Origin of the sequence: Ktedonobacter sp. SOSP1-85 (genome assembly GCF_016587415.1) — a bacterium.
In the GTDB taxonomy this organism is placed as follows: domain Bacteria; phylum Chloroflexota; class Ktedonobacteria; order Ktedonobacterales; family Ktedonobacteraceae; genus Ktedonobacter.
This window is the reverse complement of record NZ_BNJI01000001.1, coordinates 5,578,889-6,040,261: the sequence shown is the minus strand read 5'-3', so window position 1 is coordinate 6,040,261 and position 461,373 is coordinate 5,578,889. Positions and strand designations below refer to the sequence as shown.

The following is a 461,373-nucleotide window of genomic DNA, read 5'->3' as shown; positions in this document are numbered from 1 at the left end:
AGGAGGCCAGCGACAGGCAGATTGTAACCTTTGCCCTTGATGTCACCGATGAGGCTCAGGTACAGGCGCTTATGCAGCGCGCGGCACAGGTGACTGGCCGTATCGACCTCGTCGTGACAAGCGCAGGCATCGGGCGCGGCGGCCCGGTCGATGAATTTAGTGGAGCGGAGATGCAACGCCTGATGGACATTAATTTCATGGGGACCTATCACGCGGTACGCGCCGCGCTCCCCTTTATGCGCCAGCAGGGCAGCGGGCAGTATGTCCTCATTAGCTCAGTCGCGGGCAAGCTACCACCACCACAGCTCAGCGGCTATGTCGCCAGCAAGTGGGCAGTACGTGGCTTCTCCTCGGCCTTGCGCGCGGAACTCTTCGGCAGCGGCATTGATGTCACCACCGTCTATCCAGCCTGGGTGGATACCCCGATGCTCCAGCAGGAGGCGGGCTTCAATATGAACATTGAGATCCTACTGACACCCGACATGGTCGCGGCCGAGATCGTCAAAGCCGTACAGGAGGGACAGGCCGACCTCACCCTGGCACCCAACCAGGATATCGCCTTCGCGCTCCAACTGATGAAGGACGACGAGCGCAAAGCCGAGCAGTTGATGGGAATGGCCTTTCACCAGCAACAACAGCAGGCCAACCAGGCAAGCAGCGAAGCGCGGTAAAAAACGCCTCTCTACCACGATCAGAGCACGGCAGGCAGTGCCTCTGCCGTGCCTCTACGTTCAATGACTAGTGCGAGATAGCGGCAGCCCCGAAGAAGAGCATCACCAATGCCCAACTTACCAACAGGGCAATCAAAATACGAAGCACCAATCCCGACACATACTGATGGCGACGCCGCGAGGGTCTGATCGCGGCTACCGCCTCTCGTTTACTTTCAGTCCCTATCGTCATCTTTGCACCTCAAATTGTAGCGACAGCATCCATACTTTGCTCCTTGTGCCCACGCATTCGTTTTTCTCGCAAGGAGCAATCCTCCTTCACGCACGCAAATGGTGCGCGTACTACATATAACGAGAAGGGTTATTGACATTAACGTGGGTATTACCTTTTGGGGTAGCGTTCTGCCTGAGATGCATTTTTCTTGCACTCATCGCATTCACACATGGCCCGAAGCTTCTCGAAGGTATAGATACCTGTTTTATGGCCGTCCTCCCATATCGGAGTCAGGCCATAGCGCCCGACTGGCTGCAAGTTGGCCAGGGTGGTCTCCTCGCTCGTCAGGCTCTTCCGGCTCTGGAGCATTCCAGGCTGTCCGCCTTCGCCTGCACACCACGCGCAGGGACAGGCCCAGCGCAGCGTCTCCCAGTTATGCAGGCTCTCGTGCTCATCACTCCAGGTTAAAATCAATTGCCGTTTCTCCTCATCAAGCAAGAAGGAGACCGGTACAAGGTAGTTGTTCATCATATAAACACTCCGTCTTCCTATCTGAACACCTGAGCGCGCTTGTCCCCGAATGGGGGAAGCGCTAGACACGCCAGTGGCGTTGGGGTTCGGAATAAGATCTTAAGTGGCCAGAGTTGACCTTTGAGCTAAACCAATAGTACCCAAAGGAGGATACTTTATTCCCTCTTTACACAGGCCTTATTATAATGTTTTTCAGCCCCTCTGGTCTATCAGAGAAAACAATTTCCCTGGTGCGTCTCATCCCTTCTCAAGCATATGCGAAAAACAGAAAGTCATGCCGACGCATAGTACTCTTTACGACCCAGAAACCACGTGGTCGAAGGTTATATTATACTGAAGGACAGGCAACAAAACGCACCACGCACGCGCATAGTAAACCGCAAACTCGCATATAAAGCCTTTCAGCCTGGTTTATTGCTTCACAAGCGCCAGCGCAACTCACAAAATAAGAACAAAATAGCGCGAACTGACGTAGGGATCGTTTCAAACTAGTATCAATTACGGAGCAACGTGTATATGGAAATCGTGTTAGCCGTTGTGAGCCTCATCATTGCCATCGTGGCGCTCGTGCTCGCTTACCGGGCACAGCAAAATCTACGACAGGCCTCCGAGCAGGTACAGGCACAACAAGAAATCTGGGAGAAAGCCCAGAATACTCGTCAGCAAGATTGGCGCGCTGAACAAGAAAAACATCTCACTGAAGTGGAACATCGCATCCAGGCCCAGATACAGCAGCTACAGAACGCCTGGAACACCCTGGAGAAATTCGAGCGCCAGCAGCGCGACGAGCTACGCCACGCCTTTGAAGCCTCCACAAAACAGGCACGTGCCGAATACGAACTGGCCCGCATCCCCCGCATCGAAGATGTTCCGCTACCGGTAAAGCAGGACCAGTCAGGCAAATCCACGCCCCGCTGGCAACATGTCAATCTCAGTGGCGCCGACCTCTCCGGGCGCGACCTCTCCTCACGCTATTTGGGACACGCTAATCTCAGTCAAACTATCTTACGTACCACCAAGTGCTTCATGGCCGACTTCTCCTGGGCGAACCTGAAAGAGGCCGATCTCCAGGAGTCCGACCTCTCTGGCGCCAATCTGACCCATACCGACCTGCGCGGCGCCAATCTAAACGGCGTTAACTTTCTGGCCGCCGATCTCTATAAAACCAATCTGCTCGGCGCCAACCTGCTTAACGCCCGTAACCTCACCGTGGAACAGCTTCGCACCGCCATCTATGATGATAGCACACTGAGCGATCTCATCAATACCACCCAGGAAGAGCAGCTCAGAGATAGCGGCACCACCCTGACCAATATGCGCGCCATCAGCAAAAAGGCGTCTATGCCTCATAGAACCGAGATCATTCCGGTGGTAACGCCACCAATCACCCCCATGCCTGCCGCGAAGCCTGCCCCAGAGGCCACACCAGAGCAAGAGAGCCTGCAAGACAACGCCCCAGGCATGGATGCCTCAGAGTGGCTGGCCTACATCGATGCAGCAACACCTGTTCTCCCACCTGAACAGCCAGCTGAGGAACTGCATCAGGAGACCGTCTCGACTCAGCCTGCAGAAGCACAGGCTCAACCAGAGACTGCATCTTCACCCGATAATTCATTCTTGAGCCAGTCCTCTCGTGGCTACGCTCTGCTTCCAGACTCTTTACCAGAGACAGAGGGCAGCGATTCCTATGTCCCGGCAGGCGAGCCTTCAGCGCTCTCGCCTCACCTCTCCGGCAGCAGCCTGCTGGATCTACAAGCCGCCGCGTTGCCTGAAACCGAGCCAGAGCCAGAAACCAAGGAAGTTGTCGCCCACGGCTCCCGCCTCACAAACGACAATCAGGAATCCACTGAACATTAGTCGTGCACAAAAGGCAAGGCCTGGCGCGTATATGCATGTACGCGCCAGGCCTTGCCTCACCCCACTTTTTTTGCTATTCTCTTCTGCGACCCCACCCCTGAGAAGCACATGCATAGACGAAATGTGGTACACTTGCTAACGTTACGTCCCACTTCTGGCATACAGCAGTGAATGGCGAATAGCAACACTTTTTTAAAGAGGAATAGAAGCAGTATGGCAAACGAACAAGCACTCCCCCTCAGCGGAAAAATCGCGCTCGTTACGGGCAGCGGCCAGGGTATTGGCCGCGCTACCGCGTTACGCCTCGCCCAGGCCGGTGCCGACATTATCGTGAACTATCGCAGCAATGCCAGCACAGCAGCTGAAACGAAAGCTAGTATAGAGGAGTTAGGGCGTCGCTGCGTCGCCATCCAGGCCAATGTCAGCCAGGAAGAAGACGTAACCCGCCTCTTCGCTGAAGCGACTGAGGCCCTGGGTCCTGTGACGATCCTCGTGAATAACGCCGGCACCACCCGCGATAAACTGATCCTTCAGATGTCTGCCGCCGACTTTGAGCATGTCATTAATAGCAACCTGCGTTCAACCTTCCTCTGCACCAGGGCCGTGCTACGCTCCATGATGAAGGCACGCTGGGGGCGTATCGTCAATGTCGCCTCCATCTCAGGCCTGCTGGGCAACGCGGGCCAGGCCAACTATAGTTCCTCCAAGGCTGGTATCATCGCCCTTACGCTCAGTACCGCCCGCGAGATGGCCAGCCGCAATATTACAGCCAACGTGGTCGCCCCGGGCTTCGTGCCCACCGAATTGACCTCGACACTCACCGAGGCCCAACGGAAATTCATGATCGATACCACGCCTCTCGGACGCTTCGGCACACCAGACGAGATTGCCGCGGCAATCGCCTTCCTCTGCTCGCCTGATGCCAGCTTCATCACGGGCCAGATTCTCAACGTCGATGGCGGTATGGCAATGCATATCTAATACATTCACTTACATTCGCTAAAAGCTGAAACTTTTTCACCTCGGGAGCACTCTAAACTTCTTAATAAAGCAACCAGTCCTTTTTGGTGTTTTTTAAGGAGGCTATACTCATGGGCTTAATTGAAACCGAGGAGACAAATAAATTTACCTTCGAGCCTTTCGCAGCACACCCCTTTTATACAGAGGTGAACCGCGGACTCGTACGCCAGGCACTGGCACACCTGTCTCAACAGGATACAGGCGCGCCAGTGACCATCGTGGACATGGCCTGTGGCACAGGCGCGGTCTCACGCCTGATCATTGAAGAGATGGAACGCCAGGGCAAGCTCTCCCAGTTGCGCCTGATTGGCGTCGATCCTTCAGCCGAGGCGCTGCGCAGGGCTCAAAAAGGTGTAGATCAGATGGGTCTACCCGCCGATGTGAAATTTATTCAAGGCGAATCTGAAGATCTCCCCAAGCTAATTCAAAATGCCAACGCCGCATTCTTCTGCAATGCTATCCACCTGCTTACCGATAAACTCTCTGCATTCAAGCAAGTCGCCTCTATTCTCGCTCCCCAGGGCATCTTCGCCTGTAATAGCGCGTTCTATACTGGCACCTATGTGCCCGGTACCGAGCGCTTCTATCGCCTCTGGACGCGGCGCGCCGTGGCCTGGCTCCGCCAGGAACATCCCGACGTGCGCCTCTCACGCGAGGCCAAGGCCGCGGCCATGCAATGGGTGACGAGCGACGACTATGTCCAGATCTACCAGGAGAGTGGCTTCGGCAAGCTAGATATGGTGCAGGATACCGCCATTATTTCGCTCGACGCCTGGCGCGATCTTGGTCAGTACTGGCTCTTCATCGATGGCGCCCTTCCCGGAGTTCCCCTGGCCTACGGTGCACGCGCGCTTGAAGTCGCTGTCTACCAGGCCGGAGAGGAGTTGGGGCTACAAGAGGTGCCGCGTAACTGGCTCCAAATGGTTGGCATCAAAAAATAGGTTAAGTTATAGAGAATGGGGATGTGGTCTGGAAAGGTCTGTGGCCTTTCCAGACCACATCCCCATAACAATCACAACATCAGAAAAATTGACTTTCTGCCTGCAAACTGCTATTATAGCCAGAATGATGCATGCCCTTTTTATGTAAAGTATAGGGTCAAAAAATGCAAGAGAAACAAACTTGGCGTGATATTCTGGCAGAAATTACTCAGGACCCCAGTGAGAGACAGCGCATCCTCGCCACACTGAATGTCAAATCCATTACACTTTCGCGCTGGCTCAGCGGTGAAACCTTTCCTCGTGCCAACAAGCTCTATCAATTCCTCAATCTCTATCCCCAATATCGCGAGCAAATTCTCTCTTTACTGCGCGACGAGAAAGGCATGAGCGAATTTACCAATCCCATCGAAGATGATACACCCTTCAATATCCCTCCCGAGTTCTATATCGAACTCTTTAAAACTCGCGCCTCTGTGACCGAGAATCTGTACTACTGGACGCTCTGTAACCAGATCTTGCAAAATGCTCTGACTCAGCTCGATCCTAACCGCCTGGGCATGAGCCTGTGGATTGCTCGCTGCATGCCCCCAGCAGCCCCCTCTCAGCAGGTACGCAGCCTCTATGAGAGTGAGGGCATCGGTACGCCTCCCTGGAAGGAGAACCTGGAACACGATGGGATGTTCCTGGGCGCCGAATCCCTGGCCGGCCATGTCGTGACCGTCTTTCACTACAAGGTCGTGAACGATCTTACAGCGGAAAATACGCTCATCCCCGTCGCCTACTCCGAATACGAGAAAAGCTGCGCCATCTTTCCCATCCTCTACGCCGGACGTATCGCGGGCGTCCTCTCGGCCGCGAGCACGCAATACAACTATTTCAACGCGCAAAATCGCCTCACCCTGCTACAAAAATATGCCGACCTGACAGCCATGCTCTTCTCGCCTGAAGAGTTCTACGAGCCTGCCCAGATCGCGCTACACGTTATGCCACCACAGAAAACACAGAAGCCCCTCTTCGCCCACTTCAATGACCTGACCCGCCGGATGATGATGGAAGCCTCCAGCCGCAACCAGCCCGCCAATAAGAACGAGGCCGAGCAACACGTACGCGCCCAATTAGAAGAACAACTGCTGCACTATGCCATTGAGCATACCTTCCATAATAACAACTACAGCGAACCACAAAAAGATTGATTTCGTGCTCCACCGACGCTACTAAAGTACGCGTCTACATATAATGGCACGAGAGGCCCGTGCCATTATATGTAGACGCGTACTTTAGTAGCGTCATGCCACGCACTGCTCGATATCCCCCTTGACGCTCTTTCGCGAAGAGACTACACTGGAAATAGACACTCGCGTTAAGCTCATAGCAGACCATAGGAGAAGGTAGCGATTGTGATCGATGATTTTATACAAACCACGCAGACTCTCCACTCACGCTGGACGCAAACCTGCCTGGGAGCCGGCGTCCTCACACTTGAGGATTCGGTCCTACGCATGGCTATTCCCGCTGTCGCGCAGGGCACCTATGCCGACGCCCAGATAGATGACTATGGCACGCTGGCACGCAGTGATTTCCCCTGGCACCCGCCCCTGCGCATGGAAGTGCGCGCCCGCTCATCACATCCCGCCGCGACTCCAGCCTCGACCAGCCGCGATCCACACCCCCTGCGCGGGACAGCAGGCTTTGGCTTCTGGAACTATCCCTTTTCGGTCCGAGGAGATATCCTGATGCTGCCAGAGGCCGTCTGGTTCTTCTATGCCTCACCCCCTTCAAATATGGCTCTGGTACCGGGCATTCCCGGCTGGGGCTGGAAGGCCCAGGTCATCCATAGCATGCGTCCAGGCTCCCTGTTCGCGACCCTCCCCACGGCCCTGGCGACCGGGTGGGGCTTAACTACCGGCAATACTCGTCCCGCTGGCCGCTGGCTCCAGCGCCTCAGTGGCGCCCAGGAGCAGCTGCTCACAGTGCCAATGACGACCTGGCACACCTATGTCATTGAATGGACGCCAGAGGCCGCCCTGTTCTGGGTCGATGGCGAGCCTGTCTTGCGCGCTCCCAATCCTCCCACGCGCCCCCTCGGCTTCGTCGCCTGGCTCGATAACCAGTACGCCATCGCGACCCCGCGCGGCATCCTGCGCTTTGGCACGGTCGCCTGTGAAGATGAGTGGTTTGAGATCGATTCTATCCACATTGAGCGCTTTTAATATAGTGTATTGCAAGAAGAATAGCGAGGGCGCGCACTTGCGCGCCCTCGCTATTCTTCTTGCAATACACTACCTACTTGTTTTTGGGCTCCTCCTCCGGCAGTTTCTTCTCGGCATAAGTCAGGATATCGTCGATGATGCCGTATTCCTTGGCCTCGACGGCACTCATATAGAAATCACGATTGGTATCCTTCTGGATGCGCTCCAGCGTCTGCCCGCTATGCTCCTGAATAATGTCGTTTATCTCGCTGCGCAGGTGCAGGATCTCGCGCGCGTGAATATCAATATCCGAGGCCTGCCCACTCAGGCTTCCCGAGATCAAGGGCTGGTGCAGGTGGATGCGCGCATGCGGCATCGAGAAACGCCGCCCCTTCTCGCCCGCGAGCAGCAGAATAGTGCCAAAGCTGGCCGCATAGCCAACACAGGTGGTCGAGATGGGACAGGGCAGGACCCGCATCGTGTCATAGATACCCAGGCCCGCGTTAATCGAGCCGCCTGGCGAGTTGATATACATATTGATTTCACGCTTGCTATCCTCGGCCGCCAGGTAGAGCAGCTGCGCTACCACCAGCCCCGACATCGCATCATCAATGGGTCCATTAACGACGATAATGCGGTCACGCAAGAGGCGCGAGAAGAGGTCATAGGCGCGCTCCCCGCGTGGCGTATTCTCCAGTACAGTAGGAACCAGTAAACTCGACATGTGTTTCTCTCCTTTTATCGTAAAACAGCTTTGGTAAATGAATCTTAGGCCTGGCGCAGAAAGTAGTAGTGAATCTTTTTGCCTTTTCCTGTTGACCGTTCATCGAGAAGACCGGCCATAACCCAGCCTTCTGCTCCCAGTTCGCTCAGGCGAACCTCGTCAGGCAGAGCCTCCTCGGCTGGATCCACTGTGAGAATCTTATACTCCCACCGCGCAGCCTGGGCTTGCTCATACACCATAGGGATAAAGACCGAGCCTGACTGCGACTCCGGCTTCTCCATCTTCCCCGCCAGGTAACCCATACCAATCCTTGGCATATGCATCTTATTGCTCCTTTACTCATTTCAACATTGTTATTGTGTGGTGTAACTGGGGCGAATGCCCCAGTTACACCACACAATAACAATAGTTTTATCTGTTGCCTTGAATATAGCACGCCATTAGCGTATACTCATAGAGAAAAACTATGCTGTCAGCATAGCTACAGCATAGGCAATGCTCTGAGCATAGGAAGGAAGCAAATATGGCCGATTTACAAGAACTGCTGGGTCGCGTCATCCGTCGCGAACGCCAGGATCATAATATGACCATCAAAGAGCTAGGCGAGAAGGCTGGCCTCTCCGAAATTTATGTGGGGGAGATCGAGCGGGGACAAAAATATCCCTCGGCCAAGGTGCTAGAAAGCCTGGCTGGCGCTCTGGAGCTGGATGTCGCGGAATTGTTGGAGATGGTCGCGGAAGAGATCCGTAGCGAACGCGAACCCCAGGTTACCAGTGTTATTGGCTTTCTCCCTGGGGCTCCCGGTCAGAGTCGTCGGACCGTAGTCAAACGCATGGTGAATATGCTCGACGAAGGCGCAATCGAGAGTGTCGCGGACTTCAGCGCCTTTCTCCTCAACAAGCACCTGAATCTGAACTAAGCATGTTGATGGCGCGCGCCCCGCTTCTGGTTGAGGCGTTGCTGCCACTTCTCCTGCAAGGGCGTCGCCCAGCGATACAGGAAAATGAAGAGGCCGAGCCAGAGCACTCCCTCAAAGTATCCACCCAGGACATCCGTTGGCCAGTGCCCACCCATCAGAATGCGTGAGTAGCTAATAAGCAGGATTTCGATCACCGCGAGAATCTGCAAGGGCAGAAGCCAGCGATAATACTTCCAGCGGCGCACAGGCTCGGTCTGGCTGAGGTACAACAAGAAGCCATAGTAGATCACATCATGCGCGACATGGCCTGAGGGATAAGAGGGGAAGGGAACAATAGCCTCATAGTTGTGAATTGGGTACATCTTCGCCAGGGGACGCGGACGTCCGACCAGGATGTCCAGAAGCGTGTTTACCCCCGACCCGCTGGCGACAATCGCGACCAGGAAGAGCGCATTTTGTAGCCAGGTCAGCGCTCGTCGATGCGCAAACCAGGCCCAGATCGCTCCCACTAACAAGAAGATCAGCCAGCTACTTAAAAGTACGATTGACCAGAGGGGGTCATCCAGAACGCTAGGCAAGCGTACAATGGCATCGAGCACACTTCCCAGGTGCCAGCTCTGAATGGTCTGCATGATCGAAAGATCAAAGGAGAAAGGGCGAGGATGCATATGCATGCCCATACAGGTGAGCAGAAAGATGATGACGCCCACCACCCATAATGCTAGCTCTATCTTCCAGTGAGCACGTACCTGCTGGTGCCGTGTGCTCTCCGTTGCTCGTGTTTGCGCTACCTGAAACGGTCCACTTGTGCGCTCCGTTGCACTCATAGCTTCAATCCTCCCTGCGGCGAAACGCCTCTCAGATGTTCTAGTGAGCACGATAGCATCATCAAGCCCTATTAGCCCACGCTACCATGTCACACTACACATACGGATCGATCCATATCAATGGATACAAGCAGAACACACGTAGCAAGATCGCGCCTCATGACTATAGGAATTCAATTCAAAAAGGTATATCCCAGCGCCTCCAGCACCTTCCGCGCCCGGTCCAGGTGTACCTCTTTCACAAGCAGGTAGTCAGTATCATAGGTTGAGATGGCAAAGATCGAGATGCCCGCGCCCGATAACGGGGTTGCCAGGCCCGCCAGGATGCCTGTCAACGAGAAGTCCAGCGGACCCTCAACTTGCAAGGCCCGCCAGCCATGTTCCACCTGGACCTCCTCTGGCACGACTTCAGAGACACAGACAATCGAGAGTTCTTGACGCGTATATGTTATCGCTAGAAATTCGCGCCGGCTCAATGCCCAGGCAGGTATCTCCTGCCGCGGATCGAGCCGGCAAACGCTTAGCGGAATAGCGAGAATTACCAGTTGCATCGTTCCTGATCCCTTCAGGGTATGGCAAACGTATACAGAATCAATGGCTCAGGGGCAATCTCCCCTCATACACACGAAATTGCACGCCACCAGGATGCACCAGCACAAACCATCAGTAGCCGCGTACGCAAGTAGCGGGCTTGGAGCCCGCTACTTGCGTACGCGGCTACTGGGGCTGCGCCCTATTCGGCCAGTTCGAAGACGCGCCGGAAGAGGGGAACAATCTCTTCTGTGGGGATATCCAGAGCGGCCTCGCCAATGGAGAGTTCAAATTTACTATACTGTGGGACGAGCGTGGGAGTCAGCATGCGGAAGAGGACTGTCTGTGTCTCCTCAGCGACGCGCCAGGCAGCGTCTACCAGTCGCTCACGGTCGCCACGCAGGAAGAGGTGCAGCATGTTGGTCTGCGGAGGATTGGGCAGGATCTCGATCTGGGGCAGGTCCGAGAGCGCGGCGGCGATCTCGCGCGCCTTCGCGCAATACTCGTCGATGCACCCGAGGTGCTTCTGCATCCCTTGCTGCGCCGAGAGCACATAAGGGTAGAGGCTGATCAGGTTGCCTCCCTGCCGCCGCTGCCAGATGCGCGCCTCGGCGATGACATCTGCGGGACCCGCCAGCACCGCGCCCGCGATCCCTTCAAGAACCTTGTAGAATGAGACATACGCTGTGTCGAACAGGCCCGCAATCTCGGCATACTCACGCTGATAGAAGGGCTTGCACTCCCAGAGACGCGCGCCATCCAGGTGCACCGCGATTCCGCGCTCACGCGCCCAGGTGGTAATCTCTACCAGTTCCTCCCAAGAAGGAAGCTGTCCGCCAATCTCGCGCTGGGGCAACTCAATGAGCAGCGCCCCCAGAGGCTCCGGCACACTTTTGAGGTCTTCGAGAGTGAAGACCTGGCGATCCGAACCCAGCAAAACTCGTTCCAGGCCATGCAAACGCTGGTAACTATCGTGCTCGTGAATCTCCAGGTGACAGGTGGGATGATACGCCACGCGCTTGCGCCCCTTGCGCTCACACCAGATACGCAGCGCGATGGGCTGGCACATGGTCCCACTGGGCATAAAGACCGCGGCCTCTTTTCCCAATAAATGGGCAATCTCCTCCTCAAACGAAGTAATCAGTTCACCGCCACCGTACCGATCCGCCTTCGCCTCTGGATCGGCAAATTCCGTCAGATCATGCAAGACCTCGCGCGGAGATCTGGGATAATGCATGGCTAGAAAGCGCTTACACTGGGACAAAATACGCTCTTTATCCTGTTCAGTTATGGGCATAGAGAAATACCACCATCCTTTTTACAACACTTTTCCATGTAGAAAACTACTCAGCATCCACACCTCATCCCCCACCCATATGTTAACATGCGAATGTGTTGCGATACCAGGTAATGGTTTGCTGTATGCTCTCCAGGTGCTCCTCGCTCTCACCTACGCGCCGGGCCAGATCGAGAATATGTGCGACGACCTCTTCTTTCATAGGCCCTCTCCACCTGCGATACGTCTCTTGCAGCACAGGATGCGAGAAATCACCGGGGCGCATGGCTAGCAGCGAGAGCAAGACATTGAGATGGTCGCCCGAAAAGTGCTCTAAGGAGAAGCGGGCGCGCTGTTCCTGGGTAAGTGAAGGATCAAAAAAGGGGGCATCGCGCTGGGCGCGGCTGCATGCATAGTGGTAGTCAACTCGCGCGCCTCTTGTATTCAACATGATCACGATTGCACGCACGATATCGGCCTCCAGGGTGCGTGGAGGATGGCCGGAGGGATGCAAGCGGTAGTTCAAGAATGGTGTGCTCACCATTCCATCAAGCACCGCCCGCGCGTTATCAGGCCGTACCGCCTGCTCTCGGGCGAAGCGCGTGTACACCTGCTGCGCCAGGACGATAGGCTCTACTACATGTGCCTCTTGAAAGAACCTACCGATATCATGGAAGAGCGCCAGGTGCTCTATCACCTCGTGATGCAGGAGGCGCCCATCTCGATGCTCAATCTGTGTCGCCAGGCGGCTCACCTTGTCGAGCACCTCCCAGGCATGCTGAAAGCCAAACTCACGATCCGCGAAAAAGCACTCTATCTGCGCAGTACAATCCGGCAATGTCCTGAACAAGACATCCCGCCACTGGTCCAGACCTGGGGCATAATCCAGTCTCTTCAAGATGGGCCTCCTTGCTTGTTTCACCTTTGACTACGCTCTTATTCCGAAATCCAACGTCACTCTCGTGACTAGCGCTTCCCCCATTCGGGGACAAGCGCGCTCAGGATTTCGGAGAAGTAGTATAAGCAAATTTATCGCATCTTGTCTGGCACAGAAAAAAAATGTTGGCGCACAGTGCTACATAGCCCACATACGCCCTGATAAGATTACGCGTCTTCATCAAAATTACGCCTGGCAAGGGCGGCGATGGCCACGAGCGCGGGCTCGGCATCGTCGCCTTCGGCCCGTACCAGGATCTCGGTCCCCTGCGGCACCCCTAGCTTCAAGACGGCCAGGATACTCTTGGCGTTGGCGACCTTCTCCCCAACCTGGAGCGAGATGTGCGCTCGAAAACTGGCCGCCGTCTGAACCAGCAGACGCGCAGGGCGGGCATGAAGGCCAACTTTATTGGTGATTTTGAGTGTTGTTTCTAACACTGCCATAGACGATGCCTTCCCTATGCGAATCTAGACAGAGAGGTACAACATGGAGAACGCCCACGAGCTTAAGGATGGACCTTCGGCAGAGTATGCGCCTCAGCTGCGGCGGCTGCCACTGCATCCAGGGTATTGCCAATCAAGGACTCGACCGCGGCGACCACAGCCCCCTCGACCAGCGCGCCTGAACTCACAATCACCCGCCGCTCCTTCTGTTCAGCGCGATAGGCTTCTACAGCCATCTCAACCGACATGGCCGCGCTCCCCAAATCAAGCAAGACCAGGACACCATCACGCCCCTCGACCGTGTGCAGCGCGGCCAGAATTTTCTCCACCGACGTTCCCAATGAGCCATCCGGCCCACCACCCGCCGCGACGATGGAGACCTTGCCTTGCGCCATCTGGCTAGCCAGTTCAACAACGCCTTCCGCCAGCCGTGCGCTATGTGACACGATGACTAACCCGACTCCCATGGCTTAGCTCCTCGTTCTTTCTGCATGTGCGTAAGGTCTCTCATCATCGATAGGTCTCCGCGAGCGCTTGTAGCATCAAGGTAGTCGATGTCGCTCCGGGATCCTGGTGACCAATACTGCGCGCACCAAGATAGCTGGCCCGCCCCTTCGTCGCCAGCAAGGGAATCGTGCTCTTCATGCCCGCTTCCGCTGCACTACTGCACACTTGCAACAGTTGAGGCATCTCCAACCCCTCGCCCTCGGCCTTGCGCGCGGCCTCCAGGGCGGGAAGTAGCGCATCTAACATGGTTTTCTCCCCCAGCCGGGCCTTGCCTCGCGCCTGGATACCATCAACCATCGCGGCGAGTAGCGCAACCACGTCCGCCTCCTGCAATTCTTGCTTACCCGCCATCGCGATACCCGCGCGCAAAAATGCGGTGCCATAGAGCGGGCCACTGGCGCCCCCAACGGTGGAGACAAGCGTGGTCCCCACCGTCTTCAGAATGGTGCCGCTATCAGCACTCGTCAGGGCAGGCAATTTCTCAACGACAGCCCGAAAGCCCCGGTCCATATTGATGCCATGATCGGCATCCCCAATGGCGGCATCTAGCTGCGTCAGATATTCTCGCTGTTCATGCAACACCTGCCCTACCCGCTGCAACCAGGCAATAAGCTTCTCGCTCGTTATCGGCATACATTCTCTCCCTACTATGTAGGGTCCATGCTGGCATGGACTCCCTCGGGTGGGCAAAGTCCATGCCAGCATGGACCCTACAGTGAACAGATCACTGACGCTAGATGCCCCAGCGCAACGCAGGAGTATGGACAGGTGCGTCCCAGTGCTTCAATATTTCATCGTCCGTACGCAGGAGTGTAATCGAGCAGCCGGCCATCTCTAGCGAGGTGATATAGCTCCCCACCAGGGAGCGCGCGATAGTAACGTTCTTTCCACGCAGGATCTTTGTCAGTTCGTTCGCCACCACATAGAGTTCGATCTGCGGCGTCCCCCCCATCCCATTTACAAGGGCGATCACCCGCTCGCCCGCCTTGAGTTCCAAATCTTCTAGAATCGGGCTGACCAGCATTTCGGTCACTTCCGCGGCAGAGGCCAGGGGCACACGCCTGCACCCAGGCTCGCCATGAATGCCAATGCCGATCTCCATCTCGTTCTCACCCAGGTCGAAGGTTGGTTTTCCCATGGCCGGCACGGTACAGGAGGTCAGGGCCATGCCCATACTACGCCCATTGGCATTGACGCGCTGCGCCATCTCGGCGATCGCCTCCAAAGAGGCACCGGTCTCCGCCAGGCCACCCACAATTTTCTCCAGCAACACGGTGACGCCCACACCACGCCTGCCAGCGGTATAGAGGCTACCTTGGACCGCGACGTCATCGTTCGTGACCACAGAGGCAATTTCGATATCTTCGGTCGCCGCCAGTTCCGCCGCCATCTCAAAGTTCAGCACGTCGCCTGTATAGTTCTTAATAATGTAAAATACACCTGCGCCACCATTCACGGCCCGCGTCGCAGCCAGCATCTGATCGGGGACAGGCGAGGTAAAAATCTCGCCGGGGCAGGCCGCGTCCAACATCCCACGCCCTACAAAGCCGCCATGCATCGGCTCATGTCCACTCCCACCACCCGAAATAATTCCCACTTTCCCCTGGACCGGGGCATCGGCGCGCACGATCACCTGGCTCTCGTAGTCGACACGAATCAATTCTGCGTGCAGGGCTTCCATACCTGCAAGCGCCTCTTTAACCACATCCTCCGGCCTGTTGATGAGCTTTTTCATGCGAGTCCGCCTCCTTTGGCCTCCTAACTATTCCACCATGGAACATCTCTCGTCCCTCAACAACGGAGCCTCGAGTTTCGAAGTACTCGCGTATCAAACCTATATCATAGTAGCCCATCCAGCTACCTAAGCCCCACTTCCCCCATCCCCCTTAACCCACTCAAACTTACCTGCCAGTATCACCCCTTCCCACCTCGCCATCAACCCCACATCAGCACACATATTTCGCTCAAGTACCATAAGTATAGCACAGGAATTGCGTCAATGGTATTTCCGGGACATCACCCCAAAAAGCCCAACATAGCGTTTTGTAAATCAATACACATCACTATTAAATCACGTTTATCTAAATAAAAGTTAGGCCGCGTGCTGCTTGCGGGCATCTGCCCGCAAGCAGCACGCGGCCTAACTTTTATTCCGTGAGCGCCACAGGCGCGAAGGGTGCCTGGGCAATGGCTACCAATATCTATACAACATGATCTAGCTGTAGTATAGTTTATGCATATTTAGCACCATCTATTTATGACAGCGAAAATAAGTATGCGCGAAGGGACAGCTCTCGTCAGGAACCCCATGCCACAAGGCAGGGGCTTGCGTAAGTAAGCCAGGACCTGACCAGTCTCAGCCAGAGCGGACTTGATGGATAGAATCATCAAGGCTATCGGGCTACGTTAGGAACGAAATAGGTACGTTGGGGTGCTTTGCCAGCTCCAACCGCTACGGTACAGCATTAAACATCCCTAGAGGGTTAAGGACGTGTGTTGTACGTAAAACCGTTCGCTAACTTTGACGAGGCACACATTACCTACGAAAGTAGAGGCTCAACTTGAGCAATGTTTTTGTGATTGATAGTGACTATAAACCGTTAAACCCAGTGCATCCAGCACGTGCAAGGCGCTTGCTCACACAGGGCAAAGCAGCCGTTGAGCCATGCAATATTGCCAAAGGGACGCAGGATATTGCGGTGTTTCTTGCGAAGAAGCCTGATGTGCTCAAGCGCATTGTAGCTCAGGTCAAAAAGCCTCTCAAGGATGCCAGTGCCGTGAATGCTACACGCTTGGCCTTGCTTGAACGGCTCAAAGCATGTGGCTTGCCTGTCGAGTGCGGCAGTGGTGGGTTGACCAAGTACAACCGAACCACAAGAGGGCTAGCCAAGACACATTGGCTCGATGCCACCTGTGTGGGCAAGAGCACCCCTTCTGCCATTTCCCACAAAGGGGTGGTTCCTTTGCTTATTACTGCCAATGGTCATGGAAGAAGACAAATGTGCGTTCCTGATAAGTACGGATTCCCAGAAAAACAGAAACAACGAAGAAAAACGTTTCTTGGATATCGCACAGGTGATCTGGTGAAAGCCATTACCTCCAAAGGAACATTTGAAGGAAGAATAGCCATTCGCCATCGTCCGTCGTTTCGCCTTGGGAAGGTCGATATCCATCCCAAATATATGCGTTGTATCCATCAAGCAGATGGCTATGAGTACACACAGAAAGGAGTGCGCAATGCTCCTCCCCAGGTCTAAAGCCAGGGGTCCCCGCATTGCGCAATTTTATGATGGCGAAAGATGGCTTTATTTCCCAACAGGCGGTCGCAAGAACCCTTGGGCGCTACCAGGTAATCAAACGCATCGGCCGTGGTGGTATGGCCGATGTCTGGCTCTGCGAAGATCCACGCCTGCACCGCCAGGTGGCAATTAAAACCCTCCCTGCCCATGCGCCAGATGATGTAGCCTTTACACGCCGATTTGAAGTGGAGGCCCAGGCCGCGGCCGCGCTTACACACCCACATATTGTATCGGTACATGATTATGGTGAACATTCCCTACCCAATGGACAGGTGATTACCTATATTGTTATGCCCTATCTCCCAGGCGGCTCGCTCGCAGACCGCATCGAGGCGCTGGCATCCACGAAGCAACATATGCCCATTGAAGAGGCCCTGACCTATCTCGCACAGGCCGCCGACGCCATCGATTACGCCCACCAGCAGGGGGTCGTCCATCGCGATATCAAGCCTGGCAATATGCTTCTGCGTGATGCTAACTGGCTCCTGCTCTCTGACTTCGGCATCGCGCACCTGCTCTCTGGCAACGACGCTGAGGTCCATACCGGCGCGGGCTTCGGCACACCAGAATATATGGCTCCCGAACAGGCCAGGGGGCGCGACGTTCCCTCCAGCGATATCTATAGCCTCGCCGTCATTGCCTTCCAGATTTTTACCGGTCGCCTCCCCTTTATCGCGGTGACGACCTATGCGCTAAGCGTCCAGCATATCCTCACGCCTCCGCCCTCGCCGCGCCAGTTCAATCCCCAGCTTCCTGTACAGCTTGAACAGGCCATCCTGCACGCCCTGGCCAAAAAGCCAGAAGAGCGTCCAGGTTCTGCCCGCGCCTTCTTCGCCGAACTCATTCAGGCCTATCCAGAGCTTGCGCCTCGCTTTTCCGCCGAGGTCCCTCTGCCCACTTCGCAGCCCACACCGCATACGCTTCCTCCCTTGAATGAGAGTGCATCACTCTCTCACGCTCAGCACGCGACGATTACCCAACCTCGCCCACGCTTTTCGGGACTCTTGCCAGCGACCAATAAGCCTATCACACGACGTACCGCGTTGGCTGGCGGCGGCATCGCGGCCCTGCTGCTTGCGGGCGGTGGCTCCGCCTGGTTTCTCACTCACCAGGACAAGCCTACACCTAAGCCGCCTGTCCGGGCTTCCACGCCCCCGCCTAAACTCAATCCCAATGGCCCGAACCTGGTCATTCGCGATATCAATATAGATACGATCTCAGGGCTGGCCTGGTCGCCTCAGGGCAATTTCTTGACGACTACGCCAGGCACAAGCGACACTATCTATACCTGGGACATTGAGCATATGCGCGCCAATGCCACTCCCCAGCCTGGCGCCAAATTCAATCCAAAATATGGCTCCAACACCCTGGCCTGGTCACCTGATGGAAATATACTTGCGCTTGGCAATACGAACGAAGAAGCGCTCTCTGACTTTCATACAGCTTCTCTTGATCTTTATGCACGAGATTTCGCAGGACTTGCTTCAGGCTTTCAAAAACCCATCTTTGCCAAAGGAGCGGGCAACCTGAGTGGCCTCACATGGACACACCAAAAGTATCTTTTCTCTGTCTCATATATAGCAGGTGCAGAGGATTACCAGCATTTTTACCTCTGGGGGCTGGATTGCAATAAGCCAGGGCAAACCACGATGAACGCCACGAAAATCAAAGCCTATATAGGAGGTGGCATCAGCCCATCGAATACACTTTTAAAAGCCTCACCCGATGGGCAGAAGATAGCTATCGCATGCGCAGGTGGCGTCCTCGTAGGTACCGCGAGTATGAATGGAGGTCTTCCCACCTGGCAAGATGCCCCCGGTCTGCTGGCCCTGCCCGAAAATCAGAATTATCAGGATATCCTCACTGTTAGCTGGTCCCCTGATAGCAGTAAAGTCGCAGGCTATTACAGCAGTAATACGACAGCCCTGGCCATCTGGGACGTGGGAAAGGGTATAAAACAAACACCTCTCACCACCAGCCTGCCAAACAAAATTACGACCCTGGCCTATGGCACCAATGGTAAGATGCCTCTCATCGCCACGGGAACCCCCGATGGCCAGATACAGCTCTGGGATACCAACCGCTTCGATCAGCCCGTCGCGACCCTCAGCAGCGACGTCAAAAAGACGGTACAAGCGCTAGCCTGGTCTTCAGACTATAAATGGCTGGCTGCCAGCTACAACGACGATTACGCGACGACTCACATCTGGAAGATGCAAGGCCGAACATTCTAACTCGCTCCTGATTTCGTGAACCACATCATAGTCGCCTGGCATCAAGATCAGCTATGATTACAAGCAGATAGCAATAGAGGAGCTACATTCGCTATTTTAAGGACGATTGCTCATGATAAACGATGGCCATAATGTACAAGCGCCAAACATACCAGATACGCAGCAGCGCCAGAATATTGGCCGTTATCGCTTCTTGCGCCTCCTTGGGAAGGGCGGCATGGCGGAGGTCTGGCTCTGCGAGGACCCCAGCCTTCATCGCCAGATCGCGATGAAGACGCTTCAGATCTACACACAGGGAGAAGAAGAGCTTCTCGAACGCTTCAGGCAAGAAGCCCAGGCCGCGGCCGCTCTCAACCATCCGCATGTCGTTCCCATCCACGACTATGGACAGATCACCCTTAACGCCGATGAGATGCTGCTCTTTCTTGTGATGCCGTATCTCTCGGGCGGTTCCCTGGCAGATCGCATCGATGCCTACCAGGAGCGCAAACAACTGATGCCGCCTCGCGAGGCACTTTACTATTTGAAGCAGGCCGCGCAAGCTATTGACTATGCACATGCCCAGGGCATCGTGCATCGCGATATCAAGCCTGCCAATATGCTTCTGCGCAAGGATAACTGGCTCCTGCTCTCCGATTTTGGCCTGGCTCGCATCCTGGCATCCAGAAAGAACCTGACTCGCGCAGGCACGAGCCTGGGCACGCCCAACTATATCGCGCCCGAGCAGATTCAGGGTCGCGCCATCCCTGCGAGCGATGACTATAGCCTGGGCGTTATCGCTTATCAGTTATTCACCGGCCAGCTTCCTTTCAATAGCTCCACTCCCGCCATGACCACCATCATGCATCTTACGGAGCAGCCGCCAGCGCCTCGCTCCCTCAATCCCGCGCTCCCGCCACAACTTGAAGCGATTCTGCTCCGCCAACTTGGCAAACAGCCAGAAGAGCGTTATTCCAGCGCCGAAGCCTATATCGCGGCGCTTGAGGAGGTCGCCCGCCTCCTCCCCTCGGGGGAAATGCAAACCCCGGAGGCACCATCCACTTCAACCCAGCACCAGTCCAGCCCCTCACGGGAAGCATCTGCACAACCAGCGGCCCAGCCAACCAGGCCACTCTCGCGCCGTAAACTTATTATTGGGGCTGGTACGGCTGTGGTGGCCCTCGCCGCTGGTACAGGTGGCTGGCTAACACTCAATCATACCATAGCGCCACCAGCACCCCAGGTCCATCACGCACCCACAGCTATCCCAACGCCCGATGGGCTGGCCCTGGCTATATCTAATCAGCATCAAAGCCCGGTCACCTCGCTCAACTGGTCGCCAACGCAGAATACCTTCGCGACGGTCGCCAACGATCAGCAGCTTCTACTCTGGGATAGCAACACTCTCCTCTCTCACAGCAGCCCTCAGCCACTCGCCCGGACCAGGCTCAAGCTACCCGGGACGACCAGCGCGCCCCTGCTCTCCTGGTCGCCTGATGGCAAATCTATCGCGGTTGCCTTCAGCGGCAACCAGGCCGCCTCTCTCGCGCTCTACACGCCCGACCTGAAACCCCTACCCGAATTCGCGACGCCCCTTGCCCTGCCAACCCGTACAGTTGATAGCCTCACCTGGCTTAGTAACACACACCTCTTGCTGGCGGCCAATGATCCTGATACGCAGAAGCAGCAATTTACATCCTGGCTGATTGATACAACCAATCCTACCCAGGCACCAGGCACTTTTGCGCTCAATCATCGCCTGGCGGTTGAAGCAAGCGCAGGCTACAAACCCGTTGTTCTAGCGACCGCAATGTCCAGCCAGCGTGCCCCCAGAGGCGAGGCCATCCTGACCTTTGCGGTCACGCAAGGCACGCTCGTTGGTCGCGTCCAGCAACAGGGAAAGCAACTCACCTGGCTCGGCGCGCCTCAGAGCACCACGGACGCAACTCAGTGGAACGCTGGCAGCACGCTCTTCTCCTTCCAAAATAGCCAGGTTACGCCATCTGGAAGCGCCTTTATTGCCTATAATGGAAAAATCACGGGCAGCTATATCACGCAGCAAAATGCATCCACACTGGTTCTCTGGGACTGGACGGAGAAAACCAGCCCATTCACACAAATCTCAACCAACACAATGCTTACCAACCTGGCCTACAAATACCAGTATCAGAGTGGCACCTTCGCTGGGGGCACCCAGGATGGGCACATCCTGGTCTGGAATATTACTCAAGGCACACTCCCCGTCGGCGACTTCGCCAGCGACGCCCTCAAACATGAGGTGATCTCCCTGGCCTGGTCCTCCGATGGCAACTGGCTTGTCGCCAGCTATAACGATCCCAACAATAGTATTCTTCTCTGGAAGACACAAGGACGAGGGTTTTAACGACTATGGCACTCAATCAAGCTACAGAATGGCAAGGAAAAATGCTTGACCGCTATCGCATGCTGCATCGTCTTGGACATGGTGGCATGGGACAGGTCTGGCGGGCGGAGGATACAGAATTGCATCGCATGGTGGCCATCAAAATACTCCCCTCGATTCTGGCCTCAGAGCAAAGCTTTTTACATGCCTTCGCCTATGAGGCGCGCGCGGCGGCTACCCTGGAGCATCCCCATATTCTGACCATTCATGCCTTTGGCGAACAGCCCATCTCGGACGACGAAATCGTAACCTATATTGTCATGCCCTATCTGCAAGGTGGTACCCTGCGCGACGTTATGAAGCGCGAGCGCTATCTCACCCGGGACCTGGCCATGAGCTACCTGCGCCAGGCGGCTGAGGCCATCGACTACGCACATAGCCAGCAGGTCATTCATCGCGATATCAAACCCGCTAATATGCTCCTGCAAAATGATTGGCTCTATCTCGCGGACTTCGGCATCGCGAAACTGCTTACCAGCACCACCTATCGCAGTAAAACGTACGCCGGCAGTGGCACTCCTGAATATATGGCCCCCGAACAGGTGCAGGGGAGCGCCATACCCGCCAGTGATCGTTATAGCCTGGCCGTGATCGCCTACCAGCTCTTTACGGGTAACGTTCCCTTCCACGGCGCAACCCCCTACGACCTCATGATCAAGCAGGTCATGGAGGAACCCAGGCCACCACGCGAGATCAATCCCATCTTGCCCCAGGGGGTTGAGGCCATTATCTTACAAGGGCTGGCCAAGCGCCCAGAGGAACGACCACCAAGCTGTCTCGCGTTTGTAGATGCCCTTGATAACGCCTGGAACCAATCCCCCATCGCCCGCACCAACCAGAACGATCCCGAGGCAACCCTGCTCGCGCCATGGAGTAAAAAGCGCCCCGAATATCTCCCTACCCAGGTGACGCCTCCCAGGACGCTTGAGGCGCCCGTAAATGGCCCGCAAACATCCCAGGGAACCACGGCACCCCCGCCTCCTCCATCTCCCACGCACATGGCCGCCTACCCGACCACGCCTCAGACGCTATCGCAATATATGCCCACGCCCTCGGCTACTCCCATGGCTCCCGAGAAGCCAGGCGTGAGCCGACGTAGTATCCTTATCGGTGGAGCGGCTACCACCGCGCTCCTGCTGGGTGGCGGTGCCGCCTGGGCCTTCTGGCCACGCCCTCAACCCAAACCACAAGCCGTCGAGCCAGGCCCTCACAAGTTTATCTCAGGCGTTCCTACCCTCAGCCTTATGGGACACAAGCGCCCTCTCTCTTTCATCCTCTGGAGTCCCGATGGAGCACGCGTCGCCACCGCAAGCACGGACCACTCCATCATGATCTGGGACACGAACGCCTATTTACAACAACAACATAAAGCCCTGAACATCGTCAAAACGCCCCTTCAACGCTGGCGGCTCGAAGATGTTATTAGCTACTACCAGATAAGTTGGTCCTACAATGGGCAGCGTATCCTGGCGCTTACCCAGAGCGCGTCGACGCGCAACACGGTCTATGCCTTTGATCTGACTACCAACGCCCAGGACCCACTCGTCTACCAGGATAGCCATATTCCCAAGAGCGAGATTGGCGCACCCTCCTATTATGAGGTCGTCGCCTCGCCCACCAGTAGCCTCTTCGTAACCGATCAGCTAAGTGGGCAGAGCCTGCAACTCTGGGACCTCAAAGATATGAATCAGCCAGTAAAGACCCTTAATAACTCCTCCAAAGGAAGCGACGATAATACCAGTATCCTGGCCCTGGCCTGGGCGCCTGACGGCAAGCATTTCGCCGCTTACAACAGTAAGCAACAGATACACATCTTCGATAGCAAAGGAAATAGCACGCAAACTATTGAGCTGGCGGACCGCGCTAGCCAGGTTGCTCCCAATGCCAAAAGTATCTTGCTGGAGCGCTTCGCCCTGGCCTGGTGCCCTAATAACCCCAACCTCATCGCGGTCTCCAACCTTGATGTCATCGATGTCTGGGATATCCAGAAAAAGAAACAACTCCATCGGCTAGAGACCGATGACCCCGACGCCCACGACCGCAAGGGGCTAGACCCAACCATCGCCTGGTATCCGCAGGTTTATGGCATGACCTGGTCACCCAATGGGCGCTACATCGCCGCCAGCTACAGTCACAGCCAACTTGTCCATATCTGGGATCTTACTAACCGCGCGCCCAAGAAATCCCACTATGGCAACGAACTGCAAACCCTGATGTTCGGCAACCCCGGACACTCAGGCAGTATCATGGACCTCGCCTGGCAGCCAGGCGCAGGCCGCTACCTGGCAACCGCCTCAGCCGACAACACCGCCATCATCTGGCGCATGGATGCTTAATATCGTGGAGTGGCCCGATGCGCGCTATAGCACGCATCGGGCCACTCCACGATATATCATGTTGTATACTGATCACGTCAGTATACAGGTCATTGACAGAAACAGAAGGATAACAAGCCATGCGTATTGTCTCGCTTCTGGCAAGCGCAACCGAAATGATTGCCGCATTGGGATGCCTGGACCAGCTCGTTGGGCGTTCCCATGAGTGCGACTACCCTCCAGAGGTCCAGCGTCTGCCCTTGCTGAGCCGTCCAGTCATCGATACCAACACGTCCAGCAAGCAGATCGACACGCAGATCAAACAGCTCGCCCACGCCCGAAATGATGCTCAGGAGAACGCGCTCAAGGCCCTGAGTATCTACACCATCGATGCCGAACTACTGCAACGCCTTCAGCCAGATATCATCTTTACCCAGACCCAGTGCGAGGTCTGCGCCGTCAGCGAGCATGACGTGGTCCAGGCCTTAGAGCAAACCACCGGGCTGCGTCCGCGCATAGTCTCGCTGGCCCCCTACCGCCTCCAGGACGTTTGGGAAGACATGCTGCGCGTTGGCAAGGCCCTCGATAGAGAACAGCAGGCCCAGGAGTGTATCCAGGGCTATCAACAGCACCTTCAGCAGTTACAGGCCCAAACTATGTCTCTCGTCGCGTCAGGCCCCAGGCCTCGCGTGGCCATTCTGGAGTGGCTGGACCCACTCATGGGTTCTGGCAACTGGACTCCGCAACTCATCGACTACGCAGGCGGCGAGAACATCTGTGGCGAAACCGGCCGGCACGCTCCCTGGCTCACCTGGGAACAACTGAGTGACCTTGATCCTGACGTCCTCATCCTCGCCCCCTGTGGCTTTACTATCGAGCGCACGCGGCAGGACCTTCCACTCCTCCAGAAACATCCCACATGGTCCACGTTGCGCGCGGTACGCGAGGGACGCGTCTCTATCATTGATGGCAATTACTATCTCAATCGCTCCGGTCCGCGCCTCGTCGAGTCCGCCGAACTGCTCGCGCACGCCATCTGGCAACAACGCCCCCCCCTCTCAGTCGACCCATCCGCCTCCATACGCCTCTAGAGGGATACAGAAAGCAGCGGCGTGGTGCCTGCCGGTAGCAGGCACCACGCCGCTGCTTTCTGTATCCCTCTACCTCTACGCTCTTTGTGCTCTTAGCGGCTTGTCTCTGGACGCATGGCCCAGAACATCAAACCGGCTACGATAAAGAAGAGGACAATGAAAAATGACATGAACGAGCTAACAATTGTATCGATTGACAATTGGAAGATCACCGCCAATATGAGGAAGGCGATCACAAGCACGCCCAAAATAGGGAGGAGGTAGAGCGTATTAAAACGCTTCTTCGCATCCGAACGCGCTTTGCTTACGCTATAATCTAGATCTGTATCGAGTTGCTCCATGCACTAACCTTTCCTTCGAGTAGGAATAGCTCACTGAACTCTCTCCTGGCAGAGAGAGCCCAATGCTTTGGATCATATTATAGTCCTAACCTACCACGCGTGCAACTCTTCTCTCCCTCCTCCTGGTAGAAAAGCCTTCGCGCCCCGGCGCTCAGGGAGCAAGGTGTGTTGGGCAAGCGGGCTGTGTCCGCTTGAGCATTGTCTGTTGACGGAGCCAGACATAGCCATCTTCCAGCCCAGGTGTCAGGGACTGGACTCCTTGCACCGGACCACGTGGTTGTGATCCGACGATATGGTAGAGAACACCGTTTGGCTGCGGCAGCATCGAGATGACGCTGCAATCCGCTGGTACAGCGTAATCGGGAGCTGCGAGAAATTGCCAGGCATGGCCTGCGGCGGCTTCAATAAGCTGGCGTGTCTGGCCATCAAATGTAAGCGTACCTTGATCGAGAACCCCCAGGCGTTCACAGGTGTGACTGATATCCTCAACAACATGCGTAGAAAGGATAACAATCCGTCCCTCGGCGATGCGGGTGAGGAGCGTTCGTAGGCGAATGCGCTCCTCCGGGTCAAGTCCAGCTGTTGGCTCATCAAAGATCAGGACATAAGGATTACCTAAGAGGGCTTGAGCGATACCCAAGCGGCGCTTCATGCCACCAGAATAAGTGCCTACCTTACGGTTAGCCTCCCTGGCCAGGTTGACGACATCACAAAGGGCCTCGATCTGCTGACGGCGCGCAGAGCGATCGTAGAGGCCTTTGAGCAAGCCCATATAGTCGAGAAATTCGTATCCGGTCAGGTCGGGGTAGACACCAAAGTCCTGCGGGAGATAGCCCAGGAGCGAGCGTGCCGCCTTACGCTGGTGGGACTGGCTGATGTCCAGCGCACCAATGAGTACACGCCCAGTGCCAGGGCGGCGCAGCGTCGCCAGGATGCGTAGTAAGGTTGTCTTGCCTGCCCCATTGGGGCCAAGCAAGCCAAATATGCCCTCTCCAATACGGACATCGATACCCCGTAAGGCTTCATGCAACCCATAGCGCTTTGTCACATGTTCGATCACGATTTCCATGATAGCGTCTCTTTCTCTATTGTGATTATGATGCGTCTCCTAGCAGGCGCTCTTCACGGTGCAACCACCACCAGTTGCCAACAGCTAGGAGCAGGCCCATGCCCAATAATGTCAGACGGTTGCTCCACCAGTCTGTGGCATCGGGTTCCCAGGAGGTATAGGGAATAAAGAATGGATGCGCCAGCTTGTGAGGAAGCAAAAATGGATTGAGGGCAAGCGCCACCGCCAATGGAAGGATAGCGAGTGCCAGGCCCAAGGCGGCATTGCGCGTAAGCATTGAGCAAAACAACCCGAGCATGCCCATGAGCAGCACTGGGACGAGCCAGACAAACAGAAGGAAAAGTAGACTCTGCTGTTGAGCATAGCGAATGCCATTTGCAAGGGACCAGGCCAGATAGGCAGTGGAAGAGAGCAGGAGCATAAAAAAGGTCAGCAACACACGCCAGACAACTACTTTGAAGAGCCCTGAACGCGTAATTATCGTGATTTCTAGCAGGGGATCGCTCACGATAAGCGAGCTAGTGAGCATTCCCGCGAGCAGCCCGGCGGCGGACTCCATCACAAAGCGACTGAGTGCCGTCGCGCTACTCATGGCCTGGGCGTCCTCCAGGTGTAATTGATACCAGAGCAGGCCACCAAAGCCGAGGAAGCTCAGAAACATGAGGAAAAAGGGCCACCACCTCAGCAGACGTAGATGATAAGAGATGAGCAAAGCTATCTCGCGCAAGGGGGACGCTGGCGCGCTGCGAGGGATGTATACGATGGAAAGTCCCGCGACCGTGTGTGATTGTTGGTACTCATGCGATCGCATCCTCCACACGTCGTCGCTGCCAGGCTAAGCTGATGTATGTTAGGCAAAGTGCCACGCTTCCCGTCAGGACGAGCACCGCGATATTAAGGAGTGCCTTTGAGAGCGAGGTTTCTTCCGTGGAAAAGAGTGGTGTGGGGAAGAAGAGAGGATAGATATAGTAACCATTCGGATTGAAGATGGTTACAAAGAAGACGTGCCACGCAGGAACGTTGAAGAGGAGCCAGAGCGCAGAGAAGCCGACCTGCACAACCCGGACAGGGAAGACACTCGCAAGCAAGAGGATAAGCCCCACAGAGACGAGCGACGCAGGAACAAAAACGAGCAGGAACGCCAGGAGAAACAACAGGATGACGACTGTTGGCATCCCTAGAATGGCGGGAGCCAGCGCGCAAAGCAGGTACACAAGCAATGTGGGAATGAACACCGCCACATAGTTGCCGAGAAACTTCCCCAGGGTATAGGAGGCATCCCCAAGCGGCGTAGCGCGTTGCAGTTCAACTACCCCCACTTGCTGATCCCGGCGCAAACGATCCACAATGAGCAGAGCTCCGACAAGGCCAAAGACGACGACGGCATAGTAGGTCACGCCATAGGTGACAACGTTATTTAGCTCTGCCGAGGTGTAATGTTTATATATCTGTTCCATCAATGGGGAAGGATGGAGCAACGAGAAGGCGGTGACCACCGAAACCAGTAAGAGAAGAACGCCTGTGATACTGTAGGCTAGCCAGAAGCCCCAACGTCTCCATTGCATTGTAGCTTCGGCACGTAATATAGCCCAAAATTGGGCGATGTCAGCGGGAAAACCGCTTCCAGGCGTAACACGCGGAATGTGTAACATTGAGCGATACGTTCCTTTCTTCATTGACAGAATAGTAATTGTCAGTTTACGGAAGGAACATTACAGATAGCAGGGAGGAAAGGTGAACAACACCTTAACAGTTGCTCAATATCCGCTCACAATACTCTGTACTTCTAGCGAATCAAGCGAAAATGGGACATAATGGAGAAGACAGGAGGTAACATAGAAGGAGCTTGGAGCGCGAGATGAATCAATCAACAACAATCCTCATTGTGGATGATGATAGCGCTATTGCCTATCTGCTCAGAGACTTCTTTAAAGCAGAGGGGTTTCATGTCCTGGTCGCGCCAGATGCAGACAACGCGCTCAGCATCGTGCAACAGACGCCGGTGGACTGTATGATACTCGATGTGATGATGCCTGGACGCTCTGGCTTTGACCTCTGCCGCCAGCTTCGCGTAACCAGCGACCTGCCAATTCTCTTCCTCAGTGCATACGACAGCGAGAGAGAAAGATTGCACGGTTTTGGCTTGCAAGGAGACGACTATATCGCAAAATCGGCTTCGCCCAGCGAGATTGTTGCGCGCGTAAAGGCTGTCCTTCGGCGCTGCCAGAGGGAGAAACCGTCGCGCAAAATCTACAACTTTGGCCGTCTAATGATTGATCCGGTGGCACACGAAGTTTTGATAGATGGGTGTCCTGTGCCGTTTACGACACGAGAGTTCGCACTGTTGTGCCTGCTGGCTGAGCATCCCCGTCAGGTATTCACGCGTGAACAACTCTTTGAGCGTTTTTGGGGTGAGATTGGTGATCGCCAGACCGTCACCGTCCATATTCGACGCATTCGGGAAAAGATCGAGGAGCATCCGGCCGAACCACGCTACATTATCACAGTACGCGGAGTCGGCTATCGCTTTGAAGGAGCAGGGCAGTGAAGAAGTATCTTATGCGAAGGTGGTTCACCAAGGTCTGGTTGCTGTATGCAGTGCTGATGCTTATTGCGGTAGGAATTATCATCGCCACGCTCGTTGTGGCGGGAGTTGGCAATACAGACGGACAGCCACTTGCATTTGTTCCCCGTTTATCGCTTGTGGCGGGATTGATTCTGGTGATCCTGCTTGCTATGCAGGCGCTTCTCGTGGCGACGACCGCGCGCTTTCTCCAACGATCTATCCTGATGCCCCTGGATGCGATAGGAAAAGCGAGCAGGCAAATTGAGCAAGGAAATTTCTCATTCACGCTGCCATCTTCCACTACAGTGGAGATGGCCGAAGTGATAACGGCCTTTAACGCGATGGGAAAGGCATTGCGAGAGGCACTGGCCAGTCAGGGGAAGCTGGAAGAGGAACGGCGTTTCTTCATTAGCGCAGTGGTACATGACCTACGCACGCCGCTCTTTTCACTGCGTGGCTACCTGGAAGGGATCGAGAAGGGAGTCGCTGATACGCCTGAAATGGTTACGCACTATATGCAAATCTGCCGGGAGAAGGCTGATGATCTCGAACACCTTATTACCGACCTCTTTACCTATACCCAACTTGAATATCTGGAGCTGCTCCCCCAACGCGAGCACGTAGATATGGATGAATTATTGCAAAAGATCGTGGAAGCCATACGCCCCATAGCAGAGCGCGCGCAGCTCACGCTGACGACAAAACGCGAGGGACCGCAAGGAATGAGCACAATGATAGTAGATAGGCGGCTTATCACGCGAGCCTTGGAGAATCTGTTGGATAACGCGATCCGTTATACTCCGCGCTATGGATCTATTGCGTTTAACTGGACCTGGAGCGAGGAACGTTTGCTGCTAACAGTAGCCGATACGGGACCTGGCATTGCCCCACAGGACCTCCCACATGTGTTTAAGCCGTTGCATCGTGGAGAGGCATCGCGTAATCGGCAAACAGGGGGAGCTGGCCTTGGCCTGAGCATTGCACAGCAGATCTTTCAGGTCCATGGCGGAGAACTCTCCGTTACGAACCGAGCCGGAGGAGGAGCTCTTTTCCTCAGTGTCTTGCCTCTTACCTAAAATGATGCAGTGTCCTCCTTTTTCGTGACAGGATGGCTTCGCCTGATCTCGTTTGCAGTGTTGTAGGTTTAGCCACGTAAGTATTGCCAGTGCATTGAGCGTATTTCAGAGAGGGGCAACCTGCTACAAAAGAGCGCAGAGGATTAGTGGAGAGACGGCGGTTTTACCACCATGTCTCCACTAACCCCCTATACCCTTGACGCGCCATAGGCGCAAAGAAGGCAAAAAAAACGGCCTTATTGGCCGATAATGCTTATGGTAGGGGAGACGTAGTTACCGGGGTCAGGAAGAGATGCGAGCAGACGAGCAAATGTGGGTTCCAGGTCGCGCTTGGCAACATATCTACGCAATTCCAACGCATTCACCTGGTACATCGAGTTCTCATCGACACACGAGGCAATAACACCATCAGAGATCGCCGCACATAAATCAGCAAGAGTTGGGATCTGGTCAGACACGAGACACCTCCCTACAGAAACTTGATGCTCAGCTCGCTTCGAGCCGCGCAATAGGTCTCGTTTATACTACGGATCAGACGCCTGGAGAGTTTCATCTCCTCCTACATAATACCACACCTACGCCATTATGCACAGCCATATTGGGGGCAATTTCAGGCTTTTTTGTTACTATTCTTCCTCAAATTCGTCTTGTTCCTCTTCGCCCTCTTCGTTTGAGTTGTCCAGCACGGCCTCGTCGTCAAGCAGCCCCGGAAGCGGATCGATGTACATAACTCCACGCAGCACATCTATCTGGCGCACAACCGTTTTGATCGCTGGGATCATCACCTCTTTGCGCTCAGGTGTCCGCACGACATACACATCATTTCCACCCGTGGGAAAGAGGTCGACGATCTGTCCCACTTCCTGGTTGCTCAGGGTATAGACCTTGAGTCCTAGAATGTCATGCTGATAGTACGAGTCTGGAGGCAACTGTGCCAGCTCGCTCTCGGGAATCCAGAGGCTCTGACCGCGCAAGGCCTCGGCATCGTTCGCGCTGGCAATCCCCTCTAGCTTGACTAACAGTATCTCGCCCTTATACGGGCGCACGCTTGTAATAGTACAGCGTTTAAAAGTGTGGCCATCGGTGCTCACGTGTACCGCCTTCAGGGATGTAAGGCGGTCGGGGATATCCGTCAGCGGCAGCACTTTGAGTTCACCGCGCACACCAAAAAGGGCCACTATTTTGCCGATAGTAGCCCATTCTGTCTTGTTTTGCATTGGCATAAGTTTCGCCCTTTGCGAATTGCCTCTCGGTCATACCTACCATCCACCCATTGCTACCAACATATGTGCTGGCGTACCACAATCATGGATAGGCATACAAGATGGCTCTTGCATCCATCGCGCTCTCCGGCGGGTAGGTGCCTAGAGAATTTCTAACGATGTATGCCGTCCTTCGCGCGTCCCACCAGCGCGCAGCAGTGTGCGCATAGCCTTCGCAACACGCCCCTGGCGTCCAATCACCTTGCCGAAATCATCCTGGGCAACGTGCAACTCCAGAGCCAGCGCGCTGCGATCATTGCGCACCTCGCGCACCTCAACCGCGGAAGGATCGTCTACCAGCGACTGAGCGATGTACTCAATCAGTTTACGCATACATTCTACCTCTGCTCACTCGCTACCTGGTCACGATGCTTCACAACGGACCGCACAACCTAATCGATACTACTCAGCGCTTGTGGAAGACTTCTCAGCCTCAAAGCGAGCCAGGATACCAGAGCGCTTCAGCAGCGACTCAACCGACTCGGTTGGCTGAGCACCATTCTTCAACCAGCCCAGCGCCTTCTCCTCGTTGATGTTGATAGCGGAAGGCTCAACACGAGGATTGTACCAGCCAATATTCTCGATGATGCGACCATCGCGGGGTGAGCGCGAGTCAGCAACCACTACACGATAGCTTGGGGCCTTCTTCATGCCCGTACGTTTGAGACGGATCTTAACACTCATGCTTTAAAATTCTCACCTCTCGCCCACTAAAGGGGCTGTATTTTCTACCTGCGCCGCGTTCCCTGGTGCGGCGCGCAACAACACGGCACCTCTAACACCCGACAGGGCCACATGAACTTCGGCCCAACTAGGATAGCACGCGCCACTCAAAATGTCAACGCTCTTGTGGCCCCTCACCCACGCAATGCAGCTTGACAAAGTTGGTCCGCGCGCGGCTCGCCACGGGCATTCCACCCATGATAACGATGTGCTCGTCACGCGCGATCAAATTCTCCTCCTGTAAGTGGCAATCGACGTCGGCGATAACTCGCTCGGTCGTGCCCTCCATGGGAAGATTCTGCGGCCAGACTCCCCACCAGAGCGCCAGGCGACGATAGACATGCTCCGAGGGCGTATAGGCGATGATCGGCGTGCGGGGGCGGTCCTTAGAGATAAGATGCGCCGAACTTCCCGAGCGTGTAAATACTACAATCGCTTTGACGCTCGTCTGCTCGCTCAGGGCGCGGGCGGCATGACTGACTGCCTGCTCCTGCGTCAGGCGCTGCTGCATGGTTGGCTGAATGCTCGCGCGATACCCATTCTCGGTCTCGACGGCGATGCGTACCATCATCTCTACCGCCTCAATGGGATAACTCCCCGAGGCCGTCTCGGCGCTCAACATGACGGCATCGGTTCCATCGAGGATGGCGTTAGCAACATCGCTGGCTTCGGCACGCGTTGGCCGCGGATTATTAATCATTGATTCCAGCATCTGGGTCGCGGTAATCACGGGTAGACAGAGTTCATTACACTTGGCGATGATTCGCTTCTGGATCAACGGCACCTTCTCGGGGGCCATCTCGACGCCCAGATCACCACGCGCCACCATGACGGCATCGGTCTCTTGTAAGATCTCGTCGAGCCGCTCAATGGCCTCGGGCTTCTCTAGCTTCGCGATGATCGGCACGTAGCAATCACGCTCCTTTACGCCCAGGTCAGCCTGAATCTGCTTGATATACTCCTTGGCCTCGCGAATATCCTCTGGCTTACGCACAAAACTCAGCGCGACATAATCAACGCCCTGCTCAATGCCAAAACGCAGGTCATCCCGGTCCTTGTCGGAGAGCGAGGGGACGCTGACCGCGACCTCAGGCAAATTGATGCCCTTGTGCTCTTTAAGCAGGCCACCATGCACCACCAGGCACTTGACGTCGGTCTCGTTATGGTCCAGGACACGCAGCTCCAATAGGCCGTCATCCAGCAAGATACGATCGCCTACCTTCACGTCCTCGGGCAACTGCTTGTAGGTGGTCGAGACCTGCTCGGCGGTGCCTTCAAGCGGGCGCGTGGTCAGCGTAATGGTGGAGCCGTTCACCAGCATCACCGGTCGATGCTCCTGAAGTGTGCCGATACGGATTTTTGGCCCCTGGAGGTCCTGCAAGATCGCAATGGGCCGATGTAGTCGACTCGAAATAGCGCGAATGCTTGCTACCACTTTGGCATGCTCTTCATGCGTTCCATGCGAAAAGTTTAAGCGCGCTACATTCATGCCTGCCCGCATCAAGCGCTCTAGCTGCTCTTCGCTGCGCGTCGCGGGCCCAATAGTACACACGATTTTCGTCCGTCTCATACAGTCCTCTTACTTCTTATCCGAACACCCTGAGCGCGCTTGTCCCGAATGGGGGGAGCGCTAGTCACGCAAGTGACGTTGGGTTTCGAAATAAGATCTTTGCTCTTTGGTTTTTCACGGTGTTCCTCTGCGTACACTCCACTCGCAGATGGGTCTCTTTTACTCATTGTGCTGTATGTACACCATGTACATCGTGTGCCTCATTGCACATCACTCGCCCCAACCAGGAGCCCGCGTTCCCACTCTATCTTACCATTCGACCAACCAGGCATTTTTTCTACTCATACGAAAGAAAGCCTGGTCCTCCCTTACGCGGTAGGGGAGGCCAGGTGGAGCCTTAAGCTAAGCAGTTCCTAGCGGCGCCAGGTGACCATTGCAAGCGCATCTAGCGCACTTCCTGCTGCGCGTTTAAGCCCCATTTTTCAAAGAGTTTATCGTAGGTTCCATCGCGTTTCACCGCGTCATAGGCGGCCTTAAGGGCTTTCCCCATCTCCTGATCGCCTTTACGTGTGGCGATACCTTCTATAGCCTGATCGGTAATGGAACCACCTATCTGGAATTGCCCTGGATTGAGTTTCATATAATAGTCCGTCACGGGCGAGTCCTGGTAGGTCGCCGATACACGCCCATCCACCAGCAACTGCACCACATCATTCTGGCTATCAAGCGCCGTTACTTTAATAGCTGGCTTTCCTGCTGCAAGACAGGCTTTATTGGCCTGCGTCAAGCTATCCTGCTCGACGGTTGTGTTCTGCACACCAACGCCCTTGCCACACAGGTCCTTAGGACTCTGAACCCTTTCGGGATTCCCCTTGCGCACCAGTAATGACTGCCCAGCATTGAAATAAGGAATAAAATCAGCCTTCTGCTCACGCAGTGCATTAATGGTCACACCCGAGATGACAACGTCGTAACGCTTGGAAGTCAGGTCATCAATGATGGTATCGAAGTTTCCCTGTTTCACAGCCACCTGCAAGCCCATGCGTTTGGCCATCTCAGTGATCAGGTCCATATCAAAACCAACATCCTTCCCCGTTGTCACATCCTTGTACTCCTGGGGCGGATATGTCGAGTTTGTGCCTACCGTCAACGTCCCCTTGCTAATTAAATCAGCGGGTGGCGTCACTGACGGCTTCACCGAGCTTGAAGTGACACTATCACTACTTCCACCACATGCCGCAACGAAGAACGCGCAACTAAGAAGCAGACACATAATCAACACCAGAGGTGTCTTACCTCTCCGAGAAACCAGGGACCCATACAAATGCATTAACCCAAAGCCTCCAAACCTAGAATCAATCGATAAAGACGGATACAGTGTAACATACTTTCACCCACTCGCAAAAGCACAGGCCCGTTCCTGCTATTAAAAGAGTACAAAGAAACAAGAATGGGGAGCTTGCCAGTGGCAAGCCCCCCATTCTTGTTTCTTTGTACTCTTAATTTACCTTCTGGGCGGAGTTCAACTGCCACTTGTCAAAGAGCTTATCGTACGTGCCGTCCTTCTTGACCGCATCGTACGCTGCTTTGAGGGCGTTAAACATCTCGGTATCGTCTTTGCGCACCACAATGCCTTCGGGGGCCTGGTCGGTAATGGCACCACCAATCTCAAACTGGCCCGGGTTCAACTTCAGATAGTAGTCCGTTACGGGCGAGTCCTGATAGGTCGCGTCGACGCGCTTGTCGGCCAGCAACTGGATAACGTCGGTCTGCGCGTCCAGCACTGTCAGCGCAATCGTTGGCTTGCCCGCCGCTGCGCAGTCCTTTTTGCCCGCGGTCAGGGCATCAAACTCGACAGTATTTGTCTGCACGCCAACCTTCTTGCCACACAGATCCTTGACGCTGCTAATATGATCGGGATTCCCCTTCTGCACCAGGAGCGACTGACCCGCGTTAAAATAGGGAATGAACTGCGCCTTCTTCTGGCGATCTGGATTAATCGTCACCGCAGATATCACGACATCGTAACGCTTGGAGCTAAGGTCGTCGATGATCGTGTCAAAGTTCGCCTTCTTAACATTAACCTTCAGGCCCATCCGCTTGCCCATCTCAGTAATCAGGTCAACATCAAAGCCTGTCGCCTGGCCGCTGGCCGTGTCAACATACTCCTGGGGCGGGTATGTCGTGTCGCTGCCAACCGTCAGCGTCCCACCAGTGATCAAGTCCTTTGGCGCGGCCACTGTGGCCTTTACATCACCACCGCTATTACTACCCGTGGTCGTGCCACTACTACCACAGGCAGCCAAAACCATCATCAAACCAAGCATACAACTGATACCAAGCGCCTGCCATGACATGCGCTTCCCCCGTTTGGAGAAGATAAAAGACATACGAGACCTCCTCTTAACTGATTCCGTTACTAACTATACATACGCACTATCATCCCCTATTTATCTCACAGCTTCTCCCCCAAAAAGAGTTTGACATGCTGTACACCATGCTATATCCTGAAGGTAGAGATAAACACGCGGCAGATAGACAATCATTGCCCACCTTTGCTAAAAAATTGGGAAATACACTCCCCTGTGGTAGGGACCAGCTTTAGCGCGTCCCTACCGCAGGGGGCGTTTCCCGGTTAAGTCTTGCCCGCCGCGCAAGCATTAACATGGCACAGATCCATGGCACGCATTGGTGCATCACGCCTTCAATGAAGATACAAACAGCGTTCGAGGACGAGCACTGATATCAATAACTTAACCTTGGCTATTTGCACAAATCACGTCTCACACAGGCCTTTCGTCCCCTGGGAGCGTACCTTTCGGGAGGCTAGCCTCCAGGGATATGTGGCAACGAGGAGAAAAAACAGCATGACACAGGTACACGAACCAACAAGCCAGGCAGATAACTCCCCCCAGACTATTCGTATTTTAATTACCGATAAAATCGCGCGCGAAGGCATCGATCTCTTAAAAGAGCAGATGCCTGAGGCACAGGTCGACGAGCGCCGTGGCCTGACACCAGAGCAGCTCGCCGAGGTCATCGGCGATTATCACGCCCTGATCGTGCGCAGCGAGACCCAGGTCACCGCCGATGTGCTTTCAGCGGGCACCAACCTCAAGATCGTCGGGCGCGCGGGCGTTGGCGTGGACAACATCGACACCAATGCCGCCACCCGCCTGGGCATCATCGTAGTCAATTCCCCCACGGGCAATATCATGGCTGCGGCGGAGCATACCATCGCCATGCTGATGTCCCTGGCCCGCCACGTTCCCGCCGCCAATGCCAGCATCAAGGGAGGAAAATGGGACAGGAGCCGCTTCATGGGCATCGAGGTCCGCAACAGGGTTCTGGGTGTGATTGGCCTTGGTAAAGTTGGTATGGCAGTCGCGCGCCGCGCCCTGGGTCTGGAGATGCAGGTCGTGGCCTATGATCCCTTTGTCTCCCCCGAGCAGGCACGCAAAAACGGGGTCGAGATGGGAACCTTTGAAGAGGTCTTGACCCGCGCGGACTTCCTGACGCTACATACCTCGCTCACCAGCGGCCCCCAGGGTACACGTGGATTAATCAGCGAGCATGAGCTTCAGCTCATGAAGTCGGGGGCGCGCCTCATCAACTGCGCTCGTGGTGGCCTGATCAATGAGAAAGCCCTGCTCAACGCCCTCAACGAGGGGCGCCTGGCGGGCGCGGCACTCGATGTCTTCAGCCAGGAACCTATCCGCGATGACGAGACCCTGCTGCAACTCCTGGCTCATGACCGCGTGATCGCGACCCCTCACCTGGGCGCCTCCACCGAAGAGGCCCAGGTTGGCGTAGCCACCGATGTCGCGGAGCAGGTCATCACTGTCCTCAATGGCGGCTTCCCCCGGGCCGCGGTCAACGCACCGCTGATCCTACCGGAGACGCTGAAGGTGCTTGAGCCATACATGACGCTGCTCGAAAAGATGGGGCGGCTCTACACTCAGTTGCAGCCCGGACCACTGAGCAAGATCGAGATTACCTATAACGGCGATATCGCGAGCTATGATCTACGCCCACTGCAGGCCGCGCTAATCAAAGGCCTGCTCGAGTCCGTCTCTGAGGCGCACGTCAATATGATTAACGCCCAGCTGCTCGCCAAAGAACGGGGCCTGGAGATCACCGAGCAGAAGTCCACGACGCCTGCCGAGTTCGCCAACCAGGTCACGCTACGCGTGCTCTCGCCCAATGGCAACTCCTCCTCGTTTATCGGCAAGCCCGGTATCGAGGATGAACACTTCGATGTCATCAGCGGCGCAGTCGTCTATGACGAGCCTCGCATCGTACGCGTTGGCCGCTACTGGACCGAGTTTGTACCTGAGGGCTATATCCTCTTCTGCCGCAACCTCGACCAGCCAGGCATGATTGGCCGCGCTGGAACTCTCCTTGGCAAGGCCCAGGTCAATATCCGCCACATGGATGTCGGTCCTGTGGAGCGCAAGCCCCGCACCCGCGTCCCCGGCAACACCACCGATACGGCCCTGATGGTCATCTCGGTCGACGATGCCATTCCAGACTGGGCGCTACGCGAACTCAGCGAGACCGGCGACATCTTCGGTGTCACAGTAGTAAACCTCTAAAACCTCAGCACCACAGGCGCCAAAACATGTAGGGTCCATGCTGGCATGGACTCCGAGGCCCGCAGGCCGATGCCCTATCGCTGGGGACATCGCTTCGCTCGGAGTCCATGCCAGCATGGACTCTACATGTTTGGTACCTCTCTACAACCCGGCAGAGTTTAGTACGTATGGTAGACAGAGACCTGGATCAATGCTACTATCAGCTAAATTACCTGTGACAATTGATAAGGCTTAAAATATCTGGGGAAAGGTTGATTGCTGCACTTATGACGACGACAAAGCCGCGAACATATCCACTACCAAACGTCAAACCAATCACACGCAGACAGGCACGCTTTGCCTTTATCGTACTCCTGGTTATCAATATCCTCAACTATGCCGACCGCTCTATTCTGGGAGCCGTACAAACGAAAATTCAGCCCGAGTTTCACCTGAGTGATACCGAGCTTGGGTTTATAATCTCCTCGTTTCTACTCATCTATGGCCTGGCAACATTCCCGTTGGGCATCTGGGCCGATAAAGGGGTGCGCAAGAATATTGTCGCGGCCTGCGTCGGTATCTGGAGTGTCGCGACCGCTCTGGCGGGCTTTACGCATAACTTCATTCAGCTCCTGCTGACCCGTTCGGTGCTGGGCGTTGGCGAGGCAGGCTACGCGCCAGCCTCCCTCTCGATGATCGGCGACTACTTCCCCAAATCTGTGCGCGGACGCATGCTCTCGCTCTGGTCTATCGGCAACGTGGTGGGAACCGCTATTGGCCAGATCGCGGGCGGCATTATCGCTGTTACCCTGGGCTGGCGCTGGGCCTTCTTCTTCGTGGGCATCCCTGGCCTGATCGCTGCCTTCCTCATCTGGCGCGCAGTGGAGCCGGAGCGTGGCGTCTATGATCGCGTCGATGAGGAGGCAGGGGAGGATGCTTCAGAGGGCGAAATAGTCGGTCATAGTCTGGGCACGAATGTCTGGCAGACCTTCAAACAGATCGCACGCATCCGCACCTACTGGATCTTGCTCGGCTCCTTCATCGCCAGCTTCTTCATTGTAGGGGCCGCGACCGGTTGGATTACGACCTATATTGTGCGCGATTTTAAGCTCACAGAGGCCCAGGCGGGCCTCGTCTCCGGTCTCACCCTCGCCACTGGCAGCATTATCGGCACCATCATTGGCGGCTGGCTTGGCGATAGCTTGCAGAAGCGCAGGCCGCAGGGACGCCTCATCATCTCGACCATCTCGTTTCTCCTGGGCGCACCCCTGACCCTGATCGCGCTCACCTTCCACAATATCTATCCCTTCGTAGCCTTCTTTACGCTGGCCATTATCACGCTCAGCCTCTGTCTCGGCCCAATTAACGCCGTGATTCAGGATATCATCGAGCCTGATAAGCGCGCCACCGCCACCGGGCTGCTCTTGCTACTGGCGCACCTACTGGGGGACGCGGCCTCACCCATCATCATCGGTATTCTCGCCGACCACACCTCGCTGGGCACCGCCCTGCTCATCACCGCGCCCACCTGCCTCTTTATCGCTGGCCTCATCTGCCTCCTCGGGCTAAGAACGGTCGCCGGAGATATGGAAGCCATGCAACAGCGCATGCGCCGCGCACGCGCATAATGCAAAAGCCCGGCGCTACTGGCGTACGCGCCTACTTCCGGAAGTAGGCGCGTACGCCAGTAGCGCCGGGCTTTTTGGGCATAAAAAAGAGCGAGAGACGGGATTCGAACCCGCGACCATCACTTTGGGAAAGTGACACTCTACCACTGAGTTACTCTCGCTTGCTTATCGCTTACATGGCTTAGTATAACCCATCTTCAAAAGATTGTCAATCCTTTTTTCGCCTTTCTCAAACGTCTTCCACTCCTCTCAATTCCGGCTCGCAAGCTCGCCGGAGGGTAAAGGGATGGGCAGTATGGCATTCGCCCATGCCATACTGCCCATCCCTTTACCCACTAAGCGCCGCAGGCGCAAACCGAAGCGGGAAGCAGGAGAGAATGAAATAGCCCTGCTCGCTTTCTAAAGGGTAAGCAACAGCGCAACAGAATGCCATAGCTGCGCGTATTAATTACGGTGTATTTATATCATGGGCCTTCGTGCCTTGATATGTAGACGCGTGCTTCAGCAGCGTCGTTCCTAATTACACCTGGAGGAAGATTTATGGGCCTATTCTCTCGTCTCGCGTTGCTCTTCCGCATTCGCACCAGGGCTGCGCTAGAGAAGGCGGAGGAGCCTGGGGCAGTGCTGGATTATGCGTATACCAAACAGGTTGAGCAGGTACAACAATTGCGCCGGGCTATTGCCGATATCGCGACCAATCGCAAGCAGCTAGAGCTGCAACAAACGCAGCTTCTCAATAATGTCGATAAGCTCACCAGTCAGGCAGGGCAGGCTCTGCGCCTGGGGCGCGAAGACCTGGCACGCCAGGCGCTGCAACGCAAAGAGCTGTTTGTGCCGCAACTGCACAACTATGAACGCCAGATCGCCCAACTACGCGAGCAGGAGGAGCGCCTGCTCCAGATGGAACAGGATGTCGCCACGCGGATCGAGGTCTTCCGCACCCAGAAGGAGATGGCTAAAGTTCAGTATCATGCCGCGCAGACACAGGTAAAACTGCGGGAATCGCTTGGGGGCATATCTGGTGAGATGGGAGAGATTCACCTCGCCATGCAGCGCGCCCAAGAGAAAATTCTCACCATGCAGGCGCGGGCCAACGCGCTCGAAGAGCTGCTTGAGCAAGGAGTCATAGGGGAACAGCGCTCTCTGGGAGCAGGAGATGCGCTTGGCCGCGAGTTGCAGCGTATCGACATGCAACAGAACGTAGAACTTCAATTGCAGGCCATGAAGGAACAGCTACAACTCGGCGGCCAATATACGCAGCCAAAACAAATTGAAGGGCCAACCTCTTTTCTCGAATGATAGATGAGGCTAGCCCTTCTTCTTGGCTTTATCTTTCTGCGCCTTGTAGAACGACTTGGGTTTGGGACGGTGCGATGTGTCGACATAGGCTGCCGGGGCGGCGTCTTCACGGGCTGCGATATCGCTCTCCTCACGCTCGCTCAACAGTTCCTGCAAATCGTTATAGATATTGTAGTTGTCGATCACCTCTGGCATACGCAGCATGTGACGCACTACCTGAACCTGTGCCACGCTGGTTTTCTCATGCTTCGTAGGCTCAGCACGCTTTAACAACTTCTCCACCAGGTCCATGCTATCGTCATGCGCGCCAATTCCCTCTAGCCGCTCATGAACAACGTGCAATTGTTCATATAAGTTCATGATAAATTTTCCTCCCGCAAACACAAAAGTCAGCTAGGAATATGGTAGCATAGACCTCAAAGCGCGTCAAATAATGGGCGACGGCCTACCTATTCCGCCCAGCTGTAGAGTTTGTGTGTCTGTGGTAGTAGCTGATGGAGTCAGCTACCGCCACAGACACAACTATTGCCCTTCGGTCTCGGGGAGGGCGATGAGGAAGGTGCTGCCTTCGCCAGGGATGCCCTGGCTTTCGACCCAGATAGAGCCATTCATGGCCTCGACGAGTTTGCGACAGAGGTAGAGGCCCCAGCCTGCGCCTCGCTGCGCCTGCGTGGCTTCAGTTGAGAGGCGTGAGAACTTGGTGAAGAGCTTCTCCTGCTCCTTCTGGCTGATGCCAGGCCCCCAGTCACGCACCCAGATAAGCACACAGCGTTCCCCCGTCAACATATTTACGCCTCCAGGTTGGGCCTCCTCAATACGCCGAAGTGTCTCGTTGCAGGAGAGGCGCTGCGCGCCAATAGCGATCTGCGTGGCAGGTGGCGTATATTTCAGCGCGTTACCCACCAGATTCATCAATACCTGGCGCAGGCGCAGGTCATCCGCCCAGACGGAGAGGTCATCCGCCAGATCAAGCTCGATATGGCGCTGCTCACGGGTAATGGTGGGATCGAGGATCTCCAGAATCTGCGCCACCGCGGGCGAGATAGCGACGACATCACGTTTGACCGAGACCCACTCCTGGTCAATACGACTGGTATCCATGACATTGCCCAACAGGAGGACCAGCTCATCACAGGCCCGGCGCGCATTGTCAATGAAGCGCTGTTTGCGCTCCTCATCCAGGTAGGCACCGTGCGTGCTGAGCAATTCGAGATAGCCTTGAATGGCTGTCAGCGGGGTGCGTAATTCATGGGAGGCCGTCATCAGAAACTGGTTTTTCAGCTGCTCGGACTCCTGGGCCTGGCGCATGGCCTGCCCCAGTTCGCTATAGCGACGAGCGTTCATCATGGCGATTCCCGCCTGGACAGCGATCTCCTTGATCATCTGCACATGACGCTGGGTATAAACATGGGGTTGATAGGACTGCACCGAGAGCATACCTATTGCCTCATCCCCATAGTGGACAGGGACAAAGATCAGTGACTCACTGCGGCGCTTGCTCCCAAACAGAATAACCTTAGTGCGATCGGTATGTTGTAGCACAAAATCTTCATGCTCCTGAGCGGTTAAGAAGCAATAGGTCAGGTGCTCTGTAAGCATATAGCCTATCCAGGGTGAAATAGGGGACTGGGGCTCTGGAGAGGGATAGGATATATCCTCATCGATGATGTAATCAGCATACATTTCATCTCTAGCGAAATCGCAGCGCGTGACAAAAAAACCATCTACCGGCATCACACGACATAATTGCGCATAGAGCACCTGGTAGACCGTGCTGAGATCGCGTAAGGCCTCAGGAGCTGAGAGCGCACGCCCAATCTCGATCAGGGCCGCCCGCTCCTGACTACTACTCTGGGCCTCTTCATAGAGATGCGCCCATTCAATTACGCCCGTGGCCTGGCTGGCAAAGACCTCCAATACATCCACTGTCTCGGGCGAGGGACGCAACCCATCGAGGGGAGAATCGGGCGTCAGGAAACCGATAATGCTACCATCCCCTTTGCGCAGGGGAACCAGCAAGAGATCATTGGGTCGCCATTGCGATATATCCTCTCCTACACCCAGTTCTTCATAGCTCAGCGTCGTTATCACAGGCTCCCCCTCCTGCACGATGACAAAATGCGCGGCCACACTTTCATCTTGCCAGACATCGGCCTCGCCAGGAATAAAATAGGAGTTGCGGCACCGAAGAGCGGGCTGAGTGAGAAGGGAGGCGACATACGCGGGCATGGGATGCTGGCGCAGATAGGCAGTATGTTCAGCAGGAACACTCGACGAGGTAGCACGTACATAAAAATTGTGATGCTCGTCCTCTAAATAGAGCGCGCTATAGCGAAAGCCCAGAGCCTGGCAGGTTGCATCTGCGATTTGCTGAAGCAACCCATCTACATCTCGATTCTGCTGAAGCGAGGTCCAGATCTCAGAGATGGAACGCAGAACAGCGCGATAGACGTTAGTAAGATCTCTCTGTACGTGCATATGCATAATGCCTGAATCAGTCCTTCTTAGCTTGCGTCACAGATCAGTTAGTGCTTCTAAAGGGCGCACCTACCCCCACTCCCCTGGAAGAAGAAACGCCCCCACCCAGCAGGGAGAAAAAAGGTAGGCGCGCCCTTTAGAAGCACTCCTTTTTTCTCCCTGCATGGGCGGGAAACCTTCGCTTGATGCGTATTGGACGCGGCAAACCGGGTCTCTACCGGTCTGCGTTTCGTGTTGAGCTAAAATAGCCTTCTCTGGATTATAACATACGCAAATCGGCCTATGGCTCGACAGAAGGTTCTACCAGTACTAGATTGGTATAGAAGGTACTACCGCCATTAAAATCGGCGAGGCGATCAGAGGTCGTCCAGTTCACGTTGCGCTGGTCGGGACTAAACATAGGCCACCAGACGGTCGTCGTAGCCAGGACGCCCTCGCGCACTTCCTCAGAGACATCCGCGACCAGCCGGCACCAGCCACGCTCATTGCTGACACGCACAAGCTGGCCGCTGCGAATATCCCGCTTCTGCGCGTCCACGGGGTGAATCCAGAGGCGCGGGAAGCGCTCTTTCTCCTTGAGTACCCCGACATTGCCGAACGACGAGCTAAGGAAGTGGTGCGCTGCCGGACAGAGCAGGGGCAGGCGCTCATCCACTGGCACAATCTCGCGCTCCTGGACATGCGACTCCACCTCGGGGACCCAGCCTGGCAGAGGATCATAACCTTTGGCAAGGGCCTGCGCCGAGTAGAACTCAACCTTTCCGGACGGAGTGCGGAAGACACCATCGGCGAATGGCACCTGCTCCTCCTCGGAGAGCGTCAGGGGGATCGCGCCCTCCGCCTTCAGGCGCTCCAGGGTAATGCCTTGTAAGCTGGTGTTCTGGGGACGCGAGGCCTCCAGCAACTCTTCAATAATCTCGTCTACGTCGGCCTGGAGCCAGGGTTCGTCATATCCCATGCCCTTCGCCAGGGCGCGCATGACGTCCCAGTTGCTACGCGCCTCGCCCAGCGGCTCAATCGCCGGCTCATTATACTGGAGTGTCAGGTGACCATAAGGCTTATGCAGGTCGCGCTGCTCAAGCTGGCTGGTCGCGGGCAGGATAATATCGGCATAGCGCGCGGTATCGGTCTCGAAGAGCTCATGTACGACCGTAAAGAGGTCATCGCGCATCAGGCCCTCAATAATCTTGCCTACATTAGGCGTCGACGCCACGGGATTGGCATTATAGACGAAGAGCGAGTACACAGGAGGATCGGCTTCGCCCGTGAGGATCGCGCCCAGGCGGTTCATATTCAGCACACGCGGCTCGGGGGGCAACTGGTCTCATGCGCGTGTCCCCGTGCCTGCTTATCCCACTTGAGCCAATCGCTGGTGCTATACATCAGACCGCCAGCGCGCTCGCCATAGTGTCCAGCCACGGCGGGGAGACAGGTCAGGGTACGCACAGTCTGCCCACCATTGGTGTGGCGGTTAATGCCATCGGTCAGGCGCAGCATGGCGGGCTTCGCCGTGGCGTAGCGGCGTGCCAGGTCGACGATCAGCTCTTCTGCCAGGCCTGTCACGCGCGCGGCCCGCGCCGGAGTCCACTCATTGATGCGCTCAAGGAACTTCTCCCAGCCCACGGTATGCGCATCGAGCCACTGCTGATCGTGCAGGCCTTCGTGAACCATGACATACATCATCGCCAGAGCCAGGGCGGCATCGGTCCCCGGATAGGGCTGGATATGCTGGTCCGCCGAGCGTGCCGTGAGAGTGCGAATGGGATCGATCACAATCACCTGGGCGCCATTCTTCTGCGCCTGGCGCAGGAAAGGCATGATGTGAGGCGCGGTACTGGCGGGATTACTGCCCCAGATAAGGATCAGCTTGCTCTCGACCAGGACCTCGGGCGAGGGGGCCAGGCGACCACCAACCACCAGTTGCACGCCCTCTTCAGCGGCATGCCCACAGATGGCTCGCTCCAGGCCAGAGGCCCCCAGGCGGTTCCAGAGGCGCTCATCGGTAACTCCGCCCTGGACGGTTCCCAGGGTACCCGCATAGCTATATGGCAAAATAGACTGGGCACCATGCTCGGCGATGATCTGCTTCCAGCGACTGGTAATCTCGGAAATAGCCTCGTCCCAGGAGATACGCTCAAACTTGCCGCTGCCCTTGGGTCCGACGCGGCGCAGGGGATAGAGCAGGCGCTCGGGATGATAGACACGCTCCAGGTAGCGATTGACCTTGGCACAGAGCCAGCCGCGTGTAATCGGATGATCGGCGCGCCCACGCACGCTTACGGCCCGCCCATTCTCATCGACCTGCGTCTCCAGGGCGCAGCAGTCAGGGCAATCATGCGGACACGAACCATATACAACACGTAGTTTGCGCGGCCCCTCCACCGGGGCAGTAGTATCTAAAGCCATAAATACAATATATCCTTTCCTGGTACTCTCCCAGCAGGCCCCAAACGCTTCCCCTATGGTAGGGACCCGGTTTACCGCGTCCAAAGGCGATTGATCGCCTGTAGGCGCAGCCCATATAGTTCCATTGCATAATGTTGCATCACACATCACATCGGTCCCAAACGGTTTCGGCTGCGCCAACATGCCATGAATGGCATTTGGACGCGGTAAACCGGGTCCCTACCAAAAAGATGTGCTCCCGAGATGCCTATTCCCACGAGCCGGTATCGGTCAGCCAGTCGAGCACGCTTTCGGCGGCGCGTGAGGCTCCGCCGCGTCGCTGGGAGCAGCGCGGCAGGCTCTGCAAGACCATCGCGCCATACTCTTTTGAGACGACCCGCTTATCAAACATGATCACAGCATTGCGTTTATCATTATGCCAGGCGATTTTATTCAGGGCGCGCCTGACGCGCAGGGCAGCCATGGGCACAGTCAGGTTATGCAATTGATCGGAGATCAGTTCGGCGCGCGCGGCGATTGGAGGGTCATGCAGGACCGGCATCGGCAAGCGCGAGACGATCAGGCAGGTAGGCGAAATGGTCACATCGTCGCTCGCGTCCCAGAAGCTGCCCGTTCCCAGCAGGACCACGTGCTCTTGCTCGCGATAGATCTGCCAGAGGTTACGCGGTGAGCCATCGATGCCCTGCCCCAGGACCAGGATGCCACGCGCCTCTAGCATGGGTTTAATGGCAGTATACGAGCTACGCAAGGCGGCATGCGAGGTAAAGAGCACAACCGTTTGCCCCTCCAGAGCGCTCGCCATCTGCATGATGGTCTCATCCAGGTGGCGCTGGTACTGCGGCACATTGGGTTCAGGCACGTCGTCCATGAGGTAGAGCAGTGTCTGCTCATGATGAGGCCGCTCAATCGAGAGGGTCAGGCCCTGCTCACTCTCCAGGCCCAGGCGCCCCTGTGTAAAAGCGAAGGAACCATCGACCGAAAGCGCGGTTCCCGCGAAGATCGTGCCACGCTGCTCGCGCAACAGCAGGCGCCGCAGCAGCGCCGAGGTCTGCACCAACTGGGTATGCAAGATCGGGGGCGCAGGCTCGCTTAAGGTCTGGGGACCCTGCCCCGGACGCTGATGTCCGGCATGCGAGACTGGCGTCGGCGGCATACGCAGCCAGTAGACAGACTCGCTCTCGCCCAGGGAGAGAGCCTGCTCAGCCAGGCGTTTCTGCTCCAGCAACTGGTGCGCGGCTGCGGCCAACTCAGAAGCCAGCGAGCTATCCTCGCCGCTCCCTTTTTCCTTATGCGCGTTCTTCTGGGGCGCGAGAATGATTTTCTCGGCCTGGCGCGCGAGGTCAATCACGGACTGCAGGCGATGCGCGGCCTGTTTCCAGGCCTGCTCAACCTCGTTCCAGGCTCCAACCTGGCACGACTGAGAGGTCAATCGCAGAGGCTGATCCAGGCGTTCATGACTCCGAGAACCTGCTGAGCGTCCCGCGCCCTCGCCCTTCCCTTTCCCATTGCCCTGGTGCGCGGCATCCTCAATCAAAGCCTGGAAGCTCTTAAAGAGCTGCTCGACGGCGGCACGTGCCTGGCGCAGCGTCTGGAACCAGCTCAGCATCCGCTGATCAAGCTCGGCTTTGGCGACCGTGGGCGTGGAAGAGATGCCACCCGGGCCATTTTCGCGCAACGAGGGCGCGGCCAGGGCCAGCAACCCCTGATAGCGACCAGTGGGAAGCTCGGCGCCAATCGTATTGAGCAGGTTCAGCAGGTGCTCCTGGCGAAATTCGGCACCGCTCCAGCGCGCATTCTCCTCATCCAGAAGATCGCTATCCAGGACGACACGTTGCTCAATCCCGGAGAGGAGCGAGTGCGAAGAGGAAAGATCGTCAAAAAGACCGGCATGCGTGGTCACCACGATGCGGGCATTTTTGACGCGCTCCTCAGCAAGGCTCACAAAGCAGAGGCCCTTACGGCGATAGGTACAGCGCTGGTAAATCGAGCCAGCGCGCGGGTCCGCCGAGGGGAGCCGCTCCACACCGGACGAAATACGCTCCCAGGCGGCAGACTCCTGGGGCAGCAGCGTCAGTTCGCCGCGCTCGCCCGTGAGCGTCTGTTGCGCCCAGAGGCCGAGCTTTGCCAGGCCACGCGCCTGCTCAGCGGTCAGCTCGCCGCTGGTGCGCCGGAGGGCCGCGCCAAACCAGCGATGGGCACACAGATAGCCCCCCCGCTCAGCCAGGTAGGCCACGGAGAGCTGGCTCTCTAAGCGATTTTGCAGCGTGGGCAGAGTCTTGGACACCAGGCGCCGCGCCCCCTGCTGGTTCGCGCAGGCAATTACCAGCCGGCGCGGCGTGCCCGTCTCCCCTTCGGGCTCATTGAGCCAGCGCAGAGCAGAGAGCAGGACGGGCGTATAATCGTTATCACCAATCGTCACTTCAACCACAAGCGGCTTCCGCTGCTCAAAGGCCTCATACACCGCCTCGTGAGCCACCGACGTTCCAAAGGGAGCCTCAGCCGATATCTCTGCCTCTTGAATGTGAGCGGTCGTGGCAACGGGAAGAGCGGTTGGCGCGGGAGGAGGCGCATCGTCTTTGCGTGCGATGGCGAAGGAGAGGACACGAGGATCCATACCAAGTTGCGCGGCAAAGCGATCACCCAGGATGCCCCGGCTCAAATTAGACGCACCATCATGCTCCTGGCGCAGGCGCAGTTCATGGCGGAAGAAGTGGAGCAGCGGCCAGGAACGCGGACCATCCAGGTGAGCCAGGTCCTGCAAGAGCGCCAGGTCCACGGTTTGCAGGCGCTCATAGAGCGAGAGGAAGACCTGCATCGCCAGGACGGTATCAACCATGGCGCGATGGCGGTCACTGGGAACCTGGATACCCAGCGAGTGCGCGACCTGGCCCAGATTATAGCTAGAGAGGGAGGGCAGCAGCACGGTCGCCAGTTCAAAGGTATCGACCATGGGATTGGAGCGCGCCAGGCCCCAGCGCCGCAGGAAGCCCACATCAAAGGGAATGCTATGGCCGACAATTGGATAGTCGCCAAGGAAGGTATGCAATTGGCGAGAGATGGCGTCAAACGGAGGGGCGCCCACAAGCAGCTCTGGCTTGATGCCAGTCAGGCGCTGCACGCGATAGGGGATCGAACGCCCTGGTGAAATAAAGGTCTCAAAAGTATCCAGGACTTCACTCCCCTGGAACTTGATCGCGGCCACCTCAAGAATGGCATCTTGCTCAGCATGCAGGCCCGTTGTCTCCAGGTCTAACGCGATACGGATGGCAGACTTCTTCGCCATAATTTAGCAGTTCCTCATATATCTCTCTCGTCTATTCGAACCAATTACCTCCGCCGGGCCACGCTGGTGGCGAATTGCAGTACGCATGCGAGGGTCTTTATTTAAATCACGTCTATCACATCCCATCACGCCTGGGGCCAGGTTGCAAGAAGGTGGCGTGCCTGGCGGGCGGCCGCTCCACGATGGCTAAGCGCGTTTTTCTGCTCAGCCGAAAGCTCGGCATTTGTTTTGTGCAGATCTGGAACCAGGAAAATGGGATCGTAGCCAAAGCCATGCTCGCCACGAGGGGCATCCGCGATCAAACCCTCCATTGTCCCCTCGGCCAGGCGCAAGAGGCCAGATGGCTCAGCCAGGGCGATAACACAGCGGAAGCGCGCCGTACGCTGCGCAGCCGGCACATCGCGCAGGCGCTCCAGGATAATGCGGAAGCGTTCCGCATACGAGGTCTGCTCGCCCGCGAAGCGCGCCGAATATACGCCGGGTTCGCCATTGAGCGCATCAATCTCCAGGCCAGAGTCATCGGCAAGGACCAGCATATTGGAGGCTTGAGCGTAGGCCAGGGCTTTGAGCGTCGCGTTCTCGGCGAACGTCGTTCCCGTCTCCTCTACATCCAGATCCAGTTGGATATCCTTGAGGGACAGGAGTTGAAAGGGTAGATCTGAGAAGATCGCACGGTATTCGTCTAGCTTATGACGATTGGTGGTAGCCACCAGTAGGGCACGCATAGCAGAACTCCCAGCTAGATCAAAAATGAATATCGCGTCCCATCTTATCATAAGAGCCAATGCTTGTCGAGCATAAAACATCGTGCATCAAGGCAATTAGGTTGTAAAGGTGCAGTCAGCCGTAGAGGCCTATGAACGTCAGCGAGGTCAGGTTAGATGGCGGGTGGCGGCATTTGTGAAGCGTTCGCCTGATACCCAGGGAGGTAGCCGGGACTGCCAGGGATATTTCCGTTCAGGCCTGAAGCCTGCCACTGAGGAGAAGGCTGATTGTGAGCGATTGGCGTTTCAGGCCCCTGATGGCCAGGGTGACTGACAGACTCGCCGGAAGTCGAAGCAGTTGTATCAAATGCATCGTGAGCGGTCGCGATTTCAGCGGTTGGCTCCGCATCCAGCTTCTCCTCTTGCGCGGCTGGCTCTATGGTAGCGGGTACCGCTTCTACTTCCGCCTCTTCATCGGCGGGAATGTGAGCGATATCGAATTTGGGGAGGAAGGGATGGTGTGCAAGAAGAGAGGGCACAAGCGGCTTAATAAAGGGGTGAATGGCATAGCGGCCACGCGCCGGTGCCGTCAAGAGATTAGCCTTCACCATCTTGCTCAAGAGCTGGCGTGCACAGTCATAGTCGAGCTGGAGAAGAGCGGCAACCTGCCGTGGCGTCAGGATCGAGCCATACTCATCGAAGAGGCGCAGGAGGCCCAGGCGCTCGCGTGTCAGCGTCTTATGAGCGCTCAACGTATCCAGCGCCCGCTCTTCCTCCAGGCTCGCCAGGCGAAAGGAGAGCCGATCAGCCGGGCAATACAAAAGGTACGAGATAGGCAAGAGCCGATTACCATGGACCTCAAGCGTGTAGAACGTCGAGACAGGAAGGCGCTTAAGATGCAAGTGATGATCGACCTGCGCAGCCAGAGGCGAAGAGCGCTTGCAGGAGTGCAGCAAGAGAATACTAATCTGGTGCTCCTCCGCCAGGCGCCGCAACAGGGCCAGCAGCTCCCGATCATTGCCAGGGAAGAGCGAGCGCAACGAGGCGAGATCATCGATCACCAGTAGACACGAATCGGCATAGCAGTGAATCCAGTGACACTCCGCATCGGCTAAAGCCGAGCAGCTTCTGACACTGTGCCGTAGTCGGGTTCGTGAGACAGGTGGCGTGGCCACTACTCAAAGTGAACCCGTAGTTGGGACGCAATATCTGGGAGAGGCGCGCCCATCCGGCGCCTTCTCCCCTGGGGGGTGCCATCCCCGTTGGCATGATCTCCACGCCTGGCCGCAGGGAAAGATGGTCCCATCTGGCGTTTGGCATCCTGGGAGATCCCAACACCTGAGTCTTTCGACTCCCTCTTCGCACGTTGCGAACGAGCATGAGGCTTTTCCTTCAACGGGTCTTGCGTCCGCTCGATCAAGCGTTGTCCGACACGGATACTGGCATTTCTGTCGGCATGATCGCGCATCTGGCATTGTGGGCAGAGACAGAGCGCGGCACCGGGGGTGTAGCCTTCCACAGGGTGTCCCTGGTTATAGCGAATGACCGCAGCGTGACAGCGATGGCATTCTCTGCTCGTATTGCGCGGATTCACACGGCAGGTGATGATGCCGCCTGCATGCCAGGCTTTGTACTTTGCGTAGCGGAACAGGCGCCCTTTCATCCAGTAGGCGCGTTTGGTATTGCTGCGGCGCGAATACGTGCCCTTCTCCGGTTGCAGGTTGCCCAGATGTTCAAACACCAGGATGCTCGCCTTGTGCTCGCTCGCGAATTGGACAATGCGAGCGCTCACCAGATGCGCGATCTGTTCGTCCACGTGCCTGATTTTGGCCCAGAGGTCGGCATTGTCCTGTTCGTTCTCGGCAATGATACCAGTCTGAGATCGGTTGCGTGCAATGCGTCCAAGCAGTTGCTTCCTACAGCCCGATACCGCTGCGCCATTTCCGATGAAGGAAGTAGCCAGGATGGTGCCGTCAACGGTCTGGACGCTGCACACAGCTACGTGATGATCAAGATTGAGGTCCACCGAGCAGATACGTGTCTGGGCGGTGGTGAGTTGCTCTACGACTTTGGCGGGAGTCTCGAAGGTCTTTTCGATGGGAGTATGTAGCCACCAGCGATCCCTGATGCGCACCAGGGAAGGGCTCCCCATCTCGAACCCTTCGGGCAGATCACGTGAAAACGTGTGAACCTTGAGCCAGGACCAGCAGGAACCGGTCCAGACCTTGAGCATGAGAGCGTGATGATGGCGCTCACGAAAGATTCCCGCATAGAAGGGAGCCGACTTGTTCCATGATCGGGGCGGGACTGGTGGTCGCTCCTTGAATGGCTTCTTCTTCCCTCCCGATCTCGTCTGTTTGGCTTCGTGTTTCTGCTTCCGTGCTCGCCATGTTTTGAGGGAGGAGGAAAATGCGCGGGCCGAACCAAGGGCCGCATTGATGGCGGCACGTCTGAACATCGCCGGGATATCTGGCGCGAGATCGGTGAGTGGCATGATTGGATGGGGGTTCGCACCCGTTCCATGGGTGAGTTTCTCCAGGGCCGTGAGGGCCTCCTTATTTTTGAGGGCAAGAAGACCTTCGTGTGCCTGGATACAGTCGAAATAAAAGGCCACGACGCGATTGAAGAGGACCTGGTTTGCCGCGAAGTAGGCAGCATACTGCGGCGGATAGTGCAACGCCTGCCTGATGGTTTTCGTGGCTTTTGCCATTTTCAGTACCTCCTCTCACACAATAGATGGTATCTCTCTTAGAGAATACTATGCTGATATGAAATTGCCAAACATATGTTCTATTCGTACTATGCTTGACAAGGGCTCAAGCCCAATAACACGCCTCACCACGGTCTAAAGAACCGTGGCTTGCGGCGGGCTAAAGCCCTCTCCAGTCACAAAGCTCTTGCAGTCCCTCACCTGGTGTCAGCGGCTTAAAGGCATTGGTCACAAACAAGTTGCTCAGCGCGGGTATATCTGGGCGCGAGGCATAGATGCGAGAGCGGATCTCATGCAAATGGGGCGTCGAACTGGTCAGAGAGAGGTAGAAAATGCTCCCCCGCCTGGGCCGCAGATGCTGCGAGGCATCATCGAGCGTGGTGTCATGCGTCCCAAATGGCGTCGTACCGGTCGCGATATCAAGCATCAACTGCTGCGCCAGCGAGGTCTTCCCACAGCGAGGATCACCACTGAGCAGCGTCAAGCCCACAGGCAGCAAGTTCTGAATCACCCACGGCTGCGGCAGAAAAGAGGGAGCAACCAGGTCAGAGAAGGAAGTAAAGGGCATCAGGGGGCGAGCAAAGAGCTGATTCGACGGAGAAGTAGCAGACATAGAGCATCTCCTTCATGAATCTTAAGCAAGACAACAGGAGAATAATCACGCATCAGCGAAATGCCTGAAACGTCAAAGCGAGGAGCATCACCACCACATTTTTCCGCACATAGAAGAAATCAAAGCACATATAATTCACAACATGCACATAAAGCTTAACCAACACAAGCCATGCTTGTCAAGGGGAGAGGCCCTGCATCGAAGAAGTCAATTAGAGCGGCAAGGAAAGCCGAGGCGCAGGAATTTTTGTCCCCTCTCAAATTCCAGCAAAAAAGTGCTTGACAAGGGAGGCGTGAGGCAGTTATAATCATAACCGTCAAAGAGATGAGGCAACGCAAGAAACTTCATCCAAGCCGATGTAGCTCAGTTGGTAGAGCAATCGCTTCGTAAGCGATTGGTCGCCGGTTCGAGTCCGGCCATCGGCTCTTTTTTTATTTCTCCAAACTTTATTCTTCTCTACGATTTTTTATGCTTTTCCTCCCAATGCAGCTTTGTGTGGCAGTTAACACAGAGTACATCACATTTCGCAATTTCCTCAACAAGTCGTTTCTGGCTAGTTGGTTTTATAGCCATCGTTGCAATGTTAAAACTCTTGCTTGATTGGTCTCGATGGTGGAATTGAAGTACGGCAGGATGGCTGATGCCACAATGCATACATTGAAGGGAACTTTTATACTCTTTGTACCATCTAAAAATTGCGCCATGCGGGGACCCCTGGCTTTAGCCCTGACACTTATACACAAATATGCGATCTTGAGAAAGAACACGGAAGCGATGCGCTGCAGGTGCCTCGTTTTTCCCCACACGAGAGGTGACACACTTTCGGTGAAAACGTCGCTTGTCTCGCCAAGCTGAAAGCACATCATTGTGCATCAAGGGGCGTTTTTTTCAACACCTTTCCCTCGCATCATGCTGAGGATCTTCTGCAAACTTTCAGATTTGTGTATAAGTGTCAGGCTTTAGCCAGGGGTCCCCGCATGGCGCACTCCTTTCTGTGTATACTCATAGCCATCGGATCGTTGCACACACCGCATATATTTGGGGTGAATATCGACCTTCTGCAGTCGGAATGAAGGCCGATGACGAATGGCTATCCGTCCTTCAAATGGTCCTTTGGGCGTTATGGCTTTGACCAGATCACCCGTTTGATACCCAAGAAATGTCTTTTTGCGCTCTTTGTGCTGCTTGGGGAAGCCATACTTGTCAGGCACACACATTTGCCTCCTCCCATGCCCTGTCGCTTTGATTCGCAGTGGAATGACTCCCTTCTGCACAAGCACATCAGGCGTGCTCTTGCCTACGCAAGCTGCATCGAGCCAGTGGGTTTTGGGCAGTCCTCGCGTGCTACGATTCCACTTCGTCAAGCCACCGCTCCCACACTCGATAGGCAAGCCGAGAGCTTGAAGCCGTTCTCGCAAAGCACATCGTGTGCTATTGACAGCGCTGGCATCCTTGAGTGGCTTTTTGACCTGAGCGAGAAGACGCTTGAGCACGTCAGGTTTCTTTTGCAAGAAGACGTCGATCTCCTGAGTGCCTTTGGCAGTATTGCATGCTTGGCAAGCCAAGGTAAGATTGCTTATCCTGTTCGTCCCACGACGGGCACGTGGATGGATATGCTCTACCTGAAGCGGGACCTCTTGTTTGCCACAATAAGCACACGTGCGTTCCCATTTTTCCAGCAAATATTCCCTGACCTCATAGCCTTGCAAGGTTCCTTGCTGGTATTGCACGCCTGCAATGTCGGGATTCTCCATCAATTGCAGATCAAACTTCACAAGCTCCTGACTGAGAGCGGCAATGGGAGCATAGCGACACAGGCGAGCTACCCACGTCAGAATGTTGGCAAGGCGACTTTCTAACGATGGTGGCAACCATCCCTTCTTCCTCCGTCGATTGTTACATCGCGGCTTGCGGTAGCGTGTTTGACGCTGCCTACGCCCCCGGCGACTTGCACGACGACTCTCAAGACGATCTTTAATGGCATGCCCTCGATGTGAGAGTTCAGCCGCGAACACAATGTGGCCGTTGGTGTCGTTCACCAGGGCAATTCCCGTCGTTTTACTGCCTGGATCGAGCTTGAGGCGCAAGGTGTGGACCTCTGGCTGTTCTACCACCCGTTTCAGAATGATCGTAAAAGGGTATCTCCGATACACTGACGCTTTCCCCTGTGTGAGCAAAAGCCGCGCTCGTGCAGGATGGACTGGATTCAATGGTTTGTAGCCACTATCAATCACGAATACGTTGCTCAAGTTGAGCCTCTACTCTCGTAGGTGATGTTTGCCTCGTCAATGTTATGGAACGGTTTATCGTGCAACACACGTCCTTAACCCTCTAGGGATGTTTAATGTTGCACCGTAGAGGTTGGGACTGGCAACGCATCCCAACGTACCTAGTTTCGCTCCTAACGTAGTCTGTATTTCAAGACTGAGACTGGTCAGGTCCAGGCTTGCTTTCACAAGCCCCTGTCTTTAGACATGGGGTTCCTGACTGTTTGCCATATTCTCTTGAGTATTGCGCACGCTTCCCCGGGTCTTTATTTGGCATCATTCGTCCCCTTTCTCCCCTCGTCACCCTTTGACAAAACATCTCGCCAATCATCAAAATCGTGGCTTTCATTCCAATGATGAATGGCATGACAGTTACCGCACAGCACATCGCATTTCGCAATCTTTTTTTCCAGACGCGCTGCTGATATATAAGATCTGCCAATAATATCTCGCATAGCAAAATCTTTATCTGCTGGGTTGCGATGGTGAAAATGGAGACAAGCTGGATGACTTTCGCCACACCGAATACAACTAAGCGTTAATTTATACTGATTAAACCTTTCCTTTAGGTCATTTCTACGATGATTACGATCTTCAATTATTCGCTTCTTGTGTTTCTGATACCAGATTTTGTTATATGCACGATAGTAAGCCTTGCGTTCCTCATCGCTTCCAAAAGCCATATTTCACCACCCACTACTACAAAATTCATGTATTTATTCACTAAGCATGTTTAAGGAGAGAATATTATAATATCCAGATGCTTCAGGCAATTATATTACAAAAAATGTTCTAAAACAATAGAAAACCGGTTACAAATTATTCACAAAAGAGGGTAGATATCCTCTTGTTTCTCCAATAAGCAAGCTTCATTCGTAACTATTCAGGTTCTCTAAAAAGACTTGCATTGTGCACAAGAAATCAGGTACGCTCTGCATATGGACCGAGATGCTCAAATCGACTGGCTGATCCAAGAACTCACCACGGTGCGTCGTGCATTGGATGAAGCCCTCCAAGAAAATACGCGCTTGAAAGAACGCATTCACGAGTTGGAGTGCCAGCAGAAGAAAGACAGCCATAACAGTGGCCTGCCTCCTTCTTCTGACCGCTTTGCGCGTCGTCCTCGCTCTGGACGTGAGCGCAGCGGCAAGCGTCCTGGTGGGCAGTCTGGTCATCAAGGCCGTTCGTTGCTGCAACGGCACGACCCAGACCAGATCGTGGTTCATCGCCCAATGCAGTGTGAGCATTGTTCCTGTGACCTGCGTCTGACGCCAGCCCGGCCCACCGCACGCCGACAAGTGCTCGATCTGCCATCTCACCCCCTTCAGGTGACCGAGCATCAGGTGCAGCAGGTAGCCTGCCCTGAGTGTGGAGCGCTTTGCAGAGCCGACTTTCCAGTCGGAGTCAGAGCACCCGTGCAATATGGACCTTCTCTGCAAGCCTTGGCTGTGTATCTGAGCCAGGTCCAATTGTTGCCCTATGCTCGGGTGAGCCAGGTTCTTGAAGATCTCTTTGGGCATCGGCTTTCCGTTGCAAGCATTGAGGGCTTTGTCATCCGTGCTCACCAGAGCCTTGAACCCGTTGAAGAGGCCCTCAAAGAAGCGCTCATCACCCAGGACGTTGTCAATCAAGATGAAACCGGCCTCTACGTCCAAGGCAAACGCCACTGGGTTCATGTCGTCTCAACCCCTCAGCTCACCCATTATGCGCATCATCCTAAGCGTGGGCGAGAGGCCCTGCAAGCCATTGGCATCGCTTCGCGCTTGTAAGGGCTGAGCGTGCATGATGGCTGGAGCAGCTACTGGGCGTACGGCAAGGGCCATGCCCTCTGCAATGTGCATCACTTGCGAGAACTGACCTTCTTCGCCGAAGAAGAGCATCAGCTCTGGGCGAGTGAGATGAAGGTGCTGCTGCTGTTGATGCGTGAACTTGTTGCTCAGGCCAAAGCTCGAGGATGGAACGCCTTTGCTGAGCCCATGCAAGTGGTTCTCATGGAGCACTATCAGCAGATTCTTGAGCAAGGCTATCAATCAGTTCCGGCCCCGCCTCTCGCTCGATCAGGCAAACGAGGCAAATCCAAGCAACACCCGGCACGCAACCTTTTAGATCGGCTTCGCATCCATGCTGATGCTGTGCTGGCCTTCGTGCGTGATTTTCGTGTGCCTTTTGATAACAATCTGGCCGAACGGGACCTACGGATGCTCAAGGTGCAACAAAAAATCTCTGGCTGTTTCCGCTCCGTCCAAGGGGCTGATGCCTTTTGCCGTCTGCGCAGTTACGTTTCCACCATGCGCAAACAAGGCCACCGCCTGCTCACTGCTCTTGAAACGGTGCTCGCTGGTGCTCCTCTCTTTCCCTCCTTCTCGTGAACCTGAATAGTTACCTTCATTAAAAATTTCCATCTCTCACAACCACAAACCTAAGAAAAGGCATTGTATACTTGAGCTAACCAAACGTTTGAGTAGGTAAATATGGTATTTGCGAGGGCACAATGCTCAGTCAACCAGTCACATTTGTGGAAAGCAGCTTACTATTTATGAGCCTAATTATTGCATTAGTCCTATTTCCCTGCGTTCTTAACCTCGTCCATGCAAGCATCTCGACTTATCAAGAAATCCGATCTCATCGACTCCAGGAAAAACGTTGGATATGGTACAAAAGACCATCTGCCATCCACGTTCTTGCCTATTCATAGCTACTATTGGCTTGTTCCTTTTCACTGCTCCCATTGACCCGGCAAGTGGGATAGACTTGACACGCTTACCACCTTCTTCCGCTGGCCTGAGAGTACTTATCGCTATGATAGGTGTTGCACTCATATTGGGAGGCGGAGCATTAGAACTATACATCAAAGGTATTCTTGAAAGGAAAAAGAAGAACAATCCCCAGATTCAAAGAGATAAGCTGGCCTTCAAAGTTGCATCAAACCCATCATATGAGGTGATTTCTATGGCAAAATCTTCCAAATGGTATCTCTTTTCGACCTTCCTACTTCCTCATCTTTGGACTTATCAATGTGATTAACATCTTCGCCACAAACATATACATAAGTTCTAATCCTATATGTGGCAGCATCCTCGATTTCATTATCAGCGCAGTATTTTTCTGCCTCTATCTTGATCCAAAGCGTCGAAAATAACCCATGTACAAAGTACTGAATGTTTGAGGCTTTTAATAGTATTTTGCTTTTCAGGAGATATAATATGTCTGAACACAAAGACCAGCAATGGGCAGTAGATGAGATGGCTGACTGGTTAGCTCACCCGATGGAATTTGGAGAAAGACCAACGGAAGCACACGTCATCTATGAAAATGAGGTTCAATGGCCGAGTGTAGGTTTCACAAAAATCTTCCTCGTTCAATATGAAATGAGTAATGGTGTAAAGGGAATCGGCTTCACAGGACCAATCACATGGAGCTTTATCGCGATTGATTGGGAAAATTGGACCAGTTTCACCCATGAGGAGTTAATCTATTGCTATGCAGGATGGTATATACAATTCACCCTCTCACACCAGGAAAACTATGTGAGTGAATCGACCCCAGAAGCAAAGCAGGAGTTTTTTGAGCGGCTCAGAAGAGATGGCTACCAGGACCTTTTGTTAAAAGATCAATTCACCCTTGATAATGATGAGGGAGGAACGAGCTTCTATACTGTCGAAGCAAACAAAGATGGGAAGAGCTTCTATGCAATTGGTACCGTTGGTGAGTATAAAATCTATGAAAAAGAGCTCGTCCCAATGAAACACCTCCCTCCTTTCTTCTATTATCTGGGACAAGAATTAGATCCCTTCACCCAGGACGATGAGGATGCATAAGCACTATTAGCAGTTCTATTTGTTATTGGCTATCCTCATGCGTTGTCATAAATATACAGGAAAAATAAATGTGAGCGATTACGAATAGTCTCTGGAGGGTATATGAAGTACATTGAAGCTGCGGTTATTTTGCTGGGACTCCTCATTGGCGCTATTATTGGCAGCATGATCCCAATTGGCAATGGGAATGCAGCGCTTATCGGTGCCTTGCTTGTACCCACTCTTGGCTTGCTAGTTCTCTTCTTGATCAAATTGAGACGTAGAAAAATGTCGCTAGAGGAACGCAACCTGCAAAACCAGTTCGTGCATCAACATGATCTGAATAGCGCCAACACCACGGCGGAGCTGGCGCAGTATACTGCGGCAAAGCTTTCTCACTAATAAGCTCTATTCAAGCAAATAGTCGTCGCTATCGACCAATCACACCCTGCTCGCAGGCTGGAGAAAATGCAAGAATGAATCCACTACTGGGGATAATAATCGCGCTTTTTATGGTCTATGTACTTGTGCTTGCCATTGTCACGCGCGGCAAAGGCTTATCGCGCTCCTGGCAACTGGTGAAGACGGTTAACGGAGCACGCGCTATTGCTCTCCTCGCGCTGGCACTCCTGCTTTTTCAAGGAAGCCTGGTGCTGTTCGTGTGGCTTCCCTGGAGCGGCTTGCTCCAATGGTTCTGCGGGCTGGGCCTCATTGTGCTTCTATGTCTCTGGATTGGTAGGGCCTACCGCGGCATGTCGCAGGAGTAAGGGGAGATGCGCTACTGACCGTACGCGCCTACGCTGGGTGCCTATATATTGCCCCAGACGCGTAGGCGCGTACGGTCAGTAGCGCAGTTTTTATCGAACAAGATATGTGAGCGATTCCGCGTCCGCCTCGTTATCCAGCTAGCTCATTAATTAGAGGTCGAAGGGTGGGCAGGTGGTGTTGAACTCGTTGAGGAGTTTCTCGACCTGGATAAGGGGCTGGTGCATAGCGGTGGGAACGCTGATATTGAGAGTGAGGATGCGCTTGTTGAGTTTGCGCAGGGCCTCCTCGTAGTCAGCGGCTACCTTTGCCCGGCTTTCGTTGAAGATACGTTTTTCCTGGCGGCTGGGCGGGAGACGGCGTGCCTGTAGTTCGCGATAGCGGTTGGTGATAGGTTCAAGCTTTTTCGCCAGTTGCTCACGCTGCTTCTCAATCTCCTGGACGAGGGCTACTTCGGGCGGCAGCTCGTTGTTATTCTTGAGCAGGCGATAGGCCAGATTTTTGTCTCCAGCATAGGGGTTGTCATCGAGATTGAGAGGCTTCCCCACACCTGGAAGGTTATCAAATTCGCCGCGCTGCTGCGCTTCGTGGATCATCTCTTCGATGTAGTCGCGATACATGCGGCCCCCGAGACGACCGCTGTTGCCTCGAAGCTGCTCGGCCTGCTTCTTCTCTCTATCAGGCACTTTGCGCCAATCAACAAAATCCATAGAAGTACCCCTTCTTACTTTAGTTCTTGTTGAGGTTCCATTACAGAATGGAGTCTTTTACGTTCATACTTTTTTTCTACTACCTATTATAAGCGTTTGCACCGCACTGCGTGCAACCTCATAGACATCGGCGAGCGGGATGTTGCGCTCGCGAGCGACGCGGGCGCATTCCTCATATTCGGGAGAGGCACTGATGAGCTGCTCGCCAAGGTATTTGACCTTTACAAGCATGGGGCCAAAGCTGGTCTGGATGGTGCGCGGCTCGCGCCGGGCCTTGAGGCGCTGCATATGCTGGAAGCGCACGCCGAGGGTGGTGGTCTCGCGCAGGAGACTCATGGCAAGCTGTTCGCCGAGTTCGGGCGGGGCGATGACGCGAATGAGCGTAGCGGGTCGATTCTTCTTCATCTGCATGGGAGTGTAGCTCACATCGAGTGCGCCCAGCTCTAGCAGGTGATCGAGCAGGCCGCCCAGCAATTCACCGCTCATATTATCGATATTAGTTTCGAGCACTGTTACCCAATCGGTCTCTGCCTCGGCCTGCCCCTGGGTGGTTTGAACAAGAGAAGGCGCAGGCTGAGGAGCTCTCCTAGATGAGGGAGACAGATTGCCAAGGCAGAGGCGCAGGGATTGACCACCGTCGCTGGCGTTATTTCCTGGAACGCAACCATAGGCGACCTGGGTCATACTGAAATTAACTGGCTCAAAGCTAGCCAGTTCGGCCAGGAGGGCGGCACCTTCGAGGGTAATGAGTTCACGGCCAATGGTGGTAGGACGCCAGGTCGCTCCGGTCCCAGCTAGAAGCTCCAGAGTTTCAGGGAGCAGCAAAGGTTTATGTCCCTGTGGCCCCTGCTGAGTACCAGAAGGCATGGGAAGTGGAGAAGCATAGAGTGTGTGCAGGTTCAGCATATCGAGACCGAGCGTCACAGCGATAAACCAGAGCAAGGGCGTCATGTCAGGGAGTTGAACGTCCTTGACGGAAATGTTGCGTACCCTGCCTGTAGCCTCCGCGATACGCTGCACCATAGAGAGCACATGTTGGCGCACAGGCTCTTTGAGCATTCCAGGTGGGAGCAGTACAGGAGTTTCCGCCAGTTTCCAGGGAGAGAGCGTCTCTGGCGTGGTGAGGGTAAGCGTGGCACTGCTGCCTCTTACCGGGGTGTACTGCTTCTGCGAGGTAATAGTATGATCCGGCAACGGGAGCGCGTCCATGGCTTTTTTGAGCACGTTCAGATCAAGCCCCATTTCAAAGAGCGCCCCCAGGAGCAGAGGGGCAGTAATGCCATCATAGCAATCAAGATACACGACCTGGTTTTGCAGCATACAAGAGACCTCAAAGTGACAGGTTACAGCGGTAAGCAGTTGGCCGACGCTGCTACTCTAAGCTAAGCGTTCAAGCCAGGCAGCTTTGCGTTCTGGTGAGAGATGCGCGCTAGCGGCAACGGCCTGGGCAAATGTGAGCGATTCCTGATTCTCACCATAGGGGCCACGCGGCTCGGCGACCTTCAGGCCTGGGCGAGAAAAGGTGTTGGACGGCTCACGGCTGGCAAAGAAGGCTTCAATGGCCGCAGGTAAATATCCAAGCACGCCTGCCAGGCACTGAGATAGAGTAGCAGGAATGCTCTCCGGAAGCAAGGCACGCCGCTCCAGTAACTGAACAATATCTTCGCTCAATTCAAGTACGTCGGCGAGTTGGCGCGGTGTGACAGGCTGCTGCTGATGGCTCTCGAAGAGGCTGCGCACGGCGACATCCTGGGTAGATAACTGAGCCTGGGAAGTGTAGGCGCGCTCAAGGGCTTCGCGCGAGATCTCTGAGAGCGAGGCCAATGAGGTATTCATGGGCAAAGGGGCCTCAAAGGCCTGGTAGTAGCTGATAAAATCGAGCAGTTCCTCACGATACTGAGGGTAGCGCGCGAGATAGGCAGAGAGTGAGGGCGACCTGCCCTTCTGGGCTTCCTCGGCATAGCGCGCGGTAATGCGCATAATTTCTTCGCGTTCATGCTCCATCTCTAAGAACCTCCTCCTCCTGTTGTAACAAAAGACGTAGTTGTTCCAGGGCCTGGCGCTTACGATTGCGCACGGTACGGTCAGTAATGCCAAGGGTGCATGCGACCTCTCGCTCGGTCTGCTCCTGCCAGAAGAGGAGCAGCAGGATCATGCGCAGGTGGCGAGGCAACATCTGTACCAGACTGAGCAGAGCACTGGTCTCGACCGAGCGCAACATATGTTCGGCGCGAGCATCTTCGACTTCGATCTGCGCCTCCTCGCCGTTGTCGAGGAGGACCGGGCGCTCCAGGCTTTGCAGGACCGCGCGTGGAATACGCGAGCCACGCTCGACGTCACGGTCGCGCCAGCGTCCCTCGCGCATCATAAAGGCACGAAAGATGTGCTGGCGTTCATAGCGCAGGCAGTGGTGAAAGTGCTCCTCCCAGAAGCGGCGCTCGGGGTCGAGCAGCGCGCGCACAATGGCTTCGTACAGATCGGCGCAGAGATCGGCGTTCAGCATGCGCCGCTCGTCCTCGTGGAGCGCGAGATGGGAGAGGACGCCACGCGCCCAGGCCTCGTTCTCATACTGTGTGCGCCTGATAATGACCTCGATCAGGCGGCGCTGTTTGCTCGTTTGCGAGGGTGAGGCACAGGCACGCACACAGCGCACCAGAGCTTCAAGGGGGGTTTCCACCGCCTCCACTCGTTGCCAGAAGAGATATTCCTGCTGATTGCCTGCCTGCTCATCAAGGGGCAGGGTCTCATAGTGCTGTTTGAGTTGAGTACGCCTGTGTGCCCACCGCGCCTCCTGCTCCCGCTCCTCAAGTGCCACACTCGTCCATTCCACGGACCATTCCTCCAACCGACACCACAGCGCATAGAGGTGGGGAATAGCTCATCCCGTACCTATGCTATACTCATTTCTTCTGCTCTCAAGTATAGACATACGCGTATCACATGTCAATCATGGGAGGACCTGGAGTAGTGCGTAGAAACATGGAGATATTATACGAATCGGGTATTGTAGGGTCCAAGCTGGCTTGGACTTCGAGTGAAGCGGCCTCCCCAGCGTCAGGGTATCAGCCTGCGGGCCTCGGAGTCCATGCTAGGATGGACCCTACAAGCGAGATAGTTAGTTGATGGGACCGTTGTAGCTGGCGCTGACATTGATATCGTCGACATAGAGGTGGTTGGTCGAAGAATTCAGAATCATCAAGCGTGAGAAAGGATTTGTCGTCGAGAGGTCGTTATTGATTGACCCGGCAGAGGTGCCATTCAACCAGAGTTCCGCGTGGCCGCTCGTAGCCTGGTTCAGACCAATCTCAACGCTATACCAGGTATCGGCTTGAATACCATTGGCGGGCGAGGAGAGGGTATAGACCTGTCCTCCATTACCCCAGATGAAGGTATCAAGCGCCTTGGCATTGGCGTTATAGACAATCTCCCAGGCATTGTTGCCATTGTTATTGCGTCCAAGCGCGATATCGGTTCCGATAGAGAGATCACTGATGCGGAAGTAGAGACGGGTATAGCTTTGGGTCACCGGGCCTGAGGGCATGGTTGTATAAATGTAGCTATACTGATTGGCGCTATTGATAAAGGCCGCCGCGTGCGTACCTCCATGCGCCACCGTCGTCTGTACACTTGCCTGTCCTGTGCTATCGGCATTAGTAAATGTCCACTTGGTGAAATTGCCGGTCTCAAAATCATCCTGGAAGTAGGATACCTGCGTCACGCCCGTACCGTTGAGAGGAATGGAATAGGGGGTCACACTGGCACTGGTGGCAATGGCAAGAGAGGCGCTACGATCACCGGCTACAGGTGGCGTAAAGCTGACCGTGATATCACAGGAAGCGCCGCTGGCAAGCGAACTGCCACAGGTGTTCGTTTGGGAAAAGTCACTAGCATTCGTACCAGTGACGCCGATACTATTAATGCCGAGCGCGGAGGCGCCAGTATTTGAGAAGGTTACGGTACGTGAGGCGGTGCTATTGACGCCCTGTTCGTTGAAGTCAACGCTGCTAGGGGCAAAGTTGACATCGGGCCCCGCGTTGGTCGGGCCATTATAGGTATCGGCAACCACAACATCGTCAATATAGGTGGTGGTCGCTATTTTGTCGAAGAACATCAGGCGCGCATAGGGATTGGCATTCGAGAGATCAGCATCAACCGAACCAATAGAGGAGCCATTGACCCAGACCTCTCCGTGTCCGCTGGTCACTGAGTTGACATAAACCTCGACACAATACCAGGTATTGACCTTAAAGATGTTGGAAGGACTTATAAAGCTATGCAGGTTGCCTTGACCATCCCAGAAGTAGACATCCAGGCCATGAATATCGCGGTCGAAGTCGACGCCCCAGACGCTCCGGTCATTGTTATTGCGTCCAATCGCCAGTTCGGTGCCGCTGGAGAGTCCGTCAAACGTGGAGTAGCGGACATAGAAGCGGGTATAGGCACTCGTGCGAGCGCTGGAGAGGGCGGTATAGACATAGCTGATCTGTCCGGGGTTAAAGGTATTGGTCAAGGCCAGGGCATATGATCCAGTATGGGTCACCTGGGACTGTACCGTGGACTGACCATTTTGATCGCTGTTATTGAACGTCCATTTGCTCGTATTCCCACTCTCAAAACCATCGCTGAAATAAGTTTGCGCCGCGTGCGCCGGGCGTGGAAGGAAGGCAAACGTAACCATCAGGAACGCTGAAAGTACGAGGAGCCGTAACCCACGCTTTGTCATCCTTGGCAAAACATGCCGCATATTCTACTTTCTCCTAATCTGGTAATGTGAACGATCTCACCTGGAACACACAAGGTCACCTCCAGGTGATTCTCCCGCCAGGGAATAGCGATTGCTTGGATCTCCATCAGAGCATAGCAGACAGTGGTTGTGAGAGCGTATTTATCAAGGTGAGAAGGCTGTGCTTATCCAGAGAGAGAAGTAGATATTGTGTAAATGTCCTTATCAGAGGAAGAGAGAGACACCTACTCGGGGCGAAAGTGCTGAGCAGGTGTCTGACAATGAGCCTGGTTGTATCCTGGAGAAGCTTATTCGCCGCTGTCGTGGAAGGCGAGGGCGTTGCGGTAGATGTCGACGTAGCGACGGGCGGAGGCGCCCCAGGAGTGGTCCGCCTGCATACCGCGAATTTGCAGCGTACGCCAGACATCTTTGAAGCGATAGACGGTCAGGGCGCGCATGATGGCGGCGAAGAGCTGCCAGGGATCGTAGTCGTTAAAGAGGAAGCCGTTGCCGGTATCGCTAGCGGGATCGTAGTTCTGGACGGTATCGGCGAGGCCACCAACGTTACGGACGATAGGGACGCTACCATAGCGCATGGCGATCATCTGGTTCAGACCGCAGGGTTCGAAGCGTGAGGGCATCAGGAACATATCGCTACCGGCATAGATGCGCTGCGCCGTCTCAGTATTGAAGGTCAGGAAGATCGCAACCTGGTTAGGATAGCGCGCGGCAAGGGTCTGGAAGAGCTCATGATAGTGCTGATCACCTATCCCCATGACCACAAGCTGAATACCCTGGTCCAGCAGTGGATACACAATCTGGGAGATCAAATCGAGACCTTTCTGGTCGGCGAGGCGCGAGATCATGGCCAGCAGCGGGATATCCGCGTTCACCGGGAGATGGGCCTGTTCTTGCAGGGCAATCTTATTCTCGATACGCTTATCGAGTAAGTTGATATCAAATGGTGTGTGGATATGGGCATCGTGGCTAGGATCATTCTCCTGGTAATCGATGCCATTGAGAATACCGAAGACACGCTCCTTACGGGAGCGGAGCAGGTGGTCGAGGCGCTCGCCAAAGGTCGGGGTCAGAATTTCCTGGGCATAGCGCTCGCTCACCGTCGTAATCGAGTCGGCAAAGAGGATACCGCGCCCCATGACATCCACAACATTGGCGAGTTCGGAGATCTGGGGATAGAGGAAGCCCTTGGAGGCCACACCCGCGACTTCGAGCAGGCGATAGCCAAAGATGCCCTGATAGGCCAGGTTATGGATAGTGTAGACGGTCGCGGTATGCTCAAAGAAGGGATCGCCATAGTAGAGTGTATGCATCCAGTTAGGCACAATCCCGGTATGCCAATCGTTGCAGTGAACGATATTGGGCGACCAGTTGAGAGCGCGGGCCGCTTCCAGGGCAGCGCGGCAGAAGAGAATAAAGCGTTCGCCGTCATCGGTATAGCCATAAAGGTTTTCGCGCTCGAAGTAGCGGGGAGCATCGACCATGTAGACGGGAACATTGTTGCCGATGGTCCCTTGAAGGATATTCACCTCAACCTGATAGGAACCCATGGGGACGGGCATAGAGGAGATGAGAGTCTGCAAGTGAAAGTGCTCGGGATCAACCTGGCGATAGCGTGGCATGACCAGGCGTACATCGTGTCCTAGCTCCTGTAGGGCTTTGGGTAGGGCGCCTACGACATCTGCCAGGCCTCCAACCTTGACGAAGGGTACAATTTCGGCCGCTAGAATTAATACCTTAAGAGGATCATCATTGTGCATCAGTTTCATCGGCGGGAAAATTCTTGTCTCCAGCGAGCGAGGAGGAAATGCCGCCTCTCCTTTCACGAACGGGTATCTACATTCCCACTATATATCAGTGCAGTGCATCCATATACCAGCCTACCCCTACCATACCTACCTCGATACGCTTATGATGCACTGTCAACCTTATTTGTAATGCTGAACGTATGTTATTGTACCACAAGTCCTCTAGCCATCCCTGGACCCATCAATGGTGAGGTATGTTTGGTTGGGGGCTGGCGGGGCCAGCCCCCAACCAAACATACTTTACTCGATTGTGAGATCGCGTGTTGAGATGGATGCTAGGCACGCTGATGTTTTATCATCTCTGAGCAAGCAGGAGAGATTCAGACCTCCACAGATGGGTAGTGGTGGGAGAGGAGAGAGGTCAGGAGATGGGCAACGCCATCTTCGTCATTCGAGAGCGTAATGGCATCGGCAGCCTGGAGTACGAGGGGATGAGCGTTAGCAACCGCCACGCCGAGGCCAGCCCATTGCAATAATGGCAAATCATTGGGCATATCGCCAAAGGCCACAACCGCATGCGCCGGTATCTCAAGCTGTGCGCAGAGTGTGGCAAGCGCCTCGCCCTTATGTACATCCGTACGCGCAATCTCAAGAAAAGGCGCGCCAGAATACGTCACGCTATACTCACGCGCATCGAGCAAGGGGAGAACCGCTTTGTACAATTCCTCAGTCGTCAGGCTTGCATGGTGTGTCATTATCTTGATTTGCGGCGCCTGAAGAATGGTCGCACTCTCGACGATCCGTGGGAATGGAGCGCTGTCGTGAGCGCAGAAGGGATAGAAAGCCTCCTCACAGGTAACGGACAGTCCACTCTCGGCAGCGAAAGAGAGATCAGGCAAAGCCGTGCGCAGGCATGAAACCAGGTCTTGCACCTGTTGAGGCGAGAGAGCGAGCTCCCCCAGAGAGCGATCTTGATCCAGGTCATATAGAATCGCACCATTGCAACAAAGCGCGAGGCCACCAATCTCATAGGTCCTGGCGATCTGGCGCAGTGTACGCGAGGGGCGCGCACTAATCAGAACGAGAGCCACGCCGGTAGCCTGCAAACGGCGCAGTACCATACCTGTTTGAGCCGAGATTGTCTTATCGGAACGAAGCAACGTCCCATCCAGGTCAGTAGCGACCAGCTTTAAGGAGGAGAGCGCGGTGTCGATGTGGAATGTTTCCATAGGAAGTAACCAGCCTTTTGCTCTACAGAATACCACATCTATATGTATGCCTGGGATGCCTTAGCCTGCGGCGCGCATGCATCAGAAAAAGAGCAAAAGCAAAGGGTCCGAGCTATGAGCTCGGACCCTTTGCTTTTGCTCTTTTTCTGATATAAATCAGACCTTGTAGCGGTTGCGCGTCAGGAAGTAGAGCTGGACTGCGGCGAGAACACCCATGAGGATAATCATTACCACCGCGTCCGTCTGCGGCATAACTGGCGCAGTGGGATTGGTCGTGGGAGGCGCGATCACAGTCCCAGGAACAAAGGGAATGTTTGGCGCGGTCTCGGGCTCCCAGCTTGCAGGCGCGATTGAGAAGAAGGCAAACGCACCCAGGTAGACGAACAAGCAGGTACCCATCACGAGCCACTGACCCAGACAGCCCAGGTTGTTCTCGCCAACCACCGCGAACTCGCGGCGACCGACCGAGGTCCAGATAACGGCCATGATCAGCATACCGGCGCAGAAGACCATACTGACGAGAATCTGATCTGGGGCGGTGTGGACAAGCAGGGTCATCGCGGCAATTGTCGCCACTGTAACCACGCCACCAACAACCACCAGGTTGCGGTTGCTCTTCCAGGCCCAGACAGCGCCCATCAGGATAGCGAAAGCATTCATCGTCACAATGGCGTCGACCAGGTATCCACCCTGCTGCGCAAAGGTGCAGGTAGCAGGGATAGCGGACTGACGCGCGCAGAGCGTAAAGTAGGGGCCCAGGATCGGCACAAAATGCAGCCCACCAATCAGGGGGTAGAGCGCGACCGCCAGGACCAGGCAGATAGCACCCGTCTGACCCAGGCCAAGCGCGCCAACCGCGTAGAGCGAAGGCATTGTACGCTGGCGCACGGGGCGCATCAGGTAGTGCAAGCGCAGGGCGAAGGCAGCCATGGTCAGGTAGATAGCCGTCCCCAGGATGATGCCAGCGCCAAAGTTGACCCACTTGAGGCCCTCGCCGATGTTCTTCAGATTGCCGTCGACGAGCTGGAGGGCGAGGCCCTGATCACTCACCAGAGTGTAAGCAATCAAGAAAAGCACGACCAGCGTAGAGGCTGCAATGATCAGGGCGCGAATGGCGGGCGTGGTTCCCAGGTCGCGGCGATCCTCGGTGCGGCTCTCACGAACGGCGAGAGCGGCATAGAAAATCATCGCCAGGCCAACCGTGAAGACCGCCAGGCCAACCATGACCAGGTCAATCGCGTTCGGCTGGAACCAGAGGAACTTGCCACCCAAAATGGGGTTAATGGACGTATCCTTGGTTGGGAAGTACTGGCCATTAAAGAAGTATGCCCAGAACGTCAAAGCGAAACCGGCAATGCTCAGGATCGCGCCGAGGCCCGTGAAGATCGCGGGCGGAATACTCGGTTTGGGATCGAAGAGCGAAACTACAGTAAAGACGATAATAAAGCCTGCCAGGCAGGTTACAGCCAGGGAGAAGAGACCCTGCTGCAAGCCCTCAAGAGAGGCCGCAGTCATCTTCAGGTAGATATACCCTGGAAGCTGCCCGACAAGGATAGCCGCGAGAAAGAAGAAGCCTGCTGCGAAGATGATCGAGCGTGCCCACGAAATCCTCTCCGGCAACTCCTTTTTTTGTACTTGTTGCATGGATAGCAATCCCTTTCAACATGCCGTACATATCTATGACAACAACATATCCAGTGACCTGGCATGGCTGCGCGTCCACACAGAGTATGTCATTGCGCAAGACAGGTCGGCATAAGCTGATGTTGAGGACTTATGCCGCGGGAACAATCGTCAACTGCGCCTGCATATCAGGATGCACGGAGCAGTAGTAAACGAGTTGGTGCGAGTCTTTATTGAGATTGAAGGCGTCTTCAGTCACCGTCCACTCGAAAGACTTGCCGGTTTCCAGGGTCTTTGAATCAAAGATGTTGGGCAGCGCTTTGGGGCTGGACAGATTGCTACTGTCAATAGCCGTGACCGTGTGCGCGACCTGGTCATCATTGGTCCAGGTGATCTTGGTGCCGACTTTCACTTTCAGGTTGGCATACTCGAAGCACGCGGTCTTGCTGGTGCAGACTTTCACCTGACCGGCAGGAAGGATGCGTACTTTCACCGTATCTTCTTTGCTCATATCAACGGCCTCGCCAAACTGGCCGTTCTTACCAAGCGTTACCGCCTGGTCGTAGAGGTTCTTGGCATTGGCCTGGAGATATTCGACCAGACCGTTGAAGCCATTCTTCGCGGCATCGCCGGTGTAGCCCTGCTTTTTGGCATAGGTTGGATCGGCGGAGCGAATGAGCGCAAAGAGATAGTCAACGTCAATCGCCTTCAACTGGCCACCGAACTCGTCCCGGCGGGGAATCGTGTTCAGGTTGCTCGGCAGTGGCGCATTGGGATTATAGTTGCCCGAAGTGATCATTGCCTTGAGCTGATTGTCGGTCAATTTATTCAGATCTGAGACATTGTAGCCCAGGTATTTTTCAAAGAGCAACTTATCTTCCTGACCGATAGCGTAACACTGATCGGTACAGACTTTGACGTAGACTTGGAGTCCCTGATTGATAGCATAAGATTGCAACTGCTGCTGTGACGTGGCCTGGTTCTGATTCTCTATAATCCAGAACACGGGGATCATCATCGAAACCAGCGAGAGCATGACGAGTGATCCATAGCCGGTCTTTTGGACCGCGTTCGTTCGTGAAAAGAGAATAACCAGCAAGCCGACGACGACGATCAGCAGGACAACGATGCCTATAGCAATTTGACCTATATTCATCACAGATTTCCTACTATAAAACTTCGATCTCTTGGATGCCCCACTCCAGACCGGAAATGGAAGCGAGATCAACCCTACTTCTTATAGAATGAAGAGGCAACAACACCAGTAGGCGGCACGCGCTACTTGCGTACGCGCCTACTACTTATGCGACGTCTTTATATCTATAAGATTCCCTGCAGCAAGAGGCAGAGGGACAGGAGATTAGCCGCCCGCGCTACACTCTTTCGTTGGCTTGGGAAGCAACTGTGTCGTCGCATCGGGATGCTGCACATTGCTATTGATGGTACCCGTGTTAATGACAACCTCGCCATCCTTGAAGTTCATATCGAAGCGGTCAAGGCTACGAGGGGCGGGACCATCCAGAAACTCACCGTTGACATTATAGTGCGAACCATGACAGGGGCATTTAAAGCTCACACAGTCATTGCGGAAAGGAACGGTACAACCCAGGTGTACACAGCGCTGATAGAGCGCAACCCAGGTAGACCCATCGCCATCATGGACCACATTCTCCAACTGGAACTGGTCTTGCAGGTTCTGGCCTGACAGCAGATATTGCGCATCATTGGCGAGATGGACCAGGTACGAGCGAGCGGCCGGAATATAGAACACGCCCTTCTCGTTGAGGACCATCTCCTCAGGCTTGGCAGCCGGGAAATCGGTCTTTTTGCCCACGTTCTGCGCGGAACCGAAGTCGCCGCCCGACGTAGGATACATAAAGTATAGAGCCCCGGCAACCGCAGCAGTGGTAGATATGCCCCACACCGCTAACATGGACCTGCGCAGGAAGCGGCGGCGGGAGAGACGCTGGCGAGCGATCTCCGCGGCCTCGGCGCCACCACCATGCAGAATCTCATATTGTTGCGGTGTAATCGGCTGCATATCATCATGACTACCGTTACTACTCATTGATTACCCTCTTGGATTCTTTGTTTACTTTTCCTGCTTGGTATTGAGCTTGGCCAGGTAAGAAATCTCTTCTGATCCGAAAGCCTGAGCGCGGAGCGCTAGTGACGTTGGATTTCGGAATAAGATCCTACAGGTCAAAGTAAAAGCCGCTCATCCAGGGCCAGGCCCACACCCAACCCGGACCACGGAAGAAGCTACCAGCCAGGGTGATGACCGCCCAGAACATCAGGAACATGGTAAAGGTCACAATCGCGACCTTGCGGTCAGCGTAAGCACGGCTGGGATTGCGGTCAACATAGGGCAGGACCGCGAGAGCCGTCAGTGTCAGGCCAGGAACCAGCACACCGGCCGTGGAAGGCGGGAAGTAGTGCAAGAGTTCCTGCAAGCCCAGGAAGTACCATGGGGCCTTGGCAGGGTTCGGCGTCGTATTGGGATCGGCCGGCTCCTTAAGGGGAGCATCGATCACCAGTGACAGCAACGTAATCATGACGGTGAGCATGGTCGCGGCGAAGAACTCGCGAACCAGCAGGTGAGGCCACACGAAGACCGAGTCTTCGAGCGGCTTCTCCACACGGGTGATCGCTTCCTGCTTCACTACAGCCAGAGTACGGTAACGTCGCTGTGTCGCCGATGCTTGTGTCTGTACCTTATCTTTAGGTTCAATTGCCATAGAGGTTTCCTCTCCAAAGCACCGTAGAAGTACGGAACAAATGCACTTGACTAGCGAGTGGCACTAAGCGCTTCACGCTCCGCAGCTCGGGTTTCGAGTTCACGACGCGAAGGAGGAGGAGGACCAGCCTCACCACCATCCTTACGGATGCGCCAGAAGTGAACGGCCATAAGCAGGGCGCCCGCCAGCGGGAGCAGAATGACGTGACCGACATAGAAACGGATCAACGTTGCCTGAGCGACGGCACCGCCACCAACGAGGACCTTGTAGACAGGATCACCCAGCAGAGGGGTGTAAGGCGCCAGGTTGGTACCTACCGTGATAGCCCAGATCGCGATCTGGTCCCAGGGTAGCAGGTAACCGGTAAAACTCAAGAACAGAGTAACAAAGAAGAGTAGTACGCCCACAACCCAGTTGAACTCTCTGGGTGGCTTATAGGCGCCATGATAGAAGACGCGAATCATGTGTAGCGTCACGGACACGACCATCAAGTGTGCGGACCAGCGATGCATGTTACGCACAAGGTGGCCGAAGGAAACGGCGCTACTTAGCTGGTTAATATTCTGATAAGCTTGCGTGGTGTCTGGGACATAATAAAACATCAGAAAGACACCGGTAATCGTCAGCAGCAGGAAGAGGAAAAACGAGATACCACCCATACACCAGGTATATGTGATTTTCATCGCCTGACGGCTGACCTTTACAGGATGGAGGTGCAGAAATACGTTCCCCATCATGACCAGTGACTGGTTCAAGGGCGTATCAGGATAGCCGTGGCGGAAGATAGAACGCCACACCTGACTCTGAACGATTGTCTGCGTCGCCATGTCAAGCAAGCTTTTCTTATTTGAAGTAGAGCTCACTGTGCCTCCTCAAAGGATCAAGACTTTCAATAAAGTTATGTTTGCAAATAATTCTGAACGACCGTGAGGCTGATTATAACACAACCAACCCTGAAGGAGTACTATTTGCTCCCTCGGCCCCCCCTCTTGTCCCACCACCCATAGGAGAAGTGGGATAAGCCACTCAACAAGGCTTTTACTAAGATCTTGTTCCGAAACCCAACCCCCATTCGGGGGCGCGCGCCGCTCATGTGTCTAGCGCTTTGCGCTCAGGGTGTGCGGATAAGAAGTATCTGCAAATCAGATTATAATAAAAATTTCCGCCAAAAGGGAGAGTAGAAACTCATAGCTAGCCTTTCCCTCCCCCATTCACCAGGAAGCCCCTGGGTAAAAAAAGGTATCGCGAGTCAGCGTACCTGTTCACCTGAGATGGCCCATTTGGGTGAAAGGAGCCTGTGAAGCCCTCGATTCAAGCTGCCTGAAAGGGCATACGGGCACCTGGGGTTGCTGTTGAGTTGCCTGGGATTGCCGGTTAGTGGATGTACTCCATTCTGACCTAGCTTACCCCCGCATACCGGGAGATACATCAGGTACTTACCTGATTTTTTCCAGGGATTCACCTGATTCTCAGGAATGAAGAGGGAGCATTTCTGGCTTGAGAGGCCGTTTGACAGTTCCGACAAAGAACCGATACAATTACAGAGAGGAAGGGTACAAACACACGCGGTACCGAAGAAGAAGATTACAGACAGTCGGAGAGGATTGTTGCCCCATGGCGCACGCTGATACCAGGCCGATCTACCGGGGAATCCTGAAGAGGAATACCTTACTGAGGCAACTCTTTCGCATTCCCGCCTTATATAAAGTGCTCATCGCCAATAGCTTTATTATCTTCGTAGGAGCAACGGCAGGCACATGGTTGGCGACCCATATCAATACGTATGGACCCAGTGGCCTCCTGATTTTTGTCGTCATTGGCTGGTCTATGAGCGTTATTTTGAACTTTGTGCTGCTCCAGATCGCCTTCAGACCCTTGATTGAACTGGGCCGGATCATGGGCCGGGTCCGCGAGGGTGACCGCACCCAGCGCGCCGATGTGACCGGCTTTGATCCCCTGGCAGACCAGCTGGCAGGCACATTTAACATGATGCTGGAAGCAATTGATGACGCCAATCGCCAGCGCGCCTCACAGATCACCAATGCCATGGAGGAAGAGCGCAAACGTATCGCCCGCGAGCTGCACGATGAGACCTCACAAGTGCTCACCTCGCTCTTGATCAGCCTGGCCGTCCTTGAGGAGTCGGTTAAGACGCAGGACGCGCGAGACCGCATCGCGGATACGCGCATGCTGGCCCACCAGACGCTGCGCGCCATCCGCAATCTGAGCATCGACCTGCGCCCAAGCGCACTCGACGACCTGGGGCTGGTACCCGCGCTACGCTGGTATGTGAAAGAATACCAACAGAAGTTTCCCATCTCAATCAGCTTTCAGGCGGTGGGCTTTAAAGAGCGACTCAATAACGACCTGGAGACCGTCCTCTATCGCATTGTGCAGGAGGCCCTGACCAATATCGCCAAACATGCCCAGGCCCAAAACGCGACGGTCATGCTCAAAGAGGACCAGGATGGCATTTATGCTACCATTACCGACGACGGGCGTGGCTTTAATGCGGACCAGTTAAGAGGAAGTCCTGGGGCCGGGCAGGAGCGAGGTTGGGGGCTGGTCGGCATGCGCGAACGCGCGGACCTTTTTGATGGCACGCTCAACATTGAATCGCAGCCAGGGAAGGGCACGACGGTCCAGGTTTATATTCCCCTCCCCAAAGAGAAGCTAAAAAAGTATAATTATGAAAAAGTGTAAAACTCATTTGTGTATCGGGTTATTCAGCAATTTTCGCACCAGATAGGGCTTATATGAAAATACGTATCTTACTGGCAGATGACCATACAATCTTGCGCGCAGGCTTGAAAATGATGCTCAACGCCCAGCCAGACATGGAGGTCGTGGGCGAGGCACAGGATGGGAAACAGGCAATCCAGGAGACACAGCGCCTACAACCTGATATTGTCCTGATGGATATTACCATGCCCGATCTCAACGGCATCGAGGCCACCAAACAGATTAAAAAGATCGCACCCGACGTCAAAATACTTGTGCTGACCATGCATGAACACGATGAGTATGTTTTTCAAGCGCTACGAGCCGGAGCCTCGGGCTATATGCTCAAAGAAGCGGCGGATACTGAGTTAATCACGGCCTTGCATGTCATCTTGAGTGGGCAGTTCTACCTCTCACCCGCCGCGCAATCGGTCATGGTAGGAGATTATCTCCAGCGGTCAAAAACTGGTGAAGAGAAGGATAGTTATAGCAGCCTGACGGAGCGCGAGCGCGAGATCCTCAAGCTAGTAGCAGAGGGCTTTACCAATAACCAGATCGCCGAGCGCCTGGTCATCAGTCCCAAAACAGTAGATACGCACCGCACCCATATCATGGATAAACTGAATCTGCATAGCCGCGCGGAGCTGGTCAAATATGCTATGCGCAGAGGGCTGCTGGAGGACTAAGCATCTTAGACACGAATAACTGTGGTAGGGACTAGCTTCAGCGCGTCCGAATGCCATTTATGGCAGTGCGGCGCAAGCCTGGTTTTGCCAGGCGGCACAATACAACAATCGACAGGAGCGTTTTGGGCTCCGCCTACAGGCGATGAATCGCCTTCGGACGCGCTGAAGCTAGTCCCTACCGAGATGCGAGCGTTTCTCCATTTCCTGTGAGGTCAAATCAATATGCCATGAGCTAACGTAATTCGTTTTCGTCGAAATCAGTGGCTTCGTTATTCTCTTCGGCGAAATACTCATCGCTAAAGAAGCCAACGTCACGACCGACGTAGACGCTTACCAGGAAGTCATCACGCGGCATATCAGCCGAGAGCACAAGATCCTCGTCAATTTGTTCAATGAGTTTGGTGAGTTCGGTCTCCTCTAGCTCTCGCTCCAGGATGAGCGTGCCATGAACAGCCGTTGTTGTAAAGTGGATGTCAACGGTTCCCAGGCGATTATTATTTTGCAGGCTATTGCCCTGCATAATGTAGTAGCCCTCGGAATAAGGCGTGCGAAAATGTCGCTCAAAACGAATGTCTTCTAACATTCCTCCCACGCAGCCAGTTGCCTCGCTGCTCTCCTTTCGTCGTGCTTGCGCAATGCTGCTTGGAGCTATTCCCCAGCCCATCGGGCATACGTGGTAAATACTGGACGCTTAGCTACATGCGCACCAAAATCGCTCTCGCGGTATATCGAAAGCAATTATACCATACCAATCTCATCGCGGAAGAGGTCAGACAGGGGGAGAATTTAGCAAATATGAAGAGCAAGGGTGTGCTGTTCGGCACACCCTTGCTCTTCATATTTTAGGCTAACGACTGCAATTGGGTCAGCACTTTGACTATAAGAATTTGAAGGTAGAGCGGGCATGAGAGAAGAACGCTTGCTCATACTGTGCATAGTCCTTCTGCGGCGCCTCCAGGGTGAGCAGGTAGAGATGGTTATTGTGCATGGTGGCGAGTAAAATGCCGGTATAGTTTGCGTTGCGTATCACAAGCGAGCCATGCAGTTGCTTCCACTGCTCCCCGCCGAAGGTCAGCGTCTCACTGGGCGTCATGTTATCCATACTCAGCTTTGTCGCTTGCTGATTCAGATATTTGGCGAGATCACCGGGATCCTGGTCAGAGACCGCGATAGTGATAAAGCCCGTCTGAGCGTCAACGTGCGCACTATCGGCATTGGCAATCGTGACGCTATGCTGTGCAGAATCAGCCTTCCAGGACCAATCGTCGGGAACCTCCATCGAGGCATTGACACTGGTATCGCTAAAGGTTTGCCAGGTATGCAGTGGCTGGCTAAAGGGATGCCCAAGCGTGAGCCAGACAGCCGAGAGTGCAATGCCCAGAACAAGCACCACAGCAATCCCAGCAATGATGAGCTTCCCACGCGAGCTTTTTCTCGCCGCAGGCGCCACGGGGTGTACAGGCTGTGACACGGAATTTGGTGTTGCTGGCATCGAAGAGGCAGGTACTCCCTGCCAGTTCTGGGCTGGGCGGGGCGTCTCTGGCGTGATTTCACCAGGAAAACGCCCGTTGGGGTCTAACCCGAGGAAGGGTGTCGCACCAGCATCTGGCCGCTGTTGAGGGCGTGGAGTGGAGGGCAACACCTCGAAGGGCGGATGCTCATCGAGGCCCAGGAAAGGGGTCGCGCCAACAGGTGGCTGAGGCGCCGGAGCGGTGTTCGCACGCTCAGGCCTGGGGAGGGCCTCAGCCTGAGGAGGACGAAGGCTATTCCCACGCTCCGCTAGCGGGAACGCATCGCCGCTGCCCGAGATAGATTGTGTACGCTCAGCGGCTGGGCCAGACCCTTGCGCAGCGGAGGGAGCCTGGGCCTGAAGCGGCGTGGTATGCAATTGCTCAAAATCCTCGCGACGCTGGCGCTCTTGCTCCTCTTGCTCTTTACGCACATCACTGACCTGAAGCGCTTGTGTGGGGATAGCGTCTATGTCCTCGTTCTGGTGCGGCTGTTCATCCTGCCAGGCGTGTGAAGCAATTGTGGCCTCCTGCGACCAATCCCTGCCTGTTTCAGGCTGCTTGTTTTCATTGGGAGATGCGAATGACTCGATGTTAGATCGAGGAGTAGCGGCAAAACGCGACAGATCATCATCCGAAAACACTGCCGGTGAGGGCTGACGCGGCTGCTGAGAGCCTTCTTTCGCGGAAGACTCTTTAACTATGGTATGCGTCACGGGATCTGGCCAAGAAAACTCGCCGACGGGCTGTGGGCGAGGACGGGCGGGAGTGGGAGGTGAAGTTTGCTCCACACGCGCAGCCAGCTTGACAGGCTCAGGAGAGGGTTTGTCTTGAGAGCGCGCGCCTGGACCTTTCTCTAAGCGTTCCATCCAGGCAGGAGGCACATCCCCCTGCTCAGGCAAGGGCTTCTCCTCACGCTCGCCAGCGGGAGCGTTTTTTTCCGCACTAGCAGGAGCGCCGGTCTTCCCTTTTGAATGAGGACTAAAAGGATGCGAAGGGACAAGAGTGCCACAATTATTACAGAACCGGGCGTCCTCTCCTGGTAACGCCTGGCCACAATTAGCACATTTCAATTCCACAGAAATGTCTCCTACCTCTAGCTTCGGATGAAACGTTTGATAGTATATAAAATAATGTCTTGTGTTTTAACAGTCAAGCATAGAGCTAATGAGCTGGACGCAAGATAGAAACACAACAATGTATAAAATAGATATCTAAGCATAACTTCTCGCCACTCCGTGGGATATGGGATGGGATGTGAAGGGCCTGCGGCCTTTCCCCACATCACATCCTCTACACTTGTAACGTAGTATGGACACGTAATGGCGCATTTAGTACTTGTAGGGTCCAAGCGAGCCTGGACCCTACAATACCACGTATGTAGTGCTAAGGGCAATAAGTATTTTACTTGAGAGTGAGTACGGCTTCGCGCTCCTCGGGCGTGGCAAGTACTTGCTGGTTCTTTACCAGTTCAACCAATTTCTTGCGGCCCTTGGGGCTACCGACCATCAGCACACCTACGAGCTTGTTGTCGCGCAAGAAGAGCTTGCGATAGTTCTCGTTCCCCTTCTCGCCGGGTTCGCGACGTGTGATCGTTTCCAGTTCTGGGTTATTGGATTCAGCGATACCAACGACGGCAATATTGACGTCGAAGAGGGGGCTGGTATAGGTTGGCACATCGAGATAGGCCTGGTGTCCGCCACCCATATTGGTGCCAGCGATACGCCCATGGGCCATGGCGTTGTCCCAGGTGCCCATGGTGTGATGGTAGCCAATCGTGGGATCATAGAACTCGGCGACGTCGCCAGCGGCATAGACGCCCTCAACATTAGTCTCCAGAAACTCGTCGACGACGATACCACCACGAACTTTAATGTGTGTGTGTTCCACAAGTTGCGTATTGAGGGTAATGCCCAGTCCGATACCGATCATGTCGGCCTGGATCTCGCGCCCCTTTTTGGTCTTGACATAGCTCGGCACACCATTCTTGGGCACGACGCTCTCGATTTCGTCGCCGTGGATGACCTCGACACCAAACTTACGCGCGATATTATCCACGACCTCGCCGCCCTCGGCGTCAAGCGCGCTGCGCAGCCAGTAGGGGCCACGCATCAGCCAGGTCGTATCCAGCTTGCGGACCGCAAAGCCATCACACAATTCGTAAGAAATAAAGCTACCACCATACGCCAGGGCCGTCTTTGACTCAAGCATACGCTCGATAATCGTCTTGGTGTCATCAAGCGTTACGAAGTTATAGATATGTTTCGCATCTGAGGCCCCAGGAACGTTGAGCGAGTTGGCCCAGCCGCCGGTCGCGATCAACAGGGCGTCATATGGAAGCTGCTGTCCCTTGTCGGTCACCACAACGCGCTCTTCGGTATTGATCGACACGGCCAGGGTTTCACGCATCAGCGTAATGTTTCGCTGCTCATGCCAGGCGACGTCACGAATCATGACTTTCTGTTCGACAATAACACCTTGTAAAAAACGCGGAAGCGAGACGCGATTATAAAGAGGATACGCCTCATTGGTCAGCAAATGAATGCTGCAATTGGGATCATTCTTGCGAAGCGTCTCCGCAGCGGTTGTGCCAGCAATCCCGTTCCCGATAATGACATATCTTTTTTCGTGCGTTGCCAAGTAAGTCACTCCTTTTAGCGAAATGTCCACCCTGAAGCTTGTAGCTTCTGTTTTGTGTGCATCTTAACATAGTCCTTGTGAGAAAACTATCCCTTCTTTACATTCATCGTTGATCATGCATTTTTCCCATGCATTTTTCTACTGGGCGGCAGTGGACACAAGCACTCCGGGAACGGCACTGTTCAGGGCTGGCTACAGCACAATGAATAAGATGCACATGTGGATAGTTTTCTTTATATAATGTCGCATACAACTGAGGAAACGCAACAGTATGGGACAGAAATAGGAATGTAAGGTAAGGTAAGATACAGGTTAGCAAGCGACCAATAAGAGAGGAGAAAGCAAACACGTATAGGCCCGAGAGGCTGAAGAGCCGCGAGCGGCGGGCGGGGAAAAGCTGCCTTATGCGTCCCCGACAGGAAGCAAGGTAACCACGATATGTTCGGCGAGGTCAACACTGATAAGATGCTCCTCTTGTGCGCCCGGCTTCCCTACAAGCACGCGCAGGGGGCCATTAAAGGGGGCTCGCTCTATGATCTGGATCGAAGCTTCTGGGTAAAGGCCCAGTTTACCAAGGTAGCAGAGCTTCTCAGAATCCTGGTCGCTGACGCGAATGATCCGCGCCGGGGTAGCAACGGGAAATTGTGAGAGCTGCTGGCCCTGGCGGCGCATAATAACGCCATCCTTGCTGGGAATAGGGTCGCCGTGAGGATCAACGGTAGGATAACCCAGCAAAGCATCAAGCTTCTCTTCAAACTCCTCGGAGATGACATGCTCTAAGCGGTCAGCCTCTTCGTGGACCTTATCCCAGGTATAGCCAAGCTCACGCGCCAGGTAGAGTTCGAGCAGGCGATGGTGGCGAATAATCTCAATGGCTTTACGTTCGCCCAGTTCGGTCAGACGCACACCATGATAGGGAACATGCTCTACCCAGCCCGCGGTCGCGAAGTCCTTGAACATCATCGTGACGGTGGCATCACTGACCCCTAATTTCTCGCTCACGATAGAAGTTGAGACTTTCTGGCCGCGTTCTTGCAACGAGTAAATTAATTTGAGGCAATCACTGATACGCGGTGCCAGTTCCTGGATAGATTTGTGCACCATACCCTCCGCTTTGTCCGAACGTAATTTTGCATCCTCTATGGTTGCATGATATCAAAAAGGCGAGATGAATGCAAGGGAAAATAGTGTGAGGCGTATAAGCAGCAATTGCTGCTTATACGCCTCACACTATTTTCCCTGGTTTAGGTTCTTTCAATAAGAGGACAGTCAGGTTACCTGGAATCAGGTTCAAGAGCATGGTATGCTTTCAGTATGGATGAGAAAACGTTTTATGAGACCTTGCCAAAGAAGCGCATGGGGACGGCGGCCCTCTTTTTTGATGAGGGCGAGAGAATTTTGATAGTGAAGCCGAACTACCGGCCAGACTGGCTCTTTCCAGGAGGAGTTGTGGATCCCGATGAGTCACCCCTGAGCGCGTGCAAACGTGAGGTGCTGGAGGAATTGGGCTTGAGTATCCCCATTACGCGTTTATTGTACGTGGATTATAAGGGGCAAGACGGCCTCAAGACGGAGAGTTTACAGTTTATTTTCTATGGAGGCGTGCTCAGCGAGGAGGAGATCGCCAGCATTCGCCTTCAGGAAGCCGAGTTAATTGAATATTGTTTCGCCACCTACGACGAGGCACGCGAGTTGCTCAGCACACGCCTGGCGGCCGCGCTGCCCCTGGCCCTGAAGGCTCTCACCCAGCAGGGAGCCATCTATCACGAGTTCTAAGATGTTGTAGGGTCCAAAGTGGCTTGAACTCTTTTCGCCAGAGGATGTACTTGATCTGCACGAATTAGTCCATGCCAGCATGGACCCTACAACGTTTTTAGTGGGCGGGACGCAGGGCCGCGACCACCATAGCCACCACACTGATAATACAGCAGACGAGGAAGGCAGAGTGCAGGCCGCTCATAAAGATGGCCAGAGCCTGCGGATACTTGCTCATGCCACCACCATAGATGAAGACAGCCATCATCGCGTCCTGGGGTACCTTGCTCAGAGCGATGGGGAAGACAATCGCGATACTCAACATCTGCCCCGTGTTATTGAGCATATTGAGGATGCCAGCCGCCGCGCCACGCATCTGAGGGATTACCGAGCTCATAATAGCGTTGGTATTGGGCGAGGTAAAGAAGCCGGAACCACCACCCATCAGCGCCATAAAGACACACAAGAGCCAGAACGGCGTCGTCGGCTCGACAAAAACCAGGCCCAGCAAGCCCAGCGCCGATACGCCCAGGCCAATAGGAGCCAGGAGACGCGAGCCAATGCGGTCCGATAAACGACCACTCAAGGGGCCAATAATCATAAACGCCAGGCCAAAGGGTGTCAGCATAAGGCCAGCAGCCAACGGATCCTGACCATAGGGACCCTGCAAGAAGAAGATCAAGAGGAAGAGTACCGCGCCACGCGCAATACCGTTGAGCAGGCCGCTCAGGCTGGCCATCGTAAAGAGGCGATGACCGAAGAGGCGTAGCTGGACAATTGGCTCTTTCACCCGTGGCTCAATAACGCCAAAGACGGCCAGGCAGATCACACCTCCCACAAAAATGGCGGTAATCACAGGCATAGGAAGCATCGGGAAGGCTAACATGGTCAATGCGAGAAAAACGCCAGTCAGGCCAAGAGCGAGCAGGATAGCTCCCGCCCAGTCGATATGCTGGTGGGCCTTCAGCCTGACAGGCTCGCGCAGGCGCCAGATGCCCCACAACATTCCGAAGATACCGATAGGCACGTTGAAGAGGAAGACCCAGCGCCAGGAGAACTGTGCAAGCAGGCCACCGATAATCGGACCCAGCAAGAAGCCCGCGGCACCCGCGATCTGGTTCACGCCAAGCCCCAGGCCCACCTGGCCCTTTTTGAAGGCATCAGTCACAATGGCGGTCGAATTCGTAATCATCAATGCGCCACCCACGCCCTGGACCACACGACCCGCGATCAGGTCGGCACCGTGGAACTGGGGCTGGGCCAGGCCCGCGATCAGTGAGCCAAGGGTGAACATAAAGAAGCCGCTATTATAGAGACGCTTGCGGCCCCAGATGTCCGCCAGGCGTCCCACGATAGGCGTAAGCACGGTCATAATTAACAGGTACGAGAGCAGTACCCACATGATAATAAAGAAAGAAACTTTTAGATCTTCAAGGATATTGGGGAGAACAATAAGAAGTGCAGAACCTTGAATAGAAGCGAGCAATGCACCAACCGTGGTCACAGAAAGAGCCGTCCATTGATAGCCATCATGCTGGCTGGCCGACTCATCTACAGCACCCTCTGGCTGAACATTCTCAGGTGATGAAGATTGGGAAGTTTGCATTCGAATCCTTTCTGAAAAGTAGCGCTGTTCGCAGCAAAAAGCTTCGACAATCTAAATATATGACATACAAACTAATTGTGGCAAGTCGAGACACAAACAAAAAAGAATGGCATGTGCCATTCTTTGAAAAGATTGAAGCTTCTCGTCCTACATTTCCAGGTCTATCAAGTGCTGGAGGGCGGGAAGAGCGGCCATAATTTGGGCACGCTCAGTAGCGCTTAGTTGCTGGAGACGTGTTTGTAGCGACGCCAGGTAAATCTGATCGTAGACGGCCACGACCTGCTCCCCACGGGTCGTGGGTTGGACCCAGACGGTACGCCAATCTTCTGAGCCGCGAAAGCGTTCAACATAGCCTTGTGCCAGCAGGCGCTTGACCATCGCCGTCGCAGTTGAGGGAGCGACCACCGCCTGCTCGGCTAACTCCTGCATGGTACAGCGCTTGCGCCCCACGAGGATACGTAGGAGTGAGAGCTGACCAGGAGTGGCCTGAACCTCTGAGAAGTCCTGCCAGCGCGCGTCCTGCTGCGAGTCGCGCGCCGCCAGGACATCGGCATAGATGCGTCGTTGCATACGCGGCATAAACTCTAATAGCTCTATGGCGAGCGCCGCGTCATCGTGTTGAGAATCATTCGTCATAATCTATCCATTTTTTCAGTAATCTCAATAGTACCGTATCACAAATTATGCACCATGCTTCCCTTACCCTGAGAGAGGGGTGAGTTGATGCTGGTTTACCCTGGGAGAGAGGTTGGTTGAGCTAGTGCTGATTTATCCAGAGAGAGGAGTATAGACGACATAACTCGCGAAGTGATAGAGCTTAAAAGGCTTCTTCCGGAAGCGGAGTTGCTGGTGAAAGGTCTCGGCCTGGGAAGAGTTCTCCGGGAAAACATAGGCGGCCCTGGTATCGGAGGAGACAATGACATAGTAGAGGGGATAGCGATTCTGGCCCACTAGGAGACGATCACGCATCACGCCACAGATAATATGCTCCAGAGACTTAAATATCAAGCGATTGCAGGTCCAGTAATCCGAATAGATGTGCGTGACATGGATACGCTCAAGGTCCTTCATCAACTCGGCCTCCTGGCGATTGAAGGTCTGCACCTGGGGCACGCCTTTATACTGGTAGACATCCTGGATCGCGTAGGCGTCAGCGCGCTGCTCGACAGATGGCGCAGGCGGGTATCCCTGCACAACGCTCCTGGTCCCCAAGCAAAGCACGGCCACGAGCAAGAGAAGCAGGCTCAAACGGGCTAATGCGCTCACACTCAGAGAGAAACGGAGAAAGGACAGCCTCGTTTGCACGCGAGCGGTGGGTACCGAGGGCGAGGGAAGTGCTGGGGGTGGGAGGGAGAAGAGCCAGCCCGCTCGCTCCAGACCACACCAGAGCGGCCAGAGCAACGCCGGAGTTGTCATCCAGAGAGCGGAGAGATAGCGCATATCCGCGACGGCAAAGAGCGCGGAATTAGGACTCAATAAGAAAGGGAGCACCGTCAAAAGGGCATTAAGCAAGAGCGCGAAATGGCCCGCATGGCGAATCAACTCCTCACGCCGCCACGTACCACCTGCCAGGCGTCCACGCACAAGGCGATAGATAGCCCAGATGCCCATCCCCAGGCTAACCAGCCACAGGAGACAGAGCGAGGCCGACCATCCACTTTGCGTCAGGGTGCAGCGGAGACCATGCAGATTCTCTGTACGCAAGAGATGAGTGTCAGCAAGGGAGCAGAGCGGGAAAGAACCCGTGGCCCCTGGCAAGCTCGTCAAGAATGTGCCCTTGATTTGCAGAGGGAAGAGCACACCTTTAGGCGGGAGATCAACGCCATTGGCGCTCTGAACATAAAACAGATAGGAGAGCGTATCCTGACCGGGATTGGCGTGGTAGTTATAGAAAATATAAGGAAGCAGACCAAAGCCAAGGCCCACTACCAGCGCCACCGCACCTCCCCAGATGAGCTCGCGCAGGCAGAAAATAAGCAGCAGCAGCCCCGCGGTCCCCAACAGAGGCAGGATGAGGGCATGGCTCCAAAAGCCGACGCCCGCCAGGACGCCCCAGAGAGCATAGATCAGGAGACGCCAGCCATGCAGCATACGTGAGCGGTCATACGTCCGTGCCAGCCAGAGCGAGAGGAAGAGCAGACCAGTCGCGCAGACCAGCATCTCGGGTATCCCGCCCACAGCCACCAGTTGCCGCGTCAGCACCGAGGCAGAACCCAGGCTCAAGAGAAGGAGCACAAAAATAGCCCAATTTCTGGTATAAATTGTGCTGACGAGCAGGTACATGCCCAGCAGAAAGAGGGCAAATAAAAAGATCAGGCCCAGGCGGAGCGCAAAAAGTGTGGGGCCAAAGAGGGAGAAGAAGGCCGCGCCCAGGTAGGCTTCTAGAGACCCCATATAGCTCTGGCCATAGAAAAAGGCCGGAAAATCCTGTCCACGCCAGATGTGGAGCGCCATGATGCCCATCGTGCCTTCATCGCTGTCCATCAGCGGCCAGCCCTGTGCTACCAGGTAGACACGCAAATAGACGGCCCAGCCAATGATCAGCAGGGCTAGCAGGGCGTGTTTCCTCTGCCACGCATATTTCATAGACGTAGCGAATAAACGCTTGCTCCAATGCTGCATACGTACTTTGTAACCTATCATAAGAAAATTTGGTGCTGCATGCATAATACATACTTTCCCACCAATCAGGCAAGCAGCAGTAGTGCAGCGTCGATCAACTCATCCGATCTAGTAATACTAGCGAATAACTGGAAGGAATAGCTACAGAATAGCCATTTCAGCGTAAGTAAGAAATTTCTTTAAGAGGTGTTCTCAGCGTCTGCGACACTTCGCATGGGGTATGGGGAATGTGGTGTAAAATGTCAGAGGCATTTCACACCACATTCCCCATACTACAATTTATCAGGCGCTGGGGAGGCGCTCGATGTGGCCCTCGGTCACCTCACCGCGTGGATCGATGCGAAACACGCGTGCATAGGGAGGCTCGGGCTGGTATTGCAGCGAAAAAATAATGTAGAGATAGCCGCTACGTTTGGCCCACTCGCGGTCGCGAGCAGAGGGATAGGCCTCGCTGATAGGATGCGAGTGATAGTAGATCATCTCACCATCATAAGCGTCAATATCGTTAAAAATGCGGACAATATCGCGCTCGCTGATGATCGAGAAGTCGTCGGGATGCTCAGCGACATTTTGGGTTGGGTAGTTCTTGACAACCGTCCCGTCGACGCTGCCAAGGGCGCCACAGGCCTCGTTGGGGTAGCCAGCGAGGACATGGGCCGCCATCTCCTGGTAAATGGTCTCCGGCACACGTATGACAAAGCTGTTTGAGGAAGAATGTGTCTCTGCTACCATAGAACCTTCGACTCCAATTCCTCTTCGATGGAATCCAGGCTGCGCGTCCACAGGTCTTCGCTGAGGTATTTCCAGCCGCCATCCGCGAGCAGCGTCACGACCTTGCCCTGCTCCATCTGTTCGGCGACGCGTATGGCCGCGTGGAGGGAAGCGCCACACGAGGGACCGGCAAAAATCCCCTCCTGATCTTTCAACTGACGCGTCCGCCGGATCGAATCGATGCTGGAGACGAGGATCTTGCCATCGAGTACGCTCTGATCAAGCACGGGAGGCACAAAGCCATCCGCCAGGCTGCGCAGGCCCTGCACACCTTCGCCCTGCATGGGTTCGGCGGCAATAACTTTGATGGCAGGATTATACTCCTTCAAGCGACGCGCAGTCCCAGTGAGGGTACCACCTGTTCCCAGGCCCGCCACAAAGGCTGCGATATCGGGCAGATCCTGAATGATCTCGACCGCTGTGCCATAGTAGTGGGCGCGGGGATTGCCCTCGTTACCATATTGATAGAGCATGACGTAGCGCTCATCCTGGCTGGCAAGTTCTTTGGCGAGTTTGACCGCTCCGTTACTACCAAGTTTTCCATCGGAGAAGATAATCTTTGCGCCATAGAGTTCGAGCAATTGAGCACGCTCCCTGGTAACGTTATCGGGCAGCACGGCGACAAACTGGTAGCCTTTGAGGCGCGCAATCATCGCCAGGGCAATACCAGTATTGCCACTTGTCGGCTCCAGCAGGATAGCCCCTGGCTGGAGGCGGCCAGCGGCCTCAGCCTCCTCGATCATCCGTTTGGCGACGCGATCTTTGACACTCCCCGAAGGATTGGCTCCCTCAAGCTTGGCATAGATCTCCACACCCGGACGCGGGCTAAAGCTTTTCAGTTCCACCAGGGGAGTATTGCCAATTGTCTCTAGTAGACTGCTATAGCGCATATCGTTCACCTGGCTCCTTATTTAGTTACCAGACCCCGGCCCCCAGCCATGGCGGGCAAGAGGATCACGGTATCGCTCGCGCCGACGACGGTCTCAAGACCCTGGAGATAACGGACGTCCTGGTCGTTGACATAGATATTGATAAAACGGCTCAGCTCACCACTGGGCTGGATCTGATCTTTAAGCGCGGGATAGTGCTGATAGAGGTCATTGAGTACCTCGGTCAGGGTGCTCCCCTGTGCACTTACCTGTTTGGAACCGCCAGCGCTAGGGCGAAGAACTGGTGCAAGTCGAACGGTTGCCATATTTTGATTACTCCTTGTGAGTTATATAGTTGGTATGGTTATGTGATGGGGCAAGGTCTGCGACCTTGCCCCATCACATAACCATTTTTATTTAAAGGGCGCAGACGTCGGCATAAGTGGGCAGGTTCTCGGGATTCCCGTTTTCGCCACAGGCCGCGCAGTGTGGATCGCGGAAGAGCTTCAGCTCGTTAAACTCGCCAGCCAGGGCATCGTAGGTCATGAGGCGCCCAACCAGGGGATCGCCAATGCCCAGCAGGAGCTTGATAGCCTCGGTCGCCTGCAAGAGACCAACGATACCGGGGAGCACACCCAGCACACCAGCCTCAGCGCAGCTAGGCGCCAGGGCAGGAGGTGGAGGCTCGGGATAGAGACAGCGATAGCATGGGCCATCATAGGGCTTAAAGACAGTCAACTGCCCCTCAAAACGGAAGACGCTGCCATGGATGACCGGCTTATTCGCCAGCAGAGCCGCGTCGTTGAGGAGATAACGCGTGGGGAAGTTATCGGTGCCATCGATGATTACATCATAGTCAGCGATAATGCGCCGCACGTTTTCTTCATCGAGGCGCTCGATATAGGTCACCACGTTGACATCGGGATTGAGCTTCTGGAGCGTCTCTTTCGCCGACTCAGCCTTGTACTGACCAACACGATCCGTGTTATGCAGAATCTGGCGTTGCAGGTTGCTCTCATCAACGACATCGGCATCAATAATGCCCAGCGTGCCGACACCGGCCGCGGCGAGATAGTACGCCGAGGGGGAGCCGAGGCCACCCGCGCCGATGAGCAGTACCTTGGAATCAAGGAGTTTGAACTGACCCTGCTCACCCACCTCGGGCACCAGTAGGTGGCGGCTATAGCGGCGAGCCTGGGCATCGCTCATCAAACGAGGCATCTCAAATTCGAAGCCGCTGCCCTTCCATTGGCCGAAGCCACCGGCCATCGAGATGACATTACGATACCCCATCTGCTGAAGCGTCTTGCCAGCCATTAATGAGCGTACACCACCAGCGCAGTAGAGCACGACGGTCTGGTCTTTATCGGGAATTGCTTCTTCAATTTGAAGCTCTAGAAAGCCACGTGGTACGTGGATGGCCCCTGGGATATGGCCTTCGTTCCATTCATGTTTCTCGCGCACATCTACCAGGGCCACGTCCGGGGCTTGCTCCCCGTTCTCACGCTGCTCCGCAAGGCTCTGGCGTACCTGAGAGGCCGACCACTCCGGCACTTCCTGCCTTGCCTGGCGCATGATTTCACGAGATGCCTCGCCCATGTTCACACTCCTTATTGTTGATTAAGTTAATCAAGTTAGTTTTATGATTTCTTACAACAGCTTACAATTGCTCGCACGACTTGTCAAGGATAATTACAGGTTCGAAACGTAGGTTGCAATGGCGATTTCTTGAGGTACATTCGCTTTAATCATCAGAACAGCAAAAGAGGGGGATTTATTCCGGGTGTAAGCGCTACTGGGGTACGCGCCTACTCGTTTGGGTGTAGGCGCGTACCCCAGTAGCACACTCTGTTTTACGCGGAGAGCAGGTGGTCGGCGCGTAGTTGCACAAGTGCCTTGCTAGCCAGGGAAGAAACGGCAAGCGTATTCGCAACGCCGCTGAATGCCTCAACCACGGGTTTGAGGTAGGGAGTGAGCTTGCTATCGCGCAGGTAGAGCTGATGGAGAATATAGCAGGAGGTCTCGGCTTGCAGTTGGTTGGGGACACTGCTCTCCAACTGGCGCAAGACTGGCTCGAGGCTGGCTTTGCCATAGAGTACCAGGCTCTTCGCGGCCATCCAGCAGACGCCGGTATCGAGATCACGCAGGCCCGCGATCAGGTAAGGGATGGCGCGGAAGTCCTGCATTTCGCCAAAGGCGCGCATACAATGCCAGCGGATCCAGGGAGAGGCGCTGTGCATCTCATGCGCCACGGCAGGGATGGCGGGAGGGCCGATCTGAACCAGGGAGGCAAATACCTGGTTGACCATCTGTTCATCGGCACCTTTAAGCGTTTCCAGTAAAGTTGGCACCACGGAGGGATCACGCAACTTGCCCAACGCGCGAGCGGCCTGCATACGCACCTGGTGCGAAGGATCGTGAAGCGCCTGGAGCAAGAGCGGCTCCGCCACGCGATCACCCATCTCGCCCAGGATGGTAATCGCGATGCCGCGAACTTCCTGGCGGCGATCACGAAAGCCCGCGAAGAGGACGCGTTCGGCGCGTTCTCGCGTCATTGCGCCTTCGGCCCGAAACAGGTTGCTCAAACGAATGCGTGCATAGGACGAGCGCAGCTTGGGCGGAACCACAAATGGCTTCCCGGCCCAGGTTCCCAGGGCAATAAACTCAAGTAAGTGATGGGCCAGGCGATCATCTTCAAGGGAGGCCACCGCCTCCATCGCGCGGGGATCGTCGTCAATAATCCAGAGCATCAAGCGCCAGGCAGCCCCACGCCTTCCTTCTGCGGCATTAATCGCCAATTGCGCTGGAGGAATATCACCCAGAGGAGGGATTGCTTCGGCGTGCGTCGTAGTGGTCGTCGTCTGAGTTACATTAGGCTTCTTTGTCGTAAAGGGATCATCAAATTGAGGCATCGTCTTCTTATCTCCTTGCGCCTGTGGCGCTCACCTGGGTAGGTGGTGGTGTGGAGTGTGCTGGCAACCTGCGGTTGCCAGCACACTCCACACCACCACCTACCTGAAAGAAGTTGCATATAGCATTACCTACTTTCAAGGTACACCACCCAAAAAAAGCAGGCCCTTCCATGTGGAAGAGCCTGCGAAACGCAGGGATTACTGGATTGGATGCGCCGGTTATGCCTGGTTTGCCTCGTGCAGGGCGTTAAAGATGCGTTCGGGGGTCGCGGGAATCGTCGTCACACGAACTCCAAGCGCATCATACAGGGCATTGGCGACAGCGGCGGCCACCGGCACCACTGGCGGCTCCCCAACGCCCTTCGCGCCGAAGGGACCAAGGGCAGAGGGAATTTCTACCAGAATCGGGGTAATTTGTGGCACATCAAAGCTATGCGGCAGAGCATAGTCCATCAGCGTGGGGGTCAGGAGCTGGCCGTTCTCGTCGTACTCATAGCCTTCGAATAAGGCCCAGCCCAGGCCCTGAGTGACGCCACCACTGATCTGCCCCTCGACCTCAGCCGGGTTGATCGCGCGACCGACATCCTGTACAGCTACGTAGTCCAGCACCTTGACATCGCCGGTATCGGGATCGACAGCCAGCTTCACCAGGTGCGCGGCAAACATGGGAGAGGAGGTCGTAATGCCCGCGCGACCACGGCCATAGACCGGCTCAAAGCGCCGTGTGGACATCTTCGCCACCTCTTTGAGGTCGACGCTCTTGTTGGGCACGCCACGCACAGCCACCTTGCCCTCGACAATCTCCAGGTCCGCCTCGGCGGCCTCCAGCATGTTGCTGGCAATGTTGAGAATCTGCTGACGTGCATCGCGAACGGCTGAGAGCACAGCAGGCCCCATCGAATAGGTCGTCTTACTCCCGCCTGTGCCACCACTATAGGGCATGGTATCGGTGCTATCATGCACCACATTCACCTGATCCAGTGAAACGCCCAGGCCCTCGGCGGCAATTAAGGCCATCGAGGTATCGGAACCTGTCAGATCGACGGTGCCAAGCACCACCGAGAGTGTCCCGTCCGACTCCAGGCGACAAGCAGCAGCAGATGGCTCGGTACCACCCGGCCAGCCACCGACTGAGATACCAATACCGACCTTCCAACCCTTCAGCTCGGCGGGAAGCTTCTGCTTCTCCTCGGCGCGGTTGACCCACAGAGGGTGCTTCTCCAGTTCATCAATACACTCCAACAGACCAATGCGCGGCCAGTTGCGGCGATCAATGGTGGGATCACCCTCCTTGAAGGCGTTGTGCTTGCGGAACGCCAGCAGATCCATTTCCAGCGCCTCACAGAGCTTGTTGACCGTTGTCTCCATGGCGAAAGTAGCCTGGGGCGCGTTGGGAGCGCGATAGGCGCCCACACTGACCTTATTGGTCAGGACCTCGTAGCAGTGGAGATCGACATTGGGGCAACGATAGATGCTTGCCAGCAGATAGCCGCCCAGGCCTGCCGCGGCACCGGGATAGGCACCAGAATCGAAGATAGCCTTACCCTGGAGGGCCACCAGCGTACCATCTTTCTTCGCGCCAAGCTTGAGGGTAATAACGGCCTGGGGGGCGGGATTGCCCGCCAGCAGATCTTCCTGGCGAGTAAAGGATAAGCGCACAGGTTTGCGTACCTTATAGGCCACCGCGGCCGCCAGGGGCTCGATCAAACCAAATTTGCCACCGAAGGCACCCCCAATAGGCACCGACTCTACACGAATCTGGCGCTCCGGCAAATTCAGCGCCTCGGAGATGTCCGAGCGCACACCGAGCATACCCTGAGCGCTGGGCCAGACAACGAGTTGATGACCCGAGGGGCTGGGCGAGACAAGGATGGACTGCGACTCCATATAAGACTGGTGGACCGGGCGCGTGCTCACCGTATGCTCGATCACGACCTCGGCCTCGCGCCAGCCGGCCTCGATATCGCCCAGCTTCATATGCGTCTTGCCGCTCACATTGGCGGAGAGCTCTTCCTGCTCCTCTTCTTCGGTATCGCCTGAACCAACGGCTGCGTGCGCACCGCCACCAGCGATCTCACCGCCTTCTTTAGAGGCATGCAAGCGTGTCAGAGGTGAGTCGGGACGCATGGCCTCGACCGGGTCCAGCACGACGGGCAGGGGATCATAATCAACATCCACGAGGGCCACACCATCTTCAGCCGCGGCCTCGGTCTCGGCCACGACAATCGCCACAGGGTGGCCTGCCCAGCAGGCTTCACCACGGGCCAGGGGGGCCTGTGAGCGCGAAGTGGCATCGGGGTTGGCCATCTCAAGCGTCTCGCTGGTATAGACAGCAACCACACCAGGCACGTTAAGGGCCTCGCTGACATCAATGTTGTTGATGGTGGCATGGGCATAGGGGCTGAGCACGAGGCGCGCATGCAGCAAGCCTGGAGCAGATATATCACCGGCGAAGCGAGTCCGGCCCGTCAGCTTTTCCGGAGCGTCCTGCCTGCGTGTACGCTTGCCAACAAAATTCGTTTCTTGTGCAGTCTGATCTACAGTTTGTGTCATGCAGAGCTTATCTCCCACGATCTCTAGTGAAAAGGAACAACAAGAGGAATGTCGCCTGCACAGTGCTGGCAGGTTGACTGAAAAAAGATAGCCGTGCCTTGAGCACGGATAATATGAGGTAGCCGATTATCTCTATCTACATAAGTTTATCACAATTCTTTGCGTCGCTGTATACAAGTAGCCGCGTACGCCAGTAGCGGGCCTGCTCCTGGCGTACGCGGCTACTGAGTGAGGCCGCATGGGAACGAAGGCGTGAGAGTGCGCCGCCTCTAAAGAGTGCCGCGCAGGGCCTGGTCGAGGTCCCAGAGGATATCCTCGACGTTCTCGATGCCGATGGAGAGGCGGATCAGGTCTGGGGTCACGCCGCCCGCGAGCTGGTTTTCCTCGGAGAGCTGCTGATGAGTCGTGCTGGCGGGATGAATGACCAGGCTACGCGCATCGCCAACGTTCGCCAGGTGCGAGAGAAGCTTTACGCTATTGATCAGCTTTTTGCCCGCCTCGTAGCCGCCTTTGACGCCAAAGGTGAAGACAGCACCCGCGCCACGCGGCAGGTACTTCTGCGCCAGTTCATACGAGGGATCATCTTTCAGGCCAGGATAGCGCACCCAGTCCACGGCGGGATGCTCATGCAGGAACTCGGCCACGCGCTGGGCATTGGCACAATGACGCTCCATGCGCAGCGAGAGCGTTTCAAGGCCCTGGAGCAGCAAAAAGGAGTTGAAGGGGCTAAGCGCGGCCCCCGTATCACGCACAGTCTCCACGCGGAGCTTCATACAAAAGCAAAAATCGCCAAAAGTTTCGTAGAAGCGCACGCCGTGGTAACCGGGCGAGGGATCGACGATATGCGCAAACTTCCCGTTGTCCCAGGGGAACTTCCCCGATTCGACCACTACGCCCGCGATAGAGGTGCCATGGCCGCCAATAAACTTGGTGGCCGAATGCACGACGATATCCGCGCCATGCTCGAAGGGGCGACAGAGGTAGGGCGTCCCAAAGGTATTGTCTACGACCAGGGGAACACCAACCTCGTGCGCGATAGCCGCCACGGCCTCTATATCGAGCACATCGCCACGAGGATTGCCGATGGTCTCCCCGTAAAAGGCACGTGTCCTGGGCGTAACAGCCCGGCGGAAGTTCTCGGCATCATTACTATCAACAAAGATAGTGTTGACACCCCAGGCGCGTAGCGTGATATCAAACTGCGTATGCGTGCCACCATAAAGGTAGCTGGAGGCCACAATTTCATCGCCGGGACGCAAGAGCGTCATCATTGTCGCCATTTGGGCCGCCATACCCGAGGCGGTCGCCACGGCCCCTGTCCCGCCTTCCAGGGACGCGATACGCTCCTCAAACACAGCGGTTGTCGGATTCATGATACGGGTATAGATATTGCCGAAACGTTGCAGGGCAAAGAGGTGCGCGGCATGATCGGTATCGTCAAAGACATAGGACGTCGTCTGGTAGATGGGAACCGCGCGGGCGCCAGTCGTCGGATCGGGTCGCTGGCCCGCGTGCACGGAGAGGGTATCGAAACCAAAGACGTGATCGCCATCAATCTCAGGCATGAGAGAAACCTCCAATAAGATAGAGAGAAGCCAATAAGTTCTTTGTCTTGTAGCTGTTCTTCACATCCTACAACTATGCCAGCAACATGAGCAAATCTTTTTCTGACACAAATAGCCATATTTTATACATGCGCTCTATTCTCGTCTAAAACGCTATAGCAGCAAAAACACGATTTCATGTTAAGGAGAAAAATAATGTCACTGGGTATATCCCTTTTCGCGGGTATTGTCGCGCTTATCTATGTTGTCTTTGGACTATTGCTCCTCGTCCTGGTTATTCTGGCGATTCTGGCTTTGCTTAAATATCTGCGCAGTTAATAGGGGTAGCTTGTGATCACTCGCTACGCGGGCTACAATAAGGAGGCGAGATCACACAAGTTAGCAAGCAGAGAGGAGAGGCAGCAGCATGAGCATGGCGCAATCCAGGGAGAACTCCGTTCCCATACCCGATATGTATGAGCGTCTACGCATTTTGCAGCAGTATAAGCATATTGCCATCGTGGGCGTTTCCGCAGACCCCTACCGCCCAAGCCATTTTGTGGCGATCTATATGCAGGCGGAGGGATATGATATTATCCCCATCAATCCACGCTACGCGGGGAAGACCCTGCTCGGCAAGCGCGTGTATGCCTCGTTGAAGGAGGCCAGGGAAGCCGGGGAAACGATTGAGATTGTAGATGTCTTCCGTAAGCCTGCCGATACGCCCCCCATCGCGCGCGAGGCGATTGAGATTGGGGCCAAAGTGCTATGGTTACAACTTGGAGTGCGCAATGATGAGGCGGGCGAGATCGCGCGAGCCGCGGGATTGACCTTTGTCCAGGATCGCTGTGTGAAGATAGAGCACGCACGCTTCTTTGGCGGACTGCATACAGTAGGATTAAACACAGGAGTCATTCTCTCACGCAAACTGGAGGAGCCGAAACAGGGCTAAAGGCCTCAGCCAGAGAGAGTCAGCAGGGATGCATGTTATGTCACGACCTCGAACCACAGAAGGGAGACCTACATGCAACCAGGATATAACAGCATCAGCTCAGTGGATGAGAAGATGATGGCAAGGACGCTGGCATATGCGAACGCCGCACTGGATAAAGGGAGCGTAGGTATCGCGGCCCTGCTCAGTTGCGGAGACGAGATCCTGGACCTGGAGCATAACCAGTTTCGAGAGACTGGGGATGCGACCGACCATGCGGAGATGGTTGTCCTGCGCCGCATGGCACGCTACCTCTCACAGCTTAACGAGGAGGAGAAACGCGAATTGACGCTCTATAGCTCGCTAGAGCCGTGCCTGATGTGTATGGCGGCTATCTCATTCGCGGGCCTCAAGCGCGTCGTCTTCTCGGCCTATAACGCCGATGGCACCGACGAGGTGACGGTAGCGCGTGGCTTGACTTCCGAGCAGGTCAACCAGGCGCTCACGCGAGGGCCGCTAACCTTGCTTGGCGGCGTCCAGCGCGAGGAAGGCAGAGGGATCCTGGCGCGGATGGGAAAACTGCGTGCCAGCGTCCCAGCCGACTAGCCAGTAGCAACGATCGGAGCAAAGGATATGGGCGCGGAACGCTTCTCTGCCGCAGACATGGCGCGTGAACGGCTGGCGCGCCAGGACCAGTTCGAGATCATGCTGCGCCGCCAGGGATGGCACCTCATCAGGCACAAGCCAGTGTACACCGATCCACGCGTCATTCGCCTCTACCTCAATCAGGAGCTCGAACCCGACGAGCGAGCCAGGCGCTTCTACGAGTCGTTTGGCGATAACACCTTTCGCAAACTATTGCGCCATATCTTCTTCCACAAAAGTAGCTCCTATGCTGACCTCAAACGCATGTGCGCGGGAGAACAGAAGCTCGAACAAAACCTGGCACGCTTGCAGGAGGATCACCTGGTCACGCATGATGGGATGCTCTATCACAAAAGTCCGGCCTACAAGCACATTGATAATCTGGGGCCAACACTCGAATGGTATATCGCTGAATGGTTTCGCGATTGGCTCCAGGTACCGGCGCGGCATGGCGTCGCACTTAAAGGGGTAGCGGACGGAGGCGACCTGGACGTTGTGGCCTTTGTGGATAGCATCCGCGTAATGGTGGAGTCTAAATCGGGTAGCCCCAACCAGATCACAGAGAACGAACTACGCCTGTTTCTACGGCGCGCAGCCGACTTTAATCCAGAGATCGCGGTGCTCTTGATCGATACGGAGAGCAGTATCGACCGCCAGGTAGAGATACTCAACAGACTACGGGCAGGCGGTGACCCACTGACACCCCAGGACAATCACCACAGCCTCTTCTGGGGGGCGCGCCACATTTATGTCATCAATGCCCATCCTGGCCTTGGGGACGCGCTCTCGGCGGTGCTACGGCTCTATTATTCGCGCATCCGCCACATGTCCTTTTTTCAATGAAGCATGAGAAAAGCCAGGGGTACCTGCCCTGGCTTCTCCCGTTATTTGCAGAATGAAGGAGTACTACAATGATGCATCCGGGTCAGACGAAGAGTCAGTCGTCCCCTGAGCCTGCTGTTCCTGTATCTGTTGAAGCGTCTCGCGATACGCACTAAGCAAATCCAGTAACCCCAAGGCCTCCTGCGCGCTGATATCAAAGGCGATGCCAGATATGTGCCTGAGGGTAACTCCCTGTTCCTGGACCTGAGCGCGATACCGTCCAATAATCGCTTCCATAAATCCTCCCATACTTCGCATAGAGCGAGCGGAGCACCTGCACCAGAAAGGGCCGCTCTTAACATCCAACTACAACAAACTCCCCACTCTATAAGACGAATAAAGTGGCGGAATTTAGTTATTTGATTTGATTAAAATGCATTTTAGTCTTTCTGACTTATAAGTTTGCTTTAGATGCACAAGAAAAAGCTTGTGCTTTACTTCACAAGCTTAATTCAGGGGCATTGCTAGCAAAAATGATTGGCTATAGGATGGGCCAATCGTGACCGGCTGACTCATAGATAGCCTCAATGGTGGCCATATTCTCCAGAGTCTCGCTCAGGCTGCGCACTGGCTCCTGACCGTTGCGGATGCAATCGGCGAAGTGCTCGACCTCGATCTGGTATTGATCCACCATGGGGAATTTGCGCTCGTTCATCTGCCCATTCTTCATGGCGAAAACGATACCCTCCATATTGCGTGGCGTAAAGGGCACGGGAATGGTGATCGAACCCTCGTCACCAATGATCTCCACCGACTGGCGCATGGGCAGCTCAAAGCTGGAGTCAATCAGGCCGTAGCGTCCCTCACCAAAGTCGAGAATAGCGTTCATCGCCATATCCACACCACCAAATTTTTCGACATGGACGCGCGCCGCAACAGAGGCGGGAGGTTGACCATAGACAGCACGACAGAGATTGACGGTATAGCAGCCTACATCCATAAGCGAGCCCCCAGCCAGCTCAGGTTGAATACGAATGTTCTCCACACGCCCGCGAATATCAAAAGCAAAGGAGGCCCGTACCAGGCGCACCTGGCCAATCTCACCAGCCTGCACGCGCTCCAGCGTCCACTCAATCTGTGGATGGAAGCGATACATAAAGGCCTCCATGAGCAGACGATCATTGGCCTGAGCGGCCTCAACCATCTCGCGCGCCTCTTCCTCCGTCACGGCCAGGGGCTTCTCACACAGCACATGCTTCCCCGCCTCCAGCGCCTTGATGGTCCATTCAGCGTGCAGGCTATTGGGCAGAGGGATATAGACCGCCTCGATCTCTTCATCATCGAGAATATCCTGGTAGCTGCCATAGATGCGGGTCGTGGGCGAGAAGGCGTAGAGGTCCGCCGCACGCCGAGGATCACGGCTCCCCACGGCGGCCAGGATGCCATTGCGCGAGGCCTGAATAGCGGGCGAAACGGCTTTCGCGCCGATGTTGGCGGCACTGATCACACCCCAGCGAACGGGACGGGTGTTAGCAGGCGACTGAGCTTGCTGCATAGTAACGATCTATTCCTTTCAGGTAAACCTATACCTCGGCGCCCACAACAAAGATGCGGTCGAGGGCATGGACGACTTCAACGGGAGCCTTATAGAGCTTGCTCAGGTTCTCGCTGGTAATCACCTCGCCAGGCGTCCCAATCAAGCTCTGCCCATTCGCGATATAGACAATGCGGTCCAGCGCTGGCAGGAGCGGATTGACATCGTGAGCGACGAGCAGGACCGTAACGCCACGCGAGCGGCAGACGTTGCCCACGAGGGTAACAATATCTTGCTGGCGCGCGATATCGAGGCTGGCCAGGGGTTCGTCTAGAAGCAGGATACGAGGATTAGTTAACAGAGCCTGGGCGATCAAGAGGCGCTGCTGCTCGCCACCAGAGAGCTGGCCAACGGGGGCATTGGCATAGCGCAGGGCATCGACCTCTTCAAGCGCCTGGTCAATGATAGCGTCGCGCTTGCGGTTGGGCAGGCCAAAGCCCCAGCGGTTTCCATCCAAGCCGAAACCTACCAGGTCGCGGGCGCGCAGGGCCAGGTCGCCCTCGACCGTACGATGCTGAGGAGCATAACCGATCTCTTTATTGCCGCTACGAGGCGCACGACCCAGCACGCGAATCTCGCCAGCGGTGGGTTGAATAAGCCCCAGCAGCATCTTGAACAGGGTACTCTTACCTGCCCCGTTCGGACCTAGCACGACAACAAACTCCCCCTGCTGGATAGCCATATTGGCATCTCGTAAAATAACACGCTTGCCAAAGGATAAAGCAACGTGCTGTAAAGTAATAACTGGCTCCGCTATCGTCACGTCTCATACTCCCGCACATAGTTCTAACTGATACATTGTCTCTCTAGCCATAGTAACACATGGGCAGATGCAGGTCAACAAACAGAGTTGTAGTCTTCGCGCCTGCGGCGCTCAGGGGTAAAGAGGTGTGGGTGGCAAACGGCGATGCCGTTTGCCACCCACACCTCTTTACCCCTCGGCTCGCTATGCTCGCCTAGGCAGATGGCAAGGGAGAACTGGAAGACCCTGAGAAAAAGTAAAGAAACTTGCGGTCATGCTGGATGTGTGTCTACAATAGATTGATTAGTATCTATACTACAATTAGAGGAGCTTAAGTAAACATGGCACAGACAAAATATGGCCATCAGATTCGTACCGGCGTGCAGATGCACCCGCAGCATACCAGCTACGAGGACTACGCAAATGGTGTACGCCGTTTCGACGAGATGGGTGTTGATAGTATCTTTAACTGGGACCATTTCTTCCCGCTCTATGGCGACCCACAGGGCAACCACTTTGAGGGCTGGACGCTGCTCACCGCTATGGCGACCCTGACCAGCCGCGCGAAGATCGGCTGCCTGGTAACCTGCAATACCTATCGCAATCCCGCTCTGCTGGCGAATATGGCCAAAACGGTAGACCATATCAGCAATGGGCGTGTCATTCTGGGCCTGGGTGCAGGCTGGTTTGAGCGCGACTACAAAGAGTTTGGCTATGACTTTGGCACGGCTGGCAGCCGCCTCCAGGCGCTTGAAGAGGCCGTTCCCACCATTCTGCATCGCTGGGAAGCCGACGTGCCCAAGCCTATTCAGCAGCCCATTCCTTTGCTGATCGGTGGTGGCGGCGAGAAGAAAACGCTACGCATCACCGCCAAATACGCCAATATCTGGCATGGCTTCGGCGATACCGCGACCTTGCAGCATAAAATGGAGGTCCTGGACAACTGGTGTAAAGAAGTGGGCCGCAACCCCAACGAGATTGAGCGCTCAAGTGCGGTCAGCGCTGACTTCAAAGAAGAGGACCTGGACGCTCTCGTAGAGACGGGTGTCACGCATCTCATCATGGGTATGCAGACTCCCTGGAACTATGAGGCAGTCGAGCGCCTCATTCGCTGGCGCGACAGCCGCCAGAGTTAATAAGCAGCGGGGTAAAAAAAGATGCCCTCGCAGCCAATGGCTGCGAGGGCATCTTTTTTTACCCCGCTGCTTGGGATATAAGAACTATTTGAGAGAAAACTATTTGACCGTTGGGACTGGAGACGGCTCAACCCCAGAGAGGCGGGCGGCAAAATGCCCAAAGATGGGAATCTTGTAGTATTTTCCGCTTGCCGCCATCGCGATACAGAGCAGCCAGCCCACAAAGGCCACGACATTGATGAGCAGAAAGGCCAGGAAGATTCCCAGGGCAAAGAAGCCATGGGCATAAGGGACATGGCTCCAGATGCGCAAGCCAAAGCCGCCAAACACAAACATAAAGAAGTCGGCAATGTTGAGAAAGCCGAAGAAGAGCAGGGATTGCAGGGCATGGAAGCGCACATATTTGTTCTCGAAGCCGAAGAAGAGCAGCAACAGGCCCGAGAACCAGCCCCCTAGATAGCTGAGCACAGCCGCGAAACGCGAGCCACTGGACTCACCCACCTTTATAAAGACCGGCTGCCAGCCGTAGAGAACGTAGCCCTGTTGCCCCGCTGGCGGGCGCAGTGGTTGCATCACCTGGGGGCCATCAAACGCTGGACGTGGTGACTCATGCGAGGGAGGAAGGTCACGCATTGTCTGATTCATGGGTGGCACATGGCTCTGATCGATTGGCTCTGGCTGGAGATGCTCCGCTTCGCTCGCATAACCGCTTTCATACATATGCTGGGCTGACGCGCTTTCGCGATATGAGTTTTGTTCCCAAGACATACAATTTGCTCCTGATATTTATACTCACCTGATGTACAAGATTTTGGCTTGGCCACTTGCGCCTGCGGCGCTCGCTCTGGTTGGTGGTGCGGGTTGGCAGCCTGCGGCTGCCAACCCGCACCACCAACCAGGTCATTAATGTCTGTCTGGTGTATTGGTGAAAGTATAGTCTGGGGATGTCTCAGGTCTATCGCGAAGATGTCGCAAAATTGTCGCAATGAACGACAAAAAGAGGTAATTTAAAACCCGGGATAGTGCTTTGACTATCCCGGGTTTCTTGGGGGTGACCGATGGGGCTTGAACCCACAACCGCTGGAGCCACAATCCAGAGCTCTGCCGATTGAGCTACGGCCACCATATTGTGTTCGTGTTTCTCAACACGTCGTCAGTATACCGGAGCACTTGCGAATTGTCAATAGGTTTGCCGCACTTTTTTACGATATCGAGAGAGAGAGAGAGAAAATCTGCGTCCCCTTGACAAGACCTGACTCCTGCCATACACTCAATTTCAAAGGAAGATCTATCAGAGTTGATAGCACAACCACACATAGCAGTGCCAGATATCGGCAAGCCAGTAGGCATTATAGAACAGGGCAAGAAAGATCTATCCCAAAAAGATTTATCCAGACAGAAAAGGATCAAAATGCTATGTCCCAGGGACCCAGAAGCTTATCGGAGGATACTCAGATAGGTCAGCAGCAGCCATACGAAACTGATTTGTCCCAGTTGCCACAATTGCCCCCAGGCATTGTTATTGCCGCCCCCTCCCAGACACCGCGGAGGCGCACCGCCTGGCCTGATGATATTGATGTGATCTTCGAGAAAGATCCAGCCTGCCGTAACATTATCGAGGCATTGACCTACCCTGGTCTCTGGGCTATTTTTTATCATCGTATCGCCCATGCCCTCCACAAGGTACACATCCCCATCTTGCCACGCCTCATCTCGCAGTTTGCGCGCATAATTACGGGTGGCATTGAGATCCATCCCGGAGCACAGATTGGCAAACGCTTTTTTATCGATCACGGCGCGGGTGTTGTCATCGGCGAGACGGCTGTCATCGGCGATAATGTGATGCTCTATCACCAGGTGACGCTGGGCGCGACTGGCTGGTGGAGACCCAGCCCGGGTCGTAAGCAGAAGCGCCACCCCTCCATTGAGGATGATGTCACGATTGGCGTAGGCGCGGCGGTCCTGGGTCCCATCACGATTGGACGCGGCAGCAAGATTGGCGCCATGGCGCTGGTACTCGAATCGGTCTCGCCGAATTCTGTAGTAGCCGCCAAACCAGCCGAGCTGCTGATGAAAGGGGGCGCTCCCCTTGAGAAGCACGAGGAGCTCACGCAAGGCTGGAACGGCGAAATGGATTATCAAATTTAATTTGTAAGGGGACACCCCTTAGACCCCGCCCTCCGGGAGTTTTAATCATAAGTGAGTAAGGTGTTGATGGTGAGATCCCAGAAGTGGGAGACGTTAAGGCTGTAGCCGACGCGGGCGTTGGGTGGGAGTTGGATCTTACCGTAGACATCGCAGATGGTGCGACCAGCGCTCCACTCCCCTCCAGTCTCAATCTCAACGCGGATATCGTGGCCTTCGATGATGGCTGGATTGATGACGGCGGCAACAGCACAGGGATCATGGACGGGGGGCGCAGAGAAGCCGAAAACCTGCTCATAGGTATCCGCAAAGAAGGCCAGGAGATCGGCGGCGAAGTTGGCAACGCGGCGCCCGGAAGAGCGTAGGCGGCGCATGATCTCCTTAGTTGCCAGCGCCTGGTGCGTGACCTCCAGGGGAATCATGGTAATAGGGCGACCACACTGAAATACCTTCTGTGCCGCTTCGGGATCAAACCAGATATTAAACTCGGCGGCTGGGGTCACGTTGCCCAGGCCGATGGCTCCCCCCATAATAGAGATGGCTTTGATGTTGCGGGCAATGTGCGGCGAGCGCTCCAGGGCTGTGGCAATATTAGTTAAAGGGCCGGTTGCCACCAGGGTAATCGGCTCCTCTGCTCTGAGCAGCAGGTCGATGAGCAGGTCGACCGCGTGCATACGCACCAGCGACATAACAGGTTCGGGCATATCAGGACCATCCAGGCCCGTTTCACCATGAATATCAGCGGCAAAGCCGGGGGCGCGTACCAGGGGCTTCTCCATCCCTCTCGCGACTGGAATATGATGCAGGCCCGCCAGCGAACAGACTTTTAAGGCGTTACGCGAGGTCTTCTCGACCGCCTGGTTGCCCGCGACAGTCGTCACAGCCAGGAGTTCTAGCTGGGGATGATGGGCGGCCAGTAAGAGCGCGATTGCATCATCATGGCCAGGATCACAGTCAAGAATTATTTTCTCTTTCACGCGTATTTCCCCCTTCTTGCCTAAGATCTTATTCCGAAACCTAACGCCACTTGCGTGTCTAGCGCTTCCCCATTCGGGGGCAAGCGGTGGCACGGCAAGCACGCTCAGGGTTCGGAAAAGAAGTAATCGATCTTTCTCAAGAAACGCAGCGCGAGTCTCCTCTTTGCATACTAGCATGCGAGCAAGAATAAAGACAAGGCGAAACTCTACCCTCGACGCTCGCCCCCTGAACTTGTTATAATGGCCTTGCGAGAGGTGCTCAAGCAGGGCATTTCCTGAGTTTAAATGTAAGGTAATCTATTGGGGGTAAGCATTGGTTTCTGGCAATCTGCTTATTGGTCAATCGGGCGGCGCAACCGCCGTTATTAATGCAAGCCTCGTAGGCGCAGTCGAGGCGGCATTAGCAGACACGCGTATCGCTGGCATCTATGGGATGCATTATGGAATCGCGGGTCTATTGCAAGAAGACTTTATTGATCTGCGTCAACAAGATGCGGGCCTCTGGCCTCAGCTCCTACATACACCATCTGCCGCGCTTGGCTCGTGTCGCTACAAGCTACAAGAACAAGATATTGAGCGAGCTTTAGATATTTTTCGCCGTTACGATATTCGCTATCTCCTCTATATTGGTGGAAATGATTCCGCCGATACAGCCCATCGCCTGGCGCAGGCGGCCCACCATACCGGGTATGAATTTTACGCCATCAGCATTCCAAAGACCATCGATAATGATCTCCCTTTTACCGATCACTGTCCCGGCTATGGGAGTGCCGCGCGCTTCATCGCAGCGGCGACGCAAGACTCAACCATGAACACCCTCTCCATGCCAGGGCATTATCCCATCAAGATTATCGAAACTATGGGACGCAATGCGGGTTGGCTGGCAGCGGCCTCAACGCTAGGCAAACACGATGAGGCTGATGCGCCCCATATCGTGCTCATTCCCGAACAGGCCTTTCACGAGGAGCGCTTCCTGACCCAGGTTGAGGAGGCATATAGGCGTTATGGCTATGTCGTCATCGTGGCCTCGGAGGCGTTGCGCAATGAGAAAGGGGAGGCGCTGGGCGCGGCCGCGCAGGCGGGTGTCGACGCCTTTCAACATCCCTTGCTTAGCGGAACCGCACAAACTCTGGTAGAATTAATAAAGCAACAATTACAACTACGAGCGCGCTTCGACAAACCGGGCGATTTCCAGCGTATGTCTTCGCAGTACGTCTCACCAACGGATCGGCAGGAGGCGTACCTTGTGGGACAGAAGGCGCTAGAGGCGGCATTGCGCGGGGAGAGCGATAAAATGGTGACGCTGGTGCGGCATGATACGCCGGCCTATCACTGTACTACAGGTCTGGTTGAGCTTGGAGAGATCGCGAACGTGCAGCGCCTCATTCCTGACGCCTATTTTGATGCGAGTACAGCAATGGTTACGCATGCATTTCACACCTACGCGCAGCCGCTCATCGGCGAGTCGCTACCGCGTTATGCATGCCTGGATACGACAAAGGTGATTTCATTATGAGCATACTCAAACGAGCTGTCGTCATCGTCTTAGATGGTGTAGGAGCAGGAGCCAATTCAGATAGTGCAACCTATGGAGACGAGGGAGCCAGTTCACTGGAGCACTGCGCGCAGGCCATCGGTGGCCTGGAGCTACCCAACCTGGGGCGCATTGGACTGGGCAACATCACGCCTATCCAGGGCACACCACCCCAGGAACAGGCCCTGGGCGCATTTGGACGCCTGAACGAGACCGCCGCGGGCAAAGACAGCGTCGCGGGACACTGGGAGCTTATGGGAGCCGTTCTCCAGCGACCGCTGCCCACCTATCCCCAAGGTTTTCCGGCTGAGCTTGTCGCCGCCTTTGAAGAGGCCAGTGGACACAAAGTCATTGGCAACAAGGTCGCCTCGGGAACCGAGATCATTAAAGAACTGGGCGAAGAGCATGTGCGTACCGGGTGGCCCATCCTCTACACCTCGGCAGATAGCGTCTTCCAGATCGCGGCCCACCAGGAGGTCATTCCTCTGGAGGAGCTTTATCGCATCTGCCAGGTTGGACGCAATATGCTGACAGGCGAGAACGCCGTGGGCCGGGTCATCGCGCGCCCCTTTATTGGCACATCCGGCAATTTCAAGCGGACCGAGCACAGGCGCGACTTCGCCCTGGAGCCAGTCGGCACCACCCTGCTTGACCTGCTTAAAGAAAGCGGGCGCGATGTGATTGGCATTGGCAAGATTGAAGACCTCTTCGCGGGCCGGGGCCTGACCGCGCGCGATCACACGGAGACGAATCAAGAAGGGATGGCCGCGACCCTGCGCTGGCTTGAGCGAGACTTTTATGGTCTACTCTTCGTGAATCTGGTAGAATTTGATATGTTATGGGGACACCGTCGCGATAGCCAGGGATACGCGCAAGCGCTACGCGATGTAGACGCGTGGTTCGGCAAGGTGCAGCGGGTACTGCGTCCCGAAGACGCGATCTTCTTCGCCGCTGACCACGGTGTCGATCCAACCTATCGTGGTACCGACCATACCCGGGAATGTGTGCCCCTGCTCGCCTACGGCAAGCCAATTCGCGCCGGAGTAGATCTGGGAACCCGGTCCTCCATGGCCGACCTTGGGCAGACATTGGCCGAGAACTTTGGGGTTGGCCCACTGGCGGCAGGAACCAGCTTTGCGCGTGAAATCGGGCTAGCATAACGTGCCAGCAGGGAGTCCAAGCAAGCTTGGACCCTACAAACTGGCGGTCATACCACTTAGGGACGAGGACAAGGAACTCCGGAGAAACCATGACAGAACTACAACGCGACAATCGAGTAAGCAGCACACCTATTCTGCATGGAGAACGCATTACACTACGCCCACCAATGATGCAGGATGCACGCAACGTCTTTCATTGGGAGCGCGACGACGAGGTATGGCGCTTTGACCCACACCGACCCTACTCGCGCACTATGGCTGAATTTCTCCCTGTTTTTGAACGCAATTATGTGCGAGGAAATGGGCGGCAATTCTGGTTTATTATTGAAGATGATAAAAAGACGCCTATTGGCACCATTACGTACTTCAATCTCGATTATCGAAGTGGCCAGGTAGAGGTCGGCCTGGGAATTGGCAATAAACAGAGTTGGGGCAAGGGATATGGGCGCGAGGCGATTTACACACTCGTCAATCATCTCTTTACCCTACCCTTCCTGGCACGCATCTATGCGGAGACGGCTCTTGCCAATCTTCCAGCACGAAAGGCCTTCACCCGTAGCCACTTTACCGAGGTCGGACAGATCTATGATCCGCGCAGTTCTGGCGATCCCTGGGTTCTTGTTGAAATCCTACGCCATGACTGGGAGCGCCTATATACTAAGCAACCCCCCAAATAGACCCAACACGATGGAGAGGTCTGACATCCAGGCCAATATGCTCCGACGTGATAGATAGAGAAAGGAGACGTGCAGGGCAAATCCATACTACCTCCCTGCACGGCACAATTATGAGTACAAAGACTAATGTCAACCCCGCCATCTTCGGGGCCTATGACATTCGAGGCATCTACGGCGAGGCCCTCACCGATGAGGCCGTCTATGCAATCGGACGCGCGGCGGGCCAGTATCTAAATGTTCCTGAAATCGCGGTCGGGCGCGACATGCGTCTCTCCTCACCACAACTGGCGGAGAACCTGATCCGTGGACTGACCGACCAGGGTGTCAATGTTATCGACCTGGGCATGGTGACGACGGACGCGCTCTATTTCGCCGTGGGTAAATTTAATTATCCCGCAGGCGTTATGATCACCGCCTCGCACAATCCCGGCAAGTACAACGGCATGAAGTTCTGCCGCGCGATGGCTTATCCTATTAGCCGTGACACTGGACTAAGCGATATCCGCGACCTGGCCGTGAGCGGTGAGTTTGCCGAGCCTGCACACAAGGGCGAGGTCAGCCAGCGCGACATCATCGACGACTATGTCCAGCACGCCCTCTCCTTCATCGACGTGAAGAAGATTCGCCCACTCAAGATCGTCGCCGATGCGGGTAATGGCATGGCTGGCCTGGTGTTGCCACGTGTCTTCAAACACCTCCCCTGCGAGCTGGTTCCCCTCTACTTTGAGCTGGATGGCTCCTTCCCCCATCATCCCGCCAGCCCAATCGAGCCAGAGAACATGGTAGATGTGCAGCAAAAAGTACGCGAGACGCATGCCGACATGGGCGTGGCCTTCGATGGCGATGCCGACCGCATGTTCCCCGTCGATGAGCATGGCGACCTGGTTGATGGCTCCATGGTCACCCTGGCCGTGACTAACAGCCTGCTGCACAAATCCCCCGGCTCGACCATCCTCTACAACCTCATCGTCTCCAAGGCGGTGCCAGAACTGGTCGAGAAGCTGGGTGGCAAATCGGGCCGTACCCGCGTGGGACACTCCTTCATCAAGGCCCAGATGCGCGAAGAGAACGCCATCTTCGGTGGCGAACACTCTGGACACTTCTACTTCCGCGACAACTGGTACGCCGACTCTGGCCTGATCGCCTTCCTGATCATGCTAGAGCTGGTCTCCGTCGAGAACAAACCGCTCTCCGAGAGCATCAAGCCCCTCGACGTCTACTACCGCAGTGGTGAGATCAACAGCACCGTCAGCGACGTCAAGGCCAAGATCGAGCAGGTCAAGGAACACTTTAGCAAGCAGGCCCAGTCGTTTGACACCCTCGACGGTATCAGCGCTGACTACGGCGACTGGTGGTTCAACGTGCGTGGCTCCAACACCGAGCCCCTGCTGCGCCTGAACCTTGAGGCAAAGACCCAGGCCCTCATGGAACAAAAACGCGACGAAGTCCTCGCCGTTATCCGGGGGTAATTACCTACACTCAGCATAAAAAAGGCGCCGGGTGTTTACCCGGCGCCTTTTTTATGCTGAGTGTAGACATATAATGGGTATCACTACGGGGAAGAGAGTCGAGAGGGCATACAAGCGCTTGCAGGCGCAACCCATCCTTGACACCTTTTCTGTGAAGTGCTAGCATAAACTTCAGTTGCATCAACCTACTCCTTGTCTCTCTTCTCCAGGGGGGCAGTCAATATGTGGAAGCAAGCGTATTAAGGAGCAATTATTTTGAAGATCCACGAATATCAGGCCAAAGAAGTCCTGGCTCGTTACGGCATTCCGGTTCAGCCCGGCAAAGTCGCACACACGCCAGAAGAGGCCGAAACTATTGCCCGCGAACTTGACGGGCCCGTTGTCATCAAAGCCCAGGTCTACGTTGGTGGACGTGGTAAGGCGGGTGGCATCCAGTTTGGCGACACTCCAGAAGAGGCTCGCGACTCCGCGGCACGAGTACTGGGCATGAACATTAAGGGATTGACCGTAGATAAGGTTCTTGTAACCTCCAAGATCGATATTAAAGAAGAGTACTACCTGGGCATCGTGCATGACCGCAAGTCACAGACTCCTGTGGTCATGGTCTCGAAAGAGGGCGGTATCGATATCGAAGAGGTCGCTGCAACTCATCCCGAAAAAATTATTAAATATCCTATAGATATGCACTGGGGGCTGCGCCCCTTTGAGGCCCTCAATATCGTCACCGAGGCTGGACTCCCTACCAAGGCCCTCCGTCCCGCAGCCGCTATCCTCGCCAACCTCGCCAAGGCCTATATCGGTTCCGACGCGCAGCTGGCTGAGATCAACCCCCTGGCCCTGACCGCAGATGGCAAGGTCCTGGCCGCAGACGCGAAAATATTGATCGACGATAACGCGCTCTACCGCCAGAAAGAGATTGCCTCCTGGTCCGAGCCAGAAGACGCCAACCCCATTGAGTTCGAGGCCAAGCAGGCAGGCCTGACCTATGTCAAGCTGGATGGCGACGTCGGTATCATTGGTAACGGCGCAGGCCTGGTTATGACCACGCTCGACATGGTTGCCCGTTCCGGCGGCAAGCCCGCGAACTTCCTGGATATCGGTGGTGGCGCCAAGGCCGAGGTCATGTACAAGGCTCTGACCTTCGTCGCACGCGACCCCCAGGTCAAGGGTATCCTCGTCAACATCTTCGGCGGCATTACGCGTGGCGAAGAGGTAGCCCGTGGCGTGATTATGGCGCAGGGAGAGCTGCCCAAGGGTATGCCGATTGTCGTTCGCCTCTCCGGCACAGGCGCCGAAGAGGGCCGAGCCCTGCTGAAAGACGCGGGACTCGACTGGGGTCAGGATATGCGTGACTCCGCGCAGAAGATTGTCGCCGCCATTAACGGGCTTGACAAGTAGAGAAGGGTAGCAGCAATGAGCATTCTACTGGATAAAAGCACGCGCGTCATCGTGCAAGGCATTACCGGGCGTGAGGGTCAGTACCACACCCATAATATGATCGCGGCAGGCACGACCGTTGTTGGCGGCGTCACTCCTGGTAAAGGTGGCCAGGAGGTCGAGGGCGTTCCCGTTTTTGATACCGTGGCCCAGGCCAAGGCCCGGACCGACGCCAATGCCACCTGCATCTTCGTGCCACCCGCGGGCGCGGCTGACGCCATCGAAGAGGCAGCCTACGCAGGCATCGAACTGATCGTCTGCATCACCGAGGGCATTCCAGTTGTGGATATGACCCGCGCGATCCTGGCGGTACGCGAGAAGGGCGCGACCCTGATTGGCCCTAACTGCCCAGGACTCTGCACACCAGGCCATGGTAAGATCGGCATCATCCCTTACGGCATGTTTACACCCGGACCTGTCGGCTTCATCTCGCGCTCTGGCACCCTGACCTATGAAGTGGTCTCGCTGCTCACCAACGAGGGCCTGGGTCAGTCGACCTGCATCGGCATCGGTGGTGACCCCATCATCGGCTCAACCTTCGCGGACTACCTCAAGCGCTTCGACGAGGATCCTCAGACTGAGGTCGTCGTCATGTGTGGCGAGATCGGTGGTAGCGACGAAGAGGATGCCGCCGAGTATATCAGAACCCAGATGAAGAAGCCCGTGGTGGCCTTCATCTCCGGGCGCACGGCCCCTCCAGGAAAACGCATGGGCCATGCGGGCGCGATTGTCTCGGGCAATACCGGGACCGCGCAAGGCAAGGTTGAGGCGCTTCAGGCCGCCGGTGTTCCCGTCGCGGACACCATCTTTGATGTGCCAGCCCTTGTCAAAAAGGTGTTAAGCAAGTAATATTCCTGAAGGATACTCTTTGCGAGGAGTATTCTATAAACAGAGAATAGCTAACACCGTAATAGAACACGCACAAAGCATTCTGTGATGCCCACTATTAGGCGCGCATCACAGAATGCTTCGTCAATGAGGAATGGACTTTATCCTATGACCACGGCCTTTATTTATGATCCAATCTTTTTAGAGCACATTACGCCCGAGCAGCACCCAGAGCGCCCACAGCGCCTCGACGAGTCGATGCAGTTATTGCAGGCCCTCAAGTGGTTTGAGCGTGATGACCTGGTGCAACTCCAACCGCGTGCCGCAACGGTGGACGAGTTGGCGACGGTGCATGAGCGGGAATATATCCAGGAGGTGGAGGCGGCTAGCAAGAAAGCGGCGGAAATAGAGGCCTCCGGTGGTCGCAATACGCAATTCTTCGCAACCGATACCTATGTCTCCGCTAAAACCTATGAGACCGCGCTGAAAGCGGCTGGCGCCCCTCTGACCGCCATTGACGCCCTGCTCAAGGGCGAGATTAAAAACGCCTACTGCCTCGTACGCCCTCCGGGCCATCACGCGGTCGCAGAATCGGCGATGGGCTTTTGTATCTTCAATAATGTCGCGGTCGCCGCGCGCTACGCCCTGGAGAAGCATGGGCTGGAGCGCGTCATGATTATTGACTATGATGTGCATCATGGCAACGGCACCCAGGAAATGTTCTACAACGATCCCCGTGTGCTGTACTTCTCCGTCCACCAGGCTCCCTTCTATCCAGGGACCGGCGCCTCAACCGAGCTGGGCGAGGGCGAAGGCCTGGGCACAACGATCAATGTCCCGCTGCCAGCACGCACGGGTTTCCATGTCTATGACTCCATCTTCCGCCAGGTCATGGTCCCCGCCATGGATCGCTTTGATCCACAACTGATCCTTGTCTCGGCGGGCTTTGATGCGCACTGGGACGACCCAATTGGCGACATGTACCTCTCGACCGCGGCCTTCTACCAGTTGAACCGCGTCATTCTGGAATATGCCGAGAGGATCTGTGATGGACGCGTCATCATGGTCCAGGAGGGTGGCTATAGCATTAGCGCACTTGAGAACTGTGTCGCGACCTCCATCAACCAGCTCATGGGTGGCGAGGCCGCCATTGACGACCTGGGACCCGCCCCCGATATGACCTACCAGATCAATATCGATGTCTTGATCTCAGAACTCAGGCGCATCCATAACCTGACCGGCTATCGTGTACGCCGTAAGCCAAAGCCAGATATTGAGCGCCTGCGCCGCGAGGTTAAGGGGCCGTCCGCCGACGAAGAGAAAGCTTGAGGACGCATGTCAACCGACTCCAGGCATATTCGGCTCTTAACACCAGCCGATGTCCCGCAGGTTGAGCGCCTGATTCGCTCCTCCGAATACATCTATCAGCGCTTCACCCCGGAGGAGCTACCACTCCTGATCGAGCGCTACCCGGCTGTGGGAGACCTACATAACTCATCACTGCATGGCTTTCTCATCTCGCAGATCACCAATCCGCCTATTGCCTGGATAGGCGGATTTGGCGTCAGTTGGAGCGAGAGCAAATACTATATCTCCATCCTCGATAACCTCATTGAAGACCTCAACACACATCTGCGGGCACGGGGAGCGCAGGCGCTGTATTATTCCGGCAATGACATGGAGCAGGACTGGCTCCGCCCCCTCCTGCTGGCGCGCGGCTTTCAGCCCTACTGTCAGCTCTATGCCTACGACAAGTATGACTATACGATACCCACCTCCGGGAATACACGCGTCACCGTGCGCACGGTGCAGCTAGGAACTGGACTTGAGGATGATACCTCCGCCCTGCTCGCCATCGAGGAGCTCTGCTTTGATGAGCTCTGGCGCTATGACGCGACCGCCTTCCGCGACATCGCCAATTCCCATCCCTACTTTGTCGTCGCCGAGCAGAATGGGCAGGTCGTCGGCTACCAGTTTAATACCGTCGAGGCCGACTATGGCTACCTGGTACGCATCGCGGTCCACCCCGCCTTTGAGCGCCAGGGGATCGGGGCACGCCTGATGGCCGAGGCGGTACGCTTTTTCGCCAGTGAGCGCGTCACACGCATCATGCTCAACACCGAGGAGCAGAACACCCACGCGCACCGCCTCTATGAGTGGTTTGGTTTTATTCGCCTGGCCCAGCGTGGCTTTGTGTTGCGTCAGGCGCTTTAGTTCGCCAGAGTAATGAGAGATGCGTTGCCCGCTGCCAGCCTTCGGCTGGCAGCGGGCAACGCATCTCTCATTACTCTCTATTTTTTTATAGGGGGAGCGGCGAGAAAACCACGAGGTCTTCAGCCTCGTGGTTTTCTCGCCGCTTTTACCTTGACTCTCAATGAGCTACCATCTTGTATCCTGACTTACAGACAAAGATGAAATGGGGGAACAAGAGGGATGGAGCATGGGTCTTTGTGTCATCATCCATGAGGAACGTGCGCTCACTCGCTTCATCTTGTCAAACTTGGGGATTGGCTTCAATGCGACCTTATTCCCAGAGATATCCATCAAGATGGCATATCCGGTCGACATTCTGCCCTTGATAAAGTGCTCCTTACCCAGGTAACGCACCTTGTCAAACTTGCGGAATCCCTTGATCTTGCCTGTAGTAATCCTTTGCTCGCTTCGCACCCCTTTTGTTTGTTGATAGTCCCCATCAGAAACGCAGCGTTTTGAGAGCACACTGGTTGTGCAAAATGTTGGGTTCACCCCTCGTGTTGCGATCATCGTTGCATCAAAGATATGCTCTTTGGGCAGCCCTGCCAGGAGGCGGTGTTCTTTCGTGACAAATCCCCACGTTTCCTCAGCCTCAACACGCTTGAGCAACTGAACACGGATGCTGTTCATCTGCGTCGCGTGTCGTAACGTTCCTCTTTTCTTGCCAGCGCGTTTGAGCGTGATGGTTCCCGCATGCAGACTATCATGGCAGGTTTTGCAGAGCGTTACTAAATTGGCCTCCTCATCACTGCCGTTCTGGCTACGGAAGATGATGTGATGCACTTCAAGTCGTGTCTCCTTTGATTTCCCCTTGCAGTGCTGGCAGGTGTAGTCATCACGCGTGAGCACATAGGCTTTGGTATTGGCAAAACCGTAGTTAATGCCCTTCTGGTAGAGCCACTTCTTTTGGAGAACTTCAGGGTTCTTGAGAGCGTGAGGGTCAAAGGTTCCTGTTTCCAGCACCATAGATGTGATAGGCAAGAGCGACCGGACAAAGCGGATTTCTCGCAGATGAGCATCGAACTTGCTTCTCATGGTTGGGGAGAAACGTCCTTGCTGCATGGAATGCTTGCGATTGAGCCAGCGTGCAGGACGATAGCGTGTTTTGCGGTTGCGGCGATTGCGGCGTGCTCTGGCCCGTTCTTTCATCGTCTCGGCGATATCATTGCGTATCTGGACCTCTGAGAGAGAGAGAACCGATCCACGCGCATTGGAGACGGCTGATCCGAGAACGGAACTGCCTGTATCGACCCCGTGCGTCAATGCTTGCGCGTAGATTTGCTCTGGTGGCGCCAGGAGTTGGATGGTAAAGGGCGTTCTCGATTTCACCCTGGCTTTGCCTTGCTTGAGTAATAAACGGGCAATGACTGGCTGACAGGGCATCAATGGGACGCTGTCAGGGGTGAGCACATATACAACGTTCATTGAATGGAATCCTTTCGGAAAATGCTCCGGCAAGCGCCGGGTGGTGCGTATCCCCTCGCTATGACCACGAAGGGAATCCGACTTCATCTCGACAGTGTTCAAAAGGCTTTTTGCACCTGAATCACCGGACCTTTCCTCAGTCCTACTTAAACTCAGGCGACAGAGCAGCGGTCTGATGCGTCAACCGCAGGTGTCATGACCTTTCAAACGGTCTCATCATTTCTGATGAGGAGTCTGGTGAACTTGAGCTTCCGAAAAAGCTCCCAAACCGCAGACCCGACGACTTCTGAAGAAGCCGCTGCGTCTTCAGCTCAGTGGTAGTTCACAGGGGGCCGAGGAGGTAGCGCACGGTCAGGGGGGTGGCTTTGTTTTTGACGGAGAGCTGGAAGGGCTGACCGGTTCTCACGTAGGGGTAGACCTGCTGATACGTGGTATCGTTCAGCAAGATATCATTGTCGGAGACGTTATTCTGCAAGCGCGAAGCCACGTTGACGACGTCGCCAATGGCGGTATAGTTCTGCATGCGCTCCTGGGAGCCGATATTGCCCACCGTGGCCAGGCCCGTGTTGACGCCAATGCCAAAGGAGATAAAGCGCTCCTGGGGATGCGTCTGCTGGTAGCCCTGCACGGCCATGCGCATCTTCCAGGCCGCGCGTACCGCGCGCAGGGCATGCTGCTCCTGTGGCAGGGGCGCGTTGAAGATGGCCATGACGGCATCGCCGAGAAAGGCGGTAATCGTTCCCTCCTCCTCCCAGATGGCCTCGCACATGATCCGCATATAGCGGTTAATCATATCCATCACGGCCTCGGGCGGCATGCTCTCGCTCAGGCGGGTAAAACCGCGGATATCCGCGAAGATGACTGAGATCTCTTTGGTCTCGCCGCCCAGGTTCAGGGCATTCTTATCCCGAATAAGTTGTTTAACGACATTAGGATGGACATAGCGTTCAAAAATGCCGCGGATCTTCTTGGTCTCGGCCTCCGAGCGCTTGATCTCGGTACGATCATCAATCACCAGGGCAGCCCCGATATGCGCTCCTTGCGTATCGCGTAGTGACGAGACGTAGAGGTTCAGGCTGAAGGGACCATTGAGGCGATTGGGGATGATACAATTATCCACCGAGCTGGGAACGAAGGTTCCGTGGGCATGGAGTTCCGCGTGCTCCAGAGCGTTGTGTAAGAGGTCGACAACACCAATATGAGCATGTGAAGCGAAGGCCTCGGTATAGTGCCGACCAATGGCCTGTGAATTATTTATTTGCAGAATCAGACCTGCGGAGGCATTAAACGTGGTCACATAGCCTCGGGAATCAATGGTCACAACGCCATTGGCGATAGAGGCAAAGATATTATCCATGTACTGCTTGTCATCTTGTACCTGTTGAATGGCGCGGTTGAGATCTGCGAAGAGGCGAGCATTATCGATAGCGATAGCGGCCTGGTTACAGAAGGCGACAAGCAGGTCCAGGTGTTGCTGCCTAAAGAGATTCGCGTTAATGCGACTATCAACATAGACCGCGCCAATGCAGTGGTCGCGCACCACCAGCGGCGCGCACATCATGGAGCGAATGCCAAAGGTCATGATGCTCTCATGTCCATTAAGCGAGGCATCGAGCTTGGCATCGTCGGAGACCAGCGGCTCCAGGGTAGTAATTGTGCGCTTGACCACGCCACGGCTGATCCCCGCAGTCATAAACTCGCTCTCGGGAATGGTACGAGCCTGCTTATCGCGCGCAATCTTGAACTCCAGGTCTTGCGTCTGCTGATCAACAAGCATGAGGAAGCCACGTTCGGCGCCGACGAACTCGATGACGCGGTCCATGACCAGGCGTAGGACCTCGTCGAACTCCAGGGTGGAATTCAGGGTGCGCGCGATATCGGCCAGGATCCCCTGTTCATCACGTTGTTTTTTGAGGAAGGTGATATTGGACTGTAATTCAGCACGTTCGCGCTCAAAAACGGCACGCGTGGCGGCAGTATTTCCTTTACCGCTGCTTGTGGAGAGTTGCTGGGTAGTCAAACGTTTGAGGGCCTGGCTGTTGCGCCCCAGTTCCAGGTCGGCCTTACGCGCAACGATCAGAGCATCCATTAACAAGCTCACACGTGGATCACCAGTCTGACCGGCATAGGTTCCCTCGACCGCGACTTCAAGCTTATGGGTATGCTCATGCAGCAGACGTGAAATGCGCATGAGCGATTCGCTAATTTCGTGTATATTGCTCATATCAAGCGCTTGTGTCACTCAGGTTCCTCCGTCTCTGCACAACCATGATCAGGTGAAATATGTACGCTTTCTGTAGAGAAGCTAATGGGAAAGGAATGCTACAACCTTGCTCGATGCAAAGGGCAGCCTAGACACAATTTACAGCTTGATTTACCAATAGCGAGGATCTTTTCCATTTCTTAGCAGTGCACAAAAAATGATGGGTATGTGTACCACAAGAGGTAGCATATGCCCATCATTATAACACATCAGCGGGCGTGAACACGCGCTATTTTACAACACAGCCGATTAAATTCCGTGCGTCTCCAGGTAGGTGCGAAAGGAGACGGGGGTAAAGCCAAAGTCGCGCTCGACGCTATTGATAGCCGTGGTATTGTCGAAAGAGAAAAGCGCCATGGCCGCGCGCGTCAGGGGTGGCTTGGGCAAGACGGCCTCCATCACCGCCGCGCCAATACCGACCAGGGGCATGGGCGCGTAAACCTTGGGACGTGACTTTCCCATGGTCTTAAGTAGGAGATCAAACACCTCACTAAACGAGTAGTACTCTGGTCCACCGATGGTATAGGTCTTGCCCTTTGTCTGCTCTGGCTCTTTGAGGACATACTCGATGACGCGCACAACGTCATCGACCAGGATGGGCTGAAACATGGTCTTGCCACCGCCAATGAGCGGCACCACGGGGGCGCTGGCGATCAGATCTGAGAGTCCTTTGATGAAAGGCGCTCCCTTGCCGAAGAGGACCGATGGCTGAATAATCGTCCAATCTAGTGTGCTCTCTTTCACCGCCTGCTCAGCCAGGTAGCGCCCCTGCATATAGCTGCCAGGCTTATCTGGCTTCGTCCCCAGGCCACCAATCTCGATGATGCGCTTGACACCCGCCTCCTGAGCAGCCCTCACTAAGTTACGCGTCCCCGTGACATTTGTCTCGTTGTAGTGGTTCTCCGCTGACTCTTTGCGATCAGCGGTCATAAAGGCCGCGTGCACAACGGTATCGATGCCCTGCAACGCCGCCTTGAGGGTCTCGGGGTGTATGGTCGAGCCTTCAACCAGCTCCACATTCGCGCCAGGCAGGCTCTTCTCCGCTTTTTTGCGATCACGCACCAGGCAACGAACCTGCTCTCCTTGCGCTGCCAGGCTCGTGACAAGGTGACTGCCAATGAATCCCGTGGCTCCAGTAATCAGTATCATATGTCCTCTCCTCGTGCCATGTTAACGCTCTCATCAGTTGTAGGGTCCATGCTGGCATGGACTCTTCCCGCTGAAATCGTGCAAATATTGACGGGGATGCCAGTTAGTCCATGCCAGCATGGACCCTACAACTGAGCATAAGACGCACGGATGGGCATTTTCAGGTGTGTTTTTCGCGTGAAGCGGCTCTGCCTGCTATGCGGAACTTCATATACAGTATAGCTAAAGAGAAGAGAACAAGGGAAGAGAGCCAGGCACTGGAATTATTCCTGAGCCTGGCAAGCAGGGGAAACGTGAGCGTACTCAGCTACATGATAGAGAGTCTACCAGGCGCAAATGTGCTGGCGGGGAGGACGAGACGTACCGCAACGCCGTGAGATGGCTCGCTCTGTACGGTCAGGCTCCCTCCTACAATCGCCAGTAAGGCGCTGTGCGTCAGGAGACCGCCCCCGGTTCCCGTCGTTGTGTTGCTGGCAGAGAGGATGCCCACTCCATCGTCGGCCACAATCACTTCCAGATCAGGATCGCAAGAGGCGCTGAGGGTCAACTTAAGCTTGCGGTGGACGTCGGCACCACGCGCATGGCGAGCGGCATTACGCAAGGCTTCCTGGACGGCGGCGAAAATAAGCTCAGCAATCGCGGGAGGAACCATGTCATCAATGATACGCGCTGTCTCTTCGGGGACCTGCCACTCCACCTCGTCAAAGGACTGGCGAAAATCCTGCGTAATCAGCGTATGAATGGCCTGCATCATGCCATCACGCTCCAGACGGTGAGGAGCGCTAGTGACGGTGGCACGCATCATCGCCGCTAGCTGGCGATGGGCATCGCTAATGATCGTTACGGCATCGTTGAAGGACTGCTCGGCCTGTTGAGAGCTGATCACCTCCTGGCGTCCCATGATGAAAGGACGCATGGTCTCCAGTTTGAGCAGGGCCAGGTGCATCTGGGGCAGAATCTCATCATGCAACACACGCCGCTGCTGTGCGCCCAGAAGTTTCACATCGACCGTACGCCGCCGCAGGAGGCCCGCCACAGCCAGCATGGCCTCATGGTCACGCAGGGTATCGAGAATACGCTGCCCACAGGCATGGGCAAGGTCCATATCTTCATCGGTAAAGCCCGCACCGTCTTCGCGCGGCCCCAGGTAGAGCTTCGCCACCAGACCCAGGTCATCATAGATTGGCACGACCCAGCAGAGGGCCTCGCGCCCCTGCAAGCGCAGTTGAATGCGATAGGCTTGCACTCGATAGGGTTTGCGCAGGCGACTGGTACGCCTCTCGTTCGGTACACTTACTGCTCGTTGTGGCGTAGTCTGTTGGCGTTCAAGCAAGGGGGGTTCCTGCGTCTCGGTCTCCTCTTCCTCGTGCCAGCGATAGCTAAAGCGACGCTTGATAGGTCCCGCCAGTACATCCAGGCGCGCGCACTCTACAGCCAGAACATCTTTACAGAGATGAAAGAAGAGATCCTCCATATTCTGCTCGGTTTTGCGCAGGTCCGTTTTAAGCCAGTGACTAAGTGTTGTGCTACGCAGGAAGGGACGGAGCATGCTGATATAGCGATCATGGGCGGTATAGTTGCTCCAGGTGAAGAGAGCATAGGTACCGGTCGCGAGCGAAGTCAGAATCAAGAGACCGCTCACATTACTGCGCGTAATGGCCACAAAGCACGCGATACCCACAGCCACCACACAGGAAACGATCACGATACCACGCCACTGCTCAAAAAAGCCACGGCGCGCCAGCGGGCGTTCGATCAAGATCCCATGCCGTACGACAGAATAGCCAATCAGGAGTAGAATACAGGCCACACAGCCAACGGCCAGGATATCGATGATCATCAGATTGAGGGGCAACATCTCGGCCTGGTGCCCGCTGACTGGTAAAGAGACGGGCTGTATTTTTCCATGTCTGAGCCAGTTGACCATAGACCAGACACCCAGCACCCCCAGACTCGTCGTTAAGGCCACCATCAGCAGCGCGGCCAGGAGCAAGCCGGGGCGGGCCTGGTGCCACGAGAGCACAGGCTCCTCCAGTTGTTCCGCCTCCGTCTTATCCTCCCAGAACGCATCGACAATATTGTTTCCCAGTGAAACTTTGCGTAGGCGCGTGCGCTTTCCAATAAGGAAGAAGAGAAGCACTTTGAGCAGGCGCGCCACCCTGCCTGGCGTAAACCAGGGTCCAATGGCGCAGAACGTCACATAGACCAGAAACATGATGGGCAGCAGGACCAGGGGCGAGAAATAGCCCGTACTGGTGTCCTGGGGAATATCGTCATAGGCAAAGAGGCGGATCGACCTGGCGAAGGTAAAGGTCGCCTGGTTGAGTACAAGCAAGAGCAGGACACTGCCACCCAGCAGCGCGCTACAGAGCAGCAACAGGGGGCGGCGCCGCTCCCATTTGACATTGATTAGCGAGGCATAGTGCAGCCCGATCATAAACCAGATGTAGGGAACGCCCAGCGCAGGCAGCCAGATCAGGCGCCAGAGGGTATCGGCAGTGACCAGCGAGGCCGATTGGGCGTAGGGACCCGAGATCAGCAGGGCATGGATAAAGAAGAAGAGCGCCGAAAGGATCAGCCCGACCACACCCACGCGCGCAATCATACTCCGCCGGTCGCCATTGAGCCAGACCGTGCAGGCCAGCCATAAGAAAGCCATCAGGTTAAAGATGGAGAGCGCCAGAGAAAATACATGTGTCAGTTGCATAATGTCAAAAAACCGTTCGTGGTCATGGCTATACAGTTACTTGAAAAGTGGGACCCACTCGCCACGTCGATCCTGCACGAGGGGAGTGCCCTGCTCATCCCACATGATAAGTCTGTTCTGTAGGTAGATTAGGGTCGCCCGAGCGCGAGCTACCTTATCATCGACGGCATTCTCGCTCAGCCCCCAGGCGGCATAGATACGCCCATTGGTCCGGCTGACCGCGCGCTTATCATGCAGATTGAGGCGAGCGGCAATCTGCTCGTTGGTCATACCCTGGGCCATCAGTTCAGCAACGCGGAGTTCGTTCGGCTCCAACAGGGCGAGTGGCGACTGCTCATCCAGGTCACGCACCTCCTGCACGCGGTCCTCGATCTCCGGGTCCACCAGGCTCCGTCCATTGACGGCATCCTTCAAAAGTGGCACCAGCATGCTAGGAAGCAGGTAGTTACTCTTGCGGACATAGGCATAGTGCGTCAAGATGCCCGCGGCACGAAACTCACGATAGTATTCATCGTCATCCTGAATGGAGTAGAAGACCACTGGCATACGGGGTCGTTCACGGCGTATGGCCACGGCGGCGGCAACACCACTCATAGCGTTTCGCCCCACCTGGGGGTCCTGCAATTGCACATCCATCAAGATCACATCCATGTCGAGCTCAAGTGCCTTCGCGACCGCCTCACGACCAGTCGCGGCCTCCTCAACCACCTGGACACTGCCAGTCGCCTCTAATCCCTCACGCAGCGCCTTGCGCAGCGGTCCATGATCATCAACCAGTAACACCTTTATGCTTGACATTGCTTCCTGCCTTACTCATCGCGCATCACACAAATCAATGCGTCACCAGTATAGCAAGTTTTGCGTCCCTCGCCCAGGGTTCGCGCGCAGCAAAATACGCACACAAGACACAGGGAGAGCGCGAACGCCGCTGAGATGGGACCTCTCTTTTGCGGTGAGATGGCATTCGCGCTCTTGACTAAGATAAGGCCTACAGGGTGTTCAAGCGGGGCTAATAGCCCAGAGTATCCTCAAAAGTTTGCGCGATGACCTGGTAGCCCGCGTCCTTTGAATGGATATCCTTGAATACACTACACATCCAGGTATAGGTACAAGTGTTGGGATTGGGTGTGGTAGTACCCCCAAAGCGCGAAAAGACATCCGCTAGTAGCCCATAGCCCGCCACATCCTGCGCCAGGTGCTGGTTGACGAGTTGGGTATAGGGCACGGAGTTCGGGCAGATGTTTTGATAGGGATCGTAGTAGTTCATCAGCACAATATCCCCGGTCACGACCCCATTGACCGTCAGGGCAGCGCGGATCTTGGGCAGAATCACCTGTGTCAGGTTGGCATCCAGTTGGGCGAGTTCGGCATTAAAACTGGCGACATCCGTGGCACAGGTCGAGGTATTGAGGCTGCCTTTGATATCGTTGGCGCCAATATCCAGCGTCACCGGACTGACCTTGCCAGGATTGAGGTACAGGTAGAGCAGGGCCGCGTCAAGTTGATCGCCAACATAGGGATACTTGCGCAGGTAGGAATAGGGGCATCCCCCTTGATCATCGTCGTACTCGTCTCCCCAGGGCAGGCAAAGTTCGCCAGTGACGTTGTCCCATGCCCCTTCAAGTTAGAGTAGAGATAGTCCGCATAGCCATGACTAAAATCCAGGTCGGGCTGGAAACCAAAGGCAAGTGAATCACCCACAGCAAGATAATGCTGTTTGGGTCCAACCAGGGTTACCTGCGCACGGGCAGAGGCAGCACCAACAGAGAATGTGAGGAACAATAACATGGCCAACAGCAAGGAGGTCGCCAGGCGGCGAAGAGGAAACTGTTTACGCAAAAAAGTCTTTTCAAGCACGTCCTTGTACTCCTGTCATATGGACAAGTAGAGAGCTTGCCGTCCGTTCCTTCGTACGTTAAACAGGAGAGAGGTATCCATCCTGAGGTAGAGTATACCTGGGAAGGGCGCGGATTTCAAGCAAGAAATCCGTCACAATGCGTGTCACGCTGCTTATGGAGCACACGTAGAAGGTTGCTAAACTTCAATATGGAGAACGTGCAGTTCTGGGGCATGTTATAGTTGAAATAAGGATATTGTTCTACGACCAACAAGGTGAAAGCAAATGCCAACAGGGAGTAACAATCACATCTATTTCGGTCTTCTCCTGCATAATCACCAACCCGTCGGAAACTTCCCCTGGGTGTTTGAAAAGGTGTACCAGGAGGCCTATCTACCCATGCTCAAAGCCCTGGAACTTCATCCGGGGGTACGCGTCTCGCTACACTACACTGGCTCATTACTCGATTGGCTCATGGAGGCACACCCCGAGTTTCTGCAACGCCTCTCGGAACTAGTAAAGCGCGGGCAGGTGGAGATTGTCGGTGGCGGCTACTATGAACCAATCCTGCCCTCTATTCCCGACGCAGATAAGGTTGGGCAGATTCGGCATCTAAGCGAGAAGTTGCAGCAGGTCTTTGGCAGAACGCCCAGCGGCATGTGGCTGGCAGAACGCGTCTGGGAGCCGGCACTGCCACGTTATCTGCACGAGGCCGGGATACAATGGACGGTTGTAGATGATGTCCACTTCAAGTATGTGGGGCAGGAAGATAACGACCTCTACGGCTACTATGCCACCGAGGATCAGGGTCACATGCTCAAAGTCTACGCGACCAGTAAGATGTTGCGCTACACCATCCCCTGGCGCCCCGTCGCGGAGACCATCGACACGCTGCGCTCGCTTGCAACTCCTGATGGCACCCGTATCCTGGTCATGGGCGATGATGGCGAGAAGTTTGGTAGCTGGCCGGAGACTGATCGCTATTGCTGGGGTACCCAAACGGAGCCAGGCTGGGTCGAGACCTTCTTTAGTGCGCTAGAAGAGCATAGTTCCTGGCTCCATACCATCCCCCTGGGGGAGTATGCTCAGAAGCAACCAGCTCTGGGGCGCATCTATCTCCCCACAGCTTCATATGTTGAGATGAGCGAGTGGGCGCTGCCTCCGCGCAAGGCCTATAGCTTTGGCAAGCTCCTGCATAAATACGAAGAGACGCACCAGGACGAGGCCTTGCAATTTATGCGCGGCGGCTTCTGGCGCAACTTCCTGGTGCGCTACCCCGAAATCAATAACCAGCATAAAAAGATGCAGCACATCCACCATAAGGTCTATAAGGCGGGCGCAACCGACGAGCATGGACTCCATCATCTCTGGAAGGCTCAGGCCAACGATACCTACTGGCATGGCCTCTTTGGCGGCATCTACATGACCCATGTGCGCTCAGCCATCTATCATCACCTGATCAAAGCAGAGAACGCGGCTGATCGTGTGCTGCACGGTACCGCGCCCTGGCAGCAGTATACGTTCACCGATTTTGACTTTGACACACGCGATGAACTGCTCGTCGAAAGCGATCAGCAGAACCTCTACTTCGATCCCCAGCGCGGTGGCACACTCTTTGAATGGGATATGCGCCGCAGCGCGCATAATGTCCTCAGCGTCATATCACGCCGTGAGGAGAGCTATCACCGCACCCTGCGCGAGCATGAACAGGAGCGCCGCAAGCAGTCGGCTCTGAGCGCGCAGGCCGAGAAGAAAAGCAGTGATGAGAAGAGCGATGTGCAGGAGCCAGCCTCACCCCATACCGCAGTCCGCACTAAAGAGCATGACCTGGACCGCCATCTAACTGTTGATCGCTATCGACGCGCCAGCCTGGTTGACCATTTCTTGCCACCAGGACTCCCCATGAACTCCTTCGCGCACAACCGCTATGAAGAATATGGCAACTTCGTAGAGCGCCCATACCAGGCCGCAGTCAAGCAGGATGCCACCGGCACCGAGATCACTCTCTCACGCACCGGAAGCGTACGGCGAGCCGGGGCCCTGAATCCCTTACCGCTTCATCTCAGTAAAAAGATCGTGCTGCCACCGGGGGAAGAAGGCCTCAGTATTCGCTATGAACTGACCAATCAGGGCCAGGCCACCTTGCAGACACGCTTCGCCTGTGAGTGGAACCTTAACTTCCTGGGTGGTGGTGCAAACGAGCAGGCCTATTATTACCTCAAGCAACGGGAGCCAGCCAGGGTGCCCTTTGATGGCACAGAAGAGCTACACGAGGTCCAGGAGCTGCATATGGGCAATGCCTGGCTGCAACAGGACCTGCGGCTGGAAGTCAGCAAACCTGCAACCCTCTGGCGTTTCTCACTGGACACGATTACCGGCTCAGAGGCTGGATTTGAGCGCACCCACCAGGGGAGCTGCATGTTGCTCACCTGGCCGCTCGAACTGGCACCTGGGGAGACCTGGAGCGTCGAGATGGCCTGGACGGGCCAGCCTGAACTCATAGCAGCCACTGAATCCTTCTTCTCCAGCGTGGCACGCTAGTGGAACAACGCTGCTAAAGCACGCGTCTACATATCATGTGTTATATGTAGACGCGTGCTTTAGCAGCGTCGGACAAGACTCCACCCCATTAGTACTAATGCCTACGGGCATACCTGTAAAAAGACGTGATAGAATCATAGAAGCTCTTTATTAGCATAGAGTACGCCATGGGCAAGTTCTTTCAGGTTAATGGTGTGGTGCATCCTGGCAACCACCGGTTGCCAGGATGCACCACACCATTAACCGAGGTGAGCGACGCAAGCGCGAGGAATCAGGCCCGGCAGCGACCTATAACATAGAATAAATTCAATATAAAAACAATGTGGCGCAAGGCCACCTGAAGGACTATATACGAATGAAGCCAGTTCTGTTTTTACAGCATGACGGTGAAGACCCACCTGGTTTCCTGGGAGAATTGCTCCAGGAGCATGCTATAGCGTTTGAGGTATGCGACGTGACCCGCTCAAGGCAGTTGCCAACCCTGGGTGACTATAGCGCGGTTGTCGCCCTGGGTGGCGCACAGCAAGCCTATGATGAGGTGAGCTACCCCTACTTTGTAGAAGAAAAGGCCTGGCTACGGGAGCTTGTAGCACGCGAGATCCCTTACCTGGGGCTTTGCCTGGGTGGGCAACTCCTGGCCTCGGCGCTGGGGGCAGAGGTACGCCAGCATACCCAGGCCGAGATCGGGTTCTTTGACATTCCCCTGACCGACGCGGGTAGACAGGACCCACTCTTTAAGGGCCTCCCTGATATTGGACGCGTCTTCCACTGGCATATGGACGTCTTTGACCTCCCCAAAGATGGAAAGCTCCTGGCAAGCAATGCCTGCGCGCCACACCAGGCCTTTCGCTACGGCCAGCATGCCTATGGCCTTCAGTACCATATTGAGGTCACGCCCGCTATCCTGGCAAGCTGGATGCGCTCGCTGGAGCCTGAAACCTCAACTGAGATCCGCGACCATCTCGCGGCGATCCAACGCGATCCAGGCGCCTACTTTCCAGCCTATCATGCACACTCACGCCAATTGTTTCGCAACTTCCTGCGCTTAAGTGACTTAGCATGAGGTTTAACGATATACGCAGAAACTCTTTTCTTTTCTGCCCTCTTTCTGCTATACTTGCACTCATGACCTATTCTTAGAGCATCTTAGAGGTTTTCTATATGCAAACCAACAGTCGTAAATTGTACAATGCGCTGTCATTCCTGCTCACATAGCAACGCTGTAGAGAGGCTAGCATGCCTCTGTTCAGTACAGCATGCATGATCGCTTCTTGCGTAACGTAATAATTGATAGTCCTATTGATAGTCCTGTGAGATATACTAGAAAGTATCGCTAGCATCGGACAAGACTATGCATATATTGCTCGAAAGGCCGCATTCGACGAAGATGCCGCAGAATAAAATTCATACTAATCCTTCAATAAAAAATTTTTCTGGGTCTGCACTCCCACCCTTTACCTTTTCTCTTCGTACTATTGCCTGCGAACGACATCCAACGCGGAATGAAGATAGCGTACTCGTGGATGAGCGCACTGGCCTGGTCGCAGTGTTCGATGGTGTTGGAGGAAGTGCCGCGGGTGAGATTGCCTCCCAAACAGCCCACTATGCCGCCCTCCAGCAATGGCGACGCCGCCTGCGCCAATTCCAACCTGGGCGCAAGGTTCTGACCATTCCAGAAGCCTCAGCGCAGGCTAATTTCTGCGGGCTATTAGAAGAACTCATCTATGATGCCGATGACCAGGTACGCACCGAAGGGGCGCGCCGCGCTGGCACCGACGATCTCGCCACGACAGTCGCGCTGGCAGCAATCTCTCGTCAGGCCAGGGCAGGCCACTACACGCTCTACTATGCTCATGTGGGAGATAGCCGTATCTACCTGGCACGGGAGAAAGAGCCGATGCAGCGCCTCACCAAGGATGATGGTCTGCTGGCCAAGCTCGTCGAAAACCGCATCATTGATGAAGAGAACGCGCTCCGTATAGATCAGGCCCAGACGGCTGGACAGCTCTCAGATACCGAACTCAGCTACTTCCGCCTGCGGGGAGGCATCACCCAGGCCCTGGGCGGCCCCTTGCCACCAACCATTCATATCGATGAAATCAGCATTCAACCAGGGGATCGCGTTCTGCTCTGCACTGACGGCGTTCATGATAATCTCACCGATGAAGAAATTGAGCATATTCTACGCAGCACGCCCCGCGACACCACGGCACGCGAACTTGTACGCCACTCCCTCAATCGCTCACATGAGAGTCGCAGCGCCACCATTCGCGCCAAGCCCGACGATATGAGCGCAGTCGTCATCACCTGCCGCTTTTAACGCGCAATGCTCTATGCTGACCAGGGATAGCTTTTCACGCCTTCCAGCAGACAAAAAGTACTATACCAGCGGCAAATGTATGCATTGATACCCACAAATGCGTTACCCTATAAGAGGCCACGTCCATGGACCGGGCGCGCCTCTTATTTGCGCTTTTGCTGTATGTCTTATTATTGCTGATCCTGGTCATCTATATCGCGAGCAATCCAACAAAAATATTTCATAAAGTCAGAGGTTCTCTGACAAAATTATCTTCGTATTGCGTGTCTTCTTAGGAGGGGTAGGTAAGTATCTTGAGTAAGAATACGTCCTGGTTCATGTTATGTGCTACGGTGTGCTGCCTCTTGTGGAGCAGCATTCTCCTGACGGCCTGTGGATCGCAGGCGCCAGAGGTCAGAGGGAAGAATACACCTCATACCATAGCGCGTGACAATATTGAAGAAAAACACGCCACCCCAACACCTGATACCCCCTACAAGCCCAAGCCACGACACCCACGCCTACACCTACCCAGAAGCCAGCAGGGGCCGCAGGCGGACCCACCAATATTCCGGCTACCGGCTCGGGAGCCGCTCCATATGGCTCTCCTCCAGGGCTAACCGCGCTCGAACAGCAGCTAACACAACAGCTTTTTAATCAGATCAACAGCGACCGGGCAGCGCGTGGACTCTACGCCTATCAGTGGAATACGACGCTGGCAGGGGGAGCACGCCTGCATAGTTGGAACATGTTCCATTGTGGCTTCAGCCATACTTGCCCTGATGGCCTGGACCAGTGTCAACGCATCGCTAACGAAGGTTTCGCAGGCTATAGCGACTGTGGCGAGAACATTGGCGAGGCGGGACCATCAAGCCCACCCTGGACGAATGTCTACGCCGTGCATATGAGCATGGTCAACGAGCCGCCTACGGGCTGGCACCGCATTCACCTCTTCAGCACAACGCTTCATCGCATAGGCATTGGCGTCTACGTTGATCCCAGCGGCTGGGTCTGGTTTACCGAAGACATGGTAAGTTAAAGACGAGAAAAAGCAGCAGGACCGGGAAGCGCTGCTTCCCGGTCCTGCTGCTTTTTCTCACTGACATTAAGCATGTGGTTTTGCCCCTATCAGGGCTTCAAACTGTGTACGATCCAGGGATTCTTCCTCCATCAGGATAGAGGCCAGGTGTTGCAATTGCTCATTATGCTCGGTCAGGATGTGGGAGGCGACCGCGCGCCCCTCCGCGAGAATACTCAGTACTTCTGCGTCCACAAGAGCATTCAAGCTCAGTCCAACACTCGCTGTGGCAGGCGAGGACTCGACGTTGCCCATGGGCAGTGCAGGTGGAAGGGCGCCTCCTTGTAGCACAGGCTCTCCGTGAGCGTTCAGGGCCAGGTCGCGAGAGTGCAGGTCTGCACGGCGACGCATATTCAGCCCATATGCCCCTTCTCCGGCTTGATAGTCGGCAAAGACCAACCCCAGTTGCTTGCTCATGCCCCAGCGCGTCACCATCTTTCGGGCCAGGTCCGTCACTACCTGAAAATCGTTCTCGGCCCCCGTGGTCACATGCTGCTCGCCAAAGGTCAACTCCTCGGCGACTCGTCCACCCAGGCCAATGGCAATCTTCGCGATCAGGTACTCGCGACTATAGTTATAGCGGTCCTCTTCGCTCATGAAGTGCGTCACACCCAGGCTCTGGCCACGCGGCAGAATGGTCACACGGTTCACCACGTCGCCCTCAGGGAGGTAGTGCGCGACCAGGGCATGTCCGCCCTCGTGAATGGCAATGATGCGGCGCTCGCGCTCATTCATCACCAGGGGACGGAGTGCTCCAAGCTGTACACGCGCCAGGGCCTCCTCAAAACAAGGATGAGGAATGCTGGGGAGATTGCGCCGGGCCGCACTTAGGGCCGCCTCATTGACCAGGTTTGCCAGGTCCGCGCCGGTCATGCCCGTGGTGATGCGTGCGATCCGCTCAAGGCTCACGTCCGCGTCCAGAGGGGTGTTGCGCGTATGCACACGCAGAATCGCCTCGCGACCCACACGGTCGGGCGGCGAGACCATAATGCGCCGATCAAAGCGGCCTGGGCGTAACAAAGCACTATCAAGAATATCGGCCCGATTCGTTGCGGCCAGCACTACGACGGCATGGCGCGCATCAAAGCCATCCAGTTCTACAAGCAACTGATTCAGGGTTTGATCGCGCTCATCGTTGCCGCTCATGCGCATGGAGCGCTTGCGCCCCACCGCGTCTATCTCGTCGATAAAGATGACACTGGGAGAAGCCTGCCGTGCCTGATTAAACAGGTCGCGTACTCGGCTGGCGCCCACACCTACAAACATCTCTACAAACTCCGAGGCACTCATGGAGAAGAAGGGAACCTGGGCCTCCCCGGCCACCGCTCGGGCTAAGAGGGTTTTGCCGGTTCCTGGAGGGCCAACAAGCAAGGCGCCGCGTGGAATACGCGCCCCCAGGCGATTATAGCGCTCGGGGCGGCGTAAGAACTCGACGATCTCCTCCAGTTCGCTGCGCACCTCGTCGATACCTGCAACATCTGCGAAGGTGACACGGTTCTCTTCAGCAATACGCGCCACACGCGCCTTCGCAACTGCCTCCCCACCAGTGACATTGACCGGGCCACGGCTCTGCTCTTTGCGCGCCTCGCGTGGCTCATGCCCTGAGCGAGGGACCTCTTTCGCACGTTCAAAGCGGCGCACACGGTTCTTGCCCATCTGCGTAATACGCTCATCAATCGTTTTCTCTAGACTGGACCGATTACGCATCAGCGTGTAACCGAGTATGACCAGCGCGCCAATGAGAAAGGGGAGGAATCGCCATAGATACACTAACCAATCAGCCGTTTGTGCCACGGGAATCGTCCTCACCTGCACTTGCTTGCTCAAAAGCAAGACCATCAACTGCTCATCGCCATTTACTGGCATTTGTGTATGTACCGCACGCTCTGTATCAAGTATCTTCCCCCCGGGCGAATTGCCAGTGCTGATATAGCGATTCCAGGCCTGTATATCCTGGCTCTTCTGTTCTACGGCCACCTTCGCCGTAGTCGGGGCAGCTGGCGATGTGCTCGCCAAAAGTGGTTGATTCAGGAGCGCACTCATCTCATTGCCGCGAATATTCACCGCCCAGACATGTCCCACCTCCACTTGCTTCACAAAATCACTATAAGAAAGCGCTGTCTCGTTGGCAGGCGTGGTATTCGTGAGTGTCGGGGGTCGGAGCTGACTCGCCACGATATACAAAAGCCCCAGGAGCAACACGATCAATACACCTGTACATAGCACACTGCGTTCTTCAAGAAGCAGCCTTCGGAGCCTGCGCCCAAAGTGCTCAGTTCTTCTCTGCCACTGCCTGGTATTCTCAGACAGTTTGTTACGGCGACCCGCCTTGTCGTCCATTCATACACCTCGTCGGAAAGACCACACAGCCGGACCTATATGGTTGATCCTTCGTGTCCATACAAGCACACATCAGCCCAGTTAGAGGGCCATTAAACACCTATTAACCGTTGAAACACACATCTATCCTGCTATAGAGCAGGAAATAGACCGTAAAAAAGCATCTGGAAGTAAAAAAGTGTGCATTTATGGACAATTACCAACAGTGTACTGCTTTCAGCGAGAAAAGCGGCATGATCGGTACTTTCTTCTCAAAAGCATGAAAATTAATTAATATACCTCTATGTATATCATTATAAATCAACGCCGAGAACTCAGCAGAATTGCTGACCTCTCTTTAGGGCGCAGCAAGCCATACATTTGAGTTATGAAGATTTTGCTCTCGCATGCCTGGTATAGTCTATACACGTTAGGGGAGACATCTCTTGATACATCTTGAGAGCCTAATATTACTAGGAATGGGGTGTCGTAAAAAGGCCGCCAGCCTTTTTACGACACCCCATTCCTAGTAATATCTTAACCTCCCAGGCCGAAGTCGAGGGGAATATGCAGGATATTGAGCAGGCCAACCAGTAAGGGGGCAATCAGCAAAGCTGGAAGCATGTTCGCAACTTTGATCCGCTCCGCCCACAAACTCTGCGACTGAATGCCAAGGATATTGAGCGCCAGGGCGATAAGAATTGTCCCACCTGCGGCGGAAAGCTCGATGACGCGTGGCTGCATTCCCAGCGCCAGGGCGGGATTCGAGATGAGTAGAGGCTTGATCAGGCCCGCCAGCAGTGAGATACCTCCCTGCACGATAAGCACCGTCGCCCCAGCAAAAAGCACGCCTCGTCCAAAGCTGCTGGCAAAAATAATCGCGGAAAAGCCATCCAGGATAGCTTTGATAGCCAGCAAGCGAAAGTCGCCCGTCAGGCCATCCTGTATCGAGCCGAGAATCGTCAAGGGTCCCACACAGAATTGCAGGCTCGCCACCACAAAAGCCGCGGTAAAGTGTTGCTCGCGACCCGTCTTATCGACCCGTCGCTTCAGCGAATCACCCAACCAGTTAATGCCGCCATCAATATTGAGAAGTTCCCCCACTACCACACCAATCACCAGGGCCAGAAGCGGAATCAAGGCGTTCTCCGTCTTCAAGGCGCTACTCATCCCGATCACAATCGTCATAATACCAATCACAATAATGACGCCCTGCTTAATCCGCTCGGGGAGGCGATCTCCAATCAACAGGCCAATGATGCCTCCCAGCATGACCGTAGCAAAGTTTAAGAGTGTTCCACGCAACGGCAAGGCTGCCATATCAGAGAGAAGTGTATTTGCTAGTAGCATTCCTCATAAGTTCCTTATTCTCAAAAGGCATACGCAATGTCAGATGTAAACTTCTGTTAGATCCCCTTAGCATAGCATGCGCTCAAGCATAGACGGTAATCAGTAGCCCAACGCTGCTAAAGCACATCGATGAGCACATGTACACCCTCCCTGGATACTGGCAATAGGAGATTCCCTCCTCCCATTCATCGACCCACGAGGAGCCTGCCACAAACCTGGCCCTCTTCAAAGGCTCCTCCCACTTCTTCATCGCGCCCCTCCCCTCTAAGGAACTCAGCCACCATTTTGCTGTGTCTGTATACTGCTAACGAACAAGCAAACAACCTGCCGGCAACACCGGGGAAATGTCATCTCTGTGTCGAAAGGTTAAAGAATTTGACCATCTTCTGCTTGCTATTCCATCTCTATATCGGAACGCATGTGAGAAGGTGAGGAGGGAAACAAACACTTGTGAGCCGCACAACTCACAAGCCTGGCAGGCTGACACCCTGTACGTTGGTCAATCGAATAGCACTCTTGCCGGCAACATAGCCAACCTCTGTGTATGCATATGGGAACAGAGACGACCTCTAGTCTCCTCTGGCATACCACTTCGAGGAGCTATGTGTACACCAACACAAGGAGTTTGCCTATCATGAGATACCAGACTATGCAATCGCACCAGGCAACTGGCAGCTTGCTTTACCGGGCCACAATCCCCCTGGCGATGCTTGCGCTTGCCTGTGTCTGCGTACTGGGCGTCCGCGCGGCCGAGGCCGCTTCACGCGACAATGACGCTCATGTGCGCATCGTGCATGCCTCGCCCAAGGCGGGTCCCGTCGATATATTCGTAGATGGAAAGAAGCTCTTAAGCGACTTCTCGTTTGGCACGGTGACGGACTATAAAACGCTTACTCCTGGCAAGCATGAAATTAAGGTTGCCCCCGCGGGGAAAGGCGAGAACGCAGCGGTCATCACGGCCAATGCCAATGTCAAGCAGCATGGCTACTATACCATCGCGGCGACTGGTAGCAAGCAAGGCGACTTCTCAGTGAAGGGGTTTAAAGATGATAATACCGGTAGTACCAAAGATGCCAAGGTACGCGTCTATCATCTCTCACCAGACCTGGGCACACTCAACGTCACGACCTCTGACAATAAAAAGATTGTCAGCGATTTACACTATGAGCAGGCCAGCGATTACATAACCGTTCCAGCTGGAAGTTATACGCTAAATGCGACAGCAAGCAAAACTGATAAGAAACTCCCTATTAAAGCTGATGTAAAAGATGGCAAAGTCTATAGCTTCTTCGTACTCGGAGAGCAGAATGGCCATCCTCCACTGACCTATAAGGTACAGTCCGTCGCTGCGCAGAGCACGGCGGCACAGCCAGGTCAGACACCAACGGGGACCGCGACCAAAACCGTAACACCTGCGACGACCAAGTCGCCAACACGTTAACGATACGCGAACGCGGCTAGTCGTTCGCCACAAATTTGAACATGGAAAGGCTCGCCCTCCTGACGTATGCTCCGGCGGGCCTCTCCATGTTCTCTCCTTCGAGAACACATGTTACCCACAAACAGACATCCGGCCCGGCGCGTGCTTCAGCAGCGCCGGACCACACACAGATCAAGCAACCGGGCTTATTTGCTAGCTACGCCTTTTACGTGGGAGTCGAGGAAATCGGCGATGGCGGGATAGGCCTTGAGGCGATTATCGCGCTTGATCAGGCCATGTCCTTCATCTGCGAAGACGAGGTACTCAACAGGCACATTGCGCTGGCGCAGGGCATTCACCACCTGCTCAGCTTCGCCAAGGGGGACGCGTGGATCGTTGGCACCATGCACGACGAAGAGCGGAGCCGTAATCTTATCTACCGCGTGAATGGGCGAGATCTGTTCCAGAAACGCCCGGTCCTGCTCCAGGGTGCCATATTCGGCCTCGCGCCATTTGCGGCGCCAGGGACCAGTGTTCTCCAGGAAGGTCACGAAGTTCGCGATGCCCACGATATCGACGGCCGCCGCCCAGAGATCAGGGTAGGTCGTCACAGCCGCAAGCACCATGAAGCCTCCATAGCTACCTCCATAGACAGCGATCCGCTCAGGATCGGCGATACCGCTTTCGCGCAGCCATTCAACGGCGGCCTTGAGATCGGCCACTGAGTCCATCCGCTTGCGCACATCGTCGAGGCTCTGGTAAGTATAGCCATAGCCCGTACTGCCACGGACATTGGGGGCGAGAACCGCGTAGCCACGCGCCACGAGATACTGGTAGATAGGGTTAAACCAGGGACGCTCCTGGGACTCTGGTCCCCCATGCACACTGATCACCACGGGCAGGTTTTTCTGCGCGCCCGCAGGCTGATAGAGAAATGCGGGAATATCGCGCCCATCAAAGGAAGGGTAGCGCACCACTGCCGGCGCGACAAAGCTAGCGCGAGGGATGCCTCCAGTTGAACTCAAGGTAGCACGCTGGATATGCCCGCCAGCCATGTCCCAGATCCAGATGTCGGTCGGTTCATCCGCTCCGCTCAGAGTAATCGCCAGTTTCGCCCCATCCTGCGACCACGCCAGGTCAAGCACGACGCTCTTAGGCAACGTTGGAGCCAGCAAGACATGACGCTGCTCCCAGCCTTGCGCAACATCAAAGAGTTCGAGACGCGAGATACCATCCTCATTGATCACCATAGCCAGGGAGGCGCCATCCCTGGTGACAGCCAGCGCCTCCACATCCCAGGGAATATCACTAAGGTAACGAAGCTCGGTTGTGGCCAGGTCCAGGTAGGCCAGGGAGAGAAAATCGCGCTCCCGATTACAGAGCAAGTAGAGGCCCTTGCGATCCGCTGACCAGAAGGGAGTGGCATACAAGGCGGCCCCCTCGCCCAGGTCCGGCGTCAGGTCTCGTGCCTCGCCAGAATCAATATCTATCAATATAAGTGAATTGCGTGATAGCGACTCCACCCGTCTCACCAGGACCTGTTTGCCATCGGGAGAGTAGTGTACTGGCATGTTTGAGCCGTCCTGCTCCAGCAGCAAACGGCTTTCTCCAGTGTTTACCTGCATCTCATAAACATCAAAGAAGCGAGCGTCACGCTCATTGCTGCTATAGACAATACGCTCTCCATCAGGCGACCAGCCACCGAAGGAATGCATGACCTCGGGCTTCTCGGTCAACGCACGAAACTCGCTGCCATCGGCGCTCAAAAGGAAGAGCTGTGCCCGCTCATTGCCGCCGATATCCCCGCTTACCAACAGCGTATCGGCATGTGGCGCAAAGGTGGCACTAGAAACGCGCTCCCCCCGAAACGTCAACTGTTGCGGCCAGGCTGGCTCCTGCAAATTGGGCTGGTCGATAGAGACATTCCAGACTTCCGCCACCCCGGTAATATTGGTCAAGAAGCTAATATGCTGACCATCAGGCGAAAAACTGGCCCCTGTGGCCGAGCGAACATTGAGATATCGTTCGAAACTATATATTTCTTTTGTCACGTTATAACCTCTCAAGGGCATCGCTATCAAGTTTCATCGTAGAGATGCCTCTATTATAGGACAACGAGGCCCAACAAGGCCAACAACAACGGGGCTTTCACGCCTGCGTCGCTCAAAGGGAGAAGGGGTGTGTGCATGGAAAAGCGAGCAATGCTCACTTTTCCATGCACACACCCCTTCCTCTGAAAGTTCGTTGCGCGAGAAGGCACTATTGTTTGGCGTTGCGCATGCTAAGCTGGACGCGATTGCGCTTGAGGTCAATACTGAGTACGCGCACAGAGACGACCTGGCCCACTGCTACCACAGTCAGCGGGTCCTTGACGAAGCGCTCAGCTAGCTCGGAGATATGCACCAGGCCATCCTGCTTAACGCCAATATCGACGAAGGCGCCAAAGTCGACGACGTTGCGCACCGTTCCCTGAAGGATCATGCCTGGCTGCAAATCCTCCATCTTTAACACATCATGGCGCAGGATCGGCGCGGGCAGAGCATCACGCGGGTCGAGACCTGGCTTCTCCAGATTTTCCAGGATGTCATGCAGCGTAGGCATACCCACCCCAATCTGTTTGGCGATGTTCTTCCAGGCCTCGGTTTCGTCACTTGCCTCGCCGCGTCCACGGCTGCTGCGCCCAAAGGAGTGCTGCAACTTGATCAATTGCTTGAACTGGGCGATGCGCTCGCTTGGCTTCTGCTTCTGATCGCCTGGAAGCATATTCAGTAGCGCACGCGCCGCTTCGTAACTCTCAGGATGGATAAAGGTATTATCCAGGCTATCGACAGCATTCCCAATCTTGAGGAAGCCTGCCGCCTGGACGAAGGTCGCGGGTCCCAGGCCTGAGACCTTCTTCAATTCGTCACGCGACTTGAAGGGTCCATGAGCCTCGCGATGCTTAACGATTGCGTTGGCGACACGGGTATTAATGCCCGAGACGTGCTTGAGCAGAGCGGAGGAGGCAGAATTGACCTCGACACCCGCGAAGTTTACACATGAGACGACCACGCGATCCAGCATCTCAGCCAGTTCTTTCTGATCGACATCGTGCTGGTAGAGGCCGACACCAACGGCCTTGGGATCGATCTTGACCAGTTCGGCCAGGGGGTCTTGCAGGCGACGCGCAATAGAGATAGTGCCGCGCTGGGTCGCGTCGAGAGTGGGGAACTCCTCGCGAGCCGCTTCAGAGGCTGAGTAAACCGAGGCACCGGCCTCGTTAACGAGTACATACCCAATCTCGCCGTGCTGCCCTCGCTCCTCTTCAATCGTGCTAATCACGCTCGCGACCAGTTGCTCGGTCTCGCGCGAGGCGGTACCATTCCCGATGGCCACGACTTTCACCTGGTGCTTAATAAGCATGTCATGCAGGACGCGTTTAGCTTTCTCTTCCTGGTGCAGGTAGACCGTATCTGAGAGGAGGTATTTGCCCGTTTCATCGACAAGCGTCACCTTACAGCCGGTGCGATAGCCAGGATCGAGGCCTAGTACCATCTTGCCGCGCAGGGGTGGCTGGAGCAAGAGATTGCGCAGATTCGCGGCGAAGATATGAATGGCGTGCTCCTCCGCCTTCTTGGTCAATTCTACGCGCACCTCGCGCTCCATAGCGGGCGCGAGCAAGCGTTTGTAGCCATCCTCCATCGCCTCTTCCAGGGTTCGCTGAAAGGGCGAGGTTGCTCTGGCAGGGTAGTGGCGGGTAATCTCGCCTTTCGCCTGCTCATATGCCAGGTTCACGCCCACACGCAAGATTCCCTCACGCTCGGCACGATTCAAGGCCAGCACGCGGTGAGGCACCAGTTTGGTGACATCTTCGTTAAAATCATAGTAGAGTTGGTAGACTCCCTGGGGGTCCTTGGCCTTCAGCTCTTCCTCGTCAAGCGCTTTGGCTTTGAGCGAGGACTGCTTGAAATAGGCGGCGCGCACATCACCACGGACGGAGGCATCTTCAGCGATCATCTCGGCAACGATATCGGCTGCGCCCGCGAAGGCTTCAAGGCTTGTATCCACACCTTTTTCGGCATTCAGGAAAGGCGCGGCATGCTCTTCGAGGATCGCCTCCACATCACCTGAGATCTCAGGCTGCTGCAAAATAATCTCCGCCAGCGGCGCCAGACCCTTCTCACGTGCCACGCTCGCACGCGTTTTGCGCTTTTGCCGGTAGGGGAGATAGAGGTCCTCAACCGCTTGCAGCGTGGTCGCCTCTTCGATGGCCGTAGCCAGTTCGGGCGTGAGCTTGCCCTGACCATCAATCAAGCGCCGTACATCCTGCTTGCGCTCATGCAGTGCCCGCAGCGAGGCGGCCCTATCGGCAATAGCCTGAATCTGCACCTCGTCGAGGCTACCGGTCACTTCTTTACGATAACGGGCAATGAAGGGAATGGTATTGCCCTCGTCTAACAGGCCAAGCGTGCGCTCAACCTGGCCACGCTGTAGATTCAATTCGGAGCTCAGTTGTGCGGCTATCTCCTGAGGAGACAACGTCGTCTCTTCCAGCTTCGCGGAATCTATCGTCACAGTCTCATGTTTATCTTCTGTCGTCAACGATTACTCCACCTTCTCTAACAGGTTTCTATCTCTCCTGATAGTACCATAAACACGCGTCTCTTGAGCGAAAAATCCCCCTTTCGTCTCGTCTCGCTGCGCTCGGCTTATAAAAAGGGATATATTGTTGATGTGGCGTGGTCGGCCATGGCCGACCACGCCACATCAACAATATATCCCTTTCCATTCAGGGTTGCTGGGGGTGCAGCCTGGCCCAGCGGGCCTTGAATTGCGAGCGGCCAAGCATGCCACCGATCCAACCCAGGACAAAGGAGATGATCAGGCCACCGACGACGAAGAGCAAAAGGGGACTGGCCCCCTGCTGACCGCTGGTCGAGGCCTGCGTCTGACGCTTAAGAAACTCAGGAAAGATTTCCTGCCAGACGCGCGCGGGCGCCCCAGGCTCCATTGAGCCTCTAAGATGCTGTGCCCACTGTACGACCAGGCCTACAAGCAAGACGCACCAGAAGGTAATGGTACTGGTCACGCCCGCCCAGAGGCCCGACCAGGCTCCGCGTAGCGAGCGTCCACCGCGATGGGTGGTGATAAAGCCGGAAAAGACATAGAACATAAAGCCCATCAGGATGGCCAGGTAGAAGTACTCCTCGCGTGGATAAAAGAGAATCAAGAGCGCCGAGAGTACGCCCTGAATAATGCCCCAGAGACATCCCTGGCCAAAGGCACTAGGAGCGACTTGCGGTGCATAGGCAGCCTGGGGTGGCTGTAACTTTTGCCCCTGGGGAATGGCCTGTGGGGCACGCCCCTGTGGCTGAGGAGTACGTGGCCATTGGGGCGGCTGCCCCTGGCGTGGGGGTTGTTGCACCTGGTGCTGGGAACCGCGCTGACCAGCCTGGGCAGGCTGTGGTTTAGCCACCTGTGCCTGTGGGGGAGCAGGGAGCTTCAAGGGCTGCTGAGATGATTGTGAACCCGCCGGCCAGGCAGGCGAGGCCAGTGTCTTATCGGAATGTGCTGTCGCGAATTGGGGATCACGAATAGCACTCGCGAAATCGGCCATATTGGCAAAACGATCTTCAGCGCGCACCGCGAGCGCTTTGAGGAGCACGTTCTCTAGTGATTGAGAGAGCGCTGGATTCAACTGACGGGGAGGGATCAGGTGATCCTGAAAGCTGCGATTGATCGCGGGCGGCGGCAAGCGATTGGTCAAGAGCAGGTACATTGTGGCCGCCATAGAGTAGATATCGGATTGAGGTCCCGTCTTGCCAGTATACTGTTCAAGTGGGCTAAATCCGGCAGACACCGCCTTCACCAGCGTCTGCGTCTCCTCGTCTGGATGATAGAGCTTGGTCAGGCCAAAATCGACCAGGACCGTGGTCTGAGCTGGTGTCAGAATAATATTGCCAGGCTTAATATCACGATGAATAATAGCGGGCCTACGGCTATGCAGTTCGTGCAACACATCCATGATGGGGAGGAGCCAGTTTACAACCTCTTGCTCGCTACAGGGACCGTTGCTGGCCTGGTGTGGCTCCTGCTCCCCCACGCGACCGCCGGGGACGCGACTTCGCAGCAATTCCAGCAGGTTTTTCCCCTCGATAAGCTGCATCACCAGGTAGAAACGGCCATTGGACTCGAAGGCGTCATATACCTCGGGCAGGTGCTTGCTACGCACAGTAAAGAGCACACTGGCCTCCATTAGCCCCTGTCGCCGCGCCATCGGGGTGATATCATATGTTTCTTTAATAGCGCAGGGCCGGTTGTTTTCGCTGGTATCGCTTCCACGATAAATGGCCCCAAAACCACCGCTATTGATCAGCGGCCCCACGACATAATGGCCCCCAACAACCGTTCCTTGCGCCAGTGCGAGTGGCAAGCTCATACCAGAGCTTTCTCCCTTTTCTATGACTATTGAACCAGGCGTATGCTCCGCCCTGTTCAGAAAGCAGGCTTTCTCAAAAAGAGAACGTTCCCTGTGGCAAGATCATCGTACAACATTTCCTCTCTATACCTAGAGACGTGCAAAATCTTCTACGATAGAAACAACCTCTCAGTTACATCTTAACGACAAGAAACTCTACAAAAAAACGTGCCTTTGTCGCTTGCAATAAGCCATACGTATGATACAATAAGCCATACTGATCTGATCTTACGTACATGTTGCAGGAAGAAGAGAGCAAACATTTGGAACGAAACGTGATGTTTGATGCTGATCATGACCGTGAAAAAACGGCAGACACGGAACGCGAAACCGTCCAGGAAACAGAGCTGAGCAGCCTGGCACAGAGTGACAGTCTCCGCCTCTACCTGCGCGAAATCTCGCGTATTCCTCTGCTCTCGGCCGTAAGCGAGTCCCGCCTTGCTGAACGCGCGGAGAATGGCGAAAAGGAAGCCAGGAACCACCTGATCGAGGCGAATCTGCGACTGGTAGTAAGTATCGCCAAAAAGTACGTTGGGCAGGGACTCTCCCTTGAAGATCTTATTGGCGAAGGGAATATTGGTCTCATTCGCGCAGTCACCAAATTTGACTATCGTAAGGGGTTTCGCTTCTCAACGTACGCAACCTGGTGGATTAAGCAGGCTATCACACGCGCCATCCTGGAGGGCACACGCGTTGTTCGTCTTCCTGTCTACATCATGGAAGAAGTCATGCGTGTCAAACGCACCACGCGCCAACTCTACCAGGAATTGGGACGCGAACCAACGCCTGAGATCATTGGTGAGCGCCTGGGCATGACCGCTGAGCGTGTCAGCGAACTCCTGATCTGGGCCGAGAAAGTCTTCTCCCTGGACGCCCCACTTTCAGAAGAGGAAGAAAATACCCTGGGAGACATCATCGAAGATGTACGCGAACGCGGTCCCATGGAGATCACCGATCAACAGCTCCTGCGTGAAGAGATCCGCAAGGTACTTGGGCAGTTGACGGTACGTGAGCGCCAGGTAATTGAGCTTCGCTTTGGTTTGATCGATGATCATGACCATACCCTGGAGGAAGTCGGCAAAAAGCTTAAGGTCACGCGCGAACGCGTCCGCCAGATTGAAGAGCGTGCCATTCGCAAACTCCGTCACCCACAGGCGAGCCGTATCCTGAAGGATTACCTCGACTAGAAATTACTTCGACTGTGTCTATATGCTTTTGTAGCGTCGTACTTCAGAGCAATATACCGCAACAAGGGGTAGAGCGCTTCTCAGGTGTAAGAAGTGCCCTACCCCTTGTTGCGTGCAAAAACACTGGCTTTTTTTGCTGGTACGCTCCTTCCGGAGAGATAAGTACCTTTTTCTCTATCCACCACATTTTCAACTTGCATACGTTTATTCTAATAGAGAGCATATTACGCATTATCTATCCTTCGACGAAGAAACGGGTTGTAGCGCATGAATGAACTAGCTGGTCAGAGCCTGGGTGGGTTTCTGCTGGAAGAAGAGATTGGGCGAGGCTCCATGGGGGTCGTCTACCGGGGGCGACAGGTCGCTCTCGAACGGGAAGTAGCTATCAAAGTATTACCCAAGGCGCTGGCACGTGACCCCTCATACATGGCACGCTTTATTCGCGAGGCTCAAATTATTGCCGGACTCAATCACCCCAATATTATTCACATCTACGACGCTGGCGAAGCCCATAAGCTCCTCTACTTCGCCATGGAGTATGTCCAGGGGCCAACGCTGGCCAATCTGCTGCATATGGATGGAGTGCTACCGCAACACCTGGCGGCTGAGTATGCCGCGCAGATCGCGGATGCGCTTGATGCCGCCTATAAAGAGCGTAATGTCATCCATCGTGATATCAAACCAGAGAACCTTATGCTTGATCGCTGGGGCAAAATCAAAGTCACCGATTTTGGCCTGGCACGCGCGCCTGGTCATCAGCAAATTACCGTCACCAAGACTCTGGTTGGTAGCATCTACTACGCCTCGCCAGAACAGGTCTGGGGCACCAGTTAGATAACCGCAGCGACATCTATGCCCTTGGCGTGGTCCTCTACGAAATGGTCACCGGACACCGTCCCTTCATCGGACGCAACATGCCAGAACTGACGCAGACCATCGTAAAGGGTTCGCCGCCAGCGCCAGGGACCTATAACTCGGCTCTCTCCTCCGAGCTGGAACATATTATCCTCACAGCCCTCGCTCTTGACCGCGAACAGCGCTATCCTAGCGCGGGATTGCTGGCGGAGGCGCTGCGTAGGCTACGGCTCTCGGCCCCCCTGCCCCCTGTACCACGCATCCAGGCGCCACGCACCCATATTCCCATTCAACCACCCAAGCGCCCAAGCGCGCAACAGCCAGGCTATACACCCAGTCCACAGCCTCAATTGAAGCCAATGGACACGCCAACCCTGCCAAACATAAGCATTCCTTTCACGCCCTTGCCACAACCAACCACCGACAAGGTGGCTCAGGCGCGCAAGGACCAGGACACCTCTCAAAGGGGGAAAGAAGACCCATACCAGACACAACCAGAACTCCAATCGGAGCACGCCGAACAACGCCCCTGGTGGAACAAACTCTTCCGACCACCACATCGCTCCTAGCGGCACAATAACATGGCGCGCATCTGCTCCTGACGCCCTGCTAAAGATGCTACGTGCAAGTCTATAGCTTGCACGTGTTTGTGCTATGGCAAGTGGACGCACCTGTATTGAGCTCAATTTCCATATCTGTTCCATCCTGATACGTCTATTCTATCCAAAAATTCCGCCCTGTAAGCTGTCAAATATGCTGTCACATTGTAGTATATAAAGGCACTTGCAGAGCGGGATGAATAAACATCAACATTGCGCAGTAAAGAGTAAGGAAGTTTCGCAGTAACTCAAAAGCGAGTGGCCTGGACTCGCCAACAACAAAACAAAAAGGATCGAGGCCTGACCCACCAGGGAGCGGCTTCCCCTTCCTCACTGGATATACTGAAAAAAGGAGGCAGGAATTATGAGCCAAACACTACAATTTGCCAGGGAACTGTTCAGCGACGAGGGGCTCGTCTCTTTGAAAGAGTGGAATGGCCCCAACGGCGCGATGGGTATGTACCACGCCAAAGATGTGGGGTATATTTATCTCTTGGTGTACATACAAGGCCCAACAACGCCATTGTACGCATCAGTACCCAGATACAGAGAAAACCCAGGCGCTTCATGATGCGGAGATCATCGCTGCATTTGCGGGCGCTCAAGAGATTGTCGCGTAAGACTTATCAGATGCAAGAAGGCCTACCTGGTAACCAGATAGGCCTTCTTTATGAGCATGATAATTACTGGCACCTTCAAACAATATTCTCCTACACTCTCATTTTCATCGATACTGAAGTTGTCCCAATTTGGTGGAAGCTGAGAACAGAAGAGAAACTTCATACAGGAAAAGATAACTCTTGAAAAGAGAAGCGCATAGTCGCTCACTGTGAAACCACTCCCACTTGGAGGGTGAACAACGAGATAACAGAAAAGAGGTTGAAATGAAATAGATTCCTTCAACCTCTTCCTCTTTGCTTTCCAGAACCCGGTTAGATGGTGACCGCTATTCCTTTTTTCTCAAACAATTCATGGATGCCACTGAGTATATCCTCTCACTCGCGAGGTTCTACAAGCTCAACTTCATCAAGAGGAGGAGATCCTTCTGACACAACATCTCTGTTTCCAACGGTATCAGACGCTACTGAGTATCGCGTTAGAATCTCCTCTTTTCAACCTCTCCCAAAGTAGGTCAACGCCAAACAGACGCCAGAATCACAGGAAACGAAGCAGGGGTCCCAACATATTTTCCCCTCTCGATTCCGCTAGGGGCAGGTACATCTGTTAATGATCTCAACGCGCATTCCGCTCAGCTTGAGATTCAGGTGCTCCAGCCCTGGTCTTTTTGAGAGACCGATACAAGGTCGTACGAGAGATCCCAAGTGCCGCACACATTTCTAGGACAGAATAACTCTGATCCTCGAACATCCACCGAGCCAGAGCAATCTTCCCGTTCGTTGCTGCCACTTTCTTGGTCTCCGTTACCGGAATTTGAGTTTTTTCTGTCGGGACCAAAACTATGCCGCAGGGTCGTTCTGAATGGTGGTTCTTCTTTTTTCAGCTTTCAGCGAGGTTTTGAGACCTCTTTTTCCACGCTCCCCGTCTGGTAAGGGTATCTGCTCAGGGAATGGTTTGCGAAAGATAGCTCTGTCGAGGTTTGCGTCTCGTAGGTCCACTTTGTCAAGGTTGGCCTCACGAAGATCGACTCCAGCCATATTCGCTTTGTGAAACCTCGCTTTGCCGAGGATGGCTCCAGAGAAATCCACGCCGCGCAGATCCGTATTGTTGAGGTCAGCGCCCATCAGGTTTGCGTTATGGAAGAGAGCACCGCGTGCGTCTGCCCCATACATACGTGTCTTCATGAGATTGGCGTTACTGAGATCGGCTCCCTTTAAATTCGCATTGCGCAAGTCCGCTCCGTGGAGGTCCGCCCCTCGTAAGTTTGCTTCACATAGATTGGCTTCAGTCAGATCGACTTCGTGGAGATCGAATCCCGTGAGATCTGCTTTGTGGAGATCAACGCCATGAAGCTCTGGCTCGAATGCCTGTATTTCAGCATAATCGTGTCGCCATGTATTCCAAAGTGTTTTGCCTTCCGCGAGACGCTCAAGAGGGGATTGATTGACCATATACTTCACCTGCGATTCTACTTATTGCATCGATTACATTTTTCTGAAGGCTGGCATAGGGAAAGAAGAAATGCACCAGAGAGAACGAGACCATCTCAAACGGCAGATGTTGCTGATGCGTCCAGTGGCGCAGGCAGCGATGAAGTAGCTGGGGCGATCTTGGACGAGGGATCCCCAGCGTTTACCGGCATCAGCTTCGTCCTAGCTTCCTTTGCTCTTAAGCCGTTATCCGTCGCAGCGGAGCACCAATTTGATGTAAATGGCTCAAGATCTCTGTCAAGGATTGCCAGACACTTGTCTCATGATAGGCAATGGCATATGCCTGACAAAATTCCTTGACAATAGGTTGGGCTGCCTTCAACTGGTTACGAGCCATACTCGGGAATAAATGATGCTCAATCTGATAATTTAAGCCCCCATAGCAAAAATCAGTCACGGGATGGGCATGGATATTGCGAGCCGTCAGCACCTGCCGGTGCAGGAAATCCATGGCACTCTCTTTCTCAAGCACTGGCATCCCTTTATGATTGGGCGCGAAAATCGCTCCGAGATAAAGCCCGGTGAGAGCCTGATGCACCACCACAAAAAGAAAGGCCGGCCAGAACGGGAGCAGTATGAACGCGCAGGCCAGGTACACCACAACGTGTGCAAGCATCAGAACCCATTCGAGCGCATAATACCTCGCCTTCTTGTGCAATAGGAAGGTAAAACTATTATACTGAAGTCCTAGAGCGACCGTCAGCAATGCGGGAAGGAAGAGCCATGCCTGATATTTCACGAGTATTTGCCTGACCCTCCCTATCTTAGCAAGGTCGGCTGTGCCAGTAAAATCGAGGAGAGGGATCGCAAGGTCGGGATCGGTGTCTACTTGATTGGGATGGCTATGGTGTGCATTATGCTTTTCAAGCCACCACCCATAACTCATGCCAATCAGCAAATCTCCCCCGATGAGGCTCACGAGGTCATGTTGCCAGGCGTGATGAAACATCTGCCGATGTCCAGCTTCATGGCTCAGTAAGCCAATCTGCGTCCAGACAAACGCCAGATAGGTGGCATTGAGTAGTTGAAGCCACCAGACGTGGACAAAGAGGAGGAAGAGCACACCAAGTCCAAGCATAGCGCAGAGCAGTGCAATCCGGTAGATGTAGTACGTTGGCTGCTTCTCCAGCAACCCTCGTTGCTTCAACATGTGTTTTAATTCAGCATACGTTCCCTGTGGTGTCTCCTGGGAGGAAGACGCCAGTGGTGACATATGCGAGGGAGAGAGTGTCTGGTGCATGGGAATTGGCCTCGATTCTCGTATGGAATGCTTCCTGCGTTCCAGGGCATAGGGGACACTACTAGAGAGCGTAGCATTGCTGCTAGCATGTCGTGCTCTTTGGGAAGAGCTGTTCATTCTGCGGAAGCTCATCCCTTCTGGGCGTTGTATCCCTGCTCATCCATTCGAGGCCCGAAAAATTCGATGCGGTAGACACCATCTGGACATTTGACCTCATGATAGTAGCAGAATTGGGGGAAGATGCTGTGGAGATCACTCCGGTCATGTGCCTCCTGTGATGCCAGGAGAGCATACCCCTGTATTGCCCTGGCCCTGTCTGAATACTCATGGACTTGCCCATCAGCAGCAATCACGGTGTAATAGGTCGTATAAGGAAACTGCATACACGGACGAAGGAAGAGCATATTACGGTGCGTGCTGCCATTGAGAAGCGTGGCAACGTCCGAAGAGAACCAGGCTCTCCAGGAAGCATTGGCAGCATGGCCTCGTGTGGGGTCGAGAGAGCAGACGGCATATTCAACCCCAGAGACGACCTCCGGCATTACTTTGGCGTTTCCATAAATGAGAGTGTACACGTTTCTATTTGGCCTCCATGTCTCAGAGGTTGCTTTCAAATGCTCCCACCGATGCTCGCCATAGAGTAGAACAGGGCATCCTTCTTGGTAGCTGGTACCTGCTTCTTCTGGTGAGATTTCCATCCAGGTGGAGATGGGGATGGAAACGTTGGTACTCTTCTTGGCAGACAACTGCTCTGGTAGTTTTGATTTCCAGGACTGCGACGAAAGAGGAACATCGACATCAGTGAGCTGCTTCATGGCCCATGTGAAGTCAGGAACAGAAAGCTCCCGACCATCGCGCAATTGGGCGTGATATGTCCTTTCAAGAAGCCATTGTTCGCTCTGCTGTTCAGAAAATGGGGTAGTCATTATCATCATCTTCTCCCTTCGTTATATGTGTTCTAAAGGAGCGAACGGAAGCGTAAACCAGAACGTTGATCCCTCTCCAGGAGTGCTTTCGACGCCTATTCGCCCATCATGGCGCTCAATAAGTGTTTGGCTGATATAGAGACCTAAGCCCAGGCCCATCCCTGATCCACTTTTCGCTTCCATCTCTCCTATCCGATAAAATTTTTTCCAGACCTGCTGCTGTTGTGTTTCAGAGAGACCTGGCCCCTGATTATGCACTGATACGCGTACCATTGTTTCTTCCTGCTCCAAGCGAACATCTATCGGCGTGCCGGCTTCAGAGTACTTGAGCGCATTGGAGAGATAGTTGTTGACCACCTGTCCAACACGGTCTGCGTCGGCCCATACCTCTGCCTGGGAAACCAGGGTATGCCAGCGAATCGTACGCGTAGGGGCAAGGATGCGCTGATCTTCAACCACCTCGCAAACAATCCTGACCAGGTCGCACCGGGTACGCTGCAGGGTGAATTGGTTCGTCTGGATACGCGAGATATCGAGAAGATCATTGACCAATCGATTTTGCCTCTTGATTTGGCGCTCGACACGATCAAGCAAGCTCCGAGCCGTGGTGAGGGCCTGGGCCGTGGTCTCGTCGAACGTTGTTCCCTGTTGTTGAAGGCGTGTGAGCTGGAGTTGTGCGAGTTGAAGATTCCCTTTCATGGAGGTTAATGGTGTTTTGAGTTCATGGCTGGCGATACCAAGAAACGCATCCATCTGGCGTGCTGTTTCCTGCAAGGCTAACTCACGTGCCTTCGCTTCGGCTTGTTCTTGCAGGAACTGTTCTCGCTCGGTAACATCCTGATTCATCTCCACGATGACCGCTGCTTGACCAGCCTTCGCAGGCACGAAGATCTGGCAACTCTCCACGATCAAGCGTTTCCCATCGCGCGATGTCTGGGTGAGTTGCCCTTGCCAGTGTCCACGTGTGGCCAGGACGAGAGCGACCGCCTCACGCGACGCGTAAAAGCAGGTCTGCAAAAGGGTGTGGATATCCTTCCCAAGAGCTTCCTGCTCGGTCCATCCATAGAGCGCAGTTGCCCCCTGGTTCCAGACGAGAATACGGTCGTCTGGGCTATGGATGATGATAGCATCGTGGGCTTGCGCAAGGAGATCTCCCTGCACCTGGACGTTCTGCGAGCGTGACGTCTGTTCCTGATATGTTCTCATAAGATACTCGGCAAAGGGACGCGAAGGATCCCTTGGTGTTACAACCCTCCAAAAACGCGCTCTTCCTCTAGCGGCTTGCTGCGTTATGACATGGGTACCAATTGTATTCATCACCAGCATGTTCCGTTGTGCCAGAAGCGGATGAAGGACAGAAGAGGAACGAACATCGTCTTGTTCGGCGCGTTGTTGCTCAATTTGCTGAGGGGTATGCCCATAGTACACACTGGCAGCATGCACTTCCTGCAACAAATCATGCTCTGACAGCGCGAAAATGGCGTCTAAGGCTCGCAGCAAGTTCATTCTCCGATTCAGCAAGACGAGACGACCATGGGCAAGGCGCTGTGCCAAATCCTCATGAGGAGGAAGAACAGTTGCAGCCTTCTCGATTTTGCGCGTGAGACCAGCAAAAGCGAGCCCATCCAATTTTCGCTCGAGGAATGCCACCACCGCAGCAGTCTTTCCCTCCTGCCAACCCTGTAAGAGACCTAAGCACATGTTCCCCTCATATCGTCGGCTGTGCGTCGAGACATTCAGGAGGTGGTCTTTACATGCACAGATCCAGAGGGCATGAAGATAGTGGACAGTTTCAGCAACAGGAAATGCTGAGAAGCGCTGCTGCCCATGTACGTCCTGAATGAAGCCAAGACTTGCCTCAAATTCGGATTGTAGCCGCTCAAATGCTTCGAGTTTCTGCGTTACCAATGCCGTTCTCACGATTGCTTCTTCCATAGCAAGCTCTTCTTTCTTCGCTTCTCACACCTGGGAACTGCCAGAAAGAGGCTCTTTCAAGGCACACTCGTGGCAGCACCTGAGAGGCGTTAGCGTTGTACATTGTGGCGAGGTGAAAAGCTTCCCATCTCAAACGCGGCATCAGATGTGCCGCCATCGTCAAGCCAACGCCCTATGGCCTCGGTCTCGGATGTGTTTCCATCATCACGCCAGCGTTCCGTTACCTCAGCCTCAGAGATCACCTCTAAGAAGGGGTCATCAGGACGGTACGTTCTGGCTCTCGTTTTCCGCATCACCTGGGTTGCGGGAGCAATGCATGGTCTTCCTCGCTCCTGGTCATAACAGTCATACACCATCTGATCCGTGCGCTTTGGGTGCGGTTTCTGCCCTGGAGGAAGAGGGGTGACCGGCGGGCCGGGCTTAGATGTCGGCCATGCCGGGTAGACATACGGAGTTTGAGCATGTCTCTCCGGCATGAGCGTCTCTGCGAAGTTGCCCTGGCTTGCACTATCTTCTCTCGCAGAGGAGCCCTGCACAGATGGAGAGACGCCTTGTGCGGTCACGACTGTTTCTGGATGCTCATCTGGTTGTGCGTTTCTCATCGCCTTGACTGGCGGGTGTGTTTCTTGAATAGTGCTCATAGGAGTTGCCTTTCTTGCGAGAAACCAGAGGAGCACTTCTTCGGTTGAAGGCGTGTCAACCAGGAGCGGACTCTTGAAACAGTGTCATCGAAGAGATGGTGTCGTTTTTCCTCAGTGGGCTCGTTGGCGCCGGTCCTGTATTTCCCTGAACCAGAGAAGAGTGATCAGGAGGACAAAGAGCGCTAAGGGGAAAAGGAAGAGTTCCATAATCATGTGATCCTGTATGGTTTGCCCCCAGATGCCTATGTCTGAAGGAGGAGAGGGAGCACAAACGCGAGAGCGCAAACGCGACCATTGTAACAATCATGTCTGCTGAGTGGGGAGAAGAGCGCTCAGAACGTTGGTAGTTACAAGGGACATGGTGTGAGAGGCTTGACTCAAGAAAAGATCTATGAGCTATTTTTAGTATACACTATTTCTGAGAAAAATACAAATATATATCTAAGCTATGCTATTTTGATTGCATTGCTTTTTATGAAAAGTTCAACTACTAAAGAGAATATCCCCAGATCCTGGGCATATGAAGACGCAATTCACGCTCTTCCGGCTCGCTCAAGGGGGGCAGGGGATATTTCTGGGGGCGAGCCATTGCTCTTTTCCTTCTTTCTCTCCCCTCATTCTCTATCATCTCTGTCTCCCTACTGTTGCTCAATTGCTAGCTGACCCACCAGGTTACACTCAGCCGACACGCACTGGCCGACCAATTTCTTTCACCTTCTGTTGTTCTTCTTTAGGGCGTATCAACGTATAGCCAACGCCAGTCACGGTGAGAATAGAGTGTGGATTACTCGGATCAAGTTCCACTTTCTGGCGGAGATGGCGTATATGTGCTTTGACCAGACAGGTATCACCATCGCCATCATATCCCCATACATGGGTTACGATTTGATCGGCTGTGCAAACATCATTGGCATTCATAGCGAGCAGATGGAGTAGCTTACTCTCTGTCGGCGTCAAATGCACAGCTTTTCCACGAATTCTCGCTTCATTATGCAGCGAATCAATACACACAGGTCCGACCGTTAACACCGAAGAAGGGCGACGCTCCAATGTTGAACGCGCGCGTCGACTTACAGCCCGAATACGTGCCAGTAATTGTGAAGGGAAGAACGGTTTGCGGAGATAATCATCGACCCCTGACTCCAAACATCGTATTTCATCCTGCACATTTTTGCCCTCTGTGATCACCAAAACAAGCGTATCATGCTTCGTGCGTAGATCCTCACACATACCCAGGATATCGACGCCTTTTAGTACTGGATCCACAATGACGAGGTCTGGCTGCTGCTCCAACCATTCACTCTTCGCTTGCTCGCAAGTATACGCCCAATAGACTTTATATCCAAGTGTTTTGAGCCAACTTACGAGCATTTCCACCAAATCACAGTCACTATCAATAACCAGTATTTTCATCTGGTCTGCTCCCTATCTATCAGCTGGCTCACAAGAAAGCTAGCGACCAACCCCACAATCAGCCCTACAAGAAGGCCTCTTGGGGTAAGAGTAGCTCCCAGAAGAAGTTTTGCAACTCTCATGATCTCGTCCTTTGCTTGAAACGATACCCCTGTATCGTTCTCAATAGAGTCAAAACATGCACGTTCACCGTACACCCATCACAGCACCTAAGAGGCGTTGCTTCCATGACAACGACAACTTCCAGCAGTCATCTAACGCGGGAGAGAGAACTCCTTCAGAGGAACATCGTTGGGTGGCTCACGTACTGCCATGTCCGCCTTCTGGTGCGTCATCTTTAACATCGGTTCAATCAGGTCGATTGGTAGCGGGAAGATAATCGTCGAATTCTTCTCCACCGCGACCTCTGTCAGCGTTTGCAGGTAGCGTAGTTGTAGCGCGGCAGGCTGTGAGCCAAGAATTTCGGCGGCTTGAGCCAACTGGGTCGAGGCCTGTAATTCTCCCTGAGCATGAATCACCTTCGCGCGCTTCTCGCGCTCTGCCTCCGCCTGCTTGGCCATGGCACGCTGCATCGTGACAGGTAACTCAATATCCTTGATCTCAACTGCGGTCACTTTTACGCCCCATCCCTCCGTCTGCTCGTCAATAATAGTTTGCAAATCACGGTTGACCTTGTTGCGCTGCGCCAATAGCTCATCCAGTTCCGACTGACCGAGGACGTTGCGCAAGGTCGTTTGACCAATCTGCGTAGTTGCCTGGTGAAAGTCCATCACATTGACAATAGCCGCAATGGGATCGACGACATAGAAGTAGAGGACCGCCGTCACCTTGATCGTGACATTATCACGAGTGATGACCTCTTGCGGGGGCACGGTCAGCGTGATAATTCGCAAGTCGACCTTACTCACGCGTGAAATGAGCGGGGGAACGAAGAAGAGCCCGGGACCCTTTGCTCCAATTAAACGTCCCAACACGAAAACTACGCCGCGCTCATACTGTTGCACTATGCGAATCGCAGAAAGCGCGACGAACACCAGCAAAACCACGATGATCCCAAACACAAACACTGCAAAGAAAGTCATGGCAAGCCTCCTGATGGCGTTATCGTTTTACAATATGGTGAGATAAAAGCTCTCCCATCTCAAATGTGGCATCAGGTGTGCCGCCATCATCGAGCCAGCGAGCTATTGCCTCGGTCTCGGATGCGTTGCCATCATCACGCCAGCGTTCCACTGCCTCAGCTTCAGAAATCACCTCTAGGAAGTTGTCATCAGGAAGGTAGACCCTGCCTCTCATCTTCCGCACAGCCCGGGTTGCAGGAGAAACGCATGCTCTTCCTTGCTCCTGATCATAGCAGCCATAGACCATCTGGTCAGTACGCTTGGGGTGTGGTTTCTGCCCTGGAAGAGGGGAGGTGACCTGTGGTCCGGGCTTAGATGTTGGCCACGCCGGGTAAGCAAACTGAGTTTGAGCATGCCTACCCAACCTGATCGCCTCTGCGAGGTTGTTTTTGCTTACAATGCCTTCTCTCGCAGAAGAGTACTGCGTAGAGTCAGGTGCGCCTTGAACGGCCACTACTATCTCTGGATGCTCATCCGGTTGTGCGTTTCTCATCGCCTTGACTGGCGCGTGTGTTTCTTGAATGACGGTCATAGGTGTTGCCTTTCTTGTGACCAAGAAGAGGAGCGCTTCTTCTGCTGAGAGTATTCAACTGGGAGCAGACTCATGAAATGGTGCTATCGGAGAGGGAGTGTCGTTTTCTTCGGTGAGTTCGTTGGCGCCGATCCTGTGTCTCCCTGAACCAGAGAAGAGCTATCAGGAGTACGAAAAGGAGCAAGGGTAGAAGGAAAGTTTCCATAATCATGCAGTCCTGTATTTCTCTCCTCCAGATGCATCTTCCTGAGGGAAGAGAGGAGGCACAAACGCGAGAGAGCGAACATGACCATTGGAGCAATCACGCTTACCGAATGGAGAGAGGAGGGCTCAGAGCATTGGTGGGTACGAGGAACATAGTGTAAGCGGCTTGACTCATGGAAGGATCTATGAGCTACCTTTAGTATACACTATTTTTAGGAAAAACACAATACATATTCCAACTAGCAATATTTATGATTTCACCGCTTTTTATAGAAAATTTCAACTATTAAGTAATATCGTCACAGTGAATGAGCGATTTTGCCACGTTTCTTAAGGTGGATAATTGGAAATGTAGAAACAACAAAAATACCAATAGATTCAACAACAACAAACACATAAAAAGTTAACACATAGACAAACTACTAAAAACATAATATTATATCTTTGGCACACTAAAACTAAATTTATTGCAGCGATTGTTGGAGAGGTGCCCTCTACAAGCCCTTTCTTCATCGATTGATCAACGGATAGCAATCCCAACATATTCCAGATTAAAATGCACACTCTGTACGAAAGAGAAGGGGATTTGAGTTGCATCCCTCAATGTGTTGAGAGACTGAATGTGTGAAGAGATGCGCTCTGTAGTAGAGCACGCGTCTGGCACCAAAACGGACCAGGGCTAGCTTCTTTGAGATAGCTCATTGTTGTGTTGGTAACGTGAGAGGGAGGGAATGATGGGTGAGTATCATGTGACGGTACTCGTACCGACATCAGTAAAGAATGCCTATGCGTTCTTTACCCATTTTCATGATTTTCCAAAGTATATGCATTCCGTTCGGGAGGTGACGTACTATGACACTCAACGGAGTCATTGGGTTGTACAGGTAGCAGGAAAACAAGAGTGGGATGCTGTGAATGAGAACTGGATTCCTGAGCGGCAGGTAGGCTGGAGATCGATAAAGGGGGTGCAGAATAGAGGTACGGTCAAGTTTACTCCCTTAGGAGCTGAGCAGACATCAGTAGATGTCTTCATCCACCATGACCCTCCGATGGGTATCGTCGGGAGAATGGCAGAATGGCTGGGAATAAATAGCCATTTTCAAACCGTGCTGGAAAAGGAGATGCAGAACTTTACCAGAATGGTAGAGGAGGCGCCCCGGGGAACAGCAGACCCAATGATGTCGCACTACCTGTTTCATCAAGAGAGCGCGTTCACAAGGGGAAAGACGACAGAGAGGCAACGGGCGTCAATGAAGAGTGATCCGATGATGTCTCCAGAGCATTTGCACGAGAGAGAGATAGTGGTAGCGTCTGAGCAAGAGGAGGAGACGCGAGAGAAAGAGAGCAGGCGAGTAGGGATGGAGCGGCGAAAGGGACAGATGCAGGAGGCAGTTAGAGCGCAAGACGAGATACTACAAAAACAAAGGGTGCTGGATCAGCAAGAAATACGAGAACGACATGAGAGGGAAGACATACAGAAAGGGATCAAGCATGAATTAGATCCAGTGCGTGATACATTGGGAGGGAGGAACGCATCAATGGAGCGTACAGCATTCGGGGACCAGGATGCGAGACATGAGCGTTTTCCACAACATCAAGAAGGTCCGATGACGGCACGTCCATTGAGATCGCAGAAGGATGAAATGCCAAAGCTTTCGGAGGAAGAAGAGAAGGCTGAATCGCAGTGGAAAAATCTTATTCGTGGACGATCACTAGAGGATGAGACGAAGTAGGTATCATGTCACCAAACCTCACGCATAAATGCGGGGGCTTGCATCTCTCCTCACTCTAGCCCGTGGATCAGAGGAGGATACATGAACCATCAAGACGAGCTTAATGACCATTAGGACAGGTGACAGACCGCTTTAACCAAGCGGTACAGGCCGTATATCGCCCCACACCGAGAGGGTACTCACAGGTTGAACGAGCGAGTAGAGCTTTGGCTCCATGCCGATCCGTGCATGTTGAACAGTTCGACCAATCGGTATCCATCGATTGCAAACAGTTTCTCATGCAAGTGGAGGAGTGCCTTTGTGCTGACCTGTTCTCAACTTATGGTTCCCTTGCAGAGAACAAAGCTGCGATATTCGACAGCGCCAGTGCGAAATGCCTCATACGTTTTTGCCCCCTGCACTCCCGCAAACAATTGGAAAATTTTTTGTAACTTCTTGGGTATTTTTTGTTGAATAAGATTCATTTTGCGCTGATTGTCAAGATCCAATGCTCTCACAACATTTGTGGTGATACATGTTTCTTCCAGCACTACGAAACCAGCATCTTGTAGCTGCTTACGTAACATCTCAACGTGATTCTTGTTACGAAAGTCAGTAAAGAGGAAGGAGCCATGTGGGCGAAGGATTCGAAAGACTTCGCGCAGAAAATCTTCCATTGACTCGTAACAATGGGAGGATTCGATATTCACGACTGCATCAAAGGTGTTTTCTCTAAATGGGAGCGATTGGGCATTTCCGAGGGAAAAGGAGAGTCCTTCTACCGAATACTGCTCGCGGCAGAATTGCACAGCAGTCACACAGCGATCAATACCAACCACTGATTTGGGCTGCAGATAACGCATCATATAAGAGGCCCCTCCTCCACGTCCACACCCTATTTCCAGCACATCCAGGTTTTTTAGCGTAATCGCGCCAGCGACTGCGTGATACAATTGGATACAATAGCGATCCTTCTCATCTTCGTCTTGCAATGCTATCGCTCCTGCATCAGGTCTAAGGTCAATATATCCATAATTCATGAAGAGCATCTGTGCTTCTTTATCTAATTGTGCCAGAGCCTGAAACCAGATTTTGAGGAGGAACCGTTTCGTGGCTGGAGAGATACGACAGGCCACATCAATCATTCCGGTTAACATACCTTCACCTCTTCCGTATAACAAAGCGTAAGAACGCAATCAGAATATATGCACTGTTCGACGATGGCAACAATGATGCTCCCAATGAGACCAACGTTGGTACCAGAGGTCATCTGGCTCGCGAGAAAACTACCGAGAAAAGCTCCAACGAAGCCAACCATGCTATCACTCGCGAGTCTGTAGCCACCACGACGCATAATTCGACTAAACTAGCGATTAAATCGATAACAAGTCAGATGACAATGCCTACGACACTTACACTGCGGCAAACATGAACGTTACAAATGTTCTATTGATCTTCTCCTTTGCATGAATGCCAATGGCACATACAGTGAGAAGCATCTTTGACCTGTGAAAAGCTTCCCTTCAAAATTATTGAACGTAAAGATGCACATCAATCATAGGAGATACGAATGATGTGAGTAGAGGTTTTCAGATCAATTGAGCATAGTTTATACGCAATTCAGCTAATTCATAATGAAAGATGGGTAGAAATATGTTTGTTCCTCCTCACGTAGACTTTATCCAATCGGTAGACAAAAAACGAAAGGCAGAGTAAGCTTCTCTCAAATTCTTACCAAGGAAAAAGAAGAGATGCTGACGCTGCTTACAAGGATTATACACGTGTTGCGCCACTTTGAAGAGGTCTTGAGCGAACGCGTGTGGGAATGGGGCAAGGTCCTCGTAATAGGAGCGGTCCTGGCTCCCGAAGAACGAACGATTGCTGCCATCTTGAGAGTGATGGGATGCTCAGACGAAAAGCAATTCCAGAACTACCATCGAGTGCTCAATCGGGCGACATAGTCGAGTCGAGAACTCAGTCGCCGCTTGCTGCTGTTGCTGGTGCCCCTATTTTTCCCAGGAAACGAGCCAGTGATCATAGGCATCGACGAAACCATCGAGCACCGACGAGGCCGCAAGATTGCCGCACGAGGGGTCTATCGTGATCCGGTTCGTTCGAGCAAGGAGTTTTTTGTGAAAACGAACGGGTTGCGCTGGATCTGTATGATGCTGCTGGCTCCCGTCCCCTGGGCGCAGCGGGTCTGGGCTTTGCCCTTTTTGACCGTGCTGGCCCCCTCGGAACGCTATCACGAAGAGCGCAAGATGCGACACAAAACCATCACGGATTGGGCCTGGCAGATGATCCTGCAATTCTCTCGCTGGATGCCTGATCGAAGCCCGGTGGTAGTCGCTGATGGGACCTATGCGGTACTGGATTTTCTGCGCTCAGGTGAGCCGCTTGCCTCAGGTGAACGCTATCACGCGCTTGCGCCTGGATGCCTGTTTGTACAATCCTGCCCCTGCACATGAGGCAGGAAAACGAGGCCGGCAGGCTCTCAAAGCTCCATATTCACCACATACACTTCTCTTGTTCATTCTACTACGCTCTTCCCACGCTCTTTCTGCTCGCAAGCGGCTTGAGAGGCTATAACCCCTGTCAAAGATCGAGCGGGGGAGAGGAATGGCTGATCAGACGAGGCGCGTAAGCAACAGGGGAAAGGACCCGTGTTTTGTAAAGCGGTGCTATGCTGGGGGAAAGGAGGCCAGAACGATGCTCATCGATGCGTACCAGCCAGAAGACGTGTTTGCCCGAGCGCCAAAACTCGCTGCCCAGATCGATCCCGTGCTGCAAACCCTCGACGGTTTGCTGGTGGATGACCAGTTGTATCAGCAGGTTCGCGATGATCTGGGCAAACGGTATCGCTTCACCCTGGTCCACGGACGCCACTCGACGCCAGTGGAAGTCATCCTGCGTATGTTGCTCTGTAAGCATTTGTATCAGTGGAGCTTCAAAGAAACTGAAGAGCGGGTCAAGGACAGCCTGGTGCTGCGCTGGTTCTGTCGGGTGTATTTTGCGCGGGTGCCTGATGAGACAACCTTGCTCCGCTGGTTACGCACCCTGCGTCCCGAAACCCTGCACGCGCTCAATGATCGGGTCGTGGAGTTGGCGAAGCAGGCCAAGGTGACCAAGGGGCGTAAGCTGCGGCTGGACGCCACCTGTGTGCAGACCGAAATTCATCATCCCACCGACAGCGGATTGCTGGTGGACAGTGGACGTGTGCTTTCTCGCCTGGTGAAGCGGGCCAAAGGGCTGGTCGCCGATCACGTGAGCTACCTAAAACAGACCTGTCGCTCGCGCCTGCGCTCGGCCAAACAGGTGGCCCAACGCCTGCATCGGCAGTTGCGGCGCAAGGGGGAAGCCAAAGAGGCGGAGCAAAAGCACCTGTATCAGAAGCTCATCGAGACGGCAGAGCACATGGTACAGCAGGCCACCCGTGTGATGGCAGCGCTCGGCCCGCAGCCTGAAGCGCAAGCGAAGCGGCTCTTCAGCGAGGCTGAGAGGATATTGCCCCTGGTCAGGCAGGTCATCGCCCAAACGCGTAGCAGGGTGCTCGAAGGCAAGAAGGTTGCCTCAGCCAACAAGGTCCTCAGCCTCTTCGAGCAGCACACGCGCGTCATTCCTCGCCACAAAGGCGGTGCTCTGGTCGAGTTTGGCCGGCACGTCATCCTGGACGAAGTCGAGGGGGGCATCGTGACGCGCTATGAGATCCTGGAACATCCGGAGGAGCATGGGCAGGCTATCGACGCCGTGGCCCATCATCGGGCGGTCTTTGCCCGGCCTCCCAACCTGGTGGCTGGGGATCGGGGCGTGCACTCGGCGGATACCGAGAAACGCCTCCTCGCTGTGGGCGTCAAACGAGTCGCGATCCCGGCGGAGGGCAAGCTCTCCGAAGAACGTCAAACACTGGAACGCACGCGAACCGTCCGGCGCGGCTATCGCTGGCGTGCCGGCATCGAGGGACGCATCGCGAGTCTAAGACGCGATTACGGCTGGCGCACAAGTGCCTATCACGGGCAAGAGGGGATGGAACGCTGGTTGGGCCTGGGGATCCTCGCCAGTAATCTCAGGCATATTGCGCAAAAGCAAGGGGCATAAAGCCCAACAAGACACAAACTCAACGAGCAGCAGAGAGATACTTGAGCTTATATTGGCTCCTTGGGCTTCTGGAGCCATTTCGCAGGGGATACTAGTACTAGATCCTACTTGTAAGTAGTGGAAGAAACACCATACTCTATACTAGATAGGAGGGACTAACATATGTACTGTCGCCAGCGTATCCTCGTCAATTACACCGTCTCTTACAGAATATATTGTTGTGTAGGAAAGAAGGCGAGCGACGAACAAACTGAATGATGAAGAGTATGCTCCCCTGGGAAGGAAATGGCAATGGCTCGTTACATGGAGACAAAGAAGCAGTCTCTCTCCTCTGATACAAAGAATGTATCTCATGAGCATATGTTGTTGATTCCTCGCCTCAGAGGGCAAGGTAGCGTGTATGAAGAGCGCATTGCCATCATTGGCTCTGGCCCCGTTGGACTCGCTGCCGCAAATATTCTTTTTCAATACGGCTACTGCCATGTGACGATCTTTGAGGCAAACCCGACGGTAGGAGGGGTGCTAGCGATGATGACGCCCTCCTTCGGTGTATCTCCACAAGCAGGAAAACAACTGATAGAGATGCTCCTTCGACCCGGTATAGAGGTTCGTTTGCATACGAAAATCGGGCGAGAGGTGATGTTTGAACAGATACTGCAAGACTTTGATGCGACATTGCTAGCTGTTGGGGCTCAACATGGTTTAGGTGGCGGCATTCCTGGTGAGAAAGAACTTCAAGGTGTGTTCTCCGCACTCGATATTCTACGTAACTCTTGCGCAGTCAAAAAAAGATTTTTCCAGGGGAGCATCGCTATCCTGGGTGGAAGCCGAGCCGCTTTTGAGGTTGCCGCTGTGGTCTTACAGGCAGGAGCACGTGTTGTCCATATCTTCTATCCAGGGCCATTGTCTGAGCTTCCCTTACAAGCTTGGAATCGAGTGACCTTACTGAAGAAGGAACTGTATCTTCATCCTTTTACCATGCCAATCAGCCTCATTGGAACCGAGGACATGAACATCTGCGGACTGCATTGTCGACAGACACGATGGATCTACGAAGAAAAAGGACGTCGTCTTGCTTTTGTTCCTGGGTACGGTCGTCGTTATCCCGCCGAAACAGTCATCATTGCGATTGAAGAGGTGCCAGATCTGTCATTCCTCCCTCCGAGCATGGTCATTTCACGTCCTTCTGCTGAGGAACTTCGACTCGTCGACGTGCTGACGACTCCTCTTCCAGGAGTCTTCGCAGCAGGTGATGTCATGGCAAACATGAAATCGTTATATGAGGCCTTTATGCAGGGAGAAGAAGCCGCGCACCGTATTCATGTATATCTACGAAGAAAGGCCGAAATGGAGCTTCCAGCAGCACTCACTTCGTCTCATCCTCTAATGACCGTCCACGAATAAGGTTTTTCCACTAGGAGATGCTTGCTTTCCAACGCTCTCCATACATGGTATGATGAGGACAATACAGCGTAACGAAATTATGCTGTCCTCCCTTTTTGCTCTTTAGCAGAGAAGGATCGTCAAACAGCCTGTTTGAGAAATATCGTGCTCTCGTGGCATTGCCTCTTCTCGTTCTCGACAAGCGTCCCGAATACCTTGACCTTTCCCCGCTCATCTTCTGGTCAGAAGCATATACGGTTGTGATTTCTGCCGCTCATAGAGAATGCGAACAACAACACATCCAGATGTTGCCCTCCTCTCTGTAACACTCGTACGTACATCATGTTTGTATTTCATGACACCCAGGTTTTCGCATGCCCATTGAAGAGGAAAAGAGGCTGGATATGGGAAACGATCTCAAAGGACTGACGCTGTCTGATGCGTCCAGGGAGGCGCCCTTTCCTATTGTGGGAATCGGTGCCTCTGCTGGAGGCTTAGAAGCATTTACCCATTTGCTCTCTCACTTGCCACCAACGACAGGAATGGCCTACGTCTTTGTACAGCACCTGGACCCCATGCATCACAGCATGTTACCGGATCTGCTTGCACGCGTCACCACGATGCCTGTATGTGTGGTCCAGGATCTGATGCGGGTGGAAGTGGATCAGGTCTATGTCATTCCTCCAAATGTCGATCTGACGCTGGAACAAGGAACCCTGCATCTTCTGCCACGAACGCAGCACGGCGGTCAGCACTTCACGATAGACCGCTTCTTCCGTTCGCTAGCAGCTGATCAGAAGCGTCAGGCTATCGGGGTGCTTCTTTCGGGAACGGCCACTGATGGCACCAAGGGTTTACAAGCGATTCAGGCGCAAGGGGGGATGACGTTTGCTCAAAACGCGGAGTCAGCAGCGTACCCACAGATGCCTCAGCATGCGATTTCCTCCCACTGCGTGGATCGGATCCTGCCACCAGAGCAAATTGCCCTGGCGCTGCTGGCTGATCTGGGGCATCTCTCCTTCAAAACGACCGTCTCACGGGAACCGGAGAGCTTGTCTGCTGATGAGCAGCAGGCGTTCACAACGATTTGTCTGTTGCTCAGCGCTGCTACCGGTGTGGATTTTCTCGCGTATCGGACCGCCACGCTGCAACGGCGCATCTTTCGTCGCATGGCCGTCATGCACCTGGACCAATTCCTTACGTATGCGACCTATCTGAAAGACCATCCGGCTGAGACGGAAGCGTTGAGTCAGGAAGTCCTGATCCATGTCACGCGTTTTTTTCGCGATCCACCCGCCTTTGAAGCTGTCACCCGCCTGGTCTTTCCAGAAGTCGTGCAGCATCTCTTGCCAGCAGAGCCCATCAGGATCTGGGTCGTAGGCTGTTCCACGGGCGAGGAAGTGTACTCGCTCGCCATCTCGTTGTTCGAGTTTCGTGAAGCACAAGAGCTTCCATTCCTTTTTCAAATCTTTGCGACTGATCTGGATGCGGGGGCTCTCAAGCAGGCCAGGGCGGGCATCTACCAGCGAGAGACCTTACAGGCGGTATCCTCGGAGCGCTTGCAGCGCTTCTTTCTTCCTCTCGATAGGAGTAGAGGGCGCTACCAGGTCAACGAAGCCATCCGTGAACAGTGTGTTTTTGCACGACACGACGTGACGCACGATCCGCCATTTTCGCGGGTAGACCTGATCAGTTGCCGCAACGTCCTCATGTATCTGATGCCTCCTGCGCAAGAGAAGGTCTTGCAAACCCTGCATTATGCCATCAAATCACATGGCTTCTTGCTGCTTGGGGCCTCAGAAAGCGTTGATCCAGATTCCACGCTTTTTACCCGTGTGGAGCAGCACCAGAAAGTGTTTACCAAAAAAAGCTGGGCGCAACACCTCTTGCCGCCTGTTCTCAGCACAGGAGTTGAGCGTGCTACCAGACAAGAGAGCGTCAAGAAGGAGCTACAGGAGATGATCCATGAACCTACTCTTCAACAAGAAGCTGAACGTCTACTGCTGACCACGTATGCACCGGCCAGCGTCATTCTCGATGCAGATCTGCACATCCTCCACCTGCGTGGAAACACCGGCCTCTACCTGGAGCCAAGCGCCGGGAAAGCCACTTTTCATGTGCTCAAATGGGTCCGTGAAGGGTTAAAATTGGGTCTGCGTGCAGCCATTTTTACCGCACAGAAGGAAGATCGTCCTATCACGAGAGAAGGATTACACCTGAGCAACACGAATCGCCTGGTGCAGATTACAGTCGTGCCACTCAAAACGTCTTCCCTCATCCGTGGTTTTCTCGTCCTCTTTGCAGAGGGACCGCCTCTGGCCCCGCTCGTCGCAGCACCGCTCTCCCTGAGGAAGCTCCTGGGTAGACAAGCCGGGCGCACCACCGGTGCCACCCGAATCGCCACCCTGGAACAAGAACTGGCACAGACTCAGGTAGAGGTACAGGCCACGCTGGATGCAGACGAGAGAGCCAATGCGTCCTTGCAGGAAGCCAACGAGGAGGTCCGGTCAAGCAATGAGGAACTGCAAAGCCTCAATGAAGAATTAGAGACATCCCAGGCCGAAGTACAAGCCATCAATGAAGAACTGACCAGCACGAACCAGGAACTGCAAACGCGCAATGAGCAACTGCGTGTGGCCCAGGACTATGCGGAGTCTATTGTCGAGACGGTTCGCGAACCGCTGGTCGTCCTCAATGCAGAGATGCAAGTGCAGAGTGCCAATACGGCTTTCTATGCGTTTTTTCATGTCGTTCCCCCACAGATTGCGCAACAGACGCTATGGGAACTGGGCAATGGGCAATGGGATCGTCCCCAGGTCCGAGCGCTCCTCCAGCAGGTCCGAGACACACACCACTCTTTCCAGGATATTGAGGTCGAACACGACTTTCCCACCATTGGGCGCAAGATCATGCTGCTCAGCGGTCGCGCAATCGTCAGCGAACGAAAAGGCGCCAGGGATCATTTGATCCTGCTGGCGATGGAGGATATTACTGCACGCAAGGAGCTCGAGCGGCAAAAAGAGACGTTCCTTGGCATGGTCAGCCATGAACTCAAAACGCCCCTCACCAGTGCGAAGGGCTTCGTCCAACTGCTCCAACGGCGTCTGAGCAAAGCGGGAGATGAGCACATGGCACCCGAGCTTGAGCAGGTCGATAGAAGCCTGGAGAAGCTATCGCGCTTGATCAGCAGTTTGCTCGATGCCAGCGCGTTGGAAACAGGCATGCTCTCCATCCACGCAAGCGTCTTTGCGGTGGATGATCTGGTACGAGAGATGGTCAAGGAACAAAAACAGCTCTGGCCTCATCGCCTCTTTCTTGAGAGTACCATCCAGATACGGGCTTACGCTGATCGAGAACGTAGCGGACAAGTCTTACAGAACCTGCTCAGCAATGCATTGAAATATTCCCCTGTGGGTGAGCCGGTGTGGGTGAGCGTCTCAGTCGATGACGATATGATTCGGTTGAGCGTGCAGAACCGGGGCAAAGGTATTCCCCAGGACCAGCACGCCAGGATCTTTGAGCGCTTCGTTCGGGGTGCTCAACCCGAACAGAATACGGTGAAAGGCATGGGACTAGGGCTCTATATTGCCGCACAGATCGTGACGCAGCAGGGAGGGCGGATCTGGGTGGAAAGCACCCTCAACGAGGGAGCAACGTTCTTCTTTACCCTTCCTCTGGCGGCTTAAGCTGATTATCCTCTTGCTGGTTGCGAGCCTCGTCTCGGCAATACTGAGTGATCCCGTTGACGCCAGCATCATCGTTGTCATCGTCCTGCTCAGCAACGTGCTCAACTTTGTTCAGACCTCACGGTCTCAGAACTCCGTTGAGAAACTGCGTGCGAATGTTGCCCCCACGACAAGCGTGCGACGCGATGGTGCATGGCTTGAACTGCCACGTCGCGTAGTGGCACCAGGGGATATCGTTCGCCTAGCGGCAGGAGGCCTGGTGCCTGCTGATGCGTGCCTGGTCAATGCCACCGATCGCCATGTGCAGCAGACTGGAATTTATCCTTTTTTTTCCGACAAATGTGTACAGAGTATAGTTGCTCATTGTATGGACAGGTATTCCCTGCCTACACAACTCGCCTTAACCTACGTCCGTTGACATCTCTGAGCACGCCCAAAGATCCAACTGGACGGGCGGTTCCACTACGAGGAACCGGAATTCTTGCTTCCACTGCTCATGCCGCAAGAGGAGCAGTGCTTTGATTTGGTGCCGGTCCTGGCAGGCACGCAACTCCCGGTCGCCAAGCCGCGATGCAATATTCTGCGCGGCGTTAGTGTCTGCGTGGGTCGCGTGACCGCAAACCCGGCAACAGAACGTCTGCTGATTGGGGCGATTTTTTCGGTCTATGTAGTGGCACACATGGCACTCTTGCGACGAATAGGCGCTCTTCACCTTTGTGGCGGTGACACCGCGTTTGGTGGCATTCCACTCAAGGTGCACTGGAATATGCGCGAGGTTGGAGGCACGCAGGTACGCGTTCATGGCGCGGGCTTTGAAGCGCATCGAGGGCACTGATAATTGTTCGTAGGCAAACTGACAGCCTTCGTGTTCTTCAAAACAGAGGTTGACGGTTCGATTGATCGATTGCTTGATGTGCCGGATGAGCCTCTGTCCTGTGCGACTGGTGGTGGAGGGGAGTTTCTCCTTGGGGACGCCTTTCTTTTTCAAGCAGGCTCGCAGTTTCGCCTTGCGCCGTCGTTTTTCGCGATCCTGCCGATTCCGTTCTTTCATCCGCCCATTGAACGAGCCGTACTGTTTGCCATCGGAGGTGGTGATGAAATTGGCGATACCGACGTCAATGCCAATGACCGGCGCGTCGTTCCTGGTCTCTGGCAGGATTTCTTCGTCATAGGTCAGGGTCAACCACCACGCCCCTGCTCGTTTATTGAGGGCCACACTCCTATTGATCTTCCGACGCTTGCCCGTGTGAGGATCAGTGAGCTGTATTTTGTGGTAGTTAGCAAGCACAACCGGAATGAGAAGTTGCTTTCTGAACGTCAGGGTCGAAACCTTGAGCCAGTAATCCACGGTCGAATCGGTGGCTGCTTCCAATTGGACCACATTGACATTGGCTTGAATGCAGGGTTGGCGCAACGTCGGAATGTTCCACTCCCGCCATTGCGGTTCCTTTGCTTCTGCTTTGAGCGTGCCTTCTTCCCGTTGTTTCTGATACTCAGCCAACGCGTCCAGATACACTTGATAGGCGTTGGCGCGATTGGTCCGCCAGGACTTGGCGATGCCCGCCGCCTGTTGGATCGCGACGCGTTGCCATCGCTCGGAGAGAGCGGTCGGAAAGCAAGGAGCGCGAAAGCCGTTGGGGAGTTCCTCATCGCAAAACAGCGTCACATACTGCTGCATCAACGCAAGATAGACCTCGGCCAGTTCGTTCAGGGCAGCGAGTTTGCCTGGATTTGCCCGTTCCAATCCAATATGGGTGATTGCACGCGTGATGGTACGCGGCTCACCCTTCTTGGGGGGCTTCTTGCGCTTCTTCATAGCTTCCCTGCTCCAATTCTTGCACAATTTTTTCCGTTTTGCGCTTTGCCCGGCGTTGCCCATACAATCGAGCACAGAACGAATAAATGATGCTGGTGAGGTCAGCCAGCAAATCTTCGGTGCCACTCTCTGCTTGATTGACCACTTCAATCTCGCGCCCATAGGTTTTGAGCAACGTTTCGATGTAGCGAAAGCCAAAGCGCGTGCCACGATCTTTGTGTTCAATCACGATGCGCCCAATGCTTGGATCAGCCAGCAACGCCAGAAACTTGGGCCGATTGTCATTGACCCCAGAACCGATTTCTTTGACCACCTTGCTCACCTGATAGCCTCGCGCCGTACAGTAGGCTACCAACCGTTCCGCCTGGCTGTCCAGGTTTGACGTGTTTTCGGCTGAGGACACCCGCGTGTACACCACCACATTGGCAAGGGCAGGCCGTTCTTTCACGGGCACTGGTTCTGTCACCAGAATAGTGCCCGTATCCATTTGGTGCCCGGCGATCTTGCCTGCCTTATACCACCTCCAGGCGGTTCGGTAGCTAATGCCTTGTTGTTTCGCATAATCGATCAATTTCATATCATGATTATAGCATACATGGCCGTATTTGTCTATAGCTGTCTATTCCTCGAGTGAACGTTTCCCAATACCTGTCGTAATGGCGCATTTTGATCAGTTTGAGCAAGTAAAGGACCGGGTTATCAATCAATCGGTCCAGAAGCTGATACGACATTGCAGTCGTAGATCGAAGGAAAGTAATGCCAATCACCAGAGGTGCCTGCACGTCCCTACCACATTTTTGAGCAAACCCCTCTCGAAGAGAGGCAAGGACGAATATGTTGGAGGAACAAGGATCTAACGTACTCATCACACTGCCAGGTGAGGTCTCTCCTGAGCATTGCCTTCTCCCAAACCAAGCAAAATGACGCTCAACTTGTCCAAGCGAGTCAACAGGGGAATCAGGACGCCTTTGCGCTTCTCGTGCAAAGATACCAGCATTGCGTCTTCACTTTGAGTGTGCAGATACTCCTGGACGACGACGCTGCCAGTGAGCGTACTCAGGAGACGTTCCTGGCGGCGTGGCGGGGGTTGCCATCGGTTCCGTGGCGAAGTGCGCTTTTCGACCTGGCTGTATCGCATCGCCCTCACATCTTGTGTTCAGCAACGGGAAAGACGCACGCGGGGGAACGTGCGACACGCGAACAAGCAGATGGACCAGAGGCTTGAGGGGATGAACACCGAGCAGACAGACGAGACCATCGTACGCGAGCAATTGGTACAACTGCCGAGCAGATATCGGCACCATCTTGATCTTGCGCTATCTTCAAGACAGGACGTATGAAGAGATGGCGTACATCCTCAGCCTGTCCATTGGCACCGTCAAGGCGCAGTTCTTTCGGGCTAGAACGCAGCTCTCGGAATGCATCCTGGCACAGCACTCGCTCGCACAAGAAACGGCTTAGCGACCTTACGCAGGGAACGAGAACAGGATGGAGACATCTGAGCAAGGTCGCTTTCACGCAAGGAGGCAGAACAGTCCTGCCGTCAACCAGGAGGCGAAGTGCTTTTCGCAGCAACAGCATGCCAGCCAGGCGATAGCAGCAATAGGGCTGGGGAGAGAGCAACAGCACAGCGCGTTGATCTAAACAGAATGCCTGATTGAACCAATGGCGCGAGTGGTTGGGAGAGCACAACGGAGTTGGATTGAGCAACGACACGGCTGGGTGAGCCAGCAGGACGAAAAGCTGATGCAACAGAAAACAGGGGTCATCCTGCAAGTAGCGTGGCTATACTGGCATTGACCCAATGTGAGAGTGGCTTGAATGTGGGAGAGCCATATCCTAGACTGCTGGCCTGATTCGCTATGAACGTGGACATCTAGTCAGCCCAATCCTCTTCCATTGATGAAGGTAGGTATAGAGAACCTCACGACGTAGAGGACATACTGAGTGGCATCCATGGATTGTTTGAGAAAAAAGGAATAGCGGTCATAATTTAATAGGGCTATAAAAATAACGCACAAGAGGCTAAAGTAAAAAAGTCATTTTAGCCTCTTGTGCGTTATTTAGTGAAGGTTTTACAGCAAGCGACTGTGTATTCTCCTGTTCAAAGTGTATCTTTTTCATAGGTCGAGAAAATGTAACTTTTACTTTCATCAAGGCGTGTCAAGCATAATACGGAAAATTGTTTCCACCTTGATGGCCATGCCCGAGGTGAGCAAACAGTTCTTCTTGGGTATGAATTAGCAAGTATTTGCCCCAAAGATATCCACCAACAATTGTTCCTCTTCCTGGCATGGTGAAGCATTCCTTGAGAAAATGCTCAATTGTCATGCTCAGGATTCCCGATAACCCCTTAATCACCGTTTACGTAGGCAATGCACATCACTGAGAAACAAAGCATGTCATTTTCTATTTCACGATCAAGAAACGACCGTGCTTTGATCCGCCTTCCTTGAAAAAGGTTTTTTGCCTGAGGAGTTCTTATGTCCTTCTTCACCCGCGCTATGCCTCGAGTCGAGGAAACCGCAACAACATGGGCGCGACGACGAGATATCCCGATTGCTATTCTAGCCTGGATTGCCGTCGTGGCCATTATCCTGTGGGGAGCAAGCCACATTATTCGTACTCTCCTCTTGTTAGCGATTGCAGCATTGCTTGCCTATGCTCTTGCTCCTGGAGTTAAAGTATTGCAACGCTTTATGCCGCGTTTTCTGGCGATCCTGTTTATGTACCTGGTTGTGCTGGGTGCTCTAAGTTTCCTGATCTACCTTATTGTATCGACTGCGATAGCCCAGGTCAGCTCTCTAGCCTCGACTATTCACACATTGCTCACACCTACGAGTGCAACGCGGCTCTCTCCTTTTGAGCAGGCATTGCGTTCGTTTGGTCTCACTCCAGACCAAATTGCATCGTTTCGCACTCAGATAACCAGTCGACTTGAAGGAACTGCCGGAAGCGCACTGCCCTTTGTCACTGGTGTATTCGATGTGCTTTTAGATGTCATCGTGATTGCGGTCCTGAGTGTCTATCTGCTTCTCGACGGATCGCGGGCATCAAATTGGATTCGTCAAAATGCGCCAAGGCTTACGCAGGCCAATTTCGTGCTTGATGCGGTACAGCATATTGTGGGGGGCTATATTCGAGGTCAACTGCTTCTCTCAACCTTAATAGGTGTCCTGGTGGGCGGCGGAATGTTCGCCTTTCATGTTCCCTATGCTGTATTGCTGGGCGTGCTTGCATTTGTACTGGAGTTTATTCCCGTTCTAGGGACGTTGGTATCGGGTGCTATCTGCATCCTGATTGCGTTGACACAAGGATGGTTGATCGCGTTAGGTGTGTTGATCTACTTCGTAGTTGTTCACATTATTGAAGGTGATGTCGTAGGGCCGCGCATCGTCGGGAAAGCGATTGGATTGCATCCAGTGATTTCTATTGCGGCCCTGATTGCGGGCGCTGAACTCTTTGGTATCTGGGGCGCACTCTTTGCCTCACCTGTCGTGGGCGTCCTTCAGGTAATAATTGTCGCACTCTGGTCTAGCTGGCGCCAGCATCGCCCTGAACAATTTGTACAGGTGAAGCAACAGGTCACTGACCAGGTTGAAGGGGAGCATACGGTACCGGTAATGAGAGGGGTGCAGGAAGAAACCATGTCATAGCGACGCATTAGAACGTGCGCTGTCGTTGTTTTGTATGCCAATCTACCAGGAGGAAGATGTTGTTATCGTCTTTCTGTTCATGTGGTTATGAAAACGAGCAAGAATAACGCAAGTAGTGATCCCTGCTCGTTACTGCCGTTTAGCCGACGCTTCCCGACATCTCCAACTGGATCAGGCGGTTCAATTCAACCGCGTACTCCATAGGAAGTTCCTTCATGATTGGCTCGATGAAGCCATTGACGATCAACGAATAGGCCTCTGCCTCATGGAGGCCACGGCTCATCAGGTAGAAAAGCTGATCATCACCGACCTTCGAGACGGTTGCCTCATGACCGATTTCGGTCTGGTTCTCTTCAACGCGAATCGTCGGATAGGTATCGGTGCGAGCGTGCTCATCGAGCAAGAGCGCGTCACAGCGCACACTGGACTTGGTGTGGTGCGCACCCGGGTTAACGCGAACCAGGCCACGATAAGAAGCTCGACCATTTCCTTTCGAGACCGACTTCGAGAGAATCTGCGACGTCGTGTGCGGAGCAAGATGCGTGACCTTCGCTCCAGCATCCAGGTGCATCCCGTCACTAGCAAATGCCACTGAGAGAATATCACCACGAGCGCCCGGCTCCATCAATAAGACCGCGGGATACTTCATCGTTACCTTCGAGCCGAGGTTCCCATCGACCCATTCCATCGTCGCGTCCCGGTATGCCACCGCGCGCTTTGTCACGAGATTATAGACGTTCTTCGACCAGTTTTGGATGGTTGTGTAACGAACACGGGCACCTTCCATTACTTTAATCTCTACGACAGCACTATGCAGGCTATCGCTTGCATAGGTAGGTGCGGTACATCCCTCCACATAGTGAACATAGGAGCCGGGGGCAGCGATAATCAACGTGCGCTCGAACTGGCCCATGTTCTGAGCATTGATACGAAAGTAGGCTTGCAAAGGGATTTCCACCCGCACGCCCTCTGGCACATACACAAAGCTGCCACCACTCCACACGGCGCTGTTGAGCGAGGCAAATTTGTTATCGGACGGCGGAATAACGGTACCGAAATGCTCTTTCACGATGTCGGGATACTCGCGCAGTGCCGTATCCATATCAGTGAAAATTACACCGAGCTTTTCAAGGTCGGCCCGCATCTTGTGATAGACGGCTTCACTCTCATACTGCGCCGTGACACCTGCCAGGAACTTCTGTTCAGCCTGCGGTATACCAAGTCGATCAAAGGTCTCCTTGATTTCAGCTGGAATGTCATCCCAGGTCTTTCCCTGTTGGGCAACCGGCTTAATATAGTAGTAAATGTTCTCGAAATCGATTCCCGATAAATCAGCGCCCCAGGTTGGCATGGGACGCTTCTCGAAGAGGGCCAGGCTCTTGAGGCGGAATTGGCGCATCCAATCAGGCTCGCCCTTCATTTCGGAAATTTGCTCAACAACCTTCTTACTTAGTCCTCGCTCAGACTTGAAGACATACTTTTCTGCCATGTGGAATCCGGCAGTATACTCCTGTTGTTCTGTATCATATACCTGAGTACCCATCATACTTTACTCCTTCTCACATTGCTCTTCGTGCAGGAAACTCGGTATTCCTGTATATAAGTTCTGACTTAACTACTTCTAATTCATGTATTCGTATGTGTGTTGTGCATCAGCGTCATCGGAGGAAATAAACAGTCACTTCTCTTATGGGAGAACCTCATCTTTTTGTGCTTGCCTTTCCAGGTGATATCGAATGGTCATATACCCAAAGGACCCCAAAAAGATGACAAGGATGAGTATCAGAGGGATGAGGAGTTGCATGTTGGCCTCCTTCTCTAGAGTGCTTCTCTGTGAAGGGTGTATGATAGAAAGAAAAAATGCCAGATTATGAATGAAGAAGGTGGTCGTGAGTGTGAAGAGGATCTTATACGCGAGACATATCTCATGAAAATAGCGATGAGATATTCTTATTATATACTATTTTTTTAGTAGTTGCAATTAAAACTTGGACTAGTAAATAAATATTTTCATTGAGTATTTTCTCTGCTATTAATACATATTGTATTTTTTCTAGAATAGTGTATACTAAAGGTAGCCCATAGAATTTCCCATGAGTCAAGCCGCTCACACTATGTTCCTCGTACCCACCAATGCTCTGAGCCCTCCTCTCTCCATTCGGTAAACGTGATTGCTCCAATGGTCATGTTCGCTCTCTCGCGTTTGTGCCTCCTCTCTTCCCTCAGGCAGATGCATCTGGAGGAGAGAAATACAGGACTGCATGATTATGGAAACCTTCCTTCTACCCTTGCTCTTCTTCGTACTCCTGATAGCTCTTCTCTGGTTCAGAGAGACACAGGATCGGCGCCAACGAATCCACCGAAGAAAACGACACTCTCTCTCCGATGGCGCCGTTTCATGAGTCTGCTCCCGGTTGACATACTCTCAGCAGAAGAAGCGCTCCTCTTCTTGGTCACAAGAAAGACAACACCTATGACCATCATTCAAGAAACACACGCGCCAGTCAAGGCGATGAGAAACGCACAACCGGATGAGTATCCAGAGACAGTGTTATAGATGGCCGTATGCGAGACCTTGGAGTAAAACCTTGCAGCCGGTTCTTTCCACTATGAAGTGGAAAGTCTGGAGGAGGGAAACGATGTCTGTTCAACGAAAACGGTATAGTTCAGAAGAAAAGACCAGGTTTGTTAACGGGTGAGAAGGAAAAAGCAATGTCACAACCTGCCATATCACAGCAAGAAGTAAAGAGTTATAGGCCCGGCCTGTTTCGTTCATCGTATCAGAAGTATGAACACGACTTGAAACGTCACACAGAACGAGGCTGGCGACTGGTCTCTTGTACAGTAGCGGGACGGGATATCTTCGGGCATATATGGCTCACGGCGACCTATGAGCGGTAAACGAAAGAGCGAAGGGATCATTCTTCATTCCAATTTTCTTAGAAATAGGGTATACTTGAACTAGTCTACACTTCTTAGTATAAGCTTTCCCCTCCAACCAAATCTCTTGTAGCAACTGGCGCTCAGAACCCCCTTCATCAACGAAACCTACCGTCTGAGATGGTCCTGTTCTCTCTCTGGTGTTTCCCTCCTCTCCTTGTTATGGGAGACCTTGCCAGGGCAAGGCTCGCCTCTCATCGTGAGCTGGTGAAGAAGAACGGGAGAGTAACCGTGTCTATCACTGTTTCTTCTGCACCTTGTGATCCTCCAGCGTGATCTCTGGATTGAGAACAGACGATATCAACTCCAAATTGTGCAGCAGGGCAAGTGAGACAGTTGACCCTCTCAGCAGGACACGCATGCATTTTCCCGTTTTGTCCGAAGAAGGCAGCGGTCCCTTTCTTCTAGAAAGGCAACAACTGATGATACTTGAGAGTCTACGAACTTCATGCCTAGACAGAAGGATCAGTACCTCGTGAATCTCCCGTAAGCACGCAACGTCTCTAAGACATTACTAAAACGAACGAGGGCGTTCCTCGCTCGATGACGTATCCAGGTCTGGTTGGTCCTCCAACCGGGGTAAAAGCTACCCTCACCATTTTCTGGACAACATCCTCATTCACTGCGTACCGATCCATTAGTCGATGAAAAGCTATGATCAAGAGTAAGAAAGCCTGAATGTACTTCCTCTCACAACCCCGCCGATGTGGAAACAGAGAGACAAAACCTCTTCTCTAGGTGCCCGTTTTCAGGAAACTGCATCCAATGTACAGTAGAAATAGCAGGTGAATCACATGAACTATCAACAACCTCTTGAGCGTCTCGCGGAGGGCAAAACGCTTTGAAATACGTGGCGACACGACTATGCTGAAATACAGGCGTTCGAGCCTGAACTTCATGGAGTCGATCTCCACAAAGCGGATCTTAACAGTTTTGATCTCCATGAAGCCGATCTGACTGAGGCCAATCTGGAAGAAGCAAACTTGCGAGGGGCAGACCTCCACGGAGCGGACCTGCGCCATGCGAATTTAAAGGGAGCCGATCTCAGTAACGCCAATCTATCGCAGGCACACATGCGTGAGGCAGACGCACGTGGTGCTCTCTTCCGCAACGCAAGCTTGAGGGGAGCTGACTTGAGCAATACTGATCTGCGCGGAGTCGACTTCAACGGAGCCATCCTCGGCAAAGCGAGGTTCAACAAGGCGAATATGTCTGGGGTAGACCTTCGCGAGGCCGACCTTGACAACGTGGACCTGCGGGAAGCAAATCTCAACGGAGCCCTACTCAGCAAAAAGTTTCCTGAGCAGGCACCTTTACCGGAAGGGGACCGTGGAAAAGGAGATCTCAAAAAATCGGTGGAAGCGCAAAAATGGAAATCAAGACGTGCCACCATTGAGGATGACTCTGCGGTTTAGCGTCGATGCCCTGAAGACTTCCGTGCGAAAGCAGCGGGGGTTCTGAGCATTCCTTCCACGCTTCCAGCCTCCCTGCTTGGGCAAGGAAGGCTGGCTCTTGTGTGGGTTCACTCAGATTTTTGGACAGTCAGGGTCTCCACAGATCTGGGTGATGGTCAGTTTTCGTTTCCAAAACGCTACGATGAATAAGGTGGAGCTTCTGTTCCATTCTCTGCATCTGGGTAGCCATCATACTCATCTCCAATTCCGCTTTGAGGTTGATCTGATAATCCAGATTGGCGTTCACGCGATCTTTGGCTGATTGTCGATTCTGGCTCACCAGGACAAAAATCGAGAGGAAGATCGCCTCCAATGATACTGCCATTGTCAGGAATTGGAAGGGGTAAGGATCGAAATGAATGTCATTTCGTCCAACCGTATTTGCCACAATCCAGATCACAAAAACAATAAAATTGATCAGTAGAAAAGGAAGGGATCCACTGAATGCTGCAATGATATCGGCCACGTGCTGGCCAGCAGAGAGATGCTCATCACGGGTGTCATCAGGATTGCGGCTCACGCGTGTGCTGAGAATATCATCGGTGTGTTTAAGGCGATCACCTAACACCATCAGGACATCGAGTGCAGCCTCTGGCCTGCGACGCAAGAACGCGAAGAAGTCTGCACGACTGAGTTCCAATGTGGTGACGGTCTGCTTTGAGGTGGCGCTGGCAGAGCGCGTCTCCCCTGAAAGCATCGACAATTCGCCGAAGAATTTCCCTGAGCCAAGGACATCGAGCACCACTTTTTTTCCTTCGGAGTCTATGAGCCAGAGTTCTACCTCGCCTTGCTCGATGACATGAAAGGCTTCTTCCGTCTCTCCTGCCTTCATCACTACCTGGCCTGGCCGAAACAGCCGTTCAGTCATCAGTGCGCGCAGTTCGCCACGTTCCTCCTCATCCATAGTAGAAAAGAGGGCAATTTCTGCCAGTAACTGTGTGGTCACAATACTCATTGTCCCGTCCTTTCATGAGAATTCTCGCACCTGATTGCCAGTGTAGAGAGCTTCCTGATAAGATAAGAGAAGCGAAAACCCAGACTTTTTTCCTGCAGCCTCAAGCAAGCTTCTTCAACACTGTCCGAACAGCATCAACAAGTTCTGGAGTAAGCGTATGCTGCGTACGAGCGACGTCAGCTATGTGCCATACTGTACCCCACTCCGCTTTGTAAAGAGCATCGCTTCTGACGTGCTTGTCCGTATACTCCCTGAGATAAGCGTCTAAGCGCATGGAAAGTCGCATTTGCGTGATGGTATCACTCATACTGTCACCTCAACAAGAGAATGCTTTGCAGCAGTTCTCCTCTCTCTTTTCACCCAGTGAGAAAAGAAGCTCACTGGGCGTTTTATATCAACCCTTCGAACGCGCTGTCTTGCCTCATCAGTCCATACCCAGTCTCGAATATCCGGCAAGCCTTTAAAGGCACACACTCCATCTCAGGTGAGCCAGGGGAAGCGGCGGACGAGGCTGGTCTGGGTCCACCAACGACCCAGCCCAAAGGTGTTACCTGCGCCGACGACGGCGAGCCCGAGGAGGACGAGCGCGTAGACGATGTGATTGTCCATGAAGATGTTGTCCTGGGGCGGCAACGACGCGCTCCACATCAGGACGAGTAGGACCGCTCCGGCGACGGCAGCGATCCGCATCCCAATGCCCAGCAGCAGTGCCAAAGCGATCCCAAGGAGGCCGATCATAAACATCCAGTTCACCCAGCCAGCACCCGCAATGGAGTGGTAGATGCTCGCAAAGGGGCCAACCGCGCCACTGAGGAAGCCATTGCTTGGCGAACCTCCGTTGATCCATGCGTGGGCGGCGGTCGTCTCGTGGCCGAGTCCGAACGTCTTGTCTAGAAACGGCCACAGGAAGGTCCAGCCCAGGCACAGACGGGTTATTGCCCACAGGTAGCGAGCCGTCACCTCGTGGGACAGGAAGCGGGTTGTCTTCGTCTCCCTGGCTGGATCCACGGGGGTCGTAAGATGTATTTGTGTCATAAACGTTCTCTTTCTGGTAGTGTTGCAAAACAGCTAAGAGGAAGACAGGAGACATGCCGTTTTCTTCCCTATCCCTTGGGGGAATGACGCTCAATGGACTATGGAAGAGAAAAGATGTGTCGAGTAGGAGAACACGAAGTCAATAGGTAGAGAGGGTTTCACTCCAGTAAACCACGACGCATTTACACGAAGATATCTCAAGTGAGATGTCTCTTGTTACATGCGTAACATCCTGGTAGCGTGTGTTGAGGGACAAATAGACCTAAATGCTTTCTTTCTCACCATCAGATGGAGTTGCAAATGCTGAGAACTATTCTTCGCGTTAAGAGTGGTACGTAGACCACAGCAAAAAAGCTTCAGAAGTCGGAGCCTACCTCTGGTTGGAACAGAAACCCGGATGATTGGGCTATTCTTGGCCATCGAAAATCGGAGCAGACATGGATTTTTGGAATTTCTGAGAGGGTTTTCGCTCTTGCACGGTAGTGCGCATCAAGTCATCATGAGAGGCGAGGAACGAGCGTAAACGCAGGATCTCCTCAGAAATGGAAAGCCAGGCCGCTGGCCGCTCGTCTTTGCCATAAATCCTTCTGCAGTATTGGCCCGCGAGACGATGGATGTGTTGGTCCTCCAGCAAAAGCACGGCATCAAACTTGCGTTTGGCGACGTCAATTCCCGCGTATGCTCTGGGGAGAGGTGAGGAAGGAGGCATATATCCCTCCCGTTGCATGTTCCAATGAACCCACGAGAAGAGAGGCTAACTCACATGAGGATCATCCTTGTATGCAAGCTCATCTCGTGCGAACGAGAGGCAAGAGTTTACCGTCCGATCTGGCGAGTTGAACAGGAGTGGGATCGCCATCTTTCGTTCGAGGTCGACGCCTCATGGGTCAAGCTAGATTCAGCGCTCCCTGCTCCCTTCTCACACCATCTCGTGGTGTATCCACTCCTCTCGTTCTGTGGTAAACATACAAGCGGGTCAAGGTCACATTGGCGGATCGCCAGATGTTGCGTGCCAAGATCCGTGCCGAGGAGAATGAACCGACGCAACATCCTGATCGCGAGGTCTGTGAGGACCAGAACTGGTAATTGATCGTTGTGCTGTGTTGTATGGCTGCGCCTGTTTTTAATCCACATGCTCCCCATGGTTGGCATCCCTCTCATACAACACTCGCAAGCAGCCAGTATGATCTTGGCCTGTTCCCATCCCTTTATCAGTGACAGTATGGACATGCCAACCAGCTTTTGCCATTTTCTTTAAATCCTTGCTAAATTGATCTCGCGCCTCACCCTTAAAAAAATTCGACGTATAAGTCTTGACTTGTTGCATTTACTCACTTTTCCTCTCATGAGTTACTGTGAATCACAGAACTCTCTAGGCGTTTCATCCCTATGGAGCCACGGTTATCAGATGACATCGTACATACGAGAAATGAAAGAGGGTACAACGGCAAGAGAGTGAAGAAGGTTATCTCAGAATCGTGTTCCTATGATGAAAAGGGTTTAGAGCCTCTTTCTTACGAGGAGTGTAAGAAATGAAGGATATTTATGTTTATCTTTATATAATACGCTATTTTATAAATAAATACAATAGATGACATGAAGTCATGAAGTCATGAAGTGGTATTGTCAACTGCCTGCGCAGAAGCCTCCCACCGGCCGACCAGCCACTGATCATCGTCTGGTGATAGAGGGCATGCTGTGGGTCGTGCGCACTGGCTCGTCCTGGCGTGAGTTGCCCGAACGCTTTGGACCCTGGTCTACCGTAGCGAGTCGCTATCAGCGCTGGTGTAAAGCGGGCATCTGGGCACAAATTTTGCACGTCTTGCAGGCGCACGAGGTTTCCGTTTTCTCGTCTGCTTGAATCATTAACTGTCACTGTAGTACTAGTTTGCACTGCGAAATGGGTAAACAGGCTTGAGGAGCCGAAGGAAACGCAACAGTTGTGGGGAATGGTTGTGCTTCTCTCTGGTTGAGCTTTATGCGGCTGTGGTCTGGGCAATATGGCGCAGGTTACTGGCGATGACACCCAACCCGAGCCAGCGCTCCATTCCCTCTTGCCCGTGATACGCACTTTTGCGCCATCCATAATCGCGCCTCAAGCTGGCAATTCAGCCCTCGATGCCCGCACGCCAGCGATAGCCCCGCCTCCACCTGCGTGCCTGCTGCTCTCTCTTGCGTTCCTCGGAGATCTTGCCCTCCGCTGGGATTGCCACCAGCTTAACCCCTGCTGCCTCCAACAGGCTCGGCGTCTGGGCCGAATGCACTCCTCGATCGCCTGCCACCAGATGAGGGGGATGGCCCAAGACCTGCTGGTGATGCGCTACCGCCTCGATCGCCTGCCCATGCTCATGAGGATGCTCCAAGATCTCATAGCGAGTCACCATCCCTCCCTCCACTTCGTCCAGCATCACCTGTCGACCGAACTCGACCAGTGCTCCTCCTTTGTGGCGAGGAATGGCTCGCGTGTGCGGCTCAAAGAGGCTGAGCACCTTCTGCTCTGAGGGGACCTTCTTGCCTTCGAGCACCCGGCTACGCGCTTGCGCCATGACGCGCTCCACCAGGGGCAGCATGTGCTGGGCTTGCTGCAAAAGCCGCTTGGCCTCAGACTCGCTCTGCTGGCTGAGTGCCTTGACCACGCGGGTGGTCTGTCGCACCATCTGTTCCGTCGTCTCGATCAATTTTTGGTACAGCTGCTTTTGCTCGGCCTCTTTGGCTTCTCCTTTGCGCCTCAACTGCCGATGGAGCCGTTGTGCTGCCCGCTTGGCTGAGCGCAGCCGCGAGCGACACATCTCTTTGAGTGAGCCCGCCTCTTGCGTGATGACCTCTTTGGCCCGCTTCACGAGGCGAGAGAGCACCCGCACGCTGTCCACCAGCAGGCCGCTGTCCGTCGGATGATGGATCTGGGTCTGCACACAGGTCGCATCCAGTCGCAGTTTGCGCCCCTTGGTCGCTTTGGCTTGCACTGCCAACTCCACCACACGATCATTCAAGGCATGCAGCGTTTGGGGCCGCAAGGTCTGCAACCAGCGCAGCAGGGTCGTTTCATCGGGCACCTGCTGAAAATAGACACGGCAGAACCAGCGCAGCACCAGGCTGTCTGCAACCCGCTCTTCGGTTTCTCGGTAACTCCACTGATACAGATGTTTACAGATGAGCATGCGCAGGATCACTTCCACGGGCGTCGAGTGCCGCCCATGCACCAGCGTGAAGCGATGCCGCTTCCCCAGATCGGCACGCACCTGCTGATACAGCAGGTCATCCTCCAGCAACCGATCCAATTCTTTGAGCACGGGGTCGGTCTGTGCGGCCACTTCGGGCACTCGCGCAAACACGTCTTCTGGCTGATAGCGGTCCACAAGCATACGCTCTTCCTCCTCTTTTCTGCTCCTTTCTCTCTTTCTCCCACGAATGATTCCCCCTCCTCCGCTTCACAAGCTACTTGAAGAGGCCCATTTTGCAGGGGATACTAGTACTAGGTATCATCCTTCACGAAATGTTGACGGGCGAACCACTTCAGGACATGGATACAGCATCTCACCTCCTCACGCTGTCGAGTGAGGTTGATACTGTCATCAGAAAAGCAACAGCCCAGAAGCCCAGTGATCGCTATCAAGATGTGCATGATTTTGCCTATGCTCTGCATGTAGCTGCTGCTCAACTGTATAATGATCAAACGATGGTGACACAAGCAACCCTGCCTCCCGCAACAGCAACGAGAAGCAAACCCTGGATATCTTTCTCAGTGCCAGGCATTCACTCCGTGTTCTCAACGCCTCTACGAACCCTTCTGGCCATAGCTCTCGCTGGATTCTGCCTTGCCTTCTGCATTCTAAGTGCGCAGGCCTTTTCCAGACCCCCGACGATCCTCCAGCAGCAAGATTTGACCCTGCAATCCTCTTCTGCATCGAACGATCTTGATGAAGCAAAGGTAGTCGTGGAGCAGTACTATCAGAACTGGGAGCAGAAAAATTATCAGGAGGCGTATGCGCTTCTCGATCCCTCCTACCAGCAGCAATATTCCTATCAGACCTTATTACCTTATTATCGGCATACTCACAAAAGTTGTGTGAACCTTGGTCAGGCGACAAGGATCTCAACAACACAAACCCGCGTTGACGTAACCGATAACGCAATTGAAGATAATCTTGCGGATGGAGGGACTGCAACGAATCGCTATGCTGGGTATTTCATAGTGAGTCAGCAGGGCAACGTATGGAAGCTGACACCTTATCTCCACCTTCAGTCAATTCATGGGACCTGCTATTAACACCTGCAGAGGCTTTCGCTCGCCCTTCTTAGGATAGGGTTACCGAGCATGTCCATTGATGGGTAATGATTGCGCGGCTGTCGTCACTTCCTCAGGGAGATAGTCAGAGTGTAATCGTCGCATGGAGAGCTTCCCTGTTTTCTCCCACTATGCCACAGTTGGGGTAAATACGCGAGTTGCTAGGACTAGTGAGTCTTACTTTATTCGCCGCTCTTCTACGAAGCGCTAACGGTTTCTCTCTTCGTGGTAAAAAGCACGAAGAACGGGCGGGTTTTAAGGGGCTTGCTCAATTTCGGTGTTTAAGATCATCAACAGGCGAGAGTGAAAGGTTTTCTTGGCTTCTAGAGCGATCTCTTGCTATACGTTCATAACTCTACAACAATGGATCCACCGAAAGTGATACTGCTGGCGAACCTTGGAGCAAGCGATCATACTGAAAGAGAGAAGGAAGTAAAGGAAGGAAAAAACGGTCAGGGAAAGCCAGGAGGAAACAATCGATGTCACTCAAACCGCAACCGATGGCACCAGTCCCTCAAGAAACCGCCCGAGTCGCCCGTGCAGCCTACCCCAAAGGAAATCTTTACATGCAGATGCGCGATGTGTTGGAAAGTATCTACACCGATGAAGCGTTTCAGGATCTTTTCCCTAAAGAATGACAACCAGCCGAAGCGCCCTGGCGACTGGCCCTGATCACGATTATGCAATTTGTGGAGAATCTCTCTGATCGGCAAGCCGCCGATGCCGTACGAGGGAGAATCGATTGGAAATATCTCCTCGGCCTCGATCTCACCGACGCGGGTTTTGATGCCACAGTGCTTTCCGAATTTCGCACGCGTCTTCTCGAAAAGCATGCAGAACATCGCTTGCTTGAGAGTGTGCTCACGCTCTTTCAACAGAAAGGCTGGCTCAAAGCGCGCGGAAAGCAACGCACCGATTCTACCCATGTGCTCGCAAAGATTCGTGCCCTCAATCGTGTGTTGTGTGTCTGGGAAACCATGCGTGCCGCTCTCAACAGCCTGGCAGCGGTGGCCCCTGATTGGCTACATGCCCATAGTCAGCACGAATGGGTGGAACAGTATGGGCTTCGCAGTGAAGATTCGCGCTTGCCAGTGGGGGAAGCTGAACAAGTCGCTTTTGTTGAAGTAATCGGACAACAAGGGAGAACATTGCTTGATGCCTTGTATGAACCCATGGCTCCTCAGTGGCTCCGTCAGGTTCCAGCTGTCGATATCTTGCGAGAGGTGTGGATCCAAAATTACCAACGGGTTGAAGACGAGGTTCGCTGGCGTCCATCTGACAACATTCCACCTCCCTCGCGTTACATCGGTTCTCCCTACGACGAAGATGCTCACTACTCCAACGTAAATTTTGGCCAAAATAGTGGCAGCAAGCTTGGCAAAAGAAGAGCTTGCAAAGAAAAAGATGATGGTCTCTAGCTCTTGCAGAAAGTCAACCAAGCAAGAGGAGAATCATCATCATGACAGAATCTACGATGAAACTGACCCAACGTTTTACCGGATGTGCGAGCCTGGCCGCACTGGGCATCAAACTGCGCACCCTGGATCTGCTGGCACCGATCCGAAAGCTCGTTCAGATCCCGCAGAAGACCGTGAAAGACACGCCCTTTGAGAAACTGTCCGATGCCTTCATCAGTATCCTGGCGGGAGCCACAGGGCTGGTGGAGATCAACAGCCGCTTGAGGAGCGATCGTGCGCTGCAACACGCGTTTGGACGGACGCGCTGCGCCGAGCAATCGGTCGTCCAGGAGACGCTCTCTGCCTGTACCGCCGAGGCGGTGAAGCAAATGGAGCACGCGATGAAGCTGATGTATCGCCAACACAGCCAGGGCTATCGGCATGACTACCATCGGCAGTTTCAAATCCTGGATGTTGATCTCACGGGTCTGCCGTGTGGCAAAAAGGCTGCTCTGGCGACCAAAGGCTACTTTGTTGGGGCGCGCAACCGCCGTGGACGGCAATTGGGCCGTATCCTGGCGACCCGCTACGGGGAAGTCGTCGTCGATCAACTCTTTGAGGGCCGGACCAAACTGTCCGAGGCGTTTGTGCCTCTGGTTCAAGCTGCCGAGGAGATCCTGGACCTCAATGGCGCGAAACGCGCGCGCACCCTGTTGCGGGTGGATGCTGGGGGTGGCAGCCTGAACGACGTGAACTGGTCGCTCACCCAAGGCTACCAGATCCTGTGCAAGGATTACTCCGGCCAACGTGCGACTCGCCTGGCAGCTTCCGTGACCCGTTGGGTTGACGATCCCGATGAGCCGGGTCGGCAAGTTGGATGGGTCGAAGTGCAAGCGCCGGAGTATGTGCGGCCTGTGAGGCGCATCGCAGTCCGTAAGCGCAAACCTAATGGACAGTGGGGCATCGCGGTCCTGATCTGCAGCCTGCTGCCCGATGAGGTTGAAGAACTCAGCGATGGCCTGCTTGTCCACAGTCTTGATCCTGTCAAGGATCTGCTGCTTGCCCACCTGCATCTCTACGATCAGCGTGGAGGTGGGGTCGAAACCTCGTTCAAAGGCGACAAACAGGGGGGTGCCCTCGGCAAGCGCAGCAAAAAGCGGTTTGAAGCGCAACAGATGGTTATGCTCTTGGGCAGCCTGGTCCACAATGTGCTCGTCTGGGCACAAGAGTGGTTGGCCGTAACGACCTCTGCGGTGCAGCACTACGGACCTTTGCGTTTGGTGCGCGATGTTTTTCATATCAGTGGCTTTCTCCTCCTTGATGCGTGGGGGCGCGTCCGTCAGATCGGACTCAATCAGGATGCTCCGCTGGCTCCTGTTTTACTCAGCCCTTTCCAAACGCTCGTCGCTCCTGCGCATGTCGCCATTTATTTGGCCAAAACTTAGGTCCAAGAAGCGTAGCACGACGTGGGTAGGAGACATGCGTGCATCTCACTGAAAGTTGTGAAGCGCATCTCCCGTTGCTCATCACCCATGTGGAAACCACCTCGGCTCCCGTCTCCGATGACGCTATGACGGCAACCATTCATGCCGAGCTTGATCGCAAGCACCTTCTCCCAACTGAACACATCGTTGATACAGGCTATGTCGACGCCAAGCTCCTCGTTGAAAGCCAGCGTGACTATCAGGTCGATCTGCTCTTCACTGTTGGCATGATACGATCCTTTCATAACCCAGATGGCCCGTGCCAATACGGCGGATTGACGCGGGCCTTGCATTGCGGGCTTAGCCGCTCACGCGTGCGACGCGCATTCTGTCGAGGGCGATCACGTTGAATCCCTTCGCGAAAAGCCAGATCGGTAGGAGGAATTCGAACAGGCCTCCGGGAACGAGTCCAACCAGTCCCAGGCCAGCCACCGTGTCGACGATGCCCAGCATGTCCAGCACCGAAACCCCCAGTAACGCTGGGTAGCCGATGAGACCGAGCACCGCTAGCCATCGGGGAATGAGCCTGTTCCTGAGCAGCATGTAGCTCAGCATCAAGCCGCCGAGAGCGGTGTAGACATAGACCAGCATCAGTGTCCAGTGGCGCAGCGCGACGAGAAGGGTGCCGAGCGTTTCACTACTCGCCCCATTTGTCGCCGTTGCACTCAGGGTCACCAGCAAGAGCCCGCCGAGACCAAAACCGACAGCAGCGATGGCGAGTTCCGCAATCCTCGCGCCCGCGTAGCCAAGGGCGAGCGCTGGATGCTGCCGTTTCAGAATCGGATACAGCGCGACCGCGAGTCCGGCGGTTGCGGTCCCTTCGATGAGCGCAATCAGCGTCGCTGCGATCATGAGCTGCGCGCGGTCGGCGACTGCGGCCAAGAGGTTGTGGGAGCTCAGGATCGGTGTCATAAGCACATTGCTGATGATGAAGGTCGCGGTCGAAATGAGAAACAGCGCTCCAACGAGCACAGCAGTTCTTCTGTGCGGGTTCAGGTCTTCCTCTTTTCGTTCAAGGACATTGGGCGAACTCTCTGTGTAATGTACAATTGCATTCATGTTTGTCTCCTTCTTCTTCATGCGTTGGGGTGAGGGGTATGTGTTTTAGTCGTTCAATGTTATGCCACAGTGATAACCACTTTTCCTTGGGCATGTCCTTTTTCAAGATACCGAATAGCTTCAGCCGTCTCACGTAACGGGTACCGTCTATCGATCACAGGGACGACTTTTCCGGTTTCGAGAAGCTCTTTCATAAGAGCCAAATCCCTTTGGTTTGGTTTCTTCAACACGTTGCCCATTTTCTTCCTCCCGGTCATTGAAATCCATGGCCCTAGGAGCATAGCCTGGAACATTTGAGCGTTGGCCCCTCCGGTCATGACATACATCCCCTTGGGACTCAATGCACGCTTATACGCTGAAATCGGATGATATCCGTTGGCAGCAAAGATAAGATCATACCGCTGTTCATTTTTGGTGAAATCTTCTTGCGTGTAATCAATGACGTGGTCTGCGCCAATCGAGCGCACTAGGTCGACATTCCGCGTGCTGCACACGCCAGTCACTTCAGCTCCGAACGATTTGGCAAGCTGCACGGCAAACATCCCCACGCCACCGGACGCCCCATTGATCAGCACCTTTTGCCCGAGCTGTATCTGTCCTTTTGCGCGCAGACCCTGCAGGGCGGTGACTCCGGCCGAAGGCATGGCCGCTGCTTCCTCGAACGAGAGATTGGCCGGTTTCAACGCCAATGCATCTTCGCGAGCACAGACATACTCAGCAAAACCGCCAAAACCGCACCCGGATACGTCACCGAATACCTCATCATCTTGCTGAAACTGCGTGACGTTTCTGCCAACTGCTTCAACGCGCCCCGCTATATCAGCACCGAGGATGGTATTCTTGGGTTTGAGAACGCCACTCACAAGGCGGTGCGCCCTGAGAGGCGCAAGAGACGTTCCCGCTGGAGAGCGGGGCAACTAGAGTAATGTTGCTAATCCAGCACCTTACCTGGACCCGAAAGGGCGAGGGGACAAGAGCATGGTGCGAAAAGGCCGGTGAAACCTGAATCCCACAGGTCAGAGGTCGGTCAGGAAGGGTGTATATGGTCAAGGCTGATTGCCTCAACCCAAGTCATGGCGGTTCTTGGAGTCGGCTCACAGGCGAAAAAGGGATCGAGGCCTGCGTCTGGTGCTGTACAGAGATTCGCCTTGTCTGTGCAGAACTCTCACCAGAGCCAGCCCACAGGGAGTGGGAAACGACGTAATGGGGACCTACGTACACACCGCGTTTCTTGCGTAACCAGGGGATAGCCTACGTCCCGTGAGGGATACGGCTACGGAGTTGCCATAGTACCCAAACGCTCACCGTAATGGGAGAGACAAGAGGAAGGGCAACAGAGAGTCCATTCTAGTGATAGGAGGTTGACCCGGATGGGTCAGACGATCTCAGAGCGACTAGAATACCTCCGCAAAGCCAACAGGAACAGACAGTGGATCAATGATGATCTCTATCGGCTGCTGTACAAGCCAGGCTTGTACATCCTGGCCTACGAGCGCATCAAATCGAAGCCTGGGAACATGACTGCTGGAACCGATGGGGAGACATTAGATGGCTTCTCGATAGAGGCCATTCAGACTATCATTCAGGAGATGCGAACCGAGCAGTTCCGCTTCAAACCCGTGCGGACCACCTTCATCCCGAAGGCCAACGGAAAAATGAGGAAGCTTGGCATTCCCTGTGTGAGAGACAAGGTGGTTCAGGAGGCCATGCGCCTCATCCTGGAAGCGATCTACGACAGCCCCTACGGCCCCTACTTTCGCGAAACCAGTCACGGCTTTAGGCCAAACTACAGCTGCCACACAGCATTACGCGAGTTCCGAGGAAAATGGTCAGCAGTCAACTGGCTCATCGAAGGGGACATAAAAAACTGTTTTGATGAGCTAAATCATGGCGTCTTAGTCAACACGCTCCGCAAGAAAATCCACGATGAACGATTTCTTAATCTGATCCGGAAACTGCTCAACGCTGGATATATGGACCTGCATGGAAGGAAAAAGGAGAGCCTGATTGGTTCCCCCCAAGGCGGCATTCTCAGCCCAATTTTGGCGAACGCTTACCTTCATGAACTCGACGAATTCATTGAAGGTCTTCAAGCACAGCACGAAAAAGGCAAAAGGAAGCTGCGCAACCTCACCTATCAACGGCTCGCCTGGCAAAAGAGCCGCATGGTCAAACGCGGAGAGACCAAGACGAAAGAGTTTCAACGCATCAGCCAACAGATGCGGACCCTCCCCACTCTCCAGGTAGATGATCCTGGCTTCATCAGGATCAAATATCTGAGATATGCAGATGATGTGCGCCATTTAACCGGCTGCTAGATCCCTCTCCCAGAGAGGAGAAGTTTGGAGGAAATGACTTCTGGGTCACCCAACCTACCTGGAGATGAAAGTCGAAAGGGAAAGGAGCATGTTGGGAAAGCGGAAAAGGCGTGAAGACGCTGAAGCCTTGTTCTGCAAGACCCGCCTGATATGGTGAAACCTACACTGGCTGAACCGCAGCTTCCAGCGATGAAAGCGTACATTCCCCGATTACAGCGTCTGTTGCGGGGTCATCCTCATCGGGTGTCAAAGTCGTCGGCACCTTAACCCTCCAGAGGATGAGCGGTGGAGAACGACTCCACTCAAGGGAGCGAACACGGCACCTACGTCAGGCTCGATACGTCTAGCAATCAGGGAACTTGGGATGGCCTACCCCGCGAGAGCGGCACGGTCACGGAACCATCGTAGTAGTCCGCGCAAGGGAATACGTAACCTTGTACATGGCGAAGGATGGTAGGTGTTTTCGATACTCACCACCAGAAAGGTACGCGAGATGCGAGATGCCGATCAGATATTGAGTATCATCCATGAACGCGGTAAACAAGGATTGCCGCTGGAACGAGTCTATCGACTGTTGTTCAATCCTGCTTTGTACCTTAAAGCCTACGGAAAGATCTACAGGAACGATGGTGCCCTCACAGCAGGAACCACGGAAGAAACCGCTGACGGAATGTCCATGTCCAAAATTGAAGCCATCATTGAAGCCCTGCGATATGAGCGCTACAAGTGGACACCTGTACGCCGCATTTACATCGAGAAGCGACGCTCGAAGAAATTACGGCCACTCGGACTCCCCGCCTGGTCAGACAAACTGCTACAAGAAGTGATGCGGTTAATCCTCTCCGCATACTACGAGCCTCAGTTTAGCCCAACTTCCTACGGATTTCGCCCAGGACGAGGTTGCCATACTGCTCTCAATGAGATCTACCACAAGTGGATAGGCACAAAGTGGCTGGTAGAAGGCGATATTGCTCAGTGCTTTGACGCACTTGACCATACGGTCATGATGGCAATCTTGGGGGAGAAAATCCACGATGGTCGTCTTCTTCGGCTCATCGAAATGCTCCTGCAAGCTGGCTACCTGGAGGAATGGTGCTATCACGCCACCTACAGTGGCAGTCCACAGGGTGGTATTCTGAGTCCGCTACTAGCCAACGTCTATTTAGACAAATTGGACAAATTTGCCGAACACACTCTCCTTCCAAAGTACACACGAGGAACGGTACGAAGAGAAAATCCTCCCTACACCTCTCTGAAGCTTCGAGCTTCATGTCGGAGAAGATCAGGCCAAACGGAAGAAGCAGAACGGCTCCGCCGACAAATGCAACAGATTCCCGCACTTGATCCAACCGATCCAAGCTACAGACGCATTCGGTATGCAAGGTATGCGGATGATTGGCTCATCGGTTTTAGCGGTCCACGAGAAGAAGCTGAAGAAATTAAGCAGCAGATCGGAGAATTTTTGCGCGAAACACTCAAGCTCCAACTCTCCGAGACCAAAACGCTTATTACCCATGCGCAAACGGAAGCTGCCCAATTCTTGGGCTATCAGATCGTGATGTGCAAAAACGACCAGAAGCATGACTGGCGTGGACACCGAAGTCTCAACGGTCAAATTGGCCTCAGAGCGCCCATGCACGTCATCCAAGAGAAATGTCAGGAGTATTTGCAGCACGGAAAACCCGTTTCCCGAAAAGAACGAACAGAGGATACCGTCTACAGTATCATCTCTCAGTATCAACAGGAATACAGGGGATTGGCAGAATACTACCAACTAGCGGGAAACCGCTATCAACTCAATCGACTCAAATGGGTGATGGAGCGATCACTGGTGGCAACACTCGCGCAAAAGCTGCGCATTACGGTCTCTCAAGTCTATGACCGCTACCAAACCACCGTCGAGACGCCACATGGTCCCAGAAAAGCGCTACAAGTGACTGTAGAACGAGAAGGGAAACAGCCACTGATAGCACGATGGGGGGGAATTTCTCTGGCTCGAAACATGAAAGCAATCCTTGAAGACTCCCTACCCTGGACGTGGGGACAACGATCAGAACTGGAAAAACGGCTTTTGGCCAATGTCTGTGAACTCTGTGGTTCTCAGATGCAGGTAGAAGTCCATCACATCCGGGCTTTGAAAGACCTCCAACCCAAGGGACAGCGAGAACGACCACGATGGATGTATATCATGGCAGCACGGCGGCGAAAAACCCTGATCGTTTGTCGCAAATGCCATGAAGACATCCATGCTGGACGAGCTAATGGACAGCGCATACGGACTTGAAAACACTGGAGAGCCACGTGCTACGGAAACGGGCATGCGTGGTTCGGCGGGGGGCGTGCGACACGAAGCCGTATGAATAGCTGTGAGATTTGAATGAACAGAATCTCACCTGGGGTTCTGCCCTCAGTACCCTACCAAGACATGCGGTTGGAGTAATCCGGCGGTGTGAAGCTCTTGGGACAATGGATGCCTCGCTTGCAAAAGTGGTAATGAACCCGCGAGGAGTTCACTACGACTGCTAGCATCAAAGCGGTCGGGAACTAGGGTTGGATCGTATGGTTAACAGATGTGAACTGCCTAAAACGTCGTCACCGAAAACAAGCCAAAGATGCTGACAGGCTTGAGCCAAAAGGCAGTGTGGATCGGTCCAGGGTGTGCCCCTTTACCCTGGCGCAGACGCTGTATCCACCGGCGCAGAGGCAGAACCTACTCGATCCGGGTATGCATACGGAACGTGGTAAACCCGTAGTCCTCCCGAAAGGGACAGCCAACCGCAAGGACGGCCTATGGGAATGCGGGCAAAGGAAAACGGAGAAAGCGAAAGCCGCCTGCAATGGGGTGGATAGGGATTACGTCGAGAGACAACATGATCCCGCGCGAAAGCGAGCAGACTTCCGTTTGGTCTTTCTTGACGAGAAAACTTGACGAACAGACACAGGAGGCAAAGCAGATGACAGCGAACATGTTTGCTGGTGCAGCTTCCCACAGCGAGATGAAATGGCACCAGATCAATTGGTCAGCCGTTCACCGCAATGTGCGTCGGCTCCAAGCGCGTATCGTCAAGGCAACACAGGAAGGCAAACGGGGCAAGGTGAAAGCCCTGCAACGCTTGTTAACCCACTCGTTCAGTGGCAAAGCGCTTGCCGTCAGACGAGTGACGGAAAACCAAGGCAAGAACACTCCTGGAGTAGACAAAGACATCTGGAATACTCCAGAAAAGAAGGCAAAAGCCATACAATCGCTCAAGCAACGAGGCTATCATCCTCAACCGCTGAAGCGGGTGTATATCCCAAAAAGCAACAACCAACTGAGACCCCTCTCCATTCCGTGTATGTCGGATAGGGCCATGCAAGTGCTCTACTTGTTGGCGCTTAGTCCTATTGCCGAAACAACAGGAGATCGGAACTCATATGGGTTTCGACCAGAGAGGTCCACAGCCGATGCCATCGAACAGTGCTTCACTGTGCTGAGCCACAAGTATTCAGCACAGTGGGTGCTCGAAGGAGACATCAAGGCGTGCTTTGACGGAGTCAGCCATTCATGGTTAGAGGCTCACATCCCGATGGAGAAGAGCATCCTCCACAAGTGGCTGAAGGCGGGCTACATCGATCAACAGGTCTTCCACCGGACAGAAGAAGGTACCCCTCAGGGGGGCCCAATTTCACCCGTGCTGGCTAATCTAGCCCTTGATGGACTAGAAAGCAAGCTACGGGCACTCTATCCAGGAGATCGCCAAAGCCGAAAGGCGAAGGTGAATCTGATACGATTTGCGGATGACTTTGTGGTGACAGGGAGTTCAAAGGAACTGTTAGAGCACGAAGTCAAACCTCTTGTGGAACAATTCATGAGGGAACGAGGGTTGAGACTCTCTGAGGAGAAAACCCTCGTGACGCATATTGAAGACGGCTTCGACTTTCTCGGACAACATGTACGTAAGTATCATGGGAAGCTGATCATCAAACCAGCCAAGAAGAACGTGAAAGCGTTCCTGGAAAAGGTCCGGAAGGTCGTGAAAGATCACCGGGGAACCACAGCTGGGCAGTTGATCCTGTTGCTCAACCCCCTTATTCGAGGATGGGCAAGGTATTACCAGCATGTGGTCAGCAAAGAAATCTTTCAAGATGTGGACAATGCCATCTTTGAGATGTTATGGCAATGGGCCAGAAAAAGACACAACAACAAACCGCGACGATGGATCAAGGAGAAGTATTTCCATGACCATGAAGGACGGCATTGGGTCTTTTCAGGCATGGTGATTGGGCGAAACGGCATGTGGGAAACGGTTCGACTGTTCCGCGCTGCCCAAACACCCATCAAGCGGCACATAAAAATCCAGGGAGAGGCGAATCCCTTCGATCCCGCGTGGGAGGTGTATTTCGAGAAGCGCCTTGGCGTGAAAATGGAAAGCACCCTCAGGGGAAAGAGGCAATTACTCATGCTCTGGAAAAACCAGAAGGGGCTTTGTCCTCGCTGTCACCAACGGATCACCAAACTGACAGGGTGGCACAACCACCATCAAGTCTGGCGATCAAAAGGAGGCGGGGATCAGCTCGAAAACCGGGTGCTGCTCCATCCAACGTGCCATCAACAACTCCACAGCCAAGGGAATACCGAGGTGGAGCCGTGTCCTGAACAGGGCATTTGAAAGGCTTGAGCTGCTTGAGGGGGAACTCTCACGAGCAGTTCTGAGGGGAGGGGACGATGGCAACATCGTCTCCTTACCCGACCGGGGGAAAAGGGCTATGTATGTAGCACCTCGCCTGCGGCCTACCCGACTGGATCGTCGGAATCTGGGGAAGCCATGCGCTGGCTGAACAAGTGAAACAGGAAATCAAAACCTTCCTGAGCAACCGCCTTCAGCTTACCCTCTGTGAGGAAAAAACACGCATCACCCATGCCCGAACCGAAGAAGCCCTCTTCTTAGGAACACGGCTGAAATTGGGAGCAGAGGGAGAAGCCAAACTGACCCTGACTACCAATATGTGGGGAAAGAAGTTTAAACGTCGCTCGACTGGATGGGAGACCATGATGAAAGCTCCCCTGCCCAAGCTGCTCAAGCGATTAAGCGACCGAGGCTTCTGCACGAAAGAAGGCAACCCCATTGCCAAATCAGGCTGGGCCTTTCTTGATCCAGATCAGATCATCCTTCTGTACAGCAGCGTCAATCGCGGCATTCAGAACTACTATCGATTCGTGGATAACTGGGCCCAACTGCAAAGAATCCAATATATTCTGCAATACTCACTGGCCATGACCTTAGGGCGAAAGTTCCAAATCTCGACTCCCAAAGTCTTTAAACGCTTCGGGAAAGCCCTCACCTATGTCATCAGAGACAAAGAGGGAAAAGAGAAAAAGACGATCTCCTTTTATCTCAACCACGATTGGACCAAGAACAGGGACGCCTTTCAAAACAGAGAGCGTGCCGATATTGACCTTATCCGATCAGAGATGTACATGAGATCACGCTCAAGTATCGCCAACCCATGCTGTATCTGTGGGGACACGCTGGACAAAGCGCAGATTGAAATGCATCATGTCCGCCATGTTCGGAAGCTCTCCGACAAGCGGCAAGCTACAGGCTTCAACCGCATCCTGCGGATGCTTAACCGAAAACAGATTCCTGTCTGTAAGACATGTCATGAAAAAATCCACCGAGGGAAGCACGATAGTCTCAAACTGTCGGACATGGCATATCTACCAACCTGAGAAGCGAGCAAAGGGACTCTTGGAGAGCCGGATGCGTCGAAACGGCGCACGTCCGGTTCGGCGGGGAGAGGTTGGTGCTCTTGGAAATCCAAGACCTGGCCTCTTACCCGACAACCAGGAACGGTATACCTCTCAGGAGATGCCAGTCACCTGCATTTGCGGCCGCCGCGTACACTTGTATCAAGACTTCATCGTCCTTGGGAGTCGGTTTTGCTACCTCTTTAAGCTGAAGAACATCAGGTGATCCATAGTGTGTGTAGACAATGGCTTTCATGGTGTCTACACTCGCTCCCTGAAACGCTTCACGGTCTGCTTGAAACGGGTCCGCTCGTGTAATATTTACATTAGTCTGCGTCATAACAATGTTGCTCTTTCTACTGCTGCCAGGTTAATTTTCCTGTCCAGCAGCATTTCCAATACGAGGTGAGTATTCTGCGAGAAGGCTCACAGATGAATGGTCAAGGAGTTTCGAGCTGGCAAACCAGGTCGGCGGTAGCGTTTACTCCGCGACGGGATGCTCGGGAGCATCCGGTGTCTTGAAGCCCCGGAACAACAGCCAGAAGGGAAGCAGGATGATCTCGAACGCGGCGACGGGAAGGACAAGGACGTCCCACCCTGAGGCACTCGGTGTCAGGTCGACAAGATTGAACCAGCCGACAATGCTACTGAGAAACATCAAGGCGTAGCCGATCAACCCCACCACCGAGATAAACCGTGGAACGAGTCGGTACCGAAACAACATCCAGGTAAAGAGACATCCACCCAGCCCGAGCATCGGAAGAGAGAGTTGGGTCAGGCCAAGATATTTCGTGTGCTTGAGGACGTCGCCAAGCGTCAGAAACCACGAGCCGTGGGGCGCACCAGCCTGGAGGAACCCCTGACTCAACGGGATCAGCAGTAACGTAGCGACGATGCCGAGCATCATGATAGTGCCCTCGATGATGCGGGAAGTCAGGTACCCGACCGCTAGCACTTCATCGCGTTTTCTGAGCACGCCAAACGCAAACACCGCGATGAAGACAATCCCAATGTTATTGATCGACCACAGCAGGGAACCCAATTCGACGGCTCCCTTGTTGGGAAAAACCCTGGCCAGATAGTCGGAGGCGTTCAGAATCGGATCCAGGAGGAACATCCCGAGGAAACTGGTGACTGCGCTCACCAGAAAAAGGGTCGCTATCAGGATTTCTGCCTTGCGCTGGCTTGCACTGACGATGCGCTTGGTACGCTTGGGTGCGTTCATGCTGTCTGCACTCGCGACCTGAAACGCTTCACGGTCTGCTTGAAGCGGGCCTGCTCGTGTGGTCTTTCCAGTGGTCTGTGTCATCACAATGCTCCTTGTTCTCCCGCTGCCAGGTCACGTTTCCTGTCCAGCAGCATTTCCAATACAACGTGCGTCTGCTGCGGGAAGGCGCGCCCCATGCGGTATCTTCCTCACTCAGTGATCACAACCGATCACAGAGATGACTAGGCCCTCTTCAAGCAGATCCTTTCTCAAAACCCGATCTTTCTGGTTTGGTTTCGCCGTGTCCATCTGACCGATTTTCTTCCTTCCGGTCCTTGATACCCATGATCCCAGAACGAGAACTTGGAACACATGAGGTCGGGTTGTAAACCCGGCGGCTCTGCGTGGTACGTCTCCACGGTTCGGCGGGTCCTCAGTCGCCATGAGGTCCCACCCTTCCGAGGCTTCCCGCAGCGGTACCTGACCCAAGCCACTATCCTCAGCCGAGTCGCTTATGGCGGCCCCGGACTAAGAGCACCCACTGACTCGCCCCGGCTTGCCAGCTAGTCAAGCTGGCAACACAGACTGCGAAGGCGAGCTATGGCCGACGAGAAGCGGAAGGATTGGTGGCGACAGCCGCGCTGGCATCTTGCGTATCGCTGGAGAGGATCGGTGAGGGCTGAAAGCCTTTGACGACCAGCCAGACGCCTAGCGAAAACTCAAAGAGCGCGACCGGAATTGAGGACAACCCTGCTAAGGGGGCATGTTGCCCGATAAGACCGAACAGCACAGCGATGTAGCCTGCGAGGAGGATGGGCGCTCCGACGATTCCGATCAGGGAAAGGGCTCGAGGCACCAGGCGCGACTGGTACAGCAGGAATCCCAACAACAGGTCGCATATGGCCGGCATGAAGCTTTGTCCGAGGAGGAAGATGCGGTCATACAGGGTGGCAAGCGCATGGCTGGTGACCAATGCACCTGCTCCTGCTCCGGCCTGCCGCAAGGTCACAATCGACAAAAGGAACGCCACGCCGACGAAGATGGTGCCGGATTCCAGAATTCGGGAGGCAACCAGGCCCAGCGCGGCCGCTTCGTTCTGCTTCTTGAGCACCGGGAACAGCACGACGGCGGTGCCGATGCCAGCGAGAGCCACGATGATCTCCAGGATACCGCCGATGATGGCGGCAGTGTCCGGGCCCGCGCCGATGATGTAGTTTGCACCCTTTACCGAACCGTAGATAAAGAGGGTCGGGATCGAGACAAAGGTGAGCAGGTAGAGCACGCCCGCGACAAGCGCGGTCTTTCTACGTGGACTCATCTGCACCGCTTCACGGTCTGCTTGAAGCGGGCCTGCTCGTGTGGTCTTTCCAGTGGTCTGTGTCATCACAATGCTCCTTGTTCTTACGCTGACAGGACACTTTTCCTGTCCAGCACTATTTCCAATAATACGTGAGTCTGTTGCGAGAAGGCGCGCCCCATGAGGTGTCTTCCTCACTCAGTGATCACATAGGAGAGGGGAGGACATCGAGGAACAACGCACTCGTTCCAGTGTCTCTTGTAGGACTCACGGTTCGCTCCTGTTCTCGGCAGTTCGCTACGAAGTGTTCTGCCAGGAGCAGGCGTCGAACCGTCATCGACTTCCCACGCTCAACGCGCGTGAGGTGCATCAATTGCGAGCGCGTGTAGCGGGGTCGGCTGGGGCAAGTGGCACTGACGCCTGCTTTGCCTTACCACCCTCACCTATCGGGTCCTCTCAATCGCGCTCCTCCGTTCGTTTGAGCATGTCGGGTTTCCCGATTTAGACGGAACTCCCTGTCATCTCTCTGTGCACCAGGGGTGTAGGAGGTTCCCCGACCTGGGCTTGCGGCTGTTGGTACCGGATGTGCTGGTCAATCGAAGTGAGCACATCGTGTAAGGCATTGCGTTGCTGCATGGCTCCGACTGCTGCTGTAATCAGCAGAGGATGGATGAACAGCCCAACCGCTCCTACAACAATCTGATCGGCTCAGTCCTGCGCTCCTACTTTCACGAGCGTCCCACCGTTGACACGCTAGAAGGAAATCGCGAGGACCTTCTCAAAGCCGGTAATGGCTCTCAAGGTGCTTTCCTTCTTCAGTTGAACGGTGGTCTGGTTGACATCACCAAAGTGTTGGGCCTTGTAGCCCTGTGCCTAGTACTCAAGCACCAGCCCTTCAGCAAGCACTGGAAGAGTAATCTCCTGAGTTTGATAGAAACGGGTTTCCATGGTCGTCCTTCTTTCTGTTGGAGGGAAGGGTAAGTAAGGGGTGCGTGTGGTTACTGACAGATCAGACCATCGTTATCGCATCTCTTGCTCCTCGTCAAATCGACCGAGGGGATGTGAGTGGCATTACTGGGGAGTACAGAAGAAGGGAAATACCGAAGCTGCTTCTGTTGGAAGGAAGAGCATTACACCTACTCTTAATTCTCCCTTACAGTATAATACGATCATCTATTGCTTGTCAAGTACATAAAAAATATAATTATTTTTAGTGAAATCAAGAACATTGAGGAGAAAGGCGGAGCTGATTACTTTACAGCGCATGTCAGCTTAGTGCTCCGTTCGTTAAATGCGGTAAGAAAAGAGCCGTCGATGGTGGCGACGAGTCTTGGGAGGCCGTCCCCACACCCAGGGCTTGGCACGAGCGTTGAGTTGCGCGGTCGCCACGCGCCTGGCCAGGTCGATCTCGCTCGGGTTGGCAAAACTCTGACCGGCGAAGGCATCGCGGCGAAAGAGCCTCCACCAGCCCTCTTGCAGATTGAGCCAGCACGCTCCTTTGGGAATGAAGACGTGGTAGATGCGGGGATGTTCTGCCAGCCAGGTGCGGGTTTCCAGGCTGTTGTGGCTGCTGAGATTATCTGTGATAATGAAAATGTCGCCCGTTGGATTGTCGGCTTCGATCAGTTTGAGCAACTCGATATAATTCGTCGAGTTGCGCGCGGGCGCACAGCGGGTGAGTTCTTTGCCATCGCGCGCACGCAACGCCCCATAGATCCAGGTTTTCTCCAGTCCTCGGCTGTACTCCAGAGGCGCTTTGATCCGGTGCCCATTCGGCGACCAGCCAGGTGCTGGGGGAAAGCTGCGGGGCAAGACCGGCCCTCATTCGTCGGTACAGATGGTCGTCGAGCCTGCGGGTGGGTCGGTGTAGTGGCTGACGACCGCTACCCTTTTGGGACGCGCGTCTTTGTCATCGCTGGTCCCCCAACTGTGGGTCCGACGCCACCGCACCCCTTCGCGCAGCAAGATCGTACGGATCTGGCTGCGTTTCACGGCAATCCCGGCTTCCTTGGCTGCCTGGGCCAGTGCATCCAGGCTCCACTGCGCGGCTTTTTGCTCCTCTCTGGCCTCCAGGCTTCCGTCAGTGTACCTGACCAACCGCCCGGGAGGAGGCTGCTTGGCCAGGGCAATGATCCGGCTGTCATCTTCTGTCGTCAAGCGACGAGGACGACCGGCTTTGGGTCGATCACCCAGCCCCTCAATCCCCTCTGTCTCAAAGCGGTGCAACCGACGGCGCACGGTCTGCGCGTCACAGTGCAGGGCCTGCGCAATGGCTTCCACGCGTTCTCCATCCCAGCTGCGCACGACCATCTGTGCATGCAGGATCCAATCCGCTGGTCCATGCCGGCTGGCGGCCAGTTTGCGCACTCGCCTCTCTTCGCGTTCATCTTGCGCTGCTCGCGCTCGCAGGATCTTCGGCATCTCTCGCGCTCCTTTCTCTTTTCCACCTTCCTCTCTTCTGATTCTATCACCACTTCACGAACGGAGCATTAGGTAGCTCTCCTCTTTAGCTAAAGATACGATGTACCATAGAACTCGTCAGAGTGTTGAAAAAGACCCGTTCATGTAGAGCTAATTCGGAAGATGGAAGAGAGTATGGATCCAAAGAGCCATTTTGATCCATACTCAACCAAGCTGTGAGAAGCCTGTAAATAAATACAAGCGAAGATCACATAGAGCAACAAAGAAGGCATATAGAGCCTCTGCCGGGAAAGGGCGACGTCCCCATCCTCGCTTTTTGAGCAAGCGTTTGAGATTTTGCCCAGCCGCACACATGAGAGCCTCGATAGTGACGCGCCAGAGGAGACGTAGACGGTAGCGTCTCATCCCATGCCAGGCTTTTGCTTCCGCAAAGAGCGGCTCTACCCAAACTTTGCGTTTGTTCATGGCCTTTTTGTAGGCATCCGTTTGATGGAAAGCTCGCACGCGCTCAAACGCTTCTTCAGCCACATGACGGCTGAGTTTACGTCCGGTGTTGCTGGTCGTACACTGTGATTTGAGTGGACAAGCATTGCAGACCCTGCCCTTGGCTCGATATTGTTTGAACTGATCTGTACACCCTGAAGGCAACAGACGAAGTTCGGCTCCATTCCTCTGAAAGAGCTGGAGAAAGAGACAAAAACACCCCTCCTGTGGGTCACTGGACCCGAGAGAACCTGATCTGTGAGTGGGCAAGCTCAAGCAATCTGAGCGGGGGTCAGAGTCACCTGGTATCCCAACCGTTCAAGCTGCCTGGTTGCCCGTCGCTCCACATGCTTGCGATCCAATTCCGAAAAGTAGCCTGCTCCTTTTTCCTGATAGGGCTCACCAGCCGTGAGCATGTGATAGTAGATGACCAGAATGCTATGTGCCACCGCTACGACAGCACGTTTGTTGCCACGGCGAGCAGCAATCTGATGATATTGCGCAGAGAGGTAACTGTTCTTGGTTCGAGCGGCAGCATTGGCGGCCTGAACCAGCATCGCTTTGACCCAGCGATTGCCTTTGCGAATGCGTCCACTTTTGCGTTTGCCCCCACTCTCGTTATTGCCAGGACAAATGCCCACCCAGGAGGCAAGGTGAGCGGCATCCGGGAAAGGCGACATATCTGAGCCTATCTCTGCCAGGAGGACTTCGATGATTCGACGGCTACATCCAGGAATAGCATCGAGCCGCTGAATCAACGCCTCCTGAGGGCGCAATCGCTCTTCAATCTCCCTGTCCAGGCGGCAAATTCCCTGATCATGTTGCTTGATTAGGGTGAGCAGTTCCTGCAAGAGGAGACGGTGATGGTCATTCACACGTCCTCGTAGCGCTTGCACCAGAGCATCACGTTTGCTCATCGCACGTCCCAGCGCCAGGTCAGCCAACACGTCTGGATCTTCTTCTCCACGAAGGAGAGAGGAGAGAATCACCTGTCCTGTTTTCCCCATGATATCAGTCAACACAGACGAGAGCTTCAGATTGGTATCTTCCAGCGTTTTGTGGAGCCGATTCACGAGTCGGGTTCGCTCGGCGATGAGCGTGGTACACACACGAGTCAGATCACGAAGCTCTCGTTGTTGGGGTGAGGGAATAAAACTGGGTTTGAGGAGCCCAAACTGCAAGAGTTCAGCGATCCACGAGAGCATCCTTTTTATCAGTTTTACGACCTGGAACCCGCTTGAGATGTTCAGCATTGACAATCATGACCTGCTCAAAGTGTCCTTCCATGAGATTGAAAGGGGATTTCCAATACACCCCTGTTGACTCCATCGCGATGGCTTGACACCGTGTTGCTTTGAGCCAATCAACGCAGGTGAGTAAGTCAGCAGTCATTGTCGAAAAGCGGCGCAGTTCTTTGTGCTGCTGCCCTTTCTCATCGAGGACGAGCAAACATGCCACCAGAAATTGTTTGTGGATATCAACCCCGCAACAGCTTCGATAGAGGACTTCCATCATTCATCCTCCTTGTGAGACACTCTGATCAACGGTAAATGATCAGCGACCAAGAGGTACCCGGCCTGAAAGGTTAGATTCCTCTACGTGCTTCTAGAAAAGAGCGACAACTGGCGGTGCAAACAGGTACCTGGAGACAGCTTGGGGCTCACGCTTACGTTCATAATTTGGAGTCCGTTCTCACTCTGGCCGCGATCTCTCTCCAGTATATCCTCTTTCATCCCTGGTGGTGCCCCGCGCCGGGGCATGCTGCTTGGAGCTGAAAGGATAGAGAGATATGATGGAGGATAAGGATTTTGCAGAACTACACGAGAAGCTCAAGTCAGGCGACCTGGACAAATCAAAGGAGCTTAAAAACGATGGAAGTACAGAAGAAAGATATTGATGGAATTGTTTTTGTAGCAGTTAAATTGAACGATTATAATCGTGTAGCAGAACAGCTAAAAAAGCTAACGAAACCTGAAAACATTCAATCTGGCATAGTGCATTCTGTTCACCCCACACGTGTTGGCGAACCTGCAAAAATATTGTTTTATCTGGAACTTCCCAATGGGGAATATAGGAGCGTTTTGCATTGGTGCGATATGGCAATGAGTGTAGGCTTGGTAACATGCTACAAATATTGCGAGACTGGATCTATGCGAACAGTTATCCAGCGAATGCGCTAATTTTGTTGCAAGAAGCCCTCCCAGATCCAGGCCCGGGAGAGCTTATCTTTTTTGCTAGATATACTGAAAAAAGAAGGGAGGTATGAAATGAGCAAAACACTGCAATTTGCCAGATCGCTGTTCGGGGATGAGGGACTCGTCCTTTTGAAAGAGTGGAATGGTCCGAATGGGAGCATGGGAGCCTACCACGCCAAAGATGTGGGGTATATCTACCTCCTGGTGTACATACAGGCTCAACAGCGCCATTGCACACATCAATATCCAGATACCGAGAAAGACCAGGCGCTTCAGGATGCAGAGGTGATCGCTGTCTTTGCAGGAGCACAAGAGATTGTGGCGTAAGGTTTAATAGACAGCAAGAAGCCCTCCCAGGCCTGGACCGGGGAGGGCTTCTTTGTGGGCGCTTTTATTTGTAAGAATAACCAGGGATCCCTTTACTAGGGGCGAAATCTAAGAAGAGAAAACAAAAAGCCCGCTCCTGAAGCAGCCAGGGGCAGGCTTTTTGCGTAGATGGGAAAAGGAAAATAGGGAAGGGGCGAAGAAAGAGGCGCGCCGATCCCTTTGCCAGGACTGATTCAGCTTATCATGAGGGACAAGCTAACTTTGCTGCTGAAACGAAAACGCTTTTTGGGATGCAGTTCATGCTCTAAATCTTTCCTGCTAGGGCGTCTACCGTTTTATATTGATTGAAAGGAATGTGTTAGGGATGAATGACAATGAAGAACCTACGCAACCACACTGGACTCCTCCGCGTTACTATCCGCCAGGGCGCAATCAGCTACCGACATATCAACCCCGTGAATCTCGGCTACGAAATGCCTGGAGGCGTTTTCGCCGACTTCCTGTTGTGCTCCAGGTGCTCTGTTGGATTGTGGCGTTCCTGATGTGTGGAACATGTAGCGGCGTGATGAACGACATTGCGCGAGCTGCTCAATCAGCAGAAACACCAACGCAATCAAGCCAGGCCAGCTCGCCCGCGGTGAAGGTGCAATTCACAAAGACGAACCCAACGAGCCCGACACCAACGCCAACACCGTCGCCAACGCCCAAACCCACACCTACGCCTGTACCACCCACGCCTACGCCTGTGCCTACACATCCACCAGCTCCCAAACCCACACCGGTCCCGGCCACGGGGGTGAATGGGAACCCCTGGGGGTATAATTTCACACCAGGCGACGTGATCAGAGATCCTGCCCCTGGTTTTTGCACATACTTCTCATGTATATCTTCGTTCTGGAGCGGCAATGGATACGTAGAAGAGTGCCAGGATGGGATGTATAGCAAGTCTGGCGGGATACGTGGAAGCTGCTCGCGACATGGGGGCGATATGAGGCCTCTTTACCAACATTAAATGTTATACTATCTAAAAAACATGTGAAGGATGCATAATATGGAAATTCAAACCAATGAAGGTAAATTATACCTGGAAGATCAGGGAATGCGTTTAGCAGGAAATGTGAAGAATCATGTCTGGGGTGCCTATTATCATGAAATAGCACAGATTCGTATTCAACCAAAGGGCATCCAATCAACACTTGTTGCCCAGCTGCATGATGGTCGCACATTTCACACCACGTTTGGACACGTTTCTGTGCATCAAATTATGCAATTTCTCGCGCAAACGACGCAGATCCCTGTGCAATTTGAGGTACCAGCACCAATGCCCGCTCCAGCACCAATGTCTGCACCTATCCCTATGTCTGTACCAGCTCCCGTGCGGAAACCAGTTAAACCGCTCTTTGGGAAGTGGTATGAAGATCCAAATTTGAAAGTGCATGTTGAAACTTACAAAAGTGAGAGAGAGCTCAAGAAAGGTGTGGAGGTCGCCGGACGTCACGGCTGGGTGCCTCAAGTTGACGGAATGAAAGGCCATATCAATGTTGGAAGAACGATGACTGCGGCCGCATTGACAGGCGGATTCTCGCTTTTGTTGGGTGCATCCAGGACAAAAGATAAGTGGACTGTTACGTTTGTGCGTTCACAACAATAACGTTTGCCCGCTTATAGTATAATCGTGAGTGAAGCACCCAGGCCCCACTAAAGACATGGCAAGCCTGGGTGTTTCCCTTTCCACATTGGGAAGTATCTCAAAGAATAAGAATAAAATATTTAAGGAGGTTCCTATTGGACCAGAACCAACTTGCAAGAGTTGCTGTCGATCTCACCGAGCTTGAGTATCTTTTTGATAATGAGCAGTGGATCCCCGCAAAAATCAAGCAATACAGCCCTATTAGTTCTCATGCACCAGAGGTTGTAATTAGTTTACTTCATCATCCCCGCGACCATTCAGGGACTGTGTATCTAGGTGCAGACGATATTAAGAACCGCCTACATGTGAAAGGCTCTAATTAACTTACTAGGTCCTAGTTGAAGATCTTTAACTAGCACCTCTTTTTAACAAATGAGGGCAAACACTATTTAAGACAAGATAGACCTCGCCCGATCAGCACTTAATCTCCCTATTTAATGGGCTTTTTCTGGATCTGTGGAGGTTGTATCCGATCGTCTAGCTCTTCTAAATCGTATTTGATATCACTAGTTGTTGCAATATGTAGCCATTTGTGCTGCTTGGAGCCATGATTAATATAGTCAAATACGCTCACATGCTTTATGCCAAAAATGTCATGATAAGTTGTTGTAAGGCACACAATTGGGTACTCTGGATCAGACCCATCAAATAGTAGGTGTTTCCCATTCACCGAAAACGCCGCAGGATGCCCCTGCCCTTTCAGGCATGGGGAGGAATGCGGCATTCCTTTGTCGGTGGCTTGGGTGGAATACGCCGTAGACATGCTTTCACCTACTTATGTATTATTGACAGTCAGATGAAAACTATGGTATAATTTAAAGCATGAAAACGGTATTAACAGCAAAACTCAAATTGAATACAACGCCCGAGCAATTCAAGGCATTACGTACAACGCAACTGGCGTATCGTGATTCACTCAACTATGTGAGCCAGTACGCCTTTGCGAATGGCAAAGTGAGTAATGCTATTCGCTTGCAAGATGCCACCTACGAAGAGATCCGCCTCCGTTTTCATCTGCCTTCGCAAATGGCCTGCTCTGTTCCTCGCCAAGTTGGAGCCTCGTATAAAGCCCTCTGGACAAAGGTGAAGAACAATGCTGCTCATCGTAAGGCAGGTCTCACCAAGAAACGGTATAAAGGGCTTGATCAGGCTCCTACGTTTCTCTCTCCCACGTTGACCTACCAGTATAAGAAAGACTACACGTTCAAGAAAGAGCAGCACGTGAGTCTTCTCACGCTCGATGGACGTATCGTTGTGCCCTATACTGGCTACAATAAGCATGTGGCATTGATCCAGCGTGGTACGGAGATTGGTGCATCGAAACTCTGGTATGACAAAGCCAAGAAGCAATTTTACCTCCTTATCTCCCTGGACGTGGAGATGGCTGATCCTACCCCCGAAACACACAAGCAGGTCGTTGGCGTGGATGTGGGGATGCGATACCTTGCCGTCACGGCGACGATGCAAGGGAATTGCACCTTCCATGCTGACATTTCTACAGTTGCCAAATCACACCACTCTGCACGACTGAGAAAGCGTCTGCAAAAAAAAGGCACTCGTTCTGCAACGAGAAGGCTCGTTGCCATCAGTGGACGAGAGAGACGGTTGAAAGCAAACGCCAATCATGTTGTGAGTAAACGGATTGTTACCCACTATTCTCAAAGCTTGATTGGACTGGAGCATCTGACAGATATTCGCGAGCATACCAAACGACGGAAAGGCAAAAGTGCAAAACAGCGCAAAGCCAATCGCGCCTTTTCCAAATGGTCCTTTGCAGAGTTGCACAGTATGATCGCTTATAAAGCGCTCTTGCATCGAAGTATGGCGATCAAGGTGGATGCCAACTATACCTCGCAGGCCTGCCCCAAATGCGGCCATACCTGCAAAGAGAATCGTCCTCACAAGGGCCTGCTCTTCGTCTGTCAGAATTGTCAGTACACGCTCCATGCCGATCTGGTTGGTGCGAGGAATATTGCGATGCGAACGCTTCTTATCCGGCAAGACTGGATAGGAACGGGCCTCTTGTCAGTACGCCCTGATGTGTCGGACAATGAAGCCAAAGCAGTACGCCTGAAAAGGTATGCTGAATTGCGGTGGAGTTCAGACACAACTCCAAGCCCTCGGCTTTAGCCGTAGGGTACTGACTTTTGTATCTGGAAAAAGAAAGGTCGCGCCATGAGTATAGAGAACAGATACTGGGGTTTTATCCTGGATTGGGCCATTATTCCATGAGGTGTACTGGTTACCAGGACCATCCATCGGCCCATACAAAAAGCTATGTGCATTAAAGGCAACGTTGTTACCCATGTTCTGCAAGGTTAGCTCTTGAATATTGGGCGCACTTGTTCGTGGAATTGTGACTGGAGCCGTGCGATTTCTTCTTGCTTGCAACTGTGCTGTTCTGTCAAGCGAAGGAGGGATTGTATCTCGTTGTGCGTTCCAATCTACTAACCCATCCGATGTATGATGAGAAAGCTCACCTACTGGCACAATGATAGGTCGATTTTGATGCTGACGTTCTTCCCGAGCCAATTGCTGAATGTGTAACCGATCTTCTTTTGCAAGTTGTTGGGCATAAAAACAATCCTCTCGAGATTGTTTTCTGTTCATGCAGATTGCATTTATAGCGACAACGACAACGACAGCGGCAAAAGTGCTAACACCTACAACCAGGTTAATAATGTTTGCTGCAAGCGGAGTATCTATCTTCAATCTCCTTTACTACTATTATCGGGGTTTGCGTGTTCCTCTGATCTAGGCATCCTCACGCAATTGTTCGATATATGCAGCCAAGTCAGCCGGGTGGACGCGCAAATTGCGCTCACCCACGCGTAAGACCTTGAAGAAGGTTCCCTTATTCGCCATCTCAAACGCCTTGGATTTGCTTATCTTGAGCATTTTCGCTACCTCAGAAAGCGTCAGTAACGTAACGAAATCGAGTGTTTTCGGTTCATCACCTGGTCCAGGTTTCATTGCAGGGCGCATATTTCCTCCATTCAAAATATTTCTTCTCTCCATAGTATTGAGCCTTTACATATCATTAAGCCATAATGCCTATAAGAAATCTCGCCTTTAGTACTGTTCTTTTCTCTTGTCAGCAACTCTTATGCATCAACTCTTGTTCAACCGGAAAAGAACCATACTGCTGTAACCACTGAAGAATTTGTTGTTGGTTGGCCAGATGCCAGACCTGTCCGAACGTCGACTTCTCTCGAATTTCAATGACACGTCGACGGCTTCGAGGAGCCAAACGCACGCCAATACGGTAGCGACCTGTATCAATCCGCCTGTTTAGAGCGCTCACCCATTGCTGTAAGGGGCGCGGCAAATCGGTCAGGAGGGCCTGCTCTTCTTCCGCAGGAAGCCTCTGAGTCTCGGCCCAGGCGAGATAGGTCTGGATCTCATACATCACTTGGGAATCACTAGGGTCATAGGGGGTGGAAAGCACCTCGTTCACCGCCGCCTGGCGATGCCTCTCGTAGTCCTGAGGGGTATAGAAGTCTCCATCAAGATCCACAAAGAGATAACCGGAGCCCTCCAGGCTTTGTGCGCCACCTGCTACCCAGAACTCCTGCAATCGTTCAGCTTCTATGATTATCTCATGAGGAAGTGGGCGTTTCCCCTCGCCTGGCGTGATGCTCCCACTGCGCGCTGCAACTTCAAGCACCCATTCCAGGTGGTTATAGGTCAATCCACCGTTGAGAATCCACTCTGCCCAGGCCACCATTTCGGCGAGAGGCTCTTCCAGCTCTTCCACATACTCACGGTATTTCTTGATCACCCATCCTCCCCCGAGTCTGGCCGCACGACGTCCGGGATCAGGGAACCAGGTGCGCACCAAAGCATCCACCGCCGCCACATGCAGCCACTGCGGATGCTCACGCATACGCTTGAGATAGACACCAACGTTTTCATTGCTCTGGTTAAAGCGTTGTGAGTAATCCAGAGCCAGTGCTTCAAGCATCTCATGTGTCGCCGGTTCATACACGCGCTTCATTGCAGCCACCTGATCCCGAAGGGAGAGAAAAGGACCATCAGCCTCATCCTCTTCATTCGTGGTCACAAGAGAGACCTCTTCTTGTGCTGGCGAAGAAAGCGAGGAAGAAGGATTATCAATAATTTTTCCGCGAACGCATGCAGCAATTGATTGACCTGATTCCTCTGCGGTATGCACCAAACCATCGACCTGTTTTTTTGTAAGATCCTGTTCTCTCAATTCATCTTCACTTTTTTCATGTATTTCTTTTTTTGGGAATTGATGATTATTGAGAGAATTGAATTCAACGCGCGCACGCGCGTGTGTACGCGTATGGGCCTCCTGGATCTGCGTTTGCGTGCCGCACCGGTCGACGGTTTCTTGCACCAAAGGTCGACGATCCTCCACAGAAGTCGATGGTTTGGCGAGAGGTCGACGATCTTCTTCCACGATCCTCGACCTTCTTCGAAAACGTCGACTTTGGCGTCCCATCATCGTTCGATCATCATGCATCACCTCACCTGGTGGTTTCGGCTGCGTTTCGGATAATGAGGAAACTGGCTCTCGCTCCTCAGGCGGTTGTGGTGAAACCGCCTGCGTTAGGTGGGTCAGTTCCTCCCAGACAATCGTGGCTATCGATACTTTCACGGGAGGGGTCACACGCATTCCATAGGATCGCATCATCGCTGTCAGGCGCTCAACCGTACGTCCCACCTGGTCTTCTTTGCCAGATAACTGACCATGCCGTTGCGTCGTCTGAGAAGCATGATCATGTGTTCCTTGCTCATGTTGTGGAGGCGGGACCAGGCTCAGATACTCTGGACGAGTTTCCATGTCTCCTGTTTCCTTTCCATCGTGATCGCTCTCGATACAAGCGGTCTGCTCCAGATACGCTGAAACCCGTTGCAGCGCACGCGAACGTTTGACGCTTTTGCGTCGACTCGTGAGCTGCTGCACCTGTTCGACACAGACGGGCAGACAGGGCGTCGAAGTCAGTGGAAAATAATAGGTGGTTCCCATTCCTTTGGGCTGTTTCACTTTGAACAGGAGACCTGCGGCTTGTAATACCGAGACGTATTTTGCGGTGGTATCATAGCACCAGGGCCAGCCAAGCGAAGGCGAGGTACAGAACGCGCGAAGGCTCTGGATCGTGAGCGCAGCAACTGGTTGGGAACCTTCATGGGGGACAAGAGGAATCTGTTCGACGCGCGCCACACGAAGCCAGTGAGCAAGAAATGCGTGCCCATTGAGACAGCGACGGTCCTGTGGGAACCCAAACACCTGCTGTACCTGCTCAAGCAACGCCAGGGGAACCATGTGCAAAGCATGCTGTGCAATCACCTGCTCCTCATGCACTTCCACACCTGCTGGAGGGGAGGAAGGACCATATTCAGGAGCATCTGCTGGTTGCAGGATACTCGCTTTATTGAGCATGTTGTTCTGTCTACCTTTCATCATGATAAGGTCATGCGGTCCTCACGTGCTTGTTGGTCGTGGAGAATAGCGGGGGGGTAGGGAGGCATCACGTGAGAACCACACGACCTGCTTCTAGTGTACTGAAAAACCCTCCCAAAAGGGAAGAAGAAAACCACCCAATAGTGGGCGAAGTACTTCGCAATTTTGGGCGAAGTTGAAAACATGCAGAGCGAAACAGCGTATTTCCCCCTTTGCATCTGTCACATTTTTCTATGTTCAATCCGCTCCCAAAGCCAATCACGCACAATGAGAGGGCGCGTTCTTCACGAGGAGACAAGCAACATGCTCTTCAACGTCGATTTTCACTGTCTTCTTCCCGGAAATGCCCCATTGACCCAAAGTGCTGTTTTGGGTACAACAAGAGTGGAAGTGCTGTTCATCCAAAGGGGATGAATGGATCCTGGCAATGTCCAGGAGAGCCTTTCACCTCGCAATTGAGGGGAAGGAAGTGGTGCTGCCTGCACCGGGACTGAGCGGTTCTCTCTTCTCTCGTCAATGAGAGAGAGCCATTCGGCTCGGTGGTGCCACGGGCGTGAAGCAACGTCGAGTCTCTCCGTTGCTTCGCGTTCTCGGGCAATCCTCATCCAGGCATCGAGCATCTCTGCCTGCGTGAGCCGCGTCTCTCGTCCACTGGTTTCCCGGCGACTATTTTTGCATAGAAAGGAGGGTTTCCCCATAAAAGAGTATCAGTGACTCTTGTCCTCTTTCCCCTGGCGGGTGAAGAGGTGTGGCACCTTTCTGTGCTTTTTTCGTCTCTTGAAAGGAGTCACTACCATGAGTCAAGGATCACTCTGCCCCTGTGGGAAACACTGCCGCGCTACCCAGGCCCTTCGCGACCTCATCGACACCCAGAACCAACTCTGCCTCCTGGCACGCGAAGAGTCGGTCATTGTGGGCATTCTGGAGAACCTTCAGCATGTGGTGAGCGCTTCACAACACCGCTTTACCTCGTGGTTGAGTGCGGTTGCCGCCTGCGAGACCGCTCAGGCCAATCTCGCGCTTGCCCAAAGCGTCTCCAGGTCCAGGAGTACCACACCTCGCTGGACTGTCGAAGCCGAGCAGCGTCTTTTTCACCAGTGGGTGAAGAAGGAGCAACATCACTGGGAACAACGGCTCTTGCAGGTTCAACGGGGAATGGCCACCTATCGCACCTACCTCCAGAAGTGTGCGCAACAGTTTGTGCTCACTCCTGAGTGCCTGGCGTTGTGTCTTCCTCTGCTTGATGAACTTCTGCGTCATCAGGAAGAACGGATTGACCAACACCACCTGGCATCCATCTGCGCGCACGAACTCTTCCTGCAATTTGAGCAGCGCTGGGACTACGAGCGAGATCGTCTCGACTATGAGATTGCTCAGGTTCCCCAGGCTTATCAGGCTGGTCGCTCTCAAGCGCAAACCCGTTGGGGCCTGTATGTCATCACCGGGATTGGTCGACCTGTGAGTCTCACACAGACTACCATGACCTATCAGTCCATGGTGCATACCCGACAGTTGGATCTCTACTCACAGCAATGCAAGCTGTTTCTTAGCACGAAAGTCGAACAGTTTCGCCTCTATGTCCAACGAATGGAGGGGGAGTACAAGGCCACCGTGCTTGCCGCCCAACAAGAGCGCTGGCAGATGCTACACGCACAATTGTCGGTGCATGTTGCTGATCCTGAGCAGCTCCCATCACTCCAATCGCTGGTCCTTTCGTACTTCTTGTAGTTCTCTTTATTGTCTTCGAAAAACGCAGTCCCAACGCCTTCTCCCTCGCGAGAAGGATGGGCTGCGTTTTTTGCTGTTCTTCCCCTTGAAGAACAAAGGAGGTCACGCTATGTCTTCTGATACGACACCGGTCCATGTCCCTTCCTCACCGCTCCATCAGTGGAGCGGCTCACTGATCCTGCTGTTCTGGTTTCTGCTCTTGAGCGAAGCAGCCCTTCGCATCTCAACAGAGCAATTTCTACTTCCAGCCGAATACCTGCTGGTTGGGCTGCTGCTCACCGGACTGGGGATACTCCTGCTTGTCTTCTATCTCCTTGTTCGCCTGAGCCGCACGCTTCTCTCTGGAACCCTTGAGCATGCGCGAAGGGAACATCCAGCACTTGAGGCAGTACTCCAGCATCGCGAACGACAACACATCACCTGGATCGTCGAGGGCTTCCTCTTTGGCATAAGCATAGGAGCAAGGGGATGGCTCCTCTCTTCTCCCTGGGCCGCAGTGGTGAGCTGTGCCCTCTTAGGAATAGACCTGCTCGTTTTGGGAGTCATCCTCAGGCTCAATATCCTGGTCGTCGTTGGATGTCTGTTCCTGACACTGACCATTCTCATCGTTGGGCTCTTTTCTCCGATGTGGTGGGTCACGAGTCTGCTCATCAATGGAGCCCTGCTGTTGTGGCTCGCCTTGCTCGTCCAAGGAAGCGTGCACAGGCGTCTAGTCTGGGCACTGTGTACGTATCCATCCATCGTGCAGGTCCTCATCAATGCCTCAGAGCCTGCACCCTGCACTAAACCTCATCATTCCCAGGAGGGGTGATTCTCAGCTCTTCCCATTCCCCCACGCCATGCTCCTCCTGGTTCTCGTTCTTCATCTCACCCGGTATCCTGCTCAGATCGTCAGGGGTGAGCAGGATACCCTTTTTGCTCCCCATCGCCAGCGCGTGTCTCTCTCGCTGTCTGGTCTGGGAAGCAAGGAAAGGACGGTCTTCTCATGTCACATCACCCAGGCACTTCATGGTCATTTCCGGGTCATGTCCCACACACGGGGTATTCGCTCGATTATGCCGTGGCTACCAGGCACCTCAATCACGTTCTCCAGGTGCATGGCTCACTCCTGCTTCCCCGGATCAGCTCTTTCCCCATTCACCGGGTCTGGTGGACCCAACAGGGTCCTTTAGCATGTCTCCAGGTTCCCCCTGGGCATCCTGCTGCCAGGCAAAAACAGCTCACCCCGCTTGAATGGCGAAGCCTGCTGCTGGTCACTGGAACGGTTCAAACTGCGTCACCACACCCATCTCATACGCCCACACAGAGGGCTCCCCATTCATTCATGTAGCGTGTTCACAACCACAGATAGTGGATAAGATTATGCATCGACCTTACGTCGGTATGATCGCGTGAGAAAGAGAACGATGAGAATAAACAAAAAAAACACCCAACGTACTACCAATACGTTGGGTGTTCCTTCAGTCCTCTCTTCTCACGCGGAAAAGAAAGGATTCTGCGATTCATGTTTAGTGTATCATCCCTCGATGATGTTTTCAATGCGATTCCGCCCCACTATGACGATTTTCGTGTTCAACAACAGGTGTTGCTGGGCAGAGAGTTCTCCCAACTCTTCTCTGAGACCGTATATGGCGGGAGGCAGGTTCTCTGGTGGTGTCCCCGCTGTGCCTTTCCGTGGTGGCAGGCTGATCATCGGCTCTTCTTCCTCCAACTTGCCCCGGAGCAGGCAGCTCGGATCGGGCATCAGTTACACGCCCCGATGCGCAGGGATGGCACCTTTCATGAGCTACCCATGCGGATCTGCCCGGGCTGTCTGGGAGCGGTCTGTATCATTGATGCCTATCCAGGTCGTGTAGGTACCCAGGTTCTCTGGCATGCGCTCCCCGATGCTGCCACTGCCTCCTCTGAGCCTCCGGCCACCGACCTGGGTCCGGTCACCCTGGCCGACAGACGCTCTGCACGAGACACCACCCCCATGGCCTCTGTGTTTGCAATGGCAGAACGCGCGCCAGATGAAGTGGCATGGTCGCTGGCACAGATGGGAGATGCCATGCTCACCTGGCAGACAGATATGCCAGGCGAGTTGGATGCCGTCTCATGGCAATTGCGCTGGGTGGAGCGCACCCTTCCTCCTCCAAGGACAGATGAATGTGAAGCACTAGGTGCTTCTCACCTGGCACATCTAGAGCGCTTGATCGAGCCTGCGCCAGGGATGTGCTGGCAAGGCTTTCTCTGGCATCCACCCACGACACTGAGCAAGGCTCTTTTGACGCGCTATCCCCTGGTCTTGCTCCTGGCAGTGCTCCTCCCACAGGAAGAGCCTGCCTCCATCTTTCCTCTCTATGCCCTCTGGCAACGTCTCTTGCCTCGGGTCTTTGAGGCCGCACAATGGGATGAGCCTCGCTAATGGCTGCGCCAGATCGCCAGGGCTCTTCGCCCATTCCCACTGCCCGTTCACCACCTTCCACACGCGCCTCAATCCCTCGTGTTTGTGTAATTGTTTCACTCTCTCCCATTGCTCTTCCCTGTCGCCATGGAGCTCTACGAGCCATGCGCCACAAAAGAGTCAATGGAGAGAGTGTGTGTTTTGGAAAGGAGTCCGTGTCGTTATGACGGAATTTCTTCTTCCCAGTTGGTATCGTGCGGTCCAGGTACCTGGTCGTCGCGAGCAAAAAACGCTCTTCGCCACACTTGAGAAACTCGTCTCCACCATCAACATGACGCTCACCGTCAACACGTATATGGCTGGTGGCAACTACTATACCGTCATCTTTTGCCTGGGTTCGACGGTCCCTTCTGAACGTGAGCAGGAGCGTCTTGAAGCCGCTCTCACGCCCTATGCCCCTTCCTCACGCTTGAGGAGACATTCCTTGATGCCCTCGTTCGTGCACGCTTGGGCAAGGAACATGAGATTGCGAAGGACACACAGTATGGAAGATCACATGTCTCTCATCAGTATCGCCCCGTGGTCTTTGATGATGCCACCCCCTTTCTCAGGAAGAGCGAGACCAGCGTCACCAGGCCTGGATCGCTACGATTGAGACCATCCTCGCAGAGGGGAAACCCTTCGTTGAGGTCTTCAAAATGATGTTCGCTGGAGAGCGGATTACGTCGGGCATCCCCTTACCACAGGCTGACCCCTTTCAAGCCAGCATCTTTTGCCAGATGCTGGAGCATGCCCAGCTCTGGCTCTGGACAGCTTCGGCCAGGCAAATGTATCAGGATCTGGTCCAAGCCATCGAGGAGTTCTGCATACGTCAGGGCTGGACAACGGCTGATGGTCAACTGGCCCACTACAATACCCTGGTCACAGACCTCTTCCAGACGGATCAACGCCTCTGGATCGAGTTTGATGAACCGCAACCCGATCCTCTTGGTCGCGTGCGGGCTGTGTTTATCTATCCTCGCTACCCCGAGCTGGAGCTGAACAGGCTCATTGATCCACGCGAGGATCTGGTCGCGTGGTTTCAGGCGCATCAAATCCTTGGCCAAGAAGCCGCTCGCTGGAACATTGATGTCATCGGCGAGAACGCGGCGGTGCTCTTGCGCCTGTCGTACGATACGCAGTACGCGTGTTGGGTGCTACCGGAAGACCAATATATGAGCCAGGTGTTCGCGTGGACACGATGGCTTGCCATCGCAGCTGGGATGCTACACAAACGCTATGCGCGCACCCCACAGGTTCCAGAATTTCCGGCTCATATCGCATCCTACCAGACCAAAGAACTGGTGCCTCGCAAGCGAGGCAAAGGGAAACCGAAAGACAAATGGGTGACACACAGCAGGACGTACATCAAAATCACCTATGACCTCTCGGAAAAGCCTCCCATGGTTCGCACAAACGACGTGACAGAAAACACAAACCTCCCGAAACGTCAGAATTGGCTGGCCCAGGCCCAACCTGAAGACCTGATTTATGAACAGCGGATCATCGACACCTTTACCCGTAGCTATCCAACGCGCAAGGATGGCACCCGCCGAGAGGGAGAGGTCACCGTCAAGCACCTCGAACCCAAGTGGGTCCCGCTGCTTCGCCCCGAGCGGCGCAAGCAGCAGGTCATCAAAAAAGCCGTTGCCAGCGCCTACGAAACGTCCCCTGTGCTTCCAGAACAGGAAACGTCGAATGCGCACCAGTCGATGCAATCATCATCAGTGAGTGAGAACAGAGAAAAAAGAAGGGAACCATCATGCTAGTCATACGACGCAAGAAAGGGGAGCGAGTCATCCTCGCGGGGAATATTCTCATTGAAGTCCTTGAGGTGGATGAAGGACGAGCCAAACTCGGTATCACCGCTCCTCCCGAGGTCACGATCGTGCGCGAGGAATTATTGCAGCGGCAACCACTCCTCTCGAAGCCTCCCGTCACCAAGCCAGAGTGAGGCGCTTGTTCTCTTTTCAATTGAAAAGCCGTTTTTTGAGAAAGAGAGGAGAAACATGTAACCATAGCCTGTTCTCACCCGTATTATAGGAGAACATGTGTTCTCCTTCGTGAGAACCGCAGTGCATAAGAAGGGATCCCTGGGTGGATGTTGAGTTCCTCCATTCGCCCAGGTCTCCTGGCACTGCACGTGCGCCAGGTCGTAGCCCTGCTCCCTGGCTGCACACCCGAGAGAAGACAGCAGCATCTTGTTGTCTGGGTCTCTTCCGATGGAAGAATAAACAGACAAAGAGGATGTTCGAGAGAAAACGGAGCATCTCCCTGTCTTCATCCCGCCTGGCATGGTGCCTCCGGGTACCTGCATACCGCTTCGGAAGTACTGAACGGACCCCTTCCTCTCCTAGGGGAAACTATGCCTTTCGACTGAAGCAGGATGTGTGTACACCATGGGAAAACGACCAGGGCTCCTCTATGAAGCCCTTCAACGCTTCGACAGCTTGATGGCCCTTGGACAAAGCCGTGCTGATGCCAAAGCACAGGCCCACGCGCGCGGCGAGCGCTTCTGGTCGTTTTCTGATGGGAAGATGCACTCCTATCAGACGCGGGCCACCTACCAGGACATGGTGATGCGCTTTTTGCGCTGGTGCCGAGCAACCTACGGGACCAAACGCCTGGCCGACGTCGATCAACGTGCAGGAAGGCTACAGCCCCTGGACCCTGGCCACCGAGCGCAGCGCCTTACGGCTCTTCTTCGGGTCCCCACTCCTGGCTGAACAGGTTCCACTTCCACCACGTCACCGGGAAGCCATTCGTCGTTCTCGTCAGTCTCTTGTGCACGAGGAACAGCCCTCACCCCATTTTCAACCTGAGCATTGGCAACCCTTCCTTGCCTTTATTGGCGTGACCGGATTACGGCGGCGCGAAGTGAGAATGCTCCGGGTTGGACGGGTCCAGGAACAACTGGATGGACACGTCGTAATTCACGTGCAGGGGAAGGGGGGAAAAGTGCGCCAAGTCCCGGTCATATCAGGACAAGAAGCAACAGTGCTCAGCCTGGTGCAAGGAAAAAATGAAGAGGAGCAGGTCTTTGCTCATATCCCCAGTCACCTCGATATCCACGCCTACCGTCGGCAGTATGCGCAGGCGCTCTATCAGCAACTCTCAGGGCTGCCCCTTCCCCCTGCCTCTGGTCGGCTTCCACGTGGCATCCTGGACGAGGAGGCAGTACTGGCGGTCTCGCGAGCGCTTGGACATAACCGTCGAGACGTGGTCCTGACCTACTACCTGCGCTAAGCAGACACCTCCCAGGAACAACAAGGCTCCTGTTCATAGAGATTCCATCGCGTTTTCTTCGTGTTCACTGGCTCATCCGCCTGCCAATGCAGGTGGGTGAGCCAGTTTTTTCATGTCTTTTTTGACATACAACAAGGAGAATGTGCTATGCGTCGAGAAGATGCACGCTATCGCTTTTTACTCCAAGAAATCGAGGCCTTTACCGGCGTCTACAGGCATACTGCCCAGGCCTGGTTCATAGAGTTTACCAGTGACCCATCCCACGTAACGGACCAGGAACACGGCTACCGACACGTCTTTCCTGAGCAGGTGCTCGCCCATATCGAGGGCTTTGACACGGTCAAACGTCTCTTCCAGCCCCTTGGTCTCCTCCCTCAGCCCTCTCGCTTCTTTCTGCCCTATCGCGACATCGTCCTGACCCCTTTCAATGACGAGATGGAACAGCAGCTCGCCCAGTGGTGGCAGAAAGAGTGGCGACGCCAATGGCTCGACTTCGCCCATATTCCACCAGCGCCATCAACACCTCCAAAGACACTCACTCCTCACGGATTTCGCACCTGGCGCTACACCGATCAGTTTCTCGTGAAGATAGAAGGAGGGGTGAGAACACGTCGCTGCCAGGTGAGTACCTGCACAGGCTACGTTATCTGGAGCTTTCCGCTCCCACCCACGCCATTGCACATCCTTCCCCGTCTTCTGCTACCACGACTCCATCGGTTGGCAGCACTCACCGACTGGCAGCAGCGAGAACACCTTCCCCCCGCAGTCAATCGCGCACTCACCAGACGCGTCGCGAAACTGACCACTTTTTATGCAACACGTCCTCTCGAAGTCACCCCATATCCCCTGCCTTCGCTCCACCTTCCCTCCAGCCTGAGCCAACCTTCACAGCAAAAGCTGGGACCCGCTGCTCATGAGGAATAATGGCTTCCTCCTTCTCCAGTGCCGTGGCCCGCCTCTCTCGCTCCTCGAACACCATTCATGCTTATCACAACACCTAGTCACATAAAAGAAAGGATAAGACCCATGACAACGCATCACCAACAGGAAGAGCATGCACCTTGCTCTCTTATTCATCTTGCAACAGATACGGCCTCGCAGCAACGTGAAATCGAGGTCTGGGGAGAGGACGAGTTGGAAGAGAATGAGCCTCTTTTGCTGCTCCTTGAGGCTCTCGCCAATCCCATCCGGTTTCACCTCCTCCGCTTAATAGCGCAAGAAGGGGGAACCTGTGTGTCCATGAGTTGGTCGAACGGCTTCCACGCAGCCAGCCTACCATTTCACATCATTTGCGCATCTTACTCTTCTCAAGGCTCGTGGGGGTGAAACGACTGGGAAACTATAGCTACTACTTCATTCGCCCCGAGAAGCTGGAGCAGATGCGCGAAGCACTCGCTTCCATTGAACACCTGTGCCAGCAGAAGCGTGAGGATCTGCGCTAACAAAAGAACCTCTTCAGGGTCCGATCTCGCTAATCTCCTGAAGAGGCACAGTGAAGAGGGAGCAGGAGTCCTCCGACGCTCTCTCCTCAGAGCATATCTCATGCCCTCTCAACGTGCAACGTTCCCCAACATAGTTTCACACCAAGACGACAGCCTTCTGCGCATTGGGAGGCTATCATCCTTTTTCACTGGCACCCACCATTTTCTTTGTTCAGAAAGGACACGATCACATCATGCCTTTATCATCACCACACCCTCTGGCAGAAGAGGTTGGATATGCCTTGTCCCAGGCACTTACCTTACATCCGACCCATCCACTCGCAGAGATCTTCTCCTACGTGAACGATGATGGCTCATCTGAGCGCACGCACCTCTACACACGAGTGATCTCCTGGTCATCGCAATTACAGTGCAGCCCTCGCACACGCTTTTACAAAAACCAGGAGCACACGCAGTACCTGCTCTTGCAACGCAGAACGGCCTATGCCCTGCTTGGGGCTCCTGAGCAGGCACGGCAGGACCTGCACGCACTTGCGGAGCACAGCACCAGTGACTTGATGGAAGGACTCTCCTGCCTGGTGCTCGCGATCCTTACAACGGAACAGGACCGCTATCCAGAGGCACACACCCATTGGGAGCGAGCGTTGATGCTCCTTCAGCCATACAAAAACACACGAGACCTGCTGGCGTGTACCTGGTACTACGCGAAGGTCCTCATTCAGCTGAGGTGCCTGGACAAAGCGCACAGAATCCTCACGGATATCCTTTTGCCTGCTACCCATCATCCAGGTCTGCCACGACAGGAAGAACGTGCTGAAGCCTACGCAGAGTTGTATGCCCAACGTGGCGGGGTATGTTCCCTCTTGCACTTCCACCAGGAAGCCATTGAGGATCTCAATGCCGCTCTCGAATTACAACCCACGTGTCCTCGTTTCTTTTCTATTCGTGGATTACTTCATGCCAAACAGCAGCACTGGCAGGCAGCTTACCAGGATCTGTGGCGAGCGTTACACGAGATGCCAGAAGATCAGGAACTAGCGGATTGTCTCTTCGTTGTCATGCAACGCCTGGGGACACAGCTTGTTGTACCTACCTCACCTGCTATAAAGACGAAAGGAAGAGCGGCGCATGAATAACCGTACGCATTCCACATTCACCCATCAGCTCCAGGAACTACGTGCCTCACTTCCTCCAGAGGCACCTGACCCCTTGATCGATCCGTCACCTGACGCGTTTCTCCACCTATGGGAGTGTGCCAGAGCCGCAGGTATTGTGGTGAGCAATCTTCTGATAGTTCGCCAGCAACTTGATTTTCGCGCGGCGGGAGCCTATTCCATCGAGGATCATGACATCTGGGTCTGGTATTCCCCCGATGCTTCAGAGGAACAGGCCCTGAGAACCCTGCTCCACGAACTGGCTCATGCTCAGTATCCCCCCACGCTGCCCTATGCGTCGTTCGAAGAGGAGTGGGAGGAAGAACGAGCAACCTGGAAACGTGCCATTGCCCTGGCGCAGGCGTGGGAGATGGAGCACCTCTTCTCTGAAGAGATCGTCGCAGCGCTCTTAGAAGAAGTGGAGGCATGTTTGCAGCAGCGCCTCGCCACATCTGCCATCGTGGGCAGTGCCGATATGGAACGCACAGAACGCGCGCTCAAACAACTCTGGCTCGAAGCCGATGCGCGTGGGTGGACAGGTGAGCTGCTGCATGAGGTGCTTACGGGAGCCAGGTCTGATCCTGCGTTGCTCGCTGAGGTGCTCACCTTTGATCGCTGCGTCCTTCATGCCTGCTGGGAAGTAGTGCATGAGCCAGAAGAAGATCCTGACCCAGATATACTCTTTGGTCCCCTCTCTCGCCTGGGAGAAGGGACACTCCTGGTCAATGCGGTAGGTTTGCTTCAGCATACTCTGGCCTCCTGTTCCCACCAGGAAGAGACGCTGCGCGCACGGCTCGCCATACGGCCCTGGCACGTGGTGACATTGGGAAGTATGTCATATGAGCGAGGCCGACAGGTGGTGCAGGATGAGGGCTCGTTGCAAGAGGCAATGACCCTGGTCAACCAGCTCTGCTTTGAAGCCCATGGCTATGCTCTGCGTATGCGCTGGCAATGCTTTGACGAACTGTTCTCCCGGCAAGATCAGGTGGCCTACCCAGCGCGTCTCTACTGTCTCCATCTCATCTTAACCCCCTGGACGGAGGTACTCACTGACATCCATCCCTGGATGGACCCAGACATGCTCCCTGCCTGTCAGGCACGCCTCCCAAAGGCCGTCTGGTTCCTGTTTCCCAAAGGAGAGGACACCACGCTGCTTGAAGCAACGTGGCAACTTTTCCTGATATCCTGGGTCAACTGTGCCAAGGTCAGCTATGAAGGCTCCCTCTCCTCCCCAGTGAATCCTCTACGAGACATGGGGGCGTCTCAGAGGCCACCCTCTCCAAAGAGCATGGAAGGTGATGTGAGCACGATGGGAGGGACAGCGTGACGACGTTGGATCAACGCCAATTTGATGCGCTCTCTACCTGGCTTCAGGAACCCCAGCAGTGTCATGCCCGGCCTACCAAGAACGGCTGGCACTACAGGTGCAATCACACCTTTCAGCATACAGAAACATGGCTTAGGCGTCGGGGTCTGGAGGTAGAAAGTCACCTGGCACAACTCCGCGGGCTGGGGATCACCTGTGATTGTGGCATTCTCTCGACGCTCATTGATTGGCCCACCACGTAGCCAGCTTTCCTGCTTCACTTCATCAGCATCCTCTTCTCTTCCCTCCATGCTCCCAAGGTGTTGTGCTGTTTTTGTTCCAGCAAGACGCACTGCCCATATGGCGGTCGGATCACATTCCTGCTGTGTTTCAGGCGCAGGCCTACAGACAGGCAGGAGGGAAGGAAGAGGAATATCGTCATGACGCCAAGAACGCAGAGAAGGCATGTCATCTGTGTGCTCTTGTCATTGCCTCTTGCCCAGCCATGATCACGGCTGAGTAGGAGGCGCTGTTGTGTAAAAAAAGGAGATAGGTATGTCAGAACGACAAGCGAAACGCCAACGTCGTGCCGAGAGAAGAGCGGCAGAAAATCAACAGACAGCACCACTTGTGGCAAAGCAACCATCGGTCGCCTCAAGCCATCTCGCCATCGCCTTGAGTGCCGCCGTCCCACTTCGCGTGTTAGGACTCTACGAACGGCAGGGTCCAGACGAGAGCGATCTGGAAGCAACGCGTCACGTGGAAAGACAGCTTACATCACAAGGAGATCACCTTCTCTTTCGAAGCAAGGTGCCAGGAGAAACAGCCAAGCTTTTCAACCAGGTTGCGCAGGGCCTGGCGGTGCTCTCGTTTGCCCCTGGAGGGGTTTCCTGTTTTGGACACCATTTTGACGCTCAGGAGATCCTCTCAGGCTTCTTTGGCACAGAGGCAGCGAGACAGTATTGTCACCGGATAACGGGAACCCCTCTTGCTGAACAGCAGGAACCTTCGCCTCCTGACAACCAAGATGAGCACTGAGCTCTCACCTTAAGAAATAGTTTAAAAAAGCGACAGACGATGCCTTATTGGGGCATCGCCTGTCGCTTTTATGAAGAAAGAAAAACAGATGAAACGCAAGAAACCGTCCCACACACACGATCTTCTGAGCATCCCCTGGACACCATTTGTCCGGTGTGAGCAAGATCCACGAGACCCTGAAAGTGAGATCTATCTCAACAGCCGCTATCAGGTCCATCTCAGACGCCTCAAGGCAAACGACGGCGGACCCGATCTGATCCACCTCTCGTTTCGGCGCTTAGACAGGGAAATCTTTGTGCCGTACAGGGACAGGATGCGCATCAAAGACGAACTCATCGGACCAGAATGCGAAGGCGTTGAGCTGCTTCCTGCTCGCTCAAGGGAAGTAGACACTTCGAACCAATTTCACGCGTGGATTATCGATGACCCCACATTCCGTTTTCCCTTTGGGTTCACGAAGCGTGTGGTCACCGAAGTAGCTCTTGATGGCGCCCGGCAGGAACCATGGCCTGATAGCGAGCATCCAGCAGATTGCCTTTCTGAAGAAGAAATGAGAGCCCTTCTCCAACAAGAGAAACGGAAGCGCTCCTAAATAGGCAATGAAAGACGCCTTCAGGGACTGCGTGTGAAAGGATGCAGTCCCTGAAGGCGTCGATAAGGGGCCAGTCAAATATTCTTTTTTTGTGCAGCCAATTCTACAAATAGTCACATTACCAAACTTTGGTAATCTTGGGTTTCCAAAGAGCGGAGAGCGTCTTTTCTTTGTTCTCGAACGCGAGTACCGATTCTCTCAAGCACGTGAGCACCTAAAGCGTTGGTGGTGGCATCACGCTCTTCCTCTCCTTGTCAATTGAAAAAGGACACATGGAAAGCGTTTCAGTAAGCAGAGAAATGAACGAGTGGCCAATTTCCCCTCATCTGGTTTTAAAAGCATATTGACATATCAAATACAATTTACTACAGAAATATTGAAATTACTTTTTAAGGGGGTGGTGATGTTGCATGCAAGAATGGAATGCATTGATTGACAAATTCACCAAAGTTACTGATCGATTGGGTATGCCAATTGATACTGATATTTTTGAAACTGTTGTGGCTTTGAATGCTCTAGGCATTACCACATCTCAGTCTTGTGGCGGTCATATTGACGAAAGAGGCTTCTTGTTACCATGGGTTGATGTCGAAATGAGGAACCCTACGAGTAGAGAATTACACAAGCAATACATCATTGTGAGTGACGAAGTTGATAAATTACAGCGAGAAGTGAAGGGACTCAGAGAAAAACAAGTCGATCTCTCTGTGATTGAAGAGGCTCAGACCCGTGTCAATGAGAAGTATGAGGAGAGACACCTCCTCAACATCCAGATACGAATGCAGCAATGTGCGATGCGCGATAGGTTAGTTGATTGCCTTTCACGATTCTACGAAGGCCGTGTCGTCTCGTTTGATCGAAGACTGATACTCTACCGCTTAGGCCATAGTCGAACGCGTATGGGAAACCAGGGCGCTCATGATTTTTACTTGTGTGCTCCTCTGGATATACAGCAACAAAAGCTTGCCGAATATCAGGAAGAGATGAGAGATTTTACCCGTTTTCTCAAACACATCTACTTTTCGCAACAAACGGAAACTCTGCTGCCATAAATTGCAGTCTATGAAATCCCCTCTTGAGAGACCTCCTCTGTTGTAGCTCTTTGTGCAAGATAGTTGCGCAATCCTTCTATGGCTATTTTCCGCATACTGCACCGACCTTTTTCTTCCGGCGACATCTCAGCGAATGTCTTTTCGTGCCCATCTGGTTGAAATATGGCATTCCACCCAAAGCCATCAGTGCCACGTGGCGGCATAACTGTTCCAGCGAGAGATCCTTCAAAAAAGTGGGCATTACCATTTTCGTCGGCATACCCAATGCATGTTCTCGCCGTTGCTCTTGTGCTCTTGAAGGTTTCCGCCAGTGCATAGATTCCTTCAATCCCGATGGCCTTCACAAACTATTTTAAGTCGAGTACCCATGGAAAGTGTCCAGTTTCAGGATAAATGGCACAATAAACATGCATTCATCGATGTTTTTGCTCATTGTGTTGTGGATGAGATGTGTCAAAAACCTTGGTTTCCTGTGACAAACAGCAGAGGATCGCTGGAATGATGCTCTTTCAGCAATCCTTTGCTCTCAGATGACGACTGACTCATCAAAGGTGAACACCATCGGGGTGTGGTATGTGTCAGGAGTTCCTGAGTTTTGTCAGCGGAAGCCACGAAGGTCACCAGGCGGCTGGCTGTATGGTTGCGCATCAGACCGACAGCAGGGTGTTTCTCACGCCTGCGTATCTGCCGAGCAGGCGGCGTAAAGACGCCACATGCGTCTCGTCATACGCCAACTTCTGACGCTTCTCCAGGTCCTGCGGCTTTGAAAAGAAGGAGCCGGAGATATCCTTGAGCGCTGGATCGCTGGCGAGCGCCACGATATTCGTCGCGGACTGCGCAGGCGTGATCCCGAAGAGGCGGAACATCACGCCGAAGATCGCCCTGGTCAAACCGGACTGTGCACGAGTAATGCCGGTATTGCGGACCAGACCAGCGACAGCACTATTGATGGCCGGTCCACTCGGATGTTCGTCCGCGTACATCTGTTGATAGAGCACGCATGCTGACTGATTCTGCGCGATCGCGCGCATGGTGCTGAAGTTCTTTTCGAGCGAGGGGTCATCCTCGAACAACTGCGGCTTCTTCGGTGCGTTCGCGCTGACGAAGACCACGCGGCCATCCTCGGACGTTGAGAGTTCCGGCGTCAATGCCTCGGTGAGCAGATAGCGGCCCAGGAACTGCGTCGCCCAGTTTTCTTCCAGGCCATCGGCGCTCACCTTCCTTTTGGTGCTGACTATGCCCATTGAGTGAACCAACGCATCCAGCCGCCCGCCCAACTGCGGCCTGAGGGTGCGGACAAACTGCTCGATGCTGCTGAACAGCATCACGTCCAGTTGCAGAAATGCGACCCCCGCCGGGCAGTGGGGCCGAAGCCGCGCCACGGCGTTCGCGCCCTTTTCGGCGTTCCGGCCCGCGATCCAAACCGTGTAGCCCTTCTTGCCGAGAGCTTCAGCGACGGCCAAACCGACGCCGCTGTTGCCACCTGTCACCACTGCAGTTCGCGGCATGCCTTTACTCTCACTCATGCTGAGATCCTCCTTGATTGCATGCCGCAAGAAAAGGCGCACATCTTGCGTGATGTCGTCAAACCGAATGAATCCGCTGTAGCGATGAAGACAGGGGGTGGACCAAACTGATAGACACGGATGCTCCGCATAAACATTTCTCCTCAGGAATGGTGTCATTGACACGTGTGAGCGATTGAACCAGTTTTTTCCTGGTTTCTTTGTGCGAACAACGAGACCGACTCTTCGTTGTGTCAGCGTTGCAAAACAGGGAGCGAGCCATCGCATTTCAGCACACCTGAGCAAAGCTCAAGAGTGCCGCCTGATCACGACTCCACTGCTTAGTGGCAAGATACATGGACTAGATGTAAATTTATATTTAGTCTAACATTTTGACTGTGCGGTGTCAAGCAGGTCTTTGCCAGGGCTTTTGCCAGAGACATGGTCGTTGCCCGCGTTGCCTCTTTTCACAGATGAGGGTATGCAACGCCCTGGCGATCCAGATTGAGCGCGCCTCACGTTGTGCGAGAGCCGAGCACTCCCCACGCCTTTCGCGCCTCTGCGTCCAGTCTCATCTTCGGGCATGTCCCAGACAAAGCCGTGCGTGGTCCTCTCAGCATCCGTTTTTTCTTTCGTGAAAGACCAGCTTGACACCATGTGGCCAAAATGTTAGACTCCATGTAAATTTGTATCACGTCTAATAACCTTGCCTCTTGATTAAAAAGATGCTCTTGCAAAAAGGAGATGATGATGGAAAACCAGTTGCCCCCGGCGGTGTCTGAGGAAACAGCTTTCAGCCTCTTGAGCGGCGAACTGACCGCGAATCCTTTTCCGATGCTCGCTCAGATGCGCTCACAAGGCGCTCTGGCGCCTCTCCCACTACCCATGGGAGGAGCGGGCCACCAGACCTGGATGATTACACGCATGGAAGAGGCCGTGCGGGTGCTCAAAGATCACGCGCGCTTTACGGTCAATCCCACGTCCATTGGTGGGGAAGATTTTTTCCGCGCAAGCAGGGCTGATGCAACGTCCGATCAATCTGCGTTCATGATTTCGGTGGACGAACCCGATCACCGACGATTGCGGAGACTGGTTTCTGCCGCCTTTACTCCCAGGTATATTGAAAGCTTACGCCCGCAGATTCAGCGCATTGCCGATGAACTGCTCGATACGGTGCAAAATCAGGGCCAGATGGATCTGGTCGCCGACTATGCCTATCCCCTGCCCATCAACGTCATCTCGGATATGCTGGGCGTTCCTCATGCAGATCGGCCACAGATCCGCGTCTGGTCCGAGGCGCTGGTGACTGGCATAAGTGGTATGGGCAGGCGAGATGAGCAGACCCTCGCGCACATGCAAGCATTTGATGCCTACGCCAGGCACCTGGTCGCGCTGAAACGGCAGCATCCCGCCGATGACCTGACGAGTCAACTGGTGCAGATGGAAGAAGCAGGAGACCATCTCAGCGAGGCCGAACTGCTCTCGATGATTAGCCTGCTGATCTTTGCGGGGCACGAGACGACCTCGAACCTGATCGGGATTGGCACGCTGACGCTGCTGGATCATCCCGATCAGCTTGCCAAACTCCAGGCTGATCTCTCCCTGGTCCCGTCTGCCGTCGAAGAACTCTTGCGCTTCAACGGGCCAGTTTTCACCGGGGTGCCGCGCTTTGCCACCGAGGATCTGGAACTCGCCGGACAGCGCATCACAAAAGGCGATGCTCTGGTGATCGCACTCCCCTCGGCGAATCGGGACGAGGCGCAGTTTACGCAGCCAGACGAACTGGATATTGCGCGCACGCTCAATCGTCACATCGCGTTTGGGCAAGGCATCCATATCTGTCTGGGCGCGCCGCTGGCTCGCCTGGAAGGCGATATCGCCTTTACCACGCTGCTCACACGCATGCCCAACCTGCATCTGGGCGTTCCCCGCGAGAGTATCACCTGGCGCATCAGCAGCAACGTTCGGGGTTTGACGGCTCTGCCGGTGGCTTTTTAACAGCTGGCCAGACGAGAAAAGGAAGCCAGGAAGGAGGCGGTACCTCGCCTCCTTCTTGAGAGGCAAGGCCCTGACCGGTGTGGTAGAATCAGGGATCAGAGTAAAGCACGCAGTATCACAAAGGAGAAAGACGAGGATGGGTCAGGCGGGCCAACTGCCCTTACGTGAGCGCAACAAACAGCGCACGGTTCAGCGCATCATCGATGCCGCTTTTGAGCTCTTTCAGACAACTGGCTATCACCAGACAACGATGGATGCGATTGCGGAAAAAGCCGAGGTCAGCCGGGCAACGCTGTTCAACTATTTTCCGGCGAAACGAGAGATCCTGGTCCCCTTAACCAATATCTTGTATCGAGAGCGCGTCCAGCCAGAAATACAAGCGTGCCTCCAGATGCAGCCAACGACGCTGCAAGCCCTGCACCGCCTCTTTCTGAGCATCTATACGCATATTCTGACTTTTCCTGATCTCTATCGGGCCTTGCAGGAGGGGTCTTCCCATCAGGAGAAGGCTCACAGCACGCTGAGCGCAGGGATCGGCTTTTCGGAATCCCTGCTGGCGATTCTGCGGTCTGGGCAATCCCGAGGCGAAGTCCGCACGGATATCCCACTGGAGAAACTGGCGCAGTATACTGGCGCCATCTATCTCTCCCTGTTCTTCCCTCCTCGGGAGCGGCAGGCCGAAGTAACGCTGCACGCGGAGTATCATGCGGACATTGAGGCGGTGCTGGCCTTTCTTGAAACAGCCTTGTCTCCAGGCGCAGTAGCTACCTCTGAGAACAACAATCAAGAAGAGCGATGATGCCCTTGCTTGAGCAGGCGTCTCGAAGCTTCGCCAATTCGTGAGTTGAGCAATATGGGGTCAGCGTACCGTTTTCAGGTTTGGATACGCTGACCCCATAAAGTCGGCACAGATTTTGGAGGTATCTGGGAGATACCTCAGCATGGGTGGGCATTGTTTCCACGAGCGTTGATAGCAACAAGTCTGGGTTAAAAATGACTGAGCAGTCTCATCAAGCGACCGTTTTCTGGCACTCATGGCTCTCCTTTTCTTGCGTGGAGAAAGGCCAGAAGCTTGTGGAAGAAGAAAATTGTTGGGCTATCTCAAAAAATGTGCCAAAATCAACGTCTCAGTTTCTTCACTTTGAAATGAGTATCCGAGACAAACAGTAGGGTTTACATAATGAGTTTTGACATGGCTTATCCACAGCACAATAAGCCCCCAAAAGCAGCCATCTTCGTCTAAAAAATATAATGCATCGATTGACTGCAATTCATGTACATGATACACTTTCCTTTGATGACTCAGATTTACCTTCTCTCCCGCAGAGAATTCTCTCTCGTGCTGGCATCGTCGTGGAGACCTCTCCTTCTGTTTGGTATCTTACCGCTGCTTCCAGCCTTGGACCCAAACATCAACTGAATTGGGATCTCCTTGAACAGGGAGAGAATCACCCGCTTCTCACTCCGCGTGCTCGTCACCTCTTGCAATTGTATCTAGCAGATCGGATTACCAAAAAAGCCGCCGGAACTATCAGGACGAATTATGGCCCTCTCACCTGTTTTGTTCGATGGCTTGCTCTACAGACTTCTGGTCAGATTCCGAGCCTGGATCTCTCACGCTTCAACTGGTCTGATCTTAACGAGGGCTTGGCCCGTTCCTACCTCGAATGGGCCACGAGACATACTGCCAAGAAAGGCAACCATTTTTCCAACCTGCGCATTTTCTACGCGTGGGGATTTGCTCGCGGCTACGCTGATTTTCATTGGGATATCCTGCGCCAACTTCAATCCATCAAGGTAGGAGGCGATCCAACAGGGCACCATGTGCGCTTTCGCCATCCGGTCAAAGGGCCTTTCTCCCCAGATGAGTTGGTTTTGATTCGAAATGCTCTTCAGGCACAAAAGGGTACTGAGCAGGATCGTGCTATCGTCATGCTTCATTTAGAATTAGGGCTCAATCCCTATGCAGGCGTTCAAATGACGAACGCTCACCTGAAACGCCATGAGACTGAACAAGTAACGGCTTATCAAGTCGATGTTCCTCGCGTTAAAAAACGAACGGTTCATCGCGAGGTGAAACGGAGGCCAATCAGTAACACACTGGGGCAACTCCTCGAACAATTGCAACAAGGAGCCCCAGATGACCAGCTTCTTCACTGGCTTTCTTCTGGCTCTCCTGAGTGGGCAATCAGGAATGCCATGTATCGCTTCGTGAAAGCCGCAGACATTGTTTCCCCTCACACACATCTGTTGTTGAAGATGACACCGCGTCGATTTAGAACCTCGCTTGCTACCCACATGGCAGCACAAGGGGTCTCAAACTTTCACATTGCTGAGATCTTAGATCATAGCGACTTGCAGCATGTGAAGGTGTATACGCAAACCGTTTCGTCGATTGCTGATCAGGTCGCAGCGGCAACTGACCCTATTGTTCAGCCACTTGTCCGCCGATTTCTAGGAACAATCGCTGATATCGCCGAGACCTCGGAAACGGCGAGTCCGCAGATTCCTGCGCTGGTGCCCCACTTACCCATTCCCCTGCTGAATACGGGTGGTATTGGCCACTGCGGAAAAAAAGACGGCGTGTGTCGTCTGCTACCGCCATTAAGCTGCTATCTTTGTCCCTGCTTTGTCGCATCTCGTCAGGGTCCTCACCAGGAGATGCTCAAAGCTCTTCTAGAGTTCCTTCAGCACATTGAAGAGGTAGGAGATGAGCGCATCAAGAGACAACGCGATGATGTCTGCCTCGCCATCAGAGAAGTCCTTGCACAGCTTGGAATACCAGTTTCTCCCCAAAACGGGAGAAGCAAAACAGAAGGGGAGGAGAGATGAACAACGAAGCAACAAACGGCGTGGGAAGCGCCTCTCTGCCAACGGCTGCCATCCAGGCATTGGTACGAGCCGGACAAGAAAAATTTGCGCAAGTTTTCCAGGCAAAACTGCAGAGCTTTGATGAGATGATATGGGATGTCAATGGACTCAAGGATCGCCCGGGCATGCAGTATGATAAACACATCTCCTTTACTCGCCATGGAAACGCGAACCAAGCGCTTCCGCAGACCTACGTCGCGGTAGTAAAAAGCTGGCTTGTTCTCGACCATAGCTCGCTGGGCACGATGATCGCGCGACTTGCGATGGCTCGCTTACTCTGGGAAGCCATTCTCTTACGACGAGGCAATGACCCCGCAGCCTTTTGCTGGACGAACCTCTGCGAAGAAGATCTCAGTCAGGCCGAATTACTCATGCGAGAACATTGGAAGCCATCAACCGTTTATCAACAAGGCACACGACTACTGGGGATGATCAACTTTCTTGCTGCAAGGAGTATCTGCCGACCGCTTTACTATGCACTCCAGGCCACGCGTGTCGGGGATTTCTACAGGCATACGCTCACAGGCCAGGAAGAGCGCAGCGCAAAGCTTCCTTCTTCAAGGGCGCTTGAGGGAGTTGCTGACATCTACAACACCTATGCAACAAGGCCCGCTGACAGACTCTGCAGTTGTGCTCTGGCGCTTCTCGTCGTCACCGGTTTTCGCCTGGGAGAACTCCTGACGCTCCCGTTAGCCTGCGAGGCGACAGAAGATTTCGACGGGAAAGAAAGGTATAGGCTCCGTTACTACAAAGAAAAGGCCAGGGGCGCGGAGAAAATGCTTGATATCCGTTGGCTTACCCCAACAGGAACAGTACTTGCGCGCAAGGCCATTGCCGAAATCCAAGAGTTGACTTCACCTGCTCACGAGCGAGCGAGAATCCTGGAGCAAGACCCAAACCGTGTGCCCGTTTCCGGATATCAGTGGGCGGACCATATACGTCCAGATGAACTTGCAACCCTCCTTGGCCTCAAAAATCGAAAAAGCTTGGAGCCTATTCCAAAAGCGAAACTGCCACGCCACCGGGAGAATGGTCGTGCTTTCTACCGTGCGAGTGAAGTGGAAGCCTACCTTCTCTCGGAGCGCGTTGAGCATCTCTGGACACTTGACCGGCGAGATGGAACGTTGCAAATGCTTTCAGAAACGCTCTTTATTGTATATGCTCGAAGCTTTCATAGCGCCGCTTTGCCAAACCCTTTGCTGGTGGAGCCATTGTTTGGCCATGACTTGAGTTCCTTTATGGCTGGGCACGACAGACAGAAATCAGCATTTGAACGCTTTGACATCCGTGAGGAGCATGGCGATTTTTGCAGAATCACTTCTCATCAGTTTCGGCACTGGCTCAATGATCTGGCCGACAAAGGTGGGCTTCCGGCGAATCAACAAACCCGTTGGTTCGGGCGTGAAAACCCGAAAGATACTCAGGCGTATCAACATGCCAATTTTGAAGAGCGCTTACAGTGGGTCAAAGATGGCATCCGTAATGGCGAGGTCTGCGGGACCATTGCCCATGTGTATTTTGCTTTGCCAGAAGACGAGCGAGACATTTTTCTCGAAGGCCAGATCCAGGCTGTTCATTTTACTCCGCTGGGTCTTTGTCTTCACGATTTTGCCATCGACCCTTGCTCCTATTACCTCAACTGTACCCGTAAATGTCCAGAATACCTCCGCACCAAAGGCAACCAACAGGAGCGCATCAACCTGATTCAAGTCCAACGTCGAACAAAACAGGCCCTCGAACTTGCGCAAGCCCAGGCAGCAACAGGAAATGATGAGATAGCGCAGGCATGGATTCGGCATTACGAAGAGACGCTCGCAGGCGTCGAAGCGGCTCTGGCCATTGACGACGACCCAATGATCAGCGATGGAGTGAGGATTCAGCCATTTCCAAATTCCCCCAGCCGCTTTCAGTCCCTCTAAAACCCAAGGAACGGAGAGCGTCATGCCACGAAAGAGCCAGCAAGAAGAACTCACAAAAGCGCTTCGCGCCTACCTGGCCACTGCCGAAAAGCAGCAACCAGAGGACTATCCGTTAGATGGCAGAAGCGTCGCAAAGGTACTGGGCGTGAGCCCAACGACCTTGTACAAGTATCAACTCCAGGAGCTTATCCGTGAGGCCGCCAACCATCAACGGCAAAACGCGAAGCAAGTTTCAAAGAAGCTATCTCCTCATTCCCCCATGGAACGCATCAGCAAGCTCGACGAAGAACTCAAGCTGGCGGAAGAGCGCAACAAGCATCTGGTTACCCAGCTCGCCCTTGTTGAGGCAAACGCCGCACGCCTGGGTATCGATCCTGAGGAATTGTATCGACCAGTCATGAAGCCTGTGCGAACCCATTCGTATGCGGGAACGCCAGGATTACGGCGAACCAAACGACTCTGAAAGAGATGAGACAAGGCTGTTCTCCTTGAATCATCTGCTCCTGGCACCGATGGCGCGCCGGTTTCTCGAAGTGGCATCAGGAAGAAACCAAATTTCGGAAAGCCCCGCTGCCCACACATCCTCTGGTTCTTTCATGAAGATGGGATTACGTATTCGGTACAGAAGCATGCTGAGTTTCAAGGTACCGTTGTAAACCAGCCACCGCTTTTTTGCGCATACTGCAGAGATTCTTTTCTGCTGGGCTCATTTCGGCAAACGTTTTTGAAAAATGATCTGGCTGAAATACAGAATCCCAACCAAAGCCATCTGTGCCGCGTGGTGGTACGACCAGCCCACCAAGGGAACCTTCAAAAAAGAGCATATTGTCGTTTTCATCAGCATAGCCGAAGATCGTTCGAGCCGTAGCTCTCGCCCCAAATGTCCTGGTGAGAGCATAGACTCCCCCGACGCCAATTGATGTGATGAACCATCGGATGAAGGGGCCTGGTAGCCCCCCCATGCCGTCGAGCGAAAGCGAGGTATCCTCCACGAGAAAAACACCAGAGTGGTGCTTTCGCGCCTCGACCAGTTTTGCGGCAATGACCTTGTGTGGATCAATTTCTTGAATTTCGGGCAGGTCCAGATCGAGACCTTGAACATCAGGAATCAGTGTCTGAACCTCTCGCAGTTTGTCTTTATTTCCTGTAATGAACAAAAGAGTCATTCGATTTCACTCCCTCTGGGAACGATGTTTGAGGTTGGGAAAGTGAACACCGGGAAAGTGAACACCACTCCGACACATCCCCATTCTTAACGTATATGGTATGCGGTTTTATACAAAGTGAACACGGCTGGGTACCTGTACTACCACTTCACCAATGGTCCAGGCAACCCATTCATCGCGTCGAGAGACAGTGATGTATCCTCTACGATGAAGGAACCCGACTGGTTGTTATCTGTCAGATAAAAACGCTCTTACACAATTTAGGTGATAAGCACATCAATAGAACAATGAGAAGCAATTCTTTGTGCTCAAAAACGCGAGGAGCTTTCAAAAATAAGCTCATCCCTCACCTAAATTGTGTAAGAGCCACTCTTCGGTTCAACACTATTTTCGGCATCGAAATCTCCCTGTTTGTGTTTTTATCATCTTTGCGACATCAACACTGCATACACCTCGTCATCATCATAATGAACTATGGCAAAACGCTCAAACGCGAACTGACGGCTAGTGCTCTCCGCGCTTCTCGCTTGCCTCAAGAGATAGGCGCGATAGTGACGCAAGTAGTGATTCTCAAAGGGAAGCATCTGGCCACAAAGAACGCGTAATTCAGTTCGTTGGGCACTGCCTTTGGGCAGACCATATCCCCACTGGAGCTTTCCCTTCTCAAACATCTCTAGGAGGAAGGGACTCCATTCGCCACCGATCATCTTCTGATAGCTTCCTACGCTCTCGCGCTTGGCACCAACATAGCAATCGGTCTGGAGAGCCAGCAAGGCGGTTGCCATGCGGCAGGCACACTCTACAAGCTCCCGCGTGGCGTAATACGTGTTATCGGCATCCTCGGGAGAGGCGTGAATGCTTGCCACATGTGCAGGCAGCTTGACCAAGTGCTCATACCCATAGAACTCATTCCCTGCTTGCGGATAGGTGAGAGGATACGTCAGATAGTCCTGATGATGCAGGCGAAATAAGAAATCAAGTACGGCATCAGTCGCGTCACGGGTGTAGGTCTCTCTCGTTGGTAGCTCCATAGTTGGGCGCGTATCGCTTCCATAGAGCAACACACTGTTTTGCTTCAAGGCCACACGCATGATACTCTGCTCGTTGCCTTCAGCCAGTTCTTGCTCACAACAGAGCTTGATTTCAAGCCGCAGCGTACTCATCTGCGCGCAGACATGCGCAAGTTCTTGGGCACGTACGATCTCCTCTGGCGCGACAAATGCTTCCCGAAACAGGATGTACATATCAATATCGCTACCAACCACGGGACAGCGATCAGCGTAGCTACCGAGAAGATAGTAACCGCGCACACGCCCTGAGAAAACACGCTCATAGCGCTGGATAGTGCTGACAAGCGGTTCATCAACAGCCGACGTCCCTGTTTCGTAGAAGAGTTGCATCATATCCCTTTTTCCCTTGTTGCACGTATTTTTCACGGCAGTATAGCTGTATGGCATGGTGGTGTCAAACGTCTTGATCGTGAGAGACTTCACTCCTACGTCCTCCCCCCAAACCATCTCCAAGCCTTCCGCCCTCTTTGAATGAGGCCTCGACACTCCCCCCGATCTATGACTCTAGGAATAGCATGGCTAACAGAACAGACAGGCCAGATGGTAATAAACGTGTAGAGTGGTTCTTACACATTCTCGGTGAATGATGAGCTTATCTCTCTGACTTATCGCCGTTTTCAAGCTCAGGCCCAGATCTTTTGCTCTTTGATAGAAGAGCTTATCACAGAGAGTGTGTAAGAACCGATAAAAAATGACGAGTGCCAAATAATTTGGCGGCGATTTTGCGAAATACAGACAAGCAAGCTATGCTATGTAACCTGGCGAAGCATCTCATTCTTCTGTTTTCAACCTCAGAGAATCAATTATTCGTTGCATTTTTATCCTCCACCAATATATTTGGCAGTAATGCCAAGAAATAGGGTCTTCCGCTCGTTTAGTGCTGCTCGCTTGCTCGTATATTCGCGTAAATAAATCGTTCTACAGGAAGAAATAATTTTGCAGAAAGATGATCAGATGCAAAGGGAAGTCTCTTCATTGCTTTCTCTTCCTGATGGGCTAGAAGTTATCTCAACAACAGTGGCTGACACTGCTCTGACCATTCATATTGTCACAACGGCAAAAAGTAGCCTCTGTCCTCTGTGTGCTTATGCAGCAACACGCGTACGCAGTTACTACACACGCCTAGTTGCAGATGTGCCTTGTGGAGGTTGCCAAGTTCAGCTGATCCTCCATGTTCGCAAATTTCGCTGCGAAACCTCTGATTGCCCTCGTCGGGTCTTTGTAGAGCGGCTTGCGCCCTTCATCAAACCCTGGGCTCGCATGACGAGTCGGCTGAGCGAAACAATTCAGGTCATTGGTCTGGCCACATGTGGAGAGTTAGGCGCACGCTTTGCTCCTCATCTGGGGATTCAGACCTCACCCACGACGATCCTTCGTCGCATTATGGCTCTTCCTACCTGCCCGCCAGAGCATGTATCACATTTGGGTATTGACGACTGGAGTTTCCGCCGAGGTCAAAAATTCGGCACCATTCTTGTTGATTTAGAAACTCGTAAGATTATTGATCTCCTCCCAGACCGAACGACGGAAACGTCTGCAGCTTGGATGCAGGCACATCCTGAGATTGACATCGTCAGCCGTGACCGAGGAGGAGAATATGCTGCTGCGGCACGAATGGGAGCGCCTCAAGCTAGGCAGGTCGCCGATAGATTCCATCTGGCACAGAATTTAGCCACACGTGTCGAAGCGTTCCTGGCCAAACGCCGTGCCGAAATTTGTCAGGTAACTCAGCCTGCAGAGCGGCCTTCAGATCAATCAGATGAGCAGGCGCCTCCCGCCGATGACTGGCGTCCTGCTGTTGAGCATGAGGCTCAACAGGTAAGGATAGCTCGGCAGGAAGAAAGGCAAGATCGGTATCGTCAACTGCAAGAACTGCACCGCCAGGGGTTGCCAAAGAAAGAAATCGCTCGTCGTATGGGTATGGCAGCGCGAACTGTGGAACGATGGCTCCTACAAGGCATTCCTCATAGCAAGCCGCGTCGCAAGAGAAGCAGTTGCTTTGATCCGTATGCAGCTACAGCCTATGAACTCTGGAAAAATGGGTGTCAGAATAGTGTTCAGTTGTGGCAAGCACTCCAGACCAAAGGATACAGAGGGTCGTACAGGACAGTACATCGTTTTGTGGAAACACTTCCCGACTATTCAAAACGCATACAGAGAACAATGAAGCAATGCAAGGAAGTGCCTGAGAGCCTCTTGCAGCATTTTCAAGCACGAGAAGCGGTCTGGTTGTTTGTTCGTGACCCATCTGACCTTGACGAGAAAGAGCAAAAAGAGGTAGCAGCTATTTGCCAAGCAAGCCCAACGGCTGGCACTATGTATGCATTAGCTCAGCAATTCATGCGTATGATTCGTCAGCTTGAAGGAGAGCGTCTTCATGATTGGCTCGATCAGGTAAGAGCCAGTGGGATTCCTGAACTGCAAGGATTCGTGCAGAGCATTGAGAAAGACAAAGCAGCCGTCCTTGCAGGTCTCACCTTGCCTCACAGCAATGGTCTTGTTGAGGGGAAAGTGAACAAGGTAAAATTGATGAAACGCATGATGTTTGGCAGAGCAGACTTTGCCTTGCTCCGCCAGCGTGTCCTTCATGCTCTGTAGAAGAGATGTATGAGACGGCACTTCACGAAAGGATTCAAAGATGAGAATAGTGCTAGTCAGGCATGGACAAGATGAACGTGGTTATCGTGGAGGCTGGAGCCAACGCGGATTAACAGATGAGGGAAAAATGCAGAGCCAACTGCTTGCAAAACACCTGCGCGATTCTTGGCAACCACTGAGTTTACTCATCAGTAGTGACTTGAGGCGCGCATGGGAGACGGCGGAATATATTGCACAGGAAATGGAGTTACCCATCCAGAGCTCATCTCTTTGGCGTGAGATGAATAATGGTGAGCTTGCTGGTATGCCCAATCATCTCGCAGAGCAATTGTATCCGGGACTTTTTGCCTCCTCCTTACAGATGGATGAGCCCTATCCTCATGGAGAGAGCCCCAGGCAGTTCTTCCAACGTATCACACAACCCTTCAAATGCTTGTGTGAAAAGATGCTGACACGGCAAATCCCTCCAGATACTATTGTTGTCACCCATGGTGGAGTAATCAATATTCTCTGTTATTTTTTGAACAATATGGTATGGAGTAATAAAGAGCGGTTTTTTCCCATCAATGCAACCAGTATTTATGAGATCTCCTATCTAGAAGGAGAGTGGCACTTCACGAACAGGAACAGTATTGACCATTTGAATATCAAATAAGAAGGCCGCTTTTTTCAAGTGATACGAACTTGGTATATCTCTTCCAAAACGATGCCTATCTTATCAACCGAGCAGCACCAAACGAGCGGAAGACCCTTTTTATCTGGCAAATGACAAGATAATGCACCTTCACCACTCCTCATCCAAGCAGTTTCGCTGCCTTCAACGAGGAGACGCGCCCTCGATCTTGGCTGTGGTGCTGGACGAGATACGAAGTTTCTTGTGAAGCACGGTTTTCATGTTACTGCTATCGATAAGGATGAAGGAGCCTTTTTCTATCTTGCTCCGCTCTGGCCAGAGCAGGTACATTAGGTACTTGCGACGTTTGAGCAGTTTGAATTTATCCCTTCGACCTACGATCTGATTGCCGCACAATGGTCGCTTCCCTTCCAGCAGCCAACCATCTTCGAGGAGGTATTTACCCACCTTTGCGCATCCCTACGGACTGGTGGTATTTTTACAGGGCACTTCTTCGGTGTGAATGATGAGTGGCATAGGCCAGGTTCATCGCTCACCTTTGTAACCTGTGAGCAAGCCAGAGCCTTCCTCCGAGGTCTTTCTCTCCGTGCCTTCAGAGAAGTGGAGAGAGATGGTACGACTGCCGATGGGACACCAAAACATTGGCATACATTTCATATTATTGCACAGTGCACAGGCTTTACATACCCACATCCAGGATAATAATACCCATTGGATTCAGAGAGGACACACTCACACAGATTGCAGTTAATTGGTCTTGCTCTAGGCTCCCTATCACTATGCTTTCTCCAGTTTGTCAGTATCAAACCACAAGCTTCCTCCTATGGGTTCCCTGCGAGGATGCTTCCAGTTTGGGGAATAAACATAGATTTGATTCTCAATAGAGCATTGTACCCAGGATCACCGTTAAACCCCTCGCTCATACCTACTTCCCCTGTGCGCGGCTCTGTATCAAAAGCATTCAATTGTGGCTTGTTAACTACACGAACCCTATTCCACGTGGAGGCTCCATGCCATCTGCTAAACGTGGTCTATTCATGCAATTTCTCCTTGCATCTGCTCACATTTTTCAGGAAAGAAGACGTTGATCCGTGCTCTGAGACAGTGGGAACTCCTGCCTATTCCGGCTGATTGTCATAGATGTCTCGCTAAGTGAGAGGGTATAGTCTTCAACCTGTGGATTACCCAGATGATGATAGACCTGGAGACAGATCTGGATGTTACTTAGAAATGGTTCATCCTGTCCGTAGATGGTGAGTTGGTCTTTGTGGATGTGAATGATGGTTTCCTGTTGTGGCTGAGAGATCAGGTAGAGAGAAAAGGTATTCTCCTGCTGGTCAGGTTGACGGCGATACCTCTTCGTAAGTGCGGGACAGAAACTGTGCAAGAGAACGGCAAACCCATTTGACCTCTCCAGAAGAGCTTCTAGATCCTCATCAAGCTGGAGGACCTTCTTAGGCAAGGTCGACAACTGCTTCCAGTTGAATCTGGGAAATGGGTCAACGCTATGAGGGCCGATGAGCCTCATATAGCTGGCTTGAATAGGTAGTAGGGATCCAATACCAACTTCTCCTACCTTCTCAACGCGTACAAAGAGACTCGCCAGAGGAAGGAGCACATTGGCAATCAAGATGCCTCCCTCACGAAGTTGTTGTAGCCAAAAAGACGGAATGGCTGGGACACCGCACGTCGCTAACAACCGATCATAGGGTGCATACTCGGCATATCCCTGATAGCCATCCGCAGTGAGCGCATGCACATTGGTAATCCCAGTCTGTGTGAGCCGATCTATTGCACGCTGCACCAGGTCCTCAGCGATATCCACGCTGATTATCGTCCCTATCTGCTCGACCATATGCGCCATAAGGGCGGCATTATAGCCTGTGCCAGCGCCAACTTCCAGAACACGTTGCCCAGGAGCGAGCGCGAGTGCCTCCAGTTGCGCTGCCATGATAGAGGGTTGAGAGCTAGAACTGCTCGGCATCTTACGGGTATCAAGTCTCGTCACCAGAGGACGGTCTTGATAGACCTCTTCGAGTGTTGGATCGAGAATTGTATCCCAGACAAGTTCATTGCCGCGTTGTCGATAGTATTGGTTGACAAAATTCTCGCGAGGAATAACCAGGAAAGCGTCGCGAACGATTGGCGTGAGATGATGTCCAAGCGAAGCCTCTATGTTTTTTACCAGTTGTTCACGATGCTGAATGGATGTTTGCTGTCTCATAGGCGGCGTATTGCTCCTTCTTTTCCTGTATCAATAATTGCGCCAGGTGGGTGTGAAGTGGAATACCTGTTGGCTCCTCCAACCAGGCAAATTGCCCTGAAGGGTTTAATTCCAAGAAATAGTATTTCCCTTCATGATCTCGCACCAGGTCAATCGCGGAAAAGTGAAGTCCATAGAACGCATTGAGTGCGAGAAGTTGCTGCTCGATTTCTGCTGGTAGCTGATGGACACGATAGGTCAGATGGCTGTAATCGATGCGGAAATCAATATGTGTTTCTTCAGAATGGGCATGGATCTCGGTGGCAAACACCTGCTCGCCCATGATGACCACGCGAATATCATACTGCTTGTCAATGTACTCCTGAAAGAAATGGGTGGTGGTCGAAACACGTTCTGCCTGCTCGATTAGCTCTGGTGGCACGAGGCTTGTATGTGTTGAGAGGGGAATTCCAGCACCGTCCTCGTATGCTGGATATCCCATGAGCTTATAGATAATACGCCCCTGGTGCTCCTTGTAGAAGGAGCGCAGACGCTCTGGCACATTGGTCACGATGGAGTGAGGGACTGAGAACTGAAGGGCGCTTGCCACTTCAAGCTGACGAATCTTGTAGGACGAGGCGCTCACCGCATCGGGATGATTTACCCAGAATGCTGGGAGCGCGCGCAGTGTTCCCCACACGCCAGCCTTTCCTTCTCGCTCGATGAAGGTCTTTTCCAGTGCGAGCAGATCAGTGCGCTCCTTTGGTACTTCTATAGGGGAGGGGCGGCGATTCCACACGCTGGTAATTTCATCCAGGTAGAGGGTCGTGCCATTGGGAAAACGAAGAGAACTCCTCTGCAACTCCCCTGGGAAGATGGTCACCTGCATCTGGTCCAGGATGTCGAACGGATCGAAGCGGTACCACGGGTGACCGAGCCGATCAAGCTCGGTCACCACGCGCCGCACATGCGAATCACCATCTCGTGAGAGAATGAAAATCATGTGCCTACCTTCCTTGCGCTAGTCATCATCATAGACGGGATCAAGTTTACTCGATCCGTCATTGGAGGTCTCCTCGTTAGAGCTGGTCGAATTTTTGTCACTGACCGCTCCGTTTGCCAGAGGCGTAATTCCGATAAACTGCATCCCCAGAGAACTATGCCGTTGCGCACGAATGGTGGCGACATCAGAAGAATGATACTCTTTCCCAGAGGGAGCAACAATCGTTACCGGGTTCATCGCCGATCTTCCTTTCTTTTCGCATGAGTAAGAACGTACAAGATGCTGAACGGTAGACATCCAGAATGTTCTCTTGCAGACATGAAGGGCAAGCTCTCGTGCTGGTGCTGTCTTGCGTTTGCTTTGAGCTGTGCCGTTGATGTTTTCTGAAATACTGCTTTCTTCACCTCCTTGTGCATTCTTTTGGATTTCACCTGTTATCTCTTTAAGTCTACTATTATGCCTGGGACAAAAGTGGGACGGGAATGGGACGGGAGTGGGACATTTAGGCATTTCTGGTAAAAGAAGATGAGATCTCTTGCCTCTTTTTGTGACTGGTTTTCTCTGGTCCACGCGCTCCCATTCCCGCGTTTCTCAGCGAAAGAGCTTTGGGAAAGGCAAAAGGAACATTTGTTATAATGCCTGTAAGTATTTTGCTGAGGAGCGATGTGTACGATGGCGAGCGATTTTGCGCACTTACATGTGCATACTGAATATTCCTTGCTTGATGGTCTCAGCCGCATTCCAACCCTGGTGAAGCAAGCCAGGGCATTGAGTATGGAACACCTGGCGATCACCGATCATGGTGCGATGTATGGTGCCATGGAGTTTTATCTGGAGTGCCAGAAACAGGACATCCATCCAGTAATTGGCATGGAGGCCTATTTGGTTGAAGATGTCAACTACAAACCCAAGAAGAGCAATGCCTACTGGCATCTGGTACTTCTCGCTCGATCCCAGGCCGGGTACGAAAACCTCATGAAGCTCACCACGCTGGGGTTTACGCAGGGCCTCTACTATGGCAAACCTCGTATTGATAAGAAAATGCTCCAGGCCCATGCCGAGGGGCTGATCGCGACGTCTTCCTGTCTGGGCGGAGAAATTCCCGAACTCCTGGTGGAGAAGCAGGATATGGAGGCAGCGCAACAGGCGGTTCGCTGGTACCAGGATGTCTTTGGTCCCGAGAATTTTTATTTAGAGTTCCAACAGCATTATGGGAAAGGTTCTCCACAAGACGCATGCAATGCCGGTCTCTATCAGATCTACCAGGACATGCACATGCCTGCCATTCTGACCAATGACCTCCATTATGTCAACAAAGCGCAAGCAAAGGCCCATGACCTCTTTCTCTGCATCCAGATGAACAATCGCTATGATGACCCGGACCGCTTCCGCTTTGACTCTGATGAATATTTCCTGAAATCTCCACAGGAGATGGCCCTCCTCTATCCCGACATCCCTGAAGTGTTGCGCAATACTGTGGCACTTGCCGAACGGTGCCAGATCGATCCCACCGCAAAGAAGGCCGGGCTACCCATCTTCGATATACCTGCTGGTTTCTCCTCTCCCGACGACTACCTCTATGATCTCTGTCAAAAAGGAGCAAGATGGCGCTTTGGGGAGGTCAGCACCCGCGTGCAGGAGCAGATTGACTATGAGTTTAGCATCATCAAGCAGAAAGGTTTTGCCAGTTATTTTCTGATCCAGCAGGATGTGACGAACTACGCTCGCGATCATGGCATCACCTGCCTGGCCAGGGGATCGGCTGCGGGAAGCCTCATTGCCTATTGTCTGGGGATTACCAACGTTGATCCATTGCGCTATGGCCTGCTCTTTGAGCGCTTTATGAATCCTGAACGCAATGATATGCCCGATATCGACATGGACTACCCTGATTCCAGGCGTGAAGAAGTGATCAACTATACCATGCAGCGCTATGGGCTGGAGAAGACGGCTCAGATGGTGACCTTTAACACTCTGGCTGCCAAAGGATCAGTTAAGGATGTGGCTCGCGCTCTCGGCAAGACGGAGCTTGGAGAACGGATCACGCGCCTGATCCCGACAGGACCAAAGGTAACGCTCCAGAGTTCGTTGGATGAGGTGTCTGAACTCAATGCTCTCTACAGTCAGAATGGAGAGGTGCGTGAAATCATTGAGTTTGCTCGCCAGTTGGAGGGCCTCAATCGCTCGACTGGCGTTCATGCAGCGGGTGTTCTGCTCTCGGCCAGGCCACTCAACGAGATTGTGCCTCTTTCGCGCAAAGATCCCAAAGATCCTACGACCCCCCTGGTCTGTGGCTACGAGCATAAGTGGCTGGAAGACAATTTGGGACTTATTAAGTATGATTTCCTGGGGCTTGCCAACCTCTCTGTGCTCAGAGAGGCCCTCGCGTTTGTCGCCAGGACGCAGGGGGAAGAACTGCTTCTAGAGCAGATTCCTGTTGACCCAACCCCCAACCCTGTCTTGAGTGAGAAGAGAGAGAAAGCCTTTGCCATGCTCTCGCATGGCGATGCCATTGCAGTCTTCCAGCTTGAGTCAGCAAAGATGCGCGAATATCTTAAGCAACTCAAGCCGACATGTATCGAAGACATCATGGCCATGGTGGCTCTCTATCGTCCTGGACCCATGGATAGTATCCCGGAGTTTGTGGCCTGTAAACATGGGCGCAAGAAGGTCACATATCTCGACCCACGCCTTTCGGAATGGCTTGCCGAGTCCTATGGCGTCATTGTCTATCAGGACCAGGTGCTCCAGATCGCCAACAACCTGGCAGGCTTCTCCTGGGGCAAAGTGAACAAGTTCCGTAAAGCCCTGAGCAAAAAGAAGATGGATGAAGTCGAGGGGTACAAAGGCGATTTTATTCAGGGCTGCGTCAATAATGGCATGAAGGCGGCAGATGCAGAAAAGCTCTTTACTCTCGTCTTGCCCTTTGGCGGCTACGGCTTCAACAAGGCACATGCCGCAAGTTATGGTGTGGTCGCCTACTATACCGCCTATCTGAAGGCGAACTATCCAGCGGAGTATATGGCGGCGGCCCTCACGGCTGATGCGGGTGACTCGAAGCAGGTCGCCGTCTTTATTGCCGAAGCCCACAAAATGGGTGTCAAAGTGCTGGGTCCCGACGTCAATACCAGCGAGCTTGGTTTCTCGGTCGAAGAGGGCAATATTCGCTTTGGCTTGCTTGCCATCAAAGGCATCGGTGAAGGGCCAATCACAGAGATTCTACGTGCGCGTGCCGACGGGGGACCATTCACCTCGCTCGTCGATTTCTGTGTTCGCGTCACGGTGGGAAAAGGTGTGATTGAAAATCTTATTAAGGCGGGCGCCCTGGATTCTATCGAGGGAGAAGGGAAGCGCCATCGGCTTCTGGCCTCAGTTGAGACAGCAATCACCTACGGCAAACGAGAGCGCCAGGCGCGAGAACGAGAAGTCTTTAGTCTCTTTAAAGATCTTGCGTCTGCCCCGGCGGCGCTTGCCTTTTCTCTTTCAGAGGCAACGGAGATCTCACGCAAACAGCTCCTGGACTGGGAGAAGGAGTTCATCGGCGTCTATATTTCGCCTCACCCACTGACCTATCTGGCGCACCTGTTTGATGGGCGCGTCACACATAGCACCACAGAATTGCTGGAAAAAGGTGCAGAGGTCGGGAAAGGGACGGTTATGCTGGGAGGCGTCATCACCAACATTCGAGCCTTTAGCACCAAAAAGGGCGATATGATGTGCAGTTTCACCCTCGAAGATGCTCAGGGCGGCATAGTGGTCACTGTCTTTCCTCGTGACTATGAGACCTTTAAAGAATACATCGAGGAAGACAAGGTGGTGCTCCTGACTGGCGAGACCCAGTATCGAGAGCAGCGTGACGAAGTCAACGTCCTCTGCAACAAGATCGAGCCACTCCAGGCTGTGGAGAAGGAAATGAATCGCCAGCGGCATCTGATCTGGTTCACGCTGCATTCCTGGGGAGGAGATGAAGTCGCCATCTCCGACGCCAAAATAAAGGTGCAGGATCTGCATGCCTGCCTGCGTCGTGCCGACAAAGGGCATGATCTCTACGAAATCGAGGTCTGTAATGGGGAATGGTGCGCTCGCTTAACCCCTCATGAGAACACCATCGATTTTTCACCTCAGCTTCATCAGCAAGTGGCAAAGATTCTCGGGGAAGAGAATATCAAAGTCCAACCTTTTTAGAAGAAGAGGGAGGTATGATGTCCTCCCTCTTCTTCTATGCCATACAGATATATTGTAGGTGGACTTGCACCTCGATATATATGGTCCTCATCTGCATCAGGTAACGCTGGTTAGCGCCAAGTAAAAATATGAGAGCGAAGCCAGGGCAGTCCATATCTTATTGTTTCATCATTTTGGTGGCGAAGCTAGCGGCGAAAAAACTGACCGCGCTCTTGCTGGAGAGTATGAATAGAAGATATACGAAAAGTGGTAGGACAGAACACTATATTTTACAATTTTTAAACTCACCGTTCGCTTAAATTTCAGGCGGTTTTGAGAATTACCCTCACAGTCGCCCGATTTCTGAGTAATGTGAACGACAATCAATCCTCACTTTGGGAAAGAAGCCTGATTTTAATCTCAAGCATTACTGCCAGGTGGGGAATAAGCATCGTTTTATAGGCGTTTTTTGGCCCTAAGTGGGGAATAAATTCATTTTTTGTAACTATTCAGGTTCACGAGAAGGAGGGAAAGAGAGGAGCACCAGCGAGCACCGTTTCAAGAGCAGTGAGCAGGCGGTGGCCTTGTTTGCGCATGGTGGAAACATAACTGCGCAGACGGCAAAAGGCATCAGCCCCTTGGACGGAGCGGAAACAGCCAGAGATTTTTTGTTGCACCTTGAGCATCCGTAGGTCCCGTTCGGCCAGATTGTTATCAAAAGGCACACGAAAATCACGCACGAAGGCCAGCACAGCATCAGCATGGATGCGAAGCCGATCTAAAAGGTTGCGTACCGGGTGTTGCTTGGATTTGCCTCGTTTGCCTGATCGAGCGAGAGGCGGGGCCGGAACTGATTGATAGCCTTGCTCAAGAATCTGCTGATAGTGCTCCATGAGAACCACTTGCATGGGCTCAGCAAAGGCGTTCCATCCTCGAGCTTTGGCCTGAGCAACAAGTTCACGCATCAACAGCAGCAGCACCTTCATCTCACTCGCCCAGAGCTGATGCTCTTCTTCGGCGAAGAAGGTTAGTTCTCGCAAGTGATGCACATTGCAGAGGGCATGGCCCTTGCCGTACGCCCAGTAGCTGCTCCAGCCATCATGCACGCTCAGCCCTTGCAAGCGCGAAGCGATGCCAATGGCTTGCAGGGCCTCTCGCCCACGCTTAGGATGATGCGCATAATGGGTGAGCTGAGGGGTTGAGACGACATGAACCCAGTGGCGTTTGCCTTGGACGTAGAGGCCGGTTTCATCTTGATTGACAACGTCCTGGGTGATGAGCGCTTCTTTGAGGGCCTCTTCAACGGGTTCAAGGCTCTGGTGAGCACGGATGACAAAGCCCTCAATGCTTGCAACGGAAAGCCGATGCCCAAAGAGATCTTCAAGAACCTGGCTCACCCGAGCATAGGGCAACAATTGGACCTGGCTCAGATACACAGCCAAGGCTTGCAGAGAAGGTCCATATTGCACGGGTGCTCTGACTCCGACTGGAAAGTCGGCTCTGCAAAGCGCTCCACACTCAGGGCAGGCTACCTGCTGCACCTGATGCTCGGTCACCTGAAGGGGGTGAGATGGCAGATCGAGCACTTGTCGGCGTGCGGTGGGCCGGGCTGGCGTCAGACGCAGGTCACAGGAACAATGCTCACACTGCATTGGGCGATGAACCACGATCTGGTCTGGGTCGTGCCGTTGCAGCAACGAACGGCCTTGATGACCAGACTGCCCACCAGGACGCTTGCCGCTGCGCTCACGTCCAGAGCGAGGACGACGCGCAAAGCGGTCAGAAGAAGGAGGCAGGCCACTGTTATGGCTGTCTTTCTTCTGCTGGCACTCCAACTCGTGAATGCGTTCTTTCAAGCGCGTATTTTCTTGGAGGGCTTCATCCAATGCACGACGCACCGTGGTGAGTTCTTGGATCAGCCAGTCGATTTGAGCATCTCGGTCCATATGCAGAGCGTACCTGATTTCTTGTGCACAATGCAAGTCTTTTTAGAGAACCTGAATAGTTACCATTTTTATGCCCCAAAATTTAAGCGAACGGTAAGTTTAAAAGCGGAAAAATAGGAATCTCTGAAGAGAGGATATTCGATGGCTATTCAGGCTCTTATTTTCGACCTGGGCGGGGTTTTGCTTGACATTGATTGGGAGAAATACCGAGAGGATCAACGTCGTGGGGTATCAACCCAGAATCTCTGGGTATCATATGAGAAGCTGAATACAGAATTGTCTCAGTTTCTGATTCAGGTGCGCCCATTTTATAAGATTGCGACCATCTGTAATGGCGGGTCACGTGAAGCGATGAATCGGAAATTTCGCTTGAGTGAAATGGTAGATTTGATGGTTTTTGATGGAGAGGAAGGGATTGCGAAGCCGGATGCTCGCATTTATCTGCGCGCGCTTACGAGGTTAGAAGTCAATCCTGAAGAAGCTCTATTTGTGGATGATAAGCTGATAAACGTTGAGGCGGCACAGCAGCTGGGAATCCATGCTATTCATTTCAAGGACACCACACAGGCTATTGCCGCGATACACGCTCTTCTTCATATCCCGTCATAGTTGATCTTCTCACTTCGACAACAATGAATGGTCTGACAAAGCGAGATCAGTTGCTTGTTTTACCGCCTCTCTCCCTGTTTCATCTGCCAGAGGGGTGCGTCCTGTTTGTGTCGTCATGATGACACAAACAGGACGCACCCCTCTGGCGATTTTTCATCAGTGAATACCCCTTAAAGTGATGAGAAAAAGCGCTAAGAGCGCTGAGCCTCCCACTCTGGGCGAAGGATGGACATAACGATCTTGTCGTGATAAGCCCCATCGCGATAACAGGCGTCACGTAGTATTCCTTCTTGCTGAAAACCCGCTCTCGTATACGCTTTTATTCCACCTGTATTCAGCGAAGAAACAGTGAGCATGATTCGATGCAAATTCAAGCTTGCAATGCCGTAGTGGACAATCAATTGTGTGGCTTCTGTTCCGTATCCCTGTCCCCAACTACTTTTCTCACCCAGAAAAATATAATATTCTCCAGAATGGTTGATGCGGCTTATCGAGGCGATTCCTGCGTATCCAATCAGTTGACTTCCATCTTTTTTCACGACCCCAAGTGTCAGTGTGTCTTTATCCTGAAGCGTTTGTTGTAGCCACTGTTCTGTCTCCTTTTTCGACCAGGGAAACAGCCATGTCCCCATAGAGTATCTGACTACCTCGCGATCTGCAAACCATGTCCAAAACATATCCAGATCTTCAAGTTCTAAGGAACGTAGGACCACTTTCTCTCCTGCCAGAAATGTATTCATTCTTTTTAATGCTCCTCGTCTAGATATGTATTAAAAAGATAAAGTAACATAAAGTATGGAGAGCGGCAAGAGGACCTACTTTACAGAAGAAAGGGTTTCACTATCATCCGATAAAAATATGTGCAATACAAATATGTACGTATCATAATCCTGCAACAAGACAAAGACCAGTGGAGAAAAATAGTAGGTTTTTAGGGGCATTTTGATCATGGGGTATTGCTACTGTTAGCCGTGTATTCCAATAACTTTTCATGTAAAATTATTTTATTGATACTTCTTTGCGCAATACAAGAAAAAAGAAAGAAACATAAGAGAAAAAACCATGTTATTGACGCCGGAGATGTTGCGCCCGCGATATATGCAGGCTTTAAAAGGATCATCTTCTGCTATTGATGCCCTGATGGCAGAAGCACGTCAGTATATTCATACGCAGCGACATCTTGACCGCATTCAGGAAGCTTATACCCTGGCTGCTCAGGCTCATCAGGGTGCGGTACGCAAATCTGGCGAACCCTATATCCAGCATCCTGTGCAGGTGGCACTCTTGCTCGCAGAGATGCGCATAGATGCTGATGGGATTATTGCGGCCTTGCTACACGATGTGGTTGAAGACACGAATCTGACATTGGACGAACTTCAGGCACGCTTTGGCCCGGCGGTCGCTACGATTGTCGATGGGGTAACCAAGTTTGCTGCCCTCGCGCAGACACCATCGTTTGACAAGAAGCGTGCTCATGCGGAAACCGTTCGCAAGCTGTTCGCTGCGATGGCTCAAGAGCCGCGAGTCGTCGCGCTGAAAGTTGCTGATCGGCTCCATAATATGCGTACGCTGGATGCGATGTCTTTCGCGCATCAACAAAAGACAGCTCTAGAGACCAGGGAAATCTACATCCCTCTGGCCCGACGCCTGGGGATGTCACTCGCTCTAGCTGAACTGGAAGACCTGGCGTTGCTGTACCTGGAACCTGAAGCCTATGCAACGCTTGCAAAGGAGATTGTGGCGGAAGTTCCAAGGCGACTCTCAGGCTTGAATGAAATTGGGCAGCTTTTAGAAAACACCCTATCTCATGCTGGAATAGCTGTCACCATACAAGCCCAGCAGAAACATCTTGCCAGCATCCAGCGCAAAGTTGCCCATCTTCATCAACATGTTTCAGAGCGTTCGCTCCACCAGATCCATGATCTCATCTCTCTTGACATAGTAGTAGAAACTGATGACCAGTGTTACTTGGCATTGGGACAACTTCATGCATGCTGGCGCCCCAAGGATGGAAGCATCAAAGACTTTATTGCCACCCCCAAACTGAATGGATATCAGGCATTACATACCACGGTCTTTGGTCCGCAAAATAGTCTAGTCGAGATCCGTATTTATACAAGAGAAATGCAGCGCCTTGCGTATTATGGATTAGCAAGTTACTGGTATCTCCGTGAACGGTATCACAAAACCAGCATTCAGCAAGGTGCCTATGCGAGCTGGTGGGTATCCTATCGCGAAATGACCAACTGGATGGAGCAATTACGGCAGTGGCAACGTGCTCTCCCGCAGAGCACAGACGAGTTTATTGCAGCCTTTCAAGATGACCTGTTCCAGGAGCAATTATTTGTGTTTACCCTGGCAGGAAATGTGATTGACTTACCGCGTGGAGCCACTCCACTCGATCTGGCATATCGCCTGGGAAGTGATATCGGCGACCATTGTGCTGGGGCGCGTATTACCACGCGAAATCAGGAAGGCCTTCTTGTCACACGCCTGGCCCCCCTGGACTACGAACTCAAAGAAGGGGATGTTGTCGATATTCTCCACCAGCCAGAAGTGACTCCCAGCCCGGAATGGCTCCCCTTTGTGCATACAGCGGCGGCCCGTAATAAGATCCGACGCGCCCTGAAACTGGAGACACCCATTGACGGCCAGAAGCTTTCAAAGGAAGTCAGTCATGACCAGGCAACACCAGACACCGAGAGCATAATCCTGTGCATTCACGCTGAGGATCGTGCAGGCCTCTTGCGAGACGTAGCTGCTCTATTGACGCAGGCCCAACTGAATATTCTCTCTCTGAACTCAGAGACGACGCATGGGCAAGCACTTCTTACTGTGGCCATACAGCATCCAACGCCTGAGCAAGGCCTCTCCTTTCTTACGCCTCTGCTCCAACATCTTCACACTATCGAAGGAGTAACCAGTGTGCAACAGGAGGAAGAGAAAGAATAATACTATCAGGAGATGGCAACGCCAGAGCATCTGAAGGCTATCCTTGTGTCAGAACGTATGGGTTGGCTAAAAAGTGAGGGTCTATCTTCCCCCTTCAAAGAGAAGGCGGTGGATATTTTCAATACTCTGTCTAATCATCTGTTCCATCGCTTCAGGCGTTCTAAAGGCAGTATGAGGGGTAATCCCCTTCTCCCTGCAATAACACCAGAACCTGGAACTCTACTTGGGTTTAGTGCGGTTGATACAAAACATGGATTGCACTTATATCATCTGGCTTCGCGCGAAAATCAGGTTGCTGAGAGCGGTGATACGCGGCAGATACCAGGTTTTGCGCGGAACACTCTGTTGAGGCCGACAGAGCCTCTTCTATTTCCTGATCGGCAAGATTGTCATGAACCCCGTCTGTACAGAACAAAACTCGATCTCCAGGCAGCAGAGCAAGGGAGCGGGTCGGAATTGACGAAAAGTCAGACCATCCTACCGCGCAGGTGATTTTATTCCTTTTGTCAAAGTGCTCCTTGTCACGTGATGATAAATCTTGTGCGCTCCTGGCTTGCTCAATGCGCCAGCTATCTTCTCTGCTTAAGAGGCCTTGCTGCATAGCAAACGAGAAGTATCCATGATCTTCTGTGAGGCGTTGGAGGGGGTGCCCGTTTCGTAAAAGGTAGATTCTGCTATCTCCAATGTGAGCCAGCGACAAAAAGGCTTGCGAATTTCGTACAGAGAGGATGCCAAGAGCTGTGGTTGTTGCAGGTCTCTTGTGTTCTGGGGGTAAGACAAGTGAAGCAATTTTTGTATCCGCTAGCCGTATCAATGTCTGCAAAAGTGTTTCTATTTGCGCAGGCGCAACCTGACGATCTGCCTCTGATAGCGCTTCTAAGGCAGAGGAGGTAGTAATGCCAGCGAGATGTGACACCAAGAGGTTCCTATCTCGTCCTCCGACTGAATCAAATACCCCGAGCAGGCCTCTCTCTACGTTCACCAGAACATAGTCCTCGCTTTGAGATCTCTGCATTTGCATTTGATTGGCACTGTCAATGATACATTGGTTTAGCTGGAGACTCGTAATATGCTGCTTCAACCCGTTCTCTCTTTCCTGTTATAGCTAACTTCTTGTCATACGTTTCGTGTATACACCTCAATCCGCTTGCTAGATGTATTTAGACTGATGGCTTACAAGCCATTTGTGTACTCCTGATATTGTTTATTCTCTTTTTTGCAGAAAACTAACTTATACTAGCTTCATTCTACTCGGTCGTCAATATTTAAGAAAGAACGCATTTATTTGGTATACCCTTTCTATTTTGTCGAATTACAATAGTACGAGCCCGATCAATCTGCTGTAGCAGATCAGTGATGGGAGGAAAATGTGCATCATGCTCAAATATGACGCTTTTCACCTGGCACAGTGATATCAGATATTCAAAAAGGTCGAAAATATCAGGAGGAACGAGTTCGCTGTGCCCATCAACATACCAGCCACCTCTCTGATACCCACCAGCAAGATGCACTTGCACCAAGTGTGATAGTGGCATTTGCTCTACAAACCGTTGAGCGTCAAATGCATGGTTCGCCGCATTAATGAAGACGTTGGTTACATCAAGCAAAATGCCACAACCTGTTGCCTCGACTAATCGTTGGAAAAATTCGGTCTGACTCATTGGGCTATAGGGGATTTCCAGCATATAGGTGACGTTCTCCAGGATTAACGGTTTCTCTAGATAGTCCTGAAGCATGCAGACTCGACGAATCACATGCTGCAATAAATCCTCTGAGAACCACAAAGGAGCGAGATGACCAATATATCGCCCTGGTGTTCTTGTCATACATAGATGTTCACTATAGTAGGGAGCGTTTGTCACATCCGAAATTCGCTTGATGGCTTTGAGATACGATGCATCGAGGGGCATTATCGACCCTATTGATAAATCCACTCCATGGGGGATGACAGGGAAGAGAGCGCACAACTCTTCTAATGACCTGTATGCATCTGGATGCGAGAGATAGTTCTCAGTAATGATTTCCAAAAAATCAATATGGTCTCGATTGGAAAATATACCCTCTCTCAGTTCTGAACGATAGCCTATCCCGACACCTAGTGTCGGGATGGCCGTTGTACAATTGGTTATTTCTCGCATTGATGACCCCTTTCCTCTTGTGTCCAGGGAAAGCCAGAAAGGCTCGTACTCTTATCGACAGACGCTGATCGACGCCATAAAGCACACTGCTGACAGCGTTGGCACCCTGTATCCACTATTGTTCTCTGTTGTTGGTTCTTGCTTACATGCTCAAGTTGAAAACGAGAGATGGGCGCTCGTTTTTCAGAAGTATGATGGATCATTGGCATGCCCCCACGATATGTTTTTCTTGTAAGAGTGTAAGCATGGCAAGGATATCGTCGGCCAGGTCAGCTTCGCCTAATTGCTGCTCAGCTTCTCGAATCAAATCCGCTACAGTCATTTCTTGCTGACAGATATCCAACAAAAGTGATGTTTCTTCGTTAAGGGTGAAGACATTCATCGTCAGTGAATGTCTCTCACGTTGGAACACCAGATGATAGTGACCAGGTTGCATCAGATGTTCGTCCACAGGCTGTTGTTTTACAAGGGTGTCAACAAGATCGACGACAGGATAGGAAAACGTTTCGCGATAGACTCCTGGAAGGAGAAAAAGAGGGGCGTTTATATTCAGTGATGAACCCTCTAATGTTGATGGCACATTAATGGCGGAAAACGCATCCTCTGGTGTTGGCTGATATGTATATATGTAACGTAACCGTTCATAGCGTACAATATCGCTGGCATAACACGGGGCCAATTCGTCAATGGTTAGCGCCTGCTCAAAAAAAACACCAAACTGATCAATTCTCATCAACGTCTCTTCATGTGGTTTGGCTGGAAAGTGGTGATAGAAGCGGTCAAAGAGACGCTCCATGAGCGATCTAGGCAACATGAATGTCGCTGGGTAGATAGCGCGTAAATGCTCTAGTTGTTTCATTTTTAATGATGTCGCAAAGTACTCCAGCAACTTTCCATCAATTGCCCGAAGAGACCGCTTTTCTTCCTCGTTTAACAGATACCCTTCAAAGGAGATATCTGGGTTGAGAGAGAATAATCGCCGTAAGGTGTCATCGGTGTAGAGCTGTGCCAGGTAAGATTGCATCTCTGCAATACTCATCATATGCCTCCTCTGTTGGACATCGCGAAGTATATGTATGAAGAGGTTTCCCCATGCATCTTCCTCCGCAGCAAATTGCCCTCGATCTTGGCCGATATCATCGTATCCTTGCCGTCCTATTTGCCGACTGGCTTCTGGGTGAGAGGCGATTGTGTTCAGGATGGCAGCCAACTCTTTATGATCATGTGGGTCAACCAGGTAGACATTGCGACCATGCTCAAGATACGCATGATAGGTTTGCTTTTGAGCTATTTCATGGGAGAGAATCTGACACGTCCCGCAGGCAAATACCTCTTGTGGAATGAGGGGCGTGTGAATCGGGATAGGGAAATCCCGTTCTAAAAAGCAAATTGCAAGACATGACCGGATAAATTGCGGCACAGACCAGTGGGGAATAAAGGGGAGAAGCCAGGTAACCTCTGAGAGATTATGCTCTTCAATGGAGGAGGCCAATGCAGCCAGAGTCGCCTCGCTCCCTTGATTCAGAGCGAGGAACTGAAAAGGGACGTTTTGCTTCTGAAGCAAGGCCAATGCTTGCACGAGGTCAAAGGTTCCCTTGACCGTTCCCGCTTTTCCATAGATCCCAATGGTAGGGATATTTGGGTTAAATGGTTTCTCCAGAAACTGACGAAACACATCATAGTAGCTATTTGTGGGCAGGTTTTCTTGAACCCAGAGGAGAAATGCGTGCATATCAAGCGGTGGGACCTCTGGAGTGAAGATATCAGCAGGAAGACATGAGCCCACCGGGAAATACAGTCTCTCGAAAGGGATTCCCATGTGCAGGAAACGACGGAAGGTTGATGGAGTAGCGACAATATAGTCAGCTCCTCGTAAAACTTCCTGGTAAGCCGTTTGTAATTCGGGTGACTGCAAGAGAGCCCCTACGTCGCTGCCAGCATGGCGTATGCCATAGGGAACCCCGGTCCATCGAGAGACGAGTGAAGCCGCCACCGCATATGGTTCGAGGTAATAACTATAGATCAGATCACAGTGATAGGTACGAACTACCTCCGTTGCTATGGATGCTAATTTGGACACGAAAGGATTTGCATAGGGGATATAATGACGGCGCTCCTTGTGTTGCGTGGCATGAACGGTAATACTTCCGCTACAGTCAGGTGGTAATGATGGGGGAGAAGACCAGGGAAGGCTACGGTACTGCGGCTCAACTTCTTCTGCATTTGTAACAACATGAACGTGAAAGCCCGCCTTCGCCAGATGATACGATAACCACAGGTTATCCTTGCTTACTCCCCCCTGGATCGGAAAATACTTTCCTATCAGGCAAATAGTCAAAGACATAGCATGCATCCTTTGCTTTGTGTATATCAGCCTCCAAAGCCCAAGTGTAGATCTTACGGAGCGCCCTGTGCGATGTGACCACCAGACGCTCCGTAAGAAGAAAAATTTACGCTGGCACAAAACAGACAACGCTCAATAACGTCAGACCCAATAGAAGCATCTATCCATGTGGGCACGAATACTGGAATGATTCTTGTCCATTTTCGACTGTGCGACCTTATCAAGATGTCGCTCGTAGAACTAACACACCATGGGTCGAGGTGAATCCTCCCGCGTTTCCATGAATGGTGATCCTGAGTGACATTCTAGTTTGCAGGTGTTAGGGGCCGGTTCTGGCAGTTTACACGTTTCCTTACATTCAGCAGAGGAGACCGAAGTGGGCAAATGGGAGACGTGAACAATCTCAAAACGCTTGAATCGAGAACGTTTTAGTAGATCCTGCATATAGGTTGTCCTTTCTTTCGAGGGTGTAAAATATTTTGTGTATGTGACGACAAAAAACGTAGTGGATGAAGAGAGGAAGAAGTACAACAGATGACCATTCGACGTGAATTGATCGATGAGCTGCTCAAAGAATGCACCGACCCCAAGGAACTTCTGGCCGAAGATGGCTTGCTCAAACAACTCACCAAAGCCCTCATTGAGCGTTGCTTGGAAACGGAGATAGAAGAGCACCTGGGCTACCCTAAGCATGCTAAACGCAGCGACACCACACGCAATAGCCGTAATGGTAGCAGCCGCAAGACACTTAAGGGGTCACAAGGCGAGATCACGATAGCGGTTCCACGTGATCGTGAAGCCAGCTTTGAGCCTACCCTGATCCCCAAGCACCAGACCCGATTGGATGGCTTTGAAGATAAGATTCTGGCCCTCTACGCCCGTGGTATGACGACTCGCGATATTCAAGCACAAATCCAAGAGTTGTATGGGGTGGAGATCTCTCCCACCTTTGTCTCCAACATCACCGAGGCGGTGATGGATGAGGTCCGCCAGTGGCAGAACCGTCCACTTGAGCAGGTCTATCCCATTATCTACGTCGATTGTCTGGTGGTGAAAGTGCGTGAGAACCAGCGTATCATTAACAGGGCGCTGTATCTGGCTCTGGGGGTGGATATGGAAGGGCAAAAAGAACTCCTTGGGATGTGGTTAGGCCACAATGAGGGAGCGAAGTTCTGGTTGTCGGTCTTTACCGAGCTGCACAATCGAGGACTCAAGGATATCTTCATTGCCTGCGTGGATGGGCTCATTGGCTTACCAGAGGCCATTGAAACGCTCTACCCACGCACACGTGTCCAGCTCTGTATGGTCCACCTGGTCCGCAATTCGCTCAAATATGTCTCCTACAAACATCGCAAGGAGGTAGCAGCCGACCTGAAATTGATCTACTCCGCAGCGACGGAAAGCGAAGCGCAGCTCTACCTTGACCTGTTCGCCGAGAAATGGGATCAGCAGTACCCCAGTATCAGCAAGATGTGGGCGACCCATTGGAGCCACGTGATGCCGCTATTTGCCTTTCCCGAAGACATCCGCAAGGTCATTTACACGACCAATGCCATTGAGTCGGTCAATATGTCGTTACGCAAGGTCACGCGCAACCACCGCATTTTCCCCTCAGATGAGGCGGTGTACAAGGTCGTGTACCTGGCCATGCACAACATTGCCAAGAAGTGGACCATGCCCATTCGAAACTGGATACCTGCGCTCAACTGTTTTGCCATCGAATTCGGAGAACGTTTCCCTCAATAGACAAAAACACATACATAAAATACTTGACAGACTCTTTCTTGAGCAATGTATACTTGCTCACTGGCGAGAAGGCCACTCTTCCGGTTATCAAAAGCAACCGAAGTGTTTAGCATTCCTTCAAAGCTATTCCTTGCCTTGAGTTCTGCAGTTCAGGCCTTCACAAGAATAGAAGCTTTTAGGGTCATATCCCTCCTTTCTTATTCAAATTCAAAACAGGCAAAAGTATTGGACGCGCTCTTACTAGCCTGTGTTTCGCCGATTTGTTTCTAAGCATAGCAGATCAAGTGGGACGGGAATGGGACAGCAGCAAGACAGTATGATATTTTTTTAATGCAAAGTCATAGAGCCTTGCTATAATGCTTCTTAGATGATTTTGGAGAATAAAGCTTGCTTTGTGCAAGATAGAGGAGAGGTGGGTTGTAGAAAGATAAAACTTGGCAATATCTTAACGGAGGAGCAGACACAGGCAACATATGCGCCAGCTATTCGTGTGTTTCTCATTGGACCTTTTGAGGTTGAATGGCTCATTCCATCAGTTCATCCACTTGCATGGATTCTTGCTCAGGTAGTTTTCTTTTGCTTGTATTATTATGACCTGATACAATTGAATATAGCATTCTATTCCAGATATTCGCTGAGGTAATGACATGACATCGAATCCACCTTCTGCACCTTCGACTTTACCTGAGGAATTTCTCACATCCCTTCTCCCTCAACTCGATGATGATACTGTCACCGCTGTTATTCTACACGGGAGTTATGCTCGTGGTGAGGCGCGGCCACCTTTTAGTGATGTTGATCTGGTTCGCATTCTACGAGAAACACCAGACCGAAAACAGCAGAAACAATTTATTTGGCATGACGGCTATCTTTTGAACCTTTCAAGCCGCCCGCTTTCTATTTATCGAGATTGGCTGACCATTCCTCAAGAGGCTATTTTTCGCCTTTCTACCATACGCGATGCTCGTATTCTTTTGGACAAAGAAGGTTCGTTTCGAGCCTTCCAGCAAGAGACCCTTCACTGGAAATGGGAACCATTGCAAGACGCTGCCAATGCCTACGCGAGTCGACTTCTCGTCGAACTGACTGAGGTTGTTCTTCGAACTCTGGGAGCAGTTCAGAACCATAACACTCTAATGCTTATAGAGAGAATTTATTTGCATATTTTGCCAGCAGTCACTGAAGCTGTAGGCGTCCAACGTGGTATCCTCGCGACTGGCAATAACTATGTACTCCAGGTCTTCCAATCGCTAGGGATGGATTCCTCTTGGACTCGTTACTATCTTGATGCTGCGGGTAGTCCTTCTCATGTATCTCAGATATCCCTTGAAGCAAGAGGAGTCGCAGCTCTTCGTCTCTATCAAGAGACAGTTCACTTGCTGAAACCTTGCTTCTCTCCCGAACACTTCGAAACCATTGAGACGCTATTGAAAGTGGTGGATCAGACCTTGCATGAAGAAGTCCCCTAATGCTCGAACATTTCGCTCATCAGGCCACTTTTTCTGGAGTTGTTGATAGATTGCAAAACCTTCCTGCAAGCGCCTCTTGCTCTTAAGTGCGAGCGAGGCTTGTATCGCAAGCTCTAAGTATTGACAGGCTTGTTCCAACTCGTCAACGGCTATAAAAGCCTTCGACCGATAGTTTAAGAGTTCAATGCGAATTCTTTCTGGTATCTGTGTTTTAGAGCCGAGAACGTCTATCTGGGCGAGAACTTTCTCTGCAATTCGAGCCTCACCTAGCTCCAGGTGGTTCAACCCATCCCATAAGATAATGGTGTGATAGTTCGCATTCACTAAGCGCAGGAAAGTTGGTTCCCTTTCTTCCTTTTCGGGAAACTGTTCATAAGCCAAGCCAATGAAGCGATAGGCATCCTGTTTCTGCTGTAATTGTGCATAGGCTCCAGAAAGTGCTGCATAGATACAAGCACGTAAACGGGGGGGAACATCATCGAGTAGAGGAAGCGTTCGCTGATAGGTTTGCAGAACCTTCTGAGTACAGTCTAAGTAATCAAACGTTACGGCAAGTTGTCGTAATGCTGCAACTTGAAGGGTTGGATCATCTGCTAGTCTGCCATAGAACCAGGCTTGCTCACTAAAACGTTGTCTTGCTTCAAGATCATTATGATGTCCTACAAGGGAAGCTGCTATCAGGTATCCTTGAGAAACGAGGGCGGCTGCTTGTTTCTGGTGCTCGGAAGGTTGCTGTGCTAAGGTTTCAGCTCCCGGAAGATAGCTCCAGAGCACGTGCTCTGCCAATCCCAATTGATCCCCTTCACTCAGATGTAAACATAACACTGTTGCTTGAGCGAGATGATGTAAGGTCTCTTTATTTCCTCGGGTATAGTGGAGTTGAGATGAGAGGTTATTATTCAATACTTGCTGAGGAACTGCCAATGCTGCGAGTCCGAATAGACCTAACAATTGGCGACGCGGCATAGTTATATCTTGCCTCTCAGTTTCTTGCGAAAAGCGAGGAATCTCTGCCTCCTCTCTTATCGGCAGAGAACCTTCCCTCAAATGTGATGAAGAAATAGCACTTGGAGGGAGAAGTGCATGGGCATGGAAGTTTCCAAAATTTTTCAATAGGTCTTGAAGATGGGCCATAAAGCGAGTAATGTGATGTGACGGAGATTTACCAGCGAGAGAAAGTTTCTGTTGCAACTTTGCATAAAGCAGAAGCGCTTCATCGGGACATCCTTGCTGCACCAGAAGAACAAGCAGACGGAGGAGCGCGTCTTGATCCGTTGGGAAGCGAATAAGATGGTTCGAGAGAAGCTCTTCCGCAACAGAGAGTTGTCCTATCTCAATATAAGCATCTGCCAGCGAACGAATCATCTTACGACGGTCTTTGAGTAAGTCTTGACGACGAGCTTTCATCCAGGTGTGCGTTATCCATTCTTGATGGCGATCTTCCACGAGAAATGGGCCGCCAAGAAGCTCTTTGGCCTCTTGCCAGAGGGAGACCGCATTCTTTGGGTCTTCGTATTGTACTGCTTGAGTGACACATCGTTCAAACGCATCTACATCGACCCAGAGGCGCGGCTGATCGGCCAGTTTTAAGAGATCCCGCTGTGAAGTATCAAGGAGCTTCTCCCCAGTGGTTGTGGTAAGCACCTTTCCCAGTACCTTAGTTGCCGAGCGCAGGGACTCGCGAGCTTTATCTTCTGCACTTTCCGGCCAGAGAATACCAGCCAGTTGTGCTTTCGAGGCTTGTCGCCCTGGCGCACAGAGAAGCAACTTGAACAGAGAACGTGCCGAGGTACGACTTTCCCAGGCATGTGGATCTTGTGATGGTGTAAGCCATTCGGCTCGAAAAGGACCAAGGAGAAAGACCCGGAGCAATGGGCTACTCTCTTCGCTCATTGCTTTTAAAAGGGAACTCTCATCATCCTCATATTTACTGCGCTGCTTCTCGGGTCGTTCATCGTACATTGTGTATCCACCCCTGCTCTCGGATGCCATTAACATCGTTCATGAGAAAAACGCCTTGCTTTTTCTTTTGCCCAAAGTATATCACGCTTCTCTGCATCTGTTTACCCTTCTCTTTACCTTTTTTCTTGCTGTTCCACTTCTGTCCCATATTTGTCCCAAATCTGATATGTTCTGCGCCTATGCCGTCCCAATTTTGTCCCGATTGATCTGCTATGCTCATAAGCGAACCGAAGAAATGCGCGTTGATGCGTAGAACCCGGTTCCAAAGAAGATCTACGCGACGAGAGTAGAGAGACATGCAGCTACCAATGAGCAGAATCATGGACATACCAGGCGTTTCAAGCAATGAGGCGGACATGCATATCCGTCTGTTACGCCAGGATGTCCTTCTCACGCAAGCCATGGGAGGGCCACTCGCTGAACAAAGCGAAGAGCATCTTGAACGCATCTATGATGTACTCGACATCGGTTGTGGATGTGGTGGATGGGCCTTGCAGCTTGCTCATCGCTATCCAGAAATGACCGTTATTGGTATCGATTGCAACGAGACCTTCATTCACTGTGCTCAAAGCTTTGCCCAGATTCAGGAGCTTGAAAATGTCTCCTTTCAAGTTATGGATGCGACTCAGCCCCTGTTACTCGCAACGGCTTCGTTTGATCTGGTCAATATTCGTCTTCTGGGAAATACGCTCCCTTCTGAGCAATGGGAACGGCTTGTGAGAGAATGCGGGCGGCTGTTGCGCCCAGGAGGCGTTCTCAGAATAACGGAAGCTGAATGGGGATGTGTGGGTATGGCATCTCCTGCATTCGCTCGTCTCTTCACGCTCACCATGGAGGCCATCACTCGTGCTCACACTCGCCTCTCCTCGCTCTACCAACCAGTCTCCCTGACCCCTCTGTTGTTGCATTTGTTGCGGGGAAATGGATTTGAAGCGGTTCAAGGGGTGGCGACGGCCATCGATCATTCTTCTGGGACGGAGGGCCATCTCGCCTTTGCTTCAGAATACCTTCTGTGGTTTCGAGTCCATGCGCCTACCATGATCGAGGAACACCTCCTTACCCAGGCTCTGTTTGATGCGTTATTCATCCAGGCGTCTCATGAGATTCAAATGCCTCAGTTTAGCGCATTGCTCTATCTTTTCACTGCATGGGGAGAAAAACCAATGAATGACAGGGGTGACGCTTTCCTGGAGATGACAGCATCTCAAGAGCCTCTTCCTCTCATCGTTCTCGACTCAGCAGTAGCGCCCTTCCTTGGGCATATTCAGAAAACATCTACCATCTGTGTTTGAGCAGTGTAGTGAGGAGAAGTGGTCTATGCAACACCAAAGAACGATTATGCTAATCGACGACTCAGCGACCATACGCAAGCTGGTGGAAATTGCGCTCAGACGAGAGGGGTACCTTGTCGAGAGCTTTCCTGATGGAGTAGCAGCAATGTGCGCGCTCCAACAACCAGACGCGCAACTCCCTGACCTTCTGATTCTCGACATCGATCTCCCCAAAATGAATGGGTATGAGATTGCGCGATATCTGCGCTCGAAGCCAGCCTGGAAAAAGGTTCCCATGATGATGCTCTCGCGCTACAACGGCGTCGTTGATCGTCTCAAGGCTCGCCTGGCTGGAGTTCATTTCTATCTTGCCAAACCCTTTACGACACAGAAGCTGCTACAAACAGTTCAAGAGGCACACGCGACACCATCAGAAACAGCTCATCAACAACCATCCCAACACGTGCTCTATGGATAAGGAGCGATTCACATGCAGCATCAACGGCTTGCAGCTCGCAATGTGAGAGAAGGGCATCTCTATCGATTGATACCCAGGCGATCTCTCACGTTCTCTACGCTGACAGGACAGCAGACCCAGCTCTCAACGGGAGAGATCCTTCTTGGAGTAACGGTCCTTACAATCATTACTGCATCGAAAACGGCTCCAGCTCTCTATGAGCTCGCTGCCACCCTTGATGGAGAACAGAAGGTATTCATCGTGCCACAGCACAAAGTGATTTTGCAAAAAGAAAGCATGAAAGAGCAACGATAAGATGGAACAAGCAACCTTTCCGCAGGAAGAGCATATTATGCTCTTCTGCACCTGTAATGCAAGAAACTTACAGCAACTGATTGATGAGATCAATGATAAAATCGAGCAGCAACCTCCCCAAAGCGCGTATTTTCTCCGCTATGGCCTCACGACCAAAGCACGAGAGGGGTTCTTTTGTATCCTGTTAGCAGCGCAAGTGCCTCCAGCATTCAAAACTGCCCTTTTGCGGCAGCTTCAACATGATGAGGATATCCTTGACTATTTTGAGCTTCCTCCATTCCCGGTTGCAGGAAGGCTGGACGCTGGCACAGAGCCGCCTTCATGTTCTCGCCGTGAGAAATATGCTGAAAGAGGAGCGAAAAGGGGTGAGTAGGCATGACCTGGTTTTCTCTCGGTTCTCCCTTTAATGTACCCACCTAACCGAAGGGAAGTCCAGGCCACTCGTGCTCATCGCTGTTGGTCGCCCAAGGGGAAATGCCTCCTCTCTTTTGGGCTACTGGATAGATGAAATTCTCTTTTGCATGCTCTTTTCACTCTCTTCTTTTTGAAGAAAGAGATTCTCTTTTGCAGTAGATCGGAGAATGATATGCGATCTGTGAGCCAGCAAGGATCGATGGCTCCTTCCTCACCAACCCAAGCACACGGTGCTCTCTTGCCATCGGAGAACTATGCCCGCAAGCGATGCCTGCGGTCTTTGGGTCTGTGGATATGACGGGGTTGTTTTTGCTGAACGTCTTCTGGGTCACGAATGTTACCCCACTTGCCGCTGGAGGTGCGGTGAGTTTTACCTACTGGATTCTCTGTGGCCTCCTCTTCTTTGTGCCATGTTCCCTGGTGATGGCGCAACTCGCCTATCTGTACCCTTCGGTAGGCGGTATTTATAACTGGACATACCACATCTTGGGGTCTCGCTGGAGTTTTTTCGTTGGGTTGTGTGCCTGGCTCCCCGGCATCCTCTCGATGATTAATGCCTGTGCGGCCATTGTGTCTCTCCTTCAGGCTATCAATGGAAGCTGGTTTCCCTTCCCCTGGCAGCAAGGCTGCGTCATTGGTGTCCTGTTGCTCTTGACCTGGACATTCTCTGTGCAACGCACACGTGTGGTGCAACATGTGCTCAATGTGGCCGTAGGCGCCATGGGGTTTGCCACTCTTCTCATGATGGTGGCGATCGGTGTGTGGCTCATGCGTGGTCATCCTTCGATGACCAATGTTACTGATGCCGCAGGGTGGCGGCTTACGCTGGGACCACAGGGGAATCTCGCGCTCTTGGGTAGTGCGACGCTTGCATTGCTGGGATCAGATATGCCATTGACGTTGGCAGGGGAGACCAAACATCGGAAGACGATTCCCCGCCACCTGACCTGGGGAACCCTCCTGACACTTGGAGGATACGTGATCTTTACCCTGGGCGTGCTCGTCATTCAAGGAGCAGGAACTGCCCAACAAACGGTCAATCCAATGGCGCTGCTGGTAGGAACGGTTGATCATGTCTTTGGCCAGGCGATGGGGAGCATCATGGCCTTCTGCCTCTTGCTCTATTTCTTGATGATCCCTGTCGCGCTCAATCTCTGCTTCTCGCGCTTCCTTGTTGTGGCGGCCCTCCATCAGCAGATCTCAGTACACTTTGCGCGACTCAATCGCCAACGCGTGCCTGCGACAGCCCTGCGAAACCAGGTCCTGATTGCCATCGCATTTACAGCACTCATCTATATTGCAGTGCCTCTCTTCAATCTGAAGCAATCGGCCGATCTCAGCAGCGTTGCCCGATCTTCGTCGCAAATGATCAGGGGATACGTATTCATAACTATCCGTTTGCACCACGTATCACTTTTCAGTGGAGTGAAATTGTAACGATCACACTTTTCAAAAAGAATAACTTAAGCTATGTAGGTTTTATCCTCGCCCCTGCACATATCGAGGTTTTTTTGCAACGCCAGTCGCTTTTCACGAGGAAAACCCTAGAAAGAAGGCTGCGTCGAACTCAAATAGCCATTGCTATCCCCGACATATTCATTGCATCGGCCCGCTTATTGTTCTTACTAGAAGACCAGTGTTACGAATGTCTTCAAAAGCGCCGCGTCGTATTGAAAAAGGATCTGTGAGAGTATAATGCAAAGGATTGCGTACTTCAATGTTAAATTTTGCAGCGCAATGTAAACCCGTCTGCGTGGACTTGGCTATATTTGGGAGAGGTGTCAGGGGGTAATCTGGTGCATATCGGGCGTGCGAAGGGGACGTGAGTATAGCGACAAGCGTTGGAGTCAATAAACCCGCAGCTCAAAATTGGGTAGTGACTCTAGAGAGAAGTGGTAACATAGAGGTCAGGAGGACTGACCATGACACCGACACCATCCCTGCCAGCATGCCCCAACCCTGCATGTGAACAGCCCCACGTCATTCGCAATGGCAGCAGCAAAGGGCGACGGCGCTACCAGTGCCGTGGATGTGGCCGCTTCTTTGGTGAAACGGAAGGCACGCCGATGTATCGTCTCCATACGCCAGTCGCCGAGGTGGCCCAGGCGCTCCTCGTTGTGATGCGTCGGGGAAGTCTGCGGGCGGCAGAAGAGATCACGGGCCACAAGTATGAAACGATTGGCCAATGGGTGCGGCGGGCAAGCGAGCATGCGGAAGCCTTGACGGCCATCCTCACGCAGGACCTGCACCTCTCGGCGGTCGAAATCGACGAGTTTTGGTCCTTCGTGCACAAAAAAACGGAGCCCCCGACGAAGTTGATGCTGGTGAACGCTGGGGATGCCTCGTGCAAGATCGCCCCAGCCGCTTCATTGCCGCCTGCGCCACAGGACGCATCGGCGACGATCTCATCGAGCGAGCGGTCACCCTCACGGTAGCGCGTACGCAGGGTCGTCCATTGAACTGGTGCAGCGATGGCTGGCGGGGGTATCCCGCGATCCTCACTCGAGCCTATCGTCAGCCTGTACGTTCGGGCCAGCGCGGTCGGCCCCCACTGGTCATCCCTCCACATGTGTGCTTGACGCAGACCATTAAGCATCGTGATGAGCATGGGAAACTGCTCTCCATTGAGATCCATGCCGCTTTGGGCGAGGCGATCACCCAACCCGGAACCGTCCATATTGAGCGGGTCAACGGCATGCTCCGCGATCGGCTCAATGCCCTCACTCGCAAGACGCATGCCTTTGCCAAACGTGATGTCACCTTCGATGCCTTGATCCATCTGCAGCTCTTTGAACACAACTGGATACGTCCCCACCGGGCATTACGTCTTGCGAGGTCCTCGACTCCACAACGATATCAGCGCCGCACTCCTGCCATGGCATTGGGTCTCACCGATCATCCCTGGTCCTTCACCATGTTCTTGGTGACTTCCTTACATACCACTTCTCAATAGAGTCACTACCCAAAATTGTAAGACAACAGAAAATGGCTAGCCATGCGCCAATTCCCCCAGCCCACGGCTAGCCATAAGGCTCATAATGACCTACGCCAGCATAACTAGTACAGTATTTAGTACAGCGACACACACAAATTTACGCAAGAGAACACCAATACTCACAAACAAAGAAGCCTAGTTTTAGCTCCATAAGGATAACTAGAAACACCCACAAATAAACTGGATAGATTCCGGCCATCGGCACCAATGGCAAGCCCTAAGGCTTATAAGCACCTACACCAACATAATTATTTAATGTCTGACCCTAGTGACCCCTACATAGCACTATCCCGATTGGATTATATTGCTTCAAGGCGTTTTGCCTCTTGCATTGTCCTCAAATAGGCAAGAATAGCCTGGGTGCCTTGGGCAATGATCTTCAGCGGTGGTGTCTGTAATGGATTGCCATCCAAATGAAGCCGTTTTAACGACGAGAGATTACCTAACTCCATAGGCAGAGAACTAAGCTGGTTGTTTTGCAAGAATAACATTCCTAATTCAGAGAGATTGCCAATTTCGCCAGGAAGAGAGCCGAGTTGGTTATGGGATAAACGCAGCATCCGTAGGTCAGAAAGCTTGATTATTTCTATAGGGAAAGTGCTGAATTGGTTATTACCCAGCAGAAGCGAGCGCAAAGCGGTGAGGTTGCCAATTGCGACAGGAAGAGAGCTTAGCTGGTTGTTATCCAGACGAAGTGAACGTAGCAAAGAGAGATTACCAATTGCGACAGGAAGAGAGCTTAGCTGGTTGCGCGAGAGATCGAGTACCTCCAGTTTTGAGAGACTCCACACTTGTTCAGGTAGAGAGCTGAATTGGTTGTTGCCCAGGTAAAGTGAGCGCAAAGCGGTAAGATTGCCAATTTCCATAGGAAGAGAGCGAAATTGGTTGTTTGCCAGGTCAAGAAAGCGCAAATTATGCAGGTTCCATACTTGCTCAGGTAGGGCGCTGAGCAAGTTGTCGTCCAGTTCAAGCCATTCTAACGAAGAGAGCCTACCTACTTGTTCAGGCACGGTGTTAAGCTGGTTGTTGTTTAGGTGAAGATTTTTCAGCGAAGAGAATTGCCATACTTCCGAGGGGATCTGCGTTAAATCGCATTCGCAGAGATGCAGTTCAATTACACGCCCGAATTGATCATATTGACACCGCTTATTCTTACTCAAATAATAGTGAACTTCGCATTGTTTATCAGGGTCCCAATGACTCAATTCCCGTTGAAGTTGTTTCACAATCCTCTGTCGTTGAAGTTGCCCTATGATCTGCTGATTCGATTTCATCGCCGTTTTCCCTTTTCACTTGCATTTTGCTCCATTCTAGCAGATCAGCTTATTTCCGTATAGATGAGGCACTCGCTGAGTATTACAACAAATTGCTGAGTTACTTTGACCTTGTTTTTTTGGCAAGATTTTCACAGAAACTGTCTTTAGAGCAGATAGGTTGTTTACGGCAATACAGTAGAAATTCTGCCATCCATTTTGACATCCTAGAGGTTAAGATCATATACATTTGATTCGCCACGAATGGACAAAAATAAAATGCCCTTTCGCTTAACAAGCCCATGGAACCTCACCAGAAGAGCACCTAGTTTCTCGCGTCGTGGACTTCAACTCTCCCCGAGCAAAAAGATATAATAGAGCATCACATATTCTAAAATAGGAGCAAAAGGAGCCTTTCAAACTATGAGTGCTGGAGTAGGGCTCTACAGTAGCCACGACATCACAGAAGAAGAGCTGGCGGGAGTTATCCTTCAGACCGGTGGAAGATTGACACCAGGCTCGCCAGCAGGGTACTTTGGAGGCCTCATTGATGGCGAAGCTTATGTATGGGTCTTTCGTATGCCCTGCTATGATGGGGTCTTTGATAATGAAGGCAACCCTCTCGATGAGGACGACATCGTGTTAATCGATCAGGCCAAAGCGTTGCTCGGCGCTGAGTTTCAAACCTGGATCTATATCCATCTTGGCAGAACACCAGGCAGCCAGCGGCTGGCCGTCCGCTTTGCCTATACCTGCTGTCAGCGTTGGCCATGTGTCGTTGATACCCTTGAGTCGAAAAGACGAAGACGAATATTTTCGAGCCAAGAGATCGAGCAACTGTACAAGGAAGATGGAGCATTTACTGGGTACGGATTGTGAAGAGCAGATCTAAAAGAAAGAAGTTTACACTTTAGTACAGGCCCGAGAAAGCTCTTGTGTAAGGAGAGGGAGGGTAGTTAGAATAAGATTATGGAAAGAGCATCTTTGATGGATTCGCTTATAACATTATCAAGGAAAAATGAATGCAAGAAGAGATTGAAGTAGCGTTCCCTTTGTGTAAAACGCTTGTAGCCAACCCACACCTCTCCGATTACTTCCATCGATTGAGTTTCTCACCATCAGGTTCTGTCGATATGGCTGATGGAGCTGGACATTCCGTCCTCTCGGTGGTCAAGGGAAAATTTTCAATTCATCCCATAGATCAAAGCTCTATTCAGGTAAGATTGTATGATCTGGTAGAGTTGCATCCCTACAAAGGTAACGAGCAGATCCGCATGCTAGAACCAAGCAGTGTTAAGGTGACACGTGAGGAGGGGTTGTTCGCATTTCGGGGAGCATGGTGGGGACGGAAAGGTGAGGACAAGAGTAAGTGGCCTTGCATGCTCTATTGGGCCAGATACTTTTTCGAGGTTGACCCATTGGAGCAACTCTCTAGTAACAGGCAAGGGAGCGCGTATCATCGCGTCATGGTAGAACCTGACACGCGGTACTACTATTGCCAAGATGATCTTGATACTGAGACACTGACGGTCGCTGATCTGAATGACCTTGGAGTCTCGCTCCAACCTGAGGCATACGCTAGAGAGGAATATAAGGGCAAGATTGTTTTGGGATACAAAGAAAAATAGACATCAATCAACAGTAATTGAGAGCAAAAGTGAGAGCAAAACCGCTCAACAGACATCGAAAAAGTTAGACAAGAATAGACAAGAACAATCTCATAAATCGGCTCAAGAAGCCCTTAGGGAAGCCATGGAAGCCACACAAAAAACCCATCAAAAGGAGTTCAACTCTCCCTCATATCCATTAACAAAGTCACTTGCAAAGTCATTTCGCAAGTGACTTTATCATGCTGCAACTTTTTTTATATTACAACCTTCCTCACGTCTTTCTGGTTAAATTCTACGTAAGACCCATTTTAAACGATAAATTATATCCAAATCCGGCTTTAGCAATTTTATCTACTAATTGACACCCATCAGGAAAAAAGATATGCTAGCGCAAAAGAAAACTATCGATGCTCACCAATATAGGAGTTTTGCATGCGCGATCCCAATCAGTCTAATGTTCCTCCTCAGCCGGGATATCCTCAAGGTCAGTATCCTCCTCAGCCAGGGTATCCTCAGGGGCAGGGGAGGGCACACCAGCGATCAACCTATCAGCGGAGACGCCATCTCGGTCGTTTTCAGGTCCGTATAGGGTCACTGGGCTTTATTGCCTGTGCCGCAGGAATCTATCTACTAGTTACTGGTCGGGTAAAAAATCCCGTTGCAGAGCTTGCCCTGATCGGAGGAGGTGCGCTAGTCTTCGTGCTCTTCGTGCTCCTGCCACTGTCCCTACGCCGCTAAATCCGGAATCTGAGGTGCAAGAACGGAAAACAAGGGTAAACCAGATTTAGCCGTATTCTCTGCACCTCAGTAGTCTATTCTTGGAAAAGAGCGAAAAGTGTTGTCACTAAGGTGGTAAGGTAGCCAATTGGCAGAAAATGCTAAAGTGGTAGGGAGAGAGAGAAGACGGGTACGCCGATAAACCTACTTCACCTTTGCATATCAATAGCAAGCCACAGAGTAGAAATTCTGACATCCATTTTGACATCCTAGAGGTTAACATCATATATATTTGATTCACCACCAATGGACAAAAACAAAATGTCATTCTGCTTAACAAGCCAATGGAACCGCATCAGAAGAGCGCCTAGTTTCTCGTGTCGTGGACTTCAACTCTCCCCCAACAAGTCGTTTCGATACAACATAACAGAAGAAGGCGAGCCAACCAGGTCCGTTCCGTGTTGCTACACGGAGCTGGCTCGGGTCGCCTTTTTGTGTTATCTCTGGCTAAAAGATGAAGAACATGTTACGCGATTTGCCGAAACGAAGCGCTAAACCGTAAAGAAACAGTTTTTCTTGTCTTACTAGTTGCCGCCATAGCCACCGTTGCCGCCATAACCACCATAGCCACCGTTGCCGCCATTGCCACCATTGCCACCGTTGCCGCCATAACCACCATAGCCACCGTTGCCGCCATTGCCACCATTGCCACCATAGCCACCATAGCCACCATAGCCACCATAGCCACCATAGCCACCATAGCCACCATAGCCACCATAGCCACCATAGCCACCATAGCCACCATAGCCACCATAGCCACCATAGCCACCTTTGCCATGACCATGACCATGACCATGACCATGACTATGACCACAGCCACCTGTGCCATTGACCAGTTCTAGTTCTGCATCGCTTAGTTCGGCTTCGCCAGCATGGTTGGTTAGCAATGTTGTTCGTACATCTTCAATGGAATACTGGTCAAACGTATCCTCTTTCCAGGCCTGTACAATATCATATTTCATACTTGCAGTCCTTTCTTTGTAGGGCGAGAGCCGATTGTGGCGATTGCATATGTCTCCTTATTGAGGAGCAGATGTCTTTCTCTCATCTATCGCCAGCATAGAAGAGGTATACCTCAAAGATATGCAAACTCATCAACATTGAGCGGTTTTTAGTGGTTGAGCGTCGATTGTGTATATAAGTCGCTTATGCGTATAATAAGAGAGACTATAGTGCTGGATAGGTATTGACTCAGATAGACTTTATCCAAATAAACCAAATTGCTTAGATGCTTGCCTTTTCAAGAATTCGCTGCCAACCTAGATCGGGAGGAAGATCCTTTCGTTCCAATGCCAAAAAAAGGGAATACTAAAAAATCCCTACCCTAGAACAGGTCTAAACCCGCTCTATAAGACAGTTTCTCATCCCTTGTTACTCAAACAACTATCAACAGCAAGCCATAAGGCCCATAACATAAAATAAGTGAGAGCAAAAGTGAGAGCAAAACCGCTCAACAAACGTTGAAGAAGTTAGACAAGAATGGACAAAAATAACCCACTCTCAAGCTCAAAATGGCCGCGAACAGAGCTTCAAAGCCAGGCCAAAAAGCCGCAATGGGAGGTTCAAATCCTCTTACCCTGGACCCTTAGAAGGTTAGAAGTAGAACCGATAAACCTACTTCTAACCTTTACGTACCAATGGCAAGCCATTTAGAGGCAATCGTCCATGGGCATAAAAATAACCGATATCGGACTATGCCAAATATCGGTTAAGGTGTTGGTTTAACTCTGCTATTAGTAAATGCCCTGAAATGTGGATCTGCCACGCGGAGCCGCGCAACGGCCTGATTTACAGGGCAGAAATAGAGGTACGCGTTGCTGATGGCTCAGGTAGATTGTACATCTCTCTAGAAGCTTAAAGGATCTTCTCCTCTAATTCCGCTAATTCCGCTCGCACGTCGATCACGAAGTATTCTAGAGTAGATTGCATTGTAAGGAGATGCATGAGCCCCTGTTGCATACAACGCGTATAGGATTCTTCGTCTGGTTGGGCATCTGCATGTCTGAATGCAGCTTCTAAGGTGCTTAGCTCACGTTGCAAAAAGTCATACTTTTTCCAGCATTTCTCAAGCATAATAATCCCCCTTTCATCTGTACAATATGTGCCAATTGTACACCTGCATACATAGCTCAGGGGTAGAGCGTCGCACCCACACGCGGAGGTCGATGGTTCAAGTCCTTCTGTATGCTCCCAGGTTTGGGTTCATCCCAAGCCATACAGTATAAATTCTGACATCCATTTTGACATCCTAGAGGTTGAGATCATATACATTTGATTCACCACTAATGGACAAAAATAAAACGCCCTTCCGCTTAACAAGCCAATGGAACCGCACCAGAAGAGCGCCTAGTTTCTCGTGTCGTGGACTTCAACTCTCCATCATCTCCACCACTCAAACCACTTGTGAAGCTACCTCACAGGCGGTTTTGTTTTGCTACACAAACTGTAAGGACAACAATCCAAACTTCCATTACTGGCACCTTACTAGAAACACAATTGTCTAAATAAAAGACTACGTTGATAGAGAATTCAAATAGCAAGGTATGTAGATGAAACAGAGGTAAATCTAGCACAAGACATGGCTATGCTTTGTGCTTGCCATCACCGTATAATCCACCGAAACCCAGAAAGACCGCTTAGTGCCCGTCGTGCAGTTTGACAAATCGATGCACGTCAATCCTGATACACTGCGTACCTGGGTGAAAGGACGCACTAAAAACCAACAGCAGTAGAGGGAGAGTAAGAAACGTGGCAAGAACAAGGCGTGCCCCCAAGGGAGATGGCAGTGTGTACCCGCGCAAAGATGGGCGTTGGGTTGGTAGTTTTCATGATGACAAAGGCAAGCGTCGCAACTTCTACGCGAAAACGGAGCGCGAGGCCCGCGCCCTACTGCGCAAGATGCAACATGAGTCGCAAGCTGGAACGCTGGTCGATCCCTCCAGGGTGAAGACTGGCGACTACTTCACGTACTGGTTTGGCATCCATGGGCCAACAATTCGCGGCACGTCAGCGTGTACCTATGCTGGTTACATCAATAACCGCATCATTCCTGCCCTGGGCCATATCCCACTGCAAAAGCTGACGGTTGATCACCTTCAGAGCTTCTATAGCTCACTCATCAATGAGGAAGTGAAACCCAAGAGCGTGAAAGACATCCACATGATTGTGAATGCAGCACTTGGCCAGGCGGTCGAATGGGGCAAGCTTGGCCGTAACCCAGCATCTAAGGCGAAACTCCCACGTGAGAGCAAGAAAGAAATGCAGGTCTTCAACAAAGTGCAAATCCAGGCCTTGCTCACGTTTGTTGAGGGCCATAAACTGGAATGCATTGTCACATTAGCGCTGGCCACAGGTATGCGCCAAGGTGAGCTGCTCGCCTTGCGCTGGTCGGATATCGATTTGGAGCGCAAAATGGTGCAGGTACAGCGCACACTCACCTACATTCCAGGGCAAGGCCTGAAAGAAAGTGAGACAAAAACGGATAGTGGACGCCGCGCTATCGTTCTGGCCGATCATGCGATTGCAGTGCTCAAGAAGCACCGTACAGCACAACTTGAACAACGGCTTATGGCTGGTAACAAGTGGAGAGAGCACGGCCTGGTGTTTTGTAGCATCTATGGCACCCATACCTGGTCCGCCAATGTGAGACACGCCTTTGTTCGTCTCTTGCATGATGCGGAGTTACCCATCATCCGATTTCATGACCTACGCCACTCCTGCGCGACTGCACTCCTGTGCATGGGTGTGCATCCCAAGGTGGTGCAAGAGATCCTGGGGCATAGTAGCGTCGCCATCACGATGAACATTTATAGCCATGTCTTGCCATCCATCCAGCAAGAGGCGATGGCAAGCATGAATGCATTTATGACCGGGAAACAGGGAGTCATATAATGCGGAATTTGGGCCAACTGCTGTCACATACGCTGTCAAGTGGGACATCCTGGGGAGCTCGGAACGCTCTACAAGCGGGACACGAGGGAATATATACTCAAGTCTATAGCTTGTGAGAATAGCTATAACTAAAACAGAGTATCACTCTCTTCGCACGAGGATGTCAGATAGCACCGATATGATTATAAAAAGCACACCAGACGATCAGATGCCTTCGGATGCACAGCGTCATGCGTTCCCTTATGACCAGGACAGCGTACCGGGGCCTGCAAGTTCGTCACATATTCTTGAAGAAGCGCTCAGGCTCTTGCTAGCGCCCAATACAGATTATCATGTGCGTGTGCAAGCGACACGGCGCCTGGCTCGCTGTGGTCCGTCTACCCTGCCCCTCGTACTGGCAACCCTGAGCAGCACACCTGAAATCCTGGTGCCCGCATGGCCCTGGTGGCCCCCTCAGTATGAGCATTGCAGTCGCCTGCTCGCTAACCTCTGCCAGAAGGCAGAGCTTAGATTGGATGAACTCTTGAAGCATCCCACACTGAGTGAGCCAGCGGGACCAGTGCTCTGGATCAGTGTCATTGAGGCCACCACCCACCTGCCCGGAACCAACTATGAAGACCTGCTGTGTGCCGCGCTGGCCTCTCCCTGGAAGACAGTGCGCTATGCCTCGGCCATAACGCTGGCGACCCGAGCAAGCCGAAACACGCTCGCACCAGCCACTATCAGCGCGCTCTATGCCTGCCTTGACTCAGAAGAAGATTTTCCGGTCCGCCTGACCGCGGCCTATACGTTGCTTCATTGCCGGGAGTACATTGGGCTGGATATTTTATTGCAGTTGCTCAATCCCAAAGCCCCTTTTGAGGTGCGTAAGGCCGTCGCCTTCTTGCTTGCCACGGAACTGCCGGTCCATCTCTCGGTCGCTCAACGCGAGCAGTTAACGACCTGCCTGCTCTATGTCCTGGAAGACCCACTTACCGAGCCTGAGCTAGCCACCCAGGCCTCACATGCCCTGAGCAAGGTCGCGCTCCCCTCCTTGCTTCCAACGCTTATTGATCTGCTCCAGGCGGAGCGCCCGGCGTTGCAGATTCTGGCCCTCACGACACTTGAAGAGATAGCCAACTCATCCATGATGCGCAGAATGATGCGCCGCCATACACTGCATACTTATATCATGCCTCTCTTACGCTCTCCAGAGAGCGAGGTACGCCGGCAAGCTTGCTATACCCTTGCCTCCTGCGGCGGAGAATACGTTGCCGCTGTTTTTGGCACGATTGCCCTCAATAGGGAGCACCCGGCTCATATGGAAGCGCTCGAGGGTCTGCGCATGCTGCGAGGAGTCTTACGCGCCTCTATTCGCGAAAACACGGTCCGCTGGCTGCTCCACGCGCTCAAAGATGCCGATGAAGCGGTGCAAGTCACGGCGCTAGACTCGCTGTCCTATATCCTGGTCCAGGCTCGAACACAGGGGAAACGTCAGGCGCTCCAGGAGATCAGTGGGTTCATCGCGAATGATCCCTTGATCCTGCTCTTACTCAATGTACCAGGCGCCTGGGTCAGACAACGCACCATCGAACTTCTGGGCTTGCTCTGGAGTCCACACACCACCTTTATGCCTCCTCAGAATGAGATGCTGCGCCTCCTCACTGATAGTGATAGCGGCGTACGGGCCTGCGCGGCCTTCGTCTGTGGGCACATCGGCGCGCGCTGGGCCGTGCCTGGCCTGATTCAAAGTCTGCTTGATGAGGACCCGCACGTATCCCAGACCGCCTTTAACGCCCTCTGTCAATTGACGACGACTGCCGATCCAATTTTCTGCGCGGTCCTGCAAGAGCTGGCACGCCTGGCGCAGGCCTCCCAGCCGTACCCACTCGCGCAGCAGGCGCTACAGATTCTCCATAAAAGTCAGCGACAGAAGCCCTGATCTGCACTCACAATTTGCGCGTGGACACACAACCCTCTATACTATGTATAACTTTGGATAACTTGTATCATCTTTTTATACTCTGGAAGAGAGTTGCGATAGCGTCATGAGTCCTTCTAATTTAAGCATCGGCATCGCGTTTATGGCGGGGCTAGTCTCGTTTCTTTCGCCGTGTGTCTTGCCGCTTGTCCCCATCTATCTAGGGCAACTGGTAGGGCAGAGCATCTATCAAGTGGCGGATGAGCAGGCAGGTATGCAACAGCGATTGAAGACCATGCTACATGCCAGCGCCTTTATCATTGGCTTTACCATTGCCTTTGTCGCACTAGGGGCTACCGCCAGCACGATGGGAAGATTTCTTGTCAGCCAGTTGACACTCTTGCGGCACATCGGGGGGGTTATACTCTTTGTGATTGGCCTGCACCTGGCCGGGATCCTGAAGATCCCCTTTCTCTACTATCAGAAGCGTATTGATTACTTTCCATCACGCCCAAGCTACTGGGTCTCTATCGTCATGGGCATCGTTTTCGCCATCGCCTGGTCGCCTTGTGTAGGACCGATCCTGGCCTCGATTCTCTATATGGCTGCATTCGCCTCGACGCTTCAGCAAGGCGTGCTGCTCTTACTGGCCTATTCACTGGGGCTGGGTATTCCCTTCCTGCTGCTGGGGCTGGGATTGAATCAACTTAGCGCTCTGCTCAAGCGCCTCAAACCGCATCTGGGGAAAATTGAGATCGCGACAGGCATCTTTATGATGGCTGCTGGAGTGGTTGTGTTTTTCAACTTCTTAACGCTGTTCAATTCGTACTTTCGCCTGAGCTAAAGTTAATATTCTGTAGGGATGTGGTGCGCGCTCGTAGCCTGCGGCTACGAGCGCGCACCACATCCCTACAGAACTTACACTGAGCGGAGAAATAGCATGCAATCGCGAATGGGGGGTAAGGCGGTAGGACTAAACAGGAGGCACGGCATACTCTGGCGCATGCTGATCTTCAGCACACCTTATCTCTGCCTGTTCGTGCTCTGCTGGCTGATCCCTGGGCAGGCGCTGCTGGAGCGCTTGCGCTGGCTAGATAGTGGAATATGCGCGCACCTGCCCACCCACCTGCTCTACGCAGGAACCGAGGCCCTGCCACTGTGTGCGCGCGATACTGGCATCTATCTAGGACTCTGTGTCTCCTTTGCTGGACTCGTGCTGAGTGGCAGAGGGAGAGCGCAACAGTACCCTTCGCGTTGGCTACGCCTTTTCCTGGGTGGAGGTGTGCTCGCCCTGATCATCGATGGCTGCAACTCGCTCGCGCTTGACCTGCATTTTCCCCATCTCTACACACCCAACAACCTGTTACGGCTGGGAACGGGCTTATTGACAGGATTGGCAATCGCCGTGTTCTTGCTACCAACGCTCAATCAGATGGTCTGGAAATACTACCATGACTCACGCAGCCTGGCCTCCTGGCGCGCACTGCTTGGCGTCTTTCTCCCCATCCTGCTCCTATGCTTTGGCAGTATCGCCACACACATACCACTTACTGGAGATATCATAGCCATTTTAAGCACACTGGGTCTGCTACTCGCGGTAGGCAGCCTGAACATGATGGGCATCCTCCTGACGAGAAGACGCTGTGAAACCTTTACGGCATACCGCCAGTTGCTCCCCTTGCTGGGACCAGTCCTGCTCCTGACGGTGAGTGAACTCCTCCTGCTTGCGCAGGCCAAACTCTGGCTCTTGCAGGCCCTAGGGCTTCACATACACTGAGTCATGGCAAACATCTCTCGATGTCGCTCGCGATTTAACAGCCCCCCCAATCAGCTTTGATCTTCTTCGCTAGCTCGGGATCAATATCGACCTGCTCGCCATGAGCAATGCGCATCACCTTCTCGCGTAGATGCTGTGGCGCACGCTCAATAGCACAACAGTCATGAACCAGGCGCTTGACCCTCATGTCAAAATGAAAGCGACATTCGCAATGTGGGCAAGTCGTCAGATGCTGTTGCACAATTTCGATTTCCTGCGTATTGAGTTCCCGATCAATATAGAGATGAAGACGAGCTGTAATTTCATAACAGCTTAAGCAATCCAAATTTTCTCCCATAGAACTATTCTCCTGCTCCTAGCTCGCCATTGCATTGTACCTGTTCATTCTAACATAAAGCGAAGCCAGTTTCATTCCCTGTATGACTTCCTTAGGGAATTCCCTGCTCTTTAGCTCATTGGAGTAATGCGACTTTCGCGCCTGCGGTGCTCAAGGGTAAGAGGATGTCTGTGGGAAACGCGACAATGCCGCGTTTCCCACAGACATCCTCTTACCTCGAAGACTCACACAACGAGCCGAGACAAGGACCTGGAAAAATGAGAAAACTTTGAGATAATTCGCCAGGGCCTTTTCATTCTAAACGTCCTTGAGATATACTGAGAGTACTTGCAAGAAGGTGCCTTAGTATAGGGGGACCTTGCGCACTAGAGGAGAGCTTAATGTCAGAACTTGATCCGAAAGCGTTAGATGAACAGCAGACGGAACCGGAAATAGAAAACGACGATGACGATATGGAGACACCAGTAGCGTCGGCAGAACATGCGGTTACAGAGGATTTTGAGGCGGGTGTGGTAGCCCAACTTGATAGTCTGTACCGTACGGCATTGCGCCTGACGAATAATCCCCAGGAGGCCGAGGACCTGGTGCAGGAGACGATGCTAAAGGCGTTCCGCTTCGCGCATACCTATCATCCAGGCACCAATCTGCGCGCCTGGCTCTTCCGCATTCTGAATACGTCGGCCATCAATCGCTATCGTCGCCAGGCCACACACCCAACCCCGGCCTCACTGCCCGAGGGAGAAGAGTTTTATCTCTATAATCAAATTCGCGATATTAATGGGCAGGAGCTATCTCAGGGAGTTGAAGACGAGGTCTTAAATCAATACCTGGATGAGGATGTCTATAAAGCGCTCAATGACCTGCCATACAACTTTCGTATGCCCGTCATCCTGGCGGATATCGAGGGCTTGTCCTATAAAGAAATTGCCGAGTCACTACAGATTCCCATTGGCACGGTCATGAGTCGCATCTCGCGCGCCCGGCGCCAACTGCAAAAGTCGCTCTGGCAGTACGCGAAGGATCGAGGCTACGTCAGAACGCCGTAACGGTAGCCTTGATCGCTCTCCCGCTCCACCCCTGGATGACCATCGTAGCCACCAGGGGGTAGGCACGCTATATGTCTTCTTCTGTCACTTTTCGCGCAATAAAAAGTGCGTCGGCCCGCTTCCTCTCCCCCCTAACCACATAGCCCAACCCAACCATGCCAGGCTTACTTTGCTGAGGTAATGAACTCTTTTAACTCTGCAATAGTGGCGGGCGCATCATACGGCCATTTGAGCCATAAAGATTGACGGATACCTCGAATCCCGGTAGAATCAAACCATATCTTCTGGAAAGGGTTGTTTATGGCGGACATCGAGACCTGGCATAACAGAGATAATCGCTACACACTTCCAGCACAGGATCAGCTAGGAGTATTGACCAGCACACGCACGGTCGTTCTCCAGAGTACGCATGTCAGAATCAACCCGGAACACATCGAGCACTTCTGCGCGCAATGGCAACAAGGCGCCGCGCTTCCTGGAGGGAGTCAAGCGCTTGACGAGGTACCATGGGACGTTGAGCATCACTTCTTTGACGGAGGATTGCGTACTGTCAACTGGATGCTGCTCCTTGACGCGCTCAACTTCTGTTTCTGGGCCGAAAAGCAGCAGCCACGCTGGACCATTGAGTACAAAGGCCAGACGCTCAACGGCTACTGGGCGGAGGCTGCGGCCCTTACGCGCGCGGTCGAAGAGGGCCTGCCGCTCTGGGATGCCGCCTATCTGTGCGCCCTTGATGCCAAAACGCTTGCGCATATCTTTCGTGGTTCGCAGCAAATTCCGCTCTTTGAGCAACGTCTACACAACGTGCACGAGGTTGGGCAGGTCCTGCAACAGCACTTCCAGGGCAACTTTTCCCAGGCTATCGAGCAAGCGCAAGGGAGCGCACCCAGGCTGGCGCAACTCCTGGCAAGTTATTTTCCTTCTTTCAACGATATCACGACGTATCGGGGACGAGAGGTACGCTTCTTGAAGCGTGCCCAGATCTGTGTCTCCGACCTCTATAGCGCCTTTCATGGCCAGTCATGGGGAGCATTCTCAGACCTTGAGCAGCTCACCGCCTTTGCGGACTACAAAGTCCCCCAGGTTCTGCGCCATTTCCATATCCTTGAATATAGCGCCCCACTTGCACAGCGCGTCGATGCCCAGGAACTCCTTCCCGCTGGTAGCGAAGAAGAGGTGGAGATTCGGGCCGCGACCATCTGGGCATGTGAGTTGATCCAACGCAGGATGCGTACCCTGGGGTACAACGTGACCCCAGCAGAGGTGGATCAGCGCCTCTGGCTTATAGGGCAAGACGCTGAGCAGATGCAACCCTATCATCGTACACGGACAATATTCTATTAACCTGACTGTTACAATAAAAACAACTCTACTATAGATTTGGCAAGGCTTATGCAACTGAAAAATTTACTTGCTGCCCTTGAGCAGCCTCCTACCCATATTTACGGCGCAAACACGCTCCCTGAGCAAGATACTATTCTGGGATTGGCCTACGACTCACGGAAGGCCGCGCCCGGCTATCTCTTTATCGCCGTCCCCGGCGTACACACCGACGGGCGCCGGTATGTGGCGGATGCTGCGCAGCGCGGGGCCGTTGTCGCGCTGGGTGCGCCACTTCCTTCAGCAACCGACCTGCCTATTCCATATATTGAGGTCGAGGATGTCCGCACAGCGTTGGCCGACCTGGCCTGCGCCTTCTATGGCTTTCCCGCGCGCGAGCTCTGCACCATAGGCGTCACCGGCACCGACGGAAAGACAACCACATCGAATATTATTAGTACACTCTTTGACGCAGCCGGGCGACGCACGGGAATGATGACCACGGCGAACTTCAAGCTCAATGGGCAGGAATGGGCCAACGCAACGCGTCAGAGTACGCTAGAGGCCCTGGAGATCCAGGAATTTCTGCGCAAAATGGTTGAGATGCAGGCCACCCATGCTGTCATTGAATCCACCTCACATGGCCTGGAACTCCAGCGCGTGCGCGGCTGTGCCTTTGACGTCGGCGTGGTCACCAATATCACACATGAGCACCTGGATTTCCATAAGACGCTCGATGCCTATCGCAGAGCCAAGGCACGCCTCTTCGAAATGCTCGATCCAGAGCAAGACAAAGGGCAGGGATACCGCAAGGTGGCCATCCTCAACAAAGACGATTCCAGCTACGAAGTGCTCAAACCCTATTGCCGCGTCCCCATTCTCGACTATGGTATCGAGACAGACGCAGCAGTACGCGCCGTCGACTTGCACCTACAGGCATCTCGTACAGCCTTCCGGCTCATTCTTCCCGACGCAGAGTGCCAGATCGAGACCCCCCTGATTGGACGCTTCAACGTCAGCAACTGCCTGGCGGCTATCGCGACCGCGTACAGCCAGGGCATCCCCCTCGATGTGATCACACAGACGCTGGCTACTATCAAAGGCGTTCCAGGGCGTATGGAACATATTGATGAGAGACAAAACTTTAGCGTCATCGTCGACTATGCACACACCGCCGATAGTCTCCAAAAAGTACTAGCCATTTTGCGCCCCGTCACCACAGGAAAGCTCATGGTGGTCTTTGGTTCAGCGGGCGAACGTGATCGGCAGAAACGCCCCGTCATGGGAAGTGTTGCCGCACAAATGAGTGACTTCTTCGTTATTACAGATGAAGATCCACGCGACGAAGATCGCGAAAGCATTTTACGCGAGATTGCCGTGGGAGCCGAGCAGGCCGGAAAACAAGAGGGAAGCGACTTTCTCTGCATTGCAGATAGGCGCGAAGCCATCGCAACCGCCTTCTCGCGCGCACAGCCTGGAGACACAGTACTGCTCGCAGGCAAGGGACACGAGCAAAGTATTATCATAGGGAGAGACAAGCTCCCCTGGGATGATAGACAGGTTGCAAGAGAAGAGTTACGCAGCCATGTCCAGTAAATTGACCTGTTGTACGATTGGTATTTGCATAAATTCAAAGAAGCAACGCGTGTCATTGCGGCGCGTTAAGACACTGGAGCGTCTGAGCCATCGTTTTGTTTTGGAGTACGTATGAATTTTATTCTCTGGTTATTAATAATATTCGCTGCGTGCGCGGTTGCGAGCCTGGCCCTCTGCGGTTTGGCAATGGTGCTCTTCCCCAAATTTCGCAGTGGAGAGCACAAACCAGGAACGCATCGTCCAGATATGCCCGCCGGGGGGCGCGAAATCAAAACCATTGAGTTGCCCCTGGTTGGTGGCCCCGCGTTTACCCTGGCTATCGTTGGCATTGGTGTCTGGGCGGGATATGTTTTTCAACTAAATAAAGATCAATGGACAATGCTCCTGATCGGCCTGGGCGCTACATTTGGCTTTGCGCTGATCGGCTTTCTTGATGATTGGAATAAGGTCTATAGCAAAGAGGGGCTCTCGGAGCGCGTGAAATTTGGCGGCCTCTTCCTGGTCTCCGCCACAGCCGCCGTACTCTACTTTTTCCTGGTCTCAACCGGACAAGAATCGTATAGCTTTTACAAAGATTTACCTATCCTCAATACCCTTCTCTCTAATCCAGGTTGCGCGGCTGATACGACCTGTCGCGTGCATCCTGGACAGTTCGCATTCTATGGCTGGCTCATTTTCCTTGTGTTGATGACTGGTTTTGTCGGTAGCTTTACCTCGGTGGCCGTCGACTTTAGCGATGGCCTGGATGGCCTGGCTGGTGGCCTTGTCTTTAGCGCCTCGCTCGCCCTGGGCATTGTCGTGACTGGACTGATTGACCCCAGGCATCCGTTGGGCATCGTCTTTGAAATCCTCGCGCTCCTCTGCGCGGGCAGCACCCTGGGTTACCTTCCCTGGAACTGGCCCTCGTCCTGGGCAGCCAGGCACCGCACCGCTAAACGCAGCGCGAAGATCTACATGGGTGACTGCGGCGCCCTGGCCCTGGGCGGCATGATGGCCATTATCGCCATCTTTTCACGCAACGAGCTTCTGCTCTTACTCCTGGGTGGAGCATTTGTCCTGGAAGGCCTCTCGGCCCTCATTCAATCACGTGTGCTAACACGCTTCTTCCGTCGCTCATTGACGACGCTTCGCTTCGCCAATACGGATGAGTTTGTGCCACATACTGAGTTTCCACTGCCCTTCCTGGCCACACCTCTGCATCATCACTTCGATCTGCTGGGATGGGATCGACGCCGCCTTGTCTATGGCGCATGGGCGCTGGGAGCCTGTTTCGCGGCCCTGGGTGTCATGTCGGGCCTATCGACTTTTACCTGGGAGCGCTACCTGGCACGTATCCTGGTGCTCATCCTGGCCCTGGCCATCTGGACGAGCGGCTCCTGGACCAAGTGCTACTTTGTGGGCAAGCACCCCGCCGAGCGCTCACGCAGACGGCGCCTGGCTCTCTACTATGGCTATCCCTACCGCATCATGGGCGTTCGCCTCTATCATCTCGTCGAGGTTATCGAGGCCAGTGAGAATGTCATCGAAACTCCAGCTGAGGAGTTGGCTCTCTGGCAGCGTATGACCATCTACGATGCGCGCTCCATGCTGGGCCTTTACTGCTACCGTGCTGGCTACTATCCAGCCGCGCTCGCGCAGTGGACGCGCATCCCCGAGCGTAACCGCGTCCTGCGCCCAGAAGTAACTCGTCTGCTCTTCGAGGTCGACGAGCGCCTGGCCCTGGAGAAACAGGAGACGCAGCCCATGCGCCGCGACCAACTCATCCCGCAGGAGCCGATCCTCTCGGGGAATCTCCCGCCAGCCGATCTGCCCAACCCGCATGAGCCAATTCGCAGCGACGAGACGGCGGGGATACTGGCAGGCCCATGGGAGTCACTTAAGTCGACGCATTCGTACCCCATTAACAATGAGGAAATAGAGGACCTGGACGAGGACGACGAAGAGGCTCGGATCATGACCGCACCGCTCGGCTCCTCGACTCATAGAGAGAGTGAGCCCAACGGCCATAACGGGCAGAATGGCCAAAAAAGCCAAAACCTGAGCGATACAAGCGATGCCTCCCTCTCAGGCAATGGTGCGCAGCAGACGTCTACCCCCTCCAGGTGGTTCACCCGTCTCTTCCGCTCATCATCAAAGTAGAAACCGGGTAAGAGTAAGGGCGTGCGGTGGGGGTGTGGCTGTGCCACACCCCCACCGCACGCCCTTACTCACATACAATCATGCGAGCGCATACTGGCTTTTGAGCTGACTATATTCATCGTCGAGGTGCTGCTCACGCACCAGCGTGTGAATACATTGCGCCAGTTCCTGGCGTACTGGATGCTCCTGGCGCTGATCGAGGGCCAGGGCCTGTACCAGGTAGCGCAAGGCCTCCTGATACTTCCCCTCAGCCTGGCGCAAAAGTCCCTGGCGACGCAGAACTGCACACCGCATGGCGGGTAAAGCCAGGCGATCCGCGAACTGCCCAGACCGGGTATAATAGTGCTCGGCCTCGGAGAAACGTCGCCAGGCGCGCGCAATATCGCCCAGCCCCCACAACGTTTGCGCCTCAATCAACAAGACATTCTGCTCCTGTACACGTGTCAGAGCCTGCTCATAGTAGGACTGCGCCTCCTGGTATTCACCACGCGTATAGGCAACAGCTCCCAGAGCATTCAAGACACGCGCCTCGTCCACACGGTCGCTTAGTGAGGCAAAGATCCGGAGCGCCTCGTTATAATACAACTGCGCATGCTCTACATCGCCGCGCGCCCGCGCTACATTTCCCAGGAGACGTAAGCTCCAGCCCTCCCCACGCAACATGGATTGTGCTTGAAAGAGGCGCAGCGACTCTCGCCCCTGCTGTTGGGCCGCATCGAGCTTGCCCTGGTGTAGATAGATCTCTCCACGATCAGCAAGCACCCAGGCCTGAGCGCCGACCATATTGAGATTATCAAACGTACGCAGTGCCTCCTCATTATCGGTCAGAGCACGCGTATAGTAGCCCAAAGCACCCTTTGTGGCTCCCAGGTCACGTAATGCCCAGGCATACCCCTCCTGGTCTTTGAGCTGGCGCAGGCCTTTGACGGCCTGCTCAAAGAGTTCTAGCGCTGGCCGGTAGTTGCCATACCCGCGCTGTAGCTCACCACGTACAAGCGCGAGCCAGAGGCTCCCACGTTCATCCTGAGCCTGGGCGAAGTTGAGCTGCGCCTCTTCAAGATAAGCCTCGGCCTGGGCGAAGTTAGCCTCCTCACGCGAGAGGACCGCGAGTTCATAGAGCGCCCAGGCCGCGTCTTGCGCCTCCCCTTTCTGCTGGTGAAACGCCAGGCTACTACGCAGGCAGGCTTCGGCCTCCATATACCGTCCCAGGTGGCGCATAAGCGCCCCCATACAGCACTGTATCCTGCCCTCACCTGTCGTGTCATGCAACCGCACGGCATGTACACCCGCTCGCTGCAACATCGCGCGAAGCTCGGCTGTGTAGCCGCGCCCATACAAGGCCCAGGAGGCCCGCACCGCCAGGCTCACCGCGTTCTGCAAATCTTGCGACTCACCCGCGCTCTCCAGGTGCTCAAAGGCGGCGAACCACTCCTCGGGGCTAGGCTGGGGCAGGTGCATATAGTAGGATGCGACGATGCGATGAACGCGCCTGCGCTCCTCCCCTGGCAGTTGTGAAACCGCGAAATGGCGTATCTGGGGATGGATGGTATAGACACGCCCATCAAACTGCACAAACGAGGATTGCACAAGCTCATCACGCGAGGCACGCCAGTTGCGCACAAGCATCTGTAAAGGAGAATCTGCCGCGGCGTCCTCCAGAGACGCAGATGCAAGCGTGGCAATCTCATCTGTGGTTCCAGCGACCATATCCTGAAAAAGCAGGGCAATCTGCTCGCGGCTAAAGGGAAGCTTAAAGGCCGAGAGATAGGCAAGAAGCAGGCGGGCCGAAGCGCTCAGGCGCCTGGAAGAGACCTCTAAGACGGTGAGGATGCCAGCCAGGGGAGAGCTGCGCAATTCATCGCGAACCTCCTCCAGGGAGCGGGTGGCGGCCTCTGGTGTGTACACCTGGCCCTCAATCGTGCGCGCTGTGCCAAAGATCAGCTCGGCCCCAAGGGGATAGCCATCCAGCAGAGAGCAGATCTCACGTAAGATCTCCTGCTGATAGGGATCATCAAGGTGGATACGCTGGTCCAGCCCACTCGCCTGCGCCAACTCCATAAAGAGCTGCAACTGGTCGGCATCGGTCATCTTCCCCACGCGATACTCATACCAGCGACAATGCGCATTCTCCAGAGCCAGCATATTTTCGGGATTCGACTGAGAGGTCACCAGGACCGTCACTTCAGCAGGGAGCGCACAGATGAATTGAAGCCAGGTCTCCAGTTCATTGCGATCACACACCTCTTCAAAGGCATCCAGCAAAAGCAGGCAAGGAAGTTCGCGACTGGCAAGCGAGCGCAGTGTGCCCATCACCAGGCGCGCACGATGCTCGCTATCTACGGCAGACTGCAAGCGCGTCGGGATGTGCAAATAATGAATAATCTCGATCAGAGCCTCATGAAAAGTCTTGCCGCCCTCAAGCGAGACACCGACCACGCCACCAGGGAATTTATCCTGGTGACGGCGCACCACCTCCAGGGCCAGGGCGCTCTTGCCAATGCCAGCCGAACCGGTAACCGCGATATGGTGCGGGTTATGGCGTTGACGTTGCGCGGTCCTGGCATTCGCTCCATTTGCCGAAACCGCCAGTAACAGGGCATCAAGCTCACGCAGCTCGCGCTCGCGTCCCACAAAAGTTGTGAACGATCCCAGATGCGCCAGGGGGGCATCATGCTCCTCTGGCTGCTCCCGGCTGACAAGCAGAGGCACAGGAGCGACATCGCTCTCGGTGACCCGGCGATAGAGTACGGGGATAAACCAGCTTTGCTGCAAGGGGAGCATGGCCTGGCGCGCCCGCGCCAGCGCCTCCTCCAGTGTTCGACCATCGGCGAGTGCCTCGTAAAAATGCGACATAAAGGTCGGACTCAGGTCATCCTGGAGCGAGAAAGGCATCGCGACCACCGCTGGTACCTGGGCCGAGACCAGGGCTGTTGCCAGCGATGCATCTACGGGATTGGCTCCGGGGCGCTTCTGACAGTGCGGTCCCTCCGCCGCCACCATAGCGGTCTCACAGGCCGAGAAAACCGCCAGGCGCACATCGCTGCTGACAAAGAGATCACGCAGAGACTGAGCATCGATAAACTGGTTGTAGCCTTCCTCATTACAGAAACAGAGGTAGGTCTGGGGATTCACCCGGCTCAATGATTGCCCACAGTTCGTGCAGCGGCGCACCTCAGCATCATTGACGGCCTTACATTCCTCATTGGGACAGAGGCGCCCATAGGCACCATGCCCATCGAAGTGGACAATATAGCAAGGGATTGAGGTATCACTATCATCAAAGACGCCCGCGCCACCATACGAGCTTAAATAGCGCACAAGCTGATCAAAGGTCGGCGGCTCCAGGCGATCAAGGAAGACCTGGCCCGAGGCAATGAGGGGTGAGAAACCGCGTTCCAGGGCCTCAAAGCTAATTTCGGTCTCCAACGGAGCACAATCCAGGGGTGAGGACCCGATATAGAGCACACGCATAGGTGGATGCACAGGCAGTTCGCAACCGCCCACATCATCGGCATCAATCAATGCACGCGTCAGCGTGAAGATGCCCGAACCCAGCAGGAAGAGGTCGCCATTATGCAATAGCTCCCAGGGATAGCGCACAAACTCATCACAGCCCACCCCAAAGGAGAAGGTAAGCGCCACTGTTCCACGGCGACGCAGCGTGCGCTGGATGACACCACGCAAAAGCGCCTGAACCGATTGCTCGGCCTCGTGAGGCCTGGCGTTCAACGGCAATGGTGAAGTAACGTCCATACCACATAACGAGAGAAAGAGACGATAGCCAATCTCGCGCAAATTCTGCGTGTTATTGTTCTGTAGCGTGTTCAGTTTCTTCAGCAGGAGATTTAACTGCTTGGTGGTATAGGGCGGAATAAAATTTCCGCGTACGGTCCGTCCCGACCAGCTTTCCTTGACCTGTAGCTCAAAATGACCTTTGTCACGACTCTGAAATAGGAAATTAATGGTTTCACTCATAATGTGTAACCGGCGCCCTGGTCTTTCTTCCAAAATAGTAGAGCTTTACGCGGCACCTCTGCCAGGATGGCTAAAAAGACGCTCTCTCGCAGTTAGTATAGCACAATTCAGGAAGAAGTGATTACATTCTACTTGGCGGTTAGCTTGTTCAACAGTCACGATAGCCCCAGAATGTAGGGTCCATGCTGGCATGGACTGCAAGCGAAGCGACGTTCCACGTGCAGGAGAGTCCATGCCAGCATGGACCCTACAGGTGAATGTACTATCCAGGCGTAGAGGCCTGCGTTTTTCGCACAAAAATGGGGCCTTTTTATCAAAGGCCCCACATATGCTTACTCGCCCCAAAAGAGTTCAACTTTGCCGAAGCGAACGACATCGCCCACCTGGACACCTGCGATCTCGAGGGCCTTCGTTACCCCCATTTTCTCCAGAGTCCGCTCCAGGCGATCCATACCCTCTTCGCTCTCGGTATCAGTCATACTGACCGCGCGCTCGACACGCTTACCGCGTACGACGTACACGCCCTGGTCTTTGATGACCGAGAAGGCATCATCAGGCTGTGGGCGCAACACGGGGGCGTTCTCAAGCGAAAGCACCTGGGCCGCGGCAAGCTCCTCTTCCTCGCGCTTGATTTCGCGCAAGCGGTCGCCTGCAAACTGCATGAGTTCCTGTGTCCCCTGGTGAGTGGCCGCGGAGATGGCGAAAACGGGATAGCCAGCGGCCTCGGCCTGAGCCTTGAGCGCGGGCCAGCGCTCCTGGGCCTCAGGCAGATCGATCTTATTCAGGACCACAATCTGTGGCCGCGCAGCCAGCTGTTCGTCGTAGTCACGCAGCTCCTGATTGATCTTCGCGAAATCTTCCCAGGGATCGCGCTCTTCGACCAGAGACCCATCCAGCATATGAATAAGCAGGCGCGTGCGCTTGACATGGCGCAGAAACTCGTGTCCCAGGCCAATGCCCTGGGCCGCGCCCTCGATCAAGCCAGGAATATCGGCCAGGACAAAGTCAAAGCCGTCACCCTGCCTGGCATGTCCAACCTCAACGACTCCCAGGTTGGGAACCAGGGTCGTAAAGGGGTAGTCAGCAATCTTCGGACGCGCAGCGGTTACAACGGAGAGCAACGTAGATTTACCTGCATTGGGGTAGCCCACCAGGCCAACATCGGCGATCAGGCGCAGCTCAAGCGTAATCCAATGCTCCTCACCAGGCTCGCCTTTCTGCGCTTCACGTGGAGCCTGGTGCGTCGAGGTCGCGAAATGCACATTTCCCAGGCCACCCCGGCCACCACGAGCTACCATTACCTGCTGCCCTGGCTCCACGAGGTCCGCGACCAATTCATTCGTCTCGGCATTTCGAATAATTGTGCCACAGGGCACCTTCAGGATAACATCGTTTCCTTTCGCACCATGCATCTTTTGACGCATGCCACTCTCGCCGGACTCCGCGCTAAAATTCTGTTTATAACGATAATCAATCAGCGTATTTAGCTGGTTGGTTGCTTCAAAGTAGACACTGCCACCCCGGCCACCATCGCCACCATCAGGTCCTCCATTGGGAGCAAACTTCTCACGGCGAAAATGCATTGAACCGTTGCCACCATCACCCGCCTTTACGAAAATCTTGGTATGGTCAAAAAACATGGCGTCTTCCCCACTCTATCCTTCTTATGCGTTCTTAAAAAACAATCTTTGTACAGCAGCGCAATAAAATATACCATAGAACGGCAGAGAACGCTATGCATTAGTAGCTTTGTGAAAAGGAAGGGTATGGAATGGGAGCTGGCAGAGCCAGCTCCCATTCCATACCCTTAATACCGCAGGTGCCGAGAGAGCTACCTCTCTAGCCCTCTTCTTTGAAACTAGCAAATGGAGTATCCACCAGGTGCTGGGAGATAAACCAGGTCTGCATCTCTTGCAAGGGCAGGACCTCCGAGGTGAGGATATCGTTGGTCGTGTAGTCCTTGTTTTTATCGCTTAACTCAATCCCCTCACGAAGGCCTTTAATAACGGTCGCATGGGCATTGACGAGGCGAGCGAGCATCGCAGGCACATCCTCAACGCCCTTCGGGGGCCGCTCGATCTTGGTCAGTTCCGCCACATCATGCGGCATGGCAATGGTCACACCACCCAACTGCTGCACGCGCTCAGCCAGTAGATCGATGGTCTTCTCAATCTGCTCGGCATGCTCGTCTAACAGCAGGTGTAACTGGTAGAAGGTCGGGCCAGTCATCTGCCAGTGATGCTTTTTATAGAGGCTGTAGAGTGTGATCGAATCGGCAACCAGCTGATTCAGACACTCGATATTCTGCTTAATCGCACTTTCAGGCAGGCTAATGGGCATGGAATGTATCTGTCCATACTGCTGGATCTCGTATGAACGCTGCTTAAAGCGGGGCTGAGCCTCGATTGTCTGTGCCCCCTGCTTCGACATAGTGTGAGTCTTGGTAGTCATCTATCGTTCACTCCTTTTACGTAGCAGATAGCGACGTCGTATTTTGTGTATCCAAAACTCAACACGCTCTTTGCAGAAGAGAGGTTACAACTTTAGCGCGGTGAGGCGTGCCAATCGCCGTAGCCACCGCTCTGGTTATCACAGCCATTATTGCGATAACTACAATAGGTTCCTGAGAGAGATTTATCGCCATTGACCTGGCCTTGAAAGTAGAGTGGCAGCAAGCCCGCATAGCTTGCGACCAGGAAATGAAACTTGCGATCAGGCGTAATGGTCCCATTAAAATTGTTATTACCAACTAATCCTGGGCCAAAGGAGGCATAGCCAGTAAAGCTCTGGCCATTTTGCGCGATATTAGAGAGTGCAATCGTAGAATTGGTTGGCGGATCGGTGTATTTATCCGAAATCGTGCCACTATAGCCCTGAGCCAGTCGCGGTGGCGAGGCTGGCGGTTGTACCACTGGAGGGGCTGGTGGGGCAGTCGGCGTAGAGGTTGGCGTAGCTGTGGGCGTTGTCCCCCTGGTCGGCGCCTGCGTCGCCCTGGCCGTTGGCTGGTGCACAGTCGACGATGTGGGTGTGACTTTGGCCTGCGTTGATAAGCCAGCAAGCAAGCCACTATTAGCAGTCCAGATCAGTCCTCCCACCAGGAGAAACGCCAGGAGCAGCGCGGCTACCAACAGGAACAGCCCTTTGCGCGAGCGGCGTTGACGCCGGGGTAGCTCCTGCACCACAACGCTTGGCGGTGGGAGTGGAGCAGGAGTCACCGGGGGCGGTTGCGCCGCCTCGACCTGGGGGCCTGGTGTCTCATTCGCCTCTGGAAGCATCTCGTAGACAACAGGCTCGGTCTTCACCTCAGGCGCATAGACTTTCAACGCATTCCAAAACTCTTCTACGCTGCCATAGCGGTCCTCGGGATCAAGCGCCATCGCCTTTTGCAGGATATCGCTCACCTCCTGCGGCAGCTCCTCGACCAGGCTATGCGCGGGAATCAGCGAATCAGCGCTTCCACTGCCCACGCGTGTCAGGCGCGTAAGCGCATCGATGGGAACCTCACCCGTCAATAAGGTATAGAAGGTCGCGCCCAGCCCATAGATATCGCTGCGCAGGTTTGTACCGCGCATATAGTGCTCGGGCGAGCCATATCCGGGAGAGCAGTGCCGCACGGCTGAGGTCGTAGAGTCCAGGTCGTAGGTCTTGGCAATGCCAAAATCGACCAGGACGGCCCCCTCGCCTGAGGTAGGGATAATCATATTTGATGGCTTGATATCACGATGAATAATGGGCGGCTGCTGGTGATGCAGGTAGCTTACTGCCTCAATGATAGGCTTCATCATCGCCATAACGCGAGCAAGGGTAAAGCGTCCCTCGGGCTGGCGCCGTCGCAAACGCTCCAGGTTCGGCCCATTGATGAAGTCCATGAGCATATACACGCTCTGCGCCTTCTCGTCCTCGAACACGCGGTACACACGCGGCAGAGCATAATGATCCAGGTGTTCGAGGATACGGCTCTCGAAGGCGAAACGTTCGCGCTGCTGAGGATTAGGGTCTATCTGCTCTTTGAGGGCATAGACATTCCCACCACGGCGATCACGCACACGATATACCGCGCCAAAGCCGCCTGTCCCTAGTAGCTCTTGAATTTCATAGCGATCACGCACAACCTTCCCTTTCGGGAATTTTGTCTGCAAATCCCTCATTCACGCACCTCACGCATAAATTACAATTTCCTTATTATATGTATAAAGCGTAAGGCTAGCAAGATCAGCTACAACAATTCTTCGACCAGTTCCTTCTGTTGCGAATGAGACGGGCGGGGATAGGTAATCAGGCGCGCGCCGCGCTGGAAGGTCAGGTATGCCCATGCCCATTGAAAGACGACTAACACACGATTGCGGAACCCTATCAAGAAGAAAATGTGAACAGCTAGCCAGAGAAGCCAACCCAGAAAGCCCCAGATACACACACGGCCAAAATCGGCTATGCCAAAGGAACGGCCCACGGTCGCCAGGTTTCCTTTATTCGTATAATGAAACGCAGGTTCAGAAGCTTGCGACCCTTTCACCTTTTTCACGATCAATGAGCCTATATAGTTTCCCTGCTGCATCGCAACGGGTGCCACACCTGGCAAAGGCTTGCCATTCTGCATGAGCGAGGATGTGTCACCAATCACAAACACATTTGGCAACCCCGGAACGGAGAGGTCAGGCTGCACTTTGACACGGCCCGCGCGGTCAACCTCAGCCTGCAACCACTTGCCCGCGGGCGAGGCCGCTACACCAGCCGTCCAGATGACATTTCTCGCCGGAATTCGCTGTCCCGCGACGACCACGCCCTCACGATCGATATTTTCGACAGGTGAGTTCGTGCGCACCTCGACCCCCAGGTGGTTCAGAGCTTTGCGCGCCTTCTGCGCCAGTTTCTCAGGGAAAGCGGGCAGGATGCGTGGCATGGCCTCAACCAGGATCACGCGTGCCGAGCGGGGATCAATATGGCGAAAATCACGCGCGAGCGCCTTATGAGCCAGCTCAGCAATCGCTCCGGACATTTCTACACCCGTGGGGCCAGCCCCCACCAGCACAAAGGTCATCAACTCCTGCTGGCGATCAGGGTCCGACTCCATCTCGGCTGCCTCAAAAGCGAGCAATATCTGGCGCCGAATATGCGTGGCATCGGTGACAGTCTTCAAGCCCGGCGCGCAGTCGCTCCATTCGTCATGGCCAAAATAACTATGGGCCGCCCCAGTCGCGATCACCAGGTAGTCATAAGGGATCTCGTGCTCGGCGGTAAGCACAAGCTGGCGCTCGGTATCCACACCCGTTACCTCTGCCAGCAACACCGTAGTATTCTGCTGGCTTTTTAAAATGGAGCGGATGGGAGCTGAGATATCGGCGGGCGAAAGTCCTGCCGTCGCCACCTGGTAGAGTAAAGGCTGGAAGAGATGATGGTTATTCTTATCAATCACAGTTACCTGGACCGGGGCATCACGTAGAGATCTAGCCACGCGCAGACCACCAAAGCCAGCGCCAACAATCACGACACGAGGAAGCCCCGTCGTCACAGAGAAGCCATCCGACTGTTGTTTCTGCATCATATTGCGTATGTGTCTCCTTGTTTAGGAAGTCTGTCTCAACATAGAGACACGCTGCTACTATACACAGTGTACCAGCACACTTTATTGTGGCTCATTTACACGATCAATGGCAAGCCCTTACCTTGGACCGACGCTGCCACTGCAAATCTTGCTCAAGATGCTGGCGCAGCGCGGGAAGGCTATGTGCAAAAGCCACCAGGCTATCATATTTAGTCACGTCGCGCACCTCGCGCCATTGTGAGTGATAGCGGTATTGCTTACGCCCTTTGGCGTCGACGAGATTGCTGTTCTATGCTCATAGCTTAGCTCCATCCTCACCATCCATCCAGAGAGAAAGCCAACATTCTTCTACGCGTACCTCATCGAGGCTATGGAGAAATATCCCTATGTATGTCACGCTAAGCTAAACTGCGGAGTAGACAACTATGATTATCGTCAGGAATGAAGCACGCAAAATGCGTTGCATGTGCCAATCATCAGCACAAAAAAAGAGCGGGCGATAGACAAATGCTATCGCTCCGCTCGCTCGGTCAAATCCCTTTGAGGACGCCTGGTAAAAACTGAAAAAAGTCTGTTTTTGGCGACTATACCAGGGCGCTCTTGGCGTCATCGACGCGCGCGACCAGGGTTTGCAAGAGCTGCTGAAGCTGTTCACGCAGATCGGCATCCACCAGGCGGCCCTCTGCATCAATCTTAGCATGCCCCTCGCCTACGTAGAGCGAAGGCTCGTCCAGCAGGTCGCTCTTCTGTGCAGCCAGCAACTGGCGCAACTGGACGTGTGCGGGACCACTCTGACGACCAATACCCATGAGTGCAACTGGCTTCTCGGCCAGGGCGGCATCCCCGCTGGCGGCAATCCATTTCAAGGCATTCTTGAGCGCATTCGAAAGCAGACCTTTATATTCAGGGGTCGCGACCAAGAGTGCATCAGCCTGAGCAATACGCTCGCTGAACAGGCGAACACTTTCGGGAGTGTTATACGTCTCTGTAAAAGCGGGTAGATCAGAGAGTGAGAGAATTTCAAGCTCGGCCTGGGCGGGCAAAAGTTCCTGTGCCGCTCGCAAAGCCGCTTTATTATAGGACTCTTCGCGCAGGCTACCGGTAAAACCAACAATGCGAATGATAGACAAGGTAGAACTCCTTAGAAAAAGATGGCAAAAATCAACATTAACTTCTTATACGAAAATTTTGTGAACAATACAGGCCCATTTACAGGCTGCTACGTTCTCCCACCCTCAGCACATGTAGCGCTATTTTTCAGGGGCACGAATTATTAAACGCATATTTATCACTCGTAGCAACGAAAGTACTGAGCTTATAGGCAAAAAGTCATCCCTTCACCATTCGTACGCAGCGCAATATACTAGCCACCTTGAGCAGTATGAGCTTTTAAAAACGGTTGGAAAGCGCAGCCAGCAAGGCTGCATTGATGACGACACAGATAACACCATTACAACACACACGCTACCTATTATCGACAGCCAGCAGCAAATGCTAAGGTTTTACCGCCAGAGTGATTGCCTCTCTCCTCTCAAGAAAACATGCAGCACCTTCATTATATTCCCGCAGACCAAAGAGCACATCATAAAGAAGGGAATAAGCACAAAGCAAGGCCGCATGATGCGACAAGAATAGTGCATCATGCTGTAGATATGTCTCATTTTGTGAGCTACTTCACAGTGTATAAGGCGAAGAGAGCGTAAGATAAAGGCCATGAGAAACACATCACCCCGCTGGAAGGCGAGCTGATTACATCTCAGGACGAGAGAAACCCTTTGGAAATGTGAAAACACATTCTGAACTGCAAACCGACTTGAGAGCAGGCTTTACGGGCACAAAGCCTGCTTTTTTTTGCGCCTATATTATGCACATGCAGATATGCCGCCCCAACTCTAGCGTTCTGATGGCCTTACACCTGGATGCGCAATGGCGACACCACCATGAATGAGCAGCGTATCACCAGGCGCGACATGCGGCAGCAGCGAAACATCGACACGCTCAATATGTTCTTGTGCCTCCACCAGGGCGAAACCCGTCTCCTCCTCATCCAGGCTGATAACCCTGGCGACCTGAGGTTCATCACTACACGTGAGACAATGGCTTTCTGGCGACGTCCCCGCTGGCATCGGAGGCGTCTGCTCGCTCCATACACCATGCGAACGCACCACCGCGCTCTCTTCTCTCACAGGCAAGCTTGAGAGATGCTTAGTATTCTCAAAAAGGACATCCTGCGTATTGATATTCTCCTCAGAGTTCATGGGAAAGCCCTCCTCTTCCATCAGGAGCAGATAAACCCGACTGCAAATACTACAATTTCAATAAGAAGTAGCTACAAAACTATATTACTGCCATAAGCATAATGTAGCCCCCACGTCAGATTGACAGTACCATACAGCCATGTTAGATTGATGCCAATCGAAGAGCTAATGAAACAGATCCGAGCAGCAGACCACAAGGATAGCAAGCACCTATGACCGATTTACGCAGACATTTGAAGAGTATCGTCGCTTGTCTCAAGAAGCAGGCAGGAACAGGGGTTGGGGGGAGAAGCCAATGTAAAGAAGAGTTGGCAAAGCTTCTTCCAGCCAGCTACGGAGTAGGTGAAGGTTACCTGGTGAATGAGCAGGGCGAGCGCTCCCAGTGGCTGGATATTATCATTGTTGACAAAACGCTCACATTGGAAGTAAGCCAACAAACGAAAACAGAATGCGACGAGCGAACAGCATTGCTGGTGGCACGCCTGGCAGATGAGGTGGATAAAGCGGGTTTAGTGGAGTCAGTAGAAGCTATCGCAAGCGCCAAAGCCCTGCGCGACATTGGCAAACGCCAGGCGCAACAGGGAAAGGTCAAGCTCAAACATTTGCTTCCGCTGGGGGCTGTCTTCGTGCAACGGCTACAACTCGACCAAGGATACGAAGAAGGCTCGCATGAAGCATACAGCCAGGCTATGTATCGTGTGCTCCAGCGTCAACGCGAGGTAGAGAGGCCAGACTACCTGAGCCTGCTAGAGCCAGGGCTAAGCTATGTGAACCCATGTCTGGAGGACGAGAGCATTGACACGGTCACAATTGGGATCACACGCGAACCAGAGCTGTTACGCACACGCCTCTGCTACAGGTGCAAGCAACGTTTTACCCGACGACACTTCTTCTACGACCTGCTCTGCCTCCAGTGTGGCGATCTCAATTACCAGAAGCGGCAGAGCCAGGCAGATCTGCGTGGAAGGTTAGCGCTTGTGACGGGTGCGCGCATTCATATCGGCTACGCGACGGTGCTACGCCTCCTACGGGCTGGGGCAACGGTCATCGCAACAACGCGCTTTCCCCATGACGCGGCCCAGCGCTACAGTGCGGAGCCTGATTTTGAACAGTGGCGTGAGCGCCTACATATCTATAGTCTCGACCTGCGCCACCTGTCCTTGATAGAATACTTTATTGCGCACATAAAAGAGCACTATGGCGCGCTCGATATCCTGATCAACAACGCTGCCCAGACCGTCAAGCGCGCATATGCCTACTATGCGCCGCTCCTCGCCGACGAACAGAGAGCGCCAGAAACGCTGCCAGCAGTTCAGCAGGAACTCGTCGCGCGTTCCCATGCCTTCATGCCTCCGGTATCCTTTATAGCTGAGGTCTCTAACGCACTGGCACTGCCTATCCCCACACAAGCTGAAACTGGAGCTGAAGAGCAGCAACGTGTAAGCCAGGTGAGCAACGCGGCAGAGGGAACGCAGCTTGATTTGCGGAGAGAGAATAGCTGGAGCCAGCGCATCGAAGAGATTGACCTGACCGAGTTTCTGGAGGTCCAGGTCATCAACGTTACCGCGCCATTTCTGCTGGTGAAGGGTCTGAGCGACCTCCTGCGAAATAGCCCATTTCCCCAGCGCTTCATTATCAATGTCTCCGCTGTGGAGGGTCGCTTCGCCCAGAACAAGCTAGGCACACACGTACACACCAATATGGCCAAGGCCGCACTGAATATGCTTACGCATACGGCCGCTACCGACCTGGCACAGGACAATATCTACATGAACAGCGTCGATCCAGGCTGGGTGACGCGCCAGGCCCCGGCGACCCAGGAGGCAATCTGGCAGCGAGCGCAGGAGAGCATGCCGCTGGATATGCAGGACGCCGCAGCACGCATATGCGACCCCATCTGGAACGCCATCAACGAGGGGCAGCTAGAACATGGCTGTTTCTACAAGGATTATACGCCTTCTGATTGGTAGGCAGGCTGATTGCCACTTCTCACATTTTTGCCAGGCAGCCTCATAGTCGCCACGTCACTTCCCCGAATAGAGATTACGGCACATCAATTTATCCTTTGGGAGATACTCAAGCTCTCCATCACGCCAAATGGCATCCTGAGCAATACGCCTTTTCCTATTTTTGGTATTTTGCAGGGAAATTGTATCTCATGGATTGCCTTCCCGACCCAAAGGATGAATCGGTCCCACGTTTACGTCAGACCTACAGGGTCACTTCGCAAAAATCTATGGTGCATCTCAGGCCATTTGCTCTCTTGACGACAAAAATCTTCTATACTATAGTAGGTGCACTGAGTAATCGGTCGATGTCAGGTACCCCATGCCTGAAAGGGCAGGGGCTTGCTGACGCAAGCCTGGACCTGTTCAGATTCAGCCATGAATCCTTTGTGTTGGCAGAGGATTATCGGGCTACGATAGTCGGGAAGCGTTCAAGTTCCTACCTACGGGTGCGTGCCAGCCTGTAGCTCTAGAATCTCTGGGTTAAACATCTGTACGGGGTGAAAGGAAGTGCTCAGAGAATAGTACCGCCCACTATCATTATCGAGGCAACCATTACCCTCGCAAGAGGAGGCTCAATGATGAGCAATGTGTTTGTGATTGATACAGATTATCAACCCTTGGATCCGATGCATCCTGGATATGCGCGGCGTTTACTCAAGCAGGGGAAAGCCGCTGTATACCGAAGATATCCCTTTACCATTGTGCTCAAACGAGTGGTAGAGGAACTACAGGTGCAGCCATTACGTTTGAAGCTTGATCCAGGGAGTACTACCACGGGAATGGCTCTGGTGGATGATACTAACGGCAAGGTCGTCTTTGCGGCAGAACTTACTCATCGTGGTCATGCCATTAAGGAAAGCCTTGATGATCGTCGCGTGGTCCGTCGCAAACGACGCAACCGCAAAACGCGGTATAGGAAGCCCCGTTGGCAGAATCGAAGGCGCAAGAAGGGATGGGTGCCACCCTCACTAGAGAGTCGGCTTGCCAATATCCTCACGTGGGTCGCGCGTTTATGTCGCTTGGCTCCCATTACAGCTCTGAGCATGGAACTAGTCAAATTTGATCTGCAACACATGCAAAATCCCGACATAAGCGGGCTGACATATCAGCAAGGCACGCTTCAAGGCTATGAGGTGAGGGAATACTTGCTGGAAAAGTGGGAACGCACCTGTGCCTATTGTGGCAAACAAAACGTTCCCTTGCAAGTGGAGCATATTCATCCTCGTGCCAAGGGGGGAACCAACCGAATTAGTAACTTGACCCTGGCATGTGAGCCTTGTAATAAAGCCAAAAACAATCGAGAGATTACGATCTTTCTTGCCAAAAAACCGGAGGTGCTCAAGCGCATTCTTGCTCAGCTCAAGAGCCCACTCAAGGATGCAAGTGCGGTCAATACTACGCGATGGGCTCTCTTGAAACAACTCAAAGCCTTTGGATTGCCGGTCGAGTGTGGGAGTGGTGGATTGACCAAATACAATCGGAGCACAAGAGGGTTGCCCAAAACGCACTGGCTGGATGCGGTGTGTGTAGGCAAAAGTACGCCCGTGGCACTCTCTCATAGGGGAATAGTCCCCTTGCAGATCAAAGCTATGGGACATGGATCACGGCAAATGTGTGTCGTTGATAAATATGGCTTTCCCAAGCAACACAAACAACGGAAAAAGAAGTTCTTGGGCTATCAAACAGGCGATATGGTCAAAGCGATTTCCCCCAAAGGGGTATTTGAAGGGCGCATTGCGATTCGTCATCGACCTGAATTTCGACTTGGGAAGAGGGATATCCACCCCAAATATCTGCGATGTGTCCATCGTGCTGACGGGTATGAGTATATTCAGAAAGGAGTACCTCATGCTCCTCTCCATGACTGAAATGAGGGGCACCCACATGACGCGATTCTATATTACCAATAGGGTCATGTAATGATTGCCTCCTATGTTAAAGAACATGTCTTGCTAGCCTACAATACTCGTATTCGCGTCGCAGGCGAGATCACAAATTCCCAGGAGCTACTCAACCCCCATCTCAACCTTCTCCAGGCCAAATCGTCGCTCAACACCAGTCTCCAAGAGCATAAATTTCTTATGCTCACATGCATGCTTTTGCCAGATCTAGTCGCACACCGGCTGCAACGAGGAACATTCAACGGAAACGCTGACCGTCTGGTAACGCTTATTTCCATTTGCCTATGAAAAGTTACCAGTCCAATTGCTGTATCTTTTTGCCCGTTCGCCTCTGCCCCTGGAGCATTACCAGAATGCGCAGCATCCCAATGCCACAAAGGCCTTGCTCAAGGAACTGAGCCAGGACGCCAATCGCTATGTGCGCGCAGTCGCTCGTCAACAATTGGCACTACGCGAAGAGAAAAAGGCAGAGGAAGGCTGATCAGGATGCACGCTGACCGCTCCATTGACATAGAAACTCTTCTATACTATAGTAGGCGTACCGATTACTTGGTCAATATGGGGATGTAGTGCAGCGGTCAGCACTTCCCGCTCTGCACAAGCGGGAAATAAACGCCAGGTTCGACTCCTGGCCGCTCCATATTGTTTTGGGAGGTGTGATTAGCGTCAGCATGCGCCGCCATGGCACGGCGGATAGCAAACACCAGGTTCAACTCCTGGTCGCCTCCCTCTCTTCACCTTCTATACCCTTCGCGCCTTCCTTGAACACATTTTGCCCTGTCCAAGAGATGAAAGAGTGCATCCACGATGAGGTACCGCAAAAAGAAACACCCCTCTGCCGGAGAGGCCGCCAACCCTGATACCATACCTACACGCTTGATGGAACTAGCACAAGAATACAAGCTCCACCCCATCATCGCCGCCAACCCTAACACGCCTCCCGAGGTCCTCGAAAACTTTGCCAACCACTCACTTGTAGCAGTACGGCGTGCCACTGCTCAGAATCCTAATACCCCTCTAAAACAACTGCTCCTGTTAACAGAGGAGTTTCCGCACGAGTTTCTGCGCAATCCTATTCTGCCCCTCCTCAATCTGACCGAACCCAACTTCATCAAAAATGCCTCACCCAGGGCCTGGCTCCAGCTCCTACGCTGTGAAGAGATCCCTCAGCACTGGCTGCAATGGTTTCAGCAAGGTCATGTGATGAACGCCTCTTATGTCAGAGAACACATCTTGCTATCCTATAACGCTCATATTTGCGTTGCAGGTGAGGTAGCAGATGTACAGAAAATACAAAAGTCACAGCACGATCTTCTTCAACCGAGATCACCGCTCTACGGTAACGGTTCCATACATGAGCTACTCATACGCACCTGTGGGGTTTTACCAGACTTTATCAATCACAGACTACACCGGCAGGTAGAAAATATCAATGTAGAGGAACTGGTCTTCTCTTTGCGCTATAGCCCACATATCGATGAAGACATATTGAGAAAGCTAGCGAGTCATCAAATGCTAAAGGTGCGTCTAGCCGTCGCACATCACCCAGGCACGCCAGAAGATGTACTTCTACAGATGCTGCAAGACAAAGAGTTAGATGTACGTTACAGCATAGCAAAGCGCAGAAAAATGTTGCAATCGCTTCTAATGCATTTAGCAGCCAGCAGTGATCCCCTCTTACGAAGAGGGGCAGCCCGTCACCCTCAGCTTGAAAAACATATGCTGGAAAGCCTCTCACATGATCCAGATGTGATTGTGCGGCGAGCAGTTGCGAGCAGGCATAAGCTTCCAAAGCGGCTCTACCACCTCCTTGTCCAGGACACTGATATGACTGTGCGCAAGGCAATCGCGGCAAGGCACGGTCTTTCGGAAGAACACTACTACCAGCTTGCCCAGGATACCTACACTCCTGTACGTATGGTGCTGGCACGGAATGTTAAAACGCCTTCACCGTTACTGCTCGACCTCGCCAGGGATATAGAGCCAGTTGTGCGCTATGCAGTAGCCCAGAACCCCAGATTACCCCAAGAGGCCTTCTATCTCCTCGCCAACGATTCAGACAACGATATTCTGGCACAACTGGCAGGAAACGCCCGGCTCCCCAGGGATTTGTTTATGCGCTTTGCCGAGCACTCAGACGTAAATATATTTCGAAACCTAATAACCAATCCACGCATTCCCCTGGAATTACTTAATCAGCTAAGGATGCAAAATTCCAATCAAAAATCCGCGTCTTTTCAAGCAAACTTCGCCTATCCCTCAGTCGTTTCCCCAAAGGAACGTACTCAGATGCGGCTCGATTCATACGCGAAGGCGCTCCAATCTATGACGAGCGATTCCCTACGTCTAGAACTGCTGGCCTACGAAAAGCTCCCCATCCAATTTTTGTACAGCTTCGCCCGTTCGCCTATTCCCCTGGAGCGCTATCAAAGCGCACAACACCCTAATGCCTCATTAGCCTTGCTCAAGGAACTGGCACAGGACGCCAATCGCTATGTACGCGCGGTCGCCCGTCAGCAATTGGCCCTGCGCGATGAGAACAAGGCAGAGACTGACTGACTGACTGACTGATAAACATGCTGGTCGCTGCATTGACAGTGAAACTCTTCTATATTATAGTAACCGCACCGAGCGTTCGGTCGATATGGGGATGTAGTGCAGCGGTCAGCATATACTCGCTCTGCAAAAGCGACAAAAGACGCCAGGTTCGACTCCTGGCCGCTCCATATTGTTTTCGGAGGTGTGGTGCAGCGTCAGCATGCGGCGCCCTGTCAAGGCGTTAGGCAGACACCGGGTTCAACTCCCGGTCACCTCCGACTCTCATCGTCTATTTCACTTCGCACCTTCTCTGATTACGCATCCCTTTTCCCAGATATAGAATCCGCCAATAACTTGTGAAAGAGCATATTCACTATGAGGCACCACCGAAAGAAACATCCCTATGCTGGAGAAGCAGCCAACCCCGAGACTGCACCTGCACGCCTAGCTGAGCTGGCGCAAGAACGTGAACTAAAACACATCATCGCAGCCAATCCAAATGCCCCCTCAAACCTACTCGAAGCCTTCGCCCTGGACCAAAATGATGTGGTGCGACGCGCCACAACCCAGAATCCCAACACCCCTCTTACACAACTGCTCAAGCTGATAGAGGAGTTCCCGCATGAATTTCTGTGCAATCCACTTCTTCCACTACTCAACCTGGCTCAGCCAGACTTTATCAAAAAAGCCTCGCCCAAAGCCTGGCTCCAGCTCTTACGTTGCGCAGAGATCCCTCAACACTGGCTACAATGGTTTCAGCAGGGTCACGTTATGATCGCATCATATGTGAAAGAACATGTCATGATTTCCTATAATGCTCATATCAGCGTGGCGGGTGAAATAACAAGTCCAGAGGAGCTACAAAAATCTCATCTCAATATTTTCCAACCAAGACAACCGCTGGACAGAGGCCTTCCCGAGCATGAAAGTCTTATACTCACAACCATGGTTTTACCAGATCTAGCCAAACACTGGTTGCGACAGGGAGAATTCAACAAGCATGTCGAGCGGCTAATAACGCTGATATACCATAACCAGAACATTGATGAAGATGTATTGAGAGGCCTGGCTCAGCATAAAGAGGTTCGAGTACGCCAGGCTGTCGCGCGACATCCACGCACCTCTGATGAGGTGCTTCTACGGCTACTTCAAGACAAGAAGTTGGAGGTACGTTACAGCCTGATAAAGCGTACTCACATGTCGTCGACGCTTCTTGCTCACCTGGTAGCGAGCAGCGATCCCTACTTGAGGCAGGCAGCGGTCCGTCATCCCCAACTCGAAGAGCATATCCTAGAGAAACTCGCACGAGATACTGATGTGATTGTACGCACAGCAGTCGCGGCCAGGCATGGACTTTCGGAACAGATCTATAGCCAGCTTGCGCAGGATAAATACGACCAGGTACGTATAGCTCTGGCACGTAACGTTAAAACCCCTCAACACGTCCTGCTCTCCCTGGCCAGAGATAAAGAAGAAGTCGTACGCCAGGCCGCAGCCCAGAACCCAACCTTGCCGGAAAAGGCCTTCTTCCAGCTCGCCGAAGACCCAGATGATGATATTCTGGCAAAACTAGCAGGGAACTCTCAACTACCCAGGGAGTTGTTTGTACGCTTCGTGGAGCACCCGGAAATACGTGTGCGCAAAAAGCTGGCGGCCAACCCTCGTATTCCCCTGGAACTCCTCGACCAGCTCTGGCATGATCTCGACCTGTGGGAAGGCATTGCCAGAAATTCAAACGCCACGCCAGAGATGCTCACAACCATCGCCGCCAGTGGGAATTTGCGCCTGAAAGCCATCTGTGCGCGGCATAAGCGCACGCCAGTCCTTGTTTTGCAAAAGTTAGCAGAGGAGGGACACACAGTGGGCAGTCTAGTACGCAATCCACATACGCCTCTGGAGACTTTGGAAGGTATTCTAGGGAGAGTGAGTATACAAAGCTTTAACCAGAAACCCGCATTCTTTCTGGAGAGTATCTTAGATCACCCGGCGGTCTCCAAAAAGAGACGAACCCAAATGCTACAAAACTACTATATGAAGGAACTCAGGTCGAGCACCAGCGATTGGATACGCCCGAAACTGCTAGCCTACGAAAAGCTCCCCATGCAATTTTTGAGCATCTTTGCGCGTTCGCCCATTCCCATCGAACGCTACCAGAGCGCGCAACACCCCAATGCCTCAACGGCATTGCTCAAGGAACTGGCACAGGACGCCAATCGCTATGTACGCGCAGCTGCCCGTCAACAACTAGCCCTGCGTGAAAAGAAAAAGTAAGGAATGATCATGACACCGGAAGCCCTCTCGCACTTTCTCCATACTCTGATTGAGCGACGCCTGATGCTCAGCACGATGCTCTGGGGACCACCAGGCATTGGCAAATCGAGCATCGTGGCCCAGACAGCACAGGCCCATGGCATTGACCTCATTGACGTGCGCCTCTCGCAGCTTGCACCCACCGACCTGCGTGGCCTGCCCGTCGCCGAAAACGGCATTTCGCGCTGGTATCCGCCGGAGTTCCTGCCACGCGAGGGCGCGGGCATCCTCTTCCTGGACGAACTCAATATGGCCCCTCCGGCGATGCAGGGGATGGCGCAGCAACTTATTCTCGACCGCAAAGTTGGCTCATATACTGTGCCTGAGGGCTGGTTCATCTGGGCGGCGGGCAACCGCAAGGAGGATCGCGCCTCGGTCTTTGAGATGCCCACGCCCCTGGCGAACCGTTTTGTCCACCTGGTGGTTGAACCACATTTCGAGAGCTTTAAGACCTACGCCATGGCCCATGAACTGCATGAGCGCCTACTTGCGTTTCTCTCCTTCCGGCCTGGACTTCTGCACCGAATTGATCCCCAACAGCCAGCCTGGCCCTCCCCCCGCTCATGGATGATGGCCTCGCAGCTCTATCACGCGGAACTACCAATTGATCCAGTAATTGGACAGGCAGCGGCGGCTGAATTCCAGGCCTTCTGCGCTATTTATAACCAGCTTCCAGATGTGGCCTCGATTCTCAAGGGGAATGGACAAAAAATAGCCTTTCCCAAAGAGCCATCGTTACGCTATGCGCTCACCACGGCGCTTACGCTGCGCGCGGCGAATATGCAGGAGAGCTATAGCGCCTTTCAGTGGATCAGCGAGAAGGCGAGCGCCGAGTGGATACAATTCTTTGCGACCGATCTCTTCAAGCTGGTCCAGGCACGCAACGAACTGGGAAAATTCGCCAGCCTGGTGCAGCAAGATAAGCGTCTCCAGCAGATGTTCAGCGATTATATGTCCTTGTTGGGGTAACAGACCATGGAGCAGAACTCAGAGTTGCAGCGACAGATCAGCGCGACCATCTTACAACTGCGCCTGCGCGCGCCGTTCTTCGCCACGTTGACGCTCTTCGCCCAGATCGAGATCACAGCGCGCATCCCCACAGCGGCCACCGACGGCAAAAATATTTTTATTAATACTGACTTCTGGCGGACACTGACGCCTAAGCAGCGACTGGGATTGATGGCGCATGAAGTACTGCACGCGGCTCTGCTACATGTTCCCAGATGTGGCACACGCGAGCCACTCATGTGGAATATCGCAGCGGATATCGTGGTCAATGGTATGGTGCTCGCTCAAGAGGGCTTCGAACTACCACCAGGGCATATACGCGACACAAAACTGGAGCACCTGAGCGTCGAAGAGATCTATCATATTCTTCAAACGCAAGCCAGGAAATATACGCTGCATGTAGGCGATCTGCTCCCCATGGATGGCCCAGGTCAGCCGACCTATGCTGAGCTTGAGCAGCACTGGCGCCAGGCATTACAGCACGCAAAGGCGCTCGCGGAGATGCTGGGACAGGGAAACCTTCCACTTGGAATGGAGCGTGAGCTGTCGCACCTCAACCCGGCTCAACTGGACTGGCGCAGCTACCTGTGGCGCTTCCTGGTCCAGACACCCAACGACTTTCAGGGCTTTGATCGGCGCTTTGTAGGACGCGGCCTCTATCTGGAAACGCTTCAGGGGGAGTCAGTACGCGTCTATATCGCCGTTGACACCAGTGGCTCCATCGACAACAGGCTACTCGCTCTCTTTCTCAGCGAGGTTCGAGGCATCCTCCAGGCCTATCCACACCTGGAGGCCCACTTATATTATGCCGACGCGAGTTGCTATGGTCCCTATGAGCTAACGAGTCAGGACCCGTCGCACCTGCCCAGGCCAGTCGGTGGAGGTGGTACCAGCTTTCGTCCCTTCTTTGAAGCCATTGAGAAAGAGCATGATCCCAACCAGGCAGGCGTGTGTGTCTACCTGACCGACGGATATGGGACATTTCCAGAGCAAGAGGGATCGCTGCCAGTCCTGTGGGTCCTGACGCCAGGAGGAATCTCGCTACAAGCCGTTCCCTTTGGCGAAGCGGTAAGACTGGTATAGAGGAAAAGCTTCGGTATTTTTAGGCATAAATAATCGGGGGCATCGCTTATATGATGCGCCCCGATATGGGCGAATTGGGATTGCTCACAACACTGAACAAGGCCAGAGGCTAGCGATTTTTTTCGCCGTGCTCGCGTTTGCGAGCCTCTTCTTGCACCTGCTTCGCATAACCAGACTTCTCAGCGGCCGCGCGGATCTCCTCAATAGCCTGCTCTTTCGACTCTACAGGGATATCTTCTTCATTGACCACCTGAGACTGATCCGTATCTTTCTCTTTGCGATTGGTCTTCTGCTGCTTCTCGTTCTCATGCTCAGACTTGCGACTCATTGAGATACTCCTTTTCGGTAGCGCGCATGTCAGTGATTGTGCGCAGGCATCTTAAATGTTGCTACTGTGAGAGGACAGCAACGTGGGTGTTGCGACCTCGTTTTCATTGTACCTCAGTGCGAATACCCCTGCATTTCAACCTATTAAGTACCCGTTTGTATGGTACTTAACCATTGACCAGCGGGGTCAAAGTCGGGGACGTAGAGGATACGAGCGAGTTTCTTAGCTTGCTGTAACCGATGGACGGGCGACGAGCGCGCGTGTAGCCGTGATGCTCATATCACCCATCGGGTGCGGCAAGGTTTTTTGCAATGTGTGGAAAGAGCGAGCGCGAGGCTTTGCCCCTACGAGGTGTCTTCTTTAATGCAGGGTCTCCAACCATGAGCAAACCCCATTTTCATCCCACAAATCATCATAGAGTGAAACAGGAAAAGGAAAAGGAGCAATGATACATGAAAGAGCGAATTTCGCAGTTTCTACAATAGTATTAAAATCCTCACGTGCTTTTTGCGTCTGAGGATGCTCCTCTCCCAACGCCTGTTTGCAAATTGAGAGGGCACGCTTGGATAAAAGAGTTGCATCTATATACTTTCTTTGTTTAAAAAGGGTAACAGCTAAATTATGAAGAAGGGGAAACAGGTGGTAATGATTGGGACCAAACTGCTGCTCACAGATCTCCAAGGCCTGCTTGAATAAGCGCTCTGCATCTGAATACCGCTGCCGATGGGAATAAAGGCTAGCCAAATTATTAAGTCTATCTTCATCGTGTTCTCCGCTCTGTAGTAATAATTCTGCGTCAGCATAGCGACCCTGGTACAGATAGAGAGTCGAAAATTGTTCCACACGAAACTTCACAGTGACAGGATGTTTAGCCCCCAGCGTTTGCTCATAAATCGTTAAAGCACGATTCAATAAACGCTCTGCATCTGCATATCGAGCTTGATTTTCATAGACAAGTGCAAGGAGTGTGAGTGTTTTTGCAATACAGATCTGGTCAAGATCTGTAAGTTGCTCATAAATCGTTAAGGCATGATCGAGCAATGGCTCTATAGTAACGTACCGTCCACGTTCACGAAGGTAGCTACCTGCCTGGTGAAGCAGATGCGCTGCTTCAGGAAAGAGCATCTGCTCTTGCTTGATCCAGGTAGCACAGAGTAAGGCATGAGAGAGCCAGTGCTCACAGCTTTCCCACTGAGCAATGTTGTCAACATCTGGACAGACATCGTTAACAGCAAGCACCACCCGTTGCTTCCATAATTTATCCTGCCAGACAGTGATTGTATCGGGAGAAGAAGATAAAGGAACTTTCATCTGGGATGAAACAAGTTCCTTTGCAAAGGTGTGTATCAGAGGATGGCTCACTTCATAATCTTGATCAGAGCGGCGAAGCACACTCAGATCGACCAGCGTACCCAGTGCCATCCGAATGGCGCGTTCTGGCAATTCCAAGATACCCTGTACTAACTCTAGCGGGAACGGAGCAGGGGCCAACAAACCAAGCAAGAGAAAGATGCCTTGCTCGTTGGAAGTCAAAGCATCGTAAGTTCGTTGAAGAAGTACGAGAACACTCTGCATTCGGTGCTTACCGTGATGCATCGCCATCAATCCTTCTTGCTCAAACCAGTCCAAGTAATCAGCTATTTCTTCCTGATGAGAGAATAGATAGCCTCCAATCAACCGAAAAGCCAGAGGATAGCCGCCGACATGCTTGAAAAGTCGTTGTATACACTGCTGATTGGTTGCTCGCAGTCCCCCCAGTTTCTGCAAGAGGGTGATACTCTCCTCAGCCGAAAGTTCATAAAGGGTATGGCAATGAGCCAAATCTGGAGCATCTGAATGACGCCAGGAAATCAAAAGCACTACTGATGTGCCGCCAAATTCATGCAAAGGGCGTGCATCATCAAGCATTTCCACACCATCAAAGATGAGTAACGTGCGACGGCGACTCACAGCACGCACAGCGGCGAGACGAGGATCAGAGCCAAGTTCTTCCCCACACAGGCGAGCCAACTGCTCAAAGGCTTCAACCAGTGTGGGAGAGGCATAAAACGAATGGTAGAAAATGCCACCGGGAAAACGAGTCAGCCAATCTTCCTGAGCCACGAGACGGGCCAGCGCTTCAGCCACGAGCGCCGTTTTTCCTATACCTCCAGGACCACATAGCGCCAGTGTCATCCCACCTTCTCCATGTAACTGCTGGAGCAACCAAGAGAGGTTCTCCTCTCGACCTACAAACGATGGTGCTCGTGGAGGCAACATCAGTGGAGGTGTCCAGATGGAAGCAGTAGCGTGATAATGCTCAATATTGGTCACACTCGCCTGACCAGAGAAAGACACAGCGCTTTTTTCTGCATGTTCAATACGTTGGACAGGCTGCTGTTCAGATGGTTCCATCCCTTGCTTCCTTCATCTCATCCGTGGGTGTTGTGTTGATCTCCCTCAATGTTATATGTTGTTGCAGTGCCAGAGTAGGAAACAGCTCCATGATCAACGTGCTGGATAATCTGCGCTCCTGGTGCGGCCTGTGGGAGCAGGCTCAACAGATGTCTGGCGAGAGCGAGCACCTCATTATCCTGCTCTGCATGCGTCGCAACCACCTCTTCCTGTACTCCTTGTTGGCGTGCTGGAGAATCTGGCTTGGCTTCTAAGTGCGTCACAGCTTCTACCACCGCACTCTTCGCTCCAAACTTCTTTGCCAGTAGCGCCTTCACGCCCTGATAGGCATCGCTCATGGCTGTTTTCGCGGTATCAGTGAGGCCACCAGTAGCACCAACTGTCAACGCGGCGATGATCGCTGTGGTCACGGGGTCCATTCGTCTCTCCTCTTCTGATGAACACAGCCTTCTCAAGAAGGCTCAATGGCATGTTCGACGTTCTTCCATGCGTTGCGGAATAACAAAGTGTCTGGAGGGGACGTCGTTTTGCTTATCACTGCCTCCCCATCATTTTCCGCCTCTTTTGCCAGATGGTATGTGAGGATGAATATGTGGTCATCGCCTGTAAGGAGACGATCACAGCCACCCTTGCCCTGAACTTACAAACCTCCTTCCAGACCGAGCGCCCCATACCAGCGGTTCTTATCTCTTATGGCAAAGCCAACCCGTCAGGAGATGGCTATATTATCATTCGTTGGCGAGGAACCGTCCCAGAGAGCTTTTTTGACCAGCTCGACGAACACACCCAAGATATTGCCTACTACATGACCTTTAGTGCCGGACCGCTCGACACCTGTAGAGCACCGTGGGATGGCACCACACACGCCTGATGTTTCTGGGAAGAGTCACATCATGACGTGCTCTTCCCTCTCTTTTCGGAGGGAACCCCATGCAAGACCGACAGATACAAAACGACATTGACCAGTTCCTACACGAACTAGACCAGCAGCAGCAGAACCAGCAGGCGCACACCACGGACGACATCCCACACATTGAAGCCAACCAGGAGTACGACCCCAACCGCCAGCAATGGGACGTAGAGATTCACATTTACCCACGAGCCGAGCCAGAGGCAGAGGAACCCGCCAACGTCGTTGAAAGTGTCCCACCCATCGACCAGGAGCCGCAACCAGGTAGAAGGGGGCCGTTGCCGTGGATGAAGCAGCACAGGCGACCCCTGGTGCTTCTCAGCGTCATCCTATGCGCCTGTGCGCTTGTTGTAGGAGGCTTGCTGTATGTGTCTCCTTTCTGGGCAACGACCACCACGGTCACGCTTGTTCCAGTCTCACGCGTACTAGAAACCCGTTTGACGGTGACCATTGGAGAAAGCATCGATAAAACCCAAAGCCAGGTGCCAGGAAGGATACTTCCAACCGTGACCATGAGCCAGGCGCGCACCATTCCCACCACCGGGAAAGCCCACCAGGACGCCCAAAGCGCCCACGGATACATCACCTTTTACAATAGCGCCACCTATGCCCAGACCATAGCAGCAGGAACCCTTGTCACCGCTGTCAATGGGATACAAGTGATTACTGACCAGAATGTGACCATTGGCGCGGCAAGCTATCCCACCTTTGGGCAGGAGAGTGTCAGCGCCCACTCGACCCAGGCAGGACCAGCAGGCAACCTGAAGGCTGGTGTGATTTATGGCCCTTGTTGTCGTGCCAACATCTCCGCAGTGAACGGAACCTTCCAGGGAGGGCAGGACGCACGCGACTACCAGAGCGTGACGCAGCACGATCTCGACACTGCAAGCGCAAGCCTGAAAGCCAGTCTAGAGCAGAGCACTACCGCAGCTTTACAAACGCAGGTCCAGAGCATCGAAACCCTTGCGAAGCCGTTGCACTGCCAGCAGAAGACAAACAGCAATCACCAGCCAGGAGAGGAAGCCACCAGCGTACAGGTCATGCTTGACGAGACGTGTACTGGTATCGTCTATCAGACACAAGCCCTACAAACCTTGCTCACCCAGGCACTCACCACCCAGGCGAGGCAGCAGCTAGGAACCGAATATGCACCGAACGAAGATGTTCATATGAGTACTACGACACAGGGAACAACGACTATCCAGGCGACAGAGACAGAAACATGGGTGTATCAGTTCTCCCAGGCCGAGCAAGAGCGCGTCAGAGCCAGCATTGCAGGCAAGAGCCAAGCTCAGGCCAAGAGCCTTTTATTAGCGCGACCAGGAATACAATCGGTGTCGTTCTCCAATGACGCGACCCTTCCAGATGCTCAACATATTCAATTGTTGTTCCTTACCTACTGATCTGGGAGGAGAGATGTTCATGAGCAAAAAAAGTTCTGAGCAGAAGCAACACACACACCAGGACGCTCTGCACAAAGCAAGGCATTGGAAAAGCCGAGGACAGGACGGAAGGCGTTCGCACCCCTCTCGAAAGTGAACAACATGCACCAGATCATCACCGCCAAACTCAAACTCATAGCAAGCCCAGAGCAGTTTGAGGCCCTGCGCCACACGCAACTGGCGTATCGCGATGCCCTCAATGCGGTGAGTTGCTATGCCTTCGAGCAAGGTAAGACCAGCAGTGTGACCCGGATGCACAAAGGCATGTACGCTAAGCTCCGTGCTCGGTATCATCTCCCCTCGCAACTGGCTTGTAGCGTCGAGCGACAGGTGGCCGCCACCTACAAAGGGTTATGGACCAAGCTCAAGAAGAACGCGGAGCATCGCCGTGCGAAAATCACCAAGAAACGCTTTAAAGGATTAGATCAGCCGCCACACTACAGCTCCCCGACCGTGCAGTACACCTATGAGCGCGATTACACCTTTCAGCGAGACAGCCGGGTCAGTGTCGGAACCTTGAATGGACGCATCAGCGTGGCCTACCAGGGGTACAACAAGCACATCGCGCTCATTCGAGAGGGAGTCAGGATTGGTGACGCTAAACTCTGGTATGACTGGCCAAAGAAGCAGTTCTACCTGCTCGTGTCCCTTTCCATTGAGGTGCCTGATCCCACCCCTGCGCATCTGCAAGAGGTTGTGGGGGTGGATGTGGGCATTCGCTATCTGGCCGTTACCTCGACAGCAACAGGCAAGGCTAGCTTTCACCCTGGGAAACGCGTTAGGCATCAAGCTAACCATTACGCACGACTACGCAAACGATTGCAGCAAAAAGGCACTCGCGGCGCGAAACGTCGGCTCAGACGCATCGAGCAACGAGAGAGACGGTTGAAGTTGCAAGCCAATCACACCATCGCCAAACAGATCGTTGAGCAGCACCCACACACCCTTCTTGGACTGGAACATCTGACAGACATTCGAGAGCGAACCAAACGCCGCAAACGCAAGCGCAAGAAAAACGGCGAAGGCACAGAACCTGTCTCCGCAAAGGCGCGCAAAGCCAATCGCGCCTACTCGCAGTGGTCCTTTGCCGAGCTTCACACGCTCATCAGCTACAAGGCCGCGCTCGCCGGGTCATTCGCCATCAAAGCGGATGCCGATTACACCTCACAGGCGTGTCCTATGTGTGGACACACTGCTGGTGCAAACCGCCCAGGCAAAGGGTTGTTCTTTGTGTGTCAACACTGCCACTACACGCTGCATGCCGATCTGGTTGGCGCAAGGAATATTACGATGAGAACGCTTCTGGTCCGGCACGACTGGGTCAGGACGGGATGCTTGTCAATCATCCCTGATGCCTCGGACAATGAAGCCAAAGCAGCGCGCCTGCGAAGGTACGCTGAGTTGCGGTGGAGTCCAGAGGTAAATCAACCCTCCGGCCTCTAGCCAGAGGTCATTGACTGTACCGAGAAGAACATAGCCCAGGTATCGCACATAAGTTAGTGAGTCTGTGATCTTAAGCAGATCGTTATTCAGGCCAGCGACTCCACATAGGCGCGCTGGGGATTGGCCACGCCGCGGAAGAAAATTTTTCCCACATACTGTACCAGTTCCTCGGGAGTCACCGTCTCATCAAGAAGCAAGCGTTTAAAGGGATAGGAGGCAAGGAGGCTGGAGAAGGTATGCAGCATAATCGTGGTGGGGATGGCGGGATCGAATTCGCCGGAGGCTTTCCCCTCATTGAGCAAAACTTCAAGGCTGCTTAAAAGCTGATCGAGCAGGGCGTGGTGGCGGGATCGCAAGAGAGGTCGAAGTTCAACGGCACCGAAAAGCGCATAAAAGAGACGCCCACGCTCACCCTTTAAACGCATATAGCTCGTCGCAAGTAGCGTTTCCAGGCGCGAACGCACCGAGCCAGGCGCGGATACCGCCTCCTGCACATTCAGCAAGATAGCTTGCATCTGCAACTCGAGCAGGGCCAGAACCAGGTCTTCTTTGCGGGAGAAATGCAGATAGAGGGTTCCTTTGGCAATACCCACACGTGCAGCCACCTCGTCCATACACATCTCATGATAGCCCTTCTCCAGCAGAATTTCTTCCGAGGCATGGAGAATAAGCTGCTCACGTTGCTGACGTTGACGTTCTTTGAGCGAAAGGGTGGATTCGCGCATATGGCTCCCTCCAAATGTTCTTCAGATATCGGCGGCGTCGATATGCATGACTACTTCAGCATATTTCATCGATTGCCAGAGGAGTCGTCTGTGTACGCTCTAGAAGAAGAAACTACCAGAAAGCACGAGAATTGTCAAGCAGAAAATAAGGCTTCTCATATATTTGAGAGACCCTGTGCGTCCCTGGAATCCCTATTGACTATTCAATTGAAATATGTTATCCCTAATACATAGTTTATCTTGATGGGGCTGATACTATACGTGCCAACGCTCTGATACAGGTATCACTGATGATACATCTTGTTGTATATTCTCCCTCGTAGTAACGTCCGACATTCAAGGAAGAATGCGGGTGACCTATGCCAACTACTGCTATCCGCGATGCACGCCGCAAGGATATTATCACTGCCGCGCGTGACCTCTTCAGCCGCAAGGGCTACCATGGGACGACTATGCCAGATATCGCCCGGGCCGCCGGGATCAGTACTGGCCTTATCTACTATATTTTTCCCAGCAAAGAAGAGATCCTGCTGGCCTGCTGTGAGGACGCCGTCACGATTTACCGCGATGTCCTTGAGCGGGCTAATACAATCGCTAATCCCCTGGAGCGCTTTGATGCGCTTGTACGCGAGCTCTACACGCTACTCGATAGCACATCCAAACGGCTCCTGATCATGTATCGTGACCTCTCAACGCTCAAACGCGAGACACGGCAACGCATTCTAGGGCCTATTCATCGCCTCGATGATTATTTCGTCGCCCTCTTCCAAGAGGGGCAGCAAGCCGGCGTCTTCAGTCCAGATATGCCACAACCGCGTATTCTGGCCGCCAATGTCCTGGGGCTTGGGCATCTCTGGGCCTTGCAGAAAACCTGGCACTTCGCGCCCACTATCGACCTGGAAACCTATATTTCCACTCAGCTCGCCTACTTCCATGCACAGCTCTTACATCCACCTGTAGAGCAGGCATAACCATTTTCGCTTACGCAGGTTTGCCGGGCGCTTACGCGCCTTCGTGCTTCCTGCTGCTACGTCATTACACAATTAGGAGGAACGACCCATGGATTTCCGCTTAACCGATGAACAGAAAATGGTCAGAGACACGGTTCGCGCCTTCGTACAAAAAGAGTTGCTTCCACTGGAGGGCGATGTTCTGCGCAATGAGCGTGAGGGGCGTGTAGGCATCGAACGCGAGCAGCTACGCCAGCTTCAGCTGAAGGCCAAAGAGTTGGGCTTCTGGGGCATTAATACGCCGGAGGAGTATGGTGGGGCCAACCTGGGACCAGTGATGACGGCGATTATCATTATGGAACTCTCGCATACCTTTGTCCCCTTCGCCTTTGGCGGCTCCGCCGATAATATCCTCTATCACTGCAATGAGGAGCAGAAGCAGCGCTACCTCATCCCCACTATCAATGGCGAGCGACGCTCCTGCTTTGCCCTGACCGAACCAGGCGCGGGCTCGGATGCCGCCAATATCAAGATGTCGGCGGTCAAAGATGGGAAGCACTGGGTGCTCAATGGAGAGAAGGTCTTTATCACCAATGGCAATGAGGCCGACTTTACGATGGTCTTCGCCGTTACCGATAAGGAGCGTGGCGCGCGCGGTGTGACCTGCTTCCTCGTCGATCGCGAGATGGGCTGGCGCTCAAACTATATCCATACCATGGGCGAGTGGGGACCGGCCTCGCTCTATTTCGAGAATGTGCGTGTGCCTGAAGAGAATATTCTGGGCGAGCTCAACCAGGGCTTCACGCTAGGGATGCAATGGATCGGTGCGGGACGCTGGAACATCGCCGCCCGGGCCGTGGGAGCTGCCGAACGCCTGCTCCAGATGGGTATCGATTACGCCAAGACGCGCTCCACCTTTGGCAAGCCCATTGCGGAACGCCAGGCCATCCAGTGGATGATCGCCGACTCACGTGTGGAGATCGAGGCGACGCGCTGGCTAGCGCTGCATGCAGCCTGGATGGCTGAAGAGGGTCTGGATACGCGGCACGCGGCCTCAATCGCCAAGCTCTATGGCTCCAATATGGCCAACCAGGTTGCCGACCGTGTCATGCAGATTCACGGTGGCATGGGCTACACCAAGGAGCTCCCCATCGAGCGCTGGTACCGCGAGATGCGCGTCTGGCGTATCTTTGAGGGTACCGACGAGATTCAGCGCTTTATCATTTCGCGCGATCTTTTGCGTGGCTATGTCAGGCTTGGTGAGGAGCTTGTATGAGCTCGTCACCCAAAGCCGCCATCGTTGGCGTGGCCGAATCAGATCTCGGGAGCACACCTGATAAGACCGTGCTACAACTCCAGGCCCAGGCGGCCAGGGCCGCCCTGGAGGACGCGGGACTGGGCTTGCAAGATGTGGAAGCCCTCTTTTGCGCTGGCAACTGGGCCTGGTCCCCCAACCTGATGCTGGCCGAGTACCTGGGTATCCAGCCCAGGTACACCGACACAACCAATATCGGGGGCTCCTCCTTTGAGGCGCATATCGGCCACGCGCTCGCGGGTATCGAGGCCGGCCTCTTCGAGGTCGCCCTCATTACCTATGGGAGCACGCAACGCTCGGACCGGGCTCGTGGGCGTGGGCAACCCTATTATCGCCTCACAGAGCAATATGAAGGCCCCTTCGGTCTGCCAGCACCCGTGGGAGCCTATGCCCTGGCGGCGAGCCGGCATATGTTTGAGTATGGCACGACCAGCGAGCAACTGGCCGAGGTCGCGGTCGCAACGCGTAAATGGGCCACGCTGAATGAAAAAGCGATGAAGCGCGAGCCCATCACCATTGAGGATGTGCTTAACTCGCGCTGGATCGCCGAGCCGCTGCACCTGCTTGATTGCTGCCTGGTGACCGATGGTGGAGGGGCGGTGGTCGTCGCCTCCGCATCGCGCGTCCGGCAGATGCGTAAAGCGCCGGTCTGGGTTCTGGGGCATGGGGAGGCTCATACCCACAACACGATCACCAATATGCCCGACCTGGCGAGTCACCAGGCGGCAACAGCCTCTGGGCGAGACGCCTTCGCCCGAGCAGGATTGACGCCTGCCGAGATTGATGTCGCGGAGATCTATGATTCGTTTACGATCACGGTCCTGCTCACCCTGGAAGCCCTGGGATTCTGCGGGAAGGGCGAGGGCGGGGCCTTTGTCAGCGGACAGCGAACCGCGCCAGGTGGCGCCTTCCCCATGAACACGAATGGCGGTGGACTCTCGTACTGTCATCCAGGAATGTATGGCATCTTTCTGCTCATTGAGGCCACGCGCCAGTTGCGAGGAGAGTGTGGTCCGCGGCAGGTCGAGGGCGCGCGCATTGCCCTGGCTCACGGCACGGGCGGCGTCCTCTCGTCGGCGGCCACGGTTCTGCTTGGAAAGGATTGACGCGTATGACAGCCCAACATCCTCAACCCTTGATCGACAGCGACTCGCAGCCCTACTGGGATGGTCTCGCACGTGGTGAGTTGCGCATCCAGCGCTGCCAGGCGTGTACGCGAGCAGTCTTCTATCCACGCGCGCTCTGTCCGCATTGCTTTTCGGACCAGCTAACCTGGATCACCGCCTCGGGCAGGGGGACACTCTACGCCTTTACGGTTGTCCACCAGGCCTTTGGTCCCTACGCGGCGGAGGCTCCTTTCATCGTCGGTATCATAGAGCTAGAAGAAGGCGTTCGTATGATGTCGCGTATCACTGATGCTACGCGTGAGCAGGTCACCATCGGTGCCGCGGTCGAGGTAACGTTTCTCGCCGCCGAAGATGGTGTGACGCTCCCCTATTTTCGCCTGGCAGCATAATTGTAGGGTCCATGCTGGCATGGACTCCTCTCGCTGGAGGACGCGCTCAGTTTGCAAGCATAAGTCCATGCCGGCATGACCCCTACAGCTATCAGGTAACCTATGAGAGGTATACGAGCATGCCTGAGAGATATCATATATCACCGGAACGGCTCCACACCTTTTTTCGCCCCCAGAGCATTGCCCTGGTTGGGGCGACCGATAACTCGCGCTGGTCACTCTGCACATTTGAGAATCTCAAGCGCTTCGAATTTCCCGGCCCGGTCTACCTGATCAATCCCTTTCGCGAGACCGCGCACGGGGAGCGCACCTACAAATCCTTACGGGATCTGCCCGAGCCGGTAGACCTGGCCTTTATCATGGTCCCCACCCACAGCGTCTTCCCTATCGTGCAGGAAGCCGCCGCGGCGGGAACGCGGCATTTCGTCGTGCTTACCTCGGGCTATAGCGAGGTAGGGGTGGAAGGGGCGCGCCTGGAGCGCGAACTCCTCGCCTTCGCCAGGGAGCATGACCTGGTGTTGCTTGGTCCCAACGGTAATGGCTTTATCAATGTGACGAGCCGGGTCACGCCCTATGGCCTGCCAATCTCACCGCCGCTTGCCGCCGGGCCAGTAGGAGTTGTGCTTCAGAGCGGAGCGCTTGCCAGCGCGGTCCTCGCCTTCGCCCAGGCGCACGCCATTGGTTTGAGCCTGCTCGTCTCCATGGGCAATGAGAGCATGATCTCGGTCACCGATGTGGTTGACTACCTGCTGGAGGATGAGTCGACACGCTCAATCGCGCTCTTCCTTGAGAGCATTCGCCACCCAGATGAGCTACGTCGCATCGCCGCCAAGGCACGCGCACGTGGCAAACCCATCGTGGCCCTCAAAATTGGGCGCAGCGAGACGAGCGCTCGCACGGCGCTCTCCCACACTGGAGCCATAGTAGGCGACGATAAGGTGAACGATGCCATCTTTCACCAGCTCGGGATCATGCGCGTACACTCGCTGGAGGATCTGCTCATCACAGCAGGACTTGCAGGCAATATCCAACCCCTGCCAGGGCGACGCATGGGCATCGTGACCCCTTCGGGTGGCGCGTGCGATATTCTCTCTGACCTGGCCCAGGATGAAGGGATTACGCTCCCGGACTTCGCGCCCGAGACGCTCGCACAGCTCCAAAGCATTCTACCGCCCTTCTCCACACCACATAATCCCCTGGATGTCACGGGCTATATCGTCGTGGATGGGACCCTGCAATCGCGAGCGCTTGAGGCCGTGGTTCGGGACCCCAACATCGACTTCATTTTTAACCTGGTAAGCATTGAGGGGAATCGTCCGCTCGATCCTGTTGCTCTAGAGAACCATGTCGCACTCTACCAACATCTCGCGGAGATTGTGCGTGGCTCGCCCCACCCGGTTGTTCTCGTCTCTAACACCTGCCTGGATCTGACCAATACGGCTCGCACGCTCGTCGAGCGCACGGGGCTACACTTTGTCGCGGGCCTCGAACATGGCATGCGCGCCATCGGTCGGCTCCTCTGGTGGGCTGAAGCGCAGCGAACCTCACCAGGCGAATCCTTTACGCAGGAGCCAATCGCCTTACCACCCCTCTCCGTTCCCGGCCGGGGAACCTGGTCAGAGGCACGAGCGCGCGTGCTCTTGCAGCAGGCAGGCATTCCTGTTGTTCCGGGGAGGCTGGTGACCACGCTCGATGAGGCGCTGCAAGCCGCGCAGGAGCTTGGCTTTCCCCTGGCCCTCAAGGTTCAATCGGCCGAGATTGCGCACAAGAGTGATGTGGGCGGTGTGGCACTCAACATCAACAGCGAGGAGGCGCTTCGCCAGAGCTACGACACGATGCACGAGCGCGTCCGCTCGGCGCTCCCCCGAGCAGAGCTAGAAGGCTTCCTGATTAGCCCGATGCGTTCGGCTGGCCTGGAACTCCTGGTCGGCGTCATCCGCGATCCCCTCTGGGGGCCGGTGCTCTCGCTGGGACTGGGTGGCATCTGGGCCGAGGCGCTTCAGGATACCAGTGTGCGCGTGCTCCCCGTGAACCAGGAAGAGATTCATAGCATGCTCAATGAACTGCGTGGAGCCGCCCTGCTACGTGGTAGTCGTGGACACCACGCTGTTAATCTGGATGCGTTAAGCCAGGTCATCTACCACATCTCGCTCCTGGCACAGAACCTGGGGCCAGAGCTTGCCGCCCTGGAGATCAATCCACTGCTGGTTGATGCAACCACTATCGAGGCACTCGATGTTTTACTGACCTGGCAAGAGCCATAAATTGTAGGGTCCATGCTGGCATGGACTCTCCCGCATTTAGACCAATATCTCGACACATGGTACATCGCTTCGCTCGCAGTCCATGCCAGCATGGACCCTACAACTGCTCATAGACTATATGAATGGAGAAAGAGACACATGGGTAAACTTGATGGACGTGTAGCCTTTGTCACCGGAGCTGGACGCGGCATTGGGGCCGCAACGGCGCTGCGCCTGGCCGAAGATGGCGCGAGCGTCATTCTCGCGGATATCGATACCGAGGGCTGCCAGCAGGTGCTGGCCGATATCGAGCGCATTGATGCGAAGGGACTGATTGTGCAGTGCAATGTCGCAGATAAAGCTATGGTCGAGTCTGCCTTCCAGCAAGGTGTGGAGCACTTTGGACGCCTCGACATCCTGGTAAATAACGCTGGCGTCTTACGCGATAATCTGCTCTTCAAGATGAGCGATGATGACTGGGAGACGGTCATGAATGTCCATCTGCGGGGCGCCTTCCTCTGTAGCCGGGCCGCCCAGGCCTATATGGTCAAACAGCGCTACGGGCGTATCGTCTCGCTCTCCTCGACCTCAGCTCTGGGCAATCGCGGCCAGGCCAACTACTCAACGGCGAAGGCGGGTCTGCAAGGCCTCACGCGCACGCTTGCTATAGAGTTAGGCCCCTTTGGCATCACCACCAATGCCGTCGCACCCGGCTTTATCGATACCGAGATGACGCGCGCCACGGCCCGCAGGATGGGCTTCGATCCCCAGGAACGCATTGAAGCCGCCTCCAAGGTCATTCCCGTCAGGCGTGTCGGACAGCCACGCGATGTGGCTAACGTTATTTGCTTCCTGGCCTCAGAAGAGTCCAGCTACGTCAATGGACAGATCATCTATGTCTCCGGCGGCCCACACTAAGCAAGGAGAAAACTATGTTCGATACGAGCAAGATCGGTCATCGCTTTGCTCCCTTCACGACCGAGGTACACCGGCAAAAGATCCACGAGTTGACCACCGCCATTGGGGACGACAACCCGGTCTATCATAGTCGGGAAGCGGCACAGGCGCAGGGCTTTCCCGATGTGCCCATCTCGCCCACCACGCCAACCATGTTTAGCTTCTGGGGCGCCCGCCAGCGCGGAAACGACCTGGGTAGCCTGGGCATTAACGTCAAAGGCATTCTGCATGGTGAGGAGGAGTATGAGTACCTGGCGCCCATCTATCCCGGCGAAACCCTGACAGGGGTGACGACAGTTGTTGATGGTAAGACACGCCAGGGACGCGATGGCCTCTCCATGGATATCATCACGACGGAGACAGAGTACACCAACCAGCAACAACAGCCTGTGCTCAAAACGCGCAGCACCATCGTCATTCGCGAGCAGCCCTCTCCAGTAAGCAAGGAGGCCAACACATGACCACGTCAAACCACACATGGCTCTATGCCGAGGATGCTCATGAGGGCGATTCCCTTCCTCACTTGACAACGCAGCCAGTGACGCACCTACAACTGGTGCGCTACGCGGGCGCCTCGGGCGATTTCAATCCCTTACATACTGATCCCGCCGTGGGTCAGGCTATAGGAACGGGTGGCATCATCGCGCATGGCATGCTCATCATGGGCTTCGTAGGCCAGATGCTCAGCGATGCCTTTGGCCCGTTCGCGCTACGCAAGTTTGGTGTCCGCTTCAAGGGGATGACGCGCATTGGTGACGTGATCACCTGCACCGGCAAGATCACCGAGATCAATGAGGTCGGAGGCGAGACGCGCGCGACAGGCACGGTGCAGGCGGTAGACCAGAACGGGGATATCAAGGTCAGCGGCACCTTTAGCGCCGCCCTGCCGAGACGTCAGCCCTAAACCAGTCCCCTTTATCTGATGACAACGCAAGACCCTTCTCTCGCCACCTGGGGCGTTTTCTCGCTTCAGGTGGTGAGGATGATCATTCTTTGATCGCTCGTAGTACCGTTCATTCGTACGCGTTTCACGATCATGCTCGTACATTGTTGTACAAGCAAGTGGGTATCAGGAGGTTTGAGATGAGTACTTTTCGCATCGCAACCGGGCAACGCAGCCTTGAACACTATCCCACCAACGCGCAACGCATCTGGTATCTAGCGCTTGCCGTCATCGCAACCATCATCCTGTATTACGAATCGTATGTCCTTCCCTCGGTCGCGCCGCTGGTCTTGCATACGTTTGGCCTTACGGTCGCCGACTACTCGCGTTTCTTGCTAGTAAGCAATCTCCTTGGGGCACTCTCGGCCATCTTTGGCAGCCTCTCCGACCGCATCGGACGCAGCACCCTGATCATTTATGGTCTGCTGGTCACTGCCATTGGAACCCTGATAATCGCGTTAGCCAGTTCCCTCTGGCTCTTCCTGCTCCTCATCTGGGTCGTGGGCTTCATCGAGGGCATTATCCTGGTCGTTACCCCGGCCCTGGTGCGCGACTTCTCGCCGCGCTTTGGCCGCGCCCTGGCTATGGGCTTCTGGACAGTGGGGCCCGTGGGCGGCAGCGTCCTGGCGACAGGAGTTGCCAGCCAGACGCTCTCCTCGTATGGCTCCTGGCAATCGCAGTACGTCATCGCCGGGATCGTTGGCTTTATCGTCTTCCTGGTCTGCTTCTTCTTCCTACGCGAGCTCTCGCCCCGGTTGCGCGACCAGGTCATGAACTCTATGCAGGAGAAAGAGCTTATCGAGGCCCGTGCGCGCAACATCGATCCCGAAGAGGCAACCAGGCATCCCTGGCGGCAAATGCTTAATCCTCGCCTGGTCGTTAGCGCGCTGGGCATCAGCCTCTACTTGCTTATGTACTTTGCCGCGGTCGGCTTCTTCCCCCTCTACTTAAGCAGCATTTTCAAGTTCACGGTCGCCCAGGCCAACGGGCTGGTTAGCATATTCTGGCTCGTCAATGTCGCCGCCGCGATCATTATTGGTTTCATCTCTGATCGTACTCTGGTACGCAAGCCCTATATGCTCTTTGGCGCCATCGCCACTATTATCGTGACACTACTCTTTATCAGCCGCATTGGTGTTCCCACGGATGCAACGCTGATGGCCGTCTTCCTCAGCCTCTTCGGTATTACGCTGGCCATCGGCTATGTCACCTGGATGGCGGCCTATACGGAGACCATTGAGGACATTAATCCTGCCCTGGTCGCCACTGGCATGGCGGTCGAGGGCTTTATTCTACGCATGGTCGTGGTCCTCTCGACCCTGGCCTTCTCCTTCGTGGTCAGAAATCAGCTTGATGGACAGCAATGGGCAACCTGGTGGTGGGTCTGTATCGCGGGCCTGGTCGTTTTTGTCCCCACCATCTTTGTCGTCTCTGGCTACTGGCGACCAGCCAGCGTTCGAACCGCCATACGCCAGCGCGAACCAGAAAGCCCGCTGAGCCCTGAAACTGCATAAGTCGCGCCACCGTTACACATAAAAGCAGCAGGATGAATCTGCATAAGATTCATCCTGCTGCTTGCTTCTGCTCATTGAGAGAAGAGCCAGATCAGGAACCAGTGTGGACGCGGGCATCTGTATGCTGAACAGCTCTCAAGGCCAGGGCAATGGCTCCATACAGCGATGCGTCGTCTAGAAACTTTGCCGGGACGAGTTCAGGGGGGAAGGGCACCGCAAGCGCCAGGCGGGATGCCAGAGCACGCAAGATAAGCGCTCCCGAGTTCATCAAGCCTCCACCAACAGCTACACGTGCCGGATCAAGGAGAATCGAGACATTGGCGATGTGAAACGCCAATTCAGCTAGCGTTTCTTGCACCAGATCCTGGACGCGAGCATCTGGATGAGCGAACGCCTCGGCCGCGCTAAGTGGCTCGCCTAGCAGATCGCTCGCGCGCTCACCTATAAAACGCCCACCCACAAACTCTTCCAGCGGTGCTCGTCCTTGTGCTGCGCCGGAATGATCAGACACACTACGCAAATTGTAGCCAATCTCCCCAGCGGCTCCATGCGCCCCAGAAAGTACGCGTCCATCAACCACAATCGCGGCGGCGACCCCGGTCCCCAGGCTAAGGAAAAGCGCAGGATTCGCCCTCTGGAGTGCGCCCCAATGCACTTCCGCCAGAGCGGCGGCTTTGACATCGTTCTCCACCGCCACCACCGGGATCTTCAGGCCCATACGCATGGTTTCGCAGAGCGCAACCTGCTCCCATCCCGGAATATTTGGCGACAACAATATTTCCTTTTCACGAACAACCCCGGGTGTTGCGACACCAACAGAAACACATTGTCCCCCTCTTACCATCATGGTTTGGGCGATGAGCGCCTGAGCGTTCATCAGTGTTCGCTCAAGGATTTGCTGAGCGCCTAGCACGGCCCTGGTCTCAAGCCGCGCCTGCTCCAGGATCTGCCCCTCAGAGTCAGCGGTTGCAATCGCAATTTTTGTGCCGCCAAAATCGATGGCAAGGACAAAATCTTGCGTGGTTACGTTCTGCGAAGTATGGTTCATCCAGGTCTTTCCTCTATCTATCAGGAGTCGCTTGCTATTGCGCCACCTCTGTTACGCCAGGCTGCGCGGACTGCTCCTCGACATATACCTCACGGATCTCCTTGGGGCCAAATGGCCAGGTATGCTCGACGCGCGCCCAGATAAGGTAGGCAACGACGCCAATAACTAGCCAGCCCAGTGAGAGACCAACAGAGGTCCAACCAGAGGCATAATACACATACGCCCAGCCAGCCACAGCGATCACGCCCGGCAAAGGATAGAGCCACATCCGATAAGGGCGCTTGAGCTCAGGCTGTCGCATGCGCAGGACGATCAGCGCAACCACCTGCCCAACACCTTGAATGAGAACAATTACCGCGATCAGCATGCTAATGACAGTTCCCAGATCAAAGAAGGAACCAATAGCGGTCAGCAGGCCCATCACAAGCAGAGCAATATGAGGAAAGTGGTAGCGAGGATGCAATTTCGCAAATGGGCGGAGAAAGACCCCATCACGCGCCGCGTTATAAGGCACACGCGAACCGCCGAGCAAGCCGGTGAACACCGAGGCGAATGCGGTGATGATAATGAGAACTGTTACAACGCTGGAGACACCTTTGCCCCAGATACGCTCCAGCACCAGTGAGGCAATCGATGAAGACTTCGCGACCTCTTGCCAGGGAACCACACCCATCACACCAATGTTCAGGGCCAGGTAGAGGAGCATGATACCCAGGATAGAGATAATAATGGACCAGGGGATAACACGGCCAGGCGAGCGCATTTCATCGCCCATGTACGAGGTCGTATTATAGCCCAGGTAGTCATAGACTCCGACCAGTAAGCCAGCTCCTAAGCCAGCAAAGAACTGGCCATTGAGGGTGAAAGCGTTCGCAGGAAAGGTAAACGCGAGTTGTGGATTAAAGCGCGTAAAAGATGCGACGATGACAAGGCCAATGGACACCAACATGACCACAAAGAGGATATTGGTCAGGAAGCCGACCGATTCAATGCGCCGGTAGAGTGCAAAAACGACCACGGCAACAACCAGCAGGGAGACAAGATGAATCTCCCACCAATTCATGCCTGGCCAGAGATAGCCCAGGTACTGTACCAGGCCAATGACGCCGGTCGACATGATCAGGGGAATAGCCAGAATCGCCGTCCAGATGAAGAGAAATGGCATCAATCTCCCTGTACGATACTGGAAGGCCTCGCGTAGATAAATATACGTGCCGCCAGCTCCAGGCATAGCCGCACCCAGTTCAGCCCAAATCAATCCATCCGCCAGGGCCAGAATCGCCCCCGCAATCCAACCAATGATCGCCTGCGGCCCACCAAAGGTCGCAACCATGATCGGGATGGTGATGAATGGCCCAATACCACACATCTGAGTCATGTTGATCGCCGTCGCGGTCAACAATCCAACGCTGCGTACAAATCCGTTTGTCGTTCGCTCAGCAACGGTGCCTTGCGTTGTGCCTGTGGGAATCACCTCTGACTCCCGGTTGATGTCTGAAGAACTCACGGGAGACCTCCTCGTGTTACGCCTGCCTCTACAACAGGCCTAAACTATGCTTCGCACGTTCTCGTAGTGCATATAGTTAGTATAGTTTCCTAACCAACGTCTGTCAATACATGTACAAGGAAAACCGAAGGAAGGGGTGTGGCACGGGCAATTGCCCGTGCCACACCCCTTCCTTCATGCTCCCCCTTTCTAAGTTGGTAAAGATCATTTACAATGAGGAAGCCATCTATCTGTTGTGGCAAAGGAGTGGACAATGTCAGTGGGCAATTCACATCAACCAGAATATCAAGCGGGTACACCATCTCTCTTACGAGCGATCAATGAACGCTCTCTGCTAGAATATTTACGCAGCCATGGTCCCACATCACGTGCGCAGCTCGCGCGCGTGGTTGGTCTATCTAAGCCTACGGTGTCACAGGCGCTCGCCAGCCTTGAGCAGGCTCAACTTGTGCGGGCCGTTGGACAATCTGTCTCCAATAAAGGGGGGCGAATCGCGACGTTGTACGAGCCTAATCCAGAGGCCGGTTACGTCATTGGTGTCGATGTTGGTCGAGGCTGGGTACGAGCCGCCGTTTCCAACCTGGCGGGACACATTGTAGCGCGGCGGGATGTGCCCAACACGACGCAGAGTGCCGCGTCCCTGGTCACATTGATCAACCACCTGGCGCGTGAGCTTATTGCTGAAGCTCAACTATCCTGGGAACAGGTGGTCCACACCGTTATTGGCACGCCAGGAGTCTTCGATGAAGAGAGTAAACGCGTCCGCTTCGCGTCCAACCTCCCTGAGTGGGGCCGCCATGGTTTGCTGACAGAGTTACAGGAGGCATTGGGGCTGAGTATCTCACTCGAAAACGACGCGAACCTGGCGGCCCTGGGCGAGCGCAGATTTGGTTGGGGGAACGAGACTCAGACATTTGTATATATCCTGATCGGAACTGGCGTCGGCATGGGTATCGTCCTCAATGGGTCACTTTACCGAGGGGCAAATGGCGCAGCGGGAGAGATTGGTTTTCTGCCCTTCGGGGCAACACAGCCCCTGGACCTGGAACATGCAGTAGAGCCAAATGAGGGCTATCTGGGAATGTTTGAAGAGGCCACCTCGGCGCAGGGCATCGTACACATGGCGCAGGCACAGGGCCTGTCCGAACCTTTATCGGCCAAACAAATTTTTGCCGCTGCACTCCAGGGAGAGGCAAAGGCGCTTGCCGTCGTTGAACAAGAGGGGCAACGCCTGGCTCTTGCGATCTCGGCCATCGTTGCGATACTGGACCCTGAACTTATCGTTCTGGGTGGGGGCATAGGACAACGCACTGACTTACTCCTTCAGCCCTTAGAACAGACACTGCGTCGGCTTCTGCCAACGCGACCACGCATCGTCGCCACCAGGCTGGGCAATGAGAGCGTACTTCTTGGCGCAGTAGCCACTGCGTTAGAGTTTGCGCACCATCTTGTCTTTCAGCGTTATTTCAATAGCTAACTATTCAGTTTACTTCAAAGGAGTTTATATATATGAGTATTGACGCAGCCTTTACATATTTCCCCACGCTTACCACAGAGCGTTTGCAGCTTCGCGAAATCCAGCCCGGCGATATCGAGGCGCTCTTCTCCACCTTCTCAGATGAAGAGGTTATGCGCTACTATGGCAAACTCCCACATCAGTCAATTGCTGAGACGCAGACCTGGTTTCAGCAACTCCAGGAACGCTACACCCGGCGTGAGGCCATCCGCTGGGGCATAGCGCTCAAAGGCGAGGAGAACATCATAGGCACATGCAGCTTTCACCACTTCGGTCCGAACTACCATTACACAGAAACGGGCTATGATCTCAATCGCGCCTATTGGGGCCGGGGCATCATGACCGAAGCTATGTCAGCCGTCCTGTCCTACGGCTTTCACGAACTTGCCTTTCACCGCATAGAGGCCATCATCGATATCGCTAATGAAGGATCAAAGAACCTGCTGCTCAAGCTTGGCTTCACCTATGAAGGGATGCTGCGCCAGCGCTTCTACTTCAATGGGCAGTTCGAGGATGAGCATTATTTCAGCCTGCTCAAGAATGAATGGCGGGGCGAGAAAATTTCTAGCCTCGCCATTCACGACTAGCGCTCCAGGACCTTAAAGGCCAGGTGCCGACTCTTGCCCTGGCCAAAGACCAGCGCGAACCAGAGTCCAGCGGCAGCATCAACCAGGCCGACCTTATCAGGGCCACCAAGGTAAACCGGACGTAAACCGACATCCCCAATTAACCCCTCGACGGTAGAACGTGCTTCACCCTCTGGACCACAGTAAAAGAGGTCGGCCTGGACACCATCAAAATAGGGATCGGCGAAATTTTCCCAGCCAAGCGTATTAAAGGCCCGGAAGACCTGGGCCTGAGGAGCATGCTTCTCAAATACTTCCAGGCTATGCATAGTTGTCTCACCCACACGATTGGTCGCATCGATGATAATGCGCTTACCCAGTTGTGCGGCATGGGTGGCTAACACCTCATCCACCGCCTTGCCAGGGATGGCCAGGACAACCACGTCTGGATTCTTCGCTAACACGTCAGCAATTGAACTAATCACAACAGTATCGCCAAGGTCACTGCGCACCGCCTGAGCCTTGGGACTCTCTGGATTATTGACGCCAAAGGCCACCTGGTGCCCGGCGGCATGCCACTTCTTCCCCAGGGTTCCACCGATATTGCCAGCACCAAGAATAGCTATGGTACGCGACATAGGATCTCCTTTTCTACATATACAGGCTAGCTGTAAGGCATATGCTTACATTATGCCCTACAGCTAGCTAGAACAATCTATGACGATAAAAATTCCCGCTTCAATATATTTAATGCTAGCGTGGGCTGAGGCGCTCCGCCAGGTATTTCAAGCTGAGTGGATAGCGATATTCGATGGCTGAGTGAGTACCATCGAAGAGTTCGAAGAAGATGTCGGTAACACCAATCTTCTCCAGCTCTCTTCTAAAGGCTTCCGCGCCCAGGTCGAGGTAGAACTGATCGCGCCTCCCCGCGTCAATGTAGATGGCCTTAAGTGAGCGCAGGGCCTCGGCGTGATGTGGCACCATTCGCACGGGGTCCCAACGTAGCCAGCGCTCCCAGATAGCAGGTCTCAGCTCGCCCGTCCGCAGATCGTATGGCAGGTGAACCGTTCCATCCTCGTCCGCAGAGTAGCAGGCCGCCATGCACCAGTCATTGAGCAAGGGCATATCGCTCTCCCTGGTCAGGGCCGGGCGGCTGCGAAAGGATTCCCAGAATCTGTCAAATGAACCATCATATTGATCGCGCAATGCACGCACCGAGGCCGGAAATTCTAGCAGATAGCACGTCTCAAATAGCGCGTCACCCGCATGCGTGGCCAGGCCACCCCAGAGGTCCGGACGTAGCATGGGGGTAATCATGGCACCATAGCCACCACTCGATTTACCTGCAATACCACGATGCTCACGCCGTGGAAGGGTCCGGTAATGCGCATCGATCCAGGGAACGACTTCATCACAGAGATAGGTGTGGTACGCTCCTGTCCCTGGGGAGTCGAGAAACTGGCTGCCACCATACGAGGTCCAGCAATCTACCCACACCACGATACAGGGTGGCGCCTCCTTCTGCGCGAAGAGTTCATCCACCAGCTCAGGAAAATTCTTGCGAAAAGCCATGCGATTGCGCCACATATCCAACTGACCCGTCATACCCTGGATCTGGTATACCGTTGGATAGCGTCGCTCCGACTCAGCGTCATAACCTGGCGGGAGATATACCCACAGCGGGCGAGCGGAGGGATCACCCAACGGATTGCCCTTGAGCACCTCGCTCTGAAATACATGCTCTTCAAAGCGTCCACTTAACTGTACAGACCAGGGTCGCATACGATAAACCTCCGAATAGATCTATTCCTAAACAACACTTCTCGTTATTATACGCGATCCTGAGCAAGAGCCTTTCCACACCTTCCACTACAAACAAACAGGAAAGAGCCCGAGGGGCGCTTTCCCCTCGGGCTCTGACAAAAAGGCTCTCATCCCACTTCTTGCGCTAGCCTACTATTAATCGCTATCGTCGCTGTCTGAGCCATTAAACTGGCTAGGAAGGCTGTTGTAGACGGCTCGCCAATCCGTAGCAATTTTGATCTGTGCATCACGTAGCGACACCTTGCCCTTGCACACCTGGTCATGCAGCCAGTTCTCAACGCGGTCCTTCTCGTGAAAGCCCGGTTTCGGCTCAGCCAACTCGGGCCAGAGATTGGCGATATCATTCGATCCGCCCAGTTGCAAGCTAACCAGGTGATCCACCTCATATTGCCCCGGACGGCGCTTCTTGATGCCATAGGCGGCATAAACCTTGCTTTTCAGGCTCACCGATACATTGCGCACCGAGCTGGCATAGCCAGGCACACAAATTTTTGTTTTGGTGGCATCGGAGAATATCGCCCCCGGCGTACAGGCCTTATCTTGCAAACCACTACTGGCCTGGCAACCGCTGGTTTTGGTTCGCACGCCCCATTGAGGCTCAGCCGAGGCAGGAGCTGCCGTCACTGTTGGTATTGTTGGGCTTGTGCCTGGTGGAGTCGTTACGACGGTGCCACACCCACTCACCACAAACAGCAGGGCCAGCAAGAGCCAGGCCCTACGACCACGATAGGTTATCACAGTTATTTTCCCCTTCTTCCTGCGAGTTTTTCTTCGTGAAGAGGATTTTAGTATAGTTTAGTCCGCCTGCAAGATCAACCAGGTATTCTCAAAATGCTGCGCGCGTAAATCCGCATCGGTGATCGTGTAATAGAGCATACCCGCGCTCGACCAGCGCATGCCCAGGCGCTCATCAGTATCGACCTGAAAAAGGAGTTGCCACGCTTTAACCCCCTCCTCCAACTGCTTCTGGCGCGGATCATTATCCTCGGTGACTCCGTGCGAGATAAGCTGGCTCTGCTCACGCAGATCGTCCTGAATAAGATCAGGATTCCCAAGCAGGCGATGACGAAAGGCTCGTTTCTCCTGGGGCAACAAATTGGCGAGGAGATCGTCGTACTTCTGCTGTTCGTCCTCACTCCAATCGTATTTGGCGATCTCCAGGTTGGGCACCTGGGATAGCGTCAGCTCACGTATAAATTGAACGGAACCTGCCTTAAAAAGGCTTGACTTAGGGAGTTTCGCAGGCACAGTCGCGCGCTTCAGCCTCTGGGCATCCTTCCGATAGATAACGCTCCAGCCTCCCCGGTTCGCGGGATCATCGCCATATGTCTCCTGCTGCGCATCATAAAAAAACCAGAGCATTCCCTGGGTAGGTAGCACACCAGCAGCATCATAAGGATGAACATCTTGCAGGCGAAACTGCGCGATAAATGATTGCGGCAGGCGCTGCCAGGTAGGCCAGGAGACATCCGCAGGTAAATCAGGCAGACCACCAAATTTGGAGACTCCCGGCTGAAGCGTAGCTTCTTCAGCCGGTGTGACCTCCAGGCGAATCGATGGCTTGACCAGGGCATCAAGGTCCTTCGTAAGACGCCCCAACCCGGCCGAGATAAACAGCTTCTGTACCTCACTTGTATCCATTAACGACCTCTTTTCCATAGTCCTGTATAGGAGCATATTCTCATTATGCACAAGGCCAACATCTGCCCCACATAGATATACTACACAGACGCTATCATGGCATGAAGCTCATCAATATCAAAGGGCTTGCTGATGAAGCCTTTAATACCAAAGAGGTCGATCTGCTGCTTCGTTAAGACATCACCACTCATCACAATGGTAGAGAACGTATTGCTTACTCCTCGCCGGTGCAGTTCATACAGCAGGCTATAACCACTCATGCTTGGAGTCATCAGGTCGAGCAGCAAGATATCGGGCTGAAGCCCCTGCTCCAGTAATTCAAGAGCCACCAGCCCATTCTCAGCGCTCGTTACCTCATAGTCTGAGTTTTCTAACAGCGTTCGCACAGCCGTCTGGATATCGGCTTCATCTTCAACAACCAACACACGTTTTGGCATATCTTCCACGCTCCCTCTCCTTGTATCTCGGTTACACTGTATCGTGTTCCCCAACAGGAGACAAGACACAGGTCCAGGGGCCTACCCTGGGAACAGATAAACGGGTTATATATGACACGTATGTCGCACCCAAAGCGATTGCGTGGTTGATATAAACAGAAAGAGAATGCAACTGTTTCCCACTTTTTGGGAAACAGGAATCAAGCGTGGGCAAGACGCCATGCTTTCGGGCTTCTTGACAGATGAGAACATTTGCCCTATACTGAAGAAAATATGAGGTAAGAGAAAGAGCAGAACCGCATGATTCGCGCCCATAAGATCAGACTGCATCCCACACCTGAGCAGGCCAACTACTTTGCTCGTGCCGCAGGCGTTGCTCGCTTTGTGTGGAATTGGGCGCTGGCCGAATGGAACCGCCAATATGAGGCCGGAGACAAACCCACCGCCTTGAAACTCAAGAAGCAATTCAACGAGATTCGGCGGGTCCAATTCCCCTGGACATGGGAGGTGACGAAGAACGCCTCAGATCAGCCCTTTCTCGATCTGGGAAAAGCCTTCACCGCGTTTTTTGAAGGCAAAGCCAAACGCCCTACGTTCAAGAGCAAGAAAACAAGCAAACCCTCCTTTTACCTTGCCAACGATCAATTCGCGTTGGGGGATCATCGCATGTGGATCCCCAAGCTCGGATGGGTCAATCTGGCTGAGAATCTGCGCTTCCAGGGCAAAATCACAGGCGCACGTCTTACTCGTCAAGCAGATTGGTGGTTTGTTTCCCTCCAGGTTGAGATCCCTGAGACCATCGCGGTGAAGAAACCAGCCGCCGTGGGTATCGATGTGGGGCTCAACCGCCTGGCCACCTTGAGTACAGGAGAGGAAGTCGAAAACCAAGCCTTCCTCAAAACCGCTCTCAAGAAATTGCGTCAGGCCAACAAACGGCTGCATCGCCGAAAACTGGGATCCGCGAATCGGGAGAAAGCGCGCCGACAGGTCGCCCGTCTGCATTATCGCATCACCTGCCAGCGCCAGGATGTCCTTCAGAAGCTCACAACTAAGCTGGTCGACAGTTACGGGATCATCGGAGTGGAAGATCTGCACCTCAAGGGACTGCTCAGGAATCGCCGTCTCGCTCGCTCGTTCGCCGATGCCTCGCTGGGCACCCTCAGACGTCTGCTCGAGGCAAAAGTGGCGCAACGTGGGGGACAAATAATCAAGGTGGGCCGTTTCTTTCCTTCCAGCAAGACCTGTCATTGCTGCGGTTGGACGTGGGAAGCGATGACGCTCAAGGATCGCATCTTTGTGTGTCAGAATCCTGCTTGTCCGTATGATCAGTTTCCGCAGGATCGAGATTACAACGCAGGTCAGAATGTGTTACGCGAAGCCCTTCGCTTGATCGGGCTCATTGATCAAGCCGTCTCCGGTACTGGCTCGGACGAAGACGCAAACTTGCCTGCGGACGCGGGGTAAGACCAAAGGGCTTCGGCCCGGAGGCACCTACGGATGAAACAGGAACAACGAAATTCGGTGCAAACGTATGCTTGCATACGTTTGCATAGGAAAATCGGAGCAGGAGAGGTTAGCGTGGCCTTGTCAGGGGCAGAGATGCGCCTTGTAGTTTTAAAGGCATCGTCTGAATCACTGTCCTGGCTCGCCGCTTGGCCTCTTCGGCCCTTGGCCCCGCGAATGCGCCATCAATCGTTTGGGAGAACAGCTCAAACCAGCGCGCAAAGTGCTGGGAGCGTAGCGGCTCCTTCTGATGCAACAGGATATGCTTATACATCATGCCGCCACGATAGTTGCCCGTCTGAAAGAGCAGATTCTCCCAGAAGTTATACATCACTGGCAGGTGCGCCTCCAGGTCAATGGCGGCCACATCCGTAAAGAAAAAGCCAATGAGAGGGTCTTGCGTGGCCTTGCGGTAAAACGTACTGACCATGTAGACAATATCGTCCCGATTCTCAATATCTCGTTTTTGTTCCATTTACTTTTCTCTTCTCATGTTTATTGGCATGCGGCGACTATTTGAGCTTTTGAGTCTTTGTACTATACATGACAACCCTCTCCAGCATGCTGCTATTCCCAGATATTTCAAAGGTCATCTCAGCTCTTAAGAACACCGGTCAAGTAATTGAGAGAAGGATTGACAGAGCTGTGCTCGGAAAACCAATGAGGGGCAAGCGCGAGATGGTACCTTTATTGAGGGAGTAGAAGCGGGAATCCAAAGGAAGTGACGAGTTCCGGCCCAAGGAATGCCGTCACCTCGGCGACCTGTCGCAGATCGCGCCGCGAAGCATCGAGGGTGACGACTTGTATCGCGAACGCTCGATAGGATCGTGTTGCTTCATCCGCTCGATACACCACAAATGCAGGCTGACCATTGGCGCGCGTCGGAGATAAACGCCACCGATGCTGCACGCCAGATGGGAATAAGACAGCCAGGAGAATCGTGCGAATCGCTTCTCGTCCCTGATACCACGAAGGGACCGGTGGCATGGAGAGCGTCGCGTCTTCTGTCAGAAGCGCCACGAGCCCATCCACATCGTCTGTTTCCCATGCCTGGAGATAGCGGGCAAGCAATGTGTTCGTAGCTCATCACACGTTGCGACCACGCCGCAAGTCGCGATCCTTTTGTTCCAAACACTCTCATTTTACTGCACGGTGCAGGTTTTTTGCCACTGGTCCGAGCGTTGGGAACCATTCGTACCACCTCTCACAGTGCCGAGAAAATCTCCCTCACCAGACCGCACAGTTTTGTTCTTCCCAACAGTTTAATGAATGTCTCTCCAACTGGGCACGCTTCGACAGAGAGGCATGTCCAGGAGAAGCATACTCGGGATATCCGAGTAAAAAGATGGCACACAAGAAACGTGCTATGAGTATTCAGTTCAAAAGCGTATTCAATTCACTATCAGGAGGCTGCTATGCACTTCGCTATTTCCATACCTCAACGCGTTCCTGACGGCACATTCGACCCAGCCAAGCTGCACAACTACCTGACCAGAGCTGAGTCTCTCGGCTTTCACAGTGCCTGGACGCAAGAAGTGGTACTTGGCTCCGCACCGGCCCTGGCTCCACTCGAACTCAGGAGTGGAACGCAAAAAATAGAATTTGGCTCCGTCCCCACCCTGTCTCCGCTCGAACTCATGACCTTCGCCGCAGCTTGCACTACGCGACTGCGTCTGGGATGCGCCGTCTTCGTCAGCCCCTTGCACAATCCTATCCACCTCGCCAAAAGTATCAGCACGCTGGATCAGCTCAGCCGTGGGCGCATCGAGGTTGGTGTTGGCAGTGGCGGAGGAGGGAGAATGTTCTCCGCATTCGAGGTTGATCCTGCCAGTCTGATTGCTCGCTTCACTGAGGGGCTGCGGCTGATGAAGGCCTGCTGGACCGAGCCGCGCATTAACTTCAGCGGTCGCTTCTGGCAGCTCGATGGCGCGTCTATGGAGCCCAAACCCTTCCAGAAGCCTTACCCGCCGCTCTGGATCGGTGCCAGTCATCCGGCAGCGGTGCGTCGTGCGCTCCGCTACGGCAACGGCTTCTTTGGTGCCGGCAGCTCTACCACAGCGCAGTTCGCTCAGCAGGTCCACGTGCTTCACGAGGCGCTGGCAGAATCAAAACAGGATCCTTCATTTCAGATCGCCAAACGCGTCTATATTGCCGTCGATGACAATGTCACCCGAGCACGCGAGCGGGTGGACGCCGGGCTCAAGCAGATCTACGGATCTTCTGGCATGACCGCAGTTGCCATCTACGGGCCACCCTCAGCCTGCATCAAAGGTCTGCGCGAGGTCGCGGACGCGGGAGCCGAACTCATCCAGCTCCACCCGCTCTTCGACGAGGCCGAGCAGATGGAACGCTTGGCCGCCGAAGTCATCGGGGAAGTGCAGAACAATTGAGCCTACCCTTCTGTAGTGTTGCCCATCCAGAAAGGAAACAAACGTTGATGGCAGCTATTCCACAGGAATTTGTCCTCGTCGTTCAGCCCGAGCATATCACCCGGCCCCTGAGGAAACCCTGATACCTCCCCTGTCCCTTTTTGCAAAGCGGGCGAGAAGACGTTTTCTCGCCCGCCCTTTGACATCAGGAGGATCACCAGGACACTGCTTGATTTCTTGACTGGCGCTCTTGCTCTCACCTTGTCTTCAAGTTACCAATGACAGATATTGACATCTGTCATTTGATGGGTTATACTTTCATCAACGCACACATATGCGAACACTATATCCACAGAGGATTTCCATAGGAGCAAACAGAATGAAGACAAGAACATTGGGTACAACTGGCCCCCAGGTGTCTCTACTCGGCCTGGGCTGCATGGGTATGTCAGACCTGTATGGGCCTGCCGACGAAAATGAGAGCATCGCTACCATTCATGCCGCGCTGGAGGCTGGCATTACCCTGCTGGACACTGGCGATTTCTACGGCATGGGACATAATGAACTCTTGCTCCGGCAGGCGCTCCAGGGTCGTAAACGCGAGCAAGCCATCATCAGCGTCAAGTTTGGGGCGCTGCGTGATCCCGCTGGCGGCTGGTCTGGCAATGATGGACGTCCCGCCGCCGTCAAAAACTTCCTCGCCTATACGCTGCGCCGCCTTGGCACAGATTACATCGATATCTATCGCCCGGCGCGCGTCGATCCCACTGTGCCTATTGAAGAGACCATTGGCGCCATCGCAGACATGGTGAAGGCGGGATATGTACGGCACATCGGCCTCTCGGAGGCAAGCGCCCAGACCATCCGTCGCGCCGCCATGATTCATCCCATCTCTGACTTGCAAATCGAGTACTCTCTGCTCTCACGCTCGCTTGAAGAGAATATTCTTCCGACCTGCCGTGAGCTAGGCATAGGCATCACCGCCTATGGCGTGCTCTCACGCGGCCTCCTCAGCGGCCACTGGTCTAAAGAACGTGACATGGCGGCTGGCGACTTCCGCGGCTTCAGTCCTCGCTTTATGGGCGAGAATCTCGATCATAACCTCGCGCTCGTGGAGGCCCTGCGCTCCATTGCCGAGGTCAGGGGCGTCACTGTAGCCCAGATCGCCATTGCCTGGGTGCTCTCGCGCGGAAGCGACATCGTCCCCCTGATCGGGGCGCGTCGCCGTGAACGGCTCACTGAGGCCCTGGGTGCGCTCGATCTCCAGTTAACGACTGAGGATCTTGCTCAAATCGAACGGGCTGTGCCAGCAGGCGCCGCCGCTGGCTCGCGTTACGACGAGTCACAGATGCACCACCTCGATAGCGAGCGCGGATAAAGCTACTCTTCCAGGGGGACCACTGTTGTTTCAACAAGAAATGGCGGCGCAGGGCCGCGCCGCCATTTTGCCTCTTTCTCTCTATAGTTGGTATAGTTTCTAAAAAGTGAGGCTACTTTATGACTTTTCCTTCTTTCTCTCAACCACTTTCGTCCCACGAAGCAACCTTTGCCGTTCAAGCCTCTCCAAGTTCTCTAGCAACAGTTATGCCCTCAACGGTATGTACACAATTAGCCAACGCCACAATAGATCAAGGTGAAAGTCAACCTCGCAAGACGCAGATCACATTGCACCTTGCCTCAGACATCAGTATCGGTCTCACTCCAGCTAACGCGCACATCCTTGACCAGAGTTTACAATCGGCGATAGGACAGCTAGAAGTGTTCACAAGCGCCTATAGCGAATTTCTTGAGTTTCGCTTTAATCGCCTCTCAAGCACTGGCGAAGAGTACCCAACGCGGCTGCTTCTGCATGGGGTGGTGTTCTAGAGAACAGAATAACAAGTATTGACCACTGCTAACCAGGCGCATATACTTGTTCATAACTCGAATATAACTCGCTCATTTGCATATCAGAGGAGAACTAAAAGATGCTTGAAAGCTTCCCATGCCTGAACGCTCAAGGCAGAGTAATAGACAGTTCGGAGGGGCAGCACCCAGGCCAGGCGATAGAGCCTGGCTTGAGCCATCACTATCTCCAGGCTGGTGTGCGATGAGCGATGAGATTTTAACCCGTGAGCGTATTCTCAATGTGGCTGAAGAGGTGTTGCGCCGCTATGGTCCAGCGAAGACAACCGTCATTGATGTTGCCCGCGCGCTCAATGTCAGCCATGGCAGCGTCTACCGCCACTTTCCCAGTAAGGCAGCACTACGTGACGCAGTCACCGAGCGCTGGCTCGTCGAGGTCTCAGCACCTCTGCAAGCTGTTGTTACGGAGGATACGCCTGCTCCTGAACGGCTACGGCGCTGGCTCAAGCTCCTCATCAGTACAAAACACCGCCGGGCGTTTGACGATCCAGAGCTCTTCGCCACATATATGGAGTTGGTAAAGGAAGCCAGAACTGTCGTCAAGGCCCATGTTGAACTCCTCGCCGAACAGGCCGCATATATCATCAGTGATGGGGTCAGGCGCGGCGAGTTCGAAACCGATGATCCCATCAGCGCGGGGCAGGCCGTGATTGACGCGACCACGCGCTATCATAACCCCACCCATGCCTCCGAATGGTCCGACCCGGACATTGATGCCGCTTTTGAGCGCGTCTGGCACCTCATCCTCTGCGGCCTTGGTAAGCGCAACAATCAAGCCTGATACCCAGACCACGTATTTCACGTGCGCTAAAGTATCAGGCCTGATCCTCCAACTCCAATTTGGCTTGAGGAGAGAAACTAACCCAGGACGCCTCCCACCAGGGCACACCAGGTTCTCTTCTCGACTGTGCCATCAGCAGTCAGCCCACGACTGCTCTGGTAGCTCTTAACGGCGCTGGCCGTTGCGCTGCCATAATAGCCAGTCACACTCACGCTATAGCCCCGCGCGCTCAAGAGATTCTGCACCGCGCTTACAGCAGCGCTTGAGCTGCCAGGAGTCACCGTGGTAATGAGCGCCTGCCAGGTTTGCTGGGCCACAATTCCATCAACACTCAGGCTCTTAGCCGACTGAAAACTCTGCACACTGCTCACCGTGCTTGTACCAAAGGTGCCATCAACTGCAACGCTATAGCCGCGCACCTGCAGCAAACGCTGAATCGTCCTGACGTTATTTCCACTGGTGCGGCTCTTGAGCGTTGGCCAGGTGTAGGCAGGCAAAGGCTTATTAAGGCGCGAGGCAACCGCGCGTCGCAGCGCGGGCAGGCGCCCATAAAACTGTGTGCCTGGACATTCTGTATCATAGAAGTCCCGATGTCCGAAGATATTGTTGGCATTCAGACCATACTGCTGGCAGATATAAGTACATAGATCTACAAGCGAGTTCCAGAGCGCATCTGGTGGCAGGACAGAGGTGTACGTCCCCTCATCCTCAATACCGATTGCCGAATCGTTCATCACTGGACAATGCGTCCCCTGGACAAAGGAGGTCCCTCCCTGTAGCGTTGCCAGGCTGCGATGCCGTCCCTCCAGAACATATCCTCCACGCGTCACCGTGAAATGTTGACCAGTATCGATCCAGCCGTTATTCAAGTGCGACGTCTGAATCGAACGCGCCAGTTGATAGGCCTGATTTAAAGAATAGTCAGTCGTATTGGGACTGGCAGTGTGATGAATGAGAATCGCGGTTGGCTTGCGATTAAATACCGTAATCGTATCAGTGGCTGCCCTGGCTCCCCAGGTTGCGTCTCCGATAATAGAGGGGGCAGCATGAGCAGTAGAAGACGTCAGGACAACTTCAAATCCGCCCAACCCGGCAAGAGCCATAGCTCCCGCTCCCAACTTCAAGACTGTCCGGCGGTTATGGGACTCCTTCGACGGCAAAGGCTTCTTCTGAGGGGGTTCTGGTGATCACACATGACATACTCCATCATTCACATACATCAATGCAACGAACAAATTCGCATTTTTGCGCGGGATCATGAGTGGAGTCCCTTCCGTCCTACTTATGGCAGAGCATACCTAATCCCAACCAGAGAAGCAAGGCTCCAAGCATAAGCAAGAACAAGAAATAGGAATATTGGTATAACAACAGGGACAAGAACAGGTAGAGGTATGCTTCATGTATCGGGGTATATTTTTCTAATTCATAGTTAGCTTGTAAGTTCGCCTTGAGATAACGAGGAGTGGCGTGGTGTGCGGGCCGGAACCCGCACACCACGCCACTCCTCGTTACTTCTGAGCGCAAAGCTGCTGCTAGCTATTCAGGGCCACATCATCAACGTAGAAGCTGGTTGGGTTCTTTGACCCATTGGTCGCGACAAAGGCAACCTGAATGGTCTGCCCCTTGTAGGCGCTGACGTTGTAGGATGCGCTTACCCATTGCTGGGCGGTGCTGCCATCGCTTATGGTTTGCAGTGTAGTCAGCACACTTCCACTACTGCTACGAATCTGCACCTTAAGAAAATCATAGGAATGCGTCGTCTCAGTAGTCGTCACATACCAGTAATAGCTCAAGGCTGCTGCGGTACTTGTCGAGGGAATAGTCACGCTCTGGTAGATACTATCCTGGCAGTTATTGTACCCACAGAGGTAGGCTTCAGAGCTTCCCGTATGGGGATTAGACGAGTCCACGATTTCATACCCACCACTGGAACTCTCCACCCAGGGCGAGCTTCCCTGCTCAAAGCCACCATTCACGATCATATTACCCGTCGCTGGCGTAGAAGTCGGTGTTGGCGTATTTGTGGGCGTAGAGATTGGAGTTGATGTACGCGTGGGAGTGGGCGTTGGATTCCCCGCTGACCCACCAGCCAACCATTCCGTTCCGTTCGGAAACAGGATTGCGTCCTGGGCGGCGCTATCATCCCACCCATCGTAACAGGTATTTCCAGAAGCGCAGGTACCATCATCAATGGCCGAGCTATCGCCCTGGGCCAGCACACGCCCGGAGCCATAGGTACTACCAGCCACAAAGACACCTGTTGTACCCGTATTAGAGACGCTATTCCGATAGATAATTCCATGCGCATTTGGGTTATCGGTACGTGAGATGGTCTCAGTGGTACCATTACGAATAATGCTGCCATGAGCCGTCCCGAATGGTCCACTGAGGACAGGGTCCCCATTGAGAGTGTCATTGCTGGGGTTCTCATTGGCTATATTTACCGCATCGAACTGAATGCCAAAGACATCGTTGCCAACGCCATTGTTATTCATCAGGTCATTCAAGATTTGTAGCGAGTCATGACCATCATTGTTGCGGTCGCTACCAGTGTGATCGGCGATCATAAACAAGCCACCACCATTATGGACAAAGTTCAAGATGGCCGTCTTCTCGCTACTGGTGAAGAGTGTGTTAGGCTCAGGCAGCACCAGGACCTGAAAGTGACTAAGATCCAGGGCATTGCCACTGTTACCATAGGTCAAGGCACTGGTATTCGTCTTCAAGCTATAGCGCCCTGTTTTCTGCAAGGTCACGCCCCAGGCACTAATGCCACCCGTCCAATCGCTCTCAACCTGGGGATTTGCATTCTGCGCCAGGGGATCAGGCTGGCTGGTGCTGATAACCCAGTCGGCATTCCCTGCCGTCTCAGCGTGGGCATTATCAAAAAGGACATTATACGTAGTCTGGGCGCGTGCTGACTGCGAGTGGAGATAGAAAACAGCGACCAGGCCACTCACCACAAATAGCAACACACAGGCAAAACGAAAAACAAAACGCATCCTTGCCATGGCTCATTCCTTTACTAGCACCCTTACCGGTGCAGCTGACAAATGATGGAGATTTGTAGGGGCCATGCTGGCATGGCCTCCTTATAACAGATACCTCTTAAAGAATATAACATGTAATATTGGATAATTCTGTTAAGAAAACTTAAAGCGCAGATAAAAATTTGCTGAAAGAGGCTCTACCTCCCCTTCTGAGCGAAACCGTTCCTGGGAGTCCGTACGTATTCTAACCAGGAATTGTGAATTCGAATATACTCGCAAAAACACTCGAGAGAGATGATATTAGGAGGAAATAAATCATGGTAGTCGCAACAGTTCTCGCAGCTTCACTCAATCCCGGTGGCATTATTGCCTGGCTCGTCGTTGGCCTGATCGCGGGCTTCCTGGCAGGTCGTGTCATGAGTGGCGGTGGCTATGGCATCGTTGGTGATATCGTTGTGGGTATCATTGGTGCCTTCCTCGGTGGCCTGGTCTCCAACTTGCTGATTCCTGACGCCAACTTCGGTTTCTGGGGCAGCATCGTTGTTTCCTTCATCGGTGCCTGTATCCTGATCGCTATCCTGCGCGCAGTCACGGGTGGACGCCGCGCCCTCTAGAGGCGAACATACATAAGCAAACCTACAACAGGCAGATATCCTGAAGGGTATCTGCCTGTTGTTATTTCGTTTTCCACAAACGCTATTGCTAAATCACATACCAATACTGCACACCAGCTTCCCTAAAAAAAGGATCGAGCCGACGCGCTAATTCAGCCAGGTTATGGCTTGGCACCTGCGGATAGAGATGATGCTCCAGGTGATACGTCAGCTCTAAAAAAAGTAACGGAATGATCCTGCCTCTTAAGGTGTGTGTTTGCGTCAGCGGCGTCTCTCCATAATCCTTGTGGGGTAGATAGACCGTTAAGAGCGGATAGACCCAACTTCCAACCAGGGCAAAGAAAGCATAGAGTAGAACGGCGGGTAGAGTATTCCACAAAAGGAGACCAACAATGACAACGACAAAGGGGACAAGAGCTTCCAGTATCAGCCACATCCGCTGCCCAAATCGCTGCTGATTGCGCTGAAAAGCCCACCACCAGAGCCTGTAGAGAAATACAGGACCATAAAATAGCGCACCTAAGAGGCTTAAATGCGCGGGATAACCTTCAGGATCTTGATCTTCTTCAGATGGAAAATACTTATGATGCTGGACATGCGTCGTCCGATAGGCATGCCCGCTTTCCATGAGCACCATTCCCATGAAAAAAAGCGCATATTCTGTCTGATGCTGGCTAAGACCAAGTGATCGATGAACGACATCATGTGTCACGGTCACAACTGCAACGAAAATAAGGAAAACAAGAAAAGGATAGAGCCACCATAAGTTAAAATAGGCAGCAACAGCGTAGCAAAATAACCCGATAAATGGTCGTGCCAGGGTGAGTAAACGTTGTCTGCGTGTGGTGACGAGAAGATCTGCACCTAGTTCCTCAAGCCGAGGAACAGCTCTTTGAGGCGTTTCAAGATCGTGCATATTCAGCACCTCCTTGCAGAAATGAAGCCAAAAACCAGCGGGGCCTTTGCAAGTAGCGAGCGCTCTCCGCTACCTGCTCAGCCACAATTTTGCTTCCAAGCACACATGCGACTGTTCCCAGGCCAGGCCAGGTCGTATCACCAGCCAGCCAGAAACCAGGCACACCTGAAGAATAAGGAATAGCGCGCTGATTCGCGTTATAAAGCGTCAGACGGAACCCTCCAACGGCACCGCGAGGACGAAAAGTAAAAAACTGGTAGGAGCGTGGAGTTGCCACCTCATACACGCTTGCTTGCTCAGCCAGGTGAGGATATACGCGCCGCGCAAGGGAGATAAGGTGGTCGCCAGAAGTTCGCTTTTGGGCCTGGTATGCTGAAGCAGATAGCGCTTCCCAGGGTTCCAATGAACAATGTGTAGAGAGCATGACGCTGCGATAACCCGTAGGCGCGCTTTCAGTATCCCCTGGAGCAGAGACAGAGATAAACATATTGTTGCCATCACCCAGCGGGCTATTATATGTCTGAAGCAATTGGTGGTGCCTAAAATCTTGCTCACAAACCTCTTGTTCTGGCACACCGAGAAAGACACACAGCGCGCCCCCTAAAGCATTAGCATTTCGGCTTAAGTATGGGCTTAGCGTCCGCGCGACCTGAGTTGGTGCGATACAGGAGGTCAATGATGCTGGAAGAGTACTTACAACTTGAGCAGCCTGAAATTCCCCTCGCCGCGTCCGTATATAAAATTTTCCCCGCTCACCTGTAATCTGTTCCACTCGACAACCAACACGCAGTTCTCCGCCCAAAGTTTGATAGTGAGTTGTTAGCGCTTGCCAGAAACCACGCATCCCTCCTCTCGCACGTGTAAGACCGGCACCACGAATAGAAATTCCCAATGCGGCGTTGATAAGGGGCGCCTCCCTCACGCTGCTATGTACCGTATCTTCAATGAGCATAGCGAGTAAGCCAGTTAATGCGCGGTCCTGGTGCAGGCCAAAGGCCTGCAAGGCATCCTCCACTGTCCAGTTCAGGTAGCGAATAAGAGGGAGGTGCATTGCTCCCAGGGCGCGCATATCACGAACCGCATCTCTTATACTTTGAATTGGTAATTTAACGCCCCGACGGCTAGCCTGCCAGAAGGCCGCTGCAAGCCTATCAATAAACATCCAGAACGCGTGGTGTGCTGGTGTACAACCCAAAGTGTTAAGTCGTTCTTCATTCCATAAAGCCGGATCACGGTGCAGCGTCACCGTTCGGTCTGGAAGCCAGGCCAGATACCCAGGAAGTTGCTCCCATTCTATCGGAGGCATAGCAATGCTAGAGAGCCACTCGCCGCCAACACCACTGGGGCCAAAATCAACCAGTGTCGTTGCTCCTACGTCAAAGGAAAAGCCACGACGTCGGTAAAAACCAGCACATCCCCCTGGCTGCCCATGCGCCTCAAAAAGTTGCGTTGCAAAGCCCAGTTTTTGCAAACGCGTCGCAATTGCTATACCTGCAATTCCAGCACCAATAATGGCTACATCCTTCATATATTGCGACCTACCTATCTCAAAGTATTTCTCTTTGAAAGAATAGAACGCATTTACAGGTACTGACAGTGTGATAGCTCATGAATATATATGTGACTCTATGCCCTATGTCACAGCATTGTCGGCACTATCGTCTATCAGTGAGTAAGCATGTCAGAAGGAGGTCTGTACTAGACTAAGTCAGACGCCCCACGTCTAAAGGCCTGACACTTACACACAACTATTAGATCTGGAGGAAAACGTGGAAGCGATGCGCGGCACATGCCTCCAGGCAATGAAAGCCTCAAATTATACGTCCAATACTTTTGGTAATTATATATATAGGAGGATAAATTTCCAAGCACAAAGTGTTGTCCAGAAAAGATAGTGAAGAACTCAATTAGGATTCACGATTTTCTGTGATCACACAATTGTATATTCTCTCCCAAGGTGAGCTTAACGCTATCCGTTAAGCTCACTATGATAACAAACTCGCCCCTTATGCCTGGGATATTAATCAATCTTGCCAAAACACAAAAAAGCCAGTTAGGCGCTTGTGCTTAACTGGCTTCTAAACAAAAATGGGCCCAGCTGGGATCGAAACAGCGACCTATGAGTTGAGGCAAAGATTTTATTCCTCGTCAGGCACCATTTCCACAAGCTCACCCACTTCCACTTCCAAAACCCTGGCTATTTTAGCCAGGGTGCTATATGCTACGTCGCGGTAGGGATCATGATAGATACCACTCATGGTGCGTGAGTTGACATCAGCAGCACGTTGCAATTTTGACTGAGTCCATCCCTTAGCTTCTGCGACTTCTCTTATCTTTAAACGTTGCCTCATTGTTACCCTTCCAAGTGATGTTTAAGCCAGTCTACCATAGACTTGACATTAATGTAAACGCATGTTACGCTATTACTAATAACTTTTATTAATTAAAAGCATAATATACACTAGATAAAGAAGCAATAAAAAGCTAGCTTACCCTAGCACGATAAGCTAGCAAGTAAGAACACCAGCAACCATTGATATCCTGAAGCATCATGCGCAGCAAGGCTTTTTTGATGGTCGGTATTGAAGGAGAAACAAATGGATTTGCAAGGAAGAGATAAGCGTACTACAAATAGCATAGGCAACATCAGTGAAGCTGCGATTATTACTCGGTTCTTACAGCTCGGCTACGTCGTGCTCATCCCTAATGGGAGAAAACAGCGATATGATCTGGTCATTGAGGATGGTGAGGGGCAATTCTGGCGGGTGCAATGTAAAACGGCGCGGATACAAGATAATGGAACAGTAATTGCATTCGATACAGCAAATCATAATATGGCTTTGAAAGTTAAGCGTATGCGGCATTATCGAGAACAATGTGACTTTTTTGCTGTTTATTGTGAGGAACTTAACAAAATCTACCTTTTAGCAGTAGATCAGGTTGGCACAACTAGAGCAAATCTTCGATTGGTTCCTGCAAAGAACAATCAGGAAAAATATGTACGGTGGGCAAAAGATTACGAGATGTAAAAGGAGATGCATATGGGACTACTCGGCAGAGGTAAAAAAGATACAAATACTGCAGGGGATATCAGCGAGGCAGCAATTATCACCCGGTTTCTACAACTCGGCTACGTAGTGCTCACCCCTTATGGTGGCAACCACCGATACGATCTGGTTATTGAGGATGCCGAGAGAAGATTTTGGTGCATACAATGCAAGACAGCTAGAATAAGCAATGATGCAGTTATCAAATTTGACACAGCAAATCATAACGTAACAGGAGAGAAAAGAGAAAGTCGTCATTATCGTGGAGAATGCGATTATTTTGCTGTCTATAGTCCAGAGCTTAATAAAGTCTATTTAGTTCCTATTGATGAAGTCAGTACAACAAGAGCAAACCTTCGTTTGACGCCACCAAGAAACAAGAATCAACACGGATATAGAATGGCAAAAGATTATGAATTGTAGATGGGCCCAGCTGGGATCGAACCAGCGACCTACCAGTTATGAGCCGGCAGCTCTAACCGCTGAGCTATGGGCCCGGTTGCAAAACGTAGTATAGCATATCTCACGCCTCTTGAAAAGGGGTAAATAAGCCAATCAAACGGTTTTTCCGCCTTCTTCACAAGTTGCGCTGGCACACAAACAAACTCTACATTTTTGCTCATATCTCAACTTTGGGTTGGATTTGGACTCCGCGGCGCTCCTGGACAGGAGGAGTATAGGAGTGAGGTGTAACATGTGGCTGCGCTTTACGTCTAGCTGTCTTTCCCCCATCCGATAAGCCTGGGAAGCCAATTTACAAGAAAGGATGGTCTCTATATGTTTCCGTATAAACTCATCCTTTCTGGATGGCAAAGGACCTAAAGTGTGCTATAATAGCATCAGTCGTAAGTGTGTTTTGTACAATCACTCTACGACTGGCGTATGTTTGTGAATTGTCGAGAATGCACAAGAACAGACAGGAAACACATATTGAAAGTTTGCGGGCTGCTTCGCTTCACTGCTGCTTGAGGGTTGATGGAAGCAACAGTACCCTTTTTGCTCAGTATGTATGTCTATATAAATAGCGAAAACGCCTCTTGTGGCCACTCTCCCCCATCAGGCGACAGCCTCCACTTTCCCGTATTTACTGTGTCTAAAGCACTATGACAATACACCCAATTATTGCCGCGCTACCTACATTCCGGGTGCGGTTCCACGTTTTGCTGAGGAGAAATCAGTGAAGAACGAAGTTACCATCCGAATAGGCGGCGAGTCGGGCGAGGGTACCATTTCAGGCGGTGATATTCTCGCGCTGGCAGCTGCCCGCTGGGGATATCACGTCTACACATTTCGGACCTTCCCTGCCGAGATTCTCGGCGGCCCGTGTATGTTCCAGGTTCGCATTAGCGACCAGCCCGTAAAATCTATGGGGGACTACGCGGACGTACTCATCTGCCTAAATAAGGAGGCGTTCGATCGCAACGTCAGCGATCTACGACATGGCGGCGTCCTGATTTATGATCCGTCCGACTTTACTCCTGAAACCGGCGACTTTATCACGTATGCTATTCCCTTTAACGAGATCGCGCGTAAAGAGGTACAGCTCTTCCAGACCAAAAATATGGTCATGCTTGGCGCCATCACTGGGCTCTTCGGCCCGCCCATAGAGGCCATTACCCAGGTTGTGCAATCCAAGCTCTCCAAGTCACGCAAGGCTAACGCCACGCTGATGGAGAAGAATATGCTGGCCCTTGAGGTCGCCCGCAATTATGTCGTTGAAAAATTATCCAAACATGATCCCTACGTTCTCGGTCCCGTGGAGAAGGCAGATCGCGTTGTGCTCAATGGCAACCAGGCAGTCGTAGCAGGTGCCCTGGCCGCGCAATGCCGCTTCTTCGCTGGCTATCCCATTACGCCTGCGAGCGACATCATGGAAGGTCTGGCCAAGGAACTCCCCAACGTCGGTGGCACGTTCCTCCAGGCTGAAGATGAGATGGCGGCCCTGGCCGCGGTCCTGGGCGCTTCATTCGGTGGCAAGCGAGCGATGACGGCGACTTCTGGCCCCGGCTTCTCGCTGATGACGGAGCTGATTGGCCTTTCATCTATGGCTGAATTGCCCGCCGTCATTGTCGATGCCCAGCGTGCTGGCCCCAGCACGGGTATGCCTACCAAAATGGAGCAGTCCGATCTGAGCTTCGCGCTCTACGCCGGGCACGGCGATACGCCGCGTATGATCGTGGCGCCAGCCAATGTGGCCGATTGTTACGAGCTGATACAACTCGCGTTCAATATGGCCGAGCGCTATCAGATGCCAGTCCTCTTCCTGACCGATCAATCACTCACCGCGCGTGTAGAGAGCGTTGATCGCCACATCTTTAAGCAGGGCGAGGTCCAGGCACGCCTGCAACCCGAGCCAGTAGCTAGCGATGAGAAAGAGGCAGTTGGCGCCGGCGCAACAGCGGCACACGACTATGCACGCTTTGCGTATACCGCTAGCGGCATCTCGCCCATGACCAGTCCGGGAGCCGGTGCAACTCCCTATGTGGCGACAGGTCTTGAGCATAATGAGTACGGGCATCCCGACTACGAGCCAGAAGACCATATCGCGATGATGGAAAAGCGCTTCCGCAAGCTGTATACGGCTGCCGAGGAGCTTCCACAGCCCCAGCGCTATGGCGATGCCGAGGCCACCATCGGGCTTATCGGCTGGGGATCGACCGAGGGAACCATTCAAGAGGCAATTGACCGCGCCCGCGAAAAGGGATACAAGGTAGCCGCACTCCACTTGAAGATTCTCTCACCATTGCCTGATCGCAAGATTCAAGAGTTTATCCATTCGGTGCAAAAGGTTATCGTCCCTGAATGCAACTACTCAGGTCAGTTAGCTAACCTGCTGGGCGCGAAATATGGATTGCAAGCGATCCGTGTGAATAAGTATGGCGGCATTCCGTTCACAGCGGGCGAGATTCTCCGGGCTATTGAGGAGGTCAGTTAATCCGATGACGCAGACAATCATCAATCCAACCCCTAAAGACTATAAAAGCGAAGTAAAGCCTACCTGGTGCCCTGGTTGCGGTGACTTTGGTGTACTCAACGCAACCTTGCGCGGTCTCTCTGGGATGAAACTCGCACCCGATCAGACGGTCGTGGTCTCGGGTATTGGCTGTTCAAGCCGCTTCCCGCACTTTATGAAGACCTTTGGCTTCCATAGTGTGCATGGTCGCGCCCTTCCTGTCGCCCAGGGACTCAAGATGTCACGCCCGGATCTCAACGTTGTGGCCGTGGGCGGCGATGGTGACTTCTTCAGCATTGGGGCAGGCCACCTGGTACATGCCGCTCTGCGCAATATCGATATCACGGTCGTCGTGATGGATAACGAGATCTATGGCCTGACCAAGGGTCAGACCTCACCCACCTCGCCTCATGGGCATGTGACCAAGTCCACGCCCTATGGCTTGATGGCCTCCCAATTCAATCCAATTGCGACCGCGCTCTCACTCAACGTCAGTTTCGTTGCCCGTGGCTATTCGGCCAAACCGAAGGATCTGGCGGCACTCATCGAGCAGGGAATCCAGCATAAAGGCTTCTCCTTTATTCACGCGCTAAGCCCCTGCCCAACCTTCTATCACACATTTGACGCCTGGGATGCCTCGGTCACGCCCATCTCGCCTGAGCATGACATTGCTGACCGTGGCCAGGCCATGACCCTGGCGCTCAATACGGAGAAGCAGTTTACCGGTGTCTTCTTCCGCCAAGAGCGTGAGACGATGGACCAGGCCGCGCAAAAGCTGGCCGAACGCGCCAAGTCCTTTGATATCGAACAGTATATTCAGCGCTACGCGTAAACATCCATTTGACCAACGAGAAAGAGGGTATGCCCAGAATTGGGCATACCCTCTTTCTCGTTGGTCTCTCTTGTCTGCGTTCCAGCCTGAAGCCGGTTGTCCCCTGGACGATTATACGAGTATGATGGGTAGCGGGCCCGCTCGGATAGGTACAGGTCGGTAACACGAAGCGCGAACGTTTGCATAGTAAAAATTGAGAGTGGAAGAGGAGTTAAAACAGCTCGTAACCAGAAACATTTGTCATTGCAGCAACATTAATCGAATTCACCACAGCCTGGGAAAACTTCTCGCCACAAGCGCGGCAGAAGAGGCCGCCTTCGTTGTGATAGGTTCCTCCAATTGCGGTCAACTGGCGCTCTGCGGGCTTTCCACACCACTCACAGGCGCTGCCACGGGGGGCAAAGTCAACAGAAACTGGTCGGCGAAACTCATTGCTCGTCATGAGGGTATCCTCCTATCCTGTGCTGATCAGGTAATTTACATCGCTTAAGAGGGTTACAGCACACTGGGGGAATCTGTATCTAGTGGTCAGTAGCTCTATGAGCAGCCACGACGATACTGCATCCACGAGTTCGCGCATCATCGCTTTAGAGCCACGCTGCTCCGGCTTCAGGTCAAATGGTAGATAACGCAGGGGTATACGGTGTTACCTAGTAAATCAACTATACCATACTTTTCTCCAAAGTACTAGCCTTTGGGCACAGTTTCGTCATATTCATTCTTGGGGAGGGGAAGCATCGGCCTGCGAAGGTGCCGTCTCTTCCTCAAGTGCCGGGAAGCGGCTCGACATGCGGTCTCCGATGACCCATCCAATCACGCCTAGCACCACGATAAAAATGAGCCAGCTCCAGAGGATAACACTTAAATTTATGTTGAAGACAGCGGCCATAACACCCGCCAGAATAATGCCTACGGTTAAGCCTGTGGTAACGCCAATCAAGCAGCCCGGGTGTTTCAGGTTACGCCCACGAAGTTTGTTCATCATAATTGTGCAATACACCTTTAGAGAAAATATTGTTTGCTTTGATTGTTTGCTTTGTATACCGATGATAGCGTTTACAGCTCTCATCGTCAAGAGATTGCATCTTTTCTGCCTATTCCATACAATGAAGAGGAAGATCCCAGAAGAACCTGTATATTGTAGAGTAATCTCGAACAAAACATCAAGGGAGATGCACCATATGAAAGCATCGGTTTTTCACGAGCATGGTGACACACGGGTATTGTGCGTTGAGGACCTACCCCAGCCCACGCCAGGCCCTACCGAGGTTGTCCTCAAAGTTCATGCCTGTGGTATCAATCGCCTGGATATTTATTCACGTACCGGTCGCACAAAAATAGCGCCTATGCCGCATATCTCTGGCTCTGAGGTCGCGGGCGAGATCGTCGCGGTGGGTGATACAATACGTGGTCTGACTGTCGGACAGGCGGTCGCGGTAGCCCCCTATCTTTTCTGCGGTCAGTGCGAATTTTGCCGTTCAGGTGAGGAAGCCATCTGCCTCAAAGGGGATATTGTTGGCCTGGGCAGCCAGGGTGGCTACGCCGAGTATATGCTCGCGCCAGCCTCCAGCATCGTACCTCTTCCAGAAGGCGTCGATGCTGTGTCCGCCGCGGCTGTTGGCCTGGCGGCAATTACGGCCTGGCATATGTTGACGAAGAAAGCACCCCTCCAGCCGGGCCAGGATATCCTGATTCAAGCTGGTGGCAGTGGGGTTGGTAGCGCGGCCATCCAGATCGCCAAGCTGGCCGGGGCACGTGTAATTACGACAGTCGGAAACGAGGAGAAACGCGCGAAGGCGCTTGAGCTTGGCGCCGACGACGTCATTAATTACCGCGAACACGACTTCTTTCAAGAGGTTCGTCGCCTGACCAATAAGCGAGGCGTAGATGTCGTCTTTGAGCATATTGGACCAGAAACCTGGGAGAAGAGCGTCGCGTGCCTCGCGCGTGGGGGTCGCCTGGTCACCTGTGGCGCCACAACTGGTAACGAGAGCAAAGTCAATATCTGGAACCTCTTCGCCAAAGAACAAACGCTGCTTGGTTCGTATGGAGGCACGCGCCAGGACCTGGCAGATGTCCTCAAGCTGGTCGCGCGGCTCAAGTTCCTGCCGGTGGTGGATAGCACCTATCCGCTTGAGCATGTTGGCGAGGCACAGCAGCGCCTAGAACGCCGCGAGAGCTTTGGCAAATTGATTGTGACCCCATCTGTATAATGAAACTGTCGAGGTATCGTTCAGGTACCGGGCGGTATTTCGTTTATGACTATCGCAGATCTTATTCCGAAAACCAACGCCACTACTGTGGCTAGTGCTTCGCACTCAGGTTTTCGTAGAAGAAGACACCAGTAAACGAAAGGATGACAGTTTTCATGGCAACAGTTGTGAAAGAGTCGCGCCCATCTTCCAACCATCACAAGGTTGAGGTTATTGATGTTCCCGAGCAGTCATCAAGTCGCAGAGGATGGACGATCAGCCTGATCGTTACAGGTATCCTCGCTGTAATCGGTACTACGACCTTTTTTGTGTGGCGCCGCCTCTCCGCTGACGAGGAATAACCTCAAAGGGGATAACGCGCTAACCTATTTTTGAGAGGCCTTGCTCAGGTGCCTTTCAAAGCAAGAGAGAATGGCTGGTTCAGGCATACACTGAATCAGCCATTCTCTCTTGCTTATCAGCCTCTCTTCTTTTCAGCCCCATTTCAGCAAGATCAGGTAATCATATAATGATAGAGAATATACAACCTGATAGAAGCGAGCAGCAAAGTGATGCAACCGCCAACATTCACAAATGCGCACATCCTGATCGTTGATGATGAGACGCGTGTGACCAGCGCCCTACGGCGCAGCCTGGCCTATGAAGGCTACCAGGTATCGAGCGCCAGCAATGGGGAGACCGCCCTTGAGCTAGCACGCACCAGGCGACCAGACGTGGTTATTCTCGATATCATGCTGCCAGACATAAATGGGCTAGAAGTCTGCCGTTGTCTCCATCAAACTCAGGCAACGCCCGCGATTCTCATGCTGACTGCCCGTGACACAGTCGCAGATCGCGTCAGGGGACTGGAGATGGGGGCCGACGATTACCTGGTCAAACCCTTTGCCCTGGAAGAACTGCTTGCCCGCGTTAAGGCCCTCCTACGCCGCAAACAGCCTACAAAGGTCCATGGAGAGCTTCTCTGCTTCGCAGATCTAGAGCTTGATACCGCGACACGCCAGGCACGTCGTGGTCAACGCATGATTGACCTGAGCACAACAGAATACGAATTACTGACGCTCTTTTTGCGCAATCCACGCGTAGTCCTCACACGCGGCCTGCTCATGGAGCGTATCTGGGGCAACGACTTTGAGGGCAGCCCTAATGTGCTGGAGGTCTACATCGGACACTTGCGCAACAAACTGGAGCGCGAGGGCGAACAACGCCTGCTCCAAACCATACGCGGCACAGGCTATGTCCTGCGCTTACCTGACTAATACATTCAGCACATGTGGAGAAAGATCAGTATGTCCGCACTCTCTCAGCAAACCATTGCTCCCAGGGACGATAGTAGAACCCGGCGAGGGCTATATATCCCTCTGCATCTACGGCTCGCCTGCTTTTATACACTTCTCCTTATTGGGATCTTTGCCTTCTTTGGTATCTATGTATATCAGCAAGCTCGCCAGCAAGCCTATCAAGAATTGGACAATGCCCTCAGTACGCGTGCGGCCAGTATCCAACTTGGCAAGGACCTCTCGCCCTCATATATGAGTAGCGAGGGCACGAAATATCCCCTGCTCTTACCCGGCGACAATGGCATAGGTATCGGTGGTATCTCCATTGAGATCCTCAGCACAAAGCTCCAATTGTTAGCCACCACGACGGGCGCACTGGAAGGCGGCACAACCATCAGCCACCAGTCTGCGCCCGCTCCCTGGGATGAGAAGGCCGCACAGACCGCGCTTCGCGGACACGGATGCCACGAGAGCGCCGTCGCCAGCGCGTGCCTCTTTAGCACTATCACCTACAAAGGGTGGGCTATTCGCGTATACACACTGTTTAATGGTAATCCTTACCCCACGCCCCATATCATCCAGACCGCACGTAGCACCGATGATATAGAGCAATCTCTGGCCCACTTACGCCAACTCATTCTTGAGGTAGCGCTCCTGGCCTTATTGCTCGCACTTATTGGAGGATGGCTTATCGCACGCGGAGTCTTGGGCGCCGTTCATCGCTTGACGCTGGCAGCGCAAACGATTAGCACCTCAAGCGACTTCAGTAAGCGTGTCTACCTTCCAAATGCCCCCTGGCGAACGCGTGATGAACTGAGTGTACTCAGCGAGACATTTAATCAGATGCTTACTAATCTCGAAGAGGCTTACCTGCGCCAGCAGCGCTTTGTGGCAGACGCCTCACATGAGTTACGCGCTCCCATTACCTCGATCCGCTGCAATCTCGACTTGCTCAATAAAGCCCCCGACCTGCCAGGCGAAGAGATAAGCGCAGCTCTCACCGACACCCAGGCCGAGGCCGAACGGCTCGGACGCCTGGTTAATGACCTGTTGACCCTGGCACACGCCGATAGCACGCAGCAACTGCTACGTGAAGCTCCCCTCACGCTTTATCATACACGTATCGACCTGGATAGTCTCCTGCTGGATACCCTCCGCCTCTTTCGCCATCGAAGCGAGCAGACATCCATATATCCACGCCTGCTTCTTCAGCATACGGAACCAGTGCAAATCTATGGGGATGCCGACCAGCTCAAGCAGGTCCTGGTAGCCCTGGTGGATAATGCCTTCAAATACACACCCCCAGAAGGCACCATCACGCTCTCACTGCGCAGCCAAGAACACAGGCAAGCCTGCATCGTTATTAGCGATACCGGCATAGGCATTCCAGCTGAGGATCTTCCGCACGTCTTTGAGCGCTTCTACCGGGCAGATCCAGCCCGCTCGCGTGATCGTGGCGGTAGCGGCCTGGGACTCGCAATTGTGAAACGTATCGTTGAGAACCATCGAGGCAACATCCAAGTAGAGAGCACACCAGGCGCCGGCAGCAACTTTAAGCTCTGCTTTCCCTCAGCAGCGGAGAAGGCGTGATTAGCTTTGTAGGGTCCAAGCTGGCTTGGACTCATCCGCTAGAGGTAACACTCAACTAGCGAGCATAAGTCCAAGCCAGCTTGGACCCTACAACTTACTGGATGTACCTCCATCCCGCGCCTGAATTTGCGTAGATCTCCGAAAGCATGCTATCATCACATTTAAACCAGTACGTTTCCTGATGGAAAAATGCCAGTGTCATAACACACACAGGGAGGTGAGAGTATCGGTACATTTACGCTACCTTCAGACGACAATGTAAAGATTCAACTGCACGTTCCACGAGCAGATAAGAAGCAGCTTGAGAAGCTTCCCTGGCACGCTCAGCTCGAAGAATGGGAGCAACTTGGCGTCCCCCTTCTGGTCATTCGTCGCGGTGCATCGCGCCATCCGGTGGTCTTCGTTGAGAGCGAGGGCGCGCGCTACGCGATCAAGGAGACGACGCCACACATGGCCGAGCGCGAGATTCGCAACTTGCGCGAGATCGAGCGGCGCGGTATTCCTGCACTCAGTCCCATCGGCACTGCGCACGTGTCGGCTCCTCCCATTCCGATAGAGGTACCCGGCGTCCCTGGTATGCGGCAATATATCAATAACGACCGTGGCTATACCATCACGCGCCTCGCTCCACGCGTTATTCCTCATGTCCTGCTCTATCGCCTCCCATTGAAGAAACGCTCCAAGCACAGCCTGCTCTCGGCAGTAGCGGTCTTAATGGTTGAGCTACACGAGCATGGTATCTACTGGGGTGATCCCTCTCTCGCCAATGCATTGATTCGCATCGATGGGAAGCGTGTGCTGGGTATCATGGCCGATGCGGAGACAGTTGAGATCTTTCCGCAAGCCGTCAGTGAGGGGCTGCGCCAGCAGGACCTGGCCCACTTTGGCGAATCGCTGGCCTGGCAGGCCGAAGATTTACGCCAGGCGCGGGGACTGCCTGAAGAAGAACAGGTCCTTGATGATAGCGATTTTCGCTATTTTGAGCGTCGCTATCGCTGGCTCAGGCGCGAACACGCGCGCCTGGCGGATGGGCAGCACTTCGATACGCTCTTCCAGGCGCAAAAATTCCTGCACTCGCTCAACCGCTGGGGCTTCTCGCTGCTGGATATGACCGGGCGTGCAGTACAGCAGTTTACGACGGTGCTACCGGGCTGGTATCAGCGCCGCATCTATGAACTCATCCATATCTCCGTCCCCCGGCCCTACGCACGTCGCTTCTATAACCTGATCCTGGGACACCAGGCCATTCTCAGCGAACAGGTCCATCGCCCCGTCAAACTAGAGGTCGCGGCCCGCGACTGGTACCGCCGCTACCACCTGCCCACGATTCTCTTGCTGCGCCAAACCCTCACGCAAGAACAGGACCCGATGCAGGCCTACTTTGCCATCATGGATCACAAGTGGAATCTCAGCCTGAAGGCGGGACACGAAATTCCGCTTGAGGATGCAATCACCGACTGGCATATGGAGGAGGCCAATACCGGCGAGTTGGGCGCGGTCGACCCGGCAAAGATGGCGACCTGGTGGCGTGAGCGCACGCCAGTCCCAGAGGCCCTGGCTCCGCCTTCTATTGAAAGCGAAGAGCTTGAGCCACTGCTGGCGACCGCCGAGCGCCCCCTCGTTCGCCTACAACAGCCAGAGCTTGAGCAGAAACTGCCTAATATCCTGGAGGATAGCCAGAGGCCCAGGAAGATTACCACCTCTGACCTGGAACAAAACTAAGAGGTATGGTGCGCCCCTGGTAGCCTGCGGCTGCCAGGGGCGCACCATACCTCTTACCAATGAATCTGGCGTTACACGAGGGGAAGAGCTACTCCTCGCCCTCGGTCGTAGCGATCTCTTCCTCGGTCTCCTCTTCTTCGACCCCTTCGATCTCGCCACCACGGAAGGTGTTCATGTTGTTGCGGATCTGGTCATCGATAGCCTGAGCCACGTCGGTGTTCTGACGCAGGAACTCTTTGGCGTTCTCACGACCCTGGCCCAGGCGAATATCGCCTACCGTGAACCAGGCACCGCTCTTCTTCACCAGGCCCATCTCCAGACCAATATCCAGCAGGCCACCCTCGCGAGAAATACCCTCGCTGTACATGATATCGAACTCAGCGGACTTGAAGGGAGGCGCGACCTTGTTTTTGACGACGCGTACGCGAGTGCGGTTACCAACCACGTCCTGGCCCAACTTGATGGAGTCAGTACGGCGGATATCCAGGCGCACCGAGGCGTAGAACTTCAGCGCCTTACCACCGGCCGTGGTCTCTGGATTGCCGAACATGACACCGATCTTTTCACGCAACTGGTTGGTAAAGATAACCGAGCAGTTCGAGCTGCTGATCGCGCCTGTCAGTTTACGCAGGGCCTGGCTCATCAGACGCGCCTGCAAGCCTACGTGCGAATCGCCCATCTCGCCCTCGATCTCGGCGCGTGGCACCAGGGCCGCCACCGAGTCGACCACGACCACGTCGACGGCATTGCTGCGCACCAGGGAGTCGACGATCTCAAGCGCCTGCTCACCGGTATCAGGCTGAGAGATCAGCAGGCTATTGGTGTCAACACCGCAGCGTGAGGCATAGACACGGTCAAAGGCATGCTCAGCATCGATGAAGGCCGCGTATCCACCCATCTTCTGCACATTGGCGATGACGTGCTGACAAAGCGTCGTTTTACCAGACGATTCAGGGCCATAGATCTCTGTTATACGCCCACGGGGCAAGCCACCAATACCCAGCGCCAGGTCCAGGGCAACAGAGCCGGTGGATATGGCCTCAACCTGGACCTTCGCCGTATCGCCAAGCTTCATGATCGCGCCCTTGCCAAAGCGGCGCTCGATCTGCTGTAAGGCTTGCTCAATGGCTCGTTCTCTCTCAGTTGTAGCTCCGGAGCTGCTGGTGCTATTGCGGTCTACTGTGGATTTTTCTTTCTTCGTACTCATTAGCGATTTCTTCACACACAGGGTGCTAGGAGTAGAGACAGATAGGTCCATCATCCCCTTGCCCCGCGTGTTCCTCCTTTTTCAATCCTCTCAAAAGCCTGTCAAAGTCGTTGAACCGCCCCGCAACGCTCCTGGGACATCAGCGCGCAGAGGTTGGTGATCACCACATGCTTCCTCGCATTCGCCTGCCTCTCCCGACACAGAACGGCGATGATTTGGGTGACACTTATTCTATTCTCTGGTGGGGGTCAAAAACCGGAAATAGATTTCTCCCTATACGCACTATGATCTTATTCCGAAACCCAACGCCACTGGCGTGTCTAGCGCTTCCCCCATTCGGGGACAAGCGCGCTCAGGGTGTTCGGATCAGAAGTATGTACGTATGCGCTCCCAATAGTGGTCGCCAGAAATTAGAACAAGAGTACCATAACCCCAACTACCTGTCAAGCAATATCGCCTCTCCGCACAACAAACACGCTTTACACACATGAATAGCCTGAGAAAAGAAAAATGTCAGAATACAGCGATGCTGTATTCTGACGATTATTATAATTCGCGCCGTCCCTCAATGGCTCGTCCAAGCGTATCTTGATCGGCATACTCCAGGTCGCCGCCTATGGGAAGGCCGCGTGCCAGGGAGGTCATATGCAAATCGGGCAGGTTCAGCTCATTTTTGACATAGAGCTTAATAGAGCCGGCGGTATAATCTCCCTCAAAGCCTGGATTGGTAGCAAAAATGACTTCACGAATATGCTCATGATCCAGGCGTTTGAGCAATTCATCGATCCGCAGCTCTTTACGACCGATACCATTCATTGGCGAGAGCGCTCCATGCAGAACATGGTAGAGTCCCTTATACGCACCGGTCTTTTCGAGTGCCAGCACATCCAGCGGCTCCTCGACGACGCAGACCACATCCTGCTCCCGACTTGGATTACTGCAAATCGGACATGGGTCGGTCTCCGTAATATTGAAACAGCGCGAGCAGTAGACAATGCTCTCTTTGACCCGTATGATGGCCTCGGCCAGGCGCCGGGCATGGTCATTAGGGCTACGTAGAATAAAGAACGTAAGACGCTGCGCCGTTTTGACGCCTATCCCTGGCAGCTTCGCGAATTCTTCGACCAGTGCTGCAACTGGCGGGGCAATATCGCTCATAGTTCCCTTTTATTTGCAATGGCACTAGAATAGCCCGGGGATGCGCATACCTCCCGTGGCATTGTTGACGAGTTTCTGCTGAGCATCGGTCACCTTATCAAAGGCATCCTTTGCCGCGGCCTTCACCATCACCTCAAGTTCCTCGATGTCCTCAGCATTAAAAGCCTCGGGATCGATCTTGACACCCGTTACTTCATACTTGCCGCTCATCTGAATCGTGACCGCGCCACCGCCAGCAGTTCCAGTAAACTGGTTCTTCTCCAGGTCTTCCTGCATTTTCACGAGACGCTGCTGCATCTTCTGAAGTTCACGCATATTCATGACTATTGTTGCTCCTTATTTCAAATGTATGTCTTTTACTTCGGCTTTAAACATCCGCATGACCTCCCGCACCACTGGATCGCTCGAAGCCTTGTCCTTGACCACGTCCAGGCGCGAAGCACTTGAGCTTGCCAGCACATCAGCAGAAGGTTTCTCTGGTATATTCTCTCGCACCGCTTGCATTCTGGCAAGGGGGACCGCAGAGACCTGAGACATGGGTGGTCTCGTCACGGTTGTAGAGGCCACTGGCGCGGCTGGTGAGATATCGGCGATGGGAGCCACCTGGCGCACAGGCTCTGGCCGTGGTGGAACCGCTGGCACTTGCTGAATAGGGGGCATGGCTTGCAGAGGCGGTCGCATTGTCAACGGAGAGCGCTCTACATGAGCCGAGGCCGATTGCAAGCCAGCCATCAGCGTATTGAGAGTGCTACTCATGTCTCCCCCGCCATTACGACCATTTCCAGCCTGGCCACCCAGGGGAGGCAGTCCCACACCTCCAGCCTGGCCGGGGATACTAGCCCCAGGCGCGAGCGTCCGCAGGCGGCATTCCACACCCAGCTCTACCTTAAGGGCCCATTCAATCGCGCTCTGTGGCTCCTGTGACTGCAACGCTTTATAATGTACATCATAATTGGCCTGAATGACGACAATGGGGACACCATGCGCCTGCTGCACATCAACCAGGGCATAGCCATTGAGGAAGGCCGCGATACGCGCGCCATTCTTCCGCGTCTTCACACGCTTCTTAATATACTCCCATTTCTCACGCACGTCATTGATGGAGAGCGATGGCACTTCAGAGGGAGCGCCATCCGTAATCTCCTGCGGCGTAATGGGCGTCGCAGTTGTGATCTCCTGCGATCCCGCGGGCGTTTCGTCGGCACGATCCTGCTGCGAGAACGGAGCAGAGACCTCTGGCTGGGGCAGCCCCTCAGCGATCTCTGGCGGCTCTGGCTGAGCAGTCACGAACTCGGGACGCTGCATCTCAGGCTCTCGTGCGACAACAGGCGGTGTGGGCGTGAATTTATATTCAGGCTGCGGCTGGGGGGTCGCGGGTCGCGGCTGTGGCAGGCTGATTGATCCACCCATAGGCGACTGAATTGAGGTCGTGGGAGGCGCGACAGGACGCGGCTGAGGTGTAGCAGCGCGTGATTGGAGCGCGGGCGCCGCTACGGGCAACTCTGTAGAGAGCACTGACTCGCCTCCCTGCGCCCGGCGATGCAACTCAACACAGCTTAAGAACGCCAGCTCCAGGCCCAGTTGGGGTGTGCCCTGACTCTTCTGCACCAGCTCATTCTGCGCAAAAATACGCGCGCACTCAATCAGCTCTTCGAGGCGGAAGAGCCTGGCCGCTTCCCTGATTTCGTTGATCTCTTCGTCGGTGCTATCCGTGATCTCCGCGATATTAGCACCCGCACGAGTCAGCATCATCGCCCGCCAGAACTCGGCCACCTGGGAGTTCAACTGGCGCAGATCCGCGCCCGACTCCATCAATTCCGCGATCAGGTGCAGCCCTGCCGGGCTGTCGAGGTTGGCAATAGCGGAGATAATCTTCTGAATGGCACGAGGATCGGCCACACCTAGCATCGTCTGCACCTGGGTAAGCGAGATCGTATTCCCCGCGTAGGCAATTGCCTGGTCAAGCAGACTCAAGGCATCGCGCATGCCACCGGCGGCAGCGCGCGCGATCAATTCCGCCGCACCACCCTCAAGCTGCACCTGCTCCTGCTGGGCCACGCGACTCAAATGCTCAATGAGCTGGCGCATGGTGAAGCGTTTAAAATCATAGCGCTGGCAGCGCGAGAGCACGGTTGGCAGCATCTTATGCACATCAGTGGTTGCCATGACAAAAATAGCATGTGGTGGTGGCTCCTCCAACGTCTTCAAGAGTGCGTTGAAAGCTTCCACTGTGAGCATATGGGCCTCGTCGAGGATATACACCTTATACTTCCCACCCGTTGGGGGGACCATTACCTTCTCACGCAGCTCGCGGATACTGTCGATACCACGGTTGGAGGCGGCATCAATCTCGATCACATTGAATGAGTTACCAGCCGTGATTTCACGACACTGCTGACACTCATTACAGGGTTCGCCATTGTGTGGATTCAGACAGTTGATAGTCTTCGCGAGGAGGCGCGCGGTAGTGGTTTTGCCGGTGCCACGAGGACCAGTAAAGAGATACGCATGAGCGAGAGTCCCGCTCTTGAGCGCATTACGAAGGGTTTGTATAACGGCTTCTTGACCAACAACTTCAGAGAAGGTCTGCGAACGCCATTTACGGTAGAGAGACTGTGAGGCCATCTAAAAACTCCCGCCTGGACTGCTTCATGACGGGCCACGAACCGACCCCCTGTTTCCAGATTGACCGTATCTCCACGAAGCCGCGAGATACGCTATACGATAGCCTTCCGTCGTATCGAGGCGGCCAGCCAGCCATTCGAGAGCAGAAAATGTTGCAATAGACAGAGAAAACCGACTTTCGCCCGGTCCTGCCGGTCAGCGCAATCGGGTAACCCTGCGTCACCCAGAGAGGTCCACTTATCGCTGCTTCCTCACGGACCTGACGAGATTCATAGACATCTGCCGCGCAGGCCCCAATTACGCCGACCGACAGGACCCGAAGAAAATCGGCCTGTCCCATCGATCATGTTCTTTCCGTTCACGGGACGTTGCCTATTGTACTCCCCTCCCCCCTATTTGTCAAGCACTTCCAGGGCCAAAAACCAGGCCTTTTCATTCTCCTTTAACAGCCTGCCTCGGCTCGCTGCGCGAGCCTTTAAACAAGATGTGTGGGGGAGGAACAACGGCTTTCGCCGTTGTTCCTCCCACACATCTTACTGGTTTGTTTGCTACATCTAAGAGAGATACTTCTCGATAAGCAGGCTATACTTCTCTTTGACTTCGGCGGGGATACGTGAAGGATCAGTCATGATCGCGCTTGACAGAGCGGTCCCACACTGACAGGCTGCATCTTCGCGCCCGAACGCAACCTTTTGCGCTACGGCACGCAGGATACGCTGGGCGTTAGCGACGTTGGCGCTTAGATTGGCGACAACCATCTCGACTGTGACCGCGTCATGGGTATCATGCCAGCAATCATAGTCGGTCACGCAGGCGATCATGCCATAGCATAGCTCGGCTTCGCGGGCCAGTTTTGCCTCGGGCAAGGCGGTCATGCCGATCAGGTCGAAGCCAAGCTTACGATTGGTATTAGATTCGGCCTTCGTTGAGAAGAGTGGGCCTTCCATGCAGACATAGGTGCCACCCTCATGCACGGTCACATCGCCCAATTCTTGCGCGCTCTGGAGCAGCAGGGTGCTCAGGTCGGGACAGAAAGGGTCGGCAAAGGGACAGTGAACGACAATCCCGCCTTCAAAGAAGCTATTCACGCGACTCTTCGTGCGATCAAAGAGTTGATCGGGAATCACCAGGTCACGTGGGGCATAGTCCTCGCGCAGGCTACCTACGGCGCTCACCGAGACCACGTACTGAACGCCCAGGCTCTTCAAGGCCCAGATATTCGCACGCACGGGCACCTCGCTCGGACTCAGGCGATGCCCGCGCCCATGGCGGGGCAAGAAGGCCATGGGCACACCCTCAACCTTGCCGACTGTAATCACATCGCTGGGCGCGCCAAAAGGTGTCTCGACCTGGATCTCCTCAACCTCGCTCATCCCCTCCATCTGGTAGAGTCCACTGCCGCCAATTACGCCAATTACCGCCTCTGGCATATCTCACTATTCTCCTCATCACATAGAACACGCAAGTGTGCGCCATATGTTGACTAGCATCAATGCAATTCACGAAAAAAGAAGGAAGAGCGCGCTCGCGTGCCCTTCCTTCTTGAGCTTGCTCAGACCGTCAGGCGCAGGTACTGACGCTTACCCACTTTGAGGATCGCCCCAGGCGCCACCGGGACGACAAACTCGCCATTGGTGATGCGCGTGGCCTCGCCGCTCTCGCCCTGCAAGAAGATCGAGACGCCTCCCTGCTTGATCAGTTCGCGCGCCTTGTTGTTACTGGCAGCCAGCCCTGCGGCAACCATCAGCGCTACGATATTGGTAGGCTCGCTCACGGTATATGAGGGAATATCCGTTGGCAACTTACGCTCGGAGAACTGGCGAATAAAGGCCTCTTCCGCCTCCTGGGCTTCGGATAGCGTATGGAACTCAGTCACAATCTCGCGGGCCATGCGTCGCTTCACGTCGCGAGGATTCAGCGTGCCCTCCTGAATCTTGCGCTCAAACTCATTCAGCTCCTCGGTCGAGACATCGGTCAGAGCCTCGAAGTAGGTGCGCATAGCATGGTCGGGCAGCGACATGAGTTTGCCATACATATCATTGGCGGGCGCGGTGATGGCAATATAATTATCCAGCGACTTGCCCATCTTCTTGACGCCATCCAGGCCGACAATTAAGTTGACCGTCAGGATCTGCTGCGACTTCTGACCAAAGGTTGGCTGCAATTCGCGACCCACCAGGAGGTTAAAGGTCTGATCGGTACCACCCAACTCGACATCGGCCCGCAGCGCCACGGAGTCATAGCCCTGGAGCAGCGGATACATAAACTCGGCCAGGTAGATCTCAATCCCGCTCTTATAGCGCTTGGAGAAGTCATCGCGCTCAAGCATCTGGGCTACCGTCTTATACCCGAGCAGCTTGATCGCGTCTCCCAGGGAGAAGGAATCGAACCACTCACTCTGGCGCCGTACCTCGGTCTTCTCGCGATCCACGATGCGAAAGAACTGGTCGAGATAGGTGGCGGCATTGGCGTTTACCTGCTCTTCGGTCAGGGGTTTACGCGCCTCTACACGCCCGCTGGGATCACCCAGGCGCGCCGTCCAGTCGCCGATAACCACGACCGGCTTATGCCCCAGTTGCTGGAACTGGCGCAGCTTGCGGAACACGACGGCATGGCCAATCGTGAGGTCGTAGTGCGTGGGATCAACACCCAGTTTGATGCGTAGCGGCTCTCCGTTATTGCCTTCTAGCAGCAGACGACGCAGGTCTGCCTCTTTTTCCACCTGCGCGACACCACGTGTCAGCACATAGTCAATTAGTTGCGTCATTGGTTTCTCTTGTACAGACACCTCAACAAACCTCTCAGCGTACAAATTTGCGCATGCTATAGCTCTTTTTCACGCGTTCTGCGAAAAATTAATCAAGCGCATTGTAGCAAAATAGCTCACTCTCGTCGAGTAGGGCAACTTGATAGTAAGGCTATCAAGTTTTCTAACAATTCTCTTATATACCTTTTACGTTCTTCTAACACTCCCCGAAGTATACTATCGACAGTGAACGAGAGATACACAAACAGACGGACGGACGAGAACCATATACACTCCGTCCGCACCTATACAAAATACTTTCTTAGTAATAAGGAGGACTATACAATGGCTAACCTTACTCGCTACAACCCTTTCAATGAATTCGTTTCTCTGCGCGAAGCGATGGATCGCCTCTTTGAGGACAGCGTGATTACGCCACGCACCACTGGCGCCTTCTTCAATCGCGCGCTGCCAGCCAACCTGTATGAGACGGCTGAGGACTTTACGCTCCAGGTACCGATGCCCGGTGTCAAGCCTGAGAACGTCGAGATCAACGTCCAGCAGGATGTGGTGAACCTGAAGTGGCAGACAGGTGTAGAGATTCCTGAGAATGCGACCGTGCATTATCATGGCTTCCAGAAGGGCGAGTACCAGCAGAGCTTTACTGTTCCTTCGCCCATCAACTCCGAGCGCGCCGAAGCAAGCTACAAGGATGGTATCCTGACCCTGCGCCTCCCCAAGGCGGAGCATGCTCGCGCTCGCACCATCAAGGTCAACGCTGCCAACAGCTAAGCGAGACAATCTCAACAAAGGGGCTTTCGACAACGAAGGTAGCCTGATACGATAAGGATAAGGAAGAACTGGGAGGCTCATATCCCCCAGCTCTTCCTTATCCTTTAGCTCATAATGCGCTCTTGCAAACCAGCTTCTCCCGTAGTATACTAGTACCATTCGCTGCTGGACGATAGCGGATCAGTATGTCATGTGCTTGAAACCATGAGCAGGTATCTTACCGCTCAGGTTAACGAGCAAACGTGATTTCATAACGGAACGTCACAATATTCACTCATCACCGAAGAGGAGGTTCGGCCTATTAACAGGGACTTTCGTGGCAACGACAACAGACCACGTGAGACACGTACCAACGAACGCGTCCGTGCTCGTGAGGTACGCGTTATCGATGAAAATGGCGAGATGTTGGGAGTGATGCCCCCAATGCGTGCTCTTGATATCGCACGCGAACGTGACCTTGACCTGGTCGAGGTATCTCCAAATGTAGTTCCACCCGTATGTAAACTGATGGACTACGGTCGCTTCAAATACGATCAGAACAAAAAAGAGAACGAGGCCCGCAAAAAGCAGAAGATTGTTACCGTCAAAGAGATTCGCCTGCGCCCTCGTACCGATGACCATGATATCGAGGTCAAGACACGCAAAATCCAACAGTTCCTTGCTGAAGGCGACAGAGTCAAGGTTAGTGTCCAGTTTCGTGGGGCAGAGATGCGCCACCCTGAAATTGGCCGCCGCTTGCTCGACGACATCGCCGAAGTCTTGAAAGGGACCGTGACCATTGAGCGTACTCCTTCAATGGAAGGGCGTATGATGTCAATGATCCTTTCTCGTGCCCCCGGCTGGGAACCGCCCAAGAAACAAACTCCCCCTCCCTCTGACAAGCAAAAGGCTAGCGATACTCCCGCTGAAGAAACGCCTCAAAGCAGCGATGCAAAGGACGCGACACCATAAGCGCTACTCTGCGCCCGGTCGCTCTTTTCTGTCTGTCTGTCCTCTTTACGATCGTTCCGTAGAAAAGGAAAACAGCATGGCAGAAGAAGTCACTATCAGGCCACAAAAAAGAGAGCATAGGTTATAAACCATGCTCTCTTTTTTTATAGTCTCCAGACGATTTTCCTTTTTAGGATTTAGGAGCTTTTTCGCTACGCGCACCCCGGAGAAGGCAACAAGCAGAAAAGAATTGAAAATCCTACATTTCCTCTTTCAAGAATTGACTTTTGCGCATAACGCAACTAAGATAGAATCACATTTCACAGTAGATACATAAGCGACAATATACACTCCTTTGGAGAGTTCTACCGTTTCCCGTACACACAACATAACGCCACATGGAGGCTTCTCGGTGAGTAGATATGATGACCCCCGCTGGTATGAAGAGCAGCATGGCAATTCCATGCCCCCTCAACCTCCAGCATATGATGATCTGAATCAGCTACCCCCTCCCCCTGCACAGCCTGGGGGATGCCTGGCTACCCTTACGCTCCGTATAACCCCTACCAGCAACAGCCTGGAGTGCCGCAAGCCGGGCATCAGCGCCCCAAACGGCGCAATCTTGGCCGCATCTTCGCCCAGGCTCTGACCCTGGTCGCACTCGTCGTGCTTGCCTTCTTTGGCGGCTGGTTCGCGCACCAACTTTTCGGCAATTCATTTTCCACTCCCAGCAGCACTGATTCGCGAGCTTATTCTAACCTCATTCAGCAAGCCTGGAACGTTATCGACCAGCATTATGTTGATCGCAAGGCCGTCAATTACAAGAACATGTCCTACGCCGCGATTCGCAGCATGGTTGATTCCTTGAAGGATCGAGGACATACGCGTTTTATGACGCCTGAAGAGGTCCAGTCCGAGAATCAGCAGTTGAGCGGCAAATTCATCGGAATCGGTATCTACCTGCACCAGGATCCAAAAACCAAGGATCTCTCCATTGCGAGCACCATTCCTGGCGCTCCTGCTGAGGGTGCGGGGCTGAAGCGCGGCGATATCCTGCTCTCGGTCAATGGGCAGGACGTGCGTGGCAAGGATACAACAGCGGTCAGCACGCTGATCAAGGGAGAAGCCGGGACAAGCGTCACCATTAAGGTTCAGCGCCCGGGACAGAATCAGCCGCTCACCTTTAAGATCGAACGCAAGGAGATTAACGTTCCCAACGTAATTCTGCACTATATCCCTGAAGAGCATGTCGCGCACATTCAGATCGTGCAGTTTACCAATGGCGTCTCCGACCAGTTGCGTGACGCCCTCCAACAGGCCAAAGATAAGGGCGCGAAGAAATATATCCTCGACCTGCGCGATAATCCAGGCGGCTACCTCAACGAGGCTACTCAGATCGCCAGCATGTTCGTCAAGAGCGGCAACGTGCTGATTGAGAAGGATAGCAGCGGACGGGAAACGCCGGTACCCGTTACTGGCAATACAATTGATACCCAGAGCACGCTCGTTGTCCTGATCAATACCAACTCGGCCAGCGCAGCGGAGATCGTTACCGCGGCCCTAAAAGACAATAACCGTGCCTTCGTCATCGGTGATCCACATACCTTTGGCACCGGAACGGTTCTACAGCAGTACTCCCTCTCGGATGGCTCGGCAATCCTGCTTGGCATCCAGGAATGGCTTACACCAAAAGGAAAGTTCATCCGCGACAATGGCGTTGAACCTAATCAGGTCGTCAAATTGCCAGACAGTAGCGCGCCACTTACCCCCGCTGATGAGAATAGCGGCAACTACTCACTCCAAAAGATACTGAGCAGCGGCGACACCCAGTTGATCGCGGCCCTCAAGTATCTGCAAAATCACTAAGCTAGCATTCTCGCCCTGGTAGACATGTAATACGCCCTGACAACTGAAGGCTGTCAGGGCGTATTACATGTCTACCAGGGCGAGCCACCACAGGTGCAAGGGCGTCTCGCATACATCAAGAAGATAGCGTTAATTACAGGCAGACATGGCAGCCTGGTAATACTTGCTTGTGGGGGTATGACCAAGGAAGGGGGCGATGGTACGCGTTGCCGCGACGAGCTTCTCCAGGTTCACACCTGTCTCAATCCCCATGCCATTGAGCATATACACCAGGTCCTCGGTCGCCAGGTTTCCAGCCGCGCCAGGCGCATAGGGACACCCACCCAGGCCACCCGCTGAGGAATCCACAGTCGTAATCCCCATCTGTAAGGCTGCCAGGACATTGGCCAGCGCCGTGCCACGCGTGTCATGGAAATGAACTGCTAGCTGGTTCGCTGGGATGCTGTGGTGGGAGAGCAGAAGATCCAGTACTTCGATCACCTGCTTTGGCGTCGCAACTCCAATCGTGTCCCCCAGGGAAAGTTCGCTTACCCCCAGTTCGAGCAAGGCCAGCGCCACATCCGCCACTTTTTCGGGGGCGACCTGGCCCTCATAGGGACAGCCAAATACTGTTGAGATATAGCCGCGCACCGAGACGCCTTCCTGGCGCGCTAGCTCTATAACCGAGCGAAAGTTCTCCAGGCTCTGTGTGATGGTCGCGTTGATATTATGGCGGGTAAACTCCTCGCTGGCCGCGGTAAATACGGCGATAGCACGCACGCCTGCCGCCAGGGCGCGCTCCATACCCTTGCTGTTGGGGACCAGGACAGGGAATTCGACGCTCTCCAGGCGCTTGATGCTTTGCATCACCTCGCTGGCATCGCTCAACTGTGGAATGGCGCGTGGGCTGACAAAAGAGGTGGCCTCGACAACTGGCAGCCCCGCCTCACTCAGAAGGTCGATGAAGCGAATCTTCTCCGCAGTTGGAACCTGTGCCTTCTCGTTCTGCAAGCCATCGCGTGGCCCAACCTCGACCACGCGCACACGCTCAGGCCAGGAGACGCTCATGCGACACCTCCAGATTGCTCATGGTAGCTAAAGGCCGCCTCTGGCGTGGGAGTATAGATCTGTTCGGTCTCACCCTTTTTCTCACGCTCTTGCTGTGAGGGAAGGACCAGTACCTCTCCCTGCTCGGGCTGTGACTTCTCCTCCGGCTTGCGCTCGACGCGAATCGTCAGAATACGGCGCCCCTTGGTACCCAGCACAGTAAAGGTCAACCCCTGATAGCGCACGGTGTCGCCAACCGAGGGGATCTTATCCAGTTGCGCATACACAAAGCCACCCAGCGTGCCATAGTCTTCGTCCTCAAGCTTCATATCCATGATCTCGTTAAACTCATAGATACCAACCATGGCGTCAAAGACATATTCGTCATCGCTCACCTTCTCATACAGGTTCTCTTCGCGGTCATACTCGTCTTTGATGTCGCCCACAATCTCTTCCATTAAATCTTCGATAGTGGCCAGGCCCGTCACAGAGCCATATTCATCGACAACGACGACCATGTGGACGCGTTTCTGGCGGATCTCGCGCAGGAGACCATCAAGCTTCTTAGTTTCAGGGACAAAGTAGGCGGGGCGCACCAGGTCACGAATCAGCAAGTGATCATGCCCCTCACGCAACTCTTTGAGCATATCTTTGGTATAGAGGACGCCAATGATATCATCAATCCCTTTCTCGGCATCATAGACCGGGATACGCGAGAAGCCTCCCTGCATGGCAACATCCACCGCCTCAGTCACAGTCGCGTCACTGGCAAGGGTGATCATATCGATGCGCGGGACCATCACCTCACGGGCCGTGGTATCGCCGAACTCGAAGATGCTGTGGATCATCTCGGTCTCTGCCTCTTCGAGGATTCCCTCTTCTTCGCCCACGGTTACCAGCATACGCAGCTCCTCCTCCGTGACGAAGGGGCCTTTGCGCTTCACATGCCCGCCCAGCAGGCGAACCAGGGCCGTAGTCACGACGCTCAGGAGGGCGACCAGCGGACGCAGAACCCAGGCCGCCGCCAGGACGGGACCAACCAGGGTACGCGCCCAGCGCATAGGATTCTGCACTGCCGCGGTCTTAGGGGTAATTTCACAAAATATGAGCACCACAGCGGAGGTAATCACCGAAGAAAGCAACTCACCCCATGACGAGGAGAAACGCAGCGCCAGAACCGTCGCCAGGCTGGAAGCCACAATGACGGCCACGCTGTTGACAATGAGAATAGTCGAGAGAAAGGTATTTGGCTCTGCGAGGAGACGCTCAATCTCGATGGCGGGCTTATCGCCCTCTTCAATGAGATTTTTGAGCTTGATACGACTGACAGAAGTTAACGCTGTCTCAGCAGCGGAGGCCACACCACAGAGGATGAGCATGAGCAGCAGAACAGTAATCTGCAACCACGCCTGCCCATCCAGACTTGGTATGTGAAAATCGATTGCGGCTGCTAAACTACCTAGTTCAGGGCCGTCCATAGTTTTGTAACTGCCTTTCAAAATGTGTTCGTGCCTGATACACTTTATACGAAGTTTATAAAGTTCCGGTTACACGAAGACACTTTATTGTTTTTCACCTGCGGGTGCGCTTACATCCTCTTCCTGCTTCAAAGAACGCAGAAAACGGGCAGGAACGCCAGCCACAAGTGTATCGTCGGGGACATCTCTGGTTACGACCGCGCCGGCACCCGTATATGCACGATTTCCAATCGTGACAGGAGCCACCAGCGTGGTATCACAACCAATAAAAGCACCCTCTCCTATAATTGTACGATGTTTTTCTTTACCATCAAAATTTGATGTAATGGAACCGGCTGCAATATTGGTGCCGCTACCAATGGTCGCATCGCCCATGTAGCTAAAGTGATGCATCTGGGTCTGGGGACCAAGATAAGAGTTTTTCACCTCGGCATAGTTCCCCAGGTATACACCACGCGCCAGGTGGGCGCCAGGGCGGCAGTGACTAAAGGGTCCCACACGTACCTCGGCCTCAAGCGTCGCTTCCTCCAACACAGACTGGCGAATGATACAGCGCTCGCCAACTGTAGAATGCTCAATCGTCGAGCCCGGACCGATGGTACAGTCGGCACCAATGACCGTTCTGCCCATAAGCATAGTATTTGGCAGCAGCACGGTATCAGGCCCGATTTCAACCTCGTCATCAATATACGTCGTCGCCGGGTCGAGAATCGTTACCCCGGCATACATGTGGCGCTCAAGAATACGCCTCCGTAACAACTGCTCAGCCTGGGCAAGCTGCACCCGGTTATTGATGCCCACGGTGTCATCCAGCGTCCCCTGTACCGTCGCGATCTCACGCCCCTGCTGACTGGCAATCTCAATTAAATCTGTCAAGTAGTACTCGCCACCCGGATTGCGTGGCAGAGCCTCTAACGTAGGCCAGAGCCAGGAGCGCTCAAAGCAATACACGCCCGAGTTGATCTCGTCAATGCGCAACTGCTCCGGTGTGGCACGCTTGACCTCGACGATGCCCTGTACGCGTCCAGAGATATCGCGCACAATGCGCCCAAAGTCAGAGGGGCCTTTGCTGCGCGCGGTCAAGAAGGTAATAGTCGCCTGCTTAATAATATGCTCAGTAACGATCTGCGCTAGCACCTCGGCCCGCACCAGGGGAGTGTCGCCATAGCAGACCAGCACCAGGTCAGGCAGGGGAGAGAGGGCGTCAACGGCCTCTTTCGCCGCCAGCACGGCATGCCCTGTGCCAAGCTGTTCTTCCTGCAAGGCATAATGGCAGCGCTCACCAAAGGCGGCCTCAACCTCCTCAGCATCATGTCCAAGCACGACGACGGGACGGTGAGTGGAGACAGTATCATGAAATGGAGCGAAGATTGACGTAGAAGGAATGGTTTCAACGGCCTTGAGCACATGATCAAGAAGAGGTGACCCGGCAAGCCGGTGTAATACCTTGTGTAGACGTGAACGCATCCGTGTTCCCTTGCCAGCGGCAAGTACCACAGTCGCATAAGTATGCATGTATGTTTTGCGGCGTGAGACCCCTGTCAGGCGTAGTAGGCAACGCCGCGTCTCCTTTCAGGTTCTCGCGAGAGCGAAAAGTGGCGCCTGTGCAGCTTCCTTGGTACTAACACCAGACAAAGCCGTAATTAGCAAATCAGACATTAGCATGCTAATGTCTGAGAGGAATGGTATTATCCATTGTTGTAAAAGTGGCTCGGGTGCCAGGATTCGAACCTGGGAATAACGGATCCAAAGACCGTCGCCTTACCGCTTGGCCACACCCGAACGCAGATAAACTGCCTGGTGAGGGTCAGATATACTCACCTCACACGCCTGTATAGTACACGATCTCAAGCCATTTGTCAACAGTATTTTCGAGTAGAAGTCATAGTGTGCGACGAGGGTGCATGCACCCTTATCGCACACTATGACTTCTACTTAATTTTCCTTGACGCTGTTTCTACACGGTGCTATCCTGCATTTGGGGGCGTGTTCTCAAAATCGTGCTTCTCGCGCCTCTGTTTTGAAAGAAGGTAGCAATGAGGCTAGCTTCAGGTTCCCACATCACTGCTGAGAGGAACAACATTACTATGGCCATTCTTGACTCACGTATAGATACGACCAGCTCCGAGTATCAGGAGAATACACAGGCCTTCCAACAACTGCTTGAGCAGCTGCAACAATCAGTTCAGACCGTACAACAGGGCGGCGGCGAGGATGCGGTGGCCAAGCACCGCAAGCGAAATAAGCTCCTCCCTCGCGAGCGTATTGAACTCCTCTGTGATCCAGATACCCCTTTTCTTGAGTTCAGCCCCCTGGCGGCCTGGGATATGTATGAGAACGAGGCCCCATCTGCGGGCCTCGTCACAGGCATTGGCGTGATTGAAGGACAGGAATGCGTCATCGTCGCCAATGACGCCACAGTCAAAGGCGGTACCTATTTCCCCATGACGGTGAAGAAGCACTTGCGCGCCCAGGAGATCGCCGAACAGAATCACCTGCCCTGTATCTACCTGGTTGACTCGGGTGGAGCGTATCTCCCCTTGCAGGCCGAGGTCTTTCCCGACCGTGACCACTTTGGGCGCATCTTCTATAACCAGGCACGCATGTCGAGCCAGCGCATTCCACAGATCGCGGTGGTCATGGGTTCGTGTACCGCTGGCGGGGCCTACGTCCCGGCCATGAGCGATGAGACCATCATTGTGCGTGGCAATGGTACGATCTTCCTGGGAGGCCCTCCCCTGGTCAAGGCGGCGACCGGCGAAGAGGTCAGCGCGGAAGACCTGGGCGGTGCGGATGTCCATTGTCGCACCTCGGGCGTGACCGATCACTACGCCATGAATGATGAACACGCCCTGGCCATCTGCCGTAGCATCGTCTCGCACCTCAATCAGCGCAAGTATCTCCCCTGGGAGGTTCGCCCACCTCGCCCACCTCGCTATGACGCCAATGAGCTCCTAGGGCTGGTGCCACGTGATCCACGCAAGAGCTATGATGTACGCGAAGTCATTGCCCGCCTGGTCGATGACAGCGATTTTCACGAGTTTAAAGAGCTCTATGGCACGACGCTGGTGTGTGGCTTCGCGCGCCTGATGGGCTATCCGGTGGGCATCATCGCCAATAACGGCATCCTCTTCTCCGAGAGCGCGCTCAAGGCCACGCACTTTATTGAGCTATGCGCGCAGCGCCAGACGCCGCTAATCTTCCTGCAAAACATTACTGGCTTTATGGTTGGACGCCAGTATGAGAATGGCGGCATCGCTAAAGATGGCGCCAAGATGGTTATGGCGGTCGCCAACGCACCCGTCCCACGCTTTACGGTGATTATTGGTGGCTCGTTTGGTGCCGGCAACTATGGGATGAGTGGGCGTGCCTATTCCCCTCGCCAGCTCTGGATGTGGCCTAATGCACGCATTTCGGTTATGGGTGGTTTGCAGGCCGCAACTGTGCTGGCAACAGTACGCAAAGAGGGTCTCGCGGCACGCGGCAAGAGTATGACGCCCGAGGAAGAGGCGGCCTTTATGCAGCCCATTCTCGATAAATACGAGGAAGAGGGCAATCCCTACTACAGTACGGCGCGCCTCTGGGACGATGGCATCATCGACCCCCGCGATACGCGCAAGGTGCTGGCGCTTGGGATCGCAGCCTCGCTCAATGCGCCACTACCCGAGACCCCCTTTGGCGTCTTCCGCATGTAGCCAGCTAACAACGCGTAGCGAGCTAGCGCCCCTGATCTGGCGAGTTGTGCCTGTCTCTGAGAGATGACATATAGAACAAAAGGACGGCTCCCTCGACGTCCTGGCGTTCTTATGCGTATCATTTCTGTAGCGCTTTCACGCCTCTCAAGACAGGCCAACACCCAAAAAGGAAAGGATTATCCATGATCCGAGGCACATATTGCGATAAAAAACAGCAGACCTTCCATTCCATTACTGACCTCAATGAGCTGAGTCAATTCAAAGACAACGATGACATCTTCCTCTGGGTTGACTTGCAGGACCCCACAAAGGAGGAATTGGCTAAACTGGGCGTGGAGTTCCAACTCCACCCGCTCGCGCTTGAGGATGCCACCCATGAGCACCAGCGGCCAAAAATTGAGGAATACGATAACTTCTACTTCGTCGTATTTTACGCGGCCCATCTTGAGACAGAGACAGGCGAGCTTGACTTGCGCGAGATCGATATCTTTCTGAACAAGCATTACCTGCTTACGGTCCACGAAAAACCTATTGAGGATCTCAAAGAGATTCAATTGCGCTGGACACGCAACGTGCAACAATTACACTGGGGAACGGGTATTCTCCTCTACTCTTTTCTCGATACCCTGGTCGATGACTATTTCCCGGTTGTCGATGCCCTGGTTGACCAGACAGAGGAGATTGAAGATCAGCTCTATCTCCAGCAAGGCCAGTTACGCGAACGCGATACAGCCCTCAAGCTCTTGACGCTGCGCAAGAAATTCCTGGCGCTGCGACGCGTGGTCACACCTCAGCGAGATATTCTTAATGTGTTGACGAATCACGATAGCTCGATCTTCGATGAACGCATCAACATCTATTTTCGCGATATCTACGATCATATCACGCGCCTGGCCGATACAGTTGATCTGTATCGTGATCAGTTAAGCAGCACGATGGATGCCAATCTGACCGTAGCCTCAAATGAACTAAATAAAGTCATGCGCACCATGACGGCAGCCTCGATCATTTTGATGGTTGATGCCCTGATCCCTGGTATCTACGGCATGAACTTTGAGAACATCCCTGAGTTAAAATGGGAGTATGGCTACTTTGCCGTCCTTTTTCTTATGCTTGGACTCACTATTGGACTTTTCCTTGTCTTCCGCCGACTCAGGTGGTTCTAACGCAGGAGAGACTATGCTAGACTATCAACATCTGACGATTACCTATACTCATCAGGATCGCGTAGCTCGGGTGGCGCTCAATCGGCCAGAGGTTCGTAATGCCTTCAATACGCAGACGATGCAAGAGCTGGTGCGAGCCTTCCAGACCCTGGGAATGGATGAACGTCTGCACGCCATTGTGCTTACAGGCTCGGGCAGCGTCTTCTGCGCTGGCGCGGATGTCAGCATGATGCAGCAGAGCATTCATTATACCGAGGAGCAAAATCTGGAGGAGGCGCTCTTTCTCTCAGACCTCTTACATACTATCAATACATGTCCCTGCACCGTCATCGGGCGCGTCAATGGCGCCGCGATGGGGGGTGGAGTGGGCCTCATCGCGGTCTGCGATATTGTTATCGCCACGCAGACCGCCCGCTTTGGCTTAAGCGAGGTCAAGCTGGGCATCGCGCCCGCGGCCATCTCGCCCTATGTCATGCGCAAAATCGGCGAGAGCCAGGCCCGCGCCCTCTTCATGACTGGTGAGCGCTTTGATGCCGAGCGCGCGCAACGTATCGGCCTGGTACATGCCATAGCGCCCGCCGAAGAACTGGACGAGGCGCTGGAGAAAACCCTCGCTGAGCTCTTAACCAGCGCCCCTCAGGCGGCGCGCGTCTGCAAAATGCTGGCGTTGAGCGTGGGTACAATGCCACATGATGAGGCGCGCCGCTTGACGGCGGCAACTATCGCCAAGCTACGCGTCAGCCCCGAGGGGCAGGAGGGCCTACGCTCCTTCCTGGAGAAACGTAAACCCACCTGGATTACCTCCGCCAACTAAAACCTTGTCATACATGCACTACAACGACGTGGGAAAAGCATATGTTTAAGAAGATTCTCATCGCCAACCGTGGCGAGATCGCCGTTCGCATCCAGGCTACCTGTCGCGAGATAGGTATCCGCACTGTTGCTATCTACTCTGATGTCGACCGCCAGGCTCGCCATGTCCGCGAGGCCGATGAAGCCTATCGCCTGGGTCCCGCCCCCGCAAGTGAGAGCTATCTGCGCGGAGATATCATCCTGGAGATCGCGCGCCAATGTGGCGCCGAGGCCATCCACCCTGGGTACGGCTTCCTTTCAGAGAATGCCAATTTCGCCGAAGCATGCGAGCAAGCCGGGATTGTCTTTATTGGTCCGCCAGCCTCCGCTATGCGCCTGATGGGCTCAAAAATCGCGGCCAAACAGATCGCTGAGCGTGTTGGAGCGCCTGTAGTTCCGGGCTATAACGGGGAGCGCCAGGATGCAGACACCCTCCTGGCGGAAGCCGAGCATATCGGCTTTCCGCTGCTCATCAAGGCATCGGCGGGCGGTGGTGGCAAAGGCATGCGCGTGGTAAACTCCCTCCAGGAACTGCCAGAGCAACTGGCGGGCGCCCAGCGCGAGGCCGGGGCAGCCTTTGGCGATGACACCGTCTTCCTGGAACGCCTGATACTGCGCCCACGCCACGTCGAGATCCAGGTCCTGGGCGATAAATACGGCACCCTGGTCTATCTGGGTGAGCGCGAATGCTCTATTCAGCGCCGCCACCAGAAGATTGTCGAGGAGAGCCCGTCAGTAGCACTTACCCCCAGACTACGTGCCGAGATGGGGGAGGCCGCCGTGCGCATCGCCTCGGCCGCGGGCTATGTCAACGCGGGCACGCTGGAGTTTATGCTCGACGACGATGGCAACTTCTACTTCCTGGAGATGAATACGCGCCTGCAAGTCGAGCACCCGGTTACTGAACTGGTAACGGGGCTAGACCTGGTGCGCCACCAGCTCCTAATCGCCTCTGGCGAGCCACTCGCCTTTACGCAAGAGCAGATTACGACTCGTGGACATGCCATCGAGGTCCGCCTCTACGCGGAAGACCCACAGCAACAATTCCTGCCTTCAACCGGCACCGTGGAGCTCTTTGCGCCCCCACAGGGGCCAGGTATCCGCGTTGATAGCGGGGTGGAATCCGGAGATGAGGTTACCCAGTACTACGATCCTATGCTGGCCAAGCTCATCGTCTATGGTGAACATCGCCTCGCCGCCCTGGAGCGCCTGAGCAGCGCCCTTGAGCAGACAGCCCTCCTGGGTGTGACCACCAATCTATCGCTTCTGCAAAAGATCAGCACCAATACCGCCTTTCGCGAGGGGCAGACGCATACCAGCTTCCTCGATGAGCAAGATATGCTTGCCCCTACGGCCCCGGAGCCACTCCCAGCCGAAGTCCTGATCGTCGCCGCGCTCGCCGATATTGCACCCGCGCTCTCCTCAACATCTGCCCTTACAGGTGCGTCTCCCTGGCAGAGCCTGGGTCCCTGGCGCATGCCAGGCGGCAGCTATACACGGACCTACCTTTCTACAGAGCAGCGTCATACCATCACACTAACTCCGCTTTGGGATACAATAGAGGACAGGCATACTTTCGCCCAGTCGCAGAACTGGCGGGTAAGTATCGATGACGGCCCACAGGAGCACATCAGTTGCCTGACACTCTCGGCTCATAGCTATCTGCTCACACGCGCGGGCCAACAAAGTAAACTCGCGGCCCTGCGCAAAGGAGAGGAGACGCTGATCGTTTATCGCGGAGAGAGCTACACGCTTGAAGGGCGGCGCGCTCCCGATATCGCCACCACGGCCCATGGCAGTGGACAGGGGAATGCGCAAAAGACGCTGAAAGCCCCCATGGCAGGAACGCTGGTCAAAATCCAGGCGCATTCAGGCGAGCAAGTAGAAGCCCACCAGGTGCTGGCGGTCTTAAGCGCGATGAAGATGGAACACTCGATTATCGCCCCCTACGCCGGTCGCGTACAACGCATCAATTACCAGGAGGGCGCGGTTGTGCCAGGAGGAGCCGTCATTATTGAAATTGAATAAAGCGCAGGAAGGAATAGACGCTATGCAAGTCGGCTTCATTGGTATCGGTGTCATGGGGCGCCCCATGGTCCTCAATCTTCTCAAAAACGGACACGAGGTGACCATTTTCGCGCGCCATCCTGAGAAAGCAGATGTCCAGGAGGTTTTGCAGGCCGGAGCCAAACAGGCCCCCTCGCCGCGAGCCATGGCCATGGCCTCCGAGATCGTCATTACAATGGTCACCAACTCCCCCGATGTCGAGGAGGTTGTCGCCGGTCCCCAGGGCGTATTCGAAGGAGCGCGCAAGGGATTGATCGTGATTGATATGAGCACCATCTCACCCAGCATGACACGCAAATTGCATGCCCAGGCTGGCGAGCGAGGAGTTCACTTCCTCGATGCACCAGTCAGCGGTGGATCCCAGGGCGCGGTCAATGGTACGCTCTCGATCATGGTAGGTGGCGAAGAGGAGATCTTTGAGAAGGCGCGTCCGGTCCTGGAGGCCATGGGGAAGAAGGAGAATATTTTCTACGTCGGCCCCAGTGGCGCGGGCGAGATCGTGAAGATCGTCAATAACATCCTCTGTGGCACCATTGCCGCCTCTATTGCCGAGGCCTTTGTCCTGGGTGTCAAAGCTGGCGCGGATGTCGACGCGATGGCAAAGGTCGTTGGCGTCAGCACTGGCGCGAGCTGGCAACTCGCAAACCAGTTCCCCCTGCGCGCCTTCAACGGCAGCTTCCAGCCTGGCTTTATGACCGACCTGCTGCATAAAGACCTGGGCCTGGCGCTCGACCTGGCCTCTGAGAATCAGACGCCCATGGCCATGACGGCGATGGCGCGCCAGCTCTACGAAATGACCCGCGCCTCCGGGCATGGGCGCGATGACTATACCGCACTCATGCAGGTCCTGGAAGAGATGGCCGGCGTCGAGGTTCGTAGTAAACAATAGTTAACATAGTGGGAGATAGTGTGGCCCCCTGGCAGCCTGCGGCTGCCAGGGGGCCACACTATCTCCCACTATGTTAATTCACAACAAGCATCCCCTGAGCGATTGTCATGCCCAGGAAGAGCACCGCCGCCAGGCCAAAGTAGAGCACAGAGATGAGGATACGCGTCGATATCGGGACCGTATAGAACGCCTTCATCTGTGGGCTATTTGAGCGAAAGCGCGCAGAAAAGAGCTGGGAGACCGCCAACACCAGAATCAGCACCAGCCAGAGCGAGAAGTTCCCATGCATCCACTCCCAGACCTCGAAGCCTAGCAAGAGAATAAAGCCCGCAATCCAGATGCGGCGGTCGACCGCACCCAGGATACGCCCTCCATCAAAGGGCACCACCGGGATCAAGTTGAGCAGGTTGATAAAGAAACCAAAGTAGGCCAGGGCCATCCAGATGTTACGCGGATCGGGCTGTATCTCAGCAATAGCCAGGCAGACGCCCGCCGAGATCGCGCCCGCGATGGGACCACCAATGCTAATCTCTGCATCATCCTTGGCATTCGTTGGCAGGCGCTGCAAAAGCGTCATCGCGCCAAAGAACGGCACAAAGACAATTCCGCCCACTGGCATGCCTTTGAGCTTGAGAATCAAGGCATGTCCAAGCTCATGAATAAACAAGAGCGCCACGATGCCCACCGCGAACTGCCAGCCAAAAACGATAGAGTACAGGCCAATGGTGATGAGGGCCGAGAAGCCTGCCCAGCCGAACTTGAGCAATATCGCCAGGCCTTTAAACTTGAGCAACCAGGAAAACAGCGCCACAATACCTGTGCCGATACCAGCCAGGCCACCTCGCCTCTTTTTTCCACCCTCGGCACTTCCACGCCTGGCCGCCTCTTGTTGCTCTACGCCCACATCCGTGGTGTATCCCTCCAGGCTCTGTGGCCCCCGGTACGCACCTGTGACTTCAGGCTGGGCAGAAACAAGTTGCTGTTCCTTCGCGGCATAGGGGTTATAAACCTGGTAAGGACTATAAGACGATGTGGAGGCGCTAGCAGCCTGCTCGGGATAGATCTTGTCGGCCTCTTCCCTGGGAGGTGGCGCATAAAAACCAGGCTGCATATACTGTTTCGGCTCCTGCTCCTCCTCGTTCTCCTGCCCGCCAAACTCCCTGTAAGTATATTCAAAGGGATTATTTCTGTCTTCGTTCACGCAATGGCCTCGATTCTGCGCTGCATCGCGCATACACACATCTCATACTATAGATAACAACGTCCAATTTCTCTGCTATTCCAGAAAGTGGCCTCTACACCGGACTTAACCGGAAAAAGCTGGAAGGATATAATTTGTGGTCAGCCAGAGTATGACTAAAAGCGAGATCAGAATAACGGTCGCCCAGGAGATGATATTAAACACCACCCCATTGACACGTCGCCCCATCAATCGTCGCTTGTTGACTAACAGGATAATAAACACCAGGAGGATCGGCAGCATGGCCGCGTTCAATCCCTGCAAGAAGACCAGTACCTGGATGATGGGAAGGCCCGGGATCAGCGTTACCAGTACCCCCAGGATGATCAGACCTGTAAAGATGCTTTGGAAGACGGGCGCCTCGTTAAAGCTCCGCGAGACGCCTCGCTCAAAACCAAAGGCTTCACAGATACCGTAGGCGGTCGAGAGCGGTAGGACCGCGGCGGCAAGCAGGGAGGCACCAAAGAGGCCAATGCCAAAGAGGAGCGTCGCGTAGGGGCCGGCAAAAGCCTTCAGGGCCAGGGCCGCATCCAGCGCTGTCTCAACTGATTGATGGTGCGGATAGAGGGTCGCGCCGGTCACGACAACCACAAAGATCGCGATGAGGACCGCGAAAATAGTCCCACTATAGACATCCAATTGCTCATAGAAGTACTCGCCCGCATGTATCCCTTTATCTGCGACCGAGGCCTGGACAAAGAACTGCATATAAGGGCTGATCGTCGTACCCACCAGGGCCACTGCGGCCAGGAGGTATTTCTGATTACCAGTAATTGAAGGGAAAACAATCTGCCTTCCAACCTCGCTCCAGTCTGGATGGGCAGCGAACGCAGCTGGGATGTAGGCCAGGAATCCGAGGGACATAAACAAAAAGATAATTTCAACGCGGCGATAGGACCCCTTGATCACCAGCCACCAGAGCACCAGGGCGGTTAACGGCACAACGATATACACCAGGGGGGTATGCACATCACCCGTGAATACCTGAACGCTCATCGCGATACCCATAAATTCGGAGATGGTGACGCCCGTATTCGCCACCAGCAGAGCCAGCATGGCCAGGGCCGCCCACCTGACCCCAAACTGCTCACGTATCAGGTCCGCTAATCCCTTACCCGTGACAGCCCCCATACGCGCACACATTTCTTGCACAATCGCCAGGCAAAAGCCCGCGATGACGAGTGCCCAGAGTAGTCCATAGCCAAAGTCGGCGCCTGCAGTCGAGAAGGTCGCGATACCACCGGCATCGTTTCCTGCGTTCGCGGCGATGAGTCCTGGCCCCAGGACGGTAAAAAGCTTTAGGAGCGGCGATGTGCGGCTGATACGAAACCGTGAACGTCGCTTCGGCTCACCGCGCTCCCGCACGGCTATTTTTGTCTTTTGGCGCTTTGTATCCATAGGCCCATACCCAGAGGGAGCAAGATGGACACTTGCTCCCCCTGACCTTTCCCGATCCTTATTCTTTCATGGCTCTGATCATAGCATGCAGGATATGCTCTTACAAGAGACGTATGCTGCATGCCAGTAGCCCAATGGTAATCTATTTTGGCTCTACACGTCCCTCTAGATAGAGCCTGAGTAGATTTAATGCTGTATTGACGGCATGGCGTTTGTTGTCACTGCGACTGGATCTCCATCCGGGTCCCATCCCTGTGACCACCCCATTGGGGCCTGCTACCGCGATATGCATTGTTCCCGCGGGCTTCCCATCAAGTTCATCTGGACCCGCCACCCCCGTCACACTAATACCAAAATCAGTCCCTATCTCCATACGCACCGCCTTCGCCATCGCGATAGCTGTCTCCTCACTTACCACGCCATAGCGCTCAATCGTCTCACGTGGCACGCCAAACTGCGCTTTAAGATCAGTGCTATAAGAAATAATGCCGCCAATGAAGTGGCTGGAACTGGTCTTGAAATCCGTAATGGTGCTGGCAAGCAGGCCGCCCGTAAGCGACTCCATGACGGAGAGCGTCTGGTGACGCGCCTGGAGCAGGCTTCCGGTGACGCTGGCAAGCGTATCCTTATCGGTGCCAAAGATCAGCGCACCCAGGATCTCACGTGCCTGCACTTCTGCCTCCGAGACCAGTTTCTCAGCCTCTTCGCTCGTGGCAGACTTGGCGCTGATACGCACATCGACGGCATCCGGTTTAGCGTAGGTTGCCACAGTTGGATTGCTGCTATGAATCAATTCACCCAGGCGCTCCTCGACGGTCGATTCACCCAGGCCATACACCCGCAGGATACGCGTAAAGATCGTTCCGCCCAGGTAGGGAGCCAGGCGCGGGACCGCCTCCTCTTCCCACATGCGGTACATCTCACGCGGCACTCCTGGCATGGCCACGATGATCTTCTGATCCTTCTGCACAAACCAGCCAGGCGCGGACCCTCGCGGATTAGGCAGGGTCTGCGCCGAGGGAATCAAGGTCGCCTGTTTGAGATTGCGCTCGGGCATGTCTCGTCCTGAAAAACGCGCACGTAACTCCTGCTCCAGGACTGGATCAACACGCATCTCCTCGCCCACCAGCGCGCTGATTGATTCGCGCGTCAGGTCGTCTTCGGTTGGGCCAACACCACCCGTCATCACGACGAGGTCCGACCGCTCCAGAGCACGGCGCAGTGTCTCCACGACGCGCTCCTGATTATCACCCACCTGCGAGACATGATATAAATCAACGCCCAGGCTCGCCAGGCTCTGCGCCAGGAACGTGGCGTTGGTATCTGAGATATGTCCTAACAACAGCTCGGTTCCACACGAAATAATTTCTGCCCTCATAAATCCTCCCTGCATATGGCCTCAGGTGGCCCTACACTTGCCTTTCTGCGCGTACCTACCAGGTGCTTTTACGCGTTTCCTCATCATATCACAAAAGCCACTAACACAACATATTGTGTTAAAATTTATTAACAAACACAATATGTTGTGCCAGAGGGGTTGTTTTTGGTCGCCATTGCGGGTATACTGGATAGCGTAGAATACATTTTCGATAGCGAAATATGAGGATACACCCAAAGGGCTCTCAGCCGCATGTGTCTCACGTATCCATACAGCACCCACACAATTGACATGGTCCATGTCTCCATCGTTTTCAGCGCTGTCTTCTCGCATCCATATTCTTTTGTATTGCACATAAAGCGACCTGGATGGCCGCAAAACAGTATCTAGCTCATACTTGATTTGACGCCCAGAGTACAAGGAAAAGGAGCAAGCCTTTATGGTAGAACAACAGAAGCCACCACGACAGTCTGACTCCGCGATACAGTCTGCACCTACCTCCGACATAGCCTCGCTCACACAGTTAGAAGGCATTCGCCAGAAGGTGTTCATGGATAGATACTCGCTTAAGGATGCCACCGGGCAACCTCTGGAGTTCTACCCTGAAGATATGTGGAAACGCGTCGCCCGTGGCATCGCCTCTGTCGAGCAAGGCGAGGAGAAGCAGGCCTTCTGGGAGGAGCGCTTCTACGACGCTCTCTCCAACTTCCAGTTTGTCCCCGGCGGACGCATCCTCGCGGGTGCCGGAACCGGACACCAAGTTACATTTTATAACTGCTTCGTCATCCCCAGTCCGGAGGATAGCCGCCAGGGTATCCTGGAAAACCTGAAGGTCATGACCGAGATCATGGCTCGCGGTGGTGGCGTCGGCATCAACCTCTCCACGCTCCGTCCACGCGGCTCCTACATCAAGACCGTCAATGGCACGGCCTCCGGTCCCTGCTCCTGGGCGCAACTCTATTCGGTCGCAACCGGCGATGTCATCCAGCAAGGTGGTTCCCGGAGGGGGGCTTTAATGATTATGCTGGATGACAACCATCCAGACATCGAAGAGTTTATCACGGTCAAGAAAAAGGCGGGCATGATCGAGCACGCCAACCTCTCGGTCTGCGTCTCCGATGCCTTTATGCAGGCCGTCAAGGACGATGCCGACTGGAACCTGGTCTGGCAGGACGAGGTCAAAAAGACTATCAAGGCGCGCCACCTCTGGGACCTGATCTGCACCTCGGCCTGGGAATCCGCCGAACCAGGTGTCGTCTTCATGGATCGCTGCAACAAAGAAGCCAACACCTGGTACTACGAAAATATTCGTTGCGTAAATCCATGTGGAGAGCAACCGCTTCCAGAGTGGGGAGTGTGCAACCTGGGCGCGCTCAACCTTGCGGCCTTTGTCTCAGATGGAGCCATGGATTGGCAGCGTTTGGCAGAGATAAGCAAGGTCTCCATGCGTTTCCTGGATAACGTCATTGATGCGACCGACTACTTCTTTGAGGAGAACCGCGAGGCACAGCTCGGCACGCGCCGCACAGGCCTGGGGACGATGGGTCTGGCCGACGCCTTGATCAAGATGAAGATCGCCTATGGTAGCGAGGCCTCGATCCCGGTGATTGAGCGCATCTACTCGACGATCCGCGACTCGGCCTACGAGGCCTCAACGGAGATCGCCGCCGAGAAGGGGCCCTTCCCACGCTTCGAACGCGACAAATATCTCCAGGGCAAGTTCATCAAACGCCTGCCCAAATCGCTGCAAGAGAAGATCAAGAAGCACGGCACACGCAACGCCGTCCTGCTAACCCAGGCACCCACCGGCACAACCAGCCTGCTCTCAGGCGTTAGCTCGGGCATTGAGCCGGTCTTTGACTTCGCCATGATCCGGCGCGACCGCACGGGTGAGCATATTCTCTATCATCCCCTGCTCCAGGCCTGGCGCGATGCGCATCCCAACGCATCAACACCTCACTACTTTGTCTCCTCAAAGGATCTCTCACCCGAGGAGCATATACGTGTACAGGCGACCGTCCAGCGCTACACCGATGCCAGCATCAGCAAGACGGTGAACGCGCCCAACAACCATACCGTTGACCAGGTCGAGACGCTCTATCGCCTGGCCTATGAGATGGGCTGTAAGGGCGTGACCTACTACCGCGATGGCTCGCGTGACGCAGTCCTGACCCGTATCGAGGATGAGAAGAAGCAGAAACAGGCCACAGGCGATGCGAACGAGACCCAGGGCCTGATGATGGAGCCTGTGACCTCGATCCGCCAGGGAATCAAAGAGCGGCCTGCTGTTGTCCACGGCTATACACGCCAGGTACGCGCCCCAGAGGGCAAGATCAACATTACGATCAATAGCGATGAGCAGGGACCCCTGGAAGTCTTTGTGACTCTGGGTAAGGCCGGTAGCGATATCGCGGCTCTCTCCGAGGCCCTGGGGCGCCTGATCTCGCTGAACCTGCAACTGCTCAGTCCGCTCTCGCAAATGGATCGCGCCAAGGTCATCACCGAACAGCTACGCGGCATCGGCGGCAGCCGCTCGGTTGGTTTCGGCGTGCAGCAGGTGCGCTCGCTGCCCGATGGCGTGGCCCGCGCGCTGGAACTACATATCGAGTCGCAGCTCGCGAGCGAGAAAGCAAAGGAGGACGCCGCCGCTGAACAGGACGACCCCCCTGCTGAGCAGAAGACCAGCGGAACGAATGGCACCTATCATGAGCATGGCGATCTCAGCACGCTCAACCTGACGGGCAACCTCTGCCCCCAGTGCGACTGTAACACCATGGTCTACGAGGAGGGCTGCCGCAAATGCTATAACTGCGGTTATAGCGAATGCTAACCTTGTGCCTACGGCGCTCGCCTCGGTAGGTAATAGAGTGAGCCCTGGCAGCTATAAAGTTGCCAGGGCTCACTCTATTACCTACTAGAAATAGCTTGCACACAATATACTAACGCCTGCTCTTATTTTCGCATTCCCCCATCAGAATGGCAACGTCACCAGATCCTGAGCATATCTTTAGATCCGCCCTCCACATTTTGAGCCAAACTTTATTCCTTTCCCTCTATACTAATAACACAGACACCTGCTATTTGCTCAGTAACACCAGCTACTCATCAATAAGAATGGAAACGCTTATGCAGTATTTACTCCTGCCTTTTACACACAGTATCGATAGAGAAGCAATCGATCAGGCTCTGGTCATGGCAGAGAACCTCTCTGCCTGCCTGGTATGTGTGGCCTTCATTCCTTGCGCGCCCGACAAACACAAAGGAATTCGCCTGGAACGTATTCAACAGGCCAAAGACTTTCTGGAATATATGTACTACCGGGCCAGGCGGACAGGCGTAACGCTACAGCGTATGGAACTTTATGTCCCTAACCTTGAGGAGAGTATCTTACGCCTCTCGCAGGAGATGGATAATGCCCCCATCCTGCTCTTCACGCGCCACGAACGCGGCATCCTGCTTGACCTCTCAACTATTCGCAGTGTGATAGAGGATGAGCGCAGCCGCTACTACCTGCTCCTGCTGGCTCAGCATCATGGTAGCATCGCGCTCCCCCAGTTCCTCCAACCGCTCCTGCAAAAATATCAGGGGACGGCGAAGGCACCTGCCCTGCGCTTCCTTGGTCCCCATCGCGCCGATCCCGAATCCATGCTGCTCGGCTCACATCGTCTTTTGGATATAAGAAATGGGAGCCAACCATTTCTCAGAAGCAATTTCTAGGCGCCTTCAGCCACTCTCCATTTGACATTCATCTTTGCGAGAGAATATTCTATAATTGCACACTTCAGAAAGTAAAGTGTGACTATACTTCACAGTTGGGGAGTGATTTTCATGAACTTGGAAGCTACGCAACCCAAGAAAGTAAACATGCACGTTGATCCACTCTGCCCACTGGCGTGGCGCACCGCCCTCTGGATGCGCAATGTACGCCAGGAGCGTCCAGTGGACATTACCTGGAAACTCTTTAGCCTCGAAGTGGTTAACCGCCAGGAGGGTGTACAGCCCGACTATGTGAACGGTCGCGGCTGGACCGCGCTTCGCACCCTGGCCCTCGCTCGTCGCCAGAAAGGGAATGAGGCCCTGGAGAAACTCTACGTTGCGCTGGGAAATGCCGCCCACGGACGCAAAGAGAATATCAACGAGCGCTCAGTCGTCGAGGCAGCTGCACAGGAAGCGGGACTCGGCAGCGACTTTGTCGCCCAGGCCCTCGCCGATGAATCGACGGTCCAGGAGGTACTCAACGACCATAAAGAGGCCGTTGATCGCTACGCGGCCTTTGGCGTACCCACCATCGCCTTTGAGGGTTCGACCGTAGGCTTCTATGGCCCGGTCATCCATAGTGTACCCGAGGGCGAAGAGGCTGCGACCCTCTGGGATCATACCTCCTACTTCCTGACCCAGCCCAATGTTTTTGAGTTGAAACGCGACCGCGTCCAGGCTCCATCCTGGGAACCTGTTTCCGCCAAATAATATAATTGGTCAATGATGTAGTGCACCGCGACAGCCTGCGGCTGTCGCGGTGCACTACATCATTGACCAAAGCGAGCACCGCAGGCGCGAGAAGTCAAACAGATGACGCGCTACCTGGCGTGCTTCTGCAAGAAGCGCTCGATGCGCACCAGGGCCTCTTCCAATTTCTCATAGGAGGTGCAGTAGGCGCAGCGCACATAATTGCGTCCCGCCTCACCAAACGAGCTACCAGGAACGACGGCAACCTTCTCTTCAAAGAGCAATTTCTCCGCGAATTCCTCGTCGTTCATCCCCGTATTGCCAATAAAGGGGAAGGCATAAAATGCGCCTCGTGGCTCGCAACAGGCCAGGCCCAGCTTATTAAGGCCCGCGACAAACATCTGGCCCCGGCGCTCATACTCATCATGCATCCGCTTAACGTCGTCATCGCCGTAGCGCAACGCCTGTAAAGCGGCCTCCTGGGGCGCAGTCCCGGCGCACATAATGGTATACTGGTGGATCTTGAGCATAGCCTCAAGGATCTCGGTCGAGGCCGCGACGTAGCCCACGCGCCAGCCGGTCATGGCATATGACTTGGAGAAGCCATCCATCAAAATGGTGCGCTCCTTCATCCCGGGTAGCGAGGCGATGCTAAAGTGATCAACACCATAGGTCAGACGGCTATATACCTCGTCGGAGAGCACAATCAAATCATGCTCGACTGCCAGGGCAGCGATCTTCTCAAGCTCCACACGGGGAATCACCGCACCTGTGGGGTTATTGGGATTGCCCAGCAGAATCATCTTGGTGCGCGGGGTGATAGCCGCGGCGATCTCCTCTGCACGTACAGCGAAGTCATACTGCGCGTATGTTGGCACCGGAACCGCTACCCCCCCGGCGAAAATGATGTCCGCCTCATAGGCCACATATCCCGGATCGGGCGCGATCACCTCGTCACCGGGATCAATGATAGTACGCATAGCCAGGTCGACACCTTCGCTTACCCCGACCGTGACCAGGATCTGCTTAGCGGGATCATACTCTAAGCTATAGAGTGCCTGCAATTTCTTGGCGATCTCCTGGCGTAGCTCAATCATGCCATAGTTAGAGGTATACTGCGTATGTCCTTCTTCAATTGAGCGAATACCAGCGCGCCGAATATGTTCTGGCGTGACGAAGTCGGGCTCTCCCACTCCCAATGAAATAACCTCTGGCATGGTATTAATAATATCAAAGAACTTACGAATGCCAGAGGGCCTCACCTGCCGCACCCGCTGCGACAACGTTTCACGTTTTAACGTATCCATCCCAAAACCATTCCTTTCATCCGATATCTGGAGGCTTCGTTGAGAACGCTCTACAACGACCTGGCGTTACAATATTTTGTTGCACCCCTGCGCACAAACTCTAAAAACACATAGTGGCAGCACCGCCAACCTCCCCCATATCTCCACTGTAACATAAAAACATTCATAGTTACAATAAGCCAATTGCCTCTATCACAGCTACAATAGAGCCAATTCCAACCTGGCCTTTCGCAGCTGTGCGTTGTGTGAGAAACAAAGAAGAGAGGAACCTGCAAAAGCATATTCCTCTCTTCTACCTATACTTTTCGGCTATAGGCCCAGGGTCCGCACCTTCTCTACCACTCCAGGCAGGAGCGCGATGACTCGCTCAACCTCTTCCTCGGTATTCTCCTTACCGAGCGTCAGGCGCAAGCTCCCATGCGACCACTCCGAAGGATAGCCCATGGCCTCCAGGACATGTGAGGGATCAATCGAGCCTGAGGTACAGGCCGAACCGGTCGAGGCCGCGATCCCTAGCATATCCAGGTGAATCAGGATCGATTCTCCCTCCACGCCTTCAAAACAGAAGCTCGCATTATTGGCCAGGCGCTGTACAGGATGGCCCGTCAGACGGCTCCTGGGAATGGTCAAGATGCCCTCGATCAGGCGATCGCGCAGTTTGCGGATACGTGGCGTCACGGTCTCTAGCTCTTCCTGGGCCAGCCGGAAGGCCTCGGCCGTCCCGACGATGCCCGCGACATTCTCGGTACCGGCACGCCTACCACGCTCCTGCGATCCCCCCTGCAACTGTGGCAGGATGCGCTTCCCTTGCTTGACATAGAGAATACCCATCCCCTTTGGCCCATAAAATTTATGCGCCGAGAGCGAGAGCAAGTCCACATTTAACGCGGCCACATCGATGGGGAGTGCACCACCCGCCTGCACCGCATCCACGTGGAAGGGGACCTTGCGCGCACGACAGATCTTGCCAATCTCGGCTATAGGTTCGATGGTTCCGACCTCATTATTAGCAAACATGATCGAGACCAGCACGGTTTTATCGGTAATGGCCCGCCCAACCGCGTCTGGATCGATCAACGCGTTCTCATCAACTGGGAGATAGGTCGTCTCAAAGCCAAAACGCTCCAGGTAGTTACAGGTGTGCAGGACCGCGTGGTGCTCAATCGAACTGGTAATCAGGTGGTTACCCTTCTTTTGCGAGGCAAAGGCCATGCCCTTGATCGCCAGGTTATCGCTTTCAGAACCACAACCTACAAAGGCGATCTCAGCGGGCTGGCAATTGAGCAACGCCGCCACCTCTTCACGCGCATGCGAAATGGTCTGCATCGCCTGCCGGCCCAGCGCATAGATACTGCTGGCATTGCCGTACTGCTCGGTCAGGTGCGGCATCATACTCTCAAGAACACGTGGGTCAAGCGCGGTCGTGGCCGCGTGGTCCATATAGATAAGGCGCTGCGCACGCTCGGGCGCCTCTGACTGTAAAACATGCTCTGGCATAATTACTATTTCCTGCTTATGGCAAAACCCTATCACTTCTTACTTGGTGTGCAAAGAACACTTAGCTAAACAGATTATACCATAGCCGGGATAGCTACAGAAAATAGCTACACATCAGCACCTACGGTGCTTCGTATGGGTAGGGGTGTGTTGGCGGCGAGTAGTCACTGCCAACGCAAACAACTAATTCGCTAGCCGCTTAAGCGATCATGCAAGACAATATCGTTAATAAACGAAGCACAGAGAAAACAGAGTTGTTCTTGCTCAAGATCTGTCATCACAAAATGGCCGCTCCGCTCCAGCCAGTGCAGCGATTTGGGGGCATAGATGGCCTTGTGATACAGTTCAGAGGCGCTCTCGGGTGGATTGAGCGCATCTTGCTTTCCGTGAATAATCAGTAAGGGTGTCACCAGTTCCTGCAAACGCGAGCGCAGTTCCCGCACCAGTGCGGTCATCTGGCGCCAAAGCACACCTGGGTAACGCGCCTCCTCAAGCGCAATCTCCAGTATTTCATTTTCACTCAGTCCCTCAATGCCCTTAGGATCAAGGAGGCGTATACTCGTGAGAATATCATGGCGCACACAGGGATCCTCTAGCGCATATCCAGCCAGGGGCTGCCGGTGCTTCGCAAAGTAGTCGCCAAAGGGAAAGCTCAACTCCTGAAACAGGCGCATAGGCGTTGACATAGCAATGACGCCCGCAATCTGTTGACCAAAGTCCAGGGCCGATAATATCGCCAGTACCGACCCCACGGAGAAACCACCCAAAAAAACATATGGGTAGTCTTCTAGCTCCATTACCTCCTCAGCGATAGTCTTCAACCACGCCTCTCGCTCAACCTGGGCCAGGTGCTTTAAGTCGCCATCGTGGCCTGCTAGCGAGATACCGCGCACTCGGATGCCCTGTTGCGCCAGGTACTCGCCCAGGTCCCTCATCTCTAATGGACTCCCGCCAACATTATGCACCAGTACACAGGCCCTATCCGTATTCTGTGGCCCCAGGGAAAAGGAGACCGCGTTTCGTTGTAGTTTCATCAGATCCTCCGCCTCTGGATCCCCCTGCCTGTAGGCATAGGGAGGAAAGAGGCTCCATGCCTCTTAAGAGTTCCTTACACAGGATGTTAGTGCTATACAAAACACACTTCTCTCCCCCTTATGCCACGCTCCTCCGCTTAAAAATCTATACGTTTCTATCCTATCTAACGTTCGTTTGTCTAAAAATATATCACTCCCGCAGGCAAGAAATAGATACACACATACATATCTACGTTGGCACAACGCAGAATTTCACCCTTTTTCCCGACAAAAAACCTACATGCTTGCTTTCGCTGCCACAAAACACATCTATACGTTCTACAAAACTGGCCTCGTGACAGTATCCAGGCACGTGCCCAGTTACCACCACGAGGCCAGTTCTCTACATTCGCAATGCACGCATGCGACCTACTCAGCGGCTGTAGCATTCTTCTTCTTGAAGAAAGACTCATTCATGCTGCCCGTGCGGTACCCTAACAAATCGACTGTTACATAAGAATAGCCAATCTTACGCAGAGCATCGGTCACCTTGCGGCTCATCGCTTCTTCTACCAGGCGAGGGATCTCTGAGCGCTCCACCTCGATACGGGCGATTTTATCATGGTGGCGCACACGCAACTGGCGAAACCCCTGCTCGCGCAAAAACTTCTCCGCTTTATAGACCATCTGCAAAGAGGCCACATCCACTCGGCTCCCATAGGGAATACGCGAAGAGAAACAGGCCATCGCGGGCTTATCCCAGACCGGCATACCCAGCATTTTCGCGATGGCACGGATCTCTTTCTTACCCATCTCCGCCTCTTTGAGCGGCCCCCGCACACCAAACTCACGCGCTGCCTTCTGTCCGGGACGAAAATCTCCATCATCGTCCTTGTTGACGCCATAAGCGATATGACGTAAATTGTGCTCCTTCGCCACCGGCTCCAGACTTGTGAAGAGCTCGGTCTTGCAGAAGTAGCAGCGCTGGACGGTATTGGATGCGTACCGCTCATCCTCCAGCTCATGGGTCTCCAGCGTCACAAGGGGCAGGCTCATCTGCGTGGCAACCTCGATCGCTTCTTGCGTCTCTTCAGGAGCATAGGCCGCCGATGAGGCAATCGCGCCTAGCGCCCGGTCACCTAGGACGTCGTGTGCTACTTTAAGCAGAAGCGCGCTGTCGACCCCACCTGAATAGGCGACCAGCACCGACTCCATCTCGCGCAAAATCTCTTGCAAACGCTCATATTTCGCCTGCGTCTGGGCATCCAACGGCTCTACGTGTTCTTGCATTGTGTGGGGGGAATTTAGCATTCTTCTTTACTCCTGGTAGGCTACGAGCTTCTCGACTTGCATTCCTCTTCATATTCTCTAATCTATTCGAACTGAACGTCATTATAGCACCGCTGGCAACCCGCTTTATACACAGGCACGGAAGAGCAGCACTTTATTCAGGCGTGTATACTTCACCATCCTCCAGGTGATATAACAAAGAGGAAACTGCCTCTCTATTCCACCAGGTCTCTTCTGCAAAACATATTTTATTGCTATAGGAAAGGTCTAGCATGTATGAGCGAGCGCACCACTGCCGCGATTATTCTTGCCGCGGGGACCTCCAGTCGCATCGGTGAAGACCGTCACAAGCTCTTGCTGCCCCTGGGAGATCGTCCCGTTATCGCGCATGTCATCGATGCGGTCCTGGCCTCACAAGCACGACCAGTCCTGCTCGTGCTTGGGCATCGCTCCGCGCAGTTGCGTGCCGTGCTAGCCCCCTATCTCGTGTATCCAGAGGTCCATCCTGTCGACAACCCACACTACCAACAAGGGATGAGTACCTCCATTCACGTGGGCATCACGGAACTGGCACACCTGGTACCAGACTGCGACTCCGCGCTGATCATTCTGGGTGACCAGCCCTTGCTCTCCGCCGCCATTCTCGATACACTTATTGAGGCCCGGCATACGACCCATAGCCGTATCATCGCGCCTCTCTACCAGGGACAACGCGGGAACCCGGTGCTCTTCGAGCGCAGTCTCTTTCCCGAGCTGCGAGAGGTACAAGGAGACGAGGGTGGACGCTCTGTGCTTACACGCCACCGAGCCGAGGTTACAAGCATAGAGTTGGGGTCTACACACGCTAACTATGACGTCGATACCTGGGATGCCTATGAAGCCGTCGTCAAAGAGTGGCAAAAACAGCATCCTTCAGATGAATAGAGGAGAGTCGCTCACAACCATGTCTACACAAGAACAACAAGCCGCTTTCTGGCTTCAATATAGTCAACAACTCTCGAACTCCATTCGCTATACCGAGGCCCTGGCCGCAGCGGAGAAAGCAGTCGCGCTCAACCCCGCTAACCCAGAAGCCTGGTACACCCGTGGAACCTGCTTCGCCATGCTCGCCCGCTACCAGGAGGCCCTGGCGGACTTCGAGCAGTCCCTAACCATCCAGGACCACGACGCGGCGGCCTGGGATGCCAAGGCCTGGGTCCTGGGCATTCTGGGACACAAACAGGAGGCCCTGGCCGCCGTCAATCGCGCCCTGGAGATTGACCCGAACTACCTTGAGGCGCAACGCCGCAAAGAGCGCCTGGAAGTGCTCTAAGGCACCCTTTATTTCACCCGCATTCTCAGCGTTGAGGCCTGACACAAAGGAGGAAAAATTTTGAAGATTGTTATTCCTGATGACTACCAGGATGCCATACGGAAGCTCGATTGCTTCGTGCAGCTCAAAGGACACGATGTCACCATCTATAATGATAGCGTTACCGATATTGAGGCCCTTACCAGCCGCTTTCGCGAGGCCGATGCCCTGGTACTTATCCGCGAGCGCACAAAGATCAGCGAGACCCTCCTGGAACGCCTGCCCAACCTCAAGTTGATTAGCCAGACCGGCAGGGGCTACCCCCATATCGATGTAGAGGCCTGCACGCGCCGTGGAATCGTCATCGCGGCGGGCGGCGGGACCTCCTACTCCACCGCTGAACTGACCTGGGGCCTGATCCTGGCCGCGACACGACATATTCCCCAGGAGATCGCGTCGATGAAGGCTGGCCGCTGGCAGACGACACTTGGTACCGGTCTGCGCAATCGTACTCTGGGCATCTTTGGCTATGGTAGGATCGGTAGCCTGGTCGCGGGCTACGGTCGCGCCTTTGGTATGAAGGTACTCGTGTGGGGACGCGAAGGTTCACTAGCTCGTGCCCAGGCCGATGGCTTTGAGACCGCCAGCAGCCAGCAGATGCTCTTCGAGCGCGCCGATATCCTTACCCTTCACGTCAAAATGGCGGAAGCCACATGTGGGATCGTGACCGCCACTGACCTGGCGGCGATGCAGCCATCCGCGCTCCTGGTCAATACCAGCCGCGCGGGATTGATTGCTCCTGGCGTGCTGGAGGAGGCGCTGCGCGCTGGACGCCCAGGCTCAGCTGCCGTGGATGTCTATGAGAGCGAGCCAGTCACCGACCACCCTCTGCTGCATATGGAGAATGTCATTTGCACACCCCATATCGGGTATGTGGAGAAAGATAGCTACGAATCCTTCTTTGGCGCGGCCTTCGAGCAGGTAGTCGCATTCCAGGCCGGCCACCCCATCAATGTCGTCAATCCCGAAGTCCTTGGTAAACAGCCAGACGCGTAATCGTGTCTCACTCAGACACTGCTAGAAACGAGAATGCTTCTTTGAACGCAGATATAATCCTGGATCTCTTGCTCAATGAGCTCCGCGACACTCCTGGCCTATCTGGCATTGTGCTTGGTGGGTCGCGTGGCCGAGGGGCGGCAACGCCAACCTCAGACATTGATCTGGGACTCTACTATGATTCCGAAAACCCTATTGACCTGCGTCACTTACGCGCCGTCGCGGCCAGGGTCGATGACGAACACCGCCAGGATGTGCTCACCGATTTCGGCGGATGGGGACCACGCATCAATGGCGGTGGCTGGCTGGTGGTGCAGGGGATGCATGTCGACTTCCTCTACCGCGACCTGCGTGCGGTCGCACATTCCATTACCGAGAGTCGTGCCGGGCGCATCGAGATTGCCTATCAGCCAGGCCATCCACATGGCTTTACGACCGCCATGTATATGTCGGAGATCGCGCTCTGCCGCCTGCTCTGGGACCCGGCGGGCGAGGTCCAGCGCCTAAAAGCCCTGACCACACCCTACCCTCGTCAATTGCAGGAGGGGATCGCCCGAAGCTTCTTCTGGGAGATCGATTTCGCCATCCAGAACGCGGCCAAAGGGGCAGGGCGCGGTGATGTTTCCTATGTCGCGGGCTGCTGCTTTCGCGCGGCTTCCTGCCTGCTCCAGGTCCTCTTCGCGCTCAACACCTGCTACTGGATGAACGAGAAGGGCGCCGTGGCGCTTGCCAACGCCTTCCCGCTCGTACCTACCCACTTCGCCGAGCGCATTGGCGAGGTCTATACGCTCCTCACGCCCGAGAGCGTAAACCTCAAGGCTGCGCTCGAGCAACTTGAGGCGCTCCGCAAAGAGACGCAAGCCCTACTGACAGCCCAGGGCTTACTAGCATAAGCAAACGGGGTGCTGATAATATCAGCACCCCGTTCATCCTGGCTCTTATCTTATGCACGCGCCGCCAGGAGTCGCTCAACGTGACCCTGGATCTCGCGCTGAATGACTTCAGGAGTACGCGAGGCATCAAGCACTTTGATACGCTGTGGATACCTGCGGGCTAGCGTGAGAAAGGCCTCGCGCAAGGTCCGATGAAAGGTCTCCGTTTCGCGATCAAAATGGCTCTGCTCAGTACGCGTACCACTCTGGTCCACGGCCAGGTTGGTGCGTTGCTGCACCTTCTCAGGTGGCAAATCCAGCATGATAGTTAGATTGGGCTGATGTCCCTGTGTCGCCAACAGTGAGAGATCCTCCACCAGTTGCTCACCAACACCACGCGCCGCTCCTTGATAGGCAATGCTGGAATCAAAGCAGCGGTCCGAGACGATTACTTTCCCCTCGTCAAGCGCGGGCAGGATCACCTCGGCAAAATGCTGGGCGCGGTCAGCCTGGAAGAGCAGGGCTTCGGCCAGGGGAGAGATATGCAGGTCGGGGCGGTTCAGCAGGAGGCGCCGGATCTCAGCCCCCAGGGGAGATCCACCCGGCTCGCGTGTGCGCAGATATGACACCCCCTGGCTCTGTAGCCACTCCTCTAGCAGGTTCATCTGTGTGGTCTTGCCCGCCCCATCGAGACCCTCAAAAGAAATCAGTACGCCACGTTCCACGCCCTACTTGCCTCCCTTATCGGTACGATAGACATCATAGTCCCAGTCAAAGTAGGGCTTGGGGAGCATATCCTCTGGACGCCAGGACTCCGCGCGCTTGCCGTACTTGCCGTGATACTCCTTGAGCGTCTCGCCAATAAATTCAAAGGTCAACTGGCAGATGCGGAAGCCCACGGGGACGTAGATAGTCGTCTGCGTATGATTGCTAATCTCCATGGTCCAGCGGCTAATATAACCGACATCACCCACACCAGCACAGCGGCAGACAGAAAGACCCGAGCGCGCGACCGTGCTACGCGAATACATCTTTGCCAGGTAGCCGTTATGACCACCAATGATCTCCTGTGTATGCGCCAGAATCGTCGTGCCGGGGCGAATCGCGATCTTTCCCTCGCTTGCCTGGCGGGGCATTCCCCAGTAGCGACGAATCTCCTCCGGGTTGTCCAGGTGCATAGCCTCTATATTGGCGTCCCCCTGGAAATACCACTCGCCCAGGCGGCAGTCATATGAGTTGGTTCCCAGATGGCGCATATCAAAGGGTTCAATAACGATATTGCCCTGCTCTAGTTCTTCAAGGATACGTTTATCGGATAATAACATGCTGTTTCGGTCTCCAATGAAAAGAAAAAATACGATACACGCGCACTTCTACCCAGATCTTATTCCGAAACCCAACGTCACTGGCGTGACTAGCGCTTCGCGCTCAGGGTTTTCGGAGAAGAAGCTACTCTTCCAGCGGCAAGAGTGGTTCGGCACCGATATGTTGCCAGATCTGTGCGAACAACGCCTCCTGCTCCTCCTCGCTTGCCAGGGCAGATGAAAATGGGAAGAAGGCCCGGTCTTCACTATGATGATGAATCCAACGACTGATAATATTAATTTGATCGACTTCGGCCTGACCCACAATATCAGGCGGGCGCCCTAAGTCACGCGCCTGAACCAGCAAAGTACGCAGGGCCAGCTTTGTCTCCGGCTCATTATGGGCCACGCGCTGCTGGGCGATCAAGCGACCATGTCTGACCAGAAAGAGTTCATTGTGGTCAAGCTCGGACGAGGGATAGACAATAAACAAATTGTTGGCCTCAACGGCGCCCGTGATCAACTGCTGACCGATCAGGACCTCGTCGGCGCTGCGCAGTGCGTCACGCAGCCAGGCGGCTCGCTCAAAGTTGAGCTGTTGCGCCGCCTCAAACATCTGTCGGCGCAGACGATCAAAGAGATCCTCTCGCTCACCACCCAGGAAGGCACAAACCTGTTCGATAATTTTACGATACTCATCCTCATCTACGCCACCCCGACAGGGAGCGGGACAGCGCCCCAGATGGTGACGCAAACAGGGATCAGAAGCCTTCGCCGCTGGTGGCAGGCCGCGTGTACAGGTGCGCACCGGAAAGATCTTCTGCATCAATTCAATGGTCGCATCCACAACCCTGCGGCTACGGAAGGGACCAAAGTAGCGCGCACCATCTGCCGCAATCTCGCGCGTGGCGTAGACCCTGGGAAAGGCATGCTGTACATCGATCTTAATAAAGGGATAGAGTTCATAGTTGCGCAATTGCACATTATACATCGGCTGCAACTCTTTGATCAGCCGCGACTCCACCAGCAACGCCTCCAGTTCCGAACCCAGCACCCGAGTCTCAATCTCGCGTACATTCTGCAAGAGGCCATCCATCTTGCGCGTGTATCCCAGCGGCTGGCTATAATAGGAACCCAGCCTGTCCTTCAGGCATTTCGCCTTGCCAACATAGATCACCTGCCCATGCTCGTCCCGCATGAGATAGACACCGGGCTTCTCAGGGAAGTTGCGCCGCCAGGCAGGATTGAGCAGGAGGCCCCCATTCGGTCGCGTCGCCACGCCCGAAAGCTTCTCGTCGGCCCGGCCACGCGCCGCCACCTTCGCATCTACCTGGGTGATATCCCCACTCCAGGCCACGGGCAACTGCTGGCGCAGGCGCAGATGCCCCAGCGTATGTATCCCCTGTACTTTTGCGCGTTCAATCAAGCGAGCAAAGACATCGGCCGTCACCTGGGCATCACCCAGGGCGCGGTGCCGGTCATGCGTCCTGATCTGTAAATATTGCGCTACCATGTCCAGTTTGAAGCGCTTCAGACCCGGCAACAAGCGACGCGAGAGCAAAATTGTATCCAGGCCCTCAACAGGAAAGGGCAGGCCCAACAACTGTGCTTCGTGCGTGAGAAAATTGACATCAAAGCTCAGATTATGTCCAACCAGGGTTGCGCCCTCAATAAAACGCAGGAAATCTGGTATGATATCGCGCGCCTTGGGCGCATCAGCCAGCATCTCTGGAGAAATACCTGTAAAGCGCACAATAAAGGGAGGAATGCGCCGCTCTGGGTGCACCAGGCTCTGAAAGGTATCCAGGATCTCGCCATTACGCATACGCACACCCGCCACCTCAATCACACGGTCCGGCCCGGGCCGTAGCCCGGTCGTCTCGGTATCCACCACCACAAACTCTACCTCTTCAAGCGCAAGCTGCGTACGCTTCCATGCAGTCAAGCCCCATAGCCGCTCCTGGGAACCCATCTCGTCTTCATCACCAACTGAGAGAGCTTCAAAGAGAGGAGAGCCACGCAATGTCTGCCGCAACATTATCGTCCAGAAGCCATTGGAGTTGCCACTGCCCGTCACCCCAAAGAGACATTCGATTAACTGCTCCTCCACCACCGGTTGGCCGACCCGCTCAAGCAGTTCATGTGCCCTGCGTAGTAATGTCCCTCGCTGCGGCACACTATTCTCATCCACCTGCGCCATGCCATAACTCCACTTCGCAAAATACATTGCCGTCTATTAGATCATATGTGCGAGAATAGCACGCCTCGCCCCTTTTGACAAGTACATAGTCATGAGCACCGCAGGTGTGAAGGAAAGAACAGTCAAGAGGGCTATAAAAGAGCAAATATATTACCGCCAATCTCACTTCCTGCTACAATAGGAACAATCAGCGTCTCCAAAGATGCCAGTCGAAACGTTTACCAAGCATAAAGTACAATAAGCAAAGCTGGCAAATCCGGCAACATTAAGCGCACCCTGTTGAAAGGAAAGAGGATGCCCACAAGCAAACTAGAGACAACCATTACTGCCTTCCATACCTATATTGCAGATCAGGGATGGCGTATTCTTAGCGAGAAGGCGGTACAGAGTGGGCACCAGTTCGTGGTCAGCGATGGCAAGATCAGCGTGCCAGTCACGCTCTATACCACCGGGCGCATTAATGTACAGGGGCAGGCCAGTGCGCTCCAGAACGCGCTCAAAGCCTGGAATAGCTCCTCAATAGCATCACAGGTAGCAACAACGGCTCCCGCACTCAAGAGTCAATCAGGAGGAGAGCGACCACGCGCCACAGGCCTGGCACGCATTGGGTGCGACGAATCGGGCAAAGGCGATTACTATGGTCCCCTGGTCATGGCCGCGCTCTATGTGGATAATCACACAGAGGAGCAACTTCTCGCCCTGGGGGTGCGCGATAGCAAACGCCTCACCGATGCCGTTATGCTGGAGATGGCCAGAGAGATAGAGCATATCTGTCGCGGGCAGGGCCTGCTGCGGATTTATGATCCCGAGCGCTATAATCGGCTCTACCAGGCAACACCAAATCTTAACTTGCTGCTCGCGCAGGCGCACGCCCATACTATTACGCGCCTCCAACCCACCGTGGCAGCGTCGTTGGCTATTGTCGACCAGTTTGGTGCAGAGCGACTCTTACTTGATGCCTTGAGGCAAACGGGGTGCTCGATTACATTGGAGCAGAGGCCCCGGGCCGAAGACGATACAGCGGTGGCCGCAGCCTCCATTATGGCACGCGCCGCCTTTGTTCGTGAGCTGGCAGAGCTTTCACGAAGCGTAGGGATTGAGCTTCCCAAGGGGGCCTCTAACCCACGGATTGTTACCATTGGACGAGAACTGGTTGCACAACATGGGGCAGACATACTACGCAAAGTAGCCAAGCTCCACTTCAAAACGACCGACATGATTGTTGTATTATAGAACAATATTCCTGATTGTATTCATACTCTAAATGTTATTGCTTCATTTGGCATCATAGAGAAAATAGAGAGACTCTGCTCGGAGAAAGGATTTGAGAAGCCAATATGGTGTTTTGTGGTCAATGTGGCTTGCTTATACCACCCGGCTCGGCGAAGTGCCCCCGCTGTGGCGCCCCGGTCGATGAGAACCCGGTAGGCCAGCAAGCGCCTACTACCAATGACATAAATAACGAGACGCAGGTCTCAATGCAGGCGATGCCGCAGCACCAGCCAGGCCAGCCGGGTGATGCCTATTCAGCGCGCACGCAACAGGATCAGAGAGGCTATGAAACCTATAGCAACAACAACGCGCCCACGAGTGCCGTGCCGTCCTCTACACGGCCAACACCCGCTTATCCAGCGCCTCCTCCTCACACCTCTAATCCCTACAATCCAGTATCTCCATCCCCATATCCCTATAGGCAGCAACAAGAGGGCTACACTCCCCCTCAGCCCGCTCCATACTATCAGCCCCAGCCCCCAGGCGCGGCAATGGGCTGCTCACAACACTCGTCATACTCGCCGTTCTGATTGTCCTTGTGACTGGGGGCATCTTACTCGCTGGCTCGGGCAGACTCTTCCCGAACACGGCCAATGACGCCACAGCGACGACTGCCCCTCAGGCCACTCCGACAACCGCCAACCAACCCACAGACACGGCAACGGCCCAACCAACTGACACACCGGAGGCCACCGCAACTCCAACCCAGACCACTCCGACACCAACAGTGACCTCAGCGCAGGCTGAGAGCGTAGTTTACAAGTACTACAACTACATCAATGCCAAACAATATCAACAAGCCTATGATCTCTGGGCCCACATCAATCAAACCTATGATGACTTTAAAAATGGCTTTGCTACGACTGACAAAGACACCATCCAAACGATCCGTAGCAGCGATGATCCCCAGGGGCAAAAGGTTTCCCTCACCTTGCAAGCTCTAACGACGGATGGACAGACCACCATGTATAGCGGCTACTATATCGTCAGCCAGCAGGCAGACGGATCGCTCAAATTCGTAGATGGACAGATGAACCAGGCCTGATGGCGCCAGCATCTCACCTGGAAGGAGTGCATGGTCTGCACAAAGCAAGAAGGACATAACGAGGGAATATCAAACACGGCACACACTTTCATAGCAGGAAGGTCAGAATGGCACAGGACTCACTCTCAATACACTATAAGCTCTCACCAGGCCAAGAGACGATCTATATTCGACCCGTTCGGGCCAGTGATGCAGAAGCATGCCTGGCCCTCATGCGGCAACTTGATCAAGAGACAACATTTATGCTGCTTGAGCCAGAGGAGCGCAAAAATAATCCTGATGAGCTGCTTAAACGCTTTGCGCGCCAGCAAGAAGACATAACCTCAGACATCCTCTTTGTGGCCGAACATGGTGAGCGCCTGATTGGTTGCCTGGGAGCAGAGCGAGGCCGGGTACGACGCACCGCTCATAGTGCACATATCTTCATTGGCATCCTGCAAGCCTATACCGGCAAGGGCGTCGGCACCCAGCTCTTTCTGGCCGTCGAAAACTGGGCGCGCTCCCTGCATCTGCACCGCCTCGCGCTCGACGTACATACGCATAATAAGGCTGGGATCGCGCTCTATACCAGGCGTGGCTTTGTCATCGAGGGGACGCTGAAAGATGCCTATTATGTGCGGGACAGTTTGTTGACGCCTATGCGATGGGCAAAATTCTCGCTGATACATAGACAGGCACAGATCGCTCACAAGCAGGCATTTTTGTGAGAGAAGTTGGAACAAATGGGCAACCTCAAACGTTGTTACATACAATATGTGCGTGCAATATCGATAAAGACGTTGCCCGGAAGTCCTTCTTCGTGGCATTTGAGGGTACTTCACCGTTGAAATATAAGATTGTGCCCGTTCCCAATGGGCCGACCATGGGGTATACTATCACACGAACAGCCTCGCGTCTCGGCGATGTTTGAGCGGGGTCTGAAAGGAGTTTTCATGGTTTTCTGTGGTCAATGCGGTCTGCAAATGGCCCCCGGTACCACCCGTTGCCCACGGTGTGGTGCAGCTGTTGAAAACGGCCAATCCGGCCAGAATTATGATGTCACAGGATCGAACGACCAGACAGTTGAGTCACAGTCGTTCTTTGCACCTCAACCACAACAGGCGGCTCGTCCCTATTCTGGTGGCTCGACGGCTAACTTTGGCGGTCACCCCTCGCAGGGTGGACCCCAACCGATCATGCTGCGCGGAGCAGACCAGAACTATGGCACACAAAATGCCTATGACGCGACCAGCATGATGGACGCGCATACGAATATGGGAGGCAATCCTGCCACCATGCAGCCTCAGAGCAACGCCTATACTCAAGGGGGAGGCTATCCCATCTCTCAGCCAGGCCTCTCTGGTATGCAGCAGCCTATGGGCAGAGGCTACCCGGCTTCACAGTCTTCGTTCGCGAACGCGCCCCAGAGCGGTGGCCAGTACTCATATCCAGGCTTTGCGCAACCGCAGGGGAGCTTTACCCCCCAGGGGAACATGGCCTACCAGCAAGGGCAATCCGCCGAGAATTCTGCCACGACGAGTGTGACCTCACGTGGGCGCACGACAGCTCTGGTCACCATTCTGGTGGGCATGCTCTTTATTCTTGTCGCGATGGTCCTCTTTATTATGCAATTCAATCATATGCTCGGTTAGAGGCCCGGTATCATATTTAGACTCATCATTCTTGCTTTTGTGAAGCGTGCATCTCCACGATAAGCACTTCACAGGAGTCAGGAGGGGTGTCATGCTCATTGCATAATGAGCATGACACCCCTCCTGATTTTCTATGAGTTGCAAAGAAGCAGAAGATACCCTTTTTCCCGGCTATAATGATCTATTTCGCTTGTCACCCTCTTTAGACTAGAAAGTGGAGGTATTGACGGAAAGAGGAGGGGAGGAGCCAGGTTGCGCAACGCACAGAGACTCCCTACCAGGGGAACACGCCTCACACACACAACCTACCATCCACGTCCGCTTACCATGGTCATTGCGCTTATCGCCCTCTGTATCCTGGCCAGCTATCTGTTTCTCCGCTCTATTCAGTCCTTCGCCTCCCCGACAGAAAACTGCGCGAACCTTCTGCGCCAGGCGGACTACCAACAGATTCTTGCAGCGACTACTGAACAACTACTACCACCAGTGACACAAATTACTAGTGACCTCATACCTGGCCAGCTAAGCACCTTTGTCCAGGTGAGTCATCCCGATGATCCACGCCACCTGCTCGACGTCTATGTCTACACCTGCTCTCAACAAGGCCAGACCTCCCAGCCAACCCTTATACCAGTCTTCCAACTTCACGACCTGATTCAGGGTACAGCCAGCATTACTCAGGCCCATTCACTCAGCATCGGCCAGCTTGATACCACACTTCCCGTTGATAACGACCTCTTGATGCAACCAGATCAGCAAACGATGTACCGCGAATATCGCTGGCAGAATGGCGCATTCATACAGGTACCATTCCCCGCGCTCTTCCCGGTCTTAAGCCGCGCTGAAGCGCAACAGTTGCAGGCACAAGCCAATGCTGGAACAATCCTGCCCTGGTCCGACCCTCTCAAAACGGCGGCCTCTCTAGCACAAAATCTGCTGCATTGGTCCGCAGATAGCACGCATATTCACCTGATCCGCCAATCAGCAAGCGAGGCCGAGTTGACACTCACTGAGGAGAACCCGTCCTGCGAGCTTGATGTGACCCTGCAACGCCTGATACAAATGGACGAGCATGGACTCTGGTTTGTCACCTCCGCCTCCTCGCCAGGCCTGACACTGCAACACAACAACCTGGATATGGCAACGAGTTCACCCATCACCCTTAGTGGCACCCTTGAACAAACCAATACCACGTCGTTGCCAACTCCCACTGCCCTCCTCTTTGACCATACCCTGACTCACCTGGCGGTGCTCAACACCGAAGCCATCACTATCCAACACAATGGAGGCTTTACCGGCACCCTGCATTTTACGAATGACCTGCCTGGCCAGCCCTCACTCCTGCTCCTCGCCTTCACTACATCCAGCATAGGTCAGCAGACCACTCGGCTCCTGCTCACCAACCTCCTGCTCAGCTAAGATATGGCTGAACAGAATTTAACGATGGCGAATCTTCTCAGCAACATCCATAAATTTTTTTTCCTTGTTCCTGGCAGTCTCAACACTATATTGATGCAATGATTCGTTTTGCTGGTAGCGCTCCTCAAGCGAGAGAGCCTTGCGGCGTCTCTTAGTGAAGAGGAGCACGAAGAAAATACATACAGGAATGAGGAAGGCACCTATCAGCGCTGCGTTTCCATTCCCAAACGGGATAAAGCTCCCAACAATGGCTCCAAAAACAAGTCCCAACACAAGCATTCCAATCTCAACAAGCTTCATGGATCCTCCAGATGCGCTCAATTTTTCACGTCGTTTCTTTCGCGCTATATTGCACTTTGCTGTATATTACAGCGCAGAAAGATTGGTTACCAACAAATACACTTGTGGCTGGACAAGAAATGCCCTGAAAAGTGGGTCTGACTCAAAGCTCTAGATGGGCATCAAGGTGTCTCCGCGCACTTTACGCTTCTGGTTCGTTTTCATAGTACAGATCACAAATACGATGGGCAAATCCAATCCACATGGCCTGAATCGTTTGCTCGTTGTAGTTGTCTCCCGTTTGAACGAGCCAGGTGTCGAAGAGGTGGCGAGCTTGAGCGAAAGCAAAGCCCTGTGGAAAGAGTCCACGGAGCTTAACTGGTGAGAAGTCAACCAGCAGAGCATGCTCTCCCAAAAGGTAGGCTTCCCGGTCGGAAATGGTCTGCTTTCCCTCCTGCGCTTGGAAGGATGAGGAGTGCTCTTCTATGAGTGTTGCATGAGCCGGAGCTACTCGCTTCCGGGCTCCCTTTGCTCGATCCAGATACTCGCCTCTGTCGCCAAGAGACGCGCTACGGTGCAAGATAGCCCCTTGCAATTCAGGACCGTTCAAACGAGCGGTACTCAAATCAGCTCCTTGCAAATCGGCTCCTCGAAGCACTGCACCCCGCAGATCGGTTCCGTTCAGATCAGCATTTTGCAGGTCAAGTTCCGCCAGATTGAATCCACGCAGATCAAGTTCTCTGAGGGTCGCGTAGCTCAGCTTCGCGCCGTGAATTTTCACACGGTTAGCTTCGGTATCACCCAGGGATGCACGACTCAGATCTGCCCCGTCGAGGTCCGCCTCGCTAAGATTGGCTCCTTGCAGCTTCGCCTCACGAAGATTGGTTCCTCGAAGATTGGCTCCTCGGAGGTTGGCTCCTTGCAAATTTGCGCCCTGCAAATCCATGTAGGAGAGATCAATCTCTTGCAGATTTTGAAGGTGGAGATCGAGTTGAGCAGCACTCTGGACAGTGCTTCGGAGTTGTTCAATATCTGCCCTCGTCAAAGGGAAAGCCGATTTTCCTGTTCCAATGGGTTTCTCAGTAGTCACGATCATGCTCCCTTCCAGTGTGTTCATGTTGAGTCTCGCAACAGTATACTTCATGGACTCGGAGGAAGCACTCAGCAACATACCCTTTTTCCCGTCGCTTGAATAGTCACCGCGAGCTGATCATTGGCATCTCTTGTCAACGGCACCGCCTCAGATCCTGGAAGTCCCTGCGTCCCTGGTCCGCCATAGGAAATGCGTGAGTGCCACCAAATGTAGGCCAAATTCCAGCTTTGTACCAGACTGGAATGGTTAAATATTTGCCTCTACACCCGCGCGCCATGATATGCTACAATACTCACCATGAGTGAAATGACCCAACAAATTGAACGTTTACAAAGACGCGTCGAGAAAACTATGGTGCGTCTTTGACCTGGCTACCAAAGCAGTCCAGGTAACACAACTTGAAGAAGAGAGCATGCAGCCAGACTTCTGGTCTGATAACCGCAAAGCGCAGGCCCATATGCAACAACTCAATGCCCTGCGCGAAGAGGTTACGACCTGGGAGCAGCTCGCCACGCAACTTAAAGACCTGCAAGAACTTGCCTTGATGCTGGAAGAGGAGCCAGATGATGATATGCAGGCCGAAGTGGCGCAGTCCATTCCCCCAATTGAGGAACAGATCGAGAAGTTAGAGTTTGCCTTAATGCTCAGTGGCGAACACGACGAGAAAAACGCCATCCTCAGTATCCACGCCGGTAGTGGCGGCGTCGACGCCCAGGACTGGGCTGAGATGCTTCTGCGTATGTACCTGCGCTGGGCGGACCAACATCGCTTCCGCACCCAGATCTATGACTATAGTGAAGGTGAAGAGGCTGGCATCAAGAGTGCGACCGTTGAGATCGAGGGGCGCTTTGCCTATGGGTATCTGCGGTCGGAAGCAGGTACACATCGCCTCATTCGGCTCTCGCCCTTTGACGCAGCACACCGTCGCCAGACCTCGTTTGCGAAAGTTGAGCTCATGCCCGATATCGAAAACACGATCGAGATTTCGATCCGGCCCGAAGATATCGAGGTAGATACCTACCGCTCAACGGGCGCGGGTGGGCAGCACGTCAACAAAACTGACTCCGCCGTGCGGATGCGCCACATTCCGAGCGGTATCGTCGTGACCTGTCAGAACGAGCGCTCACAGATTCAGAACCGGGAAGTCGCGCTCAAGCTCCTCAAGGCCCGCCTGTTTGAGCTGGAGCAGAAGAAGCACGACGAGGAGGCGGCCCGCTTAAAAGGCGAGCATGTCCAGGCCGACTTCGGAACGCAGATTCGCTCGGTGATTGTACATCCCTATAACATTGCCAAGGATCATCGCACCAACCACGAGACCAGTGACACCACCGCGTACCTGGCTGGCAACATTGATCCCTTCATTCACGCCTACTTACAGGAGCAGGCATCTGGCGTTGCAAGTCCCGCCGCGGTCGCGGAAGACTAGCGCGCTCAAGATGTGGAAGCAGTAGCACACAGTTTTTTTGACCAGACACAAAGAGGCCCGGACGTTTCTCCCGTCCGGGTCATCTCTTATTCTCCTTGCTAGACACGCGCCAGGTCGCGCAGACCCTCGTAGCGCTCCGGGTAGCGCAGCTTGCGCAGAGCCTTCACCTCAATCTGGCGAATACGCTCACGTGTCAGGTGGAAGAGCACGCTGACCTCGTCGAGCGAGAGGGAGTGTCCATCTTTTAGCCCGTAGCGCATCTCAATGATCGTGCGCTCGCGAGGATTGAGGACGGTCATGGCTTGCTCGATATGCTCACGCTGCAACTGCTGCGAGACCACATCAATCGTGGGCGCCATGCTGGTATCTTCGAGCATATCTGAGAGATGGTACTCCTCATCATCGGCCATCGGCGCGTCCAGCGAGATGGGCTGCTCCGAGACATTGAGTAGTTCGACGACGCGCTCACGCGGCAGGCCCAGTTCAGCCGCTACCTGCTCCGGTAATGGCTCAACGCCTTGCTCCTGATACAAGCGACGTGTGATACGCTTGATCTTGTAAATAAGTTCTACGACGTGGACAGGAATATGAATGCTGCGAGAATGCTCGGCGATGGCCCGGCTGATAGCCTGGCGAATCCACCAGGTGGCATAGGTGCTAAAGCGGAAGCCACGCTTGTAATCAAACTTCTGTGTCGCGCGCATCAGACCAATATTGCCCTCCTGAATCAGGTCGAGCAACGGTAACCCCTGGTTGGAATAGCGCTTCGCTATACTGACGACCAGGCGCAAGTTAGCCTCGATCAAGCGCTGCCGGGCATACTGATCGCCCCGCGCTACGCGTTCTGCCAGTTGAAGTTCCTGCTCGGCGGTGAGCAGTGGATACATGCCAATCTCTTTCAGGTACTGCTTTACAGAATCGTCGACCGCCCCACGCTGGTCCTCTTCCCCATCTACCTCCTCCTCGCAGGCATAGATGAAATCCTTTTCACTTTCTATCTCCACGCCATCGTCCATCAGGTCTTTGGTGTGCTTTCTCTTGCTCAACGTGACTGTCACTTCGGTATCCACACTCTGGGATGCTCTTTTTCCTCTTGCTCCCACGACATCTACTCCTTTTTCCATACTACCTTCACAGACAGACGCAAACGAGAAACTCAAAACGGACCTCTAGGTAATGCGATGCAGTCGGGTGCGCTTACCAGTTCTCTGGCACTGTTATATGACTCTGTCTAGAAACGCCATCTCTCCCGGCTGTGTTTTTTCTAACGTGTCGTCCGCGATATGCTCTCCCACTTTTCTATTAGTGCAAGAAACGTGCCAAACTCTAGTCCCCATTGACATAGTTCACTCCTTTCACTCCTCGCAAGCTGGTAGAAAGCTGTAACAGTAATACTATCGGCAAGCAAACACACTTTTATAGGGAAAATTGACCCCAAATTTCAGTCTACATAAAATTTGGCATATCATGCGTGCTCAAGCACGACATCCAGCACGCCTTCCTGGCTGCTCACTGCTATAGAGCAAAGTAGACCTCTTCCATGAAGAGTTTTCCATGTTTGAGGATTTTTGCCCAGCCCTTGCGCGCAGTAACATGAATAGATAGCAATGCTTGACTAGAGTTGTTTCACCTGTTATGCTGGAAGTAAGAAGTACGCTTTGTGCTAGTGGATGACAAAAAAGGAGAACGGAAGTACGCTTCTGTTTGTAAAGCCAATCAACAAACAAGGAGCGTACAGCAATGCTTGACAAAGCGACCGTTCTCACCACACTTTTTATCATAGTTGACGACCTAATGAAAGGGTCTGCCGTGATCCAAGACGCCTTAGAGCGACCAGGACCCGCCCCCAGCTTTCAGATAGCGAGGTGGTCACCATCGCCTTGTATCAGGAGCTCATTGGAGAGCCGAGAGAAGATCACTTCTTTCGCTTGCACCACGAGCATTTGCGGCCCTTCTTTCCTGGACTCAATGAACGCAGCCGCTACAACCGCCGCAAGCGATCGCTGTGGGCCGTGATCTTGACCATACGAGCAGGCTTGTGCCTGGTGCAAGAGGCCCAGCAGATGGAGGAGACCGCCGCCATTGACTCGGCTCCTGTCCCCTGTATCAGCTACAAACGCAGTAAGAAGGCAAGCGATTTTGCCGGTCATGCCGACTATGGAGTCTGTAGCAGCAAGGCGATGAAGTACTTTGGATGCAAGCTCCATAGCCTTGTTGGTCTCTCAGGCGTTATTCTTGGCTTCTTGCTGACTCCAGCCAGTCACTATGACAATCAGCCCGTAGTGGAGTTGCTCGATTCGGTGGCTCATCACCTCAAGCGGCTGATTGGTGATGGGGCTTACAATGATCAAGCACTCCAAAGTACCCTTGAGCACACTCGCTCGTTGCTCTTGTTCGCTCCCGTCAAAGCAAATCAGCCTGCCAAGCGCTCTGCGACGGCTCAAAAGGCACTCAATCGCTTGCGCTTGATCTGCGAAACGGTCAATGCCCAATTGCAAGAGCAGTTTCACCTCTCCAAGCATTATGCCAAGAGCGTCTGGGGACTGTTCACGCGCATTGCGGTCAAAGTCACTGCTCATAGCGCTGGCATGATGCTCAACACGCTCTTGGGTCGATCTCCTCTCAAGTTAGCTGATCTGGCCGTCTAAACTACTAGCACAAAGCGTAAGTGTATTATTTTCTCAAATTCATGGTTTTTTCATACCTTTATTTAAGCGCTTTCACCGTATTTTGCGTTGCCCATAGATTCATATAAAATCACATAGATTATTAAGTTATTTGCTGTCAACACTGCTGTCATTTTTCTACATTGCTTATCACGTCTATATTGTCTCTCCAAGCGGGTTTATTACATCTGCCTTGAACTCCAAAGTTCGTAGTATTGGGGCTCAAACGGATCAAACGCATTTTTGATGATGAAGCAAAGGACAGCCGCTGTCAGGATCAGGCGGCATGACCTCCTGTAGGATAACCTCTACTTCGTTGAACACAGCTTTTCGTGGTTCGTTTGTCCAGTTGCACATGCTCTCTGGCCTCATCATCAAAAGTGCGGATAGGCCGCTAGGAAGAGAACAGTCATAGAGCATAGCAGCAAAGCACCTGATAGAGTATGTCCTATCAGGTGCTTTGCTGCCAGATATCTAATATTAACGTCTAGGTAAGGAAAGAGTATTCTCTTTCATGAGGTAGCCTGTGCGGTTCTACCACACCATTCGCAGAAAGTAAATGCCGAGTTCTCCCGTTACTATCAGGTGAACTCCATCAGGATGCCAAGCACAACTATTAAGTGGAGTATCAGCATAGAAGGTTGTGACACAGGTCCTTCGATTCTGATCCCATACTTTGAGAGTGTTATCCCTGGAGGCCGTGATGATCCAGTTCCCATCTGGACTAATTGCATAGCCATCTACCACATCGGTGTGCCCTTTAAGGGTGTACTGTTCCTTCCCTGTGTGCACGTCCCATACTTTCAGAGTGTCATCAGTGGAGATCGAGACGATCCAGTTCCCATCCGGACTGATCGCACAGCTCCGCACCGTATTGGTATGCCCCTTGAGGGTGTATCGTTCCTTCCCTGTATGGGTATTCCATACCTTGAGGGTGTGATCAGTGGAGGCTGAGACAATCCAGTTCCCATCCGGACTAATCGCACAGCTCCGCACCGTATTGGTATGCCCCTTGAGGGTGTATCGTTCCTTCCCTGTATGGGCATTCCACACCTTAAGGGTGTGATCAGTGGAGGCCGAGACAATCCAGCTTCCATCCGGGCTGATCGCACAGTCCAGCACATCTTTAGTATGCCCTGTAAGAGTATACCGTTCCTCACCTGTATGGGCATCCCATACTTTGAAAGTGTGATCCCTGGAAGCCGAGACGATCCAACTCCCATCTGGACTGATCGCACAGGTATTCACCCCTCTGGCATGCCCTCTGAGAGTATGCAGTTCCTCACCCGTGTGGGCATCCCATATTTTGAGAGTGTCATCATTGGAGGTCGAGACGATCCAACTCCCATCTGGACTGATCGCACAGGTATTCACCCCTCTGGCATGCCCTCTGAGAGTATGCAGTTCCTCACCCGTGTGGGCATCCCATATTTTGAGGGTACGATCCCTGGAAGCCGAGACGATCCAGTTCCCATCCAGGCTGATCGCACAACTATCCACCCCATCGGTATGTCCTCTGAAGGTGTGTCTTTCCTCGCCTGTGTGTACATCCCATATTTTGAGGGTGTGATCTTGGTCCCAGGAGGTCGAGACGATCCAGTTCCCATCCGGACTGATCGCGCAATCCAGCACTGCACTGGCATGTCCTCTGAGAGTATGCAGTTCCTCACCTGTGTATACATCCCATATTTTGAGGGTACGATCCCAGGAGGTCGAGACGATCCAGTTCCCATCCGGACTGATAGTACATTTATGTACCTCATTGGTATGTCCTCTGAAGGTGTGTCGTTCCTCACCTGTGTATACATCCCATATTTTGAGGGTGTGATCATCGGAGGCCGAGACGATCCAGTTCCCATCCGGACTGATCGCACACCTCCCCACTATATCGGTATGCCCTTGGAGGGTGTGTCTTTCCTTACCTGTGTGAGCATCCCATATTTTGAGGGTGTGATCATCGGAGGCTGAGACGATCCAGTTCCCATCCGGACTGATCGCACACCTCCCCACTATATCGGTATGCCCTTGGAGGGTGCGCAGTTCCTCACCTGTGTGTACATCCCATATTTTGAGAGTGTCATCATTGGAGGCCGAGACGATCCAGTTCCCATCCGGACTGATCGCACAGCTCAGCACTATATCGGCATGCCCTTGGAGGGTGTGCCGTTCCTCACCTGTGTGGGCATCCCACACTTTGAGGGTGCGATCATTGGAGGCCGAGACGATCCAGCTTCCATCTGGACTGATCGCACAGTCTTGTACCACATCGGTATGCCCTTTGAGGGTGTGCCGTTCTTTCCCTGTGTGGGCATCCCACACTTTGAGGGTGCAATCATGAGAGGCTGAGATGATCCAGTTCCCATCCGGGCTGATCGCACAACCCTCCACCCAATAGGTATGCCCTTTAAGGGTGTGCCGTTCTTTCCCTGTGTGGGCATCCCATATTTTGAGGGTATGATCATCGGAGGCCGAGACGATCCAGCTTCCATCTGGACTGATCGCACAGGCATTCACTTCACCGGTATGTCCTGAGAGAGTGCGGAGAAGAGCATTGCTGCCCATATGATGGAACGAGTGACAAGCAAGAAGACAAGGACCAGTGATTTTCTCCTGTTGCCACATGGGATACAGCACTTTCCCATCCTCTGTCTGGTTGCAGTATGTCAACAACATTGCTTCCACTTCAGCCAGAGTTTTCCCCTGACTCAGGAGATGAGCTGCTCTGATAATGAGTCGATGGAAATGGGTGAATAAGATGTCGTTAGAAACATGGTCGATAACCTCTTGAAGGTCCCGTTCGACTGCCAAAACACCATACTTCCATGTCTTTATTGCCAAATATCGAAAATCCTTTAGGGTAGAGACAAGGCTCTCGACTCGTTGTGCAGACAGTAGATGTTCTATTAAGTGCTGCCAAAGATAAGGATCATCAAGAGAGAGATCTCTCCAAAAAGGTAGATTATAGGAATCCAGAAACCTACTGTTAAGAGCTGATAATTCATCTTTCATCTTAATCTGCAGATAATGACGTACAACATCATGCAGGCGAATGGATCGTGTTGAGAGATCATACTTGAGAAGGAGAGAAAGCCCAGCGAGACGGGAACAAAGATCCACGGTATCGAATGCGCCGAAGTTGGCCGTTGTCTGCCATAATTGCTGTACCGTCTTCAGCGGAATGTCCACATCCTCAGGGAAAATGGCCAACTCCTGATAGCGAGCCACTTCTTCGGGTGCCAGCAGCTCAAGGCTGATCTCAATCGTTCTGGCGACCGCTTCACGCCGAGCATCGGTATTCCTGGCATCAAAGGCCACCACTCCTCGCCTCTCTAACGCCTCTTGCAAGTAAGTGAGAGCATCCTGGAGTGGCTCATGCTGGCGGAGATGTTGCCGTAATACGCCATTGGCCAGAGTGAGCAACAAGGGCCATTCTCCAAGTCGCGCTGCAAGGTGCTGAAATAATGGCTTGAATTGCTCTTTGGTGGCCTCATGCTGCAATCCTGTTTGCAAAAGCTGTGTTGCTTCTTGCTGGCGCATTGCGTCCACCTGGACCCGAATTGCTGAGGAAGGGATGTCTTGTTCGTTGCGCGTGGTAAGCAATCGGGCACATCGAGGCCCTCCCTGGAGAAAGGGAGCAAGGTCAGAGAAACGCCAGATATCATCAATCACCAGGAGATACTGACCGTCGGCAAGGGCTTCTCGTAGTTTGGTGATAGCGGCTTCCGTACTCACCAGGCTGAGCCGCTCATTGCTCAGAACGAAGATCAGCTCTTCAATCTTGGCAATGGTATTGACGGGCTTTTCGCCTAGCGTGACCCAGAGAATACCATCTGGGAATGCTGCCCGTATGTCTTGATCATGGCAAAGCATGAGGGCAAGCGTCGTCTTGCCATATCCCCCGGCTCCTCGGAGAGCTGCTGTGATGGCTGTTGGTCGGCTTCGTTCGGTCGAGAGGAGGCTCTGTTTCACGGCCTCAAATTCGTGTGGTCGTGTGATCAGGTCAGGCGGCAAATCAGCAGCCATAAAAGGACGTGTTCTCCTGGCTCGTGTCGAAGATGGATGAGCACCAATATAGGTATTATTTTCGATCTGGATACCACTACCGGTCTTATTATCCTTGAATACGAAGACCCCTACGCCCTTGAGCACGTCTTCGGGTGTAGGGGTTATCAGTTTTTTGGCGGAGCATCTTCCCCGCTACGAGCAGTGACATCACGAAATGTGACGTCCCCCCGAATGTCGAGTCCCTTCGCCTTTATGCCAGTCGCGTGATTCCCCTGGGCAAGAATGTGTTCCGCTGTCAAAGAGGCGCCTTTGATATCTTCCAGATCCAACCCTACTGCTTTAGGAGCATCGGATGCGTGAGCCTGGATGGCATCGAGGAGCGCTTTTGCCTGGCGAATGATGTCTTCATCCTGGCCGGCAGTTGTCGCTTCCAGATCTTCCTGGAGCACTGCCTGTCGACTCTTAGAGGCCGGATTTTTCTCCAGGTCTGGGATATTCACCTGCTCATACTTGCGTTGAATGAGGGCTTTGAGCCCTGCATACCCATCTTTAATGACACTTTCATCCGTTGGCTTCAGTGCCGCTACCGCTCCAGAGACCAATGCCGTCACGATGATACTAATAGGATCCATCCGAGTTCTCCTTCGTTGCGCTTTTTGTATTGATCAAAAATGATTGTATCGTTAGTTTATGTCATTTATCAAATTTCGTTGATTGTATTTCTACATATTACCAAACCATTCGCAGAAAATAGAGCTTGTTACCTCCTGTTGCGATAAGGTGAATACCATCAGGATGCCAAGCACAGCTGAAAAATGGGGTATCAGCATAGAAGGTTGTAACACACTTGCCTTGATTCAAATCCCAGACTTTGAGTGTCTCATCCTCAGAAACGGAGACAATCCACTTCCCATCGGGACTGATAGCGCACCCCCTCACTGAATCGGTATGCCCGCTAAGGGTGTACCGTTCTGCTCCGGTGAGAGCATTCCAGACTTTGAGTGTCTCATCCTCAGAAACGGAGACAATCCACTTCCCATTGGGACTGATAGCGCACCCCCTCACTGAATCGGTATGACCGCTAAGGGTGTATCGTTCTGTTCCGGTGAGAGCATCCCAGACTTTGAGCGTCTTATCAAGGGAAGCGGAGACGATCCACTTTCCATCGGGACTAACCGCGCACCCATACACTGAGCCAGTATGGTCGTCAAGGGTGTATCGTTCTGTTCCGGTGAGGGCATCCCACACTGTAAGCGTCCCATCCGCAGAAGCGGAGACGATCCACTTTCCATCAGGACTGATAGCGCATCCAGCCAACCAATCGGTATAGCCGTTGAGGGTATCTCGTTTTGTACTGGTGAGAGCATCCCACACTGTAAGCGTCCCATCCGCAGAAGCAGAGACGATCCATTTCCCATCGGGACTAATCGCGCACCCAGTTAGTGAATCGGTATGACCACGGAGGATGTGTCGTTCTGCTCTAGTGAGGGCGTCCCAGACTTTAAGCGTTTCATCCTTAGAAGCGGAGACGATCCATTTGCCATCAGGGCTAACTGCGCAGCCATACACTAAGCCAATATGGTCGCCAAGAGTGTGTCGTTCTGCTCCGGTGAGGGCATCCCAGACTTTGAGCGTCCCATCCTCAGAAGCGGAGACGATCCACTTTCCGTCAGGACTAAAGGCACACCCAGTCACGCAGTCGGTATGACCACTAAGGGTGTGTTGTTCTGCTCCAGTGAAGGCATCCCAGACTTTGAGCTTCTTATCATTAGAAGCGGAGACGATCCACTTTCCATCAGGACTAAAGGCACACCCATTCACCCAACCTGTATGACCGCTAAGGGTGCGTCGTTCTGCTCCAGTGAAGGCATCCCAGATTTTGAGCGTCCTGTCCTCAGAAGCGGAGACGATCCACTTTCCATCGGGACTAAAGGCACACCCAGTCACCGATCTATTATGACCATGGAGAGCGTGTCGTTCTGCTCCAGTGAGGGTATCCCAGACTTTAAGCGTCCCATCCTCAGAAGCGGAGACGATCCACTTTCCATCGGGACTAATCGCGCACCTATTCACCCAATCTGTATGACCGCTAAGGGTGCGTCGTTCTGCTCCAGTGAAGGCATCCCAGATTTTGAGCGTCCTATCCTCAGAAGCGGAGACGATCCACTTTCCATCGGGACTAAAGGTACACCCAGTCACCCAACCTGTATGACCGCTAAGGGTGTGTCGTTTTGTACCAGTGAGGACATCCCGGACTTTGAGGGTCTCATCCTTAGAAGCGGAGACGATCCACTTTCCATCGGGACTAATCGCGCATCCAGTTACTGAATCGGTATGGCCATGGAGGGTGCATCGTTCTGCTCCGGTGAGGACATCCCAGACTTTGAGCGTCCTGTCCTCAGAAGCGGAGACGATCCATTTCCCATCGGAACTAACCGCGCACCCAGTCACTGAGCCAGTATGGCCACTGAGGGTACGGAGAAGAGTATTGCTTCCTATCAGAGGCAATGAATGCCAGGGTAGAACGCTAGGGCCTGTTATAGGCTCATGTTGCCAGCCTGGATATAGCACCTTCCCATCCTCCGTCTGATTGCAATAAGTCAACATCATTGCTTGTATCTCGGCCGACGTTTGTCCCTGACTCAGCAGATGAGCGGCTCTGAAAAAGAGCCTATGGAAAAGAGCTAGCTCGGGGTCATGAGCATTCTTATTCATCACCACCTGGAGATCACGTTCCACTGCAGAAACTCCATACTTCCACGTCTTTGTCGCCAAGTACCGAAGATCTTTCGCTGCGGAGAGAAGACACTTGGCTCGCTGTGCTGCAATCAGATGCTCTATCAAATGCTGCCACAGATACGGTTCGTCAATGGAGAGATCACCCCAGCGGGAGAGTCTATAGGAGTCCAAAAACTGACCGTGAAGGGCTGGCAATTCGGCTCTCATCTTAATTTGAAGATAGTGGCGTATGACATCATGTAGGCGAATCGATCGCGTGGAGAGGTCATAGGTGAGCAGGAGAGAGAGCCCAGCAAGATGAGAACAGAGATCCACGGTATCGAACGCGTCGAAGTTGGCCATTGTCTGCCATAATTGCTGCACCGTCTTCAGCGGAATATCCACATCCTCGGGGAAAATTGCCAGCTCATGATAACGAGTCACTTCCTCAGGTGTCAGCAGTTCAAGACTGACTTCAATTGTTCTGGCGACAGCCTCTCGACGAGCATCTGTGTTCCTGGCATCAAAGGCCACGACTCCTCGCTTCTCTAACGCCTGTTGCAAGTAGGTGAGAGCGTCCTGGAGAGGCTCATGCTGATGGAGGTGTTGTCGTAAGACGCCATTTGCCAGGGTGAGCAACAAGGGCCATTCTCCTAGTTGCACAGCAAGGTGCTCAAACAATGGCTTGAATTGCTCTTCGGTAGCCTCTTGCTGCAATCCTGTTTGTAGAAGCTGTGTCGCTTCTTGCTGACGCATTGCATCTACCTGGATTTGGATTGCTGTGGATGGGATATCTTGCTCATTACGCGTGGTAAGCAGTCGAGCGCATCGAGGACCTCCCTGGAGAAAGGGCGCAAGATCAGAGGAACGCCAGATATCGTCAATCACCAGGAGATACTGGCTATCAGCAAGGGTCTCCCGTAGTTTAGTGATAGCAGCATCCATACTTACCAGGCTGAGTCGCTCATTACTCAGGACTAAGATCAGCTCTTCGATCTTGGCAATGACGTTGACGGGTTTTTCACCCAGCGTGACCCAGAGAATGCCGTCTAGGAATGCCTCCCGTATTTCTCGATCATGGCAGAGCATGAGGGCAAGCATCGTCTTACCATATCCCCCAGCTCCTTGAAGAGCGGCCGTGATCGCTGTTGGTCGGCTTCGCTCGGTCGAGAGAAGGCTCTGTTTCACGGCCTCAAATTCATGTGGTCGTGTGACTAGGTCAGCAGGCAAATCAGCAGCCATAAAAGGACGTGTTCTCTTGGCAGGTGCCGAAACGAGATTCGTATTGATCTCAATTTTCTCGATGCTGAGGTCACGACCAACGGTTACATTGTCAAGTGTTGCCCCTACAACCCCTTGCAATCCTTCAGGTGTAGGGATTAGCCGTTTTTTGGTGGTGCATCTTCTCCATTATGAGCAGTGACATCACGGAATGTGATATCCCCCTGAATGTCGAGTCCTTTCGCTTTTACGCCAGTCGCGTGATTCCCCTGGGCAAGAATGTGTTCCGCTGTCAAGGAGGCCCCTTTGATATCTTCCAGATCCAAACCTACTGCACGAGGAGCGTCGGACGCGTGAGCCTGGATGGCATCGAGGAGCGCTTTGGCTTGACGAAGTATTTCTGCATCCTGGCCAGCGCCTGTTGCTTCCAGATCTTCCTGAAGCACTGCCTGTCTACTCTTAGAAGCCGGATTTTTCTCCAGTTCTGTGACATTCACGTGCTCATATTTGCGTTGAATGAGGGCTTTGAGACCTGCATACCCATCTTTAATGATGTTTTCTGCCGTGGGCTTAAGTGCTGCTGCCGCTCCCGAGACCAATGCCGTCAAGATGATATTGATAGGATCCATCCGAGTTCTCCTTAGCCGTATTTTTTATTGAACAAAGATGATTATATCATTAGGGTTATGTTTTTCATCAATTTCCGTTGGATGCATATCTACGTGTTAACAAACCATTCGCAGAAAGTAGAGATTGTTTCCTCCTGTTGCGATGAGATGAATACTATCGGGACACCAAGCACAGCTGAAAAATGTGGTATCTGCATAGAAGGTTGTAACATAATTTCCTCGATTCAAATCCCAGACTTTGAGAGTCTTATCATGGGAAGCGGAAACAATCCACTTTCCATCGGGGCTGATGGCGCACCCCCTCACAAAACTGGTATGGCCACGGAGGGTGCGTTGTTCTGCACCGGTGAGGGCATCCCAAACTTTGAGCGTATCATAGGAAGCGGAGACGATCCACCTTCCATCAGGACTGATGGCGCAGCCATTCACCGAATTGGTATGGCCACGGAGAGTGTGTCGTTCTGTACCGGTGAGGGCATCCCAAACTTTAAGTGTCCCATCATTAGAAGCGGAGACGATCCAGGTTCCATCAGGACTGATGGCGCAGCCATTCACCGAATTGGTATGGCCACGGAGAGTATATCGTTCTGCACCGGTGAGGGCATCCCAAACTTTGAGTGTCCCATCATAGGAAGCGGAGACGATCCACCTTCCATCGGGGCTGATGGCGCACTCATACACCGGACCTGCATGGCCTCTGAGGGTATATCGTTCTGTTCCGGTGAGAGCATCCCAGACTTTGAGCGTCTCATCATAGGAAGCGGAGACGATCCAGGTTCCATCAGGGCTGATGGCGCAGCCATTCACCAGACGTGTATGGCCTCCGAAGGTGCGTCGTTTCGCTCCGGTGAGGGCATCCCAGACTTTGAGCGTCTCATCATAGGAAGCGGAAACGATCCACTTTCCATCGAGACTGATGGCGCACTCATACACCGGACCTGCATGGCCTCTGAGGGTATATCGTTCTGTTCCGGTGAGAGCATCCCAGACTTTGAGCGTCCCATCATAGGAAGCGGAGACGATCCAGGTTCCATCAGGGCTGATGGCGCACCTCTTCACCATATGGTCATGGCCATGGAGGGTATATCGTTCTTTCCCTGTATGAGTATCCCAGACTTTGAGCGTCTCATCATAGGAGGCCGAGACGATCCAGGTTCCATCGGGACTGATCACGCAGCCATACACTAAACTAGTATGGCCACGGAGAGTGTGTCGTTCTGTTCCGGTGAGAGCATCCCAGACTTTGAGTGTCTTATCATCGGAAGCGGAGACGATCCACTTTCCATCGGGACTGATGGCGCAGCCCTTCACCGGACCGGTATGGCCATTGAAGGTGTGTCGTTCTGTTCCGGTGAGAGCATCCCAGACTTTGAGTGTCTTATCATCGGAAGCGGAGACGATCCAGGTTCCATCGGGACTGATGGCGCACTCATTCACCTCATCGGTATGGCCATTGAAGGTGTGTCGTTCCGCTCCGGTGAGAGCATCCCAGACTTTGAGTGTTTCATCATCGGAAGCGGAGACGATCCAGGTTCCATCGGGACTGATGGCGCAGCCCTTCACCGGACTGGTATGGCCATGGAGAGTATATCGTTCCGCTCCGGTGACGGCATCCCAGACTTTGAGTGTTTCATCATCGGAAGCGGAGACGATCCAGGTTCCATCGGGACTGATGGCGCACTCATTCACCGGACCGGTATGGCCATAGAGAGTATATCGTTCCGCTCCGGTGACGGCATCCCAGACTTTGAGTGTCCCATCATCGGAAGCGGAGACGATCCAGGTTCCATCGGGACTGATGGCGCAGCCCTTCACAAAACTGGTATGGCCTCTGAGGGTACGGAGAAGTGCACTGCTCCCTATCCGTGGCCATGAATGCCAGGGAAGAATGCTAGGGCCAGTCATTGGCTCGTGTGGCCAGTCTGGATACAGCACCTTCCCATCCTCCGTCTGATTGCAATAGGTCAACAGCATTGCCTCCACCTCGGCTAGGGTTTGTCCCTGGCTCAGCAGATGAGCGGCTCTGACAAAGAGCCGATGGAAAAGAGTGAGCGAGCTATTATGATTATTCTTGTTCATCACCTCCTGCAGATCGCGTTCCACTGCTAAGGCTCCATACTTCCACGTCTTCATCGCCAGATACCCTAAATCCGTCACTGTGGAGAGAACACTCTCGGCTCGCTGTGCAGCAATCAGATGCTCTATCAAATGCTGCCACAAGTACGGCTCATCCAGAGAGAGATCTTCCCAGTGGGAAAGGGCATAGGAATCCAAAAAACAACCGTGAAGGACTGGCAATACGGCTCTCATCTTGACTTGCAAGTAGTGACGTATGACATCATGGAGGCGAATTGATCGTGTGGAGAGATCATAGGTGAGAAGCAGAGAAAGCCCAGCGAGACGAGAACAGAGATCCACGGTATCGAATGCATCGAAGTTGGCTGTTGTCTGCCATAATTGCTGTACAGTCTTCAGCGGAATATCCACATCCTCAGGAAAAATCGCCAGTTCTTGATAGCGAGCCACTTCTTCCGGTGTGAGTAACTCAAGACTAACTTCAATCGTTCTGGCGACGGCCTCACGACGAGCTTCTGTGTTCCTGGCATCAAAGGCCACGACTCCTCGCTTCTCTAACGTCCGTTGCAAGTACGTGAGAGCGTCCTGGAGAGGCTCATTCTGGCGGAGATGTTGCCGTAAGATGCCATTTGCTAAGGTGAGCAACAAGGGCCATTCTCCAAGTCGCGCTGCAAAGTGCTGAAACAAGGGCTTGAACTGCTCTTCGGTAGCCTCATGCAGCAATCCTGTTTGTAGAAGCTGTGTTGCTTCTTGCGGGCGCATTGCATCCACCTGGATCCGGCTCGCGGTGGAGGGAATGTCTTGCTCGTTACGTGTGGTGAGCAATCGAGCACATTGAGGCCCTCCCTGGAGAAAGGGAGCAAGGTCGGAGGGACGCCAGATATCGTCAATCACCAGGAGATATTGGCCTTCGGCAAGAGCTTCTCGCAGCTTGGTGATAGCAGCATCCGTACTCACCAGGCTGAGCCGCTCATTGCTCAGAACGAAGATGAGTTCTTCGATTTTGGCAATGATATTGACAGGTTTTTCACCGAGCGTGACCCAGAGAATACCATCGGGGAATGCTGTTTGTATGTCTCGATCATGGCAGAGCATGAGGGCAAGTGTCGTCTTTCCATATCCTCCAGCTCCTCGGAGCGCTGCCGTGATCGCTGTTGGTCGGCTCCGTTCGGTCGAGAGAAGGCTCTGTTTCACGGCCTCAAATTCGTGTGGTCGTGTGATCAGGTCAGGAGGCAAATCAGCAGCCATAAAAGGACGTGTTCTCCTGGCTCGTGTCGAAGATGAATGAGCACCAATATAGGTATTATTTTCGATCTGGATACCACTACCGGTCTTATTATCCTTGAATATGAAGACCCCTACGCCCTTGAGCACGTCTTCGGGTGTAGGGGTTATCAGTTTTTTGGCGGAGCATCTTCCCCGCTACAAGCAGTGACATCACGAAATGTGATATCCCCCTGAATATCGAGTCCCTTCGCCTTTATGCCAGTCGCTTGATTTCCCTGGGCAAGAATGTGTTCCGCTGTCAAAGAGGCGCCTTTGATATCTTCCAGATCCAACCCTACTGCTTTAGGAGCATCGGATACGTGAGCCTGGATAACATCAAGGAGGGCTTTTGCCGAACGAAGTAATTCTTTATCCTGGCCGGCGTCTGTCGCTTCCAGATCTTCCTGGAGCACAGCCTGCCTACTCTTAGAGGCTGGATTTTTCTCCAGTTCTGTCACATTCACGTGCTCATACTTACGTTGAATGAGGGCTTTGAGCCCTGCATACCCATCTTTAATAACGCTTTCTGCCGTTGGCTTAAGGGCCGCTCCCGCTCCAGAAATTAATGCCGTCACGATGATACTAATAGGATCCATCCACATTCTCCTTACATATACTTTCTGTATTGATCAGTTAGAGTATATCAAATAATGGCTGGCACATAATAGTTTGGAGCTATTCATGCAACAAGCATTTGAGTCACAATAGATTCGTCATCCTAGCGAGACCCTATGTGTAGAGTTCCTTGGGAGCGCTATACACAACAATTATGTCTCCTCTATAGATCAACGACAACGCACACACTTATTAGAGGATATAAAATCGTTAATTTACTTAACGGTAGTTTCCGGGACAGTACTTTGTGCAATTTATCGTTCATAGACCAGTTACAATCAATTCGCTGGCGTCAGTCGAGTGTTGGATACTTCTCTCTTGCTATGTATAAATGATAAGAAGCTTTAGCTACTTACTCTTCGAATTATGTTATACTCCATAAAAGAGAAAGGAGCATGCCAGTGTCTACATATGAGGATCGGATCGCCGCCTTGGAGCGCAAAGTATTGAACTTAGAGTTGCGTCGCCTCCATAACGAACAAAACGCAGAGAGAAACATGCCAGCAGAACTAGGCCGCACTCTGCAAGAGCTTAATGAGAATGGAACTATTCTTCTTGGTCTTTACACACGCCAGGCTGAGGATATCGCTGCAATCAAAGAAAATTTAAGCGATATCAAAGAAAACACTGAGCGGGTTGAAAATCGCCTGGATCGACTAGAAGCCAAGTTTGACGAGCATACCGCCCTGCTCACTCAGATACTGGCCCGCCTGCCTGAAAAACCGTAGCACTACAAGCAGCTTCTTTCATCAACTTTAAAAGCACCTGAGTTAGAGACTTAACCTAGGCGCTTTCTTTTTTGGCTTCTGTGCTTTGTTGTTTCAACTCTTGAAGCAAAACGTCTTTAATATCCGTAAATCTTGGCTCAAGGGTGATTGCCTGCTCATAGGCAGCCAAGGCCTCCTCTCGCCTCCCTAACTCTCGAAGGACATTCCCTTTATAGCCGTAGGCAAAAGCATTTTTTGGATCAAAGGCGATTGCCTGATCATAGGCAAGCAAGGCTTCCTCTCGTCTTTCTAACGCTACAAGCGCATACCCTTTGTTAATGTAGTCAGGAATTGATGATGGATTTTGCTTAATAGCCTGCTCATAAGCGGTCAGAGCCTCTTCTTGTCGTCCCAGCACGAGGAGGACATTTCCTTTGTTAACGTAGGCACCTACACTGGTTAGATCAAGGGCAATGGCCTGTTCATAAGCAGCCAGAGCTTCTTCCAGCCTTCCCAATGCTCGAAGGATACGACCTTTGTTATAATAAATACTAGTATCCTTTGAATCAAGGGCAATGGCCTGATCATAGGCGAGCAGGGCCTCCTCCCGCCTTCCTAACTCCCGAAGAGCATTTCCTTTGTAACCGTAGGCAAAGGCATTATTTGAATCAAGGGCGATGGCCTGATCATAGGCGGTTATGGCTTCTTCTCGCCTCCTTAGCGCTACAAGCGCACGTCCTTTGTTAATATAGGCAAGAACTGATGTTGGGTCTAGCTTAATAGAGTGCTCATAAGCAGCCAGAGCCTCTTGTTGTCGCCCCAGCGCAAGGAGAACATTTCCTTTGTTGATGTAGGCACCTACACTGGTTAGATCAAGGGCAATGGCCTGTTCATAAGCAGCCAGAGCTTCTTCTTGTCGCCCCAGCGCTCGAAGCACATTCCCCTTGTTATAGTGCAGACCAGTATCCTTTAAATCAAGAGCTATTGCCTGCTCATAGACTAACAGGGCTTCTTCTTGCCTCCCTAACTCTCGATACACCACCCCTTTATTTTTGTGAGCACCGATATGAGTTGGGTCTAAGGATATCGTTTGATTATAGGCAAGTAGGGCCTCCTCTCGTTTTCCTATCTCTCGGAGGATATTCCCTTTATTATAGTAGGCGACGGCATATGTTGGATCAAGGGTGATGGCCTGTTCGTAAGCAATCAAGGCGTCTTCTTTTCTCCCTAAATCATCCAGCACATTTCCTTTGTTGTTATAGATACCAGAATCATTTGGATTAAGTGAAGCAGCTTGTTCGTAGGCAAGCAAAGCCTCTTCTAGTCGCCCAAGTACTTTGAGCACCGCCCCTTTGTTATAGTAAGCAAGATCATCAGTTGGAGCTAGAGCTATAGCTTCCTCATAGGCGATAAGAGCTTCTTCTTTCTTACCTAACTTATGAAGCACATTGCCTTTGTTGCTGTAGATACCTGCATCAGTTGGATCAAGAGCTAGGGCCTGCTCATAGGCAAAAAGCGCTTCTTCTTCCCTCCCTAATTTACGGAGTACAATCCCTTTACTATTGTAGATACTGGCATCCGTGGGATCAAGTACAGCTGCCTGCTCATAGAGGAGTAACGCTTCCTCTTGCTTTCCTAAGTCTTGGAGCGAGAGGGCACGATTATAAAGATCGCTCTTTGATGGCTTGACAAATTGAGGAAACTCACGTGAATATGGATGCCCAATCAGATAAGCATGGATTGCCTGCAATTCCATCGCCACTTCCAACATCGTGGCTGGACGCATCTCCGGCTGGCGGTGGAAGCATTTACGAAGTAAGTTTGCCACTTCAGCAGGTATCTCAGGAATCTCTGGATGCTGTCTCTCACCATTCTCCAGTACCTCTGGTGCTCTCGCTCCCATCCCCCACGTAACTTTTCCCACAAACATCTCAAGCACTGAAACACCCCAACTCCAGATATCTGTCTTACGGCTAAGCGCCTGTCCCATTGCCTGCTCTGGCGAACAGTAAGCTAGTGTCATCCCACGTGAACTGACCAGGATACTCTGGTGCTCTTCCCCCTCCTCTACACTCTGCTCCCCGGCCAACACTCGCGCTTTTGCCAATCCGAAGTCTGTAACTTTGGCAACTCCCTGCCGTGTCAGCATGACATTGGAAGGTTTAATATCTTGATGAACCAACCCTTGTTCGTGAGCAGCGTGCAATCCCCACGCAAACTGAATAGAGATATCGAGTATGCGTTCTAGTATACGCTCTGGATCACCCTCATATAATCTTCTTCGATGGATCCAGTGAGCAAGGCTACCACCATCAACGTACTGGGCAAAAAGACGTGGAATGCCACCTAGAACTTTCACATAATCACAGCGGACAATATGAGGATGGTGTGCCAATTTGACCCAAGTTTCCGCCTCACGCATGAAGTTCTCTTTGCCATATGTTTGAGCAAAGATTTCTGGTTTGGGACTCTTGACGGCGAAGTAGGTATTCCAAGTAGGACGGTAAACTTTGTAAACGATACCCATACCCCCTTGGCCCAATATACCTTTCACTTCGTACGTGTCGAGGATAATATCACCAATGTGCCAGTCCTGCTTGTTCATTCTCATGCCCCTTTTAAGAAGAGCTTTTTTGCTTGATTGTAACATAAAAAGCACCTGGATCTGAAACGTTCCAGGTGCTTTCTTTGCTCTCTTCTAGAGATTGTGGCTGCGAAGTAGTTCCTGTGTGTGTTCAACTGCTTGCCGCAATTGAGGTGTGGCCTGGCGTATAGCTTGCGCTACAATATCTATCTCTCCATAGCGGCTCAAAATATCGATTATGCGCTCCTCGAAGCTCACACGTTGTCCCTGTGGACCCGTAGTCATATCACAATAGTTGAGCGCTTCAGCAACTGGCGACTGTTCACGAGGGAATTGTGCAAGTTCGCTTTCAAGCCCTCGTAAGCGGGCTTCAAATTGGGCCTCCGAATGGTGAGCAACGAGGGAAGCCAGGCGCTCATATCCCAGTGATCGTAAATAATTGGCTCCATCGATGGGATGAAAACCTGTTGTATTGAGCTCTGGAGCATATCCAATATCATGCAGATAGGCAGCTGCTATGAGATACTCCCCTTCGCTTTCATCAAATACTTGGCTTACCCAGTGGGCTTGTTCTACTACGTTTTGTACATGGAGCCAACGATTCCCTAAAGAGCTAATAAAATACGTTGCCTGTTGGGCAGCCCATTCTAGAATGTTGTTCATGTATCCTCTTTTTTCATGAGAAGCACCTGGATCAGTAACGTTACTGATCCAGGTGTTTTGTTCTTACTCTATCGAGAGAAAAGCTATAGATATGACTCCCAGTATTAACCCTATGCCCTGGTAAACATTTATTTTCTCGTTGTAGAGAAAGTAGGCCACGGCAACAGCGCCAATAGCAGAAAGGACAGAGAACAAAACTGCCCCTTTTCCTAATTCGGCTCCCGTGCGCAGGCTAATGAGCCATGCTGTATTGGCTGCAATAAAACCGATGATAGATAGAATTGCAAAGGTATATTTACCACTTAAGGCAAATTGCTTTGCCAGGATATCAGCGATCAATTCAAATGCTACAAGTAGTAAAAGAAACCAAAGCCATTTAGGTGGTACCGCCAGCCATTCCCTTAGCATCTTACTGGTCTATCCTTTCTCGCTTTTCACGCACGCAATTTTGAAACGCACGCACAATAGGAGATGGGTTATAGTGCTCTAGATCTAACTCCCAGGCATTCTCTGCAATATCGTATCGGGGACTAAAGTATAGTTTTCTGATCATCCTCAGGCCATCGTTTTCCTCTCCCATGTTTCCAGCTGCTCCCAATGCGAAGGCGTAGAGCTTGCGTATGTTTATTTCTGGATGATCACACCAGTAACTTATAACGCTTTGCAGTAGCCGGTTAAAAAAGTGTCTCTTAGCGGGTCTAATGACACACGATGCGACGTAACAAGAATATTCATTTCCAGGCTCATAGCCCAAAACATGTTCCGAGTAGATCTCTTGTTCTGTCATTTCATCGCGCAAAATCTTGAAAATATCTTTCTCTTGCATGGGAAGCAAGGTAAGGCATCCCCAAATATCCTTACGGTTATTTGCATCGAAAATGACACGTATTGCTGTCTGGTTTTTCTGCCACCATTGGTAGGTGATATTTGGAGGAGCCGAATTCTCAATACCATAAACTTCGCAGTCGAGAGCAAAGATATAGGGTAAGTCTTCCTTAGTACACCAGTCCGTTCCAGCATCACTTTTTGACTCAGTTTTTGCTTCGTTGGCCTTGGTCCGTGGCTTTCTACTCTCTCGACGCTTATGAAGTTCTTCTTTGACTCTTAAGATATCCTCATAGTTATACTCATAACGATCTTTACCTCCGCCCTCAGTCTCTCGCCGCTCTATATTTCTTGATTCGACGTAGTAGAAGAACGACTGTCGAGGCACTTGTAGCAACTCAGCCCCCTCTTTAGAGAATACATATTTCCCTTGCTTATCTTCCTGACTCATTCTTGCCCACCCTTTTCTCAAATTTGACTCGTACCACAATATTATAGTCAAAAAAATACATATAATCAATACTGTCTAAAAATATGTACTTTGAGTCAATATTTGAGTTAATTATAAATTTTTAGTCAGAAAGTATTGGCAACTGCTTTCCTGACTGTTTATAATTTGATTGTAGCAAATTTGAGTCAGAAATAAAATTTGACTCAAATACAGGCAGGACTTTAACAACGGAAATATGGATTCACTACCGAGTGAGCGCTGGCGCGTGCGTGTTCACGGCGTGCTGGGCTGGCTAATGGGGTCAGACAATGGAAGCTCAGGCTTCTATCGTATGTTGCAAAGCAGCGATTACGCCCACGGTAGCACGCGGCTGGTCAGGCCGTTCACAAGCACTGGCAAGGAAGAGGAAAGGAGGGTATCAACGCTTCCCCTGGTGCTTGTGCAAACTTCCCCTTTTAAAGGTTGAGTTCTGGCAGTTCTCACGAGGTGCTAGAACTGAGCCCAACAGGAGGCTCAGCTAGTTTTCACAAGGAGGTACATCAGCAATGAGCAATGGCGACCCAGGAGAAAGCACCGCCTTTTGCTCTGAGCTCCCATCTCTTGAAGAAGTGAGCCAGGTCTTACAGCATCTGGGTTTTCGCCTGGTTCGCCAGATGAGGGCAAAGACATGGAAGCACGTTTCCCCACTCCCAGCCCAGTACCACTACCGTCATCAAGCAGATGAGACGTGCGAAGTGATCTTTCTGGCTGGTGAGGATCACGACGACGATGAGCACACGTTACCCACGCATCAATCGCGCTTCTTTGGCTGGTCAGGACGTGACCAACATTTGTACCAGCGTGTCCAGTCAGAGCTTTCCCAGCACTGGCCGCTGACATGGCAGGCTTCGGCCTAGCACGATTTTTAGGAGGATCACCGCCTATGGCAATCACATCACAGCAGTTAACCCAGGTCGAGCAGCTTCGTAAGAACATCCTCGATACCGTCAATCAAGGGGTCGAGGATGAGTACCTGCTGGCAACCTACAACGGTCTCCTGCGGCATCTTGATAAGCGTCTCCCGGCGATTAAGCATCGCGTCGAGGGTAACTCTTACAAGAACGAAAGCCGCGAAATTGTCCGTCGCCAGCGCCAGGCACGCGGCCAGAAAACTGGTGCTTCTTCTGGCAAGGCGCAAGGTTCCGCGCAAAAAACGGCTTAGTTTGTTCTCGGTTTTCCTCGGGGGGTTTCGTCGCAGTGATTTCGCAGTCACCTCGCAGGAGCCCCCGGTTCTGAGCTCAAAAAGCCGCTTTTTTGTGGTACGGAGTAGGCACGCTACAACACATTTAATTTTTTTCGCTCACTTTTCCTGATGGTTTTCCATCACATTTTCCAGTGAAAGGACACACGGAATATGGCACGAAAGCTTGCAGGGTTTCGCGATTGGGTCGGCTCACAGTGGCGGCGAATGGGCGGTGGGTTCAACCAGCGGAATCAGAGCCGGCGCAATTATCCTCTCCCTGACCCCAAAGAGGATCCCGAGACCCCGCGTACGACCTCGGAACGTCTTGAGCAACGCTTCGAGGATATGATGCAAGAGATCGACCAACTCAGCCAGAACCACTATAGTCTGGAAGAACATGCCGAGTATAGTTGGATCGTGCTGGTGCGCCTGGTCGTTCCTCTCATTTTCTTCCTCTCCTTTGGTTATGAGGATGGCCTCTTCATGACAGGCTTTCGCGATTTCTCCTGGGAACGCTTCATCCTGATCATGCATGTCATTGGCTACGCGCTGGAGGGCTTGCGTGTGGCGATGGTGTACTCGATGAACTTCAGCAAGTCCGAAGAGCGCAAGAAAGCCTACAAAGCGCAGCTGATCATTTGGGCCGTGATGAGTCTGGGCTGTGGCGTTGCCCAGCTGGCATCAGCCATCGTTATTCAGGCGCTTGGTGGTGATCAGTCAGTGGCAGGCGATAGCGCGATTGCCCAGGGCGCGAAGGCAATCATGGCCACCATTCCCTGGTTGGTCTATGCAGCCATCGCCATTCGCGTGGTCCTCTGTGCGGTCGCTGACTGGGCCTGTAGTGGACACCTGCACAAGAAGAAGGAGACCATCGAGCAGAAAGTTGCCAAAATCACGACCAGGGCCACCAACCTCTCAACCGTCATCCAATCGCAGATTAACGCCCAGTCGATGATCGATAACGCAAGGCAATTTCAAGCGATGGTTCAGAACCAGCGCGAGGAGTTGCAGGAGCTGCGCGCCCAACAAAAGACGGTGTTCGACGTGGTCTTTCAAGCTGGGATGCGTCAAATCAATCGCGTCGCAGAGGAGATGCCTGAAGATGATGCCTAGGAAGTGAGGTGAGCGCGCATGCCGAAACGGCGCTACTGCCAGTACACCCTTGAGGATACGCAACGGGCCATCCAGCACCAGCAGCGGCAACTAGGCGTGCGCATTCTTCCTGGCTCCGCCTCAAGCAATGGGCGGCGTATCCGCATCTACTCCGAGAAGCACCGGCGCGAACTGTGGGTCGTCATCCTGGCCCGCTCGTCGGATTGGTATACGTATAGTTTGAACACCTATAACAGCGGCATGGAAGCGGCAGTAGTGGGGACGCACGACAGTTGCCTCTCAGTCCCCGTCCTGGCCATGGATAGCCTGGAATGGTACGAGCCCTACAAAACTCGTTTTGAGCAATCGCTTCCTCCCGCCAAAGATTTTCACCTTCCCGATAAACCTGATAAATTTGACCGGCTCCGGCGCGGCCACTATGGGCATTGCGTCTTTATTGGAGCCCTCATTGTTGGCCGCAAGGAGGCTGTAGAGCGTTTAATGAAGCTTCCCGAGCGCACACGCTTTGACCTGGAAGCGGAGGTAAAACGCCTACGGCACCGGCGACCAGGTCGTCCCTTGAAGCTATGGGATAGCGAAGAAAAAGGAGAAGCTTAACATGAGTAGCGAACTCTTAACCGTTTCTGAAGTCGCTCGTATCCTACGCGTCGATGATGCCACCGTGCGCCGTTGGGTCAAGCAGGGCACGCTAGAGGCGGTCGTCTTACCGCATGTGAATGCCCATCAGGCGTACAGGATCAAGCGCGAAGCACTTAATAAGGTTCTTTCCAGTAGCTCGGCCTCTTAGCACAGTTCTTACAAAAAAGACAAAAAAACGCGGCTCTCTGAGACCTGTTTGGCGACATGGCAGAGATAGACCGCGTGTGTGAACCTTGAAGCCCACATGTTCAGAATAGTATAACATGTGGGCTTTCCTTTGGGAAGGAGACCCCACCATGCCTATGCTTCAGTTGAACGGTCCGGCGACGTTTATTGTCGCGGTTGGTTTCGTACTTGGTGTGATTCTTTTCGTGTGTTGGTATACCGATACAGGCCCGAGGAGTAAGGGGATAAGCATTCCCTTTCTGTTCCTGGGCGTGCTGATCATTATCGCGGCCCTCTGGCTCTCGCTCTCGCCCCAGGTGCTTCCGAAATTGCCTACATTCAATCCGCTTCCAGGGCAAACAACCCTCTCCAGCTCCGAGAGGATCACGGGCAAGCCCACGATCACAGCACAGCAGATTGATAGCATTCTTGCTCAAGCAGGATCACCCGCGAAGGGGCTAGGGTCCCTCTTCTATGACATTGGCGTCAATGCCGGTATCAACCCCGCCTATGCGCTGGCTTTCTTCCATCATGAGTCAAGCTACGGGCTTCGCGGCGTCGCGGCACTGACCCACTCGATCGGCAACATCATTTGCACCAGGGGCTGGCCGCGATGTATCGGGCGCTTCCGCTCCTACACCACCTGGTCAGATAGCCTTATGGACTGGTACCGACTGATCAAAAATGAGTACCTGCCTCAAGGCTGGAATACGCTGACAACCATCATCGCGCACTATGCGCCCGCTACGGACGGGAATAGCGAGCAGGCTTATGTGCAGGCAGTGAGTAGCGACGTACAGCGCTGGTCTCGCGGGCTGGTGTAGCTCATGGCTCGAGCAACCCGACGTTCCTCTTCTCATGGTCCTGGGCGCAACCATGCCCAGGCCACGGTCTTTTATCGCAAGCCCTTTGACATGATGACTCCTGAAGAGGGCCAACGTTGGCTAGAGGGCTTGCGCGACCAGTTAGTACGCAAACAGCAGCGCGAACGGGCCTATCTGGATAGGAGAGCGGCGCGTGGCACTCATACCCCAACAGACGACGCTTATGAAGCTGATCAGATCCTTGAAAGCGAACTGATTAGCCTTCTTGATAGGCTTCTTGAGGAAGCTAGAAAAGGGGAACATGAGCCATGAGTGAGCAGCTATGGATTGTACTTCTTGATCAGCTGGCACAGGCACAGCAACAGACACCGCGCCTTTGTGTTGGGTGCTGGTACAAACAGCACACACTTCCTTTTCCTTCACAAGCCTCTTCGTGCCTTTGCTCGACGTGTGCGATTGAAACCAGAAAGCGAGATCACAGCCATGATGTGGCGACGCAGGCGCATGTATCCCCCTTGCTGGAAAGCCCTTTCTACAGCATGTAAAGCGCGTGCGCAGTGGCAATGTGAGATATGCGGCGTGCATCAGCAGGCCACACGACGTAGTAAGCGCACTGGGAAGCCCTATATCGTGTGGCTGCACGCGGCCCACATCAAACTGCACGATACGCTCAACTCCCAGCCCGCTTTGTTGTGTCTCTGCCCATCCTGCCATGGGTACTATGATTTCTTGCTTCGCTTACGTGAGCAGGGTATTCGCCTGGAGCGCATCAAACACCGGCGAGAGATACGAAAGCGTATCGCTTCTCTCGTCTCGCGAGCAGCATAAATGTGTTTCGGCCTTCTTGCACTGTTGAGAGGGCCTCTTGATACAGGAGCATGCTATGAAGCAACACAAACTTCCCCCTGGTTATGCAGTCGTCCAGATCGATGGCGAATGGTACCCCATCAAGATTGAAAAACTGTACCCAGAAGAGTTCATCGCGCTTGAGCATATCTATGATGACGACATCATCCAACAGGCCCGCTTTTCACGGCGACAAGATGCCATTGATGCCTGCCTTCGCCATGAGTGTGAAGAGGCACAACATGAACACGTCAGGTGGTTCTGGTTGGCAGTGCGCAGCGATGTCTACCCAGATCGCTGTGCCCACTACATAGATGAGATCGAGACACTCACTGGCATGAAGCCACATATCAGCTATGACTACGGTGGCACTCCCTACAGTATAAGCGCAGTGGTCCATGTGTATGGCAGTCGGTGTCCTCACTGTCAGGCCTGGCTTGATGGATGCTACAGCTATGGCCTGACCATTGATGAGGCATTAGCGCAGGCCGTGCAAGAGGTCTATGCGTCGCGCTGTCGCTGTCAGCGCATTGTTGAAGAGCACATGCAGGCGGCTGCCTAGAAGGGAAAACGAATGCAGTACATCACACTCGCTATGAACCCCTTCATCATTCTGGCCGTCCTGGTCTGGTTTATGATCCTTGCTTCCATCTGTTCCCGTAGCGGACGCAGACGACGCACACGCAAGGCTCAGGCGCGCATGTGGCGAGAAGCAGAAGCGCGAGGAGAGATTTCTATCCTTGATGATCGTGGCTCAGATCGTCCCACCCTCGCCATGAAGAGGGGTCGTGATTAGTACAGTACCGTATGTTAATCAGCCCTTATAGCGCCTGCTATGAGGGCTTTTCTCTTAAAAGGGCAGGAGAGTATGACAGAAGAACAATTAAAGCTAGGTGATCGTGTGCAGGTTGTCGATCAATGGCCCAAAGGAGCCAAGGGAAAAATTACCCAGTTTGTGCATGATCGTTCGTATGCAGAAAGTTTAGTGAAGGTTGTCTTTGACCGCCCCCATCGTTTAAAAGGCACTAGCTACCCATCTTCCTGGTATAAGCCCAGCAAGCTTCAGCGCATCTAGGCCCTACACTCAGTGATATAACCAGCCCTTATAGCACTTGTTATAAGGGCCCTTTTTTTGCCCCTTGTAGATTAGCCCCTTGTAGATTAGCCCCTTGTAGATTAGTGCCTCGCAAGTCTGTATCTTGTAGATTAGCGCCTCGCAAATCAACTCCTTGCAAATTAGCGCCTCGCAAATCAACTCCTTGTAAATTAGCGCCTCGCAAGTTAGAACTTTCCAAATCAGCCGATTGAATCTCAGCATACTCCAGATGTGCTCCTTGCAGATTAGAATATCCTATTTGAGCCCAATTTAAGCGGGCATATTCTAGATGTGCTCCTTGCAAATTAGCCAAATCCATGTATGCCGTTTCTAAGTCTGCATTTTGTAAATCTGCATTTCCCAGGTTTGCCTGATATAAAGCAGCCCTAAGCAATCCTGCCCTTTGTAAATTAGCATTTTGTAAATCAACTCCTGTTAGGATTGCCCCTTTTAGATCAATTCGCATTAAGTCAGCTTGTTCCAAGTTGGCTTCGGTCAAATCTATAATCGCGTAGTAAAATCCACGATGGTTGCTATACTCCTTGTTAATTAGTTCTGCATCTAGAAGAAAGCGTAACAATATTCCTTTTCGCTCGCCATTAAGTCTTCTCAAAGCTGTTAAAGTCTTGGCGCGAGCAACTTGCCTTACTTCATCATCCCTTTGTGATTGACCTAACTTATATGTCAACAACAAAGTGCTCATATCATCAAGATAAGTTTTTAACACTACTTCTTGTTGCTGATCATCGATGTTTTGCTGATCATTTTTGTGTTGCACTTGGCTTATTTGAAGACTTGTCTCGCTTTGTTGATAGCTAAACCAGATTGTGCCAGCTGCCACAACAACTGGAATTGCAAGAGCGGCAAGTAGTTGTAACCAGTCCCACAATGTTTTGCCTGAAAATCCAGTCCAGGCAACTCGAAATTTTTTAGGTGGCAATGCTAGAGATTGTTGACGTTTGGCCTGGAGGTGTGCAAGGTGTTGGGCAATAGCTTGTTTCCCATTTAGTGAGGTAACTAGCTGTTGTTGATGTGCAGTGCTCACATTCTCTCTCCTGGTGTATCTGGTTTTTCTTTGTGTTTGTGAAACGGAGGTGGTAACTCAAATAAGTAAACGAAATGGAAGCAGAGTATTACAAAAGAAGAATATGCAGAATACAATCAGCCCTTATAGCATCAGCTATGAGGGCTTTTCTTATGAGGTGAAACAATGAGCCTCTCTGTTCTGGATGAATATATTGCTGGCCAGTGCCAAGCAACACGGGTTGTCGTCTCCGTGAGTGGTGGGAAGGATAGCATCGCCATGTTGCTTGAGGTGCTGGGAATCGTCCCTCATGAACTGGTGATTGCTCACCATCAAATTGTACTGGAGGACTGGCCTGGAACGGTGGAGTATTGCGAAACCATTTGCCAACATTTAAGCGTCCCCCTCTACTGTACACAGGCAAGCTACAGCGGCTATGAATGCCTAGAGTGTTGCCATCGTTACCTAGTCTCGTGCGCTACTCTTTCAATCCCCTGGTGTCGGGCTTGTGGCTCACGTCAAGCGAAGTACCTGCGCCAAGTGGAAAGTGTGCTTGACCTGGTTGAGTGGCGGCAAGCCTGGCCCTCTCTGTCGGTTCGCTTCTGTACATCCTACTTCAAGCGCGACAACTTCAACTCCTGGGCTAGGGCTAATGCGCACCTGCTGGGTGATCATCCCGTGATCTGCCTAGGTGAACGGGCCTTAGAGTCTCGTGGGCGCGCAAAGTTGCCTATCTGGCGTGAGCGTTCTGGCCTGAAGCAAGGATGGATGCATGAATGGCGGCCCGTGCTTTCCTGGCGACGGATCGAGGTCTTTCAGAAGATGCGAGCCTACCAGATCGAGCCTCACTACTGCTATGAGCTTCAGGGTATGACCCAGCAGGATATGTATGAGACGGATGTAGAGGGCGGCCCTCGCATGTCGTGTGTGATGTGTTTCCTCAAAAGTCCCGAGCAGCTGCGTACTGGCTACTACACCCAGGAGGGCCGGGCTGTGATGGAACGAGCGTTAGCAATTGAAGCCGAAACTGGACACACCATTCAGCATGGACATGCCCTTGCTGAGATGTTGGCATAAAAACTAGGGGCACGGAGTAAGTGCACCGTGCCCCTATAGTCGCTATTCTTTCTAGTGGCTATTACCAGCAGTTACTCTGGACGTACCAAGGAACATATTGCCAGTAACACGTACTGCGGTAGGCCCAGTGATACCCCTGAGATCCCCCACCATAGCCAGGTCCCCCACCCTCACCGGGTTCCACATGAGGCATTACCGCTTTACTTGGCATTTGGGTTGTTACACGAGCGGCTGATGCTGAATATGCTGTACTGGTTAACAGCAATAGGGCAATCAAGCAGCTGAAAGCCGTAAGGTAAACAATCTTGGTATATGCCAAGTGCTTCATTGAGTTCCCCCCTAACTTAGATGCCTTAAATACTCAAGAGCATCTAAACTAAACAAAAACCATCGGATAGCATCAAATGGTTAAACACTAATAAATGCCCTTATCGGGTATGTTTTTTTATAACATCGGAGACAAACTCAAGTGACATTCATAAACACAGCAAAAAGCCACATATTAGCAAACCTCGAGAGTCACGTACATTTTCTGTAATCGCACGTTCTTGTGAGTTGGGCGCGGTCTAGAGAACCGGTCGAGTAATCACGCGGCCTCCTGAAAATCAACTTGAAGGGACTGGGAACGAGCCAGGACATGCAAATTGTGGACGACCGCGTACCGACGCAGATCGAAGAGGTTTTTGCGCAGCCCGCGATAGCGGGCACGTCGTCCTTGCCACCGACCAACATGGGCCAGGGTATGTTCAACGGCGACCCGTTCACGGAGTTTGGCCCGTCCTTCTGGCGCCAGTTGGCGCTCTCGTAACTCGAGAAGCAACGCTTCGTCAGGATGAATACTCACACTGCGCCCTTTGGCACTGGTCGTGCATTGCGTTTTCAACGGGCACCGAGCACAGGTATCCTTGGGAAAATGTACCACGCCGCCAGGCACAAAGGGCATCTCTTGTTCTGCTGGACAACGGATGATCTGCCGATCCCAGTCCAGGAGAAATGCCTGCTTCGAGAAGCGTTTGCCTTGGCGTACGGGCCAGGCTTTGCAATAGACTTCCAGCTCGTGGCTGCGCTCACGGACGAGATGGCTACTCAAATAGGCTCGGTCGATATGCAGTTCCTTCAAACAAATAGCTTGTCGAGCCAAATCTGTGCTGATAGCTTCGGTCACGCTGGCTTCAGGAACATTGGCAGGAGTGACCCCGACCGCACGGATAAGGCCAGTATCTAAATCGTGGAGCACATGTCGCTTGTATCCATCGACACGCACACATCGACTTTTGCGACCATGACGCATCTCGGCGTCTTCGACGCTGATGCGCCGATCTTTTGCCACACCTTTGATCAAACGTGCTTTCCCATTCTCGTCGATCTGCACGTCTTGCTCTTTCACTTGACGAGCGATTTCTAGCGACGGCTCGGCTAGTTCCACCTCATCCTGTTGCAAGGTCTGTACCCATGTTTCCACCGTCTGCAGCACCTTCAAAACCAGGTTCAGCGCTTCTTCCAGCTGCCTTGACTGATCCCAATCCCGGTCAAGCGTCGCTTTCAAGCTCGTTCCACAGACCACGTCTGCTCCTGCCTCGTGCCCTATTTCGACCAATTCTCTTCCTTGTTGTTTGGCCACTACCCCCAGAATCTTTTTGAGCGCGTGCCCGATGAGATTGTACGTATCTTCGACTCGGCCTGCTCCCCATAGCGGGCTGCTATCGAGGGCCGCGCGTAAGGCCCGTGCTCCAAACTCCTGGATTTGGCTGGCCAACTCGATGGTTCGTTCGATCAGCCGCCGATCCTTCTGGGCCTCAATCAGGCGCTTGCGAAAAGCTACCAGTGTCCCTTTGCTGAACGGCGCTTGCTCGGTATCCAGACAATCCAGCACCAATTGCCAGCGCCGATCCATCAGCGTCGCCTCAATGACCTCATCATCCGAGACGCCCGTGTACGCTTGCAGAATGGTAGCTAGGGCTAATCGCGCAGGCGGAACGGGAGGTTGTCCACGGAGGCTCGGCGCATAGAGCGCCGCCAATTCTTCTTGAAACGCGTCATCAAAGAGCTCATGGCGGTGATGACGGAGAAAGACAAATAATTTCGCTCGTTTGATGCGTATGATGATGTTTTGCTCAACAGATGATGGCTCAATCGGAGGTTGCCAGGATGAAGGACGCATGTGGTACTCCTTCGCTCTGCTTTTGTATGCTGAACGGAAAACTTTCCCTTGGGGAAACGTGTCAATCGCGCCCTGCTGCTGGTCATGCATGGCAGAAGTATTCTTGAGATGTGTTCTCTCAGAACCTCTGGGAGGACCGTTCGGGAACAGGAACGTCCTCCAGATTTCGCCAGCAGCAGGGCGCGATTGACACTTGACCTCCCATGGCGTCGGAGCCATCTGCGTAGGATAACTGGCCAAGCCAGCCACGCCGATTACTCCAGCGATAGTTCTGGTTGAATTCGTCAAGGCTCATTCAAGAAGGGGGCGGTAGAGATTCATGTCTTCGGTCGTGTTTACCAAACGAAACACTTGCCCACCTGGAGCCTGAAAATAAAAATGCGCCTTATCCTGATACTCGATTTCCTTGAGGCCAAAGTTGAGAATTTGCTGTTTCAGTTCTTCTGGGCGGTCTGTCCGAAGCTCTAACCATAGTGATTTCAGCATATCTGACACACTTGAGGCGGAATTTTCGTACACCACTCCCAGGTAGAAATCAGGACGAAGCCAGATAAGATCCGCCTGCGGCTTTCTGTCCACTTTGCATCCTAAAACATCACGATAGAAACGCTGAATGTTTTCCCGCTCTGAAGCGAGAACAACCATCTTTGAGTTCGCGCCCAACGATACGCTGGTCATCTGTATCTCCTTAACGTGGAAGTAACTGTTGCATTGAAATGGTCTCAAAAAACACACTCTCGCAGGCAAATCCTCTGAAAAGCACAGGAACAGGACATCGTTCATCACGAAACCATCGCCTTACGAGACAGAGGGAGGAAGCCCAGGGGTGCCTTGCCCCGTCTCCAGGTAAGATTTCAGGCTGTCCAGAAAGTATTTCCAATTTCTGCGTGTCTGTTCATAGCCCCCATCTACTTGAGTGAACCCCTCATGCGTGAAGACCAATGTGGTTCCGTTGTGGACTGGCGTGAGTTGCCAGGTAACGCTGGTCCCTGCCCATGGTGGAGGGCCTTGTCTGGAAATCCAATGCACTTTTTTGTCCTGCTCCAGTCCGGCCACCTCAAACTGAAGAACACCAGCAGGGGGCCTGAAGCGAAATTCCGCCAGCGAGCCTACCTCTGGTTTGAGTCGTGCCTTGTCAGCCCACCATTGAATGATTTCGCCCTGCTGAGTTATAGCGTCCCAGACGCGCTGCGGGGCGGCTTCTATCGTAATTTCCTCGACGATAGCTGTCATCGTTGTTCCCTTTCCTTGAATGCCGGTATATGACAATACTTAATCTATCGGTTAAGTATTGAGATAAAACGAAAGGTTGTATGTGTTACGCAACTATACTTAACTGGTAGGTTAAGTATAGTTGAAAAAAGGGAATGCTGTCAAGGGGGGCTTGCCTCCAGATTTTCTGCTCTGCCTGGATCTCGCGCTGTGAAGTCGGGGCAGCACGTTACAGGTCGAGATGGGGGGAGGAGAGTACCGAGGCCAGCGCATCGAGCATGGAGGGCCAGCCACCTCCAATCAGCGCGCGTAATTCTGGAGTGTTCAGCCGTTCGTGGGTCAGCACAACTTCGGTCACCGGACCCTGGTCGAAAAATTCCAGAGTGACCACAGTTTCTCTCTGCGGTATCGCTCCGCCTGACCAGGTAAAGACCAGTTTTTCGGGGGGAATGATGTGCAGGTAGGTGCCAGCGATGGAACCGCCGTTCTCTAAATCGAAACAGAAGGACCCACCAGCACGCGCGTCGAGCGAACGCACCGTCATGCTCATGCCCCTGGGTCTCAACCAGGACTCCAACGCCTTTGGTGTGATCCAAGCGCGGAACACACGTGCGCGTTCGGCGAGAAATGTCCGTCGCAGGACGAGAGTGGTGTCGTTAGGAGATGCGGGAGGGATCATCGGGGTCGTGCTCCTCTTCTGATGTCATGTGCAGGTAGGTATCCAATGCATCGAATTGGGTTTCCCAAAACTGCCGGTAATGTTCAAGCCAGGTGGCGGCCTCTTTCAGGGGACGAGCAGCGAGGCGAAACAGGTGCGTGCGCCCCTCCTTGCGATGCAAAATCAGCTCCGCGTGTTCCAGCACGCGTAAATGCTTGGAAATGGCTGGCACAGAGATAGAGAAAGGCCGCGCTAGTTCCGTTCCCGAAGCCTCACCGTGGGCCAGGCGTTCTAAGATGGCCCGGCGTGTGGGATCTGCGAGGGCAAAAAAGACGGTATTGAGTTGCTCTGGCGAATCGTTAACCATATCGTTAAGTATACAAAGATGGTGAAGCAGTGTCAAGGGTCACGTTCCACGTCGGTTGTATAGATCGGGAGGTGTGGATGTTACGCCTGGTGCTGGACGGGATACTTGCCCTGTCACGGAGCACTCCGGATCTTGATTACTTGACCGGTTCTCTAGTAACACGCGCTCTTCTCTGATAGAGAGAATCATCTGGAGGGCTTTCTGTCTTGAAAGGAGACCCCATGGTTAAAGCAGTCCGCATTGTTTGGAGAGTGTTGAGCATCATTTTTATGGCCTTCATGGTCTTCATCCTGGTCTTAGTCGCTTACCATGACCCTGCCAAATTTTTTCAGCACTTAGAAACGTCGTTCTTGGAATCGGAGCCTCTCTTCTTATTCTTGGCTTCATCTTCCGGCAATTCAAACGAAGATAAGGAGGTCACTTCATGTTCAATTTCTGGCTCACGTGGCGCTATCGATTGAAGTGGAAACGTGATTTGCTTCTCTGGAAGCTGAAAGACTTCAACGAGCGCTTTAATCCTTATGCACAGATAGCAGACCTAACCAGTTATACCCAACACCTGAAAGATCTTTTAAACCATGCTTCGTGTGTCTGTGGAAAGCGCCTGGACCTGAAAAACGCCTATGGTTGTATCGAGTGTGAGCACTGTCATGGTCTTGCTATTGCTGACTGGCCTCATCATTGCGACGCATACCTGGGAGACGGTCACTATTGGTGCAAGTTCTGTGTCGCTGACGTGGCCTGCAAGTACCAGTTGGTCTCATCTGAAGAGCAGGAAGACTTTCAGGCTGATCCTGATATTGCGGTTGAATGGGTTGCTATGCTTCCTGACGAACGATTTTTGCACCTGGTACAGGAGGCTGAGCAACGTTTGACTTCTGTTGAAAATGGTGCGGGCGCGGTCGAGTGACACGCGCCTTTTCTTTTCCCCACGTTTTGTAACGCGTCCACGAGAGAAAGGAAAGTGTGTATGGCTTCAAAGCGTTGTCTTCCCACGCGTTTCTTTGAGGACCCCGATGTGATGAGCCTGAGCAGCAAGGACGCCCAGTTAATTTTGATTGGCTTGGTGCTTATGGCTGATGATGAAGGCCGCGAACTGGCTCACGCATCCCTGATCAGTCGCAAACTAGATTATAACCCCGACTTGGTTGAGCAAGTGCTTTCTGAGTTAGAAGCCAATGAACTCATCATTCTTTACCAGGTCGGCCGCCACCGTTACTATAGCCTGACCCGCTGGAAGCATTGGCAAAGTCTGAGCCTGGCAAAGATCACGCCCTCAAAGCATCCTGCACCGCCTTTAGAAAGGGGAGAAAAGACGGTTTCGCCTTCGCCTGAAGATGAGAGCGAACGTTCCCTGGGAAATGACGGAATTCCCCAGGGAAATTCTGGGAAATCCGGCGAAAGTCCGTCCCAATATAATTTAAGTCAATATAATTTAAGTCAACGTAAGCAAAGTGAAGAGCAAGGCCCCGAAGAGCAACCGTCACCGCCTGCAAATGTTATCCCTTTTCCTCCCAGCACAGACAGCGACGACGCCCATGGAGAGCAAAAAGGAAAAGACCTTGAAGCCCTCACTGCCCAAGTTGCTACGATTCTCCAACTGCCTGCAAACGCTGCCCTGTCTCGTCTCGTGCATGAGTTCTCCCAGGAACCTGGTCTCTCACTGACAGGCGAAGCCGACGCCGCACGCGAATGGATTGATGACCGGCAGCGCAACCGCAAGGGTAAACGCATGTCACCCGCCTTTTTCCGTGAGTGGCTCAAACGAGAATGCGCAAGCATACACAAACGACGATCGTCATTGTCTGAACATGAGGCGACGGGCACCGAGAACACGACACCCACGTCCCCCCCAATGAGCAAGAGCTTGGCCGGGAAAAGTTTGATGCACATGGAGCAGCAATACCAACAGTTCCAGGCCCAGCGCGGCCCGCGAAAGCGAGGGATGACGCACGATGGTTGAACGACTTCCCCCCTCCAACCTGGAAGCAGAAGCCGCGCTTCTCGGAAGCCTCATCATCGACCCTGAAGCGATTGGCTTGATCGCTGATATCCTCTCGCCTGACGATTTTTACCGCCAGGCTCACAGCACCATCTACGACGCGATACGGACCCTCTATGAGCAACAAGAACCAGCCGACCTGATCACACTCTGCGATGAGCTTATCAGGCGCGACAAGCTCGATGAAGTAGGCGGCGACGACTATATCACCTCTCTGGTGAACACCGTCCCCACAAGCGGCAACGCCGAATACTACAGCCGCATTATTGCGCGCACCGCTCAGGCCAGGCGGCTCATCCATACTGCAGGTCAAATCGCGGCCACGGCCTATGAAGATGACGAACAGGCCACAGAAAAAGCGGAACAACTCATTTTCTCGCTCTCGCAAAGGCGCGGCACATCTGACTTCGCATCGGTCAGTTCCATCCTAAGCGACTGTATCACGATGCTAGAAACAGCCAGTAACCGCGAAGGGAAGCTATTAGGCGTCCCAACGGGCTTCAATGTCCTGGATGTTCCCCTGGGTGGGCTACAACCCTCTGACCTGATCATCCTGGCGGCGCGTCCCGCTGTTGGCAAGACCAGCTTTGCCCTGAACGTGGCTTACAATGCGGCCTATCACCATCAGCAACGCGTGGCGGTCTTCTCCCTGGAAATGAGTAAGCATCAGCTGGGCATGCGCCTTTTGTCGATGGCGTCGGAACTAGATCAACAACGACTACGCATGGGCTGGATTCAAGATCACGAGTGGGAAAAGGTGAGCGAGGCGGCGGCCACGCTTACTACAGGCTCCATCTGGATCGATGATACAGCCGGGATAACGCCCTCTGCCATGCGAAGTAAGGCGCGTCGCCTTCAGGCGCAGCAAGGGGTAGACCTGATCATTGTGGACTACCTCCAGCTGATGCACGTCTCCCAGGAGAAGCGCACGCAAAACCGAGAGCAGGAGATCGCGGAGATCAGCAGCAACCTCAAGGCCCTGGCAAAAGAATTAAACGTGCCTGTCCTGGCTCTCGCGCAACTCTCCCGAGCGGTCGAGAGTCGTCAGGCAAAAATCCCCCAACTCTCGGACCTGCGAGAGTCAGGAGCCATCGAGAACGACGCCGATGTGGTGCTCTTCATCTACCGCGAAGAGCTCTATAACCCCGACAACGAAGAGGCCCGCAACACGGCCGACATCATCATTGCGAAGCATCGCAATGGCCCTGTTGGAACCGTACGCCTGGCCTTCAATGCCAGTCAAACCCGCTTTGCCCCTTTGGAAGTAACTTCAGTAACAGAAAGTGAGATATCCGAATGACACAGCGACAAAAACATCTGACTCTGTCTCAAAATCGCAACGTTGAAAGCTCACCTTTGAAACCCGCTGGGAGGTTGTCAGTTATGCCGAGAACAAACAGAAAAGCAACACAGGAGCAACCAGCAGTATCGTATCTGACAGCTCCCCAGGTTGCTGCAAGCCTTGGTCTCTCGCGAAGTCAGATATATGCAATGGTAGCAGAACGCTCTATCCCTCATTATAAAATTGGTGGAGCTATCAGGTTTCATCCTGAAGAGATCAATGAATGGCTCGCTCTGTCTCGGGTTCCCGCAATACAGTAGGTAGTAGTTGTAGAGACAAGTAAGAAATAGTCCCGCCTATGGCTCATAGGCGGGATTTCTTTGTGGAGTAGAACAACATGGGCAGAAAGCCACACTATGGCGAAGGCAGTGTCTTCGAGCGCAAAGACGGACGCTGGGAAGCAATTGTCCCTAATTTCAGTGGTACAGGGAAGCGCAAATCTTTTTACGGAAAGACAAAGACGGAAGCCAGGAAGAAGCGGGATGAGGCACTTGCGAAATTGGCACGCGGAGAGTATGTTGACGTAAGTAAAATGAAAATAGGAGAGTACCTGGAGTACTGGCTTGAAAATCATGCAGCTACTGTTAAATTGACGAGCACCCAGCTCTACCGTTCTATGATTAAAGTACATTGTATTCCCCACCTGGAACATATCCCTCTTCAAAAACTAACTACCCAGGATGTTCAGCATATGTGTACTGAGATGAGCAAACAGGGCCTTGCTCCACGAACCGTTGACAAAGCGCATACGGTTCTCTCCCAAGCCCTCTCTGATGCTGTGGACCTGGGCAAGATCGCAAAGAATCCTTGCCTGCATGTGAAGCTTCCTCGTGCAGAAAAACGAGAACCAATTATCCTGGACGAGGAGCAGGCACGTCGTCTAATCCAGGCCGCACGCGAAGCGCAAAGTGAGAAGCGTTACATTGGCACGATTGTTTTGCTTCTGATCAGTACAGGCATGCGCATTGGCGAATTGCTAGCTCTGCATTGGAGCCAGATTGACTTTGAAAAGAAGGAGCTGCGCATCGCGGCCACCGTGAGCTATGATCAGACAGCACGTATACTTCTTGAGACTGGTCCCAAGTCAGATACCAGCCATCGCACGCTTCCACTTCCTAAGAATGTGTTTGCTAAAGAAAATTTAGCCAGTCAATTTGGAGAGTCGAGCCAGCATGAGTCTACTGAGAGCCACATGGATGAATGCCTCGCTGGTATCGCAGCGACCCTCAAAGTCGCGTGAGAGGCGTCGACAGCGAGAGATCCAGGAGAACGTTCGCTCTACCACCCATCGACGAGGTTGGACCTGGAAGCAATGGGCCGTGCGCAGTTTGATGACCTGCACGCTCCAGGCAAAATGCTCGTTGATCCAATCGGCAAACGTGCCAGCATATGCGCTATCGACCCACACATGCTTCATCCGAGGATATCGGTTAGGCCCATCGGCAAGCAAGAGCCTGCCACCATCACGATCCTGGATGTCGGCGGCATGGACACGCACTGCCTGCACGAAGCCTTCGGTATCAACGAGCAGGTGGCGTTTTCTGCCGAACCTTTTTTTTCCCCGCATCGTAGCCGCGCTCTCCACCGCGCACCGCGCTGGTCTGGATGGTTTGGCTATCGATGCTTCCGGCAGAAGGGTCTTCGTCTCGTCCCAGCTCTTGGCGCAGACGTTTGCGCAAGTGGCTGTGGATACGTTCCCAGGTTCCATCGAGCTTCCAGTCACGGAAGCACTGATACACTGTTTGCCAGTTGGGCAAATCGTGAGGCATCATGCGCCACGGCTCTCCACTGCGCAGAATGTACAAGATGCCATTGATGATCTCCCGCCGCTCAATTTCGGCTGGTCGGCCTTCGGTGGAAGGCTTGGGCACCAAAGGCTCAAGAATGGCCCATTGGGCGTCAGTAACATCACTTGGGTACGCTGGTCGATTTCGGTGGGTAAGTATCACTCTGACTCCTTCTTCTGGCTCAGTTGGTCGCAACGATCTCCTTTCTTTTCCTTATCGGCAAATTTTCCATTAGCAAACAGTTTCTAAGCTAGCCATAGAGGCATTAAGTGTGCATCGCCTGAACCAGATTGAACAACGCCTGGAAGCAAACAAATGGGTAGAGAGCGACCTGATCTTTGCCAATCCAAGGACCAGATCAGGGCATATGTGGGATAGCACCGTGCGCGCACACTTCTATGCCTTCCTCACCAAGGAATGCAACTTGCCTGCCAAACGGGCAAATGGGATTGTCCCACACGACTTACGGCACAACGTCGCCACGGCCCTGCTCGCCGCAGGTGTCCCGATGAAGACTGTCTCGGAGATGTTGGGACACTCTGACATTCGCGTCACGGTCAATATCTATGGACACGTGACCGAGAAGATGCAGCAAGTCGCGAGCAATGAGATTGATCGTATTTATGGACAGGGGTAATCGATGTGGTAAAATCGTTATAGTGTGGTATACGCAAGAGTAGGTTCAGGAGGAGAGGTCGTGAAGAAAGTAACACGGGAAGATCAGAAAATAGAACGTGAGAAACAGAATACGTTACTGCGTGCCTATGGATATCATTGGAAACGTACGGATCAATTAACAAGTGAACAATGGCGTAAAGTGCCGATTGATGAAGATCAAATGGAGCTGCCCAAATGGGTTTTACTTTCACCACTTGAAATGCCTGTTAACGAGATAGCTATTCTTCGGTGGTTAGGCAAGCGTGGTGCTGATAAAGAGGATGTGCTTCAATTTCTTAGCAAGCATGATTTTAGCATATTAGGGAAAGATGAGCACAATATTTGGAGAATACAGTCTCCTGATGGAAATATTGTCAATCTCAAACAAGCGTTACAGGCAATCGAGAAAAAAAGAATAGATCAGGCCGAAGAGAAAAAGCTTGCTGAAAAGAAACAATTTGAAGAAGAAATAGAGCAAAGCGCTTTAAGTCTGAAGAGTGTGTTGGACCTTCACGGGCAGGCCATGAACCCTGCTCATGCGTGGGGATATAGCTCGCATCCTCTTGCAAAACGTTTACCCGATGGCAGGATTGAAGTCACAACATATCACTTTGAGAATGAATGGCGTACCGACATTCTAGAGACTGAATTAGATGTGGTCCGCTATCTCTACACAGATGGTGATGGAGGATGGGATGTAGGTGAATGGGAGAAGGCGTGATGTTGAAGGCAGGGCACTAAGATAAAACTACCAACGGGCCAGTGATTCTTCCTGGCCCTCTCTTTTGTCCAAATTTGTGGCAAACATCATGCTTTTTTCTTCATACTGCTGTCAACACTGCTGTAAATTTGTTCATTCATCTGCATGAGGTGACTTGTATAGCTGCATCAGTATACATATGTGTGTTATGCTGGAAGTAAGAAGCAAAAGAACGCGGGTGTTCCGAGCGTTGTCCTCGCAATTTCACGCTCAGTAGGGAAGGCGTAGCCAGGGATGTCTGTTCTCTTGTTTCACCTCTCTTCTATGTGCCTGGTTGGTGAAGCGCTCTTGCACCTCCCCCAGGAACATGAATATTTCTTCACATACTTGCTGACATTGGGATGGAGTTGTGGTATGATAGGAGAGGCATGGATTAGACCTGCTGTGGGGATGCGGATGCAGCGGCGGAGGCTCCCCCCTCGGCTTACTTTTTTGTTAAGCCTCGCTTGAACCTGGTTAGGCAAGCGAATATACCCTCCAGAGAGAAGGAAGGAGGCGATTTCGTGGAAAACGCATTTCCTCGGTGTCGCAAATGTAGTGAAGGTGATCTGGTTCCGCTTTCGGATTTCGGTAGCCAGGGAGCTTCCATCGAGTACAAGGCATGGGTCTGCACCAACCCCTCCTGCTTGTACAATATAAAAATCCGTAACGGCGACATCATCATTAACGAACCTATCAGTGACGGCTCACTCCACTCATATCGTAGCGGTCGCCAATAGGGCTGAGATGTTGTTTCGCTTTGCACGTCTTTGGGTGGTTTCAACCGCTCATTGACGTGTATTGCTTTTTAGCAGCGTTTCTCCTGCTAAAATGTCATTCTGCACGATGAGCATTTTTGGCCCTCTTGTCCTGTTCCGCGCCACAATGTTATACTCTGTGGGGACTGGAGTTCCCGCCGTAGGACATCATGGCGTGGAGGTCGACTCCTAGAAGCTCTCGGGCACACCGAGGGAGATGTCGCTCTCTTTCGCTTTCCTGCTAAAGAGAGGGTCACTCACTTTTATCCAGGTGAGCATAGTGATCTATTTTTTCTTTCGCCTGGTAAAGGGACTGCTTTTATACATAACGCACTTATACGTTCAGCATAGAGATACATAAGGAGTCAACACAACGTGTTCAATCGCTTCTTTGGGCAGAAACCACAAGAAGATCCCGACGACAAGAATCAGGGTCCTGCTCAGGAACGAGCAGGAGATGCTCCTTCCCGTCCAGAACAACAATCACCACAACGCTTCGGCTTTCTCAACCGCACACGTCAGCTCTTTAGTCGCATGAGTGAGGTCGTAGAAGAGACCGATCTGATCACGGATGAGATGTGGGATGATCTCGAAGAGTCGCTGCTGGCCGCAGATGTCGGTCCCAGCACCACCATCTGGCTGATTGAACGCCTGCGCCGGCGTGCCGAAGACGAGCATATGCGCACCGGCGCCCAGGTGCAACGCGCCTTACGAGAAGAACTGGTCATGCTGCTTGGCGATCCTTCCCCACTGCGCCTCTCGCAACGCTCTCCCCTGACAGTTATTCTTGTCATCGGAGTCAATGGCTCTGGGAAGACGACCTCCATTGCGAAAATGGCCCACCGTCTCTCGCGCGAAGGTCGCCAGGTCATGTTGGCCGCGGCCGACACCTTCCGCGCTGCCGCGATTGATCAGCTCAAAGAATGGGGGCAGCGCGTCTCCGTTCCCGTTATCAGTCAACAACCAAACGCTGACCCGGGCGCGGTCGTCTATGACGCCATTCAGGCCGCTCAATCGCGTGGCAGCGATGTCTTGATCGTTGATACCGCTGGTCGCTTGCATACTAAGTATAATCTTATGGAGGAGCTTAAAAAGATCAACAAGGTCATTCAGAAGTTTATCCCTGATGGCCCACATGAGCTGCTCATTGTTATCGATGCGACGACCGGACAGAACGCGCTCTTGCAGGCGCGTAAGTTCGCGGAAGACATTGGCCTGACAGGCGTCATTATTAGCAAATTGGATAGCACCGCCAAGGGTGGGTTCGCGTTTGCCGTTGCCGACGACCTGGGTGTGCCCATTAAATTCATTGCAACAGGTGAGAAGGTCGAAAACTTGATTCCCTTTGATCCACAGAGCTTCGTTGCGGCTCTCTTCACACAAGAATAACCAGGAGGACCTAGTATGGTGAAAGAAGCGGCTGCTCCATCGAACAGTTCCACCTTCTCGGCAGCACGCGCGCAGTCTTCGCTCACTGCGATGGGCAATATTGTTGTCAAATGCCCAAAATGCAAAGAGATTTTATATGGACGCGACTGGGAGAAGAATCAAAAAGTCTGCTCACGCTGTAACCATCATTTTCGCTTGACGGCACGTGAACGCATTACGCTGCTCGTCGATTCCAATAGCTTTGAAGAGACGGATGCCACCATGATTCCAGGCGATCCGCTCAAATTTACCGCCCGTCCCGCCAATATGGCCAATCAGCCTGACTACGCCAATAAGCTCATCGAGGAACGGCAGAAAGCCGGCCAGAACGAGGCGGTCGTCAGCGGCATTGCCACCGTCGATGGGCAGCCCCTGGCCCTGGCCGTGATGGACTTCCACTTCATGGGTGGCAGCATGGGGTCCGTCGTGGGAGAGAAGATTACGCGCACGATTGAGCTGGCCATTGAGCGCCAACTGCCAGTGCTGGTCGTCTCCACGTCGGGCGGTGCTCGCATGCAGGAAGGCATCTTCTCCCTCATGCAAATGGCCAAGACCTCGGCCGCGCTCGCCAAGCTTGGTGAGGCTGGACTCCCTTATTTTAGCCTGCTCACTGATCCCACCACAGGCGGCGTCTCAGCCAGTTTCGCCTTCCTGGGCGATGTGATCCTGGCCGAACCCGGTGCGCTTATCTGCTTTACCGGCCCTCGTGTGATTGAAGGCTTTATGCACATTAAGCTGCCCGAAGGAACCATCAATTCCAACTTTGCCCTGGAACACGGCATGATCGACACAGTCGTTCACCGCCACGAACTACGCCAGACGCTCTCGCGCCTACTCACCATGTATGCGCCCTCAACCAAATAGGGAAAGGGAGTCTGCTTGCGTCCATCTTGTGTTCTGGTATCTCATTTAGATAGAGGATTAGCCAAGTAGAGGAAGATACATACGATGCCTTATGATCTAGACTTTGAAAAGCCGCTCGCGGAGTTGGAAAAGAAAATCAATGGACTTCAGCGCAAGGGCGAGCGCTTAAAACCAGATGAAACCAAACAGCTACAAAGCCTGGAAAATGATCTGCGTAAACGCACCGAGGAGATCTACAGCAACCTGACCGCCTGGCAAACTGTGCAGGTCGCGCGCCATAAAAACCGCCCCTACACCCTCGACTACATCAAGCATATTTGTGATGACTTCTTTGAACTGCACGGCGATCGCTCCTTTGCCGACGATCACGCCATTGTCGCCGGCACCGCCCGCCTGGGAGAGCAGACCGTCATGCTCATCGGGCATCAAAAGGGACGCGATATGAAAGAGCAACAGTATCGCAACCTGGGCATGCCCCATCCAGAAGGCTATCGCAAAGCCTACCGCATGATGCAGCAGGCCGAAAAGTTTGGCTTCCCCATCATCAACCTCATCGATACCTCGGGCGCCTCCCCTGCCCTGGTGGACGAAGAGCGCGGCCAGTCCGAAGCCATCGCCTCCTGCCTCTATCTCATGCCCCGCCTGCGCGTACCCATCCTCGCCATCGTCATTGGTGAGGGCAACAGCGGTGGCGCGCTCGCCATCAGCATCGCTGACCGCATCCTCATGTTTGAGCACAGCTACTACACCGTCGCGGCCCCCGAGGCAGCGGCCAACATCATCTGGCGTGACGCGGGCCAGGCTCCTCTGGCAGCCGAGGGACAGCGCATTCGCGCCAAGGACCTGCTCACCTTCAAGATCGTCGACGAGGTCATTCCAGAGCCACTAGGTGGAGCACACCGTAATCATCACCTGGCAGCCGAAGCGCTCAAAATCTCCCTCCTGCGCAACCTTGAAGAGCTCAAGCAGCTCCCCACCGACGAGCTACTTGCCAAACGCTACGAGAAGTTCAGAGTCATCGGTCAATTCGACCACGAGGTACTCGAAACAAACTCAGAAATTGGGGGGTGATCCCCTTGACTTCTGTTCGTGAATGCGCTATTATAGGCATCGCAAGTGGCGAATACGCCTTGCATCACGAACACCTGCCGGTGTGGCGGAACGGTATACGCGTCTGTCTCAAAAACAGATCCCGCAAGGGTTGAGGGTTCGAATCTCTCCACCGGCACCTCCCTCTTATGAGGACGACGCTCTCAGGCCCATTCTAGACGCTCCTGAGGGTGTTTCCCTTTTTGGCGAAACGCATCGTTGACAGCAAAAATGACAGCAAAGCAGTCTCTAGCTCCCCAGGGCATCGTTGAGCTTCCTCATCGCCTCCTGCTGCATCGTCGGCAGCACGTGAGAGTACACGTCCAGCGTCATATTGATCCGGCTGTGCCCCAGGATCTCCTGAACGATCTTGGGATGCACCCCCATACTCAGCATGAGCGTCGCGGCGCTGTGCCGCAGGTCGTGAAAGCGAATATTCGGCAGCCCTGCTTTCTTGAGCAGTTTCTTGAACGGCTCCTGGATATCCCTATCCGGGTTTACATGCGTCCCCACGGACGTGCAGAACACATAATCGTGCTCCTCCCACCGTGGCCCGGCCTTCAACTTCGCCTCCAGCTGGCGCACGTGGTGCTGTTTGAGACCCTCCAGCACAAAAGAGGGTAACACGATATTCCTCCTACTCTTCTCGCTCTTGGGCTCGTCCTCGATATATCCCTTCCCCGAGACCCTGCTTGGGATGCGCGTCAGCACCCGGCGAATCTGAAGCTTCCCGGTAGCCAGGTCAATGTCGCGCCACTTCAGGCCCATGATCTCGCCCCGACGCATCCCGGTCCCGATGGCGAGCAGGAAGAGCGCCTCCTGGGGGCATCCCCGAACGGTGGTGAGAAACTGCTGAGCCTGCTCCAGGTTCAGCGTCTCCAGTTCTATGTGTTTTCGCCGCGGCGGCGAGACTAGATCGCAGACGTTATACGCCATGAGCCTCCAGCGCATAGCGTGGTCCAGGGCCTTATGCAACACATTGTGAAAGCTAATTACAGTGGTGGCCGAGAGCCCCTCCCGCAGTTTACTGTTGTAAAACGTCTGGAGGTGTTGCGGGGCCAGCTTTTGTAGCATGTGGTGCCCCAGCGCCGGCAAGAGATGAAGGCGAACGATTTCCTCATACCGCTCATAGGTACGAATACGAATGCTCTGCCGGTGCACCTCCTCCAGCCAGTACTCAAGGTAGTGCTTAATGGTCTGCTGCGGCGCCGTGATCATCCTCCCTTCCTGCTGCTCGTGAAGCGCTTTCTTAAGTTTTTCCTGCACCTCCTTGCGCGTCTTTCCGTACAGCGTTTTCCGTTTGCCATTGTCCAGGGAGATGGCGGCGGCCCATCTGCCATCATTCCTGTGATAGATAGATCCTTCACCGTGGCCTCGTCTTGCCATGGGGTAAAGCTCCTTTTCAATCTATTCTCAGTGCAAAGCTGCACCGGCCTCTAGAGTACCATGATGAGGATTTGTTGTGAACATACGTCCTACAAAAATCCTATGTGATTCGGATCTGCGCATAATGAGTGATTGGTAAAGTTGGTCTCTCATACGCATTTCGCTCATGTTCCACCAGAATCCTTTGCCTGCCTCTCCTTTAGCCAGAGCACCAGGTCCTCCTGCGAGACCCGTATGGCACGCCCAAATCTTTGGACCGGTAAGTTCTCCTTTTCAATTAATTCGTAGACCTTGGTTCGACCCAGGTTCAGCACCCTGGCAACCTGAGAAATCGTCAAAAGTAACTGAAGAGATGGCATACCATCACGCTGTTCCATAACCGCTCCTTTTCATAATCATCAATCTTGGCTACAAGAAATCCTCAATAAGATCACTCACCCCACACCAGCTTTTATGTTTGAGCTTTGGCCATTTTGTAGAGGCTCTAAAAGATTGAGATAAACACGTGATTTCTCGTGCTTTTGCATATACGACATACATATGCTGTCCAGCAAAGCGCTACTTCCGCCCTTAGAGGGAGACGTCTTCTCTTACCTGTTCAGGCCCAACAACAGCTGAGTGAGCATACCATTCCAGCCATGCAAGAATCTGCTGCTGGTTGGCCAAATGCCAGACCCGTTCTGGATTGCCCCTCTCAATAATTTCAATGACTCGTCGACGACTTCGAGGGGCCAGGCGCACACCAATAGAATAGCGATCAGTATCAATACGCTTGACCAGAGCACGCATCCATTGCACCAAGGGGCGTGGTAAATTGGTGAGGAGCGTCTGCTCTTCTTCTGCAGGAAGCCTCTGGGACTCAGCCCATGCCAGATACGTCTGTATCTCATACATCACCTCTGCATCATTGGGGTCATATGGGGCGGAAAGAACTTCATTCACCGCCACCTGACGATACCTCTCGTAGTCCTGTGGGGTAAAGAAGTCTCCGTCAAGGTCCACAAAGAGATAGCCGGAGCGCTCCAGGCCTTGTGCACCGCCTTTGGCCCAGAACTCCTGCAACCGTCCAGTTTCGATGATCACCTCGTGGGGAAGTGGGCGTTTTCCCTCACCTGGCGTGATGCTTCCACTGCGCGCGGCGACTTCCAGCACCCACTCCAGATGGTTATAGGTCAATCCACCGTTGAGAATCCATTGCGCCCAGGCCACCATTTCGGCGGGAGGCTCTTCCTGCCCCTCCACATACTCCCGGTATTTCTTGATCACCCATCCTCCCCCGAGTCTGGCCTCACGGCGTCCAGGATCAGGAAACCAGGTGCGCACCAGGGCATCCACTGCCGCCACATGCAGCCACTCCGGGCGCTCACGCATACGCTTGAGGTAGACGCCAACGTTTTCACTCGTCTGGTTAAAGCGCTGTGAGTAGTCCAGAGCCAGCGCCTCAAGCATTTCATGGGTAGCCGGTTCATACACACGCTTCATTGCAGCAACCTGATCCCGAAGGGAGAGAAAAGGACCATCACTCTCCTCACTCGTGGAAAGGGGGGAGGCCTCCTCCTGGGCTGGCGAAGAAAGCGTGGGAGAAGACGCCTCAATGACCTCTCTGCGAGAACAGACCGCCGATGGTCGACCTTGCTGCTCTCCGGCATTCGCAAAACCGTCGACCTGTTTTTTTGTAAAACCCTGTTCTCTCAATTCATCTTCACTTTTTTCATGTATTTCTTTTTTTGGTAATTGATCGTAATTGAGAGAATTGAATTCAACGCGCGCACGCGCGTGTGCACGCGTATGGGTCTCCTGGGTCTGTGTTTGCATGCCACACAAGTCGACGGTTTCTTGCACCAAAGGTCGACGATCCTCCACAGCAGTCGATGGTTTGGGTTGAAGTCGACGTTCTCCTCCAACAGTCGACGAGTCGGGCAAAGGTGGTCGACCTTCTTCCACTCTCGTGGACGTTTTCTCGGCGCAAGTCGATGAATCAGATGGAGCCAACGAGTCGCGTTGAGGTCGACGATCTGCTTCCACCACCTGAGAAGAAGGTCGACGTTTCTGTGACCTCATTGTTCGATCATTCTGCATCACATCATTCAATACACTCATTTGGGTTCGCGATGGCGAGGAAATCGACGCTTTCTCATCAGGTGGTTGTGGTGAGGCCGACTCCGTCGGACGGATGACCTCCTCCCATACAATCGTGGACATCGATGCTCTCACCGCAGGGGTGATACGCATCCCATAGGATTGCATCATCGCCACCAAGCGCTCAACTATATGCACCACCTGATCTTCTTTGCTGGATGGGTCGCCATGCCTTTGCATTGAACGATCATGTCCTTGTTCGTTTGGTTCCTGTGTAGGAGGTGGGACAAGGCTCAGATGAATTGAACGGGATTTCACGTCCATTGCTTCCTTTCCATGATGAGTGTCTATAGAGCAAGAGGTCTCCGTCCCTATCGCGACCCGTTGTAACGCGCGTGAACGCCTGACACTTTTGCGTCGACCCGATAACTGTTGTACCTGCTCCGCGCATACTGGCAAACAAGGCGTCGGTGTCAGTGGAAAATAATAGTTGGTCCCCATGCCTTTGGGCTGTTTCACTTTGAGCAAGAGACCTGCGGCTTGTAACACCGAGACGTATTTTGCGGTGGTGTCATAGCACCAGGGCCAGGCAAACGAAGGTGAGGTACAGAAAGCGCGAAGGCTCTGGATCGTGAGCGCAGCAACTGGTTGGGAACCTTCATGAGGGACAAGAGGAATCTGTTCAAGGTGAGCCACACGAAGCCAGTGAGCAAGAAATGCGTGCCCATTGAGACAGCGTCGGTCCTGTGGGAACCCAAACACCTGCTGTACCTGCTCGAGCAACGCCAGGGGAACCACGTGCAGAGCATGCTGTGCAATCACCTGCTCCTCATGCACTTCCACACCTGCTGGAGGAGAGGAAGGACCATATTCAGGAGCATCTGCTGGTTGCAGGATACTCGCTTTATTGAGCATGTTGTTCTGTCTACCTTTCATCATGATAAGGCCATGCGGTCCTCATGTGCTTGTTGGTCGTGGAGAATAGCGGGGGGGTAGGGAGGCATCACGTGAGAACCACACGACCTGCTTCTAGTGTACTGAAAAACCCTCCCAAAAGGGAAGAACAAAACCACCCAATAGTGGGCGAAGTACTTCGCAATTTTGGGCGAAGTTGAACGCATGCAGAGCGACACAACATGTTTTTTTCTTTGCGTCTCTTGCTTCTATCTGCCCTCAATCCGCACCACAAGCCAATCGAGTAACATGAGAACGCACATCATTGACGAGGAGGTAGGCAACACACACTTCAACTTGGATTTTCGCTCCTTTCTTCCCGGAAATGCGCTATTGACCCAAGATGCTGTTTTTGGGTACAACAAGAGTGGAAGTGCTATTCATCCAAAGGGGATGAATGGAGCCTGGCTATGTCCGGGATTACCTTGCCACCATCATTGCGCAGGGGCAAGGTCCATGGCACATGCTTACGCCAGAAATATGAAGAATCCTCTGCTCTCTCACCTTTGCAGATCGTCTTCAGTCTGGCAGTGCCAGCAAAGAGGAAAAGAGTTGTCGAGTCACTCCTTCTCTTCTCCTCTTTGCCCAAGCCTCACACGAGTGTTTGTGTTGAGTCACTCCACAGATGACCCGTGTGCGCAGCTGATCATTTTGCAATCAGCAGCGTATGGATCGCCTCTTTGCCCACGTTGAGGCAAAAGGAGGTCAGAGGCAATCAACTGTATCGATGTTGTATGTCGTAGAGAGCGAGAGCTACACGAGATGGATTCACTATCTCAATGTGGTGATGCTCTCTGGCGCGACAGGGCCTACAGTTCATCCTGTGGCTTCCTGTTTGCGCGTTCAGGCAAGAGGGATGGTGTCTCACCCTCCATGATGGAGGAATAAACAGAAAAGAGAGAACACCAAGATCGATCGCGGAGCGTCACCTCACCTTTGCCATCCCACATCTTGTGGTATAGCTTCGGAAAATTCTCAACACAACAAATGGCTTGTAGAGCGACACGAGAACTCTTTCGAAAGCGAGTATCAAAGAGATGGGTAAACGACCAGGGCTTATTTATGAAGCCATACAACGACTCAACCAATTGATGGCTCCGGGCGAGAAACGCTCAGAAGCCAAGGCTCAAGCACGCGCTCGAGGTGAGACCTTCTGGTCTTTTTCTGATGGGAAGATGCACGCATACCAGACACGAGAGACCTACCAGGCACTGATTATGCGTTTTCTACACTGGTGCCGGGATGTGCACGGGCTCAAACGGCTCGCTGAAGTGGATGCACGGGCAGATGAACTCGTCATCAGCTACCTCTCGGAGCGGAAGGCGCAGGGCTATAGCCCCTGGACTCTTACCACGGAGCGTTCAGCTTTTCGCCTCTTTTTCGGGTCGGGCACCCTGGCGAAACAACTAGAACTTCCTCCTCGCCATCGAGAAGCCATTCATCGATCGCGCCATCCAAACAATCCCAATCGCCATGTGCAACCACTCCATTGGGAAACGCTCCTGGCCTTTCTGGATGCAACCGGGTTACGACGGAGCGAGGTGCGGGACCTGCTTGTTCGCGATGTCCTTGACGACGAGGAGCAGGTATACATCCGAGTGCGACGCGGAAAAGGAGGCAAAGAGCGCTGGGTGCCAGTATTGCCGGGGCGAGAAAAGCACGTTCTTCAGCTCATAAAGGGACGTTCCCCATGTGAGCACATCTTTGCCAGGTTGCCCAAACACCTCAATATTCATGCCCACCGCCGCCGCTATGCACAGGCCTACTATCAACATCTCTCAGGCCGTCCCTTACCTCCCGCTTCAGGGCGCCTGCCTCAGGGAGTTGTCGATCATGATGCAGTACTGGCAGTATCACGTGCACTGGGTCACAACCGAGAGGACGTCGTTCTTACCTACTATCTCCGTTAGCATATTGCACCTGATAATAGCTTACACGCTGCTACCTTAAAATAACACAATGCGAAAGATCCAGGCCCGCCTGGCTGACAGAAGCGCATTTTACACTTATAGGAGATTTACCAAAATTTGGTAATTTAAGGCAGTAAAAACTTTTTAGTTGTTTAGAGAGCCAAAGCAAGTTTGAGGCAAAGGAATGACCATTAGAGCATTTACGGAACCCATCCTGGGGCTTGCCAACAACATGTTCGAACCGCAAGCATTCCGCCCGCTACAGACCAGTCAATAGCGGTTTTAGAGAGCAAGCGAAGTATAACAGATCTCATCTAACCACTCTCAGAGGCAGCACTGAACTTGAGAAGAGTGCCAATTGATTTGTGAGTAAGCTGTATCACGTTCTCTGGCGCGATATGTAATAGCGAAGTTGCTCATCAGCATGCTTGAGTGTATCCATCACCTCATAGTGATGTAGTTCTCGCCAAAGTTGTGGGGCAATCTGAAGGATACCTTCGTCGGGGTCATAGACGATAAAGTTCTTGATCAAGAAGCGCTCTAAAGGATTCGTAATGATGAGGCGCTTAATAGCCTGGTCACTTACTCCAAGCGGATCAACCATAAGAGAACTACTTTGCTCCAGAGGTTGGCCCGCCCGGATCTGCTGCACGTAATGGTCTCGAAATATTCTGACCAGGTCATCAATCTGTACCTTGCCCTCACGATCGACGAGCTGAAAGAAGGCCTTGATCATAACCGGCTTATAGGACCGTGATAGATTCCGGCTTTTTGCAAAGTCGAGGAATTCTTGCTTCCACTCGTCGCTTGAGGTTGGTGTGCTCAGAAGCCCAAATCTTTGTCGAATGAGCTCAATGCGATCGCGTCGGAAATAGTAGTTCGCGCGGCCTCCAGATGCCTGAGTTGCATCCGGCTGCAACGCTTCCTGCTCAACCCAGCGACGCACTCGGGCTGGATCAACACGAAGGGCATATCCTAAAGCATTCAATGAGATGAGGTCCTCTTCCGGCTTCAGGTCAATCGACTGCGTCTCTGAAGTTCCATTTGGCACATAATTTTGTGTATTTTCCGCGAGATGACCCACAAGCAAGCGTCGCATCGACTCAAAAGCAGAAAAATAGTCAGGATCAATATCCAATTTTTGGGCGTCAAACGTCGAAGGTTTAACGCCCAGATGATGCTCTACCATCATTGAGACGATCTGATCACCATTTAAGGTCAGGATACGAGGAATCGATGATGAGGCCTTTTGCAAGGCACTCGGCGCATAGCTCGCTGTCGTCATGAACATGCCATCCGAAAAACGTCCTGACAATGCCCCGATAAACCGATCTATATCTGGCCGTTGTACGTTACTTCTATGGCGCTTCACCTGTATCCCAATAGGAATACGAAACTGCCCTGCCACCAAATTGCCAAGAGCATCAATCCCGCCATCGCCGATATAGCGCGTGACGGATACCGCCTCTAACCCTGCGTAAACCAAAAAATCCCCTGCAAAGAACTCAAAACTCCTTGCAGACATACTCAGCAGTTGGTGCTTCAACTCGCGTCTGATGTCAGGGTGAACTGGAGGAAGCGAGGCGTTTAAAGACATAGAGATCCTTCTCACAATCCTTTACATAGAGATTTCAGATACTACTCCAGGTAAGGTGTAGCAGGGAAATGAGCTTTCCCTGGTAAAACGAGTGGCTGGTTAAGTACATCTCTCAATGAGAAATTTACCTTGATGCAGCTTCTTATGCTCTCTTGGAGCGTATGAAAACGAAGAACAGCATCGTTGCCATCGACAGAGAGTAACCTCTGATCAAATGCAGTACCATCTGTTGGACAGGCAGCAATACCGCTACGCACATCTATGAAAGAATTCACGTTAACGTATTGGCTTAAGCAGCTCTTCGTGCTTTTGCATCTATTGAGTGTCAGCAGTCAAGGCGATGCCGAGATGAATGACGCCTGGCTCTTTCTTCCAAGGGGACTGACTCAGAGACACATGCAAATTCTGCAACCTGGTAATTGTGTTGCTCGCACCCACAGCCTTTGCCAAATCTAGCGCTTCGTGAGCAATCAAACAACAATCCTCAATCTCCCTTTTCCCATAATACGCTTCGGCTTTGCGGGCAAGAAGACGTGCTCTTCCCGGTGTTAATGTTGGATTGTATGTCTTCAGGCCTTTGTCAATCAAGGCAATAGCACGATCATAATCACGCAAAAGAAGAGCATCCACCCCTTTATGGGCCGCGACCAGAGAAGGGCTAAAAATGCGATAATTTCTTTCTTTTACCTGAGAGCGCTGTTGCAATGCATTTTCGGCTAATCCAACGGATCGCCAACACGCCTGTGATTGATTTGACTTCGCGTACGCTTCGGAAAGCATGGCTAGTGTATTCCCGCGTAAATGATAGAGCCCTTGTCCATTGACCAACTCAAGTGCATTCTGTAGGTGGGTAATCGCCTTCAGTGGCTCTTCTTTTCGCATAAAGAGAACGCCTTCACGGACTCGTATCGATGCCATTAACTCGACATCATTCAGCTCTTTCGCGACAGAAAATGCCTTCTGATAAAAGAAGCGGCTTTTATCATACAACATCATATCCCCAGCCACACTTGCCCATAATTGATACACCATACACAGTTGAACATGAGCACGGTGGTGCCACTGTTTTCCTTGCATTTTCTGGGAAAATGTCTCGACCTCCTTCACAAAGCGCTCCAATCCCTGCGATGCACTGAGAGGTCCTCCCATCAAGTGTGTTTTCCAGCGATTGGCAACCATATCTTCTAAAAAGGTCATCGGATCATCGTTAAAGAGGAACAACGCTTCGTCAATGGCTTGTTGCTGTATGTTCAGGCCCATATATGTAGCAGGGATACCAAGCAGAGCAACAAGAAACCGTCTTCTATTGAGATCTTCTATCACAGCTTCTTTCTCCAGTCTCTGCACTGTACGCAAACTGACATGCATGGCATCCGCGAGGTCTTGTTGAGACATATTCATGTGTTTGCGATACCTGGCCACTAACCCTCCCTGATGTATCCCCGATATTTCGCTGCTCATGGCACTGTATCCCCTTTCTGAAATGACGCATTTTACAAAGAAATGTCGTTTTTGTTTCTCGCACTTCCATTTATTATTAAAAGTGCAGGGTGCATGAGATCAGCAGTTAGGATAGTGAAGGTCCGAATTTCACTATAGTCTCGAGAGGGTAACGTGCATTGGTTATCTTTCTTGAGTGTAACATGCAGATACGCGCAAAGCAACATGTATCCTGCACGCTCTGCAAAAATAGAGATCAAACCTGGAAAAGCGAGAAGTACACATAGGAAAGCTCTAAAAAAGGCGAAATGATGATAGTACATAGACACATCTCATCACTACCCACAGAAACCATGCCTTCTCTCAAACCAGAGGGTATTCAACACGAACACATACTCACCTACAACCAGGAACAAGACCGCTGGGAAGGGGGATCCAGAGAGCGATTCCTCTGGATGGACAACGCAACGTTCCTGCTCTATGTGGATGCTTATCTGGAGTTTCACTGGATGAAGCAGCCAACTCCGGAGCAGGTGAGCGGTGCCATACAACACTGTGCTCACCTGGCATATTGGAATGGTTGCGAGCGCTTCTATGATCGTCGCGTGCATATTCAGCGCCTCACAGCAGACGAGAGCCAGATAGGAGGGCCATCATGCTTTTCTTCCCCCGCTTGAGGCGCCAAGGCCGCGGTAAGACTCCCATCTTTCAGTCTTCACCTCTCAGCGAGAAGCCAGGTACAACAATTATTGGTGATCGACGTTTCCTCGCAGATGTCCCCTATCTCTTTCCCAAGGATATGCCTGAGTACGACCGCCTCACATTTCAGCATTACTTTCTCAAAACCCTGTTGGGCCGCAATTATGTAGCTCCTCTTGAGTCTCCTAAACACATCCTCGATGTCGGGTGCGGAACTGGTATCTGGGGTCGAGAAATAGCACATACCTTTCCCGACTCACACATCGTCGGTTTCGACATTGAGCCGCAGATACTGATCTCACCCGCATGGGAGGCTCCATCCAACTGTCTTTTCGTCAAGGGCGATGTCATGCAAGGCTTACCGTTCCCTGATCATCATTTTGACTTCACACACCAGCGCCTGATGGTCGCCGCACTTCCAGCTCACACGTGGCCTTTTGTGGTGCTCGAACTGGCCCGTGTGACTCGGCCTGGAGGGTGGGTCGAACTGGTTGAAGCAGCAGATGCCTTCGAGAATATGGGACCTATGACAAAAAAGTACATGGAATGGTGGCACAAAGCCGAGAAGAAAACAGGCTTTGACGCATCTCTCATGACCCGTTTACCCGCGCTCCTTACTCAGGCAGGCATACACACGATCAAAGGCGATACATTGAAAGTCCCCCTTGGGGCCTGGGGTGGACGAGTTGGAGAGATGCTGGCAAAAGACATACATGCAATTTTCGCCAATTTAAAGCCATTCTATTGTTCTCACCTCAAGCTTTCTGAACGCGCATTTGACGAGGTACTTCAAGTACTTCCCCAGGAATGGGATACACATCATACATCCTTCCATTTTTACGTTGCTTACGGACAAAAATGATGAACTGCCAGCGCTAGAGAGGGCTGTTATGGAACGCCGTCAAGAAACGTACATGCTCGCGTTTCGTCGATCAATGACCTTTCGCTCCATACACGGAGAAACAACCTCTATTTCGTCGGCAGAAATTGTGCTCGGCGTCGAGCTGCTTCAGGAGATTCCCGCCACACGGGATACCCCTGCACTTTACGAGCTGGCGCTCACCCTTGACGGCGAGCGCAAAGTGCTCATTGTCCGAAAGAGTCTGGTGGAACTACGCAAGGAGAAAGCGAACATTTCCTGAATGGATACTCCTGAGTACCAGGACAATACACAGAGAGGAAGCATGGTGAAGATGTCTAACGCGCACCCCATAAAGCAAAACATGAATTGCCTGATGCACACGAGCGAGACAATAGGCATGGAACGAGGTATATCTCTACAGTCACATCTATCAACCAGAAAATACCAAAGGCTGGTTTCACACAATACCCCCGAAGACCAGACATGTCTCGACCAAACCCCTGATCAACCCAAAGAAGACTTGAGGGGAGAAAAACTGATTCCACTTTCAATGACGACGGGTACCGCTCGGCATGGACAGCAATGTATCCCATATCGGCGACGTGCCAACCTGCTTTTCCTCGGTTTTCCCCGGGCGGAGCAGTCCTACTTCTGCAAACACATCTCTCCAAAGAGCTTTCTCATCCGCCTGGTTGCATCATGGGAACATCCCTCTGATCTACGGCATCTCCAACCCGACCTATTATTTATCTACGACCCAGCTATCGCAGTCTGTGGGCGGTTGCGATCGTCATTTCCATGCCTCCCATTGCTGGCCTACTCGCCGCGAGAGGATACGTCTCATATGATCTGTATCCTCGATGCCGGCGCTGACGACTGTATAACATCATTTGTTGGAATCGAAGAAGTACAGGCTCGTCTGCGTGCTCTGCTGCGCTCCTATCATTCGCCGGCTTTCCTCTCAGCTACCGCCGCACCCCTTCTTATTCTGAGCGAGGATCGGCATATCCAGTTAGATTTAGCAGAACAATGTGTATGCGTTCAGGGGAAAACATATCATCTCACGACAAAAGAGAGCGCAATCTTATGCGAGCTGATGATGCAGTCGAAGAGGGTCATTTCGAATGTCACCCTTTTGCAGAGCGTGTGGGGACCCGCCTACCACCATGAGATTGACTATCTGCGCGTCTATATCAGCCAGTTACGCGCTAAGATCGAAGAAACCCCTTCACAACCGCGTTATCTGGTCACGGTCACCAGAGTTGGATATGTTTTCAACCAGTCCTGCTCGCTCTTTCTCCATGGGCAATAGCAGCATATACAAAACCCACAAACCAGCTTTCGATGATACTAGAAACTTCGCACAACTAAGCACTCAAAGTAAAAGTTTAGCGCTCGCACATTTAACAACATAGCCGCAAAAAATAGCATAAGTGAAACGAGCCAATTTATGCCATACTAATAATAGCGTCTATTATGGAGAGGAGAGCCTTATGGCTTCTACATGGCCCGAGAGTATTCATTATCCAACAAATTCTTCAGAGCGTCTTCCTGAGGGCGACCAACGCAACCGATGGCAAGCATTCTCTTCACTACAGATTTCCTTTCTAGAAGAGACGCTCGCAGCAGCAAAACCATGTTTAATACGCCAGGCTCAACGGAAGGGTATCGCGCCTGATCCGCTGGATGATATTGTCGTTGCCTGGGCGCGTCATGACATTGGCCAATCCCATCTTTGCCTTCTGCTCTATCCTTGCCGTTGGCCTTGCAGGCTATCTGGATAGCAACACACTGCACACGCTACACATGAAGATCGTTGGCATAGCCATTGGCCCCATCGATACTATCTTCTTTGGTGCTGGTGTGCTGGCAACATGCGGCGGCCTATATGCGGTTGTAAATCTACGCCAGGGAAAGATGAAAAGTGCAGAAGACACTATGAAAACGACGATAGAGAAATCATAATGTGCATTGTATCCCTTTTACTTCGTTGAAAACGAACGAAATTGCAGCAAGAGATATTGGCAAAAACGTTGATAAGCCGCAAACGTGAAGATAGCTTCTCCCCGTCAATCGGAGACGTTTGAATGCGCAGGTGAACCAGTGGTTATTGCGAAGAGGGTGCATCCGTTCCCATCCCGAACACAGTAGTTAAGCTCTTCAGCTCCAACGATACTCTAGGAGCGCAACCCCATGAAAAATTAGGACACTGCTATTTCGCCCACTCACACAGGCGATTCTTTGATTCTTCCAGAGCTAATAACACTTCTTCTTACTGGTCGTCGCACCAATCATCGTGCTAATCACATTGACATACGACACTGCATTGAACATTCTCCACGGCTAAATATTGCAAGCATGATCTCACAGAGCACAAATTACATGCAATTCTTGCTTATATTGACATCTGGATAATTTGGCATTACACAATATAAGTTTCTATTTACGACCTTCCTGAATCTCTGCTATACTCAGCCATGCATAACACTTGCGTTTGTTTTTATTTCTAATAACTATCAAAATTTTTTTATGTACTTTTTGCCTCCTCCACATCACATCCTACCAAGAGAGAAGGAAAGGACAATTGGTGCTATCACAAACCGATACGACTGCGCAGGAAGCGCGCTCCAAGCTCTTCCAAATCTTCCGTTATGCGCAAGCCTTTAATCACCTACAAAATCCAGTACAGCAAGATGTTGAGAAACAATCATGGTCACTCTGGCTCAATAATCTTCCAGTTCACTCCTGCATTCGCCTTGGCATCAGTAGCGGAGAAGAGGATACCACCTCTTCCCTCTCAACACATCAGCAAACAAGGCTCAGTGACAACAGAAAAGCAGCAGAGTCTGGCAGCGATAACTTATCTTAAAGGTCAAACGACCAACGCTCACTGATCCTCCAGTCCCCCCCAAAGAGATACTCCCCTGGTTAGAAAATGGCTGGCAGAACATCGATGGGCAAGTGCGACTTAATAGTACAATAACACCTAAATTTAACGAGAACCCTAAAAGAGAACAGCAGCTAAAACAATGGCAGGCCGTTCGCGAGCAATGGGTCAAAACAGAGCAGCCCGCCCGCA

The 461,373-nt window shown here is 53.4% G+C and carries 411 protein-coding genes, 10 tRNA genes, 1 rRNA gene, 1 other RNA gene and 7 pseudogenes (2 of these 430 only partly in view); 226 read left to right on the top strand and 204 right to left on the bottom strand.

Annotated elements, in window-relative coordinates; genetic code table 11:
* A protein-coding gene (locus KTE_RS25300; protein ID WP_201385884.1) for an SDR family oxidoreductase crosses the window boundary here: on the top strand, window positions 1–671 show its 3' portion. 166 nt of this gene lie to the left of the window's left edge; only the last 671 of its 837 coding nucleotides appear in the window; its start codon lies off the left edge, out of view; its stop codon occupies window positions 669–671.
* Window positions 672–738: 67 nt separating this feature from the next.
* Here KTE_RS25300 and KTE_RS25295 read toward each other — a convergent pair whose 3' ends face one another.
* Together KTE_RS25295 and KTE_RS25290 are read right to left on the bottom strand one after the other, a co-directional pair.
* Complete coding sequence (locus KTE_RS25295; protein ID WP_201385878.1) at window positions 739–903, bottom strand: hypothetical protein; 165 nt, start codon at window positions 901–903, stop codon at window positions 739–741.
* Between the two features lie 150 nt (window positions 904–1,053).
* Window positions 1,054–1,416 carry a gamma-butyrobetaine hydroxylase-like domain-containing protein gene (locus KTE_RS25290; protein ID WP_201385877.1) on the bottom strand — a complete coding sequence of 121 codons (363 nt, stop codon included), beginning with the start codon at window positions 1,414–1,416 and terminating at the stop codon, window positions 1,054–1,056.
* Window positions 1,417–1,932: 516 nt separating this feature from the next.
* Between KTE_RS25290 and KTE_RS47740 the strand changes: the two genes are divergently transcribed.
* The 5 genes from KTE_RS47740 to KTE_RS25265 all read left to right on the top strand — a co-directional run bounded on the left by KTE_RS47740 (window position 1,933) and on the right by KTE_RS25265 (window position 7,444).
* The gene (locus KTE_RS47740; RefSeq protein ID WP_236600565.1) at window positions 1,933–3,273 is read left to right on the top strand and encodes a pentapeptide repeat-containing protein; all 1,341 of its coding nucleotides are present in this window, start codon (window positions 1,933–1,935) and stop codon (window positions 3,271–3,273) included.
* 213 nt (window positions 3,274–3,486) lie between these two features.
* Window positions 3,487–4,254, top strand: a complete 768-nt coding sequence (gene fabG, locus KTE_RS25280) for a 3-oxoacyl-[acyl-carrier-protein] reductase (protein ID WP_201383558.1) — start codon at window positions 3,487–3,489, stop codon at window positions 4,252–4,254.
* A gap of 110 nt (window positions 4,255–4,364) precedes the next feature.
* Window positions 4,365–5,234: a class I SAM-dependent methyltransferase gene (locus tag KTE_RS25275; protein WP_201377081.1), complete on the top strand. Its 870-nt coding sequence runs from the start codon at window positions 4,365–4,367 to the stop codon at window positions 5,232–5,234.
* Window positions 5,235–5,398: 164 nt separating this feature from the next.
* The gene (locus KTE_RS25270; protein WP_201385874.1) at window positions 5,399–6,427 is read left to right on the top strand and encodes a hypothetical protein; all 1,029 of its coding nucleotides are present in this window, start codon (window positions 5,399–5,401) and stop codon (window positions 6,425–6,427) included.
* Between the two features lie 204 nt (window positions 6,428–6,631).
* Window positions 6,632–7,444 carry a family 16 glycosylhydrolase gene (locus tag KTE_RS25265; RefSeq protein WP_201385872.1) on the top strand — a complete coding sequence of 271 codons (813 nt, stop codon included), beginning with the start codon at window positions 6,632–6,634 and terminating at the stop codon, window positions 7,442–7,444.
* 73 nt (window positions 7,445–7,517) lie between these two features.
* On the opposite strand, the gene KTE_RS25260 is transcribed toward KTE_RS25265, so the two are convergent.
* Both KTE_RS25260 and KTE_RS25255 read right to left on the bottom strand, forming a co-directional pair.
* A complete protein-coding gene (locus KTE_RS25260) occupies window positions 7,518–8,147 on the bottom strand; it encodes an ATP-dependent Clp protease proteolytic subunit (protein ID WP_201377078.1) in 630 nt (209 codons plus the stop codon).
* A gap of 44 nt (window positions 8,148–8,191) precedes the next feature.
* Window positions 8,192–8,470, bottom strand: coding sequence for a hypothetical protein (locus KTE_RS25255; protein WP_201377077.1), 279 nt, complete (start codon window positions 8,468–8,470; stop codon window positions 8,192–8,194).
* 200 nt (window positions 8,471–8,670) lie between these two features.
* Between KTE_RS25255 and KTE_RS25250 the strand changes: the two genes are divergently transcribed.
* Window positions 8,671–9,066 carry a helix-turn-helix domain-containing protein gene (locus KTE_RS25250; protein WP_007923495.1) on the top strand — a complete coding sequence of 132 codons (396 nt, stop codon included), beginning with the start codon at window positions 8,671–8,673 and terminating at the stop codon, window positions 9,064–9,066.
* Here the strand turns inward: KTE_RS25250 and KTE_RS25245 are convergent.
* The 8 genes from KTE_RS25245 to dhaK form a co-directional block, all read right to left on the bottom strand.
* Window positions 9,063–9,893, bottom strand: coding sequence for a phosphatase PAP2 family protein (locus KTE_RS25245; RefSeq protein ID WP_201385870.1), 831 nt, complete (start codon window positions 9,891–9,893; stop codon window positions 9,063–9,065). The two genes, KTE_RS25250 and KTE_RS25245, sit on opposite strands and share 4 nt — an antisense overlap.
* 173 nt (window positions 9,894–10,066) lie before the next feature.
* The gene (locus KTE_RS25240; protein ID WP_201385869.1) at window positions 10,067–10,444 is read right to left on the bottom strand and encodes an ACT domain-containing protein; all 378 of its coding nucleotides are present in this window, start codon (window positions 10,442–10,444) and stop codon (window positions 10,067–10,069) included.
* 182 nt (window positions 10,445–10,626) lie between these two features.
* Window positions 10,627–11,721 carry a low specificity L-threonine aldolase gene (locus KTE_RS25235; RefSeq protein WP_201385864.1) on the bottom strand — a complete coding sequence of 365 codons (1,095 nt, stop codon included), beginning with the start codon at window positions 11,719–11,721 and terminating at the stop codon, window positions 10,627–10,629.
* 82 nt (window positions 11,722–11,803) lie between these two features.
* Complete coding sequence (locus tag KTE_RS25230; protein WP_201385862.1) at window positions 11,804–12,598, bottom strand: hypothetical protein; 795 nt, start codon at window positions 12,596–12,598, stop codon at window positions 11,804–11,806.
* Between the two features lie 206 nt (window positions 12,599–12,804).
* A complete protein-coding gene (locus KTE_RS25225) occupies window positions 12,805–13,080 on the bottom strand; it encodes an HPr family phosphocarrier protein (protein ID WP_201377072.1) in 276 nt (91 codons plus the stop codon).
* A 62-nt stretch (window positions 13,081–13,142) separates the two neighbouring features.
* On the bottom strand, window positions 13,143–13,547 hold the full coding sequence (dhaM, locus tag KTE_RS25220; protein ID WP_201385860.1) for a dihydroxyacetone kinase phosphoryl donor subunit DhaM: 405 nt from the start codon (window positions 13,545–13,547) through the stop codon (window positions 13,143–13,145).
* A gap of 43 nt (window positions 13,548–13,590) precedes the next feature.
* Window positions 13,591–14,220: a dihydroxyacetone kinase subunit DhaL gene (dhaL, locus tag KTE_RS25215; protein WP_201385858.1), complete on the bottom strand. Its 630-nt coding sequence runs from the start codon at window positions 14,218–14,220 to the stop codon at window positions 13,591–13,593.
* 100 nt (window positions 14,221–14,320) lie between these two features.
* Window positions 14,321–15,322, bottom strand: a complete 1,002-nt coding sequence (gene dhaK, locus KTE_RS25210; RefSeq protein ID WP_201385857.1) for a dihydroxyacetone kinase subunit DhaK — start codon at window positions 15,320–15,322, stop codon at window positions 14,321–14,323.
* 874 nt (window positions 15,323–16,196) lie between these two features.
* On the opposite strand from dhaK, the pseudogene KTE_RS25205 reads away from it, so the two are divergent.
* The 5 genes and pseudogenes from KTE_RS25205 to KTE_RS25185 all read left to right on the top strand — a co-directional run.
* Window positions 16,197–16,844, top strand: a pseudogene (locus KTE_RS25205) (HNH endonuclease); the annotation flags it as partial.
* A 17-nt stretch (window positions 16,845–16,861) separates the two neighbouring features.
* Window positions 16,862–19,120, top strand: coding sequence for a serine/threonine-protein kinase (locus KTE_RS25200; RefSeq protein ID WP_201385855.1), 2,259 nt, complete (start codon window positions 16,862–16,864; stop codon window positions 19,118–19,120).
* A 112-nt stretch (window positions 19,121–19,232) separates the two neighbouring features.
* On the top strand, window positions 19,233–21,482 hold the full coding sequence (locus KTE_RS25195) for a WD40 repeat domain-containing serine/threonine protein kinase (protein ID WP_201385854.1): 2,250 nt from the start codon (window positions 19,233–19,235) through the stop codon (window positions 21,480–21,482).
* A gap of 5 nt (window positions 21,483–21,487) precedes the next feature.
* Complete coding sequence (locus tag KTE_RS25190; protein ID WP_201385852.1) at window positions 21,488–23,857, top strand: serine/threonine-protein kinase; 2,370 nt, start codon at window positions 21,488–21,490, stop codon at window positions 23,855–23,857.
* Between the two features lie 119 nt (window positions 23,858–23,976).
* Window positions 23,977–24,927 carry a cobalamin-binding protein gene (locus KTE_RS25185; RefSeq protein WP_201385849.1) on the top strand — a complete coding sequence of 317 codons (951 nt, stop codon included), beginning with the start codon at window positions 23,977–23,979 and terminating at the stop codon, window positions 24,925–24,927.
* A gap of 92 nt (window positions 24,928–25,019) precedes the next feature.
* Here the strand turns inward: KTE_RS25185 and KTE_RS25180 are convergent, their stop codons facing one another.
* The 4 genes from KTE_RS25180 to KTE_RS25165 form a co-directional block, all read right to left on the bottom strand.
* Window positions 25,020–25,268: a hypothetical protein gene (locus tag KTE_RS25180; protein ID WP_007923517.1), complete on the bottom strand. Its 249-nt coding sequence runs from the start codon at window positions 25,266–25,268 to the stop codon at window positions 25,020–25,022.
* 151 nt (window positions 25,269–25,419) lie between these two features.
* Entirely contained in the window at window positions 25,420–26,337 is a 918-nt protein-coding gene (locus KTE_RS25175) for an ABC transporter ATP-binding protein (RefSeq protein WP_201385848.1), read from the bottom strand.
* Window positions 26,338–26,362: 25 nt separating this feature from the next.
* Window positions 26,363–26,998 (bottom strand): hypothetical protein, encoded by a 636-nt coding sequence (locus tag KTE_RS25170; RefSeq protein WP_201385847.1) that lies wholly within the window; start codon window positions 26,996–26,998, stop codon window positions 26,363–26,365.
* 136 nt (window positions 26,999–27,134) lie between these two features.
* Complete coding sequence (locus tag KTE_RS25165) at window positions 27,135–27,989, bottom strand: hypothetical protein (protein WP_201385844.1); 855 nt, start codon at window positions 27,987–27,989, stop codon at window positions 27,135–27,137.
* Between the two features lie 206 nt (window positions 27,990–28,195).
* Here KTE_RS25165 and KTE_RS25160 point away from each other — a divergent pair, with 206 nt between their 5' ends.
* Together KTE_RS25160 and KTE_RS25155 are read left to right on the top strand one after the other, a co-directional pair.
* Window positions 28,196–28,885, top strand: a complete 690-nt coding sequence (locus tag KTE_RS25160) for a response regulator transcription factor (protein WP_201385843.1) — start codon at window positions 28,196–28,198, stop codon at window positions 28,883–28,885.
* Window positions 28,882–29,979, top strand: coding sequence for a cell wall metabolism sensor histidine kinase WalK (locus KTE_RS25155; protein WP_201385842.1), 1,098 nt, complete (start codon window positions 28,882–28,884; stop codon window positions 29,977–29,979). The genes KTE_RS25160 and KTE_RS25155 overlap by 4 nt, the downstream gene beginning before the upstream one ends.
* A gap of 236 nt (window positions 29,980–30,215) precedes the next feature.
* Here KTE_RS25155 and KTE_RS25150 read toward each other — a convergent pair whose 3' ends face one another.
* The 7 genes from KTE_RS25150 to KTE_RS25120 all read right to left on the bottom strand — a co-directional run bounded on the left by KTE_RS25150 (window position 30,216) and on the right by KTE_RS25120 (window position 35,864).
* Complete coding sequence (locus tag KTE_RS25150; protein ID WP_007923519.1) at window positions 30,216–30,437, bottom strand: hypothetical protein; 222 nt, start codon at window positions 30,435–30,437, stop codon at window positions 30,216–30,218.
* Between the two features lie 168 nt (window positions 30,438–30,605).
* Window positions 30,606–31,202 carry a ribosome maturation factor RimM gene (gene rimM, locus KTE_RS25145; RefSeq protein ID WP_201385840.1) on the bottom strand — a complete coding sequence of 199 codons (597 nt, stop codon included), beginning with the start codon at window positions 31,200–31,202 and terminating at the stop codon, window positions 30,606–30,608.
* A 141-nt stretch (window positions 31,203–31,343) separates the two neighbouring features.
* Window positions 31,344–31,574 carry a KH domain-containing protein gene (locus KTE_RS25140; protein WP_007923523.1) on the bottom strand — a complete coding sequence of 77 codons (231 nt, stop codon included), beginning with the start codon at window positions 31,572–31,574 and terminating at the stop codon, window positions 31,344–31,346.
* 69 nt (window positions 31,575–31,643) lie between these two features.
* A complete protein-coding gene (gene rpsP / locus KTE_RS25135; protein WP_007923524.1) occupies window positions 31,644–31,925 on the bottom strand; it encodes a 30S ribosomal protein S16 in 282 nt (93 codons plus the stop codon).
* Window positions 31,926–32,079: 154 nt separating this feature from the next.
* A complete protein-coding gene (gene pyk / locus KTE_RS25130; protein ID WP_201385839.1) occupies window positions 32,080–33,534 on the bottom strand; it encodes a pyruvate kinase in 1,455 nt (484 codons plus the stop codon).
* Between the two features lie 385 nt (window positions 33,535–33,919).
* Window positions 33,920–34,747, bottom strand: a complete 828-nt coding sequence (locus KTE_RS25125) for an ABC transporter substrate-binding protein (RefSeq protein WP_201385838.1) — start codon at window positions 34,745–34,747, stop codon at window positions 33,920–33,922.
* Window positions 34,748–34,973: 226 nt separating this feature from the next.
* Window positions 34,974–35,864: an ABC transporter substrate-binding protein gene (locus tag KTE_RS25120; RefSeq protein ID WP_201385837.1), complete on the bottom strand. Its 891-nt coding sequence runs from the start codon at window positions 35,862–35,864 to the stop codon at window positions 34,974–34,976.
* A gap of 477 nt (window positions 35,865–36,341) precedes the next feature.
* On the opposite strand from KTE_RS25120, the gene serA reads away from it, so the two are divergent.
* Both serA and KTE_RS25110 read left to right on the top strand, forming a co-directional pair.
* Entirely contained in the window at window positions 36,342–38,069 is a 1,728-nt protein-coding gene (gene serA / locus KTE_RS25115; protein ID WP_201385834.1) for a phosphoglycerate dehydrogenase, read from the top strand.
* A gap of 266 nt (window positions 38,070–38,335) precedes the next feature.
* Window positions 38,336–39,676, top strand: coding sequence for an MFS transporter (locus tag KTE_RS25110; protein ID WP_201385833.1), 1,341 nt, complete (start codon window positions 38,336–38,338; stop codon window positions 39,674–39,676).
* A gap of 89 nt (window positions 39,677–39,765) precedes the next feature.
* On the opposite strand, the gene KTE_RS25105 is transcribed toward KTE_RS25110, so the two are convergent.
* Window positions 39,766–39,837: transfer RNA gene (locus KTE_RS25105), tRNA-Gly, on the bottom strand.
* 379 nt (window positions 39,838–40,216) lie between these two features.
* Here KTE_RS25105 and KTE_RS25100 point away from each other — a divergent pair.
* Window positions 40,217–40,975: a PspA/IM30 family protein gene (locus tag KTE_RS25100; protein WP_201385831.1), complete on the top strand. Its 759-nt coding sequence runs from the start codon at window positions 40,217–40,219 to the stop codon at window positions 40,973–40,975.
* 9 nt (window positions 40,976–40,984) lie between these two features.
* On the opposite strand, the gene KTE_RS25095 is transcribed toward KTE_RS25100, so the two are convergent.
* The 9 genes from KTE_RS25095 to KTE_RS25055 all read right to left on the bottom strand — a co-directional run bounded on the left by KTE_RS25095 (window position 40,985) and on the right by KTE_RS25055 (window position 53,169).
* The gene (locus KTE_RS25095) at window positions 40,985–41,335 is read right to left on the bottom strand and encodes a hypothetical protein (RefSeq protein WP_201385829.1); all 351 of its coding nucleotides are present in this window, start codon (window positions 41,333–41,335) and stop codon (window positions 40,985–40,987) included.
* Between the two features lie 162 nt (window positions 41,336–41,497).
* Window positions 41,498–43,453, bottom strand: coding sequence for an ATP-binding protein (locus KTE_RS25090; protein ID WP_201385828.1), 1,956 nt, complete (start codon window positions 43,451–43,453; stop codon window positions 41,498–41,500).
* A gap of 280 nt (window positions 43,454–43,733) precedes the next feature.
* Window positions 43,734–44,771 carry a molybdopterin-dependent oxidoreductase gene (locus tag KTE_RS25085; protein WP_201385827.1) on the bottom strand — a complete coding sequence of 346 codons (1,038 nt, stop codon included), beginning with the start codon at window positions 44,769–44,771 and terminating at the stop codon, window positions 43,734–43,736.
* Entirely contained in the window at window positions 44,747–45,859 is a 1,113-nt protein-coding gene (locus KTE_RS25080; protein WP_201385826.1) for a molybdopterin-dependent oxidoreductase, read from the bottom strand. Before KTE_RS25080 ends, KTE_RS25085 begins: the two co-directional genes overlap by 25 nt.
* Before the next feature lie 247 nt (window positions 45,860–46,106).
* The gene (locus KTE_RS25075) at window positions 46,107–49,142 is read right to left on the bottom strand and encodes an exonuclease domain-containing protein (protein WP_201385825.1); all 3,036 of its coding nucleotides are present in this window, start codon (window positions 49,140–49,142) and stop codon (window positions 46,107–46,109) included.
* A 125-nt stretch (window positions 49,143–49,267) separates the two neighbouring features.
* On the bottom strand, window positions 49,268–49,867 hold the full coding sequence (locus KTE_RS25070) for an XTP/dITP diphosphatase (protein WP_201385824.1): 600 nt from the start codon (window positions 49,865–49,867) through the stop codon (window positions 49,268–49,270).
* 152 nt (window positions 49,868–50,019) lie between these two features.
* Entirely contained in the window at window positions 50,020–51,021 is a 1,002-nt protein-coding gene (locus KTE_RS25065; protein WP_201385823.1) for a hypothetical protein, read from the bottom strand.
* Window positions 51,021–52,556 (bottom strand): zinc ribbon domain-containing protein, encoded by a 1,536-nt coding sequence (locus KTE_RS25060; RefSeq protein WP_201385821.1) that lies wholly within the window; start codon window positions 52,554–52,556, stop codon window positions 51,021–51,023. The genes KTE_RS25065 and KTE_RS25060 overlap by 1 nt, the downstream gene beginning before the upstream one ends.
* A 160-nt stretch (window positions 52,557–52,716) precedes the next feature.
* On the bottom strand, window positions 52,717–53,169 hold the full coding sequence (locus tag KTE_RS25055; protein ID WP_201385820.1) for an AAA family ATPase: 453 nt from the start codon (window positions 53,167–53,169) through the stop codon (window positions 52,717–52,719).
* A 352-nt stretch (window positions 53,170–53,521) separates the two neighbouring features.
* On the opposite strand from KTE_RS25055, the gene KTE_RS25050 reads away from it, so the two are divergent.
* Window positions 53,522–53,594: transfer RNA gene (locus tag KTE_RS25050), tRNA-Thr, on the top strand.
* Window positions 53,595–54,128: 534 nt separating this feature from the next.
* On the opposite strand, the gene iscB (KTE_RS25045) is transcribed toward KTE_RS25050, so the two are convergent.
* Window positions 54,129–55,418 carry an RNA-guided endonuclease IscB gene (gene iscB, locus KTE_RS25045; RefSeq protein WP_201385819.1) on the bottom strand — a complete coding sequence of 430 codons (1,290 nt, stop codon included), beginning with the start codon at window positions 55,416–55,418 and terminating at the stop codon, window positions 54,129–54,131.
* Window positions 55,419–55,702: 284 nt separating this feature from the next.
* Window positions 55,703–56,119 (bottom strand): hypothetical protein, encoded by a 417-nt coding sequence (locus KTE_RS25040; RefSeq protein ID WP_201385818.1) that lies wholly within the window; start codon window positions 56,117–56,119, stop codon window positions 55,703–55,705.
* A 255-nt stretch (window positions 56,120–56,374) separates the two neighbouring features.
* On the opposite strand from KTE_RS25040, the pseudogene KTE_RS47735 reads away from it, so the two are divergent.
* The 5 genes and pseudogenes from KTE_RS47735 to KTE_RS25010 all read left to right on the top strand — a co-directional run bounded on the left by KTE_RS47735 (window position 56,375) and on the right by KTE_RS25010 (window position 60,000).
* Window positions 56,375–57,805: pseudogene (locus tag KTE_RS47735) on the top strand (IS66 family transposase).
* Between the two features lie 280 nt (window positions 57,806–58,085).
* On the top strand, window positions 58,086–58,460 hold the full coding sequence (locus tag KTE_RS25025; protein WP_201385805.1) for a hypothetical protein: 375 nt from the start codon (window positions 58,086–58,088) through the stop codon (window positions 58,458–58,460).
* A gap of 179 nt (window positions 58,461–58,639) precedes the next feature.
* Window positions 58,640–59,254, top strand: coding sequence for a hypothetical protein (locus KTE_RS25020; protein ID WP_201385797.1), 615 nt, complete (start codon window positions 58,640–58,642; stop codon window positions 59,252–59,254).
* 102 nt (window positions 59,255–59,356) lie between these two features.
* A complete protein-coding gene (locus KTE_RS25015) occupies window positions 59,357–59,635 on the top strand; it encodes a hypothetical protein (RefSeq protein ID WP_201385795.1) in 279 nt (92 codons plus the stop codon).
* 74 nt (window positions 59,636–59,709) lie between these two features.
* Window positions 59,710–60,000: a hypothetical protein gene (locus KTE_RS25010; protein WP_201385793.1), complete on the top strand. Its 291-nt coding sequence runs from the start codon at window positions 59,710–59,712 to the stop codon at window positions 59,998–60,000.
* A gap of 150 nt (window positions 60,001–60,150) precedes the next feature.
* Here KTE_RS25010 and KTE_RS25005 read toward each other — a convergent pair whose 3' ends face one another.
* The 12 genes from KTE_RS25005 to extP form a co-directional block, all read right to left on the bottom strand.
* Complete coding sequence (locus tag KTE_RS25005; protein WP_201385786.1) at window positions 60,151–60,708, bottom strand: DUF1992 domain-containing protein; 558 nt, start codon at window positions 60,706–60,708, stop codon at window positions 60,151–60,153.
* A gap of 63 nt (window positions 60,709–60,771) precedes the next feature.
* Window positions 60,772–62,028, bottom strand: a complete 1,257-nt coding sequence (locus KTE_RS25000; RefSeq protein ID WP_201385784.1) for a LarC family nickel insertion protein — start codon at window positions 62,026–62,028, stop codon at window positions 60,772–60,774.
* A gap of 57 nt (window positions 62,029–62,085) precedes the next feature.
* On the bottom strand, window positions 62,086–62,712 hold the full coding sequence (locus KTE_RS24995) for a hypothetical protein (RefSeq protein ID WP_201385782.1): 627 nt from the start codon (window positions 62,710–62,712) through the stop codon (window positions 62,086–62,088).
* Window positions 62,702–63,538, bottom strand: coding sequence for an RNA polymerase sigma factor (locus KTE_RS24990; protein WP_201385780.1), 837 nt, complete (start codon window positions 63,536–63,538; stop codon window positions 62,702–62,704). Before KTE_RS24990 ends, KTE_RS24995 begins: the two co-directional genes overlap by 11 nt.
* Window positions 63,539–63,823: 285 nt before the next feature.
* Complete coding sequence (locus tag KTE_RS24985; protein ID WP_201385777.1) at window positions 63,824–65,452, bottom strand: choice-of-anchor D domain-containing protein; 1,629 nt, start codon at window positions 65,450–65,452, stop codon at window positions 63,824–63,826.
* A 287-nt stretch (window positions 65,453–65,739) separates the two neighbouring features.
* Window positions 65,740–67,218, bottom strand: coding sequence for a glycogen synthase (locus KTE_RS24980; protein ID WP_201385775.1), 1,479 nt, complete (start codon window positions 67,216–67,218; stop codon window positions 65,740–65,742).
* Between the two features lie 359 nt (window positions 67,219–67,577).
* Window positions 67,578–68,426, bottom strand: a complete 849-nt coding sequence (locus KTE_RS24975) for a Cof-type HAD-IIB family hydrolase (protein WP_201385774.1) — start codon at window positions 68,424–68,426, stop codon at window positions 67,578–67,580.
* A gap of 156 nt (window positions 68,427–68,582) precedes the next feature.
* Window positions 68,583–70,070, bottom strand: coding sequence for a hypothetical protein (locus KTE_RS24970; protein WP_201385773.1), 1,488 nt, complete (start codon window positions 70,068–70,070; stop codon window positions 68,583–68,585).
* A gap of 130 nt (window positions 70,071–70,200) precedes the next feature.
* On the bottom strand, window positions 70,201–71,205 hold the full coding sequence (locus KTE_RS24965; RefSeq protein WP_201385772.1) for a plastocyanin/azurin family copper-binding protein: 1,005 nt from the start codon (window positions 71,203–71,205) through the stop codon (window positions 70,201–70,203).
* A 204-nt stretch (window positions 71,206–71,409) separates the two neighbouring features.
* The gene (locus tag KTE_RS24960; protein WP_201383636.1) at window positions 71,410–72,117 is read right to left on the bottom strand and encodes a ubiquinol-cytochrome c reductase iron-sulfur subunit; all 708 of its coding nucleotides are present in this window, start codon (window positions 72,115–72,117) and stop codon (window positions 71,410–71,412) included.
* A gap of 127 nt (window positions 72,118–72,244) precedes the next feature.
* Window positions 72,245–72,787, bottom strand: coding sequence for a hypothetical protein (locus tag KTE_RS24955; RefSeq protein WP_201385765.1), 543 nt, complete (start codon window positions 72,785–72,787; stop codon window positions 72,245–72,247).
* A 50-nt stretch (window positions 72,788–72,837) separates the two neighbouring features.
* The gene (extP, locus tag KTE_RS24950; protein WP_236600564.1) at window positions 72,838–73,614 is read right to left on the bottom strand and encodes a selenite/tellurite reduction operon b-type cytochrome ExtP; all 777 of its coding nucleotides are present in this window, start codon (window positions 73,612–73,614) and stop codon (window positions 72,838–72,840) included.
* Between the two features lie 787 nt (window positions 73,615–74,401).
* On the opposite strand from extP, the gene KTE_RS24945 reads away from it, so the two are divergent.
* Complete coding sequence (locus KTE_RS24945; protein ID WP_201385763.1) at window positions 74,402–75,490, top strand: sensor histidine kinase; 1,089 nt, start codon at window positions 74,402–74,404, stop codon at window positions 75,488–75,490.
* A gap of 53 nt (window positions 75,491–75,543) precedes the next feature.
* Complete coding sequence (locus tag KTE_RS24940) at window positions 75,544–76,194, top strand: response regulator transcription factor (RefSeq protein WP_007908943.1); 651 nt, start codon at window positions 75,544–75,546, stop codon at window positions 76,192–76,194.
* 232 nt (window positions 76,195–76,426) lie between these two features.
* On the opposite strand, the gene KTE_RS24935 is transcribed toward KTE_RS24940, so the two are convergent.
* The 4 genes from KTE_RS24935 to KTE_RS24920 all read right to left on the bottom strand — a co-directional run bounded on the left by KTE_RS24935 (window position 76,427) and on the right by KTE_RS24920 (window position 81,446).
* Complete coding sequence (locus tag KTE_RS24935; RefSeq protein WP_201383643.1) at window positions 76,427–76,777, bottom strand: hypothetical protein; 351 nt, start codon at window positions 76,775–76,777, stop codon at window positions 76,427–76,429.
* Window positions 76,778–77,071: 294 nt separating this feature from the next.
* A complete protein-coding gene (locus KTE_RS24930) occupies window positions 77,072–78,781 on the bottom strand; it encodes a hypothetical protein (RefSeq protein ID WP_201385762.1) in 1,710 nt (569 codons plus the stop codon).
* 325 nt (window positions 78,782–79,106) lie between these two features.
* Window positions 79,107–80,351, bottom strand: a complete 1,245-nt coding sequence (locus KTE_RS24925) for an NAD(P)/FAD-dependent oxidoreductase (protein WP_236600690.1) — start codon at window positions 80,349–80,351, stop codon at window positions 79,107–79,109.
* 393 nt (window positions 80,352–80,744) lie between these two features.
* On the bottom strand, window positions 80,745–81,446 hold the full coding sequence (locus KTE_RS24920; protein WP_236600563.1) for a metal-dependent transcriptional regulator: 702 nt from the start codon (window positions 81,444–81,446) through the stop codon (window positions 80,745–80,747).
* A 210-nt stretch (window positions 81,447–81,656) separates the two neighbouring features.
* Here KTE_RS24920 and KTE_RS24915 point away from each other — a divergent pair, with 210 nt between their 5' ends.
* Entirely contained in the window at window positions 81,657–82,118 is a 462-nt protein-coding gene (locus tag KTE_RS24915) for an NUDIX hydrolase (protein WP_201385760.1), read from the top strand.
* Between the two features lie 97 nt (window positions 82,119–82,215).
* Here the strand turns inward: KTE_RS24915 and KTE_RS24910 are convergent, their stop codons facing one another.
* From KTE_RS24910 to KTE_RS24865, 10 genes are all read right to left on the bottom strand, one after another.
* Window positions 82,216–83,703, bottom strand: a complete 1,488-nt coding sequence (locus KTE_RS24910; RefSeq protein ID WP_201385759.1) for an MFS transporter — start codon at window positions 83,701–83,703, stop codon at window positions 82,216–82,218.
* A gap of 147 nt (window positions 83,704–83,850) precedes the next feature.
* Window positions 83,851–84,339 (bottom strand): MarR family winged helix-turn-helix transcriptional regulator, encoded by a 489-nt coding sequence (locus tag KTE_RS24905; RefSeq protein WP_201385757.1) that lies wholly within the window; start codon window positions 84,337–84,339, stop codon window positions 83,851–83,853.
* 132 nt (window positions 84,340–84,471) lie between these two features.
* Window positions 84,472–86,370 (bottom strand): hypothetical protein, encoded by a 1,899-nt coding sequence (locus KTE_RS24900; RefSeq protein WP_201385753.1) that lies wholly within the window; start codon window positions 86,368–86,370, stop codon window positions 84,472–84,474.
* 237 nt (window positions 86,371–86,607) lie between these two features.
* A complete protein-coding gene (locus KTE_RS24895; RefSeq protein ID WP_201385751.1) occupies window positions 86,608–87,057 on the bottom strand; it encodes a Mov34/MPN/PAD-1 family protein in 450 nt (149 codons plus the stop codon).
* Window positions 87,051–87,986 (bottom strand): PLP-dependent cysteine synthase family protein, encoded by a 936-nt coding sequence (locus KTE_RS24890; RefSeq protein ID WP_201385749.1) that lies wholly within the window; start codon window positions 87,984–87,986, stop codon window positions 87,051–87,053. Before KTE_RS24890 ends, KTE_RS24895 begins: the two co-directional genes overlap by 7 nt.
* A 17-nt stretch (window positions 87,987–88,003) precedes the next feature.
* The gene (locus KTE_RS24885; protein WP_201385747.1) at window positions 88,004–88,291 is read right to left on the bottom strand and encodes a MoaD/ThiS family protein; all 288 of its coding nucleotides are present in this window, start codon (window positions 88,289–88,291) and stop codon (window positions 88,004–88,006) included.
* 91 nt (window positions 88,292–88,382) lie between these two features.
* Window positions 88,383–89,564 (bottom strand): molybdopterin-synthase adenylyltransferase MoeB, encoded by a 1,182-nt coding sequence (moeB, locus tag KTE_RS24880; protein ID WP_201368528.1) that lies wholly within the window; start codon window positions 89,562–89,564, stop codon window positions 88,383–88,385.
* A gap of 254 nt (window positions 89,565–89,818) precedes the next feature.
* Entirely contained in the window at window positions 89,819–90,877 is a 1,059-nt protein-coding gene (locus tag KTE_RS24875) for a HEAT repeat domain-containing protein (protein ID WP_201385745.1), read from the bottom strand.
* Window positions 90,878–91,096: 219 nt separating this feature from the next.
* Entirely contained in the window at window positions 91,097–93,430 is a 2,334-nt protein-coding gene (locus tag KTE_RS24870; RefSeq protein WP_201385743.1) for a xanthine dehydrogenase family protein molybdopterin-binding subunit, read from the bottom strand.
* A 269-nt stretch (window positions 93,431–93,699) separates the two neighbouring features.
* The gene (locus KTE_RS24865) at window positions 93,700–94,995 is read right to left on the bottom strand and encodes an O-acetylhomoserine aminocarboxypropyltransferase/cysteine synthase family protein (protein WP_201385741.1); all 1,296 of its coding nucleotides are present in this window, start codon (window positions 94,993–94,995) and stop codon (window positions 93,700–93,702) included.
* A gap of 195 nt (window positions 94,996–95,190) precedes the next feature.
* On the opposite strand from KTE_RS24865, the gene KTE_RS48955 reads away from it, so the two are divergent.
* The 4 genes from KTE_RS48955 (at window position 95,191) to KTE_RS24850 (ending at window position 97,393) form a co-directional block, all read left to right on the top strand.
* Complete coding sequence (locus KTE_RS48955; protein WP_255552942.1) at window positions 95,191–95,313, top strand: hypothetical protein; 123 nt, start codon at window positions 95,191–95,193, stop codon at window positions 95,311–95,313.
* Between the two features lie 88 nt (window positions 95,314–95,401).
* Window positions 95,402–95,926 (top strand): CoA-binding protein, encoded by a 525-nt coding sequence (locus KTE_RS24860; RefSeq protein WP_201385739.1) that lies wholly within the window; start codon window positions 95,402–95,404, stop codon window positions 95,924–95,926.
* A gap of 72 nt (window positions 95,927–95,998) precedes the next feature.
* Window positions 95,999–96,511 (top strand): nucleoside deaminase, encoded by a 513-nt coding sequence (locus tag KTE_RS24855; protein ID WP_201385737.1) that lies wholly within the window; start codon window positions 95,999–96,001, stop codon window positions 96,509–96,511.
* A gap of 27 nt (window positions 96,512–96,538) precedes the next feature.
* The gene (locus tag KTE_RS24850) at window positions 96,539–97,393 is read left to right on the top strand and encodes a hypothetical protein (RefSeq protein ID WP_201385736.1); all 855 of its coding nucleotides are present in this window, start codon (window positions 96,539–96,541) and stop codon (window positions 97,391–97,393) included.
* 63 nt (window positions 97,394–97,456) lie between these two features.
* On the opposite strand, the gene KTE_RS24845 is transcribed toward KTE_RS24850, so the two are convergent.
* The 3 genes from KTE_RS24845 to KTE_RS24835 all read right to left on the bottom strand — a co-directional run bounded on the left by KTE_RS24845 (window position 97,457) and on the right by KTE_RS24835 (window position 99,729).
* Complete coding sequence (locus KTE_RS24845; RefSeq protein WP_201385735.1) at window positions 97,457–97,669, bottom strand: hypothetical protein; 213 nt, start codon at window positions 97,667–97,669, stop codon at window positions 97,457–97,459.
* Window positions 97,670–97,913: 244 nt separating this feature from the next.
* The gene (locus KTE_RS24840; RefSeq protein WP_201385734.1) at window positions 97,914–98,927 is read right to left on the bottom strand and encodes a Gfo/Idh/MocA family protein; all 1,014 of its coding nucleotides are present in this window, start codon (window positions 98,925–98,927) and stop codon (window positions 97,914–97,916) included.
* Between the two features lie 28 nt (window positions 98,928–98,955).
* Window positions 98,956–99,729: a metal ABC transporter ATP-binding protein gene (locus tag KTE_RS24835; RefSeq protein WP_201385733.1), complete on the bottom strand. Its 774-nt coding sequence runs from the start codon at window positions 99,727–99,729 to the stop codon at window positions 98,956–98,958.
* A 320-nt stretch (window positions 99,730–100,049) separates the two neighbouring features.
* Here KTE_RS24835 and KTE_RS24830 point away from each other — a divergent pair, with 320 nt between their 5' ends.
* Entirely contained in the window at window positions 100,050–100,844 is a 795-nt protein-coding gene (locus KTE_RS24830) for an LLM class F420-dependent oxidoreductase (protein WP_201385732.1), read from the top strand.
* Between the two features lie 99 nt (window positions 100,845–100,943).
* On the opposite strand, the gene KTE_RS24825 is transcribed toward KTE_RS24830, so the two are convergent.
* Both KTE_RS24825 and KTE_RS24820 read right to left on the bottom strand, forming a co-directional pair.
* Complete coding sequence (locus KTE_RS24825; RefSeq protein WP_201385729.1) at window positions 100,944–101,612, bottom strand: DUF4870 domain-containing protein; 669 nt, start codon at window positions 101,610–101,612, stop codon at window positions 100,944–100,946.
* Window positions 101,613–101,890: 278 nt separating this feature from the next.
* Window positions 101,891–101,968: transfer RNA gene (locus KTE_RS24820), tRNA-His, on the bottom strand.
* Window positions 101,969–102,260: 292 nt separating this feature from the next.
* Here KTE_RS24820 and epsC point away from each other — a divergent pair.
* Window positions 102,261–102,992, top strand: coding sequence for a serine O-acetyltransferase EpsC (epsC, locus tag KTE_RS24815; RefSeq protein WP_201385727.1), 732 nt, complete (start codon window positions 102,261–102,263; stop codon window positions 102,990–102,992).
* Window positions 102,993–103,033: 41 nt separating this feature from the next.
* On the opposite strand, the gene KTE_RS24810 is transcribed toward epsC, so the two are convergent.
* The gene (locus tag KTE_RS24810) at window positions 103,034–103,966 is read right to left on the bottom strand and encodes a nucleoside hydrolase (RefSeq protein WP_201385725.1); all 933 of its coding nucleotides are present in this window, start codon (window positions 103,964–103,966) and stop codon (window positions 103,034–103,036) included.
* 313 nt (window positions 103,967–104,279) lie between these two features.
* Between KTE_RS24810 and KTE_RS24805 the strand changes: the two genes are divergently transcribed.
* The 8 genes from KTE_RS24805 to KTE_RS24770 all read left to right on the top strand — a co-directional run bounded on the left by KTE_RS24805 (window position 104,280) and on the right by KTE_RS24770 (window position 113,285).
* The gene (locus tag KTE_RS24805) at window positions 104,280–105,482 is read left to right on the top strand and encodes a 6-phosphofructokinase (protein ID WP_201385723.1); all 1,203 of its coding nucleotides are present in this window, start codon (window positions 104,280–104,282) and stop codon (window positions 105,480–105,482) included.
* Between the two features lie 2 nt (window positions 105,483–105,484).
* Window positions 105,485–106,660: a phosphopentomutase gene (locus KTE_RS24800; RefSeq protein ID WP_374226824.1), complete on the top strand. Its 1,176-nt coding sequence runs from the start codon at window positions 105,485–105,487 to the stop codon at window positions 106,658–106,660.
* A gap of 89 nt (window positions 106,661–106,749) precedes the next feature.
* Window positions 106,750–107,337, top strand: coding sequence for a GNAT family N-acetyltransferase (locus KTE_RS24795; RefSeq protein ID WP_201385718.1), 588 nt, complete (start codon window positions 106,750–106,752; stop codon window positions 107,335–107,337).
* 110 nt (window positions 107,338–107,447) lie between these two features.
* Window positions 107,448–108,806, top strand: coding sequence for a phosphomannomutase/phosphoglucomutase (manB, locus tag KTE_RS24790; protein WP_201385716.1), 1,359 nt, complete (start codon window positions 107,448–107,450; stop codon window positions 108,804–108,806).
* A gap of 255 nt (window positions 108,807–109,061) precedes the next feature.
* Window positions 109,062–110,204 (top strand): ADP-forming succinate--CoA ligase subunit beta, encoded by a 1,143-nt coding sequence (sucC, locus tag KTE_RS24785; protein WP_201385708.1) that lies wholly within the window; start codon window positions 109,062–109,064, stop codon window positions 110,202–110,204.
* A gap of 15 nt (window positions 110,205–110,219) precedes the next feature.
* Complete coding sequence (gene sucD / locus KTE_RS24780; protein ID WP_201368547.1) at window positions 110,220–111,092, top strand: succinate--CoA ligase subunit alpha; 873 nt, start codon at window positions 110,220–110,222, stop codon at window positions 111,090–111,092.
* Window positions 111,093–111,239: 147 nt separating this feature from the next.
* Window positions 111,240–112,400 (top strand): histone deacetylase, encoded by a 1,161-nt coding sequence (locus KTE_RS24775; protein ID WP_201385706.1) that lies wholly within the window; start codon window positions 111,240–111,242, stop codon window positions 112,398–112,400.
* Between the two features lie 6 nt (window positions 112,401–112,406).
* On the top strand, window positions 112,407–113,285 hold the full coding sequence (locus KTE_RS24770; protein WP_201385704.1) for a GNAT family N-acetyltransferase: 879 nt from the start codon (window positions 112,407–112,409) through the stop codon (window positions 113,283–113,285).
* 165 nt (window positions 113,286–113,450) lie between these two features.
* Here the strand turns inward: KTE_RS24770 and iscB (KTE_RS24765) are convergent, their stop codons facing one another.
* From iscB (KTE_RS24765) to KTE_RS24735, 7 genes are all read right to left on the bottom strand, one after another.
* The gene (iscB, locus tag KTE_RS24765) at window positions 113,451–114,749 is read right to left on the bottom strand and encodes an RNA-guided endonuclease IscB (RefSeq protein WP_201385701.1); all 1,299 of its coding nucleotides are present in this window, start codon (window positions 114,747–114,749) and stop codon (window positions 113,451–113,453) included.
* A gap of 322 nt (window positions 114,750–115,071) precedes the next feature.
* Window positions 115,072–116,991, bottom strand: a complete 1,920-nt coding sequence (locus tag KTE_RS24760; RefSeq protein WP_201385700.1) for an adenylate/guanylate cyclase domain-containing protein — start codon at window positions 116,989–116,991, stop codon at window positions 115,072–115,074.
* Window positions 116,992–117,261: 270 nt separating this feature from the next.
* Window positions 117,262–118,161, bottom strand: coding sequence for a complex I NDUFA9 subunit family protein (locus KTE_RS24755; protein ID WP_201385693.1), 900 nt, complete (start codon window positions 118,159–118,161; stop codon window positions 117,262–117,264).
* A gap of 307 nt (window positions 118,162–118,468) precedes the next feature.
* A complete protein-coding gene (locus KTE_RS24750) occupies window positions 118,469–120,868 on the bottom strand; it encodes a sensor histidine kinase (protein WP_201385692.1) in 2,400 nt (799 codons plus the stop codon).
* A gap of 36 nt (window positions 120,869–120,904) precedes the next feature.
* Window positions 120,905–121,666, bottom strand: coding sequence for a response regulator transcription factor (locus KTE_RS24745; RefSeq protein ID WP_007909040.1), 762 nt, complete (start codon window positions 121,664–121,666; stop codon window positions 120,905–120,907).
* A gap of 211 nt (window positions 121,667–121,877) precedes the next feature.
* Window positions 121,878–122,318, bottom strand: coding sequence for a hypothetical protein (locus KTE_RS24740; protein WP_201385690.1), 441 nt, complete (start codon window positions 122,316–122,318; stop codon window positions 121,878–121,880).
* Window positions 122,315–122,725 carry an SGNH/GDSL hydrolase family protein gene (locus tag KTE_RS24735; RefSeq protein ID WP_201385688.1) on the bottom strand — a complete coding sequence of 137 codons (411 nt, stop codon included), beginning with the start codon at window positions 122,723–122,725 and terminating at the stop codon, window positions 122,315–122,317. The genes KTE_RS24740 and KTE_RS24735 overlap by 4 nt, the downstream gene beginning before the upstream one ends.
* 265 nt (window positions 122,726–122,990) lie before the next feature.
* Between KTE_RS24735 and KTE_RS24730 the strand changes: the two genes are divergently transcribed.
* From KTE_RS24730 to KTE_RS24710, 5 genes are all read left to right on the top strand, one after another.
* Entirely contained in the window at window positions 122,991–125,246 is a 2,256-nt protein-coding gene (locus KTE_RS24730) for an alpha-amylase/4-alpha-glucanotransferase domain-containing protein (RefSeq protein WP_201385686.1), read from the top strand.
* A 355-nt stretch (window positions 125,247–125,601) separates the two neighbouring features.
* Window positions 125,602–126,309, top strand: coding sequence for a type 1 glutamine amidotransferase (locus KTE_RS24725; protein ID WP_201385684.1), 708 nt, complete (start codon window positions 125,602–125,604; stop codon window positions 126,307–126,309).
* 288 nt (window positions 126,310–126,597) lie between these two features.
* Window positions 126,598–127,566 carry a serine/threonine-protein phosphatase gene (locus KTE_RS24720; RefSeq protein ID WP_307811963.1) on the top strand — a complete coding sequence of 323 codons (969 nt, stop codon included), beginning with the start codon at window positions 126,598–126,600 and terminating at the stop codon, window positions 127,564–127,566.
* Between the two features lie 293 nt (window positions 127,567–127,859).
* Window positions 127,860–128,165 carry a hypothetical protein gene (locus KTE_RS24715; protein ID WP_201385677.1) on the top strand — a complete coding sequence of 102 codons (306 nt, stop codon included), beginning with the start codon at window positions 127,860–127,862 and terminating at the stop codon, window positions 128,163–128,165.
* Window positions 128,114–128,584 carry a CAP domain-containing protein gene (locus tag KTE_RS24710; protein WP_201387234.1) on the top strand — a complete coding sequence of 157 codons (471 nt, stop codon included), beginning with the start codon at window positions 128,114–128,116 and terminating at the stop codon, window positions 128,582–128,584. Before KTE_RS24715 ends, KTE_RS24710 begins: the two co-directional genes overlap by 52 nt.
* Window positions 128,585–128,650: 66 nt before the next feature.
* Here the strand turns inward: KTE_RS24710 and ftsH are convergent, their stop codons facing one another.
* Together ftsH and KTE_RS24700 are read right to left on the bottom strand one after the other, a co-directional pair.
* Window positions 128,651–130,963, bottom strand: a complete 2,313-nt coding sequence (gene ftsH, locus KTE_RS47730; RefSeq protein WP_305068551.1) for an ATP-dependent zinc metalloprotease FtsH — start codon at window positions 130,961–130,963, stop codon at window positions 128,651–128,653.
* A gap of 516 nt (window positions 130,964–131,479) precedes the next feature.
* A complete protein-coding gene (locus tag KTE_RS24700) occupies window positions 131,480–132,292 on the bottom strand; it encodes a DUF554 domain-containing protein (protein WP_201385675.1) in 813 nt (270 codons plus the stop codon).
* 634 nt (window positions 132,293–132,926) lie between these two features.
* Here KTE_RS24700 and KTE_RS24695 point away from each other — a divergent pair.
* Complete coding sequence (locus KTE_RS24695; RefSeq protein ID WP_201385670.1) at window positions 132,927–133,733, top strand: DUF4397 domain-containing protein; 807 nt, start codon at window positions 132,927–132,929, stop codon at window positions 133,731–133,733.
* Between the two features lie 185 nt (window positions 133,734–133,918).
* Here the strand turns inward: KTE_RS24695 and KTE_RS24690 are convergent, their stop codons facing one another.
* The 3 genes from KTE_RS24690 to KTE_RS24680 all read right to left on the bottom strand — a co-directional run bounded on the left by KTE_RS24690 (window position 133,919) and on the right by KTE_RS24680 (window position 140,130).
* Window positions 133,919–135,763, bottom strand: coding sequence for a S9 family peptidase (locus KTE_RS24690; RefSeq protein WP_201385669.1), 1,845 nt, complete (start codon window positions 135,761–135,763; stop codon window positions 133,919–133,921).
* A gap of 208 nt (window positions 135,764–135,971) precedes the next feature.
* Window positions 135,972–138,293 (bottom strand): Tex family protein, encoded by a 2,322-nt coding sequence (locus KTE_RS24685; protein ID WP_201385668.1) that lies wholly within the window; start codon window positions 138,291–138,293, stop codon window positions 135,972–135,974.
* 187 nt (window positions 138,294–138,480) lie between these two features.
* On the bottom strand, window positions 138,481–140,130 hold the full coding sequence (locus KTE_RS24680; protein ID WP_201385666.1) for a protein kinase: 1,650 nt from the start codon (window positions 140,128–140,130) through the stop codon (window positions 138,481–138,483).
* Window positions 140,131–140,432: 302 nt separating this feature from the next.
* Between KTE_RS24680 and KTE_RS24675 the strand changes: the two genes are divergently transcribed.
* The 3 genes from KTE_RS24675 to KTE_RS24665 all read left to right on the top strand — a co-directional run bounded on the left by KTE_RS24675 (window position 140,433) and on the right by KTE_RS24665 (window position 142,780).
* Complete coding sequence (locus KTE_RS24675) at window positions 140,433–141,356, top strand: RNA polymerase sigma factor RpoD/SigA (RefSeq protein WP_157506736.1); 924 nt, start codon at window positions 140,433–140,435, stop codon at window positions 141,354–141,356.
* Between the two features lie 267 nt (window positions 141,357–141,623).
* The gene (locus KTE_RS24670; protein ID WP_201385659.1) at window positions 141,624–142,190 is read left to right on the top strand and encodes a serine/threonine-protein kinase; all 567 of its coding nucleotides are present in this window, start codon (window positions 141,624–141,626) and stop codon (window positions 142,188–142,190) included.
* Between the two features lie 44 nt (window positions 142,191–142,234).
* A complete protein-coding gene (locus KTE_RS24665; RefSeq protein WP_201385657.1) occupies window positions 142,235–142,780 on the top strand; it encodes a hypothetical protein in 546 nt (181 codons plus the stop codon).
* A gap of 1,487 nt (window positions 142,781–144,267) precedes the next feature.
* Here KTE_RS24665 and KTE_RS24655 read toward each other — a convergent pair.
* The 8 genes from KTE_RS24655 to KTE_RS24620 all read right to left on the bottom strand — a co-directional run bounded on the left by KTE_RS24655 (window position 144,268) and on the right by KTE_RS24620 (window position 152,726).
* Window positions 144,268–144,879, bottom strand: a complete 612-nt coding sequence (locus tag KTE_RS24655; protein WP_201385656.1) for a pentapeptide repeat-containing protein — start codon at window positions 144,877–144,879, stop codon at window positions 144,268–144,270.
* A 217-nt stretch (window positions 144,880–145,096) separates the two neighbouring features.
* Window positions 145,097–146,158 (bottom strand): acyl-CoA desaturase, encoded by a 1,062-nt coding sequence (locus KTE_RS24650; protein ID WP_201385655.1) that lies wholly within the window; start codon window positions 146,156–146,158, stop codon window positions 145,097–145,099.
* A 128-nt stretch (window positions 146,159–146,286) separates the two neighbouring features.
* Complete coding sequence (locus KTE_RS24645) at window positions 146,287–147,084, bottom strand: hypothetical protein (protein WP_201385654.1); 798 nt, start codon at window positions 147,082–147,084, stop codon at window positions 146,287–146,289.
* A gap of 21 nt (window positions 147,085–147,105) precedes the next feature.
* The gene (locus KTE_RS24640) at window positions 147,106–149,019 is read right to left on the bottom strand and encodes a PAS domain-containing sensor histidine kinase (protein ID WP_201385653.1); all 1,914 of its coding nucleotides are present in this window, start codon (window positions 149,017–149,019) and stop codon (window positions 147,106–147,108) included.
* 89 nt (window positions 149,020–149,108) lie between these two features.
* Entirely contained in the window at window positions 149,109–149,660 is a 552-nt protein-coding gene (locus KTE_RS24635; RefSeq protein ID WP_201385651.1) for a hypothetical protein, read from the bottom strand.
* Between the two features lie 678 nt (window positions 149,661–150,338).
* Window positions 150,339–151,073, bottom strand: coding sequence for a response regulator transcription factor (locus KTE_RS24630; RefSeq protein WP_201385650.1), 735 nt, complete (start codon window positions 151,071–151,073; stop codon window positions 150,339–150,341).
* Window positions 151,074–151,327: 254 nt separating this feature from the next.
* A complete protein-coding gene (locus KTE_RS24625; RefSeq protein WP_201385649.1) occupies window positions 151,328–152,155 on the bottom strand; it encodes a slipin family protein in 828 nt (275 codons plus the stop codon).
* A gap of 19 nt (window positions 152,156–152,174) precedes the next feature.
* A complete protein-coding gene (locus KTE_RS24620) occupies window positions 152,175–152,726 on the bottom strand; it encodes a hypothetical protein (RefSeq protein ID WP_201385648.1) in 552 nt (183 codons plus the stop codon).
* A gap of 935 nt (window positions 152,727–153,661) precedes the next feature.
* Between KTE_RS24620 and KTE_RS24615 the strand changes: the two genes are divergently transcribed.
* Window positions 153,662–154,663, top strand: a complete 1,002-nt coding sequence (locus KTE_RS24615; RefSeq protein ID WP_201385647.1) for an SRPBCC family protein — start codon at window positions 153,662–153,664, stop codon at window positions 154,661–154,663.
* A 314-nt stretch (window positions 154,664–154,977) separates the two neighbouring features.
* Here the strand turns inward: KTE_RS24615 and KTE_RS24610 are convergent, their stop codons facing one another.
* The gene (locus tag KTE_RS24610) at window positions 154,978–155,787 is read right to left on the bottom strand and encodes a class I SAM-dependent methyltransferase (protein ID WP_201385645.1); all 810 of its coding nucleotides are present in this window, start codon (window positions 155,785–155,787) and stop codon (window positions 154,978–154,980) included.
* 606 nt (window positions 155,788–156,393) lie between these two features.
* Here KTE_RS24610 and KTE_RS47725 point away from each other — a divergent pair.
* From KTE_RS47725 to KTE_RS24585, 6 genes are all read left to right on the top strand, one after another.
* Complete coding sequence (locus KTE_RS47725; protein ID WP_236600562.1) at window positions 156,394–156,603, top strand: hypothetical protein; 210 nt, start codon at window positions 156,394–156,396, stop codon at window positions 156,601–156,603.
* A 39-nt stretch (window positions 156,604–156,642) separates the two neighbouring features.
* Window positions 156,643–157,110, top strand: coding sequence for a transposase (locus KTE_RS47720; protein WP_236600688.1), 468 nt, complete (start codon window positions 156,643–156,645; stop codon window positions 157,108–157,110).
* Window positions 157,111–157,351: 241 nt separating this feature from the next.
* Window positions 157,352–158,737 (top strand): ISNCY family transposase, encoded by a 1,386-nt coding sequence (locus KTE_RS24600; protein WP_201385644.1) that lies wholly within the window; start codon window positions 157,352–157,354, stop codon window positions 158,735–158,737.
* 291 nt (window positions 158,738–159,028) lie between these two features.
* A complete protein-coding gene (locus KTE_RS24595; protein ID WP_201385643.1) occupies window positions 159,029–160,141 on the top strand; it encodes an FAD-dependent oxidoreductase in 1,113 nt (370 codons plus the stop codon).
* A 383-nt stretch (window positions 160,142–160,524) separates the two neighbouring features.
* Window positions 160,525–163,806 (top strand): chemotaxis protein CheB, encoded by a 3,282-nt coding sequence (locus KTE_RS24590; protein ID WP_236600561.1) that lies wholly within the window; start codon window positions 160,525–160,527, stop codon window positions 163,804–163,806.
* 13 nt (window positions 163,807–163,819) lie between these two features.
* A complete protein-coding gene (locus KTE_RS24585; protein WP_201385636.1) occupies window positions 163,820–164,224 on the top strand; it encodes a hypothetical protein in 405 nt (134 codons plus the stop codon).
* On the opposite strand, the gene KTE_RS24580 is transcribed toward KTE_RS24585, so the two are convergent.
* From KTE_RS24580 to KTE_RS24570, 3 genes are all read right to left on the bottom strand, one after another.
* Entirely contained in the window at window positions 164,207–165,622 is a 1,416-nt protein-coding gene (locus KTE_RS24580; RefSeq protein ID WP_201385635.1) for a zinc ribbon domain-containing protein, read from the bottom strand. The two genes, KTE_RS24585 and KTE_RS24580, sit on opposite strands and share 18 nt — an antisense overlap.
* Complete coding sequence (locus KTE_RS24575) at window positions 165,588–166,199, bottom strand: IS607 family transposase (protein WP_201385634.1); 612 nt, start codon at window positions 166,197–166,199, stop codon at window positions 165,588–165,590. The genes KTE_RS24580 and KTE_RS24575 overlap by 35 nt, the downstream gene beginning before the upstream one ends.
* A 288-nt stretch (window positions 166,200–166,487) precedes the next feature.
* Window positions 166,488–166,760: a hypothetical protein gene (locus KTE_RS24570; RefSeq protein ID WP_201385633.1), complete on the bottom strand. Its 273-nt coding sequence runs from the start codon at window positions 166,758–166,760 to the stop codon at window positions 166,488–166,490.
* A gap of 167 nt (window positions 166,761–166,927) precedes the next feature.
* On the opposite strand from KTE_RS24570, the gene KTE_RS49720 reads away from it, so the two are divergent.
* The gene (locus KTE_RS49720; RefSeq protein WP_201385631.1) at window positions 166,928–167,083 is read left to right on the top strand and encodes a sigma factor-like helix-turn-helix DNA-binding protein; all 156 of its coding nucleotides are present in this window, start codon (window positions 166,928–166,930) and stop codon (window positions 167,081–167,083) included.
* Window positions 167,084–167,110: 27 nt separating this feature from the next.
* Window positions 167,111–167,266 carry a hypothetical protein gene (locus KTE_RS24560; protein WP_201385629.1) on the top strand — a complete coding sequence of 52 codons (156 nt, stop codon included), beginning with the start codon at window positions 167,111–167,113 and terminating at the stop codon, window positions 167,264–167,266.
* A 519-nt stretch (window positions 167,267–167,785) separates the two neighbouring features.
* Here KTE_RS24560 and KTE_RS24555 read toward each other — a convergent pair.
* Window positions 167,786–167,953, bottom strand: a complete 168-nt coding sequence (locus tag KTE_RS24555; protein ID WP_201385627.1) for a hypothetical protein — start codon at window positions 167,951–167,953, stop codon at window positions 167,786–167,788.
* Between the two features lie 152 nt (window positions 167,954–168,105).
* Here KTE_RS24555 and KTE_RS24550 point away from each other — a divergent pair, with 152 nt between their 5' ends.
* Complete coding sequence (locus KTE_RS24550; protein ID WP_236600560.1) at window positions 168,106–169,278, top strand: AI-2E family transporter; 1,173 nt, start codon at window positions 168,106–168,108, stop codon at window positions 169,276–169,278.
* Window positions 169,279–169,417: 139 nt separating this feature from the next.
* Here the strand turns inward: KTE_RS24550 and sufB are convergent, their stop codons facing one another.
* Window positions 169,418–170,824 carry a Fe-S cluster assembly protein SufB gene (gene sufB / locus KTE_RS24545; RefSeq protein ID WP_305068550.1) on the bottom strand — a complete coding sequence of 469 codons (1,407 nt, stop codon included), beginning with the start codon at window positions 170,822–170,824 and terminating at the stop codon, window positions 169,418–169,420.
* Between the two features lie 1,166 nt (window positions 170,825–171,990).
* Between sufB and KTE_RS24540 the strand changes: the two genes are divergently transcribed.
* Together KTE_RS24540 and KTE_RS48950 are read left to right on the top strand one after the other, a co-directional pair.
* Window positions 171,991–172,179, top strand: a complete 189-nt coding sequence (locus tag KTE_RS24540; protein WP_201385625.1) for a hypothetical protein — start codon at window positions 171,991–171,993, stop codon at window positions 172,177–172,179.
* 911 nt (window positions 172,180–173,090) lie between these two features.
* Window positions 173,091–173,633: a pentapeptide repeat-containing protein gene (locus tag KTE_RS48950; protein WP_201387217.1), complete on the top strand. Its 543-nt coding sequence runs from the start codon at window positions 173,091–173,093 to the stop codon at window positions 173,631–173,633.
* Window positions 173,634–173,760: 127 nt separating this feature from the next.
* On the opposite strand, the gene KTE_RS24530 is transcribed toward KTE_RS48950, so the two are convergent.
* The 3 genes from KTE_RS24530 to KTE_RS24520 all read right to left on the bottom strand — a co-directional run bounded on the left by KTE_RS24530 (window position 173,761) and on the right by KTE_RS24520 (window position 176,989).
* Window positions 173,761–174,627: a DUF1003 domain-containing protein gene (locus tag KTE_RS24530; RefSeq protein WP_201372471.1), complete on the bottom strand. Its 867-nt coding sequence runs from the start codon at window positions 174,625–174,627 to the stop codon at window positions 173,761–173,763.
* 480 nt (window positions 174,628–175,107) lie between these two features.
* Window positions 175,108–175,662, bottom strand: a complete 555-nt coding sequence (locus tag KTE_RS24525; RefSeq protein WP_201385618.1) for a hypothetical protein — start codon at window positions 175,660–175,662, stop codon at window positions 175,108–175,110.
* A gap of 1,123 nt (window positions 175,663–176,785) precedes the next feature.
* Window positions 176,786–176,989, bottom strand: coding sequence for a hypothetical protein (locus KTE_RS24520; RefSeq protein WP_201385616.1), 204 nt, complete (start codon window positions 176,987–176,989; stop codon window positions 176,786–176,788).
* A gap of 285 nt (window positions 176,990–177,274) precedes the next feature.
* Between KTE_RS24520 and KTE_RS24515 the strand changes: the two genes are divergently transcribed.
* Entirely contained in the window at window positions 177,275–177,523 is a 249-nt protein-coding gene (locus KTE_RS24515) for a transposase (protein WP_201385615.1), read from the top strand.
* Between the two features lie 115 nt (window positions 177,524–177,638).
* Here KTE_RS24515 and KTE_RS24510 read toward each other — a convergent pair.
* Window positions 177,639–179,024 (bottom strand): annotated as a pseudogene (locus KTE_RS24510) (ISNCY family transposase).
* Window positions 179,025–179,116: 92 nt separating this feature from the next.
* On the opposite strand from KTE_RS24510, the gene KTE_RS24505 reads away from it, so the two are divergent.
* From KTE_RS24505 to KTE_RS24485, 5 genes and pseudogenes are all read left to right on the top strand, one after another.
* Complete coding sequence (locus tag KTE_RS24505) at window positions 179,117–179,929, top strand: hypothetical protein (protein ID WP_201385613.1); 813 nt, start codon at window positions 179,117–179,119, stop codon at window positions 179,927–179,929.
* Window positions 179,930–180,426: 497 nt separating this feature from the next.
* Window positions 180,427–180,585 (top strand): hypothetical protein, encoded by a 159-nt coding sequence (locus KTE_RS24500; protein ID WP_201385611.1) that lies wholly within the window; start codon window positions 180,427–180,429, stop codon window positions 180,583–180,585.
* A 12-nt stretch (window positions 180,586–180,597) separates the two neighbouring features.
* Window positions 180,598–181,365, top strand: a pseudogene (locus KTE_RS24495) (transposase); the annotation flags it as partial.
* 41 nt (window positions 181,366–181,406) lie between these two features.
* Window positions 181,407–182,789 (top strand): transposase, encoded by a 1,383-nt coding sequence (locus KTE_RS24490; protein WP_201385609.1) that lies wholly within the window; start codon window positions 181,407–181,409, stop codon window positions 182,787–182,789.
* 38 nt (window positions 182,790–182,827) lie between these two features.
* Window positions 182,828–183,178: a hypothetical protein gene (locus KTE_RS24485; RefSeq protein WP_201385608.1), complete on the top strand. Its 351-nt coding sequence runs from the start codon at window positions 182,828–182,830 to the stop codon at window positions 183,176–183,178.
* Here KTE_RS24485 and KTE_RS24480 read toward each other — a convergent pair.
* Entirely contained in the window at window positions 183,129–183,887 is a 759-nt protein-coding gene (locus tag KTE_RS24480) for a DUF4386 domain-containing protein (RefSeq protein WP_201385607.1), read from the bottom strand. The genes KTE_RS24485 and KTE_RS24480 overlap by 50 nt on opposite strands.
* 59 nt (window positions 183,888–183,946) lie before the next feature.
* A pseudogene (locus tag KTE_RS24475) lies at window positions 183,947–184,756 on the bottom strand (NAD(P)-dependent alcohol dehydrogenase); the annotation flags it as partial.
* A gap of 501 nt (window positions 184,757–185,257) precedes the next feature.
* Between KTE_RS24475 and KTE_RS24470 the strand changes: the two are divergent.
* From KTE_RS24470 to KTE_RS24450, 5 genes are all read left to right on the top strand, one after another.
* Window positions 185,258–186,205 carry a reverse transcriptase/maturase family protein gene (locus KTE_RS24470; protein ID WP_201385604.1) on the top strand — a complete coding sequence of 316 codons (948 nt, stop codon included), beginning with the start codon at window positions 185,258–185,260 and terminating at the stop codon, window positions 186,203–186,205.
* 493 nt (window positions 186,206–186,698) lie between these two features.
* Window positions 186,699–188,489, top strand: coding sequence for a reverse transcriptase/maturase family protein (locus tag KTE_RS24465; protein ID WP_201387146.1), 1,791 nt, complete (start codon window positions 186,699–186,701; stop codon window positions 188,487–188,489).
* A gap of 288 nt (window positions 188,490–188,777) precedes the next feature.
* Entirely contained in the window at window positions 188,778–189,134 is a 357-nt protein-coding gene (locus tag KTE_RS24460) for a hypothetical protein (protein ID WP_201383773.1), read from the top strand.
* Between the two features lie 25 nt (window positions 189,135–189,159).
* On the top strand, window positions 189,160–190,854 hold the full coding sequence (gene ltrA, locus KTE_RS24455) for a group II intron reverse transcriptase/maturase (protein WP_201383771.1): 1,695 nt from the start codon (window positions 189,160–189,162) through the stop codon (window positions 190,852–190,854).
* Window positions 190,855–191,027: 173 nt separating this feature from the next.
* On the top strand, window positions 191,028–191,915 hold the full coding sequence (locus KTE_RS24450) for a group II intron reverse transcriptase/maturase (protein WP_236600557.1): 888 nt from the start codon (window positions 191,028–191,030) through the stop codon (window positions 191,913–191,915).
* Window positions 191,916–192,027: 112 nt separating this feature from the next.
* On the opposite strand, the pseudogene KTE_RS49715 reads toward KTE_RS24450, so the two are convergent.
* The 4 genes and pseudogenes from KTE_RS49715 to KTE_RS48945 all read right to left on the bottom strand — a co-directional run.
* Window positions 192,028–192,189: pseudogene (locus tag KTE_RS49715) on the bottom strand (NAD(P)-dependent alcohol dehydrogenase); the annotation flags it as partial.
* Between the two features lie 225 nt (window positions 192,190–192,414).
* Window positions 192,415–193,242, bottom strand: a complete 828-nt coding sequence (locus KTE_RS24440) for a DUF4386 domain-containing protein (protein ID WP_201385600.1) — start codon at window positions 193,240–193,242, stop codon at window positions 192,415–192,417.
* A 496-nt stretch (window positions 193,243–193,738) separates the two neighbouring features.
* Window positions 193,739–194,635: a DUF4386 domain-containing protein gene (locus KTE_RS24435; protein ID WP_236600556.1), complete on the bottom strand. Its 897-nt coding sequence runs from the start codon at window positions 194,633–194,635 to the stop codon at window positions 193,739–193,741.
* A 303-nt stretch (window positions 194,636–194,938) separates the two neighbouring features.
* Complete coding sequence (locus KTE_RS48945) at window positions 194,939–195,073, bottom strand: hypothetical protein (protein ID WP_255552940.1); 135 nt, start codon at window positions 195,071–195,073, stop codon at window positions 194,939–194,941.
* Window positions 195,074–195,103: 30 nt separating this feature from the next.
* Between KTE_RS48945 and KTE_RS24430 the strand changes: the two genes are divergently transcribed.
* Entirely contained in the window at window positions 195,104–195,418 is a 315-nt protein-coding gene (locus KTE_RS24430; protein ID WP_201385598.1) for a hypothetical protein, read from the top strand.
* Between the two features lie 306 nt (window positions 195,419–195,724).
* On the opposite strand, the gene KTE_RS24425 is transcribed toward KTE_RS24430, so the two are convergent.
* The 4 genes and pseudogenes from KTE_RS24425 to KTE_RS24410 form a co-directional block, all read right to left on the bottom strand.
* Window positions 195,725–196,249 carry a transposase gene (locus tag KTE_RS24425; protein ID WP_201385596.1) on the bottom strand — a complete coding sequence of 175 codons (525 nt, stop codon included), beginning with the start codon at window positions 196,247–196,249 and terminating at the stop codon, window positions 195,725–195,727.
* Window positions 196,250–196,258: 9 nt separating this feature from the next.
* Window positions 196,259–196,858 (bottom strand): helix-turn-helix domain-containing protein, encoded by a 600-nt coding sequence (locus tag KTE_RS24420; protein WP_236600555.1) that lies wholly within the window; start codon window positions 196,856–196,858, stop codon window positions 196,259–196,261.
* A gap of 204 nt (window positions 196,859–197,062) precedes the next feature.
* Complete coding sequence (locus tag KTE_RS24415; protein WP_201385584.1) at window positions 197,063–197,506, bottom strand: transposase; 444 nt, start codon at window positions 197,504–197,506, stop codon at window positions 197,063–197,065.
* Window positions 197,507–197,613: 107 nt separating this feature from the next.
* Window positions 197,614–198,853 (bottom strand): annotated as a pseudogene (locus tag KTE_RS24410) (IS110 family transposase).
* A gap of 359 nt (window positions 198,854–199,212) precedes the next feature.
* Here KTE_RS24410 and KTE_RS24400 point away from each other — a divergent pair.
* The 5 genes from KTE_RS24400 (at window position 199,213) to KTE_RS24380 (ending at window position 201,876) form a co-directional block, all read left to right on the top strand.
* A complete protein-coding gene (locus KTE_RS24400) occupies window positions 199,213–199,521 on the top strand; it encodes a hypothetical protein (protein WP_201385578.1) in 309 nt (102 codons plus the stop codon).
* Window positions 199,522–199,608: 87 nt separating this feature from the next.
* The gene (locus KTE_RS24395) at window positions 199,609–199,863 is read left to right on the top strand and encodes a hypothetical protein (RefSeq protein ID WP_201385576.1); all 255 of its coding nucleotides are present in this window, start codon (window positions 199,609–199,611) and stop codon (window positions 199,861–199,863) included.
* A 364-nt stretch (window positions 199,864–200,227) separates the two neighbouring features.
* Window positions 200,228–200,875 carry a hypothetical protein gene (locus KTE_RS24390; protein WP_201385575.1) on the top strand — a complete coding sequence of 216 codons (648 nt, stop codon included), beginning with the start codon at window positions 200,228–200,230 and terminating at the stop codon, window positions 200,873–200,875.
* Between the two features lie 39 nt (window positions 200,876–200,914).
* Window positions 200,915–201,514 (top strand): hypothetical protein, encoded by a 600-nt coding sequence (locus KTE_RS24385; protein WP_201385574.1) that lies wholly within the window; start codon window positions 200,915–200,917, stop codon window positions 201,512–201,514.
* Window positions 201,515–201,648: 134 nt separating this feature from the next.
* The gene (locus KTE_RS24380) at window positions 201,649–201,876 is read left to right on the top strand and encodes a hypothetical protein (protein ID WP_201385573.1); all 228 of its coding nucleotides are present in this window, start codon (window positions 201,649–201,651) and stop codon (window positions 201,874–201,876) included.
* Between the two features lie 107 nt (window positions 201,877–201,983).
* Here KTE_RS24380 and KTE_RS24375 read toward each other — a convergent pair whose 3' ends face one another.
* Complete coding sequence (locus tag KTE_RS24375; RefSeq protein ID WP_201385572.1) at window positions 201,984–202,316, bottom strand: hypothetical protein; 333 nt, start codon at window positions 202,314–202,316, stop codon at window positions 201,984–201,986.
* Window positions 202,317–202,375: 59 nt separating this feature from the next.
* On the opposite strand from KTE_RS24375, the gene KTE_RS24370 reads away from it, so the two are divergent.
* Window positions 202,376–203,683, top strand: coding sequence for an RNA-guided endonuclease TnpB family protein (locus tag KTE_RS24370; protein WP_201385571.1), 1,308 nt, complete (start codon window positions 202,376–202,378; stop codon window positions 203,681–203,683).
* On the opposite strand, the gene KTE_RS24365 is transcribed toward KTE_RS24370, so the two are convergent.
* The 3 genes from KTE_RS24365 to KTE_RS24355 all read right to left on the bottom strand — a co-directional run bounded on the left by KTE_RS24365 (window position 203,654) and on the right by KTE_RS24355 (window position 206,987).
* Window positions 203,654–204,265, bottom strand: a complete 612-nt coding sequence (locus KTE_RS24365; RefSeq protein ID WP_201385569.1) for a hypothetical protein — start codon at window positions 204,263–204,265, stop codon at window positions 203,654–203,656. The two genes, KTE_RS24370 and KTE_RS24365, sit on opposite strands and share 30 nt — an antisense overlap.
* A gap of 42 nt (window positions 204,266–204,307) precedes the next feature.
* Window positions 204,308–204,571: an AlpA family transcriptional regulator gene (locus tag KTE_RS24360; protein WP_201385567.1), complete on the bottom strand. Its 264-nt coding sequence runs from the start codon at window positions 204,569–204,571 to the stop codon at window positions 204,308–204,310.
* 76 nt (window positions 204,572–204,647) lie between these two features.
* Window positions 204,648–206,987: a hypothetical protein gene (locus KTE_RS24355; protein ID WP_236600554.1), complete on the bottom strand. Its 2,340-nt coding sequence runs from the start codon at window positions 206,985–206,987 to the stop codon at window positions 204,648–204,650.
* Window positions 206,988–207,779: 792 nt separating this feature from the next.
* Here KTE_RS24355 and KTE_RS24350 point away from each other — a divergent pair.
* Both KTE_RS24350 and KTE_RS24345 read left to right on the top strand, forming a co-directional pair.
* Complete coding sequence (locus tag KTE_RS24350; RefSeq protein ID WP_201385565.1) at window positions 207,780–208,712, top strand: hypothetical protein; 933 nt, start codon at window positions 207,780–207,782, stop codon at window positions 208,710–208,712.
* A 109-nt stretch (window positions 208,713–208,821) separates the two neighbouring features.
* Window positions 208,822–209,523 carry a hypothetical protein gene (locus KTE_RS24345; protein ID WP_201385564.1) on the top strand — a complete coding sequence of 234 codons (702 nt, stop codon included), beginning with the start codon at window positions 208,822–208,824 and terminating at the stop codon, window positions 209,521–209,523.
* On the opposite strand, the gene KTE_RS24340 is transcribed toward KTE_RS24345, so the two are convergent.
* Window positions 209,495–209,638, bottom strand: coding sequence for a hypothetical protein (locus KTE_RS24340; protein WP_201385563.1), 144 nt, complete (start codon window positions 209,636–209,638; stop codon window positions 209,495–209,497). The two genes, KTE_RS24345 and KTE_RS24340, sit on opposite strands and share 29 nt — an antisense overlap.
* Before the next feature lie 59 nt (window positions 209,639–209,697).
* On the opposite strand from KTE_RS24340, the gene KTE_RS24335 reads away from it, so the two are divergent.
* The 16 genes from KTE_RS24335 to KTE_RS24275 all read left to right on the top strand — a co-directional run bounded on the left by KTE_RS24335 (window position 209,698) and on the right by KTE_RS24275 (window position 220,967).
* Window positions 209,698–210,042 carry a hypothetical protein gene (locus KTE_RS24335; protein WP_201385562.1) on the top strand — a complete coding sequence of 115 codons (345 nt, stop codon included), beginning with the start codon at window positions 209,698–209,700 and terminating at the stop codon, window positions 210,040–210,042.
* A 174-nt stretch (window positions 210,043–210,216) separates the two neighbouring features.
* Window positions 210,217–211,119 carry a hypothetical protein gene (locus KTE_RS24330; protein ID WP_201385561.1) on the top strand — a complete coding sequence of 301 codons (903 nt, stop codon included), beginning with the start codon at window positions 210,217–210,219 and terminating at the stop codon, window positions 211,117–211,119.
* Between the two features lie 202 nt (window positions 211,120–211,321).
* A complete protein-coding gene (locus KTE_RS47710) occupies window positions 211,322–211,753 on the top strand; it encodes a hypothetical protein (RefSeq protein ID WP_236600553.1) in 432 nt (143 codons plus the stop codon).
* 43 nt (window positions 211,754–211,796) lie between these two features.
* Complete coding sequence (locus KTE_RS24325; RefSeq protein ID WP_236600552.1) at window positions 211,797–212,906, top strand: hypothetical protein; 1,110 nt, start codon at window positions 211,797–211,799, stop codon at window positions 212,904–212,906.
* Window positions 212,900–213,091, top strand: coding sequence for a carbon storage regulator (locus KTE_RS24320; protein ID WP_201385560.1), 192 nt, complete (start codon window positions 212,900–212,902; stop codon window positions 213,089–213,091). Before KTE_RS24325 ends, KTE_RS24320 begins: the two co-directional genes overlap by 7 nt.
* Window positions 213,092–213,536: 445 nt before the next feature.
* On the top strand, window positions 213,537–213,863 hold the full coding sequence (locus KTE_RS47705; RefSeq protein WP_236600551.1) for a hypothetical protein: 327 nt from the start codon (window positions 213,537–213,539) through the stop codon (window positions 213,861–213,863).
* Window positions 213,781–214,383: a hypothetical protein gene (locus KTE_RS24315; RefSeq protein WP_236600550.1), complete on the top strand. Its 603-nt coding sequence runs from the start codon at window positions 213,781–213,783 to the stop codon at window positions 214,381–214,383. The genes KTE_RS47705 and KTE_RS24315 overlap by 83 nt, the downstream gene beginning before the upstream one ends.
* Before the next feature lie 147 nt (window positions 214,384–214,530).
* Window positions 214,531–215,307 (top strand): hypothetical protein, encoded by a 777-nt coding sequence (locus tag KTE_RS24310; RefSeq protein ID WP_201385559.1) that lies wholly within the window; start codon window positions 214,531–214,533, stop codon window positions 215,305–215,307.
* Window positions 215,308–215,409: 102 nt separating this feature from the next.
* On the top strand, window positions 215,410–215,709 hold the full coding sequence (locus tag KTE_RS24305) for a hypothetical protein (RefSeq protein ID WP_236600706.1): 300 nt from the start codon (window positions 215,410–215,412) through the stop codon (window positions 215,707–215,709).
* Window positions 215,628–215,825, top strand: coding sequence for a helix-turn-helix transcriptional regulator (locus KTE_RS47700; protein ID WP_236600549.1), 198 nt, complete (start codon window positions 215,628–215,630; stop codon window positions 215,823–215,825). The genes KTE_RS24305 and KTE_RS47700 overlap by 82 nt, the downstream gene beginning before the upstream one ends.
* Window positions 215,826–216,058: 233 nt before the next feature.
* Window positions 216,059–216,961 (top strand): tetratricopeptide repeat protein, encoded by a 903-nt coding sequence (locus KTE_RS24300; RefSeq protein WP_201385558.1) that lies wholly within the window; start codon window positions 216,059–216,061, stop codon window positions 216,959–216,961.
* Complete coding sequence (locus tag KTE_RS24295) at window positions 216,954–218,306, top strand: hypothetical protein (RefSeq protein ID WP_201385556.1); 1,353 nt, start codon at window positions 216,954–216,956, stop codon at window positions 218,304–218,306. Before KTE_RS24300 ends, KTE_RS24295 begins: the two co-directional genes overlap by 8 nt.
* Window positions 218,303–218,548: a DUF2695 domain-containing protein gene (locus KTE_RS24290; RefSeq protein WP_236600548.1), complete on the top strand. Its 246-nt coding sequence runs from the start codon at window positions 218,303–218,305 to the stop codon at window positions 218,546–218,548. The genes KTE_RS24295 and KTE_RS24290 overlap by 4 nt, the downstream gene beginning before the upstream one ends.
* A 292-nt stretch (window positions 218,549–218,840) precedes the next feature.
* Complete coding sequence (locus KTE_RS24285; RefSeq protein ID WP_201385555.1) at window positions 218,841–219,323, top strand: hypothetical protein; 483 nt, start codon at window positions 218,841–218,843, stop codon at window positions 219,321–219,323.
* Between the two features lie 88 nt (window positions 219,324–219,411).
* The gene (locus KTE_RS24280) at window positions 219,412–219,915 is read left to right on the top strand and encodes a hypothetical protein (RefSeq protein ID WP_201385554.1); all 504 of its coding nucleotides are present in this window, start codon (window positions 219,412–219,414) and stop codon (window positions 219,913–219,915) included.
* 410 nt (window positions 219,916–220,325) lie between these two features.
* Window positions 220,326–220,967, top strand: coding sequence for a hypothetical protein (locus KTE_RS24275; protein WP_201385553.1), 642 nt, complete (start codon window positions 220,326–220,328; stop codon window positions 220,965–220,967).
* 8 nt (window positions 220,968–220,975) lie between these two features.
* On the opposite strand, the gene KTE_RS49710 is transcribed toward KTE_RS24275, so the two are convergent.
* Both KTE_RS49710 and KTE_RS24265 read right to left on the bottom strand, forming a co-directional pair.
* The gene (locus KTE_RS49710; protein ID WP_201385552.1) at window positions 220,976–221,311 is read right to left on the bottom strand and encodes a non-canonical purine NTP pyrophosphatase; all 336 of its coding nucleotides are present in this window, start codon (window positions 221,309–221,311) and stop codon (window positions 220,976–220,978) included.
* 303 nt (window positions 221,312–221,614) lie between these two features.
* Window positions 221,615–222,493 (bottom strand): SDR family NAD(P)-dependent oxidoreductase, encoded by an 879-nt coding sequence (locus KTE_RS24265; protein ID WP_201385551.1) that lies wholly within the window; start codon window positions 222,491–222,493, stop codon window positions 221,615–221,617.
* Between the two features lie 723 nt (window positions 222,494–223,216).
* On the opposite strand from KTE_RS24265, the gene KTE_RS24260 reads away from it, so the two are divergent.
* The 5 genes from KTE_RS24260 (at window position 223,217) to KTE_RS24240 (ending at window position 229,723) form a co-directional block, all read left to right on the top strand.
* Window positions 223,217–224,470, top strand: coding sequence for a cytochrome P450 (locus KTE_RS24260; protein ID WP_236600547.1), 1,254 nt, complete (start codon window positions 223,217–223,219; stop codon window positions 224,468–224,470).
* Between the two features lie 136 nt (window positions 224,471–224,606).
* Complete coding sequence (locus KTE_RS24255; RefSeq protein ID WP_201385546.1) at window positions 224,607–225,269, top strand: TetR/AcrR family transcriptional regulator; 663 nt, start codon at window positions 224,607–224,609, stop codon at window positions 225,267–225,269.
* 452 nt (window positions 225,270–225,721) lie between these two features.
* The gene (locus KTE_RS24250; RefSeq protein WP_201385527.1) at window positions 225,722–227,302 is read left to right on the top strand and encodes a site-specific integrase; all 1,581 of its coding nucleotides are present in this window, start codon (window positions 225,722–225,724) and stop codon (window positions 227,300–227,302) included.
* On the top strand, window positions 227,299–229,260 hold the full coding sequence (locus KTE_RS24245; RefSeq protein ID WP_201385525.1) for a hypothetical protein: 1,962 nt from the start codon (window positions 227,299–227,301) through the stop codon (window positions 229,258–229,260). Before KTE_RS24250 ends, KTE_RS24245 begins: the two co-directional genes overlap by 4 nt.
* A 22-nt stretch (window positions 229,261–229,282) precedes the next feature.
* Window positions 229,283–229,723: a hypothetical protein gene (locus KTE_RS24240; RefSeq protein ID WP_201385523.1), complete on the top strand. Its 441-nt coding sequence runs from the start codon at window positions 229,283–229,285 to the stop codon at window positions 229,721–229,723.
* Between the two features lie 145 nt (window positions 229,724–229,868).
* Here KTE_RS24240 and KTE_RS24235 read toward each other — a convergent pair whose 3' ends face one another.
* From KTE_RS24235 to KTE_RS24225, 3 genes are all read right to left on the bottom strand, one after another.
* Window positions 229,869–230,426: a non-canonical purine NTP pyrophosphatase gene (locus KTE_RS24235; RefSeq protein ID WP_201385521.1), complete on the bottom strand. Its 558-nt coding sequence runs from the start codon at window positions 230,424–230,426 to the stop codon at window positions 229,869–229,871.
* A 140-nt stretch (window positions 230,427–230,566) separates the two neighbouring features.
* The gene (locus KTE_RS49705) at window positions 230,567–230,635 is read right to left on the bottom strand and encodes a hypothetical protein (RefSeq protein WP_374226823.1); all 69 of its coding nucleotides are present in this window, start codon (window positions 230,633–230,635) and stop codon (window positions 230,567–230,569) included.
* A gap of 213 nt (window positions 230,636–230,848) precedes the next feature.
* Window positions 230,849–231,829 carry a hypothetical protein gene (locus KTE_RS24225; protein ID WP_201385519.1) on the bottom strand — a complete coding sequence of 327 codons (981 nt, stop codon included), beginning with the start codon at window positions 231,827–231,829 and terminating at the stop codon, window positions 230,849–230,851.
* A 603-nt stretch (window positions 231,830–232,432) separates the two neighbouring features.
* Between KTE_RS24225 and KTE_RS24220 the strand changes: the two genes are divergently transcribed.
* From KTE_RS24220 to KTE_RS49700, 3 genes are all read left to right on the top strand, one after another.
* Window positions 232,433–234,094: an ISL3 family transposase gene (locus KTE_RS24220; protein WP_236600546.1), complete on the top strand. Its 1,662-nt coding sequence runs from the start codon at window positions 232,433–232,435 to the stop codon at window positions 234,092–234,094.
* 40 nt (window positions 234,095–234,134) lie between these two features.
* The gene (locus tag KTE_RS24215) at window positions 234,135–234,749 is read left to right on the top strand and encodes a histidine phosphatase family protein (protein ID WP_201385517.1); all 615 of its coding nucleotides are present in this window, start codon (window positions 234,135–234,137) and stop codon (window positions 234,747–234,749) included.
* Between the two features lie 222 nt (window positions 234,750–234,971).
* Window positions 234,972–235,061 carry a hypothetical protein gene (locus KTE_RS49700; protein WP_374226786.1) on the top strand — a complete coding sequence of 30 codons (90 nt, stop codon included), beginning with the start codon at window positions 234,972–234,974 and terminating at the stop codon, window positions 235,059–235,061.
* Window positions 235,062–235,797: 736 nt separating this feature from the next.
* On the opposite strand, the gene KTE_RS24205 is transcribed toward KTE_RS49700, so the two are convergent.
* From KTE_RS24205 to KTE_RS24195, 3 genes are read right to left on the bottom strand one after another with little or no spacing between them, the layout of a single operon-like run.
* Window positions 235,798–236,952 carry a protein-L-isoaspartate O-methyltransferase gene (locus KTE_RS24205; protein ID WP_201385516.1) on the bottom strand — a complete coding sequence of 385 codons (1,155 nt, stop codon included), beginning with the start codon at window positions 236,950–236,952 and terminating at the stop codon, window positions 235,798–235,800.
* Entirely contained in the window at window positions 236,921–237,934 is a 1,014-nt protein-coding gene (locus KTE_RS24200) for a hypothetical protein (protein WP_201385514.1), read from the bottom strand. The genes KTE_RS24205 and KTE_RS24200 overlap by 32 nt, the downstream gene beginning before the upstream one ends.
* Before the next feature lie 18 nt (window positions 237,935–237,952).
* Window positions 237,953–238,171, bottom strand: a complete 219-nt coding sequence (locus KTE_RS24195) for a hypothetical protein (protein WP_201385512.1) — start codon at window positions 238,169–238,171, stop codon at window positions 237,953–237,955.
* Between the two features lie 435 nt (window positions 238,172–238,606).
* Here KTE_RS24195 and dnaE point away from each other — a divergent pair, with 435 nt between their 5' ends.
* Window positions 238,607–242,119 carry a DNA polymerase III subunit alpha gene (dnaE, locus tag KTE_RS24190; protein WP_201385510.1) on the top strand — a complete coding sequence of 1,171 codons (3,513 nt, stop codon included), beginning with the start codon at window positions 238,607–238,609 and terminating at the stop codon, window positions 242,117–242,119.
* A 494-nt stretch (window positions 242,120–242,613) separates the two neighbouring features.
* Here the strand turns inward: dnaE and KTE_RS24185 are convergent, their stop codons facing one another.
* A complete protein-coding gene (locus tag KTE_RS24185) occupies window positions 242,614–244,044 on the bottom strand; it encodes an IS66 family transposase (protein ID WP_201385508.1) in 1,431 nt (476 codons plus the stop codon).
* 141 nt (window positions 244,045–244,185) lie between these two features.
* Here KTE_RS24185 and KTE_RS24180 point away from each other — a divergent pair, with 141 nt between their 5' ends.
* Window positions 244,186–244,653, top strand: coding sequence for an HAD-IA family hydrolase (locus KTE_RS24180; protein WP_201385505.1), 468 nt, complete (start codon window positions 244,186–244,188; stop codon window positions 244,651–244,653).
* Window positions 244,654–244,844: 191 nt separating this feature from the next.
* Here KTE_RS24180 and KTE_RS24175 read toward each other — a convergent pair whose 3' ends face one another.
* On the bottom strand, window positions 244,845–245,393 hold the full coding sequence (locus tag KTE_RS24175) for a GNAT family N-acetyltransferase (protein ID WP_201385503.1): 549 nt from the start codon (window positions 245,391–245,393) through the stop codon (window positions 244,845–244,847).
* A gap of 322 nt (window positions 245,394–245,715) precedes the next feature.
* Between KTE_RS24175 and KTE_RS24170 the strand changes: the two genes are divergently transcribed.
* Entirely contained in the window at window positions 245,716–247,605 is a 1,890-nt protein-coding gene (locus KTE_RS24170) for an HD domain-containing protein (protein WP_201385501.1), read from the top strand.
* Window positions 247,606–247,834: 229 nt separating this feature from the next.
* On the opposite strand, the gene KTE_RS24165 is transcribed toward KTE_RS24170, so the two are convergent.
* The 3 genes from KTE_RS24165 to KTE_RS24155 form a co-directional block, all read right to left on the bottom strand.
* Window positions 247,835–248,686 carry a PP2C family serine/threonine-protein phosphatase gene (locus KTE_RS24165; protein ID WP_236600544.1) on the bottom strand — a complete coding sequence of 284 codons (852 nt, stop codon included), beginning with the start codon at window positions 248,684–248,686 and terminating at the stop codon, window positions 247,835–247,837.
* Between the two features lie 184 nt (window positions 248,687–248,870).
* A complete protein-coding gene (locus tag KTE_RS24160; RefSeq protein WP_201385499.1) occupies window positions 248,871–249,743 on the bottom strand; it encodes a DUF692 domain-containing protein in 873 nt (290 codons plus the stop codon).
* Between the two features lie 199 nt (window positions 249,744–249,942).
* Window positions 249,943–252,087 carry a glycosyltransferase gene (locus KTE_RS24155; RefSeq protein ID WP_201385497.1) on the bottom strand — a complete coding sequence of 715 codons (2,145 nt, stop codon included), beginning with the start codon at window positions 252,085–252,087 and terminating at the stop codon, window positions 249,943–249,945.
* A gap of 534 nt (window positions 252,088–252,621) precedes the next feature.
* Here KTE_RS24155 and KTE_RS24150 point away from each other — a divergent pair.
* A complete protein-coding gene (locus tag KTE_RS24150) occupies window positions 252,622–253,833 on the top strand; it encodes an IS256 family transposase (RefSeq protein WP_201385495.1) in 1,212 nt (403 codons plus the stop codon).
* A gap of 647 nt (window positions 253,834–254,480) precedes the next feature.
* Window positions 254,481–255,302 carry a nucleotidyltransferase domain-containing protein gene (locus KTE_RS24145; protein ID WP_201385493.1) on the top strand — a complete coding sequence of 274 codons (822 nt, stop codon included), beginning with the start codon at window positions 254,481–254,483 and terminating at the stop codon, window positions 255,300–255,302.
* On the opposite strand, the gene KTE_RS24140 is transcribed toward KTE_RS24145, so the two are convergent.
* Window positions 255,258–257,264, bottom strand: coding sequence for a BTAD domain-containing putative transcriptional regulator (locus KTE_RS24140; RefSeq protein ID WP_201385491.1), 2,007 nt, complete (start codon window positions 257,262–257,264; stop codon window positions 255,258–255,260). The genes KTE_RS24145 and KTE_RS24140 overlap by 45 nt on opposite strands.
* Window positions 257,265–257,584: 320 nt before the next feature.
* On the opposite strand from KTE_RS24140, the gene KTE_RS24135 reads away from it, so the two are divergent.
* The 7 genes from KTE_RS24135 to KTE_RS24105 all read left to right on the top strand — a co-directional run bounded on the left by KTE_RS24135 (window position 257,585) and on the right by KTE_RS24105 (window position 262,674).
* Complete coding sequence (locus KTE_RS24135) at window positions 257,585–258,556, top strand: class I SAM-dependent methyltransferase (protein ID WP_201385489.1); 972 nt, start codon at window positions 257,585–257,587, stop codon at window positions 258,554–258,556.
* 25 nt (window positions 258,557–258,581) lie between these two features.
* Window positions 258,582–259,013 carry a response regulator gene (locus tag KTE_RS24130; protein WP_201385487.1) on the top strand — a complete coding sequence of 144 codons (432 nt, stop codon included), beginning with the start codon at window positions 258,582–258,584 and terminating at the stop codon, window positions 259,011–259,013.
* Between the two features lie 12 nt (window positions 259,014–259,025).
* Window positions 259,026–259,307, top strand: coding sequence for a hypothetical protein (locus tag KTE_RS24125; protein ID WP_201385485.1), 282 nt, complete (start codon window positions 259,026–259,028; stop codon window positions 259,305–259,307).
* Window position 259,308: 1 nt separating this feature from the next.
* Window positions 259,309–259,680, top strand: a complete 372-nt coding sequence (locus tag KTE_RS24120) for a hypothetical protein (protein ID WP_201385484.1) — start codon at window positions 259,309–259,311, stop codon at window positions 259,678–259,680.
* Between the two features lie 308 nt (window positions 259,681–259,988).
* Complete coding sequence (locus KTE_RS24115; RefSeq protein WP_255552939.1) at window positions 259,989–261,158, top strand: APC family permease; 1,170 nt, start codon at window positions 259,989–259,991, stop codon at window positions 261,156–261,158.
* A gap of 485 nt (window positions 261,159–261,643) precedes the next feature.
* Entirely contained in the window at window positions 261,644–262,156 is a 513-nt protein-coding gene (locus tag KTE_RS24110) for an IS1 family transposase (RefSeq protein ID WP_201385481.1), read from the top strand.
* Window positions 262,066–262,674, top strand: a complete 609-nt coding sequence (locus tag KTE_RS24105; RefSeq protein ID WP_236600410.1) for a hypothetical protein — start codon at window positions 262,066–262,068, stop codon at window positions 262,672–262,674. The genes KTE_RS24110 and KTE_RS24105 overlap by 91 nt, the downstream gene beginning before the upstream one ends.
* Window positions 262,675–263,015: 341 nt before the next feature.
* On the opposite strand, the gene KTE_RS24100 is transcribed toward KTE_RS24105, so the two are convergent.
* Window positions 263,016–263,990, bottom strand: a complete 975-nt coding sequence (locus KTE_RS24100; protein WP_201385478.1) for a leucine-rich repeat domain-containing protein — start codon at window positions 263,988–263,990, stop codon at window positions 263,016–263,018.
* Window positions 263,991–264,392: 402 nt separating this feature from the next.
* On the opposite strand from KTE_RS24100, the gene KTE_RS24095 reads away from it, so the two are divergent.
* The 3 genes from KTE_RS24095 (at window position 264,393) to KTE_RS24085 (ending at window position 266,317) form a co-directional block, all read left to right on the top strand.
* Window positions 264,393–264,848, top strand: a complete 456-nt coding sequence (locus KTE_RS24095) for a hypothetical protein (protein WP_201385476.1) — start codon at window positions 264,393–264,395, stop codon at window positions 264,846–264,848.
* 143 nt (window positions 264,849–264,991) lie between these two features.
* Entirely contained in the window at window positions 264,992–265,597 is a 606-nt protein-coding gene (locus KTE_RS24090) for a hypothetical protein (RefSeq protein ID WP_201385474.1), read from the top strand.
* A gap of 414 nt (window positions 265,598–266,011) precedes the next feature.
* Window positions 266,012–266,317, top strand: a complete 306-nt coding sequence (locus tag KTE_RS24085) for a hypothetical protein (RefSeq protein WP_201385472.1) — start codon at window positions 266,012–266,014, stop codon at window positions 266,315–266,317.
* 563 nt (window positions 266,318–266,880) lie between these two features.
* Here the strand turns inward: KTE_RS24085 and KTE_RS24080 are convergent.
* Both KTE_RS24080 and KTE_RS24075 read right to left on the bottom strand, forming a co-directional pair.
* Window positions 266,881–267,318 (bottom strand): hypothetical protein, encoded by a 438-nt coding sequence (locus KTE_RS24080; RefSeq protein ID WP_201385470.1) that lies wholly within the window; start codon window positions 267,316–267,318, stop codon window positions 266,881–266,883.
* An 892-nt stretch (window positions 267,319–268,210) separates the two neighbouring features.
* On the bottom strand, window positions 268,211–268,429 hold the full coding sequence (locus tag KTE_RS24075) for a hypothetical protein (protein ID WP_201385468.1): 219 nt from the start codon (window positions 268,427–268,429) through the stop codon (window positions 268,211–268,213).
* Window positions 268,430–268,474: 45 nt separating this feature from the next.
* Here KTE_RS24075 and KTE_RS24070 point away from each other — a divergent pair.
* The 5 genes from KTE_RS24070 (at window position 268,475) to KTE_RS24050 (ending at window position 273,924) form a co-directional block, all read left to right on the top strand.
* Window positions 268,475–268,545: transfer RNA gene (locus KTE_RS24070), tRNA-OTHER, on the top strand.
* Between the two features lie 559 nt (window positions 268,546–269,104).
* A complete protein-coding gene (locus KTE_RS24065) occupies window positions 269,105–270,247 on the top strand; it encodes a site-specific integrase (RefSeq protein ID WP_201385466.1) in 1,143 nt (380 codons plus the stop codon).
* 178 nt (window positions 270,248–270,425) lie between these two features.
* The gene (locus KTE_RS24060; protein WP_201385456.1) at window positions 270,426–272,168 is read left to right on the top strand and encodes a HEAT repeat domain-containing protein; all 1,743 of its coding nucleotides are present in this window, start codon (window positions 270,426–270,428) and stop codon (window positions 272,166–272,168) included.
* Between the two features lie 106 nt (window positions 272,169–272,274).
* Entirely contained in the window at window positions 272,275–272,991 is a 717-nt protein-coding gene (locus KTE_RS24055) for a cytochrome c biogenesis CcdA family protein (protein ID WP_201385454.1), read from the top strand.
* Window positions 272,992–273,087: 96 nt separating this feature from the next.
* Window positions 273,088–273,924 (top strand): DUF2085 domain-containing protein, encoded by an 837-nt coding sequence (locus KTE_RS24050; protein WP_201385452.1) that lies wholly within the window; start codon window positions 273,088–273,090, stop codon window positions 273,922–273,924.
* Between the two features lie 34 nt (window positions 273,925–273,958).
* On the opposite strand, the gene rsrA is transcribed toward KTE_RS24050, so the two are convergent.
* Window positions 273,959–274,261 (bottom strand): mycothiol system anti-sigma-R factor, encoded by a 303-nt coding sequence (rsrA, locus tag KTE_RS24045; RefSeq protein WP_201368579.1) that lies wholly within the window; start codon window positions 274,259–274,261, stop codon window positions 273,959–273,961.
* A gap of 380 nt (window positions 274,262–274,641) precedes the next feature.
* Here rsrA and KTE_RS24040 point away from each other — a divergent pair, with 380 nt between their 5' ends.
* The 4 genes from KTE_RS24040 (at window position 274,642) to KTE_RS24025 (ending at window position 280,362) form a co-directional block, all read left to right on the top strand.
* On the top strand, window positions 274,642–275,307 hold the full coding sequence (locus KTE_RS24040; protein ID WP_201385450.1) for a sigma-70 family RNA polymerase sigma factor: 666 nt from the start codon (window positions 274,642–274,644) through the stop codon (window positions 275,305–275,307).
* Window positions 275,308–275,607: 300 nt separating this feature from the next.
* The gene (locus KTE_RS24035) at window positions 275,608–276,651 is read left to right on the top strand and encodes a queuosine salvage family protein (protein ID WP_201385448.1); all 1,044 of its coding nucleotides are present in this window, start codon (window positions 275,608–275,610) and stop codon (window positions 276,649–276,651) included.
* Between the two features lie 48 nt (window positions 276,652–276,699).
* On the top strand, window positions 276,700–278,223 hold the full coding sequence (locus KTE_RS24030; protein ID WP_201385446.1) for a UDP-N-acetylmuramoyl-L-alanyl-D-glutamate--2,6-diaminopimelate ligase: 1,524 nt from the start codon (window positions 276,700–276,702) through the stop codon (window positions 278,221–278,223).
* A gap of 111 nt (window positions 278,224–278,334) precedes the next feature.
* Window positions 278,335–280,362: a hypothetical protein gene (locus KTE_RS24025; protein ID WP_201385444.1), complete on the top strand. Its 2,028-nt coding sequence runs from the start codon at window positions 278,335–278,337 to the stop codon at window positions 280,360–280,362.
* A 78-nt stretch (window positions 280,363–280,440) separates the two neighbouring features.
* Here KTE_RS24025 and KTE_RS24020 read toward each other — a convergent pair whose 3' ends face one another.
* From KTE_RS24020 to KTE_RS23990, 7 genes are all read right to left on the bottom strand, one after another.
* A complete protein-coding gene (locus KTE_RS24020) occupies window positions 280,441–284,337 on the bottom strand; it encodes a tetratricopeptide repeat protein (protein WP_201385441.1) in 3,897 nt (1,298 codons plus the stop codon).
* 332 nt (window positions 284,338–284,669) lie between these two features.
* Window positions 284,670–285,977, bottom strand: a complete 1,308-nt coding sequence (gene obgE, locus KTE_RS24015) for a GTPase ObgE (RefSeq protein WP_201385439.1) — start codon at window positions 285,975–285,977, stop codon at window positions 284,670–284,672.
* Window positions 285,978–286,176: 199 nt separating this feature from the next.
* A complete protein-coding gene (locus KTE_RS24010; protein WP_201385431.1) occupies window positions 286,177–286,788 on the bottom strand; it encodes a Dps family protein in 612 nt (203 codons plus the stop codon).
* 92 nt (window positions 286,789–286,880) lie between these two features.
* Window positions 286,881–288,476: a serine/threonine-protein kinase gene (locus KTE_RS24005; protein ID WP_201385429.1), complete on the bottom strand. Its 1,596-nt coding sequence runs from the start codon at window positions 288,474–288,476 to the stop codon at window positions 286,881–286,883.
* Between the two features lie 77 nt (window positions 288,477–288,553).
* The gene (locus KTE_RS24000; protein ID WP_201385427.1) at window positions 288,554–289,879 is read right to left on the bottom strand and encodes an NAD(P)/FAD-dependent oxidoreductase; all 1,326 of its coding nucleotides are present in this window, start codon (window positions 289,877–289,879) and stop codon (window positions 288,554–288,556) included.
* 584 nt (window positions 289,880–290,463) lie between these two features.
* Window positions 290,464–291,009: an NADPH-dependent FMN reductase gene (locus KTE_RS23995; protein WP_201385425.1), complete on the bottom strand. Its 546-nt coding sequence runs from the start codon at window positions 291,007–291,009 to the stop codon at window positions 290,464–290,466.
* Window positions 291,010–291,771: 762 nt separating this feature from the next.
* The gene (locus KTE_RS23990) at window positions 291,772–292,137 is read right to left on the bottom strand and encodes a HypC/HybG/HupF family hydrogenase formation chaperone (protein WP_201385418.1); all 366 of its coding nucleotides are present in this window, start codon (window positions 292,135–292,137) and stop codon (window positions 291,772–291,774) included.
* A gap of 212 nt (window positions 292,138–292,349) precedes the next feature.
* Here KTE_RS23990 and KTE_RS23985 point away from each other — a divergent pair, with 212 nt between their 5' ends.
* From KTE_RS23985 to KTE_RS23940, 10 genes are all read left to right on the top strand, one after another.
* On the top strand, window positions 292,350–294,107 hold the full coding sequence (locus tag KTE_RS23985) for an SDR family NAD(P)-dependent oxidoreductase (protein WP_201385416.1): 1,758 nt from the start codon (window positions 292,350–292,352) through the stop codon (window positions 294,105–294,107).
* A gap of 617 nt (window positions 294,108–294,724) precedes the next feature.
* Entirely contained in the window at window positions 294,725–296,014 is a 1,290-nt protein-coding gene (gene iscB, locus KTE_RS23980) for an RNA-guided endonuclease IscB (RefSeq protein ID WP_201387197.1), read from the top strand.
* A gap of 337 nt (window positions 296,015–296,351) precedes the next feature.
* Window positions 296,352–296,528 (top strand): hypothetical protein, encoded by a 177-nt coding sequence (locus tag KTE_RS23975; RefSeq protein WP_201383764.1) that lies wholly within the window; start codon window positions 296,352–296,354, stop codon window positions 296,526–296,528.
* Window positions 296,529–296,609: 81 nt separating this feature from the next.
* Window positions 296,610–296,687, top strand: a tRNA-Cys gene (locus tag KTE_RS23970).
* A gap of 167 nt (window positions 296,688–296,854) precedes the next feature.
* The gene (locus KTE_RS23965) at window positions 296,855–298,606 is read left to right on the top strand and encodes a hypothetical protein (protein WP_201385414.1); all 1,752 of its coding nucleotides are present in this window, start codon (window positions 296,855–296,857) and stop codon (window positions 298,604–298,606) included.
* 89 nt (window positions 298,607–298,695) lie between these two features.
* Window positions 298,696–298,773: transfer RNA gene (locus KTE_RS23960), tRNA-Cys, on the top strand.
* A 10-nt stretch (window positions 298,774–298,783) separates the two neighbouring features.
* A tRNA-Asp gene (locus KTE_RS23955) sits at window positions 298,784–298,863 on the top strand.
* A gap of 97 nt (window positions 298,864–298,960) precedes the next feature.
* Entirely contained in the window at window positions 298,961–300,856 is a 1,896-nt protein-coding gene (locus KTE_RS23950) for a hypothetical protein (protein ID WP_201385412.1), read from the top strand.
* Window positions 300,857–300,865: 9 nt separating this feature from the next.
* Window positions 300,866–301,864, top strand: a complete 999-nt coding sequence (locus KTE_RS23945) for an ATP-binding protein (protein ID WP_201385410.1) — start codon at window positions 300,866–300,868, stop codon at window positions 301,862–301,864.
* 6 nt (window positions 301,865–301,870) lie between these two features.
* Window positions 301,871–302,986 carry a VWA-like domain-containing protein gene (locus KTE_RS23940; protein WP_201385408.1) on the top strand — a complete coding sequence of 372 codons (1,116 nt, stop codon included), beginning with the start codon at window positions 301,871–301,873 and terminating at the stop codon, window positions 302,984–302,986.
* 109 nt (window positions 302,987–303,095) lie between these two features.
* On the opposite strand, the gene KTE_RS23935 is transcribed toward KTE_RS23940, so the two are convergent.
* The 3 genes from KTE_RS23935 to KTE_RS23925 form a co-directional block, all read right to left on the bottom strand.
* A complete protein-coding gene (locus KTE_RS23935) occupies window positions 303,096–303,314 on the bottom strand; it encodes a hypothetical protein (protein ID WP_201385406.1) in 219 nt (72 codons plus the stop codon).
* Window positions 303,315–303,674: 360 nt separating this feature from the next.
* Window positions 303,675–305,708 (bottom strand): tetratricopeptide repeat protein, encoded by a 2,034-nt coding sequence (locus KTE_RS23930; RefSeq protein WP_201385404.1) that lies wholly within the window; start codon window positions 305,706–305,708, stop codon window positions 303,675–303,677.
* Between the two features lie 17 nt (window positions 305,709–305,725).
* The gene (locus KTE_RS23925; protein ID WP_201385402.1) at window positions 305,726–306,127 is read right to left on the bottom strand and encodes a hypothetical protein; all 402 of its coding nucleotides are present in this window, start codon (window positions 306,125–306,127) and stop codon (window positions 305,726–305,728) included.
* 173 nt (window positions 306,128–306,300) lie between these two features.
* Here KTE_RS23925 and KTE_RS23920 point away from each other — a divergent pair, with 173 nt between their 5' ends.
* From KTE_RS23920 to KTE_RS23910, 3 genes are all read left to right on the top strand, one after another.
* Window positions 306,301–306,579 (top strand): hypothetical protein, encoded by a 279-nt coding sequence (locus KTE_RS23920; protein WP_236600543.1) that lies wholly within the window; start codon window positions 306,301–306,303, stop codon window positions 306,577–306,579.
* Window positions 306,580–306,638: 59 nt separating this feature from the next.
* Complete coding sequence (locus tag KTE_RS23915) at window positions 306,639–308,021, top strand: hypothetical protein (protein ID WP_201385400.1); 1,383 nt, start codon at window positions 306,639–306,641, stop codon at window positions 308,019–308,021.
* A gap of 141 nt (window positions 308,022–308,162) precedes the next feature.
* Entirely contained in the window at window positions 308,163–309,503 is a 1,341-nt protein-coding gene (locus tag KTE_RS23910; RefSeq protein WP_201385393.1) for an RNA-guided endonuclease TnpB family protein, read from the top strand.
* A gap of 86 nt (window positions 309,504–309,589) precedes the next feature.
* Here KTE_RS23910 and KTE_RS23905 read toward each other — a convergent pair whose 3' ends face one another.
* Window positions 309,590–310,228, bottom strand: a complete 639-nt coding sequence (locus tag KTE_RS23905) for a TetR/AcrR family transcriptional regulator (protein WP_201385391.1) — start codon at window positions 310,226–310,228, stop codon at window positions 309,590–309,592.
* 359 nt (window positions 310,229–310,587) lie between these two features.
* On the opposite strand from KTE_RS23905, the gene KTE_RS23900 reads away from it, so the two are divergent.
* From KTE_RS23900 to KTE_RS23860, 9 genes are all read left to right on the top strand, one after another.
* Window positions 310,588–311,199, top strand: a complete 612-nt coding sequence (locus KTE_RS23900) for a TetR/AcrR family transcriptional regulator (protein ID WP_201385389.1) — start codon at window positions 310,588–310,590, stop codon at window positions 311,197–311,199.
* Window positions 311,200–311,287: 88 nt separating this feature from the next.
* A complete protein-coding gene (locus KTE_RS23895; RefSeq protein WP_201385387.1) occupies window positions 311,288–312,454 on the top strand; it encodes an acyl-CoA dehydrogenase family protein in 1,167 nt (388 codons plus the stop codon).
* Window positions 312,451–313,599, top strand: coding sequence for an acetyl-CoA acetyltransferase (locus KTE_RS23890; protein WP_201385374.1), 1,149 nt, complete (start codon window positions 312,451–312,453; stop codon window positions 313,597–313,599). The genes KTE_RS23895 and KTE_RS23890 overlap by 4 nt, the downstream gene beginning before the upstream one ends.
* Window positions 313,600–313,604: 5 nt before the next feature.
* A complete protein-coding gene (locus KTE_RS23885) occupies window positions 313,605–314,009 on the top strand; it encodes a Zn-ribbon domain-containing OB-fold protein (protein WP_201385372.1) in 405 nt (134 codons plus the stop codon).
* A gap of 119 nt (window positions 314,010–314,128) precedes the next feature.
* Window positions 314,129–316,273 carry an acetate--CoA ligase family protein gene (locus tag KTE_RS23880; RefSeq protein ID WP_201385370.1) on the top strand — a complete coding sequence of 715 codons (2,145 nt, stop codon included), beginning with the start codon at window positions 314,129–314,131 and terminating at the stop codon, window positions 316,271–316,273.
* A gap of 138 nt (window positions 316,274–316,411) precedes the next feature.
* The gene (locus KTE_RS23875; RefSeq protein ID WP_201368604.1) at window positions 316,412–317,170 is read left to right on the top strand and encodes an SDR family NAD(P)-dependent oxidoreductase; all 759 of its coding nucleotides are present in this window, start codon (window positions 316,412–316,414) and stop codon (window positions 317,168–317,170) included.
* Between the two features lie 14 nt (window positions 317,171–317,184).
* A complete protein-coding gene (locus KTE_RS23870) occupies window positions 317,185–317,670 on the top strand; it encodes a MaoC family dehydratase N-terminal domain-containing protein (protein WP_201385368.1) in 486 nt (161 codons plus the stop codon).
* On the top strand, window positions 317,667–318,113 hold the full coding sequence (locus KTE_RS23865) for a MaoC/PaaZ C-terminal domain-containing protein (RefSeq protein WP_201385366.1): 447 nt from the start codon (window positions 317,667–317,669) through the stop codon (window positions 318,111–318,113). Before KTE_RS23870 ends, KTE_RS23865 begins: the two co-directional genes overlap by 4 nt.
* Before the next feature lie 179 nt (window positions 318,114–318,292).
* The gene (locus tag KTE_RS23860) at window positions 318,293–319,666 is read left to right on the top strand and encodes a nitrate/nitrite transporter (RefSeq protein ID WP_201385364.1); all 1,374 of its coding nucleotides are present in this window, start codon (window positions 318,293–318,295) and stop codon (window positions 319,664–319,666) included.
* Between the two features lie 91 nt (window positions 319,667–319,757).
* Here the strand turns inward: KTE_RS23860 and KTE_RS23855 are convergent, their stop codons facing one another.
* Both KTE_RS23855 and KTE_RS23850 read right to left on the bottom strand, forming a co-directional pair.
* Window positions 319,758–320,714 carry an ROK family protein gene (locus tag KTE_RS23855; protein ID WP_201385347.1) on the bottom strand — a complete coding sequence of 319 codons (957 nt, stop codon included), beginning with the start codon at window positions 320,712–320,714 and terminating at the stop codon, window positions 319,758–319,760.
* Between the two features lie 34 nt (window positions 320,715–320,748).
* Complete coding sequence (locus tag KTE_RS23850; RefSeq protein WP_201385345.1) at window positions 320,749–322,221, bottom strand: APC family permease; 1,473 nt, start codon at window positions 322,219–322,221, stop codon at window positions 320,749–320,751.
* 253 nt (window positions 322,222–322,474) lie between these two features.
* Between KTE_RS23850 and KTE_RS23845 the strand changes: the two genes are divergently transcribed.
* The gene (locus KTE_RS23845; protein WP_201385343.1) at window positions 322,475–323,698 is read left to right on the top strand and encodes an ROK family transcriptional regulator; all 1,224 of its coding nucleotides are present in this window, start codon (window positions 322,475–322,477) and stop codon (window positions 323,696–323,698) included.
* A 32-nt stretch (window positions 323,699–323,730) separates the two neighbouring features.
* On the top strand, window positions 323,731–324,324 hold the full coding sequence (locus tag KTE_RS23840; RefSeq protein WP_201385341.1) for a GNAT family N-acetyltransferase: 594 nt from the start codon (window positions 323,731–323,733) through the stop codon (window positions 324,322–324,324).
* Here the strand turns inward: KTE_RS23840 and KTE_RS23835 are convergent.
* The 5 genes from KTE_RS23835 to KTE_RS23815 form a co-directional block, all read right to left on the bottom strand.
* Window positions 324,321–324,941 carry an NADPH-dependent F420 reductase gene (locus KTE_RS23835; RefSeq protein ID WP_201385339.1) on the bottom strand — a complete coding sequence of 207 codons (621 nt, stop codon included), beginning with the start codon at window positions 324,939–324,941 and terminating at the stop codon, window positions 324,321–324,323. The genes KTE_RS23840 and KTE_RS23835 overlap by 4 nt on opposite strands.
* Window positions 324,942–325,056: 115 nt before the next feature.
* Window positions 325,057–326,085, bottom strand: coding sequence for an esterase family protein (locus KTE_RS23830; RefSeq protein WP_201385336.1), 1,029 nt, complete (start codon window positions 326,083–326,085; stop codon window positions 325,057–325,059).
* A 177-nt stretch (window positions 326,086–326,262) separates the two neighbouring features.
* Complete coding sequence (locus KTE_RS23825; RefSeq protein ID WP_201385334.1) at window positions 326,263–326,865, bottom strand: HNH endonuclease; 603 nt, start codon at window positions 326,863–326,865, stop codon at window positions 326,263–326,265.
* Window positions 326,866–326,922: 57 nt separating this feature from the next.
* Window positions 326,923–327,768 (bottom strand): YwqG family protein, encoded by an 846-nt coding sequence (locus tag KTE_RS23820; protein ID WP_201385332.1) that lies wholly within the window; start codon window positions 327,766–327,768, stop codon window positions 326,923–326,925.
* An 80-nt stretch (window positions 327,769–327,848) separates the two neighbouring features.
* Window positions 327,849–328,205 carry a response regulator gene (locus KTE_RS23815; RefSeq protein ID WP_236600686.1) on the bottom strand — a complete coding sequence of 119 codons (357 nt, stop codon included), beginning with the start codon at window positions 328,203–328,205 and terminating at the stop codon, window positions 327,849–327,851.
* 300 nt (window positions 328,206–328,505) lie between these two features.
* Between KTE_RS23815 and KTE_RS23810 the strand changes: the two genes are divergently transcribed.
* A complete protein-coding gene (locus KTE_RS23810; RefSeq protein ID WP_201385329.1) occupies window positions 328,506–329,669 on the top strand; it encodes an RNA-guided endonuclease TnpB family protein in 1,164 nt (387 codons plus the stop codon).
* Between the two features lie 109 nt (window positions 329,670–329,778).
* Here the strand turns inward: KTE_RS23810 and KTE_RS23805 are convergent, their stop codons facing one another.
* Window positions 329,779–330,183, bottom strand: coding sequence for a group III truncated hemoglobin (locus tag KTE_RS23805; protein ID WP_201385327.1), 405 nt, complete (start codon window positions 330,181–330,183; stop codon window positions 329,779–329,781).
* A 212-nt stretch (window positions 330,184–330,395) separates the two neighbouring features.
* Entirely contained in the window at window positions 330,396–330,779 is a 384-nt protein-coding gene (locus KTE_RS23800) for a nuclear transport factor 2 family protein (protein ID WP_236600542.1), read from the bottom strand.
* A gap of 344 nt (window positions 330,780–331,123) precedes the next feature.
* On the opposite strand from KTE_RS23800, the gene KTE_RS23795 reads away from it, so the two are divergent.
* From KTE_RS23795 to KTE_RS23780, 4 genes are all read left to right on the top strand, one after another.
* Entirely contained in the window at window positions 331,124–332,098 is a 975-nt protein-coding gene (locus KTE_RS23795) for an LLM class flavin-dependent oxidoreductase (RefSeq protein WP_201385324.1), read from the top strand.
* 358 nt (window positions 332,099–332,456) lie between these two features.
* A complete protein-coding gene (locus KTE_RS23790; protein WP_201385322.1) occupies window positions 332,457–333,455 on the top strand; it encodes an aldo/keto reductase in 999 nt (332 codons plus the stop codon).
* A 119-nt stretch (window positions 333,456–333,574) separates the two neighbouring features.
* Window positions 333,575–333,943, top strand: a complete 369-nt coding sequence (locus tag KTE_RS23785; protein ID WP_201385320.1) for a hypothetical protein — start codon at window positions 333,575–333,577, stop codon at window positions 333,941–333,943.
* 223 nt (window positions 333,944–334,166) lie between these two features.
* A complete protein-coding gene (locus tag KTE_RS23780; RefSeq protein ID WP_201387195.1) occupies window positions 334,167–334,763 on the top strand; it encodes a TetR family transcriptional regulator in 597 nt (198 codons plus the stop codon).
* 77 nt (window positions 334,764–334,840) lie between these two features.
* Here the strand turns inward: KTE_RS23780 and KTE_RS23775 are convergent, their stop codons facing one another.
* Together KTE_RS23775 and KTE_RS23770 are read right to left on the bottom strand one after the other, a co-directional pair.
* A complete protein-coding gene (locus KTE_RS23775) occupies window positions 334,841–335,923 on the bottom strand; it encodes an N-acetylmuramoyl-L-alanine amidase (protein WP_201385318.1) in 1,083 nt (360 codons plus the stop codon).
* A gap of 372 nt (window positions 335,924–336,295) precedes the next feature.
* Window positions 336,296–337,774: an immune inhibitor A gene (locus KTE_RS23770; protein ID WP_201385316.1), complete on the bottom strand. Its 1,479-nt coding sequence runs from the start codon at window positions 337,772–337,774 to the stop codon at window positions 336,296–336,298.
* A 296-nt stretch (window positions 337,775–338,070) separates the two neighbouring features.
* Here KTE_RS23770 and KTE_RS23765 point away from each other — a divergent pair, with 296 nt between their 5' ends.
* Window positions 338,071–338,367 (top strand): GlsB/YeaQ/YmgE family stress response membrane protein, encoded by a 297-nt coding sequence (locus KTE_RS23765; protein ID WP_201385306.1) that lies wholly within the window; start codon window positions 338,071–338,073, stop codon window positions 338,365–338,367.
* Window positions 338,368–338,455: 88 nt separating this feature from the next.
* Here the strand turns inward: KTE_RS23765 and KTE_RS23760 are convergent, their stop codons facing one another.
* The 3 genes from KTE_RS23760 to KTE_RS23750 form a co-directional block, all read right to left on the bottom strand.
* A complete protein-coding gene (locus KTE_RS23760; RefSeq protein WP_201385303.1) occupies window positions 338,456–339,283 on the bottom strand; it encodes a fatty acid desaturase in 828 nt (275 codons plus the stop codon).
* The gene (locus KTE_RS23755; protein ID WP_201385301.1) at window positions 339,270–340,811 is read right to left on the bottom strand and encodes an NAD(P)/FAD-dependent oxidoreductase; all 1,542 of its coding nucleotides are present in this window, start codon (window positions 340,809–340,811) and stop codon (window positions 339,270–339,272) included. The genes KTE_RS23760 and KTE_RS23755 overlap by 14 nt, the downstream gene beginning before the upstream one ends.
* A 610-nt stretch (window positions 340,812–341,421) precedes the next feature.
* Window positions 341,422–341,634 (bottom strand): helix-turn-helix transcriptional regulator, encoded by a 213-nt coding sequence (locus KTE_RS23750; RefSeq protein WP_201385299.1) that lies wholly within the window; start codon window positions 341,632–341,634, stop codon window positions 341,422–341,424.
* A gap of 246 nt (window positions 341,635–341,880) precedes the next feature.
* Here KTE_RS23750 and KTE_RS23745 point away from each other — a divergent pair, with 246 nt between their 5' ends.
* Together KTE_RS23745 and KTE_RS23740 are read left to right on the top strand one after the other, a co-directional pair.
* Window positions 341,881–342,312, top strand: coding sequence for a group I intron-associated PD-(D/E)XK endonuclease (locus KTE_RS23745; RefSeq protein WP_201385297.1), 432 nt, complete (start codon window positions 341,881–341,883; stop codon window positions 342,310–342,312).
* 12 nt (window positions 342,313–342,324) lie between these two features.
* Window positions 342,325–342,753 (top strand): group I intron-associated PD-(D/E)XK endonuclease, encoded by a 429-nt coding sequence (locus KTE_RS23740; protein ID WP_201385294.1) that lies wholly within the window; start codon window positions 342,325–342,327, stop codon window positions 342,751–342,753.
* A 1-nt stretch (window position 342,754) separates the two neighbouring features.
* Here KTE_RS23740 and KTE_RS23735 read toward each other — a convergent pair.
* Window positions 342,755–342,827 (bottom strand) — tRNA-Ile (locus tag KTE_RS23735).
* 680 nt (window positions 342,828–343,507) lie between these two features.
* Between KTE_RS23735 and KTE_RS23730 the strand changes: the two genes are divergently transcribed.
* Together KTE_RS23730 and KTE_RS23725 are read left to right on the top strand one after the other, a co-directional pair.
* On the top strand, window positions 343,508–345,265 hold the full coding sequence (locus KTE_RS23730) for a 2-oxoacid:acceptor oxidoreductase subunit alpha (protein WP_201385292.1): 1,758 nt from the start codon (window positions 343,508–343,510) through the stop codon (window positions 345,263–345,265).
* Between the two features lie 4 nt (window positions 345,266–345,269).
* Window positions 345,270–346,115, top strand: a complete 846-nt coding sequence (locus tag KTE_RS23725) for a 2-oxoacid:ferredoxin oxidoreductase subunit beta (protein ID WP_201385291.1) — start codon at window positions 345,270–345,272, stop codon at window positions 346,113–346,115.
* A 211-nt stretch (window positions 346,116–346,326) separates the two neighbouring features.
* Here the strand turns inward: KTE_RS23725 and KTE_RS23720 are convergent, their stop codons facing one another.
* Entirely contained in the window at window positions 346,327–346,557 is a 231-nt protein-coding gene (locus KTE_RS23720; protein ID WP_201383851.1) for a hypothetical protein, read from the bottom strand.
* 273 nt (window positions 346,558–346,830) lie between these two features.
* Window positions 346,831–347,100 (bottom strand): hypothetical protein, encoded by a 270-nt coding sequence (locus tag KTE_RS23715; RefSeq protein WP_201385289.1) that lies wholly within the window; start codon window positions 347,098–347,100, stop codon window positions 346,831–346,833.
* A 196-nt stretch (window positions 347,101–347,296) separates the two neighbouring features.
* Between KTE_RS23715 and KTE_RS23710 the strand changes: the two genes are divergently transcribed.
* From KTE_RS23710 to KTE_RS23690, 5 genes are all read left to right on the top strand, one after another.
* Window positions 347,297–348,328: a zinc-binding dehydrogenase gene (locus tag KTE_RS23710; protein WP_201385287.1), complete on the top strand. Its 1,032-nt coding sequence runs from the start codon at window positions 347,297–347,299 to the stop codon at window positions 348,326–348,328.
* A 155-nt stretch (window positions 348,329–348,483) separates the two neighbouring features.
* Window positions 348,484–348,669 (top strand): hypothetical protein, encoded by a 186-nt coding sequence (locus tag KTE_RS23705; RefSeq protein WP_201383855.1) that lies wholly within the window; start codon window positions 348,484–348,486, stop codon window positions 348,667–348,669.
* Between the two features lie 210 nt (window positions 348,670–348,879).
* Window positions 348,880–349,584 (top strand): response regulator transcription factor, encoded by a 705-nt coding sequence (locus KTE_RS23700; protein ID WP_201385284.1) that lies wholly within the window; start codon window positions 348,880–348,882, stop codon window positions 349,582–349,584.
* 30 nt (window positions 349,585–349,614) lie between these two features.
* A complete protein-coding gene (locus KTE_RS23695) occupies window positions 349,615–351,195 on the top strand; it encodes a cell wall metabolism sensor histidine kinase WalK (protein WP_201385282.1) in 1,581 nt (526 codons plus the stop codon).
* Between the two features lie 393 nt (window positions 351,196–351,588).
* A complete protein-coding gene (locus tag KTE_RS23690; RefSeq protein WP_201385280.1) occupies window positions 351,589–352,917 on the top strand; it encodes a DUF4032 domain-containing protein in 1,329 nt (442 codons plus the stop codon).
* A gap of 88 nt (window positions 352,918–353,005) precedes the next feature.
* Here KTE_RS23690 and recA read toward each other — a convergent pair whose 3' ends face one another.
* From recA to tyrS, 7 genes are all read right to left on the bottom strand, one after another.
* Window positions 353,006–354,124, bottom strand: a complete 1,119-nt coding sequence (gene recA / locus KTE_RS23685) for a recombinase RecA (protein ID WP_305068549.1) — start codon at window positions 354,122–354,124, stop codon at window positions 353,006–353,008.
* 546 nt (window positions 354,125–354,670) lie between these two features.
* A complete protein-coding gene (recR, locus tag KTE_RS23680; protein WP_201385278.1) occupies window positions 354,671–355,282 on the bottom strand; it encodes a recombination mediator RecR in 612 nt (203 codons plus the stop codon).
* Window positions 355,283–355,306: 24 nt separating this feature from the next.
* Complete coding sequence (locus KTE_RS23675) at window positions 355,307–355,603, bottom strand: YbaB/EbfC family nucleoid-associated protein (protein ID WP_201368635.1); 297 nt, start codon at window positions 355,601–355,603, stop codon at window positions 355,307–355,309.
* Window positions 355,604–355,618: 15 nt separating this feature from the next.
* A complete protein-coding gene (dnaX, locus tag KTE_RS23670; protein WP_201385276.1) occupies window positions 355,619–357,907 on the bottom strand; it encodes a DNA polymerase III subunit gamma/tau in 2,289 nt (762 codons plus the stop codon).
* Between the two features lie 199 nt (window positions 357,908–358,106).
* An RNA gene (ffs, locus tag KTE_RS23665) (signal recognition particle sRNA small type) lies at window positions 358,107–358,206 on the bottom strand.
* Between the two features lie 255 nt (window positions 358,207–358,461).
* Window positions 358,462–359,337, bottom strand: coding sequence for an S-methyl-5'-thioadenosine phosphorylase (gene mtnP / locus KTE_RS23660; protein WP_201368638.1), 876 nt, complete (start codon window positions 359,335–359,337; stop codon window positions 358,462–358,464).
* Window positions 359,338–359,459: 122 nt separating this feature from the next.
* Window positions 359,460–360,674, bottom strand: a complete 1,215-nt coding sequence (gene tyrS, locus KTE_RS23655) for a tyrosine--tRNA ligase (RefSeq protein WP_201385274.1) — start codon at window positions 360,672–360,674, stop codon at window positions 359,460–359,462.
* A 324-nt stretch (window positions 360,675–360,998) separates the two neighbouring features.
* Here tyrS and KTE_RS23650 point away from each other — a divergent pair, with 324 nt between their 5' ends.
* The 3 genes from KTE_RS23650 to KTE_RS23640 all read left to right on the top strand — a co-directional run bounded on the left by KTE_RS23650 (window position 360,999) and on the right by KTE_RS23640 (window position 364,241).
* Window positions 360,999–361,445 (top strand): Hsp20/alpha crystallin family protein, encoded by a 447-nt coding sequence (locus KTE_RS23650; RefSeq protein WP_201368640.1) that lies wholly within the window; start codon window positions 360,999–361,001, stop codon window positions 361,443–361,445.
* Between the two features lie 276 nt (window positions 361,446–361,721).
* A complete protein-coding gene (gene infC / locus KTE_RS23645; protein WP_307811991.1) occupies window positions 361,722–362,396 on the top strand; it encodes a translation initiation factor IF-3 in 675 nt (224 codons plus the stop codon).
* A gap of 510 nt (window positions 362,397–362,906) precedes the next feature.
* Entirely contained in the window at window positions 362,907–364,241 is a 1,335-nt protein-coding gene (locus KTE_RS23640; protein ID WP_201385272.1) for a S41 family peptidase, read from the top strand.
* Between the two features lie 129 nt (window positions 364,242–364,370).
* On the opposite strand, the gene KTE_RS23635 is transcribed toward KTE_RS23640, so the two are convergent.
* The 4 genes from KTE_RS23635 to KTE_RS23620 form a co-directional block, all read right to left on the bottom strand.
* Window positions 364,371–365,288: a hydroxymethylglutaryl-CoA lyase gene (locus KTE_RS23635; protein WP_201385270.1), complete on the bottom strand. Its 918-nt coding sequence runs from the start codon at window positions 365,286–365,288 to the stop codon at window positions 364,371–364,373.
* Complete coding sequence (locus KTE_RS23630) at window positions 365,285–366,745, bottom strand: hemolysin family protein (RefSeq protein WP_201385267.1); 1,461 nt, start codon at window positions 366,743–366,745, stop codon at window positions 365,285–365,287. The genes KTE_RS23635 and KTE_RS23630 overlap by 4 nt, the downstream gene beginning before the upstream one ends.
* An 84-nt stretch (window positions 366,746–366,829) precedes the next feature.
* A complete protein-coding gene (gene glmU, locus KTE_RS23625) occupies window positions 366,830–368,260 on the bottom strand; it encodes a bifunctional UDP-N-acetylglucosamine diphosphorylase/glucosamine-1-phosphate N-acetyltransferase GlmU (RefSeq protein WP_201385266.1) in 1,431 nt (476 codons plus the stop codon).
* A 192-nt stretch (window positions 368,261–368,452) separates the two neighbouring features.
* A tRNA-Gln gene (locus KTE_RS23620) sits at window positions 368,453–368,527 on the bottom strand.
* Between the two features lie 305 nt (window positions 368,528–368,832).
* Between KTE_RS23620 and KTE_RS23615 the strand changes: the two genes are divergently transcribed.
* The 5 genes from KTE_RS23615 to KTE_RS23595 all read left to right on the top strand — a co-directional run bounded on the left by KTE_RS23615 (window position 368,833) and on the right by KTE_RS23595 (window position 375,414).
* Window positions 368,833–370,440, top strand: coding sequence for a carboxyl transferase domain-containing protein (locus KTE_RS23615; RefSeq protein WP_201385264.1), 1,608 nt, complete (start codon window positions 368,833–368,835; stop codon window positions 370,438–370,440).
* Between the two features lie 182 nt (window positions 370,441–370,622).
* The gene (corA, locus tag KTE_RS23610; RefSeq protein WP_201385262.1) at window positions 370,623–371,606 is read left to right on the top strand and encodes a magnesium/cobalt transporter CorA; all 984 of its coding nucleotides are present in this window, start codon (window positions 370,623–370,625) and stop codon (window positions 371,604–371,606) included.
* Window positions 371,607–371,619: 13 nt separating this feature from the next.
* Window positions 371,620–372,420, top strand: coding sequence for an enoyl-CoA hydratase-related protein (locus tag KTE_RS23605; protein WP_201385259.1), 801 nt, complete (start codon window positions 371,620–371,622; stop codon window positions 372,418–372,420).
* Window positions 372,421–372,461: 41 nt separating this feature from the next.
* Window positions 372,462–374,486, top strand: coding sequence for an acetyl/propionyl/methylcrotonyl-CoA carboxylase subunit alpha (locus tag KTE_RS23600; RefSeq protein ID WP_201385257.1), 2,025 nt, complete (start codon window positions 372,462–372,464; stop codon window positions 374,484–374,486).
* Window positions 374,487–374,508: 22 nt separating this feature from the next.
* Entirely contained in the window at window positions 374,509–375,414 is a 906-nt protein-coding gene (locus KTE_RS23595; protein ID WP_201385255.1) for an NAD(P)-dependent oxidoreductase, read from the top strand.
* A gap of 73 nt (window positions 375,415–375,487) precedes the next feature.
* Here KTE_RS23595 and KTE_RS23590 read toward each other — a convergent pair whose 3' ends face one another.
* The 3 genes from KTE_RS23590 to KTE_RS23580 form a co-directional block, all read right to left on the bottom strand.
* Window positions 375,488–376,615 (bottom strand): site-2 protease family protein, encoded by a 1,128-nt coding sequence (locus KTE_RS23590; protein WP_201385253.1) that lies wholly within the window; start codon window positions 376,613–376,615, stop codon window positions 375,488–375,490.
* Window positions 376,616–376,720: 105 nt separating this feature from the next.
* A complete protein-coding gene (locus tag KTE_RS23585) occupies window positions 376,721–378,052 on the bottom strand; it encodes an Nramp family divalent metal transporter (RefSeq protein WP_201368652.1) in 1,332 nt (443 codons plus the stop codon).
* Window positions 378,053–378,194: 142 nt separating this feature from the next.
* The gene (locus KTE_RS23580) at window positions 378,195–379,430 is read right to left on the bottom strand and encodes a competence/damage-inducible protein A (RefSeq protein WP_201385251.1); all 1,236 of its coding nucleotides are present in this window, start codon (window positions 379,428–379,430) and stop codon (window positions 378,195–378,197) included.
* Between the two features lie 439 nt (window positions 379,431–379,869).
* On the opposite strand from KTE_RS23580, the gene KTE_RS23575 reads away from it, so the two are divergent.
* The 3 genes from KTE_RS23575 to KTE_RS23565 all read left to right on the top strand — a co-directional run bounded on the left by KTE_RS23575 (window position 379,870) and on the right by KTE_RS23565 (window position 383,897).
* The gene (locus KTE_RS23575; protein WP_201385250.1) at window positions 379,870–382,260 is read left to right on the top strand and encodes an adenosylcobalamin-dependent ribonucleoside-diphosphate reductase; all 2,391 of its coding nucleotides are present in this window, start codon (window positions 379,870–379,872) and stop codon (window positions 382,258–382,260) included.
* Between the two features lie 296 nt (window positions 382,261–382,556).
* Window positions 382,557–383,147: a hypothetical protein gene (locus KTE_RS23570; RefSeq protein WP_201385241.1), complete on the top strand. Its 591-nt coding sequence runs from the start codon at window positions 382,557–382,559 to the stop codon at window positions 383,145–383,147.
* A 111-nt stretch (window positions 383,148–383,258) separates the two neighbouring features.
* The gene (locus KTE_RS23565) at window positions 383,259–383,897 is read left to right on the top strand and encodes a DsbA family protein (protein ID WP_201385239.1); all 639 of its coding nucleotides are present in this window, start codon (window positions 383,259–383,261) and stop codon (window positions 383,895–383,897) included.
* A gap of 110 nt (window positions 383,898–384,007) precedes the next feature.
* On the opposite strand, the gene KTE_RS23560 is transcribed toward KTE_RS23565, so the two are convergent.
* From KTE_RS23560 to larE, 4 genes are all read right to left on the bottom strand, one after another.
* Window positions 384,008–385,183, bottom strand: a complete 1,176-nt coding sequence (locus KTE_RS23560) for an aminotransferase class I/II-fold pyridoxal phosphate-dependent enzyme (RefSeq protein WP_201385231.1) — start codon at window positions 385,181–385,183, stop codon at window positions 384,008–384,010.
* 309 nt (window positions 385,184–385,492) lie between these two features.
* Entirely contained in the window at window positions 385,493–386,680 is a 1,188-nt protein-coding gene (nifS, locus tag KTE_RS23555) for a cysteine desulfurase NifS (RefSeq protein ID WP_201385229.1), read from the bottom strand.
* 191 nt (window positions 386,681–386,871) lie between these two features.
* Window positions 386,872–387,714: a carboxylesterase gene (locus KTE_RS23550; protein WP_201385227.1), complete on the bottom strand. Its 843-nt coding sequence runs from the start codon at window positions 387,712–387,714 to the stop codon at window positions 386,872–386,874.
* A gap of 408 nt (window positions 387,715–388,122) precedes the next feature.
* Complete coding sequence (larE, locus tag KTE_RS23545) at window positions 388,123–389,004, bottom strand: ATP-dependent sacrificial sulfur transferase LarE (protein WP_201385226.1); 882 nt, start codon at window positions 389,002–389,004, stop codon at window positions 388,123–388,125.
* 255 nt (window positions 389,005–389,259) lie between these two features.
* Here larE and KTE_RS23540 point away from each other — a divergent pair, with 255 nt between their 5' ends.
* Genes KTE_RS23540 through KTE_RS23525 form a run of 4 tightly spaced genes read left to right on the top strand, consistent with a single transcriptional unit; the run spans window position 389,260 to window position 392,223 of the window.
* Window positions 389,260–389,907 carry an NTP transferase domain-containing protein gene (locus KTE_RS23540; protein WP_201385217.1) on the top strand — a complete coding sequence of 216 codons (648 nt, stop codon included), beginning with the start codon at window positions 389,260–389,262 and terminating at the stop codon, window positions 389,905–389,907.
* 19 nt (window positions 389,908–389,926) lie between these two features.
* Window positions 389,927–390,295, top strand: a complete 369-nt coding sequence (locus KTE_RS23535; RefSeq protein WP_201385215.1) for a tetratricopeptide repeat protein — start codon at window positions 389,927–389,929, stop codon at window positions 390,293–390,295.
* A 60-nt stretch (window positions 390,296–390,355) separates the two neighbouring features.
* The gene (locus KTE_RS23530; RefSeq protein ID WP_201385213.1) at window positions 390,356–391,330 is read left to right on the top strand and encodes a D-2-hydroxyacid dehydrogenase family protein; all 975 of its coding nucleotides are present in this window, start codon (window positions 390,356–390,358) and stop codon (window positions 391,328–391,330) included.
* A gap of 41 nt (window positions 391,331–391,371) precedes the next feature.
* A complete protein-coding gene (locus KTE_RS23525; protein WP_201385211.1) occupies window positions 391,372–392,223 on the top strand; it encodes a nucleotidyltransferase domain-containing protein in 852 nt (283 codons plus the stop codon).
* Between the two features lie 50 nt (window positions 392,224–392,273).
* Here the strand turns inward: KTE_RS23525 and tmk are convergent, their stop codons facing one another.
* From tmk to KTE_RS23510, 3 genes are all read right to left on the bottom strand, one after another.
* The gene (gene tmk / locus KTE_RS23520; protein ID WP_201385209.1) at window positions 392,274–392,927 is read right to left on the bottom strand and encodes a dTMP kinase; all 654 of its coding nucleotides are present in this window, start codon (window positions 392,925–392,927) and stop codon (window positions 392,274–392,276) included.
* Window positions 392,928–392,930: 3 nt separating this feature from the next.
* Entirely contained in the window at window positions 392,931–393,527 is a 597-nt protein-coding gene (locus KTE_RS23515; RefSeq protein ID WP_201368666.1) for a hypothetical protein, read from the bottom strand.
* 124 nt (window positions 393,528–393,651) lie between these two features.
* Window positions 393,652–395,706, bottom strand: coding sequence for an exonuclease domain-containing protein (locus tag KTE_RS23510; RefSeq protein ID WP_201385207.1), 2,055 nt, complete (start codon window positions 395,704–395,706; stop codon window positions 393,652–393,654).
* A gap of 294 nt (window positions 395,707–396,000) precedes the next feature.
* Here KTE_RS23510 and rnhC point away from each other — a divergent pair, with 294 nt between their 5' ends.
* From rnhC to KTE_RS23480, 6 genes are all read left to right on the top strand, one after another.
* Window positions 396,001–396,939, top strand: coding sequence for a ribonuclease HIII (gene rnhC / locus KTE_RS23505; RefSeq protein WP_201385206.1), 939 nt, complete (start codon window positions 396,001–396,003; stop codon window positions 396,937–396,939).
* A gap of 104 nt (window positions 396,940–397,043) precedes the next feature.
* Window positions 397,044–397,508 carry a zinc ribbon domain-containing protein gene (locus tag KTE_RS23500; RefSeq protein ID WP_201385204.1) on the top strand — a complete coding sequence of 155 codons (465 nt, stop codon included), beginning with the start codon at window positions 397,044–397,046 and terminating at the stop codon, window positions 397,506–397,508.
* Window positions 397,509–397,516: 8 nt separating this feature from the next.
* Window positions 397,517–398,023, top strand: a complete 507-nt coding sequence (locus KTE_RS23495; protein WP_201385202.1) for a hypothetical protein — start codon at window positions 397,517–397,519, stop codon at window positions 398,021–398,023.
* Between the two features lie 107 nt (window positions 398,024–398,130).
* Complete coding sequence (locus KTE_RS23490) at window positions 398,131–398,730, top strand: GNAT family N-acetyltransferase (RefSeq protein ID WP_201385200.1); 600 nt, start codon at window positions 398,131–398,133, stop codon at window positions 398,728–398,730.
* 225 nt (window positions 398,731–398,955) lie between these two features.
* Window positions 398,956–399,654, top strand: a complete 699-nt coding sequence (locus KTE_RS23485; RefSeq protein WP_201385198.1) for a hypothetical protein — start codon at window positions 398,956–398,958, stop codon at window positions 399,652–399,654.
* 252 nt (window positions 399,655–399,906) lie between these two features.
* Window positions 399,907–401,073 carry a hypothetical protein gene (locus KTE_RS23480; protein WP_201385196.1) on the top strand — a complete coding sequence of 389 codons (1,167 nt, stop codon included), beginning with the start codon at window positions 399,907–399,909 and terminating at the stop codon, window positions 401,071–401,073.
* 18 nt (window positions 401,074–401,091) lie between these two features.
* Here KTE_RS23480 and KTE_RS23475 read toward each other — a convergent pair whose 3' ends face one another.
* Window positions 401,092–401,373, bottom strand: a complete 282-nt coding sequence (locus KTE_RS23475; RefSeq protein WP_201385194.1) for a hypothetical protein — start codon at window positions 401,371–401,373, stop codon at window positions 401,092–401,094.
* 181 nt (window positions 401,374–401,554) lie between these two features.
* The gene (locus KTE_RS23470) at window positions 401,555–402,442 is read right to left on the bottom strand and encodes a pentapeptide repeat-containing protein (protein WP_201385192.1); all 888 of its coding nucleotides are present in this window, start codon (window positions 402,440–402,442) and stop codon (window positions 401,555–401,557) included.
* A 300-nt stretch (window positions 402,443–402,742) separates the two neighbouring features.
* Between KTE_RS23470 and prfB the strand changes: the two genes are divergently transcribed.
* Window positions 402,743–403,871 (top strand): peptide chain release factor 2 gene (prfB, locus tag KTE_RS23465; protein ID WP_201383936.1). Its coding sequence is split into 2 segments (ribosomal slippage): window positions 402,743–402,808 and window positions 402,810–403,871, totalling 1,128 coding nucleotides; the frame shifts between segments, so codons are not numbered across the junction.
* Between the two features lie 98 nt (window positions 403,872–403,969).
* Here the strand turns inward: prfB and KTE_RS23460 are convergent.
* On the bottom strand, window positions 403,970–404,941 hold the full coding sequence (locus KTE_RS23460) for an RNA polymerase sigma factor RpoD/SigA (RefSeq protein WP_052568352.1): 972 nt from the start codon (window positions 404,939–404,941) through the stop codon (window positions 403,970–403,972).
* Window positions 404,942–405,736: 795 nt separating this feature from the next.
* On the opposite strand from KTE_RS23460, the gene KTE_RS23455 reads away from it, so the two are divergent.
* Window positions 405,737–406,519 carry an IS982 family transposase gene (locus KTE_RS23455; RefSeq protein ID WP_255552929.1) on the top strand — a complete coding sequence of 261 codons (783 nt, stop codon included), beginning with the start codon at window positions 405,737–405,739 and terminating at the stop codon, window positions 406,517–406,519.
* A gap of 552 nt (window positions 406,520–407,071) precedes the next feature.
* Here KTE_RS23455 and KTE_RS23450 read toward each other — a convergent pair.
* The 6 genes from KTE_RS23450 to KTE_RS23425 all read right to left on the bottom strand — a co-directional run bounded on the left by KTE_RS23450 (window position 407,072) and on the right by KTE_RS23425 (window position 419,048).
* On the bottom strand, window positions 407,072–410,560 hold the full coding sequence (locus tag KTE_RS23450; protein ID WP_201385188.1) for an NB-ARC domain-containing protein: 3,489 nt from the start codon (window positions 410,558–410,560) through the stop codon (window positions 407,072–407,074).
* A gap of 146 nt (window positions 410,561–410,706) precedes the next feature.
* Window positions 410,707–411,174 (bottom strand): hypothetical protein, encoded by a 468-nt coding sequence (locus KTE_RS23445; RefSeq protein WP_201385186.1) that lies wholly within the window; start codon window positions 411,172–411,174, stop codon window positions 410,707–410,709.
* Window positions 411,175–411,271: 97 nt separating this feature from the next.
* Window positions 411,272–414,502: an NB-ARC domain-containing protein gene (locus KTE_RS23440; RefSeq protein WP_201385184.1), complete on the bottom strand. Its 3,231-nt coding sequence runs from the start codon at window positions 414,500–414,502 to the stop codon at window positions 411,272–411,274.
* Window positions 414,503–414,639: 137 nt separating this feature from the next.
* Window positions 414,640–415,110: a hypothetical protein gene (locus tag KTE_RS23435; protein ID WP_201385182.1), complete on the bottom strand. Its 471-nt coding sequence runs from the start codon at window positions 415,108–415,110 to the stop codon at window positions 414,640–414,642.
* Window positions 415,111–415,206: 96 nt separating this feature from the next.
* Window positions 415,207–418,434: an NB-ARC domain-containing protein gene (locus KTE_RS23430; RefSeq protein ID WP_201385180.1), complete on the bottom strand. Its 3,228-nt coding sequence runs from the start codon at window positions 418,432–418,434 to the stop codon at window positions 415,207–415,209.
* 146 nt (window positions 418,435–418,580) lie between these two features.
* Window positions 418,581–419,048 carry a hypothetical protein gene (locus KTE_RS23425; protein ID WP_201385178.1) on the bottom strand — a complete coding sequence of 156 codons (468 nt, stop codon included), beginning with the start codon at window positions 419,046–419,048 and terminating at the stop codon, window positions 418,581–418,583.
* A 414-nt stretch (window positions 419,049–419,462) separates the two neighbouring features.
* On the opposite strand from KTE_RS23425, the gene KTE_RS23420 reads away from it, so the two are divergent.
* Complete coding sequence (locus tag KTE_RS23420) at window positions 419,463–419,795, top strand: hypothetical protein (RefSeq protein ID WP_201385176.1); 333 nt, start codon at window positions 419,463–419,465, stop codon at window positions 419,793–419,795.
* A 55-nt stretch (window positions 419,796–419,850) separates the two neighbouring features.
* Here KTE_RS23420 and KTE_RS23415 read toward each other — a convergent pair whose 3' ends face one another.
* The 4 genes from KTE_RS23415 to KTE_RS23400 all read right to left on the bottom strand — a co-directional run bounded on the left by KTE_RS23415 (window position 419,851) and on the right by KTE_RS23400 (window position 424,297).
* Window positions 419,851–422,379 (bottom strand): serine/threonine-protein kinase, encoded by a 2,529-nt coding sequence (locus KTE_RS23415; protein WP_236600539.1) that lies wholly within the window; start codon window positions 422,377–422,379, stop codon window positions 419,851–419,853.
* Window positions 422,380–422,472: 93 nt separating this feature from the next.
* Window positions 422,473–423,021, bottom strand: coding sequence for an HD domain-containing protein (locus tag KTE_RS23410; protein ID WP_201385172.1), 549 nt, complete (start codon window positions 423,019–423,021; stop codon window positions 422,473–422,475).
* A gap of 63 nt (window positions 423,022–423,084) precedes the next feature.
* Complete coding sequence (locus KTE_RS23405) at window positions 423,085–423,429, bottom strand: hypothetical protein (RefSeq protein WP_201385170.1); 345 nt, start codon at window positions 423,427–423,429, stop codon at window positions 423,085–423,087.
* 1 nt (window position 423,430) lies between these two features.
* Entirely contained in the window at window positions 423,431–424,297 is an 867-nt protein-coding gene (locus KTE_RS23400; RefSeq protein WP_201385168.1) for a hypothetical protein, read from the bottom strand.
* A gap of 235 nt (window positions 424,298–424,532) precedes the next feature.
* Here KTE_RS23400 and KTE_RS23395 point away from each other — a divergent pair, with 235 nt between their 5' ends.
* The 12 genes from KTE_RS23395 (at window position 424,533) to KTE_RS23340 (ending at window position 430,181) form a co-directional block, all read left to right on the top strand.
* The gene (locus tag KTE_RS23395) at window positions 424,533–424,763 is read left to right on the top strand and encodes a hypothetical protein (protein ID WP_201385166.1); all 231 of its coding nucleotides are present in this window, start codon (window positions 424,533–424,535) and stop codon (window positions 424,761–424,763) included.
* Window positions 424,764–424,842: 79 nt separating this feature from the next.
* Window positions 424,843–425,193: a hypothetical protein gene (locus tag KTE_RS23390; protein WP_201385164.1), complete on the top strand. Its 351-nt coding sequence runs from the start codon at window positions 424,843–424,845 to the stop codon at window positions 425,191–425,193.
* A 26-nt stretch (window positions 425,194–425,219) separates the two neighbouring features.
* Complete coding sequence (locus KTE_RS23385; RefSeq protein ID WP_201385162.1) at window positions 425,220–425,498, top strand: hypothetical protein; 279 nt, start codon at window positions 425,220–425,222, stop codon at window positions 425,496–425,498.
* 192 nt (window positions 425,499–425,690) lie between these two features.
* Window positions 425,691–426,632 (top strand): ABC transporter permease, encoded by a 942-nt coding sequence (locus KTE_RS23380; RefSeq protein WP_201385160.1) that lies wholly within the window; start codon window positions 425,691–425,693, stop codon window positions 426,630–426,632.
* 18 nt (window positions 426,633–426,650) lie between these two features.
* Window positions 426,651–427,229, top strand: coding sequence for a hypothetical protein (locus KTE_RS23375; RefSeq protein WP_201385158.1), 579 nt, complete (start codon window positions 426,651–426,653; stop codon window positions 427,227–427,229).
* Window position 427,230: 1 nt separating this feature from the next.
* On the top strand, window positions 427,231–427,419 hold the full coding sequence (locus tag KTE_RS23370) for a helix-turn-helix domain-containing protein (RefSeq protein WP_201385156.1): 189 nt from the start codon (window positions 427,231–427,233) through the stop codon (window positions 427,417–427,419).
* Window positions 427,420–427,567: 148 nt separating this feature from the next.
* Complete coding sequence (locus KTE_RS23365; protein WP_201385154.1) at window positions 427,568–428,260, top strand: glucosaminidase domain-containing protein; 693 nt, start codon at window positions 427,568–427,570, stop codon at window positions 428,258–428,260.
* Between the two features lie 3 nt (window positions 428,261–428,263).
* Window positions 428,264–428,572 (top strand): hypothetical protein, encoded by a 309-nt coding sequence (locus tag KTE_RS23360; RefSeq protein WP_201385152.1) that lies wholly within the window; start codon window positions 428,264–428,266, stop codon window positions 428,570–428,572.
* A 171-nt stretch (window positions 428,573–428,743) separates the two neighbouring features.
* The gene (locus KTE_RS23355) at window positions 428,744–429,088 is read left to right on the top strand and encodes a hypothetical protein (RefSeq protein WP_201385150.1); all 345 of its coding nucleotides are present in this window, start codon (window positions 428,744–428,746) and stop codon (window positions 429,086–429,088) included.
* A gap of 55 nt (window positions 429,089–429,143) precedes the next feature.
* A complete protein-coding gene (locus KTE_RS23350; RefSeq protein WP_201385147.1) occupies window positions 429,144–429,668 on the top strand; it encodes a hypothetical protein in 525 nt (174 codons plus the stop codon).
* Window positions 429,669–429,680: 12 nt separating this feature from the next.
* Entirely contained in the window at window positions 429,681–429,902 is a 222-nt protein-coding gene (locus tag KTE_RS23345) for a hypothetical protein (RefSeq protein ID WP_201385145.1), read from the top strand.
* Between the two features lie 72 nt (window positions 429,903–429,974).
* Window positions 429,975–430,181 carry a hypothetical protein gene (locus KTE_RS23340; protein ID WP_201385143.1) on the top strand — a complete coding sequence of 69 codons (207 nt, stop codon included), beginning with the start codon at window positions 429,975–429,977 and terminating at the stop codon, window positions 430,179–430,181.
* Window positions 430,182–430,221: 40 nt separating this feature from the next.
* Here KTE_RS23340 and KTE_RS23335 read toward each other — a convergent pair whose 3' ends face one another.
* Window positions 430,222–431,247 (bottom strand): pentapeptide repeat-containing protein, encoded by a 1,026-nt coding sequence (locus tag KTE_RS23335; protein ID WP_201385141.1) that lies wholly within the window; start codon window positions 431,245–431,247, stop codon window positions 430,222–430,224.
* A gap of 165 nt (window positions 431,248–431,412) precedes the next feature.
* Here KTE_RS23335 and KTE_RS23330 point away from each other — a divergent pair, with 165 nt between their 5' ends.
* Window positions 431,413–432,303 (top strand): phosphoadenosine phosphosulfate reductase family protein, encoded by an 891-nt coding sequence (locus tag KTE_RS23330; protein ID WP_201385139.1) that lies wholly within the window; start codon window positions 431,413–431,415, stop codon window positions 432,301–432,303.
* 586 nt (window positions 432,304–432,889) lie between these two features.
* Here KTE_RS23330 and KTE_RS23325 read toward each other — a convergent pair.
* The 5 genes from KTE_RS23325 to KTE_RS23305 all read right to left on the bottom strand — a co-directional run bounded on the left by KTE_RS23325 (window position 432,890) and on the right by KTE_RS23305 (window position 436,701).
* Entirely contained in the window at window positions 432,890–434,464 is a 1,575-nt protein-coding gene (locus KTE_RS23325; protein ID WP_201385137.1) for an IS1182 family transposase, read from the bottom strand.
* A 291-nt stretch (window positions 434,465–434,755) separates the two neighbouring features.
* Window positions 434,756–435,142 carry a VOC family protein gene (locus KTE_RS23320; protein WP_201385135.1) on the bottom strand — a complete coding sequence of 129 codons (387 nt, stop codon included), beginning with the start codon at window positions 435,140–435,142 and terminating at the stop codon, window positions 434,756–434,758.
* A 120-nt stretch (window positions 435,143–435,262) separates the two neighbouring features.
* Entirely contained in the window at window positions 435,263–435,697 is a 435-nt protein-coding gene (locus KTE_RS23315) for an SRPBCC domain-containing protein (protein ID WP_201385133.1), read from the bottom strand.
* 208 nt (window positions 435,698–435,905) lie between these two features.
* On the bottom strand, window positions 435,906–436,355 hold the full coding sequence (locus tag KTE_RS23310) for an SRPBCC domain-containing protein (protein WP_201373732.1): 450 nt from the start codon (window positions 436,353–436,355) through the stop codon (window positions 435,906–435,908).
* Window positions 436,333–436,701, bottom strand: coding sequence for an ArsR/SmtB family transcription factor (locus KTE_RS23305; protein ID WP_374226822.1), 369 nt, complete (start codon window positions 436,699–436,701; stop codon window positions 436,333–436,335). The genes KTE_RS23310 and KTE_RS23305 overlap by 23 nt, the downstream gene beginning before the upstream one ends.
* Window positions 436,702–437,125: 424 nt before the next feature.
* Between KTE_RS23305 and KTE_RS23300 the strand changes: the two genes are divergently transcribed.
* The 5 genes from KTE_RS23300 (at window position 437,126) to xerC (ending at window position 441,285) form a co-directional block, all read left to right on the top strand.
* Window positions 437,126–437,611 carry a hypothetical protein gene (locus KTE_RS23300; protein WP_201385131.1) on the top strand — a complete coding sequence of 162 codons (486 nt, stop codon included), beginning with the start codon at window positions 437,126–437,128 and terminating at the stop codon, window positions 437,609–437,611.
* Window positions 437,612–437,671: 60 nt separating this feature from the next.
* Complete coding sequence (locus KTE_RS23295; RefSeq protein ID WP_201385129.1) at window positions 437,672–438,664, top strand: hypothetical protein; 993 nt, start codon at window positions 437,672–437,674, stop codon at window positions 438,662–438,664.
* Complete coding sequence (gene dnaB / locus KTE_RS23290) at window positions 438,657–440,003, top strand: replicative DNA helicase (protein ID WP_201385127.1); 1,347 nt, start codon at window positions 438,657–438,659, stop codon at window positions 440,001–440,003. The genes KTE_RS23295 and dnaB overlap by 8 nt, the downstream gene beginning before the upstream one ends.
* Window positions 440,000–440,305: a helix-turn-helix domain-containing protein gene (locus tag KTE_RS48935; protein ID WP_307811958.1), complete on the top strand. Its 306-nt coding sequence runs from the start codon at window positions 440,000–440,002 to the stop codon at window positions 440,303–440,305. The genes dnaB and KTE_RS48935 overlap by 4 nt, the downstream gene beginning before the upstream one ends.
* A 77-nt stretch (window positions 440,306–440,382) precedes the next feature.
* Window positions 440,383–441,285 carry a tyrosine recombinase XerC gene (gene xerC, locus KTE_RS23280; RefSeq protein ID WP_201385122.1) on the top strand — a complete coding sequence of 301 codons (903 nt, stop codon included), beginning with the start codon at window positions 440,383–440,385 and terminating at the stop codon, window positions 441,283–441,285.
* Here the strand turns inward: xerC and KTE_RS23275 are convergent.
* A protein-coding gene (locus KTE_RS23275) for an IS5 family transposase (RefSeq protein ID WP_201387191.1) occupies window positions 441,187–441,991 on the bottom strand; the annotation gives its coding sequence in 2 pieces (ribosomal slippage) (window positions 441,187–441,588 and window positions 441,590–441,991; 804 coding nt in all). The two genes, xerC and KTE_RS23275, sit on opposite strands and share 99 nt — an antisense overlap.
* Window positions 441,992–442,103: 112 nt before the next feature.
* Here KTE_RS23275 and KTE_RS23270 point away from each other — a divergent pair.
* The 7 genes from KTE_RS23270 to KTE_RS23240 all read left to right on the top strand — a co-directional run bounded on the left by KTE_RS23270 (window position 442,104) and on the right by KTE_RS23240 (window position 447,506).
* Entirely contained in the window at window positions 442,104–442,469 is a 366-nt protein-coding gene (locus KTE_RS23270) for a tyrosine-type recombinase/integrase (protein ID WP_201385120.1), read from the top strand.
* Between the two features lie 60 nt (window positions 442,470–442,529).
* Window positions 442,530–443,210, top strand: coding sequence for a hypothetical protein (locus KTE_RS23265; protein ID WP_201385118.1), 681 nt, complete (start codon window positions 442,530–442,532; stop codon window positions 443,208–443,210).
* Between the two features lie 542 nt (window positions 443,211–443,752).
* Window positions 443,753–443,968, top strand: coding sequence for a hypothetical protein (locus KTE_RS23260; RefSeq protein WP_007909317.1), 216 nt, complete (start codon window positions 443,753–443,755; stop codon window positions 443,966–443,968).
* A gap of 393 nt (window positions 443,969–444,361) precedes the next feature.
* Window positions 444,362–445,375: a signal recognition particle-docking protein FtsY gene (ftsY, locus tag KTE_RS23255; RefSeq protein WP_201385116.1), complete on the top strand. Its 1,014-nt coding sequence runs from the start codon at window positions 444,362–444,364 to the stop codon at window positions 445,373–445,375.
* Between the two features lie 15 nt (window positions 445,376–445,390).
* Window positions 445,391–446,278: an acetyl-CoA carboxylase, carboxyltransferase subunit beta gene (gene accD, locus KTE_RS23250; RefSeq protein ID WP_201385113.1), complete on the top strand. Its 888-nt coding sequence runs from the start codon at window positions 445,391–445,393 to the stop codon at window positions 446,276–446,278.
* 84 nt (window positions 446,279–446,362) lie between these two features.
* Entirely contained in the window at window positions 446,363–447,349 is a 987-nt protein-coding gene (locus KTE_RS23245; RefSeq protein WP_201385111.1) for an acetyl-CoA carboxylase carboxyltransferase subunit alpha, read from the top strand.
* 76 nt (window positions 447,350–447,425) lie between these two features.
* Window positions 447,426–447,506, top strand: a tRNA-Leu gene (locus KTE_RS23240).
* Between the two features lie 110 nt (window positions 447,507–447,616).
* Here the strand turns inward: KTE_RS23240 and KTE_RS23235 are convergent.
* The 3 genes from KTE_RS23235 to KTE_RS23225 all read right to left on the bottom strand — a co-directional run bounded on the left by KTE_RS23235 (window position 447,617) and on the right by KTE_RS23225 (window position 451,771).
* On the bottom strand, window positions 447,617–448,753 hold the full coding sequence (locus KTE_RS23235; protein WP_201385109.1) for a tyrosine-type recombinase/integrase: 1,137 nt from the start codon (window positions 448,751–448,753) through the stop codon (window positions 447,617–447,619).
* Window positions 448,754–448,917: 164 nt separating this feature from the next.
* Complete coding sequence (locus KTE_RS23230; protein WP_201383946.1) at window positions 448,918–449,130, bottom strand: helix-turn-helix domain-containing protein; 213 nt, start codon at window positions 449,128–449,130, stop codon at window positions 448,918–448,920.
* Between the two features lie 193 nt (window positions 449,131–449,323).
* The gene (locus KTE_RS23225) at window positions 449,324–451,771 is read right to left on the bottom strand and encodes a hypothetical protein (protein WP_236600538.1); all 2,448 of its coding nucleotides are present in this window, start codon (window positions 451,769–451,771) and stop codon (window positions 449,324–449,326) included.
* Between the two features lie 1,052 nt (window positions 451,772–452,823).
* On the opposite strand from KTE_RS23225, the gene KTE_RS23220 reads away from it, so the two are divergent.
* Window positions 452,824–453,696, top strand: coding sequence for a tyrosine-type recombinase/integrase (locus KTE_RS23220; RefSeq protein ID WP_201385107.1), 873 nt, complete (start codon window positions 452,824–452,826; stop codon window positions 453,694–453,696).
* A 379-nt stretch (window positions 453,697–454,075) separates the two neighbouring features.
* On the opposite strand, the gene KTE_RS23215 is transcribed toward KTE_RS23220, so the two are convergent.
* Together KTE_RS23215 and KTE_RS23210 are read right to left on the bottom strand one after the other, a co-directional pair.
* Complete coding sequence (locus KTE_RS23215) at window positions 454,076–455,293, bottom strand: restriction endonuclease (protein WP_201385105.1); 1,218 nt, start codon at window positions 455,291–455,293, stop codon at window positions 454,076–454,078.
* 315 nt (window positions 455,294–455,608) lie between these two features.
* Complete coding sequence (locus KTE_RS23210; RefSeq protein WP_201385103.1) at window positions 455,609–456,754, bottom strand: helix-turn-helix transcriptional regulator; 1,146 nt, start codon at window positions 456,752–456,754, stop codon at window positions 455,609–455,611.
* A 287-nt stretch (window positions 456,755–457,041) separates the two neighbouring features.
* Here KTE_RS23210 and KTE_RS23205 point away from each other — a divergent pair, with 287 nt between their 5' ends.
* The 8 genes from KTE_RS23205 to KTE_RS23170 all read left to right on the top strand — a co-directional run.
* Window positions 457,042–457,410: a hypothetical protein gene (locus tag KTE_RS23205; protein ID WP_236600537.1), complete on the top strand. Its 369-nt coding sequence runs from the start codon at window positions 457,042–457,044 to the stop codon at window positions 457,408–457,410.
* Window positions 457,389–458,294 (top strand): class I SAM-dependent methyltransferase, encoded by a 906-nt coding sequence (locus tag KTE_RS23200; RefSeq protein WP_201385101.1) that lies wholly within the window; start codon window positions 457,389–457,391, stop codon window positions 458,292–458,294. Before KTE_RS23205 ends, KTE_RS23200 begins: the two co-directional genes overlap by 22 nt.
* Before the next feature lie 28 nt (window positions 458,295–458,322).
* Window positions 458,323–458,574, top strand: coding sequence for a hypothetical protein (locus KTE_RS23195; protein ID WP_201385099.1), 252 nt, complete (start codon window positions 458,323–458,325; stop codon window positions 458,572–458,574).
* Window positions 458,575–459,138: 564 nt separating this feature from the next.
* Window positions 459,139–459,606 (top strand): winged helix-turn-helix domain-containing protein, encoded by a 468-nt coding sequence (locus tag KTE_RS23190; protein ID WP_201385097.1) that lies wholly within the window; start codon window positions 459,139–459,141, stop codon window positions 459,604–459,606.
* Window positions 459,607–460,007: 401 nt separating this feature from the next.
* A complete protein-coding gene (locus tag KTE_RS23185) occupies window positions 460,008–460,259 on the top strand; it encodes a hypothetical protein (protein ID WP_201385095.1) in 252 nt (83 codons plus the stop codon).
* Between the two features lie 134 nt (window positions 460,260–460,393).
* A 5S ribosomal RNA gene (gene rrf, locus KTE_RS23180) occupies window positions 460,394–460,512 on the top strand.
* A 366-nt stretch (window positions 460,513–460,878) separates the two neighbouring features.
* Window positions 460,879–461,163: a hypothetical protein gene (locus tag KTE_RS23175; RefSeq protein WP_201385093.1), complete on the top strand. Its 285-nt coding sequence runs from the start codon at window positions 460,879–460,881 to the stop codon at window positions 461,161–461,163.
* Window positions 461,164–461,255: 92 nt separating this feature from the next.
* A protein-coding gene (locus KTE_RS23170) for an AAA domain-containing protein (protein ID WP_201385091.1) crosses the window boundary here: on the top strand, window positions 461,256–461,373 show its 5' end (the start). The gene runs 4,064 nt beyond the window's last position; 118 of the gene's 4,182 nt are visible here — the first part of the coding sequence; it begins with the start codon at window positions 461,256–461,258; its stop codon lies off the right edge, out of view.

Excerpts from the sequence above, each read along its gene's own strand:
- KTE_RS25295 (WP_201385878.1), bottom strand. The coding sequence starts at position 903 with ATGACGATAGGGACTGAAAGTAAACGAGAGGCGGTAGCCGCGATCAGA.
- KTE_RS25290 (WP_201385877.1), bottom strand. The coding sequence starts at position 1,416 with ATGATGAACAACTACCTTGTACCGGTCTCCTTCTTGCTTGATGAGGAG.
- KTE_RS47740 (WP_236600565.1), top strand. The coding sequence starts at position 1,933 with ATGGAAATCGTGTTAGCCGTTGTGAGCCTCATCATTGCCATCGTGGCG.
- fabG (WP_201383558.1), top strand. The coding sequence starts at position 3,487 with ATGGCAAACGAACAAGCACTCCCCCTCAGCGGAAAAATCGCGCTCGTT.
- KTE_RS25275 (WP_201377081.1), top strand. The coding sequence starts at position 4,365 with ATGGGCTTAATTGAAACCGAGGAGACAAATAAATTTACCTTCGAGCCT.
- KTE_RS25270 (WP_201385874.1), top strand. The coding sequence starts at position 5,399 with ATGCAAGAGAAACAAACTTGGCGTGATATTCTGGCAGAAATTACTCAG.
- KTE_RS25260 (WP_201377078.1), bottom strand. The coding sequence starts at position 8,147 with ATGTCGAGTTTACTGGTTCCTACTGTACTGGAGAATACGCCACGCGGG.
- KTE_RS25255 (WP_201377077.1), bottom strand. The coding sequence starts at position 8,470 with ATGCATATGCCAAGGATTGGTATGGGTTACCTGGCGGGGAAGATGGAG.
- KTE_RS25250 (WP_007923495.1), top strand. The coding sequence starts at position 8,671 with ATGGCCGATTTACAAGAACTGCTGGGTCGCGTCATCCGTCGCGAACGC.
- KTE_RS25245 (WP_201385870.1), bottom strand. The coding sequence starts at position 9,893 with ATGAGTGCAACGGAGCGCACAAGTGGACCGTTTCAGGTAGCGCAAACA.
- KTE_RS25240 (WP_201385869.1), bottom strand. The coding sequence starts at position 10,444 with ATGCAACTGGTAATTCTCGCTATTCCGCTAAGCGTTTGCCGGCTCGAT.
- KTE_RS25235 (WP_201385864.1), bottom strand. The coding sequence starts at position 11,721 with ATGCCCATAACTGAACAGGATAAAGAGCGTATTTTGTCCCAGTGTAAG.
- KTE_RS25225 (WP_201377072.1), bottom strand. The coding sequence starts at position 13,080 with ATGGCAGTGTTAGAAACAACACTCAAAATCACCAATAAAGTTGGCCTT.
- dhaM (WP_201385860.1), bottom strand. The coding sequence starts at position 13,547 with ATGGGAGTCGGGTTAGTCATCGTGTCACATAGCGCACGGCTGGCGGAA.
- dhaL (WP_201385858.1), bottom strand. The coding sequence starts at position 14,220 with ATGCCGATAACGAGCGAGAAGCTTATTGCCTGGTTGCAGCGGGTAGGG.
- dhaK (WP_201385857.1), bottom strand. The coding sequence starts at position 15,322 with ATGAAAAAGCTCATCAACAGGCCGGAGGATGTGGTTAAAGAGGCGCTT.
- KTE_RS25195 (WP_201385854.1), top strand. The coding sequence starts at position 19,233 with ATGATAAACGATGGCCATAATGTACAAGCGCCAAACATACCAGATACG.
- KTE_RS25190 (WP_201385852.1), top strand. The coding sequence starts at position 21,488 with ATGGCACTCAATCAAGCTACAGAATGGCAAGGAAAAATGCTTGACCGC.
- KTE_RS25185 (WP_201385849.1), top strand. The coding sequence starts at position 23,977 with ATGCGTATTGTCTCGCTTCTGGCAAGCGCAACCGAAATGATTGCCGCA.
- KTE_RS25180 (WP_007923517.1), bottom strand. The coding sequence starts at position 25,268 with ATGGAGCAACTCGATACAGATCTAGATTATAGCGTAAGCAAAGCGCGT.
- KTE_RS25175 (WP_201385848.1), bottom strand. The coding sequence starts at position 26,337 with ATGGAAATCGTGATCGAACATGTGACAAAGCGCTATGGGTTGCATGAA.
- KTE_RS25170 (WP_201385847.1), bottom strand. The coding sequence starts at position 26,998 with ATGTTTCTGAGCTTCCTCGGCTTTGGTGGCCTGCTCTGGTATCAATTA.
- KTE_RS25165 (WP_201385844.1), bottom strand. The coding sequence starts at position 27,989 with ATGTTACACATTCCGCGTGTTACGCCTGGAAGCGGTTTTCCCGCTGAC.
- KTE_RS25160 (WP_201385843.1), top strand. The coding sequence starts at position 28,196 with ATGAATCAATCAACAACAATCCTCATTGTGGATGATGATAGCGCTATT.
- rimM (WP_201385840.1), bottom strand. The coding sequence starts at position 31,202 with ATGCCAATGCAAAACAAGACAGAATGGGCTACTATCGGCAAAATAGTG.
- KTE_RS25140 (WP_007923523.1), bottom strand. The coding sequence starts at position 31,574 with ATGCGTAAACTGATTGAGTACATCGCTCAGTCGCTGGTAGACGATCCT.
- rpsP (WP_007923524.1), bottom strand. The coding sequence starts at position 31,925 with ATGAGTGTTAAGATCCGTCTCAAACGTACGGGCATGAAGAAGGCCCCA.
- pyk (WP_201385839.1), bottom strand. The coding sequence starts at position 33,534 with ATGAGACGGACGAAAATCGTGTGTACTATTGGGCCCGCGACGCGCAGC.
- KTE_RS25125 (WP_201385838.1), bottom strand. The coding sequence starts at position 34,747 with ATGTGTCTGCTTCTTAGTTGCGCGTTCTTCGTTGCGGCATGTGGTGGA.
- KTE_RS25120 (WP_201385837.1), bottom strand. The coding sequence starts at position 35,864 with ATGTCTTTTATCTTCTCCAAACGGGGGAAGCGCATGTCATGGCAGGCG.
- serA (WP_201385834.1), top strand. The coding sequence starts at position 36,342 with ATGACACAGGTACACGAACCAACAAGCCAGGCAGATAACTCCCCCCAG.
- KTE_RS25110 (WP_201385833.1), top strand. The coding sequence starts at position 38,336 with ATGACGACGACAAAGCCGCGAACATATCCACTACCAAACGTCAAACCA.
- KTE_RS25100 (WP_201385831.1), top strand. The coding sequence starts at position 40,217 with ATGGGCCTATTCTCTCGTCTCGCGTTGCTCTTCCGCATTCGCACCAGG.
- KTE_RS25095 (WP_201385829.1), bottom strand. The coding sequence starts at position 41,335 with ATGAACTTATATGAACAATTGCACGTTGTTCATGAGCGGCTAGAGGGA.
- KTE_RS25090 (WP_201385828.1), bottom strand. The coding sequence starts at position 43,453 with ATGCACGTACAGAGAGATCTTACTAACGTCTATCGCGCTGTTCTGCGT.
- KTE_RS25080 (WP_201385826.1), bottom strand. The coding sequence starts at position 45,859 with ATGGCTTTAGATACTACTGCCCCGGTGGAGGGGCCGCGCAAACTACGT.
- KTE_RS25075 (WP_201385825.1), bottom strand. The coding sequence starts at position 49,142 with ATGGCGAAGAAGTCTGCCATCCGTATCGCGTTAGACCTGGAGACAACG.
- KTE_RS25070 (WP_201385824.1), bottom strand. The coding sequence starts at position 49,867 with ATGCGTGCCCTACTGGTGGCTACCACCAATCGTCATAAGCTAGACGAA.
- KTE_RS25060 (WP_201385821.1), bottom strand. The coding sequence starts at position 52,556 with ATGGCAAAAGCCACGAAAACCATCAGGCAGGCGTTGCACTATCCGCCG.
- KTE_RS25055 (WP_201385820.1), bottom strand. The coding sequence starts at position 53,169 with ATGTCTGCTACTTCTCCGTCGAATCAGCTCTTTGCTCGCCCCCTGATG.
- KTE_RS25040 (WP_201385818.1), bottom strand. The coding sequence starts at position 56,119 with ATGGCTTTTGGAAGCGATGAGGAACGCAAGGCTTACTATCGTGCATAT.
- KTE_RS25025 (WP_201385805.1), top strand. The coding sequence starts at position 58,086 with ATGGTACAAAAGACCATCTGCCATCCACGTTCTTGCCTATTCATAGCT.
- KTE_RS25020 (WP_201385797.1), top strand. The coding sequence starts at position 58,640 with ATGTCTGAACACAAAGACCAGCAATGGGCAGTAGATGAGATGGCTGAC.
- KTE_RS25015 (WP_201385795.1), top strand. The coding sequence starts at position 59,357 with ATGAAGTACATTGAAGCTGCGGTTATTTTGCTGGGACTCCTCATTGGC.
- KTE_RS25010 (WP_201385793.1), top strand. The coding sequence starts at position 59,710 with ATGAATCCACTACTGGGGATAATAATCGCGCTTTTTATGGTCTATGTA.
- KTE_RS25005 (WP_201385786.1), bottom strand. The coding sequence starts at position 60,708 with ATGGATTTTGTTGATTGGCGCAAAGTGCCTGATAGAGAGAAGAAGCAG.
- KTE_RS25000 (WP_201385784.1), bottom strand. The coding sequence starts at position 62,028 with ATGCTGCAAAACCAGGTCGTGTATCTTGATTGCTATGATGGCATTACT.
- KTE_RS24995 (WP_201385782.1), bottom strand. The coding sequence starts at position 62,712 with ATGGAGCATGAACGCGAAGAAATTATGCGCATTACCGCGCGCTATGCC.
- KTE_RS24985 (WP_201385777.1), bottom strand. The coding sequence starts at position 65,452 with ATGCGGCATGTTTTGCCAAGGATGACAAAGCGTGGGTTACGGCTCCTC.
- KTE_RS24980 (WP_201385775.1), bottom strand. The coding sequence starts at position 67,218 with ATGAAACTGATGCACAATGATGATCCTCTTAAGGTATTAATTCTAGCG.
- KTE_RS24975 (WP_201385774.1), bottom strand. The coding sequence starts at position 68,426 with ATGGAAACATTCCACATCGACACCGCGCTCTCCTCCTTAAAGCTGGTC.
- KTE_RS24970 (WP_201385773.1), bottom strand. The coding sequence starts at position 70,070 with ATGCAACAAGTACAAAAAAAGGAGTTGCCGGAGAGGATTTCGTGGGCA.
- KTE_RS24965 (WP_201385772.1), bottom strand. The coding sequence starts at position 71,205 with ATGAATATAGGTCAAATTGCTATAGGCATCGTTGTCCTGCTGATCGTC.
- KTE_RS24960 (WP_201383636.1), bottom strand. The coding sequence starts at position 72,117 with ATGAGTAGTAACGGTAGTCATGATGATATGCAGCCGATTACACCGCAA.
- KTE_RS24955 (WP_201385765.1), bottom strand. The coding sequence starts at position 72,787 with ATGGCAATTGAACCTAAAGATAAGGTACAGACACAAGCATCGGCGACA.
- extP (WP_236600564.1), bottom strand. The coding sequence starts at position 73,614 with ATGGCGACGCAGACAATCGTTCAGAGTCAGGTGTGGCGTTCTATCTTC.
- KTE_RS24945 (WP_201385763.1), top strand. The coding sequence starts at position 74,402 with ATGGCGCACGCTGATACCAGGCCGATCTACCGGGGAATCCTGAAGAGG.
- KTE_RS24940 (WP_007908943.1), top strand. The coding sequence starts at position 75,544 with ATGAAAATACGTATCTTACTGGCAGATGACCATACAATCTTGCGCGCA.
- KTE_RS24935 (WP_201383643.1), bottom strand. The coding sequence starts at position 76,777 with ATGTTAGAAGACATTCGTTTTGAGCGACATTTTCGCACGCCTTATTCC.
- KTE_RS24920 (WP_236600563.1), bottom strand. The coding sequence starts at position 81,446 with ATGGTGCACAAATCTATCCAGGAACTGGCACCGCGTATCAGTGATTGC.
- KTE_RS24915 (WP_201385760.1), top strand. The coding sequence starts at position 81,657 with ATGGATGAGAAAACGTTTTATGAGACCTTGCCAAAGAAGCGCATGGGG.
- KTE_RS24910 (WP_201385759.1), bottom strand. The coding sequence starts at position 83,703 with ATGCAAACTTCCCAATCTTCATCACCTGAGAATGTTCAGCCAGAGGGT.
- KTE_RS24905 (WP_201385757.1), bottom strand. The coding sequence starts at position 84,339 with ATGACGAATGATTCTCAACACGATGACGCGGCGCTCGCCATAGAGCTA.
- KTE_RS24900 (WP_201385753.1), bottom strand. The coding sequence starts at position 86,370 with ATGCATGCAGCACCAAATTTTCTTATGATAGGTTACAAAGTACGTATG.
- KTE_RS24895 (WP_201385751.1), bottom strand. The coding sequence starts at position 87,057 with ATGGTAGCAGAGACACATTCTTCCTCAAACAGCTTTGTCATACGTGTG.
- KTE_RS24890 (WP_201385749.1), bottom strand. The coding sequence starts at position 87,986 with ATGCGCTATAGCAGTCTACTAGAGACAATTGGCAATACTCCCCTGGTG.
- KTE_RS24885 (WP_201385747.1), bottom strand. The coding sequence starts at position 88,291 with ATGGCAACCGTTCGACTTGCACCAGTTCTTCGCCCTAGCGCTGGCGGT.
- moeB (WP_201368528.1), bottom strand. The coding sequence starts at position 89,564 with ATGGGCGAGGCATCTCGTGAAATCATGCGCCAGGCAAGGCAGGAAGTG.
- KTE_RS24875 (WP_201385745.1), bottom strand. The coding sequence starts at position 90,877 with ATGCCTCAATTTGATGATCCCTTTACGACAAAGAAGCCTAATGTAACT.
- KTE_RS24870 (WP_201385743.1), bottom strand. The coding sequence starts at position 93,430 with ATGACACAAACTGTAGATCAGACTGCACAAGAAACGAATTTTGTTGGC.
- KTE_RS24865 (WP_201385741.1), bottom strand. The coding sequence starts at position 94,995 with ATGCCTGAGATTGATGGCGATCACGTCTTTGGTTTCGATACCCTCTCC.
- KTE_RS48955 (WP_255552942.1), top strand. The coding sequence starts at position 95,191 with ATGTCACTGGGTATATCCCTTTTCGCGGGTATTGTCGCGCTTATCTAT.
- KTE_RS24860 (WP_201385739.1), top strand. The coding sequence starts at position 95,402 with ATGAGCATGGCGCAATCCAGGGAGAACTCCGTTCCCATACCCGATATG.
- KTE_RS24855 (WP_201385737.1), top strand. The coding sequence starts at position 95,999 with ATGCAACCAGGATATAACAGCATCAGCTCAGTGGATGAGAAGATGATG.
- KTE_RS24850 (WP_201385736.1), top strand. The coding sequence starts at position 96,539 with ATGGGCGCGGAACGCTTCTCTGCCGCAGACATGGCGCGTGAACGGCTG.
- KTE_RS24845 (WP_201385735.1), bottom strand. The coding sequence starts at position 97,669 with ATGGAAGCGATTATTGGACGGTATCGCGCTCAGGTCCAGGAACAGGGA.
- KTE_RS24840 (WP_201385734.1), bottom strand. The coding sequence starts at position 98,927 with ATGCAGCAAGCTCAGTCGCCTGCTAACACCCGTCCCGTTCGCTGGGGT.
- KTE_RS24830 (WP_201385732.1), top strand. The coding sequence starts at position 100,050 with ATGGCACAGACAAAATATGGCCATCAGATTCGTACCGGCGTGCAGATG.
- KTE_RS24825 (WP_201385729.1), bottom strand. The coding sequence starts at position 101,612 with ATGTCTTGGGAACAAAACTCATATCGCGAAAGCGCGTCAGCCCAGCAT.
- epsC (WP_201385727.1), top strand. The coding sequence starts at position 102,261 with ATGTCCCAGGGACCCAGAAGCTTATCGGAGGATACTCAGATAGGTCAG.
- KTE_RS24795 (WP_201385718.1), top strand. The coding sequence starts at position 106,750 with ATGACAGAACTACAACGCGACAATCGAGTAAGCAGCACACCTATTCTG.
- manB (WP_201385716.1), top strand. The coding sequence starts at position 107,448 with ATGAGTACAAAGACTAATGTCAACCCCGCCATCTTCGGGGCCTATGAC.
- sucD (WP_201368547.1), top strand. The coding sequence starts at position 110,220 with ATGAGCATTCTACTGGATAAAAGCACGCGCGTCATCGTGCAAGGCATT.
- KTE_RS24775 (WP_201385706.1), top strand. The coding sequence starts at position 111,240 with ATGACCACGGCCTTTATTTATGATCCAATCTTTTTAGAGCACATTACG.
- KTE_RS24770 (WP_201385704.1), top strand. The coding sequence starts at position 112,407 with ATGTCAACCGACTCCAGGCATATTCGGCTCTTAACACCAGCCGATGTC.
- iscB (WP_201385701.1), bottom strand. The coding sequence starts at position 114,749 with ATGAACGTTGTATATGTGCTCACCCCTGACAGCGTCCCATTGATGCCC.
- KTE_RS24755 (WP_201385693.1), bottom strand. The coding sequence starts at position 118,161 with ATGATACTGATTACTGGAGCCACGGGATTCATTGGCAGTCACCTTGTC.
- KTE_RS24750 (WP_201385692.1), bottom strand. The coding sequence starts at position 120,868 with ATGCAACTGACACATGTATTTTCTCTGGCGCTCTCCATCTTTAACCTG.
- KTE_RS24745 (WP_007909040.1), bottom strand. The coding sequence starts at position 121,666 with ATGTCAAGCATAAAGGTGTTACTGGTTGATGATCATGGACCGCTGCGC.
- KTE_RS24730 (WP_201385686.1), top strand. The coding sequence starts at position 122,991 with ATGCCAACAGGGAGTAACAATCACATCTATTTCGGTCTTCTCCTGCAT.
- KTE_RS24725 (WP_201385684.1), top strand. The coding sequence starts at position 125,602 with ATGAAGCCAGTTCTGTTTTTACAGCATGACGGTGAAGACCCACCTGGT.
- KTE_RS24720 (WP_307811963.1), top strand. The coding sequence starts at position 126,598 with ATGCATATATTGCTCGAAAGGCCGCATTCGACGAAGATGCCGCAGAAT.
- ftsH (WP_305068551.1), bottom strand. The coding sequence starts at position 130,963 with ATGGACGACAAGGCGGGTCGCCGTAACAAACTGTCTGAGAATACCAGG.
- KTE_RS24700 (WP_201385675.1), bottom strand. The coding sequence starts at position 132,292 with ATGCTACTAGCAAATACACTTCTCTCTGATATGGCAGCCTTGCCGTTG.
- KTE_RS24695 (WP_201385670.1), top strand. The coding sequence starts at position 132,927 with ATGAGATACCAGACTATGCAATCGCACCAGGCAACTGGCAGCTTGCTT.
- KTE_RS24680 (WP_201385666.1), bottom strand. The coding sequence starts at position 140,130 with ATGAGCTTGCCACTCGCACTGGCGCAAGGAACGGTTGTTGGGGGCCAT.
- KTE_RS24670 (WP_201385659.1), top strand. The coding sequence starts at position 141,624 with ATGAATGAACTAGCTGGTCAGAGCCTGGGTGGGTTTCTGCTGGAAGAA.
- KTE_RS24665 (WP_201385657.1), top strand. The coding sequence starts at position 142,235 with ATGGTCACCGGACACCGTCCCTTCATCGGACGCAACATGCCAGAACTG.
- KTE_RS24655 (WP_201385656.1), bottom strand. The coding sequence starts at position 144,879 with ATGGTCAATCAATCCCCTCTTGAGCGTCTCGCGGAAGGCAAAACACTT.
- KTE_RS24650 (WP_201385655.1), bottom strand. The coding sequence starts at position 146,158 with ATGCACCAGACACTCTCTCCCTCGCATATGTCACCACTGGCGTCTTCC.
- KTE_RS24645 (WP_201385654.1), bottom strand. The coding sequence starts at position 147,084 with ATGACTACCCCATTTTCTGAACAGCAGAGCGAACAATGGCTTCTTGAA.
- KTE_RS24640 (WP_201385653.1), bottom strand. The coding sequence starts at position 149,019 with ATGGAAGAAGCAATCGTGAGAACGGCATTGGTAACGCAGAAACTCGAA.
- KTE_RS24635 (WP_201385651.1), bottom strand. The coding sequence starts at position 149,660 with ATGAGCACTATTCAAGAAACACACCCGCCAGTCAAGGCGATGAGAAAC.
- KTE_RS24630 (WP_201385650.1), bottom strand. The coding sequence starts at position 151,073 with ATGAAAATACTGGTTATTGATAGTGACTGTGATTTGGTGGAAATGCTC.
- KTE_RS24625 (WP_201385649.1), bottom strand. The coding sequence starts at position 152,155 with ATGACTTTCTTTGCAGTGTTTGTGTTTGGGATCATCGTGGTTTTGCTG.
- KTE_RS24620 (WP_201385648.1), bottom strand. The coding sequence starts at position 152,726 with ATGACCGTCATTCAAGAAACACACGCGCCAGTCAAGGCGATGAGAAAC.
- KTE_RS24615 (WP_201385647.1), top strand. The coding sequence starts at position 153,662 with ATGATGGGTGAGTATCATGTGACGGTACTCGTACCGACATCAGTAAAG.
- KTE_RS24610 (WP_201385645.1), bottom strand. The coding sequence starts at position 155,787 with ATGATTGATGTGGCCTGTCGTATCTCTCCAGCCACGAAACGGTTCCTC.
- KTE_RS47725 (WP_236600562.1), top strand. The coding sequence starts at position 156,394 with ATGCTGACGCTGCTTACAAGGATTATACACGTGTTGCGCCACTTTGAA.
- KTE_RS24600 (WP_201385644.1), top strand. The coding sequence starts at position 157,352 with ATGCTCATCGATGCGTACCAGCCAGAAGACGTGTTTGCCCGAGCGCCA.
- KTE_RS24595 (WP_201385643.1), top strand. The coding sequence starts at position 159,029 with ATGGCTCGTTACATGGAGACAAAGAAGCAGTCTCTCTCCTCTGATACA.
- KTE_RS24590 (WP_236600561.1), top strand. The coding sequence starts at position 160,525 with ATGGGAAACGATCTCAAAGGACTGACGCTGTCTGATGCGTCCAGGGAG.
- KTE_RS24580 (WP_201385635.1), bottom strand. The coding sequence starts at position 165,622 with ATGAAGAAGCGCAAGAAGCCCCCCAAGAAGGGTGAGCCGCGTACCATC.
- KTE_RS24575 (WP_201385634.1), bottom strand. The coding sequence starts at position 166,199 with ATGAAATTGATCGATTATGCGAAACAACAAGGCATTAGCTACCGAACC.
- KTE_RS24570 (WP_201385633.1), bottom strand. The coding sequence starts at position 166,760 with ATGCGATACAGCCAGGTCGAAAAGCGCACTTCGCCACGGAACCGATGG.
- KTE_RS24560 (WP_201385629.1), top strand. The coding sequence starts at position 167,111 with ATGGAGACATCTGAGCAAGGTCGCTTTCACGCAAGGAGGCAGAACAGT.
- KTE_RS24555 (WP_201385627.1), bottom strand. The coding sequence starts at position 167,953 with ATGACAATTGAGCATTTTCTCAAGGAATGCTTCACCATGCCAGGAAGA.
- KTE_RS24550 (WP_236600560.1), top strand. The coding sequence starts at position 168,106 with ATGTCCTTCTTCACCCGCGCTATGCCTCGAGTCGAGGAAACCGCAACA.
- sufB (WP_305068550.1), bottom strand. The coding sequence starts at position 170,824 with ATGATGGGTACTCAGGTATATGATACAGAACAACAGGAGTATACTGCC.
- KTE_RS24540 (WP_201385625.1), top strand. The coding sequence starts at position 171,991 with ATGTCACAACCTGCCATATCACAGCAAGAAGTAAAGAGTTATAGGCCC.
- KTE_RS24530 (WP_201372471.1), bottom strand. The coding sequence starts at position 174,627 with ATGAGTATTGTGACCACACAGTTACTGGCAGAAATTGCCCTCTTTTCT.
- KTE_RS24525 (WP_201385618.1), bottom strand. The coding sequence starts at position 175,662 with ATGACACAAATACATCTTACGACCCCCGTGGATCCAGCCAGGGAGACG.
- KTE_RS24520 (WP_201385616.1), bottom strand. The coding sequence starts at position 176,989 with ATGCAACAAGTCAAGACTTATACGTCGAATTTTTTTAAGGGTGAGGCG.
- KTE_RS24515 (WP_201385615.1), top strand. The coding sequence starts at position 177,275 with ATGAAGTGGTATTGTCAACTGCCTGCGCAGAAGCCTCCCACCGGCCGA.
- KTE_RS24500 (WP_201385611.1), top strand. The coding sequence starts at position 180,427 with ATGTCACTCAAACCGCAACCGATGGCACCAGTCCCTCAAGAAACCGCC.
- KTE_RS24490 (WP_201385609.1), top strand. The coding sequence starts at position 181,407 with ATGACAGAATCTACGATGAAACTGACCCAACGTTTTACCGGATGTGCG.
- KTE_RS24480 (WP_201385607.1), bottom strand. The coding sequence starts at position 183,887 with ATGAATGCAATTGTACATTACACAGAGAGTTCGCCCAATGTCCTTGAA.
- KTE_RS24470 (WP_201385604.1), top strand. The coding sequence starts at position 185,258 with ATGGGTCAGACGATCTCAGAGCGACTAGAATACCTCCGCAAAGCCAAC.
- KTE_RS24465 (WP_201387146.1), top strand. The coding sequence starts at position 186,699 with ATGCGAGATGCCGATCAGATATTGAGTATCATCCATGAACGCGGTAAA.
- ltrA (WP_201383771.1), top strand. The coding sequence starts at position 189,160 with ATGACAGCGAACATGTTTGCTGGTGCAGCTTCCCACAGCGAGATGAAA.
- KTE_RS24440 (WP_201385600.1), bottom strand. The coding sequence starts at position 193,242 with ATGACACAGACCACTGGAAAGACCACACGAGCAGGCCCGCTTCAAGCA.
- KTE_RS48945 (WP_255552940.1), bottom strand. The coding sequence starts at position 195,073 with ATGCAGCAACGCAATGCCTTACACGATGTGCTCACTTCGATTGACCAG.
- KTE_RS24430 (WP_201385598.1), top strand. The coding sequence starts at position 195,104 with ATGGATGAACAGCCCAACCGCTCCTACAACAATCTGATCGGCTCAGTC.
- KTE_RS24420 (WP_236600555.1), bottom strand. The coding sequence starts at position 196,858 with ATGCCGAAGATCCTGCGAGCGCGAGCAGCGCAAGATGAACGCGAAGAG.
- KTE_RS24400 (WP_201385578.1), top strand. The coding sequence starts at position 199,213 with ATGGAAGTACAGAAGAAAGATATTGATGGAATTGTTTTTGTAGCAGTT.
- KTE_RS24395 (WP_201385576.1), top strand. The coding sequence starts at position 199,609 with ATGAGCAAAACACTGCAATTTGCCAGATCGCTGTTCGGGGATGAGGGA.
- KTE_RS24390 (WP_201385575.1), top strand. The coding sequence starts at position 200,228 with ATGAATGACAATGAAGAACCTACGCAACCACACTGGACTCCTCCGCGT.
- KTE_RS24385 (WP_201385574.1), top strand. The coding sequence starts at position 200,915 with ATGGAAATTCAAACCAATGAAGGTAAATTATACCTGGAAGATCAGGGA.
- KTE_RS24375 (WP_201385572.1), bottom strand. The coding sequence starts at position 202,316 with ATGTCTACGGCGTATTCCACCCAAGCCACCGACAAAGGAATGCCGCAT.
- KTE_RS24370 (WP_201385571.1), top strand. The coding sequence starts at position 202,376 with ATGAAAACGGTATTAACAGCAAAACTCAAATTGAATACAACGCCCGAG.
- KTE_RS24360 (WP_201385567.1), bottom strand. The coding sequence starts at position 204,571 with ATGGAGAGAAGAAATATTTTGAATGGAGGAAATATGCGCCCTGCAATG.
- KTE_RS24355 (WP_236600554.1), bottom strand. The coding sequence starts at position 206,987 with ATGATGAAAGGTAGACAGAACAACATGCTCAATAAAGCGAGTATCCTG.
- KTE_RS24350 (WP_201385565.1), top strand. The coding sequence starts at position 207,780 with ATGAGTCAAGGATCACTCTGCCCCTGTGGGAAACACTGCCGCGCTACC.
- KTE_RS24345 (WP_201385564.1), top strand. The coding sequence starts at position 208,822 with ATGTCTTCTGATACGACACCGGTCCATGTCCCTTCCTCACCGCTCCAT.
- KTE_RS24340 (WP_201385563.1), bottom strand. The coding sequence starts at position 209,638 with ATGGGGAGCAAAAAGGGTATCCTGCTCACCCCTGACGATCTGAGCAGG.
- KTE_RS24335 (WP_201385562.1), top strand. The coding sequence starts at position 209,698 with ATGTCACATCACCCAGGCACTTCATGGTCATTTCCGGGTCATGTCCCA.
- KTE_RS24330 (WP_201385561.1), top strand. The coding sequence starts at position 210,217 with ATGTTTAGTGTATCATCCCTCGATGATGTTTTCAATGCGATTCCGCCC.
- KTE_RS47710 (WP_236600553.1), top strand. The coding sequence starts at position 211,322 with ATGACGGAATTTCTTCTTCCCAGTTGGTATCGTGCGGTCCAGGTACCT.
- KTE_RS24325 (WP_236600552.1), top strand. The coding sequence starts at position 211,797 with ATGATGTTCGCTGGAGAGCGGATTACGTCGGGCATCCCCTTACCACAG.
- KTE_RS24320 (WP_201385560.1), top strand. The coding sequence starts at position 212,900 with ATGCTAGTCATACGACGCAAGAAAGGGGAGCGAGTCATCCTCGCGGGG.
- KTE_RS47705 (WP_236600551.1), top strand. The coding sequence starts at position 213,537 with ATGGGAAAACGACCAGGGCTCCTCTATGAAGCCCTTCAACGCTTCGAC.
- KTE_RS24310 (WP_201385559.1), top strand. The coding sequence starts at position 214,531 with ATGCGTCGAGAAGATGCACGCTATCGCTTTTTACTCCAAGAAATCGAG.
- KTE_RS24305 (WP_236600706.1), top strand. The coding sequence starts at position 215,410 with ATGACAACGCATCACCAACAGGAAGAGCATGCACCTTGCTCTCTTATT.
- KTE_RS24300 (WP_201385558.1), top strand. The coding sequence starts at position 216,059 with ATGCCTTTATCATCACCACACCCTCTGGCAGAAGAGGTTGGATATGCC.
- KTE_RS24295 (WP_201385556.1), top strand. The coding sequence starts at position 216,954 with ATGAATAACCGTACGCATTCCACATTCACCCATCAGCTCCAGGAACTA.
- KTE_RS24285 (WP_201385555.1), top strand. The coding sequence starts at position 218,841 with ATGTCAGAACGACAAGCGAAACGCCAACGTCGTGCCGAGAGAAGAGCG.
- KTE_RS24280 (WP_201385554.1), top strand. The coding sequence starts at position 219,412 with ATGAAACGCAAGAAACCGTCCCACACACACGATCTTCTGAGCATCCCC.
- KTE_RS24275 (WP_201385553.1), top strand. The coding sequence starts at position 220,326 with ATGCAAGAATGGAATGCATTGATTGACAAATTCACCAAAGTTACTGAT.
- KTE_RS24265 (WP_201385551.1), bottom strand. The coding sequence starts at position 222,493 with ATGAGTGAGAGTAAAGGCATGCCGCGAACTGCAGTGGTGACAGGTGGC.
- KTE_RS24260 (WP_236600547.1), top strand. The coding sequence starts at position 223,217 with ATGATGATGGAAAACCAGTTGCCCCCGGCGGTGTCTGAGGAAACAGCT.
- KTE_RS24255 (WP_201385546.1), top strand. The coding sequence starts at position 224,607 with ATGGGTCAGGCGGGCCAACTGCCCTTACGTGAGCGCAACAAACAGCGC.
- KTE_RS24250 (WP_201385527.1), top strand. The coding sequence starts at position 225,722 with ATGCATCGATTGACTGCAATTCATGTACATGATACACTTTCCTTTGAT.
- KTE_RS24245 (WP_201385525.1), top strand. The coding sequence starts at position 227,299 with ATGAACAACGAAGCAACAAACGGCGTGGGAAGCGCCTCTCTGCCAACG.
- KTE_RS24240 (WP_201385523.1), top strand. The coding sequence starts at position 229,283 with ATGCCACGAAAGAGCCAGCAAGAAGAACTCACAAAAGCGCTTCGCGCC.
- KTE_RS24235 (WP_201385521.1), bottom strand. The coding sequence starts at position 230,426 with ATGACTCTTTTGTTCATTACAGGAAATAAAGACAAACTGCGAGAGGTT.
- KTE_RS24225 (WP_201385519.1), bottom strand. The coding sequence starts at position 231,829 with ATGATGCAACTCTTCTACGAAACAGGGACGTCGGCTGTTGATGAACCG.
- KTE_RS24215 (WP_201385517.1), top strand. The coding sequence starts at position 234,135 with ATGAGAATAGTGCTAGTCAGGCATGGACAAGATGAACGTGGTTATCGT.
- KTE_RS24205 (WP_201385516.1), bottom strand. The coding sequence starts at position 236,952 with ATGAGACAGCAAACATCCATTCAGCATCGTGAACAACTGGTAAAAAAC.
- KTE_RS24200 (WP_201385514.1), bottom strand. The coding sequence starts at position 237,934 with ATGATTTTCATTCTCTCACGAGATGGTGATTCGCATGTGCGGCGCGTG.
- KTE_RS24195 (WP_201385512.1), bottom strand. The coding sequence starts at position 238,171 with ATGAACCCGGTAACGATTGTTGCTCCCTCTGGGAAAGAGTATCATTCT.
- dnaE (WP_201385510.1), top strand. The coding sequence starts at position 238,607 with ATGGCGAGCGATTTTGCGCACTTACATGTGCATACTGAATATTCCTTG.
- KTE_RS24185 (WP_201385508.1), bottom strand. The coding sequence starts at position 244,044 with ATGGACCGAGATGCTCAAATCGACTGGCTGATCCAAGAACTCACCACG.
- KTE_RS24180 (WP_201385505.1), top strand. The coding sequence starts at position 244,186 with ATGGCTATTCAGGCTCTTATTTTCGACCTGGGCGGGGTTTTGCTTGAC.
- KTE_RS24175 (WP_201385503.1), bottom strand. The coding sequence starts at position 245,393 with ATGAATACATTTCTGGCAGGAGAGAAAGTGGTCCTACGTTCCTTAGAA.
- KTE_RS24170 (WP_201385501.1), top strand. The coding sequence starts at position 245,716 with ATGTTATTGACGCCGGAGATGTTGCGCCCGCGATATATGCAGGCTTTA.
- KTE_RS24160 (WP_201385499.1), bottom strand. The coding sequence starts at position 249,743 with ATGCGAGAAATAACCAATTGTACAACGGCCATCCCGACACTAGGTGTC.
- KTE_RS24155 (WP_201385497.1), bottom strand. The coding sequence starts at position 252,087 with ATGTCTTTGACTATTTGCCTGATAGGAAAGTATTTTCCGATCCAGGGG.
- KTE_RS24150 (WP_201385495.1), top strand. The coding sequence starts at position 252,622 with ATGACCATTCGACGTGAATTGATCGATGAGCTGCTCAAAGAATGCACC.
- KTE_RS24145 (WP_201385493.1), top strand. The coding sequence starts at position 254,481 with ATGACATCGAATCCACCTTCTGCACCTTCGACTTTACCTGAGGAATTT.
- KTE_RS24140 (WP_201385491.1), bottom strand. The coding sequence starts at position 257,264 with ATGTACGATGAACGACCCGAGAAGCAGCGCAGTAAATATGAGGATGAT.
- KTE_RS24135 (WP_201385489.1), top strand. The coding sequence starts at position 257,585 with ATGGACATACCAGGCGTTTCAAGCAATGAGGCGGACATGCATATCCGT.
- KTE_RS24130 (WP_201385487.1), top strand. The coding sequence starts at position 258,582 with ATGCAACACCAAAGAACGATTATGCTAATCGACGACTCAGCGACCATA.
- KTE_RS24125 (WP_201385485.1), top strand. The coding sequence starts at position 259,026 with ATGCAGCATCAACGGCTTGCAGCTCGCAATGTGAGAGAAGGGCATCTC.
- KTE_RS24120 (WP_201385484.1), top strand. The coding sequence starts at position 259,309 with ATGGAACAAGCAACCTTTCCGCAGGAAGAGCATATTATGCTCTTCTGC.
- KTE_RS24115 (WP_255552939.1), top strand. The coding sequence starts at position 259,989 with ATGCCTGCGGTCTTTGGGTCTGTGGATATGACGGGGTTGTTTTTGCTG.
- KTE_RS24110 (WP_201385481.1), top strand. The coding sequence starts at position 261,644 with ATGACACCGACACCATCCCTGCCAGCATGCCCCAACCCTGCATGTGAA.
- KTE_RS24100 (WP_201385478.1), bottom strand. The coding sequence starts at position 263,990 with ATGAAATCGAATCAGCAGATCATAGGGCAACTTCAACGACAGAGGATT.
- KTE_RS24095 (WP_201385476.1), top strand. The coding sequence starts at position 264,393 with ATGAGTGCTGGAGTAGGGCTCTACAGTAGCCACGACATCACAGAAGAA.
- KTE_RS24090 (WP_201385474.1), top strand. The coding sequence starts at position 264,992 with ATGCAAGAAGAGATTGAAGTAGCGTTCCCTTTGTGTAAAACGCTTGTA.
- KTE_RS24085 (WP_201385472.1), top strand. The coding sequence starts at position 266,012 with ATGCGCGATCCCAATCAGTCTAATGTTCCTCCTCAGCCGGGATATCCT.
- KTE_RS24080 (WP_201385470.1), bottom strand. The coding sequence starts at position 267,318 with ATGAAATATGATATTGTACAGGCCTGGAAAGAGGATACGTTTGACCAG.
- KTE_RS24075 (WP_201385468.1), bottom strand. The coding sequence starts at position 268,429 with ATGCTTGAGAAATGCTGGAAAAAGTATGACTTTTTGCAACGTGAGCTA.
- KTE_RS24060 (WP_201385456.1), top strand. The coding sequence starts at position 270,426 with ATGATTATAAAAAGCACACCAGACGATCAGATGCCTTCGGATGCACAG.
- KTE_RS24055 (WP_201385454.1), top strand. The coding sequence starts at position 272,275 with ATGAGTCCTTCTAATTTAAGCATCGGCATCGCGTTTATGGCGGGGCTA.
- KTE_RS24050 (WP_201385452.1), top strand. The coding sequence starts at position 273,088 with ATGCAATCGCGAATGGGGGGTAAGGCGGTAGGACTAAACAGGAGGCAC.
- rsrA (WP_201368579.1), bottom strand. The coding sequence starts at position 274,261 with ATGGGAGAAAATTTGGATTGCTTAAGCTGTTATGAAATTACAGCTCGT.
- KTE_RS24040 (WP_201385450.1), top strand. The coding sequence starts at position 274,642 with ATGTCAGAACTTGATCCGAAAGCGTTAGATGAACAGCAGACGGAACCG.
- KTE_RS24035 (WP_201385448.1), top strand. The coding sequence starts at position 275,608 with ATGGCGGACATCGAGACCTGGCATAACAGAGATAATCGCTACACACTT.
- KTE_RS24030 (WP_201385446.1), top strand. The coding sequence starts at position 276,700 with ATGCAACTGAAAAATTTACTTGCTGCCCTTGAGCAGCCTCCTACCCAT.
- KTE_RS24025 (WP_201385444.1), top strand. The coding sequence starts at position 278,335 with ATGAATTTTATTCTCTGGTTATTAATAATATTCGCTGCGTGCGCGGTT.
- KTE_RS24020 (WP_201385441.1), bottom strand. The coding sequence starts at position 284,337 with ATGAGTGAAACCATTAATTTCCTATTTCAGAGTCGTGACAAAGGTCAT.
- obgE (WP_201385439.1), bottom strand. The coding sequence starts at position 285,977 with ATGTTTTTTGACCATACCAAGATTTTCGTAAAGGCGGGTGATGGTGGC.
- KTE_RS24010 (WP_201385431.1), bottom strand. The coding sequence starts at position 286,788 with ATGACTACCAAGACTCACACTATGTCGAAGCAGGGGGCACAGACAATC.
- KTE_RS24000 (WP_201385427.1), bottom strand. The coding sequence starts at position 289,879 with ATGATGCAGAAACAACAGTCGGATGGCTTCTCTGTGACGACGGGGCTT.
- KTE_RS23990 (WP_201385418.1), bottom strand. The coding sequence starts at position 292,137 with ATGAACTCTGAGGAGAATATCAATACGCAGGATGTCCTTTTTGAGAAT.
- KTE_RS23985 (WP_201385416.1), top strand. The coding sequence starts at position 292,350 with ATGACCGATTTACGCAGACATTTGAAGAGTATCGTCGCTTGTCTCAAG.
- iscB (WP_201387197.1), top strand. The coding sequence starts at position 294,725 with ATGAGCAATGTGTTTGTGATTGATACAGATTATCAACCCTTGGATCCG.
- KTE_RS23965 (WP_201385414.1), top strand. The coding sequence starts at position 296,855 with ATGAGGTACCGCAAAAAGAAACACCCCTCTGCCGGAGAGGCCGCCAAC.
- KTE_RS23950 (WP_201385412.1), top strand. The coding sequence starts at position 298,961 with ATGAGGCACCACCGAAAGAAACATCCCTATGCTGGAGAAGCAGCCAAC.
- KTE_RS23945 (WP_201385410.1), top strand. The coding sequence starts at position 300,866 with ATGACACCGGAAGCCCTCTCGCACTTTCTCCATACTCTGATTGAGCGA.
- KTE_RS23940 (WP_201385408.1), top strand. The coding sequence starts at position 301,871 with ATGGAGCAGAACTCAGAGTTGCAGCGACAGATCAGCGCGACCATCTTA.
- KTE_RS23935 (WP_201385406.1), bottom strand. The coding sequence starts at position 303,314 with ATGAGTCGCAAGTCTGAGCATGAGAACGAGAAGCAGCAGAAGACCAAT.
- KTE_RS23930 (WP_201385404.1), bottom strand. The coding sequence starts at position 305,708 with ATGGAACCATCTGAACAGCAGCCTGTCCAACGTATTGAACATGCAGAA.
- KTE_RS23925 (WP_201385402.1), bottom strand. The coding sequence starts at position 306,127 with ATGGACCCCGTGACCACAGCGATCATCGCCGCGTTGACAGTTGGTGCT.
- KTE_RS23915 (WP_201385400.1), top strand. The coding sequence starts at position 306,639 with ATGCAAGACCGACAGATACAAAACGACATTGACCAGTTCCTACACGAA.
- KTE_RS23910 (WP_201385393.1), top strand. The coding sequence starts at position 308,163 with ATGCACCAGATCATCACCGCCAAACTCAAACTCATAGCAAGCCCAGAG.
- KTE_RS23905 (WP_201385391.1), bottom strand. The coding sequence starts at position 310,228 with ATGCGCGAATCCACCCTTTCGCTCAAAGAACGTCAACGTCAGCAACGT.
- KTE_RS23900 (WP_201385389.1), top strand. The coding sequence starts at position 310,588 with ATGCCAACTACTGCTATCCGCGATGCACGCCGCAAGGATATTATCACT.
- KTE_RS23895 (WP_201385387.1), top strand. The coding sequence starts at position 311,288 with ATGGATTTCCGCTTAACCGATGAACAGAAAATGGTCAGAGACACGGTT.
- KTE_RS23890 (WP_201385374.1), top strand. The coding sequence starts at position 312,451 with ATGAGCTCGTCACCCAAAGCCGCCATCGTTGGCGTGGCCGAATCAGAT.
- KTE_RS23885 (WP_201385372.1), top strand. The coding sequence starts at position 313,605 with ATGACAGCCCAACATCCTCAACCCTTGATCGACAGCGACTCGCAGCCC.
- KTE_RS23880 (WP_201385370.1), top strand. The coding sequence starts at position 314,129 with ATGCCTGAGAGATATCATATATCACCGGAACGGCTCCACACCTTTTTT.
- KTE_RS23875 (WP_201368604.1), top strand. The coding sequence starts at position 316,412 with ATGGGTAAACTTGATGGACGTGTAGCCTTTGTCACCGGAGCTGGACGC.
- KTE_RS23870 (WP_201385368.1), top strand. The coding sequence starts at position 317,185 with ATGTTCGATACGAGCAAGATCGGTCATCGCTTTGCTCCCTTCACGACC.
- KTE_RS23865 (WP_201385366.1), top strand. The coding sequence starts at position 317,667 with ATGACCACGTCAAACCACACATGGCTCTATGCCGAGGATGCTCATGAG.
- KTE_RS23860 (WP_201385364.1), top strand. The coding sequence starts at position 318,293 with ATGAGTACTTTTCGCATCGCAACCGGGCAACGCAGCCTTGAACACTAT.
- KTE_RS23855 (WP_201385347.1), bottom strand. The coding sequence starts at position 320,714 with ATGAACCATACTTCGCAGAACGTAACCACGCAAGATTTTGTCCTTGCC.
- KTE_RS23845 (WP_201385343.1), top strand. The coding sequence starts at position 322,475 with ATGTCAGTGGGCAATTCACATCAACCAGAATATCAAGCGGGTACACCA.
- KTE_RS23840 (WP_201385341.1), top strand. The coding sequence starts at position 323,731 with ATGAGTATTGACGCAGCCTTTACATATTTCCCCACGCTTACCACAGAG.
- KTE_RS23835 (WP_201385339.1), bottom strand. The coding sequence starts at position 324,941 with ATGTCGCGTACCATAGCTATTCTTGGTGCTGGCAATATCGGTGGAACC.
- KTE_RS23830 (WP_201385336.1), bottom strand. The coding sequence starts at position 326,085 with ATGCGACCCTGGTCTGTACAGTTAAGTGGACGCTTTGAAGAGCATGTA.
- KTE_RS23820 (WP_201385332.1), bottom strand. The coding sequence starts at position 327,768 with ATGGATACAAGTGAGGTACAGAAGCTGTTTATCTCGGCCGGGTTGGGG.
- KTE_RS23815 (WP_236600686.1), bottom strand. The coding sequence starts at position 328,205 with ATGCCAAAACGTGTGTTGGTTGTTGAAGATGAAGCCGATATCCAGACG.
- KTE_RS23810 (WP_201385329.1), top strand. The coding sequence starts at position 328,506 with ATGATTCGCGCCCATAAGATCAGACTGCATCCCACACCTGAGCAGGCC.
- KTE_RS23805 (WP_201385327.1), bottom strand. The coding sequence starts at position 330,183 with ATGGAACAAAAACGAGATATTGAGAATCGGGACGATATTGTCTACATG.
- KTE_RS23795 (WP_201385324.1), top strand. The coding sequence starts at position 331,124 with ATGCACTTCGCTATTTCCATACCTCAACGCGTTCCTGACGGCACATTC.
- KTE_RS23790 (WP_201385322.1), top strand. The coding sequence starts at position 332,457 with ATGAAGACAAGAACATTGGGTACAACTGGCCCCCAGGTGTCTCTACTC.
- KTE_RS23785 (WP_201385320.1), top strand. The coding sequence starts at position 333,575 with ATGACTTTTCCTTCTTTCTCTCAACCACTTTCGTCCCACGAAGCAACC.
- KTE_RS23780 (WP_201387195.1), top strand. The coding sequence starts at position 334,167 with ATGAGCGATGAGATTTTAACCCGTGAGCGTATTCTCAATGTGGCTGAA.
- KTE_RS23770 (WP_201385316.1), bottom strand. The coding sequence starts at position 337,774 with ATGGCAAGGATGCGTTTTGTTTTTCGTTTTGCCTGTGTGTTGCTATTT.
- KTE_RS23765 (WP_201385306.1), top strand. The coding sequence starts at position 338,071 with ATGGTAGTCGCAACAGTTCTCGCAGCTTCACTCAATCCCGGTGGCATT.
- KTE_RS23760 (WP_201385303.1), bottom strand. The coding sequence starts at position 339,283 with ATGCACGATCTTGAAACGCCTCAAAGAGCTGTTCCTCGGCTTGAGGAA.
- KTE_RS23755 (WP_201385301.1), bottom strand. The coding sequence starts at position 340,811 with ATGAAGGATGTAGCCATTATTGGTGCTGGAATTGCAGGTATAGCAATT.
- KTE_RS23750 (WP_201385299.1), bottom strand. The coding sequence starts at position 341,634 with ATGAGGCAACGTTTAAAGATAAGAGAAGTCGCAGAAGCTAAGGGATGG.
- KTE_RS23745 (WP_201385297.1), top strand. The coding sequence starts at position 341,881 with ATGGATTTGCAAGGAAGAGATAAGCGTACTACAAATAGCATAGGCAAC.
- KTE_RS23740 (WP_201385294.1), top strand. The coding sequence starts at position 342,325 with ATGGGACTACTCGGCAGAGGTAAAAAAGATACAAATACTGCAGGGGAT.
- KTE_RS23725 (WP_201385291.1), top strand. The coding sequence starts at position 345,270 with ATGACGCAGACAATCATCAATCCAACCCCTAAAGACTATAAAAGCGAA.
- KTE_RS23720 (WP_201383851.1), bottom strand. The coding sequence starts at position 346,557 with ATGACGAGCAATGAGTTTCGCCGACCAGTTTCTGTTGACTTTGCCCCC.
- KTE_RS23715 (WP_201385289.1), bottom strand. The coding sequence starts at position 347,100 with ATGATGAACAAACTTCGTGGGCGTAACCTGAAACACCCGGGCTGCTTG.
- KTE_RS23710 (WP_201385287.1), top strand. The coding sequence starts at position 347,297 with ATGAAAGCATCGGTTTTTCACGAGCATGGTGACACACGGGTATTGTGC.
- KTE_RS23705 (WP_201383855.1), top strand. The coding sequence starts at position 348,484 with ATGGCAACAGTTGTGAAAGAGTCGCGCCCATCTTCCAACCATCACAAG.
- KTE_RS23700 (WP_201385284.1), top strand. The coding sequence starts at position 348,880 with ATGCAACCGCCAACATTCACAAATGCGCACATCCTGATCGTTGATGAT.
- KTE_RS23695 (WP_201385282.1), top strand. The coding sequence starts at position 349,615 with ATGTCCGCACTCTCTCAGCAAACCATTGCTCCCAGGGACGATAGTAGA.
- recA (WP_305068549.1), bottom strand. The coding sequence starts at position 354,124 with ATGAGTACGAAGAAAGAAAAATCCACAGTAGACCGCAATAGCACCAGC.
- recR (WP_201385278.1), bottom strand. The coding sequence starts at position 355,282 with ATGAGCGATATTGCCCCGCCAGTTGCAGCACTGGTCGAAGAATTCGCG.
- KTE_RS23675 (WP_201368635.1), bottom strand. The coding sequence starts at position 355,603 with ATGAATATGCGTGAACTTCAGAAGATGCAGCAGCGTCTCGTGAAAATG.
- dnaX (WP_201385276.1), bottom strand. The coding sequence starts at position 357,907 with ATGGCCTCACAGTCTCTCTACCGTAAATGGCGTTCGCAGACCTTCTCT.
- mtnP (WP_201368638.1), bottom strand. The coding sequence starts at position 359,337 with ATGCCAGAGGCGGTAATTGGCGTAATTGGCGGCAGTGGACTCTACCAG.
- tyrS (WP_201385274.1), bottom strand. The coding sequence starts at position 360,674 with ATGACGCAACTAATTGACTATGTGCTGACACGTGGTGTCGCGCAGGTG.
- KTE_RS23650 (WP_201368640.1), top strand. The coding sequence starts at position 360,999 with ATGGCTAACCTTACTCGCTACAACCCTTTCAATGAATTCGTTTCTCTG.
- KTE_RS23640 (WP_201385272.1), top strand. The coding sequence starts at position 362,907 with ATGCCTGGCTACCCTTACGCTCCGTATAACCCCTACCAGCAACAGCCT.
- KTE_RS23635 (WP_201385270.1), bottom strand. The coding sequence starts at position 365,288 with ATGAGCGTCTCCTGGCCTGAGCGTGTGCGCGTGGTCGAGGTTGGGCCA.
- KTE_RS23630 (WP_201385267.1), bottom strand. The coding sequence starts at position 366,745 with ATGGACGGCCCTGAACTAGGTAGTTTAGCAGCCGCAATCGATTTTCAC.
- glmU (WP_201385266.1), bottom strand. The coding sequence starts at position 368,260 with ATGCATACTTATGCGACTGTGGTACTTGCCGCTGGCAAGGGAACACGG.
- KTE_RS23615 (WP_201385264.1), top strand. The coding sequence starts at position 368,833 with ATGGCCATTCTTGACTCACGTATAGATACGACCAGCTCCGAGTATCAG.
- corA (WP_201385262.1), top strand. The coding sequence starts at position 370,623 with ATGATCCGAGGCACATATTGCGATAAAAAACAGCAGACCTTCCATTCC.
- KTE_RS23605 (WP_201385259.1), top strand. The coding sequence starts at position 371,620 with ATGCTAGACTATCAACATCTGACGATTACCTATACTCATCAGGATCGC.
- KTE_RS23600 (WP_201385257.1), top strand. The coding sequence starts at position 372,462 with ATGTTTAAGAAGATTCTCATCGCCAACCGTGGCGAGATCGCCGTTCGC.
- KTE_RS23595 (WP_201385255.1), top strand. The coding sequence starts at position 374,509 with ATGCAAGTCGGCTTCATTGGTATCGGTGTCATGGGGCGCCCCATGGTC.
- KTE_RS23585 (WP_201368652.1), bottom strand. The coding sequence starts at position 378,052 with ATGGATACAAAGCGCCAAAAGACAAAAATAGCCGTGCGGGAGCGCGGT.
- KTE_RS23580 (WP_201385251.1), bottom strand. The coding sequence starts at position 379,430 with ATGAGGGCAGAAATTATTTCGTGTGGAACCGAGCTGTTGTTAGGACAT.
- KTE_RS23575 (WP_201385250.1), top strand. The coding sequence starts at position 379,870 with ATGGTAGAACAACAGAAGCCACCACGACAGTCTGACTCCGCGATACAG.
- KTE_RS23570 (WP_201385241.1), top strand. The coding sequence starts at position 382,557 with ATGCAGTATTTACTCCTGCCTTTTACACACAGTATCGATAGAGAAGCA.
- KTE_RS23565 (WP_201385239.1), top strand. The coding sequence starts at position 383,259 with ATGAACTTGGAAGCTACGCAACCCAAGAAAGTAAACATGCACGTTGAT.
- KTE_RS23560 (WP_201385231.1), bottom strand. The coding sequence starts at position 385,183 with ATGGATACGTTAAAACGTGAAACGTTGTCGCAGCGGGTGCGGCAGGTG.
- nifS (WP_201385229.1), bottom strand. The coding sequence starts at position 386,680 with ATGCCAGAGCATGTTTTACAGTCAGAGGCGCCCGAGCGTGCGCAGCGC.
- KTE_RS23550 (WP_201385227.1), bottom strand. The coding sequence starts at position 387,714 with ATGAAACTACAACGAAACGCGGTCTCCTTTTCCCTGGGGCCACAGAAT.
- larE (WP_201385226.1), bottom strand. The coding sequence starts at position 389,004 with ATGCTAAATTCCCCCCACACAATGCAAGAACACGTAGAGCCGTTGGAT.
- KTE_RS23540 (WP_201385217.1), top strand. The coding sequence starts at position 389,260 with ATGAGCGAGCGCACCACTGCCGCGATTATTCTTGCCGCGGGGACCTCC.
- KTE_RS23535 (WP_201385215.1), top strand. The coding sequence starts at position 389,927 with ATGTCTACACAAGAACAACAAGCCGCTTTCTGGCTTCAATATAGTCAA.
- KTE_RS23515 (WP_201368666.1), bottom strand. The coding sequence starts at position 393,527 with ATGTTATTATCCGATAAACGTATCCTTGAAGAACTAGAGCAGGGCAAT.
- KTE_RS23510 (WP_201385207.1), bottom strand. The coding sequence starts at position 395,706 with ATGGCGCAGGTGGATGAGAATAGTGTGCCGCAGCGAGGGACATTACTA.
- rnhC (WP_201385206.1), top strand. The coding sequence starts at position 396,001 with ATGCCCACAAGCAAACTAGAGACAACCATTACTGCCTTCCATACCTAT.
- KTE_RS23500 (WP_201385204.1), top strand. The coding sequence starts at position 397,044 with ATGGTGTTTTGTGGTCAATGTGGCTTGCTTATACCACCCGGCTCGGCG.
- KTE_RS23490 (WP_201385200.1), top strand. The coding sequence starts at position 398,131 with ATGGCACAGGACTCACTCTCAATACACTATAAGCTCTCACCAGGCCAA.
- KTE_RS23485 (WP_201385198.1), top strand. The coding sequence starts at position 398,956 with ATGGTTTTCTGTGGTCAATGCGGTCTGCAAATGGCCCCCGGTACCACC.
- KTE_RS23475 (WP_201385194.1), bottom strand. The coding sequence starts at position 401,373 with ATGAAGCTTGTTGAGATTGGAATGCTTGTGTTGGGACTTGTTTTTGGA.
- KTE_RS23450 (WP_201385188.1), bottom strand. The coding sequence starts at position 410,560 with ATGGCTGCTGATTTGCCGCCTGACCTGATCACACGACCACACGAATTT.
- KTE_RS23445 (WP_201385186.1), bottom strand. The coding sequence starts at position 411,174 with ATGGATCCTATTAGTATCATCGTGACGGCATTGGTCTCTGGAGCGGTA.
- KTE_RS23440 (WP_201385184.1), bottom strand. The coding sequence starts at position 414,502 with ATGGCTGCTGATTTGCCTGCTGACCTAGTCACACGACCACATGAATTT.
- KTE_RS23435 (WP_201385182.1), bottom strand. The coding sequence starts at position 415,110 with ATGGATCCTATCAATATCATCTTGACGGCATTGGTCTCGGGAGCGGCA.
- KTE_RS23430 (WP_201385180.1), bottom strand. The coding sequence starts at position 418,434 with ATGGCTGCTGATTTGCCTCCTGACCTGATCACACGACCACACGAATTT.
- KTE_RS23425 (WP_201385178.1), bottom strand. The coding sequence starts at position 419,048 with ATGGATCCTATTAGTATCATCGTGACGGCATTAATTTCTGGAGCGGGA.
- KTE_RS23420 (WP_201385176.1), top strand. The coding sequence starts at position 419,463 with ATGCCAGTGTCTACATATGAGGATCGGATCGCCGCCTTGGAGCGCAAA.
- KTE_RS23415 (WP_236600539.1), bottom strand. The coding sequence starts at position 422,379 with ATGAACAAGCAGGACTGGCACATTGGTGATATTATCCTCGACACGTAC.
- KTE_RS23410 (WP_201385172.1), bottom strand. The coding sequence starts at position 423,021 with ATGAACAACATTCTAGAATGGGCTGCCCAACAGGCAACGTATTTTATT.
- KTE_RS23405 (WP_201385170.1), bottom strand. The coding sequence starts at position 423,429 with ATGCTAAGGGAATGGCTGGCGGTACCACCTAAATGGCTTTGGTTTCTT.
- KTE_RS23400 (WP_201385168.1), bottom strand. The coding sequence starts at position 424,297 with ATGAGTCAGGAAGATAAGCAAGGGAAATATGTATTCTCTAAAGAGGGG.
- KTE_RS23395 (WP_201385166.1), top strand. The coding sequence starts at position 424,533 with ATGGATTCACTACCGAGTGAGCGCTGGCGCGTGCGTGTTCACGGCGTG.
- KTE_RS23390 (WP_201385164.1), top strand. The coding sequence starts at position 424,843 with ATGAGCAATGGCGACCCAGGAGAAAGCACCGCCTTTTGCTCTGAGCTC.
- KTE_RS23385 (WP_201385162.1), top strand. The coding sequence starts at position 425,220 with ATGGCAATCACATCACAGCAGTTAACCCAGGTCGAGCAGCTTCGTAAG.
- KTE_RS23380 (WP_201385160.1), top strand. The coding sequence starts at position 425,691 with ATGGCACGAAAGCTTGCAGGGTTTCGCGATTGGGTCGGCTCACAGTGG.
- KTE_RS23375 (WP_201385158.1), top strand. The coding sequence starts at position 426,651 with ATGCCGAAACGGCGCTACTGCCAGTACACCCTTGAGGATACGCAACGG.
- KTE_RS23370 (WP_201385156.1), top strand. The coding sequence starts at position 427,231 with ATGAGTAGCGAACTCTTAACCGTTTCTGAAGTCGCTCGTATCCTACGC.
- KTE_RS23365 (WP_201385154.1), top strand. The coding sequence starts at position 427,568 with ATGCCTATGCTTCAGTTGAACGGTCCGGCGACGTTTATTGTCGCGGTT.
- KTE_RS23360 (WP_201385152.1), top strand. The coding sequence starts at position 428,264 with ATGGCTCGAGCAACCCGACGTTCCTCTTCTCATGGTCCTGGGCGCAAC.
- KTE_RS23355 (WP_201385150.1), top strand. The coding sequence starts at position 428,744 with ATGATGTGGCGACGCAGGCGCATGTATCCCCCTTGCTGGAAAGCCCTT.
- KTE_RS23350 (WP_201385147.1), top strand. The coding sequence starts at position 429,144 with ATGAAGCAACACAAACTTCCCCCTGGTTATGCAGTCGTCCAGATCGAT.
- KTE_RS23345 (WP_201385145.1), top strand. The coding sequence starts at position 429,681 with ATGCAGTACATCACACTCGCTATGAACCCCTTCATCATTCTGGCCGTC.
- KTE_RS23340 (WP_201385143.1), top strand. The coding sequence starts at position 429,975 with ATGACAGAAGAACAATTAAAGCTAGGTGATCGTGTGCAGGTTGTCGAT.
- KTE_RS23330 (WP_201385139.1), top strand. The coding sequence starts at position 431,413 with ATGAGCCTCTCTGTTCTGGATGAATATATTGCTGGCCAGTGCCAAGCA.
- KTE_RS23325 (WP_201385137.1), bottom strand. The coding sequence starts at position 434,464 with ATGCGTCCTTCATCCTGGCAACCTCCGATTGAGCCATCATCTGTTGAG.
- KTE_RS23320 (WP_201385135.1), bottom strand. The coding sequence starts at position 435,142 with ATGACCAGCGTATCGTTGGGCGCGAACTCAAAGATGGTTGTTCTCGCT.
- KTE_RS23315 (WP_201385133.1), bottom strand. The coding sequence starts at position 435,697 with ATGACAGCTATCGTCGAGGAAATTACGATAGAAGCCGCCCCGCAGCGC.
- KTE_RS23310 (WP_201373732.1), bottom strand. The coding sequence starts at position 436,355 with ATGATCCCTCCCGCATCTCCTAACGACACCACTCTCGTCCTGCGACGG.
- KTE_RS23305 (WP_374226822.1), bottom strand. The coding sequence starts at position 436,701 with ATGGTTAACGATTCGCCAGAGCAACTCAATACCGTCTTTTTTGCCCTC.
- KTE_RS23300 (WP_201385131.1), top strand. The coding sequence starts at position 437,126 with ATGTTCAATTTCTGGCTCACGTGGCGCTATCGATTGAAGTGGAAACGT.
- KTE_RS23295 (WP_201385129.1), top strand. The coding sequence starts at position 437,672 with ATGGCTTCAAAGCGTTGTCTTCCCACGCGTTTCTTTGAGGACCCCGAT.
- dnaB (WP_201385127.1), top strand. The coding sequence starts at position 438,657 with ATGGTTGAACGACTTCCCCCCTCCAACCTGGAAGCAGAAGCCGCGCTT.
- KTE_RS48935 (WP_307811958.1), top strand. The coding sequence starts at position 440,000 with ATGACACAGCGACAAAAACATCTGACTCTGTCTCAAAATCGCAACGTT.
- xerC (WP_201385122.1), top strand. The coding sequence starts at position 440,383 with ATGGGCAGAAAGCCACACTATGGCGAAGGCAGTGTCTTCGAGCGCAAA.
- accD (WP_201385113.1), top strand. The coding sequence starts at position 445,391 with ATGGTGAAAGAAGCGGCTGCTCCATCGAACAGTTCCACCTTCTCGGCA.
- KTE_RS23245 (WP_201385111.1), top strand. The coding sequence starts at position 446,363 with ATGCCTTATGATCTAGACTTTGAAAAGCCGCTCGCGGAGTTGGAAAAG.
- KTE_RS23235 (WP_201385109.1), bottom strand. The coding sequence starts at position 448,753 with ATGGCAAGACGAGGCCACGGTGAAGGATCTATCTATCACAGGAATGAT.
- KTE_RS23230 (WP_201383946.1), bottom strand. The coding sequence starts at position 449,130 with ATGGAACAGCGTGATGGTATGCCATCTCTTCAGTTACTTTTGACGATT.
- KTE_RS23225 (WP_236600538.1), bottom strand. The coding sequence starts at position 451,771 with ATGATGAAAGGTAGACAGAACAACATGCTCAATAAAGCGAGTATCCTG.
- KTE_RS23220 (WP_201385107.1), top strand. The coding sequence starts at position 452,824 with ATGGGTAAACGACCAGGGCTTATTTATGAAGCCATACAACGACTCAAC.
- KTE_RS23215 (WP_201385105.1), bottom strand. The coding sequence starts at position 455,293 with ATGTCTTTAAACGCCTCGCTTCCTCCAGTTCACCCTGACATCAGACGC.
- KTE_RS23210 (WP_201385103.1), bottom strand. The coding sequence starts at position 456,754 with ATGAGCAGCGAAATATCGGGGATACATCAGGGAGGGTTAGTGGCCAGG.
- KTE_RS23205 (WP_236600537.1), top strand. The coding sequence starts at position 457,042 with ATGATGATAGTACATAGACACATCTCATCACTACCCACAGAAACCATG.
- KTE_RS23200 (WP_201385101.1), top strand. The coding sequence starts at position 457,389 with ATGCTTTTCTTCCCCCGCTTGAGGCGCCAAGGCCGCGGTAAGACTCCC.
- KTE_RS23195 (WP_201385099.1), top strand. The coding sequence starts at position 458,323 with ATGGAACGCCGTCAAGAAACGTACATGCTCGCGTTTCGTCGATCAATG.
- KTE_RS23190 (WP_201385097.1), top strand. The coding sequence starts at position 459,139 with ATGATCTGTATCCTCGATGCCGGCGCTGACGACTGTATAACATCATTT.
- KTE_RS23185 (WP_201385095.1), top strand. The coding sequence starts at position 460,008 with ATGACATTGGCCAATCCCATCTTTGCCTTCTGCTCTATCCTTGCCGTT.